At 65.0% G+C, this 454,887-nt stretch carries 458 protein-coding genes, 4 tRNA genes, 1 pseudogene and 3 riboswitches (1 of these 466 only partly in view); of the genes and pseudogenes, 299 read left to right on the top strand and 164 right to left on the bottom strand.

The window, feature by feature from the left end:
• The 5 genes from clpB to pyrE all read left to right on the top strand — a co-directional run.
• Positions 1-2,429, top strand: partial view of an ATP-dependent chaperone ClpB gene (gene clpB / locus ABZ677_RS02315; protein WP_358366380.1) — the 3' portion only. Its footprint begins 118 nt before the window's first position; only the last 2,429 of its 2,547 coding nucleotides appear in the window; its start codon lies off the left edge, out of view; the stop codon is at positions 2,427-2,429.
• Positions 2,430-2,524: 95 nt separating this feature from the next.
• A complete protein-coding gene (locus ABZ677_RS02310; RefSeq protein WP_358366379.1) occupies positions 2,525-3,499 on the top strand; it encodes a DUF5666 domain-containing protein in 975 nt (324 codons plus the stop codon).
• A gap of 127 nt (positions 3,500-3,626) precedes the next feature.
• Complete coding sequence (locus tag ABZ677_RS02305; protein WP_358366530.1) at positions 3,627-4,682, top strand: hypothetical protein; 1,056 nt, start codon at positions 3,627-3,629, stop codon at positions 4,680-4,682.
• A gap of 58 nt (positions 4,683-4,740) precedes the next feature.
• Positions 4,741-5,325: a LemA family protein gene (locus tag ABZ677_RS02300; protein WP_358366378.1), complete on the top strand. Its 585-nt coding sequence runs from the start codon at positions 4,741-4,743 to the stop codon at positions 5,323-5,325.
• A gap of 114 nt (positions 5,326-5,439) precedes the next feature.
• A complete protein-coding gene (gene pyrE, locus ABZ677_RS02295) occupies positions 5,440-5,988 on the top strand; it encodes an orotate phosphoribosyltransferase (RefSeq protein ID WP_358366377.1) in 549 nt (182 codons plus the stop codon).
• A 21-nt stretch (positions 5,989-6,009) separates the two neighbouring features.
• Here the strand turns inward: pyrE and ABZ677_RS02290 are convergent, their stop codons facing one another.
• The 5 genes from ABZ677_RS02290 to ABZ677_RS02270 form a co-directional block, all read right to left on the bottom strand.
• On the bottom strand, positions 6,010-6,618 hold the full coding sequence (locus tag ABZ677_RS02290; protein WP_037190470.1) for a class F sortase: 609 nt from the start codon (positions 6,616-6,618) through the stop codon (positions 6,010-6,012).
• On the bottom strand, positions 6,605-8,437 hold the full coding sequence (locus tag ABZ677_RS02285) for a hypothetical protein (RefSeq protein ID WP_358366376.1): 1,833 nt from the start codon (positions 8,435-8,437) through the stop codon (positions 6,605-6,607). The genes ABZ677_RS02290 and ABZ677_RS02285 overlap by 14 nt, the downstream gene beginning before the upstream one ends.
• Positions 8,438-8,712: 275 nt before the next feature.
• On the bottom strand, positions 8,713-9,939 hold the full coding sequence (locus tag ABZ677_RS02280; protein WP_037190466.1) for an MFS transporter: 1,227 nt from the start codon (positions 9,937-9,939) through the stop codon (positions 8,713-8,715).
• A gap of 13 nt (positions 9,940-9,952) precedes the next feature.
• Positions 9,953-10,396 carry a MarR family transcriptional regulator gene (locus ABZ677_RS02275; protein ID WP_358366375.1) on the bottom strand — a complete coding sequence of 148 codons (444 nt, stop codon included), beginning with the start codon at positions 10,394-10,396 and terminating at the stop codon, positions 9,953-9,955.
• A gap of 72 nt (positions 10,397-10,468) precedes the next feature.
• Positions 10,469-11,065, bottom strand: a complete 597-nt coding sequence (locus tag ABZ677_RS02270) for a hypothetical protein (protein ID WP_141216728.1) — start codon at positions 11,063-11,065, stop codon at positions 10,469-10,471.
• Between the two features lie 133 nt (positions 11,066-11,198).
• Between ABZ677_RS02270 and ABZ677_RS02265 the strand changes: the two genes are divergently transcribed.
• Positions 11,199-11,834, top strand: coding sequence for a lysoplasmalogenase (locus ABZ677_RS02265; RefSeq protein ID WP_094632578.1), 636 nt, complete (start codon positions 11,199-11,201; stop codon positions 11,832-11,834).
• Here ABZ677_RS02265 and ABZ677_RS02260 read toward each other — a convergent pair.
• Positions 11,805-12,257 (bottom strand): hypothetical protein, encoded by a 453-nt coding sequence (locus tag ABZ677_RS02260; RefSeq protein ID WP_037190461.1) that lies wholly within the window; start codon positions 12,255-12,257, stop codon positions 11,805-11,807. The genes ABZ677_RS02265 and ABZ677_RS02260 overlap by 30 nt on opposite strands.
• Positions 12,258-12,346: 89 nt before the next feature.
• Here ABZ677_RS02260 and ABZ677_RS02255 point away from each other — a divergent pair, with 89 nt between their 5' ends.
• From ABZ677_RS02255 to ABZ677_RS02240, 4 genes are all read left to right on the top strand, one after another.
• On the top strand, positions 12,347-13,135 hold the full coding sequence (locus tag ABZ677_RS02255) for an SDR family oxidoreductase (protein WP_212556174.1): 789 nt from the start codon (positions 12,347-12,349) through the stop codon (positions 13,133-13,135).
• Between the two features lie 138 nt (positions 13,136-13,273).
• Positions 13,274-13,882 carry a DUF6636 domain-containing protein gene (locus ABZ677_RS02250; RefSeq protein ID WP_037190459.1) on the top strand — a complete coding sequence of 203 codons (609 nt, stop codon included), beginning with the start codon at positions 13,274-13,276 and terminating at the stop codon, positions 13,880-13,882.
• Entirely contained in the window at positions 13,879-14,568 is a 690-nt protein-coding gene (locus ABZ677_RS02245; RefSeq protein WP_358366374.1) for an RNA methyltransferase, read from the top strand. The genes ABZ677_RS02250 and ABZ677_RS02245 overlap by 4 nt, the downstream gene beginning before the upstream one ends.
• A 64-nt stretch (positions 14,569-14,632) precedes the next feature.
• Entirely contained in the window at positions 14,633-15,769 is a 1,137-nt protein-coding gene (locus ABZ677_RS02240; protein WP_358366373.1) for a glycoside hydrolase family 76 protein, read from the top strand.
• A gap of 41 nt (positions 15,770-15,810) precedes the next feature.
• Here the strand turns inward: ABZ677_RS02240 and ABZ677_RS02235 are convergent, their stop codons facing one another.
• Positions 15,811-16,506, bottom strand: coding sequence for a DedA family protein (locus tag ABZ677_RS02235; RefSeq protein ID WP_052047622.1), 696 nt, complete (start codon positions 16,504-16,506; stop codon positions 15,811-15,813).
• 28 nt (positions 16,507-16,534) lie between these two features.
• Positions 16,535-17,239, bottom strand: a complete 705-nt coding sequence (locus ABZ677_RS02230; RefSeq protein ID WP_052047621.1) for a VTT domain-containing protein — start codon at positions 17,237-17,239, stop codon at positions 16,535-16,537.
• A gap of 221 nt (positions 17,240-17,460) precedes the next feature.
• Between ABZ677_RS02230 and fbaA the strand changes: the two genes are divergently transcribed.
• On the top strand, positions 17,461-18,501 hold the full coding sequence (fbaA, locus tag ABZ677_RS02225; protein WP_037190456.1) for a class II fructose-bisphosphate aldolase: 1,041 nt from the start codon (positions 17,461-17,463) through the stop codon (positions 18,499-18,501).
• Between the two features lie 87 nt (positions 18,502-18,588).
• On the opposite strand, the gene ABZ677_RS02220 is transcribed toward fbaA, so the two are convergent.
• Positions 18,589-19,392 carry a hypothetical protein gene (locus tag ABZ677_RS02220; RefSeq protein ID WP_358366372.1) on the bottom strand — a complete coding sequence of 268 codons (804 nt, stop codon included), beginning with the start codon at positions 19,390-19,392 and terminating at the stop codon, positions 18,589-18,591.
• A gap of 148 nt (positions 19,393-19,540) precedes the next feature.
• On the opposite strand from ABZ677_RS02220, the gene ABZ677_RS02215 reads away from it, so the two are divergent.
• The 3 genes from ABZ677_RS02215 to ABZ677_RS02205 all read left to right on the top strand — a co-directional run bounded on the left by ABZ677_RS02215 (position 19,541) and on the right by ABZ677_RS02205 (position 22,098).
• On the top strand, positions 19,541-19,957 hold the full coding sequence (locus tag ABZ677_RS02215) for a DUF3151 domain-containing protein (protein ID WP_032397398.1): 417 nt from the start codon (positions 19,541-19,543) through the stop codon (positions 19,955-19,957).
• A gap of 37 nt (positions 19,958-19,994) precedes the next feature.
• The gene (locus ABZ677_RS02210; RefSeq protein WP_032380739.1) at positions 19,995-21,089 is read left to right on the top strand and encodes an FUSC family protein; all 1,095 of its coding nucleotides are present in this window, start codon (positions 19,995-19,997) and stop codon (positions 21,087-21,089) included.
• Between the two features lie 79 nt (positions 21,090-21,168).
• Positions 21,169-22,098: a cation diffusion facilitator family transporter gene (locus ABZ677_RS02205; RefSeq protein WP_037190455.1), complete on the top strand. Its 930-nt coding sequence runs from the start codon at positions 21,169-21,171 to the stop codon at positions 22,096-22,098.
• Here ABZ677_RS02205 and ABZ677_RS02200 read toward each other — a convergent pair.
• The 3 genes from ABZ677_RS02200 to ABZ677_RS02190 all read right to left on the bottom strand — a co-directional run bounded on the left by ABZ677_RS02200 (position 22,088) and on the right by ABZ677_RS02190 (position 24,128).
• Positions 22,088-22,555 (bottom strand): pyridoxamine 5'-phosphate oxidase family protein, encoded by a 468-nt coding sequence (locus tag ABZ677_RS02200; protein WP_358366371.1) that lies wholly within the window; start codon positions 22,553-22,555, stop codon positions 22,088-22,090. The two genes, ABZ677_RS02205 and ABZ677_RS02200, sit on opposite strands and share 11 nt — an antisense overlap.
• A gap of 117 nt (positions 22,556-22,672) precedes the next feature.
• Positions 22,673-23,446: a site-2 protease family protein gene (locus ABZ677_RS02195; RefSeq protein ID WP_358366370.1), complete on the bottom strand. Its 774-nt coding sequence runs from the start codon at positions 23,444-23,446 to the stop codon at positions 22,673-22,675.
• 16 nt (positions 23,447-23,462) lie between these two features.
• Positions 23,463-24,128, bottom strand: coding sequence for a hypothetical protein (locus tag ABZ677_RS02190; RefSeq protein ID WP_358366369.1), 666 nt, complete (start codon positions 24,126-24,128; stop codon positions 23,463-23,465).
• Positions 24,129-24,330: 202 nt separating this feature from the next.
• On the opposite strand from ABZ677_RS02190, the gene ABZ677_RS02185 reads away from it, so the two are divergent.
• The 3 genes from ABZ677_RS02185 to ABZ677_RS02175 all read left to right on the top strand — a co-directional run bounded on the left by ABZ677_RS02185 (position 24,331) and on the right by ABZ677_RS02175 (position 26,483).
• A complete protein-coding gene (locus ABZ677_RS02185; protein WP_358366368.1) occupies positions 24,331-25,620 on the top strand; it encodes an adenylosuccinate synthase in 1,290 nt (429 codons plus the stop codon).
• Positions 25,621-25,804: 184 nt separating this feature from the next.
• Positions 25,805-25,954, top strand: coding sequence for a hypothetical protein (locus ABZ677_RS02180; protein ID WP_358366367.1), 150 nt, complete (start codon positions 25,805-25,807; stop codon positions 25,952-25,954).
• A gap of 88 nt (positions 25,955-26,042) precedes the next feature.
• Positions 26,043-26,483: an LGFP repeat protein gene (locus ABZ677_RS02175; RefSeq protein ID WP_037190445.1), complete on the top strand. Its 441-nt coding sequence runs from the start codon at positions 26,043-26,045 to the stop codon at positions 26,481-26,483.
• Positions 26,484-26,550: 67 nt separating this feature from the next.
• Here ABZ677_RS02175 and ABZ677_RS02170 read toward each other — a convergent pair whose 3' ends face one another.
• Positions 26,551-27,075 (bottom strand): methylated-DNA--[protein]-cysteine S-methyltransferase, encoded by a 525-nt coding sequence (locus tag ABZ677_RS02170; protein WP_094741176.1) that lies wholly within the window; start codon positions 27,073-27,075, stop codon positions 26,551-26,553.
• A 91-nt stretch (positions 27,076-27,166) separates the two neighbouring features.
• On the opposite strand from ABZ677_RS02170, the gene ABZ677_RS02165 reads away from it, so the two are divergent.
• Entirely contained in the window at positions 27,167-28,648 is a 1,482-nt protein-coding gene (locus ABZ677_RS02165) for a PLP-dependent aminotransferase family protein (RefSeq protein ID WP_037190444.1), read from the top strand.
• A gap of 81 nt (positions 28,649-28,729) precedes the next feature.
• On the opposite strand, the gene ABZ677_RS02160 is transcribed toward ABZ677_RS02165, so the two are convergent.
• Complete coding sequence (locus ABZ677_RS02160; RefSeq protein ID WP_358366366.1) at positions 28,730-29,806, bottom strand: CaiB/BaiF CoA-transferase family protein; 1,077 nt, start codon at positions 29,804-29,806, stop codon at positions 28,730-28,732.
• A gap of 95 nt (positions 29,807-29,901) precedes the next feature.
• On the opposite strand from ABZ677_RS02160, the gene purT reads away from it, so the two are divergent.
• Both purT and ABZ677_RS02150 read left to right on the top strand, forming a co-directional pair.
• Positions 29,902-31,098, top strand: coding sequence for a formate-dependent phosphoribosylglycinamide formyltransferase (purT, locus tag ABZ677_RS02155; RefSeq protein WP_358366365.1), 1,197 nt, complete (start codon positions 29,902-29,904; stop codon positions 31,096-31,098).
• Positions 31,099-31,122: 24 nt separating this feature from the next.
• Entirely contained in the window at positions 31,123-31,605 is a 483-nt protein-coding gene (locus tag ABZ677_RS02150; protein WP_094632591.1) for a DUF456 domain-containing protein, read from the top strand.
• Here the strand turns inward: ABZ677_RS02150 and ABZ677_RS02145 are convergent.
• A complete protein-coding gene (locus tag ABZ677_RS02145) occupies positions 31,602-32,336 on the bottom strand; it encodes an amidohydrolase family protein (RefSeq protein WP_176460781.1) in 735 nt (244 codons plus the stop codon). The two genes, ABZ677_RS02150 and ABZ677_RS02145, sit on opposite strands and share 4 nt — an antisense overlap.
• A 67-nt stretch (positions 32,337-32,403) precedes the next feature.
• Here ABZ677_RS02145 and ABZ677_RS02140 point away from each other — a divergent pair, with 67 nt between their 5' ends.
• On the top strand, positions 32,404-33,273 hold the full coding sequence (locus ABZ677_RS02140; RefSeq protein WP_358366364.1) for an SMP-30/gluconolactonase/LRE family protein: 870 nt from the start codon (positions 32,404-32,406) through the stop codon (positions 33,271-33,273).
• Between the two features lie 62 nt (positions 33,274-33,335).
• Here ABZ677_RS02140 and ABZ677_RS02135 read toward each other — a convergent pair whose 3' ends face one another.
• The gene (locus ABZ677_RS02135) at positions 33,336-34,721 is read right to left on the bottom strand and encodes an FAD-dependent oxidoreductase (RefSeq protein WP_094632594.1); all 1,386 of its coding nucleotides are present in this window, start codon (positions 34,719-34,721) and stop codon (positions 33,336-33,338) included.
• A gap of 295 nt (positions 34,722-35,016) precedes the next feature.
• Here ABZ677_RS02135 and ABZ677_RS02130 point away from each other — a divergent pair, with 295 nt between their 5' ends.
• From ABZ677_RS02130 to ABZ677_RS02115, 4 genes are read left to right on the top strand one after another with little or no spacing between them, the layout of a single operon-like run.
• On the top strand, positions 35,017-35,877 hold the full coding sequence (locus tag ABZ677_RS02130; protein ID WP_094741047.1) for a TauD/TfdA family dioxygenase: 861 nt from the start codon (positions 35,017-35,019) through the stop codon (positions 35,875-35,877).
• Between the two features lie 34 nt (positions 35,878-35,911).
• Complete coding sequence (locus ABZ677_RS02125) at positions 35,912-36,439, top strand: hypothetical protein (protein WP_358366363.1); 528 nt, start codon at positions 35,912-35,914, stop codon at positions 36,437-36,439.
• 45 nt (positions 36,440-36,484) lie between these two features.
• Positions 36,485-36,898 carry a rhodanese-like domain-containing protein gene (locus tag ABZ677_RS02120; RefSeq protein ID WP_358366362.1) on the top strand — a complete coding sequence of 138 codons (414 nt, stop codon included), beginning with the start codon at positions 36,485-36,487 and terminating at the stop codon, positions 36,896-36,898.
• Complete coding sequence (locus ABZ677_RS02115) at positions 36,895-38,118, top strand: O-succinylhomoserine sulfhydrylase (protein WP_358366361.1); 1,224 nt, start codon at positions 36,895-36,897, stop codon at positions 38,116-38,118. Before ABZ677_RS02120 ends, ABZ677_RS02115 begins: the two co-directional genes overlap by 4 nt.
• Before the next feature lie 5 nt (positions 38,119-38,123).
• On the opposite strand, the gene ABZ677_RS02110 is transcribed toward ABZ677_RS02115, so the two are convergent.
• The 4 genes from ABZ677_RS02110 to ABZ677_RS02095 all read right to left on the bottom strand — a co-directional run bounded on the left by ABZ677_RS02110 (position 38,124) and on the right by ABZ677_RS02095 (position 41,433).
• Positions 38,124-39,065, bottom strand: a complete 942-nt coding sequence (locus tag ABZ677_RS02110; protein ID WP_032401552.1) for a TauD/TfdA family dioxygenase — start codon at positions 39,063-39,065, stop codon at positions 38,124-38,126.
• Positions 39,066-39,217: 152 nt separating this feature from the next.
• Positions 39,218-40,291, bottom strand: a complete 1,074-nt coding sequence (locus tag ABZ677_RS02105; protein ID WP_358366360.1) for an isochorismate synthase — start codon at positions 40,289-40,291, stop codon at positions 39,218-39,220.
• Positions 40,291-41,049 carry an HAD-IIA family hydrolase gene (locus ABZ677_RS02100; RefSeq protein WP_358366528.1) on the bottom strand — a complete coding sequence of 253 codons (759 nt, stop codon included), beginning with the start codon at positions 41,047-41,049 and terminating at the stop codon, positions 40,291-40,293. The genes ABZ677_RS02105 and ABZ677_RS02100 overlap by 1 nt, the downstream gene beginning before the upstream one ends.
• An 87-nt stretch (positions 41,050-41,136) precedes the next feature.
• A complete protein-coding gene (locus ABZ677_RS02095) occupies positions 41,137-41,433 on the bottom strand; it encodes a WhiB family transcriptional regulator (RefSeq protein ID WP_358366526.1) in 297 nt (98 codons plus the stop codon).
• Positions 41,434-41,679: 246 nt separating this feature from the next.
• Between ABZ677_RS02095 and ABZ677_RS02090 the strand changes: the two genes are divergently transcribed.
• From ABZ677_RS02090 to ABZ677_RS02065, 6 genes are all read left to right on the top strand, one after another.
• Entirely contained in the window at positions 41,680-43,035 is a 1,356-nt protein-coding gene (locus ABZ677_RS02090; protein WP_358366359.1) for an LLM class flavin-dependent oxidoreductase, read from the top strand.
• Positions 43,036-43,138: 103 nt separating this feature from the next.
• Positions 43,139-43,232, top strand: a riboswitch (SAM riboswitch).
• A gap of 186 nt (positions 43,233-43,418) precedes the next feature.
• Positions 43,419-44,315, top strand: coding sequence for an amino acid ABC transporter permease (locus ABZ677_RS02085; RefSeq protein WP_358366524.1), 897 nt, complete (start codon positions 43,419-43,421; stop codon positions 44,313-44,315).
• Entirely contained in the window at positions 44,312-45,103 is a 792-nt protein-coding gene (locus tag ABZ677_RS02080) for an amino acid ABC transporter ATP-binding protein (protein ID WP_358366358.1), read from the top strand. Before ABZ677_RS02085 ends, ABZ677_RS02080 begins: the two co-directional genes overlap by 4 nt.
• Before the next feature lie 34 nt (positions 45,104-45,137).
• Complete coding sequence (locus ABZ677_RS02075) at positions 45,138-46,115, top strand: ABC transporter substrate-binding protein (RefSeq protein ID WP_037190423.1); 978 nt, start codon at positions 45,138-45,140, stop codon at positions 46,113-46,115.
• A 7-nt stretch (positions 46,116-46,122) separates the two neighbouring features.
• Positions 46,123-47,151, top strand: coding sequence for an FAD-dependent oxidoreductase (locus ABZ677_RS02070; protein ID WP_358366357.1), 1,029 nt, complete (start codon positions 46,123-46,125; stop codon positions 47,149-47,151).
• A 16-nt stretch (positions 47,152-47,167) separates the two neighbouring features.
• A complete protein-coding gene (locus tag ABZ677_RS02065) occupies positions 47,168-47,692 on the top strand; it encodes a GNAT family N-acetyltransferase (protein WP_358366356.1) in 525 nt (174 codons plus the stop codon).
• 71 nt (positions 47,693-47,763) lie between these two features.
• Here the strand turns inward: ABZ677_RS02065 and ABZ677_RS02060 are convergent, their stop codons facing one another.
• Together ABZ677_RS02060 and ABZ677_RS02055 are read right to left on the bottom strand one after the other, a co-directional pair.
• Positions 47,764-48,102 (bottom strand): TfoX/Sxy family protein, encoded by a 339-nt coding sequence (locus ABZ677_RS02060; RefSeq protein ID WP_358366355.1) that lies wholly within the window; start codon positions 48,100-48,102, stop codon positions 47,764-47,766.
• 150 nt (positions 48,103-48,252) lie between these two features.
• Positions 48,253-49,944, bottom strand: coding sequence for a DUF222 domain-containing protein (locus ABZ677_RS02055; protein WP_358366354.1), 1,692 nt, complete (start codon positions 49,942-49,944; stop codon positions 48,253-48,255).
• A 411-nt stretch (positions 49,945-50,355) separates the two neighbouring features.
• Here ABZ677_RS02055 and ABZ677_RS02050 point away from each other — a divergent pair, with 411 nt between their 5' ends.
• The 10 genes from ABZ677_RS02050 to ABZ677_RS02005 all read left to right on the top strand — a co-directional run bounded on the left by ABZ677_RS02050 (position 50,356) and on the right by ABZ677_RS02005 (position 61,832).
• On the top strand, positions 50,356-50,907 hold the full coding sequence (locus ABZ677_RS02050) for a hypothetical protein (protein ID WP_358366353.1): 552 nt from the start codon (positions 50,356-50,358) through the stop codon (positions 50,905-50,907).
• A 276-nt stretch (positions 50,908-51,183) separates the two neighbouring features.
• A riboswitch (SAM riboswitch) is annotated at positions 51,184-51,277 on the top strand.
• A gap of 187 nt (positions 51,278-51,464) precedes the next feature.
• Positions 51,465-53,114 (top strand): ABC transporter substrate-binding protein, encoded by a 1,650-nt coding sequence (locus ABZ677_RS02045; RefSeq protein WP_358366352.1) that lies wholly within the window; start codon positions 51,465-51,467, stop codon positions 53,112-53,114.
• Between the two features lie 4 nt (positions 53,115-53,118).
• Positions 53,119-54,099: an ABC transporter permease gene (locus ABZ677_RS02040; RefSeq protein WP_358366351.1), complete on the top strand. Its 981-nt coding sequence runs from the start codon at positions 53,119-53,121 to the stop codon at positions 54,097-54,099.
• Complete coding sequence (locus ABZ677_RS02035) at positions 54,092-54,985, top strand: ABC transporter permease (protein WP_358366350.1); 894 nt, start codon at positions 54,092-54,094, stop codon at positions 54,983-54,985. Before ABZ677_RS02040 ends, ABZ677_RS02035 begins: the two co-directional genes overlap by 8 nt.
• On the top strand, positions 54,982-56,580 hold the full coding sequence (locus ABZ677_RS02030; protein ID WP_358366349.1) for an ABC transporter ATP-binding protein: 1,599 nt from the start codon (positions 54,982-54,984) through the stop codon (positions 56,578-56,580). The genes ABZ677_RS02035 and ABZ677_RS02030 overlap by 4 nt, the downstream gene beginning before the upstream one ends.
• A complete protein-coding gene (locus tag ABZ677_RS02025; RefSeq protein ID WP_358366348.1) occupies positions 56,573-57,649 on the top strand; it encodes an LLM class flavin-dependent oxidoreductase in 1,077 nt (358 codons plus the stop codon). The genes ABZ677_RS02030 and ABZ677_RS02025 overlap by 8 nt, the downstream gene beginning before the upstream one ends.
• Positions 57,646-59,001 (top strand): NtaA/DmoA family FMN-dependent monooxygenase, encoded by a 1,356-nt coding sequence (locus tag ABZ677_RS02020; protein ID WP_358366347.1) that lies wholly within the window; start codon positions 57,646-57,648, stop codon positions 58,999-59,001. Before ABZ677_RS02025 ends, ABZ677_RS02020 begins: the two co-directional genes overlap by 4 nt.
• Positions 58,998-59,738: a DUF1684 domain-containing protein gene (locus ABZ677_RS02015; protein WP_358366346.1), complete on the top strand. Its 741-nt coding sequence runs from the start codon at positions 58,998-59,000 to the stop codon at positions 59,736-59,738. Before ABZ677_RS02020 ends, ABZ677_RS02015 begins: the two co-directional genes overlap by 4 nt.
• Positions 59,735-60,859 (top strand): LLM class flavin-dependent oxidoreductase, encoded by a 1,125-nt coding sequence (locus ABZ677_RS02010; protein ID WP_358366345.1) that lies wholly within the window; start codon positions 59,735-59,737, stop codon positions 60,857-60,859. Before ABZ677_RS02015 ends, ABZ677_RS02010 begins: the two co-directional genes overlap by 4 nt.
• A 37-nt stretch (positions 60,860-60,896) precedes the next feature.
• Positions 60,897-61,832 carry an NADP-dependent oxidoreductase gene (locus tag ABZ677_RS02005; RefSeq protein ID WP_358366344.1) on the top strand — a complete coding sequence of 312 codons (936 nt, stop codon included), beginning with the start codon at positions 60,897-60,899 and terminating at the stop codon, positions 61,830-61,832.
• Positions 61,833-62,250: 418 nt separating this feature from the next.
• On the opposite strand, the gene ABZ677_RS02000 is transcribed toward ABZ677_RS02005, so the two are convergent.
• Positions 62,251-62,727: an OsmC family protein gene (locus tag ABZ677_RS02000; protein ID WP_358366343.1), complete on the bottom strand. Its 477-nt coding sequence runs from the start codon at positions 62,725-62,727 to the stop codon at positions 62,251-62,253.
• Between the two features lie 165 nt (positions 62,728-62,892).
• Here ABZ677_RS02000 and ABZ677_RS01995 point away from each other — a divergent pair, with 165 nt between their 5' ends.
• Complete coding sequence (locus tag ABZ677_RS01995; RefSeq protein ID WP_358366342.1) at positions 62,893-63,417, top strand: permease; 525 nt, start codon at positions 62,893-62,895, stop codon at positions 63,415-63,417.
• A gap of 3 nt (positions 63,418-63,420) precedes the next feature.
• Here ABZ677_RS01995 and ABZ677_RS01990 read toward each other — a convergent pair whose 3' ends face one another.
• Entirely contained in the window at positions 63,421-63,900 is a 480-nt protein-coding gene (locus tag ABZ677_RS01990; RefSeq protein WP_358366341.1) for a winged helix-turn-helix domain-containing protein, read from the bottom strand.
• 162 nt (positions 63,901-64,062) lie between these two features.
• On the opposite strand from ABZ677_RS01990, the gene ABZ677_RS01985 reads away from it, so the two are divergent.
• Positions 64,063-64,578 (top strand): GNAT family N-acetyltransferase, encoded by a 516-nt coding sequence (locus ABZ677_RS01985; protein WP_358366522.1) that lies wholly within the window; start codon positions 64,063-64,065, stop codon positions 64,576-64,578.
• On the opposite strand, the gene map is transcribed toward ABZ677_RS01985, so the two are convergent.
• The gene (map, locus tag ABZ677_RS01980) at positions 64,579-65,349 is read right to left on the bottom strand and encodes a type I methionyl aminopeptidase (protein WP_358366340.1); all 771 of its coding nucleotides are present in this window, start codon (positions 65,347-65,349) and stop codon (positions 64,579-64,581) included. It abuts the gene before it with no gap.
• Positions 65,350-65,453: 104 nt separating this feature from the next.
• Between map and ABZ677_RS01975 the strand changes: the two genes are divergently transcribed.
• The 4 genes from ABZ677_RS01975 to fgd all read left to right on the top strand — a co-directional run bounded on the left by ABZ677_RS01975 (position 65,454) and on the right by fgd (position 67,943).
• Positions 65,454-66,146 carry a GNAT family N-acetyltransferase gene (locus ABZ677_RS01975; RefSeq protein ID WP_358366339.1) on the top strand — a complete coding sequence of 231 codons (693 nt, stop codon included), beginning with the start codon at positions 65,454-65,456 and terminating at the stop codon, positions 66,144-66,146.
• 51 nt (positions 66,147-66,197) lie between these two features.
• Entirely contained in the window at positions 66,198-66,536 is a 339-nt protein-coding gene (locus tag ABZ677_RS01970; protein ID WP_358366338.1) for a hypothetical protein, read from the top strand.
• On the top strand, positions 66,533-66,865 hold the full coding sequence (locus tag ABZ677_RS01965) for a DUF202 domain-containing protein (protein ID WP_037186690.1): 333 nt from the start codon (positions 66,533-66,535) through the stop codon (positions 66,863-66,865). The genes ABZ677_RS01970 and ABZ677_RS01965 overlap by 4 nt, the downstream gene beginning before the upstream one ends.
• Before the next feature lie 64 nt (positions 66,866-66,929).
• The gene (fgd, locus tag ABZ677_RS01960) at positions 66,930-67,943 is read left to right on the top strand and encodes a glucose-6-phosphate dehydrogenase (coenzyme-F420) (protein WP_032401751.1); all 1,014 of its coding nucleotides are present in this window, start codon (positions 66,930-66,932) and stop codon (positions 67,941-67,943) included.
• On the opposite strand, the gene ABZ677_RS01955 is transcribed toward fgd, so the two are convergent.
• Positions 67,944-68,468 carry a nitroreductase/quinone reductase family protein gene (locus ABZ677_RS01955; RefSeq protein WP_358366337.1) on the bottom strand — a complete coding sequence of 175 codons (525 nt, stop codon included), beginning with the start codon at positions 68,466-68,468 and terminating at the stop codon, positions 67,944-67,946.
• Positions 68,469-68,562: 94 nt separating this feature from the next.
• Between ABZ677_RS01955 and pta the strand changes: the two genes are divergently transcribed.
• Positions 68,563-70,686 carry a phosphate acetyltransferase gene (gene pta, locus ABZ677_RS01950; protein WP_358366336.1) on the top strand — a complete coding sequence of 708 codons (2,124 nt, stop codon included), beginning with the start codon at positions 68,563-68,565 and terminating at the stop codon, positions 70,684-70,686.
• Positions 70,683-71,870 (top strand): acetate kinase, encoded by a 1,188-nt coding sequence (locus ABZ677_RS01945; RefSeq protein WP_037186695.1) that lies wholly within the window; start codon positions 70,683-70,685, stop codon positions 71,868-71,870. Before pta ends, ABZ677_RS01945 begins: the two co-directional genes overlap by 4 nt.
• Here the strand turns inward: ABZ677_RS01945 and ABZ677_RS01940 are convergent.
• Genes ABZ677_RS01940 through ABZ677_RS01930 form a run of 3 tightly spaced genes read right to left on the bottom strand, consistent with a single transcriptional unit; the run spans position 71,867 to position 76,579 of the window.
• A complete protein-coding gene (locus ABZ677_RS01940; RefSeq protein ID WP_358366335.1) occupies positions 71,867-74,296 on the bottom strand; it encodes a tetratricopeptide repeat protein in 2,430 nt (809 codons plus the stop codon). The genes ABZ677_RS01945 and ABZ677_RS01940 overlap by 4 nt on opposite strands.
• A gap of 10 nt (positions 74,297-74,306) precedes the next feature.
• Positions 74,307-75,251, bottom strand: a complete 945-nt coding sequence (locus ABZ677_RS01935; RefSeq protein WP_358366521.1) for a glutamate ABC transporter substrate-binding protein — start codon at positions 75,249-75,251, stop codon at positions 74,307-74,309.
• A 23-nt stretch (positions 75,252-75,274) separates the two neighbouring features.
• On the bottom strand, positions 75,275-76,579 hold the full coding sequence (locus ABZ677_RS01930; RefSeq protein WP_037188570.1) for a hypothetical protein: 1,305 nt from the start codon (positions 76,577-76,579) through the stop codon (positions 75,275-75,277).
• Positions 76,580-76,651: 72 nt separating this feature from the next.
• On the opposite strand from ABZ677_RS01930, the gene ABZ677_RS01925 reads away from it, so the two are divergent.
• Positions 76,652-77,488 carry an NUDIX hydrolase gene (locus ABZ677_RS01925; RefSeq protein WP_037188572.1) on the top strand — a complete coding sequence of 279 codons (837 nt, stop codon included), beginning with the start codon at positions 76,652-76,654 and terminating at the stop codon, positions 77,486-77,488.
• Positions 77,489-77,500: 12 nt separating this feature from the next.
• On the opposite strand, the gene thiE is transcribed toward ABZ677_RS01925, so the two are convergent.
• Positions 77,501-78,193, bottom strand: coding sequence for a thiamine phosphate synthase (gene thiE / locus ABZ677_RS01920; RefSeq protein ID WP_094632618.1), 693 nt, complete (start codon positions 78,191-78,193; stop codon positions 77,501-77,503).
• A gap of 46 nt (positions 78,194-78,239) precedes the next feature.
• A riboswitch (TPP riboswitch) is annotated at positions 78,240-78,351 on the top strand.
• On the opposite strand from thiE, the gene thiO reads away from it, so the two are divergent.
• From thiO to ABZ677_RS01885, 7 genes are all read left to right on the top strand, one after another.
• Positions 78,352-79,404 (top strand): glycine oxidase ThiO, encoded by a 1,053-nt coding sequence (gene thiO, locus ABZ677_RS01915; protein WP_358366519.1) that lies wholly within the window; start codon positions 78,352-78,354, stop codon positions 79,402-79,404.
• Positions 79,401-79,616, top strand: coding sequence for a sulfur carrier protein ThiS (gene thiS, locus ABZ677_RS01910; RefSeq protein ID WP_037186702.1), 216 nt, complete (start codon positions 79,401-79,403; stop codon positions 79,614-79,616). Before thiO ends, thiS begins: the two co-directional genes overlap by 4 nt.
• Before the next feature lie 28 nt (positions 79,617-79,644).
• Positions 79,645-80,397 carry a thiazole synthase gene (locus ABZ677_RS01905; RefSeq protein ID WP_094741066.1) on the top strand — a complete coding sequence of 251 codons (753 nt, stop codon included), beginning with the start codon at positions 79,645-79,647 and terminating at the stop codon, positions 80,395-80,397.
• 448 nt (positions 80,398-80,845) lie between these two features.
• Positions 80,846-81,808 (top strand): ABC transporter ATP-binding protein, encoded by a 963-nt coding sequence (locus tag ABZ677_RS01900; RefSeq protein ID WP_037186705.1) that lies wholly within the window; start codon positions 80,846-80,848, stop codon positions 81,806-81,808.
• Positions 81,808-82,578, top strand: coding sequence for an ABC transporter permease (locus ABZ677_RS01895; RefSeq protein ID WP_037186706.1), 771 nt, complete (start codon positions 81,808-81,810; stop codon positions 82,576-82,578). Before ABZ677_RS01900 ends, ABZ677_RS01895 begins: the two co-directional genes overlap by 1 nt.
• A 26-nt stretch (positions 82,579-82,604) precedes the next feature.
• Positions 82,605-84,062 (top strand): M20/M25/M40 family metallo-hydrolase, encoded by a 1,458-nt coding sequence (locus ABZ677_RS01890; RefSeq protein ID WP_094632620.1) that lies wholly within the window; start codon positions 82,605-82,607, stop codon positions 84,060-84,062.
• Between the two features lie 37 nt (positions 84,063-84,099).
• The gene (locus tag ABZ677_RS01885) at positions 84,100-84,921 is read left to right on the top strand and encodes an adenylate/guanylate cyclase domain-containing protein (RefSeq protein ID WP_358366334.1); all 822 of its coding nucleotides are present in this window, start codon (positions 84,100-84,102) and stop codon (positions 84,919-84,921) included.
• Here the strand turns inward: ABZ677_RS01885 and thiD are convergent.
• On the bottom strand, positions 84,883-85,737 hold the full coding sequence (thiD, locus tag ABZ677_RS01880) for a bifunctional hydroxymethylpyrimidine kinase/phosphomethylpyrimidine kinase (protein ID WP_037186709.1): 855 nt from the start codon (positions 85,735-85,737) through the stop codon (positions 84,883-84,885). The genes ABZ677_RS01885 and thiD overlap by 39 nt on opposite strands.
• Positions 85,738-86,029: 292 nt before the next feature.
• On the opposite strand from thiD, the gene ABZ677_RS01875 reads away from it, so the two are divergent.
• Positions 86,030-86,356, top strand: coding sequence for a GNAT family N-acetyltransferase (locus ABZ677_RS01875; protein ID WP_037186711.1), 327 nt, complete (start codon positions 86,030-86,032; stop codon positions 86,354-86,356).
• A gap of 105 nt (positions 86,357-86,461) precedes the next feature.
• A complete protein-coding gene (locus ABZ677_RS01870; protein WP_052047393.1) occupies positions 86,462-86,815 on the top strand; it encodes a GNAT family N-acetyltransferase in 354 nt (117 codons plus the stop codon).
• A 4-nt stretch (positions 86,816-86,819) separates the two neighbouring features.
• On the opposite strand, the gene ABZ677_RS01865 is transcribed toward ABZ677_RS01870, so the two are convergent.
• The 3 genes from ABZ677_RS01865 to ABZ677_RS01855 are packed head-to-tail and all read right to left on the bottom strand — an operon-like array spanning position 86,820 to position 89,199.
• Entirely contained in the window at positions 86,820-87,620 is an 801-nt protein-coding gene (locus ABZ677_RS01865; RefSeq protein ID WP_094632623.1) for an exodeoxyribonuclease III, read from the bottom strand.
• 11 nt (positions 87,621-87,631) lie between these two features.
• On the bottom strand, positions 87,632-88,573 hold the full coding sequence (locus tag ABZ677_RS01860; RefSeq protein WP_358366517.1) for a GNAT family N-acetyltransferase: 942 nt from the start codon (positions 88,571-88,573) through the stop codon (positions 87,632-87,634).
• 23 nt (positions 88,574-88,596) lie between these two features.
• Complete coding sequence (locus tag ABZ677_RS01855; protein WP_094632625.1) at positions 88,597-89,199, bottom strand: peptide deformylase; 603 nt, start codon at positions 89,197-89,199, stop codon at positions 88,597-88,599.
• A 329-nt stretch (positions 89,200-89,528) separates the two neighbouring features.
• On the opposite strand from ABZ677_RS01855, the gene ABZ677_RS01850 reads away from it, so the two are divergent.
• From ABZ677_RS01850 to ABZ677_RS01835, 4 genes are all read left to right on the top strand, one after another.
• Positions 89,529-89,867 carry a DUF3263 domain-containing protein gene (locus tag ABZ677_RS01850; protein WP_032393769.1) on the top strand — a complete coding sequence of 113 codons (339 nt, stop codon included), beginning with the start codon at positions 89,529-89,531 and terminating at the stop codon, positions 89,865-89,867.
• 58 nt (positions 89,868-89,925) lie between these two features.
• Positions 89,926-90,456, top strand: coding sequence for a LytR C-terminal domain-containing protein (locus ABZ677_RS01845; protein WP_358366333.1), 531 nt, complete (start codon positions 89,926-89,928; stop codon positions 90,454-90,456).
• 113 nt (positions 90,457-90,569) lie between these two features.
• The gene (locus ABZ677_RS01840) at positions 90,570-91,280 is read left to right on the top strand and encodes a superoxide dismutase family protein (RefSeq protein ID WP_052047257.1); all 711 of its coding nucleotides are present in this window, start codon (positions 90,570-90,572) and stop codon (positions 91,278-91,280) included.
• Position 91,281: 1 nt separating this feature from the next.
• Positions 91,282-92,412: a glutamate--cysteine ligase gene (locus tag ABZ677_RS01835; protein ID WP_230596122.1), complete on the top strand. Its 1,131-nt coding sequence runs from the start codon at positions 91,282-91,284 to the stop codon at positions 92,410-92,412.
• A 10-nt stretch (positions 92,413-92,422) separates the two neighbouring features.
• Here ABZ677_RS01835 and mnhG read toward each other — a convergent pair whose 3' ends face one another.
• Genes mnhG through ABZ677_RS01805 form a run of 6 tightly spaced genes read right to left on the bottom strand, consistent with a single transcriptional unit; the run spans position 92,423 to position 98,783 of the window.
• Complete coding sequence (gene mnhG, locus ABZ677_RS01830; protein ID WP_094632626.1) at positions 92,423-92,764, bottom strand: monovalent cation/H(+) antiporter subunit G; 342 nt, start codon at positions 92,762-92,764, stop codon at positions 92,423-92,425.
• The gene (locus ABZ677_RS01825; protein WP_037186722.1) at positions 92,761-93,018 is read right to left on the bottom strand and encodes a monovalent cation/H+ antiporter complex subunit F; all 258 of its coding nucleotides are present in this window, start codon (positions 93,016-93,018) and stop codon (positions 92,761-92,763) included. Before ABZ677_RS01825 ends, mnhG begins: the two co-directional genes overlap by 4 nt.
• Positions 93,015-93,656, bottom strand: a complete 642-nt coding sequence (locus ABZ677_RS01820; RefSeq protein WP_329955303.1) for a Na+/H+ antiporter subunit E — start codon at positions 93,654-93,656, stop codon at positions 93,015-93,017. The genes ABZ677_RS01825 and ABZ677_RS01820 overlap by 4 nt, the downstream gene beginning before the upstream one ends.
• 2 nt (positions 93,657-93,658) lie before the next feature.
• On the bottom strand, positions 93,659-95,302 hold the full coding sequence (locus ABZ677_RS01815; protein WP_037186727.1) for a Na+/H+ antiporter subunit D: 1,644 nt from the start codon (positions 95,300-95,302) through the stop codon (positions 93,659-93,661).
• Positions 95,299-95,922: a Na(+)/H(+) antiporter subunit C gene (locus tag ABZ677_RS01810; protein ID WP_037186728.1), complete on the bottom strand. Its 624-nt coding sequence runs from the start codon at positions 95,920-95,922 to the stop codon at positions 95,299-95,301. Before ABZ677_RS01810 ends, ABZ677_RS01815 begins: the two co-directional genes overlap by 4 nt.
• Positions 95,919-98,783 (bottom strand): Na+/H+ antiporter subunit A, encoded by a 2,865-nt coding sequence (locus tag ABZ677_RS01805; RefSeq protein WP_358366332.1) that lies wholly within the window; start codon positions 98,781-98,783, stop codon positions 95,919-95,921. The genes ABZ677_RS01810 and ABZ677_RS01805 overlap by 4 nt, the downstream gene beginning before the upstream one ends.
• 232 nt (positions 98,784-99,015) lie before the next feature.
• On the opposite strand from ABZ677_RS01805, the gene ABZ677_RS01800 reads away from it, so the two are divergent.
• Positions 99,016-99,426: an NUDIX domain-containing protein gene (locus ABZ677_RS01800; protein WP_358366331.1), complete on the top strand. Its 411-nt coding sequence runs from the start codon at positions 99,016-99,018 to the stop codon at positions 99,424-99,426.
• A gap of 62 nt (positions 99,427-99,488) precedes the next feature.
• On the top strand, positions 99,489-100,241 hold the full coding sequence (locus tag ABZ677_RS01795; RefSeq protein ID WP_094632629.1) for an isocitrate lyase/phosphoenolpyruvate mutase family protein: 753 nt from the start codon (positions 99,489-99,491) through the stop codon (positions 100,239-100,241).
• Between the two features lie 49 nt (positions 100,242-100,290).
• Here the strand turns inward: ABZ677_RS01795 and ABZ677_RS01790 are convergent, their stop codons facing one another.
• The 6 genes from ABZ677_RS01790 to ABZ677_RS01765 form a co-directional block, all read right to left on the bottom strand.
• Positions 100,291-102,471, bottom strand: a complete 2,181-nt coding sequence (locus ABZ677_RS01790) for an AAA family ATPase (RefSeq protein ID WP_358366330.1) — start codon at positions 102,469-102,471, stop codon at positions 100,291-100,293.
• A 24-nt stretch (positions 102,472-102,495) separates the two neighbouring features.
• A complete protein-coding gene (pssA, locus tag ABZ677_RS01785) occupies positions 102,496-103,350 on the bottom strand; it encodes a CDP-diacylglycerol--serine O-phosphatidyltransferase (protein ID WP_037186737.1) in 855 nt (284 codons plus the stop codon).
• Between the two features lie 8 nt (positions 103,351-103,358).
• Positions 103,359-104,075 (bottom strand): phosphatidylserine decarboxylase, encoded by a 717-nt coding sequence (locus tag ABZ677_RS01780; protein ID WP_037188588.1) that lies wholly within the window; start codon positions 104,073-104,075, stop codon positions 103,359-103,361.
• 151 nt (positions 104,076-104,226) lie between these two features.
• Positions 104,227-104,493 carry a GlsB/YeaQ/YmgE family stress response membrane protein gene (locus tag ABZ677_RS01775; protein WP_037186738.1) on the bottom strand — a complete coding sequence of 89 codons (267 nt, stop codon included), beginning with the start codon at positions 104,491-104,493 and terminating at the stop codon, positions 104,227-104,229.
• Positions 104,494-104,588: 95 nt separating this feature from the next.
• Positions 104,589-105,047, bottom strand: coding sequence for an SRPBCC family protein (locus tag ABZ677_RS01770; RefSeq protein WP_037186742.1), 459 nt, complete (start codon positions 105,045-105,047; stop codon positions 104,589-104,591).
• 133 nt (positions 105,048-105,180) lie between these two features.
• A complete protein-coding gene (locus tag ABZ677_RS01765; protein WP_358366329.1) occupies positions 105,181-105,957 on the bottom strand; it encodes a DUF1206 domain-containing protein in 777 nt (258 codons plus the stop codon).
• Between the two features lie 218 nt (positions 105,958-106,175).
• On the opposite strand from ABZ677_RS01765, the gene ABZ677_RS01760 reads away from it, so the two are divergent.
• The 7 genes from ABZ677_RS01760 to ABZ677_RS01730 all read left to right on the top strand — a co-directional run bounded on the left by ABZ677_RS01760 (position 106,176) and on the right by ABZ677_RS01730 (position 111,600).
• Positions 106,176-106,313, top strand: a complete 138-nt coding sequence (locus ABZ677_RS01760) for a hypothetical protein (protein ID WP_155288428.1) — start codon at positions 106,176-106,178, stop codon at positions 106,311-106,313.
• Between the two features lie 97 nt (positions 106,314-106,410).
• Positions 106,411-108,066 carry an FAD-dependent oxidoreductase gene (locus ABZ677_RS01755; RefSeq protein WP_358366328.1) on the top strand — a complete coding sequence of 552 codons (1,656 nt, stop codon included), beginning with the start codon at positions 106,411-106,413 and terminating at the stop codon, positions 108,064-108,066.
• A complete protein-coding gene (locus ABZ677_RS01750; protein WP_358366327.1) occupies positions 108,063-109,544 on the top strand; it encodes an ATP-binding protein in 1,482 nt (493 codons plus the stop codon). The genes ABZ677_RS01755 and ABZ677_RS01750 overlap by 4 nt, the downstream gene beginning before the upstream one ends.
• A complete protein-coding gene (locus tag ABZ677_RS01745) occupies positions 109,541-109,885 on the top strand; it encodes a UBP-type zinc finger domain-containing protein (RefSeq protein WP_037186753.1) in 345 nt (114 codons plus the stop codon). The genes ABZ677_RS01750 and ABZ677_RS01745 overlap by 4 nt, the downstream gene beginning before the upstream one ends.
• Positions 109,882-110,301 carry a DUF1801 domain-containing protein gene (locus tag ABZ677_RS01740; protein ID WP_358366326.1) on the top strand — a complete coding sequence of 140 codons (420 nt, stop codon included), beginning with the start codon at positions 109,882-109,884 and terminating at the stop codon, positions 110,299-110,301. Before ABZ677_RS01745 ends, ABZ677_RS01740 begins: the two co-directional genes overlap by 4 nt.
• Positions 110,298-110,984 carry a GPP34 family phosphoprotein gene (locus tag ABZ677_RS01735; protein ID WP_037186757.1) on the top strand — a complete coding sequence of 229 codons (687 nt, stop codon included), beginning with the start codon at positions 110,298-110,300 and terminating at the stop codon, positions 110,982-110,984. The genes ABZ677_RS01740 and ABZ677_RS01735 overlap by 4 nt, the downstream gene beginning before the upstream one ends.
• Positions 110,985-110,994: 10 nt before the next feature.
• Positions 110,995-111,600: a DJ-1/PfpI family protein gene (locus ABZ677_RS01730; RefSeq protein WP_037186760.1), complete on the top strand. Its 606-nt coding sequence runs from the start codon at positions 110,995-110,997 to the stop codon at positions 111,598-111,600.
• Here the strand turns inward: ABZ677_RS01730 and ABZ677_RS01725 are convergent.
• Entirely contained in the window at positions 111,580-111,927 is a 348-nt protein-coding gene (locus ABZ677_RS01725) for a DoxX family protein (protein WP_358366325.1), read from the bottom strand. The two genes, ABZ677_RS01730 and ABZ677_RS01725, sit on opposite strands and share 21 nt — an antisense overlap.
• A gap of 80 nt (positions 111,928-112,007) precedes the next feature.
• Here ABZ677_RS01725 and ABZ677_RS01720 point away from each other — a divergent pair, with 80 nt between their 5' ends.
• Positions 112,008-112,337 (top strand): helix-turn-helix domain-containing protein, encoded by a 330-nt coding sequence (locus ABZ677_RS01720; protein WP_037186762.1) that lies wholly within the window; start codon positions 112,008-112,010, stop codon positions 112,335-112,337.
• Positions 112,338-112,381: 44 nt separating this feature from the next.
• Here the strand turns inward: ABZ677_RS01720 and ABZ677_RS01715 are convergent, their stop codons facing one another.
• Positions 112,382-114,238 carry a BCCT family transporter gene (locus ABZ677_RS01715; RefSeq protein WP_358366324.1) on the bottom strand — a complete coding sequence of 619 codons (1,857 nt, stop codon included), beginning with the start codon at positions 114,236-114,238 and terminating at the stop codon, positions 112,382-112,384.
• Between the two features lie 288 nt (positions 114,239-114,526).
• On the opposite strand from ABZ677_RS01715, the gene ABZ677_RS01710 reads away from it, so the two are divergent.
• Entirely contained in the window at positions 114,527-115,441 is a 915-nt protein-coding gene (locus tag ABZ677_RS01710; protein WP_037186766.1) for a serine/threonine-protein kinase, read from the top strand.
• A gap of 45 nt (positions 115,442-115,486) precedes the next feature.
• Here ABZ677_RS01710 and ABZ677_RS01705 read toward each other — a convergent pair whose 3' ends face one another.
• On the bottom strand, positions 115,487-116,968 hold the full coding sequence (locus tag ABZ677_RS01705) for an amino acid permease (RefSeq protein WP_037186771.1): 1,482 nt from the start codon (positions 116,966-116,968) through the stop codon (positions 115,487-115,489).
• Between the two features lie 417 nt (positions 116,969-117,385).
• Between ABZ677_RS01705 and groL the strand changes: the two genes are divergently transcribed.
• The 3 genes from groL (at position 117,386) to ABZ677_RS01690 (ending at position 120,894) form a co-directional block, all read left to right on the top strand.
• The gene (groL, locus tag ABZ677_RS01700; RefSeq protein ID WP_008713461.1) at positions 117,386-119,011 is read left to right on the top strand and encodes a chaperonin GroEL; all 1,626 of its coding nucleotides are present in this window, start codon (positions 117,386-117,388) and stop codon (positions 119,009-119,011) included.
• Positions 119,012-119,168: 157 nt separating this feature from the next.
• A complete protein-coding gene (locus ABZ677_RS01695) occupies positions 119,169-119,957 on the top strand; it encodes an RsiV family protein (RefSeq protein ID WP_358366323.1) in 789 nt (262 codons plus the stop codon).
• Positions 119,958-119,991: 34 nt separating this feature from the next.
• Positions 119,992-120,894, top strand: a complete 903-nt coding sequence (locus ABZ677_RS01690; RefSeq protein ID WP_358366322.1) for an alpha/beta hydrolase — start codon at positions 119,992-119,994, stop codon at positions 120,892-120,894.
• Between the two features lie 9 nt (positions 120,895-120,903).
• Here ABZ677_RS01690 and ABZ677_RS01685 read toward each other — a convergent pair whose 3' ends face one another.
• Genes ABZ677_RS01685 through ABZ677_RS01670 form a run of 4 tightly spaced genes read right to left on the bottom strand, consistent with a single transcriptional unit; the run spans position 120,904 to position 124,129 of the window.
• Complete coding sequence (locus ABZ677_RS01685; protein WP_032382260.1) at positions 120,904-121,227, bottom strand: putative quinol monooxygenase; 324 nt, start codon at positions 121,225-121,227, stop codon at positions 120,904-120,906.
• A 46-nt stretch (positions 121,228-121,273) separates the two neighbouring features.
• The gene (locus ABZ677_RS01680; protein ID WP_037188594.1) at positions 121,274-122,299 is read right to left on the bottom strand and encodes an NAD(P)-dependent alcohol dehydrogenase; all 1,026 of its coding nucleotides are present in this window, start codon (positions 122,297-122,299) and stop codon (positions 121,274-121,276) included.
• Positions 122,300-122,304: 5 nt separating this feature from the next.
• Positions 122,305-123,084 (bottom strand): iron-sulfur cluster assembly protein, encoded by a 780-nt coding sequence (locus ABZ677_RS01675; RefSeq protein ID WP_358366321.1) that lies wholly within the window; start codon positions 123,082-123,084, stop codon positions 122,305-122,307.
• Between the two features lies 1 nt (position 123,085).
• Positions 123,086-124,129, bottom strand: a complete 1,044-nt coding sequence (locus ABZ677_RS01670) for an amidohydrolase family protein (protein WP_037148819.1) — start codon at positions 124,127-124,129, stop codon at positions 123,086-123,088.
• Between the two features lie 155 nt (positions 124,130-124,284).
• Here ABZ677_RS01670 and ABZ677_RS01665 point away from each other — a divergent pair, with 155 nt between their 5' ends.
• Entirely contained in the window at positions 124,285-125,745 is a 1,461-nt protein-coding gene (locus tag ABZ677_RS01665) for a GAF domain-containing protein (RefSeq protein ID WP_094741081.1), read from the top strand.
• A gap of 34 nt (positions 125,746-125,779) precedes the next feature.
• Positions 125,780-126,733 (top strand): non-homologous end-joining DNA ligase, encoded by a 954-nt coding sequence (ligD, locus tag ABZ677_RS01660; protein ID WP_094741082.1) that lies wholly within the window; start codon positions 125,780-125,782, stop codon positions 126,731-126,733.
• 68 nt (positions 126,734-126,801) lie between these two features.
• Here ligD and argG read toward each other — a convergent pair whose 3' ends face one another.
• A complete protein-coding gene (gene argG, locus ABZ677_RS01655) occupies positions 126,802-128,217 on the bottom strand; it encodes an argininosuccinate synthase (protein ID WP_358366320.1) in 1,416 nt (471 codons plus the stop codon).
• 126 nt (positions 128,218-128,343) lie between these two features.
• Positions 128,344-129,048 (bottom strand): FadR/GntR family transcriptional regulator, encoded by a 705-nt coding sequence (locus ABZ677_RS01650; RefSeq protein WP_358366319.1) that lies wholly within the window; start codon positions 129,046-129,048, stop codon positions 128,344-128,346.
• A gap of 98 nt (positions 129,049-129,146) precedes the next feature.
• Between ABZ677_RS01650 and aspA the strand changes: the two genes are divergently transcribed.
• From aspA to ABZ677_RS01635, 3 genes are read left to right on the top strand one after another with little or no spacing between them, the layout of a single operon-like run.
• Positions 129,147-130,586, top strand: coding sequence for an aspartate ammonia-lyase (aspA, locus tag ABZ677_RS01645; RefSeq protein ID WP_358366318.1), 1,440 nt, complete (start codon positions 129,147-129,149; stop codon positions 130,584-130,586).
• 4 nt (positions 130,587-130,590) lie between these two features.
• Positions 130,591-132,030: an amino acid permease gene (locus ABZ677_RS01640; protein ID WP_358366317.1), complete on the top strand. Its 1,440-nt coding sequence runs from the start codon at positions 130,591-130,593 to the stop codon at positions 132,028-132,030.
• Positions 132,023-132,943, top strand: coding sequence for an asparaginase (locus ABZ677_RS01635; RefSeq protein WP_358366316.1), 921 nt, complete (start codon positions 132,023-132,025; stop codon positions 132,941-132,943). Before ABZ677_RS01640 ends, ABZ677_RS01635 begins: the two co-directional genes overlap by 8 nt.
• Before the next feature lie 54 nt (positions 132,944-132,997).
• Here the strand turns inward: ABZ677_RS01635 and ABZ677_RS01630 are convergent, their stop codons facing one another.
• The gene (locus ABZ677_RS01630) at positions 132,998-133,804 is read right to left on the bottom strand and encodes an MOSC N-terminal beta barrel domain-containing protein (protein WP_358366315.1); all 807 of its coding nucleotides are present in this window, start codon (positions 133,802-133,804) and stop codon (positions 132,998-133,000) included.
• Between the two features lie 21 nt (positions 133,805-133,825).
• Here ABZ677_RS01630 and ABZ677_RS01625 point away from each other — a divergent pair, with 21 nt between their 5' ends.
• The gene (locus tag ABZ677_RS01625; RefSeq protein WP_358366314.1) at positions 133,826-134,398 is read left to right on the top strand and encodes an isochorismatase family protein; all 573 of its coding nucleotides are present in this window, start codon (positions 133,826-133,828) and stop codon (positions 134,396-134,398) included.
• Here ABZ677_RS01625 and ABZ677_RS01620 read toward each other — a convergent pair.
• Positions 134,395-134,997 carry a hypothetical protein gene (locus tag ABZ677_RS01620; RefSeq protein WP_358366514.1) on the bottom strand — a complete coding sequence of 201 codons (603 nt, stop codon included), beginning with the start codon at positions 134,995-134,997 and terminating at the stop codon, positions 134,395-134,397. The genes ABZ677_RS01625 and ABZ677_RS01620 overlap by 4 nt on opposite strands.
• 61 nt (positions 134,998-135,058) lie before the next feature.
• Here ABZ677_RS01620 and ABZ677_RS01615 point away from each other — a divergent pair, with 61 nt between their 5' ends.
• Entirely contained in the window at positions 135,059-136,465 is a 1,407-nt protein-coding gene (locus tag ABZ677_RS01615) for a glucose-6-phosphate dehydrogenase (NADP(+)) (protein WP_094632758.1), read from the top strand.
• Between the two features lie 158 nt (positions 136,466-136,623).
• Entirely contained in the window at positions 136,624-136,779 is a 156-nt protein-coding gene (locus ABZ677_RS01610) for a hypothetical protein (protein ID WP_155292866.1), read from the top strand.
• Positions 136,780-136,836: 57 nt separating this feature from the next.
• Here ABZ677_RS01610 and ABZ677_RS01605 read toward each other — a convergent pair whose 3' ends face one another.
• The gene (locus ABZ677_RS01605) at positions 136,837-137,040 is read right to left on the bottom strand and encodes a PspC domain-containing protein (RefSeq protein WP_358366313.1); all 204 of its coding nucleotides are present in this window, start codon (positions 137,038-137,040) and stop codon (positions 136,837-136,839) included.
• Between the two features lie 296 nt (positions 137,041-137,336).
• Here ABZ677_RS01605 and ppk2 point away from each other — a divergent pair, with 296 nt between their 5' ends.
• The 3 genes from ppk2 (at position 137,337) to ABZ677_RS01590 (ending at position 141,208) form a co-directional block, all read left to right on the top strand.
• The gene (gene ppk2, locus ABZ677_RS01600) at positions 137,337-138,281 is read left to right on the top strand and encodes a polyphosphate kinase 2 (RefSeq protein ID WP_170945901.1); all 945 of its coding nucleotides are present in this window, start codon (positions 137,337-137,339) and stop codon (positions 138,279-138,281) included.
• A 900-nt stretch (positions 138,282-139,181) separates the two neighbouring features.
• Positions 139,182-140,015, top strand: coding sequence for an alpha/beta fold hydrolase (locus tag ABZ677_RS01595; protein WP_358366312.1), 834 nt, complete (start codon positions 139,182-139,184; stop codon positions 140,013-140,015).
• 197 nt (positions 140,016-140,212) lie between these two features.
• Positions 140,213-141,208 (top strand): alpha/beta hydrolase family protein, encoded by a 996-nt coding sequence (locus tag ABZ677_RS01590; RefSeq protein ID WP_358366311.1) that lies wholly within the window; start codon positions 140,213-140,215, stop codon positions 141,206-141,208.
• A 3-nt stretch (positions 141,209-141,211) separates the two neighbouring features.
• On the opposite strand, the gene ABZ677_RS01585 is transcribed toward ABZ677_RS01590, so the two are convergent.
• On the bottom strand, positions 141,212-143,245 hold the full coding sequence (locus ABZ677_RS01585) for a prolyl oligopeptidase family serine peptidase (RefSeq protein WP_358366310.1): 2,034 nt from the start codon (positions 143,243-143,245) through the stop codon (positions 141,212-141,214).
• Between the two features lie 115 nt (positions 143,246-143,360).
• Here ABZ677_RS01585 and lpdA point away from each other — a divergent pair, with 115 nt between their 5' ends.
• Positions 143,361-144,776, top strand: a complete 1,416-nt coding sequence (gene lpdA, locus ABZ677_RS01580; RefSeq protein ID WP_037186801.1) for a dihydrolipoyl dehydrogenase — start codon at positions 143,361-143,363, stop codon at positions 144,774-144,776.
• Between the two features lie 78 nt (positions 144,777-144,854).
• Here the strand turns inward: lpdA and ABZ677_RS01575 are convergent, their stop codons facing one another.
• The gene (locus ABZ677_RS01575; RefSeq protein WP_358366309.1) at positions 144,855-145,904 is read right to left on the bottom strand and encodes a M48 family metallopeptidase; all 1,050 of its coding nucleotides are present in this window, start codon (positions 145,902-145,904) and stop codon (positions 144,855-144,857) included.
• Between the two features lie 237 nt (positions 145,905-146,141).
• On the opposite strand from ABZ677_RS01575, the gene ABZ677_RS01570 reads away from it, so the two are divergent.
• The 9 genes from ABZ677_RS01570 to ABZ677_RS01530 all read left to right on the top strand — a co-directional run bounded on the left by ABZ677_RS01570 (position 146,142) and on the right by ABZ677_RS01530 (position 154,534).
• The gene (locus ABZ677_RS01570; RefSeq protein ID WP_243608572.1) at positions 146,142-146,945 is read left to right on the top strand and encodes an ABC transporter permease; all 804 of its coding nucleotides are present in this window, start codon (positions 146,142-146,144) and stop codon (positions 146,943-146,945) included.
• A gap of 94 nt (positions 146,946-147,039) precedes the next feature.
• Positions 147,040-147,819, top strand: coding sequence for an ABC transporter permease (locus ABZ677_RS01565; protein ID WP_243608718.1), 780 nt, complete (start codon positions 147,040-147,042; stop codon positions 147,817-147,819).
• Between the two features lie 2 nt (positions 147,820-147,821).
• On the top strand, positions 147,822-148,859 hold the full coding sequence (locus ABZ677_RS01560) for an MlaD family protein (RefSeq protein ID WP_243608571.1): 1,038 nt from the start codon (positions 147,822-147,824) through the stop codon (positions 148,857-148,859).
• Positions 148,856-149,863 (top strand): MCE family protein, encoded by a 1,008-nt coding sequence (locus ABZ677_RS01555; RefSeq protein ID WP_243608570.1) that lies wholly within the window; start codon positions 148,856-148,858, stop codon positions 149,861-149,863. Before ABZ677_RS01560 ends, ABZ677_RS01555 begins: the two co-directional genes overlap by 4 nt.
• Positions 149,860-150,870 (top strand): MlaD family protein, encoded by a 1,011-nt coding sequence (locus ABZ677_RS01550; protein ID WP_243608569.1) that lies wholly within the window; start codon positions 149,860-149,862, stop codon positions 150,868-150,870. The genes ABZ677_RS01555 and ABZ677_RS01550 overlap by 4 nt, the downstream gene beginning before the upstream one ends.
• A complete protein-coding gene (locus tag ABZ677_RS01545) occupies positions 150,870-151,979 on the top strand; it encodes an MCE family protein (RefSeq protein WP_243608568.1) in 1,110 nt (369 codons plus the stop codon). The genes ABZ677_RS01550 and ABZ677_RS01545 overlap by 1 nt, the downstream gene beginning before the upstream one ends.
• A complete protein-coding gene (locus ABZ677_RS01540; protein ID WP_358366308.1) occupies positions 151,970-153,004 on the top strand; it encodes an MlaD family protein in 1,035 nt (344 codons plus the stop codon). Before ABZ677_RS01545 ends, ABZ677_RS01540 begins: the two co-directional genes overlap by 10 nt.
• Entirely contained in the window at positions 153,001-153,945 is a 945-nt protein-coding gene (locus tag ABZ677_RS01535) for an MlaD family protein (RefSeq protein ID WP_358366307.1), read from the top strand. Before ABZ677_RS01540 ends, ABZ677_RS01535 begins: the two co-directional genes overlap by 4 nt.
• Before the next feature lie 16 nt (positions 153,946-153,961).
• On the top strand, positions 153,962-154,534 hold the full coding sequence (locus tag ABZ677_RS01530; RefSeq protein ID WP_335741690.1) for a hypothetical protein: 573 nt from the start codon (positions 153,962-153,964) through the stop codon (positions 154,532-154,534).
• A 7-nt stretch (positions 154,535-154,541) separates the two neighbouring features.
• Here ABZ677_RS01530 and ABZ677_RS01525 read toward each other — a convergent pair whose 3' ends face one another.
• Entirely contained in the window at positions 154,542-155,309 is a 768-nt protein-coding gene (locus tag ABZ677_RS01525) for a methyltransferase domain-containing protein (RefSeq protein ID WP_358366306.1), read from the bottom strand.
• Positions 155,306-155,866 (bottom strand): carboxymuconolactone decarboxylase family protein, encoded by a 561-nt coding sequence (locus tag ABZ677_RS01520; RefSeq protein ID WP_243596510.1) that lies wholly within the window; start codon positions 155,864-155,866, stop codon positions 155,306-155,308. Before ABZ677_RS01520 ends, ABZ677_RS01525 begins: the two co-directional genes overlap by 4 nt.
• Positions 155,867-155,957: 91 nt before the next feature.
• Between ABZ677_RS01520 and ABZ677_RS01515 the strand changes: the two genes are divergently transcribed.
• Positions 155,958-156,878 (top strand): iron-siderophore ABC transporter substrate-binding protein, encoded by a 921-nt coding sequence (locus ABZ677_RS01515; RefSeq protein ID WP_243608563.1) that lies wholly within the window; start codon positions 155,958-155,960, stop codon positions 156,876-156,878.
• A gap of 6 nt (positions 156,879-156,884) precedes the next feature.
• On the opposite strand, the gene ABZ677_RS01510 is transcribed toward ABZ677_RS01515, so the two are convergent.
• From ABZ677_RS01510 to urtA, 6 genes are all read right to left on the bottom strand, one after another.
• Positions 156,885-157,553 carry a GntR family transcriptional regulator gene (locus ABZ677_RS01510; protein ID WP_308198473.1) on the bottom strand — a complete coding sequence of 223 codons (669 nt, stop codon included), beginning with the start codon at positions 157,551-157,553 and terminating at the stop codon, positions 156,885-156,887.
• A gap of 11 nt (positions 157,554-157,564) precedes the next feature.
• Positions 157,565-158,257 carry an urea ABC transporter ATP-binding subunit UrtE gene (gene urtE / locus ABZ677_RS01505; protein WP_243596508.1) on the bottom strand — a complete coding sequence of 231 codons (693 nt, stop codon included), beginning with the start codon at positions 158,255-158,257 and terminating at the stop codon, positions 157,565-157,567.
• Positions 158,250-159,080, bottom strand: coding sequence for an urea ABC transporter ATP-binding protein UrtD (gene urtD / locus ABZ677_RS01500; protein WP_243608562.1), 831 nt, complete (start codon positions 159,078-159,080; stop codon positions 158,250-158,252). The genes urtE and urtD overlap by 8 nt, the downstream gene beginning before the upstream one ends.
• Entirely contained in the window at positions 159,077-160,168 is a 1,092-nt protein-coding gene (gene urtC / locus ABZ677_RS01495; protein ID WP_243608561.1) for an urea ABC transporter permease subunit UrtC, read from the bottom strand. The genes urtD and urtC overlap by 4 nt, the downstream gene beginning before the upstream one ends.
• Positions 160,165-161,049: an urea ABC transporter permease subunit UrtB gene (gene urtB, locus ABZ677_RS01490; protein WP_243608560.1), complete on the bottom strand. Its 885-nt coding sequence runs from the start codon at positions 161,047-161,049 to the stop codon at positions 160,165-160,167. Before urtB ends, urtC begins: the two co-directional genes overlap by 4 nt.
• Positions 161,050-161,139: 90 nt before the next feature.
• Positions 161,140-162,417, bottom strand: coding sequence for an urea ABC transporter substrate-binding protein (gene urtA / locus ABZ677_RS01485; RefSeq protein WP_243608559.1), 1,278 nt, complete (start codon positions 162,415-162,417; stop codon positions 161,140-161,142).
• Between the two features lie 179 nt (positions 162,418-162,596).
• Between urtA and ABZ677_RS01480 the strand changes: the two genes are divergently transcribed.
• The 5 genes from ABZ677_RS01480 (at position 162,597) to ABZ677_RS01460 (ending at position 166,105) form a co-directional block, all read left to right on the top strand.
• Positions 162,597-162,809, top strand: a complete 213-nt coding sequence (locus tag ABZ677_RS01480) for a helix-turn-helix transcriptional regulator (protein WP_341440360.1) — start codon at positions 162,597-162,599, stop codon at positions 162,807-162,809.
• Positions 162,806-163,333: a hypothetical protein gene (locus tag ABZ677_RS01475; RefSeq protein ID WP_243596502.1), complete on the top strand. Its 528-nt coding sequence runs from the start codon at positions 162,806-162,808 to the stop codon at positions 163,331-163,333. Before ABZ677_RS01480 ends, ABZ677_RS01475 begins: the two co-directional genes overlap by 4 nt.
• Before the next feature lie 321 nt (positions 163,334-163,654).
• Positions 163,655-163,981: a hypothetical protein gene (locus ABZ677_RS01470; RefSeq protein ID WP_243608556.1), complete on the top strand. Its 327-nt coding sequence runs from the start codon at positions 163,655-163,657 to the stop codon at positions 163,979-163,981.
• A 126-nt stretch (positions 163,982-164,107) separates the two neighbouring features.
• Entirely contained in the window at positions 164,108-165,319 is a 1,212-nt protein-coding gene (locus ABZ677_RS01465) for an MFS transporter (protein ID WP_358366305.1), read from the top strand.
• A gap of 18 nt (positions 165,320-165,337) precedes the next feature.
• Positions 165,338-166,105 carry a MerR family transcriptional regulator gene (locus ABZ677_RS01460; protein ID WP_243596499.1) on the top strand — a complete coding sequence of 256 codons (768 nt, stop codon included), beginning with the start codon at positions 165,338-165,340 and terminating at the stop codon, positions 166,103-166,105.
• 19 nt (positions 166,106-166,124) lie between these two features.
• On the opposite strand, the gene ABZ677_RS01455 is transcribed toward ABZ677_RS01460, so the two are convergent.
• Genes ABZ677_RS01455 through ABZ677_RS01440 form a run of 4 tightly spaced genes read right to left on the bottom strand, consistent with a single transcriptional unit; the run spans position 166,125 to position 171,891 of the window.
• Complete coding sequence (locus tag ABZ677_RS01455) at positions 166,125-167,642, bottom strand: APC family permease (protein WP_243596498.1); 1,518 nt, start codon at positions 167,640-167,642, stop codon at positions 166,125-166,127.
• Complete coding sequence (locus ABZ677_RS01450; RefSeq protein ID WP_243596497.1) at positions 167,635-168,489, bottom strand: universal stress protein; 855 nt, start codon at positions 168,487-168,489, stop codon at positions 167,635-167,637. Before ABZ677_RS01450 ends, ABZ677_RS01455 begins: the two co-directional genes overlap by 8 nt.
• Positions 168,490-168,517: 28 nt before the next feature.
• Positions 168,518-170,455, bottom strand: coding sequence for a primary-amine oxidase (locus tag ABZ677_RS01445; RefSeq protein WP_358366304.1), 1,938 nt, complete (start codon positions 170,453-170,455; stop codon positions 168,518-168,520).
• Positions 170,452-171,891, bottom strand: a complete 1,440-nt coding sequence (locus ABZ677_RS01440) for a gamma-aminobutyraldehyde dehydrogenase (RefSeq protein ID WP_243596495.1) — start codon at positions 171,889-171,891, stop codon at positions 170,452-170,454. The genes ABZ677_RS01445 and ABZ677_RS01440 overlap by 4 nt, the downstream gene beginning before the upstream one ends.
• A gap of 159 nt (positions 171,892-172,050) precedes the next feature.
• Between ABZ677_RS01440 and ABZ677_RS01435 the strand changes: the two genes are divergently transcribed.
• Positions 172,051-173,046, top strand: a complete 996-nt coding sequence (locus tag ABZ677_RS01435; RefSeq protein ID WP_358366303.1) for an MBL fold metallo-hydrolase — start codon at positions 172,051-172,053, stop codon at positions 173,044-173,046.
• Here ABZ677_RS01435 and ABZ677_RS01430 read toward each other — a convergent pair.
• Both ABZ677_RS01430 and ramB read right to left on the bottom strand, forming a co-directional pair.
• Positions 173,043-173,810, bottom strand: coding sequence for an LLM class flavin-dependent oxidoreductase (locus ABZ677_RS01430; protein ID WP_358366302.1), 768 nt, complete (start codon positions 173,808-173,810; stop codon positions 173,043-173,045). The genes ABZ677_RS01435 and ABZ677_RS01430 overlap by 4 nt on opposite strands.
• A gap of 17 nt (positions 173,811-173,827) precedes the next feature.
• Positions 173,828-175,240, bottom strand: coding sequence for an acetate metabolism transcriptional regulator RamB (gene ramB / locus ABZ677_RS01425; protein ID WP_243608546.1), 1,413 nt, complete (start codon positions 175,238-175,240; stop codon positions 173,828-173,830).
• 147 nt (positions 175,241-175,387) lie between these two features.
• Here ramB and ABZ677_RS01420 point away from each other — a divergent pair, with 147 nt between their 5' ends.
• Positions 175,388-175,792, top strand: coding sequence for a hypothetical protein (locus ABZ677_RS01420; RefSeq protein WP_358366301.1), 405 nt, complete (start codon positions 175,388-175,390; stop codon positions 175,790-175,792).
• A gap of 194 nt (positions 175,793-175,986) precedes the next feature.
• Here the strand turns inward: ABZ677_RS01420 and ABZ677_RS01415 are convergent, their stop codons facing one another.
• Complete coding sequence (locus ABZ677_RS01415; RefSeq protein ID WP_358366300.1) at positions 175,987-176,688, bottom strand: DUF559 domain-containing protein; 702 nt, start codon at positions 176,686-176,688, stop codon at positions 175,987-175,989.
• Between the two features lie 743 nt (positions 176,689-177,431).
• Here ABZ677_RS01415 and aceA point away from each other — a divergent pair.
• From aceA to ABZ677_RS01395, 4 genes are all read left to right on the top strand, one after another.
• Positions 177,432-178,721 carry an isocitrate lyase gene (gene aceA, locus ABZ677_RS01410; protein WP_008713563.1) on the top strand — a complete coding sequence of 430 codons (1,290 nt, stop codon included), beginning with the start codon at positions 177,432-177,434 and terminating at the stop codon, positions 178,719-178,721.
• Between the two features lie 164 nt (positions 178,722-178,885).
• Positions 178,886-179,761: a 3-hydroxybutyryl-CoA dehydrogenase gene (locus ABZ677_RS01405; RefSeq protein ID WP_308198471.1), complete on the top strand. Its 876-nt coding sequence runs from the start codon at positions 178,886-178,888 to the stop codon at positions 179,759-179,761.
• 65 nt (positions 179,762-179,826) lie between these two features.
• On the top strand, positions 179,827-180,102 hold the full coding sequence (locus ABZ677_RS01400; protein WP_243596489.1) for a hypothetical protein: 276 nt from the start codon (positions 179,827-179,829) through the stop codon (positions 180,100-180,102).
• A 96-nt stretch (positions 180,103-180,198) separates the two neighbouring features.
• On the top strand, positions 180,199-181,239 hold the full coding sequence (locus ABZ677_RS01395; protein WP_358366299.1) for an NAD(P)-dependent alcohol dehydrogenase: 1,041 nt from the start codon (positions 180,199-180,201) through the stop codon (positions 181,237-181,239).
• 79 nt (positions 181,240-181,318) lie between these two features.
• On the opposite strand, the gene ABZ677_RS01390 is transcribed toward ABZ677_RS01395, so the two are convergent.
• A complete protein-coding gene (locus ABZ677_RS01390) occupies positions 181,319-182,176 on the bottom strand; it encodes a PPK2 family polyphosphate kinase (RefSeq protein ID WP_243596487.1) in 858 nt (285 codons plus the stop codon).
• Between the two features lie 33 nt (positions 182,177-182,209).
• Here ABZ677_RS01390 and ABZ677_RS01385 point away from each other — a divergent pair, with 33 nt between their 5' ends.
• Positions 182,210-182,671 (top strand): PPOX class F420-dependent oxidoreductase, encoded by a 462-nt coding sequence (locus ABZ677_RS01385; protein ID WP_358366298.1) that lies wholly within the window; start codon positions 182,210-182,212, stop codon positions 182,669-182,671.
• A 24-nt stretch (positions 182,672-182,695) separates the two neighbouring features.
• On the opposite strand, the gene ABZ677_RS01380 is transcribed toward ABZ677_RS01385, so the two are convergent.
• Together ABZ677_RS01380 and ABZ677_RS01375 are read right to left on the bottom strand one after the other, a co-directional pair.
• On the bottom strand, positions 182,696-183,685 hold the full coding sequence (locus tag ABZ677_RS01380) for an iron-siderophore ABC transporter substrate-binding protein (RefSeq protein ID WP_358366297.1): 990 nt from the start codon (positions 183,683-183,685) through the stop codon (positions 182,696-182,698).
• Between the two features lie 16 nt (positions 183,686-183,701).
• A complete protein-coding gene (locus ABZ677_RS01375) occupies positions 183,702-184,247 on the bottom strand; it encodes a type 1 glutamine amidotransferase domain-containing protein (RefSeq protein WP_358366296.1) in 546 nt (181 codons plus the stop codon).
• A 61-nt stretch (positions 184,248-184,308) separates the two neighbouring features.
• On the opposite strand from ABZ677_RS01375, the gene ABZ677_RS01370 reads away from it, so the two are divergent.
• Positions 184,309-184,485: a hypothetical protein gene (locus ABZ677_RS01370; protein ID WP_179274747.1), complete on the top strand. Its 177-nt coding sequence runs from the start codon at positions 184,309-184,311 to the stop codon at positions 184,483-184,485.
• On the opposite strand, the gene ABZ677_RS01365 is transcribed toward ABZ677_RS01370, so the two are convergent.
• Positions 184,482-185,195, bottom strand: a complete 714-nt coding sequence (locus tag ABZ677_RS01365; RefSeq protein ID WP_230596177.1) for a TetR/AcrR family transcriptional regulator — start codon at positions 185,193-185,195, stop codon at positions 184,482-184,484. The genes ABZ677_RS01370 and ABZ677_RS01365 overlap by 4 nt on opposite strands.
• A gap of 100 nt (positions 185,196-185,295) precedes the next feature.
• Between ABZ677_RS01365 and ABZ677_RS01360 the strand changes: the two genes are divergently transcribed.
• From ABZ677_RS01360 to ABZ677_RS01340, 5 genes are all read left to right on the top strand, one after another.
• Positions 185,296-186,570 carry a DUF445 family protein gene (locus ABZ677_RS01360; RefSeq protein ID WP_170945910.1) on the top strand — a complete coding sequence of 425 codons (1,275 nt, stop codon included), beginning with the start codon at positions 185,296-185,298 and terminating at the stop codon, positions 186,568-186,570.
• 73 nt (positions 186,571-186,643) lie between these two features.
• Entirely contained in the window at positions 186,644-187,111 is a 468-nt protein-coding gene (locus ABZ677_RS01355) for a helix-turn-helix transcriptional regulator (RefSeq protein ID WP_052047273.1), read from the top strand.
• Positions 187,104-187,895, top strand: coding sequence for a heparin-binding hemagglutinin (locus tag ABZ677_RS01350; protein WP_094632678.1), 792 nt, complete (start codon positions 187,104-187,106; stop codon positions 187,893-187,895). Before ABZ677_RS01355 ends, ABZ677_RS01350 begins: the two co-directional genes overlap by 8 nt.
• 66 nt (positions 187,896-187,961) lie before the next feature.
• Positions 187,962-188,255, top strand: a complete 294-nt coding sequence (locus tag ABZ677_RS01345; protein ID WP_032380342.1) for a DUF2516 family protein — start codon at positions 187,962-187,964, stop codon at positions 188,253-188,255.
• Positions 188,256-188,336: 81 nt separating this feature from the next.
• Positions 188,337-189,362: an alpha/beta hydrolase gene (locus tag ABZ677_RS01340; RefSeq protein WP_094632679.1), complete on the top strand. Its 1,026-nt coding sequence runs from the start codon at positions 188,337-188,339 to the stop codon at positions 189,360-189,362.
• Positions 189,363-189,377: 15 nt separating this feature from the next.
• Here ABZ677_RS01340 and purU read toward each other — a convergent pair whose 3' ends face one another.
• Positions 189,378-190,262, bottom strand: coding sequence for a formyltetrahydrofolate deformylase (gene purU / locus ABZ677_RS01335; protein ID WP_358366295.1), 885 nt, complete (start codon positions 190,260-190,262; stop codon positions 189,378-189,380).
• Positions 190,263-190,275: 13 nt separating this feature from the next.
• Positions 190,276-191,118, bottom strand: coding sequence for a class I SAM-dependent methyltransferase (locus ABZ677_RS01330; RefSeq protein WP_358366294.1), 843 nt, complete (start codon positions 191,116-191,118; stop codon positions 190,276-190,278).
• Positions 191,119-191,168: 50 nt separating this feature from the next.
• Here ABZ677_RS01330 and deoC point away from each other — a divergent pair, with 50 nt between their 5' ends.
• The gene (gene deoC, locus ABZ677_RS01325) at positions 191,169-191,831 is read left to right on the top strand and encodes a deoxyribose-phosphate aldolase (RefSeq protein WP_094650122.1); all 663 of its coding nucleotides are present in this window, start codon (positions 191,169-191,171) and stop codon (positions 191,829-191,831) included.
• Between the two features lie 14 nt (positions 191,832-191,845).
• Here the strand turns inward: deoC and ABZ677_RS01320 are convergent, their stop codons facing one another.
• Positions 191,846-192,592, bottom strand: a complete 747-nt coding sequence (locus ABZ677_RS01320) for a DUF2993 domain-containing protein (protein WP_052047274.1) — start codon at positions 192,590-192,592, stop codon at positions 191,846-191,848.
• Between the two features lie 110 nt (positions 192,593-192,702).
• Here ABZ677_RS01320 and ABZ677_RS01315 point away from each other — a divergent pair, with 110 nt between their 5' ends.
• Entirely contained in the window at positions 192,703-193,290 is a 588-nt protein-coding gene (locus ABZ677_RS01315) for a type IV toxin-antitoxin system AbiEi family antitoxin (RefSeq protein ID WP_037186882.1), read from the top strand.
• 52 nt (positions 193,291-193,342) lie between these two features.
• Here ABZ677_RS01315 and ABZ677_RS01310 read toward each other — a convergent pair whose 3' ends face one another.
• From ABZ677_RS01310 to ABZ677_RS01300, 3 genes are all read right to left on the bottom strand, one after another.
• Positions 193,343-194,041: a class I SAM-dependent methyltransferase gene (locus ABZ677_RS01310; RefSeq protein WP_358366293.1), complete on the bottom strand. Its 699-nt coding sequence runs from the start codon at positions 194,039-194,041 to the stop codon at positions 193,343-193,345.
• Positions 194,042-194,148: 107 nt separating this feature from the next.
• A complete protein-coding gene (locus ABZ677_RS01305) occupies positions 194,149-194,652 on the bottom strand; it encodes a DUF2505 domain-containing protein (RefSeq protein WP_032380350.1) in 504 nt (167 codons plus the stop codon).
• Positions 194,653-194,663: 11 nt separating this feature from the next.
• Positions 194,664-195,173, bottom strand: coding sequence for a DUF2505 domain-containing protein (locus ABZ677_RS01300; RefSeq protein ID WP_037186887.1), 510 nt, complete (start codon positions 195,171-195,173; stop codon positions 194,664-194,666).
• Positions 195,174-195,231: 58 nt separating this feature from the next.
• On the opposite strand from ABZ677_RS01300, the gene ABZ677_RS01295 reads away from it, so the two are divergent.
• The 3 genes from ABZ677_RS01295 (at position 195,232) to ABZ677_RS01285 (ending at position 199,169) form a co-directional block, all read left to right on the top strand.
• Entirely contained in the window at positions 195,232-196,248 is a 1,017-nt protein-coding gene (locus ABZ677_RS01295) for a UDP-N-acetylmuramate dehydrogenase (RefSeq protein WP_358366292.1), read from the top strand.
• Positions 196,249-196,310: 62 nt separating this feature from the next.
• Positions 196,311-197,861, top strand: a complete 1,551-nt coding sequence (locus ABZ677_RS01290; RefSeq protein WP_094632684.1) for an MBL fold metallo-hydrolase — start codon at positions 196,311-196,313, stop codon at positions 197,859-197,861.
• Between the two features lie 51 nt (positions 197,862-197,912).
• Positions 197,913-199,169: an Ig-like domain-containing protein gene (locus tag ABZ677_RS01285; RefSeq protein WP_170945912.1), complete on the top strand. Its 1,257-nt coding sequence runs from the start codon at positions 197,913-197,915 to the stop codon at positions 199,167-199,169.
• Positions 199,170-199,187: 18 nt separating this feature from the next.
• Here ABZ677_RS01285 and ABZ677_RS01280 read toward each other — a convergent pair whose 3' ends face one another.
• Positions 199,188-199,943 (bottom strand): SDR family oxidoreductase, encoded by a 756-nt coding sequence (locus ABZ677_RS01280; RefSeq protein ID WP_094632686.1) that lies wholly within the window; start codon positions 199,941-199,943, stop codon positions 199,188-199,190.
• A gap of 337 nt (positions 199,944-200,280) precedes the next feature.
• On the opposite strand from ABZ677_RS01280, the gene ABZ677_RS01275 reads away from it, so the two are divergent.
• The 10 genes from ABZ677_RS01275 (at position 200,281) to ABZ677_RS01230 (ending at position 212,681) form a co-directional block, all read left to right on the top strand.
• Positions 200,281-201,555 carry an ROK family protein gene (locus ABZ677_RS01275; RefSeq protein ID WP_358366291.1) on the top strand — a complete coding sequence of 425 codons (1,275 nt, stop codon included), beginning with the start codon at positions 200,281-200,283 and terminating at the stop codon, positions 201,553-201,555.
• Between the two features lie 11 nt (positions 201,556-201,566).
• Positions 201,567-202,448 carry an alpha/beta hydrolase gene (locus ABZ677_RS01270; protein WP_358366290.1) on the top strand — a complete coding sequence of 294 codons (882 nt, stop codon included), beginning with the start codon at positions 201,567-201,569 and terminating at the stop codon, positions 202,446-202,448.
• A 38-nt stretch (positions 202,449-202,486) separates the two neighbouring features.
• A complete protein-coding gene (mshA, locus tag ABZ677_RS01265; protein ID WP_170945913.1) occupies positions 202,487-203,815 on the top strand; it encodes a D-inositol-3-phosphate glycosyltransferase in 1,329 nt (442 codons plus the stop codon).
• Entirely contained in the window at positions 203,812-204,300 is a 489-nt protein-coding gene (locus tag ABZ677_RS01260; RefSeq protein WP_037186901.1) for a YbjN domain-containing protein, read from the top strand. The genes mshA and ABZ677_RS01260 overlap by 4 nt, the downstream gene beginning before the upstream one ends.
• A gap of 58 nt (positions 204,301-204,358) precedes the next feature.
• Entirely contained in the window at positions 204,359-205,804 is a 1,446-nt protein-coding gene (locus tag ABZ677_RS01255; protein ID WP_358366289.1) for a nucleobase:cation symporter-2 family protein, read from the top strand.
• A 75-nt stretch (positions 205,805-205,879) separates the two neighbouring features.
• Positions 205,880-206,971: a BMP family ABC transporter substrate-binding protein gene (locus ABZ677_RS01250; RefSeq protein WP_230596128.1), complete on the top strand. Its 1,092-nt coding sequence runs from the start codon at positions 205,880-205,882 to the stop codon at positions 206,969-206,971.
• A gap of 22 nt (positions 206,972-206,993) precedes the next feature.
• Positions 206,994-208,496, top strand: coding sequence for an ABC transporter ATP-binding protein (locus ABZ677_RS01245; RefSeq protein WP_358366288.1), 1,503 nt, complete (start codon positions 206,994-206,996; stop codon positions 208,494-208,496).
• Entirely contained in the window at positions 208,480-209,727 is a 1,248-nt protein-coding gene (locus tag ABZ677_RS01240) for an ABC transporter permease (RefSeq protein WP_358366287.1), read from the top strand. The genes ABZ677_RS01245 and ABZ677_RS01240 overlap by 17 nt, the downstream gene beginning before the upstream one ends.
• On the top strand, positions 209,724-210,992 hold the full coding sequence (locus ABZ677_RS01235) for an ABC transporter permease (protein ID WP_358366286.1): 1,269 nt from the start codon (positions 209,724-209,726) through the stop codon (positions 210,990-210,992). The genes ABZ677_RS01240 and ABZ677_RS01235 overlap by 4 nt, the downstream gene beginning before the upstream one ends.
• 99 nt (positions 210,993-211,091) lie before the next feature.
• Positions 211,092-212,681 (top strand): AMP-binding protein, encoded by a 1,590-nt coding sequence (locus ABZ677_RS01230; RefSeq protein ID WP_094632690.1) that lies wholly within the window; start codon positions 211,092-211,094, stop codon positions 212,679-212,681.
• Between the two features lie 58 nt (positions 212,682-212,739).
• Here the strand turns inward: ABZ677_RS01230 and ABZ677_RS01225 are convergent, their stop codons facing one another.
• Together ABZ677_RS01225 and ABZ677_RS01220 are read right to left on the bottom strand one after the other, a co-directional pair.
• Positions 212,740-213,705, bottom strand: a complete 966-nt coding sequence (locus tag ABZ677_RS01225) for a glucosyl-3-phosphoglycerate synthase (protein ID WP_094741198.1) — start codon at positions 213,703-213,705, stop codon at positions 212,740-212,742.
• A 35-nt stretch (positions 213,706-213,740) separates the two neighbouring features.
• A complete protein-coding gene (locus ABZ677_RS01220; protein ID WP_358366285.1) occupies positions 213,741-214,763 on the bottom strand; it encodes an alpha/beta hydrolase family protein in 1,023 nt (340 codons plus the stop codon).
• A gap of 259 nt (positions 214,764-215,022) precedes the next feature.
• On the opposite strand from ABZ677_RS01220, the gene ABZ677_RS01215 reads away from it, so the two are divergent.
• From ABZ677_RS01215 to ABZ677_RS01165, 11 genes are all read left to right on the top strand, one after another.
• Entirely contained in the window at positions 215,023-216,471 is a 1,449-nt protein-coding gene (locus tag ABZ677_RS01215; protein WP_358366284.1) for a condensation domain-containing protein, read from the top strand.
• Positions 216,468-217,922: an MFS transporter gene (locus ABZ677_RS01210; protein WP_358366283.1), complete on the top strand. Its 1,455-nt coding sequence runs from the start codon at positions 216,468-216,470 to the stop codon at positions 217,920-217,922. Before ABZ677_RS01215 ends, ABZ677_RS01210 begins: the two co-directional genes overlap by 4 nt.
• Positions 217,923-218,011: 89 nt before the next feature.
• Positions 218,012-219,220 (top strand): lipase family protein, encoded by a 1,209-nt coding sequence (locus ABZ677_RS01205; protein WP_358366282.1) that lies wholly within the window; start codon positions 218,012-218,014, stop codon positions 219,218-219,220.
• Positions 219,217-220,968 carry a CocE/NonD family hydrolase gene (locus tag ABZ677_RS01200; RefSeq protein WP_358366281.1) on the top strand — a complete coding sequence of 584 codons (1,752 nt, stop codon included), beginning with the start codon at positions 219,217-219,219 and terminating at the stop codon, positions 220,966-220,968. The genes ABZ677_RS01205 and ABZ677_RS01200 overlap by 4 nt, the downstream gene beginning before the upstream one ends.
• Positions 220,969-221,024: 56 nt before the next feature.
• Positions 221,025-222,215 carry a lipase family protein gene (locus tag ABZ677_RS01195; protein WP_358366280.1) on the top strand — a complete coding sequence of 397 codons (1,191 nt, stop codon included), beginning with the start codon at positions 221,025-221,027 and terminating at the stop codon, positions 222,213-222,215.
• 83 nt (positions 222,216-222,298) lie between these two features.
• Positions 222,299-222,865 (top strand): DUF3558 domain-containing protein, encoded by a 567-nt coding sequence (locus ABZ677_RS01190; protein ID WP_358366279.1) that lies wholly within the window; start codon positions 222,299-222,301, stop codon positions 222,863-222,865.
• 12 nt (positions 222,866-222,877) lie between these two features.
• Positions 222,878-223,279, top strand: a complete 402-nt coding sequence (locus ABZ677_RS01185; protein ID WP_358366278.1) for a hypothetical protein — start codon at positions 222,878-222,880, stop codon at positions 223,277-223,279.
• A 228-nt stretch (positions 223,280-223,507) separates the two neighbouring features.
• Positions 223,508-224,650 carry a low temperature requirement protein A gene (locus ABZ677_RS01180; RefSeq protein ID WP_358366511.1) on the top strand — a complete coding sequence of 381 codons (1,143 nt, stop codon included), beginning with the start codon at positions 223,508-223,510 and terminating at the stop codon, positions 224,648-224,650.
• On the top strand, positions 224,647-225,402 hold the full coding sequence (locus ABZ677_RS01175; protein WP_037186924.1) for a phosphoglyceromutase: 756 nt from the start codon (positions 224,647-224,649) through the stop codon (positions 225,400-225,402). The genes ABZ677_RS01180 and ABZ677_RS01175 overlap by 4 nt, the downstream gene beginning before the upstream one ends.
• Positions 225,403-225,539: 137 nt before the next feature.
• Entirely contained in the window at positions 225,540-226,712 is a 1,173-nt protein-coding gene (locus ABZ677_RS01170; protein ID WP_037186927.1) for an ATP-binding protein, read from the top strand.
• Positions 226,709-227,398: a response regulator transcription factor gene (locus ABZ677_RS01165; protein ID WP_032393874.1), complete on the top strand. Its 690-nt coding sequence runs from the start codon at positions 226,709-226,711 to the stop codon at positions 227,396-227,398. Before ABZ677_RS01170 ends, ABZ677_RS01165 begins: the two co-directional genes overlap by 4 nt.
• A gap of 66 nt (positions 227,399-227,464) precedes the next feature.
• Here ABZ677_RS01165 and ABZ677_RS01160 read toward each other — a convergent pair whose 3' ends face one another.
• On the bottom strand, positions 227,465-228,217 hold the full coding sequence (locus tag ABZ677_RS01160; protein WP_170945923.1) for a hypothetical protein: 753 nt from the start codon (positions 228,215-228,217) through the stop codon (positions 227,465-227,467).
• A 114-nt stretch (positions 228,218-228,331) separates the two neighbouring features.
• Here ABZ677_RS01160 and ABZ677_RS01155 point away from each other — a divergent pair.
• The 10 genes and pseudogenes from ABZ677_RS01155 to ABZ677_RS01110 form a co-directional block, all read left to right on the top strand.
• Positions 228,332-228,571: pseudogene (locus tag ABZ677_RS01155) on the top strand (hypothetical protein); the annotation flags it as partial.
• Positions 228,568-229,737 carry a hypothetical protein gene (locus ABZ677_RS01150; protein WP_358366277.1) on the top strand — a complete coding sequence of 390 codons (1,170 nt, stop codon included), beginning with the start codon at positions 228,568-228,570 and terminating at the stop codon, positions 229,735-229,737. The pseudogene ABZ677_RS01155 and the gene ABZ677_RS01150, both read left to right, overlap by 4 nt.
• A 12-nt stretch (positions 229,738-229,749) precedes the next feature.
• Positions 229,750-230,592 carry a sugar phosphate isomerase/epimerase gene (locus ABZ677_RS01145; RefSeq protein WP_358366276.1) on the top strand — a complete coding sequence of 281 codons (843 nt, stop codon included), beginning with the start codon at positions 229,750-229,752 and terminating at the stop codon, positions 230,590-230,592.
• Between the two features lie 22 nt (positions 230,593-230,614).
• Entirely contained in the window at positions 230,615-231,472 is an 858-nt protein-coding gene (locus ABZ677_RS01140) for a thioesterase family protein (RefSeq protein WP_358366275.1), read from the top strand.
• Between the two features lie 18 nt (positions 231,473-231,490).
• On the top strand, positions 231,491-232,306 hold the full coding sequence (proC, locus tag ABZ677_RS01135) for a pyrroline-5-carboxylate reductase (RefSeq protein WP_358366274.1): 816 nt from the start codon (positions 231,491-231,493) through the stop codon (positions 232,304-232,306).
• A 127-nt stretch (positions 232,307-232,433) separates the two neighbouring features.
• Entirely contained in the window at positions 232,434-232,670 is a 237-nt protein-coding gene (locus ABZ677_RS01130) for a helix-turn-helix domain-containing protein (RefSeq protein WP_008713658.1), read from the top strand.
• A gap of 218 nt (positions 232,671-232,888) precedes the next feature.
• Positions 232,889-232,990 carry an AURKAIP1/COX24 domain-containing protein gene (locus tag ABZ677_RS01125; RefSeq protein ID WP_003402602.1) on the top strand — a complete coding sequence of 34 codons (102 nt, stop codon included), beginning with the start codon at positions 232,889-232,891 and terminating at the stop codon, positions 232,988-232,990.
• Positions 232,991-233,134: 144 nt separating this feature from the next.
• Positions 233,135-234,244, top strand: coding sequence for an NAD-dependent epimerase/dehydratase family protein (locus ABZ677_RS01120; RefSeq protein ID WP_230596131.1), 1,110 nt, complete (start codon positions 233,135-233,137; stop codon positions 234,242-234,244).
• Positions 234,241-235,290, top strand: coding sequence for a lysophospholipid acyltransferase family protein (locus tag ABZ677_RS01115; RefSeq protein WP_358366273.1), 1,050 nt, complete (start codon positions 234,241-234,243; stop codon positions 235,288-235,290). Before ABZ677_RS01120 ends, ABZ677_RS01115 begins: the two co-directional genes overlap by 4 nt.
• A gap of 22 nt (positions 235,291-235,312) precedes the next feature.
• Entirely contained in the window at positions 235,313-235,801 is a 489-nt protein-coding gene (locus tag ABZ677_RS01110; RefSeq protein ID WP_037188661.1) for a GNAT family N-acetyltransferase, read from the top strand.
• A 19-nt stretch (positions 235,802-235,820) separates the two neighbouring features.
• Here the strand turns inward: ABZ677_RS01110 and ABZ677_RS01105 are convergent, their stop codons facing one another.
• Positions 235,821-236,756 carry an HAD-IB family hydrolase gene (locus ABZ677_RS01105; RefSeq protein ID WP_052047400.1) on the bottom strand — a complete coding sequence of 312 codons (936 nt, stop codon included), beginning with the start codon at positions 236,754-236,756 and terminating at the stop codon, positions 235,821-235,823.
• A gap of 193 nt (positions 236,757-236,949) precedes the next feature.
• On the opposite strand from ABZ677_RS01105, the gene ABZ677_RS01100 reads away from it, so the two are divergent.
• The 17 genes from ABZ677_RS01100 (at position 236,950) to ABZ677_RS01020 (ending at position 249,484) form a co-directional block, all read left to right on the top strand.
• On the top strand, positions 236,950-237,231 hold the full coding sequence (locus ABZ677_RS01100; protein ID WP_037186951.1) for a glutaredoxin family protein: 282 nt from the start codon (positions 236,950-236,952) through the stop codon (positions 237,229-237,231).
• A 156-nt stretch (positions 237,232-237,387) separates the two neighbouring features.
• Positions 237,388-238,248, top strand: coding sequence for a redox-sensing transcriptional repressor Rex (locus ABZ677_RS01095; RefSeq protein ID WP_094632700.1), 861 nt, complete (start codon positions 237,388-237,390; stop codon positions 238,246-238,248).
• Positions 238,245-239,657 (top strand): glutamyl-tRNA reductase, encoded by a 1,413-nt coding sequence (locus tag ABZ677_RS01090; RefSeq protein WP_094632701.1) that lies wholly within the window; start codon positions 238,245-238,247, stop codon positions 239,655-239,657. The genes ABZ677_RS01095 and ABZ677_RS01090 overlap by 4 nt, the downstream gene beginning before the upstream one ends.
• Positions 239,658-239,662: 5 nt before the next feature.
• Positions 239,663-240,631: a hydroxymethylbilane synthase gene (hemC, locus tag ABZ677_RS01085; RefSeq protein WP_094632778.1), complete on the top strand. Its 969-nt coding sequence runs from the start codon at positions 239,663-239,665 to the stop codon at positions 240,629-240,631.
• Positions 240,624-240,794, top strand: coding sequence for a hypothetical protein (locus ABZ677_RS01080; RefSeq protein ID WP_155289207.1), 171 nt, complete (start codon positions 240,624-240,626; stop codon positions 240,792-240,794). Before hemC ends, ABZ677_RS01080 begins: the two co-directional genes overlap by 8 nt.
• Positions 240,791-242,353, top strand: a complete 1,563-nt coding sequence (locus tag ABZ677_RS01075) for a bifunctional uroporphyrinogen-III C-methyltransferase/uroporphyrinogen-III synthase (RefSeq protein WP_037186964.1) — start codon at positions 240,791-240,793, stop codon at positions 242,351-242,353. The genes ABZ677_RS01080 and ABZ677_RS01075 overlap by 4 nt, the downstream gene beginning before the upstream one ends.
• Before the next feature lie 49 nt (positions 242,354-242,402).
• Positions 242,403-243,377: a porphobilinogen synthase gene (hemB, locus tag ABZ677_RS01070; protein ID WP_358366272.1), complete on the top strand. Its 975-nt coding sequence runs from the start codon at positions 242,403-242,405 to the stop codon at positions 243,375-243,377.
• Entirely contained in the window at positions 243,374-244,000 is a 627-nt protein-coding gene (locus tag ABZ677_RS01065) for a hypothetical protein (protein ID WP_094741133.1), read from the top strand. Before hemB ends, ABZ677_RS01065 begins: the two co-directional genes overlap by 4 nt.
• Before the next feature lie 80 nt (positions 244,001-244,080).
• Positions 244,081-244,254 (top strand): hypothetical protein, encoded by a 174-nt coding sequence (locus ABZ677_RS01060; RefSeq protein WP_155292870.1) that lies wholly within the window; start codon positions 244,081-244,083, stop codon positions 244,252-244,254.
• A gap of 73 nt (positions 244,255-244,327) precedes the next feature.
• Complete coding sequence (locus ABZ677_RS01055) at positions 244,328-244,768, top strand: hypothetical protein (RefSeq protein WP_358366271.1); 441 nt, start codon at positions 244,328-244,330, stop codon at positions 244,766-244,768.
• Between the two features lie 13 nt (positions 244,769-244,781).
• The gene (locus tag ABZ677_RS01050; protein ID WP_037188665.1) at positions 244,782-245,270 is read left to right on the top strand and encodes a hypothetical protein; all 489 of its coding nucleotides are present in this window, start codon (positions 244,782-244,784) and stop codon (positions 245,268-245,270) included.
• Positions 245,267-245,500, top strand: coding sequence for a hypothetical protein (locus tag ABZ677_RS01045; RefSeq protein WP_358366270.1), 234 nt, complete (start codon positions 245,267-245,269; stop codon positions 245,498-245,500). Before ABZ677_RS01050 ends, ABZ677_RS01045 begins: the two co-directional genes overlap by 4 nt.
• 35 nt (positions 245,501-245,535) lie before the next feature.
• Positions 245,536-245,817 (top strand): metal-sensitive transcriptional regulator, encoded by a 282-nt coding sequence (locus tag ABZ677_RS01040; RefSeq protein WP_037188667.1) that lies wholly within the window; start codon positions 245,536-245,538, stop codon positions 245,815-245,817.
• A 21-nt stretch (positions 245,818-245,838) separates the two neighbouring features.
• Positions 245,839-246,042: a heavy-metal-associated domain-containing protein gene (locus ABZ677_RS01035; protein ID WP_037186980.1), complete on the top strand. Its 204-nt coding sequence runs from the start codon at positions 245,839-245,841 to the stop codon at positions 246,040-246,042.
• A gap of 88 nt (positions 246,043-246,130) precedes the next feature.
• A complete protein-coding gene (locus ABZ677_RS01030) occupies positions 246,131-247,348 on the top strand; it encodes a PQQ-dependent sugar dehydrogenase (RefSeq protein WP_358366269.1) in 1,218 nt (405 codons plus the stop codon).
• A gap of 163 nt (positions 247,349-247,511) precedes the next feature.
• On the top strand, positions 247,512-248,687 hold the full coding sequence (locus ABZ677_RS01025; protein ID WP_358366268.1) for a PQQ-dependent sugar dehydrogenase: 1,176 nt from the start codon (positions 247,512-247,514) through the stop codon (positions 248,685-248,687).
• Complete coding sequence (locus tag ABZ677_RS01020) at positions 248,687-249,484, top strand: cyclase family protein (RefSeq protein ID WP_358366267.1); 798 nt, start codon at positions 248,687-248,689, stop codon at positions 249,482-249,484. Before ABZ677_RS01025 ends, ABZ677_RS01020 begins: the two co-directional genes overlap by 1 nt.
• Positions 249,485-249,497: 13 nt before the next feature.
• On the opposite strand, the gene ABZ677_RS01015 is transcribed toward ABZ677_RS01020, so the two are convergent.
• The 3 genes from ABZ677_RS01015 to ABZ677_RS01005 are packed head-to-tail and all read right to left on the bottom strand — an operon-like array spanning position 249,498 to position 253,105.
• Positions 249,498-251,465, bottom strand: coding sequence for an acyl-CoA dehydrogenase (locus ABZ677_RS01015; protein ID WP_358366266.1), 1,968 nt, complete (start codon positions 251,463-251,465; stop codon positions 249,498-249,500).
• Positions 251,466-251,508: 43 nt separating this feature from the next.
• Positions 251,509-251,715 carry a hypothetical protein gene (locus ABZ677_RS01010; protein WP_037186995.1) on the bottom strand — a complete coding sequence of 69 codons (207 nt, stop codon included), beginning with the start codon at positions 251,713-251,715 and terminating at the stop codon, positions 251,509-251,511.
• A gap of 46 nt (positions 251,716-251,761) precedes the next feature.
• Complete coding sequence (locus tag ABZ677_RS01005) at positions 251,762-253,105, bottom strand: serine hydrolase (RefSeq protein WP_358366265.1); 1,344 nt, start codon at positions 253,103-253,105, stop codon at positions 251,762-251,764.
• 72 nt (positions 253,106-253,177) lie between these two features.
• Between ABZ677_RS01005 and ABZ677_RS01000 the strand changes: the two genes are divergently transcribed.
• The 4 genes from ABZ677_RS01000 to ABZ677_RS00985 are packed head-to-tail and all read left to right on the top strand — an operon-like array spanning position 253,178 to position 256,914.
• Positions 253,178-254,464 carry an adenosylmethionine--8-amino-7-oxononanoate transaminase gene (locus tag ABZ677_RS01000; protein ID WP_358366508.1) on the top strand — a complete coding sequence of 429 codons (1,287 nt, stop codon included), beginning with the start codon at positions 253,178-253,180 and terminating at the stop codon, positions 254,462-254,464.
• A gap of 24 nt (positions 254,465-254,488) precedes the next feature.
• The gene (locus ABZ677_RS00995; RefSeq protein WP_358366264.1) at positions 254,489-255,622 is read left to right on the top strand and encodes an 8-amino-7-oxononanoate synthase; all 1,134 of its coding nucleotides are present in this window, start codon (positions 254,489-254,491) and stop codon (positions 255,620-255,622) included.
• A complete protein-coding gene (gene bioD, locus ABZ677_RS00990) occupies positions 255,619-256,308 on the top strand; it encodes a dethiobiotin synthase (RefSeq protein WP_358366263.1) in 690 nt (229 codons plus the stop codon). The genes ABZ677_RS00995 and bioD overlap by 4 nt, the downstream gene beginning before the upstream one ends.
• Before the next feature lie 54 nt (positions 256,309-256,362).
• Positions 256,363-256,914, top strand: coding sequence for a hypothetical protein (locus ABZ677_RS00985; RefSeq protein ID WP_358366262.1), 552 nt, complete (start codon positions 256,363-256,365; stop codon positions 256,912-256,914).
• Here the strand turns inward: ABZ677_RS00985 and ABZ677_RS00980 are convergent.
• A complete protein-coding gene (locus ABZ677_RS00980) occupies positions 256,911-257,444 on the bottom strand; it encodes a pyridoxamine 5'-phosphate oxidase family protein (RefSeq protein ID WP_358366261.1) in 534 nt (177 codons plus the stop codon). The genes ABZ677_RS00985 and ABZ677_RS00980 overlap by 4 nt on opposite strands.
• A gap of 76 nt (positions 257,445-257,520) precedes the next feature.
• Here ABZ677_RS00980 and ABZ677_RS00975 point away from each other — a divergent pair, with 76 nt between their 5' ends.
• The 8 genes from ABZ677_RS00975 (at position 257,521) to ABZ677_RS00940 (ending at position 266,002) form a co-directional block, all read left to right on the top strand.
• Positions 257,521-257,955 (top strand): DUF1707 domain-containing protein, encoded by a 435-nt coding sequence (locus ABZ677_RS00975; protein WP_358366260.1) that lies wholly within the window; start codon positions 257,521-257,523, stop codon positions 257,953-257,955.
• A gap of 68 nt (positions 257,956-258,023) precedes the next feature.
• On the top strand, positions 258,024-259,343 hold the full coding sequence (hemL, locus tag ABZ677_RS00970; RefSeq protein ID WP_094632713.1) for a glutamate-1-semialdehyde 2,1-aminomutase: 1,320 nt from the start codon (positions 258,024-258,026) through the stop codon (positions 259,341-259,343).
• 53 nt (positions 259,344-259,396) lie between these two features.
• A complete protein-coding gene (locus ABZ677_RS00965) occupies positions 259,397-260,059 on the top strand; it encodes a histidine phosphatase family protein (RefSeq protein WP_094632714.1) in 663 nt (220 codons plus the stop codon).
• Positions 260,052-260,648: a TlpA disulfide reductase family protein gene (locus ABZ677_RS00960; RefSeq protein WP_358366259.1), complete on the top strand. Its 597-nt coding sequence runs from the start codon at positions 260,052-260,054 to the stop codon at positions 260,646-260,648. Before ABZ677_RS00965 ends, ABZ677_RS00960 begins: the two co-directional genes overlap by 8 nt.
• 8 nt (positions 260,649-260,656) lie before the next feature.
• Entirely contained in the window at positions 260,657-261,466 is an 810-nt protein-coding gene (locus ABZ677_RS00955) for a cytochrome c biogenesis CcdA family protein (protein ID WP_037188672.1), read from the top strand.
• Complete coding sequence (locus tag ABZ677_RS00950; RefSeq protein WP_037187015.1) at positions 261,463-263,082, top strand: cytochrome c biogenesis protein ResB; 1,620 nt, start codon at positions 261,463-261,465, stop codon at positions 263,080-263,082. Before ABZ677_RS00955 ends, ABZ677_RS00950 begins: the two co-directional genes overlap by 4 nt.
• A gap of 3 nt (positions 263,083-263,085) precedes the next feature.
• Positions 263,086-264,051, top strand: a complete 966-nt coding sequence (gene ccsB, locus ABZ677_RS00945) for a c-type cytochrome biogenesis protein CcsB (RefSeq protein WP_037187018.1) — start codon at positions 263,086-263,088, stop codon at positions 264,049-264,051.
• Between the two features lie 940 nt (positions 264,052-264,991).
• Positions 264,992-266,002 carry a MinD/ParA family protein gene (locus ABZ677_RS00940; protein WP_358366505.1) on the top strand — a complete coding sequence of 337 codons (1,011 nt, stop codon included), beginning with the start codon at positions 264,992-264,994 and terminating at the stop codon, positions 266,000-266,002.
• Positions 266,003-266,015: 13 nt separating this feature from the next.
• Here ABZ677_RS00940 and ABZ677_RS00935 read toward each other — a convergent pair whose 3' ends face one another.
• Together ABZ677_RS00935 and ABZ677_RS00930 are read right to left on the bottom strand one after the other, a co-directional pair.
• Positions 266,016-266,213 carry a hypothetical protein gene (locus tag ABZ677_RS00935; RefSeq protein ID WP_032393904.1) on the bottom strand — a complete coding sequence of 66 codons (198 nt, stop codon included), beginning with the start codon at positions 266,211-266,213 and terminating at the stop codon, positions 266,016-266,018.
• A gap of 136 nt (positions 266,214-266,349) precedes the next feature.
• Positions 266,350-266,565, bottom strand: coding sequence for a BldC family transcriptional regulator (locus ABZ677_RS00930; protein ID WP_037187021.1), 216 nt, complete (start codon positions 266,563-266,565; stop codon positions 266,350-266,352).
• Between the two features lie 198 nt (positions 266,566-266,763).
• Here ABZ677_RS00930 and ABZ677_RS00925 point away from each other — a divergent pair, with 198 nt between their 5' ends.
• The gene (locus ABZ677_RS00925; protein WP_082323524.1) at positions 266,764-267,117 is read left to right on the top strand and encodes a DUF4229 domain-containing protein; all 354 of its coding nucleotides are present in this window, start codon (positions 266,764-266,766) and stop codon (positions 267,115-267,117) included.
• The gene (locus ABZ677_RS00920) at positions 267,114-268,196 is read left to right on the top strand and encodes a PLP-dependent cysteine synthase family protein (RefSeq protein WP_037187023.1); all 1,083 of its coding nucleotides are present in this window, start codon (positions 267,114-267,116) and stop codon (positions 268,194-268,196) included. The genes ABZ677_RS00925 and ABZ677_RS00920 overlap by 4 nt, the downstream gene beginning before the upstream one ends.
• 6 nt (positions 268,197-268,202) lie before the next feature.
• Here the strand turns inward: ABZ677_RS00920 and ABZ677_RS00915 are convergent, their stop codons facing one another.
• From ABZ677_RS00915 to ABZ677_RS00900, 4 genes are all read right to left on the bottom strand, one after another.
• The gene (locus ABZ677_RS00915) at positions 268,203-268,514 is read right to left on the bottom strand and encodes a hypothetical protein (protein ID WP_037188675.1); all 312 of its coding nucleotides are present in this window, start codon (positions 268,512-268,514) and stop codon (positions 268,203-268,205) included.
• Between the two features lie 5 nt (positions 268,515-268,519).
• The gene (pepN, locus tag ABZ677_RS00910; protein WP_358366258.1) at positions 268,520-270,979 is read right to left on the bottom strand and encodes an aminopeptidase N; all 2,460 of its coding nucleotides are present in this window, start codon (positions 270,977-270,979) and stop codon (positions 268,520-268,522) included.
• 25 nt (positions 270,980-271,004) lie between these two features.
• Positions 271,005-272,351, bottom strand: a complete 1,347-nt coding sequence (locus ABZ677_RS00905; protein WP_358366257.1) for a DUF222 domain-containing protein — start codon at positions 272,349-272,351, stop codon at positions 271,005-271,007.
• 92 nt (positions 272,352-272,443) lie between these two features.
• Positions 272,444-273,352, bottom strand: a complete 909-nt coding sequence (locus tag ABZ677_RS00900) for an NAD(P)/FAD-dependent oxidoreductase (RefSeq protein ID WP_358366256.1) — start codon at positions 273,350-273,352, stop codon at positions 272,444-272,446.
• 87 nt (positions 273,353-273,439) lie between these two features.
• Here ABZ677_RS00900 and ABZ677_RS00895 point away from each other — a divergent pair, with 87 nt between their 5' ends.
• From ABZ677_RS00895 to ABZ677_RS00885, 3 genes are read left to right on the top strand one after another with little or no spacing between them, the layout of a single operon-like run.
• A complete protein-coding gene (locus ABZ677_RS00895) occupies positions 273,440-273,940 on the top strand; it encodes a MarR family transcriptional regulator (protein ID WP_094741205.1) in 501 nt (166 codons plus the stop codon).
• Positions 273,924-274,349: a nitroreductase/quinone reductase family protein gene (locus ABZ677_RS00890; protein WP_358366255.1), complete on the top strand. Its 426-nt coding sequence runs from the start codon at positions 273,924-273,926 to the stop codon at positions 274,347-274,349. Before ABZ677_RS00895 ends, ABZ677_RS00890 begins: the two co-directional genes overlap by 17 nt.
• A 44-nt stretch (positions 274,350-274,393) precedes the next feature.
• Positions 274,394-274,774, top strand: a complete 381-nt coding sequence (locus ABZ677_RS00885; protein WP_037187032.1) for a phage holin family protein — start codon at positions 274,394-274,396, stop codon at positions 274,772-274,774.
• Here the strand turns inward: ABZ677_RS00885 and ABZ677_RS00880 are convergent.
• Together ABZ677_RS00880 and ABZ677_RS00875 are read right to left on the bottom strand one after the other, a co-directional pair.
• Positions 274,771-275,640 carry a 1,4-dihydroxy-2-naphthoate polyprenyltransferase gene (locus ABZ677_RS00880; RefSeq protein ID WP_094632717.1) on the bottom strand — a complete coding sequence of 290 codons (870 nt, stop codon included), beginning with the start codon at positions 275,638-275,640 and terminating at the stop codon, positions 274,771-274,773. The genes ABZ677_RS00885 and ABZ677_RS00880 overlap by 4 nt on opposite strands.
• A gap of 47 nt (positions 275,641-275,687) precedes the next feature.
• On the bottom strand, positions 275,688-276,944 hold the full coding sequence (locus tag ABZ677_RS00875) for an Hsp70 family protein (RefSeq protein ID WP_358366254.1): 1,257 nt from the start codon (positions 276,942-276,944) through the stop codon (positions 275,688-275,690).
• A 159-nt stretch (positions 276,945-277,103) separates the two neighbouring features.
• On the opposite strand from ABZ677_RS00875, the gene ABZ677_RS00870 reads away from it, so the two are divergent.
• A complete protein-coding gene (locus ABZ677_RS00870) occupies positions 277,104-280,349 on the top strand; it encodes a BTAD domain-containing putative transcriptional regulator (RefSeq protein WP_358366253.1) in 3,246 nt (1,081 codons plus the stop codon).
• Here the strand turns inward: ABZ677_RS00870 and ABZ677_RS00865 are convergent.
• The 3 genes from ABZ677_RS00865 to ABZ677_RS00855 all read right to left on the bottom strand — a co-directional run bounded on the left by ABZ677_RS00865 (position 280,346) and on the right by ABZ677_RS00855 (position 282,987).
• The gene (locus ABZ677_RS00865) at positions 280,346-281,179 is read right to left on the bottom strand and encodes an ABC transporter permease (protein ID WP_094632720.1); all 834 of its coding nucleotides are present in this window, start codon (positions 281,177-281,179) and stop codon (positions 280,346-280,348) included. The two genes, ABZ677_RS00870 and ABZ677_RS00865, sit on opposite strands and share 4 nt — an antisense overlap.
• Entirely contained in the window at positions 281,176-282,129 is a 954-nt protein-coding gene (locus tag ABZ677_RS00860) for a daunorubicin resistance protein DrrA family ABC transporter ATP-binding protein (protein WP_037187039.1), read from the bottom strand. Before ABZ677_RS00860 ends, ABZ677_RS00865 begins: the two co-directional genes overlap by 4 nt.
• A gap of 78 nt (positions 282,130-282,207) precedes the next feature.
• On the bottom strand, positions 282,208-282,987 hold the full coding sequence (locus tag ABZ677_RS00855) for a PIG-L family deacetylase (RefSeq protein WP_037187041.1): 780 nt from the start codon (positions 282,985-282,987) through the stop codon (positions 282,208-282,210).
• 62 nt (positions 282,988-283,049) lie between these two features.
• Here ABZ677_RS00855 and ABZ677_RS00850 point away from each other — a divergent pair, with 62 nt between their 5' ends.
• Both ABZ677_RS00850 and ABZ677_RS00845 read left to right on the top strand, forming a co-directional pair.
• On the top strand, positions 283,050-284,726 hold the full coding sequence (locus ABZ677_RS00850; protein WP_179274752.1) for an alpha/beta hydrolase: 1,677 nt from the start codon (positions 283,050-283,052) through the stop codon (positions 284,724-284,726).
• Positions 284,727-284,892: 166 nt separating this feature from the next.
• Positions 284,893-285,267 (top strand): nuclear transport factor 2 family protein, encoded by a 375-nt coding sequence (locus tag ABZ677_RS00845; RefSeq protein WP_358366252.1) that lies wholly within the window; start codon positions 284,893-284,895, stop codon positions 285,265-285,267.
• A 134-nt stretch (positions 285,268-285,401) separates the two neighbouring features.
• Here ABZ677_RS00845 and menE read toward each other — a convergent pair whose 3' ends face one another.
• From menE to ABZ677_RS00820, 5 genes are read right to left on the bottom strand one after another with little or no spacing between them, the layout of a single operon-like run.
• Entirely contained in the window at positions 285,402-286,490 is a 1,089-nt protein-coding gene (gene menE, locus ABZ677_RS00840; protein WP_358366503.1) for an o-succinylbenzoate--CoA ligase, read from the bottom strand.
• A 58-nt stretch (positions 286,491-286,548) separates the two neighbouring features.
• Positions 286,549-286,863: a DUF3349 domain-containing protein gene (locus tag ABZ677_RS00835; protein WP_094631990.1), complete on the bottom strand. Its 315-nt coding sequence runs from the start codon at positions 286,861-286,863 to the stop codon at positions 286,549-286,551.
• A 3-nt stretch (positions 286,864-286,866) separates the two neighbouring features.
• Positions 286,867-287,196: a DUF3349 domain-containing protein gene (locus ABZ677_RS00830; protein ID WP_037187052.1), complete on the bottom strand. Its 330-nt coding sequence runs from the start codon at positions 287,194-287,196 to the stop codon at positions 286,867-286,869.
• A gap of 23 nt (positions 287,197-287,219) precedes the next feature.
• Positions 287,220-287,507, bottom strand: coding sequence for a hypothetical protein (locus tag ABZ677_RS00825; RefSeq protein ID WP_037187055.1), 288 nt, complete (start codon positions 287,505-287,507; stop codon positions 287,220-287,222).
• 7 nt (positions 287,508-287,514) lie between these two features.
• Positions 287,515-288,681 (bottom strand): inorganic phosphate transporter, encoded by a 1,167-nt coding sequence (locus ABZ677_RS00820; RefSeq protein ID WP_037187059.1) that lies wholly within the window; start codon positions 288,679-288,681, stop codon positions 287,515-287,517.
• A gap of 112 nt (positions 288,682-288,793) precedes the next feature.
• On the opposite strand from ABZ677_RS00820, the gene ABZ677_RS00815 reads away from it, so the two are divergent.
• Together ABZ677_RS00815 and ABZ677_RS00810 are read left to right on the top strand one after the other, a co-directional pair.
• Positions 288,794-290,218 (top strand): hypothetical protein, encoded by a 1,425-nt coding sequence (locus tag ABZ677_RS00815; protein WP_256986104.1) that lies wholly within the window; start codon positions 288,794-288,796, stop codon positions 290,216-290,218.
• A gap of 105 nt (positions 290,219-290,323) precedes the next feature.
• On the top strand, positions 290,324-291,607 hold the full coding sequence (locus tag ABZ677_RS00810) for an EAL domain-containing protein (RefSeq protein ID WP_230596134.1): 1,284 nt from the start codon (positions 290,324-290,326) through the stop codon (positions 291,605-291,607).
• On the opposite strand, the gene ABZ677_RS00805 is transcribed toward ABZ677_RS00810, so the two are convergent.
• Positions 291,604-291,984 carry a VOC family protein gene (locus ABZ677_RS00805; RefSeq protein ID WP_358366251.1) on the bottom strand — a complete coding sequence of 127 codons (381 nt, stop codon included), beginning with the start codon at positions 291,982-291,984 and terminating at the stop codon, positions 291,604-291,606. The genes ABZ677_RS00810 and ABZ677_RS00805 overlap by 4 nt on opposite strands.
• A gap of 289 nt (positions 291,985-292,273) precedes the next feature.
• Positions 292,274-292,603 carry a hypothetical protein gene (locus ABZ677_RS00800; protein ID WP_358366250.1) on the bottom strand — a complete coding sequence of 110 codons (330 nt, stop codon included), beginning with the start codon at positions 292,601-292,603 and terminating at the stop codon, positions 292,274-292,276.
• Between the two features lie 997 nt (positions 292,604-293,600).
• On the opposite strand from ABZ677_RS00800, the gene ABZ677_RS00795 reads away from it, so the two are divergent.
• The gene (locus ABZ677_RS00795) at positions 293,601-294,047 is read left to right on the top strand and encodes a hypothetical protein (protein WP_358366249.1); all 447 of its coding nucleotides are present in this window, start codon (positions 293,601-293,603) and stop codon (positions 294,045-294,047) included.
• 201 nt (positions 294,048-294,248) lie between these two features.
• Here ABZ677_RS00795 and ABZ677_RS00790 read toward each other — a convergent pair whose 3' ends face one another.
• The gene (locus ABZ677_RS00790) at positions 294,249-294,566 is read right to left on the bottom strand and encodes a type II toxin-antitoxin system PemK/MazF family toxin (RefSeq protein ID WP_037187073.1); all 318 of its coding nucleotides are present in this window, start codon (positions 294,564-294,566) and stop codon (positions 294,249-294,251) included.
• Positions 294,563-294,874 carry a hypothetical protein gene (locus ABZ677_RS00785; protein ID WP_358366248.1) on the bottom strand — a complete coding sequence of 104 codons (312 nt, stop codon included), beginning with the start codon at positions 294,872-294,874 and terminating at the stop codon, positions 294,563-294,565. Before ABZ677_RS00785 ends, ABZ677_RS00790 begins: the two co-directional genes overlap by 4 nt.
• 266 nt (positions 294,875-295,140) lie before the next feature.
• On the opposite strand from ABZ677_RS00785, the gene ABZ677_RS00780 reads away from it, so the two are divergent.
• Positions 295,141-295,272, top strand: coding sequence for a hypothetical protein (locus tag ABZ677_RS00780; RefSeq protein WP_358366247.1), 132 nt, complete (start codon positions 295,141-295,143; stop codon positions 295,270-295,272).
• A 454-nt stretch (positions 295,273-295,726) separates the two neighbouring features.
• Here ABZ677_RS00780 and ABZ677_RS00775 read toward each other — a convergent pair whose 3' ends face one another.
• Complete coding sequence (locus ABZ677_RS00775) at positions 295,727-296,620, bottom strand: 1,4-dihydroxy-2-naphthoyl-CoA synthase (protein WP_094631959.1); 894 nt, start codon at positions 296,618-296,620, stop codon at positions 295,727-295,729.
• Between the two features lie 67 nt (positions 296,621-296,687).
• Here ABZ677_RS00775 and ABZ677_RS00770 point away from each other — a divergent pair, with 67 nt between their 5' ends.
• Genes ABZ677_RS00770 through ABZ677_RS00760 form a run of 3 tightly spaced genes read left to right on the top strand, consistent with a single transcriptional unit; the run spans position 296,688 to position 298,784 of the window.
• Positions 296,688-297,320 carry a PaaI family thioesterase gene (locus ABZ677_RS00770; protein WP_037187079.1) on the top strand — a complete coding sequence of 211 codons (633 nt, stop codon included), beginning with the start codon at positions 296,688-296,690 and terminating at the stop codon, positions 297,318-297,320.
• On the top strand, positions 297,317-298,288 hold the full coding sequence (locus ABZ677_RS00765; RefSeq protein WP_358366246.1) for an o-succinylbenzoate synthase: 972 nt from the start codon (positions 297,317-297,319) through the stop codon (positions 298,286-298,288). The genes ABZ677_RS00770 and ABZ677_RS00765 overlap by 4 nt, the downstream gene beginning before the upstream one ends.
• A 52-nt stretch (positions 298,289-298,340) precedes the next feature.
• Positions 298,341-298,784, top strand: coding sequence for a hypothetical protein (locus tag ABZ677_RS00760; protein ID WP_037187084.1), 444 nt, complete (start codon positions 298,341-298,343; stop codon positions 298,782-298,784).
• Positions 298,785-298,839: 55 nt separating this feature from the next.
• On the opposite strand, the gene ABZ677_RS00755 is transcribed toward ABZ677_RS00760, so the two are convergent.
• Genes ABZ677_RS00755 through ABZ677_RS00740 form a run of 4 tightly spaced genes read right to left on the bottom strand, consistent with a single transcriptional unit; the run spans position 298,840 to position 302,788 of the window.
• Positions 298,840-300,237, bottom strand: a complete 1,398-nt coding sequence (locus ABZ677_RS00755) for a DUF2252 domain-containing protein (protein ID WP_037187086.1) — start codon at positions 300,235-300,237, stop codon at positions 298,840-298,842.
• Positions 300,238-300,259: 22 nt separating this feature from the next.
• Complete coding sequence (locus ABZ677_RS00750; RefSeq protein WP_358366245.1) at positions 300,260-301,093, bottom strand: siderophore-interacting protein; 834 nt, start codon at positions 301,091-301,093, stop codon at positions 300,260-300,262.
• A 46-nt stretch (positions 301,094-301,139) separates the two neighbouring features.
• Positions 301,140-302,204: an AbrB family transcriptional regulator gene (locus ABZ677_RS00745; RefSeq protein WP_094631953.1), complete on the bottom strand. Its 1,065-nt coding sequence runs from the start codon at positions 302,202-302,204 to the stop codon at positions 301,140-301,142.
• Positions 302,201-302,788, bottom strand: a complete 588-nt coding sequence (locus ABZ677_RS00740; RefSeq protein ID WP_037187092.1) for a flavin reductase family protein — start codon at positions 302,786-302,788, stop codon at positions 302,201-302,203. Before ABZ677_RS00740 ends, ABZ677_RS00745 begins: the two co-directional genes overlap by 4 nt.
• A 62-nt stretch (positions 302,789-302,850) precedes the next feature.
• On the opposite strand from ABZ677_RS00740, the gene menD reads away from it, so the two are divergent.
• The 3 genes from menD to ABZ677_RS00725 are packed head-to-tail and all read left to right on the top strand — an operon-like array spanning position 302,851 to position 305,658.
• Positions 302,851-304,461, top strand: coding sequence for a 2-succinyl-5-enolpyruvyl-6-hydroxy-3-cyclohexene-1-carboxylic-acid synthase (gene menD / locus ABZ677_RS00735; RefSeq protein ID WP_094631951.1), 1,611 nt, complete (start codon positions 302,851-302,853; stop codon positions 304,459-304,461).
• Positions 304,462-304,505: 44 nt separating this feature from the next.
• Entirely contained in the window at positions 304,506-305,048 is a 543-nt protein-coding gene (locus tag ABZ677_RS00730; protein WP_358366244.1) for a DinB family protein, read from the top strand.
• A 10-nt stretch (positions 305,049-305,058) separates the two neighbouring features.
• Entirely contained in the window at positions 305,059-305,658 is a 600-nt protein-coding gene (locus tag ABZ677_RS00725) for a GNAT family N-acetyltransferase (RefSeq protein WP_358366243.1), read from the top strand.
• Between the two features lie 457 nt (positions 305,659-306,115).
• On the opposite strand, the gene ABZ677_RS00720 is transcribed toward ABZ677_RS00725, so the two are convergent.
• Positions 306,116-306,619: a DUF2505 domain-containing protein gene (locus tag ABZ677_RS00720; protein WP_094629483.1), complete on the bottom strand. Its 504-nt coding sequence runs from the start codon at positions 306,617-306,619 to the stop codon at positions 306,116-306,118.
• A gap of 55 nt (positions 306,620-306,674) precedes the next feature.
• Between ABZ677_RS00720 and ABZ677_RS00715 the strand changes: the two genes are divergently transcribed.
• The 4 genes from ABZ677_RS00715 (at position 306,675) to ABZ677_RS00700 (ending at position 309,479) form a co-directional block, all read left to right on the top strand.
• Positions 306,675-307,115 carry a hypothetical protein gene (locus ABZ677_RS00715; RefSeq protein ID WP_045201015.1) on the top strand — a complete coding sequence of 147 codons (441 nt, stop codon included), beginning with the start codon at positions 306,675-306,677 and terminating at the stop codon, positions 307,113-307,115.
• The gene (locus ABZ677_RS00710) at positions 307,108-307,566 is read left to right on the top strand and encodes a glutaredoxin domain-containing protein (RefSeq protein WP_358366242.1); all 459 of its coding nucleotides are present in this window, start codon (positions 307,108-307,110) and stop codon (positions 307,564-307,566) included. Before ABZ677_RS00715 ends, ABZ677_RS00710 begins: the two co-directional genes overlap by 8 nt.
• Positions 307,567-307,629: 63 nt before the next feature.
• Positions 307,630-308,769, top strand: coding sequence for a glycosyltransferase family 1 protein (locus ABZ677_RS00705; protein WP_358366241.1), 1,140 nt, complete (start codon positions 307,630-307,632; stop codon positions 308,767-308,769).
• Positions 308,770-308,783: 14 nt separating this feature from the next.
• Positions 308,784-309,479, top strand: a complete 696-nt coding sequence (locus tag ABZ677_RS00700; RefSeq protein ID WP_082073920.1) for a demethylmenaquinone methyltransferase — start codon at positions 308,784-308,786, stop codon at positions 309,477-309,479.
• A 6-nt stretch (positions 309,480-309,485) separates the two neighbouring features.
• Here ABZ677_RS00700 and ABZ677_RS00695 read toward each other — a convergent pair whose 3' ends face one another.
• Complete coding sequence (locus ABZ677_RS00695; protein WP_358366240.1) at positions 309,486-310,733, bottom strand: geranylgeranyl reductase family protein; 1,248 nt, start codon at positions 310,731-310,733, stop codon at positions 309,486-309,488.
• A gap of 79 nt (positions 310,734-310,812) precedes the next feature.
• Here ABZ677_RS00695 and ABZ677_RS00690 point away from each other — a divergent pair, with 79 nt between their 5' ends.
• The 3 genes from ABZ677_RS00690 (at position 310,813) to htpX (ending at position 313,080) form a co-directional block, all read left to right on the top strand.
• Positions 310,813-310,977, top strand: a complete 165-nt coding sequence (locus tag ABZ677_RS00690) for a hypothetical protein (RefSeq protein ID WP_358366239.1) — start codon at positions 310,813-310,815, stop codon at positions 310,975-310,977.
• A 125-nt stretch (positions 310,978-311,102) separates the two neighbouring features.
• Positions 311,103-312,122 carry a polyprenyl synthetase family protein gene (locus ABZ677_RS00685; protein WP_008713814.1) on the top strand — a complete coding sequence of 340 codons (1,020 nt, stop codon included), beginning with the start codon at positions 311,103-311,105 and terminating at the stop codon, positions 312,120-312,122.
• 88 nt (positions 312,123-312,210) lie between these two features.
• Positions 312,211-313,080 carry a zinc metalloprotease HtpX gene (gene htpX, locus ABZ677_RS00680; RefSeq protein ID WP_358366238.1) on the top strand — a complete coding sequence of 290 codons (870 nt, stop codon included), beginning with the start codon at positions 312,211-312,213 and terminating at the stop codon, positions 313,078-313,080.
• A 37-nt stretch (positions 313,081-313,117) separates the two neighbouring features.
• Here the strand turns inward: htpX and ABZ677_RS00675 are convergent, their stop codons facing one another.
• Positions 313,118-313,618 carry a YajQ family cyclic di-GMP-binding protein gene (locus ABZ677_RS00675; protein WP_358366237.1) on the bottom strand — a complete coding sequence of 167 codons (501 nt, stop codon included), beginning with the start codon at positions 313,616-313,618 and terminating at the stop codon, positions 313,118-313,120.
• Positions 313,619-313,793: 175 nt separating this feature from the next.
• Here ABZ677_RS00675 and ABZ677_RS00670 point away from each other — a divergent pair.
• The 11 genes from ABZ677_RS00670 to rplA all read left to right on the top strand — a co-directional run bounded on the left by ABZ677_RS00670 (position 313,794) and on the right by rplA (position 318,511).
• Positions 313,794-313,876 (top strand) — tRNA-Tyr (locus ABZ677_RS00670).
• A 149-nt stretch (positions 313,877-314,025) separates the two neighbouring features.
• Positions 314,026-314,098: transfer RNA gene (locus ABZ677_RS00665), tRNA-Thr, on the top strand.
• 62 nt (positions 314,099-314,160) lie between these two features.
• Positions 314,161-314,233 (top strand) — tRNA-Met (locus ABZ677_RS00660).
• 81 nt (positions 314,234-314,314) lie between these two features.
• The gene (rpmG, locus tag ABZ677_RS00655) at positions 314,315-314,482 is read left to right on the top strand and encodes a 50S ribosomal protein L33 (RefSeq protein WP_027498281.1); all 168 of its coding nucleotides are present in this window, start codon (positions 314,315-314,317) and stop codon (positions 314,480-314,482) included.
• Between the two features lie 140 nt (positions 314,483-314,622).
• On the top strand, positions 314,623-315,135 hold the full coding sequence (gene hadA / locus ABZ677_RS00650; RefSeq protein WP_052047287.1) for a (3R)-hydroxyacyl-ACP dehydratase subunit HadA: 513 nt from the start codon (positions 314,623-314,625) through the stop codon (positions 315,133-315,135).
• The gene (hadB, locus tag ABZ677_RS00645) at positions 315,122-315,547 is read left to right on the top strand and encodes a (3R)-hydroxyacyl-ACP dehydratase subunit HadB (protein WP_037187111.1); all 426 of its coding nucleotides are present in this window, start codon (positions 315,122-315,124) and stop codon (positions 315,545-315,547) included. The genes hadA and hadB overlap by 14 nt, the downstream gene beginning before the upstream one ends.
• A 189-nt stretch (positions 315,548-315,736) precedes the next feature.
• A tRNA-Trp gene (locus ABZ677_RS00640) sits at positions 315,737-315,809 on the top strand.
• A gap of 30 nt (positions 315,810-315,839) precedes the next feature.
• The gene (secE, locus tag ABZ677_RS00635) at positions 315,840-316,319 is read left to right on the top strand and encodes a preprotein translocase subunit SecE (protein WP_037188687.1); all 480 of its coding nucleotides are present in this window, start codon (positions 315,840-315,842) and stop codon (positions 316,317-316,319) included.
• Between the two features lie 65 nt (positions 316,320-316,384).
• A complete protein-coding gene (gene nusG, locus ABZ677_RS00630) occupies positions 316,385-317,209 on the top strand; it encodes a transcription termination/antitermination protein NusG (RefSeq protein ID WP_037187113.1) in 825 nt (274 codons plus the stop codon).
• Between the two features lie 64 nt (positions 317,210-317,273).
• Positions 317,274-317,708, top strand: a complete 435-nt coding sequence (rplK, locus tag ABZ677_RS00625; protein ID WP_008713829.1) for a 50S ribosomal protein L11 — start codon at positions 317,274-317,276, stop codon at positions 317,706-317,708.
• An 83-nt stretch (positions 317,709-317,791) separates the two neighbouring features.
• Complete coding sequence (rplA, locus tag ABZ677_RS00620; protein ID WP_027498276.1) at positions 317,792-318,511, top strand: 50S ribosomal protein L1; 720 nt, start codon at positions 317,792-317,794, stop codon at positions 318,509-318,511.
• Positions 318,512-318,588: 77 nt separating this feature from the next.
• On the opposite strand, the gene ABZ677_RS00615 is transcribed toward rplA, so the two are convergent.
• Positions 318,589-319,500 (bottom strand): alpha/beta hydrolase, encoded by a 912-nt coding sequence (locus tag ABZ677_RS00615; RefSeq protein WP_358366236.1) that lies wholly within the window; start codon positions 319,498-319,500, stop codon positions 318,589-318,591.
• Positions 319,501-319,510: 10 nt separating this feature from the next.
• Positions 319,511-321,457 (bottom strand): CocE/NonD family hydrolase, encoded by a 1,947-nt coding sequence (locus tag ABZ677_RS00610; protein ID WP_358366235.1) that lies wholly within the window; start codon positions 321,455-321,457, stop codon positions 319,511-319,513.
• Between the two features lie 237 nt (positions 321,458-321,694).
• Here ABZ677_RS00610 and ABZ677_RS00605 point away from each other — a divergent pair, with 237 nt between their 5' ends.
• The 5 genes from ABZ677_RS00605 to ABZ677_RS00585 are packed head-to-tail and all read left to right on the top strand — an operon-like array spanning position 321,695 to position 327,270.
• Positions 321,695-322,933, top strand: coding sequence for an SDR family oxidoreductase (locus ABZ677_RS00605; protein WP_094631941.1), 1,239 nt, complete (start codon positions 321,695-321,697; stop codon positions 322,931-322,933).
• Between the two features lies 1 nt (position 322,934).
• Entirely contained in the window at positions 322,935-323,132 is a 198-nt protein-coding gene (locus ABZ677_RS00600; RefSeq protein WP_358366234.1) for a serine/threonine protein phosphatase, read from the top strand.
• Positions 323,132-323,872 carry a phosphatidylserine decarboxylase gene (locus tag ABZ677_RS00595; RefSeq protein ID WP_358366233.1) on the top strand — a complete coding sequence of 247 codons (741 nt, stop codon included), beginning with the start codon at positions 323,132-323,134 and terminating at the stop codon, positions 323,870-323,872. Before ABZ677_RS00600 ends, ABZ677_RS00595 begins: the two co-directional genes overlap by 1 nt.
• Positions 323,869-325,023 carry a hypothetical protein gene (locus ABZ677_RS00590; protein ID WP_358366232.1) on the top strand — a complete coding sequence of 385 codons (1,155 nt, stop codon included), beginning with the start codon at positions 323,869-323,871 and terminating at the stop codon, positions 325,021-325,023. Before ABZ677_RS00595 ends, ABZ677_RS00590 begins: the two co-directional genes overlap by 4 nt.
• Entirely contained in the window at positions 325,024-327,270 is a 2,247-nt protein-coding gene (locus tag ABZ677_RS00585; protein WP_358366231.1) for an MMPL family transporter, read from the top strand.
• Here ABZ677_RS00585 and ABZ677_RS00580 read toward each other — a convergent pair.
• Together ABZ677_RS00580 and ABZ677_RS00575 are read right to left on the bottom strand one after the other, a co-directional pair.
• Positions 327,249-328,019, bottom strand: coding sequence for a hypothetical protein (locus ABZ677_RS00580; protein ID WP_358366230.1), 771 nt, complete (start codon positions 328,017-328,019; stop codon positions 327,249-327,251). The genes ABZ677_RS00585 and ABZ677_RS00580 overlap by 22 nt on opposite strands.
• Positions 328,016-328,549, bottom strand: a complete 534-nt coding sequence (locus tag ABZ677_RS00575; protein WP_230596135.1) for a sigma-70 family RNA polymerase sigma factor — start codon at positions 328,547-328,549, stop codon at positions 328,016-328,018. Before ABZ677_RS00575 ends, ABZ677_RS00580 begins: the two co-directional genes overlap by 4 nt.
• Positions 328,550-328,693: 144 nt before the next feature.
• Between ABZ677_RS00575 and ABZ677_RS00570 the strand changes: the two genes are divergently transcribed.
• The 18 genes from ABZ677_RS00570 to ABZ677_RS00485 all read left to right on the top strand — a co-directional run bounded on the left by ABZ677_RS00570 (position 328,694) and on the right by ABZ677_RS00485 (position 354,485).
• Entirely contained in the window at positions 328,694-329,452 is a 759-nt protein-coding gene (locus ABZ677_RS00570; protein WP_037187126.1) for a CHRD domain-containing protein, read from the top strand.
• Positions 329,453-329,553: 101 nt separating this feature from the next.
• Positions 329,554-330,054: a class F sortase gene (locus ABZ677_RS00565; protein ID WP_358366229.1), complete on the top strand. Its 501-nt coding sequence runs from the start codon at positions 329,554-329,556 to the stop codon at positions 330,052-330,054.
• A 338-nt stretch (positions 330,055-330,392) separates the two neighbouring features.
• Entirely contained in the window at positions 330,393-330,974 is a 582-nt protein-coding gene (gene rplJ, locus ABZ677_RS00560) for a 50S ribosomal protein L10 (protein WP_032380459.1), read from the top strand.
• 93 nt (positions 330,975-331,067) lie between these two features.
• Complete coding sequence (rplL, locus tag ABZ677_RS00555; protein ID WP_032380460.1) at positions 331,068-331,454, top strand: 50S ribosomal protein L7/L12; 387 nt, start codon at positions 331,068-331,070, stop codon at positions 331,452-331,454.
• A gap of 446 nt (positions 331,455-331,900) precedes the next feature.
• A complete protein-coding gene (locus ABZ677_RS00550) occupies positions 331,901-333,046 on the top strand; it encodes an ABC transporter ATP-binding protein (protein ID WP_358366228.1) in 1,146 nt (381 codons plus the stop codon).
• Between the two features lie 5 nt (positions 333,047-333,051).
• A complete protein-coding gene (locus ABZ677_RS00545; RefSeq protein ID WP_358366227.1) occupies positions 333,052-333,846 on the top strand; it encodes an ABC transporter permease in 795 nt (264 codons plus the stop codon).
• Positions 333,847-333,851: 5 nt separating this feature from the next.
• Positions 333,852-334,712 (top strand): ABC transporter permease, encoded by an 861-nt coding sequence (locus ABZ677_RS00540; RefSeq protein ID WP_027498223.1) that lies wholly within the window; start codon positions 333,852-333,854, stop codon positions 334,710-334,712.
• Positions 334,709-336,064 (top strand): MCE family protein, encoded by a 1,356-nt coding sequence (locus ABZ677_RS00535; protein WP_358366226.1) that lies wholly within the window; start codon positions 334,709-334,711, stop codon positions 336,062-336,064. The genes ABZ677_RS00540 and ABZ677_RS00535 overlap by 4 nt, the downstream gene beginning before the upstream one ends.
• Positions 336,061-337,128, top strand: a complete 1,068-nt coding sequence (locus ABZ677_RS00530) for an MlaD family protein (protein WP_358366225.1) — start codon at positions 336,061-336,063, stop codon at positions 337,126-337,128. The genes ABZ677_RS00535 and ABZ677_RS00530 overlap by 4 nt, the downstream gene beginning before the upstream one ends.
• On the top strand, positions 337,125-338,123 hold the full coding sequence (locus ABZ677_RS00525; protein WP_358366224.1) for an MCE family protein: 999 nt from the start codon (positions 337,125-337,127) through the stop codon (positions 338,121-338,123). The genes ABZ677_RS00530 and ABZ677_RS00525 overlap by 4 nt, the downstream gene beginning before the upstream one ends.
• A complete protein-coding gene (locus ABZ677_RS00520) occupies positions 338,123-339,406 on the top strand; it encodes an MCE family protein (protein WP_358366223.1) in 1,284 nt (427 codons plus the stop codon). The genes ABZ677_RS00525 and ABZ677_RS00520 overlap by 1 nt, the downstream gene beginning before the upstream one ends.
• 29 nt (positions 339,407-339,435) lie before the next feature.
• On the top strand, positions 339,436-340,704 hold the full coding sequence (locus ABZ677_RS00515; protein WP_358366222.1) for an MCE family protein: 1,269 nt from the start codon (positions 339,436-339,438) through the stop codon (positions 340,702-340,704).
• Complete coding sequence (locus ABZ677_RS00510) at positions 340,701-341,948, top strand: MCE family protein (protein ID WP_358366221.1); 1,248 nt, start codon at positions 340,701-340,703, stop codon at positions 341,946-341,948. Before ABZ677_RS00515 ends, ABZ677_RS00510 begins: the two co-directional genes overlap by 4 nt.
• 84 nt (positions 341,949-342,032) lie before the next feature.
• On the top strand, positions 342,033-342,725 hold the full coding sequence (locus ABZ677_RS00505; protein ID WP_094665725.1) for a hypothetical protein: 693 nt from the start codon (positions 342,033-342,035) through the stop codon (positions 342,723-342,725).
• A gap of 57 nt (positions 342,726-342,782) precedes the next feature.
• Positions 342,783-343,616 carry a hypothetical protein gene (locus tag ABZ677_RS00500; protein ID WP_358366220.1) on the top strand — a complete coding sequence of 278 codons (834 nt, stop codon included), beginning with the start codon at positions 342,783-342,785 and terminating at the stop codon, positions 343,614-343,616.
• Between the two features lie 210 nt (positions 343,617-343,826).
• The gene (locus ABZ677_RS00495; RefSeq protein ID WP_358366219.1) at positions 343,827-346,403 is read left to right on the top strand and encodes an aminotransferase class III-fold pyridoxal phosphate-dependent enzyme; all 2,577 of its coding nucleotides are present in this window, start codon (positions 343,827-343,829) and stop codon (positions 346,401-346,403) included.
• A 518-nt stretch (positions 346,404-346,921) separates the two neighbouring features.
• Positions 346,922-350,428 (top strand): DNA-directed RNA polymerase subunit beta, encoded by a 3,507-nt coding sequence (gene rpoB, locus ABZ677_RS00490; protein WP_037191275.1) that lies wholly within the window; start codon positions 346,922-346,924, stop codon positions 350,426-350,428.
• A 100-nt stretch (positions 350,429-350,528) separates the two neighbouring features.
• The gene (locus ABZ677_RS00485; protein WP_094633968.1) at positions 350,529-354,485 is read left to right on the top strand and encodes a DNA-directed RNA polymerase subunit beta'; all 3,957 of its coding nucleotides are present in this window, start codon (positions 350,529-350,531) and stop codon (positions 354,483-354,485) included.
• A 52-nt stretch (positions 354,486-354,537) separates the two neighbouring features.
• Here ABZ677_RS00485 and ABZ677_RS00480 read toward each other — a convergent pair whose 3' ends face one another.
• The gene (locus ABZ677_RS00480) at positions 354,538-354,966 is read right to left on the bottom strand and encodes a hypothetical protein (RefSeq protein ID WP_358366218.1); all 429 of its coding nucleotides are present in this window, start codon (positions 354,964-354,966) and stop codon (positions 354,538-354,540) included.
• Here ABZ677_RS00480 and ABZ677_RS00475 point away from each other — a divergent pair.
• Positions 354,965-355,354 (top strand): VOC family protein, encoded by a 390-nt coding sequence (locus ABZ677_RS00475; protein ID WP_358366217.1) that lies wholly within the window; start codon positions 354,965-354,967, stop codon positions 355,352-355,354. The two genes, ABZ677_RS00480 and ABZ677_RS00475, sit on opposite strands and share 2 nt — an antisense overlap.
• 71 nt (positions 355,355-355,425) lie before the next feature.
• Positions 355,426-355,965, top strand: a complete 540-nt coding sequence (locus ABZ677_RS00470) for a hypothetical protein (RefSeq protein WP_358366216.1) — start codon at positions 355,426-355,428, stop codon at positions 355,963-355,965.
• Between the two features lie 24 nt (positions 355,966-355,989).
• On the opposite strand, the gene ABZ677_RS00465 is transcribed toward ABZ677_RS00470, so the two are convergent.
• A complete protein-coding gene (locus ABZ677_RS00465; protein WP_358366215.1) occupies positions 355,990-356,412 on the bottom strand; it encodes a VOC family protein in 423 nt (140 codons plus the stop codon).
• 121 nt (positions 356,413-356,533) lie between these two features.
• Here ABZ677_RS00465 and ABZ677_RS00460 point away from each other — a divergent pair, with 121 nt between their 5' ends.
• Positions 356,534-358,147 (top strand): alkaline phosphatase D family protein, encoded by a 1,614-nt coding sequence (locus ABZ677_RS00460; protein WP_358366214.1) that lies wholly within the window; start codon positions 356,534-356,536, stop codon positions 358,145-358,147.
• On the opposite strand, the gene ABZ677_RS00455 is transcribed toward ABZ677_RS00460, so the two are convergent.
• On the bottom strand, positions 358,144-359,784 hold the full coding sequence (locus ABZ677_RS00455) for a GMC oxidoreductase (RefSeq protein WP_358366213.1): 1,641 nt from the start codon (positions 359,782-359,784) through the stop codon (positions 358,144-358,146). The two genes, ABZ677_RS00460 and ABZ677_RS00455, sit on opposite strands and share 4 nt — an antisense overlap.
• Before the next feature lie 133 nt (positions 359,785-359,917).
• On the opposite strand from ABZ677_RS00455, the gene ABZ677_RS00450 reads away from it, so the two are divergent.
• Positions 359,918-360,853, top strand: coding sequence for an endonuclease/exonuclease/phosphatase family protein (locus ABZ677_RS00450; RefSeq protein ID WP_358366212.1), 936 nt, complete (start codon positions 359,918-359,920; stop codon positions 360,851-360,853).
• A 14-nt stretch (positions 360,854-360,867) separates the two neighbouring features.
• Here the strand turns inward: ABZ677_RS00450 and ABZ677_RS00445 are convergent, their stop codons facing one another.
• Positions 360,868-361,242, bottom strand: a complete 375-nt coding sequence (locus ABZ677_RS00445) for a VOC family protein (RefSeq protein WP_037191293.1) — start codon at positions 361,240-361,242, stop codon at positions 360,868-360,870.
• 93 nt (positions 361,243-361,335) lie between these two features.
• Between ABZ677_RS00445 and ABZ677_RS00440 the strand changes: the two genes are divergently transcribed.
• On the top strand, positions 361,336-362,298 hold the full coding sequence (locus tag ABZ677_RS00440; RefSeq protein ID WP_358366500.1) for an MsnO8 family LLM class oxidoreductase: 963 nt from the start codon (positions 361,336-361,338) through the stop codon (positions 362,296-362,298).
• On the opposite strand, the gene ABZ677_RS00435 is transcribed toward ABZ677_RS00440, so the two are convergent.
• Entirely contained in the window at positions 362,274-363,173 is a 900-nt protein-coding gene (locus ABZ677_RS00435) for a LysR substrate-binding domain-containing protein (RefSeq protein ID WP_094633958.1), read from the bottom strand. The genes ABZ677_RS00440 and ABZ677_RS00435 overlap by 25 nt on opposite strands.
• A 130-nt stretch (positions 363,174-363,303) precedes the next feature.
• Here ABZ677_RS00435 and ABZ677_RS00430 point away from each other — a divergent pair, with 130 nt between their 5' ends.
• Positions 363,304-364,638, top strand: a complete 1,335-nt coding sequence (locus ABZ677_RS00430) for an NAD(P)/FAD-dependent oxidoreductase (protein ID WP_094633957.1) — start codon at positions 363,304-363,306, stop codon at positions 364,636-364,638.
• On the opposite strand, the gene ABZ677_RS00425 is transcribed toward ABZ677_RS00430, so the two are convergent.
• From ABZ677_RS00425 to ABZ677_RS00415, 3 genes are read right to left on the bottom strand one after another with little or no spacing between them, the layout of a single operon-like run.
• Positions 364,635-365,285: a response regulator transcription factor gene (locus ABZ677_RS00425; protein ID WP_094633956.1), complete on the bottom strand. Its 651-nt coding sequence runs from the start codon at positions 365,283-365,285 to the stop codon at positions 364,635-364,637. The genes ABZ677_RS00430 and ABZ677_RS00425 overlap by 4 nt on opposite strands.
• Positions 365,282-366,598, bottom strand: coding sequence for a histidine kinase (locus ABZ677_RS00420; RefSeq protein WP_358366211.1), 1,317 nt, complete (start codon positions 366,596-366,598; stop codon positions 365,282-365,284). Before ABZ677_RS00420 ends, ABZ677_RS00425 begins: the two co-directional genes overlap by 4 nt.
• Entirely contained in the window at positions 366,598-367,182 is a 585-nt protein-coding gene (locus ABZ677_RS00415; protein ID WP_358366210.1) for a hypothetical protein, read from the bottom strand. The genes ABZ677_RS00420 and ABZ677_RS00415 overlap by 1 nt, the downstream gene beginning before the upstream one ends.
• 180 nt (positions 367,183-367,362) lie before the next feature.
• Here ABZ677_RS00415 and ABZ677_RS00410 point away from each other — a divergent pair, with 180 nt between their 5' ends.
• The 3 genes from ABZ677_RS00410 to ABZ677_RS00400 all read left to right on the top strand — a co-directional run bounded on the left by ABZ677_RS00410 (position 367,363) and on the right by ABZ677_RS00400 (position 370,357).
• A complete protein-coding gene (locus tag ABZ677_RS00410; protein WP_358366209.1) occupies positions 367,363-368,694 on the top strand; it encodes a hypothetical protein in 1,332 nt (443 codons plus the stop codon).
• Entirely contained in the window at positions 368,691-370,094 is a 1,404-nt protein-coding gene (locus tag ABZ677_RS00405) for a PQQ-binding-like beta-propeller repeat protein (protein ID WP_358366208.1), read from the top strand. Before ABZ677_RS00410 ends, ABZ677_RS00405 begins: the two co-directional genes overlap by 4 nt.
• A 62-nt stretch (positions 370,095-370,156) precedes the next feature.
• A complete protein-coding gene (locus ABZ677_RS00400) occupies positions 370,157-370,357 on the top strand; it encodes a membrane protein (protein WP_027498199.1) in 201 nt (66 codons plus the stop codon).
• 34 nt (positions 370,358-370,391) lie between these two features.
• Here the strand turns inward: ABZ677_RS00400 and ABZ677_RS00395 are convergent, their stop codons facing one another.
• On the bottom strand, positions 370,392-370,931 hold the full coding sequence (locus ABZ677_RS00395; protein ID WP_358366207.1) for a histidine phosphatase family protein: 540 nt from the start codon (positions 370,929-370,931) through the stop codon (positions 370,392-370,394).
• Positions 370,918-371,460 (bottom strand): GtrA family protein, encoded by a 543-nt coding sequence (locus ABZ677_RS00390; RefSeq protein WP_037191312.1) that lies wholly within the window; start codon positions 371,458-371,460, stop codon positions 370,918-370,920. The genes ABZ677_RS00395 and ABZ677_RS00390 overlap by 14 nt, the downstream gene beginning before the upstream one ends.
• A 62-nt stretch (positions 371,461-371,522) precedes the next feature.
• On the opposite strand from ABZ677_RS00390, the gene ABZ677_RS00385 reads away from it, so the two are divergent.
• Positions 371,523-372,716 (top strand): MFS transporter, encoded by a 1,194-nt coding sequence (locus tag ABZ677_RS00385; RefSeq protein WP_358366206.1) that lies wholly within the window; start codon positions 371,523-371,525, stop codon positions 372,714-372,716.
• On the opposite strand, the gene ABZ677_RS00380 is transcribed toward ABZ677_RS00385, so the two are convergent.
• Positions 372,695-373,300, bottom strand: a complete 606-nt coding sequence (locus ABZ677_RS00380) for a TetR family transcriptional regulator C-terminal domain-containing protein (RefSeq protein ID WP_358366205.1) — start codon at positions 373,298-373,300, stop codon at positions 372,695-372,697. The genes ABZ677_RS00385 and ABZ677_RS00380 overlap by 22 nt on opposite strands.
• A gap of 66 nt (positions 373,301-373,366) precedes the next feature.
• Here ABZ677_RS00380 and ABZ677_RS00375 point away from each other — a divergent pair, with 66 nt between their 5' ends.
• The 3 genes from ABZ677_RS00375 (at position 373,367) to ABZ677_RS00365 (ending at position 375,347) form a co-directional block, all read left to right on the top strand.
• Positions 373,367-374,008, top strand: a complete 642-nt coding sequence (locus tag ABZ677_RS00375) for a GAP family protein (protein ID WP_358366204.1) — start codon at positions 373,367-373,369, stop codon at positions 374,006-374,008.
• A 34-nt stretch (positions 374,009-374,042) separates the two neighbouring features.
• The gene (locus tag ABZ677_RS00370) at positions 374,043-374,294 is read left to right on the top strand and encodes a hypothetical protein (RefSeq protein WP_358366203.1); all 252 of its coding nucleotides are present in this window, start codon (positions 374,043-374,045) and stop codon (positions 374,292-374,294) included.
• Positions 374,295-374,399: 105 nt separating this feature from the next.
• Entirely contained in the window at positions 374,400-375,347 is a 948-nt protein-coding gene (locus ABZ677_RS00365) for a CPBP family intramembrane glutamic endopeptidase (RefSeq protein ID WP_358366202.1), read from the top strand.
• Here ABZ677_RS00365 and ABZ677_RS00360 read toward each other — a convergent pair.
• Positions 375,337-375,846 (bottom strand): GNAT family N-acetyltransferase, encoded by a 510-nt coding sequence (locus tag ABZ677_RS00360; protein WP_358366201.1) that lies wholly within the window; start codon positions 375,844-375,846, stop codon positions 375,337-375,339. The two genes, ABZ677_RS00365 and ABZ677_RS00360, sit on opposite strands and share 11 nt — an antisense overlap.
• Positions 375,847-375,920: 74 nt before the next feature.
• Between ABZ677_RS00360 and ABZ677_RS00355 the strand changes: the two genes are divergently transcribed.
• The 7 genes from ABZ677_RS00355 (at position 375,921) to ABZ677_RS00325 (ending at position 383,765) form a co-directional block, all read left to right on the top strand.
• The gene (locus tag ABZ677_RS00355; protein WP_358366200.1) at positions 375,921-377,996 is read left to right on the top strand and encodes a DUF222 domain-containing protein; all 2,076 of its coding nucleotides are present in this window, start codon (positions 375,921-375,923) and stop codon (positions 377,994-377,996) included.
• Between the two features lie 152 nt (positions 377,997-378,148).
• Positions 378,149-378,700 (top strand): biotin transporter BioY, encoded by a 552-nt coding sequence (locus ABZ677_RS00350; RefSeq protein ID WP_358366199.1) that lies wholly within the window; start codon positions 378,149-378,151, stop codon positions 378,698-378,700.
• Positions 378,697-379,854: an AMP-binding protein gene (locus tag ABZ677_RS00345; RefSeq protein ID WP_358366198.1), complete on the top strand. Its 1,158-nt coding sequence runs from the start codon at positions 378,697-378,699 to the stop codon at positions 379,852-379,854. Before ABZ677_RS00350 ends, ABZ677_RS00345 begins: the two co-directional genes overlap by 4 nt.
• Before the next feature lie 11 nt (positions 379,855-379,865).
• Positions 379,866-380,984, top strand: a complete 1,119-nt coding sequence (locus tag ABZ677_RS00340) for a thiolase family protein (RefSeq protein WP_358366197.1) — start codon at positions 379,866-379,868, stop codon at positions 380,982-380,984.
• 24 nt (positions 380,985-381,008) lie between these two features.
• Entirely contained in the window at positions 381,009-381,689 is a 681-nt protein-coding gene (locus ABZ677_RS00335) for an ABC transporter ATP-binding protein (RefSeq protein WP_037191323.1), read from the top strand.
• On the top strand, positions 381,686-382,327 hold the full coding sequence (locus ABZ677_RS00330; protein ID WP_358366196.1) for an energy-coupling factor transporter transmembrane protein EcfT: 642 nt from the start codon (positions 381,686-381,688) through the stop codon (positions 382,325-382,327). Before ABZ677_RS00335 ends, ABZ677_RS00330 begins: the two co-directional genes overlap by 4 nt.
• Positions 382,278-383,765 carry an AMP-binding protein gene (locus tag ABZ677_RS00325; protein ID WP_358366195.1) on the top strand — a complete coding sequence of 496 codons (1,488 nt, stop codon included), beginning with the start codon at positions 382,278-382,280 and terminating at the stop codon, positions 383,763-383,765. The genes ABZ677_RS00330 and ABZ677_RS00325 overlap by 50 nt, the downstream gene beginning before the upstream one ends.
• Here ABZ677_RS00325 and ABZ677_RS00320 read toward each other — a convergent pair.
• From ABZ677_RS00320 to aroQ, 5 genes are all read right to left on the bottom strand, one after another.
• A complete protein-coding gene (locus ABZ677_RS00320) occupies positions 383,669-384,445 on the bottom strand; it encodes an acyl-ACP thioesterase domain-containing protein (RefSeq protein ID WP_094633996.1) in 777 nt (258 codons plus the stop codon). The two genes, ABZ677_RS00325 and ABZ677_RS00320, sit on opposite strands and share 97 nt — an antisense overlap.
• 36 nt (positions 384,446-384,481) lie before the next feature.
• Positions 384,482-386,017: an NlpC/P60 family protein gene (locus ABZ677_RS00315; protein ID WP_358366194.1), complete on the bottom strand. Its 1,536-nt coding sequence runs from the start codon at positions 386,015-386,017 to the stop codon at positions 384,482-384,484.
• Between the two features lie 119 nt (positions 386,018-386,136).
• Positions 386,137-386,709 (bottom strand): vitamin K epoxide reductase family protein, encoded by a 573-nt coding sequence (locus ABZ677_RS00310; protein WP_358366193.1) that lies wholly within the window; start codon positions 386,707-386,709, stop codon positions 386,137-386,139.
• A 19-nt stretch (positions 386,710-386,728) separates the two neighbouring features.
• Positions 386,729-387,484, bottom strand: coding sequence for a thioredoxin domain-containing protein (locus tag ABZ677_RS00305; protein WP_358366192.1), 756 nt, complete (start codon positions 387,482-387,484; stop codon positions 386,729-386,731).
• Between the two features lie 79 nt (positions 387,485-387,563).
• Positions 387,564-387,998, bottom strand: a complete 435-nt coding sequence (aroQ, locus tag ABZ677_RS00300) for a type II 3-dehydroquinate dehydratase (protein WP_037191330.1) — start codon at positions 387,996-387,998, stop codon at positions 387,564-387,566.
• A 72-nt stretch (positions 387,999-388,070) separates the two neighbouring features.
• Here aroQ and ABZ677_RS00295 point away from each other — a divergent pair, with 72 nt between their 5' ends.
• Positions 388,071-389,360 (top strand): MFS transporter, encoded by a 1,290-nt coding sequence (locus ABZ677_RS00295; RefSeq protein ID WP_037191332.1) that lies wholly within the window; start codon positions 388,071-388,073, stop codon positions 389,358-389,360.
• 92 nt (positions 389,361-389,452) lie between these two features.
• Positions 389,453-391,147 (top strand): MDR family MFS transporter, encoded by a 1,695-nt coding sequence (locus tag ABZ677_RS00290; protein WP_358366191.1) that lies wholly within the window; start codon positions 389,453-389,455, stop codon positions 391,145-391,147.
• Positions 391,148-391,298: 151 nt separating this feature from the next.
• Here ABZ677_RS00290 and ABZ677_RS00285 read toward each other — a convergent pair whose 3' ends face one another.
• The gene (locus ABZ677_RS00285) at positions 391,299-392,027 is read right to left on the bottom strand and encodes a TetR/AcrR family transcriptional regulator C-terminal domain-containing protein (RefSeq protein ID WP_037191334.1); all 729 of its coding nucleotides are present in this window, start codon (positions 392,025-392,027) and stop codon (positions 391,299-391,301) included.
• Positions 392,028-392,437: 410 nt separating this feature from the next.
• Here ABZ677_RS00285 and ABZ677_RS00280 point away from each other — a divergent pair, with 410 nt between their 5' ends.
• From ABZ677_RS00280 to ABZ677_RS00270, 3 genes are all read left to right on the top strand, one after another.
• On the top strand, positions 392,438-393,874 hold the full coding sequence (locus ABZ677_RS00280) for an ice-binding family protein (protein WP_358366190.1): 1,437 nt from the start codon (positions 392,438-392,440) through the stop codon (positions 393,872-393,874).
• 3 nt (positions 393,875-393,877) lie between these two features.
• A complete protein-coding gene (locus ABZ677_RS00275; RefSeq protein ID WP_358366189.1) occupies positions 393,878-394,558 on the top strand; it encodes a class F sortase in 681 nt (226 codons plus the stop codon).
• A 102-nt stretch (positions 394,559-394,660) separates the two neighbouring features.
• Entirely contained in the window at positions 394,661-396,751 is a 2,091-nt protein-coding gene (locus ABZ677_RS00270; protein ID WP_358366188.1) for a glycosyltransferase family 39 protein, read from the top strand.
• A gap of 97 nt (positions 396,752-396,848) precedes the next feature.
• Here the strand turns inward: ABZ677_RS00270 and ABZ677_RS00265 are convergent, their stop codons facing one another.
• Positions 396,849-398,594, bottom strand: coding sequence for a DUF222 domain-containing protein (locus ABZ677_RS00265; protein ID WP_358366187.1), 1,746 nt, complete (start codon positions 398,592-398,594; stop codon positions 396,849-396,851).
• Between the two features lie 45 nt (positions 398,595-398,639).
• Between ABZ677_RS00265 and ABZ677_RS00260 the strand changes: the two genes are divergently transcribed.
• Complete coding sequence (locus ABZ677_RS00260; protein WP_358366186.1) at positions 398,640-399,335, top strand: VOC family protein; 696 nt, start codon at positions 398,640-398,642, stop codon at positions 399,333-399,335.
• Here the strand turns inward: ABZ677_RS00260 and ABZ677_RS00255 are convergent.
• Genes ABZ677_RS00255 through ABZ677_RS00245 form a run of 3 tightly spaced genes read right to left on the bottom strand, consistent with a single transcriptional unit; the run spans position 399,302 to position 400,779 of the window.
• The gene (locus ABZ677_RS00255) at positions 399,302-399,700 is read right to left on the bottom strand and encodes an ASCH domain-containing protein (RefSeq protein WP_358366185.1); all 399 of its coding nucleotides are present in this window, start codon (positions 399,698-399,700) and stop codon (positions 399,302-399,304) included. The two genes, ABZ677_RS00260 and ABZ677_RS00255, sit on opposite strands and share 34 nt — an antisense overlap.
• A 7-nt stretch (positions 399,701-399,707) precedes the next feature.
• Positions 399,708-400,340, bottom strand: a complete 633-nt coding sequence (locus ABZ677_RS00250) for an endonuclease/exonuclease/phosphatase family protein (RefSeq protein ID WP_358366184.1) — start codon at positions 400,338-400,340, stop codon at positions 399,708-399,710.
• The gene (locus tag ABZ677_RS00245) at positions 400,243-400,779 is read right to left on the bottom strand and encodes a hypothetical protein (RefSeq protein WP_358366183.1); all 537 of its coding nucleotides are present in this window, start codon (positions 400,777-400,779) and stop codon (positions 400,243-400,245) included. The genes ABZ677_RS00250 and ABZ677_RS00245 overlap by 98 nt, the downstream gene beginning before the upstream one ends.
• 94 nt (positions 400,780-400,873) lie before the next feature.
• On the opposite strand from ABZ677_RS00245, the gene ABZ677_RS00240 reads away from it, so the two are divergent.
• From ABZ677_RS00240 to ABZ677_RS00155, 18 genes are all read left to right on the top strand, one after another.
• The gene (locus ABZ677_RS00240) at positions 400,874-401,686 is read left to right on the top strand and encodes a TIGR03084 family metal-binding protein (RefSeq protein WP_358366182.1); all 813 of its coding nucleotides are present in this window, start codon (positions 400,874-400,876) and stop codon (positions 401,684-401,686) included.
• Positions 401,683-403,377 (top strand): acyclic terpene utilization AtuA family protein, encoded by a 1,695-nt coding sequence (locus ABZ677_RS00235; RefSeq protein WP_358366181.1) that lies wholly within the window; start codon positions 401,683-401,685, stop codon positions 403,375-403,377. The genes ABZ677_RS00240 and ABZ677_RS00235 overlap by 4 nt, the downstream gene beginning before the upstream one ends.
• Positions 403,374-404,522 (top strand): acyl-CoA dehydrogenase family protein, encoded by a 1,149-nt coding sequence (locus ABZ677_RS00230; protein ID WP_358366180.1) that lies wholly within the window; start codon positions 403,374-403,376, stop codon positions 404,520-404,522. Before ABZ677_RS00235 ends, ABZ677_RS00230 begins: the two co-directional genes overlap by 4 nt.
• Positions 404,519-406,117, top strand: coding sequence for a carboxyl transferase domain-containing protein (locus tag ABZ677_RS00225; RefSeq protein ID WP_358366179.1), 1,599 nt, complete (start codon positions 404,519-404,521; stop codon positions 406,115-406,117). Before ABZ677_RS00230 ends, ABZ677_RS00225 begins: the two co-directional genes overlap by 4 nt.
• Before the next feature lie 4 nt (positions 406,118-406,121).
• The gene (locus ABZ677_RS00220) at positions 406,122-408,095 is read left to right on the top strand and encodes a biotin carboxylase N-terminal domain-containing protein (RefSeq protein WP_358366178.1); all 1,974 of its coding nucleotides are present in this window, start codon (positions 406,122-406,124) and stop codon (positions 408,093-408,095) included.
• Positions 408,092-409,252 carry an acyl-CoA dehydrogenase family protein gene (locus tag ABZ677_RS00215; RefSeq protein ID WP_037191352.1) on the top strand — a complete coding sequence of 387 codons (1,161 nt, stop codon included), beginning with the start codon at positions 408,092-408,094 and terminating at the stop codon, positions 409,250-409,252. Before ABZ677_RS00220 ends, ABZ677_RS00215 begins: the two co-directional genes overlap by 4 nt.
• On the top strand, positions 409,252-410,004 hold the full coding sequence (locus ABZ677_RS00210) for an enoyl-CoA hydratase family protein (protein WP_358366177.1): 753 nt from the start codon (positions 409,252-409,254) through the stop codon (positions 410,002-410,004). Before ABZ677_RS00215 ends, ABZ677_RS00210 begins: the two co-directional genes overlap by 1 nt.
• A gap of 55 nt (positions 410,005-410,059) precedes the next feature.
• Positions 410,060-410,683, top strand: coding sequence for a TetR/AcrR family transcriptional regulator (locus tag ABZ677_RS00205; protein ID WP_037191644.1), 624 nt, complete (start codon positions 410,060-410,062; stop codon positions 410,681-410,683).
• A 61-nt stretch (positions 410,684-410,744) separates the two neighbouring features.
• On the top strand, positions 410,745-412,151 hold the full coding sequence (locus tag ABZ677_RS00200) for a guanine deaminase (protein WP_358366498.1): 1,407 nt from the start codon (positions 410,745-410,747) through the stop codon (positions 412,149-412,151).
• 42 nt (positions 412,152-412,193) lie between these two features.
• Positions 412,194-412,721 (top strand): hypothetical protein, encoded by a 528-nt coding sequence (locus ABZ677_RS00195; RefSeq protein WP_358366176.1) that lies wholly within the window; start codon positions 412,194-412,196, stop codon positions 412,719-412,721.
• A gap of 17 nt (positions 412,722-412,738) precedes the next feature.
• Complete coding sequence (locus tag ABZ677_RS00190) at positions 412,739-413,257, top strand: DUF3558 domain-containing protein (RefSeq protein WP_094633929.1); 519 nt, start codon at positions 412,739-412,741, stop codon at positions 413,255-413,257.
• Complete coding sequence (locus ABZ677_RS00185) at positions 413,254-413,781, top strand: DUF3558 domain-containing protein (protein ID WP_358366175.1); 528 nt, start codon at positions 413,254-413,256, stop codon at positions 413,779-413,781. The genes ABZ677_RS00190 and ABZ677_RS00185 overlap by 4 nt, the downstream gene beginning before the upstream one ends.
• Positions 413,782-414,074: 293 nt before the next feature.
• Positions 414,075-414,449, top strand: a complete 375-nt coding sequence (gene rpsL / locus ABZ677_RS00180) for a 30S ribosomal protein S12 (protein ID WP_008714048.1) — start codon at positions 414,075-414,077, stop codon at positions 414,447-414,449.
• 1 nt (position 414,450) lies between these two features.
• A complete protein-coding gene (gene rpsG, locus ABZ677_RS00175; RefSeq protein WP_003941856.1) occupies positions 414,451-414,921 on the top strand; it encodes a 30S ribosomal protein S7 in 471 nt (156 codons plus the stop codon).
• A gap of 94 nt (positions 414,922-415,015) precedes the next feature.
• Positions 415,016-417,118 (top strand): elongation factor G, encoded by a 2,103-nt coding sequence (gene fusA / locus ABZ677_RS00170; protein WP_037191357.1) that lies wholly within the window; start codon positions 415,016-415,018, stop codon positions 417,116-417,118.
• A 102-nt stretch (positions 417,119-417,220) separates the two neighbouring features.
• A complete protein-coding gene (tuf, locus tag ABZ677_RS00165; RefSeq protein ID WP_008714056.1) occupies positions 417,221-418,411 on the top strand; it encodes an elongation factor Tu in 1,191 nt (396 codons plus the stop codon).
• Between the two features lie 92 nt (positions 418,412-418,503).
• Positions 418,504-419,865: a 3' terminal RNA ribose 2'-O-methyltransferase Hen1 gene (locus tag ABZ677_RS00160; protein WP_358366496.1), complete on the top strand. Its 1,362-nt coding sequence runs from the start codon at positions 418,504-418,506 to the stop codon at positions 419,863-419,865.
• Positions 419,862-422,387 carry a polynucleotide kinase-phosphatase gene (locus ABZ677_RS00155; protein ID WP_358366174.1) on the top strand — a complete coding sequence of 842 codons (2,526 nt, stop codon included), beginning with the start codon at positions 419,862-419,864 and terminating at the stop codon, positions 422,385-422,387. The genes ABZ677_RS00160 and ABZ677_RS00155 overlap by 4 nt, the downstream gene beginning before the upstream one ends.
• Positions 422,388-422,399: 12 nt before the next feature.
• Here ABZ677_RS00155 and ABZ677_RS00150 read toward each other — a convergent pair whose 3' ends face one another.
• From ABZ677_RS00150 to ABZ677_RS00140, 3 genes are read right to left on the bottom strand one after another with little or no spacing between them, the layout of a single operon-like run.
• Complete coding sequence (locus ABZ677_RS00150) at positions 422,400-422,774, bottom strand: hypothetical protein (protein WP_358366173.1); 375 nt, start codon at positions 422,772-422,774, stop codon at positions 422,400-422,402.
• Between the two features lie 24 nt (positions 422,775-422,798).
• Positions 422,799-423,350, bottom strand: coding sequence for a hypothetical protein (locus ABZ677_RS00145; protein ID WP_358366172.1), 552 nt, complete (start codon positions 423,348-423,350; stop codon positions 422,799-422,801).
• Positions 423,350-424,288 carry a DUF6286 domain-containing Asp23/Gls24 family envelope stress response protein gene (locus ABZ677_RS00140; RefSeq protein WP_358366171.1) on the bottom strand — a complete coding sequence of 313 codons (939 nt, stop codon included), beginning with the start codon at positions 424,286-424,288 and terminating at the stop codon, positions 423,350-423,352. Before ABZ677_RS00140 ends, ABZ677_RS00145 begins: the two co-directional genes overlap by 1 nt.
• Positions 424,289-424,474: 186 nt before the next feature.
• On the opposite strand from ABZ677_RS00140, the gene ilvA reads away from it, so the two are divergent.
• Positions 424,475-425,638 (top strand): threonine ammonia-lyase, encoded by a 1,164-nt coding sequence (gene ilvA / locus ABZ677_RS00135; RefSeq protein WP_358366495.1) that lies wholly within the window; start codon positions 424,475-424,477, stop codon positions 425,636-425,638.
• 22 nt (positions 425,639-425,660) lie between these two features.
• On the opposite strand, the gene ABZ677_RS00130 is transcribed toward ilvA, so the two are convergent.
• The gene (locus ABZ677_RS00130) at positions 425,661-426,797 is read right to left on the bottom strand and encodes a hypothetical protein (RefSeq protein ID WP_358366170.1); all 1,137 of its coding nucleotides are present in this window, start codon (positions 426,795-426,797) and stop codon (positions 425,661-425,663) included.
• Between the two features lie 119 nt (positions 426,798-426,916).
• Here ABZ677_RS00130 and ABZ677_RS00125 point away from each other — a divergent pair, with 119 nt between their 5' ends.
• Genes ABZ677_RS00125 through ABZ677_RS00115 form a run of 3 tightly spaced genes read left to right on the top strand, consistent with a single transcriptional unit; the run spans position 426,917 to position 431,863 of the window.
• Positions 426,917-430,048: an arabinosyltransferase domain-containing protein gene (locus ABZ677_RS00125; protein WP_358366169.1), complete on the top strand. Its 3,132-nt coding sequence runs from the start codon at positions 426,917-426,919 to the stop codon at positions 430,046-430,048.
• A 55-nt stretch (positions 430,049-430,103) separates the two neighbouring features.
• On the top strand, positions 430,104-431,072 hold the full coding sequence (locus ABZ677_RS00120) for a daunorubicin resistance protein DrrA family ABC transporter ATP-binding protein (RefSeq protein ID WP_037191373.1): 969 nt from the start codon (positions 430,104-430,106) through the stop codon (positions 431,070-431,072).
• Positions 431,069-431,863, top strand: coding sequence for an ABC transporter permease (locus ABZ677_RS00115; protein WP_037191376.1), 795 nt, complete (start codon positions 431,069-431,071; stop codon positions 431,861-431,863). Before ABZ677_RS00120 ends, ABZ677_RS00115 begins: the two co-directional genes overlap by 4 nt.
• Before the next feature lie 69 nt (positions 431,864-431,932).
• On the opposite strand, the gene greA is transcribed toward ABZ677_RS00115, so the two are convergent.
• Both greA and ABZ677_RS00105 read right to left on the bottom strand, forming a co-directional pair.
• On the bottom strand, positions 431,933-432,427 hold the full coding sequence (greA, locus tag ABZ677_RS00110) for a transcription elongation factor GreA (RefSeq protein ID WP_032394210.1): 495 nt from the start codon (positions 432,425-432,427) through the stop codon (positions 431,933-431,935).
• A gap of 225 nt (positions 432,428-432,652) precedes the next feature.
• Positions 432,653-433,093: a DUF4307 domain-containing protein gene (locus ABZ677_RS00105; RefSeq protein WP_358366168.1), complete on the bottom strand. Its 441-nt coding sequence runs from the start codon at positions 433,091-433,093 to the stop codon at positions 432,653-432,655.
• A gap of 104 nt (positions 433,094-433,197) precedes the next feature.
• Here ABZ677_RS00105 and mca point away from each other — a divergent pair, with 104 nt between their 5' ends.
• From mca to ABZ677_RS00085, 4 genes are all read left to right on the top strand, one after another.
• A complete protein-coding gene (gene mca, locus ABZ677_RS00100; protein WP_176460389.1) occupies positions 433,198-434,073 on the top strand; it encodes a mycothiol conjugate amidase Mca in 876 nt (291 codons plus the stop codon).
• The gene (locus ABZ677_RS00095; RefSeq protein WP_037191381.1) at positions 434,070-434,342 is read left to right on the top strand and encodes a hypothetical protein; all 273 of its coding nucleotides are present in this window, start codon (positions 434,070-434,072) and stop codon (positions 434,340-434,342) included. Before mca ends, ABZ677_RS00095 begins: the two co-directional genes overlap by 4 nt.
• A complete protein-coding gene (locus ABZ677_RS00090) occupies positions 434,342-436,351 on the top strand; it encodes a thioredoxin domain-containing protein (protein ID WP_358366167.1) in 2,010 nt (669 codons plus the stop codon). The genes ABZ677_RS00095 and ABZ677_RS00090 overlap by 1 nt, the downstream gene beginning before the upstream one ends.
• A gap of 96 nt (positions 436,352-436,447) precedes the next feature.
• Positions 436,448-437,383, top strand: a complete 936-nt coding sequence (locus tag ABZ677_RS00085; protein WP_358366166.1) for a GGDEF domain-containing protein — start codon at positions 436,448-436,450, stop codon at positions 437,381-437,383.
• A 6-nt stretch (positions 437,384-437,389) separates the two neighbouring features.
• On the opposite strand, the gene ABZ677_RS00080 is transcribed toward ABZ677_RS00085, so the two are convergent.
• Complete coding sequence (locus ABZ677_RS00080; RefSeq protein WP_358366165.1) at positions 437,390-438,055, bottom strand: hemolysin III family protein; 666 nt, start codon at positions 438,053-438,055, stop codon at positions 437,390-437,392.
• A gap of 131 nt (positions 438,056-438,186) precedes the next feature.
• Here ABZ677_RS00080 and ABZ677_RS00075 point away from each other — a divergent pair, with 131 nt between their 5' ends.
• On the top strand, positions 438,187-438,969 hold the full coding sequence (locus ABZ677_RS00075) for an isoprenyl transferase (protein ID WP_037191390.1): 783 nt from the start codon (positions 438,187-438,189) through the stop codon (positions 438,967-438,969).
• 124 nt (positions 438,970-439,093) lie between these two features.
• Positions 439,094-439,864 (top strand): AfsR/SARP family transcriptional regulator, encoded by a 771-nt coding sequence (locus ABZ677_RS00070; RefSeq protein WP_358366164.1) that lies wholly within the window; start codon positions 439,094-439,096, stop codon positions 439,862-439,864.
• Here ABZ677_RS00070 and ABZ677_RS00065 read toward each other — a convergent pair.
• The gene (locus ABZ677_RS00065) at positions 439,833-442,463 is read right to left on the bottom strand and encodes a LuxR C-terminal-related transcriptional regulator (RefSeq protein ID WP_358366163.1); all 2,631 of its coding nucleotides are present in this window, start codon (positions 442,461-442,463) and stop codon (positions 439,833-439,835) included. The two genes, ABZ677_RS00070 and ABZ677_RS00065, sit on opposite strands and share 32 nt — an antisense overlap.
• Positions 442,464-442,477: 14 nt before the next feature.
• The gene (coaA, locus tag ABZ677_RS00060) at positions 442,478-443,407 is read right to left on the bottom strand and encodes a type I pantothenate kinase (protein ID WP_256986416.1); all 930 of its coding nucleotides are present in this window, start codon (positions 443,405-443,407) and stop codon (positions 442,478-442,480) included.
• Positions 443,408-443,566: 159 nt separating this feature from the next.
• Here coaA and ABZ677_RS00055 point away from each other — a divergent pair, with 159 nt between their 5' ends.
• From ABZ677_RS00055 to ABZ677_RS00045, 3 genes are all read left to right on the top strand, one after another.
• On the top strand, positions 443,567-444,763 hold the full coding sequence (locus ABZ677_RS00055; protein ID WP_358366162.1) for a DUF885 domain-containing protein: 1,197 nt from the start codon (positions 443,567-443,569) through the stop codon (positions 444,761-444,763).
• 45 nt (positions 444,764-444,808) lie between these two features.
• A complete protein-coding gene (glyA, locus tag ABZ677_RS00050; protein WP_094633915.1) occupies positions 444,809-446,092 on the top strand; it encodes a serine hydroxymethyltransferase in 1,284 nt (427 codons plus the stop codon).
• A gap of 484 nt (positions 446,093-446,576) precedes the next feature.
• Complete coding sequence (locus ABZ677_RS00045) at positions 446,577-447,902, top strand: PhoH family protein (protein WP_170945933.1); 1,326 nt, start codon at positions 446,577-446,579, stop codon at positions 447,900-447,902.
• Between the two features lie 90 nt (positions 447,903-447,992).
• Here ABZ677_RS00045 and ABZ677_RS00040 read toward each other — a convergent pair whose 3' ends face one another.
• Positions 447,993-448,400, bottom strand: a complete 408-nt coding sequence (locus tag ABZ677_RS00040) for a limonene-1,2-epoxide hydrolase family protein (protein WP_358366161.1) — start codon at positions 448,398-448,400, stop codon at positions 447,993-447,995.
• Positions 448,397-449,944: a serine hydrolase gene (locus ABZ677_RS00035; RefSeq protein WP_358366492.1), complete on the bottom strand. Its 1,548-nt coding sequence runs from the start codon at positions 449,942-449,944 to the stop codon at positions 448,397-448,399. Before ABZ677_RS00035 ends, ABZ677_RS00040 begins: the two co-directional genes overlap by 4 nt.
• A 174-nt stretch (positions 449,945-450,118) precedes the next feature.
• Here ABZ677_RS00035 and ABZ677_RS00030 point away from each other — a divergent pair, with 174 nt between their 5' ends.
• A complete protein-coding gene (locus tag ABZ677_RS00030) occupies positions 450,119-450,976 on the top strand; it encodes an acyl-ACP desaturase (RefSeq protein WP_068052840.1) in 858 nt (285 codons plus the stop codon).
• 77 nt (positions 450,977-451,053) lie between these two features.
• On the opposite strand, the gene ABZ677_RS00025 is transcribed toward ABZ677_RS00030, so the two are convergent.
• From ABZ677_RS00025 to ABZ677_RS00005, 5 genes are all read right to left on the bottom strand, one after another.
• Positions 451,054-451,233: an integrase core domain-containing protein gene (locus ABZ677_RS00025; RefSeq protein ID WP_358366490.1), complete on the bottom strand. Its 180-nt coding sequence runs from the start codon at positions 451,231-451,233 to the stop codon at positions 451,054-451,056.
• A 67-nt stretch (positions 451,234-451,300) separates the two neighbouring features.
• Positions 451,301-451,597, bottom strand: a complete 297-nt coding sequence (locus ABZ677_RS00020; protein ID WP_358366160.1) for a hypothetical protein — start codon at positions 451,595-451,597, stop codon at positions 451,301-451,303.
• Positions 451,594-453,507, bottom strand: coding sequence for a tyrosine-type recombinase/integrase (locus ABZ677_RS00015; RefSeq protein WP_358366159.1), 1,914 nt, complete (start codon positions 453,505-453,507; stop codon positions 451,594-451,596). Before ABZ677_RS00015 ends, ABZ677_RS00020 begins: the two co-directional genes overlap by 4 nt.
• On the bottom strand, positions 453,473-454,555 hold the full coding sequence (locus ABZ677_RS00010) for a tyrosine-type recombinase/integrase (protein ID WP_358366158.1): 1,083 nt from the start codon (positions 454,553-454,555) through the stop codon (positions 453,473-453,475). Before ABZ677_RS00010 ends, ABZ677_RS00015 begins: the two co-directional genes overlap by 35 nt.
• 82 nt (positions 454,556-454,637) lie before the next feature.
• Positions 454,638-454,887 (bottom strand): DDE-type integrase/transposase/recombinase (locus ABZ677_RS00005; RefSeq protein ID WP_358366157.1); only part of this gene is annotated, 250 nt, incomplete at its 5' end.

Raw genomic sequence — 454,887 nt, 5'->3', positions numbered from 1 at the left:
ATCAGACCGACGGCATCGCCACACCACTGCTGAAGGCCGTCGGCGTCGACCCTGCAACGGTGCGTCGAGAAGCGCAGAACCTCGTCGACCGCCTGCCCTCGGCATCCGGTTCGACCACCACTCCGCAACTCGGCCGTGAAACCCTCGCCGCGATCACCGCCGCACAGCATCTGGCCACCGAACTCGACGACGAGTACGTCTCCACCGAACACATCATGGTGGGCCTGGCGACCGGCAGCGACGACGTCGGCAAGCTGTTGACCGGTCACGGAGCCGGACCCAACGAGCTGCGCGACGCCTTCCAAGCCGTTCGCGGCAGTGCTCGGGTCACCAGCGCAGATCCCGAGAGCACCTACCAGGCGCTGGAGAAGTACAGCACCGATCTGACCGCGCTGGCCCGAGAAGGCAAGCTCGATCCCGTCATCGGCCGCGACACCGAGATCAGGCGCGTCGTGCAGGTTCTCTCACGGCGCACCAAGAACAACCCGGTGCTCATCGGCGAACCCGGTGTCGGCAAGACGGCCATCGTCGAAGGACTCGCGCAACGCGTCATCGCCGGTGACGTACCGGAGAGCCTGCGCGGCAAGACCGTCGTCTCCCTCGACCTCGGTTCGATGGTCGCGGGCGCGAAGTTCCGCGGTGAGTTCGAGGAGCGGCTCAAAGCCGTGCTCGACGACATCAAGAACTCCGCAGGCCAGGTCATCACGTTCATCGACGAGCTGCACACCATCGTCGGAGCAGGTGCGACCGGTGAATCGGCGATGGACGCGGGCAACATGATCAAACCGATGCTCGCCCGCGGCGAACTGCGCCTCGTCGGTGCAACGACCCTCGAGGAGTACCGCAAGTACATCGAGAAGGATGCCGCCCTCGAACGACGCTTCCAGCAGGTCTACGTCGGTGAGCCGTCGGTCGAGGACACCGTCGGCATCCTGCGCGGACTCAAGGAGCGCTACGAGGTGCACCACGGCGTCCGGATCACGGACTCCGCCCTGGTCGCCGCGGCCACACTCAGTGATCGGTACATCACCGCCCGGTTCCTGCCGGACAAGGCCATCGACCTGGTCGACGAGGCCGCGTCCCGGCTGCGCATGGAGATCGACTCACGCCCGGTCGAGATCGACGAGGTCGAGCGTGCCGTCCGTCGCCTCGAAATCGAGGAGATGGCCCTGGCGAAGGAGACCGACGACGCGTCGAAGGCTCGGCTCGACAAGCTCCGCCAGGAACTTGCCGATCTGCAGGAGAAGCTCGCCGGGCTCAGCACCCGCTGGCAGAACGAGAAGAACGCCATCGACTCGGTGCGGGTCCTGAAGGAGGAGCTCGAGAACCTGCGGGGCGAATCCGACCGCGCCGAACGCGACGGCGATCTGGGCCGGGCCGCCGAGCTGCGCTACGGACGCATCCCGACTCTCGAGAAGGAGCTCGCAGCCAAGACCGAGGACTCGCCGGCTCAGGGTGACGTGATGCTCAAGGAGGAGGTGGGACCGGACGACGTCGCCGACGTCGTCGCGGCCTGGACCGGAATTCCGGCGGGCCGGATGCTCGAGGGTGAGACCGCGAAGCTGCTCCGCATGGAAGACGAGCTCGGCAAGCGAGTCGTCGGGCAGAAGGATGCAGTACAAGCGGTGTCCGACGCCGTCCGACGCTCCCGCGCCGGGGTGGCCGATCCCAACCGTCCGACGGGATCGTTCCTGTTCCTCGGACCGACCGGTGTCGGTAAAACAGAGCTGGCGAAAGCGTTGGCGGAGTTCCTCTTCGACGACGAACGCGCGATGGTGCGCATCGACATGAGCGAGTACAGCGAGAAGCATGCCGTCGCTCGGCTCGTCGGTGCACCTCCGGGCTACGTCGGCTACGAGGCCGGAGGTCAGCTGACCGAGGCCGTGCGTAGGCGTCCGTACACGGTTGTGCTCTTCGACGAGGTCGAGAAAGCGCACCCCGATGTGTTCGACATCCTGCTCGCAGTGTTGGACGAAGGCCGGCTCACCGACGGCCAGGGCCGGACCGTCGACTTCCGGAACACGATCCTGATCCTCACCTCCAACCTCGGTGCCGGCGGTACCAAGGAGCAGGTGATGGACGCGGTGCGGCGGTCGTTCAAGCCCGAGTTCGTCAATCGACTCGACGACGTGGTGGTGTTCGACGCGTTGTCCGAGGATCAGCTCGAGTCGATCGTCGACATCCAGCTCGGCTTCCTCGCCAAGCGTCTGGCAGCTCGTCGACTGACGCTGGACGTGTCGTCACCGGCGAAGATGTGGCTCGCGGTTCGCGGCTACGACCCGTTGTACGGAGCGCGGCCGCTGCGTCGACTGATCCAGCAGGCCATCGGGGATCAACTGGCGAAGCTGCTGCTCGCCGGCGACGTCCACGACGGCGATGTGGTGTCGGTCGGTGTCAGCCCTGACGGAGAGCGCCTGATCCTGGGCTAGCCGCGGTCTTTTCCCGAACAGGCCCGCACGAGTACTGCTCGTGCGGGCCTGTTTTTGCCTTCAACCGGGGTGTACCGGGTAGGTACGCTCGTGGGATGACGAATCCGGACGACCCGCGGTCACCCAGAGAACGCGATCAGGACGCGGCGGACGGGCCGGAGTCAGCAGAATCGACGCAGGCCTACGGACAGCAGTACCCCGGTGCCCAGCAGTATCCCGGGGCCCAGCAGTATCCCGACGGCTCGCAACCGACGGAGCAGTATCCGACACAGGCGGGTCAGAACCCGGACCCGCAGGCCTATCCGCCCGGTTATCAGCCCACGCAGGTATTCCCGCCCTACGACCCGGAGCAGCAGGCGGCGGCAAATCAGGCATACGGCCAGACCCAGCAATACGGCCAGGCCCCGGGGTACGAGACTGCGCAATACGGCCAGGCCCCGCAATACGGCCAGGCCCCGCAATACGGCCAGGCCCCGCAGTACGGCAACACTCAGCAATTCGGCCACACTCAGCAATTCGGGCAGCCGCCGGAGTACGGCGCTCCGCCGCCCACCGGGGATCCGAACGCGACCGATTCCGGCAGCAAGGGGCCCAGGCCGTGGGTTCTGGCGCTGATCGGACTCGTCGTCCTCGCCATCGTCGTGTTCTTCGGAATTTCGTTCCTGAGCGGGGGATCGGACGAGCCCAGCACCACTGCAACCGGTCCGTCGACGTCGACGTCGATCAGGCCGCCCACGTCGAGTGCGCCCACGACAGCGCCGCAGCCCACCGAATCGGGCACCGCCACCACGCCCGAGCTGATCCCAGGGGGAATTCCCGAGATTCTCGGTCAGCTGGGTTCGTCGGTGGGAACGATCAGCGCCAACGACGGTTCGACTCTGACGCTGGACGGACTCGACGGCGCTCCGGTGACGGTGCAGACCACACCCCAGACCCAGATAATCTCGTTGTCCGGTAGCGACCTGGCGTCGCTGACCGTCGGTGCTTTCGTCGTGGTGCAGGGCGAGGCCGTCGAGGACGGAACGATCCGCGCGAACGTCATCATCGAAACGCCGAATCTCGGCGGATAGGGCGGGAGTGGAGCCTGCGGAACGACCCGATTGGCGATGCGAGTCGCCGTAGGGACCGTTCACAGGACCCGGCGGTGGTGGGCGGCGAAGGTGTGGATGTCGATTAAGGTGGTTCGCGATGACGGCAATGTGGTTCGGCCTTGCGGCAATTGCACTGATGGGTGCAGTGGCGCTGCTCTACATCGACAGGTCCAAGCGAGATCAGTCCGGACGTGTACGGCAGATGTGGGCCAAGGCTCAGGGGTACGAGTATCGACCGCACGATCGAGAACTGGTCACTCGGTTCTCTCGCGCTGCCCTGTCGAAGCCCGAGTTCGATGTGGCTCTCGGAGTGGTGACCGGCGTTCGGCGCGGTGAGGAGTTCGTTCTCTTCGACGTCGAGGAGACGGGCACCATCGTGGCCGTGCAGCGCTCGGTCGGGTCCGATGTCGACATCGACCTTCGGCCCCGCTCGACGCCACCGCCGCGCGACGAGGACATGGAACTGCTCGGCTCTATCGGCCCGCGCGTGGTGTTCGCCACCGACGTCGATATCGCTCGCCGTGTCTGCGACCAGCGGATGGCTGCGTTCACCGAGTCCATCCCGGCGAATCTGCAGCTGCTGTGGAGCGAGAAGGACTGGACGCTCGGATCTCTGCCGCTCAGCAGTGCCGGCCGCGATTGGGATGCCGCGATCGACGCGGTCGCACGACTGTCGGGCATGTTGCACGTGCTGCCTCCGGTTCGCGGAAGCGCGGTCTACGGCGCTCGACCCGGTGACCCCGGCCGTGACCGAAGCGATCCGGGTAGGCCGCTGGTGCAGGAGGCGCACACTCAGCAAGCGCGCGTGCCGCAGACTCCCCAGCCTCGAATGGCCGAGCCCCGCATCCAGGCGGTGCCGAGCCCGGAGACCCGTGTTGCCCAGCCGCGAATGCCTGCACCGAAAGGACCCGAGCCGCGGGTTCGACCTCCTCGGATAGCAGAGCCCCGTGCTGGAGAACCCCGTACTGAAGAGCCCCGTACTCAGGAGCCCCGCACCCCCGATTCTCGTCCGCAGGAGTCGGGACGTAGGCCGCGTCCGCCGAGGCCCGATGCGGCCGGCCCGCAGGCTGCGCGTTCGGTGAGTCCGTCGCGTCCGGTGCCGCGCCAGCCCGCGTCGCGTCCGATCCCGTTCGATTCGGAGCGCCGACGCAATCAGCCCTGATGAAAGTTCGGGCGTGTTTACGGGCGCAGATGCGCTTACGCGGCTAAATTCGTACCCCGTGACGGTTTCTTCGGGTGTTGTAGTGGCAGTCGTGGTCCTGTGTGTCGTTGTCTTGGTCGGCTACGTGGTGGTCACGGTGCGTCGACTCGGCCGGTACCGCGTGCAGACGCAACAGAGTCTGCGGCTGGTCGATGTCGAGCTCGATCGGCGGCACGAGCAGTTGGGCCCGTTCATTGCCGCGGCGGAGGCCACCGGGCTGTCCGGTGATGTGCTGCGTCAGCTCGGCGGTGCGCGTTCGTGGTCCAGGGCCGTGCGCGATCGCAGCCTGGGTCTGCAGGCGCAGGCCGCTGCCGAGAATGCGTTGTCCGCCGCGTTCCACGCCGTGCTGGCCGACGCCGATGCGCGTCAGAATGTGTTGGGCAATTGGGAGTTCCAGGGCCCGGCCGGAGAACTGAACGTCACCGAGCGGCGTATCGCGGGCGCTGTGCGCGTGTACAACGACAATGCGTACCGGTTGTCGCAGGCGATCGGCACGTTCCCGTCCTCGCTCGTCGCCAGGTCTCGCTCGTTGACCGCACCGGAACCGTTCGTGGAGACCAAGGAACAGCTCGACGAGCAGCCATCGGCCGAGGTCGCTGCCTAGCGCACAAACGCCCCGAGCTCCGGCATCGGAGCCGGCGAGAGCGGTTGCGCGGGTCGGTGGGTAAGTTCGTACCGACCTATCGAAGATCCGTGGTGCGACGAGAGGAATCCGAACATGGCCGAGAGTGCCGCGAATTCGGACCGGCAGGAACTGGCCGATTTGGTGAAAGAGCTTGCCGTCGTGCACGGGAAGGTCACCTTGTCGTCGGGCAAGGAAGCCGACTACTACGTGGATCTGCGTCGCGCGACCCTGCATCATCGGGCGGGTGCGCTGATCGGTTCGTTGATGCGTGATCTGGTTGCCGACTGGGATTTCGTGTCGGTCGGCGGTCTGACGATGGGTGCAGATCCGGTGGCGATGTCGATCATGCATGCCGAGGGGCGTCCGATCGATGCGTTCGTGGTGCGCAAGGCAGCGAAGGCGCACGGCATGCAGCGTCAGATCGAGGGACCGGACGTCGTCGGCAAACGTGTTCTGGTGGTGGAGGATACGACGACCACCGGTAATTCTCCGCTCACTGCCGTGCAGGCTCTGCGCGACGCGGGCGCGACGGTCGTCGGAGTGGCCACGGTGGTGGACCGGGCGACCGGGGCCGATCGGGTCATCGCCGCAGAGGGCCTGGAATATCGATCCCTCCTCGGCTTGGCAGACCTCGGCTTGTAGCCTCGGTCGCGAAAGCGCTTGTCAGCGAACCAGTTGCGCGACGACGACGAAGTTGTCGTCGGTGGGTTCGCCGCCTTGGACGTCGCAGTTGGCGAGGATCAATCGCCCCGGCACCGAGCGTCGGAGTTCGTTGTCCGCCAGTAGGGATCCCTTCGGCAGAGGGCCGACCGATTCGACCGCGTACTGCAGGGTGCCGCTCGCTGTGCGCAACACGACGGTGTCGCCCGGGGTCACCACGCGCAACGCCTTGAACGGGGCATCACGCTTCGAATAGTTATGTCCCGCAACCACTACCGTTTGTTCGGTCGAGGTTCCCGGCATGCCGCTCTCGGCCCACCACGCGGGCAGTTCGTCGACGGGGTTCAGCACCTGGCCACTGTCGCCGCCGCGGTAGAGCGGGTCGGGATGGATGGGACTGCTCAGATAGGTAGTGCCGTCCGAGGACCGGAGTTCGATGTGTTCCGGCTGAGCGGGAGCGACGTCGCTCGCCGGTGCAGCCACCGAGATCTGTGACTGCACCGGCGAGCGATCGGGCGCGGCGATCCCGACTTCGTCACTCGCACAACCTGATACGAGTAGAACGAAGGTCAGGATCGCCGTCCACAGCCAGCGGGTGTTACGAGGTGGCATCGGTGGAGCTACGGCGACGCAGGTAGAAGGCTCCGCCTGCTGCCGCGACCACGACCACGCCGACTCCGGCCAGAATCGCCGGGGTGTTGGACGAGCTGTCCGATCCGCCCGACGCCTCGTCGGAGGAATCGCCGAGAGCGAGATCGACCGGCGGCAGATCGCCGGCAACGCTGACGACACCGTTCTCGTCGGTGGTGAAATAATCCGCGACGGTGAACGACCCGTCCTCGTTCCTGACACCGACCAGCGAGACTCCGGTCTTGTCGACGACGACGGTGTTCTCGTCGACCTCGGTGACCGGAACGTCCTCGCGGACGGTGTTTCCGAGGTTGATCGTCCACTCGAACTTCGGTCCGCTAGCGGCCAATTCGGCGGCCTCGGCCTTGAGATCGGCCTCGACCTTGGCCTTGGCGTCGGAGTTGGCCTTCGCTGCCGTTGCTTCGTCCTGTGCGGTCTTCAGCGCAGTCGCGGCCTCGGTGGCCTTGGTCTTGGCTGCAGCGGCTGCCTCGGTCTTGGTCGCCAGATCTGCGTCGGCGGCCGTGACGGCTGCGTTGGCATCCACGACGGCCTGTGCGGCGTCGGCTGCAGCCTTTTCGAGGGCTGCGATGTCGGCATCGGACGGTGCAGCGTCGAGTGCGGCCTGGGCTGCGGTGGCTGCGTCGGCCTTGGCATCGGCGTCGGCCTTGGCGGCGTCCGCTGCGGCCCGGGCGTCGGCTGCGGCCTTCTCGGATTCGGTTTCCTCACCCGCGGCGGCCTCGGCGGCAGCTTCGAGGTTCACAGCGTTCTGCTCGGCCATCGCGGCTACGGCAGCGGCCGTCTGCGCTTCGACGTGCAGTGCGAGCGACTTCGCTGCGGTGGCGGCTGCGGCCCTGGTGGCAGCAGCGATCTTGGCGAGGTTGAGGCTCTTGAACGACTCCTGCAGTGCCGCGACGGAATCCTCGACGGCCTTGGTCGACGCATCGGCCTCGACCTTGGCGCTGGCGGCGAGCTCGGCCTTGGCGTTCGCATCGGCGCGAGCTGCCTCGGCTTCTGCGGTGGCCTCGGGATCGCCCGATACCGCTGCGGCCTCGAGCTCGACGGCCAGCTTCTCTGCTGCCTCGGCGTCGGCTGCGGCCTGGTCCGCTGCGGCCTTGGCCTCGTCGGCCGTGGTCTTCAGCTCGGCAGCGTCGTTCTTGGCTGCGGTTACCGCAGCACTGGCAGCAGTGCTGGCGACTACGGCGGCCTTGGCCTCCGCGGCGGCCGTCTTGGCCTTGACGTCGGCCTCGGCGGCGGCGACCTCGGCCTTGGTGGCGTCCGTGCTCGCGGTGGCCTCGGCTGCTTTGGCGGTCTCGAGCCGAACCTGGGCGGCTGCGGTGGCTTCCACCGCTGCCTTGCTTGCGGCCTCGGCGTCGGCGATCGCCTGCTTCTCCGCGTCGGACAGCTGCGGGATGACGTCGAGGTTGACCGTCGCGGTGCCGTCGTCGTTGAAGACGACGCCGCCGGTGACCTGGGGCAGTGGGCGGATGGCCGACGGTACTTCGGGGGCTGGGACGGCCGCGGCAGCCGCGGCTGCGGCGTCTTCCGGGGTGACGGCCGGAGCGGGCGCGTCGATCTGCCCGTCGACGGTGGCCGATCCTTCGACGGTTGCGCCCTGCTCGGCGGTGGGAGCTCCGGATTCGGTGCCGCCCTCGGTGGCCGGCTGCTCGACGGAGGAGCTTTCGGGTGTCGGATCCTGCGCACTGGCGATTCCCGGTGCGGCGATGGAGAGGGACAGTGCCATGGCGGCCCCGGCAGCGGCGAGGCGCGCCTTCTTGGACCTGGCGATCGACTTCTGCGACATGAAGATTGTGGCCCTTCGGTCAGTGGCAGCATCGTGCTGCGCGCACCCGCCCTCCCACGCGGAACGGGTGTAGTTGGTGAGTCACACGAACAACCGTGTTGACGTGACCGTAAACCAACCGGCCGGTCTCGGGAACCGTTCAAGCCTTTACCTGAGAATTGGTTATGAAAGTGTTACTGATGGGACTCATGTGACGAGAGAGATTCTCGACAGCAAACGGCGGTCGAGATCCGAAGATCTCGACCGCCGCGAAAAACCCGTCGGGTGAACGTATTTCAGTCGCCGACCGTCACCGCACGAGCCTCGTCGATGCTGTGAGGTGCAGGTTCGTGGTCGTCGACGTGAGCGAGCACCTTCCGGCCGGTTGCCAGAACGACGATGGCAAGGGCGGTGCAGGCTGCACCCACCCAGAACGGGACGTGCATGTTCGACTCGCCCAGTTTTCCGGCCAGGTACGGTGCTGCGGCCCCGCCGGTGAATCGAACGAAGCTGTACGCAGCCGATGCCGTGGACCGCTCGACCGGTGCCGAGATCATCACTGTCTCGGTGATCAGCGTGTTGTTGACTCCGAGGAACAACCCGGCGACGACGGTTCCCACGATCAGGACGGTCTTGTTCTCGGTGAACATCGCCATGACGCCCAGATCGAGGGCGAACAGCAGCAGCGCGAGCATCATCATGTTCAGCGTTCCGAAGGCCCGCTGCAGCTTCGGTGCGATGAACACCGATGCGATCGCCAGGCACAGTCCCCAGCCGAAGAAGATGAAGCCGATGGAGTAGGTGCCCATGTCCAACGGGAACGGGGTGTACGCCAGGAGGGTGAAGAATCCGTAGTTGTAGAGCAGTGCGGTGATGCCGACGGTGAGCAGACCGCGGTGGCGAAGCGCGCGGAACGGATCGAGGATCGACGTGGTGTGCGCGGGCTTCGGGGTGTCCGGGAGCATGACGATGAGCAGGATGAATGCGACGGCCATCAGCGCCGCGACGCCGAAGAACGGCCCGCGCCAGCTGAACCCGCCGAGAACTCCACCGACGAGGGGGCCGGTGGCGATACCGATACCCAGTGCTGCCTCGTAGAGGATGATCGCGCGAGCGACACCTCCCGATGCGGCACCGACGATGGTCGACAGCGCCGTCGCGATGAACAGGGCGTTACCCAGTCCCCAGCCGGCGCGGAAACCGATGATCTCACCGACCGAGCCGGACGTGCCTGCCAGCGCAGCGAAGACGACGATGATCGCCAGCCCCACCAGCAGGGTGCGCTTGGGTCCGAAGCGGCTCGACACCACTCCGGTGATCAGCATCGCGACGCCGGTGACGAGCATGTAGCTGGTGAACAGCAACGACACCTGTGACGGCGAGGCATCGAGTTGTTCACCGATGGGCTTGAGGATGGGATCGACGAGGCCGATGCCCATGAACGCGATCACGCTGGCGAACGCGACTGCCCACACCGCACGCGGTTGCTTCAGCAGGCTGTCGGGGGAGGTGCTGGTGGTCATGAAGAAGTTCCTCTCATTCCGCGATCGACAGGCTGAGGATGCTGCGAAGCTCACTCAGTCCGTCGGTCAGTTTCTGTATCTGCTCCGGGTCGCGGTCGGACAGGTACGGCACCAGTCCGTCGACGATGTGGCGTCGACTCGCGGCGAGCCATCGGTGGCCGGCGTCGGTCATCTCGATGAGGACGGCACGGGAATCGTCGGGATCGGCGGTTCGGGTCACGAGGCCGCTCTTGCTCAGCTTGGCGAGCAACGCCGTCGCCGACGGTTGGGAGCAGCGGTCCAGCTCGGCGAACGTACTGATGCGCAGTGGCTGATATTCCTCGAGCAACGACAGTGCTCGCATCCACGCTCTCGGCCATTCGTCGCTGCCGAACCGTGCGGCCAACCGGACGAAACGTGACGAGCTGGTGACCAGTTGCGACAGGAGGTCCCGGATGTCTGCGTCGGAGTGACTCACCGGATTATTGTTACATACACTAACTATCTATCGCAATGCGCGCCTGATCATGCGGCTGACCAGGGGCTCGGGTCAGTGTCGGCGCAGAAGATCGGCGATGTCGCGGTCCCACTCGGCGTCGCGCTGACCGTCGTAGCGGAAGCGCATCAGGTGATGGAAGCCGATGAGAAGGGACGCCACGAGCACCCAGCTACCGATGGTGTTGAAAATGGCCGCGGCCACGACGTCCGACGAGGTCAGTGGCCGCATGGTCAAGTTGCCGCTGTTGTCGACCCAGATCTGCGTGGTGGTGCCCGCAGGCGATCCGGTGTCGACGCTGACGCGTCCGGTGTGCTCGACGCCTCGATGAACCCACCGTGCGTCGACGGCGGTCGCAGCTGCGCCGGACGAGCCGAACTCGGTCGAAGCAACGGGTGCGGATTCCGCTACGGCCGTCGTGGTCGCGGTGACCTGGTGGATCGAACTCTTCTGGTCCTCGAGCCGTTGTTGTTGATCGGTGTGGGCCGCGGCCCCGATCCACAGCGAGACCGGAATCATGAGGATCAGCAGCGCGGTCACCCAGTGCTTGATGCGTGCCTGGCGTACGTCGCAGTCGCGGAGCAACGGGTTGGGGTGGCCGGCGAAGGCGGAGCGGCCCGAACTGTCCTGCCCGGTGAGTTTGCGGCGCATGATGGTCCCCACTGCCTCGAAATGATCCGACCGACCTTTCCACGATGGCGACGCGACCTGCGAGTATCAAGCGATAGGGGTCAGCGTCACATGTGACGTCGACTGTGACGAGATTTCGGTGGAGGTCCTTGCAATGGTTGTCGGTCGGGTTCGGCGGGCTCGTGCGGCTGCGCTGGTGGCGGGTGCGGTGACCGTGGTCGGCGCGTGGACAGGGTCGATGCGCGTGCAGCGCATGGCCAAGCCGCTGATGGTCCCGGCACTGGCCGCCGGGCTGGATCCAGCTCGAGATCGGGTGCTCTTGGCGGGTCTAGCGGCGGCCACGGTCGGCGATGTGCTGTTGATCGACCCCGACGACGATTCCGCTCTGGAGTGGGGCGCGCGTGCGTTCGCCGTGATGCAGGGCAGCTATACGTATCTGCTGTTTCGCAGGGGTGCGCGTCCGGCACCGATCGACGCGATTCCTCGGTACGCCGGCTGGCTGGCCGCGTCGGTGCTGCTCGCCAGGCGTCAGCCCGCGGTGGCGTCGACTCTGATCGCGTACGGTGCAGTGCTCGCGACCACGTCGACCCTGTCTGCTCGTTCCGTCTCGCGCGGCGGCGATCCGAGGCTGGTGATCGGTGGCGTTCTGTTCACCGTGTCCGATGCGCTGATCGTGTTCAGGCGGCTCTTTCTGACCGACGACCGACAGCGCCGTGCCGCGGAAGCGGTCGTCCTGTCGACCTACCTTGCGGCGCAGGTCCTACTCGTCGAGGCCTTGGCTTCGGGGTAGCAGCAGTACTCGCTCGCGGTGGGCAGGGTCGACGCGGACGGCGATGACGGTGCCCGGCTCGAAGCGTGAGGTGTCCGAGCGGGGGATGTCGTAGACGATCTTGCCGAAGTAGCTGCTCGAGCCCGGCACGGTGAATTCCAGGTCCAGCTCGGCGGTGTCGTCGTCGATGCGGCGGATGGCATCGACCGTCGCCCACCCTTCCACGCCGTGCTCGATCAGTTCCTTCTGCTCACGCGTCGGTCGTCCGGCGATCATCATGGCCAGACCGAGAGCCGCGCCGAATCCGGCGACCAGGGCCGCCAGCTGGTACGGAAGCGTCCCCGGTGGGGTGCGGTCCATCAACCAACCGATCCAGATCGCCAGTACGAGTGCGTAGCCGATCGTCACCACGACGACGGATCGCACGATTCTCGCGTTGTTCACTTCGGTGCTCCTGCGCCGCCGAAAGCGGCTGTTGGATATTCGACGATAGGGGGTTACCGGTAAGTAGGGTTACATGTACGGTGATCGATGTGACTCGACCAACTGTCTTCATCTCAGGCGCAGCTGCAGGTATCGGCCGCGCAACTGCTCTCAAGTTCGCAGCCAACGGCTACCTCGTCGGTGCCTACGACATCGACGAGACCGGCTTGGCATCGCTCGGCAAGGAAGCTGCCTCGCTCAGCGGTCGCGTAGTTACCGGCGTCTTGGATGTAACCAACTCCGACCAGTGGGAAACCCGGTTGAAGGAGTTCGTCGGAGAGGGTGACGGTCGACTCGACATTCTGATCAACAACGCCGGAATTCTTGCCGCGGGTGCCTTCGAGGACATGCCGCTCTCGGTACATCGCCGTCAGATCGACATCAACGTCAACGGCGTCATCTACGGCACCCTCGCGGCCTTCCCGTACCTCAAGGACACCGCAGGCGCGCAGGTCGTCAACTTGTGCTCGGCGTCGGCCATCTACGGTCAGCCCGAGCTGGTGACCTACGGTGCGTCCAAGTTCGCGGTGCGCGGCATCACCGAGGCGCTGGATCTCGAGTGGAGCAAGTACGACATCTCGGTCAAGGCCATGTGGCCGCTGTTCGTCCAGACGGCGATGACCCAGGGCGTGTCGACGGGCACCACGAGCTCGCTGGGCATCAAGCTCACCGTGAAAGATGTGTCCGACGCGATCTACGACGCGACCCGTCCGGTGAAGCGTCGGTTGCACAAGGTGCATTTCCCGGTCGGTTTGCCGTCCAAGGCGCTCTCGCTCGGGTCACGCTTCTCGCCCGCATGGCTCACTCGCGAGGTCAACCGGCGCCTGAGCCACACCTAGAACTCCTCGTCGGACGATGCCGGCCCCGACGCCGGTATCGTCGGTCTTTCGAGCAATCGGTGTCGAAAGGTGGGTCGGGGTTTCTTCATGCTGAGTACGCGGGGTTCGAGCAGGCCAGGGTCGAGCAGAACAAGGCAAATGGGTTGGGTGCGAGCCTGGTTGGTCGGAATCGGGGCCGGGACGGCGCTCCTTCTCGCCGGTTGCAGCAGTGAGTCCGCTGCCCAGCCGCCGCAGCAGGCGTCGACCACAACCCTCGCGCCGACGACGACGACGGAAACCACCACCCCTGCGCCGGTGACGACCACGGAAGAGGCGCTCCCGCCGCCTCCGCCTCCGGTCGAGCCGCCGCCCACCGCCGAACCGCAGACGACGTACGCCGCCATCGGCGGTGCGTACTACTTCAGTTCCCCCGACGGCCTGTTCCAGTGCGGAATCGTGCCGCTGTCGAGTCGTACCGAGGCCGGGTGTCAGGGCACCACCACTCCGGTGCCGCCGCGGCCCGAGGACTGCATGATCAACTGGGGCAACGGTATTCGAGTCACCAACGAAGGCCCGGCGGCATTCATGTGTTCCGGCGGCGTGGTCTACACCTCGGGTGGCGAGACGATCGATCCACCGCTCGCGGTGGGCGCGACCATCGCCGAGAACGGATTCACCTGCACGTCCGCCGAGAACGGCATCTCGTGCGTCGACGATGCCACCGGACACGGTTTCCGCATCGCACCGGACAGCAACGAAGTCTATTGAGCGAGAACACGATCGACAGCGAACCGTCGTCGGACGATGCCGGCCCCACCGAATGGGGTGAGAACCCCAACGGCGTCGGACCGTGGTTCGACACGCACACCGAACCGCCACCCGACGATCCACGGTTGGATCCGGAACTGCTGGCAGGCGGAGACCGCCGCAACGTCGTCGATGCCTACCGCTACTGGCGACGCGAGGCGATCGTCGCCGACATCGACACCCGACGGCATCCGCTGCACGTCGCCATCGAGAACTTCACCAACGACGCCAACATCGGGACGGTGGTGCGCACCGCGAACGCCTTCGCGGCGCAGGCGGTCCACATCGTCGGGCGTCGTCGGTGGAACCGTCGCGGTGCGATGGTCACCGACCGCTACCAGCACATCCATCACCACGACTCGGTGGAGGCGCTGATGGCGTTCGCCGAGGAGCAGGGCCTCGTCGTCGTGGCCGTCGACAACACCCCGGGGTCGGTACCGATCGAGACCGCGGAGTTGCCGCGTCACTGCCTGCTGCTCTTCGGACAGGAGGGACCGGGGGTCACCGACAGTGCCCGCGAATCGGCGTCGATGACGGTATCGATCGCCCAATTCGGTTCCACCCGCAGCATCAATGCCGGTGTTGCCGCCGGAATCGCCATGCACTCGTGGATTCGGCGGCACGGCGACCTCGACGCTGCGTGGTGAAGCCGCCGCGGTTTTCCGGGGCGGGATGTAACGAATCAGCAACGGTAGTGGCAGGATTGCGGGTATGCAGGAGTTGTGGTCGCAGCGTGCGGACGCTGCGGAGGGGGCCGTCGTCGCGCGGCACATGCGTCGGCTGTGGGGGCTGCCGGGCACGACGTTGGGAGTTGTGGCCTGGCCACCGGTACGCACGGAACGGATGTTCCTGCGCTGGCACTACTGGTGGCAGGCCCATCTGCTCGACTGCGCGGTCGACGCCGCAGATCGCGATCTCACCGCCAAGCGCCGTCGGCGATTGAACAAGATCACCCGAGCACACCGCACCCGCAACGTCAGCGGGTGGACCAACAACTACTACGACGACATGGCGTGGCTCGGGTTGGCGCTCGAACGCGCTCAGCGGCAGCACTTCGTCGGCAATCGCGGTGGCATCCAGCAGATCGAGATGGAATTGTTCGACGCCTGGGCTCCGGCCGAGGGTGGCGGCATTCCGTGGCGCAAGAAGTCCGACTTCTACAACGCACCCGCCAACGGTCCGGCGGCGATCATGCTCGCGCGGACCGGGCGGCTGTGGCGTGCCCAGGAGATGGCCGACTGGATGGATCGCACCCTCAAGGACGCGCGCACGGGCCTGATTCTGGACGGAATGCACTCCACTCGCGCACTCGTCGACGCCGGTGAGCCCGGCGAGATGGAACGCGCCGTCTACAGCTACTGCCAGGGCGTCACGTTGGGCCTCGAGACCGAACTCGCCGTTCGGCTCGGCGAACCCAGGCACGCGCAGCGAGTCCATGCTCTGGTCGACGCCGTCGACAACCACCTGACCCGCAACCTCGTCATCACCGGCGGCGGTGGGGGAGACGGTGGCCTGTTCAACCCGATCCTCGCGCGCTACCTGGCGGTGGTCGCGGTGGAGCTACCCGGAGACTCCGACGCCGACGACCGCGCACGCGAAGTCGCAGCAGCGATCGTCTTGAACTCGGCCGAGTCGGCGTGGGAGAACCGCCTCGAAGTGGAAGACAATCCACTGTTCGGGGCCGACTGGACCCGCGAAGCCCGGTTCCCGGGACAAGGCCTGCACATCGCCACGTTCGCCGAAGGAACGGTCCGACCGTCCGACGTGCCCGAACGGGACCTCTCGGTGCAACTCGGCGGCTGGATGCTCATGGAAGCCGCCTACCGCGTCGCAGCTGCAGGTTTCTGAGTCGTTCCGCAGGCTCCACTCCTGCCAGGATTCTAGAGCCGCTACTCCACGACTTCTTCGACCTCGATGGTCTCTTCGGGGCGTGCCATTTCCTTGCGGTACTGCCAGATACCGAGTCCGGTTCCGACGACCAGCAGCACGACCATGGAGATCAGGACAGCGGGCATCAGCCACGGGATGCCCTCGATGAACGAGCCGAAGTAGAACCCGATCAGCAGCAGCACCGGAGCCCAGATGATGGCACCGAGGGTGCTGGCGATCGTGTACTTGCGGTGATCCATCTTCGCGGCTCCCGCGACCAGCGGGCACAGGGTGCGCACCCAGGGGATCCACCGTGCGACCAGCACCGCCCAGAAGCCGTGCTTCTCGAGCAGGAGATTGACCTTGTGTAGGTTCTTGGTGTTGAGGTACTTGCCGTTCTTGCGGGCCACCAGGGTCGAGCCGGTCCGGTGACCGATCGAGTACCCCACCTGGTTGCCTGCGATGGCGGCGACCATCGCACCGAGCGACAGCGCCCAGATGTGACCGGTGCCCGACGCATGGGTCGCCATCACGATTCCTGCCGTGATCAGCATCGAATCGCCCGGCAGGAACAACCCGATGATCACCGCGCATTCGATGAACACGAAAGTCATCACGATGATCCACACGACGAGCGGGCCTGCGGTTTCCAGCGGACCGAAACTACCGACGGCTTGAACGGACACCGTCGGCAGCGCTGTGGCAATCGAAGACATGGACTAGATCACTTTCGGAGGATCACGATCAGGACTTGGTGTCCGGGGCGTCTGCCTCGATCACATCGGTGGCCTCGCCCAGCGGGGTCTTGCGGGCTTTGATCATGCGCTTGCCGACCTCGATGACGATGGGCAGGACGGAGACGGCGACGATGATCAGGAAGATGATGTCGACGTGTTCGCGGATGAACGCGATCTGTCCGAGCAGGTACCCCAGCACTGTCACGCCCGCGCCCCAGAGGATGCCGCCGACGACGTTGTAGGTGAGGAACAGCGAGTACTTCATGTGCGACGCACCGGCGACGACCGGCGCGAACGTCCGCACGATCGGCACGAAGCGCGCCAGGATGATGGTGATCGGACCGTGCTTCTCGAAGAAGAGGTGCGATTCGTCGATGTACTTCTTCTTGAAGAACCGCGAATCGTTGCTCTTGAAGAGAGCCGCGCCACCCTTGGTGCCGATGAGATAGCCGACCTGATCACCGAGGATCGCCGCGATCGGGATCAGAATGACAAGGGTCCAGATGGACGCGAACGGCTCGATCTCGGTGGACTTCGACGCCGCGATCAGCCCGGCAGTGAAGAGCAGCGAATCGCCCGGTAGCAGTGGAAAGAGCAGCCCCGACTCGATGAAGACCACCAGCAGCAGCCCGATCAACACCCAGTGACCGAAGGAGTTGAGCAGGTTCACCGGGTCGAGGAATCCCGGCAACAGGGCCAGGTTCGTCGTCATCGTTTCCGAGGCAGCTAGGAGACTCACCGCGCCCACACTACCGGCCGAAACTGGTAAGTCCTGAACAGTCGGTGTCCTTCCGCTGTGGATGCAATGGCCTGTCCGTCAGCCGCGGCGAGCCTGCGGAATGACCAAGGGGATGCGGGTACGCACGACACCGCGCCCGGGGGTTGCCATACTGCAGTGGACACAACCGAACTTTTCAATGGAGGAATGACGCCGTGCCTATCGCAACTCCCGAGGTCTACGCCGAGATGCTGGGCCGGGCGAAGGAACACAAGTTCGCCTTTCCGGCAATCAACTGTGTGGGTTCCGAGTCCATCAACGCCGCCATCAAGGGCTTCGCCGACGCGGGTAGCGACGGCATCATCCAGTTCTCGACCGGCGGAGCCGAGTTCGGATCAGGACTGGGCATCAAGGACATGGTCGTCGGTGCCGTGGCGCTCGCCGAGTTCGCGCACGTGATCGCCGCCAAGTACGACGTCACCATCGCTCTGCACACCGACCACTGCCCCAAGGACAAGCTGGACACGTACGTGCGTCCGCTGATCGCGATCTCGCAGGAGCGCGTCGACGCAGGCAAGAACCCGCTGTTCCAGTCGCACATGTGGGACGGCTCGGCCATCCCGATCGACGAGAACCTCGAGATCGCCAAGGATCTGCTCGCCCGCGCTGCAGCAGCCAACATCATTCTCGAGGTCGAGATCGGTGTTGTCGGCGGCGAGGAAGACGGCGTCGAGGCGGAGATCAACGACAAGCTCTACACCTCCAACGAGGACTTCCTCAAGACCGTCGAGGCCCTCGGCGCGGGCGACGCGGGCTCGCGTTACCTGCTGGCGGCGACGTTCGGCAACGTGCATGGCGTCTACAAGCCGGGCAACGTCAAGCTCAAGCCGTCGGTGCTGGCAGATGGCCAGAAGGTCGCGACGGAGAAGCTGGGCCTGGCATCGGGTTCCAAGCCGTTCGACTTCGTCTTCCACGGCGGATCGGGATCGGCGAAGAGCGAGATCGAAGAGGCGCTCGAGTACGGCGTGGTGAAGATGAACGTCGACACCGACACCCAGTACGCGTTCAGCCGTCCCATCGCCGGACACTTCTTCTCCAACTACGACGGTGTGCTCAAGGTCGACGGCGAGGTCGGCAACAAGAAGGCCTACGACCCGCGCAGCTACCTCAAGAAGGCCGAGGCCGGCATGACGGCCCGCGTCGTCGAGGCGTGCAACGACCTCAAGTCCGCAGGCCGCAGCGTATCCGCAGGCTGATTCACGTGAGCGGAACTTCGTAGCAGGCTACGAGGTAGGAGTGGAGCCTGCGGAACGACCCGCAGGCTCCGCCGCGCACACGCAGCGTCAGCTGCACACCTTCCACTGATCGCCTTCGAGGCGCAGGTCGAAGGTGCGCGGCGATCGATCGTTCGGGTTGGCGTCGGTGTGCGCGATCACCTGAGCGATCGCGGTGGTGTCGTCGCTGACCTGGATGGCGTCGATGCTGTCCAGGTTCGGTATGTTGCCCTGCTCGAGCGACACGCGATGAACATCGGCGAATTCCGCGTCCGGGATGTCTCGGTAGAACGTCGCCAGGTCACCGCACGAGGTGCTGCGCAACGTGGCGAGGTCGCCGCCGGCCAATGCTCGGGTGAACGACTCGACGGTCGTGCGAATCTGCGCTTCCGGTGAGTCCTCGACGCTCGTGCGGTCGATCAGCACGTACGCACCGGCGGCCACTGCCGCGATCACGACAACCGCGGCCACCAGCGCCGCCCACCACTTCTTGTGACTCGGTTTGCCAGGTTCCGTCGGCGGGGGTCCGATGCGCTGAGGACCGACCTGCTTGGGGGCTGAGCGCTGCGGCTCGATCTTTCTCGGACCGACCGGTTGCGGCACAGCTGCCGGCGCTTTCTTCTCTGCCGCGCCATCGTTCGCTGGAGATTCGGACTGGTTTCGCGGCGGGATACGACGCGGGGCCGCGGTCGGCTTCGCGACCGGCTTCGCCACCGGCGTCGCTTCCGGTGCTGCCGGCTCCTCGGCTGGATCAGTGGCGATCTTCTCGGTCGGAGTGTCGGCGGGCTCGTCGACCTGCTTCTTCTTGCCCAGATCGATCTTCTCGGTGGCTGCGTCGGCCTCGGAGGGCGCCTTCTTCTTCTCGTCCGGCATGCGTTCTCCCTCGTTCACCGAATTCTTGCAAGAGCGGTCTGTCTCGAATTTCGTCAGCTGGCAGCCTATCGACCGTCTCCGCAGCTCGACGCGAGCGATGCGGGGGTGTTCGGACACGATTCGGTGACGTAGGGGCACAATGAGCGCCATGACTTCTTTCGGTGACCTGCTCGGACCCCAACCCACACTGTTGCCCGGAGACGACGAGGCCGAATCCGCACTGCTGAACCACGAAGCGCCCGAGACCGTCGCGGCGGCGCATCCGACGGCGTCCATCGCCTGGGCCTACCTGGCCGAGGCCGCGCTCGAGTCGGGTGCCACCATCACGGCCTACGCCTACGCTCGTACCGGTTATCACCGAGGTCTGGATCAGTTGCGTCGTAACGGATGGAAGGGATTCGGGCCGGTCCCGTACAGCCATGAGCCCAACCGAGGATTCCTCCGATGCGTCGCAGTCCTTGCCAAAGCGGCCCGCGACATCAACGAGCACGACGAGTACGCCCGCTGCCTCGACCTCCTCGAAGACTGTGACCCCAAGGCCGCAGAAGCGCTCGGCCTGGGCTGATCGGGCCCGCGCGAGCCGGGCGCGAGGTCGGACCCGGCTGAAGTCGGGCAGCGCTCGGCTGAAGTTGTCGTTGCTGCCGATCATTCAGTGCGCGTTGGCGGCAGGCGTGGCGTGGTTCGTCGCGACCGACATCGTCGGTCACGAGAGCCCGTTTTTCGCACCGATCGCCGCCGTCGTGTCGCTGGGCGTCTCGCTCGGTGCTCGCCTGCGTCGATCGGCCGAGCTCGTCGTCGGCGTGACGGTGGGCATCGGCATCGGCGATCTGTTGATCTCGCTGATCGGCAGTGGTCCGTGGCAGATCGCGTTGGTGGTCGTGTTGGCGATGTCGGCTGCGGTGTTCCTCGACGGTGGTCCGATCATCGCGATGCAGGCCGGATCGTCCGCGGTGCTGGTGGCGACCCTGATCCCGCCGGGCAACATGGGTGGCCCCAACCGCATGGTCGACGCGTTGGTCGGTGGTCTGGTGGGCATCGCGATCGTTGCGTTGATCCCGACGCATCCGGTGTGGCGCGCCCGTAAGGATGCGGCGAACGTCCTGGCCACGGCTGCGAGTGTGTTGCAGAAGGTGGCCGACGGTTTGGTGGCGAACGATCCCAAACCGATCGAGGAGGCGTTGCGTAAGGCGCGTGCGACGCAGTCGGGTATCGACGCTCTGCGTACCGATCTCAAGGGCGGCCGGGAAATTGCCCGGATCTCGCCGATGTACTGGAATCACCGCAATCGTCTGGCGGCGCTCGCGGCCACGGCCGACCCCATCGACAATGCCGTCCGCAATATCCGGGTGCTCGCGCGACGGTCGCTGACGCTGGTGCGCGACGACGAGATCCTCGATCCGCGGGTCGTCGACGAGGTGGAGAAGTTGGCGCATGCGGTGGAGGTGTTGCGGCAGATGATCCTCGCCGATCCGGGGCAGAAGCCGGACGCGGCGGAAGCGGCGCGAGTGTTGCGGTCGGTTGCGGCCGGTGCCAAGCCGGAGTTGATCTCGAACGCCGGCCTGTCGGCGACGGTGGTGTTGGCGCAGTTGCGGTCGATCATCGTCGATTTGCTGCAGGTCGCCGGGCTCAAGCGCATTTCCGCCTTGGCGACGCTTCCGCCGACGGTGAAGCATCCGCACGTCCCGCCGGAGTTGTGACCCGAGCGCACCATTGCATATATGCGTATGTACGCATATGGTGGCTTCCGGAAGTCGACATCGGTCACCAGGGGGAGTCATGGGCGCGGGTCACGGGCACAGTCACGGAGTGGGCGGTCACTCGTCCGCAGGTGCGGGGCCGCCCAGGTCTCGCGTCCGCAAGATGGTCGTCGCGCTGGTCATCCTGGTGGTGTTTCTCGTCGTCGAGGCGACCGTGGCCTTGGCGATCGGCTCGCTCGGCCTGCTCGCCGACGCCGGTCACATGCTCACCGATGTGCTCGGCATGTCGATGGGTCTGATCGCGTTGATGCTCGCTCGCAAGGGAAGTGCCGCAGCAGCACGGACATTCGGCTGGCATCGGGCAGAGGTGTTGACGGCCATCGCGAATGCCGTCCTGCTGCTCGGTGTTGCGGCGTTCATCATGTACGAGGCAGTCTCTCGCATCGGTGATGCACCTGAAATCCCTGGCGTACCACTGATTCTCACCGCATCGGCCGGACTCGCGGCCAATATCGTCGTCATGCTGCTCATTCGCGGCGACGCCAAGGATTCCCTGGCCGTCCGCGGCGCGTACATGGAGGTCCTGGCCGATGCGGTCGGCAGTGTCGGCGTGCTCGTGGCAGGCGTGCTGATGCTCGTGTTCGGGTGGACCTGGGCGGACATCGTCGTCGGCGTCCTGATCTCCCTGTGGGTGATCCCGCGCGCGATCAAGCTCGCCGCCTCGGCCCTGCGCATTCTCACCCAGGCCAGTCCCGGACACGTCGACGTCGACGCATTGACCGGAGACCTGAACGCACTACCGGGCGTGACGGGAGTTCACGACCTGCACGTGTGGACACTGACCACCGGAATGGATGTCGCGACGGTGCATCTCGAATGCGAGGGCTCGTCGTCGATGGTGCTCGACCGAGCCCGATCGTTACTGTCCACCTACGGCCTCGACCATGCCACGGTGCAGGTCGAACCCGCCGCGCACGGCCGAACCTGCAAGGAAGAGCTCACCTGGTGACGGTGCGCACGTCGGAGCCGGGACGCCACACGTCGATCTGCATGTGATCGTCCACCAGTGAGGTCAGTACGACCTCGGTGATATCGAGATCGAACACGTGGTACGGCACCAGCTCGCCCGGTGATGCGTCGAATATCGGTTGCAGCACAGCAGGATCGGTGATTTCGACGGCACGTCCGCCGATCTTCGCGTCCCCACCCTCCATCGAGTGGTGACCCGGATTGCTGTGCAGCGCGAACCGTCCGTCGCGCTGCAGGTCTCGTGCTTTGACGGCACCGAGCATCGAGCCGAGCCGCAGCACCCCGGTGTCCACGAACTCCACCTCGGTTCCGCTCACGCGCGGTGAGCCGTCCGCCCGGAGCGTCGCAAGAACATGGTGCTTGTGGGCGGTGAATCGAGCCCGCACCGCCGACGCGAGTGTCGGGGCCGCTGCCGAGAATTCGTTCCACGTCGTCATGCGCACATTATGCGATCCGGCACCGACAGTGTTGGGAAAGAATGCACGGAACCTGCCCGAACAGACGGAATCCCGCCGACTGAGCTCGGTATCGTGCAGTCTTTCCCGCTGGACCTGTCACAGCCAGAATCGCATCAGGTAGTTGCCGTTGCCGGCGAAGAACTCGGGAACACCGGACAGCCCGAACAGGGTGTAGATCGCCCCGAAGAACGCGGAGTTGACGGCGGGCACGAACAGCAACGCGACGAGAACGAGGAGTCCGTAGCCCTTGAACTGGTCCAGCGATGCACGGGTGGCGGGCGAGAGCGAGGGCTCGAGTGCGGCATATCCGTCGAGGCCGGGTACCGGAATCAAATTCAGGATCGTGGCCATGATCTGCAGGAAGGCCAGGAAGCTGAGTCCGTACCAGAAGGCCTGATGGGTGCCGTCGGTGCCGAACACGCGAACGACGATCAGGAGTGCCACGGCGACAACGGCATTGGCGAACGGTCCCGCGAGGGCGATGCGCCGTTGCGTCCCCGCCGAGAACTGGCCGGTCCGCAGGTACACGGCACCGCCCGGAAGTCCGATTCCGCCGATCGCGATGAACACCACCGGCAAGACGATCGAGAGCAACGGGTGGGTGTACTTCAAGGGGTTGAGTGTCAGGTAGCCGCGGAGTTCGACTTCCCGGTCGCCGGCCCGAAAAGCGGTGTACGCGTGTCCGAACTCGTGCAGGCACACCGAGGCGATCCACCCGGCGAGAACCAGCACGAACACCCCGAGGCGCGCGGCGGTGGAGGTGACGTCCTCGGCCGTCCACGCGAGCGCGCCGCCTCCTCCGGCGACGGCGAGAACGGCCACGAACACCGGGCTCGGCAGAACGGGCCTGCGCCGTAGCGGAACGGTCATCGGATCTGTGGAACGGTCATCGAACCAGCAACCACTCCTGATGGTGACGATAGAACGTCGACCTCTTCACGGTTCTGTCGCCGGGGATGCCGTCGCGCATCAGGTCTGCGGCGGGGGAACCGAGCTGCATCGCGCGTCCGCTCACCCAGCGGCGAGGCAGGAATCGTCGACGGCTCATCACTCGCGCACGCAGTCCGGGCAACTCCGGAGTGGGTGCCACCTCGACGCCGGGTACGACTCCGGAGAACAACCGAGTGTCGTCGACGTATGCCTCGCCCTCGAGTTCCGCACCGCCGGCACCGCCGAGCAGCGCCCGACCGACGACGGCCTTGCCCGCGTCGTCGCGAATGAGGGGAGTGCTCGACGCTTTTCCTGTCAGTGCGACCTTGGCCGCACGGGATCCGGTCCCGAGTTTGTAGATGTGGGCGGCAGCGGTCGCGGTATCCGGTACGAACGCGACTTCGACGTGCAGACGGTCGGTGCGCATCAGCCTGGTGAGAACGGCGGCCAGCGAGGCGTCGTCGCCCAGCACGATGATGCGTGGTGCGGGGGCGGATTCGATGTCGGCGAACAGCGCGCTGCAGTCGTCGTCGGTCGGAACGGCATCGGCGTTGCGCAGTGGGACGTCGGTCAGCGTGATCGGCAACGGCGGGTTTCCGCAGTGCAGAACGAACGGTGTCACGGCGCTCCTAGATCTTGGGTGAACCCTCGAACGACCATAGTGCCTTCGTTTCGGCTCCACCGTAGCGGCATGCGGGCCAGCTCACCGCCTCGGCTAGACTGTTCCCCCGGCCACTGTCGCGCCTGCGACAAATGGTGACGGCTGCGTTCGATCGAGCAATATCTGCAGCACGTCCTCGCACGAAAGCAACGTAGGAGAGCACATGCCGGCGATAGTCCTGATCGGCGCCCAGTGGGGCGACGAGGGCAAAGGCAAAGCCACCGACCTATTCGGCGAACGCCTTCAGTGGGTCGTTCGCTACCAGGGCGGCAACAACGCCGGCCACACCGTGGTTCTTCCGAACGGCGACAAGTTCGCGCTGCACCTCATCCCGTCGGGAATTCTCACGCCCGGCGTGAAGAATGTCATCGGCAACGGCGTCGTCGTCGACCCGGGTGTGTTGCTCACCGAGCTCGACGGCCTCGAGAAGCGTGACGTCGACACCACGAACCTGCTGCTCAGCGCCGATGCGCACCTGATCATGCCGTACCACGTGGCCATCGACAAGGTGACCGAACGCTTCCTCGGTGCCAAGAAGATCGGGACCACCGGCCGTGGCATCGGGCCCTGCTATCAGGACAAGCTCGCTCGCGTCGGCGTCCGCGCTGCCGATGTGCTCGACGAGAAGATCCTGACCCAAAAGGTCGAGGCTGCACTGGAATTCAAGAACCAGGTGCTCTCGAAGATCTACAACCGGCGGGCTCTGGATTCTCAGCAGGTCGTCGATGAGGTGCTCGAGCAGGCCGAGGGTTTCAAGCACCGCATCACCGACACCAGGCTGCAGCTCAACCTGGCACTCGAGCGTGGCGACACGATTCTGCTCGAGGGGTCGCAGGGCACCTTGCTCGACGTCGACCACGGCACGTACCCGTATGTCACGTCCTCGAACCCGACGGCGGGCGGCGCGTCGGTCGGTTCCGGTATCGGCCCCAACAAGATCGGGACCGTCCTCGGCATCCTGAAGGCCTACACGACGCGTGTCGGCTCGGGCCCGTTCCCGACGGAGCTGTTCGACAATCACGGTGAATACCTGGCCAAGCAAGGCGGCGAGGTGGGCGTCACCACCGGGCGTGCACGGCGAACCGGCTGGTTCGACGCTGTCATCGCGCGGTACGCCACCCGCGTCAACGGCATCACCGACTACTTCCTGACCAAGCTCGACGTGCTCTCCAGCCTGGACACGGTGCCCATCTGCGTTGCGTACGACGTCGACGGCGTCCGCCACGACGAGATGCCCATGACGCAGACCGGCTTCCATCACGCGAAGCCGATCTACGAGGAGATGTCCGGTTGGTGGGAAGACATCTCCGGTGCCCGCACGTTCGAGGAACTGCCCATCAACGCGCAGAACTACGTCCTGCGTCTCGAAGAGCTCTCGGGCGCGTACATGTCGTGCATCGGAGTCGGACCGGGCCGCGACGAAACCATCGTTCGGCGAGACATCCTGCGGTAGACGGTTCCGCGAAAATCGAAGCCCCGAGGCCCACGGCCTCGGGGCTTTTTCGTGCCCGGATCTGCCGTCGACAGTCGATTGTCCTGAATACGAGGAAGCGACGAGCAGGAAGTACCGCAATGCAGCACAGCGTCAGCTGTGATCGAGCGATCCCGCCACGTCGAGTGATGCATACGGCTACGGCGTGAACTGGTCGGCGGGGGATCAGCTGTGGTTGCTCGGGCCCGGTCAGCTCGTTCGTCTCGACAGCGCCGGCGGTTCGTGGTCGCGGTCGGTGATCGATCCGGCGGCCACCGATCGAATTCCGGCAGACATTCTCGCGCTCCTGAATTAGCTCTTTCACATATATGTCGAAATTGGAGGGCGCCGCTGGTCGTCGGCGTGGATAATTGCGACCAGGTTGGGCGACGAAAGGTCGAGCGATGACTGAAAATTACAACGGATTGGAAGTTTTCAGCTACCAATTCGATCGCTTCGCATACGAACATCCTTGGATCGGCGCTCAGGCCGGTGAATTCATGCTCGGTCCCGAGGGCGGGGGAATGCTCGAATTCACGCATGCCACCGTGTTCGCTCTTCCCGAAGGCGGCGCGCACGAAGTGCACGGTCCGATCCTCGACTGGTACCTCGGTCACGGGGGACCGTATGGCGCACTTGGGTATCCGATCAGCAACGAGCGCCCGACGCCCACCGGATCGGGTCGGTACAACCTCTTTCAACGCGGCGCTATCGGGTGGCTGCCGGATGTGGGTGCATTCACGATCGGCGGTCGTTCGGAGGAATCCGATGTGAGCCCAGGACCGGAAGCTGTATTGGTGTCGGCGGTCGATGCTCCTATCGCGCCTCTCGGCATATCTGCCTGAAATCCGGACCCACTCCCTGTTTCGGGAGGTTTATTCTGACGAGCAGTTTCGATCAATTGTGCTCAATTCAGAACAAAGTCGGCTCGTCGAATCCCGGGACTCCCTCGATACCGAGTATTTTTTGTTTGGTATTCGTACCACCCGGTGCCGAGAAGCCGCCGACTTCCGTGCCTGCGCCGAGCACTCGATGGCACGGAACGATGATCGGCACGGGGTTACGTCCAAGCGCCCCGCCTACGGCCTGGGCCGCACCGGGGTGGCCGAGTCTGCGGGCGATGTCGCCGTACGTGAGAGTCGAGCCCCGGGGAATCCCGCTACACACGGTGTAGACCGAGGCATCGAACTCCGAGACGTCCAGGACCAGGGGAATTGTGCTCATGTCGACAGTCCGTCCGTCGAGCATGGCGACGATTCGCTCGGTCGCGTCGGCCGCGAGCGCGTCGAGAGGCCCCCTCGTCGCACCGAAGCCGCCCAGGTAGTCCAACATCGCCTCGGCCGACGGCTCGGGCAGGGCGACGGCGACCACTCCGTCGTCGGTCCACGCGATGCCGCACAGGCCGATGGCGGTGTCGAAGACAGTGCTGGTCGGCATCGGTCCAGTATCCACCTGACCCCAGTCGGCAGTCCAGTGGAAGGCGCAATGGACTTGAAAGTTGAAGACCAGTCGGCGAATACTGGTGAGCATGGCTTCGAGAGTCCTCAATGCAACGTCACTGGCCCGCGATCTCGGCAGCTGGCGCGGCGACGCGTCCTCGGATGGATCCGGTAGGCGCAAGGCGTCGCGTCCTACGTATCGCGCGTTGGCAGATGGCGTCCGACTGCTGATTCACGACGGCCGCATTCCGCTCGGTGTCGGGCTGCCCAGTGAGCGCGATCTGTCGGCGGCTCTCGATCTCAGTCGTACCACCATCACGTCCTCGTACTCGGTGCTACGAGACGAGGGCTATCTGATCAGCAAGCAGGGATCGCGCAGCACCGTTGCCCTCCCTGCTGCACCCACCCCCAACGGAATGTTGATTCAGTCGACATCGCCCTCGGGTCCGGTCGTGGACATGTCTCACGCAGCGATGGCAGCGGCGGACGGCACCATGACTGCGGCGTACGAGTCTGCGCTGCAGGCACTTCCGACGTATCTACCGACGCACGGTATGGAGCCCATCGGTCTGGCGGTGCTGCGGGAGGCCATCGCGCAACGCTTCGTCGAGCGTGGCCTGCCGACGACCGCCGATCAGATCATGGTGACTTCCGGTGCGCAGCAGGCAGTTCGGCTACTGCTGGGCACGCTGACCTCGCCCGGTGACCGGGTGCTGATCGATCACCCCACCTACCCCAACGCACTCGAAGCCATCAGGCGGGTGGGTGCCCGGCCGGTGCCGGTGCCGGTGCGTCCGGCCGACGGCGACTGGGATCTCGACGGGATCCGCAGCGCTGCACGGCAAACGGCCGCCAAGGTCGCGTATCTGATTCCGGACTTCCATAACCCCACCGGGCAGGTGCTGGGTGCCGAGGGCCGGGCCGAGCTCGCACGCATCACCCGCGACACCCGGATGACGCTCATCGTCGACGAAACCATGGTGGACCTGTGGCTCGACGCCCCTCCGCCACCGCCGGTCGCGTCGTTCGGGCGGGTCTCGGGGTCCGACATCGTCACGATCGGCTCGGCATCCAAGTCGTTCTGGGGCGGCCTGCGCATCGGATGGATCAGGGCGCATCCGTCGCTGGTCTCGCAGCTGGCAGGCTCGCGGGCAGCGCACGACCTCGGCACCTCGATCATGGATCAGCTGGCGTCGTCGTTCCTGCTGCAGGACGCGGAACCGGCGCTCGAGCTCCGTCGATCGCAGCTACGTGAGCGTCGTGAGGTGCTCGAAGACGCTCTGGCAGAACATCTTCCGGACTGGCGCTACCGCCGCTCCGAGGGCGGCATGTCGCTGTGGTTGCAGCTGCCTGCACCGGTGTCGAGTGCGCTGGCCGCCACTGCGCCTGCATTCGGGGCGGTGCTGGCGGCAGGCCCGCGATTCGGCGTCGAGGGTGCGTTCGAGCGCTACCTCAGGTTGCCGTACACCCGGGAGCCGCAAGAGCTTCGGGCCGCGGTGATGGCCACGGCTGCGGCGTATCGCGCCCTCGCCCCCAGCGCCGAATCGGAACAGCCGGCCCTGGTGTTCTGAGCGGCTGTGTTCTGACCGCGAACTCGAAGTTACGGACGGAAATCAGCCGAGAAGCGTCCACAGCTTCGAGTTCGGCACACGTCAGCTCCAGACCGACGCGATGTCGGTTGCCGTGGCGGGCGGTGGCGTCGGGACTCCGTTCTCGGTGCGGGAGAACCGCGGTGCCGGGCGGTGCTGGGTGACTCCACCGATGTCGATGAGGGAGTCGCGATCCTTCATGTGCGGGTGGTTCGGGGCTTCGGCAAAGGTGAGGACCGGCGATACGCAGGCGTCGGTGCCGTCGAAGATCGTGGCCCATTCGTCGCGGGTCTTGGACAGGAATGTCGCGGTGAACTTCTCGCGCAGCTCGGGCCAGCGCGACTTGTCCATCTGCGGCGGCAGGTCCGCATCGGCGAGGCCCAATCCGGTGAGCAGCTGAGCGTAGAACTGGGGCTCGAGCGAGCCGACGGCCATGTACTGGCCGTCGGAGGTCTCGTAGGTGTCGTAGAAGGGCGCGCCGGTGTCGAGCAGGTTGGTGCCGCGGTCGTCGCTCCAGGCTCCGACGCCACGCCAGGACCAGATCATGTGAGAGAGCGCGGCGGTGCCGTCGACCATGGCCGCGTCGACCACCTGGCCCTGCCCGGAGCTCTGGCGCTCGTAGAGCGCCGCCATGATGCCGAAGACGAGGAACATCGAGCCGCCGCCGAAATCGCCGACCATGTTCAGGGGCGGCACGGGCCGCTCGCCCTCGCGGCCGATGGCGTTCAGGACGCCGGTGACGGAGATGTAGTTGATGTCGTGGCCTGCGGTCTGCGCCCATGGACCTTCCTGGCCCCAGCCGGTCATGCGGCCGTAGACGAGGCGTGGATTGCGGGCGAGGGCGTCGTCGGGTCCGAGGCCGAGGCGTTCGGTGACGCCGGGGCGGAACCCTTCGATCAGCACGTCGGCGCGCTCGATCAGGCCGAGGACCTTCTCGATGTCGGCCGGATCCTTGAGGTTCGCCTCGACGATGGTGCGGCTGCGCAGCTGGTGGTCGTGGGGGGAGATCTGCCCGGCGCGCTGGACGCGTACGACGTCTGCGCCGAGGTCGGCCAGCAGCAGTGCGGCGTGTGGGCCGGGCCCGATTCCTGCGAGTTCGACTACTCGGAGCCCTGCGAGTGGTCCACCAGTGTTCGACACGTTATTTGCCTCGTTCCGACTCGTCAGCTGCGAATGTGAATGGAGACTAACTTGTACTAGGTCGTCCAACCGATCGGGGTGTGGATAATAGGGCTGTGACTGCCCCAGATCCCGTCCGTATCGGTACTCCGCTCACTCCCGGGGCCACCCGGGTGATGCTGCTCGGCTCGGGTGAGCTGGGCAAAGAGGTGATCATCGCGTTCCAGCGCCTCGGCGTCGAGGTGATCGCCGTCGATCGCTACGACAACGCCCCTGGCCATCAGGTGGCCCATCACGCGTTCACGATCGACATGAGCAACCCCGAAGAACTACTGGCGCTGATCGATTCGCAGCAGCCGGATTATGTGGTGCCGGAGATCGAGGCCATCGCGACCGATGCCCTGGCCGAGGTCGAAGCGCGGGGTCGGAGTGTGGTGATCCCGACGGCTCGTGCGACGCAGTTGACCATGAACCGCGAGGGCATCAGGCGTCTCGCGGCCGAGGAGCTCGGGCTGCCGACGTCACCGTACGCGTTCGCCGATTCACTCGAAGACGTGCGAGAAGCATTGTCCACCATCGGCTTTCCCGCGGTCATCAAGCCTGTCATGTCCTCGTCGGGCAAGGGACAGTCGGTCGTTCGCACCGAGGCCGATGTCGAAGCGGCGTGGGACTACGCACTGAAGGGTGGCCGCGTCGATCTCGGTCGCGTCATCGTCGAGGGATTCGTCGATTTCGATTACGAGATAACGCTTCTCACCGTCCGGGCGTCCGACGGAACGTCGTTCTGCGAGCCGATCGGGCACCTGCAGGAATCCGGCGACTACATCGAATCCTGGCAACCACAGCCGATGTCCGACGCGGCCCTCGCCGGTGCGCGCGACGTTGCCGAGCGGATCACGACGGCACTCGGTGGGCGCGGGTTGTTCGGCGTCGAACTGTTCGTGCAGGGCGACAACGTCTACTTCTCCGAGGTCAGTCCTCGGCCGCACGATACGGGTCTGGTGACGATACGGACGCAACGGTTCTCGGAGTTCGAGCTGCATGCCCGCGCCGTTCTGGGTCTGCCGATCGACACGACGCTGCTCTCGCCCGGTGCGTCGGCGGTGATCTACGGCGGCGTCGATGCGGACGGCATCCACTTCGACGGTGTCGCCGATGCGCTGGCCGTCCCCGAGACCGATCTTCGTCTGTTCGGCAAGCCGACGAGTTTCGTCCGGCGCCGGATGGGCGTTGCAGTGTCCACCGCGTCGGACATCGAGACAGCGCGGAGCCGGGCACGCGAGGCAGCAGGCAAGGTTCGTCCTGTCGTCTGACCCGACACAGGGCACACTGAGCTCATGAGCGCGCTCGGAGAAGTCCTGGTCGGCCTGGTGATTCTGGTCGGCCTCGTCGGTATCGTCGTCCCGATTCTGCCGGGCACCATCTTGATCTTCGCGGCCGTCGCAGTCTGGGCGTGGGTCACCGGCGGAGCCGCCGCGTGGACGGTCTTCGCGATCGCGACGGTGCTGCTGGTGATCAGTGGCGTCGTGAAGTACACCTGGCCCGGGCGGCGCATGCGGGAGGCAGGCGTGCCGACGCGATCGCTGATGATCGGCGGACTGCTCGGCATCGTCGGATTCTTCGTCATCCCCGTCGTCGGACTGTTCATCGGCTTCATCGCCGGCGTCTATGTCGCCGAAGTGCCCAGGCATCGAAACCATTCCGAGGCATGGAGATCCACCGTGCACGCCACCAAGGCTGCCGGGTTGTCCATTCTGGTGGAGCTGTTCGGTGCCCTGCTCGCCTCGGCGGTGTGGCTCGGCGGAGCGCTACTCGTCTAAGGGACGCGATACCAAGCCCGGGCATTGCCGTCGAGCACCGCCGGGAGATCGCCGCCCACGGCGTGAGAAATGATGTCGATGTCGGTCTCCGAGAACGGACGAGGGGCACGGGTGCCCGGCAGATCGGTGCCGAACATCAACGCCGCCGGATTCACGCGATGAATCTGCTGCAGAGTGTCGATGATGTCGAGGTCCACCCGGCCGAATCCCGTTGCCTTGACGCGCACTCCGCGATCGACGAGATCGAGCAGATACGGCAGGCCCTGCGTCGAGAGGCCCAGGTGGTCGATGCTCACGGCGGGCAGTTTCGCGAGGATCGGCTCGAGCGAGAGCAGCAGGGACGCATCGACGTACAGCTCGGCGTGCCAGCCCACCAGTTCGTGGACACGACGCGCCTGGGTGGTGAGCATCTGCAGATCCGTCTCGCCGCGTTTGAGATTGAACCGCATACCGCGCACGCCCGCGTCGTTCAGCGCGACGATGTCCTCGTCGGAACAGTCGGGATCGATCTGGGTGACGCCCACCCAGCCGCGCCCCAGGGTCTCCAACGCAGCGAGCAGGAAACTCTGATCGAAGCCCTGGAACGATCCCGTCACCACCGCGCCGCCGGTGATACCGAGCCCGTCGACGTCGTAGAGGTAGTTCGAGACGGTGTACGGATCGGGCAGGAAACCGTGGTTCTCGATGAGCGGAAACTTCGGGTCGATGATGTGTAGGTGGGCGTCGAACACGGTCCCCAGCATGCCAGCTCACGCATTCGGCGTCGCGGCCACCGCTCGTGGTGTTTGAATTCGAAACATGAAACCGGAGACCACAGTCGTTCTCGATGGATACACCTACTTCGAATGTCCGAGATGGCACGAGGGGAGGATCTGGGTATCGGACTTCTACTCCCATCGCGTCGTGTCCGCCCTCGAGGACGGCTCCGACGTACGAGTCGAAGCCGAGGTGCCCAATCAACCGTCGGGCCTGGGCTGGTTGCCCGACGGGCGGCTGCTGATCGTGTCGATGCGCGACTACAAGCTGCTACTGCGTGAGCACGACGGCTCGCTGACCGTGCACGCAGATCTGTCGACGTACGTGAAGGCGAACCTCAACGACATGCTCGTCGATGCGCAGGGCCGCGCGTACATCGGAAACTTCGGCTTCGATCTGATGAACTTCGCGCCCGTCGAGACGGCCGACCTGATTCGCGTCGACCCGGACGGTTCCGCGCACGTCGTCGCGTCGGATCTGTACTTCCCCAACGGGATGGCGTTCACGGCTTCGGGCCAACTGCTGGTGGACGAAACGGTCGGAAACCGGGTCAGTGCCTTCGACATCGCCGAGGACGGATCCCTGGGGAAGCGGCGTGACTGGGCGAAATTCGGCGAACTGCCGACGTCGACGGACATGGCTACGGCCATCGGCGAGGTGAAGGTTGCCGCTGACGGATGCTGCATCGACACCGACGGCACGATGTGGATCGCCGACGCGCTGGGGCAGCGAGTGCTGCACGTGGCGCCGGGCGGGGAGATTCTTCAGCAGCTCGATTTCGATCTCGGGGTCTTCGCCTGCGGACTCGGCGGATCCGACGGCCGAACGCTGTTCGTCTGCGCTGCACCTGATTTCAACGAGCATCAGCGCAAAATCGAAACCGAAGGAAAACTGCTGGCAGTGCGGGTGTAGAGCGCTTCGCGCAGTGGTGTGGTCATGTGCCGGAGGCGCAACCACACCACTGCCGCAGGCACTCAGGCCTTGTCGGGCTCGGAAGCCTTCAGCATGTCCTCACGCTCGACGACCTTGACGCGCTCGCGGCCCTCGGGCTCACCGAGTGAACGCTCGTGCGCGTCGAGGCGGTACCAACCGTCCCACGTGGTGAAGGGAACCTGCTTGCCTTCGAGGAACGAGGTGACGGCATCCAGATCCGGCTCGGCCGCACCGACGAAGCTCGGCGCATCCTCGAGCAGGTTCGCGACCGTCTCGTTGGCGTCGCCCTTCGTGTGACCGATGAGGCCGACGGGTCCGCGTTTGATCCAGCCCGTGACGTAGGTGGCGGGAACAGGCGTGGTCGAGTGCGGGGACTCGACGACGCGTCCGGCCTCGTTGGGGATGGTGCCTGCCTGCTCGTCGAAGGGGAGCTGGCTGATGTTCTGGCTGAGGTAGCCCACGGCGCGGTAGACGGCCTGGACGTCCCAGTCGTTGTACTTGCCGGTGCCCTTGACGTTGCCGGTGCCGTCGAGCTCGGTGCGCTCGGTGCGCAGACCGACGACCTTGCCGTCCGCGCCGAGTACCTCGTGCGGGGACTCGAAGAAGTGCAGGAACAGCTTGTGCGGGCGAGCGCCGACGTCACGGATGGCCCAGTCCTGCAGGGTGTTGGCGACCATGTCGATCTGCTTGGAGCTGCGGCGGGCCTGCTCGGAGCCCTCGTCGTAGTCGATGTCCTCGGGAGAGACGATGACCTCGATATTGGGGGAGTGGTCGAGTTCGCGAAGCTCCAGCGGAGTGAACTTGGCCTGAGCCGGTCCACGACGGCCGAAGACGTGCACCTCGATCGCCTTGTTGGCCTTGAGGCCCTCGTAGACGTTGGCCGGGATCTCGGTGGGGAGCAGTTCGTCACCGGTCTTGGCGAGGACGCGTGCGACGTCGAGAGCGACGTTGCCGACGCCCAGGACGGCGACCTTCTCCGCCTCCAGAGGCCAGGTGCGCGGGACGTCCGGGTGGCCGTCGTACCAGGAGACGAAGTCGGCGGCGCCGTAGCTGCCCTCGAGGTCGATTCCGGGGATGTTCAGGGCGCGGTCCGCGTTGGCTCCGGTGGAGAAGATGACGGCGTCGTAGAAGCGGCGCAAGTCGTCCAACGTGATGTCGGTGCCGTAGTCGATGTTGCCGAGCAGGCGTACCTGGGGCTTGTCGAGCACCTTGTGCAGGGCGGTGATGATGCCCTTGATGCGCGGATGATCGGGGGCCACGCCGTAGCGGATCAGCCCGAACGGCGCGGGCATGCGCTCGAAGAGGTCGATGCTGACGCCCGGTCCGCTGACATTGTGGTCGGACTTCATGAGCGCGTCGGCGGCGTAGATGCCTGCCGGTCCGGCACCGACGATGGCGACGCGGAGTGGACGAGTCTGATCGGTCATGTGCAGCGAGCTACCTTCTTCGAGGGAAGTGCGGACACCCCAGCATAAATTAAGGACAACCTGAGCTGGGGCAGAGGGCAACTTGCCGTATTTCCCGGTTTCCGGTAGGAATTGCTCTGTGCAGACGACATACCTGGTCCGACGGTTCACCGTCGACTTCTGTCGTACCTGCACCAACATGTGTTGTCGGTGACAAGACCCGACGCCCTTCCCCTCCTTCAGCAGGACGGGACCCCTCTCTCGACGGCAGCGTTGCCGAAGATCAGCGCCCGGCCGTGCACAGATTCGAGGACACATGACCACTCTGGAACAGACCTCCACGCTCACTGTCGACAAGCTCGGCCCATCGTTCGGTGCCGAGGTCATCGGCCTCGACGTCGCCTCGGCGTCCGACGCGCAGATCCACGCCGTTCGCCGGGCCCTCGTCGAACACAAGGTTCTGGTGCTGCGCGGGCAGACGCTCGACGACGCGGCACACGTCGAATTCGGCCGTCGTCTCGGTGACCTCACCGCTGGTCACCCGGTACACGACAGCGGCCACGTCGCCCCCGAGGTCTACGCGCTCGACAGCCAGGACAACGGATTCGCCGACGTCTGGCACACCGACGTCACGTTCATGGAACGCCCGCCGATGGGCTCGATCCTGCGTCCCGTCGTCCTGCCCCCGCACGGCGGTGACACCAACTGGGCCGACAGTCAGCTCGCCTACGAGTCACTGTCCGCGCCGGTCCGCCGAATGATCGACGGACTCACGGCGATCCACGACGGCAACCGCGAATTCGGTTACTACCTCGCGCAGAAGCGCGGCGGAAAAGGCAACGTGTGGGACGGCAAGGAAGTGACCGCGCTGGTCCCCGTCGAACATCCCGTCGTCCGGGTCCATCCGGAAACCGGCCGCAAGGGGTTGTTCGTCAATCCGGGTTTCACCTCCCACATCGTGGGGGTGTCGGAAGCCGAGAGCCGCGGAATCCTGGACCTGCTGTACGCGCACCTGACCAAACCCGAACACATCGTGCGGCACCGCTGGCGGCTGGGCGACCTGGTGCTGTGGGACAACCGCAGCACCTCCCACTACGCCAACCGCGACTACGGCACCGAGCACCGCAAGATGCACCGCATCACGTTGCGAGGAGACATTCCCGTCGGACCCCGATAGTGCCGGGCCCGTCGGATCGAGGAAGATTGGCCGCATGGCGTCGTGGAGTGAACGTAGGCAGCAGTGGGTCGACAGTCGTGAGGAAGCGCGCAACAACGCGTCGCAAGCGGCCGCAGACTCCGGTGAGCAGCGTCCGCCCAATGCGTGGCCGTTCATCATCGCCGTGGGCATCGTCGTCGTTCTGCTCGTCGGCATCTTCGCAGCTTCGAAGTTCGCCCCCGCGGAGGACAACGTGACGCAGGCCCAGTTGCTCACCGACAGCCTCGACGGATTCCTCGAAGCGCAGAACACCGGCGACGCGGACCTGCTGCGCCAGAACACCTGTTTCGATCAGGTCGAGCGCCTGATTCCCGGTGACGATGCGCAGTACCGAACCGATCGAGCAGGCGAGGTCGAGCGCAACGGCGAGACGTCCATCGACGGTGTGCCGTCCGAGTACCAGGTGAACGGCGACCGCGGAATGGTCACGGTGCCACTGAAGGAAGAGAAATCCGGAGTGCAGACCGACGACGTGTGGAAGTTCGTTCGCGTGGACGACAAGTGGCTGGTGTGCAATGTCTGATCTTGGTATGTGTGACGTAACGGCAAGCGACGGAAGGCTGATTCAGTGACCTACGCAGGTGACATAACCCCGGAAGCTGCCTGGGAGTTGCTGCAGAGCAACCCCGAGGCGGTGCTCGTGGATGTTCGGACGCGTGCCGAGTGGCAGTACGTCGGAGTTCCCGACACCTCCGGTATCGAACGCCCGACACACCTGATCGAGTGGGTCAGCTTCCCCAACGGTGCCCGGAACACCAACTTCGTCGACGACCTGAAAGCCGCAGGCGTGGACGGAGATCGGCCCGTGGTGTTCCTGTGCCGCTCCGGTCAGCGATCCATCGGTGCTGCCGAAGCCGCGACGGCTGCGGGAATCGGCCCGTCCTACAACGTGCTCGACGGCTTCGAAGGTGCCACCGACGCCGACGGCCATCGCGGAGCCACGGGTTGGCGTGCGGTCGGGTTGCCCTGGAGGCAGTCGTGACGAACATTCCCAAAGGCGGCGGATTCGACAAGCCCTTGCCCGAGGGTGTGGGTCAGGCAACGCTCGGGGTTCGCGGCGGTCTGATGCGATCGGGCTTCGACGAGAACGCCGAAGCGCTGTATCTCTCTTCGGGTTTCGTGTACGAGAGTGCCGGCGCGGCCGAGCAGGCCTTCACCGGCGACATCGATCACTTCGTGTACTCGCGGTACGGCAACCCGACAGTGAAGATGTTCGAGGAGCGACTGCGGTTGATCGAGGGTGCCGAGGCATGCTTCGGGACGTCCAGCGGCATGTCCGCGGTGTTCACCGCGCTCGGTGCGCTGCTGAAGGCCGGCGACCGATTGGTCGCTGCGCGTAGCCTTTTCGGGTCGTGCTTCGTGGTGTGCAACGAGATTCTGCCGCGCTGGGGCGTCGAGACCGTCTTCGTCGACGGCGAAGACCTCGAGCAGTGGGAGCAGGCGCTGTCGGTGCCGACGACGGCGGTGTTCTTCGAGACCCCGTCCAACCCGATGCAGTCGTTGGTCGATGTCAGGCACGTCTCCGAGCTGGCGCATGCTGCCGGCGCAACGGTGGTGTTGGACAACGTGTTCGCGACGCCACTGCTGCAGCGCAGCCTCGAACTCGGGGCCGACGTGGTCGTGTACTCGGGCACCAAACACATCGACGGCCAGGGCCGGGTACTCGGCGGGGCGATCCTGGGCTCGAAGGAATACATCGAAGGCCCGGTGCAGACTCTGATGCGGCACACCGGCCCTGCACTGAGCCCGTTCAACGCCTGGACCCTGCTCAAGGGGCTCGAGACGATGCCGGTGCGGGTGCGGCATTCGGTGAACTCCGCGCTGCAGATTGCCGAGTTCCTCGAAGCTCACCCTGCGGTGCGCTGGGTGAAATATCCTTTCCTGCAATCACATCCGCAGTACGAGCTGGCGAAGTCGCAGATGTCGGGCGGCGGAACCGTCGTGACCTTCGAGCTCGAAGCACCTGAGGGTGAAGGCAAGAAGCGCGCCTTCGAGGTGCTCGACGCGTTGCGTATCGTCGACATCTCCAACAATCTCGGCGACTCGAAGACACTGATCACCCATCCGGCCACCACCACGCACCGCGCGATGGGGCCGGAAGGTCGTGCGGCAGTGGGCATCACCGACGGCGTCGTGCGCATCTCGATCGGCCTCGAAGACACCGAGGACCTGATCGGAGACCTGGACCAGGCGCTGAAGTAGCTGGGTCAGAGTGACACCGGTACCGGCTTGTCGATGAGGGAGTAGTGCGCGGCATCGCCGGCGACCACTCGGCTCTTCTCTCCGTTGGGGTGTACCGGCACGTCGCCCGCCAGGGTGATGCGTTCGAGGCGGCGGTACTGATCGTCCCAATCTGCGACGGCGTAGTGCTGGGTGGCGCGGTTGTCCCAGATGGCGACGTCGCCGAGGCTCCATGTCCAGCGAACAGTGTTCTCCAGCTTGGTTACTCGATTCTGTAGGAGATCGAACAGCGTTTGCGACTCCTTGGTCGACAACCCGATGAAGTTCTTGACGAAGTGGCCCAGAACCAGGGTCTTCTCGCCGGTCTCGGGGTGTACTCGCACCACCGGATGCTCGGTCTCGAAGTAGGTGGACTGGAATTCCTTCCGGTACTCCTCGGTCTTCGAGTTCTGAATTTTCTCTGCCGCTGACGCCGCATAGTCGTAGGTGTTCGAGTGGGTGGCCCAGAGGTTGTCGACCAACGCCTTCAACGAATCCGGCAGCTGCGCGTAGGCGGCAGTTTGTGACGCCCACGTGGTGTTCCCGCCGTACTCCGGGAGGCTGACCGCACGCAGGATCGAGGCCTTCGGGATGCGGTCGACGAAGGTCACATCCGAGTGCCAGCTGTTGGCCTTGCCGTAATCGGAGTCGATGGCCAGCGTTCTGGTGCCGCGAGAGGTGACCGTGGGGTGCGGAGTGGTCGGCGATCCGAGTAACTCCGCGAACGCATACTGGCTTTCGTCGTCGAGGTGGTGCTGGCCGCTGAAGAAGATCACCTTGTGTTCGAGCAGAGCGCGCCGAACGAACTCGACGGTGTTCGCATCCAGGTGGCCACCGAGTCGTACTCCCTCGATGCGGGCACCGAGATTGCCGCCGATCTTGATCGCACGCAGAGCTGTGTCATTCTCGACAAGAGTGTCCACCGACATGTCGGTACCTTTCGCTGGTTGAAGAACTGCCCGAATTGCGCCGGTGCAGTGTGGAATTCAACAAGCTGACCATTGTCGATCGTCGATGTACACAGTTCGATTCACCGTGATCTCAACGCGACGGGCGATCGGTAGCGGTGTCCGGAGCGACGTCAGTGCTCGAAAACGCTGAGTACCGTGCGGAACTTGGCCGTGGTTTCGTTCAGTTCGGCGTCGGGGTCGGAATCTGCGACGATGCCGCCGCCCGCTGTGGCCGTTCCAGAAAGTCCGTCCGCAGCGAGTTCGATGCAGCGGATCGTGACCATCCACTCGCCGTCGCCGCTGCCGTCGGTCCACCCGACGGCTCCGGCGTAGAAGCCGCGGGAGCCCTCGACGTCTGCGATCGCAGCCATGGCCGCGGCTCGGGGTACGCCCGCGACGGCAGCGGTGGGATGTAGCGCCAGCGCGAGGTCGAGCGCCGAGGTCGCGGGATCGGCCAAGGTGCCGACGATGGGTGTCGACAGGTGCCACAGCTGCGGAGTGCTGCTGAGTTGAGGTGACTCGGGCACATCGAGCGTCTCGCAGTACGGCTCCAACGCAGCACGGATCTCGTCGACGACAAATCGGTGCTCGGCCTGATCCTTGGCGCTGGCCGCCAACGCCGCGGAGATGCGTGCTTCTTCGTCGGGATCGGTGGAACGCGCAGCCGTTCCGGCAAACGGATGGCAGGTGACGACGTTGCCGCGCTTGCGAACCAACAGTTCCGGGCTCGCGCCGACGATGTGCGTGCCGGTCTTACCTGCGGGCGACAGATCCGCCAGAAAGCCGTTGCCCACCGGATCTCGGGTGACCAGCGCGCTCAACACGGAGGCGGGATCGATCTGTGCATCTGCGGTCACTTCGATGGCCCGAGCGAGCACGATCTTCTCGGCCACACCGGCTTTCAGCTGCTCGACGACATCGCGCACTCGCTGCACATGGACGTCAGGATCGGGAATCTGGCGCGCGACGGTCACCGCCGGTAACGGCGGTTGAGCATCGACCGTCGACCAAGGCCCGTCGAGTCGGTAGAACTCCTCCGGCTCGATGAGGGCGGTGGCGTCGGACATGTCGAAAGGAATTGCGCCGACGACGTTTCGGCCCTCCCGCACCGCGGCCACCGCGTCGGCGACATCGGGAAAAGCGTGCCGGACGCCCAGTCCGACGACGTGGTGATCCTGCCGGGACAGGACGAATTCGAGTGTCATCAGAACGGGTTCTGAGTGCGGCCCACCAGGTCTGCGACGGAATCGAGGACCTTGGTCGGTCGGTACGGATACTGCTCGACGGACTGGACCGTCGAGATTCCGGTGAGAACCAGGATGGTCTGCAGTCCGGCTTCGAGACCGGAGAGCACGTCGGTGTCCATCCGGTCGCCGATCATCAGTGTGTTCTCGGAATGGCCGCCCATCGCACGCAGAGCCGACCGCATCATCAACGCGTTGGGCTTGCCCACGTAGTAGGGCTCTTTGCCGGTGGCCTTGGTGATGAGCGCGGCGACCGAACCGGTCGCCGGCAGCGAGCCTTCACGGGACGGGCCGGTGGCGTCGGGGTTGGTGGCGATGAAGCGCGAACCCTTCTCGACGAGACGAATGGCGGTGGTGATGGCCTCGAACGAGTACGTGCGGGTCTCGCCGAGCACCACGTAATCCGGGCTCGAGTCGGTGAGCGTGTAGCCGATGTCGTGCAGGGCGGTGGTCAGACCCGACTCGCCGACGACGTAGGCGCTACCGCCGGGCCGCTGATTGCCGAGGAACGTCGCGGTGGCGAGAGCGGAGGTCCAGATCGACTTCTCCGGAATGTCCAGACCGGTGAACGCCAAGCGGGCCCGCAGGTCACGTGGGGTACGAATCGAATTGTTCGTCAACACGATGAACGGAATCTCGTTGGCCTGCAGCTCGGCGAGGAACGTGTCGGCACCGGGAATCAAGTGATCCTCGTGGACCAGAACGCCGTCCATGTCCATCAGATACGTCCACTGCTGAGGCTTCTCGGTTTCGCTCACCCCTCCATTGTGAACTACCCGGTCGCGCCGCAGGCTTCACTCCTGCCACTAACTCGCGTGCCGTTCTTCGGCACGCCGCGCATTCGCGCGGTGCACCACTCGTTCCCGGACTGTCATCCCACCCCAGACGCCGAACGGTTCGTTGGCGGCCAGAGCGAATTTTCGGCACGCCTCGATGACCCCGCAGTCTGCACACACCTGCTTCGCACGGTCCTCGCGTGCACGGCGTGCGGAGCGGCCCTCGCCGGACGGGGAGAAAAATATCTCCGAGTCCTGCCCGCGGCACAGTGCGTCGACCTGCCAGTCCCAGGATTCGACGGCAGGGGAAATCCCGCGCTCGATCATGGCAATTGCGGTGTTCCTCGACGTGGCGGAGTTGTTCGGCATCGTAGCGACCCATTCCTTTCGTCGACGCTGTGCGAGACCCAGCTCGCACAGAACGATTCGCTACCGAAAAGGCTCGCCGCGTCGATGGCGCGACGCAATGGTTGAAATCAGGCTGATTCGAGGGGCTGTGCTCGGGTGCGCTGCTGACGTCTGCGGAATGTCGCAGCATCGCCGGGTCGTGAGTGTTCGTGGCATGGTGGCGGTATGATTCGGCCGCTCAGGTTCTCCGCATTCGTCATGAACACCACGTCACATATCGTGCACGGTGCGTGGCGCAAACCGGAGGCGGAGCAGGCCGATTTCTCCTCGCTGGAGCATTGGGTGTCGTTGGCGAAAGAGCTCGAGCGCGGCAAGTTCGATTTCATGTTTTTTGCCGATGTCGTGGGGCTGTACGACGACTATCGGGGTTCGTGGGAGAAGTTCGTCGAGTCCGGTTTACAGATTCCCAGCAACGATCCCACCGTGATCGCGTCGGCTATCGCTTATGCGACAGAGCATCTCGGGATCGCGTTGACGTCGTCGATTCTGCAGGAGCATCCGTTCAACTTCGCGCGGAAGATGTCCACGCTCGACCACGCGTCGGGCGGTCGCATCGCCTGGAACATCGTGACGAGTCTGTCACCCAACGCCTGGCGCAACTTCGGCTTCGGAGACATGGCTCTGCACGAGGATCGATATGCCTGGGCGGACGAGTACGTCGATGTCGTGTACAAGCTGTGGGAAGGATCATGGGACGACGGAGCGTTGTTGCAGGACAAAGCATCCGGTCGGCACGGCGATTTCTCGAAGGTGCACAAGATCGATCATGTCGGCGCGCGCTACAGCGTCGAGGGCCCGCATCTCGTGGCTCCGTCTCCGCAGCGGACGCCGTTGTTGTTCCAGGCCGGTTCATCTCCGACAGGCCGGCGCTTCGCGGCGCGCAACGCCGAGGCCCAGTTCATTGCTTCTCCGACACCCGAGTCCGCGCGCTCGTTGATCTCCGACACGCGCCGTCTGGTCGTCGAGGCAGGCAGGTCCGCCGAGGACCTCGAATTTTTCCAGGGTCTGTCGTTCGTCATCGGTAGTACCGAGAGTGAAGCTCGACGCAGAGAAGCGGAGTTGGACGAGTACGTCGACGACGAGGCGATGATCGCGCACGCTGCGGGTGGGATCGGCATAGATCTGGGCTCCTACGATCTGGACACCCCGATCGGTGAGGTGCAGGGGGAAGGCTCGCAAAGCACGTTGGCGTGGCTCCGCGAGGCAATCACCGACCGAGAACCCACCGTTCGCGATCTGGCGCACATGCGGACTCGGAGCGGCCGTGTGGTGGGAACGCCGGAATCCATCGCAGATCAGCTCGAGCAGTGGCGCGCCGTCGGGGTAGACGGGATCAACGTCATCAACTCGACGATCCCGGGCAGCTACCTGGAGTTCATCGAGCATCTGACGCCGGTTCTTCAGCAGCGCGGGCTTGCGCAACGCGAGTACGGACAGGGCACCGTCCGAGGCAAGCTCACCGGACGGGACAGGCTGCCGGCGTCACATCCGGCGGCCCGATACCGGGGTGCCTTCAGCTGACACGAGGCCCATCAGGCGGGTGGCAAGGGTTGAAATCATCGTGATTTCAACCCGAATCAACACGCGCACTTGACTTTTCAATCTGAAGTTCTATAGATTCCTGTCACCATCCAGAGCGACCGAGAGACCTTGGCTCGATGACGTCGCAGCAACCCCGCCCTCTGGCGTGTGGGTGCTACCGCCAGGACCGATGGAGGCACGCCTGATGAACACCTGTACTTGTACGCACGCTTGACCGATTCGCGTACCCACAGCACGAAATCTGCGAAAGGCAACACGGCGATGATCGCTGCCCATCCGACCCGGCGGTTCCGGTGACTCAACTACAGGCTCGACCATCGGCCTCGAACCCAGGTGACGATGCGCAGGTTCCCGACGAGCAGCTGGTGGTAGCCCGGAAGTGGCATCCGTGGCGTTGGGTGATCAGCATCGCCACCCTCGTAGTGGTCGCCCAATTCCTGCACGGCTTTGCCACCAACCCGGGGTGGGACTGGGGCACCTTCGCTCAGTACTTCACGGCGCAATCGGTTCTCTCGGCGTTGTGGCTCACCATCCAGCTCACCTTCTGGGGAACCCTGATCGGCTTCGCTCTCGGCATCGCGCTTGCGGTCGCCAGGCTGTCGAACAATCCCGTGCTGCAGGTGATCTCGTGGTTCTACATCTGGGCGTTCCGGTCCATTCCCCTGATCGTGCAGCTGCTGTTCTGGTTCAACATCGCGTACCTGTACCAGACCTTGTCGCTGGGCATTCCGTTCGGTCCCAGTTTTTTCGAGTTCGACGTCAACAATGTCATCAGCGGCTCGACCGCAGCGATCATCGGGCTCGCTCTGCATCAGGCTGCATACTCCGCTGAGATCGTCCGGGCCGGCATCATCTCCGTGGACCAGGGACAGCTGGAAGCGTCTGCAGCGCTTGGTCTTCCGAAAAGTCGAGAGTTCTTCAAGATCATTCTGCCGCAGGCGATGCGAGGCATTCTCCCCAACGCTGCCAACGAGGTGATCAGCCTGTTCAAGGGCACCTCGATCGTCTCCGTCATGGCCATCGCAGAGTTGTTCTACCAGGTTCAGGTCATCTACGGCCGAAGCGGCCGAGTGGTACCGCTGCTGATGGTGGCCACCGTCTGGTACATCATTCTCACTTCGATTCTGTCGGTGGTGCAGTACTACGTCGAGCGGCACTACGCCAAGGGAGCAGTGCGCAACATCGAGCTGACGCCGATCCAGAAGCTACGGAAGAAACTGGCCGAGATCACCCTGGCCCCGCGAGGAGCAACACGATGACGACGCTCGGCCCCACCACGTCCGCGACGACATATGCCGTCGAGGTACGCGGCGTACACAAGTCCTACGGTTCACTCGAAGTGCTCAAAGGCGTCGACCTGGTCGTCCGGCCCGGGGAGGTCACCGCAGTCATCGGCCCGTCCGGATCTGGTAAATCGACTCTGCTGCGCATCATCAACCACCTCGAGAAGGTCGATCAAGGGACTGTCCGGGTCGACGGCGATCTGGTCGGCTACAAACGCAAGGGTGCAAAGCTGCACGAGCTGAGCAACCGTGAGATTCTGCGCCAGCGTTCGCAGATCGGTTTCGTCTTCCAGAACTTCAACCTCTTCCCGCACCTGACTGTGCTCGAGAACGTCGTCGAGGCTCCGATCTCGGCGCAGAAGCGCAAGCGTGCGGACGTGGAGCCCGAGGCACTGGCGCTGCTCGAGCGGGTCGGCGTCGCCGCGAAAGCGCACGACTACCCGCGTCGGCTTTCCGGGGGCCAGCAGCAGCGAGTCGCCATCGCACGGGCACTGGCGCTGCGGCCCAAAGTAATTCTGTTCGACGAGCCCACCTCGGCGCTCGATCCTGAGCTCGTGGGCGAGGTGCTCGAAGTCATCCGCGGACTTGCGCGCGATGGTGCCACTCTGGTGATCGTCACGCACGAGGTGGGCTTCGCCCGCGAGATCGCCGACACCGTCGTATTCATGGATTCCGGCGTCGTCGTCGAACAGGGGACTCCTGCAACACTTCTCGATTCGCCGCAGCACGAGCGGACCAAAGCTTTCCTCTCCCACGTTCTGTAAACCACCTCACTTCAGCGAAAGACGGACAACACACATGTCGAAACCATCACGCAGGCTGACGGTCATGGCCGCAGCATTGGCCATTGTGGCGCTCACTGCGACCGCCTGCAGCGAACCCGCGGCCGAATCGCAGGTCGTCACCGAGGCGGGACAAAGCTTCGACCTTTCGCCCGAGCAGGCCGAGAGAGTCCGGGTCGACAAAGTCGACGAGATCGCCGCAAAAGTGCCCCAGGCCATTCGAGACCGAGGAACGCTGATCGTCACCGGCTCGGGCGGAACTGCGCCCCCACTGCGCTTCTACGCCACCGACGACACCACCATCGTCGGATCCGAGGTCGACTTCTCCTACCTCGTCGGCGACATTCTCGGGCTGGACGTCGATCTGCAAGTTGCCGACTGGTCGCAGAATTTCGTCAAGATCGATTCCGGCGAGAACGACGTGTTCATCTCCAACGTCACGGTCACCGAGGAGCGCAAAGACAAGTACGACTTCGCCACCTACCGGCTCGACAATCTTGCATTCGAGACCCAGAAGGACACCGACTGGAAGGTGGAGAAGCGTCAGGACATCGCCGGCAAGAAGATCGGCGTCGGCTCCGGCACCAACCAGGAGCAGCTGCTGGTGGACTGGAACGAGGCCAACGTGGCCGAAGGTCTCGAGCCGGCAGAGCTCGCCTACTACCAGAACACGTCCGATTACTACCTGGCGCTGGGATCGAAGCGAATCGACGGCTATCTCGGCCCGAACCCCTCTGCCGTCTACCACGCGGCAACCAGTGGGGAATCGAAAGTTGTCGGGACGTTCTCCGGGGCCGGAGATGCGTTGCAGGGTGAGATTGCGGTCTTGACCAAGAAGGACAACGGTCTCATCGAGGCCATCCGCGAGGCGCTCCAACATGCCATCGACGACGGCAGCTACCAGCGCGTCATCGATCGGTGGGGCCTGCAGTCCGAGGCTGTATCCGAGTCCGTCATCAACCCGCCCGGGCTTCCCCGCAAGCCTGCAGCGTAGTGGCCCAATGAAAGTAGTAGTCGTCGGCGGCGGCATCATCGGAGCGTCGTCGGCGTGGCAGATCGCCGAGCGCGGGCATGACGTCACCCTGCTCGAGCAATTCGGGCCGGGACACAAGAACGGTGCCTCGCACGGTAGCTCTCGAATATTCAGACACGCGTACGCCGACGACTACTACGTAGCACTGGCCGCCCGGGCGCACACGCTCTGGCGAGAGCTCGAAACCGCAACCGACACAGAACTGTTGGACATCACAGGAGCTGTCGATCACGGAGATCCGGCTACTGTTGATCCGAGGATCGACGCACTGAGGCGAGCAGGGCTGGAGTTCGAGGTCCTCGAACCTGTTGCTGCGCAGCGGCGTTGGTCCGGTCTTCGGTTCGACACCACAGTGCTGTTCCATGCTGCGGCCGGGCGACTTCACGCCGATCGTAGCGTCGCCGCAGCAACGGCGGCCGCTCGCTCTCGCGGTGCGACGGTCGAATACGAAACTCCGGTGCGTGAGATCTCCGTCTCGGACGTGGTGACCGATACCCACACTTACCGTGCGGACGTGGTCGTTCTCGCGGCGGGAGCATGGACGACCGAGTTCGCGCCGCACGGTGCCACTCGGCCGTTGGTCACCACCCAGGAACAACCGGCGCATTTCGTACCGTTGCGCCCAGACGTGGAGTGGCCGAGCTTCATCCATCATCCCGGCGCACTTCTCGATACTGCGGGCATCTATGGGTTGTCTTCGCCCGACGGTATCAAGATCGGCGAGCATGCCACTGGACCGGTTGTCGATCCGCACACCCGTGACTTCGTGGCCGATCCCGCGGGGGTCGATCGCCTGATCGAGTACGCACGCACGTGGCTTCCTGGAGTGAACGCCGATTCGGCCGACCCGCTGACGTGTCTGTACACCAGTACTCCCGATTCCAACTTCGCCATCGGACGCAGTGGCAACACCGTTGTCGCTGCGGGATTTTCGGGCCACGGATTCAAGTTCGCCCCTGCGATCGGGGAATTGGTCGCAGATCTGGTCGACGAATAATCGAGACAGGAAGCACATGAGCGCAACGTTCGATCTGAACACTCGCAGTGGCGACACCAGTCCAGTACGGCTGAACTTCGTCGAAGTCGATCAGAACGATCCCCTTGCGACGCCTCTGCTGCAGGAGTTGGCGAACGAGTACGCGTCCAGGTACGGCCGTAGTCCCGGCGTTCAGTACCAAGAATTGAAGTCCTATCCCGCGCAGGAATTCGCCCCGCCGGGTGGTGTGCTGGTCATAGCCTTGGCCGACGGCGTTCCTGTGGCGGGAGGTGCGTACCGGCAGTACGACTCGACTACCGCGGAGCTCAAGCGCATCTGGACGTCGAAAGAGCACCGCGGCAGGGGATTCGGCAAACTCGTCGTGGCCGAGCTGGAACGAAGCGCACGCGATCGCGGATATCGCCGGGTGTATCTGACAACCGGCTGGAATCAGCCAGAGGCTGTTGCCCTGTACCTGGCAGCCGGCTACACCCCGCTGTACGACCGGAGCTTGCCGTCCAGGACTGTCGGATCACATCCCTTCGAGAAGAGCCTCGAATGAGTCCGTGGCAGTGAATGCCCGGCTTACTCCGTAGGTGGGGGCGGTACAGCCGAGGAGCGTTTCGGTGCCTGTCAGCCGGTCGCGTTGGTGTTGTGTTCGAGCGCCGCCGTGATCCAGAATTCCAGGGCTTCGTGACTCGCCAGCGCGTCTGCGTCGACGGTGATCCACCCTGCGCCCATCGAGCGGTCCGGGCCCATCACAGCGTGGTGGGTTCCGTCGACCTGGAGGTATTCGGATTCGCGGACCCCATCCACACGAACCAGCAGCGCACGGCTGCCTGTGCCGACACACACCACCACCTTGTCTCGCACCAGGAAAGCCAGACCGCCGAACATCTGCTGCTCGCGCAGACTTTCCTGGTCAGTGAGGATGTCGCGGATGCGATCTGCAAGAAGCTCGTCGTACGCCATGTGCTTGCGCCCCTCCGATGGTCGTTGCCCTCATCGAAGACCTGATCGATACCGCGCGCAACCGTGGATCTTTCGCTGTGCGGCATGCCGTTGGCTTCAGCGCAGGTGTGCGTTACAGGCAGAGCTGTGCCCTGACGCTTGAGTGGGTCGTCATGCGGGTTGTCGTGGTTCTTCGTCGCCTGCATCGTCGTGCTGGTCGGGTGGGTACAGCACTTCCTCGGGGTGGTGTGCGTGATTGATCAGTCCGCGGCGTTTGGGGTCCATCCCCGCCGGTGGATGCCACAGGGTGCGGCCCGGATAGCGATGTCCTGCTCCGGTTTTGGTGGTGGACCATTTGCCAGGTCCGGTGCCGACGAGTGCGTGGTGCATGTCGCAGCCGAAGGTCAATCCGTCGATGTCGGTGTTGCCGCCGTCGATCCAGTCGGTGAGGTGGTGGGCTTGGCACCAGGTGGCGGGGCGGGTGCAGGAGGGGAAGCTGCAGCCGCGGTCGCGGGCGATGAGCACGATGCGTTGGTCGGCGGAGGCGATGCGTTTGGAGCGGCCGAGGTACAACGCTCTGCCGTTGTCGTCGAAGATCGTCAGGTAGTGGTGGTCGTGGGAGGCCATGCGGATCGCGTCGCGGATCGAGACGCGTGATCCGGTGCCGGTCATCGCGTATCCGCAGCCGGCTTCGAGATCTTTCAGGCTCATGGTGACGATCGCGGTGACGGGTAGGCCTCGGTGGGTGCCGAGGGTCCCGGAGGCAAGGGTGTGCCGCAGTGCCAGTTTCAGTGCGTCGTGGTGGCGTTCGCGTTGGGTGCGGAGATCACGAGCGGCAGCAGCCTCCCGCGCGGCTGCCTTGTCCGCGGTGTCGTCGCCGGTATCGGATCCGAAGTGCCCGCCGGGTTCAGTAGCGCCTGCAGTGTCGTCGGGGTCGTCGGGGTCGTCGGTGTCGTTCGACTCTGTGCCGCAACCACAGTCGGCACCCTCGCCGCATTCGCCGTCACCGCCGGTGTTGTCCCACAACCCTGCATCGCTGGGCGTCGACTCGGGTTGCGGCGCAGTGGCGCTACCGTCCCCGCCGCTGCCGTCCCCGCCGTTGTCGCCGCCATCGGTTTCGTCGTCACGCTCATCGTCGTGGACGACCGATGTCGGGTCGGCGGGGTTGTTGACTCCCGGCTTCGCGGCTTTCGAGAACAGGGCTTCGAGGTAAGCCCGCAGCTCGGGGTCGACGCAGAACTTTCCTTCCGACATCCCGTCGGCACCCTGCTCACCGAGATAGAAGAACGCATCCCGTCGCTTCCGCGGCCTCGGCTTCCCGTCCTCGTCTTCGTCGTCGTCGTGGTCGCCGTCGGGGTTGAGGATCGAATCCAGGTTCGCCACCAACGGTGCGAAGTCGTCGGGCCGTCTGGTCGAGGCGAAACCCACCATTTGCTCTTCGGCTCGCTCCCGCGTCTGCGGGTCGACACTCGAGGGCAGATGGCGGAAGAACTCCCGGATCATCTGCACATGCTTGGCGTCGAGCAACCCCGCCCGCAGCGCTTCCGCGGTGTGCGGCAGCAACGGCGGCAGAACTTCGCCCGAGAAGGATGTGCGGTCGCCCAATTCCGCAGCCAGACGCACCCGAGCACCCGCGGCGTGTGGGGTGATCCGCAGCATCCACGCCACCGACGACGGCACCGAACCCGCATACACATCGAGGCCGTGTTGAGCGATCAGCTCGTTGAGCCAGGTATACGAGTACGCCGACAGCGACCGGGTCAGGGTTTCCATCCGTTGGATCACCGCACGCCGGTCGGCGTTCGTCCACGACACCGACGCCTGCCCCGCCAACTCCGCGACAGCGGACTCGACCCGATCCACCAACAACGGACAGTTCGGGATCGGACACGTTAGGGGCGGGCGGCACCGTGTCGATGCCGTCCACCCCTGATCCGCCGTCCCCCGAAAGCATGAACAGAATCTATCGCGACCCACCGACAAGTTCTCGAACGCACGTTCCCATTTGTGATCGGAGGTCGAAAAGCTCGGTCGTGGTCGGAGCGGTCAACTGTGTGGCGGATTACACATTGCTCGCAAGTGTGACGTTGTCGATTTTACGTAACGATGAGTCGCGTAGATGCTGGTGGGGGCGTTCAATATCTCCCAAGGCGGACGGAACGACCGCAGCAGCGTTGCTTGCGTCGGTGACGAAAGCCACTGCTTGGCTGTATCTCCGAACTCGAGTGTCGAGCCGGTGTCCAATGTTGTGTTGACCCAGTGGGGATGATCGACATGAACGACGCATTTCGCTTCGCCGTTTCGTGCAGTTCGCCGAAGGAACTGATCACTCGGCTTCAGTTCGGTACCACGGACCTGTGGCCAGAGGATGCGTCCCTCGCGGCCCGTTGGCGCTACATGGCCGACCTGATCGATTCCGATCGGGGCATTCTCGTCGAACTCGATTGTGCACTGTCGACACCGGTTGTGGACGCACTCGTTGCGACGGCGGAACTGTGCAGACAATCGGCCTCCGAGACTGTGCCCCAATCGGATTGGAGATTTCTCCGTCGCGCCTTGGAATGGCTGAAGGACAGCAGTTCGGACGTCGAGAGTGCTTTGCTCGCGGTGGGCGACGAAGTGGCCCTCGTCGGTCTCGATGGTGAGGAAGAGGACCTTTCTGTCGCGACGTGGTTGTGTATCGAAGTACTCGATCGATTCGCCGCCGAGGACACGATCGGTTATTGGGTGCACCGCATGGATGTCCACGGGTCGAAAGCTGCTCGAAAGCATGCGGATTCGGGCCGCTGTGACATCGAAAGTTCTGAACTGCCGATGGCCGTCTGAGTCAGATACGGCTCACGCTGTTCGCCGGGAACCGGTGGTACACGGCATGTGTTTCAGGAGTACGTGCACGGCGGCCGAGTGGTCTCCCGTTGCGCGACGCACAGTCTCGCCTACCCGATGCACGACGGTTCTGTTGCCTCCCTCCAGCGGCGTCCCGGCCTCGTCGTTCATCGGTTCACGGTCTCATATCGGTGCGGGATTGCACTCTCGAATTCCGCGACGATCCCTACCCCGGTTGGCAAGTGCGCCGACCCTCTCGTAGTATCGGAATCCGTAGGACCATCCAGAGCGACCGAGAGACCTGGCTCTATGACGTCGCAGCAACCCCCCGCTTGTCGGGTGAGGGTGCTACCGCCGGGACCGATGGAGGAAACGCACGTGAATACCCGAGTAGCTGCAGGCTTCGTCACCGGTTGTCGCCGGCTCCATCTCGATCTGTGCCGTCTGAACGGCTCGACCTGTCTTAGCTGACATTCCGGCACCGTACTTTTCGACACCACACCTCATCATCTGCACGTACTCCTTCCTGGGCACACATGGCTCGGATGCGGGAGTTGATGTGCGATCGACCAGATACCGGAGACACCCACGTGTCCACTCGCCCTGTTCTTTTGGTGGCCGGAGTAATCGCCGCCACCGCCTCACTGCTCGCCGGGTGCGCAGGTAGCGCCACCACCTCGGCCGCCGACGCGGGCCCACCGCAGTCCGGAGGGACGCTGCGTTACGGCCTGTCCGGGGCTCCTACCTGCTCCGACCCGGCTCAGGCGGGTACAAATCAAACCATCTACGTCACCCGGCAGGTGGTCGATTCACTTACCGACCAGAACCCTGAAACCGGAGAAGTCGAGCCGTGGTTGGCCGAGAGTTGGGAGGTCGGTGCCGACGCGAAATCCTTCACCTTCCAGCTGAAAGACGGAGTGACGTTCAGTGACGGCTCCCCGTTAGATGCCGCTGCCGTCAAGGCCAATTTCGACGCCATCACCGGCACTATCGGTGCGGCCAAGGCACCGCTCGCTGCCAGCTACCTGACCGGGTATCAAGGTGCCACGGTCGTCGACCCCCTCACCGTCCGCATCGACTTCTCGGCACCCAACGCGCAGTTCCTGCAGGCGAGTTCGACGCCTCAGCTCGGAATTCAGGCCGTTGCAACCTCGGCGCAGTCGGCGGAGTCGCGGTGCTTGGGTACCAACATCGGATCGGGACCGTTCACTTACGCGGACTATCAGCAGGACCGTTCCGTCACTTTGGCCAAGCGGAGCGGATACAACTGGGGCTCTGCGGTATTCGGTCACGAGGGCGAGGCCTATCTGGACCGCATCGAGTTCACCATTGTGCCCGAATCGGGTGTACGCACCGGCAGTCTTTCCTCCGACCAGCTCGACGCGGTGAGCGACGCGCTACCGCAGGACGCTCCACAGATCGAGGCGACCGGTGGCCGGATCCTGACGGCATCCAACCCGGGCGTTCCGTTCGGCATTCAGCCCAACGTCACTCGCGGTGCGCTACAGGACCCGGCCGTCCGGACGGCCCTCGTACCGGCGATCAACCGTCAGGAACTCGTCGACACGGTGCTGGGACCGGACTTTCGCACGGCGACAAGCACGTTGGCCAGCGCTACGCCGGGGTACGTCGAACTCGCCGATGTCACCTACGATCCCGAGAAGTCGAAGTCGCTGCTCGACGCGGCCGGCTGGTTTCCCGGTGCCGATGGGGTCCGTGAAAAGGACGGGCAGAAGCTGAGTTTCAAAGTCATGTACTCGGCCGTGTTCGCCGGCAACCAGGCGATTCTGGAGCTGACCCAGCAGCAGTTGCGCGCCGTCGGCGTCGACCTACAGCTCGAACTGGTGCCCAATTCGGAGGCGACGGCACGGCAAGGCACGAAGGACTACGACGCGACGTACTACAACAGTACCCGCGCCGACGGTGACATTCTGCGCACCTCATTTGCCGTGGACGGTCGGAACTTGAACGCGCGCGGCCCGATTCCGGATCTGGATGCATCGTTGACGGAGCAGCTCTCGACCACCGACGTCGAGGCGCGCAACGAGATCCTCGCAACCGCCCAGCAGCAGGTGCTCGACAACGGACTGTGGATTCCCACCATCGAACTCTCGCAGGCCGTCGGCGCGGCGTCGACAGTGCAGGATCTGAAGTTCGAGGCCTCCGCTCGCCTGCAGTTCTTCGACACCTGGCTGAGCGGGCAGTAGAGCGATGACCCGCTACATCGGACAGCGAGTACTGCAGGCATTGGCAGTGCTGTGGGCTGCATTCACCATCTCGTTCATCGTGCTCTTCCTCCTTCCCTCGGACCCGGTCAGTCTCGCCGTGGACTCGGCAGGCTCGGGTACCCCGGCCGACGCTGCGGCCATCGCTGAACTGCAGGCCCGCTACGGTCTCGATCAGCCGGTGTTGGTGCAGTATTGGCACTCGCTGGTCGGGGCCGTGCAGGGCGACTTCGGATTGTCCATCGCCACCGGCCAGCCGGTGACGACGGCCATTCTCGACGCGGTGCCCAGCACACTCGGTTTGGCGGGGACTGCCCTGGTGCTCGCTGTCGTGTTCGGATCCGCGGTGGCTTACGCCGCCACGTACACCCAGATCGTATGGCTGAAGAACCTGCTGCTCGCGCTCCCACCGCTCGGGGTGGCGGTGCCGACGTTCTGGGTAGGACTACTGCTGCTGCAAATGTTCTCGTTCCGACTGCGCTGGTTCCCGGCGTTCGGTGACGACGGGGCAGCGTCGTTGGTGCTGCCTGCGGTGACACTGGCATTGCCGACCGGTGCTGTCATCGCTCAGGTCCTGGCTACCAGCATGGCGACCACCTGGAAACAACCGTTCGTGGATGTGGCTCGGGCCAAGGGGGTCTCACGCCTTCGGGTGCAGACGCGACACGTCCTGCGACTGTCCTCGATCCCCGCCTTCACAATTGCCGGAGTCTTGGTGGGCACCCTGCTGGCCGGATCGGTGGTGGTCGAGACGGTGTTCTCGCGCGCTGGAGTCGGAAGGCTGACCCAGACATCGGTGCTGGCCCAGGACATTCCGGTGGTGCAGGGCATCGTCGTTCTGACCTCGCTGGTCTTCGTCCTGGTCAATCTGGCAGTCGACCTGCTCTATCCGCTGATCGATCCGCGCATCGTGCGCGAATACCGGCCCGTGCAGGCCAGTGCAGAACCGGAGAAAGCTCATGTCTGACATCCTGATTCGCGAGACCGCCGTCCATTCGGCAGTTCCCCCGGTAGTCGAAGAAGCACCGGCACCCGCGCGGCGCCGGGGTCTCCGAGACGTGCTGAAGCACATCTGGCTCGGTGCCTCCGTGGTCGTGCTGTTGCTGGCTCTCGGGTTCGCGCTGTTCCCGTCCGTCTTCGCCAGCGGCGACCCGCTGGTCGGTACACCGGCAGACAAGCTCCAGGCACCCAGCGCGTCGCACTGGTTCGGCACCGACAACATCGGCCGCGATGTCTTCACCCGAGTGGTCCACGGTTCCGGACTGTCTCTGACGGCAACGCTGTTGGCAGTCGGCATCGCCCTGGTGGTCGGCGCGATCATCGGTCTGGTCTCGGGGGCCGTCGGCGGAATAGTCGACGCGGTGCTCATGCGCATCGTCGATGTGCTGCTGTCGATTCCGACGCTGTTGCTCTCGCTGGCGCTGGTGACCGCTCTTGGCTTCGGCACCGTCAACGTCGCTATCGCCGTCGGTGTCACATTGATCGCGAATTTCGCCAGAGTGATGCGCTCGGAGGTGCTGCGGGTGCGCAGATCGCTGTACGTCGAAGCGGCTTACGCCTCGGGTGTGCGGTGGTTCGAGGTCTTCCGCAGGCACATCCTGAGAAACTCGTACGGCCCTGTGATCGCCCTCGCTGCAGTCGAATTCGGAATGGCAGTGCTTGCGGTATCGGCCCTGAGCTTCCTCGGTTTCGGCGCTGCTCCGCCCACCCCGGAGTGGGGATCGCTGATTTCCGAGGGCCGCAACTTCCTGGCCACCGCCTGGTGGATGACCACACTGCCGGGATTGGTGATCGTGGCCGTCGTCGTGTCCGCGCACCGCCTAGGGCACGCACTCGAGAGGCGATCACAATGAGCCCCATTCTCGAAGTAGAGAATCTGCACGTGAATTACGGTGAGACGACCGCCGTCTCCGGCATCGGGTTCACCGTCGACCGCGGTGAAGTGGTAGCCGTGGTCGGTGAGTCGGGCTCCGGAAAGTCGACGACTGCCCATGCCCTCATCGGTCTGCTCTCGGGTTCCGGCCGCATCGTGGGCGGATCGGTGACGTTCGACGGACAGCGGCTCGACACAGCCTCGGACAAGACCCTGAACCGGTTGCGCGGCCGTCACATCGGGCTCGTTCCGCAGGACCCGACCACCTCGCTGAACCCGGTGGTTCGCGTCGGCGACCAGGTTGCCGAGGTGCTGCGGGTGCACGGCCTCGCAGATCGCCGGTCCGCGAAGGTCGAGGCACTTCGCATCCTCACCGAAGCCGGTCTGGACAACCCCGAGGTGCGGGCGCGGCAGTATCCGCAGGACCTGTCGGGTGGGCAGCGTCAGCGCGTGTTGATCGGAATCGCTCTCGCGTGCCGCCCGGAACTGGTGATCGCCGACGAGCCGACCAGCGCCCTCGACGTCACCGTGCAGCGACGCATCCTCGACCATCTCGACGCCAGGATCGCCGAAACCGGTGCCGCTGTCCTGCTGATCACTCATGACCTGGGTGTCGCTGCGGACAGAGCCGATCGCCTCATCGTCATGAGCGCGGGCCGGATTGTCGAAACCGGCCCCACCGCAGAGGTACTGGCGAACCCGACGCACGCGTACACACGTCAACTGTTGGCCGCTGCGCCGTCGCTGAATACGACCGTACGACCCGCGCGCACCACGGCAGCCGATCCCATCCTGACGGTCAGCGACGTCTCGAAGCGGTTCACCATAGGCCGCGGTGTCCACCTCGATGCGGTCAAGGGAGCCACGTTGACCGTCGAACGTGGGCGGACGGTGTCGCTCGTCGGCGAGTCCGGGTCCGGCAAGTCCACGTTGGCGCGCATCGCGATCGGTCTCGAGACCGCGTCGTCGGGTTCGGTCACGTTCGACGGTGTGGACATCACCGGTCTGCGTGGCAAGGCCAGGCGTGAGCTGCGGCGGCGTGTTCAGATCGTCTATCAGAACCCGTACGCGTCGCTGAACCCGAAGTTGCGCGTCGGCGAGATCGTGCGAGAACCGTTGGACGCGTTCAAGGTCGGCTCCTCGCGCGAGCGTTCCGAGCGTGCCCGGACGCTGCTGGATCAGGTGGCACTCACCAGCGACTATCTGTCCAGACGCCCGGCCGAGCTCTCGGGTGGGCAGCGCCAACGCGTCGCCATCGCCCGCGCGTTGGCTCTCGCACCGGAACTGGTGGTGCTCGACGAGCCGGTCTCGGCCCTCGACGTATCGGTGCAAGCACAGATCCTGACATTGCTCGACGATCTGCAGTCCGAGCTGGGCCTGAGCTACCTCTTCATCTCGCACGATCTGGCCGTGGTCCGTCAGATCAGCGACACCGTGGCCGTCATGCAATCCGGCGTCATCGTGGAATACGGCGACACCGCAGCACTGTTCGACAATCCACAGCAGGACTACACCCGCGAGCTACTCGGGGCCATACCCGGAAGCGCGCACGAGAAAGCGAGCACCAGTGTCTGACAAGCTGTTCCTGACCGCGATAGAGCTGAAAGGCACCGGCGCACATCCGCAGGCCTGGCGTCGCCCTGACTCTCGCGCCGAAGAGGTGTTCACAGCAGGGTTCTGGATCGACCAGTTCCAGACTGCAGACCGAGCGGGTATCGATCTCGCGTTCCTGGGCGATTCGTTCGCCAGTCGGACTCTCGAGGCCGCAGCCATCGCCGCACGGGCAGCCGCCCTCACCGAGAAGATCGGGCTGGTCCCCACGATCACCGTCACACATACCGAGCCGTTCCACATCTCGAAGCAGATCGCCAGCCTGGATTTCGCTTCTCACGGCCGGGCAGGATGGCAGGTCGAGGTGAGTCCGGGTGCCGAGCAAGTGGCGCTGTTCGGTCGGAAAGCGGAGCAGGACAACGGCAGCCTGTGGCGTGAGGCGGACGAGGCGATCGAGGTCGTCACCAGGCTGTGGGACAGCTGGGAGGACGACGCAGAGATCCGCGATGTCGAGTCGGGGCGGTTCATCGACCGAGACAAGCTGCACTACATCGACTTCGAGGGTGAGAACTTCTCGGTCAAGGGCCCGTCGATCACCCCGAGATCTCCTCAGGGGCAGTCGCTCGTCGTGATTCGCGGCGACTCCGCGGAGTCCGTATCGGTGGCCGCCGCGCGTGCCGACATCGTCCGAATCGTCGCCGACACGGTCGAGGAGGCGGCAACGACAGCCGCCCGCATTCGACGGGCCGTCGTCGCCGAAGGTCGGGACCCGGCAGAGGTGTTCGTCCTGCTGGACGTGGAGACGTTGGTATCCGATTCTGCCGCTGAAGAACTCGCTCAGCTCGACAACTGGGCGGGCCACGTCAGAGCCGCTGAGAGCGTGTCGCATATCGGCGATCTCTCGAGCCTGCATCTCCTGCTCGGATCGATCGAAGCGGCCGGCCTCGACGGGGTCACGCTGGTGCCGCTCGCGTTGCCGTCGGGAATCCGATCATTGCCGGCCACCGACACCCGCAGCGGTTCGACTCTGCGCGAGCGTCTCGGCCTGACGCGTCCGGTCAATCGCTTTGCACTCGAAGGGAAGAGCCTGTGACGAAGAAGCAGATACATCTGGGTGCCCATTTCCCCGGCGTCAACAACACCACTGTCTGGGCCGATCCGGAATCGAAGAGCCAGATCGAGTTCGACTCGTTCGTGCACCTTGCCGAATCGGCCGAACGCGGCCTGTTCGACTTCTTCTTCCTTGCCGAAGGACTGCGACTGCGCGAGCACCGCAACAAGATCCACGACCTCGATGTGGTCGGAAGACCTGACACGCTCACCGTCCTCAACGCGCTTGCATCGGTGACGACCAAGCTCGGACTTGCCGGGACGATCAACACCACGTTCAACGAACCGTTCGAGCTCGCCAAACAGTTCTCGTCGCTGGACCACCTGTCCGACGGTAGGGCGGCATGGAACATGGTGACGTCCTCGGACGCGTTCACCGGGGAGAATTTCCGACGGGGCGGCTACCTGGATCGGGCGGACAGGTACGTGCGTGCCAACGAGATCATCGACGTCGCGCGAAAGCTCTGGGACTCCTGGCAGTCCGACGCGTTCGTCGTCGATCGCGAGCGTGGCATCTTCGGTCGCGAATCCGAGATCCGAACCGTGCGGCATACCGGGCCGCAGTTCGATGTCGAGGGCCGCTTCACGCTGCCGCGCAGTCCACAGGGACATCCGGTTCTGTTGCAGGCGGGCGATTCCGACGAGGGCCGCGAGTTCGGTGCGGCCAAGGCCGACGCCATCTTCACCATCCACGGCACGCTCGAGGACGGACAGAAGTTCTACTCCGACATCAAAGGTCGGCTCGCCAAGTACGGCCGCGAGCACGACGACCTGAAGGTGCTGCCCGCGGCGACCTTCGTGCTCGGAGATTCTGCGCAGGACGCGGTCGAGAAGGCGGACCACATCCGGCATCAGCAGGTCAGCGGTAAAACGGCGATTTCGTTCCTCGAACAGGTGTGGGGACAGGACCTGTCCGCCTACGACCCGGACGGGCCGTTGCCCGATATCGAACCCAGCGGCGACGTATCCATCACCCGTGGCCGTGCGCGACACGGCGACCCCAGAACCATTGCCCAGCAGTATCGCGAGCGCGCCGAAGCAGACAACCTGAGCATTCGTGAACTGATCATCGCGATGACGACGCGGCAGCAGTTCGTCGGAACCCCAGCACAAGTGGCCGAGGAGATCGATCGCTACGTGCAGAACAACGCGAGCGACGGCTTCATCCTCGTCCCGCACATCACCCCAGCCGGCCTCGATGAATTCGTCGATAGAGTGATTCCGGAACTTCAGGACCGCGGCAGCTTCCGCACCGAATACGCCGGAGCCACCTTGCGTGACCATCTCGGTCTGCGGCACCCGTACGAACAGCGTGAAGGAGTGCGAGCATCATGAGCGATTTCGAGCAGGACTGGAAGCAATGGCATGCCGACCGAGAGGCGTCCTACGGTGATCCTCTGGGTTGGGTGTCGTTGACCGGTTTGTATTGGCTGACGGATGAATTCGAGACCGTCGTGGACCTTCCCGGCCGTTGGAAGGCCGATGCCGATTCGGTGACTGTCGAGGGGTTCGACGGTGTGACGACGCTCAATCCGGTGGAGGGTGCACCGGGCATCCTGGTCGAGGACGGAGATCGACGGATCGAGGTGATCCGTCGGACCGGTTCGGTCGCGCTGCGGGTACACGACCCGAATGCGCAGACCCTGCAGTCCTACAGCGGTATCCCGATCTACGAGCCGAGCGAGAAGTTCGTTGCCACCGGGACGTTCACGCCGTACGACTCACCGGTCACCGTCATTACCGGAGCAGTGGTGGAAGGACTCGAACACCATCACTCGGCCGTGGGCACTCTCGATTTCGAGTTGAACGGTACCGCTGCGCAACTGATTGCGTTCGGCGGCACCGGCAATGGTCTGAAGGTCCTGTTCACCGATGCCACGAGCGGGGTGACCACCTATCCGGCTGCGCGGATCCTGGCAGTGCCCGCTCCGGTAGACGGCACCGTCGTTCTCGATTTCAACCGCGCTTCCAACCTTCCGTGTGCGTTCACCGACTATGCGACGTGCCCCGTCGCGCCTGCCGAGAACAGACTTACGGTCGCCGTCGAGGCAGGGGAGAAGAACCCGAGATGACGCGAGTTCCGTTGTCCGTTCTCGATCTGTCCCCGATCAGCGAGGGGTCGACCGTCCAGCAAGCGCTGCGAAACACGGTCGACCTTGCGCGCCAGACCGAGGAGTGGGGTTACGAGCGCTATTGGGTGGCCGAGCACCACTTCGTGGCGGCGGCCAGTTCTTCACCCGCAGTGTTGATCGGTCTGATTGCCGCTGCCACCAACCGGATTCGTGTCGGATCGGCTGCGGTCCAGCTGGGATTCACTACAGCTGCTGCCGTCGTCGAATCCTTCGGGACAGTCGACGCCCTGTATCCGGGACGCATCGATCTGGGTGTCGGTAGGTCCGGGCAGCGCAGAGCAGCAGACCTGGCCGGCGCGCAGCAGGCTGGATCCGAGCGCGCGGTGTCTCCGGAGCCCGGTGGACTGTTCCCAGTGGCCCCCGCTGCGGCGGCCCCGCGGAAGACCCCGCTGCTGGCTGCGTCTTTGGCTGCGCTGCAGCAGCCGCACGCTCAGGCCCCGGATTTCCACGATCAGCTCGACGACCTTGCTGCGCTCCTTTCCGGTAGCTACGAGCACGACGGGATTGCTCTGACGGCACGCCCGGGTGTCGGGGCCGACGTGGCGCTGTGGCTGTTCGGCAGCAGTGCAGGGCCGACGGCCCGTGAGGCCGGTGCCCGCGGTCTGCCGTTCGCGGCGAGCTATCACTTCAGCCCGGGGACGACTCTCGAAGCGATCGACGAGTATCGCCGTGCTTTTGTGCCGTCGGCTCGGCAGTCCTCGCCGTACGTGGCGGTGTCGGCCGATGTGGTTGTTGCAGAAACGGATTCGCAGGCGCGAGAGCTGGCAGCGTCTTTCCCGCAATGGGTACACAGCATTCGCAGCGGTCATGGCGCGATCGAGTACCCGGATCCGAAGAACGTGGCACCGCTGACCGGCGAGCAATACGAGCTCGTCGCCGATCGAGTGGACACCCAGATCGTCGGATCCGCGGCAACGGCATCGGACAAGTTGGAGGCGCTGCAGGAAGCAACCGGCGCGGACGAAGTGGTGATCACCTCGGCCACGCACGACCACACGGACCGGCTGCGCTCGTACGAATTGCTCGGTAAGGAATGGGGACTCCCGCGCCTGCGGGTCTGAGCGGAACATTCGCGTCGTGGTGACCGTTGTACCGCGCATGACACGAGTTGCAGTTGCAGCGTCCTACGGTGGACCGGACGCCATCGAGATCGTCGAACGAAATCTGCCCGAACCGTCCGAAGGCGAAGTTCTGGTCGAGGTCAGGGCAATCGGCGTCAACCCTTTCGACTACAAGAGCTACAGCGGTGCGTTCGGCACCGACGAATCCAAACTCCCGATTGCGTTGGGTAGCGAGGCATCGGGAACCGTGGTGGCGGTCGGCGGAGCCGTCGAGGGCCCGGTCGGGCCGATCGCCGTCGGCGACGAGGTTGTCGTGTCCGGCCAGAACGGCACGTACGCCGAGCGGATTCTGGTTCCCGCACGGTTCGTGTTTCCGAAGCCGGAAGCCTTGGACTGGAACGTTGCTGCGGGTGTACTCGCCGTGGCTGGAACTGCGTACGACGCACTGGAGTCCGTCAGAATCAAGAGTGGAGACACTGTTCTCGTGCACGGAGCGGCAGGCGGCGTCGGGTCCGTGGTGGCTCAGCTCGCTCTGGATTGCGGTGCAACCGTCATCGGGACCGCGCGCCTACAGAACCACGATGCACTGCGGGCCTACGGCGCCGAGCCCGTCGAATACGGCGACGGACTGATCGACCGGGTCCGGGTAGCCGCACCGAACGGTATCGATGCGGCAATCGATACGGTGGGCACCGACGAGGCGGTCGACGTGTCTCTCGAATTGCTCACGGATCGAGCAAGATTGGTGACGACGGCAGCCTTCGGACGGGCTTCGACGGATGGATTTTCGACCGTCGGTGGGCCGGCGAGCATGGAGCGTCGACGCCTCGCATCTCCGGTGCTGTTGGAGCAGGCCGGTGCGGGAGTGTTCGAGGTGACGGTCGCGAAGACCTTCCCGCTCGCCGACGCCGCGAGGGCGCACGCCGAACTGCAGTCGGCGCACCCGCGTGGAAAGTTCGTCCTGGTTCCCTGACTGTTCGGGCGCAACTACGCACATGCTCTTCCGGCCGATGATCCCAATTCGGGTCGTTCGAATCAGCGTGATTTCAACCGGTGCCAAATCTGGGCGTCGAGCCTAGCGTCGGGTCCATGACCTGGCTGAAAGCACGAGTAGCAGCGATCTTCGATCGTCTCGGAGCACAGCCCGCGTGTACCCACGCGGCCGTCGACTTCGGTATCCGCGGCTGATGATGCATTCGTAACGTCAGCGTGAATTGACCTGGACAAGTTGGTCTCGGCTCGTCACGAGCGAGGGGATATCGCACCGACTAAACGGTGACGACGTTGCGCGGGCACCTCGGTCTCGGCGAGGAGCCCGCGTCGGCATAGGTCCAGGCCTCGTAGGGCGCGTCGCGGCGCTCCCTACGAGCAGATCGGAATACAGACCGCGCTCAGCTGAGGTCTGCGCGTGTCCATTCGTTCACGAAGTCAAGGCCGCTGCGAACGAAGAGCTGGGTCACCGGGCAACGGCGAGCGACCTCGGAGACGAACTTGTCGAAGGTCTCCTGGTCGGCGTCGGTCTGAACCGTGGCCTCGACCTTCACGGCGTCGAAGTTCGCATTTCCTTCGTCACCGTTCACGAGCACTGCGGTGTCGAGGTCGCCTTGAATGCGAAACGTGAACTCGCCGAGTGTGATTCCCAAGTCCTTGGCGACGAGGGCGGACGTCACCTGGTTGCACGAGGTCAACGCACCGAGCGCGTAGAACAACGGGCTGGGTGCCTCGTCCTTACCACCGAATGCGGGGTAGGCATCGGTGTCGAACCGGTGGCCTGCATCGCCCTCGGCGACGAGGTGCTGGGCAACTCCGGTACCGCTGGCATTGATCACGAAGGGAACGACGGACGTTCGAATAGTGCTGGTTGTCATAAATTTCGACGATGGCCCTTCGGCGACCGAAGCAAAATGGTTAGGCTCATCGTGATTCGAACCCGGCACGCACACGGAGCCGTCGAGACGCGCGTCGACGATGGAAGCTAACGATCGGGTCTCGACTCGAGTGGGGTACGGCCACACACGATCTACGATGTCCTCATGACTGCCGATCCGACCACGCCCGCACCGTCGACCAGCTCGGCGAACTGGAAGAGGCGGGGCATTCTCGTCGGAGCCGGCATCGTCCTGCTGTTGATCGCCTACTTCATCTTGGCAGCGTTCCTTCCGCGCTGGTGGAGTCTGCGGGTGGAGACCCTGGCCGACCGCACGTTCACCAAGGGCATTCTGTGGGGCCTGCTGTTCGGCATCGTCTGCACGTTCGCGCCGCTGGTGTTCTTCTGGAGCGCCTGGTCGGTTCGGAAGGGCAGGGCGGGCAAGCAGCTCGCCATCGGGTCGGTGATCCTGGCCGTCGTCACGGCGATTCCGAACCTGTTGACCCTCACCATCGTCCTCGGTACCAGCAACGCGGCTCATGCCGGCCAACGCACCCTCGATACCAGCGCGCCGGGCTTCCGCGGTGCCACCGCACTGGGTGCGATCATCGCCGTGGTTCTGGTCGCTCTGCTGGCATTCGTGGTGGTGCGTCGAAACCGTCGCCGCAGAACTGCTGCTCTGACGCAGTAACGGTCAGGCGCTGCGCAATACCGCCGGTTGGGTGATGACGCGGATTCCGGGTTCCGGGTCGAAGCGATAGCCGGTTCCTCGGACCGTGGTGATCAATCGGCCGAACTGACCGAGTTTGGTGCGCACTCGGGAGAGGTGGACGTCGACACTGCGTCCGCCGTCGGAGGTGCTGAGTTCGGATCGTCCGACCACGACGCGAGGGTGCCGCGCCAGGTAGGCGAAGATCTCGAACTCGGTGTGGGAGAGACGAATGCTCCTGCCGCCTAGGATCACGTCGCGGGCCGGGATATCGATGACCAGTGGTGCGTTCAGTTCGTTGACCCTCACATCGAATCGCGTGAGGATTTTCGCATGCGGGGCATAGCTTTTGGCGGCGCTGCGGAGCGCCTCGGCCAGTGCGTGCAGCTGCGGTCGGGTCAGCCCCTGTAGGGATGACGTTCCGGAATCGGAGATACGGACAACGACTGTGGCTTCGGTGGTCATGGCTGGAGAACTCCTGGGACAAGGGTTGCTGCAGATACTGGGGCGATCGGTCAGTGGTGGCAGCGACAGTTCTCGTTCACAGTCACATGGTCGACGACGAATCGAAGGTTCGCCATGGATCTGCTCACCGTGAGCGCAACTGTTGACCCGACGATCCTCGGCATGTTGCGATCGGGCGTGACCGATGTATGCCGACCACGAACCGAACTCACGATCCGCAGCGTCGACTGGGATCATCCCGACGCCGAAGCCCTTCGTGCCTCGATGGCCGCCGAGGTGGGTCCCCGTTACGCCGACCGGGCCGCTCTGATGTCCAAGACCCAGGCCAACGCCGTCGACGAGAGCTCTGTGCACCGGACGTTCCTCGTGTATCGCCGTGACCAGGAGGGTGCGGAACAGGCCGTCGGACATGCAGCGTTGCGGTGGAACGGGGCGGACCTCGAGCTGAAGCGCATGTTCGTACACCCCGACCATCGCGGCTCGGGTGTATCTACCGCTCTGCTGGTGGCGTCGGAGAACGCTGCTCGTGATCAGGGCCTGTCGCGGCTGATTCTGCAGACCGGAGACCGACAGCCCGACGCAGTTCGTCTGTACGAGAAGAGCGGCTACACCCGAATTCCGGTGTTCCCGCCCTACGAGGTGCTGTCCTTCTCGAACACCTTCGAGAAACGGCTGTAGTTACGCGGGCAACGTCATTATCTCGGCACCGTCGTCGGTGATGATCACGGTGTGCTCGCTGTGTGCGGTGAGGCAGCCCGTCGTGCTTCGTAGGGTCCAGCCGTCGGGGTCGGTGACGAGTTCGGCGGTGTCCTCCATGACCCACGGCTCGAGTGCCAACATCAAGCCCGGGCGTAGGCGGTAACCGCGGCCGGGCCGTCCGGAGTTGGAGACGTGGGGATCCTGGTGCATCGTCGAGCCGATGCCGTGGCCGCCGAACTGCATGTTGATCGGGTAACCGGCAGCGCTGAGCACCGTGCCGATGGCGTGGGAGATATCGCCGATCTTGTTGCCCGGTCTAGCCGCATCGATTCCCGCGGCCAACGCCCGTTCGGTGGCGTCGATCATCGCGAGAGCCTGGGCTGGCTTGTTCGCACCGACGACAAAACTGATGGCCGAATCCGCCGCGACGCCGCCGAGGATCACGGCCAGGTCCAGCGTCAGCAGATCGCCGTCGGCCAGCGCGTAGTCGTGTGGAAGGCCGTGCAGCACAGCATCGTTGACGGAGGTGCAGATGTAGTGACCGAACGGACCGCGGCCGAAGGACGGCGCGTAGTCGACGTAGCAGGACGTCGCCCCGGCTCCCTCGATGATGTCCTTGGTCCACTGATCGATCTCGAGGAGATTTGTGCCGACTGTGGCGCGTTCGCGGACGGTCCGAAGAATCCCGGCCACCAGTGCGCCGGATTCGCGCGCGAGGGGGATCTTGGTGGGGGGAAGAATCTCGATCATGTGGTGCCTTTCGCCGTATGACGAACAACGATACCGGTATAAGTATTGGTGTCGAGTCCGACTGTGCGCAGGGCCGTGAGTCGGTTCGTGCGACGCTGTCTGTCGTGTCTGCTCACCCTCTCGACGACCCCGTTCGTAATTCCCTCGAGGGCTCGCTCTCGCGGTTCGCGGTCCGGCGCGGACGGATCATCCGTGCCGATCCCGAGGTGTCTCCGTTCCTGGTGCACCCCGACGTCCTCGAGTCCCAGGACTGGGACGACATCGCGGTCCTGTTCGGGCCGCGGACCGTCGTCGGGCTCGCCGGCCCCGAACGCGAACTGCCCGAGGGCTGGTCGCACCTGGAGACCTTCGGTCTGGTGCAGCTCGTCGGCACGCACCTCGAGACGCGGCCCCTCGCCGAGGCGGTCGAGCTGACTGCAGCGGACGTCCCGGAGATGCTCGACCTGGTCGGTCGCACCGAGCCCGGGCCGTTCCTGCCCCGCACCATCGAACTCGGCACGTACCTCGGTGTTCGACGCGATGGCGCGCTGGTCGCGATGGCGGGCGAGCGTAAGCACCCCACTGGCTGGACGGAGATCAGTGCCGTGTGTACCGACCCGGCGTTCCGCGGGCAGGGTCTGGCCACCGACCTGGTTCGCGCGGTCGGTCACGGTATTCGGGCCCGCGGTGAGGAGCCGTTCCTGCATGCGTCGGACGCGAACGTGCGCGCCATCGAGCTCTACCTCTCCATTGGATTCGAGTTGCGTCGAACCTCGCACCTGACGTTGGTCCGTACGCCTGCGCCGAGCTCGACATAGGTTTCGGAATCCGCTGTTGCGTGCTCCTAGCTCGAAGACATACCGTTACCTATGCGAATAAATGGCGACGTCATCTACGACGATGGACTGGTCCTTCTCGACGAAGCCGGCGTCACGCTGAGGTACTACTACTTTCCCGTCGCCACGAGGAAGTTCGTCCCCTACGACAGGATTCGCGCCGTCGACACCGCCGTCCTCGGCAATTGGAACGGACGATGGCGATTGTGGGGAGCACCGTGGATCGATCAGTGGCTTCCGCTGGACGTGATGCGTCCCAAGAAGGACACTGCAGTGGTGTTGACTATCCGCCGCATCTCGCCGGTATTCACCCCCGACGATCCTGAACTGGTTGCCCATCTGATTCGCGAGCGCATGACCGCACACGCGTGACGCGCCCCGACGAGCGGTTCACGCTCGCCAGTGAGCGCACCTTTCTCGCCTGGCTGCGGACGTCGCTCGGCCTGCTCGCCGGCGGAATTGCGATCGTCCACCTGGTTCCCGATTTCAGTACCGGGTGGGTTCGGACGACCCTCGGTCTGGTTCTGATCGGCCTCGCGGCAGCAGCACCGATCATCGGTCTGCGACGGTGGATGCGCGTTCGAGATGCCCTCGAAAGCGGTGCACCGATGCCCGAGTCACGGGATCTGTGGATCTTCGCGATCGGTATCGGTGCAGTGGCGGTGCTGGCTGCAGTGGTCACGGTTCTGGGGATCCAGTAGAGCGTGGCGAACCACCACAGGTGCACAATCGAAGAACTAGGACGACCAACGACAGGAGTTCGGCGTGGCGCAGGGTCTCAAGCTGGGGTATAAGGCATCGGCGGAGCAGTTCGGACCGCGGGAGTTGGTCGAGCTCGGTGTGCTCGCCGAGCAGCACGGTATGGATTCGGCGACGGTCAGTGATCACTTCCAGCCGTGGCGGCACGAGGGCGGGCACGCGCCGTTCTCCCTTGCCTGGATGACGGCTGTCGGGGAGCGGACGAACACGATTCAGCTCGGCACCTCGGTGCTGACACCGACCTTCCGTTACAACCCGTCGGTCATCGCTCAGGCGTTCGCGACGATGGGCTGCCTGTATCCCGGACGCATCATGCTCGGTGTCGGTACCGGCGAAGCGCTCAACGAGATCGCGACCGGATTCACCGGCGAATGGCCGGAGTTCAAGGAACGATTCGCGCGCCTGCGTGAGTCGGTGCGGTTGATGCGCGAGCTGTGGCTCGGCGACCGCGTCGACTTCGAAGGCGAGTACTACACGACCAAGGGTGCGTCGATCTACGACGTTCCCGAGGGTGGCATCCCGGTCTACATCGCCGCCGGTGGTCCCGTGGTGGCGCGGTACGCAGGACGCGCGGGCGACGGTTTCATCTGCACCTCGGGCAAGGGCATGGAGCTCTACACCGACAAGCTGCTTCCTGCCGTGGAAGAGGGCGCGGGCAAGGCCGAGCGCGACGCCGGTGAGATCGACAAGATGATCGAGATCAAGATCAGCTACGACACCGATCCCGAACTGGCGCTGGAGAATTGCCGCTTCTGGGCTCCGCTGTCGCTGACGCCGGAGCAGAAGCACTCGATCGACGATCCGATCGAGATGGAGAAGGCCGCCGACGAGCTGCCGATCGAGCAGGTCGCCAAGCGCTGGATCGTCGCATCGGACCCGGACGAGGCAGTGGAGAAGGTCAAGCAGTACACCGATGCCGGCCTGAATCACCTGGTGTTCCACGCCCCGGGCCACGATCAGAAGCGGTTCCTCGAACTCTTCGAGAAGGACCTCGCACCGCGCCTGCGCAAGCTCGGGTAGTTACGAAGGACCACCGAGATCGGCCGTGAGTGCGAACAATCGCATGTCGCGGTCGGTCCGGGTCTCGTACTCGCCGTACACCTCGACCATCGCGTCGAACTGCCGGTAGATGCGAGCCTTCTCGTCTCCGGTGATGCGGGTGGCGAGCACTGGGATCTTCTTGCCGCCGATGGCCACCACGGCCTTCGGGTCGGCGAGCAGGTTCGACGTCCACGCCGGGTGGTGCTGCTGACCGAAGTTGAAGCCGACGACGTAGATCTTGTCGTCCTCCCGGTAGTACAGCAGCGGGCTGGTCCTGGGTTTGCCGGATTTGCGGCCGGTGGTGGTCAGCAACACCACCGGGGCCGCGATCGGTCCGAGGACGGTGAAACGGCCGTCGGACTTGGTCAGCAACCACCGGTCGACGCCTGCGAGGTTCCGGATGACCCACGAACCGGGCTTCGTCGACGCGAACTTCACGGCGGGCTTGCGGATGAACGAGGTTTCGCTGCCCCAGCGCACATCCGGGAACGGTGATTCGGCCATGGTTCATGGGACAACCCGACCGCGCCCGGTGTCAACACCTGAACCATTGGGCAGGAGTGGAGCCTGCGGAACGACCCCTACTAGGCTGGCGGGCATGGCTGAGCCCAGCGGCACCGACGCGTCGGACATGTATCCCTCGAGCATCTACATCGCTTCACCGGAAGGGGACACCGGGAAGTCGACCATCGCGCTCGGTGTGCTGCAGATGCTCGCCGCGTCCGCGGCCCGGGTGGGGGTGTTCCGTCCCATCGCCCGATCGACCGACGAGCCCGATTACATCCTCGAGTTGCTCGTCGAGCACACCACCGCTGATCTGACGTACGAGCAGTCGCTCGGTGTCACGTACGAGCAGGTGCACGCCGATCAGGATGCCGCGCTCAGCAAGATCGTCGATCGGTATCACGAGGTCGCTTCTCAGTGCGACGCCGTGGTGATCGTGGGCAGCGATTACACCGACGTCGGCAGCCCCAGCGAACTCGGCTTCAACGCTCGCATCGCGGTCAATCTCGGTGCCCCCGTGCTGCTTGCGCTGCGCGGGTCCGGTCGTACGCCCGACGAGATCGCACAGTTGGCCACTCTGTGCCAGGGCGAACTGCGTCAGCACCACGCCCACCTGGCTGCGATCGTGGCGAACCGCTGCGCGCCCGAGGATCTCGACGCGGTCACCGACGCATTGGCGTCGGTGGGTGTGCCTGCGTGGTCTCTGCCGGAGATTCCGCTCCTCGTCGCGCCGACGATGGCGGAACTGCTCGAGGCGGTGGACGGCACACTGTACTCCGGTGACTCGTCGTTGCTGCAGCGAGAAGCGTTGCGGGTCATGGTCGGTGGCATGACGGCCGAGCACATCCTCGAACGCCTGACCGAGGGTGTCGTCGTCATCGCACCCGCAGACCGATCCGACGTGTTGCTCGCCCTCGTCAATGCCCATGAGGCGGAGGGCTTTCCGTCCCTCGCCGGCATCATCATGAACGGCGGCATCGAGCCCCATCCGGCCATCGCTCGTCTGGTGGCGGGTCTCGGCCCCCGGTTGCCGATCCTGACCACCGAGCTCGGCACCTTCGACACCGCCTCTGCTGCAGCGCAGACGCGCGGCCGGGTGGCCGTGGGTTCGCAGCGCAAGGTGGACACCGCACTCGGCCTGATGGAACAGCGGGTCGATGCGAAAACCCTTCTTGGTCGTCTCGACATCGCCATTCCCACCATCACGACCCCGCAGATGTTCGAGTATCAGCTGATCCACCGGGCACGCGCCGACCGCAAGCACATCGTGCTCCCCGAGGGCGGCGACGATCGCATCCTGCGTGCTGCCGGACGTCTGCTGCAGCGGCAGGTCGCGGACCTGACGATCCTCGGCGAGGAAGGTCCCATCCGACGACGCGCGTCGGAACTGGGCGTCGACCTCGACAGTGCCACGGTTCTCGACCCCAAGAACTGTGACTACGCCGAGGACTTCGCGGCCGAGTACACCGAGCTGCGCAAGCACAAGGGGATGACGATCGACCGTGCCCGCGAGATCATGGCCGACATCTCGTACTTCGGAACGATGATGGTGCACAAGGGGATTGCCGACGGCATGGTCTCGGGCGCGGCGCACACCACCGCGCACACCATCAAGCCGTCGTTCGAGATCATCAAGACCACCGAGGGTGTGTCGACGGTGTCGTCGATCTTCCTGATGTGCCTGTCCGATCGTGTTCTCGCCTACGGTGACTGCGCCGTCGTACCCGACCCGACGGCCGAGCAGTTGGCCGACATCGCCGTCTCCTCGGCGCAGACCTCTGCCCAATTCGGTATCGAGCCGCGGGTGGCCATGCTGTCGTACTCCACCGGCGAGTCCGGTTCCGGAGCCGACGTCGACAAGGTTCGGCAAGCCACAGCGCTTGTGCGCGAACGTAATCCGGAACTGCTCGTGGAGGGTCCGATTCAGTACGACGCGGCGATCGAACCGTCCGTCGCCGCGTCGAAGCTGCCCGATTCCGACGTCGCGGGCCGAGCGACGGTGTTCATCTTCCCGGACCTCAACACCGGCAACAACACCTACAAGGCCGTCCAGCGCAGCGCCGGCGCGGTTGCGGTCGGACCTGTTCTGCAGGGCCTACGTAAGCCCGTCAACGATCTCTCGCGCGGTGCGCTGGTCGAGGACATCGTCAACACCGTCGCCATCACGGCGATTCAGGCACAGGGCATCGCCGCCGCAGCCGTTCAGGAGGGCAAGTGAGCATTCTCGTCGTCAACTCCGGTTCGTCCTCGGTCAAGTTCCAACTCGTCGACCCGGGCTCGGGGGAATCCGTGGCCAGTGGGCTCGTCGAGCGCATCGGTGAATCCGACGGCCGAGTCGAACTCGACCACCGGGGCGAGAGTGTCGAGCGCATCCAGCACATCGACGACCACGGTGCCGGTCTGGCCCTGGCCTTCGAGATGCTCGCCGACGCAGGCGTCGAACTGGAATCGGTCACCGCGGTCGGGCATCGCGTCGTCCACGGCGGGACCGTCTTCTACCGTCCGACGATCATCGACGACTCCGTCGTGCAACAGATCTCCGATCTGAGCAACCTTGCACCACTGCACAATCCGCCGAACGTGCTGGGCATCGAGGTCGCCAGGAAGCAACTGCCGAACGTGCCTCATGTGGCAGTGTTCGATACTGCCTTCTTTCATTCCCTGCCCGACGCGGCCGCGACCTACGCCATCGACGCGACCGTCGCTGCCGAGCACGACATCCGACGGTACGGCTTCCACGGCACCTCGCATCGTTACGTGTCCGAGCAGGTGGCGCAGTTCCTCGGCCGCGACCTCGCCGACATCGACCAGATCGTGCTGCATCTGGGCAACGGTGCGTCGGCCTCGGCCGTCGCCGGCGGCAAGGCGGTCGACACCTCGATGGGACTGACTCCCCTCGAAGGTCTTGTGATGGGTACGCGCAGTGGGGATATCGACCCCGGCGTGATCATGCACCTGCGGCGCAGTGCGGGCATGAGCGTCGACGACATCGACGCCTTGCTCAACCGTCGCTCCGGGTTGATCGGACTGTGCGGGGTCAACGACTTCAGGCAATTGCAGCAGCGGATCGACGACGGCGACGCCTCCGCGCGCTTGGCCTACGACGTCTACATCCACCGTCTGCGCAAGTACATCGGTGCGTACATGATCGGGCTGGGACGGCTGGACGCCATCACGTTCACCGCCGGTGTCGGCGAGAACGCCGCAGCGGTGCGCGCGGACGCCCTCGCGAATCTCGAGGGCTTCGGCATCGAGATCGACGCCGAGCGTAATGCGGTGCGCAGCAAGCAGGCTCGGGTGATCTCGACCGACTCGTCCACCGTCACGGTGTTGGTGGTGCCGACCGACGAGGAACTGGCGATCGCGCGTGCGGCGGACGACCTGGTCAGAGAAGTCGCCTAGAACAACGAACGCGGCCTGATCGCGTTCGCCAGATCCACCAGCGAGAAGCGGTGGGCGCGATCGGTGGCGTTGCGGGCCAGTGCGCGAAGGCCCTTCTCGGTGCCGCGCCGCAACCCGTCCTCGGTGAACGGCACGCTGAGAATGGGCTCCCGCTCGGCGGTGGCGGCGTGGCCGGAGACGATCCAGTCCAGGGCCATCGCCAGCACCAGCGTCCGCATCTGCAGCGCCCGGCTCTCGGCCTTGGGCAGCAACGCCACTCGCCGGGCAGCAGAACGGAAATCGGATTCGGACAGCTCGGCTCGCGAGCGGTCCATCAGCAACGTCAACACACTCGTCATGCGGGCCATGGAGTAGTGCCGCGAACTGATCGGCACCTGATCCAGCGCGGCGATGGCCCCGGTCTGATCGCCGCGGCGCTGCAACTGCCTGGCCAGGCCGAATGCCGAGCTGACGATGCCACGATTGGTTCGCCACACCGCGCGGTACAGACCCTCGGCGCGGGCCCGCCACTTCTCGGCTTCCTCGCCGTTGCCTGCGGCCACATGCCCGAGCAGTTCGGAGGTGGCTCCGAGCGCGAGCTTGGGTGCGAGTTCACCGGGCATCGCGCCGAGCACGTTGTCGAAATCGGTGAACGCAGAATCGTATTCGTGATGCAGCAGTGCGATCAGTCCCGCGTACCACTGCACTCGCCACGGGTCCGCGGTGTGGTCGGTCGACTGCACCTTGGCCAGAATGTCGGTTGCTTCGACGACGTTCCCGAGATCCAGATGGGCTTTGACCTCGGCGAGGGTGATCTCGAGACTCAGTTCCACGGGACTGGAGGAGCCCCCGGAACGGCTCGATTCGGCTCCCGAGGTGACGCGTTCGATGCCGTTGCGTTTGGCGTGCTGCAGCGAGTCCAGGGTCTGTCGAGGTTCGACGTGTACGGCGGCCGCCAGCAGCGGCGCGCTCGGGTCGTTGGGGTCCACCAACGGAACCGGAAGCGCGGCAACCACTTCGGCTGCGGTCATTCGTTCGTGGCGCACCGTACCGTCCACGTAGGTGTCGGTGCGTCCCACCGAATGCTCGGTGCCGAAAGTGGTACGCGGCGGGCTGAATACCGTCGACAGTCCCGGCCGCTCGACACCTGTCCTGATGGCCAGGATCTCGCGCAACACGCCGGTGGCCTGCCCGGCGAATTCGTCCGCGGATCGGAACCGCCGAGCGGGGTCCTCGTGCGTCGCGCGCAGCAACAGTCGGTGCAGTGACGGAAACTGTTGCAGTACTTCGGATTCCTCGGCCGAAGGCAGGCCGTCGAGGTACTTGCCGTTCTTCGACGGCATGTTCAGCGTCAACACCGCGAGCGTGCGGCCGACCGTGAAGATGTCCGACGCCACCGTCGGTCCCGTCTTCACGATCTCCGGTGCCTGGTAGCCCACCGTGCCGTACAGGTAGCCGTAGTCCTCGATACCTGCGACCGCACCGAGGTCGATGAGTTTGATCTGGTCGTCGGAGACCATGATGTTCTCCGGCTTGAGGTCGTTGTAGACAAGTCCGATCGAATGCAGGTAGCCCAGTGCCGGAAGCACTTCGAGGACGTAGGCGAGTGCCTGTTCGACGGGCAGCCGGGTGCCGTCACCGCACGCGGTGAGGATGTCGCGCAGTGAGCGGCCGCCGACGTATTCCATGACGATGAAGCCGACGGTCGAGCCGTCGCTGCGGGGTTGCTCGACGAAGTTGTAGATTTTCACCACACCGGGATGGGCGACCTCGGCGAGGAATTGTCGCTCGGCGACCGCGACGGCGTGTGCCTCTTCGTCACCGAAGTGCAGCAGTCCCTTGAGTACCACCCAGCGGTCGCTGACGTTGCGGTCGATGGCGAGGTAGATCCAGCCGAGTCCGCCGTGCGCGATGCAGCCCTGCACGTCGTACTGACCGACCACGCGATCGCCCGGTTCCAGCAACGGAGTGAAGTCGAACGTTGCGCCGCAGTGCGGGCAGATGCCCATTTCCACGTCGGGACGGCCCGGTTCACTGCGGCCGACCTTGGCATTGCACTTCCAGCAGAACCGTTTGTGCTGCGGCACCGACGGATCCGACATCACTGCGGTGGCAGGATCGATCGGTTCGACGCGTGGCACATCCACCAGACCGCCGCCTAGTCGTCGCCGAATGCCGGTGCTGCGCGATCGACCGGACCTCGACCGACCTGTCTTGGAGCGGGTGGAAGCAGGGTGCGACGGAGCGGATGTCGGGGTCCGATCGTCGACCGGTGACCGTGAGACGGCCTGGGTGCGCTCGATGCCGTCCGTTCCCGAGACGCCGTCCGTGTTCGATCCGGCCGGTGTTCTCGACACAGCCCGGGTGCGCTCGCTGTCGTCGGTGCGCGAGACCGCCTGCGTTCGCTCCGCCGGGGCCGTCTGCTGCTGCTGTTCGTCGTCGTCCATGTCGGCGTCCCTAATCGCTGTACGTCGCGCTGGGCGGACCGGGGGAGGGGCCGAGCACGGTCAGCCACCGGTTGTAGATGCGGTTCCAGGTGCCGTCGGAGCGAATGCGTGCCAACGTGCCGTTGACGAAGCGGACCAGATCCTCGTTGTCCTTGTTGATTCCCACCCCGTACGGCTCCGGGCTCAGGCTGTCACCGACGATCTCGAGGTACGGATCCTGTGCTGCGAGACCGGCCAGGATCGCGTCGTCGGTGCTGATGGCGTCGACCTGCCGTTGCTGCAGCACCACAAGACAATCCGACCACATCGGTACCGTCACCACGGTCGCGGCAGGCTGGACGCGTTGGATGCGTCGCAGCGAGGTGGTGCCCTCCACGGCGCACACTCGCTTGTTCGCCAGGTCCTCGACTCCGCGGATGCCCGAACCCTGCACCACCAGAACACGGTGCTGCGCTTGGAAGTACACGGTGGAGAACTGGACGTCCTTGCGGCGAGCGCACGTGATGGTCATCGTCTTGACCACCATGTCCACCGAAGAATCCTGCAGAGCTTCGAGCCGCTGTGCGGAGGTGAGGATGCGAAAGTCCAACCGGTTCGGATCGCCGAACAGGTCTCGTGAGACTTCCCGCGCGATGTCGACATCGAACCCGACCAGTTGACCGGTCATCGGATCGCGGAAACTGAAAAGGTTGCTGCCCGTGTCCAACCCGACGACCAACCGGCCCTTGGCGCGCAGTGCGTCGATGGTCGGTTGTGGCGGTGGCGGAGCATCGGTGCCCGTCTCCAGTGGTCGCAGGCTGGCTGTGGGGCGGGCGCACTCGTCGTCGGCGGGGCTCTCGGTGGGGCGAGCGGCGACGGACGCGCCTTCCGGTAGTGGCGGTTCGGTGAATGTCGTGTCGACCTGCGGCGCAGAGTTCTCCGGCGGCGAACAGCCGACCAACAGGGCGGTGACCAGGATGCCGACGGCGAGTAGACGTTTCACAGGTACTCCCGCAGCCTCGGGAACAGGCCGACACCGAAGGCGACCGATGCGAAGACGGTGAGCACGTACGCGCCGTCCGGCAGTCCGGACAGCACCCACACCGATCGGTCGATGTTGGACCGCAGTTCGCTTCGCGCGTTCTCGATTCCGTCGACCAGGACACTGTCCAGCGCGGTGAACGCGGCCGCCGAATCGGACTCGCCGGTGCCGGTGGCAATGGAGACCGCGCCGTTGAAATCGCCGACCTCGAGTGCGGAATCGATCCTCGAGTGCGAGACCGACCACGTGTTCAGTGCATCGATCACCGCGGTGTCGCCCTGGAACATCTCGGTGAGCCGAGAGACGTTGGCGTCGAACGATTCTCCGTAATCCTGACCGCCGCCGCGGCGGGCGAGGTCGAGTGTCTCGTCTGCTCTGGCCTGTTGCGCCAGAATGAAACCCGTCGTGTAGGACTTCAGCGGAGACACTCCGCGGTCGATCGCGCGATCGGTGGCGATCGAGGAAACCAGCCCCACCACCAGCATCCAGCCGAGTAGCCCGGCGACAGCGACTGTGGCAGTGAGGAATCCGACGTTCAACGTCCGGCGGGTGGTCCGCGACAGGTACCACTGGGCCAGGCCGGTCATCAGCAACAGGAACACCAGCGAGCCGATCGCGAACAGTGGAGGACTGGTGAACCGTTCCTGATCGGCCGACACCCGCGACGCCTGCTCGGTGTACAACTTCTCGGCCAGCGGCAGCAGGCTCGTCTGCATCATCGTCGACGCCTCGCCGAGGTACGCCGCGCCCACCGGATTTCCGCTGCGGTTGTTGGCTCGCGCCGTCTCGACCAGGCCGCTGTACACCGGCAACCCGGCGGCGATCTGGGTGAGCACCGCGCTGGTGGCCGCGTCGTTTTCGGTCACTCCGGCCGAGGCCGCGATCAGCTCGGACGACGCCTCGCCGAGCGCCTGCGAGTAGCGCTCGCGCACCTCGGGCGGCTCGAGACCGCCGGCGATGAACGCGGTGGCCGCAGCCGCGTCGGCCACCGACAGTGCCCCGTACAGATTCTGTGCCGAGTTCGCGAACGGCTCGGTGCGCACCAACAGGGTGCCCAGGGTGTCGACTCGATCGGTCACTGCCGTGGACGCGAGATTTCCGACCGTCAACGCGAGCACCACCAGCGCGGTTCCCATCGCGACCAACCGCGCAGGCGTCGAACGCATCGTGTATCGAACCGGTGGCTTGCCTGCAGCGACACCGACGTGCGTAGCCGTTGTCGGGGGGACGGCAGCGGAGGGGGTAATACCGGCCGCGATCACGCACCCGAGCATATAAGTAGGCGGACGGTACTGCAGCCACTACAGGCAGGTGATTCACCTAGGGTGGTGAGTATGCGTGGTGACGGGGACGGCTGGGTGATCGGCGAGAACGGCACTCGGCACTGGGGAAAGCACGGTGCCGCCGGACTGTTGCTGCGTGCACCGTCGAACGCCGGCGAACCGGTGGTGCTGCTCCAGCACCGTGCCCTGTGGAGTCACCAGGGCGGAACCTGGGCGCTACCGGGCGGAGCCCGCGATTCCCACGAGAGCACCGCGCACGCGGCGGTGCGTGAGGCCCACGAAGAAGCCGGTATCTCGGCCGAACAGGTCAGTGTGCGCAGCGAGCGCGTCACCGCGAGCGTCGAGAGCGGCTGGTCGTACACCACCGTCGTCGCCGATACCGATCATCCGTTGACCACCGTGCCCAACGGGGAGAGCACCGAGCTGCGCTGGGTGCCGGAGTCGATCGTCGACGAACTCCCGCTGCACCCGGGTTTCGCGTCCAGCTGGCCGTCGCTGCGCACCGTGCCGCTTCGAGTGCTGCTCGATACCGCCAACGTGCTGGGCTCGCGACCGAACGGATGGTGGAAGGACCGTGCCGGATCCACCGGCGCACTGCTGACCTCGCTCGCCGAGACGCTGCCGCGCACCGTCGAGCTGCCGAGCGGTCAGTACGGTTGGCTCACCCGCATCGAAGCCGTCCTCGAGGGCCAGGCCAGGGACGCGGTCGTCGACGACCCGCGGACCCGGACGATTCTCGCCGACGGCAGTGGCGACGACACCCTGGCCGAGCAGGCTGACCTCGACGGAGACCTGACGGCGCTGGTCACCGCCGATCGCGGACTGCAGAATCGACTGCCCACCTCGGTGCAGGTCCTGACGCCGTCCACGGTTCTGTCGTGGCTCTAGGGCTCCAGGGTTCTAGGGCTGAAGCGCCTGCACCAGTGAACGGGCGGCCGCCTGCGGGTCCCGGGCCTCGGTGATGGCGCGGACCACGACGATGCGATCGGCACCGGCTGCCCTGACCTGATCGACATTGGTCGCGTCGACGCCGCCGATGGCGAACCACGGCCGCTCCGGGAGCGAGTCCGCCGTCGCCCGCAGAGTCTCGAGCCCCGCGGCCTTGCGATTGGGCTTGGTGGGCGTCGGCCACACCGGCCCGACGGCGAAGTAGTCGACGCCGTCCTCGATCGCGGCGAGCGAGGACTGAGCGCGGTTCTGCGTCGAGCGCCCGATCACCACGTCCGGTCCCAAAATCTGCCGCGCGTAGTGCACCGGCAGATCGCCCTGGCCGAGATGCAGCACGTCCGCGCCCGAGGCCAACGCCAGATCCGCGCGATCGTTGACCGCAAGCAGCGCACCGTGCCGCTTGGTGGCAGCGAGCAGAATCGCCAGCGCAGCGAGCTCGTCCTTGGCTTCGAGGGGACCGAACTCGCGCTCGCCGGCGGAGTTCTTGTCGCGCAGCTGGATGATGTCGACGCCACCGGACAACGCGGCCTCGGCGAACTGCGCGAGGTCGCCCTTGTCGCGCCTGGCATCGGTACACAGGTACAGGCGAGCGGACGCAAGACGCTCACGGGGAGTCTGGTTGCGGGCGGTCTGAGATGGATGCACAAAGCGAACTGTATTCTCATGGTGGCCGCCACCGACGACGGAGTGGCCGAGATATCGCGGGAGTCCCGAGGATCGTGGGGCTGAGAGTGGGTTCGCCGCCCTTACCGTCAATACCTGAACCCGATCATGCGGGCGCAGGGAGTGAGGACGTGAATCGCGTGCACATCGTCGTTATCGGCGGAGGCGTCATCGGGCTGTCGACGGCGCTGCGCCTGAGCCGGGACGGTCACCGGGTCGTCGTTCACGATCCCGCTCTGGGCAAGGGCGCATCCTGGGTCGCGGGCGGAATGCTGGCACCGTTGTCCGAGGGCTGGCCCGGCGAACACGAACTGCTGCACCTGGGCGCTGCGTCGTTGGCGCGGTGGCCGGAATTTGCCCGACGCCTCCCCGGCCCCTCGGTGTTCTCCGCAGCGGGATCGGTGACGGTTGCCCTCGATGCGGCCGATGCCGCCGATCTGCGAACCATCGCCGAATGGGTCGGCGAACAGGGGCACGAGCTCGAGATTCTGGGACGGGCGCAGTTGCGTGAGCTCGAACCTGCTCTGGCACAGAATATTCGACTCGGCCTGCTGGCTCCGACCGAGTTGTCGGTGGACAATCGGGTGCTGATCGCCGCACTCGAGCAGGGATGCCTGGATGCGGGAGTGGAGTTCTCCACGGACTCGGTCGACACCATTCCCGACGCCGATCAGGTGGTCCTGGCCGCAGGCGCACAGTCGGCGGCATTGTGGCCCACCCTTCCGGTCCGACCGGTCAAGGGCGAAATCCTGCGGCTGCGTCGTCGACCGAGCGCCGCACAGCCGCCGAACCGGACCGTTCGCGGAACCGTGCACGGGCGCGCGATCTACCTGGTACCGCGCGGCGACGGATTGGTCGTCGGCGCAACCCAATACGAATCCGGCCAGGACACCCAGGTCACCGTCGCCGGGGTACGAGACCTCATCGCCGACGCCGAACGGCTCATGCCGAGCATCGGCGAATACGAACTGTACGAAACCGCTGCCGGACTGCGGCCGATGAGCCCGGACGGACTGCCCATCATCGGCAGGCTGTCTGCCCAGGTGATCGTTGCCACCGGCCACGGCCGCAACGGCATCCTGCTCGCGCCCATCACCGCCGACGCCGTCGCCGCACTCATCTCCGGCGAGGCGCTGCCGGAGGCGAAAACAGCCACACCCGAACGCTTTTCGCACATAGAGAGGACACCATGACACAGGTCGCGATCGGTATCACCGTCAACGGTGAGGACCACCTGCTCACCGAGGACATGACCATGCGTCGGCTGCTCGAATTCCTGGGGCTGCCCGAGAAGGGCATCGCCGTCGCCGTCGACGGAGCGGTGCTGCCCAAGAGTCGCTGGGACACCACCAGCGTCGAAAAAGGTTGGACCATCGACGTTCTCACGGCGGTTCAGGGTGGCTGAGGGTCGTTCCGCGGGCTCCACTCCTGGGGTGGCTGAACAACTGGTCATCGCCGACCGCACCTTCACCTCCCGGCTCATCACCGGCACCGGGGGAGCGGCGAATCTCGCGGTACTCGAGGAGGCCCTCGTCGCGTCGGGAACCGAATTGACCACCGTCGCGATGCGCCGCGTCGACGCCGCCGGTGGGACGGGAGTGCTGGATCTGCTGCGCCGCTTGAACATCGCCCCGCTGCCGAACACCGCAGGCTGCCGTGGCGCGGCCGAAGCAGTGCTCACCGCGCAACTGGGCCGTGAGGCGCTCGAGACCGACTGGGTGAAACTCGAAGTGATCGCCGACGAGCGGACCCTGCTGCCCGACGCCATCGAATTGGTCAAGGCCGCAGAACAACTCGTGGACGACGGCTTCCAGGTGCTGCCGTACACCACCGACGACCCGGTACTGGCGAAGCGACTCGAGGACATCGGCTGCGTGGCCGTCATGCCGCTCGGCTCGCCCATCGGCACCGGGCTCGGCATCTCCAACCCCCACAACATCGAGATGATCGTCGACGCCGCCTCGGTTCCGGTGATCCTCGACGCGGGCATCGGCACCGCCAGCGACGCCGCCCTCGCCATGGAACTCGGCTGCGATGCGGTACTGCTCGCGACCGCGGTGACCAGGGCAAAGGATCCGGCGCTGATGGCGTCGGCGATGCGTCATGCTGTCGCCGCGGGGTACCAGGCCAGGCACGCCGGCCGAATTCCGAAACGATTCTGGGCGCAGGCCAGCTCGCCCATGTGATCAGCTGCGTTGCCTGTGGTGCTGCGCATCCGGCAAACGCGCGCGCATTTGTGAAACGCGCGCAGAATTGTGGCGAATGCGAGGCGATTCCGCGCGCATCTGGCAAACGCGCGCGCATCTGCGGCCGCGCCCGTGTGACCGCGTGCCACCCCATATAACCGCGTGCCGCCCATGTGATCGGCTGCGTTGCATGTGGTGCTGCGCATCCGGCAAACGCGCGCGCATTTGTGAAACGCGCGCAGAATTGTGGCGAATGCGAGGCGATTCCGCGCGCATCCGGCAAACGCGCGCGCATTTGCGGCCGCGCCCGTGTGACCGCGTGCCGCCTGAGTGACCGCTCACCGCCTCTGCGACCGACTGTCTCAGGGTGTGTGTCATCCGAAAGGATGATGGAAGAGTCGACTGTGGGTCGATGTGCGGACGCTGTCGATGGGGGACAGTTGTACCCATGATCGAAGTGACAGGACTGACCAAGCAATACGGCGCGGTGACGGCGGTCGACAACCTCACCTTCACCATCAAACCCGGCATCGTGACCGGCTTCCTCGGCCCCAACGGCGCAGGCAAGTCGACCACCATGCGGATGATCCTCGGACTCGACCGACCCACCTCGGGCACGGCGACCATCGAGGGCAAGAGCTACAGCCACCTGAAGCAACCACTGCGTACCGTCGGCGCCCTGCTCGACGCCAAGTGGGTGCACCCCAACCGATCGGCTCGTGCACACCTCGAGTGGATGGCCGCGTCCAACGGCATCCCCAAGTCGCGAGTCGACGAGGTGCTGCGTCTGGTTGGCCTGTCCGAGGTCGCCAAGAAGAATGCCGGTGGCTTCTCGCTCGGTATGTCGCAGCGGCTGGGACTCGCCGGCGCTTTGCTGGGCGACCCCAAGGTGTTGCTGTTCGACGAGCCGGTCAACGGACTCGATCCCGAGGGCATCGTCTGGATCCGAAAGTTCATGCAGCGCTTGGCAGCCGAGGGTCGCACGGTGCTGGTCTCGAGCCACCTCCTCTCGGAGATGGCTCAGACAGCGGAGCATCTCATCGTCATCGGACGCGGCAAGCTGATCTCGGATTCCTCGGTGCAGGAATTCATCGACCACGCCTCCGAAGCATCGGTGCGCGTGCGCAGCCCGCAGCTCGACGGTCTGCGTCAGGCGTTGACCACGGCCGGTCTCACCGTGCGCGAGCCGGACAAGACCGATGAACTTCAGCCCTCGCTCGTGGTGCTGAACTCCACGACCGACACGATCGGCGACATCGCCGGTCGAGCCGGAATCACTCTGCACGAGTTGGCCTCTCAACGAGGATCGCTCGAGGAAGCCTTCATGAAACTCACCGGAGACACAGTGCAATACCACGGCGCGGGAGCCGAAAACCCCAACACTCAGCAAGCGATGGGCGGTTCACTCTGATGGGCGTACTGGCAGCAGAAAGAATCAAGTTCACCTCGACCAAATCGCCGTGGTGGTGCAGCGCGATCATCGTGGTGCTCGGTCTCGGATTCGCGTCGATACTGGGCTGGGCCGCTCAGTTGGCCACCGAAACCGATGCGCCCGAGGGCATTCCGCCCACGACGGCAGCCGACGTCGTAGGGCTCGGCGTCGGAACCTTCGGTTCGATGGTGTTGATGATCCTGGCCGCGTTGACCGTGACCAGCGAATACCGGTTCGGTCTGATCCGAACCACGTTCCAGGCCGTGACCAACCGAGGATCGGTACTGGCGGCCAAGGCCCTGCTGGTCGGTGTCTACGGTGCGATCCTGTCGTTCGTGCTCGCCGTCATCGGGCTCTACCTCGCCAAGGCGCTCGCCGGTGAGCAGGCAGGTGCGCTGCTCGGCTTCGACATCGATGGAACCTGGCGCGTCCTGTACGGGACCGCCATCCTGGCGTTCGTCCAGGTCGTTCTGGCCATCGGCGTCGGCGCTCTCATGCGGCAGTCCGCCGGAGCAATCGCCATCCTGCTTCTGTGGCCACTGCTCATCGAGAACCTCGTCGGGGTGATTCCGACGGTCGGCGAGAAGATCCAGCCGTTCCTGCCCTTCCTCAACGCCAATCACTTCCTCGGATCCAGCGGAGGTGTCGACTTCCACTGGGGTCCGATCGGCGGACTGATCTACTTCGTCGCCTTCACCGCGGTGATCTTCGGAGCGGCAGTGTTCGTCGTCAATCGTCGGGACGCCTGACGCCGCTCGCCGGTAGGGTGTCCGCTATGCGGATTTCCCTACTTGCAGGTAGCGCTGTCACTGTCTTGATTCTGGCCGGTTGCTCGTCCACCTCGGACGAGGAACCGGCCAGAGTTTTCGCGACACCCGACGGGCCGGGGCTCTCTGCCGCGGTCACCGAGGACGCGTTGGTGGGGCACCTCGAACAATTGGAAGCCATCGCCGCCGAGAACGACGGAAATCGCGCTGCCGGCACCGCCGGTTACGACGCGAGTGTCGATTATGTTGTCTCGCAACTCGAATCGGCCGGGTTCGAGGTCACCACCCCGGAATTCGAATTCGAGACCTTCGAGGCGCAGACCCAAACTCTGTCGCTTGCGGGCACCGAGATCCCGGTGTTCGCGCTCAGTTACTCGCCCACCACCACCGCCGAGGGAATCACCGCACGCGTCGTCGGCGCTCCCGCCGGTGCAGACGGCTGTGAGGCGACCGATTACACCGGCCTCGACCTGGCCGGAGCCGTCGCGGTCGTGCCGCGAGGAGTGTGCGCCTTCGGTGTGAAGCAGACCGTTGCCGCAGAACTGGGAGCGGCCGCCGCGATCATCGTCAACAACGAACCCGGGCCGCTCGATTCGGGCACCCTCGGCGACGCCGACACTGCCCGGATTCCGACCGGCGGCGTCAGCCAGGAGGACGGTGCGGCCGTGCTGGCCGCACCCGAGGTGACGCTGACACTCGTCACCGAAACCGAAACGACCACCAGTCGCAACATCATTGCGCAGACCACCACCGGTTCCACCGAGAACGTGGTGGTCACCGGTGCGCATCTCGACAGCGTTCCCGAGGGCCCCGGCATCAACGACAACGGAACCGGCACGGCGGCAGTACTCGAGACCGCACTGCAGATGGGCAGTGCACCCGAGGTCACCAACGCGGTACGTTTCGCGTTCTGGGGTGCCGAGGAGAACGGACTCGTCGGTTCCACCAAGTACGTCGAGGGCCTGTCCGACGAGGACAAGCAGAACATCGCGCTGTACCTGAACTTCGACATGATCGGCTCGCACAACGCCGGCTACCTCGCCTACGACGGCGACGACTCCGACCAGGTGGGTGAGCCCGCAGGCCCGGCCGGATCCGACGCCATCGAGCGCACCTTCGTCGAGCACCTGGCAGCCGAGGACGTAGCCGTCGACGGGACCGATTTCGACGGTCGCTCGGACTACGGCCCGTTCATCGAGGTGGGCATCCCCGCCGGTGGTGTGTTCAGCGGAGCGGACGAGAACAAGACCGCCGCGCAGGCCGAGAAGTGGGGCGGCACCGCCGATCAGACCTTCGACGAGAACTACCACACCGACCAGGACACCCTGGCGAACGTCGACCGCGCCGCACTGGCGAAGAACGGTGCGGCAGTGGCCTACGGCATCGGCGTCTACGCGCAGTCGGTGGAGGGCCCCAACGGGGTTCCGGTGGGTGCCGAGCGCGAGGCCGCGCGCGCCGAAGGATAAGGGCGAGTATGTGTAACTGTGAGTTACGCTCGATGCTGTGAACGCAGTCGTGGACTCGGTGGTGGAGTGGGTTCGCACCACCAACCGAGCGCCCAAGGTGGTCGGGGCGGTACGACGTGTGCGTCGCGCACTACCCGGCGACCCCACGTTCGGTGATCCCCTGTCGATCGACGGGCCGGGGCGAGCCCTTGCCGTTGCCCGCGTCGCCGATCGCTTTCTGGTTGCCAACGGACTCGACGACGAGCCGGGCGCATCCCGTGAAGTCGGCCGCGGTGCCTTGCAGGTGTGGCAGGCGATCCTCGAGAGGACGGGCCGGGGGCGCGGCGAACAGGACGTCACCATCGTCTTCACCGACCTCGTCGGGTTCTCGTCGTGGTCGCTGCGCGCCGGCGACACCGCCACCCTGACGCTGCTCCGCAAGGTTTCCAAAGCGGTCGAACCCGAGGTCGTGTTCCGCGGCGGCCACGTCGTCAAGAGACTGGGCGACGGCATCATGGCGGTGTTCGCCGATGCGGGCAAAGCAGTCGACGCGGTCTTCGCGGCCCGCGAGGCACTGAAGGGTGTCGACGTCGACGGTTACACCCCGACGATGCGCGTCGGCATCCACACCGGCAGCCCGCGTCAGGTGGGATCGGACTGGCTGGGCGTCGACGTCACCGTCGCCGCCCGGGTGATGCAGACCGGCGGCAACGGCAACATCATGATCTCCGCGGCGGCCCTCGAGGGGGTCCCGCCGGAGGTGCTCGACGCCTTGCATGTGGTGTCCAAGCCCTATCGCCGCAGCTTCTTCGCTCCGAAGATCAAGGGCGCGCCCGACGACCTACGCATCCTCCGACTCGTGCAGTCGCCACAGCGGTGACACCGGTCCGTGGCCCGCGCCCAGGTCGTAGGACGCGGCCAGACAGCGAGTGACCCACTCCTTGCCGAACGCCACCGCGTCGGGCATGGAGTATCCGTGCGCCAGGGCCGAGGCGATCGATGCGGCGAGGGTGTCGCCACCGCCGTGGTCGTTGCCGGTGTCGATGCGTTCGCTGGTGAATTCGAGGAAGGTGTCGCCGTCGAACAGCAGATCGGTGCTGTGTGTGGACGTCCGCAGGTGACCGCCCTTGACCAGGGCCCACTGCGCGCCCAATCCGTGCAGGGCCTCGGCGGCGCGGTGCGCGCTGGAGTCGTCGATGACGTCGATGCCGGTGATGAGCCGAACCTCGTCGAGGTTGGGGGTCACCAGCGAGGCGATGGGAAACAGGGTGTGCCGGATGGCGTCGAGGGCTTCGGCGTGCAGTAGCGGATCCCCGTGCATCGACGCGCACACCGGATCCACGACAAGGGGAACCGGCTGATCTCGGCCGATGCCCACCTCGGTGCAGACGGCCGTGACCGCTTCGATGATCGCGGTGGAGGCCAACATTCCGGTCTTCGCTGCGCCGACGCCGATGTCGGAGACGACGGAGCGAACCTGCGCTGCGACGACGTCCGGCGGAATCTCGTGGAAGCCCGTCACGCCGACGGTGTTCTGGACCGTGACCGCAGCGACAGCAACGCAGGCGTGGACGCCGAGCAGGGCCATCGTTCGGCTGTCCGCCTGGATTCCGGCACCGCCACCGGAGTCGGTTCCGGCGATGGTCAGCGCGCGGACAGGAGTCTCGCCGTTGGGCGTGAGCGGTAGGAACTTCACGAGAGAAGACAGTACCGGCGTGCGCGGAGACGGGGGTCGCTGCCGGTGAAACGGAATGCCGAGTACATGGCGAAAACATGAGCGGGCCTTGAATGTTGTTGTATCACAACGCCGAACAGGGTCGCTTATGATCCGTACCAGCATTCGAGTCGGGTTCGGCGGACGAACCTACGCATCCGAAGGTTTGTTGGTAGAAAAGGTGACAGACCCACCGTGCGCATGTTTAATAGTGGTGCACGTCACAAAAGATTTCATTCGTTCACCACTCCACACACAGCGAAGGAGGCGTCCCATGCTTGCAAGTTCTCCTAGCGCTGATGTCTCGATCAACAAGGATCAGAACCGGTTCGAGCTTCGATTGAACGGCGATCTCGTCGGGATCGTCGGCTTCTACGAGGTCGAGGGAAACGGCAAGCGTGCGACGCGAACTCATGTCGTGTCCTTCATGCACACGGTCGTCACCGAGGATTTCGGTCATCAGGGTCTGGCGGGCATTCTCGTGCGGCGCGCACTCGACAGTGCTCGGTCCTACGGCTGGAAGGTCAAGCCGGTCTGCACCTACGTGCAGCGTTTCGCCGCGGCCAATCCGGAGTACAACGACATGCTCGTCGCGCTCTGACGTCTGTTTCCGGAGACCATCGCTCGGTCACATTAAGGGCACGACTCGGCGACGATCGGTGCACTCTCCCCGCGTCACATGGACAACACTGGTCTCATGAGTGACATGAGTCACATACTTCCACGACGGGTCCAGGGACCCGCTCCGGTCGACCGGCCCGTCGTTCGCATCGAGGACGACGTCGATCACAACAGGTTCGATCTTTTCGTCGACGACGAACTCGTCGGCATTCTCGGATATCGCTTCGGTGAGGGCGACGACGGCGGCGTGGGCCCGGTCGTCGCGCTCATGCACACCGTCGTCAAGGAAGAATACGGCGACCGCGGGTGGGCGGGCGTGCTGGTGAGGGCGTCGCTGAACACCGCTCGCGATCGGCAGTGGCGCATCGTGCCGATCTGCACCTATGTCCGGCGATACCTGGCGCAGCACGAGGAGTTCATGGACCTCGTCGTCGAGTGACCGCTCAGCCGATCTCCACGATCACCGGAGCGTGATCGCTGGCTCCCTTGCCCTTGCGCTCCTCGCGGTCGATGGACGCACCGGTCACCCGAGCCGCCAGGGCGGGTGAGGTCAACGCCATGTCGATGCGCAGGCCCTGCTTCTTCGGGAACCGCAACTGCGTGTAGTCCCAGTAGGTGTACGTCCTGGGCTCGGGGGTGAACTGCCGCGTCACCTCGGTGAAGCCGGCATCGCCGAACGCGGTGAAGGCATCACGCTCGGGCTGCGAGGTGTGGGTCTTGCCCTCGAACAGTGCGGGATCCCAGACGTCGTCGTCAGTGGGCGCGATGTTCCAGTCGCCCACGAGCGCGATCTGCGCCTGCGGATCCGCCGCCACCCACGCCTGTGCGTCGGCCTTCAGTGCTGCGAGCCACTCGAGCTTGTAGGTGTAGTGCGGATCTGCGAGTTCGCGGCCGTTCGGCACGTACAGGCTCCAGACGCGGACCCCGGCGCACGTGGCACCGATGGCGCGGGCCTCCTGAGCGGGATCGACCTCGGGATCCTTGCTGAACCCGGGCTGATCCTCGAACCCGACCTGCACGTCGTCCAATCCGACGCGAGACGCGATCGCGACGCCGTTCCACTGGCTCAGCCCGACGTGGGCGACCTCGTACCCGATGTCGGTGAACCGCTCGTACGGAAACTGCGCGTCCTTGCACTTGGTTTCCTGCATCGCCAGGACATCGACATCGGATCGCTGCAGCCAATCGACGATTCGATCCTGACGAGAGCGGACGGAGTTCACATTCCAAGTAGCCAAGCGCACGGGAAGGAACCCTATCGAACGCCTCCGACAGGGTTCGGACCGATCGCGTTCTCGGGCCGGGCGTAGCGATAGTGGTGGTGGTCGACGAAACCGAGATCTCGATAGAGGCCGACGGCGTGGGTGTTGTCCACGGCCACTTGCAGGTACGCGTGTGTCGCGCCGTGCTCGCGTCCCCATCGCACCAACTCGCCGCACATCAGGGTGCCGAGGCCGTTGCGTCGATGATCCGGGGAGACCCAGAGCGAGGTCAGTCCCACCCAGCAACGACCGTCGGGGGCGGTGGTGACGGCCGCGCGACCGACGGCTGCCGACGACGAGCGCGCGCCGATCATGCCGAAACCGAGCGTGCCGCCCCGGACTGCGGCGGCCACCTCCGCTGCGCCCGCGGGTGCCTTGCCGCCCTGGTAGTGGAGGGAAGCCAACCACTCGGCCGTCGGCTCCTCGGTCACGGCGATGGCCGAATCACCATCGCGTAAAGCAAGATTCGAGATGTCCGCAGCCATGACGGCGCTCTCGTTGTAGGTCGACCAGCCGGCCGGAGCGCTGCCGAGACGGTCGGGGAGCGACAGCGTCGGCGGTAGTCCGCGAGCGGCGTATCGGTCGACGATCTCCGCGAGAGTCTCGGCCGTCATCGACGCTCCCGGTTCGAGCGGTGCGGCCGAGTTGGCGCGTCCGGTGAATCCGTGACCGAACCGCAGTTGCCAACCGTCGATCCATTCCCGCTCGACGCCCGGCCAACCGTCGGCGGCAGCGGCCTCGAGCGATCGAATCTCCGACGTTCGAATCGGTTTGGGGCCCAAAGGTTTCAACGCTACGACTCGTTCGGCGGCGACCTGTACCAGCGCGCCGTCTCTGCCGCGCACCGAGACCGCACCGGCGTCGATGGCCACCAGTTCGCCGATCACGTCCGTCATCGGGTGGGTGTGGCCGGGTGGCAGCCGGTAGCGCAGCATCACCCGTGTACCCACCGGGACGGTCAGTCCTCGTCCTCGTCGTCGTGCCCGAACGGGTCGTCGACGGTGCCGGGCGTCCAGCTCAGCCCCGGCACGCCCCACCCGGCGCGCTTGATGGCCTTCTTCGCGGCCCGCGCATGTCGCCCGATGAGCACGTCGGTGTAGAGGAAGCCGTCGAGGTGACCCACCTCGTGCTGGAGCATCCGGGCGAAGAAGCCGTGGCCCTCGATGTCGACGGGATCGCCCTTGGCGTCGGTACCGGTCACTCGGGCCCACTCGGCGCGCCCGGTGGGGTGTTGCTCGCCGGGGACGGACAGGCAGCCCTCGTCGTCGTCGTCCGGGTCGGGCATCGTCTCCGGAATTTCCGACGTCTCGAGCACCGGGTTGACGACCTCGCCGCGGCGGCGGAAGATCTTGCCGTCCTCGCCTTGATCGGGGCAGTCGTAGATGAACAGACGCTTGCCGACTCCGACCTGATTCGCGGCGAGGCCGACGCCGTTCGCGGCGGCCAACGTCTCGTACATGTCGGCGATCAGCTCGGCCAGCTCGGCGGGTGACTCGGTGACGGGAGCGGTTGCGGTGTGCAGCACCGGATCGCCGACGATCCGGATGGGAAGAATTGCCATGGTCGACAAGGATAGTGGGCCGGGAGTGGAGCCTGCGGAACGACCCAAGGGGGCCGGGAGTGGAGCCTGCGGAACGACCCAGGGGGCGCGAGTGGAGCCTGCGGAACGACCCGAGGGCCTGGTGCGTGTGGCCGGGTGCGGGGAACACGCCACGCGCCGGTACCTCGCGGGAGCCGTGCTCGAGGCGTCGAGCATGGTTGAATGATTCCCGAAGTACAACTGTGTAATTCGGTCGGTGCTCCTACGGGTGCCGGCAGTACTGGGGGAAGCAGATTTCTCGGGGTAGGTGACCTTGCAGACCCCGGGGAGTCGAGAAGTCGAGGAGTGGGATGGACGGCGCAGCAGCGCGTGACTCGAACCAGTCTCAGCAACCGGGAAGTTCGGACGGCTCTCAGGATCCGAACGAGGTCGGTGCGGACGGACTGAGTCGACGAGAGCACGACATCCTGTCCTTCGAGCGGCAGTGGTGGAAGTACGCCGGTGCGAAGGAAGAGGCCATCAAGGAACTCTTCTCCATGTCGGCAACCCGCTACTACCAGATCCTGAACGCATTGGTCGATCGTCCCGAGGCGCTGGCCGCCGATCCGATGTTGGTCAAGCGCCTGCGTCGGTTGCGTGCGAGCCGGCAGAAGGCTCGTGCGGCACGTCGGCTGGGTTTCGACGTCTGAGCAGCTCTTTGCGTTCCACGTGCCGAGTCGTCGTCGACGGTCGGCTAGGGTCGAGTACGTGAGCAGCCCGAACCCGGAGCAGACCGGGCCACCTCTCCGTGCCCTGGCCATGGTGTTGATCTCGCTCGCGATTCTGTTCGCAGCGATCGGCGCGTTGTCGCTGACGGGTTCCGATTCCGACGAGGCGGCCGCCGAGCCCTCCGCCGAGACGACGAGTGCACCGGCTGCAGTCGCCCCGACCGCGCAGGCCCCTGCAGCGCAGGCGCCGGCCGCCGACGCGTCGACCGGTTCTGCAGCCACCACCACCTCGGGTGCCCCCGCCGACGTCGAAGTGCGGGTACTCAACAACTCCAACGTCTCCGGCCTGGCGGCCGGTACCGCGAGCACGCTGACCGCCGAGGGGTGGAACGTCGCCGAGACGGGCAACTTCAGCGAAGCCCAGTTCGCGCAGACCGCGGTGTACTACGGCACGACAGCAGGCGAGGAACAGGCCGCACAAACGATCGCCACGCAGCTCGGCGTCCCGGCCGAGCCGAAGCCGACCTCGCTCGAATCCACGGCAGGCGTCGTCGTCATCGTGACCCAGTAGTCCTGCAGCGGCGAGTCCCACAGCGTCGACCTCCGTGCCCGATTCGGCTGAATCGGTCGGCACGTTATCATTTCCGAGCCCGGCGAAACTGCCTGAAAGAGGAGCGATTTCCGATGGACATGTTCAAGCGACGCACTGCTGCGACCCGCTCATTGCGTTACGTGGCCCCGGTCCTCGCGATCGCAGCGCTCGGGCTCTCCGCCTGCAGCAACGGCGAGGTTCCGTCCGATGTCCCCGGCACCGTCCCGCCGGTGTGGACCGGCGAGGCCGATCCGTCGGCAGAAGCCGTCGCAGGTGACAGCCCGGCCGAGTCGGGCTCCGGCGACACCATCGAGGGCACACTGCGCGACGCTTCCGGTGCCGAGGTGGGCACGGTGTCCTTCGCGTCCGAGGGCGACAAACTCACCGTCACGGCCGAGGTCGAGGGCATGACCCCCGGCTTCCACGGTTTCCACGTGCATGCCGTCGCCGCCTGCGAGCCGAACTCCGTTGCACCGACCGGCGGAGATCCGGGCGCGTTCCTGTCCGCAGGCGGTCACCTGCAGGTCGACGGCCGCACCGAACACCCGGCCAGCGGCGACCTGACGTCCATCCAGGTCGGCGAGGACGGCACCGGGATGCTGATGACCACCACCGACGCGATCACACTCGACGATCTGCGTGCGGACGGTGCCGGAACCTCGGTGATCGTGCACGAGGGTGCCGACAACTTCGCCAACATCCCGCCGCGGTACACCCTGCCCGACGGTGCCGCTGTCCCGGACATGACGACTCTGATGACCGGCGATGCCGGCTCGCGGGCGGCATGCGCGGTACTGCAGTAGTTTGAGCGCTCCCCGGATCGACTTCGCGAGTTCACCGCGCCCGACGCTCGGCGTCGAGTGGGAGATCGCGCTGGTCGACAAGAACACGCGGGACCTTGTCAACTCCGCCGAGGCGGTCATGGACGGCGTCCGCGACCTGGCCGGGGACACCCCGCGGGTGACCAAGGAACTGCTGCGCAACACCGTCGAACTCGTCACCGGAGTGTGCGAGAACGTCGGGGAGGCGATGGCAGACCTCGGCGAGTCGCTCTCGCTCGTCGAGCGTGCCGCGGATCCGCTGGGAATCGATCTGTTCTCTGCGGGCACCCATCCGTTTGCCGAGTGGTCCACCCAGCAGCTCACCAGTTCGCCGAGCTACGACGAGTTGATCGCTCGTACGCAGTGGTGGGGTCGGCAGATGCTGATCTGGGGTGTACACGTGCACGTGGGAGTGTCGTCTCCCGACAAGGTCTTTCCCATTCTCAACTCGCTGCTGCTGCAGTACCCGCACCTGTTGGCGCTCTCGGCGTCCTCACCGATCTGGGCGGGCAACGACACCGGCTACGCCAGCAATCGGGCACTGATGTTCCAACAGCTGCCGACGGCCGGTCTACCGTTCCAGTTCGAGAACTGGCCACAGTTCGAGGGATTCGTCCGTGACCAGCTCAAGACCGGCGTCATCGAACAACTCGGCGGCATGCACTGGGACATCAGGCCTGCACCGAAGTGGGGAACGATCGAGGTCCGGGTGTGCGACGGGGCGTCGACCAAGCGGGAGCTCGCGGCTCTCGTCGCGTTGACACACTGCCTCATCGTGCATCTCGACGAACGTCTCGAAGCGGGGGAGACCCTGCCGTCGATACCGCCGTGGCACGTGCAGGAGAACAAGTGGCGGGCCGCTCGATACGGACTGGACGCCGAGATCATTCTCGACTCCGACAGCAACGAACGTCTGGTCACCGACGATCTGAACGACCTGCTCGAGAAGCTGACGCCGACGGCGGTGCGACTCGGTTGCGTCGACGAGTTGGCAGCGGTGGCCGACATCCCTCGGCTCGGGGCGTCGTACCAGCGTCAACGGATAGTGGCCGCGAAATCCGACGGTGACCTGCGAGCCGTCGTCGAATCGCTGGTCACCGACCTTCGATCCTGATTCGCGTGCGCTACTGATCCGCTTCGTTCGGTTCCATCTCGTTGACGATCAGCAGTCCGTCGCGGCCGCGCTGCTCCCGGTAGGCGACGCGGCCGACAGTGTGCGCGATCACCGGGGCGGTCACCAGGGTGAAGATACCCACCAGCACGAGCATCCAGATGTCGACGTTGCCGCGAAGGCTGATGACGGCTCCGATCAGAACCATGATCAAGCCGACGACCTGTGGCTTGGTGGCCGCGTGCATCCGCGACAGGGTGTCGGGGAAGCGCACGATGCCGACAGCGGCAGTGAACGCCAGCAATGCCCCCAACAGGATGAAGACGGATGCGATGACCTGGGCTACGGTGCTCATTCGTCCCTCACTCTGAAGCGTGCGATGCTGACCGATCCGACGAAGCTGACCAGGGACAGCGCAACGATGGCCGGTACGAGGGTGGTGTCTCGGCTGTAGACGGCCCATACCCCGAGACCGCACATCGAGACCGCGAGGATCGTGTCCATCGCGACGAGACGGTCGAGCGTGCTCGGGCCGTCGAGCAGCCGGTACGCGGTCAGGATTGCAGCGGCCAACAGAAGGGCACCGGCGATGGCGAGAACGACGGTCACGACCAGTCCCCCTTCCTCTTGTCGTCGGTCTTCTTGTCGTCCCGAGGAGCGTCGGGATCCTGTGCGGCAGGATCGTCGCCGAGCACCCCGTGATACTGCTCGTACTCCTGGTAGTGCAGGGGGCTGGGCTTCCAGTCCGAATCTCGCTCGAATGCCGCGATGAACAGCTTCTCCAGGTTTCGGACGTAGGCGTAGAAGCCGTCGACGGCCTTCTGCGTGCCCATGTCCAGTACGTGCACGTAGAGCAACCGTCTGGTTCGGTCGATCTCGAGAACCATGGTGCCGGGAACGAGGTTCATCGCGTCGACGAACAGCGTGAGCACCAGATCGGATTTGATCGCGATGCGGCAGCGCAGCACTCCGGTGACCGGCGGCGCTTTCGGGCGGATCGCCAACCAGGCCACGCTGACGCTGGATTCCCCTGCGTAGTAAAGAAATACGACGGCGAGCTTGACGAGCGAGAACCCGTGGATGCGGCCCTCGACCGGAACACGAGGCAACGGCAGCAGCACCATGATGAGCAGTCCCACCGCTATCCCACCGAGAACGTTCGCCGCAGAGACGTTGCCCCACAGCAGTACCCAGATCGCCGTCAGCCACGCCAGCGTCCACAGGCGCAGCAGAACGGAGCGGTTCATCTTCATCGGGTGCCCTCCTCGTTCGTGCGCGACTGCTCGTAGGCCTGATCGCCGACCCATTCGGCACCGCGCACAGCATCGATGTACACCGAGCGGTCGCGAAGGTCTGCCGCAGCGCGGTCGCTGATGTCGATGATGGGGCCTGCGAACACCGTCATGGCCAGGCCGACGGCAACGAGCCCGATGGTCGGGAGCAACATGAAGGCGGGCATCCGGCCCACGTCCTCGCGGTCACCGAACTGGATGTCGGACGAGTCGTCGAGAAGAGCGGACGGGCTGTTGTCGGCCAGGTCGCCCTCGGGCGCATCGGCGCGGGCGCGCCAGAACGCCTTGGTCCATACCCGAGCCACCACGTACAGCGTCAGCAAGCTGGTGACGGTTCCGCCTGCGACGAGCAACCAGGCCAACACACTGCCCTGTTCGCTACCGGCCTGCAGCAGTGCGACCTTGCCGATGAAGCCCGAGAACGGAGGAATGCCACCGAGATTGAGGGCAGGCACCAGGAACACGATCGCGAGAACCGGGCTGGCCGCAGCCAATCCACCGAGGCGTCGAAGCGAGGACGAACCGGCCTGACGCTCGATGAGACCGACGACGAGGAACAGCGTCGTCTGCACCAGAATGTGGTGGGCGACGTAGTAGATCGAGCCGGACAATCCCGATTGTGTCGACAACGCGACACCGAAGATCATGTAGCCGATGTGGCTGACGAGGGTGAACGAGAGCAGTCGCTTGATGTCGCTCTGTGCGATGGAGCCGAGGATGCCGACGAGCATCGTCAGTAGGCCACAGACCATCAGGACGTTGTCGAGCGAGCCGTCGGGGAACAGCAGGGTGTGGGCGCGGATGATCGCGTACACACCGACTTTCGTCAGCAGGCCGGCGAACACGGCGGTGACCGGTGCCGGGGCGGTGGGGTAGGAGTCGGGCAGCCACGTCGAGAGCGGGAACACCGCGGCCTTGATGCCGAACGCGACCAGCAGGACCGCGAAGATCGCGGTTCTTGTTCCGGAGTTGATGTCGTCCATCCGTACCGCGATGTGGGCCAGGTTCAGCGTCCCGGTTGCGCCGTACACCAGCGCGATGCCGATCAGGAAGATCAGCGAGGACACCATCGACACCATCACGTACGACACGCCCGCGCGCACCCGGTCCGCACTCGCACCGAGCGTCAGCAGCACGAACGAGGCGGCGAGCAACACCTCGAAGCCGACGAACAGATTGAACAGGTCGCCTGCGAGGAACGCGTTGCAGACGCCCGCGGTCAACGCGAGATAGGTCGGCAGGAAGATCGAGACGGGCTGGTTCTCGCTGCCGTCGCGTATGCCCTGGCCGATGGAGTACACCATGACCGCGAGCAGCACGATGGACGAGACGACGAGCATCATCGCCGACAGGCGATCCACCACGAGAGATATGCCGAGCGGCGAGTCCCAACCACCGACCTGCAGCGCGCTGGTGCCGTCGCGGTCGGCGAGGTAGAGCATCATCGACGAGATCGCGACCACCGCGGTGAGCGCGACGAGGGTGATGAATCGCTGCGCGCGGGGCCGTCGTCCCAGCACCAGGGTCAACGCCGCCGCGAGCATCGGAATCAGCACCGGCAGCGGAGTCAGAACGTCGATCACTGCGGGGGAGATCGTCATGCGTGGTCTCCCTTCTCATCTGGTCGGCTGTCGTCCTTCTCGGCGGTGTCGAGTCCGTCCAGCCCGCGCAGCTGCGGGTTGTCGTCGTCGTTGTCGAAGTCGCCGTCGTGCAGGTCCTCGTAGCACTCGAGATCCTCGCGATTGACGAGTTGTTCGATCGGAATCGGGTTGCCCTTCGAGTCGAACGCGTCGCCGCCGAAGCTCGGCTCACCCGTCACCGGGTCGTCCGAACGATCTCGGTCGGGGGCCTCGGCCATCGAGCGACGCCGCGAGACCTTGGTGTCCTCGGGGTCGTTCTCGACGTCGTCCTTGGTGTTGAGAGTGAACGACCGGTACGCCAGGGCCAGCACGAACGCCGCGATTCCCATCGTGATGACGATTGCCGTGAGGATCACTGCCTGGGCCAGCGGGTCTGCCATCTGTTGGTTGACCGCGTTGTCGCGGCCCACGATGGGCGGAGCTCCCGCGGGGCCGCCGACCGTGAGCAACAGCAGGTTGACGCCGTTACCGAACAGCAGCAGTCCGAGCAGCATCTTGGTGATACTGCGTTCGAGCAACAGGTACACACCCGATGCGACGAGGACGCCGGTGATGATCAGCATTCCGAGATCTGCGGTCATGGGGCGCTCACTCGGCCTTGGCTCTGCATTTCCACCTGCGCGTCGAGACGGGCACCGAGGCTACGGAGCACGTCGAGTACCAACCCGACCACGATGAGATACACACCGAGGTCGAAGAACAATGCGGTGACCAACTTGATGTCGCCGAGAATCGGCAACGTCACCTCCAACGTCGCCGAGGACAACGCCGGTGCTCCGAGGAACATCGACGCCACCGCGGTTCCGGCGGCGAAGATCAATCCGAGTCCGAGGATCTTTCCGGCGTCGATCGGCACTGCCTCGCCGAGCTCGTAGCGGCCACCGGCCAGGTACCGCAGCACCAGCGCCAGTCCGGCGGTGAGCCCACCGGCGAAACCGCCGCCCGGGGCGTTGTGGCCGGAGAAGAAGAAGTAGATCGACAGCACCATGATCGTCGGGAAGATCAAGCGCGTGGTGACCTCCAGGATCAACGACCGATGCCGCGGATCGATCAGATCGCCGCCGAGCAGCCACGTCGTCTCCGCAGAGAAATTCGCGTCCGAGTTCGACGAGGAGGCGTTCGATGCGGGGGCGTCCGACACCCGCGGAGCACTGCCGAACCGGCGGTTGCGGAAGACCAGGCTCGCCACACCCGTCGCCGCGACGAGCAGGACGCAGATCTCGCCGAGGGTGTCCCAGGCTCGGATGTCCACGAGGATCACGTTGATGACGTTCTTGCCGTCGCCGAGTTCGTATGCGGCGTCCGGCAGGAGCAACGACACCGGGGCCGTGTTGCGGGCGTTCATCGCGAATGCGCCCAACACACTGACGGTCGCTCCGACGGCGACGGCCAGCACGGCGCGTGGTCCGCGGGAGCCGGCCGAGCCTCGATCGTCGACCTCGGCAGGCAGCTTGCGCAGCACCAACACGAACACGACGAGGGTGAGGGTCTCGACCAGGAACTGTGTCAGTGCCAGGTCCGGTGCGCCGTGGATGGCGAAGATGACGCCGCAGCCGTAGCCGGTGAGCCCGACGAGGATGACGCTGGCCAGGCGGTTGCGCATCACCGTGGCTCCGAGACCGCCCGCGATCATGATCACCCCGATGATCACCTGCAACGGGGAGTTCCACAGGGTGTAGTCCAGGCCGGAATCCTGGCCGACGAGCAACACGATCATCGGTAGCAGCACCAGTGTCAGCAGGATGGTGCCCTGGGTGAGGGGGAGCGAACCACGCTGCGTGGTGCCGGTCAGGCGGATGGAGAGGGCATCCATGTACTTGAGCACGTTGTCGTAGATGCGGTCTGCATTGCCGAGCGGGGGATGCTCGAACTTGAGCCGGTTGACGACCCGGTGGGCGATGAACAGCCCGACACCGCCGGTGACGACGACGACCGTGAGCGCGAGCGGAAGGTTGAAACCGTGCCAGAGAGCCAGGTGGTAGGGCTCCTGGCCGTACGACGGCAGGGTGCGGGCGTACGGGCTGACGATGTGGTCGACGACCGAGGATCCGAACCCCGCGACCAGGCCGAGCACCGCCAGGAATGCGGGTGCCGCCAGGAACAGTGCGGACGGCGCGTGCATCGCCTTGACCGACGGACTCGCCCGCTTGAGCTGCTTGCGCGCGAATGCACCCCACACGAACCGGATGCTGTAGGTGACGGTGAGGATCGAGCCGATCACCAGGCCTGCGACGACGAAGGCTGCGACCGTGGGATCGAGTGTCGGCGTGCTGATCACTGCCGACAACGCCGTCTCCTTGCCGACGAAGCCGAGCATCGGCGGTAGTCCGGCCATGCTGGCCGCGGCCAGCGCTGCTATCGCGGCGAGCCAGGGAGCCTTCTTGCCCAGGTGGGCGAGTTTGCGGATGTCGCGGGTGCCGGTGGTGTGATCGATGATGCCGACCACCATGAACAGGGTCGCCTTGAACATCGCGTGTGCGATCACCATCGTCAGGCCGGCGAGCATCGCCTTCTCCGACCCGATGCCGACCAGGACCATGAGGAAGCCGAGCTGGCTGACGGTTCCGAACGCGAGGATCAGTTTGAGGTCGAATGCGCGCAGGGCTCGCCAGCCGGCCAGGATCATCGACAGCAGTCCGAGGCTGATCACGGTGGCGCGCCACGGGCCGGAATCGGCGAACCCAGGGGCCAGGCGCGCCACCAGGTAGATGCCCGCTTTGACCATCGCCGCGGCGTGGAGGTAACCACTGACCGGAGTCGGGGCGGCCATGGCGCCGGGGAGCCAGAAGTGAAGTGGCACGATGGCCGACTTGCTCAGTGCGCCGATGAGAACCAGCACGATCGCGACACCGGGCAACCAGCCGCCGGGCGCGTTCGCGACCAGCTCGGAGAGGTTGTAGGTGCCGGACACCTGGCCCAGAATGATGATGCCGACCAGCATCGCCAGGCCGCCCGCAGTGGTGACGAGCAGTGCCTGGGTGGCCGCGCGTCGGCTCGACGCTCTCTCGGCATAGTGGCCGACGAGCAGGAACGACAGGACCGTCGTGATTTCCCAGAAGATGTAGAGCACCAGCATGTTGTCGCTGGTGATGAGGCCGAACATCGCACCGGAGAACGCGACCATTTCGGCGGCGAACAAGCCGAGCCGGGGCTCGTCGTCCTCGAAGTAACGCGCACAGTAGAGCAGAATCAGGGCACCGATGCCCAACACCAGCAGCGACATGATGGCGGCGAGTGAGTCGAACCGCATGTCGATGTTCATCGACAACCCGGGGACCCATTCGATGTTCAGCTTCTGGTCGGTTCCCCAGTTGCCGAACACCCAGATCAGGCTGAGCAGGGGTACGAGAGCGAGCGGGAAGAAAGCATTGCGACCCCACCACCGGACGAACAGCGGCGCGAGCAGCGCGGCTGCGGTGTGCGCAAGAAGAATGGCGAGCAAGAATCACTCCGTCGTCTCGGTCGCGTCGGCGACTGGGCCGAGCGGTGGTCGTTGGGCGGCGATGAGTAGGGTCTGGAAATCGGTGTGAATTTCGATGTATGTCTTTGTGAAATAACGAAGCGGCTGCCGAACGGCAGCGCGCCAGTTGTCTGTTTCCATCCTACTTTGCGAGGTAGGCGGCGTGCCAAGCGGTACAGAACGCTGCGAGTCCGTGAGTGAGGGGAGCGCATCGGTGACCGATCCGAGGCTCATTCGTACCGCCGGATTGGCCTACGTCCGGGATCGTCGAATGATCCAGACGCGATCGGCCGGCAAATCCGCGTTCTACATGGCGGGCGGCAAGATCGACCCCGGCGAGACACCCGAGCAGGCACTGCACCGAGAGATCAGAGAAGAGCTCGATGCGGCGCTGACGGACGTCCGGCTGCTCGGGGTGTTCGAGTGCCAGGCATGGGGGCACCCACCGAATACCCCGCTCGAGATCACCTGTTTCCTCGCCGACCTGGCGAACGAGCCGTCGCCGACCAATGAAATCGCAGAGATCAGGTACTTCACCCGCGACGAGTACGCGGCCATGTCCGACGTCGCTCCGGGATCGCTGATGGTGTTCGACCGGATGAAAGCACTCGATTTGATCGACTGAAGCGCGTATGTTGGTTGTCGAGAGAACGTACGTTCTCCACAGCCACCGCGAAGGAGTCCTCTATGACGAACCTGTCCCAGAAAGCCACCACCCTGCTCGAGCTGCACCAGCCCGGAAACCCGGTCGTCCTGCCGACCGTCTGGGACGCCTGGTCCGCCAACCTGGCAGTGTCCGCAGGCTTCACCGCGCTGACCGTCGGAAGCCACCCCGTCGCCGATTCCATCGGCAAGCCCGACAACGAAGGCATGACCTTCGACGAACTGCTCGCCCGCATCTCGCAGATTTCCGCAGCCGTCGACGTGCCGCTGTCGGTCGACATCGAATCCGGCTACGGCGAGGACCCCAAGCGGCTGATCGACGGCCTCGTCTCCGTCGGAGCCGTCGGCCTCAACATCGAGGACACCGTGCACAGCGAAGGCGGCCGCCTCCGCGAAGCACAGGAACATGCCGACTTCGTCGGAGCACTGCGCGCCGCGTCCGACGCCACCGACGTGCACGTGGTCATCAACGCCCGCACCGACCTGTTCGTCAAGGCCATCGGCGACGAGAGCGACCGCGTCGAGCGTGCCATCGCACGCCTGAAGCTGTGCGCCGCAGCCGGAGCCGACTCGCTCTACCCCGTCGGATTCCACAACGACGCCGACTACAAGCGTCTCGCCGAGGAACTCCCACTGCCCATCAACGCCATCGCCAACCCGGCCGAGGGCGACCTGTCGCACTTCGCATCCCTCGGCGTCGGACGTATCAGCTTCGGGCCGATCTTCCAGATGGAGCTGGCCAAGCGGGCAGAGGAGATCCTCGGCCGCTGGAAGTGAGTGCCTCCGGCAGTGGTGCGGTCAAGTGTCGCAGGCTCCACTCCTGCCGCTAGGAATTCCCGTAGGCCTGCAGATGCGCCACCTGCTCGGGATCGAGTGACGGCTTCACCGTCGCCCGAGCGGCGGCGACATCGGCGGCGGTGACGTCGGCTGCATCCATCGACCGACGCATCGCCGTCAACGCGGCCTCGCGCAGCAGTGCTGCGCAATCGGCCGCGGAGTAGCCCTCGAGGTCGCGCGCCAACGACTCGAGATCCACGTCCTCGGCGAGCGGGATGGATTTGCCCGACGCCTTCAGAATGTCCACGCGGGCATCGGAATCCGGCGGTGGCACGAACACCAGGCGCTCGAGTCGGCCGGGCCGGAGCAGTGCGGGATCGATCAGATCGGGTCGGTTGGTTGCCCCGAGTACGACGACGTCGCGCAACGGTTCGACGCCGTCGAGTTCGGTCAGCAGCGCCGCGACGACCCGATCGCCGACGCCGGAATCCGAACTCTGGCCGCGTCGGGGCACGAGCGCATCCACCTCGTCGAGAAAGATCAGCGACGGAGCGGAATCGCGGGCACGTTGAAAGAGTTCTCGAACAGCCTTTTCCGAGGAGCCGACCCACTTGTCCATCAGTTCTGCGCCCTTGACCGAGTGCACGCTGAGCTGCCCGGAACTGGCGAGTGCCCGTACGAGGAACGTCTTACCGCAGCCGGGCGGACCGTACAGCAGAACTCCTCGCGGCGGCTCGATTCCCAAGCGCGCGAACGAATCCGGGTGTCGCAGTGGCCACAGCACCGCCTCGGTCAGTGCCTGCTTGGTTTCGACCATGTCGCCGACGTCCTCGAGCGTGAGACTGCCGATGGCCAGTTCTTCGCTCCCCGAACGTGACAGTGGGCGGATCACCTGAAGAGCGCCCACCAGATCGTCCTGCGTCAACGAGGCCGCGGCCGAATCGTTCGATGCGCGCGCCGCCGCTCGCAGCGCCGCCTCCCGCGTCAGTGCAGCCAGATCGGCGACCACAAAACCCGGTGTCCGTGACGCGATCTCGCCCAGATCGACGTCGCCCTGCGGAACCTTGCGGAGCAGGTGCTCGAGCAATCCCTTGCGGCCCGCCGCGTCGGGCAAGGTCAGGGTGAGCTCACGATCGCACAGGTCTTGGCCGCGCAGTCTCGGATCGGTTGCCTCCGGATGAGCCGTCGTCGCGATCAGGGCCAGACCGGGAGTGTCGACGGCCCGGCGCAGTACGTCGAGGACGAACGTGGACGCCGGTTCGGGATCCGAGGGCAGCAACGCGTCGACATCGGTGATGAGCAGAACTCCCGAACCCGCAAGCTGGTCGACCGCCGCGGTGGCCCGATCGACCCGGGCCGACGCCTCGAGCGCACCGATCGACGGTCCGTCCAGCACGACGCATGCACGTTCGCCGACGACCGCCCGCGCCAACGTCGCCTTGCCGACCCCGCCCGGTCCGGTGATCAACACCCCGAGATGCGGCGATGCGCCGAGCGTCGCCAACAACTCCGACTCGTCCAGCGCCAGCCGTAGCCACTCGGTGAGCTTGGACTGTTGGGCGCTTACTCCCACCAGATCGGCCACGCTCACCGGTGGTGCCGCGGTCTTCGGCGCGGGAACCGACGCTGCCGGTGCCTGGACAGCGGTGACGGTGCCGTTGCCCCACCCGACCGCCGAATTGGGCTGCACACTCACCGGCCCACCCGACGGATCGACGGCCGAGACCGTCAGCAACTCGGTGGTCCAGGCAACCCCGAACGTCCTCGACAGCGCCTGCGTCGCCGAAGTGGTCGAGGTGCCGGGCCCGAGATCGCGGGGGAGGAGCGAGACCGTGTCGCCCACCGTCAGCACCTTGCCCAGCAACGCTTGCCGCAGGGTGGCGTCGGAGATGGAACCGGTGGCGAGCGACGAGCCTGTCACCGTGACGGTCCTTGCCCCGTAGACCGTGACGGGTCCGACTGCGACAGAAGCATTTTCGCGAAGTCCGGTGTTGGAGAGAGTCACGTCGTCCAGTAATGCGGTGCCCTGAGGTGACCCATCGGGAGCCGCGGCGACGACGGCGGCCGTGCGACGAGAACCGATGAGCGACACCGCATCCCACTCCCGCAGGCCCAGAGCCGCGAGCACTTCCGGATGCAGGCGCACGACGCCGCGTCGGGCATCGGCCGCCGAGGTGTTGAGGCGTGCAGTGAGAACGAGCTCAGGCGTCGTCGAGCGAGATTCGGTCACACTGTCAACAGTAGCGGCGAGACACTAACTGCGAGGTCGACGCAGTCCCAGACGAGCCTGCGACCGCCGATTGTTACCCGGCGCGCGGCGGATGGCCCGACGCTCGGCGCGGCGCTCGGCCGGCTTGGCGTCCCACGTGTACGGGCGCGCGGCGGTCCAACGCTGCGAGCGCACCGCGAACGGGATGTGCACCAGGTAGGCCAGCACCAAGCCCATCAGCAGAATCAGCGGGAAGGTGATGAGCGCGGCAGCGAGCAGTGCAACGAGCACCAGCAGGATCGCGGCCAGCCGCGGCGGCACCGAGACGGTCTTGAGCGCCAACGTGGGGATGCGGCTGACGATCAGACCGGCGGTGAGGATCGCCCAACCGGCGACGACGTAGAACGAGGCCCACCAGCCGTCACCGAATTGCTCGAAGCCCGCGATCGGTGCCATGGCGATGAGCGCTCCGGCGGGGGCGGGAACTCCGGTGAAGTACTCGCGCGCGTAGGCAGGAGTGTCGTCCTCGTCGAGCAGAGTGTTGAATCGCGCGAGGCGCAGCACGATGCTCACCGCGTAGACCAACGCCACGATCCAGCCGCCGCTGCTGCCCTCGAGCAGCGTCACGTACAGCACCAGCGCCGGGGCCACACCGAACGAGATGGCGTCGGACAGCGAGTCCAGTTCGGCACCGATCTTGCTGGTGGCGTCGAGCAATCGGGCGATGCGACCGTCCAACGCGTCGAGGATCGCGGCGGCACCGATCATGGCGAGCGCGGTGCCGAGCTGGCCGTCGAGAGCGAACTTGACCGCGGACAGGCCGGAGCACAACGCGAGGATCGTGACGACGGACGGCAGCAGACGGATGGCAGCGGGCGGCTTGGCGCGTCTGGTGATCATGTCGGCTTCTACTGCGGAAGCTCGGCGAGGACCGTCTCGGCACCGACCGCACGTTGGCCGCGTTCGACCAGCAGTGTGGTGCCTGCGGGGAAGTAGGTGTCCACGCGGGACCCGAATCGGATCAGTCCGTAGGTGTCGCCGATCGACAGTGCGTCGCCGACCTTCGCGTTGTTGATGATGCGTCGAGCGATGAGGCCGGCGATCTGCACGACAGCGACGTCGTGTCCCGAGTCGGTCCTGATGTGCATGCTGTTGCGCTCGTTGACCTCGCTGGCCTCGGCCAGGTCCGCGGATTTGAACTGGCCACGGCGGTGTACGACCTCGACCACTCGACCGGCAACGGGAACGCGCTGCACGTGGACGTCGAGAACCGAGAGGAAAATGCTCACGCGCGGGACCGGCTGCGAGCCCAGATCGAGCTCGGCAGGCGGCACGGCGGTGTCGACGAGCGTGACCAGGCCGTCGGCGGGAGCGACGACGACGCCGGGGCGATTCGGCGGCACTCGCGACGGGTGGCGGAAGAAGGTGGCGCAGGCTCCGGCGGCGACGAGACCGGCATTGCGGACCCACTTGGAGCGGCGGCCGAGAACTGCGACGGCGAGCGGACCGCCGACGAACGGCAGGCCTGCGGGGTGTAGCGGTGGAACCGTTTCACGAACCAAATCGACGATGTGAGCCACTCCGGTGCGGGGCGGTTGACCAATCGGGGCGGGACGGCGTGCCACGGTCTCCTCTAACTGTCGGCGACTGTACTTGTCGGCAATAACGGGTGCTGGCAGTTCATGGTGCTGAAAGCGAATCATGCGTCGAACGCACGACTGCCGAGGCCCTCACAGCGTACGTGAGGTGCCCCGGCAGGCGAGAGGTGCGAGTCGATCAGACGCGGCTGCGGCCCGTCACGAGCTTGACCAGGAACAGCAGGATGCACGCGCCGATGAGGCAGGTGATGAAGCTGAAGATGATTCCGCCGCCCTCGACGTCGAGGAAGGTGCTGAGCAGGAAGCCGCCCAGGAGGCCGCCGACGATGCCGACGACGATGTTCAGGATGATGCCCATCTGAGCATCCGTCTTCATGATCTTGCTACCGATCCAGCCGGCCAGTCCGCCGATGATGATCCAGCCTACAAATCCGAGTCCCAACATAGGGTGCCCCCACTTTCCGTTTCGATTCTGTTGCTTGTCGAAACGACGGATGCCCATGGGAAACGAACCTGAAACATTCCTGAGAAAAGTAATTTCTAGCTCGACTTTTCACTTTCCGTCTTGATGCGACGCAGAGTCTTGTTCATGCCGTCGATCAACTCGACGTCGAACTCGTCGATTCCGCCGAGGACCCGCTTGACCAACAACGACGACACCGCCGACGTGCCGCTGGGGGCTTCCCGCTTCTCGACGACGGTCGTTCCGGTCGCGGTGGGGGTGAGGGTGTAGGACCAGATCGTCTTGTTCTCGACGACGCGGAAAGCGAGTTGTCGGTTGGGCTCGAAGGTGACGACCTTGGAGGTGGTCGGCCAGACGAGCATCCCCTTGCGATTGATGTTGAGCGTCTTGGTGCCCTTGCCGACCGGTCCGCCGAAGACCTTCATCTTCTTGCACTGCGGGCTCCACTCACCCATGCGCTGCAGGTCCGAGACGATGGACCACACGGTCTCGGGGCTCGCGGCGATGTCGATCGTGGCTTCGAGGGTCTTGCTCAACGTGGGCCTCCAGGTAGTGAGGTAAATGCAACTGACTGTCACACTCAATCGTGCGCATCCTATGTGTCAACGGACACAATTGACCAGGCTCCACTCCCGCTCAATTGGGTCGTTCCGCAGGCTCCACTCTCGCTCACATGCGAGCGAAGCGAGCCAGGACGAACGCGTAGAGCCCGTAGAGCGCGATGCCCACTCCGGCGAGGATCAGCAGAACCTGTCCGTAGGGCTGCGAGCCGAGGGTCTTGAGAGCACCGTCGATGCCGGTGGCCTTCGACGGATCGGATTGCAGAACGGCCACCACGACGAGGAGTCCGGCTCCGACCAGGGCAGTGCCCTTGGCGGCGTATCCGGCGATGCCGAGTTTGACGACGGCCCCGCTTTGGTGCCCTTCGAGATCGTCGAGGAAGTTCTTCGAAACGCCCTTGTAGACGTGATATCCACCGACTCCGATGACCACGAGCGCGATGGCGATGAGCACGAGCTTGCCGCCGCCGGATTCCATCAGTCGCGCGGACCAGCCGGCGTTCTGTTGTCCGCTGGACTTGCCCGAGCCGGTGGCGAAACCGTAGGTCGAGAACGCGAACGCGATGTAGACGACGGCCAGCGCGGCCGCTTTGAGGCGGTCCATCGCACTCCCGGCGTCGGCGTCGGATTTCTTGCCGACGATCGCTTCGACGATGCGCCACAGTGCCAGCGCCACGAAGGCGACCACCGCCACCCAGAGCGCGATCTTTCCGCCCGGCTTCTCGGCCAGCTCGGCGAGTGCACCGGACTGGTCTGCGTTGCCTGCCTGACCGAACGCCAACCTGATGGCGATGTAGCCGATGAGGATGTGCAGCACTCCGCTGACCAAGTGGCCGGCTCGCGCAGCTTTCTCGAATGCTCCGTTGTTCTGCACGGAACTGGCCACAGAATTTCCCGACGTGTTCACGAACGTTCCCCGATCAGTAGATTGGGCAGCCGTTTACCCCGACCGTAGGCCGAGGAAACTGTCTCGCGCGGCAAAACGCCGCACGAGATCCCACCGCGGCGTTAACACCGGGCGGACACTGATCGATGTAGCAAGCGGAGTGTCGGGACCAACGAAGAAATTGTTCGGAGTGATCCACCGTGAAATTACAGTCGATAATGCGTCGTACCAGCAGTGATCTGCCCCTGTTGAAGACCGCCAGGATGAGTGGCAGCCCGCGTACCTGGCCGGCCGAGAAGCTCGAGCGGCTGCTCACCCCGCAAGAAATCGATCTGATTCGACGCGGCCGAATCTGACCCCGCTGTTCCCAGGCTCGACGCCACCACTGGCCTCCCATAACCGGCCCGGTGGTGGCATGCTCAAAGGGTTGACGAGCACCAGTCCTGGAGGGTCATGAAACCGGTCATTCTCAGCGTCGACGACGATCCCGGAGTGTCGAGATCGGTCGCCCGCGATCTGCGTCGTCGCTACGGTGAGCAGTACCGCATCGTGCGCGCGGAGTCCGGTGCCGGGGCGCTCGACGCCCTGAAGGAACTCGCACTGCGCGGCACCCCGGTCGCCATTCTGTTGGCCGACTACCGCATGCCGCAGATGAGCGGCATGGAATTTCTCGAGCAGGCCATGGACATTTTCCCGACGGCCCGTCGCATCCTTCTCACCGCATACGCGGACACCGACGCCGCGATCGACGCGATCAACGTCATCGATCTCGACTACTACCTGCTCAAGCCGTGGGATCCGCCCGAGGAAAAGCTCTACCCCGTGCTCGACGCCCAACTCGAGGCCTGGTGTGCATACGACCACCGGACCGTCGAGGACACCAAGATCATCGGCCATCGTTGGTCCGCGCGCTCGTCGGAGATCCGTGAGTTCCTCGCTCGCAATCAGCTGCCGTATCGCTGGTACATGTCCGACGAGTCCGAGGGTGCACGGCTGCTGGCGGCCGCCGGCGTGGACGGAAGCCGCTTGCCGGTGGTCATCACCACCGAGGGCGATGCGTTGATCGAACCGTCCGATGCCGAGCTGGGCAATCGGCTCGGGTTGACGGTGTCTCCGTCCGAGGAGTTCTACGACCTGGTCGTCATCGGCGGCGGACCGGCGGGACTCGGAGCTGCGCTCTACGGTGCGTCCGAGGGTCTGCGGACGACCCTGATCGAACGGACCGCCACCGGCGGCCAGGCCGGTCAGAGTTCGCGAATCGAGAACTACCTGGGTTTTCCCGACGGGGTGTCGGGCGCGCAGCTCGCCGAGCGGGCTCGGCGGCAGGCGTTGAAGTTCGGTGCCGAGGTGGTCACCACCCAGGACGTCGTCGGTCTGGAAACCAACGGTGCTGCGAGAACCGTGCGGTTCGCCGACGGCCGCAGCATCAGTGCGCAGACGATCATCCTGTCCACCGGTGTCGCCTATCGCAGGCTGGACGCACCCGGAATCGACGACTTCACCGGCAGAGGCGTGTTCTACGGGTCGGCGATGACCGAGGCGGCGCGGTGCGCCGAGCAGGACGTCTACATCGTGGGCGGCGCGAACTCGGCGGGTCAGGCGGCGGTGTATCTCTCGCGCGGGGCCAAGTCGGTGACCATTCTGATCAGGGCGTCTTCCCTCGAAGCGTCGATGTCGTACTACCTCATCAAACAGATCGAAGAGAATCCGAAGATCAGCGTTCGGCCGTGCACCGAGGTCGTGGGCGTGTCGGGCGAGGGCCACCTCGAGTCGATCACGCTGCGTAAACGGGCAACCGACGAGACCTCGACCGTCGACGCGCAGTATCTGTTCCTGTTCATCGGGGCGGCACCGCGCACCGAGTGGCTCGACGGAGTGCTCGTGAGGGACGACCATGGATTTGTGGTCACCGGGCCGGATCTCGTCGTCGACGGGCGTGGTCCTGCCGGGTGGACGCCCACTCGCCTCCCACATCACCTCGAGACGAGTGTGCCCGGTGTGTTCGCTGCCGGTGACGTACGGTCCGACTCGGCCAAACGCGTCGCGTCGGCAGTGGGAGAGGGAGCGATGGCCGTGATGTTGGTGCACAGATATCTGGCGAACCCGTGACCGAGCAGACGCAGAGTGGGCCCGCGTGTGATCCGGAGGAATTGCGGACGCTGTTCCTGTTCGAGCAGCTCACGGACGCACAGTTGGCGGAGCTCTGTCGAGACGGGCGTATCGAGACGATCGAGCCGGGGCCGGTGTACTCGGAGGGTGATCCGGCGACGTGCTTCTACGTTCTGATGGACGGAGCCGTGGTGCTCTCGAAGCTCTCGGGCGGGGAGGATCTGGTGGTCAATCGCACCTCGCAGCGCGGGGTGTACGCGGGTGCGTGGCAGGCCTACCTGGGTGATCGGGTGCCGCAGACGTACCAGGGTTCGATGCGGGTGACCGAACGCTCCCGGTTCTTCGTGCTCGACGCCGAGTGCTTCGCGTCCATCGTGCGGGAGTGGTTCCCGATGGCGTTGCATCTGCTCGAGGGATTGTTTTTCGGCAATCAGAACACCAAGCAGATAGTCGAACAGCGAGAACGCTTGTTGGCGTTGGGTTCTCTGTCGGCCGGGTTGACGCACGAGCTGAACAATCCGGCGGCGGCTGCGGTGCGGGCGACATCGGCGTTGCGTGATCGGGTGGCGCACATGCGGCAGAAGTTGGCGATGATCGCCGGCGGCACTCTCGATCGCGGCAGCATGGCGCATCTGGTCGGACTGCAGAACGAGGCCGTGGAGCTGGTGGCCAAGGCTCCGAAGCTGACCGCGATGGAGGCGTCGGACCGCGAGGACGAACTCGGAGAATGGTTCGAGGACAAGGGCATCGGCGACGGTTGGGATCTGGCTCCGACGTTCGTCTCGGCCGGTCTCGATGTTCCGTGGCTCGACCGGGTCGCGGCGACGGTCGACGATCCGACGATGCTCGAGGGTGCGATCCGGTGGCTCAACTACACCGTCGAAACCGAGTTGCTGATGAACGAGATCGCAGATTCGACCACCCGGATCTCCACGCTCGTCGGTGCCGCGAAGCAGTATTCGCAGATGGATCGTGCGCCGTACCGAACGGTGGATGTGCGCGAACTGCTCGACAGCACGCTGATCATGTTGGGCCGCAAGATCGGTGACGACATCACGGTGGTCAAGGACTACGACCCCGCGGTGCCGCCCATCCCGGCCTATGCAGCCGAACTGAACCAGGTGTGGACCAATCTGATCGACAATGCCGTGCAGGCGATGGGATCAGGAGTGCAGCCTGCAGGAACGACTGAGAAGGCGAGGGGCACACTGACGGTGCGGACGTTCTTGGACGAGGATCAGGTTCAGATCGAGATCTGCGATACCGGACCCGGTGTGCCGCAGGAGATTCGGTCGCGCATTTTCGAGCCGTTCTTCACCACCAAGCCGGTCGGCGAAGGCACCGGTCTCGGCCTGGACATCTCGTGGCGCATCGTGGTGAACAAGCATCAGGGTGAGCTGCGAGTGGTGTCCGAACCCGGTGACACGCGATTCATCGTGCGGCTACCCGTCAACCCGGCGACAGAGGAGGCATCATGACCATCGAAGGCATCGATCCGCAGGTACCACCGTCGGGACCGGGGTGTGTGGAGTGCACGCAGACGCAGGGTTGGTGGGTGCATCTGCGGCGGTGTGCTCAGTGCGGGCACATCGGGTGTTGTGATTCCTCGCCCTCCCAGCACGCCAGCAAACACGCCGAGTCCACCCGGCACCAGTTCGTGCGGAGCTACGAGCCCGGCGAGGACTGGTTCTACAACTACGCCGACGAGCAGATGTACGACGGGCCGGAATTGGCCCCACCGCAACATCATCCACTCGATCAGACGGTTCCCGGTCCGCGTGAGCGGGTGCCGTCGAACTGGCAGAGCCTGATCAATTGAACGCGAACCTGACGCGACCCACCGAGGTGTCGGCCGCGGATTTCCTGGCGGCCGTGGAGCACCCGGTTCGCCGTGCGGACGGTCTCGTTCTTGCGGAGATGATGGGTCGGGTGACCGGGGAGCCGGCAGTGATGTGGGGGCCGACGATGGTGGGTTTCGGTTCCTACCGGTACGCCACGGACAGTGGTCGTCGGGGCGAGTGTTTTGTCGTCGGGTTCTCTCCGCGAAAGGCGAGTCTGTCGCTGTACGGCACGACGTACGCCCCGGAATCGGATTCTCTGCTCGAACAGCTGGGAAAGCACAAGCGAGGCGCAGGTTGCCTGTACGTGAACAAGCTCGCCGATGTGGACATAGCGATTCTCGAGCAACTGGTGGCATACAACTACCCGTACATACTGGGTAACCTCGCGTCATGACCTTGATCGCGGAGGACCTGCTGCTGTTGTTGCTCGACGACGACTCGGGCAAGCCGCTGGCCGACAGCACGAAGTTGCCGCGGGTACTGGCGGGTGCGTTGGTGGTCGAGCTCGCGATGAGCGGATCGCTGCGCATCACCGGTCCCGACGAGGAGATCAAGAAGGATCATGTGGTCGTCGCAGGCTCCACGACCGAAGCTCCGAGTGACCCGGCGTTGCGTCGGGTGTTCGATCTGGTCGCGTCGGCGTCGCGGCCGATGAAGCCCCAGAAGGTGATCGAGAAATCGCAGAAGAATGTGGCGAAGGAACTGGCTGCGCGTCTCGTCGCACAGGGCTTCGTGACCGAGAAGAAGGACAAGGTGTGGGGATTGTTCCCGACGACGACGTGGCCTGCTCGTGACACCTCGCACGAGAAGGTGTTGCGAGATGCCCTGCGCAGCGCGCTGGTCGACGGGACGACGCCGTCGCCCCACACGGCCGCGTTGATCTCGTTGATCTCGGCGGTCGATCTGACGCACAAGGTGATCGTGGACGCGGACAAGAAGCAGCTGAAGCACCGTGCGAAGCAGATCGCCGAAGGAGAGTGGGCCGGCGCGGCTGTGCGCAAGGCCGTCTCGGATGTGAACGCCGCGGTGATGGCCGCGGTGATGGTGCCCGTCATCGTGTCGACCACGAGCAGCTGAAGGCCAGATCATGAGTAGAAGCGTTGCAATTCTCTTGTTCGACGATGTCGAGGTACTCGACGCGTGCGGTCCGTTCGAGGTGTTCTCGGTTGCCAATCGGGTGGCCGAACGCGCCGGTGGCGCAGCGCCTTTCGAGGTGACGCTCGTCGGAATCGACGACAGGGCGGTCGTTGCTCGGGGCGGAATGAGGATCGGCGTCGACACCACGATCGACGATCCGCGGGGATACGACGTCGTCGTGGTGCCGGGCGGTGTCGTCGATGCGGTCTCGGCCGACAGCCGGGTTCTGCAGTGGTTGAAGCGACTTCGGTCCGACGCCGAGTTGGTGGCCTCGGTGTGCACGGGTGCTTTCGTACTGGCGGCGGCGGGACTGCTCGATGCTCGACCCGTCACCACGCACTGGGAAGACCTGGAATTGCTACGGGAACGATGGCCTGCGCTCACCGTGCACGAGGGTGTTCGGTACGTCGACCACGGTGATCTGGCGACGTCCGCCGGAATCAGTGCCGGTCTGGATCTGGCGTTGCATCTGGTCGCGCGGTGGGCGGGAGCGGATCACGCTCTCGCCACCGCGGGCCAGATGGACTACGACTGGTCAGGCGCTGAGCACCCGTAGGGCCAGGGCGACGACGGCGAACACGGCCAGGCCTGCGGCAGGCGCGAATTCCTTGTCCTTGATCCGCACGTGCGCGGCGACGGCACCGACGAAGTAGAGGATGACGCCGACGGCAGCGGCGACGCCGATGGGCCAGACGTACAGGCCGACCAGGAGGCCGACGGCTCCGAGTAGTTCCGCGTAGGCGAGCCACGGAATCTTGTCGGCGGGAACGCCGACCTGCTCGAGCATCGGGAAGACGGATGGGTTCTTCGTCAGTTTCCCGATAGCGGAGAACGTGAGTGCCACGGCGAGCAACACCGAGACGATGACGGTTGCGATGAACATGAGTCCCGCTTTCATTTCTGAGGCCACTAGTAATTCAGAAGCAGCGAGTCGGACTGTAGCACCCTCGGTAGGGTGGAGCCATGGCAACGAATGGAGAGATCGATGATCCGCGTGCCTGCGACGGAGCGCTGACGAAAGCCTTCGGCTTCCTCGGCAAGAGGTGGAACGGAATCCTTCTTGCGACGCTGATGAACGGGCCGATGGGATTCTCGGACCTACGTCGTGCCGTCGGTGGTATCAGTGATTCGGTGTTGTCCGAGCGACTCGGAGAACTCGCCAAGGCAGGTCTGGTGGCGCGCACCGTCGACGACGGGCCGCCCATCTCGGTGGAATACAGCCTCACGCGATCCGGCGAGGCGCTGCTGCCGTCACTGCAGGCGCTGACCGAGTGGTCCTCGAAAAACCTCTGACCCCCGCGAGAGGCTCGCGAGGGTCAGAGAGTGGTGGAGACGGGTCAGCCGGGGTTGTTCTGGTTCTGCCCCTCGGCCGAGTCGGCGAACTCCTGGGTGTCGAACACTTCGCCGCCCAGCGGATCGACGGGAGCGTTGTCACTCGAGTATTCGACGGCTCCGGTCTCGGGATGAACCTCGAGCTGTTCGCTGGAGACCTCGTGCACCGCGAGCACGACGGTTCCGGTGCGAGCGGGCGATGTGAGTCCCTCCCGTGACGCTGTCAGGCCGGAGAACGTACTCGAGATGCCTGCCGACGCCCTCTTGCGCGGGCTCGACCGAGCTGGGTCCGGTTCGCTGTCCGCGACCTCCGGCGTTGCGGTCACGCGCACGTACCGCGGGGTGGTGGCGACGTCGTAGCGGAAGGCCTTGAGCATCGACACGCACGCGAGCACCAGGATGATCGAGAACGGCACGGCCGTGGCTATCGACATCGTTTGCAGGGCCGTCAACGATCCTGTTCCGCCGATGAGGAGCAGAACCGTCGCTGCCACGCCTTCGAGAATCGACCAGTACACGCGGGTGATCTTCGGGGGCTCGAGATCGCCGCCGGTGGAGAGGATGTCGATGACCAGCGAGCCGGAGTCGGAGGACGTCACGAAGAAGAACACGATGACGAAGATCGCCAGCACGCTGCTGATCGTCGCCAACGGCAACGTGTCGAGCAGCTGAAACAGACTCGTGTTCGTGTCGACGGCACCGTCGACCAACAGGTCGCCGTTCTCGCGCTGACGCAGGATTCCGGCATCACCGAAGATCGTGAACCACAACGACCCGATGATGGTCGGTGCCAGCAGCACCCCGAACACGAACTCGCGGATGGTGCGGCCGCGTGAGATGCGGGCGATGAACATGCCGACGAACGGCGCCCAGCTCATCCACCAGCCCCAGTAGAAGATGGTCCAGTCGCCGGTCCAGCCGTCGTCGGAGAACGGTGATGTGCGCAGCATCAACTCGGGCAACGCCTGGATGTAGCCACCGAGGTTCTGCACCCACGACTGCATGAGAAACAGGCTCGGTCCGGCAATCAGCACGAAGACTGCGAGAGCCGCGGCCATTCCCATGTTGATGTTGGAGAGCCACTTGAGTCCTCGTGAGACGCCGGACACGACGGAGAACGTCGCGAGACCGGTGACGCCGGCGATGATGATGACCGTCACCCAGTTGTTGGTATCGACCCAACCCAGGTACTCGAGGCCGGCCGAGATCTGTTGCACGCCGAAGCCGAGCGAGGTGGCAACGCCGAACAACGTGCCGATGATTGCGACGGCGTCGATCGCATGGCCGATGCCGCCTTCGATGCGCTTGCGCCCCAGCAGCGGCTCGAGCAGCCAACGCACGGACAGCGGGCGTCCCTTGCGGTACGTCATGTAGGCCAGCCCGAGGCCGACCACCACGTAGATCGCCCAGGCGTGCAGACCCCAGTGGAACAGGGTCAGCTCCATCGCCTGACGCGCTGCCGGGTCGGTGCTGCCGGGAACGCCGCCTGCTTCGGGTGGTGTGACGTAGTGCGAAAGAGGCTCGGCGACGCCGTAGAACACCAGGCCGATGCCCATGCCGGCGCTGAACAGCATCGCGAACCAGGACAGGACACCGAATTCGGGCTTCTCGTCGTCCCGCCCGAGGCGGATGTTGCCGACTTTGCTCAGACCGCAGTACAGCGCGAACAGCACGAAGCCGGTGGTGGCCAGGATGTACCACCAGCCGACTCCGCTGGTGATGGCGTTGTTGAGATTGTCGAATGCGTCGGCGGCAGTGCCGGCGTAGATCACCGAGAAGGCGATCATCACGAAAATGACGATAGATGCGGGGACGAAGACCGGCTTGAGCAGGCCGCCCCACGCTTCTTTTACTGCTTTCACTTACTTGACTTCCTTACAACTCGAGTCGAGGTGATCGGCTGACCACTATCGGTTTGCCGTTCTTTTTCCCTTGTTTTGGTCAAGTACCGGTAATCACCATAAACGACATCGGTGCAGGTGGCGAAACGTGTGAGGGCTGCCGAACTGGGAAACAGGCGAACGTGTGGTTTCTGCCGAGTCGCCCCGAACGGTCGAACGGACTACAGTTCTGCCGATGCTGCGGACATGTCCGGTTGTGTCACCCCTCGTATTTCGCGGCGTGAACAATGTTGTGCGGCAGGTGATTCGGTGACCAGTCGATTGCAGCCGGGTTCGGAGTTCGCCGGCTTTCGGGTTCAGCGCCGCCTCGGGGTCGGCGGTATGAGCGAGGTGTATCTGGTTCTCGGGCGCGGCCACGATCGGCTCGAGGCCCTCAAGATCCTGGACCGAGAGGCGTCGCGATCGCCGAGGTTGCGCAACAAGTTTCGGATGGAAGCGACCGTCGCCACCCAATTGGTGCACCCGAACATCGTGTCGGTGCACGAGCACGGTGAGTTCGAGCACCAACTGTGGATGTCCATGCACTACGTGGACGGCTACAGCGCCGCGCGGCTCGTCGCCCGCGGCCAGATCGCGCTCGACGTCTCCCGGGTGGCGCGCATCGTCGCCGAGGTGGCCAAGGGGCTCGACTACGCCCACTCGCAGGGCGTCGTGCATCGGGACGTCAAGCCCGCGAACATCCTCATCTCCACCGAGCGAATCGACGGTTACGAGCAGGTGCTGTTGTCGGACTGGGGAATTGCGCGCCTGCTGGGGGATTCGACCCCGCTCGCTGCAGGCGGGACGGTGCTGGCATCCATCCCGTACGCGGCACCGGAACTGCTTCGCGGGGGAGTGTTGAGTGCGCAGACCGACGTCTACGGCCTGGGGGCGACGCTCGTCGAACTGGCGACCGGCCGGACACCGTATCCGCTGGCCACGCCGTTGGCCATCACCGCAGCACATCTCACGGCCGAGCCGCCGTCGGTGACCCGTCGTCGACGCTCGTTGCCGCGGGGGCTCGACGCGGTGGTCGCGCGGGCGTTGGCGAAAGACCCGTCGGATCGTTTCGAGACCTGCGTCGCACTCAGTGACGCGGTGGCGGCAGCGGTGGCCGCAGGAGTTCCGGAACCGCCGCCGCGACGATCGCCGTTCACGAGGTCGCGCTGGCTCAAATTTTCCTGAACGCGTGACGGGGCACCGGTGTTCGGGCCCCGTCACGCGTGGGGGCTACTCCTCCGGTTCGGTCGGGCGGTTGGCCACCACCGGGTACTGGCCGGTGTAGCCGAGGCGTTCCTCGGCGACGGTGAGCACCTTGGTGCGCACCAGGAACCAGCCGCCGATCAGTGCCGGGATGATGACAACAAGAGTGGCGATGGTCCACGAGCCGATCGGGGCGTCGAAGGCCATCAGCACCAGCACGCCGAACAGGAACACCAGCGTCGCGTAGCTGGTGTACGGCGCTCCGAACAGGCGAAACTTGGGCCGCTCCACGATGCCCTTCTTGGACCAGCGGTACAGCTGGATCTGGCACAACACGATGGTGGCCCAGCTGGCGATGATGCCCAGTGCAGACATGTTCAGCACGATCTCGAACGCCTCGCCGGGGGCGATGGCGTTGAGCGCGACACCGAACAGCGTGATGAAGCAGGTGAGCAGAATGCCGCCGAACGGCACTCCGCCTTTGGTCATCTTCTTGGTGAAGTCCGGCGCACTGCCGTTCATCGCCATCGACCGCAGGATGCGGCCGGTCGAGTACAGCCCGGCGTTCAGGGAAGACAGTGCCGCCGTGAGCACCACGATGTTCATGATGGTGCCCGCGCCGCCGAGGCCGATGCTCGAGAAGAACGTCACGAACGGGGAGGTGCCGGACTGGTACGCGGTGTACGGCATCAACAATGCGAGCAGTACGAGCGAGCCGACGTAGAACAGAGCGATACGTGCGATGACCGAGTTGATCGCCCGCGGCATGATCTTCTCCGGGTTCTCGGTCTCACCGGCGGCGGTACCCACCAATTCCACTGCGGCGTAGGCGAAAACGACACCCGAGATGACGATGACCAACGGCCACGCGCCCGACGGGAACAAGCCGCCGTTGTCGGTGATGAGACTGATGCCCGGCATCTGGGTACCGACGGGGATGCGGCCTGCGAGGAACACCACGCCCACGATCAGGAACGTCACCAACGCGATGACCTTGATGATCGCCGCCCAGAACTCCATCTCACCGAACCACTTGACCGACACGAGGTTCAGGCTCATGACGATGACGAGGGCGATCAACGCGATGACCCACTGCGGAATCACCTCGAAGCTGCCCCAGTAGTGCATGTACGTCGCGATGGCCGTCACGTCGACGATTGCGGTCATCGCCCAGTTCAGGAAGTACATCCAGCCCGCGACGAACGCTGCCTTCTCGCCGAAGAACTCGCGTGCGTACGAGACGAAGCTGCCCGAGGACGGGCGGTGCAGCACCAGCTCGCCGAGTGCGCGGAGGATGAAGAAGACGAAGATTCCACAGAGGGCGTAGGCGAGGAAGAGGCCGGGCCCGGCACTGGCGAGTCGTCCGCCCGCTCCGAGGAACAGGCCGGTGCCGATGGCACCGCCGATCGCGATCATCTGCAACTGACGAGGTTTGAGGCCCTTGTGGTAGCCCTCTTCCTCGTGGTCCATCGCCGAGTTGTCGTACGAAGTGTCGACCGTATCGGACATGTTTCGATCCTTACTGTCGGATTTGTAGGGTTTTGTCCGAATTTTTTGGCGTCGAAGCTGTTGTCACTCAACGGTATTGGCGTCGATGGTTCGATGCACAGTATTCGGATGTTAACAACGCGTACGGGTGTGAACAGTGCGTGACGAAGGGCGTCTCGGTCGAGCATCTGCTCGAGGCATGCTTCGGGCGGTGGCGTCGGGAATGGGTGTCGTGGTGGTTCACCCCTCGGTCGGTACCAGTGGTCGACCTTGCACTCGCCATGGTCGAGTGCTAGAAATGCAGTTGGCACTCTCGACACGTGAGTGCCAGGTCGGGACACGGTGAGGCCGGGGAATCAACGACACCCCTGGTCGTCCGTCGCGGGCACCGAGCTCGGCCAGCAATGTGTCACCCCCAATCCGGAGGATCACTTCGCAATGGCCAAGATCATCGCGTTCGACGAAGAGGCACGCCGTGGCCTCGAGCGAGGCCTCAATGCCCTCGCCGACGCAGTAAAGGTGACGTTGGGCCCCAAGGGTCGCAACGTCGTACTCGAGAAGAAGTGGGGAGCTCCCACGATCACCAACGATGGTGTTTCCATCGCCAAGGAGATCGAGCTCGAAGATCCCTACGAGAAGATCGGTGCCGAGCTCGTCAAGGAGGTCGCCAAGAAGACCGACGACGTCGCAGGCGACGGCACCACCACCGCTACCGTTCTCGCTCAGGCACTCGTCCGTGAAGGCCTGCGCAACGTCGCAGCCGGCGCGAACCCGCTCGGCCTCAAGCGCGGCATCGAGAAGGCTGTTGCAGCCGTCACCGAGTCGCTGCTCGCGTCCGCCAAGGAGATCGACACCAAGGAGCAGATCGCTGCTACCGCTGGCATCTCCGCAGGCGACCCGTCCATCGGCGAGCTCATCGCCGAGGCAATGGACAAGGTCGGCAAGGAAGGCGTCATCACGGTCGAGGAGTCCAACACCTTCGGCCTGCAGCTCGAGCTCACCGAGGGCATGCGCTTCGACAAGGGCTACATCTCGGCGTACTTCGCCACCGATGCAGAGCGCCAGGAAGCCGTCCTCGAAGACGCGTACATCCTGCTCGTCAGCTCCAAGATCAGCACCGTCAAGGACCTGCTGCCCCTGCTGGAGAAGGTCATCCAGTCCGGCAAGCCGCTCGTCATCATCGCCGAGGACGTCGAGGGCGAAGCTCTCTCCACCCTCGTGGTGAACAAGATCCGTGGCACCTTCAAGTCCGTCGCCGTCAAGGCTCCCGGATTCGGTGACCGTCGCAAGGCGCAGCTCGCCGACATCGCCATCCTCACCGGTGGCGAGGTCATCAGCGAAGAGGTCGGCCTCTCCCTGGAGACCGCCGGACTCGAGCTGCTCGGTCAGGCACGCAAGGTCGTCATCACCAAGGACGAGACCACCATCGTCGAGGGCTCGGGAGATTCCGACGCCATCGCCGGTCGCGTCAACCAGATCCGCGCCGAGATCGAGAACTCCGATTCCGACTACGACCGCGAGAAGCTGCAGGAGCGCCTGGCCAAGCTGGCCGGTGGCGTTGCAGTCATCAAGGCCGGAGCGGCAACCGAGGTCGAGCTCAAGGAGCGCAAGCACCGCATCGAAGATGCCGTGCGTAACGCCAAGGCAGCCGTCGAAGAAGGCATCGTCGCCGGTGGCGGCGTGGCACTGCTCCAGGCAGCGCCCGCACTCGACAACCTCAAGCTCGACGGTGACGAGGCAACCGGCGTGAACATCGTTCGCGTCGCACTGTCCGCCCCGCTCAAGCAGATCGCATTCAACGCAGGCCTCGAGCCCGGCGTCGTTGCGGACAAGGTCTCCAACCTGCCCGCAGGTCACGGCCTCAACGCCGCGACCAACGAGTACGAGGATCTGCTCGCTGCAGGCATCAACGACCCGGTCAAGGTCACCCGCTCGGCACTGCAGAACGCAGCGTCCATCGCGGCTCTGTTCCTCACCACCGAGGCCGTCGTCGCCGACAAGCCCGAGAAGGCCGGAGCGCCCGCAGGCGATCCGACCGGTGGCATGGGCGGCATGGACTTCTGAGTCCACCCCCCTCGCTGAACAAGCCCGACTCCCTTTCGAGGGGGTCGGGCTTTTTCGTGCTGCGGGGCTTCGAATCGGGTGCAACCAGCCGCGCTCAGCGCGGTCGGCTGCACCCGATTCTCGGTCATACCCGTCGGGTTTGTGGTTAGGGTCGGGCATGACTCGTATCCGCTCGATGGTCGCCGCAGTGGCCGTGACCGCGGCCTTGGCGGGCTGCTCCACCTCGGGAACTGCCACGCCGGCGTCGGCACCGACGACTACGGAAGTCACTGTCACCACCGAGCGAGACGAGCCGACGTCCACGACGCCGACAACTACCTCGAGTGCCGCCGAGCCGTACGTCGTCGGCAGCACTCGAGTCACCGGATCAACCGTGCGTGCGACCTACGACGTCGCGATTCCGCAGCTCACTGGCGGGAATCCCGCCGTGACGGCGGAGTTCAACGAGTCGATGCGCGCGGCGCTCCAGGATCAGATCGATGGTGACTACGGGAACGACTTCGCCCTCAGCGACGGCTACTCGACGGGTACGACCTACGTCGGGCGGCGCGTGATCAGTGCCGAACAGATCACCGGTTGGATCGCCGTGCCGCCAGGAGCGCACGGTAATTCACTGATTGCGACCGTGACGATCGACGCCGACACCGCACAGCCGATCTCCCTCGGTGATGCTTTCACCGATCTCGACGCAGGCCTGGCCCGGCTGTCTGACCGAGCAGCGGCAATTCTTCCGACCACCCGCGCAGGCGAGAGTTTCGAGCGCTCGGGTATCGAGCCGACGGTGGCCAACTTCGCGAACTGGACCGCATCGCCCGAGGGAATGAACATTCATTTCGGGGACTACCAGGTGGGTTCCTACGCCATCGGCCTCGTCACGATCACCGTGCCGTGGACCGACCTGTCCGATGTCCTCGCTCCCGGTATGCAGGCTGTTTTCAGTAGCTGAATCTCGGCGCACCCCGCAATGCGAGCATGGACCCATGATGATTCGTGCAGGGGTGCTGGATGTGGCCTACGACCGCGTCGGTGACCCGTCCGGTCGTTCGGTGGTGCTGATGCACGGGTTTCCGTACGACCCGCGCGGTTACGACGACGTCGGCAGGCTGCTCGCCGAATCCGGCTACGACGTGGTGGTGCCATACCTACGCGGCTTCGGACCCACCCGGTTCGTCGACGCGGACACGATGCGCTCCGGTGAGCAGGCCGCGATCGGCCACGACCTGCGCGAGTTGATCCTCGCGCTGGAACTGGACCAACCCATCGTCGCCGGCTACGACTGGGGCGGGCGAGCGGCGTGTGTCGTCGCCGCGCTGTGGCCCGAGTTGGTGTCGGGCCTGGTGAGCGTGTCCGGATATCTGGTGCAGGACATCGCCGCGGCCGTATCCACGCCCGTGCTGCCGCACCTCGAGAAGCGGTACTGGTATCAGTACTACCTGCACTCCGAGCGGGGCCGCGCCGGGCTCGCGGCCTACCGCACGGAGATCGCGCAGACACTGTGGACGGATTGGTCGCCGACCTGGAGGTTCGGCGATTCCGAATTCGCGGCCACCGCACCGTCGTTCGACAACCCCGACTTCGTGGACGTATCCGTGCATTCCTACCGGCACCGATACGGGCTCGAGTCAGGGGACGCCGCCTATGCAGCCACCCAGGAGTTGCTGACGCAGCAACCGAGGATCACGGTGCCCACGGTCGTGATCGATCCGACCGAGGACACCGTCGCCTCGCTGTACGGCAGCCCGGACCACACGGCGCACTTCACCGACCTGATCGACGTTCGTCAGGTCGATTGCGGCCACAACCCGCCTCAGGAATTACCCGGGCAGTTCGCCGACGCCGTCGTGACTCTCGGCCAGGTGGTCCGGGATCGCGAAAGGGACTAGACGAACGATCTAGTCGACCGCGAGCTCGCCCAGTTCGTTCCAGTCGGTGCCGTCGACCTCTTGGCTGATGATCTTCGGTGTCTCCTGCAGGTACGGCGGGAGATCCTTCTGGGCCTGCTTGAAGTGATCCGAATTCACGTGGGCGGCACCGGCATCGGGATCCTTGAATGCCTCCACCAGGACGTACTCGGTGGGGTCGTCGAGGGTGCGCGACCAGAAGTACCAGAGGCATCCCTCCTCGGCCTGGCATGCCTCGGTGAAGTCGCGTGAGATCTCGGGCCAGTTGTCGGCGTGCTCGGGCTTGACCTTGAACTTGGCGGTGATGAAGATCAACGTTGCTCCTCGTTGTTGGGGTTGAGTCGGTGGTTACTACCCGATTTCAGGGTACGAGAATCGCGCGGCCGCGAACCCGTCCGTTGTCGAGGTCGTCGATGGCACTCTGAAAGTCGTCCAGTGCGTAGGTCTGCGTATGCAGGTTCACGGCACCGCGCGCGGCGAGAGACATCAGATCGCACAGGTCGTTGTAGGACCCGACGAGGTTGCCGACGATGTTCTTCTCCGCCGACACCAGGTCGATGGTCGGCACGTCGACGTTCTCGCCGTAGCCGATCACGTGATAGTCACCGGCCCGTCTGGTCATCGCCAATCCCTCTGCGGTGGAGCCGTTCTCACCGACGAAGTCGAGTACCACCTCGGCACCGAATCCGCCGGTGAGTTCCATGACCTGATCGACCTGACTGCCGTCGGCGACCACCGCGTGATCGGCGCCGAGGGTGAGGGCGAGCTTCACGGCGTCGGCGTTGCGGTCGATGACGATGAGCTCCGCGGGCGACAGCGCCTCGAGCACCTGGATACCGATGTGGCCGAGGCCGCCTGCACCGATGACGACGCACTTGTCGCGTGGAGTCAGCCGTCGGGCTGCTTTGGCTGCCGCGTGATAGGCGGTCAGGCCGGCATCCGCGAGTGCGGCCACCGCCGACGGTTCGAGTGAGTCGTCGATCTTCACGACTGTCCTGGCGTTGGTCCGCAGATAGTCCGCGTACCCACCGTTGGTGTCGATGCCGGGGAAGTCACTGGTCTCGCAATGCACGTCGTCACCGGACCGGCAGGCCCGGCACAATCCGCACGTGACCAGCGGATGCAGGATCACCTTGTCGCCCTCGCGGACGTTGGTGACGGCCGATCCGACCGCATGGACCCACCCGGCGTTCTCGTGCCCGATCGTGTACGGCAGTGTGACGCCGGACTTCTCGGCCCACTGTCCTTCGAGGATGTGCAGATCGGTACGGCACACGCCCGCGCCGCCGATCCTGACGATGACGTCGAGAGGGCCTCGAACCTCGGGAATCGGTACCTCGGTCATCTCCAGATTCTTGTGGTAGCCGACCACCTGGACGGCGCGCATCGTGCTCATCGTGACTCCTGTGTAGTGCTGTGCTGGACGGTGAGAGTGGTGAGGGGGATGAACGCGCCTTCGACGCGCGGTACCTGCTGCTCCTCCGACCCCGGATAGCGGGTCTGCAGCAATCCGCGGCAGAAGTGGGCGTTGCCGTCGATCGAAACGCGGGTGGCGCGGGCGCGCCGCATCACCATCGTCAGATCTCCGGTGTGTGGTCGGCCGGTGTGATCGACCAGAGCGGGAGCGGCCGGATCGATCCTCAGGCCCAGCGCCTCTCGACGACGAAGCAGTGCGGTCGAGGTGCGATCGTCCGGAAGGTCTCCGAGAACTACTGCGGCCAAGTCGTTCTCGGTCGAGTCGGGGTGGGCGCGCAACCATGCCATGAGCGAGCGTTCCATCGCCGCCACGTAGGCCTTGCGCCGAAACGTCGCGCGTAATTCCTCGAGATCCTCCTCGGCCTCGTGTCCGAAGGTGCCGCGGTAGCCGGCGTCGGCGGCGAGGCCGGCATTGATCTTGTCCGAGTCGTGGTGATCGTCGAGTTCGACCAGCACCCGCTCGGTCCACGGCAACGCCGTCAGCACATCCTTGGAGTCTCCCGCCATCAGATACGCAAAATTCGGCGAACAGAACGACGTCGGCAGTCGAAGATGAACGTGCACTGTGCCGTCGTCGACCTCGAGAGATCGCACGAACCCGAGATCGGTGATGGGCTCGTCCAATTCGGGATCCAGGACGACGCCGAGCGCGGCGTAGGCCTCGTCGTGCCTCGACAGGGTTGCAACGACCGTCATCTCACACCGCCGCGAGATCGGCGCGCTCGGGCTGACGCGGTCCGGTCTCGGTCTCGTCGGCGTCGGGCAACTGCAGTTCTGCCGGGACCGGGATGTCGTAGAGCTTGGCGGCGTTCAAGCCCAGGACCTTTTTCTTCTGCTCGAGTGTGATCGGTGCGTATTCGTCCAGGGACTCGTGGATCTGGAAGTCGACGAATCCTTCGACCAGCCACTTGGGCGTCCACAATGCGTAATCGGAGGAGAAGAAGATGCGGTCCTCACCCAGCCAGTACAGCAGCTCACCCATGATCTGACCGAAGTACTTCGGGCGCGTGTGCATGAACGGAATGGCCACGGCGAGGCCGGCATACACGTTGGGCTCCTGGGTGGCGATCCAGCAGAAGTCTTCGAGTCGGGGCAGGCCGCAGTGTTCGACGACGAAGTTCAGATCGGTGAAGTCGGTCGCCACGTGGTCGACATCCGCGACGTCGAACGCATCGCGGTCGAGCGGACGAATGGTCGGACCCTTGTGCACGTGAATGTTCTTGATGCCGACCTCGCGGCACACCTCGAGGTAACGCCGCGTCCAGTCGTCGTCGAGCTTGTAGCCGCGGGAGTCGCCGTGCCATTCGGCGGTGTAGAGCTTGACGCCCTTCAGCCCGAAGCGTTCTGCGTCGGCCCGCAGTTGGTCGAGGCCGCGTTCGCCGTTGCGCGGATCGAAGTGGTGGTTGTAGGTCAGCTTGTCCGGGTGCGCCGCGGCCAGCGCCGACGCCTCCTCGGTCTGCCCGAACCCGTTGTTGTAGAACTCGCCGAGGTGGGCGGGCTGGAAGATGGCGTGATCGACGTACCCGATCTCGAACAGGTCGTGCATCAGGCGCTCGCCGCCCTGGTAGAGGTACTCGTCGTACGTCCACAGCTCGCTCTCGGGGGAGAGGTTGCGGTGGTAGTCGTAGAAGCAGTCGATGAACTGCTTGCCGTGGATGTTGCGTTGGTTCTGCTCTCGCGCGTCCCACAGTGCGACGTGGGCGTCGACGATGAAGAAGTTCTCGCCGTTCTTGGTGTACATGCGGTGTGCCTCCCGGGTGTTGCGATACGTGACGTGCGTCACGTCGTCATGGGAACGACGGTAGGTCCGCGACGAGCCGCCGTCTCGGCCTCGGCGTCTCAATTCGAGACGCTGCCCCGGCAACGATGGCGACATGCGAATGTAACCTGGATCACATGGCAGATTCCGGGGGTCTCTCGCGGGCCCGACTCCATTCGGAGCCCCTCGCTGCCGTCTCGCATCGACTTCTCGCGTCGTGGCACCGAAGCCAGCGGTACGGGGTGTCGCTCGACGAGGTTGCTCCGGTGTTCTCGGGAACCTACGACGACGAGTCCCTGTTCTATCGGTGCGGCCGCGAGGTGCTCAACGGGTTGCGCGACACGTTGGCGAACGAACCGGTGTCGATGATGCTCACCGATGCCGATGGTCTCGTGTTGGACAGGGTCAGCGCCGACCGCGAACTGCTGGCTGCGCTCGACCGCGTGCATCTGGCACCCGGCTTCTCGTACGCGGAGGACCAGGCCGGTACCAACGGCCTCGCGCTGGCGCTCGCGGATCAGGTGCCCGCGGTGGTGAAGGCGGACGAGCACTACTCGCTCTCGCTCGCCGGGTACACGTGCGCGGCAGCCCCGGTTCTCGATCCACTCACCGGCCGGGTGGAGGGCTGCGTCAATCTGACCACCTGGTCGGAGTCGTCCTCGGATCTGCTTCTGGCCCTTGCCCAGTCGGCTGCGGGGAACACCTCGGCGATGATGCTCGCGCGGTCGCAGGGTCAGCATCCGCGGCCGGCCCCGCGCGGTGAGGTGTTCCGGGTCGAAACCGCGCACAGCGGGCCGGGATCCGGCATCCTCGACGATCTTTCCCCGGGTTGGCGGAGCGCACTCGGGTCTGCGGAAGCTGCTCTGGCCGAACATGGTTCGATTCTCATGGTCGGTGAGCCGGGATCGGGCCGGGCCACCGTGCTCGCTCGCGCACTGCGCGCAGCACGCCCGCGCGGCCGCATCCTCAGCGCTGGAGCACCGGCCGCCCGGGACGTCGACGCCTGGCTCGACCTCTGGACGCCCGAGCTGCCGAAACCCGATACGGCAGTGGTCATTCGTGATGTCGACCGGCTTCCCGCGCGTGCGGCCGATGCCCTCGCCGAACTGATCCGTCGCGCCGGCCACGGGGTACCCGTCACCGTCACGGCGTCGAACTACGACGACGTGCCCCCGGCACTCGCGGGACTGCTGCGCACCGTGGTCGAGGTACCGCCGCTGCGGAACAGGCCCGAAGACATCGCCCCGCTCGCCCTGCATCTGGCCGGGCGGGTGCGGGGCCGACGGGTCACGCTCACCGCCGCTGCCGAGCGAGCGTTGCGCGAACATCCATGGCCGGGCAACGTCGGCGAGCTGGCCACGGTGATGCACAAGGCAGCCGTCCGCGCGGACGTCATCGGGGTCCATCATCTGCCGCCGGAGGTGCTCTCGCGCACCACCCACCGGCTCACCCGCATCGAGACGTTCGAGCGCGACGAGATGATTCGCGTGCTCTCTCGTCCCGGCGTCACGATGAACGACGCGGTCGAGGAACTGGGGATGAGCCGAGCCACCATCTACCGCAAACGCGACCGATACGGCATCACGCTTCGTTCCTGAACAGCTTCGTTCCTGATCGCCTACTCTCGACCTCATGGCCAGTAGCTCACCGTCGATCGAGATTCCGGTGGGCGAGCGCAGCGTCCGCATCTCCAACCCCGAGCGCGTGTACTTCCCCGAAAGCGGAGCCACCAAGCTGGATCTGGTGAACTACTACCTGAGCGTCGGCGACGGCATCGTGCGGGCGCTGCGGGAGCGGCCGTGCATGATGCACCGCTTCCCCAAGGGCCTCGCCGGCGACAAGGTGCACCAGAAGCGCGTGCCCAACGGTGCGCCGCCGTGGCTCGAGACGGTGCAGGTGACCTTCCCCCGCTACAACCGCACTGCCGACGAGCTGTGCGTGACCGAACTGGCGCACGTGGCCTGGGCGGTCCAGATGTCGACCGTCGAGTTCCATCCGTGGAACAGCCGCCGCGCCGACGTCGAGATGCCCGACGAGTGGCGCATCGACCTCGATCCGATGCCCGACTGCCCCTTCGACCGGGTACGACGCGTCGCCGGGGTGGTTCAGGAGGTGCTGAGTGATCTCGGGGCCGTCGGCTGGCCCAAGACCTCCGGCGGCCACGGTCTGCACATCTACGTTCGGATCGACCCGGCCTACGGCTTCAAGGACTTACGAAGGGCCGCACTGGCTTTCGCGCGTGAGGTGGAGCGTCGGGCACCCGAGGACGTGACCACCACCTGGTGGCGCAAGGATCGCGACCCGTCGAAGCTGTTCGTCGACTACAACCAGAATGCCCGCGATCACACCATCGCCAGCGCCTATTCGGTGCGGGGAAATCAGCAGGCGACGGTGTCGACGCCGATCTCCTGGGACGAGGTTGCCGACGTCGATCCGCGCGAGTTCACGATGTTCACGGTGCCCGCCCGATTCGCCGACTTGGGTGACCTGCACGCCGGCATCGACGATGCGGTGTTCGCGATCGACGAGTTACTCGAGTGGGCGGAGCGAGACGAGCATCAGGGCTTGACGGAACCCGAGGAGTAGCCGAACTCGAAGTGGTGGACGGAAATCGGCTGAAATCCGTCCACAACTTCGAGTTCGGCAACCAGAGATCAGTCGGTGCCGGACTCGATGGCGGCGTGGTCGAGTGCCGAGGAGTCCACGGAACCGTCGGGGCCGCTGGCTGCGATGGCGTCGGCTCCGCCTGCGGGCAGTTCCCCGATCAGTTCGCCCCAGGCCGTGAGTTGGTTCTGCGCGGCGTACTGCTCGAGCTTGCTGCGTGAATCGGCGATGTCGAGGTTGCGCATCGTGAGTTGGCCGATGCGGTCGCCGGGGAAGAACGCCTGGCCCTGGCTACGTTCCATGGATAGCTTCTCGGGGTGGTAGCTGAAGTTGCTGCCCTGGGTGTCGACGATCGTGAAGTCCTGGCCGCGGCGCAGACGCAGTGTCACGCTGCCGCTGACGACGTTGCCCACCCAGCGCTGCAAGCCCTCACGCAGCATCAGCGCCTGCGGATCGAACCAGCGTCCCTCGTACAGCAGACGGCCGAGTCGACGGCCCTCGTTGTGGTACGAGGCGACGGTGTCCTCGTTGTGGATGGCGTTGACGAGGCGCTCGTAGGTGATGTGCAGCAACGCCATGCCGGGAGCCTCGTAGATGCCGCGACTCTTGGCTTCGATGATGCGGTTCTCGATCTGGTCGCTCATGCCCAAGCCATGGCGTCCGCCGATGGCGTTGGCTTCCATGACGAGGTCGACGGCGCTGTCGAAGCTCTTGCCGTTGATACGGACGGGGCGGCCACGCTCGAACTCGACGGTGACCTCCTCCGCCGCGATCTCGACCTCGGGGTCCCAGAACCTCACGCCCATGATGGGGCTGACGATCTCGAGCGAGGTGTCGAGGTACTCGAGCTTCTTCGCCTCGTGGGTGGCACCCCAGATGTTGGCGTCGGTGGAGTAGGCCTTCTCGGCCGAGTCACGGTAGGGGAGGGTGCGCTGGGTGAGCCACTGCGACATCTCGTGCCGACCGCCGAGCTCGGCGACGAACGCCTCGTCGAGCCAGGGCTTGTAGATCCGCAGCTGCGGATTGGCGAGCAGGCCGTAGCGGTAGAACCGCTCGATGTCGTTGCCCTTGTAGGTGGATCCGTCGCCCCAGATCGAGACGCCGTCCTCCTGCATCGCGCGGACCAGCATGGTGCCGGTGACCGCGCGGCCGAGCGGGGTGGTGTTGAAATACGTCTGCAGCGACGAGCGGATGTGGAACGCGCCGCAGGTCAGTGCAGCCAGACCCTCCTCGACGAGCGGTTCGCGGCAGTCGATGAGCCGCGCCTGCTCGGCCCCGTAGGCCAGGCCACGCTCAGGCACATCGGACAGATCCGGCTCGTCGTACTGACCGATGTCGGCGGTGTACGCATACGGCACCGCGCCGTGCTCGCGCATCCATGCCACGGCCACCGAGGTGTCGAGGCCGCCGGAGAATGCAATGCCGATTCGTTCGCCGACCGGGAGAGAGTTCAATACCTTCGTCACGGCAGCAGCCTAGTAGGGGTCGTTCCGCAGGCTCCACTCCCGGCCTGACGGGGGTCGTTCCGCAGGCTCCACTCCCGGCCTGACGGGGGTCGTTCCGCAGGCTCCACTCCCGGCCCAGTCGTACGGTCAGCTGGGCCGATCGGCGAGCGACTCCACTGCATTCCGGACCGCATCGAGGTGCGCGGTCATGGCGCGTGCTGCCGCGTCGTACTCGCCGGATCGGATGCCGTCGACGATGGCGTCGTGTTCGAGGTTGGATTGCTGTTGCCGGTGCGCGACGAGGTTGAGGGTCTCCGACTGTCGCGTCAACGCGTCGCGGATGTCGACGATGATCGACTCGAACACGCGGTTCTTGCTCGCTCGCGCGATCGCTGTGTGGAACTGCGCGTCCAGTAGTACCCAGGCCTCGTGGTCGTCCTCGGAACGCATCTCGTCGGCCAGGCCGGCGAGCACCGTCAACTCCTCGTCGGTACGACGCTCTGCGGCCCAGCCGGCGGCGGGAATCTCCACGTGAGGGCGGGCCTCCATGAGTTCGCGGGCTGCATAGTTGCCGATGTCGAGGTCGTTTCCGACACGGTCGCGAACGACGAAAGTGCCGAGACCCGTTTTGGTTTCGGTCAGGCCGAGGGCATGGCAGGAACGCAGCGCCTCACGGATGACGGAGCGGCTGACGCTGTGCCGGGTGGCGAGCGCGGCCTCGGACGGCAATTTCTGTCCGACGGGTAGATCGCCCGACGCGATCGCAGAACGGAGGTCGGCGAACACCGCCTCGGCTGCGCTCATGCGGGCATTCGTGGGCGCACTGACTGCCCAGCTGTCCGACAGGTTCATGGAGCAATCCTAGCCTGGGGTTGACCGATGGGGTGTTCTGCGCCACACTCTACCTGTCAGACAGCCGGACAGCTGGACACCCCTGAAGGAGCGCAACCGTGGCCGATACCCGCATCGAGAAGGATCTTCTCGGCGAACGCGACATCCCGACGAGTGCGTACTGGGGGATCCACACCCTGCGCGCTCTCGAGAATTTCCCCATCACCGGGCGTCCGATCTCCACCAATGCGCACCTCGTGCGCGGACTCGCAGCGGTGAAGTGGGCAGCTGCGTCGGCCAACCAGGATCTCGGGATCCTCGACGCCACCCGCGGGGGAGCGATCCGCACGGCGTGCCAGGAAATTCTCGATGGCCAGTGGCACGAGGAGTTCGTCGTCGACGTCATTCAGGGCGGCGCGGGCACCTCGACCAACATGAACGCCAATGAGGTCATCGCGAACCGCGCGCTGGAGATCCTCGGCCACGCACACGGCGAGTACAGCATGCTGCACCCCAACGAGCACGTGAACGCCTCGCAGTCCACCAACGACGTGTACCCGACGTCGGTGAACATCGCGACCATCTTCGCCGTGCACGAGCTCATCGCCTCGATGAAGGTGTTGCGAGATTCGTTCGGCCGCAAAGCGAGCGAGTTCGCCACCGTCGTCAAGATGGGCCGCACGCAGCTACAGGACGCGGTGCCGATGACTCTCGGTCAGGAGTTCGGCACCTACGCGATCATGATCGACGAGGACTGCTCGCGACTCGAAGAAGCGGCGCTGCTGGTGCACGAGATCAACCTCGGAGCCACCGCCATCGGCACCGGACTCAACGCCCCCGCCGGCTACACCGAATCGGCCGTCGCACATCTGCGCACCATCACCGGTCTGCCGCTGGTGACTGCGACAGACCTGATCGAGGCAACGCAGGACGTCGGTCAGTTCGTGCACCTGTCCGGTGTGCTCAAGCGCGTCGCAGTGAAACTGTCGAAGATCTGCAACGACCTCCGGCTGCTGTCGTCCGGTCCGCGGGCCGGCTTCAACGAGATCAATCTGCCTCCGATGCAGGCCGGTTCGTCGATCATGCCCGGCAAGGTCAACCCCGTCATCCCCGAGGTGCTCAACCAGGTCGCCTACGAGGTGATCGGCCACGACGTCACGATCACGATGGCGGCCGAGGCAGGACAGTTGCAGCTCAACGCATTCGAGCCCATCATCGTCAAATCTCTGTCCGACGGCATGGCGCATCTGAGCGCCGCATGCCGCACCGTCGCGCATCGCTGCGTGGACGGCATCACCGCGAACGTTGACCTGCTGCGTGAGCGCGTCGAGAACTCCATCGGCCTGATCACCGCGCTGAGCCCGTATCTCGGATACGTGGAATCGACGGCGATTGCGCAGGAAGCGTTGGTCAGTGGCCGCAACGTCGTCGATCTCGTACTCGAGAAGGGGCTGCTGGCCCGGGACGAGCTCGATCGGCTCCTGAGCCCCGAGCATCTGGCCAACCTGCGGGTGGCTCCGGTCGAGCATGCGGATGCTCCTGAAACGTCGACGAGGTGACACGATGAGCACCGAGAATCGGAGTGTCGATACCCGCAAGGCCTTCACCGAAGAAGACCCCGGCTATCGAAAAGAGCTGGCCCCGCGCCAGATTCAGATGATCGCCATCGGCGGTGCCATCGGCACGGGCCTCTTCATGGGAGCCGGCGGCCGACTGCGCGACGCTGGGCCGGCGCTGGTATTGGTGTACGCGCTGTGTGGATTCTTCGCCTTCCTGATCCTGCGGGCACTGGGCGAACTGGTGATGCACCGGCCGACCTCGGGATCGTTCGTCTCGTACTCGCGCGAATTCTTCGGCGAGAAGGTCGCTTTCGCGACCGGCTGGCTGTACTGGATGAACTGGGCGATGACGGCGGTGGTCGACGTGACGGCCGTGGCGTTGTACATGAACTTCTTCAAGAAGTACTGGGCTCCGCTCGGCGACGTCGACCAGTGGGTGTTCGCACTCGCGGGCCTGCTGCTCGTGCTCGGCTTGAATCTGGTGTCGGTCAAGGTGTTCGGCGAGCTCGAGTTCTGGTTCGCACTCATCAAAGTCGTTGCGCTGGTGACGTTTCTGGTGATCGGTACCTACTTCGTCATCTTCGGCACTCCCATCGACGGCCAGGAGCCGGGGCTGAGCGTGCTGACCGACAACGGCGGGTTGATTCCCAACGGACTGTTGCCTGCGATCGTGGTGATCCAGGGCGTGGTGTTCGCCTACGCCTCGATCGAGCTGGTCGGTACCGCTGCCGGGGAGACTCAGAATCCGGAGAAGGTCATCCCCAAGGCGATCAACACCGTCATCGTCCGCATCGTCGTGTTCTACGTCGGCTCGGTGCTGTTGCTCTCGTTGCTGTTGCCGTACACCGCCTATCAGGCCGGCGAGAGTCCGTTCGTGACGTTCTTCGGAGCCATCGACGTCGAGGGCGCCGACGCGATCATGAACCTCGTGGTCCTCACCGCGGCACTGTCCTCGCTCAATGCCGGGCTCTACTCCACCGGGCGCATCCTGCACTCCATGGCGGTCGCCGGCTCGGCACCCGCATTCGCTGCACGGATGAACAAGTCGGGTGTGCCGTACGGCGGCATCGCACTGACGTCGGTGGTGACGCTGCTCGGCGTCGTGCTCAACGCAGTGGTTCCGGCGCAGGCATTCGAGATCGTCCTCAACCTCGCCGCTCTCGGCATCATCAGCGCCTGGGCCGTCATCGTCGCGTGTCAGCTCAAGTTCTGGTCGCTGTCCAAGACCGGTGCGGTCACCCGACCTGCGTTCAAGCTGTTCGGCGCTCCGTACACCGGATACGCAACGCTAGGCTTCCTGGCGTGTGTACTCGTGCTGATGGCCTTCGACAAACCGGTCGGTACCTGGACGGTGGCGTCGATCCTGCTCATCGCGCCGATGCTGATCGGTGGTTGGTTTTTGTGCCGCAACAGAATTCGAGAGGTGGCGGCGCGCAGTGACTGAGGAGTGGAGCCTGCAGGAACGGCCGGAGAGCACCGAGCATGTCGCGTTGTTGACCACCGGTGGCACGATTGCCAGCAGTCGCGACGAGCACGGGGTGTCTCGGCCGGTGGCCGGTCTGGGGATCGATGTCGACGGCGTCGAGGTGCGCGAGGTGATGTCGAAGGACAGCTCGGCGTTGGACTTCGCGGATCTCGACACCATCCGTACCGCGGTGGTCGACGCGCTCGCCGAGGACGGCTGCGTCGGAGTGGTGGTGCTCCACGGGACCGACACGATGGAGGAGTCGGCGTTGTACGTCGATCTGTTCCACGACGACGAGCGTCCGGTGGTGTTCACCGGTGCGCAGCGCACAGTCGATCATTCCGATCCGGACGGCCCCGGCAACATTGCTGCAGCAGTGGCTGCGGCGCAGTGCGAGCGCGGTGTGGTGATTGCCTTCGGTGGACGGTTGCTGCCTGCGCGCGGTGCGATCAAGAAGCACACCTCCGAGCTCGACGCGTTCCGGTCTGCCGCGCTGCCGCGACCGAAACCGTTGCAGTGGAAGCCCGTTGCCGGGATTCGGGTCGATATCGTCGCCCTGTATCCCGGGGCCGACGGCCTGCAGGTCGATGCGTGCCTTCAGGCCGGGGCGTCGGGCATCGTGCTTCAGGCGCTGGGCTCGGGCAACACCAACGCCCGCGTCGTGCATGCGGTGAAAGAAGCAGTGGCTGCCGGGGTGCACGTGGTCGTCACGACGCGGGTGCCGTTCGGTGAGACCTCGCCGACGTACGGCGGCGGCGGGGGTGGACACGATCTGGTCGATGCGGGTGCGGTGTTCTCGCGGGAACTGCGAGCGGGGCAGGCACGTATCCAGTTGGCGGCGCTGGTTGCCACCGGAGCAAGTGACGTGGTTGTCCACAATTCCTTCGCATAGGCGGGGAACCGTCTGCTGAGGCAAATAGTGGACAACCACCGCACTACTGACGAGCTACAGCTCCGACTCGCCCCAACTCTCGACGTGTAGTTCGTCGCCGACGGTCACCGTGCCGTCTTGCAGCACGGAGAACTTCGAGCCGAAGGCGACGCCCTTCTGTCGACCGCTGCGGTAGTCGCCGAGTGTGCGCAGCGGCTCCGGGCCGGTGCGCACGCCGGTTGTCTGTTCGACGGTGGTGACGGCGCAGCGGATGGCGAGTTTGCTGTACGCGAGGCGGGTGGAGCCGATGGTCACGTCCCGCACCTCGTCTTCCCGGTGTGGGGTGTCCCAGCCGTCGACGACGATGTTGGGTCGAAAGCGATCCATCGGCAGTGGTACGTCGAGGCGGGAGTTGAGGTCGGCCAGCGAGGCGGTCGAGAGTATGTGCACGGCGGAGCTGTCGGCGAATTGAGCTGACCCGGGCGAGATTCCATCGGTGATGCGGCCGAGGTCGCGCGGTGCGGCGACCAGCCTCGACGGTTCTCCGATGACGTCGGTGAGCCAGGCAGCGACGTCGTCGCCCTGATCGATTCCGCGCATCGGCGCCCGGAACATCGTGATGTCGCGCGCCTCGGAGTCGCGGTCGACAGACACTGTCACCGAACCGGTCGACGCGTGTGTGAGGGTCAGCGCCCCGTCCGTCACCGAGCATCGAACGACCGCGAGAACGGGGTCGCTACGTTGACTGCGGAATGCGCCGTCGGAGTCGACGATCATGAATGCTCGATCGTGTTCGAGGCCGGTGGCTCTCACGTGAGCCGAATGCAGCGTCGAGCCTGCGCATCCCTTGACGGGGTAGGTCACCAGAGACGACACGCGCACCCGTCGAGGATACTGGGATCCATGACTCGTGCTCTGTTGGTTGTGGATGTGCAGAACGATTTCACCGAGGGCGGCGCGCTGGCGGTGGCCGGCGGTGCGGAGGTCGCGCGCAGGATCAGTGCGTACCTGGCGCGCCACGGCGACGAGTACGACCTCGTGGTGTCCTCGCGTGATTGGCACGACGCGGTGGGCGACAACGGCGGACATTTCGCCACCGAGGCCGCACCGGATTTCGTCACCACGTGGCCGGTGCATTGCGTCGCAGGCACGGTCGGTGCCGAGTATCACCCCGATTACGCGACCGGATCCGTGGACGTCCACGTCTACAAGGGGCAGGGCAAGCCGTCGTACTCGGCGTTCGAGGGTGTCACCGAGGACGGAACACCGCTCGCGGAAATACTCAGCGCCAACGAGGTCACCGCCATCGACGTCGTCGGACTTGCGACCGACTACTGCGTGCTGGCGTCGGCGAAAGACGCTGTGACCGAGAAGCTCGACGTCCGCGTTCTCACCGACCTCGTTGCGGGAGTTGCGCCCGAGACCTCCGCCGCGGCCCTCGACGATCTGCGGGCGTCCGGCGCAGTGGTGGTCTAACTGTCGATCGTCGTGGTGATGGACGTGACCGACGGCACCGCCGGGGTGCTGCCGAAGCCGAAGGTCACCGGGGGAGTGACGGGGGTGAGCGATCCGAGATCCTTGCCCTGCCACGATGCCGAGGCGTCGGTGACGCGATGTTGCCCTCGCGCACCGTAGTACTCGCGGCGGCCACCTCCGGCGCTGCCGCGGGTGCGCACTCCCCGCAGTATCACTCGGGCAATGGGGTCGCTGATCGCGCAGAACCACGGTGCCGTGGACACCGCGTCGGGAACGAGGCTCAATGCTCTTCCCAGGACCGTTGGCCCGGCGACTCGAATTCTGACCGTGAGGTCACCCGCTCGCACCGACCGCCATTCATCGGGTTCCGCAGCGAATGTCACCGGCACGATCTCGGTGGAGTCGAAGGTGTATGTGGCGGTGACGAATTCCCGGACGTCCTCGTTGGGCGCGAGAAGCAGGCGTCGCCCGTCCGCGAACTGGACCATGACGTCGGTGAATTCCCCGAGCGGCGATCGAGTCCAGTGGCCGACGACGATCCGCACACCGGACGTTGTACCTACCCCGTAGATCTCACCGTGAAACCGTGATCTGTTCATCATGCACCCTCACCTCGTCGGCACTGTGCGCTGCCAAACTGGGCGGTGCATAGTGGAGGTCATGGCGTCCTCGCAACCCACTGTATTCGTCCTTTTCGGCGCAACCGGAGACCTCGCGAAGCGAATGGTCCTGCCGTCGTTCTACCAACTCCACCTCGAAGGTCTGCTCCCCGAGAAATGGGTCCTGATCGGCAACGGCCGCAAGGACTCCTCCGACGACGAGTTCCGCGATCACGTCCGCAGCGTCCTCGACGAGTTCGCCGAGAACGTGGACGACGGCGATTGGTCGGCGTTCTCCGAGCGAATTCGTTTCGCGGGGAACGGCTTCACCGTCGACGATCCCGGTAAGTTGCCCGAGGTCATCGCCGAGGTGAAGAAGGACGTCGGCGACGACGCCCAGCTGGTGCACTACATCGCTCTGCCGCCGAGCACCTTCGTCGATTACACGAAGGCCCTGGGTGCACACGATCTTGCCGAGGGTTCCCGCGTGGTCTACGAGAAGCCGTTCGGTACCTCGCAGAAGAACTTCGAGGAACTCGACAAAGCCGTGCACGAGGTCATCGAAGAAGAGCAGGTCTATCGGATCGACCACTTCCTGGGCAAGGAAGCGACGCAGAACCTGCACGTGCTGCGGTTCGCGAACGGGATGATCAGTGGCATCTGGAACTCCGAGCACGTGGCGCAGGTGCAGATCGACGTCCCGGAAACACTCGACATCGACGACCGCGCCGAGTTCTACGACGAGACCGGTGCCGTGTTGGACATGCTCGTCACGCATCTGTTCCAGGTTGCCGCCGAGGTGGCGATGGAGCCGCCTGCGTCATTGAAGGCCGAGGATCTGCAATCGGCTCGCGAGACGGTGATCGGACAGTTCCGGCCGCTCGACACCGCCGAAGTGGTTCTCGGTCAATACGACGGCTACCGCGACGTCGAGGGTGTCGACGAGAATTCGAAGGTCGACACGTTCGTCGCGGCCACGTTGTGGGTCGACACCGACCGCTGGCGCGGGGTTCCGTTCCTGCTGCGCACCGGAAAGATGTTGGGCGTGAGCCAGCAGCGTGTCTCGTTGGTGTTCCGCAAGCCGGCCGACAGTCCGCTCACCGAGCTGCCCGACGACGGTGCAGTGCTCTCGTTCGATCTGTCGGGTGACGGCAGCATCGACATCGCCATGACGGTCAAGGAGCCGGGCCCGGATTTCGATCTGTCCGTCGGACATCTGGCGCTGCCGTTGAAGTCGGTGCCCGACGCCGAGCCGCTGAGCCCGTATGCGCGCTTGATCCTCGATGTGCTCAGCGGGGACCGGTCGTTGTTCACCAGGCCCGACGGCCTGGCGCACGTCTGGGACGTCGCCGCTCCCTTGCTGAGCGATCCGCCCGAGGTGAAGAGTTACGCGCCCGGGTCGATGGGACCAGCCGAGGCCGACGAGCTCGCAGGACCCTGTGGTTGGTTGATCACCGGGAAGGAGTAGCTCACTCGCGGGCACTCGAGAGTTTTTTTCGGGTAACAAACAGGGCGCAGGACTTTTTCGGCCAAACGGCGGATCGGACAGAACGGGCGCGCTATATTTCTGCCGCCTGGTCCAATCTTCAACCAGGCCTCGTCGTTCCTCCGAAAGGTGCTCACCCCATGCTTCTCGATCTCATCACCGGTCTGCTCGGCGGCGGCACCGAAGGCGGCGGCCTCGGCGGAATCATCACCGACGGCATCGCCGCAGGTATCTCCGACGCGATCTCCGAGCTGTTCACCGGAAGCGCCGAAGGGCTCTCCAGCGTCGCCGAGTAGTCGGTCGCGGGGCCCCGGATCTGTTGTCGAGGTCCGGGGCTTCGTCGCGTTCGGGCTTCACCGGAGCGGCATCAACATCAACGCCGCGAGGTAGATCAGTACGACGGTGCCGCCGGTCAGGACCGTGCCGGCAACCGTCGCGAGTCGGACGATGTTGACGTCCCAGCCGAAATATTCGGCTACTCCGCCGCATGCACCTCCGATCATCTTCTGTGAACTGGACCGGGTGAACTCTCTGGGGGAACCGCTCTCGAATGTCATGCTGAAAAGTCTGCATCGGCAACTCCTTTCGGCGCATCGGGGATTTCACCCATATCGACCCCGACAAACGAACGGTCCGAAATCGGCGCTCGAACGAGATCGTCGACTTTTCCGAACCGAGCCCTGGACCTACCGCTGCGTGGGCCGCTACCGTCGCAACCGATCGGCGAGTGCACAACGGCGCTACCCGGTCCGTCCCCCTTGCGGACCGGGTAGCGCCTGCTGTGACACCGGATGCATCGGGTGTTCACCGAATCGCCATCGATCGGTCACCGATGAGCACTAACTTTCGGCACATGACCGACAACGATCTCCGCAACGGTGAGGCTCCACGTACGAACCTGAGCGACTTGCTCGACATCACCAAGGCGGTCGATCTTGCCGACACCTCGGGCTTCGTCGTCGACGACTCCGATGACGACGACCCTGTCCTGCTGACCGTTCCCGACGGGCACGTCGTCGACACCTGGCGCGAGAACTACCCGTACGACGAGCGCATGACGCGTGCCGAGTACGACCTGGAGAAGCGTCTCCTGCAGATCGAACTTCTCAAGTTGCAGATGTGGACCAAGGAGACCGGACGACGTCACGTCATCATCTTCGAGGGCCGAGATGCCGCCGGTAAGGGCGGCACGATCAAGCGATTCATGGAGCACCTCAACCCGCGCGGTGCCAGTGTCGTCGCGTTGGAGAAGCCGTCTGCTCGGGAGTCGACCGAGTGGTACTTCCAGCGCTATATCGCACATCTGCCCGCGGCCGGGGAGATCGTCATGTTCGACAGGTCCTGGTACAACCGGGCAGGCGTCGAGCGGGTCATGGGCTTCTGCACCGACGAGCAGCACGCGCAGTTCGTTCGGCAGGCACCGCTGTTCGAGCAGATGCTGGTCGACGAGGGCATCAGCTTGACCAAGTTCTGGTTCTCGGTGTCGCAGCACGAGCAGCGCACCCGCTTCGCCATCCGGCAGGTCGACCCGGTGCGGCAGTGGAAGCTCTCGCCCATGGACCTTGCTTCGCTGGACAAGTGGGATGCCTACACCGCGGCGAAGGAAGAGAACTTCCGCGCCACCGACACCGACGTCGCACCGTGGACGGTCGTCAAGAGCAACGACAAGAAACGGGCTCGGATCAATGCGATGCGCTTCGTGCTCAACAAGTTCGACTACGCGAACAAGGATCCCGAAATCGTCGGCGAAACCGACCCGTTGCTCGTCGGTCGCGCCAAAGACGTGATCGGCGAATAGTTTTCGGTGCGAACTCGGTCGTGTCACCGGTGATTCCTTGCGGTGCGGCCTCTTCCGTGTCTCGAGTTGGTACCGGGTGCTGCACCGGAGGTGCGCGTGCGGTAGGAACGAGGGAGGTCGTACCACCTACGGCTGTACGCAACACGAGCATCAGGAGATCCCATGGGTTCAGCAGCGCAGTTCATTTCCGACATCGCATCCGGCGTGTACGACGGCATCGTCGACGCGATCGTCGATCAGATCGTCGGCGTGTTGACGTCCGGTAGCGCCGCTTAGTCGTCCGTCACTGTCGCGGTCGCCGTCGGGGGGCGGCCGCGACTTCGCCGGTTCCGTGACCGGTTTGTGATAGCGCACCAAGATATTCGACTTTTCTCGTGAATACATCCACAAATTGTTACCGGCTCGGGTAGAAATCTTCTTGCAGAGGTAATCGAGTGACGCCCGTCACTTCCGATCTGCGCACAATTCCCCTCGAACAAGGAGCATTTCGTATGTCTGCTGAACTCGGTGACCTCCTGACCATCCTCCTCCAGCTCTTCGCAGGCGGAAGTTCCGACGCTCCCGCGAGCTGAGCCGCCCTGCCTCTCTCGTAGAACGGCCGGTGCCCACCCTGTCACTCCCGATCCTCGGTGAGTACGGGTGTCGGCGAATACCCTTCTCGTCAAGGAGTTTTCATGGAACTGCTCACCATCCTGCTTCAGTTGCTCGCGCTCGGTAGCTCCGAAGGCGACTTGGGCCCCATCGAGATCCCCGGCCCCATCGTCTGACCCACAACCGTGAGCCGGGCTCGACACACCGTCGGGCCCGGCTTTCGTATTTCGAAGAAGTGTGAAATCGGTGCGTTCCGACCACCCGGAACGGCTCGGGCGGGCCGGTGAATCCTCGGCATAGGGTTGCCCGATGCAGACGGTTCCCATTCAAATGCCCGACGGTTCGACGGTGCCGGTGTCACTGTTTCCCGGCGAGGGCCGCGACGATGCGCCGGTGATCGTGATTCTTCCCGGCCTCGGCATTCCCGGTGGCTACTACCGACTGTTCGCCGAGGCGCTCGTCGCGCGCGGTTTCCACGCCGCGATCGGTGACCTGCGCGGCCAGGGCGACAGTGTGCCGAAGCCGAGTTCGACGAGTCGGTACGGGTATCAGGAGCTGGTGTCGGTCGACTTTCCGGCGATCTTCGAGGTGGTTCGCGAGCAGTTCCCTGAGGCGACGCCGTATTTGCTCGGGCACAGCATGGGTGGGCAGCTCGGCTCGATGTACGCCGCCCGCATCAGGGGCAGGCTCGGCGGATTGATCCTGGTGGCGTCGGGGTCGCCGTATCACCGCGGTTTCGGCACGACCCGTGGTGTGCCGCTGTACGTGGGCGCGGCGGCGATGGCGATCACCAGCAGCATCGCGGGGTTCTGGCCGGGGGATCGGATCGGCATCGGCGGCTTCGGTCGGCAGTCGCGGGTTCTGATCGACGACTGGTCCCGGTTCGCGCGGACCGGCTCGATCGAGCCGGCTGGTGCGGACATGGACTACGAGGAACGGTTGGGCCGGCTGACGCTGCCGGTGCTGGCGGTGACCATCGAGGGCGACGACCTGGCGCCCCGTGGCTCGATGGACAATCTCGTGCGCAAGCTGGCCCGTGCCGATGTCACCTCGGTGCACGTCGACGAGCCACTGGGACACAACGGGTGGATCCGAAACCCCACGGCGGTCGCCGACCTCGTCGCCGAGTGGATGCACAGGTAGTTCGCTCGAATTAACTTTTGGTCGTTTCACTCGCTATCTGCCATTCCTACCTGCTTTCGGTTCGTTTTGGTGTAGAAAGTCTTTGAACCAGCAATTGTTCTACGACGATAGTGAGCACGACTATGAACGGCCTGGGGGATTCAGGAGGTCGACGCGGGGGTGGTACGGGGTCGTTTCGCTCCGCTGCGGTACGCAGGTTGGCTGTCGTGTCGGTGGTCGCAGTGATGGCTGCGGCAGTTCACCCGATCGCGTCCGCGGCCCCGGCCGACCCGGTGACCGGTCCGACGGAGTCGTACGTGGTGCGCACCGAGGTCGCCGACGATACCGCGATGACGGCCTTCGTTCACTCTGCCGCGATGGACCGAACGATCCCACTGAAGATTCTGCGGTCTCCCGATCGGACGGCTCCGAGTCCCACGCTGTACCTGCTCAACGGCGCGGGCGGCGGACTCGACGGAATGGACTGGTACACCCAGACCGACGTCGTGTCGTTCTTCGCCGACAAGAACGTCAATGTGGTGACCCCCGTGGGCGGGGCCTACTCCTACTACACGGACTGGCAACACGACGACCCGGTGCTCGGGCGCAACAAGTGGGAGACGTTCCTCACCGCCGAACTGCCACCGCTCGTCGACGAACTGTTGGATACCAACGGCCGCAACGCGATTGCAGGTATCTCGATGGCCGCGACCTCGGTGTTGAACCTGGCCGCTCACCATCGGGGGCTGTACCGAGCCGTCGGTTCCTACAGCGGATGCGCGTCGACCACCGACGCGTTGGGACGGGCATACGTCAAGACGGTCGTGTCCATGGCGCTCGGCGCGAACGTGACGAACATGTGGGGGCCGGACGACAACCAGGACTGGGTACGCAACGATGCGGTCGTCAACGCCGAGAAGCTGCGTGGGACAGCGCTGTACATCTCCAACGGCAGTGGACTGGCCGGGGCATCGGACACTCTCGACGGCACCAATCCCAACGGAACCGGCTTCGTGTTGCTCAACCAGATGGTCGTGGGCGGTGCCATCGAGGTGGCGACCGGGGACTGCACTCGTAGGTTGAAAGCGGCCCTCGAGCAGCTCGACATCCCGGCCCACTTCGAGTTGCGTGACCGCGGCACCCACTCGTGGGGCTACTGGCAGGACGACCTGCACGATTCCTGGCCGATGTTCGAGGAGGCTCTCGCCGGCTGACGGTCAGCTGAAAGCGAGGTGCCGCCACAGAAATTCGTAGGTCAACGCGGTCTTGAACGCCAACTGCGCATTGTCCGACGCCCCGCCGTGCCCACCCTCGATGTTCTCGTAGTAGCTGACGTCGTGACCGAGTTCGGCCAATCGAGCCGCCATCTTGCGTGCGTGTCCGGGGTGGACGCGATCGTCGCGGGTGGACGTGGCGATCAGGATCGGCGGATACCGACGATCCGATGCGGCGACCACGTTCTGATACGGGGAGTACTGCGAGATGAACTCCCACTCGTCCGGGTCGTCGGGGTTGCCGTACTCGGCCACCCAGGACGCGCCCGCGAGCAGCAGGTGGTACCGCTTCATGTCCAGTAGCGGGACCTGACATACCAACGCGCCGAACAGTTCCGGGTACTTCGTCACCATGATGCCCATCAACAGGCCGCCGTTGCTTCCGCCCTGCGCGGCCAACTGTTCGGTGGTGGTGATGCCTCGGGTGACGAGGTCGCGCGCGACGGCGGCGAAGTCCTCGTGCACCAGATGGCGTCCGGCACGCAGTACCTGGGTGTGCCAGGACGGCCCGTACTCACCGCCGCCGCGGATGTTCGCGACGACGTAGGTGCCACCACGCTCGAGCCACGCCCGTCCGGTTGCGCCGCTGTAGCCGGGTGTCATCGAGATCTCGAAGCCGCCGTAACCGTAGAGCAGTGTGGGCCCGGGTCCGGAATCGGAGCGTCGGACGACGAAGTACGGGATGTCGGTGCCGTCGTCGGACCGGGCGAAGAACTGCTGCACCGTCAGGCCGTCGGCGTCGAAGAATGCCGGAGCCTGCTTGAGGACTTCGAGCTCGCCGCCCACCGTGCCCACCAGCAATGTCGCGGGCGTCAGATAGCCGGACGAGGAGAGGAAGAACTCGTCACCGTTCTCCTCGGCGTCGGTGCCGACGATCTCGGTCGACGTCAGGTCCGACAACCCGTCGATCGTGCCGGCGTCCCACTCGTTCGCACGTGGGGTCAGGACGTGCAACTGCGTCCGTACGTCCTGCAGCGTCACCAGCAGCAGATGATTCTCGGTCCAGGCGTACTGGTGCAGTGACGTGTGCGCGTCCGGGGCGAAGAGAACGGTGAGAGCGATTGTGCCGGAGATGAACTCGTCGAAATCCGCAGCGAGCAGTGCGCCGGCCGGATAGGTGTTGTCGCCGACCGTCCACGGTGTCATCGTGCGGACCAGCAACCAGTTCTCGTGTACAGAGGTCGACGCATCGGTCGGCGTCGGGATCCGGGTCAACGCAGAGCCGTCGAGAACGTAGGTCTCGGAGTTGTAGAAGTCGGTGGCACGCTGAACGAAGTCGCGCTCGAATCCCGGGGTGCGGTCGTGCCAGGCGGAGATCGAGATGTCCTGTGCTGCAGCCTCGTACACGGTCTCGGCGTCGGCGAGTGGGGTACCGCGCCGCCACCGTTTGGTGATCCGCGGATAGCCCGATTCGGTCAGCGAACCCGGTCCGAAATCCGTTCCGACGAAGACGGTGTCGGCGTCGATCCACCCGATGTCGGTCTTGGCCTCGGGTAGCGCGAATCCGCCGTCCTCCTGGGCGCGAAACGTGCGGGAATCGAGATCGAACTCACGGACCACCGTCGCGTCGGCCCCGCCGCGCGAGAGCGTCACCAGCGCCAGTCGTTGATCGGGGCGCAGCACCTGCGCGCCACCCCACACCCAGTTCTCGTCCTCGCTGTCGGCGAGCGCGTCGAGATCGAGCAGCACGTCCCACACCGGATTCTCGGTGCGGTACTCGTCCATCGTCGTTCGACGCCACAGGCCGCGGACGTGTTCGGCGTCGCGCCAGAAGTTGTAGAGAAACTGCCCACGACGACGGGCGTACGGAATGCGGGCGTCGGTGTCGAGAATTTCTCGGATACTCGCCTCGGTGGCGTCGAAGGACGTGCCGCTCAGCGACTCGACCGTCACCTCGTTCTTCTCGCGCACCCACGCGAGCGCAGCGTCGCCGGTGACGTCTTCGAGCCAGAGGTACGGGTCGTCCGAGATTGCCATTCCACAGTTCTAGCAGCACTCGGGCAGTCGGGGTGGTCGGCGCTCGCGTGGCTACCGGCTGGTAACGAAGACCAGGTCGAGACAGCGTCGGACGGCACGACTACGCTGGGGACTCGTGACCTCACACTATGACGTCGTTGTCCTCGGAGCCGGTCCCGGTGGGTACGTCGCTGCTATCCGCGCGGCACAACTCGGACTCAGCACTGCCATCATCGAGAAGAAGTATTGGGGCGGTGTGTGCCTGAACGTCGGCTGCATCCCCTCGAAGGCACTTCTCCGTAACGCCGAGCTGGCGCACCTCTTCACCAAAGAGGCGAAGCTGTTCGGCATCTCGGGCGAAGCATCCTTCGACTTCGGCGCAGCGTTCGATCGGAGCCGCAAGGTTGCCGACGGCCGCGTCAAGGGCATCCACTTCCTGATGAAGAAGAACAAGATCCCCGAGTACGACGGCAAGGGCACGTTCACCGATGCCAACACCATCGAGGTCGAGCTGACCAAGGGTGGCACCGAGACGATCACGTTCGACAACGCGATCATCGCGACGGGCAGCACCACCAAGCTGCTTCCCGGCACCGAACTGAGCAAGAACGTCGTCACGTACGAAGAGCAGATCATGACGAAGGACCTGCCGGGTTCGATCCTCATCGTCGGTGCCGGTGCCATCGGCATGGAGTTCGGGTACGTGCTCAAGAACTACGGAGTCGACGTCACCATCGTCGAGTTCCTCGATCGGGCGCTTCCCAACGAGGACAAGGACGTCTCGAAGGAAATCGAGAAGCAGTACAAGAAGCTCGGCGTCAAGGTCATCACCGGCGCAGGCGTGCAGAGCATCGACGACGACGGCTCCAAGGTCACCGTCGCGATCAAGCACAACAAGTCCGGTGAGAGCGAGACCTTCACCGTCGACAAGGTGATGCAGTCCGTCGGCTTCGCGCCCCGCGTCGAAGGATTCGGCCTCGAGAAGACCGGCGTCGAGCTCACCGATCGCGGTGCCATCGGCATCACCAACACGATGCAGACGAACGTGCCGCACATCTACGCCATCGGCGACGTCACGGCCAAGCTCCAGCTTGCCCACGTGGCCGAGGCCCAGGCTGTCGTTGCTGCCGAAACCATCGGCGGCGCAGAGACATTGCCGATCGACGACTACCGCATGATGCCGCGCGCGACGTTCTGCCAGCCGCAGGTCGCGAGCTTCGGCCTCACCGAGGACCAGGCCCGCGAAGAGGCTCAGGCCCGCGGGTCCGACATCAAGGTCGCGAACTTCCCGTTCGCCGCCAACGGCAAGGCACACGGACTGGGCGACGCCACCGGCTTCGTCAAGCTCATCGCCGACACCGAGCACGGCGAACTGCTCGGTGGACACCTGATCGGACCGGACGTGTCCGAGCTGCTGCCCGAGCTGACCCTGGCCCAGAAGTGGGACCTGACGGTCAACGAGCTCGCCCGCAACGTCCACACGCACCCGACGCTGTCGGAGGCACTGCAGGAAGCGATCCACGGCCTCGCGGGCCACATGATCAACTTCTGATCTCTGCCGTACGACGAGAACGGCGGCGACCACTTCGGTGGTCGCCGCCGTCTGTCGTTCATGGGTTCTGTTCTGGTGCTACGACTTTCGCCAGTGATCGAAGCGACCCTTGATGTCCGACGCCACGTCGCCGATTCCGTTGCCGACGGCGTCGACCGCGCCGGTGAAGCCGCTGCCGAAATCGCGGATCGTCCGGACCAACGGATCCTCCGAGGTATCGAAACCGGCCTTGTACGAGCGAGCGGCAGTGCGGAATTCCTCGGACGGCCTTGCCTCGTGGTCGGTGGACCTGCGCGGGTAGTCCCCGCGCAACACTGCCGCGTAGTCGCCGCTGTCGACCCATTTCTTCAACTCGGCGGCCCGTAGCACCGAGAACGGGTGCGAGAGGAGTTCGAGGTTGAGCAGCTTGAGTACGCCGTCGCGCAGATCCCCACTGGCCTCGTACTCGGCGGCCTGAGCGAGGAACGCGTCGACGTCGATTTCGCTGATGCGGGCACCGCCCGCCAACTTGAGTTGCACGCTGATCGCAGTGTGCACATCTTGCCCGCACAGCAAACCCGCTCTGTCGCCGGACAATTCGGATTTGCGCTGCCATTCCATCAGTCCGGCGATGACCGCGCGCAGGGCCCAGCCGCCCACCGGCACCCAGCCGACGGTGCCGGCCAGACGCATCAGATGCATGAGCACTGTGCGGTACACCGCGTGACCGGACAACGCGTGACCGAGTTCGTGACCGACCACGAACCGCTGCTCCTCGTAGGTCATGATGTCGAGCATTCCGGTGGTCAGGACGATGAACGGGCGGTCCATTCCGATGGTGAACGCGTTGACCATCGGCGACTGAACCACGAAGAGTTCGGGTGTTTCCTCGGCACCGAGAATCTGCACGCAGTCGCTACGTAGGTCGTTCAGATCCTTGAACTGCCGCTCGTCGACGCGTACCGCAGTCGCGAGGTACATCAGCCGATGCTGCCGTTCGCGCAGCAGCCCGGACAGCGTGCGCAGAACGGTGTCGAAGCCCTTGAGGGTGCGGAGGGTGACCAGCGCGGCTCGATCCGACGGGTGTTCCCATGTGCGCGAACTGATGTCGGGGAATTCGATGCGGGTGCGATCCGGGGCGGATGTCAATCTGTTCTCCCAGCGTCGATGAAAATCCAAAGTATCAGTAAAAGCGGGGCATGCGGTCCGAACTCGAAGCCGATCACCGTGCCGAGCCCTGATCGACTCACCGGAAGTCTGTGATCAGTCATAGCCCACCAAGTGATGAAAACGTCACTTGGTCGTTTGTCGGCTGGTAGTTTTCGTTTTCTGCGCGAGGGGAGTCGCGCCGAACACGAGCTGGGGGGTGGGGAATTGTCGTCGCCGATGTCGACGCTCGCACGCGTCAGCGGCGGGGTTTCCGGTGGATTCAGGACGTTCGGTCGAACTCTGGAGCTGGGCGTGCTGGCCTTCGTTCACCTCGCGCGAGATATCGTCACGCTGCGTCATCCGTGGCGTGACACCATCGACCAGGCCTGGTTCGTCGTCACCGTCACGGTGGTTCCAGCAGTACTGGTATCGATTCCGTTCGGCGTCATCGTGTCCGTCCAGGTCGGCAGTCTCGCCGATCAGATCGGCGCGACGTCCATCGCAGGAGCAGCAGGTGGCCTCGGGGTGATCCGCCAAGGCGCCCCGATCGTTGCGGCGCTGTTGCTGGGCGGTGCCGCAGGCGCGGCGGTCGCTGCCGATCTGGGGGCACGCACCATCCGTGACGAGATCGACGCGTTGTCGACGATGGGAATCGACCCGGTTCGCAGGCTTGTCGCGCCGCGGCTGGCAGCGATCCTTCTGGTGGCACCGTTCCTGTGCATCCTCATCATCTTCATGGGCTTGGCCGCGGGCTATGCGATCAACGTCGGCTTTCAGAGTGGGACACCCGGAAGCTACATCAGCTCGTTCGCATCCTTCGCCTCGGTGGCGGACCTCGTCGTAGCCCTGGTGAAGACCGAGATATTCGGCGTCATTGTCATCGTCGTCGCCTGCCATCGCGGGTTGTCCGCCGCCCACGGACCCCGCGGGGTCGCGAACGCGGTCAACGCCTCCGTGGTGCTCGGTGTCGTGTCCGCGTTCACCGTCAACGTCGTGATCACGCAGGTGGTCGCGATGTTCATGCCACAGAAGTTGGGCTGAGATGGCGACCCCTTCTCGCTACACCGTGCACGGCACCGCTCACCTCATCCGCAGTGCCAGGTATCTCGGACGCAAACCGTTCGATGTACTCGAAATGTTGGGTCATCAACTGACGTTCTGCGTCAAGGTGCTTGCCGCGATACCACATACCGTCCGCTCCTACCGGCGGCAGATGCTGCTCATCCTCAGTGACATCACCTGGGGCAGTGGGAAATTGATCGTCGGTGGCGGGACGGTGTCGGTCCTCGTCGTGCTGGGTGTCGCGGTGGGGGCGTCCGTCGGAATCGAAGGATTCAATTCCCTCGGCATGGTGGGGATGGAGCCGTTGACCGGTTTCATCTCGGCATACGCCAGCACTCGCGAACTGGCCCCGATGATCGCGGCCATCGGATTCGCGACGCAGGCAGGATGCCGGATGACGGCCGAGATCGGCGCGATGCGTATCTCCGAAGAGATCGATGCACTCGAAGCTCAAGGGATACAGTCGATGCCGTTCGTCGTGACCACCCGGGTCATCGCGGGAATCGTCACGATCGTGCCGCTCTATCTGCTGACGCTCATTCTGAGCTACCTGTCGTGCGCCGTGGTGGTTCGCGTGGTCGGCGGACAGTCGTCCGGCACATACGACCACTATTTCAGTGCATTCCTGCAGCCGCTCGACGTTCTCTTCTCGCTGCTCAAAGCCGCGGTGTTCGTCGTGACGATCATCCTGATCCACGGCTATCAGGGTTACTACGCCTCGGGCGGTCCGGAAGGTGTCGGCCGTGCGTCGGGACGCGCCATCAGAGCCAGCCTCGTCGCGGTGGTGGTACTGGACATGATCATGACGTTGGTCCTGTGGGGATTCGACTCGGGCATAAGGATTTCGGGGTAGAGATGGCAGTGTTCGACGATCTGACGGGTCGATCGGCCGGTCCCGCCGCGCTCCGTGTGCGCGGACTGGCGGTTGCCGTGGTCGTGGCCGTATTCGCCGGCGGCCTCACCGCGTATGCGCGCGGGGCCTTCGAGTCGCCCTTCGAGTTGACGCTCGATGCAGCGTCGGTCGGGGACGGGCTGACCCCCGGGTCGGAGGTGAAATTCCGTGGTCTGTCGATCGGCACCGTGGACCACATCGAGACGATCGGCTTCGGCCATCAGAGGCTGGAACTCGAGATCGATCCGAGTCAGGCGGGCGAGCTCACCGACACGATGCAGGCCCAGTTCTCGTCCTCGAACGTATTCGGTTCCACGGCAATCGAATTGCTGTCGGATGGAACGGGCAATCGACTCGCCGACAATTCGACTCTCGAAGTGTCGGCAGACCTGCGGGGCGCAACGGTGACCGGAGTGTTCCGGCGAGTCGCCGACCTCACCGAGGTTCTCGACACTCAGCAGGTGCAGGACCTGCTGGATCTCTTGGCGAACACGTCGGTCGAGGTGAGCCGAAATCTGAAGCCGTTCTTCGACACTGCACAGATGATGGCGAACAACCAGATCGATCCGTTGGACTGGAAGCTGCATCGTGGTGCAGAGCTGGGTGAGGGAATCGGCAATCTGATCCCGCCGCTGCTCGATCTGGTGGTGGGAGTGGTGGACAAGAGCGTGTACGTCGAGGCACCCGCCGACAGGGCGAGGACCATCGCGGCCAACGACGGCCTCAGTGATCAGTTGCTCGTTCCGGTGGGCGACCTGCTGAAGAAGAACAATCCGGACCTGGCTCCGCTGCTGTCGACCGTACTGGATCTGCTGGTGCCCATCACCGCGTCGATCGGCACGTTCGCGCCCAGCTACAACCGGGTTCCGCAGGTGCTCGACGGCATCTCCGACGCTTTCCCCGTCGTCGACGGGAAGCCGCAGTTGCAACTCGACCTGATCGTCGAGACCATGCCCAATCTGGCCGGAGCCGTTGCCGCACACGAGGAGGCGAACCGGTGAAGAAAGTAGCGGGCCCGGCCGTCAAACTGCTCGCCTTCTTCACGGTGACTGCGGTGTGTGCGGTGATCATCGTCGCCGCTCTTCGAACCCCGGTCAGTGGTCCGCTCTCGTCCTACGGCGCGGAGTTCGGCGATGTGTCGGGGTTGTACGTCGGTGACGACGTGCGTATGTCCGGGGTGCAGATCGGCAAGGTCTCGTCGGTCGAACTGGACGGAGCCGTTGCCCGAGTCGGATTCGAGATCGAAGGCCGGCGACCGATCTTCGTCGACACACAGGCTGCCGTCCGCTATCAGAATCTCCTGGGGCAGCGATATGTCGAGCTGATCCAGAAGGACGCGGCCTCCGGTGCCCCGCTTGCGGCCGACGAGACGATACCGCTCGATCGGACGATCCCATCGTTCGACATCTCCACTCTGTTCAACGGTTTCGAGCCGATCTTCGACACTCTCGACACCGCACAGCTCAATCAGTTCACGGAGAACATTCTCCGCATGGTGCAGGGTGACGGTTCCGGACTCGCTCCCGTGCTCCGCGATGTGGACCGAATCACCCAGTTCGCCGTTCAGCGAGAGTCGATCATCGGACTCCTGATCGACAATCTCGGCCAGATCTCGGACTCGATCGGCGGGCAGTCGGCGGCGGTGGCCGATCTCCTCGAACAGCTGCATGGTCTGGTGTCGCGACTGAGCACCCAGATGGATGGCGTGCTGGCCTCGCTGGATCAGGCGAACTACGGACTCGGGCCACTGGTCGGCTTGCTGGAGGGCCTGCAAGATGCGTACGACAACAGCTACGCGCCGGTCGACGGAGCGCTGCGACGGTTGCTACCGCAGACCGATCAGGTGACCGAGTTGCTCGCGCTCACCCCGTCACTGTTGACGGGGCTCAACGCGAGCATTCCCGAGCCGGGTGCCCAGACCTACTCCTGCAGTCAAGGCCGACAGGACATCCCGGGTATCGGACAGATAGTGCTCGGCGGACAAAATTTGGTGGTGTGCAAATGACACGCGTGGTTCGCAAGGGCGTTCGCGACGAGCAGTCGGAGAACAAGACGCATTTCTTCTGGGGTGCGGTCGGTGTCGCGTTCGCCGTGGTGCTCGTTCTCGTTGCCGCTGCCCTGTACACGATCCCGCTCGGCGAGCGGACGTACACCGCAGAGTTCGGCTCGGCGGCCGGGGTGAAGGCCGGCGACGACGTCAGGATCGCCGGTATCTCGGTCGGTTCGGTACGCTCGGTTCGGCTGGCAGGTGCACATGTCGACGTCCAATTCAGTGTCGACTCCGAGGTTTTCGTGGGCGACGCCTCGACCCTGACGGTGAAGTTGCTGACCCCCATCGGGGGCCACTACGTGATGCTCACCTCGCACGGTGACGACGAACTCGGGTCGGCACCGATCCCACCGGAACGGGTCGAACTGCCCTACGAATTGTCCGACGCGATTCAACAGGCAACACCGTTGGTCCGCGACATCGACGGGCCGACGTTGCGACAGACGGTGGCCGAGTTGGACCGGGCCGTCAGTACACAGCCACAGTCGACGCGGGCCATCGTGGACAATCTGTCCTCGCTCACCGACGTGATCGCCACCCGCACCGACCAACTCGAACGCGGGCTCGTGGTGTCGGACGAGTACGTCGGTGCGTTGGCCGCCGACCGTGTCATGCTCACCGAACTCGTACGCGAGCTCGGCACCTTGACCAAAGGATTCGGCGACAAGCGCGCAGAGGTCGTCAGTGCCTTCGACCTCCTCGGCAGACTCTTCGAGCTCTTCCACCGCCCAGTGGTCGCCTTCGAGAAGGGGCTGGAGCCGTCGATCGTCCAGCTCGAAGAGATCACGCAGAAGCTCTTCGCGCAGCTGGGTGATGTCGACGGGGCGATCACGACCATGAAAGAAAGCGCGGACGGCCTGTCCGCTCTGATCGGCGGTGGTGAAGGCCCTGTCGTCGATCGGTCACAGGACACGGTCGTCGGTGTCGGCGTGTGTATTCCGTTGCCGGGGAGGGTGTGCTGATGAACCGCCGATCGCTACGGATCGCCGTGGCGGCGGCCGTCGTCGTGACGCTCGTCGGCTCGGTCGCGTCCGCGACCGCTGTCATCGACACCGGCACGAGCACTTCCTCGATGTGTGCCGAGTTCACCGACACGGTCGGTCTGTACGAGGGTAATTCGGTCATGATGCTCGGCGTGGTCGTCGGAACGGTGACGCACATCGAAATCACCGACACCGCGGTGCTGGTCACGATGGATGTCGACGGTGGCCTCCGGCTGCCCGCCGGGGTGGGGGCAGTGACACTGTCGAATTCGATCGTCACCGACCGCCACGTGGAATTCACGCAGCCGTACACCGACGGCCTGGAGTTCGATCGGTCGAGCTGTATTCCGTTGGAACGCACCAGAACACCGCTGGGGATCAGCGACACGCTCGACGCCGTGTCCGGGCTGGCGTCGGACCTGCTCGGTCCGGCGGACGCCGAGGGCAATCACGAGCAGATCCTGGGCGACACACTGCGTTCGGTCGACGGTTCGCTGCGTGGCTCCGGAAACCAGCTCAACGACAGTCTTCGACAATTGGCTCAGCTGGTCGGCGATCCGGCCGACCGGGATACCACCGTGCGTCGACTGATCGACAATCTCGACGGTCTGATCGACACGTTCGTGGTGAGCTGGCCCGAGGTGGCGAAGCTGCTCGACAATCTGAAGCGGGGAATGATCACACTGTCGGAATTCACCCAAGCCTTCGGGACCACAGTCGCTTTGACCACCGAGTTCATTCCGCCACTGGCGCGCAACGTCGCGAAGTACGACGACAAGGTCTACGCATTTCTCGACCAGGTGGTGCCGGTGGTCGATGTACTCCTCGGGCGGGTGGGCGACATCAAGGACATCCTCGAACAGGTGCCGACCATAGGCGAGAACTTGATGACGATGTACGACAACGATTCCAAGAGCGGGCGCGTGATCTATCACCCGCCGCAATTCGAGATCGATACCAACTCTCCCAACGAGGTCTGCGCTCTGCTCAACCAGTACAGACCGACGTGCTCGACGGACCAGCAACGAGGCGACGTCATCGATGTCGGATTGGTGCAGCTGATCCTCGGTTCGGCGGGATGGCGATGAGGCGCGCGCTCACCGGCCTGTGCTGTGTTGCGTTGCTGTCGGCGTGCAGCATCGATCCCGCCGACCTTCCGATACCCGGTAGCTATGTCGCGGGCGACAAGTACTCTCTGCGAATCGAATTCGCGAGCGTGCTCAATCTTCCGGAGAAGGCGAAGGTCATCGTCGAGGGCGTCGACGCGGGCGTTCTCGACGCCGTCGAGTTGGTGGGTTCGACTGCTGTCGCGACGGTGGACCTGTCCGCCGATGTTCAGCTACACACCGATACCGTCGCCGAGCTTCGACAGTCGTCGATTCTGGGCGAGATCTACATTTCGCTGCAGCCACCGGCCGATTCGTCCGGCTCGGGATCGAGCTCCGGCGGGCCCTACCTTCGCGACGGTGACGTGATTCCCGTGGAACGAACCGTGCCGGCCGACAATGTCGAGGACGTGCTGCGCGGACTGTCGAACATCGTGACCGGCGGCCATTACGTCCAACTGCAGGAAGCGGTGAACAACGTCAACGCCGCGATTCCTCCCGATCAGGCCGAGGTCGACAAGATCAACCTCGCAACGAGGGCCGCGCTCACCGATATCGGCGACAACACCGGGGACATCGATCGGATACTCGGTGCTGCGGAAAGTGTCTCGAATACTGTTGTGAAACAACGTGATGGAGTCGAGCGCGTCCTCGAGCTCGGCCCGAGACGTTCGGGAGGGTTGTCCGAGGTTCTGTTCAGCGTCGTCCACATGATCTTCAGCCTGGGGTACATGTCACAGCACGTCGGGGACGTACTGTCGGGCCCGTATCCGGAGCTGAAGGATGCTGTGGACATCATCGCGCCTGCGTTGATCACCATCGCGAATGCCGACTCGTCGGTGCCGATGAACGTGGACAAGGCCAATACCCTGCTCAGAGAGCGATTGATCCCGTACTTCCAGTCGACGCCGAACATCGCAGTGCGATCGGTGTCTGCAGACGGAGGGCCGAGTGCGCGCGCGGACGACATGATCGGGATCCTGCGCGGGATAGGAATTGTCCGATGAAGCCGGGCGCACTGGTCTCGCTCGTCGCACTCGTGGTGATGACGGTCGCCAGTGTCGGATACCTGACCGTCGGTGTCCTCGACATCGATCCGACTCGAACGACGAACCGTGTCGTGGTTCGGATGGAGTCCTCCGGCGGACTGATGGACACCTCGCAGGTCACCTCACGCGGGATCCAGGTCGGTCGGGTCGAGTCGATCGCCGTGGTGCCGGGCGGGTTGGACGTCACTCTCGGTCTCGATGCAGACCATCGCATCCCTGCAGATTCCGAGGTGGTCGTGGCGAACCTCTCTGCCGCCGGCGAGCAGTATCTCGATCTTCGCCCTCGCAGCACCGGAGGCCCGTATCTCACGGACGGAGACGCGCTCGGTAGTGAGCAGGTTCGTGCATCGGTCACCGTCAGTGAGGCGCTCGGCCTCGGCGATGCCCTTGCCTCGCAACTCGATACGAACGCGCTGAAAGGCCTGACGGAGACCGCATCGGCCGCTGTCGACGGTCGTGAAGGCGACGTCGACCGCCTGGTCGATGCATTCCGATTCCTGGCAGCGACGTTGCGCGACAAGAGCGGCGAGATTCGTCGACTGTACGACAACGCTCAGCAGGCCGGGCGCAACGCATACGGATACGGGCCGGTCATGACCGACGCGGCGCCGTGGGTCGGCGCGACGGGCGACGGGGTGGCCAACTTGCTCGAGGGCTTCAACGAATACTCGTACGTCGGCGCGGATGTCTGGGACGATCCACTCGGGCAGATCACCCCGAAGATCGATCAGTACCTGACGCCTCTGTCCCCTGATCTTGCGCTGATTGCAACGCTTCTGAAGCCGTACACCGCACCCATCAAACCGATGCGGGTCGACGCCGGGTCCATCGTCGACGTACTACAGACCGTCTTTCCTCCCGGCGGGCCGGCAAAGCTTTCCGTAGAAATTCCGAACTGATTGGAGCTACCCCCTCATGGTCGAGACAGACGCAGCCGAGGCGAAAACAGCAGTGCCCGAGGACAAGGCAGCAACAGTGCCCGAGGGCTCCAGACGGCACCGGATTCGGTGGCCGGTGGTCGCAGCAGCAGTACCGGGTGTGGTGCTTGCGGTGGTCTTCGGCGTGCTATGGCATTCTGCAACAGGCGATCTCGCTGCCGAGCGTGAACAACAACAGGACCGGCAGATGGCGGTGAACACGGCGACCGAGTACACCGCGCGGTCGTTGACCTACGACTACCGCAATCTCGACGCCTTCTTTCAGGGTGTCGACCAGGGGGCATCGCAGTCCCTGCGGGACAGGTACGACGGGGTCCGCGAGGCGCTGACGGCGATCATGAACGAGTCGCAGGTGGTGGCGACCGGCGAGGTCCTTTCGGCAGCAATCGATTCCGAGTCCGGTGGCGAATACAAGGTGGCGGTGTTCGCGCAACAGACGACGCAGAACGTGCAGCAGCCCGACCCGGGGAAGGTGCCCAACCTTCTGCTGGTGACGGTCACCGATCAGGACGGGCAGTGGATCGTCAGCGACTACGGACCCAAGACCTGAGACTTCGTCACTGGGCCTTGGTGGCACTGACGAACTGGGCCAATCCCCGGACGTCGTGCTGAATCTCGGTCAGTCCCGATGCCTCGAACACGTCGACGAACAGGTTCTTCGGAAACATCCGCACGCCCGCCAGGCCGGTTCCGAAGCCGACGACGGTGCCCAGCGGGGCCGGACGAGGCTCGCAGCTGGTCATGATCGCGATGCGTCCACCCGGGCGGACGACGCGAATCAACTCGTCCAGCACTGTCATGGGCTTCGGAACGAGATACAGTGCGGCATAACAACATACGGCATCGAATGCGTCATCGGAGTACGGCAGATGGGCAGCGTCTCCGCGTACGTACGCCGCACGTGGTCCTCGATTGTCCGCCACGGCGCGGGCGATCATCGCCTCGGAGATGTCGAACCCGACGGCGAGGCCGTCGTCGGTGAGAGCGTCGGAGAGAAACCTGGTGAAGTTGCCGGGGCCGCAGGCGACGTCGAGCACGCGCTGGGGGCCGTGCAATCGCAGGTCGGCAACGGCTTTGTCCCGTTCGGCCGCCATCGACATGCCCGCGATTCCCATCATGGACACCCCGAACGGACGCCACAGTTTCTCGTAGATGGCTGCCACCACGCGGTTGTTCATCGCGATGCTGGCCGGCGACGGGTTCGGTGCGGGCACGTCCGGCAGCAGTTCGACGTAGCCGCCGTCGGTGCGCGCCAGCTCGCGCAGCGTCGCCGGCTCGATCATGGCGAGCGCGCGGTGCAGCGCGGTCTCGGCTGACTCGCTCATGGGCGCGGTGGCCGGTCGCCGTAATCCCGCTCGACCCGCAGGGTCGCGAGAGTGGTTGCCAGGCCGTCGTACTGGGTGACCAACAGGACGAATTCGATCAGTCGCCGTTCATCGAACTGGGTGGCGAGTTCGGCCCAGGTCGCGTCGGAGAGAATCTTGGTGGCGACGAGTTCGTCGACCGCTGTCAGGATGGTCCGATACCGCGTCGACAGCCCCGGTGCATCGGGTCCGGTCTTGATCAGCTCGAGCAGATCCCGGTCGATGCCCGCCCGCTTACCCAACCGGATGTGATGGTCCATCTCGTACGCGGAATCGCGGAGGTGCGCCACGCGGAGGATCACCATTTCGGATTCCTTGCGCGAGATGCGACCGCCGGGCATCAGATGGCCGCTGTAGAACAGCCACGCTCGGTAGAGACCGCCGGTGCGCCCGAGGGTGGTGAACAGGTGCGGATTGGGCACCCCGGCACCTTTGGCGATCACCTTGCAGATGACCCAGTTGACGGGCCCCAGAGTTTTGGCGGTACCGGACGGAATGCGTGGTGTGGTCACAGCCACACCGTACCGACTGCGCGGCCGGGCGTCACCGGGATGTAGAAGGGTAGGCTACCCTCTTTATGATTACGCACAATTCCCCCTCGGAGGACCCTTGACGAAGTCCCATGCCCGCATCACGGCCCTCACCCTCACCATCGCCGCCCTCGGTGTGGCTGCGACGGCGTGTTCGTCCACCGACGCCACCTCCGACGGTGCCGGCGCGACGCGATCGATCGAGACCGTCCGGGGAACGGTCGACGTTCCCGAGACCCCGCTGCGCATCGTCACCCTCGAGCCGGTCGAGCTCGACACCACCGTCGCCCTCGGCGTCGTGCCCGTCGGTACCGCAGTGCTCAGCGAGGCAAGCGGCGTGCCGTCGTACCTCGGTACCGAAGCGGCGAACATCGCGACCGTCGGTACGGTTGCCGAACCGACGATCGAGGACATCGCGGCCCTGCAACCGGATCTCATCCTGGGCACGGAGACTCGCCACGCCGAGTACCACGACCAACTCGCCGCCATTGCTCCGACGGTGTTCATGGCATCGCAGTCGGACCCGTGGCGCGACAACGTCCGGTTCGTCGGACGCACTCTCGGCAAGGAGGAGAAGGCGGAGGAACTGCTCACCGCCTACGAAGATCGGTGTGCCGAGATCGCCGAGAAGCACGACACCGCGGGGAAGACCGCACAGTTGATTCGCCCCCGCGCAGGCGAACTGACCCTGTACGGGCCGACGTCGTTCGCCGGGAGCACCCTCGAGTGCGCAGGCTTCATGACTCCGCCGAGACCGGAATGGGCCGAGGAGATCTCGGTCGACCTCTCGCCCGAGCTGGCGGCCGAGGCGGCTGCGAATCTGATCGTCGTCACCGCCTCCGACCCGTCGGACCCCGCAGCGATTCCGGCGTCGATCACCGCCAACGCTGCGGTACTGCCGAATCCGCACGCGGTGGACCTGTCCTACTGGATCACCGGCGTCGGGCCGATGGGCGGGCAGACCGTGCTCGATGACATCGATCGGATTCTCTCGGAGTAAACCGACTCACATCCGGACCGCACCCGCCAACGCAGCAGCTTGCTCGGCCCGCTCGACAACTCGGTCGCGTGAGGAATCGATATGTGCCAGTAGCAGTTCCAGTGCCGAGTCCAGTGTCCCCGCCAAGACGCGTTCGACGATATCGATGTGTTGATCGATGGCCGAGACGACGGCTGCGGCGTCGAGTCCGCCGAGTATCCGGACCGGACGCACCTTCGCGTTGACGGTGCACAGCGCCTCGGTCAGAGCCGGGTTACCCGAGGCAGCCAGCAGTGTGACGTGGAAGTTCTCGTCCAGGGACACCAGATCGTCGGTGGTGTCGGGTGGGTCGGCCCGCAAACCGACCCAGGTGTCCAACAGATTCGACAGCGACGACCGATCGACCGGGTGCGACATCGATCGAGTGATGCCGCGGGCTTCGAGGGTGGAGCGTAGCTCGTACAGATCGGGCAGGTCGCCGATTCGGGGGCGATAGGCGTGCAGACCGGCGTCGTCGCGGGTGACGAGGCCGTCGGCCTGCAATCGCGCCAGCGCCTCACGCACCGGAGTGCGCGAGACCCCGTACAGCTCGGCGAGACGCTCCTCGCCGAGCCGTTCCATGGAGCCGATGGCACCGGAGATCAGATCCCGGCGCAGTGACGAATAGACCTTCTCGCGAAGGTCCTTGCGCGGCACGACGTATCCGGTCAGATCGCCATGGCCGCGCGGACGTCCGCCTCGGACTCGGTACCGCCGACACCGGTGGACGTGATTCGGCCGGCCTCGAGGATGTAGTAGTTCTGTGCCGACTCGAGGGCGAAGCCGATGTGCTGCTCCACCAACAACACTCCGAGACCACCGCGACGGGTGAGCTCGAGAATGGTGCGTTCGATCTCGGCGACGACCGACGGCTGGATACCCTCGGTCGGCTCGTCGAGTATCAGCATTCGCGGCTCGGTGATCAGTGCCCGGGCGATCGCGAGCTGCTGGCGTTGACCACCCGAGAGCAATCCCGCTCTGCGACCGAGCAATTCCTTCAACGCCGGAAAGAGATCGAGTGCCTCGTCGACGAGAGCTTTACCGCGCTTGCGACCGTCGGCGACGACCTGCAGATTCTCGGCCGTGGTCAACTGGCCGAACGACTGCTGGCCCTGCGGCACGTACGCGAGTCCGCGGGCAACCCGGGCGCTCGGACGCAACGCACTCACGTCCTCACCGTCGAACATGACCTTGCCGGAATTGACCTTCAGCAATCCGACCGCTGCCCGCAGCAGAGTGGTCTTGCCCGCACCGTTGTGTCCCATCACGGCGGCGACACCGTCGGCCGGAACCGTCAGCGATGCACCGTGAATCACTTCGCTGCGGCCGTAACCGGTACGCACATCCACCAGTTCAAGCATGACCGGCTCCCTCTTCTGCTATCTGATCGAGTTCCTCGCCCGCAGCCGCGGTGCCGAGATAGACCTCTTGGACCTTCGGATCTGCCTGCACCTCGGCCACCGTGCCCTCGGCCAGGACCCGTCCGGCGGCCAACACCGTCACCGAGGTGGCGAACATGCGCATGAAGTCCATGTCGTGCTCGACCACCACCACGGTCCGCTCACCGCCGATGCGCTGCAGCAGCTGGCCGGTTTCCTCGCGTTCCTCGTGACTCATGCCGGCGACCGGCTCGTCGAGCAGAAGTACGTCGGCGTTCTGTACCAACAACATTCCGATCTCGAGCCACTGCTTCTGACCGTGCGCGAGAATTCCCGCGGGCTTGTCTCGCTCGGCCGTCAGGCCGATGGTCTCGAGGGCCTCCTCGATCTGGGGGAGCACCGATCCTCGACGACGCAACATCGTCAGCACGGACCGTCCGGACCCGGCGGCGATATCGAGGTTCTGCAACACCGTCAGATTCTCGAAGATGCTGGCGGTCTGGAAGGTTCGACCGATGCCGAGGCGCGCGATCTGATGCACCTTCTTGCCGAGCAGTTCCACGCCGGACTTGGTGACCGAGCCGGTGGCCGGGACGAGGCCGGTGATGGCGTCGATCAGCGTGGTCTTACCGGCACCGTTGGGCCCGATGAGGAAACGCAGATCGCCCTGCATGAGCGTCAGATCGACGTTGGTGTTGGCCTTGAAGCCGTCGAAACTGACTGTCAGATCGCGTACTTCGAGGTACTGACTCGACATGCCGGCGTTGCCGCCGAACGTGGGGTGCGGGCCTTCGACATGAATCATCGCGTCAGTTCCTTCTCTGGCTCTTCACTCGGTTCGGGGACCGGTTCGAGTTCCTTCTTTCGTTTGCGCAGTGCGAACAGTCCGGCGATACCGGCGGGGAAGAACCCGACGACCACCACGAACAGCAGACCCTGCGCGTACGTCCAGCCCGACGGGAACTGCTCGGACAGTGTGGTCTGCGCCCAGGCGACGCCCAGTGCACCGAGGACCGGACCGAGCAGCGTGGTGCGACCGCCGATGGCGACACCGATGAGGAATGCGATGGACGGGACGATGCCGACGTCGTTGGGGGAGATGATGCCGACGATCGGAACGAACAGTGCCCCGGCGAGACCCGCGAAGAACGCCGCGGCCACGTAGGCCACGATCTTGACGTTGGCGGGGTCGTATCCGAGGAACCGCACCCGCTCCTCCTGATCGCGCACCGCCACCAGCAGTTCGCCGTAGCGCGAGTACATCAGTTGGCGGGTGATGGCCACGACGGCGAGCAGTACACCTGCGGCGATGAAGAACAGCATCTGCTTGTTGGCGGGGTCGTTGAGGTTGAACCCGAAGAACGTGCGAAACCTGTTGAGCCCGTTGGAGCCGCCCGTGGTCTGCTGGCCGATGAGCAGAATGGCGAACGCGGCGGCGAGTGCCTGGCTGAGGATCGCGAAGTACGCGCCCTTGACCCGACGCTTGAACACGCCGAGACCGAGCACCAGTGCCACCAGGGCCGGTACGAACAGGATGCCCAGGATCGTGGTGATCGGTGAGGTGAACGGCACCCAGTACGAGGGCAGTTCGCGAATTCCGGCGATCGACATGAAGTCCGGTACGTCGTCACCACGCAGATCGGCGTCGGAGATCTTCAGGTGCATGGCCATGATGTAGGCACCGATGCCGAAGAAGACGCCCTGACCGAGGGTGAGCATTCCGCCTCGACCCCAGGCCAATCCGATTCCGACCGCCACGATCGCGTAGCAGATGAACTTGCCGAGTAGGTTCAGCCGGAAGTCGCTGAGGACGGCAGGAGCGACGGCGAACAACAGGATCGCGGCGATCGCGAATCCCAGTAGGGCACCGCGCTTGGCGATGAACTCGCTCATACCAGGCTCCTTGTCTTGACGGCGAACAAGCCTTGCGGGCGGGCCTGCAGGAAGATCACGATGAGCACGAACACGATGACCTTGGCGATCGACGCCGTGGTGCTGTACTCGATGAACGAGTTGAGAATTCCGAGAGCGAAGGCCGCGATGACGGCACCCTTGATCTGGCCGAGGCCACCGACGACGACCACCAGGAAGGCGTCGATCAGATAGCTCTGTCCCACAGTGGAACTGGTGGAGCCGATGAGGGTGAGCGCCACGCCCGCAACACCGGCGAGACCGGAGCCGAGGAAGAACGTCGAGATGTCCGTCCTACGGCTCGAGATGCCCGAGGTCTCCGCGAGATCGCGGTTCTGGACCACCGCGCGGATGCGTCGACCCATGGCGGTCTTCTTCAGTGCTATCGACAGCGCGAGAACGGCGACGATCGCGAGGACGAGAATGAAAATTCGGGTCTTGGGAACCACGGCACCGAGGATGTCGACCCCGCCGCTCAGCCATTCCGGCGACACGACGTTGACCGCGGGTGCGCCGAAGATGTCGCGAGCGAGCTGTTGCAGGATGAGCCCGACGCCGAACGTGACGAGCAGGGTGTCGAGTGGTCGGTGGTACATGCGTTGAATCAGCGTGACCTCCAACAACACTCCCATCGCACCGCCGACGAGAAAGCCGACGATCAGCGAGATGAACAGTGATGCGCCGCCGGTGGAGACGATCTGCTGAACGACGTAGGCCGTGTACGAGCCGGCCATGATGAACTCGCCGTGCGCCATGTTGATGACGCCCATCTGACCGAACGTCAGTGATAGCCCGAGGGCGGCGAGGAGAAGAATGGATCCGATCGACAAGCCGGTGAACAACTGTCCGATCACGACGTCCATGGGGGAGCTCCTTCGATGGTGCCTACGGCAGTGGTGCGGTTAGGTGCCCCATAGGGCGCTCAACCGCACCACTGCCGGAGGCACTCTGGGTCAGTTGAGGTCGGAGGCCCAGTCGTAGGTCTCGAGGAACGGGTCGGGTGCAATCGCTTCGGGGGACTCCCACACCGTGTAGATCAGTCCGTCGGCGCGAATCTCACCGATGCGGGCAGTCTTGGAGATGTGGTGGTTGTCGCCGTCGATGACGACCTCGCCCTCGGGAGCGGCGAAGCTGACTCCGTCGGCCGCGGCCTGAATGTCCGATACCGCAAAGGAATCGGCTTTCTCGACGGTGTTCTTCCACAGGTAGACCGAGGTGTAGGCCGCTTCCATGGGGTCCGAGGTGGGCTTGTTGGCGCCGTACTTGGCCTTGTAGTCGGCGACGAACTTACTGTTCTCCGGAGTGTCGACGGTCTGGTAGTAGTTCCAGGCGGTCAGCTGGCCCTCGATGTTGGCGGCTCCGATTCCCGCCACTTCCTCCTCGGCGATGGAGACCGAGATGACCGGCATGTCAGCAGCTTTGAGGCCGGCGTTGGTGTACTCGCGGAAGAACGCGACGTTCGAGTCTCCGTTGAGCGTGTTGAACACCGCGTCGGCGTCGGCCGAGCGAACCTTGTTGACGATGGTGGAGAAGTCGGTCGAGCCGAGCGGGGTGTAGTCCTCGCCCTTGATCTCGATACCGTTCGCGGCGGCGTATGCCTTGATCTCGCGGTTGGCGGTCTGTGGGAACACGTAGTCGCTGCCCACCAGGTACAGGGATGTGACTCCCTGTTCCTTCAAGTAGTCCAGGGCCGGAATGATCTGCTGGTTGGTGGTGGCACCGGTGTAGAAGATGTTGTCCGACGCCTCGAGTCCCTCGTACTGCACGGGGTAGTAGAGGAGCGCGTCGTTGTCCTCGAACACAGGCAGCATCGCCTTGCGTGACGACGAGGTCCAGCCGCCGAAAACCGCTGCGACACAGTCGCTGCTGATCAACTTCTCGGCTTTCTCGGCGAACACCGTCGGCTCGGACGCGCCGTCCTCGGCGACGACCTCGATCTGCTTGCCGTTGACTCCGCCCGCTGCGTTGATCTGCTCGACGGCCAGTGCGATCGAATCACGCACTGTCACTTCGCTGATCGCCATCGTGCCGGACAGGGAGTTGAGCGAGCCGACCTTGATGGTGTCGCCGGAGGTGTCGACACACGAGGTCGCCGAACCGCCCCCTCCTTCGGCGGAGGTGGTGTCGCTCGCCTTGCTCCCGCAGGCGGTGGCGACCAGGCTCAATGCAGCCAGTGCTGCGGGAACGACCATGACGCGCTTGACGGACATGCGCTTCGAGACAGCAGGCATCTACGGCCCTTTCGGAGGTTTGTATACGGAGATGTATTCGCGATTGCGAACAGTAAAGGGCCGTTATTGCGTAGGTATGTTCTGCGGTGACGAGTCTGTTTCCCGCGTTACGTGGACGTAAATGCACACCGATGACAAGTGTGCTTGACATTTTATGACAAGCGGAGTTGACTTTTGCCATGCCCGGAACCAACAACGTTCGCGAGCATCGCAAACAGGCACGCATCACCCAGGCCGAACTCGGCACCATCTGCGGGGTGAGTCGTCAGAGCATCGTCTCCGTCGAAGGCGGCGACTACGCGCCGAGCGTCTACCTGGCACTGCGATTGGCCCGCGCACTCGATACGACGGTGGAAACACTGTTCGGAGACGAAGGAGAGTCAACATCATGAGCGCATTCGTCAGAGCCGCTCGATTCGTCGGAGATCTCGACGACGACTTCTACGCCGACGAGCTGCAACGCGACATCTGGAACGAGGCCTCGGCCGTCGGATTCCAGTCGTTGCTGTGGATCGGACTGATCTCAGGCGCGATATTGCCCTACGCGGCGGGAGTCACCGGGGCGTGGATTGCGATCGGGATCATCGTCGCGTTGATCGTCGTGGCCTACGTGGTGATCGGATTCGCCCGAGCTCGGGGCATCGACATGTACACGGTGCAGAAGCTTCGGCGGCCGCGGACGGCGATCGCCGGCGTTCTGTATCTCTTGGGCTTCGGCGGTGCCCTGGTGCGATTGCTCGTTCAGGGCAGCGACATCGGTGTGTCGACCTGGATCGGGGTGGCTGCCGGAGCAACTCTGGGAGCCACGGCCGCGGCGGTCGGTGTCGAAGGACACCGGCGTCGGCGGAGAAACGCCGAGCTCGCCGCCGAGAAGGTCGAACTACAGGGCTTCGATGAAACGGACCGACCTCAGTAATCGGAAGGCATGCGAACGGTCTTACACGGCGAAAGGATACGTAAAGGTCTCGGTTCGAACGGTCCGTTCGCAGATCCACGGCGCGGGGGGTATGTTCTGACCGATGACATCGCGATTCCCTGGTGTCTGCGGCTGTTGGTGGGCTGGTCGGAGGCGGGTTCGTAACGCGGACGGTTACGCCCCCGATGTAAAGAGAGGCTCGGGTCGAGGCCGATGACGACGTGCGAAACCAATCCGTTATCCATCGCGCCACGAAGCACCAACGAGACCACGTCGGACGTTCACCTTCGGGTGAAGCACGCTAACAGGGAAGTCGAGGCCGTGCGCAAAGACAAGAGCTACCTCAGACTCGTCGGGTCGAGCACGCCGCAGCCCACCATCGAGGCTCTCGGCGGGCCGAAGACCATCACGGTCCACGTAGACAACGTTCTACCAGGGCAGATGTGCGAGGTCCTGCACAACGGCATGCTGTCGCTGAGTCACCGCGTCGTCGTGGAAGACAGCGCCACCAGTGTCACCATCACCACGTTCAACCTCAAGCAGGGTGAATACAACGTCTCGCTGCGACTGGACGGACGCCTGGACTGCGTGACCGAAGCGCAGACCGTCGTCGTCGGTGAGCAGTTCGAGGTTCGACGCAGCTCGTAATACCTCTGCCCGATATGGAGTGAATGCCGCCGCCCCGCCCGACGGTTGATGCGCCGTCACCGTGTCGTGGCCCGTCTGGCACTTTCATCTTGACCTTGACGCAACGTCAATCGTGATGATCGAGTCATGAACCGCATCCGTCTTGCTGTCCCGCTGTACATCGGTGGCGCGTCGTTGTCACTGTTCGGCAACTCGGCCATCACGATCGTCCTGCCCTGGTTGGTGCTGGCCACGACCGGAAGCCTGTCGTCGGCAGGCCTGATCGCCGCGGCGGCAGGTATCGCTGCGGTACCGGCAACGTTTGCCGGTGGTCGGCTGATCGACCGGTTCGGGGCACGCAACGTGGCCGTCGCCTCCGATCTCGGCAGCGCGGCCGCAGTGCTCGGCCTGATCGTGGTGAGTGCGACGGTGGGATTGTCGGTGCCATGGTTCGTGGTGCTGGCAGTCGCAGGCGCTGTCTTCGATGTTCCGGGGATGACAGCTCGCCAGGCAATGCTCGCCGACGTCGCGTCGATCTCGGGAACGTCGGTCACGACAGTGGCAGGGTTCTTTCAGACCGGCTTCTCGTTGGCGTTCCTGGCCGGACCGGCGCTGGCGGGTCTCCTGCTCAGCGTGCTGGATCCGATCGACGTCGTTGCCGTCACCGCCGCCTCGTCTGCTGCCGCTGCGGTGCTGACTGCGCTGGTTCCGGTCATGGGCCAGGCATTCGCGACTTCTGCCTCGGGGGCAGGCAGTGCCCTGCGCCTGATCCGTGCCACGCCCGCATTGCGGTCAATGCTGATCTTCGCGTTCCTCTCGAGCCTGGTCACCCCGCCGATGATCAGCCTGCTGTTGCCCGGTCACTTCAACGAGATCGGCGAACCCGGGCAGCTGGGCCTGGCCATGTCTGCGTTCGCCATCGGTGCCCTGGCAGGGTCGGCCCTGTTCGCTTTCCTGGCCGCTCGATCGCGACGGGCCACCTTCGTGACGGGAATGGCCGCGATGACGGCGGGCATCTGGCTGTTCGCACAGCTGCACGGTTTCTGGATCGTGGCGGCCGGGATGCTCGTGATGGGTCTCGGGTCGGGACTGTTCGGCCCGATCTGGAATGTCTACGTGGCCGAACGCGTCCCCGCAGACGTCCGGGGGCGCGTTCTCGGCTGGCTGAACATGGGCGGGCTCGTGGCCGGGCCGATGGGGCTGGGACTGATGTCGGTGGTGCTCGTCGGCGGTGATCTCGCTCTCGGGGCCGTCGTGATGGGAATCGGCTGGACCGCTGTCGCTGCCTATGCGGTGCTCAGTCCCGGTGCACGTGAGCTGACCGAACCGGTGCCGGACTCTGCCGGGGTGGACCGTTGATCGGCAAGAATGGTCGCCATGCTGCGTATCGGTGAGCTGGCATCCTATGTGGGAGTGACGACCCGAACCGTGCGGTTCTACCACCAGCAGGGGCTGTTGGACGAGCCGAAGCGCGACACCTCCGGTTACCGTCTGTACGACGGGGAAGCCGTGCTGAGGCTCTCCCGCGTCGTTGCTCTCGCCTCGGCCGGTGTGCCACTGGCGCGTGTCCACGATCTGCTCGACGCCTCGCAGGAATCACTCGACCTCGCCTTGGTCGACATCGACGCCGAGCTGAGCACCAGGATCGAACGGCTGGAGAAGGACCGCGACAGACTCAGGCTGCTGCGTGCCGGCGACGCGCTGGTCCTTCCCGATGTGATCGTCGGCCTGATCACGCATCTTCGCGAAGCGGGCATAGACTCCGCCGTCGTCGATCATTATCGCGATGCCTGGGTGCTGACGTATGCCGTCTACCGGCCCCGGCTCGATCCCTGGCTGGAGGAGTTCGGTGCCGTCATGCTCAGGGACCCGGACTATCTGGCACTGATGGTGCGCTCGTTTCGAGCTGCCGAGCTCGAACCCGATGACCCACGGATCCAGCAACTCGCGGACGACACGGTCGAATGGATGGTGAACGCCTGGGCCGGTGATGCCCTCGAGTGGTCGTTCGAGCGCGGTCTCGACGACCCCGCGGCCAACTCACTGCTCGCGGAGCAGTGGGCCGACCGGCCGGCCTGGGTGCGCGTCACCGAGCTGATCATGCACGGTCTGCAGGAGCGCGGCATCGAACACTCCCGACCCTGACGACGGCCGTCGCCGATCGTCAGTCTTCGACGATCAGGGACGGAGTATCGCGGCGGAGAATGTTGCCCTTGAAGAATTCCGGCTTGCGCAGTGCCACCACCGCCATGACCACCATGCCGAGAACGATGATGCCGACGCCGATGAGGAACACCATGCCGATACCGAACAGTGATGAGCCGCTACCGAATTCGGGGTCCCAGGCGTCGACCGAGGTCTGCACGAACACCACGGCCATGCCGACGCCGCCGAGGAGCGGGGCGAGGAATTTGAAGAAGAAGTTGCGGGTGCTGGTGAACAACTCTTCACGGAAATACCAGACACAGGCGAACGCCGTGATGCCGTAGTAGAAGCAGATCATCAGTCCGAGCGCGGCGATGGTGTCGGTGAGAACGTTGTCGCTCACCACTCGCATCACGGCGTAGAAGCCGGCCGACGCGCCGCCTGCCACGAGCGTCGCGAAGCCCGGAGTGCTGAATCGCGGTGTGATGGAGGCGAACCGCTTCGGTAGGGCCTGGTAGTGGCCCATCGCGAGCAACGTGCGGGCCGGCGAGATGAACGTGGCCTGCAGTGAACTGGCGGAGCTGCTCAACACGGCCAGGGACAGCAGGATCGCGAACGGACCCATCACCGGCCCGGCGAGGGCGGCGAACACGTTGTCGGTGGTGTCGGGGTTCTGCAGTCCGTTTCCGGTGTCGCCGGTGCCGGCGAAGAGCAGGGTGGCCACGGCGGTGAGCAAGTACAGAACGATGATGAAGAACACCGTGACCAGCGCGGCGCGGCCGGGAATCTTTGCGCTGCCCGAGGTTTCCTCGTTGACCGTCAGGCAGACGTCCCAACCCCAGTACATGAAGATCGACAGGGACAGGCCCGCCGTGAACGCGGAGAAGCTCGGGATGCCGAACGGGTCGAACCAGTCCAGGCCGAACGAGATGTCCTGGGCCCCCTCGCCCGAGCCCACCTTGACGAATGCCGCCACGATGAACCACGCCATCACCAGTAGCTGGAAGCCGAGCATCGTGTACTGGACGCGCTTGGTCTCCTGCATCCCGCGGTAGCAGAGCCACGCCGCCAATGCCATGAACACCAGACACGTGACGATGTTGACGAGCTTGTTCCCGGTCAGGTCGGCCAAGGAGTCGTTGCTGGTGACCTGGGCGAGAAAGAGATAGAAGAAGTCGACGGCCACTCCGGCCAGGTTCGAGAGCACGATGATGGTCGCCGCGATCAGGCCCCACCCGCCCATCCAGCCGACGTACGGGCCGAAGGCCTTCGACGCCCACGTGAACGACGTGCCGCTGTCGGGCTCGGCCGCGTTGAGCTCTCGATAGCCCAACGCCACCAACAACATCGGGATGAAGCCGACGATGAAGATCGCGGGCAGATGTACCCCGACCTCGGTGACCGTCGGCCCGAGCGACGCGGTGAGCGCGTACGCGGGTGCGATGGTCGAGATGCCCAGGACCACACTCGCCAGCAACCCGAGCTGGCCGGCGGACAGTCCCTTGGACTCGACGTCCACTACCTTGTGCTCATTCATCGCCGGCCTCTCTCGGAACAACGATCATCGGAACGGGAACGACCCGAAGCATCTTGGCGGCAACCGATCCCAGGAACAGGCGATGCGGCTGGGCGAGCCGAGACGAGCCCACCATCAACACGTCGCCGTCGTGCCAGTCGAGCGATGACACGGCCTTCTCGATGCCGGAGCCCTCCGCCACCCTCAACTGCACGTCCGATCCCTCGGGTAGTCCCGCTTGTACGGTGCGCAGCACCTCTTCGGCCTCGGCGAGACCTCCCGGTCCCCGTGCCGATTGCGGGTCTGCGGACACGAGGGAGAGTAGGCGAAGCGGCAACTCGGCGGTGACGGACAGGTCGGTGGCCGCGTCGACGAGTTCTGCTGCCCCCGGCCTGTTTCCGATGGCGCACGTGATCTCGCGAATGCGCTGCGGCGGCGAATGCCGATACCCCCGCGGAGCCAGCGCGAGGGGCACGTGCGCCACGTGCAGCAGATCGCTGGTGACGGTGCCGATCGAGTGGCGTCCGAGCAGACCGTCGCCGGCCGCCCCGACCACGATCATGTAGGCCTCGCATTCGTCGACACAGTCGAGCAGTCCCTGTGCGAACGACTCGTCGAACAGCAGGTGCGTACGCGCCTCCACGTCCTCGGGCACCATCTTCAGTGCCTCGGCCAGCCATTCGGTGGCCTGGTCGATCAAGATGTCGTCGTACCCCGCCTCGACAGGCGCTTTGGACGGCACCGGACGCTCCTGCGGCAGCACTAGAGCGATGTCCAGCGATGCTTGCAGAGAGCGGGCAAGGGTTGCGCCCAAGGCGATTCCGTCCGCGCCACTCGGTGTTGCCTGGTACCCCACGATCAGACGCATTTTCGGACCTTCCCTGAAGTCGGTCGAGCTAATGACAGGTGCTACCGGGATCGGTGTGGCAATGCTTCGACGCGGAGGGGGCAACGTCCAGTGACGGGTTGCGATCGAAGAAGCCGAACGGCTTCAGCCAGAACGAGACCGTGTCCGCCGGCATCACCGGCCAATCCTCCGGCCGGGTGATGTGATGGATTCCGAACGTGTACCAGACGACGACATCGGTGTTCTCGATGCTTCGATCCGCCTCGGTCCACTCCGGCAGCCCATGGTCGACGCCACTCTGGTTGACGAATTCGCCGCTGGGCCAACGTTCGTCGGGTGAGTTGGGGGTGACCCAGACGGTGTGGCCGATCACCTGGGAACGCTGGAAGATCGGCGACGCGGGATCGAACATCGATGGGATCGCCGCTCCCGGAACCAGTTTGTAGGCGGGCCGGGTGTCGAGGCCGTTGGTGACGTTGTCGTTGACGACCTTCCACGCCTTCTGCGTGTTCCAGTCGTAATCCTGCTTGCCTTGGGACTCGGTGGTCAGGGGAGTGTTGATCTGAGTGAGGGCGAGGCCGTAAGGATTGTCCGGGCCCATCGGAACCCGTTGTGTCTCACTGGCATACACGGTGTTCTCGGTGCCGTCGATGTCCAGATCGAGGCGGGCGACCAGGAAGTGCTGGTGGTACGGCGCGTAGGTGCGGTTGTCGACCAGCGTTCCGGATGGGTGAGATTGCCCGGGCGCGAAGTGGGTGACGACCATGATTCCCGTCGCGCGCACCTCGCACTCGATGTTGCCGTCCTGGTAGAACCGCCAGTAGACGAGGTACTCGTAGTTGGCGACGGTGGCGTGGAAGCTGACGGTGAGGCGGCGCATCCGACGCACCTCGGCCCCGGCGTCGTGATCGACGTGCTTCCACAGCACGGCATTGTCTTCCTCGTGGATGCAGATGGCGTTGGTGATCGTGTACGGCTCACCTTTGCTGTTGTGCAGCACCGCGTCGAGGTAGCGGATCTCGCCCAGGCAGTCGCAGCCGAGTTCGAGCGAGGTGGTCATGAAACCGAGGCCCCACTCGCCGATGTCGAACGCGGTACGCCGGTAGTGGTCCTCGGTGTGATCGCGATACGGAACGATCATCTCCGCGAACGACATTCGATTGGCGACCGACCGCACGTTCCCGTTGTCGTTGTAGCTGACTGCGTGCAGCGTCATGCCCTCGCGGTAGTTGAACCCCACGCGGAGCGACCAGTTCTGCCACGTGAGCTTGTTGCCGTCCAGCTCGAACGACGGGCCGTCCGGCTGGGTGATCTCCAGCGGCTTCAGCGGCGGCCGGCTACTGGCGTTGCGGATGCGTTCCGGAATGTGTCGGGGCACGTACTCGCCCATGATCTCCGGCCGCTCGACGCGGTACGTGTCCTCGATCTCGAGCAGTTCCATCGTGTTCACGTCGATGACGCAGTGGAAACCGCCGACCGGCCCGGCATAGGGATTGGCACCCTCCGCGGCCTTGACCCAGGTATCCGACCAGCCGAGGCGTCGACCCTTGTACTTCTCGGGCGTCACCGCCTCGCCGTACGTCCAGGTGTCCATGAACACCAGATCCAGATCGGTGATACCGCGATCGGCAAGGGCAGCAATGACATCGGGGTGGGCACGCAGGGCCGCGTCGGCCTCCTCCCACTCGTCGACGGTGAAGTTGGGCTGCACATCGGGGATGTGCGTCCACGATTCGGTGCTTCTGCTGTCCAGCGACACCACGGCTTTGAACGTGGTGTTCTCGGCGCGATTCAACACCACCGACACTGCTCGACGCGCAGGCACCGTACCGTCCGCATCGAATGCGGCTACCTCGGACTTGGGCGGTTCGATCATCTCGATCGACGCGAATCGCCACCCGTCGCCGACGCCGTGTTCACGACCCAGAACCTCGGCGACGGTGGAGAATTCGTCGCTCGACAGCGGGTCAAGGGGATGAGAGGTCACGAGATGGACTCCGTCGAGCTCATCACATGCTTGATGCGGGTGTAGTCGTCGACGCCGTAAGCCGAGAGGTCCTTGCCGTAACCGGAGTATTTGAATCCACCGTGCGGCATCTCCGCGACCAACGGGATGTGGCAGTTGACCCAGACGGCACCGAAGTCCAGGGCTGCTGAAATGCGAAGTGTGCGTGCGTGATCGGAGGTCCAGACGCTCGACGCGAGACCGAAGTCGACGTCGTTGGCCAGGGTGATCGCCTCGGCTTCGTCGGTGAACTTCTGCACCGTGAGCACCGGGCCGAACGTCTCCTCCTGCACGATGGGATCGGACTGCTGCACGCCGGTGATGATGGTGGGCTCGAAGAAGAAGCCCTTGTCTCCGATGCGCTTGCCGCCGGTCACGATGGTGGCATGCGCGCCGATACCGTCGACCTTGGAGCTCACCTGGCCGAAGTGGTTGATGTTGTTCAGTGGCCCGAGGAAGGTATCGGGGTCGTCGGGTAGGCCGACCTTCAGTGTCTTCGCCTTGGCCACAAGGGCATCGACGAGGGTGTCGTGTACCGACTCGTGTACCAGGACTCGGGTGACGGCGGTGCAGTCCTGGCCGGCGTTGAAGAATGCGGCCTCGGCGATGCCGTCGGCGGCCTTGCTGATGTCGACGTCGTCGAACACGATTGCCGGTGCCTTGCCGCCGAGTTCGAGATGCGCCCGCTTGAGCTGCTTGGCGGCGGCCACGGCCACGGCAATGCCGGCGCGGACGGATCCGGTGATCGACACCAGGCCTGGAGTCTTGTGCTCGACGATCGCGGCACCGGTGCCGCCGTTGCCGAGGACGACGTTGAGCACGCCGTCCGGAACGATGCCCTTCGACAGCTTCGCCAGCACCAGCGTGCTCTCGGGAGTGGTGTCACTGGGCTTGAGCACGACGGTGTTTCCGGCGGCCAGCGCGGGACCGATCTTCCAGATCGCCATCATGAACGGGTAGTTCCACGGGGTCACCTGGCCGACGACACCGATCGGTTCGCGTCGAACATAGGACGTGAAGCCGTCCATGTATTCGCCGGCCGACTTGCCCTCGAGCATCCGCGCCGCGCCTGCGAAGAATCGGATCTGATCCGCACCGACCGTCACTTCCTCGGCGGCGATGGTGGCCTTGGGCTGACCGGTGTTGCGGCTCTGCGCCTCGACGATCTCGTCGCTGTGCGCCTCGATGGCGTCGGCCAGCTTCAGCAGAACCTTCTGTCGCTCACCCGGTGTCGTCTTGCCCCAGGTCTCGAATGCGCTGGCAGCGGCCGACATTGCGGCCTCGACGTCGGCGGCGTCGGAGATGGGGGAGTGGGCGACAATCGACTCGTCCACCGGATTCACCACATCGAGCATCTCGGTGCCCGAGGGCGTCACGAACGCCCCGTCGATGTAGTTCTGCAGGACAGGCACCGTCATCTCTGAACCCCTAGCGTCGACAGTTTCGGTTCTGCAAAGCCTGCACCTACGGGCGAGACTTCGCCACCCGACAAGTCGTCCAATACCTGGGTCTCGATCAGGACGAAATGTCGGTCTATCTCGGACGCGAACCAGCTGCTGACCGGCTAGCCTGTGGCGGTGGCAGACACAGAGGTGGGATACCGACAGATCGCCGACGACACCTGGGCTTTCATGCGGCCGCCCGGCAGCTGGGGACAGACCAACACCGGATTGATCGTGGGGCCCGGTTCCGCGTCGATGCTGATCGACACCGTGTGGGATGTGAACTGGGCGCAGCGGGTCGCCGTCGACACCGCCGAATTGGTTGCCGACGCGCCGATCACCGAGGTGCTCAATACTCACTCGGACGGCGATCACTGGTGGGGAAACGACACCGTCCCCGCCACCGCTCGTATCACCACCAGCGCTGCGTCGCTGCACGCCATGAAAGAGGAGACACCACCGAAAGGTGTGAACGCGTTCGCCTCCTTCGGTGAGAAGGTCGGATGGGTGCCGGGACCGATCGGTGCAATGGGCTCCTACATGAACCGAGTCCGCGGCAACGCCACCTTCCCCACGACGCTGCCGCGATTGCCCGATCACACCTTCGAGACCACCGACACCATCGACGTAGCAGGGCGATCCGTGCACCTGCGCTACCTGGGCCCGGCGCACACCGAGGGCGATCTCATCGCCCACCTCCCCGATGTCGGAGTGGTGTTCGCCGGCGACCTGCTGTTCATCGACGCCACCCCGGTGCTCTGGCACGGCCCGTTGCAGAACTGGATCGACGCCCTCGACCACCTTCTCGAACTCGACGCCTCCGTCTACGTCCCGGGCCACGGACCCCTGTGCGGCACCGACGAGATCCGCGCAGTCCGCAATTACTGGACCTGGGTGTCCGAGGCCGGACGCACGTGCTTCGACGCCGGACTCGACTCCACCGAGGCCGCCCTCAATCTGCTGAAGTCACCCGAATTCGGTCGGTATGCACACTGGGACTCACCGGAACGACTGATCCTGAGCATGAGCACGCTCTACCGCCTGTGGCGAGGGGAGCCCGCTGCGCCACCCACGCTGACGCGTCGAGCACGGGCGTTCGCGGACGCAGGACGCTTCCTGCGAGAGCGCTAGGCGAACCGCTGCGTCGACGACGCCGCCTGTGCGAACAGGGTGGACAGATCGAGTCGGTCTGCGGCGGGTTCGAGCACGACGGTGGTAGCGCCGGCATCGATCCAGCGTTGCAGGTTGCCGGGGTCGGCATCGGAATCGGACGCTACGGCCACGTAGACGACGATCTCGTGTCCCGGCCCACCGTCGATCTGTTCGATTGCCGTTCGCACCTGATCCGGTGACGTCTCGCTCGTGAGAATGGTGCCCGCGCTCGTGCGGCCGCTGAGGGCCAGAGTTTTCGGTCCGGTCGCCCCGACGAGCAGCGGAAAGGCCTGCGTTGGAGGCCAATTCAGCTGCACATTGTCGAGTGAAACATACCGGCCCTGCACGGTGACGCTCTCGCCTGCCAACAGCGCGGTGAGCGCCGCCATCTGTTCGTCGAGCAATGTCAGAGGCGATTGCACTCGCGCGCCGATCTGGCCCATCCACGACTGCACCCCGTGTCCGAGCCCGACGCGCAGCCGTCCCGGATGAACTCGGGCCGCTGCTGCGATCTCCATGGCTGTGGCTGCCACGTTCCGCATCGGAGTGGGCAACACCCCGACGCCGACGTTCACGCGATCGGTGCTCGCGAGAACCAGTGCAGCAGTGGACATTCCACCGGAGAAGAAGCAGTCTTCCCACAACCACACCTCGTCGACGCCAGCGCGGTCGGCCGCACGTGCTGCTTCGACTATTGCCTCCGGCGGAACCTCGGGTCGAAGTACGACGCCGATTCGCGTCATTGCAGATCTCCTTCTTCTCAGCGAACGAGGTACGGGGACACCGAACTTCGGTGCTCGTCTATGTCGAGGTCCTTCCCCAGTGGCGGAAAGGCACGTTGCGGGCAGTTCGAGCGTTCGCAGACCCGGCAACCGGCACCGATCGGCGTCGCAGCGGCCGAGCCCTGTACGTCCAGTCCGTCGGCATACACCAGACGTCCGGCGTGGCGGAGTTCGCAACCGAGGCCGATGGCGAAGGTCTTGCCGGGCTGTCCGTAACGCGCGGCCCGACGCTCCACTGTGCGTGCGATCCACAGGTAGTTGCGGCCGTCGGGCATCTCGGCGATCTGTGTCATGATCTTGCCGGGATAGGCGAAAGTCTCGTACACATTCCACAGAGGGCAGGTACCGCCGCTCGACGAGAAGTGAAAGCCGGTGGCGGACTGCCTTTTCGACATATTTCCTGCGCGGTCGACTCGGACGAACGAGAACGGGACGCCCCGCAGCTCGGGTCTCTGCAGGGTGGAGAGCCGATGGCAGACCGTCTCGTAACTGACCGAGAAGAAGGCCGAGAGTCGCTCGATGTCGTAGCGAAAATCCTCGGCAACATCGTGGAAATGGTGATACGGCAACACCGTCGCGGCAGCGAAGTAGTTCGCGAATCCGAGAACCGCCAATTTCTTCGACGACTCGCTCGTGAAGTTTCCCTCGTCGGCCATCTTGTTCAGCAGATCTCCGCATTCGAGGTAGGCCAGTTCGGCCGCGTACCGGAATACCTTCTGCCCACCGGACAGATGTGGTGAAATCTCCAACACTCGCGACTGCGGGTCGAAACGGTGCAACACGTTCTCGCCGAGGTCGATCCGGTTGACGATCTGGACATCGTGCACCGTCCGGAGCCGCTTGGCGATCTCGCCGCCCAGGTCGGCGCGATGGAATCGGATTCTCGAGGTCAGTGCCTCCGCCGCGGTATCCAGATCGTGCAAATAATTCTGTCGCTGATAGAAGTAGTCGCGCACTTCTTCGTGTGGCTTGCTGATCGAACCACTGCCACTGCCGTCGGAGAAGCGGTCCTCGGTTGCGGCCAGAAGCTGAGCTGTCGTATTGCGGTATCGGCGGTGCATGTTGACCATCGCTCGCGCCAACTGCGGGTGCGAACTGACCATCTGCGCAATTTCGTGCGCATCGGCGTCGATACCCATGTCCTGGTCGAGGGCGACCTCGCGCATCTCGGCGACCAGCCTGGTGTCGTCCTCCGAGGAGAAGAACGAGGTGTCTACGCCGAAAACCTCCGAGATGCGCAGCAGCACCGGAACTGTCAACGGGCGCACGTCGTGCTCGATCTGGTTGAGATAGCTGGCCGAGATGCCCAGCTTCTGCGCCAGCGACACCTGACTCATGCTGCGTTCGCTGCGCAACTGCCGAAGCCGCACGCCGACGAAAGTCTTGGACACAGAGTCAGGCTACGCCTGCGAAGAATTGGCTTAACACAGTTGGCAGATAGCTGCTGGATCACAATGCGGTGCTGTTCGGGAACATTAGCCGAGGTAAAGGCGTATACCGGTATACGAGCTATTCACCACGCACCACGAGGAGCGGTCATGTCCAACCGTCAGCGCACATCCGAAATCGTCAGGGACGTCGTCGTGTTCGTCACGGGAGCCGTGCTCGTCGCTTCCACCGTCTGGCTTCCCGTCCAGGGGGACCAGGAGGTCACCGGAGCCATCCTGGTGCTCGGCATCCTCGCTGCGTCGTCTGCGCTCTGGGCCATCGGATCCGCGTCCAGGCAGAGCCACTGGACCCACGTGGGTCTCGGTCTGTTGCTCGCGGTCTCGCCCGCACTGATGGTGTTCCCGTCCGGCCTGCTGGCCGCGGACCTGTTCGCCATTATCGGCGGACTCGTGATCGCCGCCATGGGCGCGCTCGGGGTGCTGGCCTCGCGCCGGGCACCGGTCACCTCTCAGGTGGTTGCGGCCAGTGACGAGCGCGGCGGCGTTCGTATCTGAGATTTCCTGCAACTGGTGCTCCACTCCCGTGGGCGCGTGCGATGAACCTCGTGCGCGGGCGCGGGAGTGGAGCATTGTGTGCACTCATCGCCGAGTCGGCTACTGCGACCGGCCTGGTGCAACAGGTGCTCCACTCGATGCGGCAGAACCGCTGGATCCCGCTTACGAGCACGGGAGTGGAGCATTGTGTGCAGTCATCGCCTCGATTCCCGACGTCGTCGGATCACCGACGCAATCTCTCCGGCGATGACGTCCGGTGCGGCCAGTACGTCGAATGCCGAGTAGCGCAGCACCAGCCAGCGATCGAGCACCAGCGCGTTCTGCCTGCGCCGATCCTTGCTGAATACCCCGGCTGCACTGTGGAATTCGCGTCCGTCCACTTCGATGATCGTTCGGCTGCGACGGTCGACGAGGTCGCAGATGTACGGACCGACCGCCGCATTTATCTCCAGGTACAGCCCGATCCGGTGCAGCGCCCGTCCCAGTGACCGCTCCGGTTCCGAGGCGAACCTGGTCACTGCCAGCCGAACTTGGCGAGCCAACTCTGCGTTGCCGCGTCGACCCGGGAATCGTTCGAGCAGGCGGAGCAACGACGCGGGGTCGAGTCCGAACTTCAGGCGTTCGTCGATCAGCAACTCGGCCTCGTCGCGGGGAGTACCGCCAGGCAATCGAGAATCGTCTGTGCGGGCGTGGTGCACGGCAGGGTCTCGACCTCGTCGACGAGCCTGGAATCGAGTGTCCGACGGTGTAGCCGAAGCCATGGCGGTGGCCGCAATCTCGCCGAGCTGGGGACCGTGGCGTCGAGGGTTGTCGGTTCGGTCGTCCAGCCCCGTAAGTAGGCGGCCGACCGGTGACTGAGCACGGCGTCCGGTCGCCACAGCGAAACGGCCCGACACCGATCCATCGTCGACGGTTCCCCGCGCATGTGGACCGTCGGCAGAACACGGGTGAAGTGACGCGAGACGGTGCTGGGGTGGAGTCCGGAGGCCAGGAGCTGCTGGAGGGTGGCGGGTCTGGGAGTGGAGCCTGCGGAATGACCTGTGGGTCTGGGAGTGGAGCCTGCGGAATGACCTGTGGGTCTGGGAGTGGAGCCTGCGTCGGGTGTCATGGGTGCAGTGTCGGGGAGCGCTGGGGTGGCGTCGGTGGGCCGACCTGGGGGAATGGAATGCCCTGTGGATAGCTGCGTGTCTGTGGATGAGTGCACGTTGCGCTCCATTCGGAGGCGTCGAGCCGGGGATCCCCGCGGAAGTGGCGTCGAGTGGCGCAACCCGTAAGTGTTCACATTCTGGGATAGAGGTAGTGTGATGTCCGTCACGTCGAACCCGGGTTCTGACTCGATTCAGACGTGCCGTTCAAACCGTACAAGCGTCCTGTATGAGTTTTTGTTCATTGCGTTCATCAACTGGGGATTCATCGCTACTGACGAGTAACCGCGCCGTCCGATCGGAGAGGTTTGTCGCGGCCGAAAATTTGCAAAGTTAGCAAGCGTGCAGGGAAAGCTAGCCAAGATTGGCACTAACAACTGGTAGACGCCTGTTTTCCGTTGTGCCATTGTTTTGGAGTACACCAGAAGGGCCTGGCAACGATGTGAAGATTCGTCTCGAGGCAGGCCGAGAAGCAGAAGAGACTGGAGCTGAAGATGTCGACCACCGGCACCCCGAAGACCACCGCCGAGATTCAGCAGGATTGGGACACCAACCCGCGCTGGAAGGGCGTCACCCGTAACTTCACCGCGCAGCAGGTCTCCGACCTCCAGGGCACCGTCGTCGAAGAGGCGACACTCGCTCGCCGCGGCAGCGAGGTCCTGTGGGACCTCGTGAACAACGAGGACTACATCAACTCGCTCGGTGCCCTCACCGGCAACCAGGCCGTGCAGCAGATTCGCGCCGGCCTCCAGGCGATCTACCTCTCCGGCTGGCAGGTCGCAGGCGACGCCAACCTCTCGGGCCACACGTACCCGGACCAGAGCCTCTACCCGGCCAACTCGGTGCCGTCGGTCGTCCGTCGCATCAACAACGCACTCCTGCGCGCCGACGAGATCGCCAAGATCGAGGGCGACACGTCCGTCAAGAACTGGGTTGCACCGATCGTCGCCGACGCCGAAGCCGGCTTCGGTGGCGCACTGAACGCCTACGAGCTGCAGAAGGCCATGATCGTGGCCGGCGCCGCAGGCGTGCACTGGGAGGATCAGCTTGCATCGGAGAAGAAGTGCGGCCACCTCGGCGGCAAGGTTCTCATCCCGACCCAGCAGCACATCCGCACCCTGACCTCGGCGCGGCTCGCGTCCGACGTCGCCGACGTCCCGTCGGTCATCATCGCTCGCACCGACGCCGAGGCAGCCACGCTGATCACCTCCGACGTCGACGAGCGCGACCGTGAGTTCCTGGACGGAACCCGTACCGCAGAAGGTTTCTTCGGCGTCAAGAACGGCATCGAGCCCTGCATCGCTCGCGCCAAGGCCTACGCCCCGTACGCCGACCTCATCTGGATGGAGACCGGCGTGCCGGATCTCGAGGTCGCCAAGAAGTTCTCCGAGTCGGTTCGCAGCGAGTTCCCGGACCAGCTGCTCGCCTACAACTGCTCGCCTTCGTTCAACTGGAAGGCACACCTGGACGACGCGACCATCGCCAAGTTCCAGAAGGAACTCGGAGCCATGGGCTTCAAGTTCCAGTTCATCACCCTCGCAGGCTTCCACTCGCTCAACTACGGCATGTTCGACCTGGCACACGGCTACGCCCGCGAAGGCATGACCGCGTTCGTCGACCTGCAGGAGCGCGAGTTCAAGGCTGCCGAAGAGCGCGGCTTCACCGCCATCAAGCACCAGCGTGAGGTTGGTGCAGGCTACTTCGACCGCATCGCCACCACCGTCGACCCCAACACCTCGACGGCTGCACTGAAGGGCTCCACCGAAGAAGGCCAGTTCCACTGAGCTAGCCCGCCTCCCCGGACCTCTAGCGCACTAGTCAGGCGGCCCCAGCGTTTCGCTGCGGGCCGCCTGATCTGTATCGCGAAGGTCTTGGGCGTGCCCCGGAAGAGTTACCCTCATCTCGCTTTAATCTGTTGTGCCGCAACATCAATGACTAGGAGCCTCCTGTGACGGTCGAGAGGGTGGGGATCGTCGGAGCGGGACAGATGGGGGCGGGAATCGCGGAGGTCTGCGCCCGCGCACACGTCGATGTGTTGGTCTACGAGCAGACCCGCGAACTGACCGCGGCCGGCCGCAATCGCATCCTCCGATCACTGGACCGCGGCGTCAGCAGCGGCAAGATCACCGAACGCGAACGAGAGAACGCGGCGTGCAGGCTCCGCTTCACCTTCGATCTGGCCGACTTCGCCGATCGCCAACTCGTCGTCGAAGCAGTGCTCGAGGACGAGAAGATCAAGACGGATATCTTCACCGAGCTCGACGCGGTCGTGACCGACCCCGGCGCCGTACTCGCCTCGAACACCTCCTCCATTCCCATCACGACGCTCGGATCCGCTACGACGTCTCCGAACCGAATCGTCGGACTGCATTTCTTCAACCCGGTACCGGTGCTGCCACTCGTCGAGCTCGTCACCACCGATGCGACCTCCGAGACGGTCGCCGACCGCGCCGAGCGATTCGCAGGCGACGTTCTCGGCAAGCAGGTGGTGCGGTCGGCCGACCGCTCGGGATTTGTCGTCAACGCGCTGCTCGTGCCGTATCTGCTCTCCGCGATTCGCATGGTCGAATCCGGATTCGCCACCAAGGAAGATGTCGACAAAGCGACCGTGTTGGGACTGGCGCACCCGATGGGCCCGCTCGCGCTCGCCGATCTGATCGGTCTGGACACCGTGAAAGCCATTGCAGATTCCATGTACTCGGAATTCGCGGAACCGTTGTTCGCGCCGCCGCCGCTGCTGCTGCAGATGGTCGGGGCCGGGCAAGTGGGCAAGAAGACCGGAATCGGGTTCTATCGCTACGAGAACGGCCGGGTCGCAAAGTAACCGCCGTCTCGTAGCGCTATTGTCGTTTTGCCAGTTCAACCACTTCGATCGCAGGGAGCGTGTCAGTGAGCAAGTCCAAGAAGTCGAACGGTCTGGTACCCAAGGCATTCGGAATCGGGTTGGCCGCCACCGGCGCCGCCCATTTCGTGGTACCCGAGGCCTTCGAAGGAATCACCAAGCTCCCGTTCCCTACGGACACTCGAACGTGGATCAGCCGCAACGGAGCCACCGAATTGGCCGTCGGCGCGGCCATCGCGTACCCCAAGACTCGCAAGATCGGACTGATCGGTCTGGCGGCGTATGTTGGATGGCTCGGCGTGAATATCGCCAAGAACGGCTGAAGTTAGTGTTGCGAACGACTCGTTTGAAATAGGAATAGCCTGGTCGGGGCGGTAGCTGTGTTGCGCTTACACAGATGCGTAGGTAGCAATGTAGTCATGACTTCAGCTACCGCTTACCAGGCCACTGCTCCGGACGCCCCGCTCCAGAAGGCGACGATCGAGCGGCGCGCCGTCGGACCGAACGACATCCTCATCGACGTGAAGTTCGCGGGCATCTGCCACTCCGACATCCACACCGCCCGCAACGAATGGGGCGGCACCTCGTACCCCGTGGTTCCCGGACACGAGATCGCCGGCATCGTTGCCGAGGTCGGCTCCGAGGTGACCAGCCGCAAGGTCGGCGACCGCGTTGGCGTCGGCTGCTTCGTCGACTCCTGTGGCGAGTGTGAGGCGTGCAAGGACGGCGACGAGCAGTACTGCACCAAGGGCGTCGTCCAGACCTACAACTCGAAGACCTACGAGGGTGAGTTCACCAACGGTGGATACTCCACCCAGATCGTCGTCACGGAGAAGTTCGTGCTCGGCATCCCCGAGGGCATCGAGCTCGATGTCGCGGCACCGCTGCTGTGCGCAGGCATCACGCTGTACTCGCCGCTCAAGCACTGGGGAGCGGGCCCCGACAAGAAGGTCGCCATCATCGGAATGGGCGGACTCGGACACATCGGCGTCAAGATCGCTCACGCCATGGGTGCGCATGTCACCGTGCTGAGCCAGACCGATGCCAAGGAGGCAGACGGTAAGGCCTACGGTGCCGACGAGTACTACGCCACCAAGGACACCACCGCGCTCAAGGATCTCCAGGGCAAGTTCGACCTGATCCTCAACACCGTCTCGGCCAACCTGCCCATGGGCAAGTACCTGGGACTGTTGGCCCGTAACGGCACCCTCGTCGAGCTCGGTGTTCCCGAAAAGCCCCTCGAGGTGCCTGCATTCAATCTGCTGGCCAACCGCCGCTCGTTCGCGGGCTCGATGGTCGGCGGCATCGCCGAGACCCAGGAAATGCTGGACTTCTGCGCCGAGCACCACATCGGTGCCGAGATCGAGGTCATCCCGGCCGAGAAGATCAACGAGGCATACGACCGCGTCGTCAAGTCCGACGTGCGCTACCGCTTCGTGATCGACGCAGCCACGCTGTAACTGTCTCGTTGTACGCGTGAATGGTCCATTGACCTGCCCAGACGGGGGTCAATGGACCATTCACGCCTTCGAAGGGGGTTCAGCTCTCGGCCAGCCGCTTCTTCTCGTGCTCGACGTCGAAATCTGCTGCAGGCCAGTCGAGATCGAGCTTCTCGAGGGCGTCGATGAGAATTTCCGTGACAGCAAGTCTGCTGTACCACTTACGGTCGGACGGAACGACGTACCACGGTGCGTGGTCGGTATCCGTACGATCCAGGACCCGCTGATACGCCTCCCGGTACTGCGGTAGGAAGCCACGCTCGGTCACATCGCCCGGGTTGTACTTCCAGTGCTTGTCCGGTCGATCGAGCCGCTCCTGCAACCGCTTCTTCTGCTCGTCCGCCGACACGAACAAGGCCACCTTGACGACGACCGTGTCCTCGTCGACCAATTCCTTCTCGAAGGCGTTGATCTCGTCGAATCGCTTCTCCCACACCTGCCGCGGCACCAGATCGTGGACCGCGACGACGAGCACGTCTTCGTAGTGGGACCGATCGAACACCCCGATTCGGCCGGCCCGCGGAAGTGCGTTGCGGATGCGCCACAGATAGTGGTGCTGCTTCTCTTTCTGGGTCGGCACCCCGAACGAGGCGAGGTCGACACCCTGCGGATCGACCATCCCGATGACGTGTTTGACCATGCCGCCCTTGCCCGCGGTGTCCATGCCCTGCAACACCAGCAGGACCGACTTGGTGCCGCCTGCGCGCCCGTGGGCATAGAGCTTTTCCTGGAGCGCCGCAAGTACTGCACCGCGCTGCTCGAGGACGTCGTTGCCGTGTGCTTTCGCGCCGTCGAATCCCGGAGTTGCCGTGAAATCGATGTCCTCCACACGGGGAGATGCGCCGGCGCGCAGCACATCGACGGGCGAGAGCGTCCACAGTTTCGACTTGTCGGCCATAGGCGAGAAGACTACTTCTCTACCATGGGATTCATGGCTCCTACCATCGCAAAAGCAGAAACCGTGTCGCGTGAGGAATTGCTCGAATTCGTCTCCCCGCGGCACCATCACACCCTGATCACCCGCAAGCGCGACGACGGCCTGCAGGTCTCTCCGGTCTCGGCCGGGGTGGACTCGGAAGGCCGCATCGTCATCGCCACCTACCCCGAGCGCGCGAAGGTGCACAACATCCGCCGCAATTCCGCCGTCACGGTGCTGGTACACAGTGACGACTGGAACGGCGACTACGTGCAGGTCGACGGGACGGCCGAGATCATCGATCTGCCCGACGCCGTCGAGCCGCTGGTGGAGTACTTCCGCAGCATCGCCGGCGAGCACTCGGACTGGGACGAGTACCGCGCGGCGATGGTGAAGCAGGGAAAGTCGTTGATACGCATCGTGATCGACACCTGGGGACCGATCGCCGCGGGTGGATTTCCGCCGGCAAGAGTGTGACAAGCCCGCCCGGAAGAGTGTGATCTAGCCCTTCAGCGGTGCTGCGAACAGTGGCACCGCGTTTTCCAGTGCGTATCGGGTACCGGCCACCGAGGCGGCCGAGAATGCGTTGGACAAGTCGAGGTCACCGAGAACTACGATGCGTCCGTCGCGTGCCGACGGCAGGCCCTGGATCGACGGGTTCTCGGTGATCACCTCGGGTCCGGTGCCGATGGGGAACATGACGGTGAGGTCGGCGTCGAGGGCAGCGACGTTCTCTTCGGAGAGTTCGATGCTGAACGCTCCCGGCTCGGCGAGGTTCTGGATGGCCGGGGTGTTCGTCATGCCGAGTGATTCGAGGAAGTCGACGCGGGTGTCGCCGCGCACGTAGGCACCGATCTGTCCGCTGTAGAGCGTGCCGACGGCGACGGTCTTGTCGGCGAACTCCGGGTTGGCCGCGATCGTGTCGTCGATCAGTGCCTGGGTGTCGTCGACGAGCTTCGTGCCCTCGTCGACCTTTCCGAGCGCCTCGGCGACGATCTCGGTCTGGCCGTCCCACGTGGTGCCGTAGGCGACGTCGGTTCCCGGTGGTGCCGCGACGGTGGGTGCGATGTCGGACAGCTGGTCGTAGACCGCCTCGTCGTTGGTGCTACGCGTCCAGAGAATCAGGTCCGGGGCCAGAGCGGCAACCGATTCCAAGTCGACGTCGAAGGTGCCGACGATCGTGGGGTCGGTGTCGTAGGACTCGTCGACCCACGGCCCCAAGCCGTTTCCACCGACGCCGAGCCAGTCGCTGGCCCCGACCGGTTCCACACCGAGGGCCAGCGCGGTCTCTGCGTCCGACCAACCGAGCGCCACCACGCGTTGGGGGTCTGCCGGAACTTCGACGTCACCGAACATGTCGGTGACCACGACACTACCGGCCTCGGAGGGGTCGGTGGCGTCGCCGTCAGAGGCGTCGGAACTGCATGCGGTGAGGGCGAGGGCAAGGGTGAGGACTGCCGCAGGCAGAGCCACCGAACGAGAGATGCGCATAGGGCACGCTAACCTATCAAGCGCGGAAATGCTCCACGATCTTCGCGCAGAAGGCCGGCAGGTCGTCCGGGTTGCGGCTCGAGACCAGGTTCCCGTCGACGACCACTTCCTCGTCGACGACCGTGCCACCCGCATTGCGGATGTCGGTGCGGATGCTCGGGTAGGACGTCAACGTCCGGCCCTTCACGACGTCGGCCTCGACGAGGGTCCAGGCTCCGTGGCAGATGACGCCGACGGGCTTGCGGGCCTGCACGAATGCGCGGACGAACTCGACCGCGTCCGCGTCGACACGAAGTTGGTCGGGGTTGGTGGTTCCGCCGGGCAGGATCAGGGCGTCGAAGTCGTCCGCAGACACGTCGGCGACGACGCGGTCGACCGTGAAGGTGTCGGCGGCATTGACGTCGCTCTCCATCGCTTGGATGTCGCCATGGTCGAGTGCGACCAATGTGACTGTGGCTCCGGCATTTTCGACGGCTTCGCGAGGCTGAACCAGCTCGACTTGCTCGACCCCGTCGGTGGCGAGAATGGCGACGCGGCGTCCGGTCAAGGTTTCGGTAGTCATACCGTTCGAATGTCCGACGGGGCCGGATCCCAAACCGACGAGCGATGGTACGAATGGACCCATGAGCGAATCACCCATCGAAACTCCGGCCGAGGATCGCGCCCTGCAGAACCTGCCCATCGTGGACGAGCCCGACGAGCCGAGCGCGGATGAGCTGCCCATCGAGGCCGACGCCAGGGACGTGCTGGATCAACGAGCAGAAGTACCCCTGGACGACGACGGGTACGACGAGCGCTAAGGCGTGTTCGGCTCTTCGTCGACCAGAGGATGCGGCTGCGACTTGAACTTCGCGGGGGAGCCGTCGGCCATGGCGACCCCGTGGATTCCGCCCCACATCATCATGCAGAGATAGTCGATCAGATCGTCGGCGGACATCGACTTGTTGGAGATCCACCAGTGCGTGGCCAACTGAACCGCACCGACGATGGCGAAGGCCCACGGCACCGAGCCACCGGAATCCATCTCGCGTTGCCGCAGGCGTTCACCCAACACGGTGGAGAGCAACTCGGCGATCATTCGCTCGGACTCGGCAACCACGTCGCGGTTGTTGCCGGCGTTGTTCGCCATGACGTACAGGTACACCTCGGGATCGGTGGCCACCGTCTCGACGTACGCGGTCACCACGACGCGAGTGAGCTCGTACTCGTCGAGCTCGTGTGAGATCGCAGCGTAGATGCGAGGTGCGAGAGTCGTCTCGACGTACCGCGACATCGTCGCGCTCGTCAGGTCGTTCTTGTCGGTGAAGTAGCGGTAGAGCACCGTCTTGGAAATACCGATCTCCGACGCGATCTCGTCCATCCCGATTTCGCGGCCTCGCAACCGGATCGCGGCCAACGTGCCGTCGACGAGCTCTTCGCGGCGCGCGATCTTGTGCTCACGCCACCGACGCTTTCGGCCGTCCGGCTTCTCGACCTTCGGCTTGTCCTCGCTCGGCTCGGACTCGTTCAGCTTTGCCTCCGTCGTATTTCTCGCCACAACCCCACCCTATGCGCCTTGTCCGACACCATTGCAGGCTGCGTCCGGTTGATCTGCCACATTTCTGGGCACAATGTCGGTTGTGCAGCTCATGAACTTCGACGACGAGACCAAACGTCGCGACCTCCGCAAGATGAAAACAGTCGCGACGGGCTTTCTCGTTTTCGCATCGATCGTCTATCTCTTCTGCCGATGGCAGGAGTCGACGGGCGCAGGTGCCTGGGTCGGCTACGTCCGAGCGGCGTCGGAGGCGGGCATGGTGGGCGCACTCGCCGACTGGTTCGCGGTGACGGCACTGTTCAAGCACCCGCTGGGTATCCCGATTCCGCACACGGCTCTGATCAAGAAGAAGAAGGACCAGCTGGGCGCGAGCCTGAGTTCGTTCGTCGGCAGCAATTTCCTTGCGCCCGAGGTGGTGTCCGAGAAGGTCGCGTCGGCGCAGGTTCCACTGCGATTGGGTACCTGGCTCGCCCAGCCCGACAACGCCGAACGCGTCGCGGCCGAGGCGGCGACCGTGTTGCACGGCGTCGTCGACGTACTCAACGACGAGGACATCACCGCCGTCATCGACAGCACCATCGTGCGTCGACTCGCCGATCCGCAGTGGGGTCCGCCGATCGGCCGCATCCTCGACGAGTTGCTCCGCGAGAACCGTCAGCTGCCATTGATCGACATGCTCGCCGAGCGCGCTCACCAGTGGGCGCTCGGCAGCCAGGAGATGATCGATCGCGTCGTCGCGAGGGATTCCCCGAACTGGTCGCCGAAGTTCGTCGACACTCTGCTGGGGGAGAAGGTCTACAAGGAACTCGTCGAGTTCACCTGGAAGATTCGCTCCAACCCCGAGCACGACGTCCGTCAGGCCGCGAACAAGTTCCTCATCGACTACGCCAACGACCTGCAGCACGATCCGGTGACCATCGAGAAGGCCGAGAAGCTCAAGGCACAGATCATGGGACGCGAGGAGATCACCGGCCTCGCTGCGGCGACGTGGAAGGTGGCCAAGCGGCTGATCACCGAGTCGGTGGACGATCCGACGAGCACGCTGCGCACCAAGATCAAGGAGAACACCGCCAACCTCGGCGTCCGTCTGCGCGACGACGAGGACCTGCGCGCCAAGGTCGACGGTTGGCTCCTCGGTGGCGCGAGCTACATCGCCGCGAACTACGCCGACGAGATCACCACGATCATCGGCGACACCGTCGCGCGCTGGGACGCCGAGGAAGCGAGCAAGAAGATCGAACTGCAGGTGGGACGCGATCTGCAGTTCATCCGCATCAACGGAACCGTCGTCGGTTCCATCGCCGGTCTTGCCATCTACACGATCTCGGATCTGATCTTCGGGCACTAGTGCTAGCAGAGTGCTTGCAATAGTTAGCACCCTTCGGTACCGTCCAGTAGGACACCGAAAACAGGAGGCCGAGATGGCCGATGACGAGGGGGATCTGGTCGCAAAGGCGACCGAGGCGACGCAGGTCGTCGCCGAGGCGGGGGATCTTGTTGCCGCAGTCGTCACGACTGCAGCACAGGACATAGGCAGCTACATCCGATCGCAACGGGAAGCCGCGCAGGTATCGATGCGGCAACTCGCCAGTCGGGCAGGAGTGAGCAACCCCTACCTCAGCCAGATCGAACGCGGACTGCGCAATCCGTCCGCCGAAGTGCTAGCGCAGATAGCCAAGGGTCTGCGCGTCTCCTCGGAGGTGCTGTACGTCCGGGCCGGGATCTTGGAAGCGCGTCCCCACGGTCCGGTGCGCGAAGCTCTGCTCGGCGATGAGCACATCACCGAACGGCAGAAGCAAGTGCTGATCGAGATCTACGACTCGTTCTGTCGTGAGAACGAGTCGACGCAGGAGCCCGAACCCGACGAACAGGAGACACCCGATGTCTGATTCCAAGAACTTCGAGAACGTCAAGACCCCCATCTTCGCAGCCGTCGGTGCAGGCGACGCCGTCGTGCAGGCAGTAGCGGACGTCGTCGCTCAGGTGCGCTCGCGCGCCGAGAGCCGTACCAGCGAGGTCAACGCCCGCATCGCCGACATCTCCGAGGACGTCACCGAAGGTGTCGAGAGCCTGCGCGAGCGCCTCGCGAACCTGCCCGCAGAGCTTCCCGACGAGATCGCCGAACTCCGCGAGCGCTTCACCCCCGAAGAGCTCCGCAAGGTGGCCGAGGCATACCTCAAGGTCGCCTCCGACCTCTACACCTCGCTCGCCGAGCGCGGCGAGGAGACCGTCGAGCGCATCCGCCGCACCCCGGCCGTCGAAGAAGGCCTCGAGCGCGCCAACACCGCTGCCAACGACGTCGTCGACCTCACCGAGCAGGCCCTCGGAACCGTCGCCTCGCAGACCCGCGCAGTCGGCGAGCGCGCCGCTGCCCTGGCCGGCCTCGCGTCGGACAAGGTTCGTGAAGGTGCCGAGGAAATCTCCGAGGCCGCCGACGAGCTCGCCGAGAACATCGACGAAGCAGGCGACGAGGCCAAGGACAAGGCCGTCGAGGCTTCCGACAAGGTGAGCGGCGTGGCAGGCAAGGTCGAGGCCAAGACCCGCAGCAGCGCGAACTCGCCGATCAAGAAGCCTGCTCCGGCACCCGCGAAGAAGACGGCACCGGCACCGGCTGCCAAGAAGACCGCGCCGGCTCCGGCCAAGAAGGCTCCGGCGAAGAAGACCACTCGCTAAAGCAATCGTAAAGAAAACGACCCCTGCGCCGCGCGGTGCGGGGGTCGTTTCTCGTACACTGGCCGCGTGAGCATCGCCGGCAGCTTCAGCTACTACATCCTGACCTTTCTGCAGATCCTCGGAGTGGTAGGCGCAGGATTCGCGATCTTCCATGCACTGCGTCAGCGCGCCGACGCCTTTCCTGCCGTGGACAAGCTCACCAAGAACGCTTGGCTGGCCATTCTTTTCGTGGGTCTGCTCCTTATCCTGGTCTCCGGAGTGATCGGATTCCTGGGCATCATCGGTGTCGTCGCCGTGTGCGTGTACCTCGTCGACGTGCGACCGAAGATCGACAGCATTCAACGCGGACCCCGCTGGTAGGCAGCCGCATCGACGCTCACGAGATCGTGGGCGTACCGTCTACCGCACCCGCCAGGGGGTCGAGGTAGAGGGGAATTTTCTGTGGTTTCACGCAAGGTAGTCGAACGTGTGCTGTTCGGAATCGGCGGCGCGGCCGCGGCGGCCTCCGTCGGTGCATTCGTCGTCCGGCGGCGTCGCCTGCATTCGTTCACCAGGACGACCGATGTTCGGCCCGACGAGCTTCTGAAGCACCCCACGATCGAGCCGCTCGTCACCGAGGTGGTCACCGACGACGGTGCGCACCTGCACGTTCGCAGCTACGGTGACGCCGATGCCGAACCGATCGTCTTCAGCCACGGCTGGACCTGCTCGGCCGACTACTGGTTTCCGCAGATCAATGCCCTCGCCGGCCGCTACCGCGTCATTGCCTACGACCAGCGTGGCCACGGCCGCAGCGACGTGGGAACGCGACCGCTGAGCCCCGACGTGCTGGCCGACGATCTCGCCGCCATCCTCTCCGCCACCGTCGCCGAGGACAACAAGGCCGTTCTGGTGGGCCACAGCATGGGCGGCATGTCGATCATGGCGTGGGCCGGGAACTATCCCGAGCAGGTCGATCGACTCGTCAGTGCCGTGCTGCTCGCCAGCACCGCGACCGACTCGCTCGTACGCGAAACCACCGTCATCCCACTGCCGCAACGCTTCCCGCGCGTCCCGACCCCCGTGGGGAAGGCCGTGCTCAGCTCGGCACTTCCGCTGCGCCCGTCACCGGTGGTGCGCCAAGCCATCAAATACATCTCCATGGCACCCAGTGCTACTGCCGCCGAGGTGGCGTTCTGCGAGAAGATCGTGCTCGAATGCGCGCCGCGCACCCGCGGCATCTGGGGTGCGGCACTCACGGACCTCGACATCCACGAAGCGCTCGAGAACATGTCCGTCCCCACCAGCGTGCTCGTCGGATCGGCCGACCGATTGACCCCGCCCGTGCACGCTCGCAAACTCGCCCGCGCCCTGGACGATCACGACCACCTGAGCCGACTGATCGTGATCCCGGGCATCGGACACATGAGTTCCGTCGAGGCAATCGACGAATTCAACGCCGAAGTGGTTCGGCTCCGGAACCTGTGATCGTTCGGGTCCCGCCTAGCTGAACACCACGGTCTTGCGGCCGTGCACCAGGACACGATCCTCCAGGTGCCACCGCAGGCCGCGGGAGAGCACCAGCTTCTCGATGTCGCGGCCCTGACGCACCATGTCGGCCACCTCGTCGGAATGGTCGACGCGGATGACGTCCTGCTCGATGATCGGACCCGCGTCGAGCTCGGCCGTCACGTAGTGGCACGTCGCCCCGATCAGTTTCACGCCCCGCGCGAATGCCTGGTGGTACGGACGTGCGCCGACGAACGACGGCAGGAAGCTGTGATGGATGTTGATGGCCCGGCCCGCCCAGTGTGAGCACAGCGACTCGGGGAGAACCTGCATGAACCGTGCCAGCACCACCGCGTGTGGGTCGTAGGAATCGACCAGCGATCGCACTTCCTCGAAAGCAGGCCCGCGCTCGGAGGGTTCCTTCGCGAACTCGACATGATGGAACGGGGTGCCGTGCGCGGCGGCGATCGGCTCGAGCGACTTGTGGTTGCCGATCACCGCGGAGATCTGAGCGGGCAGCTCGCCGCCCGCTGCGCGGCCGAGGAGGTCGTGCAAGCAGTGTGCTTCCTTGCTGACGAGCAGGACCACGCGCTTGGGTTCACCCGAATCGTGAAGTGTCCATTCGGTTTCCGGGCCGAGCTCGGCGGCGACCACGGCGAAACGGGTGCGTAGCTCCTCGATGGTCATGTCCACGGACGACGCGCGTACGGCCTGCCGGGTGAAGAACCAGCCGGTGTCGGGATCGGCGTGATAGGCGGCCTCGACGATCCATCCACCGACCTCGGCGAGGAAGGTCGAGATGCGGGCGACGATGCCCGTCTTGTCGGGGCAACCGAGCGACAGGACGTAGCGGCGATCCTCGGATACGGAAGAACTCATACCGCCGATTGTCTCAGGGCGTCCGTACCCCGGTTGCCACCAGTGTCCCGAGATCGATCGAATCGATTCCGCGCTCGGTCAGCAGCGCAGTGAACTCGGCACGGATCTGCGTCCGGGTCCCATCGTCGAACGGTGTCAGCGCGCCCCGCATCGCGCTGCCCAGCACGAGATCCCACACGAACGACTCCGTTGCGGGAACGTGGTTGGACAGCTCCACGACCTCGACATCGGTGGTGCCGGCCGCGGTGAGCCATGCGGACAGAAGATCCGCCGTCTCCATTCGACGGATCGGGTGCTTGTCGTACCCGTCCTGCGCGAGTGGCCCGTCGTGCTCGTTCGGCGGCGAGTGCGCACCGATCACCTCGAAGTACGTGCTCGCGAACGCCTCGATCGCACCCTTGCGCCACACTGTCACCCCGACGCGACCGCCCGGACGAACCAGAGACACCAGACGAGCGAAGTCCCCCTCGGGATCGGGCAGAAAAAAGATGCCGTACGAGCAGGCCAGCGCGTCGTATCCGGCATCGGGAACCGTCGACGGCGGCTCCCACTCGGTGGCGTCGGCGAGAACGAAGTCGATGTTGCGCAGGGCGCGATCGGTGGCTTTCACGCGGCCCACCTCCAACAGGTCGTCGGCGAGATCGATGGCATGCACGAGACCGTCCGGGCCCACCGCCGCGGCCGCAGGAACGGCCGACGCCCCGGTGCCGGAACAGACGTCGAGAACCGCGTCGCCGGTGGCCAATCGGAGTGCGAAAACGAGAGACTGCCCGGCCGGGCCCCACACCTGCGGCGTCAGGCCGTCGAACTCCCTGCTGGTGGCGTTGAAGGTGGCTGCGAGCGACGCTGCGGTCATGACCGAAAATCGTAGACCGACAGGGTTACGAATGGCAGAGCTGTGAAAAGCTGGACCGCATGACACTCACCCGCGCCGCCCTCGCCGGAATGGTCGACCACACCCTGCTCAAGCCCGAAGCCACCCAGGCCGACGTGGCCGCCCTCATCGAGGAAGGCCGCGAGCTCGGAGTGCTCGCCGTGTGCGTATCGCCGTCGATGCTGCCGATTCGCGCCGAGGGAATGCTCACCGCCGTTGTCGCCGGATTCCCGTCGGGCAAGCATCATTCGCTGATCAAGGGATCCGAGGCCAGGCTCGCGGTGCAGCAGGGTGCCGACGAGGTCGACATGGTGATCGACGTCGGCGCGGCCATCGCGGGGGACTACAACGCGGTGTTGGCCGACATCGTCACCGTCCGCGAAGGGATCGCCGGAAGCGCCGTCCTCAAGGTCATCATCGAATCTGCAGCGCTGTCCGACGACGCGATCGTCGAGGTGTGCCGCGCCGCCGAGAAGGCCGGTGCCGACTTCGTCAAGACGTCCACCGGATTCCACCCCGCCGGCGGAGCGAGCGTCGAAGCCGTGCGATTGATGGCAGAGACCGTCGGCGGTCGACTGGGCGTCAAGGCCAGCGGCGGCATCCGCACCACGGACGCCGCCCTGGCCATGATCGACGCGGGCGCAACACGATTGGGACTCTCGGGCACCCGCGCGGTGCTGGACGGATTGAGCTAGAGCGACTGCGTGGATTACGCGACGAGCGAGCAACCCTCGGGAGTCGGCTGATTCTGATCCTGCTGGGTCACCGGAATCGTGTACTGCCCGCCTTCGAGCGTGAGCTCGATGCCGCTGTCGGTGACGGTCAGCGACGTCGGAGCCATGTCCAGCGGGTAGGCCTGCAGGCTGTCGGTCAGCACGCCGACGACGGAGTCGACCAGATCGGTGGGAATGCCGAGACCCAGGATCGACGCGTCGACGGTCTGGAAGTCGACCCTGCCGTCCACGACCTGCGGCTTGACGGTGAGGTTCGCCAGAGCACCGACGGCGAAGTCGAGGGTGCCCGCCGATGCATCCGAGGTGACGCCGGAGACGATCGCGCCGATGCCCTGGCTCTGCAGGGTGCGGGTGATGCCGTCGGTCGACCACGAGATGTCGGCGCTCGAGCTGCCGATGGTGCCGCCGGAGTCGGCGGTCTGCGTCAGATTCAGATCCCGTGCCTCGGCCTGGACGACCATGCCCTCGGCGGGTCCGAAGCGCGCGTCGTTGCTGTCGACGGTCACCGAGGAGACCTTCTTGTCCACCAGCGAGAGCAGGACCGGCTTGAGGCCGAGACCGACCTCGACCTGGCTGCCGAGCTCGGATTCGAGCTGTCCGGCGAGACAGGATTTGATCTGCTGACGCACGAACAACTCGCCACCGATGACGGCGACGAGGAGGACGACAACGACGGAGACTGCGATCAGCGGTGCGGTGCTGCGCCTTGCTGTGGATGACATTCCTGGCAGTCTTCCCGATGATTCTGAGCAAGCTCTGTGAAACTCGCCGAACCTGTGCTCTCGGTACGAAACTTTGTGACCTGTAACACATTGTGACGTAGGCTTGCGTCATGAGTACGACAGGACCGAGCGTGCACGAGTTGCACTCGTTGGCCACTCGTCAGGACGGCTATTTCACGGCCGAGCAGGCCGGCGAACTCGGCTTCGATTCTGCGATGGTGCGCGTCAATCTGGCCACGAACACGTGGACTCGCGTCGAGCGCAACCTGTTCCGACTCGGCCAGTGGCCACGCAGCGAACTCGAAGTGTTCGCCATGTGGTGCGCCTGGTTCGGCGGTGAGGCCGTGATCTCGCACCAGAGCGCGGCGGAGCTACACGGATTCGGGCACCTGCACCCGCAATTCGTACACGTCTGCGCATTCGGCGACCTTCGACTGACCGACACCAGGCTGGCGGTTCATCGCCTACGACTCGAGCCACGGGACGTCGAGTCTGCAGGCACGTTCAACCTCACCACGCCGGTGCGTACGGTGCTCGACCTCGCCGCTGGTGGCATCTCCCAGATCACCCTCGACGAGGTGGTGTGCGACGCCGTCGCGATCGGTCGCGTCGACCCGCAGACGCTGTACTCCGAGGCGGGAAGCAGCACCGACCGAGTGGCCGAACGCGTCGAGCTGGCATTGTCTGCTTGCACGTAGCCGCGGGATCGGGTGCAGCCAGCCGCGCTGAGCGCGGTCGGCTGCACCCGATTCACGGTGCAGGTGCGACCGTCGACCAGGGGACCGTCAGAACGTTGTCTCGCATCCGTCGGCGGGGGAGTGTGATCGGAAGGCCTTGTTCGACAAGTACTTTCATGGCTGCGCGCCACCGAATTCGAGGCCCGAACGGTGCCAGCGGTGCCGACACCGACCACGCTCTGTCGGCTCGTCGAAGCAGATCGTGGACGAGCTCACCTTCGATGTTGCGATGTATCAACACCTTCGGTAGCCGTTCCGCGATGTCCGACGGCATCTCGACGTCGAACGGATCCCATGCCAGCGTCAGTGAACGCGGCCCATCGGCGTCGAGCAACACCCAGGCGCAGCGTCGACCGAGCTCGTCGCAGGTGCCGTCCATCAGTAGGCCGCCGGGTGCCAGGCCCGACAGAATGCGTTGCCACGCAGCCGGTACCGCGTCCTCGGGATACTGCCGCAGTACGTTGAACGCCCGCACCAGGTTGGGGCGCAAGCCCGCCAGCTCGAAACCGCCGCGGGCGAACTCCACGCCGTCACTCCCCGGTACGACGCGTGCGGGGTCGATCTCGAGACCGGTGACTCGGAGATCGGGCCGGACGGTGCGCAGTCGACCGGCCAGCTCGAGGGTCGTGTTCGGCATCGCCCCGTACCCGAGGTCGACGACGAGGGGATTCGGCGAGTCGAGCAGAACGCGTCGAACATCGGGGTTGTGCATCAGCCACCGGTCGCTGCGACGCAACCGATTGATGCCGGTGGTGCCGCGGGTGATGACGCCTTCAGGAGCAGAGCCCGGGGAACGACCCCTGTTCGGCGTTTTCAGGGCTAGGCGTTCTTCTCGAGCCAGTCGGCGGTCACTTCGCCCTCACCGCGCCACAGGTCGATGAGGTTGACGAGCATGAGCTGCTCGAGCTTGCCACCGATGAACGGGAGGAAGACCTTGGCCTCCGACGAGGTGCGCAGCGTCGAACCGCCGTTGGTGGGGAAGAGCGAGGTGGTGCCCTTCAGCGAGCCGGGTCCGGCCGGAATCGACGCGTCGTAGTGGCCCGCGGTGACTTCTTCGTAGGCGTCGAAATGCACGTTGCGGGTGATGACCATGTCTTTCTTCATCACCGTCTGCGCGATGTCGGGCAGTTCGGTGCGCGGGATGACGTGGTGCATCACGATGTCGATTCCGGCGTCGGACACCTCGAAGCTCTTCAGCTCGTTCTCCGAGTACTTACGCATCTCCTCGATGCGCGCATCCCAGTGATCGCGACTGGAGAGCGCTGCATAGACCTGCTGCGTCGAGTGGGTGAACCGGGCGGAGTAGTTCATTCGGCGAGCCATAGTGCGCCAGGTTAGCCGTTCGTGTTCGCGGCAATCCAGTTACCGGTGAAGTCCTGTTCGTTGTCGATGAGCGAGAGGACCTGCTCGCTGATCATCGCTTCGATCTTGCCGCCGAAGATCGGGACCTTGACCTCGGTGGTGCCGGCCAGCGCGATGGTCGTTGCATCGCCGGTGGCATCGAGGGTGGTGGTGCCGGTGATGCGGGCCGGTGCGCCTTCGACGGTCGCTCCGAACGTGCCGTCGGCGTGGGTGCCGTCGAACGGTCCCCAGCTCTCGGTGCGTTCGATGATGAGGTCGCCCTTCTTGAAGGCGGTCACCGCGGACGGCAACTCTTCTTCGGGGACGGCCTGGGTCATGACGACGTCGATGGTTCCGTTGCCGACGGTGACACTCTTCAGGCTTGCGCCCGGTCCGCCGATCTGCTCGATGCGGTCCTTCCAGTACTGCTCGGACGTCAGTGCAGCGTGGACCTTGTCGGCGGAGGCGGGCACAGTCGAGCTGTGCTCAATAGGGCGAGGCATAGGCGCAGGTTACCGGGTGACTGAAGACAGCAGTGCGCGACCGGTAGCGTGAGAGTCCGTGCCTACTGCAATTTCGGAGCTCACCACCATCCGCGTGGGTGGCCCGGCCCGTGAATTCACCGTTGCGACGACCGGCGACGAGTTGGTCTCCCTGGTGCGCGACGCGGATCGCGCGGGGACCGACGTGCTGGTCGTCGGCGGCGGATCCAACCTGGTGGTCGGCGACGACGGGTTCGACGGCCGGGTGATTCGAGTGACCGGTTCGCGGCTGGACATCGACGGCGAGATCGTGACGGTCGACGCCGGCGTCGAGTGGGATGCCGTCGTCCAGGCGACGATCGAAGCAGGTCTGTCCGGCATGGAAGCGCTGTCGGGCATTCCCGGAACCACCGGCGCGACGCCCATCCAGAACGTCGGCGCGTACGGCGCGTCGACGTCGGAGCTGCTGCACGGCCTGACCGTCTACGACCGTGAGACCGAGGAGACGGCGGTGTGGACGCCGGAGCAGTGCGGTTTCGGAACGCATCGGTCGTCGGTGTTCAAGCGATCCTCGCGGTACGTGATCGTGGATGTGACGTTCGCGCTGAAGAAGACGACCGAGTCGCTACCGGTGCGGTACGCGGCATTGTCGGAGCGACTCGACGTGCAGATCGGCGACGTCGTACCGGTGCCGGACGTGCGCGCGGCCGTGCTGGCTCTGCGCGGCGAACGCGGCATGGTGCTCGACGCAGGAGACCACGACACGTGGAGCGTCGGATCGTTCTTCCTCAACCCGGTACTGGCCGAGGTGCCCGAGGCCGCAGCGCACGCACCCAGCTTCCCCGACCCCGCGGGAACCAAGATCCCGGCTGCCTGGCTGATCCAGAACGCGGGCTTCCCGCGCGGGTACGGCACCGAATTCGGGCGCGGCACCGCGGCGTTGTCGTCCAAGCACGTGTTGGCCGTCACCAACAGGGGTGGGGCGAGCGCGTCGGACATCATGGCGCTGGCCACGCACGTGCGAGACGGGGTGCAGGAGAAGTTCGGCGTCACGCTCACGCCCGAATGTGACCTCGTCAACTGCGCTCTGGGTTAGGGCCGGTCGAAACGGCGCATACGATGGAGCTTTGCAAGTGAAAGCTCGTAGGAGGTAAATCAGTGCAGGTCACCAGCGTGGGACATGCGGGATTCCATATTCGGACCGACGCCGGAAGCATCCTGTGCGATCCGTGGGTCAACCCGTCGTTCTACGCGTCCTGGTTCCCGTTTCCCGACAACTCGGGCCTGGACTGGGACGAGTTGGGTGATTGCGACTACCTCTACGTCTCGCACCTGCACAAGGATCACTTCGACCCGAAGAACCTGGCCGAGCACGTCAACAAGGACGCCACCGTGCTGCTGCCGGACTACCCGGTGCTCGATCTCAAGCACGAGCTCGAGAAGCTCGGCTTCCACAAGTTCTACGAGACGACGGACTCGGTCAAGCACACGATCTCCGGTCCCAAGGGCGATCTGGACATCATGATCATCGCGCTGCGCGCGCCCGCCGACGGTCCCATCGGCGACTCGGGTCTCGTCGTCTCGGACGGCAAGACCGTCGCGTTCAACATGAACGACGCGAGGCCGGTGGACCTGGACGTGATGACCGAGAATTTCGGTCCCGTGGACGTGCACATGCTGCAGTACTCGGGCGCGATCTGGTACCCGATGGTCTACGACATGGTCTCGCGTGCGAAGAAGAATTTCGGCATCCAGAAGCGTCAGCGTCAGATGGATCGGGCACGCCAGTACATCGAGCAGGTCGGCTCGACGTGGGTCGTCCCGTCGGCGGGCCCGCCGTGTTTCCTGGACGACGAGCTGCGCTCGCTCAACGACGTCTACGGCGACCCGGCCAACGTGTTCCCGGACCAGATGGTGTTTCTCGAGCAGATGCGACTGCACGGGCACGACAAGGGCCTGCTGATGATGCCGGGCACCGCTGCGACGTTCGACGGTTCCGAATTGATCTCGCACGAGCACCCGATCCCGACGGCCGAGGCCGAGGCCATCTTCACCACCGGCAAGGCCGAGTACATCGAGGCCTACGCCCAGCGTCAGGCGTCGGTCATCGCCGCGGAGAAGGCAGCGTGGGCTCCGGCCGAGGGCGAGCCGTTGCTCGAGCCGATGCGAGGCCTGTTCGAGCCGATCATGGCGCAGACGGATCTGATCTGCGACGGCATCGGTTACCCCGTCGGAATCACCATGGGCGACGAAACCGTTGTGCTCGACTTCCCGAAACGGATTGTGCGCGAACCGATCTCGAACGAGCGGTTCCGCTACAGCTTCACCATCCCGCCGGAACTGGTACGCACCGCCATCCGCGACCAGGAGCCGGACTGGGTCAACTCGATCTTCCTGTCCACCCGCTTCCGTGCCCGACGCGTCGGCGGCTACAACGAGTTCCTCTACACGTTCTTCAAATGCCTCACCGACGAGCGCATCGCCTACGCCGACGGCTGGTTCTCCGAGGCGCACGACGACACGGCCACGATCACGATGGGCGGCTACGAGATCCAACGTCGCTGCCCGCACCTGAAAGCGGACCTGACGAAGTTCGGCATCGTCGAGGGGAACAAGCTCACCTGCAATCTGCACGGGTGGGACTGGAGCCTCGATTCCGGCCGCTGCCTCACCTCGAAAGGGCACGAACTTAGAACGCGCAAGCTGTGAGACTGCCCCCAAAAATCGGGGTAGTTCGCAGACGCAGGTACGTTGGACAACGTGCATGAGCAGGTAGAACAGACAAAACGGACGCGCACGGTGTGGTTGATCGCCGTGCTCGTCGCCTTGGTGGCCCTCGTGGCAGGCTGCACCGTCGGATCGGGCGAGGGTGGCTCGGGTGCCGCGGCCCCGACCACCGAGGCAGCGCCCGTCGCACAGATCACCGAGAACCCGGTCGCAGGTGCCGTCGACGTCAGTCCCGTCGCGCCGATCTCGGTCTCGGTCACCGACGGAACGCTCACCCAGGTGGCGTTGACCAACCCCGACGGCAAGGTCGTCCAGGGCGCGCTCTCGCCCGACAAGACCTCGTACGCCGTCACCGAGCCCCTCGGCTACGGCGTCCAGTACACGTGGTCCGGCTCGGCCCTGGGCAGCGACAACAAGACCGTCGACATCACCGGTGCCTTCACCACCGTCGAGCCCGACAGCCGTACGTCGGTGAGCACCAACATCGGCGACGGCCAGGAAGTCGGCATCGCCGCGCCGATCATCCTGCAGTTCGACTCCGCCATCGCCGACAAAGCCGCCGTCGAGAAGGCATTGACGGTGACCACCAACCCGCCGACGCCCGGCGCATGGGCCTGGTTCCCCGACGACAACGGCTCGCGCGTGCACTGGCGTCCCACCAACTACTGGGCACCCGGCACCACGGTCTCGGTGAACGCCAAGCTCTACGGCGTGAACTACGGCGACGGCGCGTACGGCGCCGACGACGTCACCCTGAACTTCAGCATCGGACGCAGCCAGGTCGTCGTCGCCGACGCCACCAGCCACCGCATGCAGGTGGTCCGCGACGGCCAGACGATCATGGACATTCCCGTCAGCTACGGCGAGGGCAACGAGGACCGCAACGTCACCCGCAGCGGCATCCACGTCGTCACCGAGAAGCACGAGGACTTCCTGATGTCCAACCCGCCGTTCTACGAGAACGTCCGCGAACGCTGGGCGGTTCGCATCTCCAACAACGGTGAATTCATCCACGCCAATCCGCTGACCACCGGTGTGCAGGGCGCATCGAACGTCACCAACGGATGTATCAACCTCTCCGACGCCGACGCTCAGCAGTACTTCCAGACGGCGATGTACGGCGATCCCGTCGAGGTCACCGGAACCCGCATCGACCTCTCGGCAGCCGACGGCGACCTGTACGACTGGGCCATCGACTGGTCGACCTGGGAGTCGATGTCGGCACTTCCTGCCGGCGGAGCGACCGCGACCACGACACCTGCGACAACGGCACCTGCGCCCGCTGGGTGAGCGCAAGTGCCGTAGGCACTACTTACGGGAGAAGCGCCCCGGACCGGCCTGATCACGCGGCTTGATGATGATCTGATCCAGGTTGACGTGCGACGGGCGAGATGCGACGAAGCCGATCACCTCGGCGATATCGCTTGCCACGAGCGGTGTGATGCCCTGGTAGACCGCGTCGGCCTTGTCTGCGTCGCCGTCGAACCGGACGAGTGAGAACTCGGTTTCCACGGCACCCGGCGCCACCTCGGTCAATCGCACCGGCTTGCCCAGCAGCTCGCCGCGCAACGTCCGATGCAGCACTGCCTGAGCGTGCTTGGCCGAGGTGTAGCCCGAACCGTTGTCGTACGCCTCGAATGCCGCAACCGACGTGATGGTGACGATCAGGCCGTCGCCGGAGTCGATCAGCTTGGGCAGCAACGACTTCGTCACCCGCAATGTACCGAGTACGTTGGTCTCCCACATCCAGCGCCAGTCGTCGAGGTCGGCGTCGATCACCGGGGCCAAGCCCTTCGCGCCACCGGCGTTGTTGATCAACACGTCGACGCGGGGAATGACCGCGGTGAAGGCAGCGACCGAATCCTCGTCCGTCACATCGAGTTCCAGGGCAGTGCCGCCGATCTCCGACGCCAACTCCTCCAGCCGGTCGAGGCGGCGGGCTCCGATCACGACGTGGAATCCGTCGGCGGCGAGTTGGCGGGCGGTGGCCGCGCCGATGCCGGAGCTCGCTCCGGTGACGACGGCGATTCGGGCATCGGGGGAAATGTGTTCGGACGAGGTCATGGTGAAATTCTATGCCCGGCGTACCCCGTGCTTTCCGATGCCCGATTGGACTTCGGACGCGAGGGTGCTAATTTTGGACTCATGTCCGCCAGTGAGACCACCGCGATGCGGGTCACCTATGTGACCGCATCCCTCGGTTCTCGCTTGCCGCTTCCTCGGGAACTGTGTTGTCCCGGCCAAGGAATCCGTCTCTAGCTCCCTGTTTCGAGCTGCAGACAGTCGATTCGCGTGTCGTGGTTCTTCGCGACCACCGCACCCCTCCTTGACCTGCATCACTTCGCTCCTTCGTCGTTGTCCATCCACGACGGAGGTCTGCCATTGCTGAGGACCACAACGGATGTCTGTTTCAACGCTGCACCACCACACCGGCCCCACCTCTCTTCGGTCTCTCGCGAGGCCTCGATCGCGCGTCCAACTCGTCGCACCCGATCTGCGGATCGCAGACAGTCCCGCCGCGTCGGTACTTCGGGTGGCCTGCGTCGAAGGTCCCATCTCGCGCGAGCGTGCTGCTCGCGCAACCGGTTCGAGCATCGCCACCGTCAACCGTCAGGTGTCGGCCCTGCTCGCCGTCGGGATGCTCCGTGAGCGCGCAGACCTGACGGCTCCGGGGGCGATCGGACGCCCGCGGGTGCCGTTCGAGGTCAACCACGAACCGTTCTCGACCATCGGCATCCACATCGGAGCCGTCGTCACCGGCATCACCGTCAGCGATCTGCGGGGACGCATCCTCGGTGCCGTCGAAATACCCACGCCCGCCGGATCTTCGGAGGCAGCGCTGGCCTCCGTCACCCGCAGCGCCGGTGCCTTCGCCGGACGCTGGCACCGTCGCACCCCGCTGTGGGTCGGGGTGGCGATCGGTGGACGCGTGGACACCGCGAGCGGCACCGTCGACCATCCGCGGCTGGGATGGGAGAACGGCCGCGTCGCCGGCATCATCGGCGGTGGACTCGGACTGCCGATCTCGGTCTCCGGGCACGTCGAGGCCATGGCGGCCTCGGAGCTGCTCCTCGCACCGCGTCTGTCGGACAGTGTTGCGGCGCAGAGCAACAGCGGAACGTCGCTGTACTTCTACGCACGCGAGACCGCGGGCATGGCGCTGACCATCGACGGCCGAGTGCACACTCCCACGAGTGGTCCGGGCTCGATCGCGCACCTACCCACCGGATCGTCGGCGCTGTGCGGCTGCGGAAATCGGGGATGCCTCGAGGCCTCCGTGAGCGATCGAGCGGTCGTCGCAGCCGCCGTCGACCGCAAAATTGTTGCACCGCAACCGAACCCGAGTATCGCGGCGGTGTACCAGGCGGCGCAGGGTGGCTCGGAGGCTGCGCGGGAGTTGCTCGTCGAGCGGGCACAGATTCTGGGTCGAACGGTGGCGCTGCTACGCGACATGTTCAATCCGGACCGCGTCGTACTCGGAGGCCAGGCGTTCACCGCGTACCCGGCCGGAATTCCGCACGTGGGGGAGGCCTTCGCCACGTATTCGACGTTGGCGCGCAGGGATATTCGGGTGACCGGCTTCGGTGACAAGGTGCAGGAATACGCCGCAACCGTGGTCTCGCTCAGCGCCCTGTACTCCGATCCGCTCGCCTCGATGCGCAGGGCCGCGGCGTAGGTTCACCTACTATGAGCGAGCCCGATTTCAGCACCCGTGCAGCAGGACCAGTTCGTCAGGCCACCGGCATCGACGGAGCCAACATCGTCTACCGCGTCAGCGGTGACCCTGCTGCGCGGCCGCTGGTCCTGCTGCACGGGTGGGCACAGAGCTCGGCCTGCTGGGGCGAGGGACTGCTGGCCGACCTGGCGGAGCGCTACCGCGTTCTCGCCGTCGATCTACGCGGTCACGGCTACTCCGACGCCCCGTCCGCCGGTTACGATGATCCCAAGACCTGGGCAGGCGATGTCGACGCAGTGCTCGCGGCCGAGGGCATCACCGCCGACGCGGTGCTGCTGGGGTGGTCGTACGGCGGACTGGTGATCTGCGACTACCTCGCCGAACACGGCACGGGCGCGGTGTCGGGCATCGTGCTCGTCGGCGCGATCACCAGCATCGGCAGGGGAGAGGCTGGCGGCCGCGTCGGGACGGCCATGCGAGCGGCGATCCCCGGTGCGATGGCCGAGGAGCCCCGCGTCGCGATCAAGGCACTCGGGAGTTTCGGGCACGCGCTGACCGGGCCGACAGAAGGCAAGGGCACGGAGGCGCAGGCGTTGTTCGGGTTGACGCTGTCCACGAGGCCACGGGTTCGCGCCGCCCTGTTCGATCGAGCGGTCGGCCACGACGACCTGCTGCGCAACCTCGACGTCCCCGCCTTCGTGCTGCACGGAACCGAGGACACCGTCGTCGATGTCTCTGCCGGACGGCACGCCGCGGAACTGATCCCCACGGCCGTCGCGTCGTACTGGGATGGCGTCGACCACGGCCCGTTCGTGGCCGATCCGCAGCGCTTCCTCGCCGAGGTGACCGAGTTCGTGGATGGTCTGAGTGTGCCCGGTCGTCGGAAGGGGTAGTTATCGAGACGTAATGTGGAGGCGTGCACACTGAAGAAGTGACTGGACGCCAGCTGAACAGGGTCGCTGTGTTGTCCTTGCATACCTCCCCGCTGGCGCAGCCGGGAACGGGTGATGCGGGCGGCATGAACGTCTACGTGCTGCAGAGCGCGAAAGAGCTGGCCAAACGGGGCGTGGAGGTCGAGATCTTCACCCGCGCGACGGCGTCGACCGATGCTCCCGTCGTCGAGGCAGCTCCCGGTGTGCTGGTGCGCAACATCGTCGCGGGCCCGTTCGAGGGGTTGGACAAGCACGACCTGCCCACTCAGTTGTGCGCATTCGCCGCCGGGGTGCTGCGTGAGGAAGCTCGGCACGAACCCGGTTACTACGACCTGGTGCACTCGCACTACTGGCTCTCGGGTCAGGTCGGCTGGCTGGCGCGTGATCGCTGGGGAGTGCCGCTGGTGCACACCGCGCACACTCTCGCCGCCGTCAAGAACGCGTCTCTGGCGCAGGGCGACTCGCCCGAGCCGGCCGCGCGTCAGATCGGTGAGCAGCAAGTGGTGGCCGAGGCGGACCGACTCATCGCCAACACCACCGAGGAAGCGAAGTCTCTCGTCGAGATCTACGGGGCGCAGCAGGGTTCGATCGATGTGGTTGCACCGGGAGCCGATCTGGCGCAATACAATCCGGGGGACAAGCTCGCGGCGCGCGCCGAACTCGGGTTGAATCCCGACGAGTCGATCGTCGCATTCGTCGGACGCATCCAACCGCTCAAGGCCCCCGATGTGCTGATCGCCGCGGCTGCCGAAGTGCTGCAGCGCAATCCGGCAACACCACTGCGAATCCTCATCGTCGGCGGCCCGTCCGGCAGCGGATTGGATCGCCCCGACAGTCTCATCGATCTGGCCGAGAACCTCGGGATAAGTCCCCGGGTGACGTTCATGCCGCCGCAACCGTCGGCGCGCCTGGCCCAGGTCTACCGCGCCGCGGACATCGTCGCCGTGCCGAGCTACAACGAATCGTTCGGCCTGGTCGCCATCGAAGCCCAGGCCTGCGGAACTCCGGTCCTGGCCGCCGACGTCGGCGGACTCGGCGTGGCGGTGCGATCGGGCGAGACCGGACGCCTGGTGCAGGGCCACCGCACCGAGGATTGGGCGGATGCACTCGTGGGCATGTTCTCGGATCGAGCTGCCTTGGCCGACATGGCGACCGCAGCACCGCGGCACGCCCGCAACTTCTCGTGGGAGCACACCGCCGACGGACTCATCGAGAGCTACCGGCAGGCCAAGTTCCACTTCGACCGAGGCGAGGGACCGAGCGAGTTCTCGCCGCGACGCGTCCGAGGACTGTCGACACTACGCAGATCAGGAGCTGTGACTGCATGAGCGAGACTGCCGAACTGATCGACCGGGCACTGAAGGACCGCGAGCTGGACTACACGCGGCGCGGCGACGTCTTCACCGTCGAACTGCCAGGGGAACGCAAACTCAAGACGACGACGATGCTGACCGTCGGGCATCACGGGGTGCGCATCGAGGCGTTCGTGTGCCGCAAACCCGACGAGAACTTCGAGGGCGTCTACAAATACCTGCTGCGCCGCAACCGTCGCCTGTACGGGGTTCACTACACGATCGACAAGGTCGGCGACATCTACCTCGTCGGCCGAATGTCGTTGCACGCCGTCAACGGTGACGAACTCGATCGCATTCTCGGGCAGACCCTCGAGGCCGCCGACGGCGACTTCAACGTGCTGCTCGAGCTGGGATTCGCGGAGTCCATCAAACGCGAATGGGCGTGGCGTGTCTCGCGCGGCGAATCGCTGGCGAACCTGAAAGCGTTCGAGCACCTGGTGGACAAGCGCGAAGCGTAACTCGCTCGAAATAGGTCGGAGTCGCTGCCCGTAACGTCCGGTTCCTAGCCTGACACCCATGACCAGGCCAGAGGACGCTCGCCCGCCGGTGTTGCAGATGTTCGGTTACGGTCTGCAACACATTCTCTCGATGTTCGGCGGCGTCATCGCCGTTCCGATCATCGTCGGCGGAGCAGCCGGACTCTCGGGGGCCGATCAAGCACTGTTGATCTCCTGCGCACTGTTCGTCAGTGGCGTGGCCACTGTGCTGCAAACGATCGGCATCCCGTTCTTCGGCTCGCAACTGCCGCTCGTACAGGGCATTTCGTTCGCGTCGGTCTCTACGGTTCTCACGATCATCGGTAGCGCGGAGGACGGACGAACCGGACTGCGCACGGTGCTCGGAGCGGTCTTGGTCGCCGCGCTGATCGGTTTGGCCATCGCTCCGTTCTTCTCCAAGATCGTTCGGTTCTTCCCGCCGCTGGTGACCGGAAGCATCATCACCGTCATCGGACTGTCGCTGATGCCGGTGGCCGCACGTTGGATCACCGGCCAAGAGATGGTGGGCGGTGCGCCGAACCCGAACTACCTCGATCCCGGCAACATCGGACTGGCGATGTTCACCCTCCTCGCCGTGCTGGTGATGACAAAGATTCCGGGGTTGTCACGGCTGTCGATCCTGCTCGGACTCGTGGTCGGCACCGTCGCTGCACTGATCGTCGGCAAGACCGACTTCGACGGCGTCGCCGACGCATCCGTGGTGGCCGTCCCGACCCCCTTCGCCTTCGGCTCACCGATCTTCGCGATCGGCGCGATCCTGTCGATGACCATCGTCATCCTGGTGATCATGGTCGAGACCACCGCCGACATTCTCGCCGTCGGTGAAGTGGTCGGAACCGACGTCGACTCCAAGCGCGTCGGCGACGGCCTGCGCGCCGACATGGTGTCCTCTGCCGTCGCCCCGATCTTCAACACCTTCCCGGCCACGGCCTTCGCGCAGAACGTCGGCCTGGTCGCGATGACCGGCATCAAGAGCCGCTTCGTCGTCGCGATGGGCGGTGGCGTGCTTGCGCTGCTGGGCCTTTCGCCGATTCTCGCGGCCGTCGTCGGGGTCGTCCCGCTTCCGGTCCTCGGCGGCGCCGGCATCGCGCTGTTCGGAACTGTCGCCGCCAGCGGGATCCGCACCCTCGGCAAGGTCGACTACGACAACAACTCGAACGTCGTCATCGTGGCGGTGACCTTGGCGTTCGGTCTCATACCTGTTGTCGCGAGCGACTTCTGGGACGAGTTCCCGGACTGGTTCGTCACGATCTTCCACTCCGGAATCAGTGCCGCCAGCATCGTCGCGGTGGTACTCAACGTATTCTTCAACGTGTTCAAGCCCGGTACTCCGCCGAACCCCTCGGTGGTGGCAGCGGGGCCGGCAGTGATGGTGCGTGAGGACGAAGCACGAATACTCCGTGAAGGCGGCAGCTTGCCCGACAAGGCCGAGCCCGACAAGGCTGTGCCGAACAAGGACACCTGAGTGAAATCCTGCGCACCCTCGCCCGCGCGAGTAGCGTCCCGACCCAGACGAAGTACATCTAAATTGGAGGACATCTTGTCATTCGTTACCCGCACGAGTACGCGGAAGGCAGCACTCGGCGGCGTCGCGTCGCTCGGTGCCATCGCCCTGATCGCAGGCTGTGGATCTGCCCCCGAAGACGAAGGATCGGGCGGAGGCGGATCGAGTGACTTCCTGCCCTGCATGGTCTCCGACAGTGGCGGATTCGACGACAAGTCGTTCAACCAGCTCGGGTTCGAGGGCTTGACCGAAGCATCCGAAGAGCTCGGCGTCGAGCCACGCACCGTCGAGTCCGCGTCGCCCACCGACTACGGCCCCAACATCAACAACCTCGTCGATCAGGGCTGCAACCTCATCGTCACCGTCGGATTCGATCTGGCCGACGCCACCAAGGTGGCAGCCGAGGCCAACTCCGACATCGACTTCGCGATCATCGACGACTCCACGATCGATCTGCCGAACGTCAAGCCGCTGACCTACGACGCGTCGCAGTCCGCATTCCTCGCCGGCTACGCGGCCGCGAGCTACAGCAAGACCGGAGTGGTCGGTACGTTCGGTGGCTCCCAGTTGCCGACCGTCACCATCTTCATGGACGGGTTCGCCGACGGCGTGAACTACTTCAACGAGCAGAAGGGCCAGGCAGTCCGCGTCATCGGCTGGGACGTGCCCTCGCAGAACGGTTCGTTCACCGGTGGATTCACCGCCAACGAGGTCGCGAAGAACACCGCCCAGGGTCTGATCGACCAGAACGCGGACGTCATCTTCCCGGTCGGCGGTCCCATCTATCAGAGTGCGGCACAGGCCATTCGCGACTCCTCGCGTCCCGTCGCCCTCATCGGTGCCGACGCCGACGTCTTCGAATCCGACCCCTCGGTCGGTGACCTGCTGCTCACGTCGGTGACCAAGGGACTCAAGACCAGCGTCGACGAGGTCGTCGCCAACTCCGGTGCCGATGCGTTCGACAACACCCCGTACGTGGGCACGCTCGAGAACGACGGAGTCGGGATCGCACCGTTCCACGACTTCGAGTCCGAGGTCGACCCCGCACTGCAGGGCGAGCTGGACACGATCAAGGCCGGCATCATCGACGGGTCCATCACCGTCGAGTCGCCGTCGGCACCCAAGTAGCACCAAGCGGTCGTAAAGGGATATGAAGCTCGAACTTCGCGGTATCACCAAACGATTCGGCTCGTTGATCGCCAACGACCACATCGATCTGAGCGTCGAATCCGGCGAGATCCACTGCCTCCTCGGCGAGAACGGTGCAGGCAAGTCCACGTTGATGAACGTGCTCAGCGGCCTGTATCGCGCCGAGGAAGGCCAGATTCTGCTCGACGACGTCGAGCAGAATTTCGCCGGACCCGGCGAGGCGATGGCTGCTGGGATCGGCATGGTGCATCAGCACTTCATGCTGATTCCGGTGTTCACCGTTGCCGAGAACATCGTGCTCGGTAACGAAACCACCTCGCTCGGTGGACGACTCGACCTCGTGGCAGCGCGGAAGCTGGTGCGGGAGATATCCGCGAGGTTCGGCTTCGACCTCGATCCCGATGCTCTCGTCGACGACCTTCCCGTCGGCGTGCAGCAGCGGGTCGAGATCGTCAAAGCACTCTCTCGTGAGGCCAAGGTGCTCGTGTTCGACGAGCCGACGGCCGTCCTGACGCCGCAGGAAACCGACGATCTGATGCGGATCATGCGGGAACTCGCGTCGTCGGGCACCACGATCGTCTTCATCACCCACAAGCTGCGCGAAGTACGCGAAGTAGCAGACAAGATCACCGTCATCCGGCTCGGCAAGGTCGTCGGAGAAGCGAAGCCGACCGCCAGCAACACCGAGCTCGCTGCACTGATGGTGGGACGCGATGTGCAGCTCACCGTCTCGAAGGACCCGGCCACGCCCGGGGATGCGGCACTGGTGATCGAGAACCTGTCGGTGTTCGATGCACAGGGCAACAAGACCGTCGACGACGTCAGCCTCGAAGTCGCGGCGGGAGAGATCCTCGCCATCGCAGGCGTGCAGGGCAACGGTCAGACCGAGTTCGTCGAAGCCCTGCTCGGGTTGCAGGACAACGTATCCGGCACGATCAGCCTCGATGGCAACTCACTCGTCGGGTCGACGGTGCAGGACGTGCTCGACGCAGGCGTCGGCTTCGTCCCCGAGGACCGCACCGTCGACGGACTGGTGGGCGAATTCTCCATCGCCGAGAACCTGATGCTCGATCGCTCCAACAGCATGCCGTTCGTGCGGCGCGGCGCGGTGCAACGCGAGTATCTGGACAAGTTCGCCTCGGAGAAGCTCAGCGAATTCGACGTTCGCGCACCGGGAATCGGCACCGCCGTCGGCCGCCTCTCCGGTGGCAACCAGCAGAAGGTGGTGCTCGCGCGAGAACTCAGCCGCGATCTGCGACTGTTCGTCGCGGCGCAGCCTACTCGCGGAATCGACGTCGGATCCATCGAATTCGTGCACAAACGCATCGTCGCCACCCGAGACTCGGGGATCCCGGTCATCGTGGTGTCGAGCGAACTGGATGAGGTCGCCGCACTGGCCGATCGCATCGCCGTCATGTATCGAGGAGCAATCGTGGGAATCGTCCCCGGGGATACGTCCCGCGAAACACTCGGATTGATGATGGGCGGTGAGCGCAGTGAGTGAGGCCGAGCAGCCGTCGGTATCTCAGCAACCGTCGAAGTCTCATGTCGTGTTGCGGCAGATCTTCACCGGCAGCGCCATCATCTCGGTTCTCGCAGTCTTCCTCGCGCTGATCGTGGGTGCGGTGCTCATCGCCGCCACCAACTCGGGCGTGCAGGAATCGGCCGGGTACTTCTTCTCCCGTCCCTCGGACATGCTGAAGGCGATCTGGGATTCCGTTGCCGGGGCGTACTCCTCGTTGTTCCAGGGTTCGGTGTACAACTTCCGGCGTCCCGGATTCGAGAACGGCATCCGGCCGCTGATGGAGACGCTGACCTTCGCCACTCCGCTGATCGTCGCCGGACTCGGTGTGGCACTGGCCTTCCGCGTCGGCATGTTCAACATCGGTGGCCGAGGCCAGATGCTCATCGCCGCTGCGTGCGCAGGCTGGGTCGGATTCGGAGTGAACCTGCCTGCGGGGATCCACCTGCTGGTGGCCGTACTCGCCGGAGTCCTGGGCGGCGCAGTGTGGGGCGGCATCGCCGGATTCCTCAAGGCGCGCACCGGCGCCCACGAGGTGATCGTCACCATCATGCTCAACTACATCGCGTTCTATCTCGTCGCGTACCTGCTGCGCACTCCCGGTGCTCTGCAGGCACCGGGATCGAACAATCCCAAGACCGCGCCCATCGCGTCGACTGCGGTGTTCCCCAAGCTCTTCGGCGACCGCTACAGCCTGCACCTCGGTTTCGTACTGGTGATCTTCGTGACGATCGCGGTGTGGTGGCTGCTCGAGCGATCGAGCCTCGGATTCCGTTTCCGCGCCGTCGGCGAGAACCCGCACGCTTCGCGCGTCGCCGGTATGAACGTCAACCGGATCTACCTGTACGCGATGATTCTGTCGGGTGCGCTCGTCGGCTTGGCCGGTGTGGCACAGGTGTTGGGCACCGTCACCACGGGCTTCAGTGCGGACATCGACGCCGGCATCGGATTCGACGCCATCACCGTCGCCCTGCTCGGGCGATCGAAACCCTGGGGCGTGTTCTTCGCGGGAATCCTGTTCGGCGCGTTCAAGGCCGGCGGGTTCGCCATGCAGGCGGCCGAAGGCGTACCCATCGACATCGTGCTCGTCGTGCAGTCGGTGATCGTGTTGTTCATCGCCGCACCGCCACTGGTTCGAGCCGTGTTCCGATTACCCAAACCAGGTGAAGAGAAGCTCGCGAAGGCCGAGACCGCGAAGGTGGGTGCACTGTGACCACGTCCGTCGACGCCCCCGCCGAGGCGGTACTCGGTCGTAGCTGGAAGGTTCCGTCGATCCTCGGGGTCGTGACACTGCTCGCCCTGGTGTTGTTCGTCGTCCAGAGGGGTTCGGGTACAAGCACATTCGCGCTGGCATCGGAGGACGACTTCTTCGCGTTGCCTGCCGTGGGCGTGCCGTCGTTCGGCACCGGTCTCGTCGTGGTCGTGTTGCTGGCCGTCATCACCGCGTACGCGTCGCTGCTCGCCTCGCAGTACCGCTCGACGCCTCTGTGGCTGCTCGCCGTGTTCGCGGTGCTGTTCGTGTTCGGATTCCTGGCCTGGGCAGCCGACGGCGAGACCATCCCGGTGCCCGGATTGCTCATCGGCGCAGTCGCTCTGAGTACTCCACTGATCTTCGGCGCGATGGGCGGCGTGATCTCCGAACGCGTCGGCGTCATCAACATCGCCATCGAAGGTCAGTTGCTCGCAGGAGCTTTCGTCAGCGCCGTCGTCGCCTCGATCACCGGTTCGACGTACGTCGCGCTACTGGCGGCACTGATCGCCGGGGCGCTCACCGCGTCTCTGTTGGCCGTGTTCTCGATCCGCTATTTCGTCAACCAGGTCATCGTGGGTGTGGTGCTCAACGTGTTGGTCGTCGGGCTGACCAGCTTCCTGTACTCGGTGGTGCTCACCAAGAACGCCGAGACACTGAACTCGCCACCCCGGTTCGCGCGCATCGACATTCCGGTGCTCTCGCAGATACCGATTCTCGGCCCGGTGCTGTTTCGTCAGACCCTCATCGTGTACCTGATGTATATCGCCGTGGCGCTCGTCTTCTCCGGGCTGTTCCACACCAAATGGGGTCTGCGACTGCGTGCCGTCGGTGAACACCCGCAAGCTGCCGACACCGTCGGAATCAACGTCGCACGCACCCGCTTCTGGAATGTCTGCCTCGCCGGTGCCATCGCCGGACTCGGTGGTGCGTACTTCACCCTCGGCTCCGTCGGCGCGTTCGGCAAGGAGATGACGGCCGGTGCCGGCTACATCGCTCTCGCCGCCGTGATCTTCGGCCGCTGGGATCCGGTACGCGCGACGTTGGCCGCACTGCTCTTCGGATTCGCGTCGAACCTGCAGAACGTCCTGGGCATCATCGGCTCGCCCGTGCCCAGCGAATTCATGCTGATGTTGCCCTACGTGGTGACCATTTTCGCTGTCGCGGGCCTGGTGGGCCACGTCCGAGGACCGGCCGCAGCCGGTAAACCGTATGCGTCGCGAAGTTAGCGCCCGCACTACCTGACTCAGCGGTAGGGTCGCTGTCCGTTGTGACCGCTTTCACTGTAGGGTTCGGTCATTGTTGCCGCAGTTTTTCGAAGGAGAGCCATGAGCTTCCGCAGTCCCTTTCCCGATGTCGAGATTCCCGAACTCAGCGTCTACGACTTCCTGTTCGGATCGATCGCCGAGTCCGACCTCGACAAGCCTGCACTGATCGACGGAACGTCGGGTGCGGTCACCACCTACAAGTCGCTCATCGGTCAGATCGACGCCATCGCAGGCGCTCTGGCTGCACGTGGACTCGAGGTCGGCGACGTCGTCGGACTCCACTCGCCGAACGTGCCCGCGTTCGCGTCGGTGCTGCACGGCATCCTGCGCGCAGGCGGAACCGCAACGACCATCAATGCGCTGTACACGGCCGAGGACATCGCCAAGCAGCTCACCGGCTCGGGCGCGAAGTTCCTGTTCACCGTCTCCCCGCTGTACCCGCAGGCCAAGGCTGCTGCGGAGAAGGTCGGCCTCGACGCCGATCACGTCATCGTGCTCGACGGCGCAGAGGGCCACCCGAATCTGCGCGACCTGCTCACCCAGGGCGCACCGGCCCCCGAGGTCTCCTTCGATCCGGCCACGCACGTCGCAGTGCTGCCGTACTCCTCCGGTACGACGGGTGTGCCGAAGGGCGTCATCCTCACCCACCGCAACCTCGTCGCGAACGTGGCGCAGATGGAACCGCGCGTGGGTATCGACAGCGACGACGCGATCCTGGCGTTGCTGCCGTTCTTCCACATCTACGGCCTGACGGTGCTGCTCAACATCGCGCTGAAGTTGCGCGCGCATCTGGTGACGATGCCGAAGTTCGACCTCGTCGAATTCCTGCGGATCATTCAGGACCAGAAGCTGACGTACCTGTTCATCGCACCGCCGGTGGCCGTCGCGCTGGCCAAGCATCCGCTGATCGATCAGTACGACCTCTCCAGCGTGCACACCATCTTCTCGGGTGCGGCTCCGCTGGACGAGGAGCTCGGCAAGGCCGTCGCGAAGCGTCTGAACACTCGCGTGCGTCAGGGCTACGGCATGAGCGAGCTCAGCCCCGTCAGCCACGCTATCCCGTTCGATCGCGACGACATGCCGCTCAGCTCGGTCGGCCAGCCGCTGGCGAACACCGAGAACAAGCTCGTCGACCCGGGCACGCTCGAGGAGATCGACCTGCCCACGGAGGGATTGAGCAAGCCCGGTGAGCTGTGGGTCAAGGGACCGAACGTGATGGTCGGGTACCTCAACAACCCCACCGCCACCGCGGAAACCCTCGACTCCGACGGTTACCTGCACACCGGCGACATCGCCGTCGTCGATCCCGAGGGTGTCGTCTACATCGTCGACCGCCTCAAGGAACTGATCAAGTACAAGGGCTACCAGGTGCCCCCGGCCGAGCTCGAGGCTCTGCTGCTCACGCACGAGGAGATCGCCGACGCCGCCGTCATCGGTGTGCTCGACGACGAGGGCGAAGAAATCCCCAAGGCATTCGTCGTCCGCCAGCAGGGTGCCACCATCGACGAGGAGGGCATCATCGCCTTCGTCGCCGAGCGCGTGTCGCCGCACAAGAAGGTACGACGCGTCGAGTTCATCGACATCGTCCCGAAGTCCGCGGCCGGCAAGATTCTGCGCAAGGACCTGCGCGCCGCGGAGACCGGAAAGTAGCTCCGCAGTTCGACGCTCGCACCCCTCACCATGTTCGACGGTGGGGGGTGCGTTCGTATCAGACGGGCTGGCTCATCGCATGACGTCGGGCGGTGCGGGTGTACTGGTCCAGCGTGATCAGCGGTGGGCGGTCGACGAGTGAGAGCGGTGCGATCTTCGTGGAGAGTTGATTTCCGGACGTCTCGAACGTCGTGAAACCGGCTCCCGAGTCGGTCAGGCCGAGCCGCGAGAACATCGTGGCGACGATCTGGCGGCTCATGACGGCCAGTTCGGAGGTCGGCCGGTTCCGGTGCCGACGGGTCCCGAGGCCGATCTGTCCGATCGTGCTCGCGCCGAGCCGGTGATAGGTGTCCAACAACAGACCGATTTCGACTCCGTAGCCCGGGGCGAACCGGAGGGACTCCAACAATTGCCTGGTGGCGGCGTATTCGCCGCCCAGCGGCTGGAACACTCCCGCGAGTTCCGGCACCAGTGCGGTCAGCAGGGGCCGCACCGTCAGTTGAGTGACGCGGCCACCGCCGTCCTCGTCCGTGCTGTCGCCGATCGTCAGCGGCCGGCGGTAGAAGCCCTTCACCAGCTCCAGGCCCTCTGTCATCAACAACGGGCCGACCAGCGAAGGAACGAAGTGCGAGCCCGGCTCGACCAGGTCGGAATCCACGAACACGACGATGTCGCCGGAGGTGGCCGCCACCCCTCGCCACAGCACTTCACCCTTGCCGCGCACAACGGGTGTGCCCGGGAGCGCCTCCTCCCTCGAGACCACTGTGGCCCCTGCACTGCGTGCCCGTTGCGCTGTGCGATCGGTCGACCCCGAATCCAGAACCACCACCTCGTCGATCAAGCCGCCCAGATGCGGAGTCATCGAGGAGACGACGCCGGCGACGGTGTCTTCCTCGTCGAGCGCCGGGAGCACAACGGACACGGTCCGGCCGCGCTTGGCCCGAACGATCTCCGCGAGCGGCCACGGGGGTCGGACCCATGTGGCGGCAAGAGCGGGTGTGCCGACAGCGTCGAATCGTTTCATCGAATTTCCTTCGTTGTCGCGCGAACGTCGTGGATTCAGCGGGTGCCCGTCGGCAGGCCCATGGACGGCGCGATCACCGACCACGCGTCGTGCAGATCTTGTTCCCAGTAGGCCCACGAATGGGTTCCGGTGGGCCGGAAGTTGTACGTGGCGGCGATGTCGAGTTCTTGCAGTCGCTGCTGCATCTGACGTGAGCAGTTGTCCGTGGTCGCTTCGATGACCGCGCCGACGGCCAGCTGCTGCGCGAGCTTGCCGTAGTCGCTTCCGATGCCGGGTCCACCGGGCACATCGAAAGCGCCGGGCGCTCCGGTACCGCTAGAGATGTAGACGGCGGTGCCGCGCAGACCTTCTGCGTGCACGTAGGGGTCGTTTGCCGCCCAGCCGTCACTACCGGGAGGTCCCCACATGTTGGTGGTCGATCCGCCGCCGCGGGCTTCGACGACGGATCTGACGTACATCGCACCGACCGGGTCGGATGTGCGCGCACATCCGCTGAACGACGCGACCGAGCGATACACCGAAGGATGGGCGATCACCAACTGCAGGACGGATGTTCCCGCCATCGAGATACCGGCGACCGAATTGATGCCGTTGCCGCCCAGCAGTTCGTTCATCAGCGGCGGGAGTTCGAGTCCGAGGAAGGTGGACCACTTGTTTCGGCCCAGAACCGGGTCGTCTTTCAACCAGTCGGTGTAATAGCTGGCGGCACCTCCCCGAGGCACGACGACGTTGACGTTCTTGTCACCGAAGAATCCGGCGATGTCGGTCTGGTCGAACCAGCTGCTGCCGCCGTCTCCACCGGCTGCGCCGTTGAGCAGGTAGAGAGTGGGCGCACCGCGCACCTCTGCCCGGAATACGTCGACGGTGATATCGCGATCCATCGCCGCGGAGTGAACCTGCACGACGTCCCGGCGCGCACCGGCGCTGTCCACGGCGACGATCGACGACTCCGTTTCTGCTGACGCCACAGCAGCCGAGCTCGACACGAGGACGACGACGGTCACGACGACGCCGAGAGCCGAGACAGTCGCCTCCCGAAGACGAAATCGACTGAGCATCAACCGTTCCTGACTTCGTGGGAGGTGCGCACGACAAGGAGTCCGACGGGCGCGGTGTGTCACCGACGGTAGAGCGAATGGCTGCAATCGACAACAACGTTGACGATTCCTCATTTCTGACACAGGTATCCCGCGAATCCTTGTCGATTTTCCAAAATGCTCGTCGCCGGGGTTTCTTCGATTCGGCCCGAATGATCCACTGACTCCTCCGACGCACTCACCGCGTCGAATCGCTCTGTCTCCTTCGAAAGGTTGTGTCGTGGTCGCATTCGGACTCATCGACGAGTGGAAGCCAGCTCCAGGACCGCTCACCACGTGGTCGCCCACCGTCTCCTCGCGAGCAGCTGCCGCGGCTGCGCCTGCCCACCCGGCACCCCCTTCCCATATCCAGAAGGCGTATCTCGAGGCCGCGTTCCGCAACCGAGGCTCGTCGTTCCGCTTCTCCCGGCTGTGTCTCGTGACGTTCCGAATCGAGGGCACGTTGGACCGCGCGGCGATGGGCCGGGCGTTCAACACGTTCGTCACCCGACACGATTCCTTCTGCAGCTGGTTCTCCACGACGGCCGAGGGGGCGACGCGCCACCTGGTCGACGTCGCCGACATCGTGCTCGAACCAACCGATTTCGGCACTCCCTCGGACTCCGAGGCCATTCGGCGTCACGTTCAGGACAGCACTCCCGGTCCCGACAGTTGGGATTGCTTCTCGTTCGGCACGATCGAACACGACGACCACTTCGTGGTGTACGCGGCGGTCGATCACCTCGACACCGACGGTATTTCGCAGGCACTGACGTATTACGAACTGCGCCAGTTGTATCGCAACGCGGTGACAGGGGAGTCCGACGGACTGTTCACCCCGGGCAGCTACCTCGAGTACTGCCAGCGCGAACGCCTCGAGAGCGACGCGACGACTCTCGACAGTCCTGCGGTTCGGACCTGGATCGACTTGGTCACCGACAACGGGGGCGATCTTCCGACGTTCCCACTTCCGTTGGGACGCAGCAGTATCGACTACACCAGGACGTCGCACAGCTCGTTCCCACTGTTCGACGGCGCCAAAGCCCGGGCCGTCGACGAAGCATGTGCGGGAGTGGGAGCAAAATTCATCGGAGGCATCTTCGCCGCGGCGGCCCTGGCGGAGTACGAGCTTGCCGGCCGAAGCAGCTACTTGGGCTTGACGCCCAAGAGCACTCGGTCGACGCCGGGCGAATTCGCCTCCATCGGATGGTATTCGAGCTTGATTCCCGTGCGCTTCGATCTCGGTGCGAAGCCGACGTTCCTGACCCTCGCGGTCCTCGCGCAGCAGGCATTCGACTCCGGCAAGCTGCTGGCGAACACCTCCTACCACCGGGTACTCGAACTGGCGCTGCCGGAGCACGGAATCACGACGCAGCCGGGCTGGACCGCGCCGATGATCTCCTACGTCGACGTTCGGAAGCTGCCGGGCGAAGCCGAACTGGATGCAGCGGGGGCCGGCCTGTACGGAAACCGCGGCAGCTCCGAGGAAGTCTTCATGTGGATCAACCGCTTCGAGGACCACACGGGTGTCGAGTTTCTGTATCCCGGCACCGACGAGGCCGATCGATCGATCGACCTGTACTTCTCCAAGATATTCGAGATCTTCACGGCCGTCGTCGAATCGGGTGACTACACGCCGGAGATCGCGAGCGTGTTCGCGCACGAGCTCACGGACGTCAGCAGGGTATGACACACCGCCGCCGCGGGTCGTGGCTGACGCTGTGCGCCTGCCTACTGGCGGTCACGATGCAGATGATCGACGTCACCGCCGTCACCGTGGCATTGCCGTCGATCGGCCGGGATCTGGATGCATCGGGCGCGCAGCAGGTCTGGATACCGACGGCGTACCTGCTCGCATTCGCCTGCGCGCTGCTCACGATGGCGCGCACCGGGGAGGTGTTCGGGCGCAGAACCGTGTTCGTCACCGGCACTGCACTGTTCGCGGTGACGTCGGTGCTCTGCGCGTACGCGCCCACCATAGAGTTGCTCGTTCTCGCTCGGGTGCTGCAAGGACTTGCGGGAGCCGCGATGTCGGCTCAAACGGTGGCAATCGTGACCGCCGCCTACTCCGGCACGCGGCGTACCACCGCGTTCGCGCTGTACGGCGGCACTGCAGGGCTGGCCGGACTCGCCGGACCGGCCATCGGTGCACTGCTTCTGCACCTCGACATCCTCGGAACAGGCTGGCGAGGAATATTTCTGATCAACGCCCCGATAGCGCTGGCCGCGATTGCACTCGGCCGCCGGTTCGTCCCACCCGAGTCGGAGCTCTCGGGAGTCGGAAGCGGTGGACGGTTCGACCCCGTAGGGGTTGGCCTGTGGTCGATCGGGGCGCTGATGATCGTCTATCCGGTCATGGCGAGCTCGAGCTTCGTCACGGCTGTGCCCGCCGTGGCGATCGGCCTGGCAACACTGGCGGGATTCACCATGTGGGAACGCCGACGAAGGGCGGCAGGCGCACACGTGATGGTGGACATCGGGGTCTTCGGTGAGCGCGGGTTCTCCTCGGGCTGCGCTGTTTCTGCTCTGGTGTACGGCACGTTCACCGGGTTCGTCCTGACGATGTCGGTGACACTGCAGACCGGCCTGGGGGACAGCGCGACGACCGTGGGCGCGATCACGGTTCCCTTTGCACTCGGTGCCGTTGTCGCGTCCGTGGCCGCGCCGGTGTCGTTCCGCCGCTGGGACTCTCGGGTCGTGGCTGCGGGCGCGGCGGCCATGGGCATATCGCTGTTCGTCCTCGGCGTCACCACCGACTACCTGGATCGAGTCGGCTTCCCTTGGTGGATGGCAATCCCGTTGGTTCTGGTCGGTGCCGGCTTGGGATCGGTGATCGCGCCGCTGCAGAGCACCATCGTGGCCGGGGTGGAGCCGCATGCTCTCGGCTCGGCCTCGGGGATTCTGCCGACGGTCCAGCAAGTGGGGTCGGCCGTGGGAACGGCAACGACCGGTGCCGTGTACTTCGCGCTGCTTCCTTCGGATCCGGTGGCCGCCGACTACCTGACGTCGCAGCGGACGGTGCTGTTCGGGTTGGCCGCCACCATGGCGGTGGCCACCGTCGTCGCGGCCGCCCTGCCGCGAGGCGTTCACAGGGCCGTCGACGCCGACCAGTCGATTGTCTCCACGGCGGTGCCACAATGACTACGAAATCCACTGCACAACAGTGTAATCGAAGAACCCCTCACCCGAACCGAGCGTTCGAGCCGATCGAAATCGAGAAGAGTTACAGCATGCTTCGTACCCTCGTGACCTCGACACTCGTGGTCGGGCTGATGTCGATGTCGTTCGTCGTTGCACCGCACGCGTCGGCTGCGCCCACCGGTCCGACACCGGTACCCGGCACCCTGTACGCATCGGTGCCGGATCTGTCCGGAACCGAGAACGGTGATGTGGTTGACACCAGGCGTTTTTCGAGTCCGTTGTATCCCGGGGCCGACATCTGGCAGATCCAGTATCGGTCGTCCGACTCCCGAGGAGACGCGATCGCCGCTGTGACAACAGTTCTCGCGCCTGCGAACCGCGCACCCGGTGGGCCTCTGCTGTCGTATCAGCCGTTCGTCAACGCGCTCGGGTTGCAGTGCGCACCGTCGGAATCGTTGTTCGGGGCCGATCCGACGACCGGTGTGCAGGAGCGTGAGTTTCTCAACCTGGCACTGGTGCGTGGCTGGTCGGTCGCTGTGCCGGACCACCTCGGACCCCAGAGTGCTTACGGTGCAGCCAGGTTGGGCGGGCAGATCACCCTCGACGGAATTCGCGCCGCGCAGCGGGTTCCCGAACTCGGACTGTCGGCCGGTCCGGTCGGAATGGCCGGGTATTCGGGTGGCGGAATGGCGACGGCCTGGGCCGCGGCGCTCGCTCCGAGTTATGCACCCGAGCTGAACATCGTCGGTGCCGCAGCCGGAGGGGTGCCGGCAGATCTGGACAACATCGCTCGCGCGTTGGGCTTTGCGCCGCATCAGGCATTCGGGCTCGCGTTTGCCGCCGCTCTCGGACTCGAACGCGAGTACCCCGACCGTCTACCGATCACGGCTCAGCTCAACACCACCGGTCTCGCGTTGAGGGATCAGGTCTCGAACGCGTGCACACCGGTGATCCTTGCCGCCGGAGCCTTCAAGAGCGCACTGGCGGTCTCGACCACTACGTCCTTGGTGGACAGCCCGGAAGCGCAGCAGATCATCGACGAGAACAGTTTGGTGAAGTATGCGGGGGTTCCCACCGCACCCACGTTGCTGTGGGGAAGCGACAACGACCCCCTGATCCCGATCGGTGCCCTGCGCGACACGGCCGCACGGTACTGCGCGAACGGGGCGACTCTGCAGTTCGACGTCGTTCATGCCCCGCAGCACATTCAGGCGGCGTTCGAGGGTCTTCCTGCTGCGCTCACATTCCTGGACAACAGGTTTCGGGGTGTCGCACCGCCGACCAACTGCGTCCGATGAAACGGCTCGCACCCGCCGTGGTGGCCGCGACCACAGCTCTGATCGTGGCCTCCACGCCTGCTCACGCCGCGGACCTTCCGGTGTTGGCCCCGCAATCGTTCGGCGACTTCTCGGTGCAGACTCGATATTTCGACGTCGTGGTGGGACCTGAGCGGGATCGACACTGCACCGTCGTGGGCGACATCTACGTCCCAGATGGTCTGGGACCGGACAACCGGGCTCCGGCCATCCTGACCAGCAACGGTTTCGGCGGATCCAAGGACGACCAAGCGGGTGCCGCGGCGAGATTCGCGACCCACGGCTACGTTGTTCTGTCATACTCGGCCTTGGGTTTCGGTGGCTCGACGTGCAAGATCTATTTCGCGGATCCCGATTACGACGGCATCGCTGCGTCGTCGCTCATAGGCTATCTCGCCGGCAACAACGGCGGTGTGTTCACCGATCCTGCGCGGACGACGGCTGCCCCGGCGCTCGATGTGGTTCGGCTGGATGGACCAGGTGATCCACGTGTCGGCTACCTCGGTGGGTCCTACGCCGGCGCAACAGGATTGGCCGCTGCGTCGATGGATTCGCGGCTGGACACGGTTGCATCGATGATCACCTGGAACGATCTGTCGCGTTCGCTGGCACCGGAGGCGACCGGCCGACGGCCGGTGGGGCCGGTCAAGAGCATCTTCGGCTCGGCATTCCTGACGGCCGGTGCGGTATTGGCCGGCCCGTCCGGTTACGCCGTCGATCCGGCGCGGGCGGAGGGTTGCCCGAATTATGCCCAGTGGGTGTGCGACGCGGCACTTGCGTTCGCTGCGAACCGGGAACCGGCCCCCGAAACTCTGGCGGCCATGCGGCACGTCTCACCCGTGGACTATCTCCATCGTGTCAACGTTCCGGTTCTGCTCACTCAGGGGCAGAAGGATTCGCTGTTCGGTCTGGACGAGGCAGCGGCCACCTACGAGACCTTGCGTTCGCGCGGGGTGGAAACATCGATGATCTGGCACTCCTGGGGACACAACGATCGGAAGGGTGCTCCCGGCGAGTTCGACATCAAGGCGCCCGACCCGTTCACTCAGCACGAAGCGGCCCTCGTGGGCAACTGGCTCGACCGACTCCTCAAGGATCGAGACGTCGACCGCGGACCCGCATTCACCTACTTCAGGGACTGGGTGCCCTACACCGGCGTCGCGTCGCCGGCCTACGTCGAATCCGACTTATTTCCGGTCGGTGCCCGCCGCACGTTCTTCTTGTCGAATGGATCGCTTTCCGTGGGTGACTCGACGAACGGGGCGTGGACGCAGACGATTCGGGGTGCAGGTGCGTCGATGCCCACCACGTTCGGACTCCCGAATCTCGCGGCCGAATTGCCCGTGCCGCGGGTCTCGCTACCCGGTTCTGTCGCGACCTGGACTACCGCGCCGCTCGCCGAATCCGTCGACGTGGTCGGCTCACCGGAGCTGTCCATCAGCCCCACGGTGTCCGGGCCTGCGACGGTCTTCGTCACCGTGCTCGACGTCGCACCGAACGGTGCACGGAGTCCGATTCACGGGCTCGTCGCACCCGCCGTGCTCACCGGATCCTCGGACCCGGTGACGATCTCGCTGCCCAGCATCGTCCATCGATTCGACCGTGGCCATCGCATCGGCGTCGTCATCACCGCGTCTGATCCGTCCTTCGCCGGTGGACCCGGCCCGGCGGACGTCACCTTCTCCTCGACGGATCCGATCAGCCAGTTCTCCCTACCCGTAACGCCGTGACGCAGTGCCGTGACGATCGATCAGAAATCACCGAAAGGCTCGCCTTGAAAAGAAGAATGTCTGCCCTGGGTTTCACCCTCGTGGCACTGTGTGCGTCCCTGTTCGCAACGGGGCCAACATCTTCGGCAACCCCCGCGCCGACGATCCCCGATCCGGACGTCTTCTACGCTGCACCGGCCGACATAGCCGATCATGCGCCGGGTGACATCCTCGCCAGCCGTCGGGCCGACGCATGGATGTACCCCAACACCGACATCTGGCAACTCAAGTACCGATCGACCAACTCCGCAGGTGCTCCCGTTGCCGCGGTGACCACTGTGCTGATGCCCCGAGGTAGAGGTGCGGGAACGCCACTGGTGTCGTACCAGGCCGTGATCAATGCTCTGGGTGTCAAATGTGCTCCGTCGCATGGCCTTTTCACGTACGAGATCGGTGAGGCTCCGAGCCTGTACCTCGGCATGGTCGCCCGCGGCTGGGCTGTCGCAGTTCCGGACTACCTCGGCCCGAACGGTGCCTACGGGGCAGCGGAGTACGAGGGTCGGTTGACGCTCGACGGAGTTCGGGCGGTGCAGAACTTCGAGCAATTGCCGCTGAAGGAAAGCCCGGTCGCGTTGCTCGGTTACTCCGGTGGCGCACTGGCGACCTCGTGGGCCGGAGCCATGGCACCGACGTATGCGCCGGAGCTGAACATCGTGGCCACCGTGCAGGGCGGTATTCCGGCCGACCTCGAATTGATCGCGAAGAACCTGGGCTACAGCCCGATTCCGCACCCCGCGTTCGGAATGGCACTCGCGGCATCACTCGGGCTCGAGCGTGAATACCCGACCGAGTTTCCCGTCTCGGAGAACCTGAATGCGGCAGGCCTGGCGTTGCGGGATCGCGTCAGCAACGAGTGCAGGCGCAGCATCATCGTCGGAGGAGCGTTTCGCAGTGCGCGCGATCTCTCGAACGTGGACATCGCGTCGTTGCCCTCCGCGCAGGCGGTGTTGAAGAAGAACAGCTTGGTGGACTACCCGGGCGTGCCCACGGCCCCGGTGTACATGTGGCAGGGGGTCAACGACTTCATCACCCCGTTCGCGCCTGTGAAGGAGACGGTCGACCGATACTGTGCGGCCGGAGCCACCGTCCAATTTCGGGCCTATCCGCTTGCCGAGCACTTCAGCGGATCGCTCGTCGGTCTGCCCGACGCCTACGCCTACGTGGACGCACGATTCCGAGGTGAGCCGGCACCGTCGAACTGCGGCTGATCCTCTCTCGGTGGTGACGTTGTGGAACCGAGGCGATGTTCGCTGCGTCCAAGGGGTGGGCGGGTTCGACGAAGGGGAGTGGTGTGAGCGTGACGCGGTGGTGGGTGGCGGGAGCGGTCGGCGTGATGCTGTTCGTCGCGGGATGTGGCGGGGCGACGGAGGGTGCTCCGATCGCAGAGCCGGCAACGAGCTCGGTGGTTGCGACGCCGGTGGCGGACGAGCCATGGGATCCCTGCACCATTCCGGACAGTGCCGTCGCGGCGGCGGGATTGGATGCGGAGAGCAAGAGTACGAACCTGTTCGGAGACGCGCCGATCTCGACCGACTGGATGATCTGCGCCTGGAGGAATCCCGATCCAGGCTCCTGGTACTTCCTCGGAGTGTTCTCGTCGGACCACGATCTCGCGTATCTGAAGGGGAATGACCAGTTCGGTGAGTTCTCCGTAGTGAATGACGCTGGGGCCGTTCAGTTTCGGCGAACTGCGAATTACGACGAGGTCAGCTGTGGCGTCGCCTACGAAGTGGTTGGGGGAATTGTCTACTTCATTCTGGACGGGCGGGCTTCTCGCGAGCCACAGGGTGATCCATGTGTAGAGGTCGAGCGTGTCGGAAGCGCGCTCCGCCCATTGTTGCCACCGTCGAACCGATAGCAAGGAGCAGCTGTGGGATCAGGTCCTGATGAGCTTGGGGCAGCCATGCTGACGTGGCGGGCATTGGCAGTGCAGGCGGAGTCGGGTCATCTGGAAATTCCGGAGGGCGTCGCATTTCAGTGCGACAAAGTATGCGCCGAATACACCTTGCATCTCGAGTTGATGTTGGAGAAGACGAAATGGTTGGTCGATGTCGACGCATTCGGCACCCTTCCTTCAGCCCAACAGTTGGGTCGCAAGTTCAAGCGACTTGCCGATGGGGAAGAAAGATCGGCGGCTGTGGCGATCAGGCAGCACATCGAGGTCGTTCAATTGATGCGGTCGGTGTTTCGACGCTATTTCGTCGAGACCGAAGAGCTCGATCGGAGTGTGGGCGCTCGGATCGGAGGTGTCGGGGCGGGCTTGGGGGAGTGAGCTCGCAACCTCACACCCCATTTCTCGACCTCACACCCCCGCTATGACGTGAACCCAGGCGCTCGGTCGGCAAAAAGGGTGTGAGGTCCCGTAGATCCTTGCGCCGAACCGTCGAACACTGTCTGAATTGTCCGTAACGCCAACCGCTGCAACACAATCGAGACAACATTCGCGAATCAGATGACTTAGTCTGCGATCGTGAATCTCTCCGCTGCCCGTCTGGTGCCGATGCGACCGCGCGATCCGAAGGAACCGCATCGCTCCGCGAGCCCCCTCGAGTTGTTCTTCGACCTGGTGTTCGTGGTGGCCGTCAGCATCGCGGCGGTTCAACTCCATCACGACCTCACCGAGAACCACATCGCCGACGGCCTGCTCGGCTACGCGCTCGTGTTCTTCGCGATCTGGTGGGCGTGGATGAACTTCACGTGGTTCGCCACGTCCTTCGATACCGACGACTGGCTGTATCGCGTGCTGACCGTCGTACAGATGGCCGGCGTCCTGACCTTGGCCGCCGGGATCGAACCGTCCGTCGTCGACGAGAATTTCACCATCGTGGTGATCGGTTACGTGGTGATGCGCGTGGCGATGGTGACTCAGTGGCTGCGGGCATCGAGAAATCCCGAACATCGGCAGTCCGCGCTGACCTACGCGATAGGCATTGCGGGCGTTCAGATTCTGTGGATTCTCTGGGTGCTGCTGCTCGACGGTACCGCCGCGATCATCGGCTTCGTCGTGCTGGCAGGCGTCGAGATGTCGGTACCGCTGATCGCCGAGCGCAAGGGCGCAACACCCTGGCATCCGCACCACATCACCGAGCGCTACGGCCTGTTCACGCTGATCCTGCTCGGCGAATCTCTGCTCGCCTCGGCCAACGCCATCATCGAAGCGCTGCACGACGAGACGGCTCTGGCACCGCTGATCTCGATCTCGATTCTCACCGTCGTCGTCACCGCGAGCCTGTGGTGGATCTACTTCTGGCCCCCGCATCACCGCGCGATCGGCAGACTCGGCAACTCGTTGTTCTACGGCTACGCCCACTACTTCATCTTTGCGGCCGCAGGCGCGTTCTCGGCCGGCATCGAGGTCGAGATCGATGTGCTGACCGAGCACAGCAAGCTCGGCGACGTCGCCGCATCGTTCACCGTGACGGTTCCGATCGCGGTGTTCGTCCTCGGCGTGTGGCTGATCGCGATTCGATCCAACGCGGACCGACTGGTCAACGTCGTGGTGCCGATCGGTGCCGCGCTCGTACTGTTCGACCCCGTCATCCCCATCCCGATCACCCTCACCGCAGTCGTCATGATCGTCGTCGTCGCGGTCCTGGTCGCACGCGGGCCAACACGGGTGGAACATGAGAAACTGACCACATGAGTATCGGAACACTGATTCTGCTTCGTCACGGCGAGAGCGAATGGAACGCGTCCAACCAGTTCACCGGTTGGGTGGACGTGCGACTGACCGAGAAGGGCGAGGCCGAGGGCAAGCGCGCAGGCCAACTCCTCGCCGAGGCGGGCATCCTGCCCGACCTGCTGTACACCTCGCTGCTGCGTCGCGCGATCAGCACCGCCAACCTCGCACTCGACGCTGCCGACCGGCACTGGATCCCCGTCGTCCGCGACTGGCGTCTGAACGAACGGCACTACGGCGCGCTGCAGGGATTGAACAAGGCCGAGACCAAGGACAAGTACGGCAACGAGCAGTTCATGCTGTGGCGTCGTAGCTACGACACCCCGCCGCCGCCCATCGAGGTCGGCAGCGAGCACAGCCAGGACGCCGATCCGCGCTACGCCGACCTGGACAGCGTTCCGCTGACCGAATGCCTCGCCGACGTCGTCGAGCGACTGATCCCGTACTTCGAGGAGACGATCGTCGCCGATCTGAAGGCAGGCAAGAACGTCCTCGTCGCCGCGCACGGCAACTCGCTGCGCGCTCTCGTGAAGTACCTCGACGAGATCTCCGACGCGGACATCGCCGAACTCAACATCCCCACCGGCATTCCGTTGAAGTACGACCTCACCGAGTCGGACGGCAAGCTGAAGCCCACCAACCCGGGCGGCACCTACCTCGATCCCGAAGCAGCGGCCGCAGGTGCAGCTGCCGTGGCAAACCAGGGCGGTAAGTAGCTCTACGGCGCTCGAACCGACGTTTTGTCGTAACTGCAGGTGAACGATCGAAGAACACTGCCGACGGGGACTATGACGACCAGGGAAATGCCTGCACCCTGCGTATGTGAGCTGTCCATCGAACGTACGATTCCGGTGTGAGTGTTGCATCGGCCGTACTACTGGCTATCGCCGCGGCCTTCGTGGGATACCTCGTCGGCGGTGTTCTGATTCCCTACCTCAACACCCGACACTCGGAGCGCCGCCGAGCCACGTCCGGGCTCACGATGTCGCAGGTACTGGACCTGATCGTCCTCGCATCCGAGAGCGGCATCGCCGTCGTCGACCAATTTCACGACGTCGTGCTGTCGAATCCGCGAGCCGAGGAGCTCGGGCTCGTGCGTAACCGTCTGATCGACGACCGGGCCTGGGATGCCGCGCTCAAGGTCCTCGCCGACGGCAACCCCGTCGAAGTCGACCTCAGCTCGAAGAACCCGAGAACCGGCCGGGACAAAATCGCCGTCCGCTGCGTCGCACGCCTGCTCAGCAAGGAAGACAAGCGGTTCGTGGTGCTCTTCGCCGACGACGATTCCGAGCAGGTCCGGATGGAGGCGACGCGTCGGGACTTCGTGGCCAACGTCAGCCACGAACTCAAGACACCCGTCGGCGCGATGAGCCTGCTGGCCGAAGCGCTGCTCGAATCGGCCGATGATCCGGCTTCCGTCCGGCATTTCGGCGGCAAGGTCGTCGCCGAATCCAAACGGCTCGGCAACATGGTGACCGAACTGATCGCACTGTCGCGACTGCAGGGTGCCGAGAAGCTCCCCGACCTCGAGGTCGTCGACGTCGACACCGTCGTCAACGAGGCGATGGACCGATCCAAGCTCGCCGCCGAGAACGCCGGGATCTTCGTCACCACCGACCACCCGAGCGGCCTCGAAGTTCTCGGCGATCAAGCGCTGCTGGTGACGGCCCTGGCCAACCTCATTCAGAACGCCATCGCCTACTCCTCCGACGGTGCTCCGGTGTCGGTGAGCCGCGCCCTGCGCGGAGACAACGTCGCGTTCGCCGTCACCGACCGCGGCATCGGCATCGCCAAGGAAGACCAGGAACGCGTCTTCGAGAGATTCTTCCGCGTCGACAAAGCTCGGTCGCGGGCAACCGGTGGCACAGGCCTGGGCCTGGCCATCGCCAAACACGTCGCAGCCAACCACAACGGCAGCATTTCGCTGTGGAGCAAGCTGGGCACCGGATCCACCTTCACCCTCCAGATCCCTGCGTACTTCGAAGAAGAAGACGACGCTTCGGTTACAGAAAGAGAGAATCAGTGACCAACGTTCTGATCGTGGAAGACGAAGAGTCGTTGGCCGATCCACTGGCCTTCCTGCTCCGCAAGGAAGGTTTCGAGGCCACGGTCGTCGGAGACGGACCGTCGGCACTCGCGGAATTCGATCGCGCAGGAGCCGACATCGTGCTGCTGGACCTCATGCTTCCGGGCATGAGCGGAACCGACGTGTGCAAGCAATTGCGTTCGCGCTCAGGCGTTCCCGTGATCATGGTGACCGCACGCGACAGTGAGATCGACAAGGTCGTCGGGCTCGAACTCGGTGCCGACGACTACGTCACCAAGCCGTACTCGGCACGCGAACTCATCGCCCGGATCCGCGCGGTTCTGCGGCGCGGCTCCGACGCCGAGGTCGACGGTGGAGTCGACACCGGAGTGCTCGAAGCCGGACCGGTGCGAATGGACGTCGAACGCCACGTGGTGATGGTCGGATCCGAGCAGATCACGTTGCCGCTCAAGGAATTCGATCTGCTCGAGTACCTGCTGCGCAACTCCGGTCGCGTACTGACCCGCGGACAGTTGATCGACCGGGTGTGGGGAGCCGACTACGTGGGCGACACCAAGACACTCGACGTGCACGTCAAGCGACTGCGCTCGAAGATCGAGTCCGATCCGGCCAAGCCGGAACACCTGGTGACAGTGCGCGGACTGGGCTACAAGCTCGAGGGGTAGTGCGCTGCGCGCAGTGGTGCGGTCGAGTGCTCTCCAGGCACATGACTACACCACTGCCGGAGGCACTTATCGGCGCTGCGCCTCACGGGTGGCGGGATGCACCGCGATCAGACCCAGACCACGGCGACGCTTGCACAGCGACGCCAATTCCTCGTAGGCGGCCTTACCGAGCAGCTCGGTCAGTTCCGGCTTGTAGGACTCGAACACCTGCTTCGATCCGACGTGCGCATCGGGCGAGCCCGAGCAGTACCAGTCCAGATCGAGACCACCCTCGCCCCAGCCGCGTCGGTCGTACTCGCCGATCGTGGTCTTGAGAATCTCGGAGCCGTCCGGACGCGTCACCCAGTCCTGGGTGCGCCTGATCGGCAGCTGCCAGCACACGTCGGGCTTCACCTCGAGCGGCTCGATGCCCTTGCGCAGCGCCATCGAATGCAGCGCGCACCCGATTCCGCCCTCGAACCCGGGACGGTTCTGGAAGATGCAGGCACCCTTGTAGCGCCGAGTACGCAGCGACTGCTCGTCGTCGAGATCGTCGTATTCGACGTACCCCTTCTTGCCGAGACCCTTGTCCATGAGCTGCCAATCCTGCGGAGTGAGCAACTTCACCGACTCGTCGAGCTTGCGTTTGTCGTCATCGTCGGACAGGAACGCGCCGTGGGAGCAGCAACCGTCGTCGGGTCGGCCCGCGACGGTTCCCTGACATGCCGGAGTTCCGAACACGCAGGTCCAGTTGGACAACAACCACGTCAGATCCGCAGCGATGAGATGTTCCGAATTGTCGGGGTCGGGGAACTCGACCCATTCTCGAGGGAAATCCATCTCGACCTCTGCAGCGAACGACTGCTGCTCACGACCTGATGTCACAAACGTCGACGGTAGACCCAGTACCGTGGGCATGTGCGAATAGGGGTGCTCGACGTCGGTGCAGACGCGGGCTCGAGGCGACTCGTAGCGTTCGTATCGCGGATCATGACGGCCGACCGTGCAGAATTGGAACGTGTCAGCGCCGACAGGTCGCCACAACGGGTGGCCGGGGCTCTGGTAGCGGAGGCGAGCATGCGGGCATCGACAACGAAGTCATTCGAGATATGCCCGTGGGCGCTGAAGGAAGGTTTGATGTTGAGGAAGCTGGACCCCGAAACCGACGGCGATCTGGTGGGGAGTTCGAGATGAGCAACACCAACCCGGAGGACACCGGACAGATCTCGGTTGCCGAGCTGCTGGCCCGAAACGGTCAGAAGACGAACCTGAGCGCAGGCGGTCGCCGTCGCCGTGGCGTCAAGGGCGGCATCTCCGTCGCCGAGCTGACCGGTGAGATCCCCGTCGTTCGGGACGAGCCCGGCAACCGCAGCGCCGTGGTGGTCGAAACCCCGGCTCCCGACGCGTCCGAGCCCGAGACCCCCGACGTCGCCCCGGCAGCGCCGCAGAGCAGTGATGCGCCCGAGGACGACGCACCCGCCGCCGGCTCCTCCCGGCCGCAACCGGCCCGGCCGCAGACCACTCGTCCCACCCCGTTCCAACCGGCAGGCAAGCGCGAGAAGCAACAGCCCGAGCCGGAGCTGCTGTCCGGCTCCACCACGGTTGCCGGTGACCTGCTCAACCGCTCGCACGACGACACCGAACGCGCCAAGCGTCCGGCTGCGCCCTCGACGCCGACGTCGGATCGGCTTCCGTACGGATCCACCCCGGCCGAGCAGGGACGGACCCGCAAGCCTGCGGGATTCCGGGCATCGCGGCAGGTCGAGGTGGCCGAGCCGAACACCGACGTCGCTCCGCGAGCAGCGCTCGTCGACGTCGACGACGTGGCCAAGACCGCGGTGTCCCCGCGCATCCGACGCGCCGACGACAAAGAAGCCGGGTCTGCCGACAAGGACATCTCGACCGACGAGCCGACGGAGGTTCAGGCGGCCGCCGCCACCGAGACCGTCGATCTCGTGAAGCCGGAGATCGACGACGAAGAAAAGACCACGATCGCCGTCGAGCCCGACACCGACGACGCGTCGGACACGGAGGCCGACAGCGCGACTGCGGCCTCGCGCACCGACCGCCGGGCAGCGGCGGTCAAGGGCAAGGGCGGTGCCGTCCGGCAGTGGCTGGTGCTGATCGGTCAGGCAGTGGTGTCGATCGCCGTCGGCGCGCTGCTGTTCAAGGGCTTCGAGCAACTGTGGGACGTGTTGCCGTGGGTCGCTCTGGTGCTGTCGGTGCTGGTCATCGTCGGGCTCGTCGCGGTGGTGAGGATTCTGCGACGCACCGACGATCTGATATCGATCGTCATCGCGATCGCCGTCGGTGTCTTCGTCACGCTCGGTCCGCTCGCCTTCCAGCTCAGTACCGGCTGAGTCGGCACTCCGATGGGCGCGAAGCGAATTCGGGTGGGACTGTCCACGGCCTCGGTCTACCCGCAGAACACCGAGGCGGCGTTCCGTTACGCGGCGGAGCTCGGGTACGACGGCATCGAACTGATGGTGTGGGCCGAATCCGTCAGCCAGGACGTCGACGCGGTGTCCGCGCTATCGCGGGAGTACTCGATTCCGGTGCAGGCCATCCATGCGCCGTGTCTGCTGATCTCACAGCGAGTGTGGGGGTCGGATCCGGTCGCCAAACTCACCCGCTCGGTCGAGGCGGCCGAGAAGCTGGACTCGGCGACGGTCGTGGTGCATCCACCGTTCCGGTGGCAGCGCAAGTACAGCGACGGCTTCGCCGATCAGGTCGCCGAACTCGAATCGAACTCGCACGTGGTGGTCGCGGTCGAGAACATGTTCCCCATGCGCGCCGACCGCTTCTTCGGGCGCAAGGAGAAATCTGCACAGCGACTCGAACGACGTGGTGGGCCGGGCGCAGCACTGTCGGCGTTCTCGCCGTCGTACGACCCGACGGACGTCGGCCACGGTCACTACACGCTCGACCTCTCGCACACGGCCACCGCAGGCTCGGACGCGCTCGAGATGCTCGACCGGATGGGCGAGGGGATCGCGCACCTGCATCTGGCCGACGGCCGGGGCGCATCGGTCGACGAGCACCTGATCCCCGGCCACGGTAGTCAGCCCTGCGTGGAGGTGTGCACCGAACTGGTACGCCGCGGCTTCGAGGGTCAGGCAGTGATCGAGATCAACACACAGAACGCGCGGACGGTCCCCGAGCGTTCCTCGATGCTCGGACAAGCACTGCAGTTCGCCCGCGCACACCTGTCCTGAGGCCGCCGGTAAGTTGTCGGGAATGAGTTCTGCCAGCCCCTTCACAGCCGCCACCACCCTGACCGCGCTTGAGGTCGCCGCCGACACCGCGTCCTTCGCGGGCGCGATCGACTCCACCTGGACCATCGGTCCGAAGGTGCACGGCGGCGTGATGCTCGCCGTCTGCGCGGCCGCAGCGCGCAAGCACATCGTCGCGACGGACCCGGATCAGGCCGAGATCCAGCCGCTCGCGGTGAGCGTGAGCTACCTGGCCGCTCCCGATCCCGGCGAGGTCGCGCTGACGACGGTGGTGCGCAAGCGCGGTCGCCAGGTCTCGCACGTCGACGTCGAACTCACCCAGGCCGGACGCGTTGCCGTGCGGGCGGTGGTGACCCTCGGTCGTCCCGATTCCGACGACCCTCACCACGAGACGCCGACGTCGTTGGCGTCCATGGCCGTCGAGCCGCCCGCGGAGACCCTCGCGGTTGCGGGCGATCATCCGATGGCGTCCATCGTGCACGTGGCCAAGGGCTGCGAGATGCGTATCGACGAGTCCTCGGCGTCGTTCCTGACCGGTAAGCAGGGCGAGGCGGAGATTCGATTGTGGGTGCGGCCCTTCGCGGGCGACGAGGCCGACATCGACACGGCGGTGTTGTTCGCGCTGATGACCGGAGACATCTCGGCTCCGGTGACCATGAACCGCGGAATGTTCGGTTGGGCTCCGACCGTGCAGCTGACGACCTACCTGCGCCGCCGTCCGGCACCGGGCTGGCTGCGCGTGGCGGCGACCAGCACCGTCATCGGCAGCACCTGGTTCGAGGAGGACCACGTTGTGCTCGATTCCACCGGTGCCGTCGTGGTGCAGAGCAGACAGTTGGCGATGGTGCCGCGCTCGAACTGACATGGCAGGCTTGTTCGCATGACGAGAATTGCAGTGATCGGCGGCGGACGGATCGGCGAGGCGTTGATCGCGGGACTCCTCGAGTCCGGCCACGCAGTGCGCGATCTGGTGGTCGCCGAGAAGTCCGAGGCCCGCGCCAAGGAGATCGCCAAGGAATTCGGTGTGCTGACCACCTCCGTCGGCGACGCATCGGAGGGTGCCGACGTGATCGTGCTGGCGGTCAAGCCGGCCGACGTCGAGACGGCACTGACCGAGATCACGAAGATCGAGCTCGACGGCGATCGCGAACAGCTCATCGTCTCCCTGGCCGCAGGGGTCCCCACCGCCAAGTTCGAGCCCAAGCTCCCCGCCGGCTTCCCGGTGGTTCGGGTCATGCCCAACACCCCGATGCTCGTGGGGGAGGGCGTCAGCGTGTTGGCACCGGGCAAGTACGCCCGCGCCGAGCACCTCGAACTCGTGCGCTCGATCCTTTCGGCCGTCGGCAAGGTGGTCGTGGTCAAGGAGAATCAGCTCGACGCCGTGACGGCCGTGTCCGGCTCCGGTCCGGCCTATTTCTTCCTGGTGGCAGAGGCCATGATCGACGCGGGAGTGGGCCTTGGATTGACCCGCGACGTGGCGTCGGCGCTCGTGGTTCAGACGATGGTGGGGTCGGGGGCGATGCTCGATCGCTCCGACGAGAGCGCGAGCGAGCTCCGATATGCGGTGACTTCTCCGGGCGGAACCACGGCCGCAGCGGTCCGTGAACTGGAGCGAAAAGGCCTCCGAGCAGCGTTTTTCGATGCCCTCGGTGCCGCAAATGCCCGATCCATTGAGATGGGCATCACAGCAGAATAAAAAATCTTTTCCCCACACCCGTCGCAGTAACCCCATCTGTCCCTATAGGCTCGGGGGCAGCACGTGCGTGTCTGTTCGGCAGGAGGGGAAGCCTGCCGCATGAGACGTGCCGGAGGTATGTGGATTGATGGCGTCTATAAACAAGCCGTCCAAGGGTTCGTCCCCGGACGGTCAACCGGCTCTGGCCGGAACGCAGTTCCTCACGGTCGCCGAAGTGGCGACGCTGATGAGGGTTTCGAAAATGACCGTGTACCGGCTGGTGCACGGCGGAGAATTGCCCGCTGTACGAGTGGGTCGGTCTTTTCGTGTGCACGCCAAGGCGGTCCACGACTATCTCGAGACCTCGTACTTCGACGCAGGCTAGTAGTGCACGTGGGGCCGGTTTCGTAAGTCCTGGTTCACACCGGTAAGATTGGCGCTCGTCGTGCCAGCCAGCCGGTGTGCAGCCGTGGGCGAGTACGTGGCCCCAGCGCCAGCTCGGTGACCAAGGCTTTTGGCTCGAGGCCCTTGGGCTTGGTTGTCAGGTAGGCGTACGCAAACGGCGTGCGCGAAAACGCTAGAGAAGAACGTGAGGACACCCGCATGGGTTCAGTGATCAAGAAGCGTCGCAAGCGCATGTCGAAGAAGAAGCACCGCAAGCTGCTTCGTCGTACCCGCGTGCAGCGCAGGAAACTCGGCAAATAAGCCTGCCGTCATCTGCTTCACGAGGAAGCCCGTCACCATCGGTGGCGGGCTTCTTCCGTTCGAAGAACGGGCTTTGCTTCTCACCCACGCCGACCCCTGATGATCCAGTAGGCTTTGCAGCGGAACCGACGTTGGGGGTGCGCAGTGAGTCCGAGCGATCGTGGATCGGCTGCGCCCCGAGTGGTCCTCGTGACCGGAGCGAGCCGGTTCCTCGGCGGCTACCTCGTCACCAGGCTGGCCCAGAATCCGAACATCGAGCGTGTCATCGCCGTCGATGCCGTCTCTCCGAGCAAGGATCTGCTGCGCCGCATGGGGCGCGCGGAATTCGTCCGCGCCGACATCCGTAATCCGCTGATCGGCAAAGTGATTCGCAATGCCGGCGTCGACACCGTCGTGCATGCAGCCACCGTCGCCAAGCCCCCGAAATCCGGTGGACGCGCGACGATGAAGGACCTCAACGTCATCGGCGCGATGCAGCTGCTCGCGGTCTGCCAGAAGTCACCGACCGTCGAGAGGGTCGTACTGCGTTCGTCGTCCTCGGTGTACGGCTGCAGCGCGAAGGACCCGGTGAAATTCACCGAGGAGATGAGTGCCCGACGCCCCCCGAGCGGTGGGTACGCGCGGGACTCGATCGACATCGAGGGATACGTGCGCGGTCTCGGGCGTCGACGACCGGACATCGCGGTGTCGATCCTGCGCATGGCACCGCTGATCGGTCCACGACTGAACGGCACCATCTCGCGCTACATGACCTCGCCGCTCATCCCCAGCATCGTCGGTCGCGACGCACGCATGCAGTTGCTGCACGAGGAAGACGCCCTGGCTGCGCTCGAGCGCGCGACTCTCGGCGGGTCGGCCGGCACGTTCAACATCGGAGCCGACGGCACGATCATGCTCTCCCAGGCGATTCGCCGAGCAGGCCGCGTTCAGGTGCCGGTACCGTTTCCGCTGTTCAAGAGCGTCGGCCGCGCCCTGATGGGCGGCATGATGCGCGAGTTCACCACCGAGCAGCTCGACTACTTCCATTTCGGCTGTGGACTCGACACCACCCGGATGCGGTCCGTCCTCGGCTTCGAGCCGCGGTGGACCACGGTTCAGGCGTTCGACGACTTCGTCCGAGGCGCAGCGCTGCGTCCGGTCATCAGAACCGAATGGGTGGACAGCGTCGAAGATCGACTGGTCTCGGCCGTCGAAACGGGCGCGTCCACGGCGCGTGCCCTGGCAGCGCTGCGCAGTTCGGGAGGGGACAGGTGAGCGACGTGGCCAAAGTGATTCCATTGCACGGCGGCACGTCCGGCCGCTCGGCCCGCGCGGCCGCGGGCTCGCGTGAACGGCACCCTTCCGCCTACGCCGATCCTCGAGAGCCGACGCCGTTGCTCGACCCGGCTCCCGCCGACGCGTCGGCTGTGACGCCGTCGATCCCGACTCCGTTGCTGTCGATGATCGACGACACCAAGTCCACGATCGTCGACCAGATCTCCTCGGTCGCCGAGTTCGTACGCAGGCGTCTGGCCGGTGACTACAGCGTCGACGAGTTCGGCTACGACCCGCACTTCGCCGACGCGGTCTGGCTCCCGTTGCTGCGGCCGCTGTTCGACAAGTGGTTCCGCGTCGAGGTCAAGGGCATCGAGAACATTCCGTCCGTCGGCGGCGCGCTCGTCGTCGCCAACCATGCTGGTGTCATCCCCGTCGATGCGCTGATGGCGTCGGTCGCCGTGCGCGATCACCACCCGGCGCACCGCCCTCTGCGAATGTTGGCCGCCGACATGGCATTCGAGATGCCCGGCGTCGGTACGATCGCGCGCAAGGCCGGGCACACGCTCGCGTGCAACCCCGACGCCGAGCGTCTGCTGCGTACCGGCGAGGTCGCCGCCGTGTTCCCCGAGGGGTTCAAGGGCATCGGCAAACCGTTCAGCGAGCGCTACAAGTTGCAGCGATTCGGTCGCGGCGGATTCGTCTCGGCCGCTCTGCGGACGGGTGTACCGATCATTCCGTGCTCGATCGTCGGCTCGGAAGAGATCTACCCCAAGATCGGCGACATCGCACCACTGGCTCGGTTGATGGGCATGCCCTACTTTCCGGTCACGCCGTTCTTCCCGCACCTGGGCCCGCTGGGTCTGATCCCGATGCCGTCCAAGTGGTACATCGAGTTCGGCAAGCCGATCCCCACCGACGGATACGACTCCACCGCTTTCGAGGATCCGATGGTGCTGTTCGAGTTGACCGACCACGTACGCGAAACCATTCAGCACACGCTGTATCGACTGCTGGCCAAGAGGCGCAACGTCTTCTTGGGCTAGACGCTCGGGTTATCGTGTGGCAGTGCATATTCGCGACACTTCCGCTGCCGATCTACCCGAGATTCTCGACATCCACAACGATGCGGTCGCCAACACCACCGCCATCTGGGACGAGGAACAGGTCGATCTCGCCGACCGCACGGCCTGGTTCGAAGGACGGATCGCTGCCGGATACCCCGTCCTGACGGCCGAGGTCGACGGACGGGTGGCCGGATACGCGTCGTACGGGCAGTGGCGGGTCAAGAGCGGCTACCGGCACTCGGTGGAACACTCGGTGTACATCCACCGAGATTTCTACCGTCGCGGGCTGGCCAGTGCGCTCCTGAGCGAGCTGATCGAGCGAGCGAAAGCACACGACATACACGTGTTGGTGGGGTTCATCGAGTCCGAGAACACCACGTCGATCGCTCTGCACGAGAAGTTCGGATTCGTCACCGTCGGACAGATGCCGCAGGTGGGCGTCAAGTTCGGTCGCTGGCTCGACCTGACGCTGATGCAGCTCACGCTCTGATCGCCGTCACCCGGACGGATCAGGCCTTGCGACGGCCGATCACCGCGGCCAGCCCGCCGCCCACCGCGCCCAGGGCCAACGCCGTGGGCACGCCGATCTTGGCGGCCTTGCGTCCGGTGCGGTAGTCGCGGATCTCCCAGCCCCGGTTCTTGGCCAGCTCACGCAGATCGGTATCGGGGTTGATCGCCACGGCGGTACCGACCAGCGAGAGCATCGGCACGTCGTTGTGGCTGTCCGAATATGCGGTGCAGCGCTTGAGATTGAGACCTTCACGCACCGCGAGCGAGCGCACCGCGTGCGCCTTGCCGATGCCGTGCAGGATGTCGCCGACGAGGCGGCCGGTGAACACCCCGTCCTTGCTCTCGGCGACCGTTCCGAGGGCCCCGGTCAGGCCCAGGCGCTTGGCGATGATCTGGGCGAGTTCGAGGGGAGTGGCCGTCACCAGCCAGACCTGCTGACCGGCGTCGAGGTGCATCTGGGCGAGAGCCCGGGTACCGGCCCAGATCTTGTCGGCGATCATCTCGTCGTAGATCTCTTCGCCGAGCCTGGTCAGCTCCGAGGTGGGACGTCCGGTGATGAACGAGAGCGCTTTCTCTCGTCCGCTGGCCACGTCCTCGCTGTTCTCTTTCCCGCTGACTCTGAATTTGACCTGCTGCCAAGCGAATTGGGCCAGATCACCGCTGGTGAAGTATTTGCGTGCGGCCAACCCGCGAGCGAAGTGAATGATCGACGCGCCCTGCACCATCGTGTTGTCCACGTCGAAGAATGCCGCAGCAGTCAGATCCCGCGGAACGGCACCCTCGGACTCGATCTGCAACGCCAGGGCGGCATCGGCACTGGCCTGGCCTGCAACGTTGGCGCGAACCTCGGCGTCGGTCGGACCGAACGGATTGCGGATTCTGCGGATGCGGCGCTTGAACTGCTTGTCCTGGCTCGGATCGTTCGTATCGACCATGTCGATATCGGGCGTGTTCTCGATCGGCAGGTCTGTTCCCCCGTCGCTCACTTCCGTCCTCCTCCCAGTCGAGTCGCTCGCCGCAAGCCTAGTCGGGGTCGCCCGGACGCAGGCGAAGGGCAGCACTCGACGCCCTCGTCCGGACCCTGGACTGTGACCTTCGTCTCCGTTGCCGTCGTGTCACAGTGGACGGATGCAGACGACACCCACCGGCGTGGCTCTTCTCACCCGCGCAGGCTGCCATTCCTGCACTCACGCGTTCGAGGTGTTGAGCGAGGTGTGCCGTGAATTCGACGTGGCAGTCACCGTCGTCGACGTCGACGAGGCGGCAGCGGAATCGCCTGACCTGCGCGCGGAGTACGGGGATCGAGTGCCCGTGGTGCTGCTCGACGGCATCGAACACAGTTACTGGGAGGTAGACGTGCCGCGGTTGCGGGCCGATCTCGCCCGTGCAGGGCACCCTAAGAACGTGTGATTGCTCTCGCGTGTGCAGGTGAGGGCCGGTGTGCGCAACTTTGTTCATTCGTTCACAAGCAGTTACCGTGGTGTGAACAGCGTCCGTGAAATAGACACGAACGCAGGATCAGCGTGAAGACCGGCATCGACGCCGTTCGGACGAGGAGCCCCAGACGTGACCGAAGAGCGCCCGTCGCCCAGCGGCGTAGAGCGGGTCATTCCTCAGGCTACGGTCACCCGTCTGGCGACGTACCTGCGGGTCCTCTCGATCCTCGCAGACGAGGGCGTTCTCATCGTCTCCAGTGAAGAACTGGCCACCGCGGCAGGCGTCGGATCGGCGAAACTGCGCAAGGATCTTTCTTTTCTCGGCCCCAACGGCGTTCGCGGAGTCGGCTACGACGTGGCCCGCCTGCGCGCCAAGATCGACAGCGCACTCGGACTCGATCGCGGCCACCGCGTCGTGCTGGCCGGAGTCGGCAACCTCGGGCAGGCGCTGGCCGGCTACGGCGGATTCGCACGACGCGGCTTCACGATGGTCGGGCTCTTCGACAGCGACTCCGCGCGGGTGGGCACCGACATCGACGGCCTCACCGTCCGGCACGTCGACGAACTCGCGGTCGCCTGCCGCGAGCTCGAAGCCACCATCGGCGTCATCGCCACCCCCGACGAGGCCGTGCACAGCGTCGCCGAGAAGCTCGTCTCGGGCGGCGTCGAGTGCATTCTGAGCTTCTCGCCGATGGTTCTCGACGTCCCCGAACACGTCGAGGTGCGCCGCGTGGACCTGGCGGTGGAGATGCAGGTGCTCTCCTTCAACAGCTCTCGCAACGTCTCCGTGCCTGCCGATATCGCCGCTCCGGCCATCGTCACCGCGCCCCGACCGCAGCCGGTCTCGCCGCCGCCTCTCACGTCGTCACCGCTCGCATCGTCACCGCTCACGTCCACGGCACGCCTCGGCCGCAGTCACGGCCCGCGTATCGCCGGCAATCCAAGCCCAGTCAACAGTTCGACAAGAAACGGATCGGTGATTGCACCGTGAGTGTCCTTCTCGTCGGGATTTCGCACCGTAGCGCTCCCGTCGCAGTCCTCGAGCGTGTCGCCATCACGGACACCGACCGCCCGAAGCTGACCGACAAGCTGATGGCCAGCGGAAGCATTTCCGAGGTCATGGTGGTGTCCACCTGCAACCGCGTGGAGATCTACGCCGTCGTCGACGCCTTCCACGGCGCGCTGACCGCCGTCGGCGAAGTTCTCGGTGAGCACTCCGGGCTCGAGATCGCGGACCTGACCAAGCACGCCTACGTCCGCTACAGCGAGGCTGCCGTCGAGCATCTCTTCGCCGTGGCCAGTGGCCTCGACTCGATGGTCATCGGCGAGCAGCAGATCCTCGGCCAGATCCGATCGGCCTACGCCGCCTCCGACGGGCAGCAGGCATCGGGCCGAGTGATGCACGAACTGGCTCAGCAGGCCCTGCGCGTGGGCAAGCGGGTACACAGCGAAACCGGAATCGATGCCGCCGGAGCCTCGGTGGTCTCGGTCGCCCTCGACCGCGCCGCCGATCTGTTCGACGGTTCCCTCGCCGGCCGCAAGGCCGTCGTCCTCGGAGCCGGAGCCATGGGCGGCCTCGCCGTCGCCCACCTCGGTCGCGCAGGCATCGGCGAGTTGACCGTCGTCAACCGCACTCGCGAGCGTGCCGACCACCTGGCCGAGAACGCCGTCTCCAACGGCATCGCGGCAACCTCGGTCGCCCTCGAGAGCCTGGCCGACGCAGTCGCCGAGGCCGACGTCCTCGTCACCTGTACCGGAGCGGTGGGGGCCGTCGTCTCCATCGCCGACGCTCACCTCGCGCTCGCCCGCCGCGGCTCGGATCGACCGTTGGTCATCTGCGACCTCGGTCTGCCGCGCGACGTCGACGCCGCGGTGTCGGGTCTGCCGGGCATCACCGTCTTCGACATGGAGTCCCTGCAGCGCGATCCCGCTGCCGGTGCCGCGGCGAACGACGCGTCGGCCGCCCGCGAGATCGTCTCCAGTGAACTTTCGGGTTACCTTGCCGGACAACGACTTGCCGAGGTCACCCCCACCGTCACGGCATTGCGCCAGCGCGCTGCCGAGGTGGTCGAGGGTGAGCTGCTGCGGCTCGAATCGCGGCTGCCCGGTCTCGACTCGCCGCAGCGCGACGAGGTGGCGCGCACCGTGCGCCGCGTCGTGGACAAGCTGCTGCATTCGCCCACCGTGCGGGTCAAGCAGCTCGCCAGCACGCCGGGCGGGGATTCCTACGCCGCTGCGCTGCGCGAGTTGTTCGAGCTGAGCCCCGGATCGGTCGACGCCGTTGCCACGCCGATGGAGATCGGCTCGCTGGAACTGGTGGACGATTTCACCGCAAGTCGCACCGACCTACGCTCGGACTCGTTCCCCGGCGGCACCACCGGTCAGGAGCGTGCCGAATGACCGGCATCGTCAAGATCGGTACTCGCGGAAGCCTTCTCGCGACCACCCAGGCCGACACCGTTCGGGTGGCCCTCGCGGCAGCCGGAGTCGAAGCGGAACTGGTGATCGTCAAGACTGCAGGCGACCTGTCTGCTGCTCCCGTGCAGACGATCGGCGTCGGTGTCTTCACCGCGGCGCTGCGTGAGGCCCTGGCCGACGGCACCGTCGACATCGCCGTGCACTCGTACAAGGATCTGCCGACTGCGGCCGACGACCGGTTCGTCATCGCCGCCATCCCGGCTCGCGAGGATCCTCGTGACGCCCTGGTCGCCCGTGACGGTCTGGTACTCGGTGAGTTGCCCGCCGACGCGAAGGTCGGCACGTCTGCTCCGCGCCGTATCGCTCAATTGCGGGCTCTCGGACAGGGATTGGACGTTCGGCCGTTGCGCGGCAACCTCGACACGCGGATCGGAAAGGTGGCGTCGGGTGAGCTCGACGCCGTCATCGTCGCCCGCGCCGGACTGTCCCGCATCGGCCGACTCGACGTCGTCACCGAAGCACTCGACCCGGTTCAGTTGCTCCCGGCTCCCGCCCAGGGAGCGCTGGCAGTCGAATGTCGCGTCGAGGACACCGATCTCGTGACCGCGATCGCCACCCTCGACGACGCACACTCACGCGCCGCGGTGGCAGCCGAACGCGGACTGCTCGCCGAACTCGAAGCCGGCTGCACCGCACCGGTCGGCGCGATCGCAGAGGTCGTCGAATCCATCGACGAGGACGGCCGCATCTTCGACGAACTGTCCCTGAGGGGCTGCGTCGCCGCCATCGACGGCAGCGACACCATCCGCGCATCGATCGTCGGATCACCCGACCGAGCCGAGGAGCTGGGCCGAGAATTGGCCCGCGAACTGCTCGATCTCGGTGCGCGCGAACTCGTTTCGGTCACCGAACCAGCGCAGGCCGGTTCTCGGGTACAGGGTGGATCTCATGTCTAGGGCCATAACGGCACCCGTCCGCGGACGCGCCAAACGCACGGCGACCCGTCCCGTCGTACGACGTGAGTCGATCGCCACCGCTCGACTGATTCCGAAACGGGGCACCGCAACCCCGATAGAACTGCAGTACCCACACAAGACAGCACTGGAGAACAACCGATGAGCCCAGTCCGCAAGAACACCAACGGACGGATCCTGTTCGTGGGATCCGGGCCGGGTGACCCGGCTCTGCTCACGGTCCGGGCACGGGAAGTGCTCGGAGCGGCCGAGCTCGCATTCACCGATCCCGACGTCGACAAGGGTGTCACCGCCCTGGTCGGTGCCGACGTTCCGCGTGACCCGGAGACGGGCGAGAACGGTGTCGAGGTTCGTCCGGCACTCGGCGAACCCGCCGAGGTCGCCAAAACTCTTCTGGCCGAAGCCAAGAACGGCCACGACGTGGTTCGCCTGGTCTCCGGTGATCCGCTCACGACCGACTCGGTGATCGCCGAGGTCAGCGCCGTCGCTCGCACGCACGTGCCGTTCGAGGTGCTCCCCGGTCTGCCCGCAGGATCGGCCGTCCCCAGCTACGCCGGAATGGCACTCGGCTCGGGTCACACCGAGGCCGACGTCCGCGGCGAGGTCGACTGGGCAGCGCTCGCTGCTGCTCCGGGCCCGCTGGTGCTGCACGCGACATCGGGTCACCTGGCCGAAACCGCCAGTGCCCTCGTCGAACACGGCCTGGCACCGCAGACGCCCGCGGCCATCACCGTCCGCGGCACCACCCGCCAGCAGCGCACCGTCGAGGCCACCCTCGCCACCCTCAACGACGCCGGATCCGAGCTCGTCGGATCGCTCGTCGTCACCGTGGGCAAGGTCGTCTCGGGCCGAAACAAGATGTCCTGGTGGGAATCTCGCGCACTGTACGGCTGGACCGTGTTGGTGCCCCGCACCAAGGATCAGGCCGGGGAGATGAGCGATCGCCTCGTCACCCACGGAGCGATCCCCATCGAGGTCCCGACCATCGCCGTCGAGCCCCCGCGTAGTCCGGCCCAGATGGAACGCTCCGTCAAGGGCCTGGTCGACGGCCGCTACCAGTGGGTCGTCTTCACCTCCACCAACGCCGTGCGCGCCGTGTGGGAGAAGTTCGAGGAGTTCGGCCTGGACGCTCGCGCGTTCTCGGGCGTCAAGATCGCCTGTGTCGGCGAAGCGACCGCGGCGAAGGTGCGCTCGTTCGGCATCAACCCCGAACTGGTGCCCTCGGGTGAGCAGAGCTCGCTCGGACTGCTCGAGGACTTCCCGCCGTACGACGAGGTCTTCGACCCGGTCAACCGAGTGCTGCTGCCCCGTGCAGACATCGCCACCGAAACTCTCGCCGAGGGCCTGCGTGAGCGGGGCTGGGAGATCGACGACGTCACCGCCTACCGCACCGTCCGGGCGGCACCGCCCCCCGCCGAGACCCGCGAGATGATCAAGACCGGCGGCTTCGACGCAGTGTGCTTCACGTCGAGCTCCACCGTCCGGAACCTGGTCGGCATCGCCGGAAAGCCGCACGCTCGCACACTGGTGGCGTGCATCGGCCCCAAGACCGCCGAGACGGCCGTCGAATTCGGTCTGCGCGTGGACGTGCAGCCCGAGTCGGCACAGGTCGGACCGCTGGTCGAGGCTCTCGCCGAGCACGCGGCTCGCCTGCGGGCCGAGGGTGCACTGCCCCCGCCGCGAAAGAAGTCGCGCCGCCGGTAACTCGGCCGCGGATCTGACGATCGGCACACCCGGTCCGTAAGGAGTTCGCTTGTTCCCCACCGACCGTCCCCGACGCCTGCGCCGCACCCCGGCACTGCGTCGACTCGTGGCCGAGACCTCGCTCGAGGCACGGCATCTGGTGCTGCCGATGTTCGTGGCCGACGGCATCACCGAGCCTCGGGCGATCGGCTCGATGCCCGGGGTGTACCAGCACACGCTGGATTCGCTGAGCGCTGCGGCCGAGGAGGCCGTCGCGGCCGGCGTCGGCGGCGTGATGCTGTTCGGAGTACCGAGGACCGAGGACAAGGACGAGACCGGCTCGGGCGCAACCGACCCGGACGGAATTCTCAATCGGGGTCTGGCGCGGCTGAAGGCCGACCTCGGAGATTCGACCGTCATCATGGCCGACACCTGCTTGGACGAGTTCACCTCCCACGGGCACTGCGGAGTCCTGGGGGAGAACGGTTCCATCGACAACGACGCCACCCTGCTGCGCTACGTCGACATGGCCGTCGCGCAGGCGGAGTCCGGTGCGCACCTGCTCGGACCCAGCGGAATGATGGACGGGCAGGTCGGTGCCATCCGCGCCGGACTCGACGCTGCCGGCCACGTCGAGGTCGGTCAGCTGGCGTACTCGGCGAAGTACGCCTCGGCGTTCTACGGACCGTTCCGCGAAGCAGTGGGGTCCTCGTTGCAGGGCGATCGCCGGACGTATCAACAGGATGCGGCCAACCGCCGCGAGGCCACCCACGAGGTGGAGCTCGATCTCGCCGAGGGCGCCGACATGGTGATGGTCAAGCCGGCGATGTCGTATCTCGATATTCTTCGCGACGTCGCCGAGATGTCACCGGTTCCGGTTGCGGCGTACCAGATCTCCGGGGAATATGCCATGATCACCGCCGCCGCGCAGAACGGGTGGATCGACCGCGACGCAGCGGTACTGGAATCGCTCGTCGGCATTCGGCGCGCCGGTGCCGACGTCGTACTGACCTATTGGGCTACCGAAGTGGCGGGCTGGTTGTGAACGAATATCCTCCGAACAACAACCCCGACAGCAACACACCGGGCAACCCGCCGCCGCAGCCGGATTGGCAGCGCTGGGAAATGGAACACGGGTTTCCGCAGACCGGACCGGAGCTCGAGCCGACCCCGCGTCCGGCCCCCGTCGACGTCGAGACCGCACGCCACCTGTGGTGGGGAGTGGCGTTGATCGGCGCGATCTCGGCGCTGTTCTCGGTGTGGACGCTGTTCGGGGCGCGCGAGGAATTCGCACAGTCACTGCTCGACGATCTCGCAGCGCAGGACGCGGCCGCCGACATGACGGTGGAGTCCACGCAGTCGATGGTGACGGTGATGCTCGTCGTCACGGTGTTCGTCGTGCTCGGTTTCGGGGCGTTGTTCCTGTTCTGGGTCAAGCGAATGCGTGCGGGCAAGATGTGGGCGCGCATGGTGCTCACCATCATCGGATCGTTCACCGTGTTCACCACGATCCTCGAGCTGTTCTCCATTGCGTCGAGCTCGGGTGCGATGAACGTCGTGATGAGTGTGCTCGGCATCGGCCAGGGTGTGCTGGCAGCCGGGGCGATCTACCTGATGCATCGTCGGGAATCCAACGAATACTTCGTCGCCGCTTCGGGAAAACGATAATTTCGGGCGTGTTCTCGGTGTCGGTACCGACTGTGTGACTAGCATCACTGTCGATATCTTCTCGAGTGATCGGACCCGACATGGCAGAGAACACCCCTGCAGCAGCGAGCATCACGCAGCCGACCGCAGCACCGGCTGTCGATCGCGAGCCCTGTCCCGCCGAGAGCGGTCGCCCCGGCTGGGCACTGCTCGGACTGTTGCTCGCCGTATCGGCCGCCATCGCGATCATGGCTCTGGGAATCTCTGCAGGCTGAGCGCGTCGCGTCGGCGGGACAGAATCTCTGCCGGCCGAACGCACCTCTCGCCCACGGTGGCAGGATGTCTGGCGTGAGCGCAGACACCGACGCACCGATCGCCCGTCCCCGAGTGGTTTCCGCCGCCTACTGGCTGTGGTTGGCCTCGGCGGTGCTGCTGATCGTCGTGTGCATGATCGCCCTGACGCTCCCCGCCGACCAGATTCGCGCGTCGTTCACCACCGGCGGTGCGACGGACGAACAGATCGATTCCTTCCTGACGGTGTTTCGTGGACTCGGCGTGATCTTCGGAGTGGTCGGCCTGGCCGTCGGTCTGATGTCGGGCCCGGTTCGCGGTGGAGATCGCAGGTTCCGACGCGCCCTCGTGGCCCTGTCCGGAGCCGTCGCGCTGCTGCTGACGTTCTCCGCGTTGGTGTTTCCGTTCGTGCTGCTGGTGATCACCGTCGCGCTGGTCGTCGCAGCCGTTCTCGTCTATCGGCCGTCGGCGCGGGAGTGGTTCGTCCGTGAGCCGTGAGATGAACAGTGACATGAACAGCGAGACTCCCATCGACGATCCCGTGCTCTTCCACGAGCCCGGGGGTCGGTGGCGCATGTTGGCGTGGGGGCCGGTGTTCTGCCTCGTGGTCCTCGCGGTCGAACTCGCATCCGGCCCGGTGATCCACTGGTTCGCCCTCGCACTGTTCTCGCTGATCCTCGTCGGTCTCACATACGTCCAGCTGCGTGCCGCGCGGATGCACGTGAGCGTCGAACTCACCACGCGTCGGCTCAGGCAGGGAACCGAGACCGTCGATCTGGACGAGATAGACGACATCCTGCCGCCTGCGGAGTACGCCGACGGTGACTACGAGCCGAAGAAGTGGGAGACCGCGCGGGTACTCGGGGAGCTGTCGGGTGTACCGCGCAAGCGTCACGGCATCGGGCTGCGTCTGGTGGGCGGCGGACTGGTGCAGGCGTGGGCGAAGGACGACGACGGGTTGCGTGCGGCCCTCGAAACGGCGAAGCGGGAGTACCTGTGAGGAAGTCCCTCGGGTGGGCGGAGCTGGCATGTGCTCTGCTCGCGGTGATCGGAGCTGTGGCGTGCTGGAACGCGGGCGTGCGCACCACCGAGTTTCCCGCGGTTCCCGATGTGTCCCCGGCGTATTCAGGGACGTTCTACTCGGGCTCCTGGATCGCGCTGGCCGCTCTGGCCGTCATCGTGGCCGGACTGCTGATGGTCGACGGCGTTCGTCGACTCGCGTCGAAGTAGCGCACCCCCTACCGGGTAGGGGTATGCTGGGCGTTATGAGCAGCTACAGCGCCGAGCAGGACGACCTGCTGAAGCGATTGCGTCGTATCGAGGGCCAAGTGGCCGGGATTTCGAGAATGGTCGCAGACGACCGCTATTGCATCGACGTCCTGACCCAGGTGTCCGCAGCGACCAAGGCTCTGCAATCGGTCTCGTTGAAGCTCCTCGACGCCCACCTCGCCGGATGCGTCGTCGAGGCCGCGAGGCAGGGCGGACCCGAGGCGGACGCGAAAGTGAAAGAGGCGTCCGAGGCCATCGCGCGCCTGGTTCGTTCCTGACGGAAGAGGGGAAGATTTCGGATGCAGACGACATATTCGGTCGAGGGCATGACGTGCGGGCATTGCGCGGCGTCGGTGAAAGAAGAAGTATCGGAGATCTCGGGAGTCACCGGCGTCGACGTCGATGTGGATTCCGGTGCGGTCGTGGTGAGCAGCGACTCGAAGCTCGATACCGCGACGGTGGACGCTGCGGTCGTCGAAGCCGGGTACCGACTGGTGTCCTGAGCACGACTGCGCTCTGTCGGTGGTTCGGAAGTCGCGAAAACGGTGATACCGGAAGAATGGGACTTACCGAACATCGTCAGGAGCGCTCGTGAAGAAACCGGTCACCGGCGCAGCGGTCATCGCCATCGGCGTCGCCCTGGTAGCGGCCTGTTCGACGGACACCACCGGACAGGGAGGTAGTGCAGAGTCGACCGAGTCGCCCGCGGCCTCGTCGTCGCCGGGCTCTTCTTCCGAAGCTGCTCCCTCCCCGGGCGCGCCCGACGGGCCGCTGCCGAACCTGTCGGTCACCACCGTGCTCGATGGCCTCGACAAACCCTGGGACGTGGTGGTTGCTCCCGATGGCACGGTGCTGACCGGAGAGCGCTCCGGCCGGTTCGTCATCCGCGACTCCGCAGGAGTCCAGCGTGAACTGAGCGCGGACCTCGGCGATCTCTACGCCGCCGGTGAGACCGGGCTCATGGGTATCGCACTGGCTACCGATTTCGAGTCCTCTCGAACCGTGTTCACCTGCCAGGGGCGCCAAGGCAGCGGCGAGAACAGCATTGCCGTCGTGTCGTGGACCGTCGATCCGGGGTGGACGGCCCTGACGAGGACCGGCACTCTCGTCGACGACATTCCCGTCGCCGACGGCGGGCGTCACGGTGGCTGCCGCATCCTGGCTCATCCCGACGGCACGCTGTACATCGGCACCGGGGACACTGCGAGCCCCGGTGTTCCTCAGGATCGAAACTCACTGGGCGGCAAGGTGTTACACGTCAACGCCGACGGCACCGCCGCAGCCGACGCACCGGATCGCATCTTCACTCTCGGTCATCGCAATGTGCAGGGACTGGCGATCCGTCCCGGAACCGATCAGATCTTCGAGGTGGAGCAGGGGACGAGCCGAGACGACGAGCTGAACCTGCTGGTGCCGGGCGGCAACTACGGTTATCGCCCCGATCGACGCCCGTCGGTCTACGACGAATCGGTCCCCATGACCGACCCCGATCGGGTTCCCGGTGCCCTGCCTGCAGTGTGGAGTTCGGGTGATCCGACCATCGCCACCCCCGACGTCACGTTCACCGACGGTGAGCAGTGGGGCTCCTGGAACGGTGCCGCGGTGATCTCGAGCCAGCAGGGCGAGAAGCTCGTCTTCCTGGCATTGTCGGTAGATGGAACCGAGTACGTCGCCGAGGCGGAGGCACTGGACGGCACCTACGGCAGGCTGCGCTCGCTGACCCCCTTCGGAAGCGACGGCGGCTTCCTGCTCACCACCGACAACGGATCCGACGATCAGGTACTGCTCGTCACGCCCGAGGTCGGCTGACCCGAGGTTGCCGTCACTGTGGGTGAGCTGGGATCACGGTGGACTCGTTCTGCAGCCCGGCACCGAATTGCATCGTGAGTCGGCAAGCATCCTCTGGAGTGTGTTTAAGATCATGTGATATCGGTCATATCGGACCGGTCGTCGATCGTCGTCAGGAGTGTGGATGAACAAGCTGGTGTCCAGTTCCGGAGTTATCGCCGCCAGCGTCTTCCTGACGCTCGCCGGTACCACTACCGCGACGGCGCAGGCCGATCCTCTCCCCGATCTGACGGTCACCACAGTGCTCGACGGACTCGCGAAGCCGTGGGATGCGGTGGTCGCGCCCGACGGAACGGTGCTGACGGGCGAGCGTTCCGGGCGGTTCGTGATCCGTGACGTCGACGGTGCCACCCGCGAGCTCGCCGCCGACCTCGATGACCTCTACGCGTCCGGTGAAACGGGCCTCATGGGCATCGCGCTCGCGACGGATTTCGCCGCATCCAGAACCATCTACACCTGCCAGGGCGTGCAGGGCTCCGGAGGCGGCACCGGTAGCGCGGGAACCGGCAGTGCCGGCGGTGGCAGCGACAACCACATCGCCGTCCTGTCGTGGACCGTCGACCCGGAGTGGACCGCTCTCACGCGCACCGGCACCCTCGTCGACGACATTCCTGTCGCCGACGGCGGGCGTCACGGTGGCTGCCGCATCCTGGCTCATCCCGACGGCACCCTGTACGTCGGGACCGGAGACACGGCGTCGCCGACGGTTCCGCAGGATCGGAACTCGTTGGGCGGCAAGGTTCTGCACATCGATGCCGACGGTTCGGCGGCCACGGGATCACCGGATCGCATCTTTACTCTGGGACATCGAAACGTGCAGGGCTTGGCGATTCGTCCCGGCACCGATCAGATCTACGAGGTGGAGCAGGGGACGAGCCGAGACGACGAGCTGAACCTGCTGGTGCCCGGCGGCAACTACGGATACCGCCCCGATCGACTTCCGTTCATCTACGACGAGTCGGTGCCGATGACCGATCCCACTCGTGTGCCCGGTGCGCTCGCAGCAGTATGGAGCTCGGGCAGTCCCGCCATCGCCACGCCCGGTCTGACCTTCGCGAACGGCGCGGGATGGGGCTCCTGGAACGGAGCCGCGGTGATATCGAGTCAGCAGGACGAGAAGCTCGTGTTTCTCAAGCTCTCCGAGGACGGGACGGAGTACGTCGACGAGGCCGACGCCCTGGTGGGTTCCTACGGTCGACTGCGCTCGCTCACCAGCTTCGGCGACGACGGGGCTTTCCTGCTGACCACCGACAACGGATCGAACGACAAGGTTCTGCTCGTCACCCCCGCTGCCGACTGATGTGCGGCCCCGAGGTCGTCGAGACCGTTCACCGCAGAATCGGCCGTAGGGCGCTGTTCGGGTCGTTGGGGGCCGCCGCGTTGACCGTTGCGACGGCCGGAGCCGTGCGCGCCGAACCGGTTGTCGCGTCGGCCATTCCGGCGGGCCGACTGATCGACCTGACACACACCCTGAGCCCGACGTTTCCGGTGTGGCCGGGCAACGAACCGTTCTCGATGCGGCCGGTCGCCGCCTACGAGTTGGGCGGCTTCCTGGTGAACAAGCTCTCGTATTGGGAGCACACGGGCACGCACATCGATGCCCCGGCGCACCGTGTCCGTGGCGGCGTGACGGCCGATGTCCTGCCGCTGGAGGATCTGATCGCCCCGCTGGTCGTGGTGGACATCTCGGCCAGGGCCGCGTCGGATCCGGACGCCGTGGTGACGATCGAGGACATCGCGCAATGGGAGCGTGAGCACGGCCGGATTCCGGACCGCGCGTTGGTGGTGATGCACAGTCGCTGGCAGAACAGGCTCGCCGAGCCTGCTGCTCCAGGCTTCGGCGGCGAGGCGGCGCAGATGTTGGTGCACGAGCGCAACATCGTCGGAATCGGGGTCGACACGCTCAGCCTCGACCGGATGAACGACCGCGAATACCCCGCTCACACAGCGGTTCTCGGGGCAGGCCGCTACGGAGTCGAAGCGCTCGCGAATTTGGAGGCGGTGCCCCCGGCAGGGGCGACGGTCGTCGTCGGCGCACCGAAGCACGCGGGCGCGACCGGCGGTCCCTGCCGGGTCTTCGCGATAGTTCCCGGCTGAACCCGGCTACGCGTCAGTGCGCGTGGCTGGGGTTCGAGGCCGGCTCTTCCTCGCTTCCCGCACCGGGCTCGCCGAGCATCGCGGCACCGACCAATGCGTCGGGAATTCCGAAGCCGTCGACGAGCAGTTCGGCGTGCGGACGCAGGGTGCGGCACCGTTCGTTGATGGCGCGCGTGACGGCCTTGGATCGCTCGGTGGACAGGTAGCGGTGCTCGATGAACCAGGCCTTGTCCGCCTCGATCACCGACAGCGCGTACAGGTCGCAGACCTCGTCGAGCAGATCCTTGGTGGCGGCATCCTCACACGATTCGATACCGGCGATGAACGCCTCGAAGATGATGCGGTCGATGTGCGCGCTCGCGGCATGAAGCACGTGATCCTGCACCGCGTTGAACGCCTCGAACGGGCTGGTCTCCTTGGACTTGGACTGCAGCCGGCGTGCGACGGTGGAGAGCAGGTACTCCTCGCGATCCTCGAACATCTTGACCTGGGTGCCGCGGTTGAACAGCGACCCCTCCTCCTCGTTGTCCTGGCGCCGATCGAGGATTGTCTGCATGATCGCTTGGGCCGCAGTGCGTTTGACGACGCGGTCGCCCACCATGTCGGCGGCGAACTTGACCCATTCGACCGGGCTCATGGACTTGACGTCGTCCGCGTACGCGGTGAGCAGCTCCTTGGCGACCAGCTGCGTGAGCACGTGATTGTCGCCCTCGAACGTGGTGAACACATCGGTGTCGGCCTTGAGGGAGATCAATCGGTTCTCGGCGAGATAGCCTGCGCCGCCGCATGCTTCGCGGGCTTCCTGGATCGCGGCGGTCGCATGCCAGGTGTTCGCGGCCTTGAGGCCTGCCGCTCTGGACTCGAGCTCCCGCTGCTCCTCGGCGTCGGGGTTGTCCGCGGTCTGCAGCTCGTGCATCTTCGACACGAGCTCGTTCTGTGCGAACTGCAGGGCGTAGGACTTGGCGATGAGCGGGAACAGTCGACGCTGATGAACCAGGTAGTCCATGATCAGGACCTCCTGATCGGAATCGGGTGCGGCGAACTGCCTGCGCTGCAACGCATATCGCGTCGCGATGTCGAGGGCGACGCGGGCGGCAGCGGCGGCACTGCCGCCGACCGTGACGCGGCCGCGGATCAACGTGCCGAGCATCGTGAAGAACCGTCGAGACTTGTTCTCGATGGGAGAGGAGTACGTACCGTCGGCGGACACGTCGGCGTACTTGTTGAGCAAGTTGTCGCGCGGGATGCGGACGTGATCGAACATGAGGCGGCCGTTGTCGACGCCGGGTAGACCACCCTTGTACTGGCAGTCCGAGGTGGTGACACCGGGCAGATCGTCACCGTTCTCGTCGCGGAGCGGAACGAAGAAGCAGTGCACGCCGTGACCCTCGGGCTCCTCGCCCGGGCCTGCGGTGATGAGCTGTGCGAACACGGCGGCGACGGTCGCGGTTTCGGCGGCGCCGCCGATGTAGTCCTTGCGCGAGGACGGCGTCGGGGAGTTGATGACGAACTCGTCCGTCTCCGGGTCGTACGTGGCCGTGGTCTCGAGCGACTGCACGTCGCTGCCGTGTCCGGTCTCGGTCATGGCGAAGCAGCCGAGCAGATCGAGGCTGATGATCTTGGGGACGTAGGCCTCGTGATGGCGTTCGGTGCCGAGGTTCTCGATGGCACCACCGAACAGTCCCCACTGGACGCCGGCCTTGACCATCAGCGACAGGTCGCTCATCGCGAGCATCTCGATCATCGTCACCGCTGCGCCGACGTCGCCGGTGCCGCCGTGTTCCTTCTTGAAGCCGTTGTCGGCTGCACCGGCAGCGGCGAGCAACTTGAGCTGCTCCATTGCCTTCGTGCGGGCGATGACGGTGTTCGGCGTGTAGTGCGGACGGAACTCGTCGCGTGCAAGTTGCTGACGCGCCTGGTTCTTCACATCTCGCCAGCGGCCGTCCAGAGTGTTCCGAAGGTGATCCGTTGTGGTTGCCATACTCGACGGTAACCTTTTGCCGCCGCGCGTGAGGGCCGGAAAGTCAGACCGGCCAGACGAATTCTCTGAACACCGCTCTGCAGTTGCGCCAGAAGCCCGTTTTCGCGTACGGACCGTCGTGGAACAGCGACGCACAGTTGTCCTCCAGCGCCCTGTTCACCAGGGGGCTGAAGTCGGTGAATTCGCTGACCAGGAACTCCTTGAAGCCCGACGGCCAGGCGTGCTGGGCTGGTTCGTGTTGTGCCTCCACGACCGCGAGTGTAATGCAGCAGTAACATCGATGTTACAAATCACACCTACTTCAGGAGCGCGAACGCCTCCTGAGCAACGAGGAACGCATAGCTGGACGGGATCAGATCGATCGCTCCGTCGGCCTGGAATTGTTCGGTGACGATCCAGTCCTGACCGGACGCATCGGTGGCCAGGAACGCGCCCGCCAGATCGCCGGGCGCGCTGCCGCCCTTGAACCCCGAATACGGCCACAGCGCCGCGTCGAGCTGGATGCCCGGGGTGATCGCCAGGATGCGACGGTTCTCCTCGGCCGCATCACTCGTCGCCAGGTAACCCATCGCGGCACAGACGTCCTGCGCGTTGGCGAACCACTCGACCCCGTCGGCCGACGCCGGGTTGTCGAGGAAGTTCTCGAAGTCGATCTCGAGCGGCCTCGCGTCCGCCTGCTCGAGCAGTTCGGCCCGGGAGTCGGGGTCTGCGCCCGACCACTCGGCCCGCATGTTCGGATCGCCGAATCCGATGACGAAGAACTGCCGAGTGTCCATCATCGGTGTCATCACCGACGGATCGTGATGCCCCATGACTCCGAGTTGACGTTCGACCCGCTCGCGGCCGAGGCGATCCATCAGCAGATCCGTGGCGGTGTTGTCGGACAACGAGATCATCTTCTCGGCCGCGTCGCGGACCGACACCTTCGTGCCGTCGGGCAGATTCTGCAGTTCGCCGGACGGCGCGCTCTTGGTCTCGTCACGAATGGTGAGCTGTTCGTCCCACCGGACGGTGTCTGCCTCGATCTCGTCGGTGAGTGCGCCGAGGACGTACAGCTTGAACACCGACCCGAGTGGAAGCACCGAGTCCGCGTTAATGGAGTAGATCGACTCGCAGTCACCGCCGTTGAGCCGTGACGCGCTGTAGGAGTAGTTCGGAGCCACCTTCGACAGTGCCGCGTCCAGATCGTCGAACGACGAGACCGTGGGAGTGTCCGGCCGGGCCAGGAAGCCGTCGAGCTTGCCGTCGGCATCGATCGACGTCGTGATCGTGGCCGGGATGCCCGCGGTGGTGAAGTGCAGAATGCCGGAGTTCGGACCGGCCTCGAAGCTCGTCGCCACGTTCGGCGCGCCGCCGCGCAACTGTTCGAGTGGGGTGGCGAGCCCGCCCAGCGGTGCGACGGCCTCGGCCAGCTCGGGGCCGGTGACTGCCTCGACCTCGGCAGGGTCGGGTGCGTTCTCGGCGTTGATCCACCGCAGGATGCGTTCGTTGAGTGCGCCCACGGGAGTGGAGGTGTCGACGGCGAAGTCCGGAGCGGTCGTGGTGGGTACGGGCGCTGCGGACGTGCCCCCGCAGGCGGTCAGCGTCAGAGTTGCGGCCACGACCACCCCTACGAGTCTCGTCACGGTGCGCGTCGTCATGCTGCGATGCTAGTGGATTCGGACATTTCGCCACCCGTCCAGTCTCGGTACGGCCGGTCGGGTGCTGTGGCAGTGTGCTCTGGCGTGCTGACTTCCGAAGACGTCCGTCGAATCGACTCCGATCATCTCTGGCACCCCTACAGTCGGTTTCCGGCGGGTGCGACGCCGCTGGTGGTCGACAGTGCGTCGGGAGTGCGGCTGACGTTGGCCGACGGCAGGCAACTCATCGACGGGATGAGCTCGTGGTGGGCGGCGGTGCACGGCTACCGGCATCCGGTGCTCGACGCCGCCGCGCACGATCAGCTGGGCCGGATGAGCCACGTCATGTTCGGCGGACTGACACACGCTCCGGCGGCCCGGTTGGCCGAGTTGTTGGTCGACATCACCCCCGCGGGGCTCGACAAGGTGTTCCTCGCCGATTCCGGATCGGTCTCGGTGGAGGTCGCGGTGAAGATGGCGTTGCAGTACTGGCGCGGACGCGGCGAGAACGGTCGCACTCGTCTGCTGACCTGGCGCGGCGGGTACCACGGAGACACGTTCGCTCCGATGAGCGTGTGCGATCCGGACGGCGGGATGCACACGCTGTGGACCGATGTGCTCGCGAAGCAGGTGTTCGCTGCGGCTCCGCCCACGGAGTTCGACGCCGGCTACGTCGCCGAATTCGAGCGGGTACTCCGCGAGCACGCGAGCGAACTGGCGGCGATCATCGTCGAGCCGATCGTCCAGGGGGCGGGCGGGATGCGGTTCCACGACGAGCGCTATCTCGCGGAACTGCGCCGCCTGGCCGACGAGTACGGCGTGCTGCTGATCTTCGACGAGATTGCAACCGGGTTCGGTCGGACCGGAGAGTTGTTCGCCGCCGACCACGCCGGAGTCGCGCCCGACATCATGTGCGTAGGCAAGGCGTTGACGGGCGGATATCTGACCTTGGCGGCGACGCTGTGCACCACCGAGGTGGCCGAGACGGTCTCGGGCGGTGAGGCCGGGGGCCTGATGCACGGGCCGACGTTCATGGGTAATCCGCTGGCGTGCGCGATCGCGGTGGCGTCGGTGGAATTGCTGCTCTCGCGCGACTGGCGCACCGAGGTCGCAGCTCTGGCATCGGGGCTGGCCGACGGCCTCGCACCGGCCCGGTCTCTGCCGGGAGTTGCCGACGTTCGCGTTCTCGGCGGCATCGGCGTGGTCGAGATGCGCAGCCCGGTGGACATGGCACGGGCCACGGCAGCCGCCGTCGACGCAGGGGTGTGGCTGCGGCCGTTCGGCCGTCTGGTGTACGCGATGCCGCCGTTCATCTGCACCGGCGCGGAGGTCTCTGCCATCGCCGATGCACTGGTGGCGGTGGCGCGCGACGGTACTTGAACAGCGTTCAAGTATGGTGCTGCCATGACCGCTCTGGATTGGCTCGACGCCACCGCGCACGCCCGACGCGAAGCCGGCCTCGAGCGCATCGTGATCCCCCGCACGGCCGAGGACACGATCCTCGATCTGGCGTCGAACGATTACCTCGGCCTGTCCAGGCATCCGGCCGTCATCGACGGAGCCTGCGCCGCTGCGCGCCGATGGGGCGCCGGATCCACCGGATCGCGGCTGGTCACCGGTACCACGACGGCACACGAGCGCCTCGAGGACGATCTCGCCGAGTTCGTCGAAGCCGAGGCCGGACTGGTGTTCTCCTCCGGCTACACCGCCAACCTCGGGATCGTGACGGCACTGGCGGGCCGAGACGCGCTGGTGATCTCCGACGCTGCGTCGCACGCCTCGCTCATCGACGCCTGTCGCCTGTCTCGGGCGCGAGTGGCCGTCGCTCGGCACTGCGACACCGACCATGTGGACGAGCTGTTGCGCGAGCGTCCCGAACAGCGGGCCCTCGTGGTGACCGACTCGGTCTTCAGCGCCGACGGCGATCTCGCGCCACTGGCCGAGCTGTACGCGGTGTGTCGGAGACGGAACGCGGTGCTCGTCGTCGACGAGGCACACGGATTGGGCGTACGCGGGGACGGTGGACGGGGAGCCGTCCACGAAGCAGGCCTCGCCGGGGCACCCGACCTGGTGATCACCGCAACGTTGTCCAAGGCCCTCGGGTCGCAGGGTGGAGTGGTTCTCGGGCCGGCCGCGGTTCGCACTCAGGTGCTGCACGGTGCGCGCACGTTCGTGTTCGACACCGGTCTCGCCCCTGCATCCGTCGGCGCGGCATCGGCCGCGCTGACAGTGCTGCGAGGCGAACCCGATCGCGTGGCCGCAATCGGTGCTCGGGCAACACAACTGGCCACTGCAGCAGGAGTGGAGCCGACCGCATCGGCAGTCGTTCCGGTGGTCCTGGGCGACGCGCAGCGTGCGGTGCGCGCGGCGGGGGACTGCCTCGAGCTCGGCGTCCGCGTCGGATGCTTCCGGCCACCGTCGGTTCCCCCGAACGCATCTCGGCTGCGATTGACAGCGCGCGCCGATCTCACCGACTCCGATGTCGACCGTGCAGCGTCGGTCCTCGCGGCGGTGTTGAATGCGGCGGTTCTTCGGTGACGGTTCTGCTCGTGACCGGAACGTCGACCGGCGTCGGCAAGACCGTGATCACCGCAGCACTCGCGGCGGCAGCACGGGCAGGCGGACGGACCGTCGCGGTGTGCAAGCCGGCGCAGACCGGCGTCGGGGGTGACTACTCCGATGAGGCCGATATCGATGTGGTGCAACGCCTTTCGGGCGTTCGAGGAGTGGAGCTGGCGCGGTACCCCGAGCCGCTGGCTCCGGATGTCGCGGCCCGTCGATCGGGTCGGCCGATGCTCGAACTCGACGCTGTGGTCGACACTGTGCGCGCGCTCGACGCGGCCCACGACCTCGTGCTGGTCGAAGGCGCGGGCGGAGTGGCGGTGCGCCTGGGTGCCGAAGGGTTCACCGTGCTCGACATCGCCGGTGCCGTCGGCGCATCGATGCTGGTCGTGGCAGGGGCGGAGCTGGGAACGCTCAATCACAGCGCGCTGACCGTCGCAGCTGTGCGTGCAGCGGGCGTGACGTGTGCCGGCCTGGTCATCGGGTCGTGGCCGACCGAACCGAGTTTGGCGGCGCGGGTCAACCTGGAGGAGTTGCCACTCGTGACGGGCGTCGAGTTGATCGCATCGGTGCCCGGCGGTGCAGGTGCGTTGGACGAGAAGGAATTCGGTGCGCTCGCCCGCACGATCTTCGGCGAGTTTACTGATTCGTTACTCGGGTAACCGACGAGGAACGTCTGCCGCTTCGGCATTCGAAACAGATCGGGAGTTCCAATTATGAGTACCGCAGTGTGGATCATCGTTGCAGTAGTCGTCGTAGTGTTGATTGTTGCCGTCGCCTTGATCGTGGCGCGCAAAGGCAAGGAACGAAAGAGGCTGGAAGCGAACGACATTCGCGAGAAGGCAGCCGATCAAGCGGCCATCGTAGAGGAGCGTGAGCTGCTGGCTCGCGAAAGTGAGGCCAAGGCGCGTCGGGCGCAGGCCGAGGCCGACGTCAAAGCCGCCGAGGCGGAGAAACTTGCGCAGCAGGCACAGTCTCATCAGGGTGTTGCCGCGTCGTCCCGCGACGAGGTCGACTCGCAGTTCGAGCGCGCGAATCGGATCGACCCGGACGTCAAGAACGGCCGGAACATGACAAACGATCGCAACGTGCGAGATGACCGGCACGTCGCAGATGACCGGGACATCGTGGGCGACCGCAATGCAACAGATGGCCGGGACATCGTCGGCGACCGCAATGTGACGGACGACCGCCACGTCACAGGCCACCGGAACGTCGTGGGCGATCCGGACGTGCCCCCGACAGCACCCCGGCACGAGCGGAACTAGTCGGTCGAATTGTGCGGTAGCTCGAGCTCGACGACCGCGTGTTCGCCGATATTCGGCCGCTCGTTGGTGATCTTGGCCTTGGCGTAGGCCATCAGGTTGGAGACCTTCGATCCGGGGGTCGACCAGTACTCCGCACCTTCGGCAGCCACGTGTATCAGTGCCACCTCACGAGAATCGGGGTTCTTCTCGAACCACGTGGCCGCCCGGGTGTTCCACAGTTCCTCGGCCTTCGTCCGGTTCTCGACGACGGCCGCGGTGCCGGACAGGGACACCCAGCCTTCGCCGGACTGGAACGAGACGTTGACCGTCGGATTCGCCGCGATGTCGGCCACCTTGCGAGAGTCGTGTGCGGCGAAGAACCACAGGTCGCCGTCGAACTCGGCTTCCTGCAGCGCCATCGGACGAGAGATGAGGTGGCCGTCTCGGCCGACGGTGGTGAACATGCAGAGTCCGGCTTCGGACATCAGTTCGGCGACTGTGGTGACGCCATCCGCGGAGCTGTCGGTGTTCGTTCTATTGGTGTTCGTCATCGAAACCAACTACCCGGTGTGTAGCTCACTCAACCGTTAAAGTGATAAAACGGACACGAGTACCGGAAGGCTGCGCATGGGAAAGAACCTCGACAAGAACAATCGGTTGGACCTGCGCGTGAGCAACGACGAACGTGAAGCCGTCGTGACCACACTCGGCCTGGCGATGAGCGAGGGCCGCCTGACGTTGGTCGAGTACGAACACAGGCTCGACGCGGTGTGGGCGTCGACGACTCGCGGTGACTTGGCCGAAGTCGTGAGCGACTTGCCGACCGCCGAGGAGTCGACTGCAACGGATGTCGCTCGTACTACGAGCGAGTGGCGAGAGTATCTGGACGAGTGGCGCTGGTGGTTCGGTGGTGCCGTCGTCATGAACGGAATCTGGGCTGTTCAGTGGATCTCCGACGGCGAGCCGACCTCCTATTGGCCTCTGTGGCCCCTCGGTATCTGGGGCATCATCCTGGTCGCGATGGTGTTCATGCCCGAGGACAAGAAAACCGACGACGACTGACGTCACTGTCGAGCGCATTATTACGCCCTGTAGTTGGTGATTTCGCCGAACCTGGGACACTGGAAGACGTGACTGTTTCCCCCGGCGACGACGCCCCCGTATCGGCCCAGCTGTTCGCCCGCGCAAGTGCTGTGATCCCCGGCGGCGTCAACTCGCCGGTACGCGCATTCGCGTCGGTCGGCGGAACACCTCGCTTCATCACGCAGGCCAGCGGATACACCATGACCGACGCCGACGGAAAGTCGTACGTCGACCTCATCTCGTCCTGGGGTCCGATGATCCATGGGCACGCCCATCCGGCCATCGTCGAGGCCGTCCAGAAAGCAGCGGCAACGGGTCTGTCGTTCGGTGCACCCACCGAGCGAGAAATCGAGCTCGCCGAGGAAATCGTGCGCCGCGTCGGCCCCGTCGACCAGGTTCGTCTTGTGAATTCGGGCACAGAGGCCACCATGAGCGCAGTGCGCCTGGCCCGCGGCTTCACCGGCCGCACCAAGATCCTCAAATTCTCCGGCTGCTACCACGGCCACGTCGACGCCCTACTGGCCGACGCAGGCTCGGGACTGGCCACTTTCGGGCTGCCGACCTCGCCCGGCGTCACCGGCGCACAGGCGTCGGACACCATCGTCGTTCCCTACAACGACCTCGCCGCCGTCACCGCAGCCTTCGAGGCCAATCCCGGCCAGATCGCGTGCATCATCACCGAAGCAGCCGCAGGCAACATGGGAGCGATTGCGCCGGTCGCCGGCTTCAACGAGGGGCTGCGTCGCCTCGCGACCGAGCAGGGTGCGCTGCTGATCATGGACGAGGTGATGACCGGATTCCGCGTCAGCGCCGCCGGTTGGTACGGCATCGACGGTGTCGCGGGCGACCTCTACACCTTCGGCAAGGTGATGTCCGGCGGACTGCCTGCCGCCGCATTCGGCGGCCGAGCGGACGTGATGGCCTACCTCGCGCCGGCCGGGCCGGTGTACCAGGCAGGCACGCTCAGCGGTAACCCCGTCGCCGTCGCCGCCGGATTGACGAGTCTGCAACTGGCCGACGCAGCCGTCTACGAGAAGCTGCAGACCAACTCGCAGCGACTCGGAACACTGCTCGGCGACGCCCTCACGGCCGAAGGCGTCACCCATCAGGTGCAGTTCGCGGGCACTATGGTGAGTGTGTTCTTCTCCGATGGGCCCGTCACCGATTACGCGCAGGCCAAGGCCGCGCAGACGTGGCGATACCCGGCGTTCTTCCACGCTTTCCTCTCGCGCGGCGTCTACCCGCCGCCGAGCGCATTCGAGGCCTGGTTCGTCTCCGCCGCCCTCGACGACCGAGCTTTCGAGATCATCGCCGACGCAGCCCCCGCCGCCGCGAAAGCAGCGGCCGCCGCCACGGCTCCGCTGTGACGTCTACACAGAACTGATTTCCCCACCCGACCAACGAGAAACAGGACCCCGACGTGACCGAGGCCCCCGCAGCACATCCGCACTCGACGACGCGCACCATCGTGCACGTCCTCCGACACGGCGAGGTGCACAACCCCAAGGGCATCCTGTACGGGCGGTTACCGGGCTTCAAGCTGTCGGTGACCGGCCAGGCTCAGGCCAAGTCGGTGGCGGACGCGCTCGCCGGCCACGACATCACCCACGTCGTGGCATCGCCGCTCCTGCGCGCGCAGGAGACCGCCGGACCCATCGCCGCGGCTCATGGCCTGACGATCGCCGAGGACGAGAACCTCATCGAGGCAGGCAACGAATTCGAGGGGCTGCGCGTGGCCGTCGGCGACGGAGCGCTGCGCCGACCACGGCACTGGTGGAAGCTACGCGACCCGTTCACCCCGTCCTGGGGCGAGCCGTACCTGCAGATCGCGCACCGCATGCTCGCCGCCGTCAACGCGGCCCGCGTCGAAGCCGTCGGGCACGAGGCCGTCTGCGTCAGCCACCAGCTGCCGGTGTGGACACTGCGCCGATTCCTGCAGGGTGACCGGCTCTGGCACGACCCGCGCAATCGTCAGTGCGGGCTCGCGTCACTGACCTCGTTGGTCTACGAGGGGGACCAGCTCGTCGACCTCGTCTACTCCGAGCCCGCGGGAGCATCCGATCCGAGGATCTCCGGTGCGTAGATTTTTCGTCGCCGTCTGTGCAGCGTCTGCGATCGCTCTTGTCGCGGGCTGCTCGACCGGCACCGACGCAGTGGCGCAGGGTGGCACCTTCCAGTTCGTCTCACCCGGCGGCAAGACCGACATCTTCTACGAGCCCGACGAGCGCGGCACCATCGGCGAACTGTCCGGGCCGGATCTGATGACCGAGGGCAAGACGACCTCGTTGTCCGACTACGACGGTGACGTCGTCGTCCTCAACGTCTGGGGTCAGTGGTGCGGTCCGTGCCGCGGTGAGGCCGACGACCTCGAAGATGTCTACGAGGCCACCAAGTCCCTGGGCGTCGAATTCCTCGGCATCAACGTGCGCGACGAGTCGCAGACCGCCGCGCAGGACTTCGTCGTCAGCAACAACGTGAGCTACTCGTCGATCTACGACCCGCCGATGCGCACCCTGAACGCGCTCGGCGGCGTCCCCACCTCGGTCATCCCGACCACCGTTGTACTCGACCGGCAGCATCGCGTCGCGGCAGTGTTCCTGCGTGAGCTGCTCGCCGAGGACCTGCAACCCGTCGTCGAACGCGTGGCAGCCGAGGAGCCAGTGCAGCCGTGACCGAGACGATGTATCTCGCCGGGATAGGCGCGAGTTTCCAGGAAGCCGCGGCCTCCGGGCCGCTGATCCTGGCCCTCGGTGCCTGCGTCCTGGCCGGGCTCGTCTCCTTCGCATCACCGTGCGTCGTTCCACTGGTGCCGGGTTACCTGTCTTACCTCGCCGGAGTCGTCGGAGCCGACGCCCCGGCCGTCAGCGCCGACGAGGCGGCCGTGAAGACGAAAGTGCGCAGCGGCCGGTTGCGCGTGGCCGGAGCGGCAGGACTGTTCGTACTCGGATTCACCGTCGTGTTCGTCCTCGCCACCGCATCGGTGTTCGGAGCGATCTCCGTCCTCGCGATCAACCGCGAACTGCTCATGCGGATCGGCGGCGTCGTCACCATCGCGATGGGCCTGGTGTTCGTCGGACTGATCCCGGCCCTGCAGCGCGACGTGCGCTTCGAGCCGAAGCAGATCGGCTCGTTGGCCGGAGCGCCTCTGCTCGGCGGCGTATTCGCACTCGGATGGACTCCGTGCCTGGGGCCGACGCTCGCAGGCGTCATCTCACTCGCCGCAGGGACCGACGGCACCACGGCAGCGCGAGGTGTCGTCCTCATCGTGGCTTACTGCCTCGGCCTCGGCTTACCGTTCGTGATCCTCGCGTTCGGTTCGGTCAGCGCGCTGCGAGGCGTCGGCTGGCTACGTACACACGCACGACAGATACAGGTGTTCGGCGGAATCATGTTGATAGCGGTAGGAATTGCACTGGTCACCGGTGCCTGGGATCAGTTCGTCGGCTGGGTGCGCGACGCCTTCGTCTCCGATGTGGTGTTGCCGATATGACCGCCGACACCGAAGAGCGCACCGAAGCGTCACCGCCCCACAAGCAATCGATGCTGGGCAGGGGAGTGGCCCTGGTCCGCAACACCTGGCGTGGCTTGACCAGCATGCGCACCGCGCTGGTGCTGCTGTTCCTGCTGGCCTTCGCCGCGGTACCCGGTGCCCTGGTGCCGCAGCGCAGCCTCAACGCGGGCAAGGTCGACGAATACATCGCCAACCGCCCGACCCTCGGCCCGATCATGGACAAGCTGGAACTGTTCGACGTCTTCGGCAGTTTCTGGTTCACCGCGATCTACGCGCTGTTGTTCATCTCGCTGATCGGCTGCATCCTGCCGCGCTGCATCGAGCACGCGAAGCAGCTGCGCACCAAGCCCGTTCGCGCGCCCCGCAACCTCTCGCGCCTTCCGCACCACACCCGCTACGACGTCGACGGAACGCCGGAGGAGATCGCCGCACAGGTGCGCACTCAGTTGCGCGGCTGGCGCGTCGCCCAGCGAACCGAAGACGGCGGAGCAGTGACGCTGTCGGCGGAGAAGGGCTACGTCCGTGAACTCGGCAACCTCGTCTTCCACCTCTCGCTCGTCGGACTGCTCGCCGCCATCGCCATGGGCAAGCTGCTCGGCTACGAGGGCAACCGCATCGTCATCGCCGACGACGGCCCAGGCTTCTGCACCTCGACCCCGGCGAACTACGACTCGTTCCGCGCAGGCAACCTCGTCGACGGCACCGACCTCGAACCACTGTGCGTGCGCGTCAAGGACTTCACGGCCGACTACCTCGACAACGGCCAGGCCGAGATGTTCACCTCCAACATCGAGTACCAGGCAGGTCAGGACCTGACCGACAACGTCTGGCGCGACGACCAACTTCAGGTCAATCACCCACTGCGTGTGGCAGGGGACCGCGTCTACCTGCAGGGCCACGGCTACGCACCGACCTTCACCGTGACGTTCCCCAACGGCGAAACCCGCACCGACACCATCCAATGGCAGCCGACGGACGCCACGACGTTCCTCTCCAGCGGAGTGCTGCGCGTCGACCCGCCCGGCGGCCTCTACACCGACCCCCTGGACCGCCGGAAGAACCAGATCGCCATCGAAGGGCTGTTCGCGCCGACGGCGTCGTTCCACGGCAGTCTGCTGTCGTCGAGCTTCCCCGCCATGAACGACCCAGCCGTCGCCATCGACATCTACAAGGGTGACACCGGACTCGACACCGGACTGCCGCAGTCCATCTTCTCGCTCGACCAGGAAATGATCGCCCAGGGACGCCTCGTCAAACAGGACCGCGTCAACCTGATGCCGGGAGAATCCGCGACGCTGAGCGACGGCACCGTCGTCACGTTCGACGGAGCGAAGGAATTCGTCAACCTTCAGGTCTCGCACGACCCCGCGCAGACCTGGGTGCTCGTCTTCGCACTCACGATGATGGGCGGACTGCTCGTCTCACTGGTGATCAAGCGTCGCAGAATCTGGGTCCGACTCACGGCCGACGCCCAGGCACGACGTACTGTAGTAGACCTCGGCGGACTTGCACGCACCGATCAGGCGGGGTGGGGCGAAGAGTTCGACCGCCTGTGCACCCGCCTGCTCGGCGACACCTCGAAACAGGAGAACTGACCGATGCCGATCAACGAGACCCTCTCGCAGTACAGCGACTGGTCCTTCGAATCAGCGTTCACCATCTACGTGCTCGCATTCGTCCTGCTCATCGCCCAGTACGCCTCCGCCAAGGCGACGGCCGTCCAGGCCAAGGAACTCGTCGGTGCCGGTGCCCCCGTTGCCGACAGCCGACCGGGACGCGTCGTGGAAACGCCGAAGCGACCGCTCTCCGATCGACTCGCAGGCATGGGCTTCGCACTGCTCGCCCCGGCCCTCGCACTGCACATCGCCTCGGTGGTGCTCCGCGGCTTCGCCACCCACCGCTTCCCACTCGGCAACATGTACGAGTTCGTCACCATGGCCACCGCAGCCGCGGCCCTCACCTCGGTGGTCGCGCTGCGCAAGAAGACGATGCGCCCGATGCTCGTATTCGTCCTCGCGCCGATCATCGTGCTGATGTTCTTCGCCGCCACCAAGCTCTACGCAGACGCCGCTCCGGTCGTGCCCGCGCTGCGCTCGTACTGGCTGCCCATCCACGTCACCATCGTCAGCGTCGGCAGCGGCATTCTGCTGGTCTCCGGCGTCGCCTCCCTGCTGTTCCTGCTGCGCATCAAGCAGCCCCTCGGTGAGGAAAGCCTGGGATTCTGGGGCAAGTTCGCCTCCAAGCTGCCCGACGCCCAAGCCCTCGACCGACTCGCCTACAAGACGACCATCGTCGCCTTCCCGCTCTTCGGAGCCGGCGTCATCCTCGGCGCAATCTGGGCCGAAGCCGCATGGGGACGTTTCTGGGGCTGGGATCCCAAAGAGACGATGTCGTTCATCACCTGGATCATCTACGCCGCCTACCTGCACGCCCGCGCCACCTCCGGATGGCGCAACACCCGCGCCGCCTGGATCAACATCGCAGGATTCACCGCCATGCTCTTCAACCTCTTCATCATCAACATGGTGGTCTCGGGACTGCACAGCTACGCGGGACTGAACTGACCTTCTCCTCGTTCACAAGCTCCACTCCTGAACCTTCGGGTCGTTCCGCGGGCTCCACTCTCGCCTGACAGCTGGTAGCGTCCGATCCGGCTCGATGGGGGACACATCCGAGCACGGATCTTCGATGTGGGACGCGAACTGGGGGGAATCGGTCATGGCCGATCGGCACGAGAACAACTGGCAACCCGTCCGGCCACTGGACGACGACGTCCCCGAAGAACACGTGCCCCTGCCGGCGACACCTCCCGTTCGATCCGATCTGGCGGCCGGCGCAACCGCCGCCGTAGCCGAGCCGGAGGCCAAGGCCGCGGCGCAGCGAGAGCCATTTCGATCGACCCCCATCACCATGCCGCCCGAAAGCGTCGACAATCCGCCCGTATCGCAGCCCGAGCCCGCGCCGACACCGCCGCCGGTTCCTGCACCGAGGGCCGCCGAATCCGCTGCCCAACCGAAGGACGGGTCTGCACCGGCGAAGGAGGCCGCGGTCGCCGCGACCCCGGCCGAAGTAGGCAAGACCGCAACGGCAACACCGTCGACGCCCGTGGCACCGCCGAAGACCCCCGTGAAACCAATTCCTGCACCCTCACCGCCCGAAGCCGGGCAGATCCTAAGCCCGCCCGTCGTATCGGGACCGCCCCCGCCGCAGGTCCCGGTGTCTCAGAACCCGGTGTCTCAGAACCATTGGGCTCCGCAGAATTTCGGTGGGGCGCAGAATTTCGGTGGGTCGCAGAATCAAGCTGGGGCGCAGAACAATTGGGTACCGCAGAACCAGCATGGGCAGTTCGCGCCGGAGGGGCAATGGAATCCCCAGAATCAGTGGAACGCCCAGAATCAGTGGGGGCCTCAGCCCGGTCAGTGGCCGCAACCGCAGCATCAGCATCAACATCAGACACATCCGAGCCAGCCTCAGCCGCTTGGGCATGGCCCGGGCGACGCGTTGATGGTCGCGCCAGGAGCGATGCCGGCCATTGACCCGAGTCGGACGGGTGAGCACCTGGTCCCGCAGCAGGTGTCCTCGCTCGACCTCGGCAGTTCGTTGCTCGTCCGATCAGGGAATGCGCCACCGGTGTCGGGGTGGCGTCGGGCGCTGTATTCGATGTCCCGTGGTCGTCTGGATGTGGGTAACAGTGCCACCCAGCAGCGACGCCTGGCTTTGACCGCGCAGGTGGATCGGCCCCTTGCCGGGTGTTATCGCGTCGCGGTGCTGTCGCTGAAGGGGGGTGTCGGTAAGACCACGACGACGGCCACACTCGGCTCGACGTTCGCCGAGATTCGAGGTGATCGGGTGATCGCTATCGATGCCAACCCCGATCGTGGAACGCTGGGGCAGAAGGTACCGCCAGAGACGACCGCCACCGTTCGTAACCTGTTGCGCGACATACAGTCTCTGGACCGCTACAGCGACGTCAGGGCCTACACGTCGCAGAATGTGCATCGGCTGGAAGTACTGGCATCCGATTCGGATCCGGCGGCTTCGGAGGCGTTCAGCGGTGAGGATTACGATCGCGCCGCGTCGCTGTTGGAGAAGTTCTACAGCATCGTCATCACGGACTGCGGCACCGGTCTGATGCACTCGGCCATGGAGAGCATTCTCCAGGGAACCGACACTCTGGTGGTGGTCAGCTCGGCCTCGGTGGACGGCGTACGGAGTGCATCGGCAACGTTGGATTGGCTGGATGCGCACGGCTACCGCGAACTGGTCGCCAAATCGGTTGCGGTGGTCAACGGGGTTCGGCCGAGAGCCGGAAAAGTCGACCTGCACAAAGTTGTCGAACACTTCGAGCAGCGGTGCGCTCGGGTGCGGACGATCCCGTTCGACCCGCATCTCGAGGAGGGGGCGGAAATCGAACTCGATCGTCTTCGTGGTCGCACACGAAAGGCACTGTTGGAAGTCGCGGCGGCGGTAGCGGCAGGATTCCCCGAGGCACCCACCGCTTCCCACCGCAACTGAGAACTACCGGACCTTACTCACTGGGTTCGGTACCGGCCTCGGTCCCGTCTTTCCCTCCGCGGCGAGCTTCACGGTTGATTCGCCACAGAAAATCGGGATCGTCATCGGGTCCGACAGTGCGGGTCGGTGGAGCCTGGGTGCTGGGTCCGAATGCCTTCCAGAACAGCACGATCACTGCCACCAAGCCGATCAACGCCAATAGATAGATCACGACGCACCTCCTACTACGAGGGTAGCCGTGATGCAACGGCCCCCGCACCCGTCGAGCGTCGAAGATTCCTGAGAATGTTCGATGAGTTCGTCAGGGTGCGGCTACCGCGCGCGGTTCGCTCTCCGGGACTTGTGAATCAGTGGTGTGCGCCGGCCTCCGTCGTCAGAGAGGTCAGCAGTTGCATGACCTCGGTCTCACGGAATCGACGGTGCCCGCCCGGAGTGCGGAGCGATCCGAGGCGGCCGGCGTGTGCCCAGCGTGTCACCGTCTTGGGATCGACGTGAAAAAGCGCGGCTACCTGACCCGGCGTGAGAAGTGAGTCCTGAGCCTTGTGGAATGTGGGTGCGCTCATCTGTCGTGTCCTCCTACGATTCGGTTCGGCGCATATGCGTCGAACCGGAGATATCGGTCTGCTGCGTTCGATCCCCATGGTTGCACTCGAACCCCTAGGTACTCGACTGATACAAGGTTGGTAAAGGGGAGGTAATGGACAAATCGGTCATGCCGGGGGTGGGTCGGAGCACCGGCCGAGCCCGGTAGATTGGGACCCGTGAGTGACGCGACGAATGCCGACAGCAACGATCCGACCAGCGAAAATGTCGCGCCAGGTAGGTCGGCGAAGAAGTCTCTCGCCGTCAACCTCGGTGTCTACACCTTCGCGCGACTGGCGCTCGTCATCGTGATCGCCGCCGTCATCGTCGGCGTCGGTTTACTCTTCGGCGTCGAAGTTCCGGTGCTCGTGGCCGCGATTTTCTCGGTGCTGATCTCGCTGCCACTGTCGCTGCTCTTGTTCAAGAACATGCGCATCCGCGTGAACGAATCCATCGCAGCCGTCGACGAGGACAGGCGCGCCGCCCGCGCGGACCTGCAGTCGAAGCTGCGCGGTGAAGACGGCAAGAAATGACCAGGTCGGTCGATCACTCCGGATCACGGGCATGGGTCGACAACGCGGTCCGGTTGATCGAGGCCGATTCCCAGCGCAGCGCCGACACGCACCTGCTGCGATACCCCCTCCCCGCAGCCTGGGGAATCTCGCTGTACCTCAAGGACGAGTCGACGCACATCACCGGCAGCCTGAAGCATCGGCTGGCTCGGTCGCTCTTTCTGTACGCAATCTGCAACGGCTGGGTCACCGAACGCACCACGGTGATCGAGGCATCGTCGGGCTCCACTGCCGTCAGTGAAGCGTATTTCGCCGGACTGCTCGGACTGAAGTTCGTCGCCGTGATGCCACGGAGCACCAGCCCGGCCAAGGTCGCACTCATCGAGTCCCACGGCGGAAGGTGTCACTTCGTCGATCGGCCCGGCGAGATGTACACCGAGGCGCATCGACTCGCGGCCGAGCCCGACAGTCACTACATGGACCAGTTCACGCACGCCGAACGGGCCACCGACTGGCGCGGAAACAACAACATCGCGGAGTCCATCTTCGACCAACTTCGGCTCGAGGAATGCCCCATTCCCGACTGGGTGGTCGTCGGCGCGGGGACCGGAGGAACCAGCGCCACCATCGGCCGCTACATCCGATATCGCAGGCATGCAACGCAGTTGGCAGTGGTGGACCCCGAGAATTCGGCGTTCATCGGCGGCTACGAGTCCGGAGACGCGGGCTACGAGACAGGACTGTCCTCCCGGATCGAGGGCATCGGCCGACCGCGCGTGGAACCCTCGTTCGTCGGCCAGGTGATCGATCGCATGATCGCAGTGCCCGACGCCGCCTCCGTGGCCGCGGCACGATTCACCTCGGACGCACTCGGCAAACGGGTGGGCGGTTCGACGGGCACCAACATCTGGGGTGCCTTCGGATTGATCGCGGAGATGATCGCCGCAGGCCGCAGTGGCAGTGTGGTGACGCTGCTGTGCGACGGCGGAGATCGGTATTCGCAGACCTACTTCGACGACACCTGGGTCTCGAACCAGGGGATGGATCTCGACGAACCGACCGCAGCCCTCGAACAGTTCATTCGTACCGGGGTGCTCTGAGGCGAGCTACTTGCTCACCGCCATCGATGCCGCCGCAGTTGCAGCGGACACCGCCCCGACCGCCGGCCAGGCACCGATCTTCTTGGCCAGCGGGTGCGAAGCACCGAACGCAACGAGGTAGGTCCCGAGCAGCACACCGGCGCGGGTCGAACCGGAAGACTTCTGCCACCGAGTCGTACATGCCACGCCGACGGCTGCCAGAACCGCTCCGCCGAGCTGACGATTCTGCGACTTCCGGGCAACGGCGAAGCCGCCGAGCAGACCTCCGGCAGCGAGTGCGGACGTGGCAAGTGAGCGACGAGAGTCGGTGGTGAGCATGGTCATCACCCTAGCCGCGCCTGCACCCGCAGGCTCCTCGCCAAGTGGTCTCGTTGCTCGATCACCAAGCGCCGCAGGGCCGCCGGTGCCCATTCGTGCTCGGCGATCCAGCTGTCCGCGGCCTCCGTCGACGACTGCTGCGGGAACAGGCGGACGACGATTCGCCTGGCGATCTCGATGCTGCGCGAGGTCCACAACGAGGAGATGGACTCGAAGTACCGGTTGTCGTAAGGCTGGGTCAGGTCCGGTCGGTGCCCCGCTCCGAAGCCGGTGATGAAGGCGTCGAGAACATCGTTGGACGCATCGTCGCGCTCGGTGATCGCAGTCCACGCCCTCGCTTTGACCTCGGCATCGGGTATCGCCGTCGACGCTGCGGTGTGCGCGGTACGTCCCGACGAGGTGTCGTCGGAGGCCAGCTCTGCGTCGAGCTCGGCCGAGGTCGCGTTCCCTGTTGCGGCCAGGGCCAACCAGAACGACCAGCGCTGGTCGGGATCGAGACGTAGGCCCGACACCGTAGCCGTGCCGTCGAGAAGTGCGCGCAAGTCGGCTGCGCGGGAGCCGTCGAGTTGGGCTGCGGCCGCAGTGGCTCGCGCCCACACCAACTGGGTATCGCTCCCAGGCTCGCTCGCGTGCAGTTGCGTCCACGACGCCTCGAGCCACTGCCGGATCGGTTCGGCCCGTCGGTCCTTCGGGAGGTAGTGCTCGAGGGTGTACGCCACGTTCGCCGTGACCGCTGACAGCAGGCCGATCTTGGGTTCGTTCGGTGCGAATTGGGTTGCAATGTCGATGTATTCGAGTGCAGACAGCTCGGCGTCACGGGTGGAGTTCCACAGCGCCGACCACACCAGGCCTCGGGCGAGAGGATCGACGATGCGATCGAGGTGGTTCCGCACGGTGGTAGTCGAGCGCTCGTCGAATCGGATCTTGGCGTACGTCAGGTCGTCGTCGTTGAGCAGAACCAGCGCGGCATCGGGAAAGTCGACCGGCGTTCGTGCCTCGGTGATGTCGAGCTCTCGACGGTCGGTTCTCGTCAGATTCCCGGCCTCGTCGAGGTCGTAGAGCCCGACGGCAATTCGGTGAGGCCGCGGATCTGTCTGCTCGACGGCATCGCCGGTGTAACTGAGCGTGGAGACACCGGTGGTCTGCAGCCATGCTGCAGCCCAGGTGTCGAGGTCGCGTCCGCTCGCGGTGGACATGTCGCTCAGCAGATCGGTCAGTGTGGTGTTCCCGAAAGCATGGGTGCGGAAGTAGGTGCGGGACGCTGCGAAGAAGGCGTCTGCACCCACGAACGCTCCGAGTTGTTTGAGGACACTCGCCCCCTTGGCGTAGGTGATGCCGTCGAAGTTGAGCTTCGCGGCCTCGAGGTCGGTGATGTCCGCGACGATCGGGTGGGTGGTCGGGAGCTGATCCTGCAGGTACGCCCACGCTTTCCGCCGATTGGCGAAGCTGACCCAGGCATCGGTGAATCGGGTGGCCTCGGCCGACGCGTACGCACCCATGAAGTCCGCGAAGGATTCCTTGAGCCACAGGTCATCCCACCACTGCATCGTGACGAGGTCGCCGAACCACATGTGCGCCATCTCGTGGAGAATCGTGTTTGCGCGGGCCTCGTACTGAGCTTCGGTTGCCGCAGAACGGAATACGTACGATTCGGTGAACGTGACGAGGCCGGGATTCTCCATCGCGCCGAGGTTGTACTCGGGGACGAAGATCTGGTCGTACTTTCCGAACGGGTACGGGTAGTCGAACTTGTCGTGGAAGAAGTCGAGGCCCCGCTTCGTGGTGTCGAAGATGTCCTCGGCGTCGAAGTACTCGGCGAGAGACGCCCGGCAGTAGGCACCGAGGGGGACGGTGAGTTCGCCTCGCGTCCAGGATGATTGGACCCGGTGATACGGACCGGCCGCAACTGCGGTGATGTAGGTCGAGATCGGCAGGGTCGGCGCGAAGGTGGTGACCGTGTCGGCGGTGACTCCCGCGCGGTTCGACAGCACGGTCCACGTCGGTGGAGCCGTGACCGTCAGAGTGAATGGGGCTTTGAGGTCCGGTTGCTCGAAGTTCGCGAACACCCGGCGTGCATCGGCCGGTTCGTACTGCGTGTAGAGGTAGACGTTGTCGTCGACGGGATCGACGAACCGATGTAGTCCTTCACCCGACCGGCTGTACCGTCCCTGCGCACGAATCCGGACGATGTTGTGCTCGGCGAGCCCGACCAGTTGAATCCGTGAGCCGTCGTAATCGACCGCCGTGTCGATGCCGTTCACGGTGACTTCGTCGACTGCTGCACCGATGAAATCCACCCATGTCGCAGCCGTGGTCGCGTCGAATTCGATGGTTGTCACGGTCTCGAAAGTGTCGAGGTCCGCATCCTCTGCGCGTAGAAGATCCAGGTGAACGCGGTAATTCACCCCGCTGATGTGGCGCGATCGCCTACGAGTTTCGGTCCGGGTCAGATTCGCGGTGCTCACCGAACCAACCCTATGCGATCGGTTTTCACAGGGTCGGCGCGGTGAAGTAGTGGTTCCCGAGAGGGTCGACGATATGAAGGACACCTTCCGGCAGTAGTTCGGTGCGCCAGAGCTTGCGCGTTTTGAGGTTGTGGTGGAGCCGGCAGCGTGGTCCGATGTTCGTCTGGATCGTCCAGCCCCCTCGCTCCGGATTCTGCCGATCGAATTCGACGATGTGGTCGAGGTCGCACCGCTCCGAAGGCACGTTGCAGCCAGGATGCAGGCAGTACGGATGTTCGGCCCGAACCTGCGCGGCAAGGGCCCTGCTCGGCGCGTAGGTCAGTGCCCCCGGCGGCGGGGTCGTCATGCCTCCGTGTCCGTCAGGGTGTAGGGCGTGGACTGCGCGAGGATTGTTCTCGACGATGGCACGCCAGCGTTCGATCAAGGTCCCTCCGCCCGGTCTCGATCGAGTCGTTGTATCGGGTGGGAGTGGGTCCGTCGGTGACTTGTCCAGTTTCTCCCTCGTCGGGCGCTCGGGTCCCGGCGGTGCGGAACTCGTTCCCTCGGTGGCTGTTTCACCGGTGGCGTCGGCATTTGCGTCCGAACGTTCGGGCTTCACTGCCACCGGCTCACCGTGTTCGGGAGCCTCGGTATCCGCGACGTCACCTCGAGAGGTCAGGCACGTCGAGCACTCGCACAGCAGTGTCTCGCCGCGCATCAGTGCAGTCTGTGCGTCGCCCCGTCTTTGATCGTCCGAACGCGGATCCTCGGGGTGCAAGCGGGAGACTTCGGCACCGATTCGCGAAAGCTGTTCGTCGGCTTCGCCGTCGGTCATCACGGCGGTGAGGCTCGACAGTCCTCGTGCCCGTCGACGAACCCGGATGCGCTTCTCTGTGCGCGCGGCACGCTTGCGTACTTCGCGGTCCCAATCCGGATCGGCTTCGGTGAGCAGTCGGTCGATCTCGCGACCCAGGGTGCCCGGTGCCATTTCTGCGGCAGCTTTGAGAACCTCGGCTTCGATGGCGACGACTGTTTCCGGACGCGCATGAAGCAGATGGTCGTGGATCGTCTTGACCCGCTCCATGTCGAGCGAGCCGTCGATGAAACTGTTCCGTACGAGGGGACGCAGTTGACGCCACATTTGAAGCTTGTTGTGAACGGCGGCGAAGGTGGACGACAGTGCCGCAGCAAGTTCGCAGATAGCCGAGCTGTAGAGATCCTTTTCGGTCACTCCTGTGTCCCACGGCGAGGCGCATAGTGTTCGGCCATGAACGTAGTCGTCCATGAGCGCCAGTTCCGATGCTGCGGCGGCGTTTATCGTCCGGCGCGCACCGAGAATGTCGGCGAGTGCACAGTGATCGTCCGCCATCCACGTCGACTCGCGTAGCCCCATGTCACCCCCCAGCGACGAAGAGTCGAACTCGTATTCGACCCGTTGCCGAGAAGTGTAGAACCGGGCACCGACAAGTTCTGATCACGAGACGATCATCGCGAGCGAACGGCTAAGGCGACATCGAGAGCCAGCAGGTAGTGATTGATGTCGATCGCTGCCCGAGAGCCAGCTGCTGCCGAATTGATCAATTGTGCCGGCGAGTCCGAGACGTTGCCCGCTGCCCACAGTCCGTCCACGCTGGTGCGGCCGGTCGGTTCGGTTGCCACCCATCCGTTCTCCAGCTGCGCGCATCCGATTCGGGTGAGCAGACTGTCGTTGGGGACGAACGTCGGGCCGACGAAGACGACCGCTCTGGGAACGGCGGTGCCGTCGACAAGTTCCACGCCTTCGACTACGCCGTCTTCCGCGACGAGCCGAGACACCGGTACGTCCACGATTCCGACGGACCGGGCGTCGAGTCCGATCCGTTCGTCTTCGGTCAGTTCGATCCCGTTGGTGAAGAAGATGACGTCCGACGACCATTGGCGAATCAGCGAGGCCTGATGGACGGTGAACGGTCGATTGGATCCGCCGATCACGGCAATGGGTTGATCTCGCACCTCGTAGCCGTGGCAGTACGGGCAATGCAAGACCCCCGAGCCCCAGTGCTCGCGTACGCCCGGAATGTCGGGCAGTTCGTCCCGCAGCCCCGTGGACATCAATACCGATCTGGAATCGAGGACCGAGCCGCTCTCGAGGTGCACCGCGAAACTATCGTCGATGCGAGTGACGTTGCCCTGCAGAATCTCTCCGCCGTATCGGATGACCTCGTCGCGGCCGGCCTCGCGTAGCTCGTTGGGGGATGCGCCATCACGCGACAGAAAACCGTGAACGTGATCTGCAGGCGCATTGCGTGGATGCCCGGCGTCGACGAGGACCACCCGTCGTCGTGCGCGAGCCAGCAGTGTCGCGGCACTGAGTCCGGCGGGGCCGCCGCCGATCACCACGGTGTCGTACGTCAAGACGCCTCCTCGTGAATGAGTCGATGAGATGAATTAGGCTGTGAACGTAGCAGAACTGTCAACCGGTTAACAATATTGGTGGTGACGATGACCGACGCATCGCTTCGTGAGCTGACCTGCGCACGGTGGGCGGAGTTCAACCCCGACCTCGACGCCTCGCCGATGCAGGTGGTTGCCCAGATCAAGCGCATCGTCGCGCTCCTCGAGCTGGCCGTCGAACCGATTTACGCCGAGGCCGGCGTCACGGTGGCCGAAGTCGAATTGATGGTGCCGTTGCGCTACGGCACCGAACCCGTGACGGCAGTTCGGTTGGCCGAATTGCTCGGCATGACGCGCGCCGGAGTCAGCAAGGCGTTGGGAAAGCTCGAACGTCGCGGCTTCCTCGAGCGCGTGCAGAATGCAGAGGATCGGAGGTCTGCGTCGATCACGTTGACCGACGCGGGCAAAGATGTTGTGGACGAGGTCTTTCCGCGCGAGCTCGCGGCTCACGGCCGATTGTTCGACGCGTTGGGTGCGCGACGGGAGCGGGTCCTCGAAGCCCTCGATGTATTGGCCGAGTCGATGGAGGACGGTGTGTCCTCGCAGTGACGACTCCATCGGCCTGCGACGCCGCTACGCTCGGCATCACGTGCAGGGCAATCCCGGAGGCGGCACAGTGAACACCTTTCAGAAGTCGGCAGCAGCGTTCAACAAGGTTTTTGTGGTCGTCATGAAGGCACCGGTACTCGACAGAGTGCTGGGGCGGTCGATGGGAATCCTGACCTACACCGGCCGAAAATCCGGCAAGGAGTTCTCACTGCCTGTGGCCTACAAGCGAACGGGCAATCACGTGAAAGTTGCGGTGGCCGTGCCGGACAAGAAGAACTGGTGGCGAAATTTCGAGAATGACGGCGGTCGAGTCGATGTCGACCTCGGCGGCGTCCATCATTCCGGCCTTGCCGTGGCGACTCGTGACGATCGTGGGCGAGTAACTGTCGACATCGACTTGGAGCGCTGAATACGTCGTAGCCGTGGGGCGCTGACGAACCCTACGATGGCGCCATGAACTTTTTGATTCGGCTCGTGATCAATGCCGTTGCAATCTGGGTTGCCAAGGAATTCGTGGATGGCATCACTGTCACCAGCTCGGGGCGCGGCGATGGGTGGGACATCGTGGTCCTGCTCGGTATCGCGGCCGTGTTGACGGTCGTCAATGCGTTCATCAAACCGCTGGTGCAGCTCATGTCGCTGCCACTGCTGATTCTGACTCTCGGGCTGTTCACTCTCGTGATCAACGCGTTGATGCTGTTGTTGACGGGTTGGCTGTCGTCGCAGACCGGCTACGGCCTCGAGATTGTCGGGTTTGCCGCGGCGTTCTGGGGCGCGATCATCATCTCGATCGTGAATTTTCTGCTGGGCGCGTTCGTTCCCGACAAGCGCTAGGCGAAGGCCAACGCCACGCCGGTGCTCGCGCCCCAGACGAGCATCGCCAGGCCCGAATCGCGCAGTGCAGGAATCAGCTCGAATCCGTGAGCTCCCTTGCGCACCGGGGAATTCGCGCGAGCGGCGAAGGGGAGCGCGAGCAGGCCGACCAGTGCCCATGGGGTGCGAGCGATCAGAGCGACGGTCATTGCGAACGGCACGACCAGTAGTGCGAGATGCAGGTAGCGGGTGCGGGCGTCGCCCAATCGCACTGCGAGAGTGAGCTTCCCGGATTCGGTGTCGGTGGGGATGTCGCGAAGGTTGTTGGCAACCAGGACTGCACTCGAGAACGATCCGACGGCCACCGCTGCCAGTACTCCCGCCCAGTCGATCGTCTCGGCCTGCACGAACTGGGTGCCGAGAACCGCAACGAGACCGAAGAACACGAACACGGCGATCTCACCGAAACCGCTGTAGCCGTACGGCTTCGAGCCGCCGGTGTAGTACCAGGCGCCGGCGATGCAGACGAGTCCGACGATGACCAACCACCACGCGCTCGTCGCAGCCAGGACCAGTCCGGCCACTGCACCGACTGCGAAGCAACCGATGGCGGCTTTCTTGACGGCTCCGGCGGACGCGGCCTTCGAACCGACCAGCCTGAGGGGCCCGACTCGATCGTCGTCGGTGCCGCGGATTCCGTCGGAGTAGTCGTTGGCGAAGTTGACGCCGACGATCAGAGCCAACGAGACGATCAACGCCAGCAGCGCCTTCCACCACACTCCTCCGTCCAGCGACACGGCCGCACCGGTGCCGACGAGGACAGGGGCGATCGCGTTCGGGAGTGTGCGCGGTCGCGCACCTTCGATCCATTGCGCAGTGGTGGCCATGAGCGAGGATCTTTCCGTATCTGTCCGACGGGTGAGAACGCGGCCGGTCAGAACGGCAGGCGCGGCAATACCGGTAACGGGATGACGGGCATCTGAACGCCCGGAATCTGTGGCAGGGGCACGGTCGGGGCAGGCGGAGGTGCAGGCGGGTAGTAGTGCGGCTGCTGGTACTGCACGTAGGGCGAGGAATCGGCGGCAGCAGCCGGAGGCGCGGTGGTGGTCGGTGGGGGAGGTGGGATGTCTGGGATCGGTGACGATGTGGCCGTCGTGGTGCTGGAGGCCGCAGGCGTGGTGGTTCGCGGAACCGAATCACCGACGCTGGCGGGGGTGCTCAGCGGTTGACTCTCGTCGCTGGATCCGAGTGCGGTGAACAGTCCGATCGCGGCGATGACGCCTGCGATCGGTAGTGCGATCATGCCGAGTCGCGCGAGTGCTGGACGGTGCGAGACGAGGGGCGGCACGTGGGTCGCATCGACATGGGTGGCATGCACTGCGGCACCACCGGCGACGACCAGCTCGGGCCTGTCCGGGACGATGACCGGCAGCTGCAGGAAGCGTTCGAGGGTGGCCCGGACCAACGGAACGTTGGACGTCCCGCCGATGGCGATGACGGCGTCGGGATAGAACTCGGCTTCGCGACCGAGTCGGCGCACCGTCTCGGCGGCCTCCTCGGTGGAGCGTGCAATCGACAGCTCGAAGATGTGGCGCTCGAGGAGGATGTGCTCGCCATCGGGTGTGCTGGTGGTCAGGTGCGAGGACAGTGCTTCCTTGATTCCGCGGCAGAAGGCCGTCAGCGCACTGTCTTCGTCCGGAGATTGGGGCGGACGCACTATGCCGAGACCGAGTATGTGTTCCCGGACCACTGCATCGAAGGAGGCGCCGCTGATGGCCGTGGATCGCGCCGAACCGTAGGAGCGGCCGGACTCGACGTCCACGATGTCGACGTCGACTCCGGTTTCGCCTGCGTCGAACAACGCGATCGTTCGGTGGTGGGAGGGGAGCCCTGGGCGTAGGTACTCCATTGCCGCGCCGGTCTTGTCGATGAGGTGGACGTCGGAGACGTACTCCTCGGCCAGCGCGTCGGCGATCTCGGTGCGTTCCTCGGGGATTCGATAGGCGACGCCGAGTGATTGGGGCGCGTCCGGACTGTCGACGACGCCGCGGACGACGCGCGCGACGTCGGATGCCGTGGGGGAGAGCTGCCAGTCGTCGAACGGGGTGCCGTCGGTCCATGCGCCGTCTTCGGTGGTCCGCGCCGTGCGAATGCCGCACGTGCCCAGGGACACACCCACTGACGAACGCATCGCTTCTCCGGCCTCTCCATTTCGGTGACGGTGTTCAGGTATTAAGAACTCGCCCTCATGGCAGGCGACGTGAACACTGTACCGTCTCGCGGTTTGGTTAGAGGCTCGAAACAATCCGAACGTCAGGTCGAGGGGGTCCCATCATCGGCCTACGATCTGGTGGCAGTGCCCAACGACATCGCGCATCCTCGAACGAAGCACCTCACCAGCGACTTCCCGGTGGTGGGGATCCTCGGCGACGTCGCGACCCGAATCGACAGCGATCTCGTTCCGGTACCGGGTGCGCGGGCGCAGGCCCTGCTGGTGGCGTTGGCGCTGGTGCCGGGGCGCATGCGGTCGGCACAGGTCCTCATCGACGAGGTGTGGCAGGACGAGCCTCCCCGTTCGCCGAAGAACGCTCTGCAGACGCAGATCTCTCGGCTCCGTTCGGTGTTGCCCGCGGGCGTTCTCGAGAGCGATCGCGGCGGCTATCGGTTGGCTCTCGACACCGAGGAGACCGACCTCGGCCGCGCGCGTGTCCTCACCCGTGCGGCCGAGGCTCGACTCGCTTCTGCGCAGTGGCAGGACGCCCTCGACGGTGCGCTCGACGCCCTGAGCCTGTGGCGAGGGGAGCCGCCGGAATCGGTCCGAGTACAGGCAGAGCTGCTCGAGGTGGCGCTGAGGTCAGTACAGATCTCGGCGTTACTGGGGTTGCGCCGTTTCGATGACGCCATCCCGCTCGCACAGGCGAGAGTCGCCGCAGATCCAAGCGACGAACTCGCCACCGCCGACCTCATGCGTGCAATGCACGGCGCAGGCAGATCCAACGATGCCCTGACGGTGTTCGCGGCGTTGCGAACCGAACTCGCCGAACGTCTGGGAACCGACCCGTCGCCGGCCGTGACCGCGTTGAACACCGAAATTCTGGGACAGACCGCACCGAAGATGCTGCAGATCATCGGTCTGCGCGCCGCACCGAACGCACTCATCGGACGAGGCGACGACGTCGACGCGATCGAGGAACTGCTCGGCAGTTCTCGTGTCGTCACCGTCCTCGGTCCCGGCGGTGCGGGTAAGACGCGGATCGCACACGAGCTCGGTCGCCGCGCTGCGGCTCACATGTCGGTGGCGTTCGTCGAACTGGCTTCGCTGCGCAGCGAGGAGGACGTCGCGTCGGCGATCGGAGCGACCCTCGGGCTCACCGAGGCCGACGTCAAGGTCGGTGGGCTTCAGGTCACCCGGATCCATTCGATTCGGGAACGACTGGTCGATGTCTTCTCGACGCGGCGGGGATTGCTGATTCTCGACAATTGCGAGCATGTGATCGACGAGGTCGCGGTGGTGGTCGACGCCCTGGTGGCGTCGACCGACGCGGTGACGGTGCTGGCGACGTCGCGTTCCCCGATGGGGATCACGGCCGAGTCGGTCTTCCCACTGCCGTCGTTGGGTGTCACCGGCTCGAATTCGCCTGCGACGGAACTGTTCTGCATCAGGGCGTGGGCGGTCCGGCCGTCGGCGCGCCTCGAACCCGACGCCGTGGCCCGACTGTGCCGTACGTTGGACGGCTTGCCGTTGGCGATCGAACTGGCTGCGGCGCGGGTCAAGTCGATGAGCGTCGAGGAGATCGACGCGAGGCTCGACCGTCGCTTCACGCTGCTGCGATCGGCGGATCGAACCAGGCCGGAACGGCATCGGACGTTGCATGCCGTCATCGACTGGAGCTGGAATCTGCTCGACGCCACCGAGCAGGCGGCGCTGCGTCGACTGTGTCGATTTCCGGCGGGATTCGATCTCGACGCCGCGAGGCAGGTGGCGCAATGGGCTGCAGTGGAGGATGTTTCGGTTGCGCTCGACGGTCTGGTGAATCAGTCCATGCTCAGCGTTGTCGAGACGCCGATCGGTATTCGGTACTACATGCTCGAGACAGTGCGCGAGTACGGCGAGGAGCAACTCGACGCCAGTGGCGAGGCCAGAGCCGTCGCAGTTCGGCTGCGCGAGTGGTCGACATCGGTCGCGGTTCGAGTATCCGCCGGCTACTCCGGTGGGCACCCGGCCGAGATGGTCGCGCTCATGGAAGCCGAACACGACAACCTGCTGTCGGTGATGAGACATTCGTTCGGGCAACAGTTCTCGGACAACGTGTGCACGTTGTTCTCGGTACTGGGCTATTTCTGGGCCATGCGTGGGGCGCATTCGGAGGTGCTCAACTGGGCAGACAGAGTGCAGGCCAGCATTGGTGACGGGATGCTCGGCACGCCCGACGACAATGCCGTGATGGCCCTGCTGGTGCTGGCGGCGCACTACGCCTACGGCGGAAATCTGCGTCGGATAGCTCGCATCAGGGTGGACCTCCGGCACCTGCTGCACAGTCGGGCGGGGATGTCGCCGGGGCTGCGCTTCAACTCGGAGGTTCTGGTTCACCACGCCGGGGGTCGGGGTGTGGCCCGCAAGCTGGCCCTTGCCATTCGATCCGAACACGACGACGTTCGCTGCAACGCGTACGTCGTTCGCTCGATGCTGGCTCAGAACTCGGGTCGCCTGTACGAGTCGATCCGAGACGGCGAGCAGGCGCTCGTCATCGCACGGCGTCGGGGAGACCTGTGGGCCGTCGGCTCGACAGCGCAGACGCTGGCCAGCTCGTACGGGCTGTCGGGCGACTACGCACGGGCCGTGGAGTACTACCGAATCTCGGCCGACGTCATGTGGGAGATGCACGCTTTCGAGGAGAGCGTGCAGACGCGCACTTTTCTTGCGATGGCGTTGATCGGGGCCGGTCGTGTCGACGAGGGACGCGGATTGATCGACGAGTTGGAAGCCGTGGCGCACGGGCAGGAGATCACCCTCGATCCACCCTCGGACAACGACATCGGTGCCCGCTGGGATCGCGCTCAGCAGCGGTCGAGTTCCGCGTCGCTGACGGCGGCGCGGGCTGCGGCGGATCTCGAGGACGGTGCCGTCGAGCAGGGTCTCGAGGGTTTTCGCGGAGCCTTGGCGTTGGGTGGTTGGCCGTCGGAGGATCCGAGTGATCCGTTCATGACCATTCTGGTGTGTGCAGCCGTCGGTGCGCACGTTCTGCACGGTCGTGCCGAGGACGTGGCCGATGCAGTGGCGGCGTTGACGCGCAAGCCGTGGAATGTATTGGTGCCGGGCGGTTTCTACGACATCCCGATGCTCGGCGCGGTTGCGTGTGCGGTGGGTTCGTTCGAGATTCACAGGGGAGACCGGGCATTGGGGGTGCAGTTGTCGGCGGTGTCGAAGAAGGCGGTGGGTCGGCAGGACTTCCCGACGATGCAGATCGATCGGCATCTGAGAGCGGCCCGAGCGATTGCCGGTGACCGCGAGGTCGATGCCGGGCTCGCTCGGGCCGCTGAATTCACCAGAAATGGTGCGCTGCAAGAGATTCTGCGGTTGCTCGCGCTGGTCTAGGCCTTGCGCATGTACATTCTGACGGTCAGTGGGGCGAAGATCGCGACGATGACTGCGGCTCCGACGAGTGAGTACACGACGTGAATACCGAAGTGTCCGTTGTTCGCCAGCTCTCGGACCGCCGTCACCAGGTGTGAGACGGGATTGACATCGGCGAAGGCGCGCAGCCAGCTCGGCATCGTGCTTGTGTCGACGAAGGCGTTGGACAGGAACGTCAGTGGGAACAACACCAGCATCGAGATGCCCTGGACCGAGGAAGCTTTGCTCATCAGGGTGCCCAGGAGCGCGAAGATCCAGCTGATCGCCCACGCGCAGAACATCACCAGCAGCACCGCCCCGAGGAGACCGAGTGCTCCGCCCGCCGGGTGATAGCCCATCGCGAATCCGGTGAGAAAGCAGACGACCGCGGCGATGAGATAGCGGATGACGTCGGCCATCAATGCGCCTGCAAGCGGGGAGATTCGAGCGATCGGAAGTGATCGGAAGCGGTCGAAGACACCCTTGTCCATGTCTTCTCGCAGCTGGGTGCCGGTGACGACGGAACCGGTGATGACTGTCTGGACAAGAATCCCCGGCACGATCATCGGTAGGTAGGAGCTCACGTCTCCGGCGATCGCGCCGCCGAAGATGTAGCTGAACATCAACGTGAAGATGATCGGCAGCAGCACCACATCGGTGAGTTGTTCCGGATTGTGGCGGAGCTTGAGCAGTCCGCGATATCCCATCGTGGCGGACTGTGCGGCGGTGCGGGCCAGGCCGATGTGTCGCACCACCGGTCGGTCGGCGGGGTCGATGTACGTCGACGCTCGTGGGGTGAGGGTGGTTGTCATGCTGCGTCCTCGTCTGCGTTCTTGCCGGTGAGAGTCAGGAAGACCTCGTCCAGGCTGGGTTTGGTGACGGTGATTTCAGTGACGTCGATTCCGAAGTCGCGCAGTCGAATCAAGATGTCGGGGGTCATCGACGTGTCGGTCATCGGTGCGGTGAGACGAGCAGACTCGGGGCTGACGGACACCTCGACGCCCAGCTGCTCGGCAACCAACACTCGGGCGTCGTCGATCCGGTGTCGGTCGGTCAGAGTCAGTGCGAGAGCGGATGTACCCACCGACGACTTGAGCCCGTCGGCGGTGTCGTCGGCGATGACGCGGCCGTGGTCGATGACGGCGATTCGATCGCACAGTTGGTCGGCCTCGTCCAGATACTGGGTGGTGAGAAGGACGGTCGAGCCCTCGGCGACGAGGCGTCGGATGGTGTCCCACATCTGCGCTCGGGTGCGGGGGTCGAGCCCGGTGGTCGGCTCGTCGAGAAACAGCAGCGGTGGTGCCGAGATGAGGCTCGCTGCCAGATCGAGGCGTCGACGCATGCCGCCGGAGAACATCTTCAACGGTCTCGACGCCGCCTCGGTCAGCCCGAATTCCTCGAGGAGTTCGACGGCCTTGGCTTTGCTCTCGCGGCGACCGAGCCCGAGTAGTCGGGAGAAGACGACGAGATTCTCGGTCGCGGTGAGGTCCTCGTCGACCGATGCGTACTGGCCGGTGACGCCGACGAGCGACCGGACGGCGGTGGCGTCGGCGACGACATCGTGGCCGAAGACGCGGGCCGAGCCTCCGTCGGGTCTCAGGAGAGTGGCGAGCATGCTGACCGTCGTGGTCTTGCCCGCACCGTTCGGTCCGAGGACGCCGTACACCGCCCCGGTGGGAACGGTCAGGCTGACGCCGTCGACTGCGCGGTGCTTACCGAATGTCTTGACGAGGTTCTGGGCCTCGATTGCTGGTGTGGTCATGGGGCCAACGATCGCCCCGGGCGCTTGCACGACGCGTACGTCGCGCTTGCGTCCGCTGTCCGGCCAGGTCAGGTCAGGTCAGAGTGGGAGTGAAGTCTCCGTGAGGCCGACGCCACCGGTGCCGCGTAGCTTTCTGAACCATTCGGTGCCGAACGCGGTGGCGAGGTCCTCCAGAGGCATCTGCAGAAACGGTCCGAAGTCGCCGACCTGTGTTTCGTGGGCTTCCATTGCTGCCCGTTTGGCGTCCATCACGCTGGACACGTCGACCACCGTCGTGATCTCGGTTTCCGGCAGACCGAACGTCTCCATGTCCGGCGGTGACGCTTCCTCGCCCCAGTGCGGATTGGCCTCCATCAACTTGCGCATGTGATCGCGGTTGGTGGTGGTCTCGTAGACGAATGGAGTCTCGGCGATCTCGGTCGCGCGCTTGCCGACGACGTGAACCTGGATGTGGTCCGGATGGCCGTAGCCACCGTTCGGGTCGTAGATGGTCACGACATCGGCGTGCTCCTCGCGGAGGACGTCGGCCAGGCGTTGGGCTGCGGCGTCGACGTCGACGTTGCAGAACGCGTCCGGGTTCGCGTTCTCCGGAGTACCGGCCATTCCGGAATCGGCGTAGTGCAGCCGCACGATACGGGAGACTCCGAGAACAGCGGCCGAACGATCCAGCTCGACGCGTCTGCGCTCGGCCAGTGTCTCGCCGTCGGTGAGGATTCCGTCGGGGTACTCGCCGAGGGCACCGTCGGTGGCGGTGACCAGGACGACGCGGTGGCCTGCGTCGGCTGCGAGACGCATCACGCCACCGGTGCCGAACACTTCGTCGTCGGGATGTGCGTGGAAGCAGACCAGAACACTCATGTGGTGAATGCTTGCATGTCGAAGAGGGTGCGGCCCAGTCGGCGGGCAAATACGATCTGCGGATGACCACACAGCGGTCGGCCGCGATTCGTTCTCATTGGCAGGATTCACGGGCGGATCGGTACTGCCGCGCACTGCATCCAGTCGGGATTTTCTTTGCTCTGGTGTTCTTCGCGCTGTCGATGACTCCGTCACTGCTGCCCAGAGCCTGGTATCTGCAGGCGGTTGCCACGGGAATCAGCGTCGCGATCGGATACGGCGTCGGATGCCTCATCGCGTGGGTGGTTCGGATCTGTGGGGTGTCACCGAACTGGTCCGAGCAGTGGCGTCGCCGCGGGTGGTGGGCGTTGGCCGTTGCCGCGGCGGTGACGATTCCGCTGTTCCTGATCTTGGGGTCGTGGTGGCAGCAGATCGTCCGCAAGCTCGTCGGTGTCGAGGATCCAGGCAGGCCGCTGTACATCGCGGTGCTGGTGGTTTCCGTGGTGGTTGCCGTGGCCGTGCTGGCGTTGGGTCGTCTGCTGCGGCGGGCATCTCAGGCGTTGACGCGGTGGGGCAAGCAGTACGTCCCGAAACCGGTCGCGAGGATCGCTAGCGTGGTCGTCGTAGCCCTGTTGGTGGTGTTCGCCGTCAACGGCGCGTTGATTCGCGGCATCGTGGCGGTCGCGGAGAGTTCGGCCTCGACTGCAGACCGCGGCAACCACGAGGGCGTCGAGAAGCCCACCGCGGCCGAGCTGTCGGGTTCGGACGCGTCCAACGAGGAGTGGGATTCCCTGGGGCAGGAGGGCAGACGCTTCGTCGTGTCCGGGGTATCGCCGGACGAGATCAGTGAGTTCACCGGAAGGCCTGCGGTGCAACCGATCCGTGCCTACGCGGGCGTGGAGTCCGCGGACACCGTCGAGGGCGTGGCCGAGCGAGTGGTGGCAGAACTCGAACGCACGGGTGCGTTCTCCCGCGCTGTCCTGGGCGTCGCGACCACCACCGGACGGGGGTGGGTGAACGAGAACGTCGCTCGCCCTTTGGAATACCTGTACGACGGCAATTCGGCGATCGCGTCGATGCAGTACTCGTTCCTGCCGAGCCCGATGGCGTTTCTGGCCGACCGCCAGACTCCACAGGATGCCGGACGGGCTCTCTTCGAGGCGGTGTACGAGGTGTGGAGCGAGCTCCCCGAGGATTCGCGACCGAAGCTGGTGCTGTTCGGCGAGAGCCTCGGTGCCTACGGCGGACAGGATGCGTTCAGCGGCGCGCAGGACATGATCGCGCGCATCGACGGTGCCCTGTGGGTCGGTAATCCCAACTTCACGCCGCAGTGGGCGCGCATCACCGGTGGGCGCGACGCCGGATCCCGCGAGATCCTGCCTGTCATCGACGGCGGCGAGCACGTTCGTTTCGCCAGCTCGTCCGGTGACCTCGACATCGGCGGGCAATGGGACGAGCCCCGAATCGTGTACTGGCAGCACGCATCCGATCCCATCGTGTGGTGGTCTCCGGATCTGATACTGAACCGGCCAGACTGGCTACGAGAAACCCGTGGTGCCGACGTCGATCCAGGCGTGCAGTGGTTCCCGTTCGTGACCTTCTGGCAGTTGACGTTCGATCAGGTGTTCTCCACCGACGTCGACGACGGCCACGGCCACAGCTACGGAGCCGACGCGGTGAACATGTGGGCAGACATCCTCCAGCCGCCGGGCTGGACGGATGCGGACGTCGAGCGGTTGTACGAGGAAATGGCGGGCTGAGGCGTCGGCCGATCGGTTGTCCGCCCACCACCTCCGCCCACCCACCCACCTCCGCCGCAAACGCGCGCGCATTTGCCGAACGCGCGCAGTTTCGCGACCTGTTCGTGGGCTGTTCCGCGCGCACCTGACAAACGCGCGCGCATTCGTGCGTGAGACAGTGCACCCCATGCCGCCTGCCTCTGCCGGTCGACCCAACGCCGACGACGACCTGTCGACGGTTCTCGAGCTCGAGCGAGAGCTGCAGACTGCGGAATGTCGACGCGATCGCGAGAGGCTGGCCCGTCTGCTCGCCGACGACTTCACCGAGGTCGGAGCCTCGGGCACGATGTGGGACAAGTCGTCGATACTCGACCTGCTCGGCAGCGAAATCTCCGTCGAGATCGAGGTGATCGAACCGGTCGGACGGGTGATCGGTCCGGGTTATGTTCTGCTGCAGTGGATTTCGAGAACGCCGGAGATGCGCGCTCGCCGAACCTCGCTGTGGCGGCGTACGGACACCGGATGGGAACTGGTGCACCATCAAGGCACGCCGCTCGCGTGACCACTCCGGCGCAAACGCGCGCGCGTTTGCTGAACGCGCGCAGTTTCGCCACCTGTTCGCGGACTATTCCGCGCGCACCTGACGAACGCGCGCGCGTTTGCCGCAAACCGGGGGACTTCCGAGCAGCGGCCTGCTCAGCGCTTCCCCAGCATTGCCCGCAATTCTGCTCGATTCAGTTTTCCCGGCCCTCGGGTCGGCAGTGAGTCGAGGAGAAACAACTCTCGTGGCGCGGCCGTGACGTCCAACGACGATGCGACGTGAGAGCGCAACTCTGCCAACGTCACCGGCTCAGAGGCGACCACTGCGACCACCACTTTCTGCCCCAGTCGCTCGTCGGGCAATCCCACGACGGCGCACTCGAGTATCGCAGGATGTGTGATCAGTGCTGCCTCGACGACCTGAGGGACGACGGTCAACCCACCGGTCGAGATTGCCTCGTCGAGTCGCCCCGAGATGCTCAGTACCCCGTCGACGATGGTTCCGGCGTCGTCGGTGCGGAACCACCCCGGTTCGGCGAAGGCCGGATGATCGGGTAGACCGCGGTATCCCGAGGCCAGAGTTCGTCCACCCAACACGACCCTGCCGTCGTCGATGCGTACGACGGTACTGTGCAGCGGAACTCCGTCGTACACGCAGCCGCCGGCGGTTTCGCTCATGCCGTACGTTCGAACCACGCGGATCCCTGCAGCATGTGCCTTCTCCCGCAAGGGAATCGGCGTTGCCGCCCCGCCCAACAACACAGCATCGAGCGAGGCCAACGCAGCCACGGCCTCGGGATTCTCGAATACCTTCACCAATTGGCCGGGAACCAGTGACGTGTAGCGCTGGGGCCCCGACATCCGGCCCACCGATTCGATCAGGGCGACCGGGTCGAAACCGCGGGACACATCCATGATCACCGGCGAGGTTCCGGCGAGCACACTGCGCAGCAGCACCTGCATTCCGGCGATGTGGTGCGCGGGCAACGCCAGCAGCCACGACCCCGGTCCGCCGAGTCGTTCCTCGGTGGCCGTCGCCGACGCCATCAGTGCAGACGCGGGGAGCATGGCGCCCTTGGGAATTCCCGTCGTACCCGATGTCGCGACGACCAGGGCGACGCCGTCGTCGATGGGGGTACCCGGTGCCAGGGCGTCGTGCAGGCGGTGAATCTCGCGAGGATCGTCGGCGGGGACGGGAAGCAGGGCCGGGCCGTCGCCGGCGAGCATGCGGCTCAGCCGCGGCATGATGTCCGCCGCTGTCGGTCCCGACGGAATGGAAACGCTCTCGAGCACGGACTCGAGGTTAGTCCGTGCGGCGGAGGGTGAACGGGTCGGCCAGGGGCCACCCGCCGGCGGCGAGGTTCGCGCGCACTCGATTGATGTCCTCGTCGCGGGGCATCTCGTTGGTGACCTTGGTGATGGTGACCGAGATGCCGGCCTTGTCCGCAGGCAGCCGACCGTCGGCGATGAGGGCGTCCATCACCGACTGCACTTCGTCGTCGGACAGTCGCCGAGTCAGGAGTGCAAGGAGTGGAACGTAGTCCGCCTCGGGTACCCCGTCGGGATACCCGCCGCGAAGCCAACCGACGATCGAGTGGAGGAAAGACGGGACCGACATGGACTACAGGGAAGCCGGATCTGCCAGAGGCCATCCACCTGCTGCGAGACGCGCCGAGACGCGCGCGATGTCCTCGGTCGTCGGCTCGGCGTCGATCTGGTCTCGGATGTACGTGGCGATCTCGTCGTGCGAGATAGCCCCGTCGTCGAGTGCTCCGTTGGCGGGGGAGACCAACTCGAGCACGATCTCCTGCACCTGGGTGTCGGTCAATGCGGCGCGGCGCAACAGAGCGACGAGCGGGAAGCGGTCCTTGGGCGGGACGCCCTCGGGGTAGCCCGCCCGAAGCCATTGGAGCACCGATGCCGGGAAGGCAGTCTTCGTTGAATCGGTCATGACGACAGGAGTCCTTTCTCGGGTCAGAAGACGGAGATGCCGAACGTGCTGTCGAGGAAGTTCTTCATGATGAAGAGAATCCCGGCCACGATGGCCACGACCACGACGGTGAAGCAGGCAATCGCGGCGGCGGTGGCCACGGCGGGGCGAGCAACTCGGGTGGTGCCTGCTGCCGCGGCATCGTCGGACGGCTCACCGACGGACAGTGCCTTGAGACCGAAAGCGAAGATCGCGGGCAGGCCTGCGCCCAGGAGCAGACCGACGAGAACAACCTGCCAGAGCGAATCGAGAGTGTGCTTCAGAGTGTCCATGAGTACTTCAGACCTTCACTGGAGAGTCGGTGGGCGCCGGAACGAGGCCGCCGTCCCATTCGGCGTTGACGTTGCCGGGATCGACGGGTTCGCGACGTGAGCGGATGTACATGAAGGCGGCGAGTGCGACGAGAATGGCGAACACCACGAGGATGCCGGGCAGCCCGCCGATCGTGTGGGCGAGCAACCAGCAGACGGCACCGACGATTCCGGCGAGCGGCAGGGTGATCACCCAGGCGACGGCCATACGGCCGGCGACGTTCCAGCGCACTGCGGCGCCCGGCTTGCCGAGTCCCGATCCGAGGATCGAGCCGGTGGCGACCTGCGTGGTCGACAGCGGAAGGCCGAGGTGGCTGGACGTCAGAATGATCGCGGCCGAGGACGCCTCGGCGGCCATGCCCTGCGGAGATGCGATTTCGACCAGGCCCTTGCCCAGGGTGCGGATCACGCGCCAGCCGCCGAGGTAGGTGCCGAGGGCGATCGCCAGCGCACAGGTGACCTTGACCCACAACGGCATCTCCGAGTCGGGGGTGACGGTGCCGTAGGCGACCAGGGCCAGGAAGATGACGCCCATCGTCTTCTGAGCGTCGTTCGTGCCGTGTGCGAGCGAGACGAGCGAGGCCGAACCGATCTGACCCCAACGGAATCCGCGCTCCTTGGACTTCTCGGGTACGGAGTTGGTGATGCGGTAGATGACCCACGTGCCGGCGGTGGCGACGAGGCCGGCCACGATCGGGGCGAGGACAGCGGGAAGGACGATTTTGCTCCAGACGCCATCCCACACAACGCCGCTGGTGCCCAGACCGGCCATGGTGGCACCGATGAGGCCGCCGAACAGTGCGTGCGACGAGCTGGACGGAATGCCGAGCAGCCAGGTCGCGAGGTTCCACAGGATGCCGCCGACGAGGCCGGCGAAGATGATGGTCAGTAGAGCTTGACCGCCGGTGTCGCCGAGATTGACGACGCCCTTCGCGACGGTGGCTGCTACCTCGACGGACAGGAATGCGCCGACCAGGTTGAGGACAGCGGACAGGGTGACCGCAACCTTGGGCTTCAGTGCCCCCGTTGCGATCGACGTCGCCATGGCGTTGGCGGTGTCGTGGAAACCGTTGGTGAAGTCGAAGGCCAGTGCAGTCACGACCACGACGAGAAGTACGAGGAATTCAGCGCTCACGGTGGAAAGTGTGGAACACGAACGACGTTTCGAGGAAATTTCTTGCGAAGTGTTCTTCTTGGGCACCTCGAAGTCGTGTTGCATTCATCTTCCGTTCACATTTTTGCCTTATATGTCCCATTCTGCTGTGGCGTGGCGCACGGCTCTCGTCTTCGCGGATCGAGTCGCTGTGGAACAGTGGAACATCGTGAAGGGATCGGGCATGGACGACGCGGTGTGGGCGGCTCTGTCGTACTTCGATTCCGTCGATCCTGCGCTCGCCGCCGACGCGCGACTGGGGTGGGACGGTCTGGTGGACGTGTCTCCGCCCGCTGGCCCGACGCAACATTCCGTGCAGACCTTCCTGTGGGTGTATCTGCGTCACGCGGCCGAGGGGCCCGATCGCGCGGTCGATATCGCCCGCGCGCTCGGCGACCTACTCGACCGGCTCGGACGCGTCGGATACGCGGAGATTGCCCGAAGCGCCGTCACCGAGGAGCTCGTGCGAACACCCGACGACGCCGCATGGTTGCAGCGCTATCGCGCCGCCACCGAACAATCGGGCATCGGTGCCGTCGATACCGAGCTCGTCACCTGGCAGGACGCACCGGCCGGCGTCGAGCGGGCCATCGTCGAAAAGATCGGCGAGACACTGGAAGTGGCGACCATCGCCGGCGAGTTCGAGCCGTCGAAGCCCGGTGGGCGACCGCTCGGAGCCAACGCACAGGCCATGCGTCGTCGCGGAGTCACCGATGCTGTGCTGACGTCCGATCGAGGCAAGGACGACTCCGAGGCCGTCCTGCTCGAGCAGCTTCTCGACCACCGCATCGAGTTGTGGAGCAATTACAGCGCACCACGAGCAGAGCTCTATCTGGGGCTGCGCGAGACGTTGCACGAGGCCGCCCGGCCTGTGTACGGCTGTGTGCGCAGGCTCGAGAGCTTCATCGGCTGCATCGGGGACGGCGTCGCGTTGACCGACGCAGGGTATCTGCCGGACGAGCTGGTGGCGAGCATCGCGACCACGGTGTTTCCTCCGGCCGAACGTCCCATGCACATCGGCCGCGAACTCGACACGGAGAAGGTACTGATTGTCCGACGCCTCCTGATGAGGGTGCGTCTGCTGCGTCGTTCCGCCGGGCGGTTGGTACCGACGGCCCGAACTCGACAGCTCAGCTCCGACGGGCTCTGGCGCGTGCTCACCGCAGGCATCGTCGGAACCGAATACCATCCGGACACGATTGCCGCCGAGGTCGTTCTGGCGCGCATGATCGTCGGTCACGATGTCGCCGACGTGGAAGCGACAGCAGACGACCTCGCGCGTCTGCTGCGAGCCGAGGGATGGACCCATTCCGGCGAGGAGCCCGTTGCCGAGCACGCCGAGCCGCTCGCTCGGACGCTGGTGGCCGAACTGAGCGCGCTCGGTGCGTTCGAGGTGCCGGAACCGGGTCACGTGTCCGGATCGCAGACCTCCGGTTCGGTCGCGACCGACGAAGGCAAGCGACTTGCCGCAGCGGTACTGCGGCATCGGCTCCTGCACACGCGCTATCCGTCGTTGTGACCGCTCGCGGACGGGCTATCGGTCGAAACTGCCGATGTGGCACGGTTAAGCTCACTTGGATCCGGTTCCAGAATGGGCCCGGCTGTTCGTTGCGAGGTGATGCCGGTGGACGGTGAGGTCGCGGACACCGCGCGCTCCCAGTCTCGCCGGCAGAGCGACTCCGCTCGTCGATACCTCGATGTCGAGGCGACGACGCCTGCTCTGCGCTCGACAGTCGAATTCGCCGCACGCAGCGTCGGATTCGCCATAGCCCAACTCAACGTGCTCGACGAAGACACTCAGTACACGCTGGTGAACGTCGGTGGACCGCCGGTGTCCACGGTCGTGCGAGCCGACACCCTCTGCGACGACGTGGTGCGCTCCGGCGAACCAGCAGTCGTGGCGCACGGCCGAGTCCACGCCACCACCCGGCAGCGCGCCATCCTCGACGACAACGGCATCGCGTCCTACGCGTCGGTTCCGCTGCGCGGGCGAGAGGGCCTGGTGATCGGTACCCTCTGCCTGCTCGATCGCACGCCGCGCCCGCTGTCGGGCGAGCAGATGCAGGAACTCGAACAGTTCGCGTCGGTACTCGAGGAGCAGCTCGACCTGCATCGCCGCGTCGGATCGGGCGTCATCCGGCTCGGTAGCGACAACGACATCGCCGACTCCATCGCCGACGGTCACATCGTCCCCTGGTTCCAGTCGATCGTGGATCTGCGGACGGAGGAGATCGTCGGCTTCGAAGCGTTGGCGCGTTGGCACCACCCCACCCGCGGGATGGTGGTGCCCGCGGATTTCGTACCGTTCGCCGAGGCCAGCGAACTGATCATCGACGTCGACCTGAGTGTTCTCGCGCAGGCCGCCGCCGAGATGAAGAAGTGGCACGTTCATCGTCCTGACCTGCGGCTGACCGTCAACATCTCGGGACGCCACCTCGCGCATCCCGACGGTGTCAGTCAGCTGCAGCGTGCCATCGCGTCCTCCGGGGTGTCGCCGTCGTCGATCTCGCTCGAGCTCACCGAGACCACTGCCGTGACACCGGGGCCGCTGCTGCGCAGGCACATCGACGATGTGCATCGGCTGGGCTTTCGGGTGCTGCTCGACGATTTCGGTTCGGGCTGGTCATCACTCGAACGACTGGTGACGCTGCAGCCCGACGGCATCAAGATCGACGGGCACCTGACGCGATTCATCGACACCGTGGCCGGACGGGCGATGATCAAGTCGCTGGCCGGCGTGGCGAAGGACCTCGATCTGACGATGATCGTCGAAGGCATCGAGAGCCGCGAACAGGCCGACGCTGCGCTCGAGCTCGGCTGCACTCTGGCTCAGGGGTATCTGTGGTCGCGGCCGCAGTCTGCAACGGCGGTGCTACGTGCGATTGCCGACGACGCGTCGAAGCGCTAGCGGTTGTCGCGCCGAAGCGGGTGATCCTGCGGGATCTGCACCAGCACGATGGGAATCGCGTCCGGATCCTCGATCCACATCTCGATCAGACCCCACGGCTCCGTCCGGGCCTCACGCACGATCTCGATGCCGGCGGCCGCTAATTCCTCTGTAGCAGAATCGATATCACGTACCTGCAACCACAGAGCGCCGGAGAACGAACCCGATTCGTCGCCGCGATGGTGCGCGGCGATCTCGAGCAGACCCTGACCCGCGAAGAACACCGTCCCGCCGGGGTATTCGCGACACACCGCCAACGAGAGACCGTCACGGTAGAACGCGAGAGTCCTCTGGTAATCGACCGGCCGGAGAATTGTCCGAGAAGCGAGGATGTCCACACCGCATGGATACCACGATCACCCACAGTCTTCCCGCATACTCCACTCGCGAAGGCCCACCATCGAAATCCAGCGCACTGCGGTGCATGCCGCTGCACGTGCTCCAGTCGAGAAACAGTATTCGTGGCCGTCCCCGAATTCAACGAATTACTTTGTTCTTTCGCGTAATTCAGGCGCACCCGCCACCAAGGCATTCCGGGTTCACCTGTGGCGGCGCTGGAGAGGGTGATCTCGAGGCAGAATCTCTGCAGTGAGGGCGGATATCGCGGCTCGGGCGTGCGTGGTGCCGTCACCACCGGTCGCGGTGTGGGCACTGATCACCGCCAGGAGTAGATCGGCGGTGAGCCCAGGGTCGCGCCGTGGCGACTCGGACGAGGCGGTCAGGGCGTTCACCAGTGCTCTGTTGCAGTGGTTTTCGAGTGGCCGTGCGTGCGCGACCGGCGAACTCGTTACCGGTCCAGCCGCTCGCGGTGAGATCGCCGATGCTGACAGCGCGTCCAGTGTTGATCAGATCTGCCGCGGCAGCGAGGATCGTGCGATGAGTACGAATGGATTGCTGCTGCTCGTCGATCGATTGCGGTCGGTGCACCTGTGCGGTGCGAGGACTCAGATTCGTCATGATGTGGTTCTCCTATCGATGGGCCGAGAAGGGTTGTGGTGGAAAGACTGTCACCGACTCGGGGCCGGCCGCCCTTGCATATGCGCGCGGTGACACCAGCCCCCTGCGAGCGCATTGGCGACGCTGTGCCGGACCGCGTGTGAAATCCGCTCGAGGGCCGACGGCGCCGGTCCGATGCTGTTGTCGTGCTTCATTGTTGGTCGGCTGCGACGATCGGCCTGAACATGCGCACGCTGCTCTGGTCGAGGTGACGGAGTGTCCACTTGTCATGGGTCGTCACCATTCTGTGACTATGAGGCGCGTCACTCGCTGTGATGCGGTAAATCGCCTGGTCGTGCGTGTCCGGAGATGCTTCTGTCACGTCCGGGTGGGGGTGTCGCCGGCGTGATTCGGGTGTCGAAGGCCTGTCGTGGATGTGTGGGGTGTTGTACCGTCCCGAGCAGATCTTCAGTTATCTTTCAGCAATCATTGTGGTCGATGGAATCACCGAATCGTGTACGGAGACTCGCAGGACACCGGCAGGGGATCGATCGAGTATCACGTCGCCGCTCGCTCCCCAGGCCAAGCCAGTGTCGACATCACTTTCAATGGGATCGACGTTCCTATCCTCCAAGGATATTCCAGACTTTGGACATTGGAAGGCGGGGAGTGGATGTATGACAGCTGCCAATAGATCAGTCTCTGATTTCGATTGTCACTCTCCTAGAAACGAAGGACTGAAGTCGATGAGAAGGCTCAACTTGTACGAACTGCTAATAGGGATAGTGGGGTTGATACTCTCAATCAGTTCAATAGTGAACATCGCCAACGGAAACTCTTCAGTTGTGGACTATGTTGCAATCGTGGCATTCGCCGCAGTTTTCGCGATACTCGCTTGGCGGATATTCAACAGACGTAAAACGTCTTAGCATCGGACCACTGAAGGAGACTTGGAGTGCGATTCTTAGATCGAAAAATCAAGATGACGAGTACCGCGCTCTTGTGCATCGTGTGTGCTGTGATCGCCGGGTTCGGGTCGGTGTGGCTCTTCGGTGACTCGAAGGACAGCGACGAGGACAGTCGGACGGGATCGTTCACCTCCGCCGACGCCGACCAGCGGGTCGAACTCGCTGTCCAGACGGTCTTGAACGCATACAACGCCGGCGACTGGGAGGCCGTCGAACAGGGAAGTTGCGGCGACGTTGCACTCCGGACCGCTGCGGAATCACGCGGCGGGATTGCAACGAACCGGACTGACGACGAGGTCCGCATCACCGGCCTGGACGACTTCGAATTCACCACGGTCGACAGCGCAATGAACGCGTACACGTTCGCGCGCGTAACGGTCGGACGCCCCGACGACCCGACCGGCGATGCCGACGCTGTCGCTTTCTTCGCCCTGCTCGATTCCGGGGACGGCTGGAAGGTGTGCACGTCACAGATCGTGAGCACGACCGGAATTTAGCCCCTGCGTTCATTGGCCGAATTAAACAACCCTGTCAGCATGGCTGGCAGGGTTGTTTCGTTGTCGCTGGAGAGAATTGACGGCGTCGCCCGCGTGGGTCCTATTCCTGACAGGTGTACGGCTGATCGGATCTCACCGAAAACGCGCCCGGTCTCGAAGACCTGGGCGCGTGGCGGTGGCCACAGTCGTAGAACGGGTCGGTCAGGGGAGTCCAAGTGCGATCGCGAGTGCTTTATTGAGTCTGAGCACGGTCGCGGGGGAGAGGGAGCCGGCCGGGCGTCCGTTGGCGATCTCGTCGTGAAAAATTTGGGCGATGTCGTCGGCGAGGATCGAACCTACAAGAGGGTCAGCGGCGGCGAACGGGACGGCGGTGGGGATCCCGGGCTTCGGAGTGGTGGTCGCACGCACCGCGAGAACCCCGTCGAGTTTGCGGTTCCGGAAGTTGTTGGAGACCACCACCCACGGCTTTTCTCCCTCGCCCAGGTCAACCCAGTAGATCTGCCCGCGCAGTGCCGTCATGCGGTGTAGGTCTTGTCGACGCGCTCGACGTAGCGGCGGCGGCGCGCCTGTTGCTCACGTCGCCCTTCCGCTTGGTCCTTGGCGAGTTCGTCGTATCCGGCTTCAAGGGCCTTTTCGCGAAGTGCTTCCGCGCCCACACGCAGAAGGGCGCGGGCGATGCCGGACTCGGAGTTGTCGCGGATGGTGATGTGCTGCTGCTGCGCCCATTCCCGCAAGATTCTTGCTTCGAGGCATTCGGGGTCGGCGAACACGGCGAGTTCCGCTTGGTCGTCACTATCGAGTGTTACAGGTAGCCGTTTCACTCCCATGTTTCACAGTCTGACTCACTTTGTGCGTGATGGCAATGAGTTTTCCGCCACGGCGGTCCAATCTCCTCGCAAGCTTCGGTGATGCTCCAAGGATCGTCCGATGCCTTGGTATCAGACTGCTGGAATCCACATGACCGGCGCGTTCGCGCTGCTGAGGTTTCCCAAGCTGGCGCCGACGACGAACAAGCGATGAACACCGATCCGGCCCCCGTCATGGCGAACCCACTGTCGAGATCCCGTTCTTCAGCGGCAAACGCTCCCTCACCGTGTACCCCGAAGAGGTGTTCACCGCTGACGACGCGACGCAGTTGTTCTTCGAGTGGGCCACCACAGGAGAGATCGACCGCACGAAACATCATCTCCGCGAATTCGACCTCGACGCCTTCTACCGAACCTGAGACCAGCCTGCCGCGCGCGAACGATCGGCCGCGGACGTCGCCCTCATGGCCGAGGAGCTGCAATGCCCGAAGTCGGTGTCGATGAAGATCGCTGCTCGTACGCTGTTCCGGTGCGGTGGGCTTGGCGGAAGTCATCGAGCATTGGGGTTCGTCGATATGAGAGCCCATGCACGCGAACAGGTATGCGGAGTACTCGAGGAGTTGCATTGCACGACAGCAGGGCATCCTCGAGCGGGTCGATCAATAGCGAAGACGCCCGTTCCCGGTTGGGCAAAGACGGCGAACGCCACCGCAATCGAGCGTGAGGCAGGCCATCGCCCACCGAATGCGCTTTTCGGAGAGCCGGGAGTTCTGGAAGTCCGCCATCCAGCGGTAGTCGTACGGCTCTGTGAACCATGCCCGCACTCCACCCGCGGAACTTCCGGCGCGATGCGACGTCGAATTCGCCAGTGGATCAGAAATACCGAGGGAACGGCGACCAATCGGGCTCGCGCTTTTCCAGGAAGGAGTCGCGCCCTTCCACTGCCTCGTCGGTCATATAGGCCAGACGCGTTGCCTCACCGGCGAACAGTTGCTGGCCGACCAGGCCGTCGTCCTGCAAATTGAAGGCGTACTTCAACATTCGTTGGGCCTGAGGCGATTTCGCGTTGATCTTCGCCGCCCACTCGATGGCCGTGTTCTCGAGCTCGTCGTGATCGACCACCTTGTTCACTGCGCCCATGCGGTGCATCTCCTCGGCCGAATACGTCTCGCCGAGGAAGAAGATCTCGCGAGCGAACTTCTGACCGACCATCTTGGCCAGATACGCACTGCCGTAACCGCCGTCGAAGCTGCCGACGTCCGCGTCGGTCTGCTTGAACCGCGCATGTTCGCGGCTCGCGAGGGTCAGATCGCACACCACGTGCAGGCTGTGCCCGCCGCCTGCCGCCCAGCCGTTGACCAAGCAGATGACCACCTTGGGCATGAAGCGAATGAGGCGCTGCACCTCGAGGATGTGCAGGCGGCCGGCGCGGGCCTTGTCGACGGTGTCGGCCGTCTCCCCGTCCGCGTACTGATAGCCGCTGCGTCCGCGAATGCGCTGATCGCCACCGGAGCAGAACGCCCAGCCGCCGTCCTTGCTGCTCGGTCCGTTTCCGGTGAGCAACACCGTGCCCACGTCGGAACTCACCCGTGCATGTTCGAGAGTGCGGTAGAGCTCGTCGACGGTGTGCGGCCGAAATGCATTGCGGATTTCGGGACGGTCGAACGCAATTCGAACGGTCGCATCGGACACGTGGCGGTGATACGTGATGTCGGTCAGGTCTTCGAAGCCGGGAACGGGACGCCACAGTGCGGGAGTGAAGGTCACGAGCGCCAGCTTAACGGTGGCCGGGGTTGGCTCCGTGCCGAACGGTCGGTGCAGCTAGCGTGCAGTCATGACCGACCCGATCGAGCTCGACCGCGATTACGACCACCACGGGGGCTTCCCGCGTTTCGTTCCTGCGAAGGTGGGGCCGGAGTACGGGCAGCTGCTCGAGGCCTTGCGCACGGTGCAGGATCTCGCGGTGTCCACCTCGTTGCCGGCCGAAGTGACCGAGGCAGCTGCGGACAAGGCTCGGGAACTGATCGAGCTGTTGAGCCCGCACGTGGTGGCCGAGGGACGTCAGACCGCCGGACGCGTTCCGAGGCTTCCGGGCCGAGGCTCGCTGTTGTTGATGCCGTGGATCATCGAGAAGATCGACGCAGACGGTGTCCGCAGCCGGGGCATGTTCCGCCGCTTCCACCTCGGGGGAAACTCCGCCGCGCACGGTGGCACGCTGCCCCTTCTGTTCGACGACCTCTTCGGCCTCATCCAGCACGCCTACGGCAGGCCCATCAGCCGGACGGCGTATCTGCACATCAACTACCGCAAGGTGACGCCGCTGAACACCGAGCTGGTCGTCGAGGGCGCGGTGGATCGGGTCGAGGGACGCAAGACGTTCATCAACGCTCGGCTCACGGATCTGGACGGCAACCTGTTGGCCGACTGCGAGGCGTTGATGGTGCAGTTGCTCCCGGGGCAGCAATGATCCCCCCGATCGACGACGTTCTGGACGGTGCGCATGTGCTCTCGATGCCGATGCGGACCAAGTTCCGCGGCATCACCACCCGTGAGGTGATGCTCGTTCGTGGCCCGGCAGGGTGGGGTGAGTTCTCACCGTTTCCCGAGTACGACGACGTCGAGTCGACCCCGTGGCTGGCGTCGGCGATCGAGGCCGCGTGGGACGGCCCGCCCAGCCCGCTGCGCCGACGCATCCCGGTGAACGCGACCGTCCCCGCAGTGGCGGCATCGGACGTGACATCGGTGTTGAGCCGGTCTCCCGGTGCCGAGACCGCCAAGGTGAAGGTGGCCGAGAAGGGGCAGACTCTGGCCGACGACCTCGCCCGAGTGCGTGCCGTGCGCGAGCTGGTCCCGCGGGTACGGGTCGACGCCAACGGCGGCTGGAGCGTCGACGAAGCGGTGGCCGCTCTGACGGCCCTGACCGCCGACGGTCCGCTCGAGTACGCCGAGCAGCCGTGTGCGTCGGTGCCGGAATTGGTCGAAGTTCGGCGTCGGGTGCCCGGGGTGCGGATCGCTGCCGACGAGAGCGTTCGCCGGGCCGAGGATCCGATGAAGGTCGTCCGGGCGGGCGGAGCCGACATCGCCGTGCTCAAGGTAGCCCCGCTCGGCGGGATGCGAGCGGTGCTCGAGCTGGCCGGAGAGCTGGGGGAGTACGGCGTGCCGGTGGTGGTGTCGAGTGCTCTCGATTCTGCTGTCGGTATCTCGTCCGGGCTGGCCGCAGCCGCTGCGCTGCCGCACCTCGAGTTCGCCTGCGGTCTGGGAACGGGCGCACTGTTCGTTCGAGACGTCGCACCCGTGCCGGAGGTGATCGACGGAACGTACCCGGTCGGCAGCCTCGAACCCGATGCCGAGGCCCTGATCGAGCTCGACGCCGACGCCGATCGCACGCAGTGGTGGATCGAGCGAGTTCGGCGCTGCCACGCCCTTCTGCGGTAGTCTTGCGCCCGGTCCGCGTGGGGCCGCTGACACATCTGGGAGGAACTTCGAAGTGGTTGCTGCACTCAAGGATTCACTGCTCGACGAGTCGAAGGCCGACGCTCTGCGCGTCGATGTCCTGGCACTGATCGACGCCGAGGTTGCGGACAAGAAGGGCGCGAGTGGACTCGCGGTCAAGGGGGGCTACGGCGCAGTGAAGAAGGTCGGACCGTCGTACATCGACAATGCGGTCTCGGCTCTGTGGCCCGATTTCGTCGACAAGCTGGATCCGTTCTGGCAGTCGTACAACGCTGCCCCGCAGGGCACGTTCGGTCAGTACCTCGCCGCCAACGGCGACGCCGCATCCGACGCGCTGCTCTCGGTCACCGATGCTCGCATCGAGGAGACCGACAAGTCCGTCGTGAAGAAGTTCTACGGCAGCCTGCGTGGCTCGGCGAAGAAGAACGTCACCGAGGCACTGCCGCGCGTGGGTGACCTGGTCGCCAAGCACGCCTGAGCGGCTTCGCCGCATGTGAGTGTGGAGCCCTCGGGTCGTTCCGCGGGCTCCACACTCACATGCGCGTAGCGCTCAAACGCTCCCAATCGGCTTCCGTCTGATCCGCGTACAGCTGCGCGAAGCGGCACAACGCCACCTCGAGGGCATCGGAATCTCCGGTGTATCCCGAGATCATCGACGCCCCACTCGTACGCGCGTGTCCCTTGGCCAGTAGCCGACCCACCACCCGTGCGTAGTCGACCAGTGCCGGCGCGTCGATCGACGACAGGTCGATGGTCCCCTTCATGTTGCGGAACTGCCGCACGTAGTACTGCCGTCCGGCGATGGTCGTCCAGCCCAGCAGCGGATCGCTGACGGTCTGCAGATCCTGCTGATACTCCACGACCCTCTGGCCCTGGTGATCGTGCCAGGCCGATTCGCCGTGCACGTACGGCGCGAGCACCGAGCGTCTGGCCTGCTTGAGCTGCAGGAACACGACGTCGTCCTCGCTGGTGCCCTCGAGCAGAGCCACGTACGCCCGCAGGCCGACGCTGCCGACGCCGACCACGCGGTGCGCCACGTCGATCAACGTGTATCCACCGAGCACGCGACGCCAGTGCGGGGTGAGGGTGAGCAGATACTCGTCCAATCCGACGGCCAGAAGTTCCTCGTCCTTGGCGGAGATGCGCGTGGTGATCGGCGGCTCCTCGACGATTCTGCGCTTGCCCTCGTGCTTCTCGGTGAAGCGCGGCAGAACGCGGTCACTGGTGCGTCGACGCGCCTTCTTGGTGGCGCGTTTGATCTCCTTGCGCAGCGAGCCCTCGGTGGCGTCGCGCTGCAGCTTCTCGGCCGTCAGACGCTGGAACGAACGCGACATCAGCGGCTCGTCGGCAAGTCGGGCCACCTCGATTCGGTACGCGGACACGCAGGCGGTGACGGCGTCGCGGCACTGATCCTCGGTGCGGCCGTTCTGCCGCCCGGCCACCCAGATGCTCGCGGCGAGGCGTCGTAGATCCCATTCCCAGGCTCCCGGGTGGGCCTCGTCGAAGTCGTTGAGATCGATGACGAGGTCACGTTCGGGGGAGGCGTAGAACCCGAAGTTGCCCAGGTGGGCGTCGCCGCTGATGACCGGGTTGATGCCGGTCGACGGCAGCATCGCCACGTCCCGGGCCATGACGATCGCCGTGCCGCGCAGGAATCCGTACGGCGACTCGACCATCCGCTCGAGGCGCGTCGGTATCAGCCATTCGATGCGGCCCTGGTGCGAGTATTCGATCTGCTTGACCGGGTCGGGTCGATCCGCCGGTGGGGTCCAATCGCCGAGCGAGGCGATCGGCACCTTTTCGCGTAGACGTCGTCCCAGTTCGTAGCGCTCGGCTCGGGGGAGCGGACGGGCGCGCAGCGAGGCGAACGACGCACCGTCGACCTCGACCGAGTCGGTGACGACTGTGTGACCTTTTCCCAAGCCGGACATGTGAGATGACACTAATCGAGTGCTATCCGGCGGCTTTACCGAACTTCCAGTATCCGGTGAAGCAGATGCTGGATTTCGGTACTGCGCGCTCGTTCACCAGGTATCTGCGCAGGCCGGTGGCCAAGCCCTGTTCGCCTGCCACGTACACGAACGGGGTGCCGCCGGGAAGTTCGGCTTTCTGCACTGCGGCCAGTGCCGCATCACCGGGTTTGGCATGCGGGTCGGTGCGCACGATCCACTTCAGCTCGACGCCCGGCGGCACGTGGTGCTGCTGGACGTCGGCCTCGGTGGGGACTTCGATGAACACCACGGCGCGCAGGTTTTCCGGTGAGGATCGCAGTATTCCGAGAATCGCCGGAGCGGCACTCTCGTCGCCGACGAGCAATTGCCACGAGGCATCGGTATCCGGGTTGTAGATGCGTCCCTCGTCGAGAATCGCGACGCGGTCCCCGGGAACGGCGCGTGCAGCCCACGACGACGCTGGGCCCGCGTGGCCGCCGTGTTCGGAACCGTGGACGACGAAGTCGACGTCCAGCTCCGCGCCCTCGCTCAATCGGCCCTGGCCTGCGGGGCGGAAGTTGCGGACGGTGTAGTTGCGGACAACCGGCTTGGTGTCCTTGGAGAAGGTCAGATACTGGGCGTACCAGAATTTCGAGGTCGAGCTGGGTATGCGGGGTTCGCGTTGATCCGGTTGTGGCAGGAACAGTCGGAACCACTGGTCGTAGCCCATGTACGCGTAGCTCGAGAGCGACTCGCCCCCGAGGGTGATCCTGACGAAGCCGGAACTGATCCGTTCGGCAGCGAGAACGTGCAGTCGGTAGAACGCCGGGTGCTCGGGTTTGAGGTACTTGGCCATGCCGGTGAGATTAGTGGACCCTAACTCCGAATGGGGGCGCGTCGATTCACTCGGGTCGACCATGCCGGTAGTGCTGGACGACCTTCGCTCCCATCGGCACCGCGAACAGCATCATGAACACCCGGATCACCTGCGCTGCCACGACGAACGTCACGTTCGCGCCGGTCGACGCGGCGATGGCAAGCACCGCGTACACACCACCCGGGGTGGTCGCCAGGTAGCCCTCGTAGCCGCTCGTCCCCGTCGCGGACGCCAGCCACAAGCCGAGCATCGCGCATCCGACGGTGACGGCGATGATCAACATCAGAGACGCGGGCAGGACCCGCGAGATCGACTTCAAGCTGGCGACGGTGAACCGCAGCCCCGCCTGCCATCCGATCACGATGTACGCCGCCCACAGCAGCAACGTCGGGACGGATGCGTCGAACGACACCCCGAGTACGTCGGCGAGCGTGGCGATCATCAGCGGGCCGAGCAGGGCGGGGGCGGGCAGCCGGATCGCCTTCGCCAGCATCACGCCGATGACGCCGCAGATCACGACGAAGGCGAGGTCGATCCACAGTGCCTCGTGCACGTCGGCGGTGACCGACGACTGTCCGGGTTGAGCGTCGAACACCAGGGTGGCGACCAGTGGCAGCGTTGTGGTCACCAGCACGACGCGGAGGTACTGCACCACCGCCACGACTCGTTCGTCGCCGCCGAGCTCCTGCGTGATCGCCACCAGTCCCGAGGCTCCGCCTGCGACCAGCGCCAAGGAACCGGTCAGTGAATCGATGTCTTTACGAAGCCCCAGCAGCGCGCCGGCCGCGATCGACAGCAACAGGGTGCCGATGCATGCCAGCAGTACCGGCAGCCAGGTATCGCCCAGCGAGCTCAGAGTGTCGCTCTGCACCAGCGTTCCGATCTCGACGCCGAGGATTGCCTGCGCCGCCATGCCGAGTCTGCGGGGGAGTGGCGCTCGCTCGGTTCCGGTCGTCGGAGCCCACCCGGCGAGCGCGAACACGATCGCCACCAGCAAGGCAACGAACAACGCAGCCGACGGCACACCGAGTGCATCGGCCCCGACGGTCAGTCCGACCGTGACGAGAACCAGCAGCAGCCAGCGAATCAAGAAGGTCGCTCGATTTCGCGAACCTCGGGCGGCAACCCCCACTCGGTGCGACCGAGGCGGCTGAGCGGGGCAATGGCGTCGAACTCGGGGAGGCCGTCCTCGGCCAGATATTCGGGACGCACCGACAGGGCGACGACAGTACCCATGACGACGAAGCAGTTACCCACTTCGACGACGCGATGCAACGTCGCCTCGATGGCGATCGGAGCGGCCGCCACGCGCGGTGGTGTCACGACGGTACTGGGCTCGCTCTCGATGCCGACGGCCTCGAATTCGCTGACACCGTGATCGAAGCTCGCCGAACTGCTGTTGACCTGATCCACCAACGGTGCCGTCGCCAGATTCACGACGAACTCGCCGGTGGCCTCGATGTTGCGAAGACTGTCCTTGCGGGTCACCGACGTGAACTGCACGACCGGAGGCACCACCGAGGACACCGTGAAGAAGCTGTAGGGCGCGAGGTTCGCCACACCGTCGGCCGAGACGGTGGAGACCCAGGCAATGGGCCGAGGTACCACCGAAGCGGTCAGGAGCTGGTAGAAGCGACCGGGAGCGACCTCGTCGGGCCGAAAGACTGTACGCACACCTTCATACTGTCAAAGCCCGGTTGCGGCGTCCGACCGACGCGTCTGACACTCTTGAAACTGTGAATCCGTCCACCGCACAGGCCACCGCAGTCGTCGACGAACTGGCGCGCAGCGGGATCCGAGACGTCGTGTTGTGCCCCGGCTCGCGGAACGCCCCGTTGGCGTTCGCGTTGCAGGAGGCAGACGTCGCAGGCCGCCTGCGGTTGCATATGCGGATCGACGAGCGAACCGCCGGCTTCCTGGCGATCGGCCTGAGCCTGGGGAGTGGTCAGCCCGTCCCGGTGGTGATGACGTCGGGAACCGCGGTCGCCAATCTGGGGCCTGCCGTACTCGAAGCGAACTACGCCCGCATTCCACTGATCGTCATCAGCGCCAACCGCCCGTACGAGATGCTCGGCACCGGTGCCAACCAGACCATCGAGCAGCTCGGCCTGTTCGGATCCCAGGTGCGCGCGACGATCAGCCTCGGGCTCGCCGAGGAAGGACCCAAGCAGAACAGTCAGTGGCGCAGCGCCGTCTCCCGCGTCATCGCGGCTGCGCGCGGAGCACGATCCGGCAACGCCGGGCCGGTGCACTTCGACATCCCACTGCGTGAGCCTCTGGTGCCTGCGATCGGCGACCCCGGCGCGCGACCGGAGGGTCGGCCCGATGGAATGCCGTGGACCTCGACCACCCAGGCGACACTCGACGTTCCCGTCGAACTGGATCTGACTGTCGACACCGTGGTCGTCTCCGGTCACGGCGGTGCCGTGCGTCCGGAGCTGGCCGGGTTGCCGACCGTCGCCGAGCCGACCGCACCCCTGCACGGAATCCCGTTGCATCCCTTGGCTCTTGCGCAGTTGAAGCCGCGCCAGGCCGTGATCACCGGGCGGCCGACGCTGCATCGACAGGTCTCGGCTCTGCTGGCCGACCCTGCAGTCGACGTCATCGCGCTCACCACCGGACCGCGCTGGCCCGACGTCTCCGGCAACGTCCTGGCCACCGGCACTCGGGCGGTCACCACCGGCGCGCCCGACCCCGCCTGGATCGCTCGTTGCGCCGCTCTGTCCGAGAGAGCCGAACAGGCTGTGCACGAACAACTTTCAGAGCATCCCAAGCCGACGGGACTGCATGTTGCCGACGTGGTGATGTCCGCCCTGCAGCCAGGTGACCAGCTGGTGCTCGGAGCGTCCAATCCCGTGCGCGACGCGGCCCTGGTGGCGACACCGAACCCCGACGTGAAGGTTCTGTCCAACCGCGGCGTGGCCGGTATCGACGGCACCGTTTCGACGGCCATCGGTGCCGCGATGTCCGGAAAGCGGCGCACTGTGGCACTTCTCGGCGATCTGACGTTTTTGCACGACGCGGCCGGCCTGCTCATCGGCACCGGTGAACCTCGACCTGACGACCTGACGATCGTCGTCGCCAACGACGACGGCGGCGGCATCTTCGAGCTCCTCGAACAAGGCGACCCGCAGTACGCGGGTGTGTTCGAGAGAGTGTTCGGCACGCCTCACGGCATGGACCTCGGCGCACTGTGCGGTGCCTACCGCGTGGAGCACCACCTGGTCGACTTGGCCGATCTGGCAACCGAACTCACCGGCCATGCCACGGGAATCAGGGTGCTGGAAGTGACCACGGAGCGATCGGGACTGCGCGAGCTGCACGCGGCCATCAGGGCGCGGCTCTAGACGTCGTTCTTGCCCGGCCGAATCTTCGCTGTGAAGGAGAACCTGTGACGGGTGCATTCGAGGTGCTGCTGGAGGACGACCGCGCTCAGCTCGAGGCGTTCATCGAGGACTACCGGAGAGCGCTCGATGCGACAGTCGATGGTCTCACCGAGGAGCAGGCGCGCGCACGGTTGGTTCCCTCTGCCACAACGCTTCTCGGCTTGCTCAAGCATGTGACATGGATGCAGCGAGTGTGGTTCGAGGAATGCGTCGGGGGTGGGTCCAGGGTTGCCCTCGGTCTGGTTCGGAGTCCCGCGGAGTCCTTCGTCGTCGAGGACGGCGACACCATCGCCGGTGTCGTCTCGGCGCACAGGCAGGCGTGCGCAACTGCCCGAACCGTCGTAGCCCCATTGGCGCTGGATGCCATCGTGACGGGACATCACACCGGGCCTCGTACCGTGCACTGGGTATATCTGCAGGTGCTCAGGGACCTGGCCCACCACTGCGGCCATGCGGACATCCTTCGGGAACAGATACTCGCGGGCCGAGGCGGACCGGTGAGCCTGGGGTCGGACGGATCGCCCGCGTTGCCCGCGAGCGCTGAGTGACGCTGGCGTCATGACCCGTCCTGTACTGAATGCGTCCAGGATCGAGCTGCGTCCGATGACCCTGCAGCACTTGCCCTTCCTGCACGGTCTCGACTCCGACCCTGTGGTGATGGAATTCCTGCTCGGGCGTGCGCGTACATCGAACGAGATCGATGACTTCTGGGCACCACGGTGCGCCGAGAGGATTGCCGACGAAGCGGGCCTCGGGTGGTGGGTCGGCTTCGAGAACGACGACTTTCTCGGTTGGTGGGATCTCGGACGAAGCTCCCCGGCACCCGATGTGCCCGTGAATTTCGATGAGGCCGAGATCGGCTGGCGGTTGATGCGTCGGTGCTGGGGGCGGGGCCTGGCCACGGAGGGTGCGTTGCTCCTTCTCGACTACGGATTCAGAACGCTTGAACTGCAGCGCATCTGGGCTGAGACGAAGGCAGTCAACCTTGCGTCACGAGGAGTGATGCGCAAGATCGGGATGCGTCACGTACGCACCGAATTCCGAGCGTGGCACGATCCGCTGCCCGGCGCGGATCAGGGCGAGGTGCTCTACGAAATCACAGCGAGGGAATGGAATCGACGACAGACCAACGGTCTACCCGGCGGGCAACCTGATTGACCGTCCGAGGCGTACCAATACGCGAACGGCACAGTGTTCAGGGCGTGCTGTGCAGTCGGGTCCGAATCGCCTCGCTACGGCGAGTCCAGAGATGGTCTTCCTCCACATCGGGACGAGCTGCTTGACAGAGGGGCAGCGAGTCGGCCGTGACCGGAAGTACCGACACGTGAAGCGCAGGAGGGTGCTCGCCAATCGGAAGGCAGCGCGACGATTCGTTATCCATGCGTGCCCGCAGCTGTTGTGTCAGTGCGGGTCAGGCGTCTCGATGACGGTCTGAGACAGATTCTCTGGCAACGTTTGGCGTTGTGGCGGGCCTCCGCCCTCGATCCGGCGGAGGGATCGTTGGGGGATGGCGACGCGGGGCGAGAATCAGGGTGCTGGAAGTGACCACCGAGCGATCGGGACTGCGGGATCTACACGCAGCGATCAGGGCGCGGCTGTAACGCGTGGTAGGTCGTCAGCCCTGTTGCGCCGCAACCCATTCGAGGGTTTCGCCGGTTTCCTGATCGATCATGTCCTTGATCATCTTGTTGATCAGGTCCTCGATCTTGCCGCCGACGAGTGGAATCTTCACCGTCGATTCGCCCTTGACGATCAACTTCGCACCGGTTCCGTCGGGTCGAAGAGACAGCGTGCCGTTCACCTTGGCCGGTAGACCGGTGGTGCCGCCGATGAGGGTTCCCTCGGCATGGTCGCCCTCGAGCGGACCCCAGTGATCGGTGCGGGAGACGATCAGCTTGCCCTTGATGACCTTCGTGACGAAGCCGGGGAGTTCGGAGGTGCCGACCTCTTCGGTGATGTCGACCGTCAGACCGCCGTCCTCGTGCTTGGTCATTTCGTACCCGTCCGTCTTCTTCGCCTTGGCGAAACGGGCTGCCCACTGGGCCTCGCTGGTGAGTGCTGCGTGCACGTCGGCGGGGGGATTGGACGATTCGACGGTGAACTCGAAGCTGCGCGACATGAGTGCAGACGCTACCCGAGCGGCGTCGCGTCGGCTGCGAAGTAACCTGATCGCTGTGACCGCTACCGACAGAGCCAGCCGAACGCTGTACCGGACCCGGCTGGTCGTGCTCGTGGTCGCCGGCGCGATTTCGGTCCTCGCCGTGCTTCTGGTGGTCGGAGCCTGGCGCAACGACGTCACCATCGATTCCGACAAGGGCACCGCCACCGCCGAGGTGCTGTCCGCGGGCAAGCTGCGCTCGGCCGTCAGCTTCATCACCCCCGACGGCGTGACACACAACCCGGCGCTCGGCGTGCTGTACCCCACCAACCTCATCGCCGGTCAACGCATCGAGGTCGAGTACTACAAGGCAGACCCGGACGTCGAACTGGTGCGCGTCGCCGGCCGCGACGCTACCGTCGCTATCGTTCCGGCCGGGTCGGTCATCGTCGTCACCTGGCTGATCGCCGGGCCGGTGCTGTTCTGGTTACGACGCAAGGAGGCCCGGAATGCGTAATGCCAAGCAGTGGATCATCGCAGCCCTCGCCGCGGTGGCCGGGTTCGCGCTGATGAACTTCGGCAACATCGCGTCCTCGATCGTGATCTTGGTGCTCGCGGTTGGGTTCGTTCTCGCCCTGACGACGCCGGTGCTGTACCCCCGGTCCCTGTCCGACGACGCCTCGCGCACTCTGGCGACTCGGAATTCGGTGCCGTTGGTCTACTGGCGTCCTGGATGCATCTTCTGCCTGCGGTTGCGCGTAGCGCTGTTGCTGCGCGGAAAGAAAGCCGTGTGGGTGAACATCCGCAAGGATCCGGCAGGAGTGGAGCCTGCGGAACGACCATTCGACGCTGCGGCCGCGCGGGTTCGGTCGGTCAACGACGGCAACGAGACGGTCCCGACCGTGTTCGTGGGCTCCGAACACCGCACCAACCCCGATCCGTCGTGGGTGCTCGCGCAATTCGTGTGACGTTGGCCCACACGTAACGTTGTCCATACCTGGCCGACTGCGGGGCCGCCCACACTGAGGACCGTGCGAGTAGCCATCGTTGCGGAATCGTTCTTGCCCAACATGAACGGCGTCACCCACTCGGTGATCCGTGTCCTCGAACACCTCGACAAGACGGGGCACGACGCCATCGTCATCGCCCCGGACAATCCGTCCGGCCCCAGAGCCGCGACGTGGCACGACGACGTTCCGGTGCACCGGGTGCCGTCGATCATGGTCCCCAAGGTCAGTTCGCTGCCCGTCGGAGTGCCGGGCCTCGGCATGGTCTCGGCGATGCGTGCCTTCGCCCCCGACGTCGTCCATCTCGCGTCACCGTTCCTGCTCGGAGCAGGCGGTCTCGCCGCCGCCAACCGACTGGATGTGCCTGCTGTTGCCGTCTACCAGACCGATGTCGCCGGTTTCGCCGCCAGTTACGGCCTCGGCCTGACGTCCAAGGCCGCGTGGCGCTGGACGAGGAGACTGCACCGCGGCGCCGCCCGCACCCTGGCACCGTCCACCTCCGCCGTCGACGCACTGGAGCTGCACGGAATTCCGCGCGTGCACCGATGGGCCAGGGGAGTGGACGCCGTTCGATTCGCGCCTTCGGCCGCGTCGGCCAGCCTTCGCGACCAGTGGGGAGCCGGCGACAAACTGATCGTCGGCTTCGTGGGAAGGCTCGCCCCCGAGAAGCACGTCGAGCGGCTCGCCGTCTTGGCCACCGACCCGTCGATCCAGCTGGTGATCGTCGGCGGCGGACCCGACACAGCGGCGTTGCAGACCCTGATGCCCGGCGCGATCTTCACCGGACAACTCGGCGGCGACGAACTCGCTCGGGCCTACGCCAGCTTCGACATCTTCGTCCACCCCGGCGAACACGAAACCTTCTGCCAGGCAGTCCAAGAGGCCCTCTCCAGCGGCGTCCCCGTCATCGGACCCGACGCCGGGGGCCCGCGCGACCTGGTCTCGCACTGCCGCAACGGATACCTGCTGCCGGTCGACAAGTTCACCGAGCTGCTGCCCAGTGCCGTAGGTGCCCTCGCCGAACCCACCACCCGGGCACGATTCGGCGACGCAGCCCGCAAATCCGTTCTGCACCGAACCTGGCCCGCCATCTGCGACGAACTGATCTCGCACTACTACGACGTGCAAGGCATCACAGCGCCGCAGGCAGTGAACGTTGCTTGAGTAGTCTGGACCCTGTGGCCCAGACATCACGCGCAACCCTGGCAAAAGAGCCCCACGAGGTGGCGTCGATGTTCGACGGCGTCGCCCGTCGATACGACATCACCAACACCGTTCTCTCGTTCGGGCAGGACCGCAGTTGGCGCAAGCTCACTCGACGAGCGTTGGATCTGAAACCCGGCGAGCGTGTTCTCGATCTTGCTGCAGGTACCGGTGTCTCCACCGTCGAACTCGGTCGCAGCGGAGCCTGGTGCGTGGCCACCGATTTCTCCAAGGGCATGTTGCAGGCCGGATTGCAGCGAGGTGTTCCGATGGTCGCAGGCGACGCGATGGCGCTGCCCTATGCCGACGCCAGCTTCGATGCAGCCACCATCTCGTTCGGCCTCCGCAACGTCTCGGACTTCGATGCCGGACTGCGCGAGATCGCCCGCGTCACCAAGCCCGGCGGCAGGCTCGTCGTCTCGGAATTCTCCACGCCGGTGTTCGGTCCGTTCCGCACCGTGTACATGGAGTACCTGATGAAGGCATTGCCGAAAGTCGCACGCGCGGTGAGCAGCAACCCCGACGCGTACGTCTACCTCGCCGAGTCCATCCGCGCTTGGCCGACGCAGGAACAGTTGGCGCAGCGCATCGCCGACGCCGGCTGGACCGACGTGCAGTGGCGCAACCTCACCGGCGGAATCGTCGCGCTGCACAAGGCAACTCGACCGTAACGCTGTTCACGAGAACGGCGGCCGGGAATCGACTTTCAACGATCCGCTTCCCGATGCCCGCCACGTGCGCGCGACGAGGTCGCTGTCGGCCTCGGTGATCAGGTTGCCCATGCAGCGGACTGCAACTTTCATCAGCGCCCGCGAGCGCATGCCCACCGGTCCCGCAGCCGGTAGGAATCTCGGCACGGTCAACAGTCCGGCGAGGCGTCGGGCGATGGAGAAGGCCTGCCCGTAGTGCTCGCGCAACAGACTCGGCCACGCGTCGGTGAGGTCGGGGTGATCGAGCAGGTCGACGACCATACGACCGCCTTCGAGTCCGTAGTCGATGCCCTCGCCGTTGAGTGGGTTCACGCAGGCTGCGGCGTCGCCGATGATGGCCCAGTTGGTGCCCGCGATTCCCGAGACCGCGCCGCCCATCGGCAGCAGCGCCGACGCCACCGAGCGCAACTCCCCGCTGAGGTCCCATTCGCCGCGGCGCTGGTGGGTGTAGAGGTCGAGTAGGGGGCGCAGCGCTCCTGGTGCCGGCCGCTTGGCGGTGGCCAAGGTGCCGACGCCGATGTTGATGGTTCCGTCGCCCAACGGGAAGACCCAGCCGTAACCGGGCTGCAGAGTGCCTGCGGCGTCGCGTAATTCGAGGTGCGAGCTGATCCACTCGTCGTTGCTACGGCCCGAGTCGATGTAGGCGCGAGCAGCGACGCCGAATGCGGTATCGCGATGCCATTGCCGCCCGAGTTGCTTGCCCAGAGTCGAGCGGACACCGTCGGCGACGATCAGTGTGCGGCAGGAGATCTCGTGTGCACCGTCAGCGGTCTGAAGGGTTACCGAGCGGACCGAAGTGCCGTCGCGGGTGACGGCGACGGCCTTGGCTCCCTCGGCCATCACGGCTCCGGATTCGACTGCGGCGACGCGAATCCTGTCGTCCAGTTCGGTTCTGGGAACCGCACTTCCGATGGTCGGCAGTGATCTGCTCGGCCACTCGAGTTCCAGTTCCTGCCCGAATCCGCTCAGTCGCAGTCCTCGGTTGCGCGCTTTGCTGCGCACCCACTCGCCCAGACCGAGCTGATCGAGCTCGGCGACGGCACGTGGCGTCAACCCGTCACCGCACGTCTTGTCGCGGGGGAACACTGCCGCGTCGGCCAGGACGACGTCGCGACCGGATCGCGCGGCCCATGCCGCAGCGGACGATCCTGCGGGGCCCGCGCCCACGACCAGAACGTCGGTCGTGGTGGGTGGGGCGGGGTGGGGAGTGCTCACGTGTTCCAGTATCCCGACTTCTACGAACGGGTGCGTCGAGGGCCTCCGGTCGAGGCCGTACGAACGCGTGGTGGTGGCCGTGCGTGACGTCGGCTTCCAGCGAGAACTCGCGGTCACCAGCAGACTTCCGCACGTGATCCTGCTCGACGCTCTGATGACTGCACCGACCGACGCATCGGGCGACAGGGCGTCGGCAGCGATGGCCGTGACGCTCGAAGTCATCTCCGGCAACCTCGGTGAGTGAAGCGTCACCTGTGGTCGGTGACACCGTCCCACCGGTGTGCACGCTAGGTTCACTACGGTAGAAGGCGAGCAGCGGCGCTTCGCCGCTGCCGCCGGCATGTCGACGACAGGACAGGGACCAACATCGTGAGTACAGACGACGCTGCCGTAGCAACGGTCGTTGCCGGAGTCGACCTGGGTGACCCGGAGCTCGCGCGATCCGTCGCCGACGGCCTCGCACGCGTCGAAGAACTGATGATCAGCGAACTCTCCGACGGTGAGGAGTTCCTCACCGAGGCCGCGCTGCACCTGGCCAAGGCCGGCGGAAAGCGATTCCGGCCCCTGTTCACCGTGCTCACCGGCCAACTGGGACCGTCGCCGACCGATCCGGCGATCGTCACTGCGGCCACGGTCGTCGAACTGGTTCACCTGGCGACGCTCTATCACGACGACGTCATGGACGAGGCGTCGATGCGTCGAGGTGCCGAGAGTGCGAACTCACGCTGGGGCAACAGTGTGGCGATCCTCGCGGGCGACTACCTGTTCGCGCATGCGTCTCGTCTGGTGTCCACGCTCGGACCCGACGCCGTCCGCATCATCGCCGAGACCTTCGCAGAACTCGTCACCGGCCAGATGCGCGAAACCATCGGGGCCAAGAGCACCGACGATCCCGTCGCGCACTACTTGAAGGTCGTGTGGGAGAAGACAGGCTCGCTCATCGCCTCGTGCGGACGCTTCGGCGGAACGTTCTCCGGCGGCGATGCCGAGCATGTGGGACGCCTCGAGCGCCTCGGTGACGCCGTCGGTACCGCCTTCCAGATCTCCGACGACATCATCGACATCTCTTCGGCCACCGAGCAGTCCGGCAAGACTCCCGGCACCGACCTGCGGGAGGGCGTACACACTCTGCCGGTGCTCTTCGCGCTGCGCGAAGAAGGTGCCGACGGCGATCGACTGCGCGAGATCCTCGCCGGTCCGGTCACCGAGGACGCTCTGGTCACCGAGGCTCTGGAGCTGCTCCAGCGTTCACCCGGCATGGTCTCGGCCAAGAAGACACTCGGCGAATACGCCGCCCGGGCACACGCAGAACTTGCACTGCTGCCACAGGGCCCGGCCAACGATGCACTCGGCCGGTTGGTGAATTACACCGTCGAGCGCGTCGGGTAGTCGGCTCGGACTTCGGCCGGGAACTGCCGGTCGGGGTGGTTTCGTTGAATCGGGTAGTAACACCCGGTACGAGGAGGCACCTTCAGACATGAACGGTTACGCGAACGGCGCGAAGACTTTCGGCCTGCTGGTCGGGATGTCGGCGCTCATCGTCTTCATCGGCTCGCTGTTCGGTAACGCGGCCATTCTCATCGGCTCCATCGTGTTGGCAGTCGGCGTCAACGGTTACGCGTACTTCAACAGCGCGAAGATGGCCTTGCGGTCGATGCATGCCGTGCCGGTGAGCGAGCTCGAGCAGCCGGCGATGTATCGGATCGTGCGGGAGTTGGCGACGACGGCTCATCAGCCGATGCCCGCGCTGTACGTCAGCCCCACCAACAACCCCAACGCGTTCGCGACAGGACGCAACCCGCGCAATGCAGCGGTGTGCTGCACCGAGGGCATCCTGCGCATCCTCGACGAGCGCGAACTACGCGCGGTGCTCGGTCACGAACTCTCGCACGTCTACAACCGAGACATTCTGATCTCGTCGGTGGCGGGAGCGATGGCTGCTGTCATCTCCGGCTTGGCCAACCTGGCCTTTTTCGCCAACATCTTCGGCGGACGCGGCAACGGAGGCCCGAACCCGATCGCGCTGCTCCTGGTGTCGATGCTGGGGCCCATTGCGGCCACCCTGGTTCGGCTGGCCGTCTCCCGTTCGCGGGAGTACCAGGCAGATCAGTCGGGAGCCGAGCTGACCGGAGATCCGCTGGCCCTCGCGTCGGCGCTCCGCAAGCTCGAGCAGGGGGTGCAGTTGGCACCGTTGCCGCCCGAGCCGCGGTTGGCGGCGGAGTCACATCTGATGATCGCCAATCCGTTCCGCATCGGCGACAAGGCAGGGCAGTTGTTCGCCACCCACCCCCCGATGGCCGACCGCATCGAGCGCCTCGAGCGGATGGCCGGCCACCGGCCGTACTGACGCCGAGCCTGCGGAACGACCCAGGGGAGAAGCCGCTCTAGCGGTAGTTGACGAACTGCAGTGCGATGCCGAAGTCCTCGCTCTTGAGCAGCTGCTGGATGGCTTGCAGGTCGTCGCGCTTCTTGCTGCTCACGCGCAGTTCGTCGCCCTGGATCTGGGCCTTGACGCCCTTGGGGCCGTCGTCGCGGATCTTCTTGGAGATCTTCTTGGCGTTCTCGGTCGTGATGCCCTGCACGAGCTTGCCGGTGACCTTGTAGACCTTGCCGGACGCGGCCGGCTCGTTGGTCTCGAAGGCTTTGAGGGAGACGTCCCGTCGGATCAGCTTCTCCTTGAACACGTCGAGGGCGGCCTTGACCTTCTCCTCGGATTCGGAGGTGATGACGATGGTCTCGGACTCGCCGCTGCCGGACCATTCGATGCTGGTGTCGGATCCACGGAAGTCGAAGCGGGTCGCCAGCTCCTTCGCGGCCTGTCCGACGGCGTTGTCCACTTCCTGTCGGTCGACCTTGCTCACTACGTCGAAGGACGAATCAGCCACTTCTCACACTCTCCAGTCGAATCGAAAATTTGATTTTGCGGTGGTGTCGGTCCACATCCCGCTGGGACTTTATCGGCCCGCTACCGACCGTATCCACCCGGTTTGCGTTCCGGGGGGACGTTCGTTGTATTCTTCTCACCGCGCCGAAGAGCAGTACGGGCTTCGATCGCATCACGGCAGATTGCCCGAGCGGCCAATGGGAGCGGACTGTAAATCCGTCGGCTTATGCCTACGTAGGTTCGAATCCTACATCTGCCACACCTGGAACCCCGGCGAGGATTTCTCTCGCTGGGGTTTCCATGTGAAGAGGGACCAGAACGGCTCGCTGACCACGCAATTTGGTAGTCGGCGCTCGGAATGTGTAACCTCTTGAAGGCTTCAGCGCACGGCAACATGCGTAGTTGCTCGCCCCCTTAGCTCAGTCGGTAGAGCGTTTCCATGGTAAGGAAAAGGTCAACGGTTCGATTCCGTTAGGGGGCTCGCTGGATTGGATGGCTCGACGTCGCGTTCCCCGCGTGGGATGGTGGACGGTGAGCACCTGAGGCGGTGTAGCTCAGTTGGTAGAGCAAACGACTCATAATCGTTGCGTCGCCGGTTCAAGTCCGGTCACCGCTACACAGTAGGCAAGCACGACCAGTAGCACTCATGAACAGTCCTGATTGACCCTGATCAGATTTACCCGAAAGTAGGCGTCCAGTGGCCTCCTCCACCGATGTGCGGCCCAAGATCACCTTGGCCTGCGAGGTTTGCAAGCACCGCAACTACATCACCAAGAAGAACCGTCGGAACGATCCCGACCGCATCGAGCTGAAGAAGTTCTGCTCCAACTGCGGCACGCATCGGGCTCACCGCGAATCTCGCTAGTCCGCTCGGCTCGCTGGTTCGCAGTTCCGTTCAGCAGTCGGCGCCCGGCGTTAGGACACACTTCTCCACCTAACGGCTCTTGCGTCCAGGGTAGAAAAGGTTGTCTTTCCGTGTCACAAGCTCCACAGGATGTCCCGGCCATGGATGTGTCCGCTCACGCGGCGTCCATGGTCGGTTTTCATTATCGCGTCGACGACTTCTACGAGGTCGGCCGCGAGAAGGTTCGTGAGTACGCGCGTGCGGTTCAGGATTTCCACCCCGCGCACCACGACGAGGACGCAGCGAAGGGCCTCGGTTACGACGGTCTCCTCGCGCCCTTGACCTTCATTTCACTGGTGGGCATCATCGCGCAGACGCGGATGTTCAAAGAGGTCATCACCGGTTACGACCCGAGTCAGATCCTGCAGACCGATCAGCGACTGGAATTCCACCGGCCGATTCAGGTCGGCGACCGGTTGATCTGCGACGTCCACCTCGAGTCCTTTCGTCAGATGAGTGGCAGCGACATCATGACCACCAAGAACATCGTCACCGATCAGAACGGTGAGGTCGTCCAGACGACCTGGACGACCATCGTGGCCCGTACCGGTGGCGAGATCGACGAGAACATCGCGCACGCGGTCAAGGAAGTGATCATGCATGGCGCTTCGTAATTTCGGCGACGTGTCCGTCGGTGACGAGCTTCCCGAGCGCATCGTGTCCCTGACCCGCGGCGACCTGGTGAACTACGCAGGCGTGTCGGGCGACCCCAATCCCATCCACTGGAGCGACGAAGTCGTCGAGTTGGCCGGACTGGACAACGTGATCGCGCACGGCATGCTGACGATGGGTCTCGGTGCCGGCTTCGTCACCTCGTGGCTCGGCGATCCCGGTGCGGTCACCGAATACAACGTGCGCTTCACCAGCTCGGTGTACGTCCCGGCGGACGCTGCGGCGTCGGTCGAGTTCACCGGCAAGATCAAGTCGATGGACGACGAGAAGCGCACTGCGACCGTCGCCATCGTCGCGAAGTTCGAGGGCAAGAAGATTTTCGGGAGAGCCACCGCAACGGTGCGCTTGGCCTGAGCATGGTCGATCCGGTCGAGGTAGTTCACGGCCGGGACGACGGGATTTATCTGTTCCGAAGGGTGTGCAGTACACTGAGATTTCTGGGGTAATTCGGCGCTCTGCGCTGCCCGCGTCCTCTTCCCGGGGGTGCGTAGGCCGCGTGTACGAGCCGGATGGACACCAGAGCGGCCGAGAAGTTTCGGCCGAAGGGGCGTAGCTCAATTGGTAGAGCAACGGTCTCCAAAACCGTAGGTTGCAGGTTCAAGTCCTGTCGCCCCTGCCCAAGGTGTCAGCAACTGAGAGGAACGACGTGAGCGAGGAGCGCGGTAAGCGCGACGGTCGATCGGAGGAGGAGTTCGAGAACTCCTCGGCCTCGGACGACGTCGCACCTGGCTCCGAGGGCCGTCCTTCCGATGCTGATACCACTGCCGGTGAATCCGCTGCAGACGCCGTGGTACCCACCGGCAAGCGATCCACCAGCAGGTCCCGCGGTAGTGCCTCGGGCGTGTCGATGTCCAAGGCTCCGGCCGCATCCACCGCGCCGGCCAAGGCCAAGACCGGTAGGACTCGATCGGGCAAGGTCAAAGCCGACAAGCGGCCGAACGTGTTCCTGCGTCTGCTGCAGTTCTTCCGTGAGGTCGTCGCCGAGCTTCGCAAGGTCATCTGGCCGAACAAGAAGCAGATGGTCACCTACACCAGCGTCGTGCTCGTCTTCCTGACGTTCATGGTCGCCTACATCAGTGGCCTCGATCTGCTCTTCATTCAGGGCGTCGGCTGGCTGTTCGGCTGACCGATCGCAGCTGCGTGACATATCGACGATCGAACCGAGCAGGAAACTAGAGAAAGGGTGCTGACGTGAGCACGCCGCACAACGACGCCACCGAAGTGGCCGCATTCGACGCCGATGTCGAGGCGACCAAGCAGGGCCTCGAAGCGGAGCAGGCCGCTCAGGACCGCGAGACCGACGAAGCCATCAAGGCCGACGTCGCCGCTGCTACCGGTGAGGATGTCCCCGCCGAAGACGGCGAGACCGCCGATGCAGATGTGACAGCCGAGCCCGAGGATCCCGTTGCCGAGATGAAGGCGGCTCTGCGCCGCGCTCCCGGTGACTGGTACGTCATCCACTCGTACGCAGGCTACGAGAACAAGGTCAAGGCCAACCTCGAGACCCGCGTGCAGAACCTCGACGTCGGTGACTACATCTTCCAGGTGGAAGTTCCCATCGAAGAGGTCACCGAGATCAAGAACGGCCAGCGCAAGCAGGTCAACCGCAAGGTTCTGCCCGGCTACATCCTCGTCCGCATGGAACTCAACGACGAGTCCTGGGGAGCTGTCCGCAACACGCCAGGCGTCACCGGTTTCGTCGGTGCCACCTCGCGGCCGTCACCGTTGACCATCAACGAGGTCGTCAAGTTCCTCATGCCGCAGGAAGGTGCCAAGAAGGACGCGAAAGCGACCGCAGGCGCAGCGGAGCAGGGCGGCGACACCACGTCGAAGCCCACCATCGAGGTCGACTTCGAGGTCGGCGAGTCGGTCACCGTCATGGACGGCCCGTTCGCGACCCTCCCCGCCAGCATCAGCGAGGTCAACGCAGAGCAGCAGAAGCTCAAGGTGTTGGTATCGATCTTCGGCCGTGAAACACCGGTCGAGCTCGGCTTCACCCAGGTCTCCAAGATCTAGAAGCCGACCACACAGACTTGCAGTAGCAACCGCAAGAAACCCGAGCGAATACAAGGAAAAAGAAATGCCCCCGAAGAAGAAGAAGCTAGCCGGGATCATCAAGCTTCAGATCCAGGCCGGTGCCGCCAACCCGGCACCGCCCGTCGGCCCCGCACTGGGCCAGCACGGCGTCAACATCATGGAGTTCTGCAAGGCGTACAACGCCGCGACCGAGTCGCAGCGCGGAAACGTCGTGCCGGTCGAGATCTCGGTCTACGAAGACCGCACGTTCGACTTCAAGCTGAAGACTCCTCCCGCTGCCAAGCTGCTGCTCAAGGCCGCAGGCGTGGCGAAGGGCTCCGGCGAGCCGCACAAGACCAAGGTCGCCAAGGTGACCATGGACCAGGTGCGCGAGATCGCCAAGACCAAGCAGGAAGACCTCAACGCCAACGACATCGATCAGGCCGCGAAGATCATCGCCGGCACTGCTCGCTCGATGGGCATCACGGTCGAAGGCTGATTCTCAGCCTCTCCAAGCATCACACGTGGGAGAGCCGGCCAGGCTCGTCAACCACACTGAACTCGAACGAAGGACAGTAAGACATGGCAAAGCGCAGCAAGGCCTACCTCGAGCAGGCCGCAAAGATCGACCAGGACAACCTCTACTCGCCTCTCGAAGCCGCGAAGCTGGCCAAGGAGACCGCGTCGAGCAAGTTCGACCCCACCGTCGAGGTCGCAGTGCGTCTCGGCGTCGACCCTCGCAAGGCCGACCAGATGGTGCGCGGCACCGTCAACCTTCCCCACGGCACCGGCAAGACCGCTCGGGTTATTGTTTTCGCCGCTGGTGAGAAGGCTGCAGAGGCCGAGGCAGCAGGAGCCGACGTCGTCGGCGCAGAAGATCTGATCGAGCGCATCCAGGGCGGATTCCTGGACTTCGACGCCGCGATCGCCACCCCGGATCAGATGGCCAAGGTCGGCCGTATCGCCCGTGTCCTCGGACCGCGTGGCCTGATGCCGAACCCGAAGACGGGCACGGTCACCAACGATGTGACCAAGGCCGTCAACGACATCAAGGGCGGCAAGATCAACTTCCGCGTCGACAAGCAGGCCAACCTGCACTTCGTCATCGGCAAGGCCTCGTTCGACGAGACCAAGCTGGTGGAGAACTACGGCGCAGCGCTGGACGAGATCCTGCGTGCGAAGCCGTCGTCGGCCAAGGGTCGTTACGTCAAGAAGGTCACCGTCTCGACCACCACCGGACCCGGCGTCCAGGTCGATCCGAACCGCACGCGCAACCTCCTCGAGGACGACGCGAACGCGTAATCAGCTCAGCACCACTGCGAAGGCCGGCACCGATCCATCGGGTGCCGGCCTTCGTCGCGTGATGGGGTCCGTCTCGCCTACGCAGCCCGCGCCCGCGCGAAGTTCGCCAGGATGATGCCGGCGATGCGGTCGAGCAGTGCGGCGGGCAGGTCGTGGGCCATACCGTCGATCAGAGTCAGCTCGGCGTCGGGGACGGCGCGGGCGATGGCCTTACCGCCCGACGGCCGCACCAGTTTGTCGGCGGTGCCGTGGATGACGGTGGTCGGCGCCGTGATCTTCTTCGCGTACGGCCGCAGGCTGCCGGTGCCGGTGATGGCAGCCATCTGACGGACGACTCCGGACGGGTTGTAGTTCCGCTCGTACATCACCTGCGCGATCTCCAGTTGCTCCTCGAGCGGAGTGCGGTAACCGGGGGAACCGATCGCGGCGAGCGTCTTCGCCGAGTGCGCGATGATCTCGTCCCTGGTGGCGTCCTTCCCGACTCCGCCGATGAGGGGCAGCAGCGCGCGCGGATCGGGCGGCGGCAGAAACGGCTCGTTGGTGCTCGAGAAGAGGATGCCGACCGACTTCGTTCGTCCGGGATAGCTTCCGGCGAAGACCTGGGTGATCATCCCGCCCATCGAGGCACCGACGACGTGCACCGAGTCGATGTCGAGATGGTCGAGCACGCCGACGGCGTCGGCCGCCATGTCCGTGATCGTGTACGGCACGTCCGAGGACATCCCGAACTCGTGCCGGATCAGGCGCAGGATCTGGGATCCTCGGACTTTCTGCCCGGTCATCTTGGTGGACAAACCGATATCGCGATTGTCGATTCGGATCACCCGGTAGCCGGCGTCGACGAGGCGGGTGCAGAAGTCCATGGGCCACAACGTCAATTGCGCGGACAGGCCCATGATGAGTAACACTGCGGGATCGTCGATCGATCCCATGTCCTCGTACGCGATCTCGACGGAGTTCGTCGGCGCGACACCTTGTTCGATTCTCATGTTCTCGTTCCTACCAGCCGGGCTCACCGAGTACCGGAACCACCAGGTAACTCGGATTCTTCGGATCGATGTCGATGTCCTGTCTGCGCAGCCGCGTACGGACCAGATCCGGCAGGATCGGGATGAACCGCGGTGCGTCGGTGGCGAATACGCTCACGCGTAGGCGGTGGCCGGACGCGATGACGGCCTCGGTGGTGAGGATGTCGATGTCGAGGGCGATGGGTTCGCCCACGGGTACCGGGAGCAACGCTGCCTCGGTGAGTGGATGGTACGGACGGGTGTAATCGCCGTTCGGGGTGAACAGCGATCGCTCGTCGTCCACGGCTCGGCGTGAGGCGAGCAGGGCTCCGTTGCTGAGCACGATCGATCGGCCGCTCGGGGCGACGTCGCAGATCATGATGGCCCACATCGCTTCCGGTGCATGGCAGACGACGCGTAGGTGCAGGTTCATGGGGCCGGACAGGACGGTGTCCGACTCGGCAGGGGCGGTGGTGAAGGTGACTGCTGCGCCCTCGGCGAATCGATTGTCGTAGGTGAAGCCGCCGCCCAGGACTGCCGTCACACCGGCGAGAACCTGTGTGGTGTCGCGAGATACGACGGCTCGCAGTGACGGGCGAACCGTCAGGACGTCGGATTCGGCGGCCGGTTCGCCGGTGAGGCTGCCGTCGGCGACGGCATGGGGCGCGGTGCCCGAAGCCGCTGCCGACAGGTAGAGCCGGCGGGGTTGCGCCCGGGGAGCCGGAAAGCGTCCGTGCGCAGTCCAATTGCCACCCTGCTGACGCAGGGTGACGGGGCCGTAGTTCTCGATTCCGTTGTCCACGTCGCGTAGCCACTTGTCGAACCAGGCGCGCTCGAGTACGTCCAGGCGAGGCGGAAAGCCCGGTTCGCCGAAGCCGATTCCCGGGTTGCCGTGGTAGCCGTCGCCGACGAGCAACTGCTTGAATCCGCGTTCGAGAGCGAGTCGATTGTAGATGTCCGGTGCGGAACCGCCGAAGATGTCGTGCCAGCAGCCGTACAGAAATGTCGGTGCCGCGATGTCTTCGATGACGGCATCGATGGTGTCGTAGTACTCGTTGTCGTAGATTCGCGGATCTCCGCCTGTGACAAAGCCTTTGGCCAGGTCGAACAGATTCGTGGCCGGTGATCGAACGCGATCGCGGAGCCAGGCGAGCGTGTCGACTCCGCCTACCGCGGGTGCCCATTTGAGCCCGTTGACCGCCGCGAGCCACAGTGGAATGAACGCCGAGGTGGCCCCTCCGGTGGCAAAGACTTCACGCACGATATCCACCGAGCCCTCGACCGCGAAGATCGCGTCGAGCCCGGCGGGCTGCTTGGCCGCGGCCTGCAGCGCATTGATCGCGGAGTACGAGATGCCGGCCATCCCGATCCGGCCGTTGCACCAATACTGGCGTCGGGCCCACTCGATCACCTCGAGCGAGTCGAGCTGTTCCCGGGGACCCAGCACGTCCCAGGTGCCCGAGGAACTGCCGGTTCCGCGGACGTCGACGATCATCTGGACGTACCCGCTGCGCACGAGATGGCGGTTGACCGAAAGCAGGTCGGCAGCCCCGCCCGCCACCACTCGGGTGATCTCGGTGATGCCGTCGAATCTGGTTCCGGTCAGGTCGAACGCGGACGAGAAGGTTCTGATGGCACTGCCGAGAACCGGGGTCTCGAGGATGGTGTCGATGCCCTTGATCAGCAGCTTGTTGTAGGGCGTGAGGTTCAGGACGGTGGGAAACGTGCCCTCGACCGCGCGTCCCGACGCGTCCGCGGGGCGAAAGACGTATGCGCGCAACGCCGTCCCGTCGCTCGTCGGGATGCGCACGTTCGCCGTGATGGACACGCGAGGGTAGCGCGGTTGCTCGCGCACGATCTCCGCCCACGCCGCTGCCGCGTCGCCGCCGCTGGGATCGCGTACGGGTTGCAGGAGGGGGTGGGGCTGCACGGCAGTCATGAAGATCGATTAGACCTTCGAACGACCCTGTTTGTCCTGCGGAACGCGGATCGGTCGTAATCTGCTCCAACAAATGTCGTGCACAGCTGTGTTTTGTTGGGAACCCTCTCAACAAAAGTTGAGTGACGCTATGGGGGGTACCAGACTTTTCCGGTCGGCGAGTCGTGAGCCCGCGGGATTGCTACGTTCTGGCGGTCCGAAGTGACATGGGACACCGATCGTTGCAGGGGAGCACGAATGCACGTAGAAGCACTGTTCGGAGACGGATCGTTGCGTCCGGTCTGGCCGCACGCGGATGCGCTGATCACCAATGAATGCCCGGGGCTTCGCTTCGCCGGTAAGTACGCGGACGTCGTTGCCCTGAGCAACGGTGATCCCACTGCGCTGCGGCCCTTCATCGACGAGGACACCCGCCGACGGGTAGCGGCGATGGCACCCCCGGTGACCGAGACCGCGCTGGTGTTCGGGGCCAACGGCTTCCTCGGCGCCCACCTGATCGGTCGACTGACGCGTGATGCGGCGGTGGAGATCGTCTACGCGATGGTTCGTCCCACCGAGGAGGAAACAGCCCTCGAGCGTCTGCAGCGCACCTTCGACCAGTACGAGATCGCGGTGGACGCAGACAAGATCCGCATCGTCGAGGGCACTCCCACGAAATTCCGGTTCGGTCTCGACAAGACCGCCTACTACGACCTGGCTGCCGGAGTGGGACAGATCTTCAACTGTGCCAGTTCCACCGATTACACCGAGAGCTACGCCGAGCTGCGCGACGACTGGTTCGTCAGCGTGCTGCGCATCCTCGAATTCAGCATCACCTCCACCCGCAAGCATCTGACGTACGTGGGCAGTATCGGTGCCCACCTCTATCAGAAGCCCGAGGATTTCCGTCGTCCCGATTCGTGGTGGTACTCCGGGTACGCGCAGATGAAGTGGGTCAACGCAACGCTGCTCGGGTGGCTGTCGATGTCGGACACCTACTCCGTCACCCTGTGCGAGGCTCCTTACATCCTCGGAAGCACCGAACTCGGTCGTGATCCGGGCCGGGTCTACAGCTTCTGGCGCATCATCGAACTGGCGATCGCGGCCGGTGCCATCTGGGAAGGCCCGGGGATGAACTACGTTCCGGTCGACGTGATGTGCGACGTCATGGCGAGCAACTCGTTGCGCAGCCATCCTCTGACGAGGCTGTTGCCGAGCAATCCCACCGGCTACGGTCACGATCTCTACGCCGACCTTCTCGGGCTCGATCTGGTGAGCTGGGAGGAGTTCAAGGAGCGCGTCAGCGCGCGCATCTCTCCTCGATTCGCCGAGACGATGCTGGCCGACAACATCGATCAGCTCATGCGCCTGGTGCACAAGCCCGAGGCGATCCTGCCCGTCGACCACGACATCTCCTGGTGCGATCACCGCCGACTCTTCGAGCTCTACTTCGAGAAAGCACAGCTCAAGACGCTCACGCCCGCCGCCGTCAACTGACGTGGCGGACGGATTCGAACCCACCTCGGTGCGCCTTCGGGACGTACCCATCGGCCGCGAGGTGACCAACGGCGTTCTCTCACTGGGCTTCTACGTGGTGTGTGGGGTGATCGGGTTGCTGCCCGGGTCGGTGCGGAACCGGGCAGCCGATGCCTTCGTGACCTGGTCGGAGAGCGTCGACGAACAGCGGCACAGCTGATGTCGTGGATTCGGTTGGCGCTCGCCCTCGGTGCAGTGCTGGCAGCTCCGTTCGCGCTGTTCGTGTACTGGCGGACCCGGTTCTTCTTCCGCGATCCGCACCGCGAACCACCGGCCGATCCGCGGGCGGTGCTCGCCCCGGCCGACGGGTTCGTCACGTACGTCAAACGCGTGGAGGCAGGCAGTACCGCGTTCGCCGTGAAGAAGGGACGGACGATCGTCCTCGACGAGATCGCAGGAGTCGCGTCGAGCGACAGTGGCTACCTGATCGGGATCTACATGTCCGAATACTCGGTGCACCGCAACCGAATTCCGGTGTCGGGCACTGTCGGCATGCGCCGCCACCGGTCCGCAGCACCGTTCAACAGGTCGATGGCGCGGGTCGGCGCGAACCTGTTGACCCGGCGCACACCTTACGACGAGGGCTGCGACTACCTCCTCACCAACGAGCGGCTCACCATCTCGATAGAGCACGAGTCCGGTGCCGTGGTGACGGTGACGCAGATTGCCGATCTCTGGGTCGACCGGATCGTCGCGCACGTCGCCGTCGGAGACACCGTCGAACGCGGTGAGCAGTACGGGATGATCCGCTTCGGTTCTCAGTGCGACGTGTTCGTGCCGGACGCACTCGTCGACGAGATCACTGTCCGGCCAGGTAATTACGTGTTCGCCGGGGAGACGACGGTGGCCCGTTCACCGATCCTCGTCGACGGCAGTCAACGGAGCGAAGAGGAACGATGATCACGATCGAAGAGGTCGACGGCAAAGCCGGCTGGCGCGAGTTCGAGGCCGTCTCGGACCTGGTCTACCAGGGCGACCCGTACCGCCTTCCCGACGAGTCGATGGACCTGCGTCGAGTGCTCATCTCGCCGCCGCCCTCGGTCGCCGCCACCCGCATCACCAAGGCATTCCTGGCGCGCGAGAACGGAATTGCCGTCGGTCGCATCGTGGCCATCCACGATCTGTCGTTCACCGAGTACACGGGGGAGTCGATCGGCTTCTTCGGCTTCTACGAGGCCGTCGACGATCACGACGTCGCGAAGGCGTTGCTCGACGCTGCGGCGCAATGGCTTTCGGCGCGCGGGCTCGGGACGATATCCGGGCCGTTCGGTCCGTCGATGTTCTACAGCGCAGGCATCGTCGTCGACGAGATCCCGGCACTGCCCCTGGTGGGGATGCCGCACAATCCGCTGTACTACGCGGCCCACTTCGAGAAGTGGGGTCTGATGGCGGTCAAGGACTTCTACAGCTACCTCTTCGACGACCCGTGCATCATCTACAACGACCCCAAATACGCGCGGCACATGCAGATCTTCGAGAAGATCAAGGCGCGATCGGAAGTGACGTTCCGGTCGATGAAGTACCGGACGCTGCGCCGCGACGCACGCATCGTGCGGGACCTCTACAACAAGACGTTCGTGAACTTCTGGGGCTTTTCGCCGCTGTCCTACACGGAATTGTTCGAGCTGTTGAAGATGATGCTTCCGGTCATCGACCGCCGGCTCACCCTGCTGGCCGAACTCGACGGTGAACCGGTCGGCTTCCTGATGGGAATCCCGGACGTCAATCAGGCCGCCGCGAAGGCGTCGCACCTGAAGTCGCGCTGGGCGCGAGACCTGGTGACGCTGTGGCACGTCAAGCGTCCGGGTCGCACGGAAGTGATCGACGGCGTGCGGGTGGACATGCTGTTCGTCGATCCCGATTGCCCCGATCGAGCGGTGTCCTCCCTGCTGATCATGGAGATGTCGGTGCGCATGCGCGACCTCGGGTTCACGCGCGTCGAAGCGGCTCCCGTGCTCGACGACAGTCCGTGGATGAGGGGCTCGGTCCTGTCGCGGACGAAACTCGCCCCGCACCGCACGTATCGCATCTTCAGCCGGGAGTTGACGTAGATGACCGACACGATCTCGCGAAGCGACCGGCAGTTGAGCAGGGGAAACATCGGCGACCGGTGGGGCCGACTCGTTGCGCGTCGTCGCTGGGTGGTGCTGGCGATCTGGACGCTGCTGGCGGTGGGATCGGCGGTTCTGTATCCGGCGCTGCAGAATTCACTCGTCGGGGCCAACTTCTCGGTGCCGGGCACCGAATCGAGCCGGGCCGACGATCTGATCGAGCGTCACTTCGAATCGTTCGGCTCCGAACAACTCGTCGTCACGTTCACCTCCGAGTCGGTGAACACATCGGACCCGGCGTTCCGTGAGCGAGTGGGGGAGGTCGTCGGTCGGCTGCGGCAGTCCCCGGACGTGCTGCGAGTCGTCGACCCCTACGAGACCGCAGGCTTCGTCCCGACGATCTCCGAGGACGGCACGTCGGCGCTCGCGTTCGTCGGTATCGGCGGGGAGGCCAGCGATCGGATCGCGGTGGCCGAACGCGTGCAGGAGATGATCGGCGCGGCGTCCGGCGACGGCGTCGAGGTGGCGGTGACGGGATATTCGCCGATGACGGTCGATCTCACCCGCGTCGAATCCGAGGACGCAGTGCGGGCCGAGAGCATCGGTCTTCCCATCGCCTTCGTGGTCCTGGTTCTGGCGCTGGGGTCGGTGGTCGCGGGCATCGTGCCGTTGATCTCCACCGGAATCGGCGTGCTGGCGGCGTTCGGGATGTTCGCGCTGCTGTCCAACGTGATGACCTTCGACGTTCTCGTCACCACCGTGGCGGCGATGTTCGGTCTGGGCCTGGGAATCGACTACGCACTCTTCATCGTCAGTCGATTCCGGGAGGAGATCGGTCGAGCCGGACCTCCGGAAGATCCGGACCGGACCGAGCACGCGGTGGGGGCGGCGATGGGTACTGCCGGGCACACCATCGTCATCTCCGGTCTGGTCGTGTTGATCGCACTCGGAGCCCTCGCCATCGTCGACGTTCCCGCGGTGCGCAGCATCTCTTTGGTCGTCGCACTCACCATCGCCACCGTCGTCGTGGTCGCGTGGTCCCTGCTGCCGGCGATTCTCGCCGTGCTGGGACCGCGCATCGGGGCCTGGTCACTGCCGCGCAGATTCCGACCTCCGTCGGTCGACGAGCACGACGCCGCCGTACCCACGTGGTGGTCGCGGTGGGCGCAGCACGTCATCGAACGTCCGTGGCGCTACACGGCCGCGTCGGCCGCGGTCCTCATCGTCTGCCTGATTCCCATCGGTTCGATCTCCTACGGCGTCGACCTCGGTGCCGATGCGCTGAGCGCGGAACCGTCCGGACGGGCCAACACGGTCCTGACCGAGAAGTTCGCGCCCGGGACCATCTCGCCCATCACCATCGTGTTCACGGGTGAGGACGACAGTCCGTTGGGCCCGCAGCAGATGGCCACCGTCAACGCGTTCGCCGACTTCGTGCGCGGCGACGATCGCGTCGCCTACGCGTTGGCTCAGCCGGAGGGCGGACGGTCGTTGCTGATCGTGGTTCCGTCGGTGCCGATCGACTCGTCGGAGGCCGCCGATCTCGTCGGGTCCCTTCGTGCCCAGGCACTCGTCGCCGGTGACACGGACGGCACGAACGTCTCCGTGGGTGGCACCACCGCACTCGTGGTCGATGCCTCCGACGAGATCTCGGGCAAGTTCGCCTGGGTCGTCGCCGCTGTCCTGGCCTTCTCGCTCTTCTACTTGGCCGTCGTCTTCCGCAGCGTGGTGATTCCGCTCAAGGCCGTCGCCATGAACCTGCTGGTCACCGGAGCAGCGTTGGGTGCGACCGTCGCCGTCTTCCAATGGGGTTGGGGGTCGAGCATCCTCGGGTTCGAGAGCCCGGGCTACATCCAGGTGTATCTACCGGTGACGGTGTTCGCCGTCGTCTTCGGCCTGTCGATGGACTACGAGGTGTTCCTCATCGGCCGCATGCGTGAGGTGTTCGTGCGGGGAGCGAGCAACGACGTGGCCGTCGTCGACGGCATCGAGCACACCGCCAGGCCGATCACGGCCGCCGCCGCGATCATGGTCGCCGTGTTCGCCAGCTTCCTCACCGCCGACGTGCTAGAGCTCAAGCAGTTCGGCTTCGCACTCGCCATTGCGGTGCTGTTCGACGCGGTGCTGGTGCGCATGATGATGGTGCCGGCGATGATGAAGCTCTTCGGCGAGCGCAACTGGTGGCCCGGCTCGGACCGTAGGAAAGCCGTCACCGGCTCCGGGCGCTACGAGGCCGTCGGCAGCTGAGCGCTCGCCAGGACGGCACCGCCGGACGTGCGGATCTCGATCTCGGTCACGTCCTGGCGCAGCACCGCGGCGTTCATCCGGCACTCGATGGTGATGTCACTACCGAGGAACGTGCCGGACGGGAGTTCGACACCCGATCGGTCGACGAGAACCACCTCGTACGGCCCACGATCGGAGATGCCGTCCATCTCCAGGACGGTCTCGGTGCCCCACGTGTGGGCAACCAGGCCTCCTTCTATGTCGACGCTCGGCGTAGTCGTCGTGAACGCGACCTCCTCGTACGCGCCGAGGGTTCCGGGTGGACCGGTGATCGCGGTGGGCGGATTCGTAGGGTCCTGGCGGTAGGCGTCGACTCCGAGCACGACCCCGCTGCCGACCACCACGCCCACGATTGCGGCCGCAGCGGCCAGTCCTGCTGATCTGCGCTGCCGTCCGAACTGCTGCCCACCGAATCGCTGCCGTCCGAACCGCTGCCGTCCGAACTGCTGGATGCCCGCCTGCTCCTCGGAGTCACCCGTCGCGACGAGGATTCGCTCGCGCAGGTCGGGTGGCGTCGGAGATTCGAGCCAGGGCTCGGTCGGTCCACGGCGGCCGAGAAAATCCGTCATCGCGCGCAATTCGGCGATCTCGGTGTCGATCGTGGGGTCCGCCGCGGCGAGCTCGCGCAGTTCGGAGGTTTCGGCTTCGTCGAGATCGCCGCCGACGGCAGCGGCGATCAACTCGGCTCGGCGATCGGGTGATGCGCTCATGTTTCCTCCTTTCCGTCGAGGTGGTCTCGTAGGGCTCGCAGTGCGTAGAAGGTGCGGGTGCGCAGTGTTCGTACGGCAACCCCGGTCGATTCCGACAACTCCGCGTAGGTGCTGCCGCTCAGGTGCACTGCGACGACGACCTGACGATGCTCGGGGGAGAGCAGGGCAAGCGCGGCGATGATGCGGAGCCGCTCGTCGATGTCGGGGCTGGTGTCGCGCGTGACCCCGCCCGAGCCCCGATCGATGTCCTCGATCCGGTCCGAGGCCGGCATCGGCATCCTCGTCAGCGACCGCTGAACATCGACGATCACGTTGCGTTCGATGGCGAACAGCCACGTTCGCAGCGACCCGCGTCTCGGCTCGAACCGGGACCGTGCTCGCCAGGCCCGAAAGAAGGTCTCCTGAACGCAATCCTCGGCCAGAGTTCTGTCGCGAAGAGCGTTGACGGCGAACCCGAGCATGGCCGACGCGTGCTCGTCGTACGCGGCAGCGACGTCGAAGTCCAGTTCGATCACGCTCCCGATGCTCATGACAGTGGATACGTCGGTCGACCCTCGGACGTTCATGCCGAAGGCGGGAAATATTTCTTTACCGAGCTTTGAACATTCTGGCATCGGCGCTCGTACACCTTGCACGGGCTCGCTTGCCCGATACTCCCACGGAAGGCACACGAGATGACCAGACGCTCGATCCCACGCCCGGCAACGTCGATCCGATCCACCGCCACCGCCGTCGTCGGTGGTACGGCCACCGCCGCCGCGCTGATGCTGTTCGCCGCTGCCCCGGCCGGTGCCGATACGCCTGTCGCCGAACCGGATTCGTTCACCAGCGCGTTCACGGCCATGGCCACTCCCGACCAGGTGCTCAACGGTGAGGGAGTCGCCACTCCGGGGCAGCCCGGCGCGATGGGCACCTTCACGCTGCGCATCAACTCCGATCTCGACATCGTCTGCTACGACATCGCGCTCGAAGGCGTGACCGGCGACTACATGAGCCCGGCCAAGACCGCCACGCACATCCACCAGGCGGCAGCGGGCGCAGCAGGACCTCCGCGTCTGGCATTCCCCAACCCGACCCCCATCGGCGACGGCCCGCGTACCAGCAGCGGCTGCATGCAGGGACCGTTCACCACCGGCCTCACTCCGGCCGGTGCCGATGCGGACAGCGGTACCGGATTCACCCTCGATCAGATCGAAGCCGATCCCGCGGCCTTTGCCGCCGACACCCACACCGTCGACTTCTCGGCGGGAGCGGTGCGCGGACAGCTGACCCAGATTCCGGTCGGATCGGTGGCAACCGGAGGTGGCGGCTCGGCAGTCGCGGCGTCCGATTCGGCGTCGAGCTCGGTGGTTCCCGTCGTCGGCGCAGTGGCTCTGGGCGCGATGGTCGTTGCGGGCGTGACGTTCGCGGCTCGACGCGAGGTGCGGAGCTGAGATATTCGGTCCTGATCGCGGCCGCAGCCGCGGCGGTGGTGGTGGGCTGTTCCTCGCCACCGCCACCGCCACCGGCGACGGCCCCGACACCGGCAGCGCCCGTGGCCTCGCAGTCGTCGTCGGGCGCTGCCCCGACTGCGCCCGCAGTGGACTCGGTGCGACCGGCCCCGACGCGGGTGAGCGCCGAGGACATCGATCTCGACGACCCGTTGATCGGCCTGGGTCTCACCGAATCGGGGGAGATGCAGGTGCCCACCGACTACGACGACGTCGGGTGGTTCACCGGAGGTGGCCGTCCCGGCGCGATCGGCAGCCCGACGGTGATCGCCGGGCACGTGGACTCGACGACCGGCCCCGCGGTGTTCGATCGTCTGTCGGAACTCGGAGCCGGCGATGTCGTCGCGGTCGAGGACGAGGCGGGTGGTCGGGCCGAGTACCGCATCGACGAGATCGGTGACTACGGCAAAGCCGAGTTCCCGACGGCACTGGTCTTCGGTGCCGTGCCTGCCGACGAGATCCGGCTCATCACGTGTTCGGGTGACTTCGATGCAGCCGTGGGCAGCTACGAGCGCAACCTGGTCCTGTACGGGGTGCGCATATGACAGTGCGAACATCGAACGTTTTGGAGTTGACACCGAACGTGTTGTAACCTGGTCGACGGTTCGGATCACGAGTGCTCGCACTTGTGCCCTGACCGCCCAATCAAGTTCTACCCAAGACCGTTGGTCACCGCCTTCTCGAAGGATTCGCTTCCGGGAGTTGCGCGGTTGAAGGTCCGAGATCGCTTCGGACGGCCCACGCAGGAGAACGAGGTAGGGAACCTGTATGCAGTCCTCGTGGCTGCCGCTCGTTCACGCCCCGTGTGCTTCTTGCGCCGGGGCGTTCGTCGTTTTCCGGCCCTCTCGCGATCGACACAACTTCCCACGAGAGGAGGCGAAGTATGGCAAAGCCCGAAAAGGTCTCAGCAGTATCGGAGATCACCGAACAGTTCAAGGGTTCGACGGCTGCCGTCGTCACGGAATACCGTGGCCTGTCGGTGTCCGGTCTGACTCAGCTCCGGCGTGCGCTCGGCGAAGGTGCCACGTACTCCGTCGCCAAGAACACCCTGGTCAAGCGCGCAGCTGCCGAAGCCGGTATCACCGGCCTCGACGATTTGTTCGTCGGACCGACCGCCATTGCATTCATCAAGGGCGAGCCGGTCGACGCCGCGAAGGCCATCAAGGCCTTCGCGAAGGACAACAAGGCCTTGATCGTCAAGGGCGGCTACATGGACGGCGCAACGCTGTCCGTGGACGAGATCAACAAGATCGCAGACCTCGAGTCGCGCGAAATCCTGTTGGCCAAGCTCGCCGGCGCCATGAAGGGCAACTTGTCGAAGGCTGCAGGCCTGTTCAACGCTCCCGCATCGCAGTTCGCGCGTTTGGCGTTCGCGTTGCAGGAGAAGAAGGCTGCCGGCGCACCCGCCGCAGCCGAGGCACCTGCAGAAGCAGAAGCACCGGCGGAAGCTCCCGCCGAAAGCTGATCCGCTGGTATCGGCGAACAGCTCAGCTCCACACCATCACCGAACACCAGTCGCGGATCAGTGACCAGGTACTTACAGGAAGGACCCGCCACCATGGCGAAGCTCAGCACCGAAGAATTGCTCGACCAGTTCAAGGAGCTCACCCTCCTCGAGCTCAGCGAGTTCGTGAAGGCATTCGAGGAGACCTTCGAGGTCACCGCAGCCGCTCCCGTCGCAGTTGCAGCAGCAGGCGCAGCCGGTGCTCCGGCTGAGGCTGCCGAAGAGCAGGACGAGTTCGACGTCGTCCTCGAGTCGGCCGGCGACAAGAAGATCCAGGTCATCAAGGTCGTCCGTGAGGTCGTCTCCGGCCTCGGCCTGAAGGAAGCCAAGGACCTCGTCGAGAGCGCTCCGAAGGCAATCCTGGAGAAGGTCGCCAAGGATGCAGCCGAGGCTGCCAAGGAGAAGCTGGAAGCTGCCGGCGCAAAGATCTCCGTCAAGTAAGACCGCTTCACTGCAGTCGTACTTCACGCTCTGAAATCGAGAGCGGGTCGAGGGGCCGTTCCCACTTCGGTGGGAACGGCCCCTTTTCTGTGTTCATGGTGGCACCGGATGACGCGTCGTTGTGATCGGTCACGGACTCCGCCGGATCGCGTGACACTCGCTCCGCACCACTGTTTACTCGACCTCGCCGAAGTCCGAAGCCTTCCGAAGGGTTTTGGCCGTCATTGTTTGTGGTCTGTCACAGCTTGGCACCGCAGGGACTTGTCACAGTTCTGGCGAGTCGGCGACCGTGTCGCGTGAGATGAGCCACACTGATGCAAGCTCTACAGCCTGACTCGGGGAAGTTCTTACTGGGCGGTAAGCTCCTGTGTCGGAGCGGACACGTGCATGGGTTACAGTGACGCAACCCACATCTGGGTCGATGTGTACGAATTGTGGAGGTCAGCGTGGGAGTCGAGGTGTCGGTCGAGGGATTGACCAAGTCTTTCGGTGTACAGAAGATCTGGCAGGACGTGACGTTGACCCTGCCGAAGGGTGAAGTCAGTGCTCTTCTCGGTCCGTCCGGAACCGGTAAGTCGGTCTTCCTGAAGTCTCTGATCGGCCTCCTCCGGCCCGAGCAGGGCAAGATCTTCATCGATGGAACCGACATCCTGCAGTGCTCCTCACGTGAGCTCTACGAGATCCGCAAGCTCTTCGGGGTGCTGTTCCAGGACGGCGCACTGTTCGGCTCGATGAACCTCTACGACAACGTCGCGTTCCCGCTCCGCGAGCACACGAAGAAGTCCGAGTCCGACATCCGCAAGATCGTCATGGAGAAGTTGGAACTGACGGGTCTGCTCGGTGCCGAGGACAAGCTGCCCGGCGAGATCTCCGGCGGTATGCGTAAGCGCGCCGGCCTCGCCCGCGCCCTGGTTCTCGATCCCGAGATCATCCTGGTCGACGAACCGGACTCCGGCCTCGATCCCGTTCGCACCACATACATCTCGCAGACCCTGATCGACATCAACGCCGAGATCGACGCCACGATCCTGATCGTGTCGCACAACATCAACCTCGCTCGGACGGTGCCCGACAACATCGGCATGCTCTTCCGTCGCCAGCTGGTCATGTTCGGCCCCCGCGAGGTGCTCCTGACGAGCGACGAGCCGGTGGTCAAGCAGTTCCTCAACGGAACGATGATCGGTCCGATCGGCATGTCGGAGGAGAAGGACGAGGCGCAGATGGCGCAGGAGCAGGCCATGGTCGACGCCGGGCACCACGCCGGTGGCGTCGACGACGTCGAAGGCATCGTGCCGCAGATGAAGGCCACTCCCGGAACTCCGGTGCGCCAGGCCGTCGGGCGTAGGCAGGAGCGCGTCCGCCAGATCATGCACACCCTGCCGCACAATGCCCAGGTTGCGATCCAGGAAAGCCTCGACACCACCGACCCGGGTCAGCGTTACCCCGCGTATGCAGACCAGCAGCAGGGTTACGACCAGCAGGGTTACGACCAGCAGGGTTACGACCAGCAGGGTTACGGCCAGCAGAGTTACAGCGGGCAAGGTCATGATCAGCAGGGCTACCAAGCTCCAACACAAGGTCGGGGTCAATAGCAGACATGGGGGGATCGAAGAAGTCCGCGTTCGCTCCGGCGAGCGCCGCTCTGACACAAGCCGGCAATATCGTCGAACTGTTCGTCGAGGTGGTTCGCAACACTTTCCGTAGGCCGTTCCAGTTCCGCGAGTTCATCGAGCAGGCCTGGTTCATCGCCAGCGTCACGATTCTGCCGACGGCGCTCGTCGCCATTCCGTTCGGCGCGGTCGTGTCGCTGCAGACCGGATCGCTCATCAAGCAGCTCGGTGCCGAGTCGTTCACGGGTGCGGCCAGCGTGCTCGCGGTCGTCCAGCAGGGCAGTCCGATCGTGACCGCGCTGCTGGTGGCCGGTGCTGCCGGTTCTGCTGTGACTGCAGACCTCGGCTCTCGCACCATTCGCGAGGAGATCGACGCCATGCGAGTGCTGGGTATCGACCCGGTACATCGTCTCGTCGTTCCCCGAGTGCTCGCGATGATCCTCGTCGCACTGTTGCTCAACGGCCTGGTCTCGGTCGTCGGCATCGCCGGCGGCTACTTCTTCAACGTGATCCTTCAGGGCGGTACCCCCGGTGCGTATCTGGCGTCCTTCGGAGCGCTCGCGCAGCTCCCGGATCTGTATGTCGCAGAAGCCAAGGCGGCCATCTTCGGACTCATCGCGGGCATCATCGCCTCCTACAAGGGGCTCAATCCCAACCCCGGACCGAAGGGCGTCGGCGAGGCAGTGAACCAGACGGTTGTCATCACGTTCCTGCTGCTCTTCTTCGCCAACCTCATCCTGACCCTGGTGTATCTCCAGGTCGTCCCAGCGAAGGGAGCGTAACCGCGATGACTATCGCAAGAGGTCGCGGTGACCGCACGCTGATGCGCGTCAAGCGTGTCGGCAATGCCCCGCTCAACGTGCTCGACCGCGCAGGCGAGCAGATGTCGTTCTACCTGCGGGCCATCGGGTGGATTCCGAAGACCGCAGTGCATTACAAGAAGGAGGTGCTCCGCCTGCTGGCGGAGGTGACCTTCGGTAGCGGTGCGCTCGCGGTCATCGGTGGAACCATCGGCGTGATCGTGATGATGTCCGGCTTCACCGGCATCGTCGTCGGTCTGCAGGGCTATGCCGCCCTCGAACAGCTCGGTAGCTCCGTGCTCACCGGATTCCTGTCCGCGTACGTCAACACCCGTGAGATCGCGCCGATCGTCGCAGGACTGGCGCTCTCGGCCACCGTCGGCTGTGGTTTCACCGCCCAGCTCGGTGCCATGCGAATCTCCGAGGAGATCGACGCGCTCGAGGTGATGGCCGTTCCCAGCGTGCCGTTCCTGGTGACCACCCGCATGATCGCAGGCTTCGTGGCCGTCATCCCGCTGTACATCGTCGGGTTGTTGGCGTCGTACGTCGCATCTCGAGGGATCAGCACGATTTTCAACGGGCAGTCCACGGGGTCCTACGATCACTACTTCAACCTCTTCCTACCTCCGGAAGACGTGTTGTATTCGTTCTTGAAGGTGCTGATATTCGCCTTCGTCCTGATCATGATCCATTGCTATTACGGCTACCACGCCTCCGGCGGACCTGCCGGTGTCGGCGTGGCAGTGGGCCGTGCCGTTCGTACCGCGATCGTCACGATCGCAGTACTGGACTTCTTCTTGAGCCTCGCCATCTGGGGCACGACCACCACAGTGAGGGTTGCGGGATGATCGACTCGCCGTCGCGACTGAAGCGAGTACTCCTCGGTTTGGCGTTCTTTCTGGTGCTCATCCTGTTCCTGGGATGGAGCATCACCTCCTACAACAAGACGTTCAAAGATGTGGTGAACGTCAGCCTCGAAACCGACTCGGTCGGAAACGCTCTACCGATGAACGCGGATGTGAAGGTGCGCGGAATGATCGTCGGCGAGGTGCGGTCGGCGTCCACCGTCGACGGTGTCGTGACCTCGCAGCTCGCCATCGATCCGGACAAGGCACCGCTGATTCCGTCGAACGTGACGGCACGGTTGCTTCCCAAGACACTGTTCGGTGAGCGGTACGTCGCGCTGATCCTGCCCGAGAACGATACGGCGTCGCCGATCTCCGAGGGCACGGTCCTCAAACAGGACACCAGCGGAAACGCCATCGAGGTCGGGCAGTTGCTCGACGGCTTGCTTCCACTGCTGCAGGCGATTCCGCCACAGGATCTGGCGAACACCCTCGGGTCGTTGGCACAGGGCCTCAGCGGGCGCGGTGAGCAGCTCGGGCAGACCATCGACAACCTGACGAACATCGTGTCGGGTCTGAACACGGAGTTGCCGAACATTCAGCAGACATTGGTCGGGCTGGCCGACTTCTCGCAGACCTACGCGGACGCGGCACCGGACCTGGTCTCGGCGCTGGACAACCTGCGGACGACGGGTAACACCGTGGTCGAGCGGCAGTCCAGCCTCGACACGCTGTACGGCTCGCTGACCTCGGCGTCCTACACGACCGCGGATTTCCTGCAGACCAACTCCGAGAACCTGATCGGATTGGCCGCGAACTCTCGGGAAGCGCTCGAGCTGCTGGCCGAGTTCTCCCCGACGTTCGGCTGCACGTTCAGCCAGTTCGCCGAAGGTGCCAGGCGTGGCGCGGTCGTTCTCGGCGAGGGCGACGAGTACCCCGGCATCAATGTGTCCGCATCGTTCGTCAACCCGAAGGGCCGTTACTTGCCGAACCAGGACGAGCCGCGCTTGTTCGACGATCGCGGGGCCACTTGCTTCGAGCCTGCAGCGCCGGGCGAGTTCTTCCCGCAGTATCCGGGAGGCTCGATCAACGACGGTTCCTACCAGGTGCCGACCCGTAACCCGGGCCCGCAGGTGATCGAAGGACAGGGACCACCGAAGTCGGCTCAGAGTTCCATCGTTCCCGCCGTCTCCGCATCCGCGCAGCCGGCGAGCTACGAGGGCTCCGACTTCGAGCGTGACACTCTCGCCGTGATCTACGGACAGGCGAGTGGTGTTGCACCGGACAGTATTCCGTCGTGGGCGGCCGCTATCGGCGCACCGGCACTGAGAGGAGTGGAGGTGACCGTGCCATGAGAGGCCTTCTCGCGCCGATCATCAAGTTGGTCGTGTTCGCCGTGATCACGATCATTGCTACGGCCACCCTTGCCTTCACCATCGCCAATTCCAGCGGCGGCGGCGGCACCAAGTTCTCGGCTGTGTTCACCGACGTCACGTCTCTCAACGAGGGCGACGAGATTCGTATCGCGGGCGTTCGTGTCGGCCAGGTCGACAAGATCGAGATCGCCAACGAGCGCGAAGCCAAGGTGGACTTCACTCTGAGCAGTCGTGATTGGCTGCCTGCCAGTTCGACGGCGACCATCCGATTCCGGAACCTGGTGGGCCAGCGCTACATCGCCATCGAGCAAGGTTCGGGAGATCAGGGTCGGAAGATCACCGAGGGTGCCACCATTCCGTTGGAGCGGACCAAGCCTGCGGTGAACTTGACCACGCTCTTCGACGGCTTCCGTCCGCTGTTCACCACGCTCAGTTCCGACGACGTCAACAAGCTGTCGTACCAGATCATTCAGGTGTTCCAGGGGGAGTCGGGCACCATCAACGAACTGGTCACCAATACGGCGACCCTGACGAACACCGTCGCCGACAAGGATCAGGTCATCGGCCAGGTCATCAACAATCTGAACAACGTGCTGGAGACGGTGAACCAGAACGACGGGCAGCTCGACAGCCTGATCGTCAACACTCAGCAGCTCGTCTCGGGCCTGTCGGCCGACCGTGGTGTCGTCGGCTCCGCCGTGACGTCGCTCGCCGGCCTGACCAACGCGACTGCCGACCTGCTCGAGCCGACCAGGCCGTCGATCCAGGGTTCGGTGACTGCGTTGAACACGTTGGCCGAGACGGTCAATCGACGAAGCGACGACGTGGACAAGGTCCTCGGAATTCTGCCCGTCAAGCTCGACAAGCTCATTCGCACGGCCCAGCAGGGATCCTGGTTCACGTTCTATCTGTGCGGTATCGACATCGTCGCCGGACCGGGTAACTCGCCGAATCTGAATCTGCCGACCGGGCTTCCAACCGTCAACCAGCCGCTGTACACGAACTCGGCAGAGCGTTGCAAAGCTGGGGGGATCAAACAATGAAATCTCGTCGTAGTCCGGCCACCATCGGTGCACTGGGCATCGCGATCATCCTGCTCGCCACGATGTCGGTCTTCTTTCTCGACCGGCTCCCGATCATCGGTGCGGGTTCGGTGTACACCGCCGAGTTCAGCGAGGCAGCAGGTCTCAAGCCGTCCAACGAGGTCCGTATCGCCGGCGTGAAGGTCGGCAAGGTCACCGACGTTCGTCTCGAAGGCGACCGGGTGCTCGTGGACTTCACGGTGCAGGACGCCTGGGTCGGCAACGAGTCGCGGGCCGCCATTGCCATCAAGACCCTGCTGGGGCAGAAGTACCTGGCGCTCGACCCGAGCGGTCCGGAGACGTTGAGCCCCAAGGACCCGATTCCGCTCGAGCGCACCACGTCCCCGTACGACGTCATCGACGCGTTCTCCGATGCGGCGTCGACCATCAGCGACATCGACACCGATCAGCTGGCGACGAGTATGCGGACCCTGTCCGAGGCGTTCTCCGAGACGCCTGCGAACATCCGTGCCTCGCTCGACGGCGTCACCCGGCTGTCGCAGACCGTGGCCAGCCGCGACGAGGAGCTCAAGAAGCTGTTCGAGGCCACCGGCGAGACCTCGAAGGTGTTGGCCGACCGCAACGAGCAGTTCAACCAACTGATCACCGACGCGGGCCCGCTTCTCGAAGAGCTCAACAATCGGCAGCAGGCCATCTCGCAGCTGCTCACCGGCACTCAGCGAGTGTCGCAGGAGCTGACCGGGTTGGTTCGCGACAACGAGGCCACCATCAACCCGATGCTGCAGCAGCTCAACGGCGTCATCGACATTCTGCAGCGCAACAACGACAACCTCGACCGTGCGCTGAAGCTGTACGAACCGTTCATTCGGCTGTACACGAACGTGACCGGCAACGGTCGATGGCTCGACATCACGCTGGCCAACCTCACACCTCCCGGAGTTCCGTTGATACCTGGTTACCGCCAGCCCGCGCTCGATACGTTGGCGGGGAACTGATGACAGACACGCAGACAGCACCGAGAAACAAGAACAAGCTCGCGCTGATCGCCGTCGTCGTGATCGTGGCGCTCGTCCTCGCGGTCGCCGGCTGGTGGCTGTTCACCAGGGCGGGCACGACCAAGATCACCGCCTACTTCGACAAGTCGATCGGCATCTATTCCGGCTCGGAGGTGCGCGTACTCGGCGTCAAGGTCGGCACGGTCGATTCCGTCACGCCGCTCGGCGACGACGTGGAGGTAGTCCTTCGCGTCGATCGCGGTGTCGATATCCCGGCCGACGCCAAGGCCGTACAGGTCACCCCGTCGCTCGTGGCCGATCGCTACGTCCAGCTCTCGCCCGTCTACACCGGCGGCGACACCATGGCCGACGGCACGACGATCGGTCGGGATCGCACCGCAACACCCGTCGAGGTCGACGAGCTGTACAAGTCCATCAACGACCTGTCCACCGCCCTCGGTCCGGACGGCGCGAACAAGGACGGCGCTCTCACCGATCTGGTCAACACCGGTGCAGCAAACCTCGACGGCAACGGTGAAGCGTTGGGCAACAGCATCACCCAGCTCTCGGCCGCCGGTCGAACGTTGAGTGACTCGCGCACCGACGTGTTCGACACGATCAAGAACCTGCAGACGTTCGTCAGTGCCTTGGCCGTCAACGATCAGCAGGTACGTAACTTCAACACCCAGTTGGCCGATCTGACCGGTTTCCTGTCGGGCCAGCGAGAGGACCTGGGAGCTGCACTGCAACAGCTGTCGGTCTCGCTCGGCGACGTGGCGACGTTCGTCGCGAACAATCGGACCGAACTGACCGATGCCGCGAACGGTCTCACGGTTCCGACTCAGACACTCGCCGACAACCGCGAGCAGCTGGTGCAAACGCTCACGTTGCTGCCGCTGGCCATCAGCAACCTGGTGAACGCCTACGACGCCGAGTCGGGAACGCTCGCCTTGCGCGCCAACCTCCAGAACGAGACGCAGGATCCGCTCGGCACCGTGTGCAAGCTCCTCGATCTCGGCAAGCTCGTTCCCGGGGATCCGCGCTTCGAGGCCCTCGGTGCGCAGATTCAGCCGATCATCGATCAGTGCGCCAACATCACCACGATGATCCAGGCCCCGATCACCGACCAGAACCGGATCGTGCTGCCGTTCGGTGTTCTCACCAACGACATCGAGCAGAACGTATCCGTTCCCGGCACCGTTCCCGGCGTCGTCTCGCCGAGGCTCGGAAACAGCACGATGCCCGGACTGGAGCAGTCGTACATCGGAGGTGGGGGACAGTGAGAACCTCTGTGAAACGGAATCGAGCTCGAGTGAAGCGTTCTTTGGTGGTCTCAGCCGGTGCGTGCGTGGTGGCGCTGTCCGCTGGAGCATGCTCGTCGGCCGGGATCTACGCCATACCGCTGCCCGGCGGTGCCGACGTCGGTGAGAACCCGATGAACCTGACGGTGCAGTTCGACGACGTACTGGACCTCGTGCCGCAGTCGACCGTGAAGGTCGACGGTGTCTCGGTCGGCCGAGTCGACTCGATCACGGTCCCGAACGACGGCTGGACCGCCGACGTCAACGTCATCCTGAACTCCGACGTCGACCTGCCGGCCAATGCCATCGCATCGGTGCAGCAGACCAACCTGCTCGGTGAGAAGTTCGTGCAGCTCTCGGCACCTCCTGGCGACGAGCAAGCAGCGCGTCTGCAGGATGGGGCCACGATCCCGCTCGATCGCACCCGCCATGCCACCGATATCGAGCAGGTCCTCGGTGCGCTCTCGCTGCTGCTCAACGGCGGCGGTGTCGGGCAGCTCTCGCCGATCGTCAAGGAACTGAGCACGGCATTCGACGGTCGCGAAGGCAGAACCAAAGAGCTTCTGCAGCAGGCGAACACGCTGATCGACGGCCTCAACCGGCAGCGTGACGACATCACCCGCGCCATCGACGGTCTCGACACTCTCAGCGGCCGCGTCAACACGCAGACCGACAAGATCGACGCAGTGCTCAAGGATCTGCCGATCGCCACCGAGGTTCTCGAGCAGCAGCGCCCGCAGCTGACCGAGATGCTCGGAGCGCTAGACCGTCTCGGAGCCGTCGGCACCGACGTGATCGACCGTTCCAAGGACGATCTCATCGCGGACCTGCGGGCACTACGCCCCACGCTCCAGGCCTTGGCCGATTCGGCGGACGACGTGGTGAGCTCGCTGGCGGTCATTCCCACGCTGCCGTTCGCGGACGGCACGGAGAAGATCATCGAGGGCAACTCGGCCAACCTGTTCCTCTCGCTCGACCTGTCGATCGGAACGGCGCTGCGCAACTTCGGCGTCGGCGAAGGCGATCCGGTGTACGTCCAGCCCAAGTACGGCAACACGCTGCCCGTCGTCGACCCGTCGAATCCGTACTACAACGGCAACGGACCGCGCCCGGGTTGGCCGACGATCTCGCTGCTGCCGTTGCCGCCGATCATCCCGTCACCGGTTCCCGGCCCTGGTGCACCCGCGAACGAGCAGGCAGCGGCGGCCGCCGCGCCCGCACCGGCCGATCCGTTCGCACCGTTGAACGATCTGCTCGAGCGATTCGGAGTTGGACAGTGAGATCGAGACTGGTTCGCATTCAATTGGTCCTCTTCGTCGTGGTCGCCGTAGTGGGGTTGGTCTATGTCGGTGCCAAGTACGTGCGCCTGGACAACATGCTCGGTTTCGGGCAGTACCAGGTCGATCTGAACCTCGCCGATTCCGGTGGCATCTTCTCCAACGCCGAGGTCACCTACCGAGGTGTCCCGGTGGGAACCGTCGGAGATCTGGAATTGACCGAGGACGGCATCCGAGTCGCGCTCATGCTCGACAACGGTGGCCCCGACATCCCTGCCGACACCAAGGCCGTCGTGGCCAACCGATCGGCAATCGGTGAGCAGTACGTCGACCTGCAGCCCGAGACCGATCAGGGCCCGTTCCTGGTCGAAGGGTCGCAGATAGCGCAGGCCGACACCACCACGCCGGTGCCGGTGGAAGAGGTTCTCGCCAACACGAACACGCTGGTTCGGTCGGTACCGCTGGAGACGTTGACGCGAGTCGTCAACGAGCTCGGCGTCGCATTCGACGGTAAGGGCAACGATCTCGCTTCTCTCGTCGATTCGCTCGGGAACATCTCCGAGGCCGGAAACGAGGCCCTGCCGCAGACGCTCGCGTTGGTTCGCGATGCGGTGCCGGTGCTGAACACGCAGTCCGAGCAGTCGGACCTGATTCGACAGTTCAGTACCAGCCTGGACGAGGTGACGGCTCAGCTGAAGTCGAGCGATCCGGACATCCGTCGCCTGATCGATACCGGTACTGCGGCGGGCGACCAGCTCGGTGGCCTCATCACCGATGCGGGTCCTGCTCTGACTACCGATATCAACAACCTGGCCTTGGTCGCTGCTCAGGCCGAACCTCGGTACGTTGCGCTTCGTCCGTTCCTGACGTTCCTGCCTGCACTCGGTGCCGGTATCTCGACGATCGTCCCGGACGACGGCACGATCCATCAGGGTCTGTTGCTCGAAACCAACAACCCGCCGCCGTGCACCGTCGGCTACGAGGGCAGCCAGGCGATCCTGGACGAGGAGAAGCGGAAGAATCCGAACTTCGACGAGACGCGGGAGAACTACCCGCTGAACCTCGATGCGAACTGCGCTACGCCGCAGGGCAGCGTCACCGGTGTTCGTAGCGCGAACCGAATCGTGTTCGCCGATCCGGACGTGCCGCAGCCGTGGGACCTCAAGCCCAAGGTCGATCCCGAGAAGCTGAACCTCAACCCCATTGCAACCCAGTTGGCACCGCTGATCGGCGTCACGCCGAAGTAGAGGAATCGGTGGAACTGCTGCTCAGCACTATCGTCGGGCCGAGAGTGGTTCGGCCGGATATTACCGAGTAGTAGGGTGGAAAGTGTGAACTCGAGCACCGAAGCCCTGGAGTCCTCAGCGACTCCAGGGCGTAACAAGACCGCGAAAATCCTCTTTGCCGTCGTCACGGTGATCGCCGTGGCGGCCCTCGCAGCGGCCGTGTTCTTCGGATACGGCTGGGGCAATGCTTTGCTGAGTCAGAAGCCCACCGCGGACACCCGCGACTCTGCTCTCACCGGCGCTCAGCAAGCGGCCGTCAACCTCAACACTGTCGACGCGGCCAACATCGATCAGTCGTTCGACAACATGAAGTCGTCCATCACCGGCGACCTGATGCTCAACGACCTCGAGCAGACGCGGTCGGGTATCACCGACCAGGTTCGTCAGTCCGGTGCCAAGAGCGACGCCGAGGTGCTGCACGGAACGTTGACCGAGCTGAGCACGGACGAGAACACCGCCACCGCTCTCGTGGTCATCGCGACGACCACCACCTGGCCCGACCGCATCGAGCGCAGCAAGCTGACGATGAGCCTGGCCATGGAAGAGATCGACGGGGTGTGGAAGACCAACAAGGTCGACCCGATCGGTTCGCGGATCTCGCTCGACAACCCCAGCACCAACCCCGTCATCCCGAACGAACCGGGCGGCCCCGCCGATCCGAATGCCGCCGATCCGAATGCGGCCGACCCCGGTACGGACGCGACGCCTGCTCCCGAGCCGGACTCCGGCGGTAACTGAGAATCCGGCAGTGGTGTTTTCCGTCTGTACCGAAGTGAGTTTCGAAGGAGTTCTGTAGTGCCTCCCCAGCGTCGCAAGATCGTTCCACCCACCACCACCAGCAAGGTTCGACGCAAGGTGGCCGGCACCGGGAAGCCGAGTGCTGCCAACACCGACACGGACTCGACCGGTGCCGAGGGATCGGCTGCGACCGAGACGGCGGCGATCACCACGACGCCGCCCACCGAGCCTGTGTCGGACAAGCCTGCCCTCGACAAGCCGGCCCTCGACAAGCCTGCAGCAGACAAGCCCGCAACCGCGACGCCTTCTGCCGAGAAGCCTGTTCTCGACAAGCCTGCTGCCGACAAGCCTGCTGCCGATTCCGAGTCGACCGACGCGTCCGTCGCGTCGGCGTCGGCGTCGGGGATCGGCTACAAGCACGTGATCGTCGTTGCGGTCATTGCCGTTGTGCTCGGCGCGTTCGCTGCCGTGGCCGCGTTCAAGCCGTTCGCCACGATCGACAATGCGGCCTGGGTGGATTCCGCGGCGACTCAAGAGGTCACCTCGGCCGCGACCGATGCGCTGCAGACCTTGTACACGTACAAGGCCGCCACGATCGATGCCGATTTCGATGCCGCCCGTGCAGTGCTCAATCAGTCGATGCTCGACGAGTTCAACTCCACCGCCGACACCACCAAATCGGCTGTGGTGCAGACGGATACGGGAACCGAGGCCATGGTCACCGATATCGGAGTCTCGCGGCTAGAGGATGGCAGGGCGGAACTGATCGCCAACGTGAACATCAGTGCCACGCAGAACGGTGTCGCGTCGGGCAGTGCCGAGGGCCCGTTGACAGTGAACATGGAGAAGGTCGACGGCACCTGGAAGTTGTCGGCCATCGACGATCAGTAGTAGCCCAGCCGGCACTCGATCCAGCCCCGTTCGACGCAGAAGCCTGCTCGGACGGGGCTTTTTCGTGTGGTTTTCGGCCAGCTGTCACCGGCTTGCCGCGGAGTTACCATCGCGTTTGCGTCCTGGCTTGGGACGAGCCCTGGTTGTTCGGGACAACCATTCACAGCTCGACAGCCAGGGGTGGATCCGATGAAAACGGAGCATGCTGTCATGACCGACACAACTATCGATTATTCCGTGCTGGAATCCAGGTCCGGTCGATCGGGCTTTGCCGAACACGTCAATCCCGAACTGTATCGGCTGTTGTCTGCGCTGAATCTGGATCGCGAGTACGTGCGGGGCGACGGGACTGTCCTGTTCGACGCGTCGGGCCGTCGTTATCTGGACTTCGCCGGGGCGTACGGTGCCCTTCCGTTCGGGCACGGTCCCACTCCGATCTGGCAGGCGGTCAACGACGTTCGCTGCAGCGGGGAAGCGATTTTCGTGCAGCCCTCGGTGCTGAGCGCGGCCGGGGAACTGGCAGATCGGTTGGGGCGCATCGCACCCGACGGATTGACGCGAACGACGTTCGTCAACAGTGGTACCGAGGCGACCGAGGTGGCGCTCAAGATCGCGCGAGCGCACACCGGTCGGCTCGGTGTGCTGACCACCGGGAACAGTTTTCACGGCAAGACTCTCGGAGCGTTGTCTGCGACGGGAAACATCAAGTACCAGAGCGGTTTCGGCGCACCGGTCGAGGGATTCGACCATATCGAGTTCGGTGATTCGGACGCGCTCGACGCGGCCCTGGCGGCGGCGACCGGGCATTATGCGGTGTTTCTGGTGGAGCCGATTCAGGGTGAGGGCGGAGTGGTGTGTCCGCCCGATGGGTACCTGCGCCGCGTGCGGGAGATCTGCGATCGGCACGGGGTGCTGATGGCTCTCGACGAGGTGCAGACAGGGCTGGGCCGGACCGGTAGGATGTTCGCCGCCGAGCACGAGGGGGTGGTGCCGGACATTCTGACCGTCGCCAAGGCTCTCGGTGGTGGGATCGTGCCGGTAGGCGCGGTGCTGTGCCGTCCGGAGTTGGTGAACGAGAGTTTCGCGCTGCGCCACACGTCGACCTTCGCGGGAAACGCGTTGGCTGCGCGGGTGGGTATCGCGGTTCTCGACGAGTTGACCCGAGACGACTGCGCACTGGTCACCGGAGTGGCTGTGCTCGGGCGTCAGCTGAAGAACGATCTGAGCAGGCTGGCCGAGAAGTATCCGTCGGTCGTGACCGAGGTGCGCGGTAGGGGACTGCTGCTCGGCTTGGAACTGACCGCGGACGTGAATTTCGTCGGGCGGCAGTCGCTGCTGGGATCGATTGCCGATCAACACAACCTGGCCGTGGTGATCTGCTCGTACCTGCTCGATGTGGAGGGGATACGAGTGGCTCCGACTCTGTTCGGCAACAGGGTGATTCGGATCGAACCACCGCTGACGGTCTCGGCGGTGCAGTGCTCGCGTCTGGTCGCAGCATTGGATCGGGCATTGGGTTATGCGGCGGTGGGGGACATGGACGGATTGTTCGGGCATCTGCTGGGCCGCCCGACCGTCGCCACTCCGCCCGCACTCGAGGCGTTGCGCCCCGGGCGGACGCCCGATATCGCGGTACGGCCGACGGATCGACGCTTCGCGTTCATCGCGCATCCTCTCGATCTCGGCTTCTTCGCGGCGTTCGATCCGGCGCTGGAGGTGTTCGACCACGGCGAGCGGCAGGATCTGCTCGAGCGGTTCGCGGCGTCGACATCCGAGCTCGAACCCGCGTCGTTCGTCATCGGCAGTGGCCGGGTCGTCGGGGGTGGGGAGGCGACGGCGCACGGTGATCTGATCGGGCTGCCGTACACCTCCGAGCAGTTGCTGCGCCTGCCGACCGAGCGTGCGCTGGCAGTGGTGGGCGGGGCCGTCGAACTGGCCATCTCCCGCGGTGCGACGGTCGTCGGGTTGGGCGGCTATTCGTCGGTGATCACCGGGAACGGGTTGGGTCTCGGCGCGACGACGCGACCGATCACCACCGGCAACACGTTCACCGCTGCGGCGAGTCTGCGGGCTGTTCGACGCGTGTGCCGTGAACGCGTTATCGATGTCGCGCGGGCTCGGGTGACGATTCTCGGTGCCGCCGGGGCGATCGGGCGAACCATCGGCATGCAGTTGGCCGGCGAGGTCGGCAGCATCGTGCTGGTCGGTAGGCGGGGGGAGAGTTCGGTCATCGCGCCCAAGCTGTGGGCGGCCGCGCAGGAGATGGTGGCGAGCGCTCGGGCCGGTGCGGGTTCGGGAGATCTGGCCGCTGCCGCGCACGCGGTCGACGGTGATCTGGACGATCTGATCAGGTCGCGGCACGTCGAGTTCTTCACCGATCCTGTTGCTGCGGTGGAGGATTCGTTGATCGTCATCGCTGCGACGTCGGCGCCGCATGCGCTGATCGATCCGACGGATCTGATGGAGGGTGCCATCGTCTGCGATGTGGCGCAGCCGCCGAACATCGGCCGGGACGTGCGCAGTGAGCGGCCCGACGTGACGGTGTTCGACGGCGGCATCGTGCGGGTGCCGTCGGGTTCGGATTTCGGGTTGACGTACGGGTTGGCTCCTGGGCTGACGTATGCCTGCATGGCCGAGACGATGCTGATCGCGTTGTCGGGTGAGTTCGGACTGCGCAGCATCGGCACCACCCTCGACGGCGACAGCGTGGAGCGGTTGGGTGAGTTGGCGGATGTCCACGGGTTCGCGCTCGCCGAGGCCACGCGGTGGCGCGAGGCGAACCGGTAGACGGCAGGGGGCGGGACGCGTCGGTGTACCCGCCCCCGACCGCCCCCCGACCGCCCCGCCCCCGACCGCGTCAATGGACCGTTGCACACGTCTCGGCGGTGCAATGGTCCATTGACGAGCCTGGTGAGCCTGGTTCGAGTGCGATCTCGGACAACGGATCGGGCCGAACCTCTTGACGAAGGGGGCGGCACGGTTCACTCTTGTCGTCAGGAGCACCCCCAGTGGTTTCGTGGCCGAAGCGGCATCGGGCGTCCGGCAGGCGACACGCTTTCGTCGAGTCAGCGCACGACTGGACCCCGGGTGCTACTTTTGATGCCCCCGTTGCGCTCTGCGCACATTTGGGGTACCTTTGGACGTTGCGCTGGCTGCCTCCTGTCCACCTCTCGATCGCTGTTACCCGAAAGCACGTTTTCGGGCCGCTGTGATGGGGATTCGGTCTGGTTGCACCAGCCGAAATTCGCCCCACATATAGCAAACAGATACAGCGGCGGTCGCACTGCACGAGCGACCCGCGTGAGGTGCTGGAAGGACGCATCTTGGCAGTCTCTAGCCAGACCAAGGCAGTTGTCGGAACACCGGGAGCCCCGAGGAGGGTTTCGTTCGCGAACATTCGCGAGCCGTTGGAGGTACCCGGTCTCCTCGATGTACAGACGGATTCGTTCGAATGGCTGGTAGGTGCGCAGAGTTGGCGTGACCGTGCCGCCGCCCGCGGAGACAGCAGTGTCGCCGGTGGACTCGAGGACATCCTGACCGAGCTCTCCCCGATCGAGGACTTCTCGGGCTCGATGTCTCTCTCCTTCTCCGATCCACGATTCGACGAGGTCAAGGCCTCGACCGATGAGTGCAAGGACAAGGACATGACGTACGCGGCTCCGCTGTTCGTCACGGCCGAGTTCATCAACAACAACACCGGTGAGATCAAGAGCCAGACGGTCTTCATGGGTGATTTCCCGATGATGACCGACAAGGGCACCTTCATCATCAACGGCACCGAGCGTGTCGTCGTCTCGCAGCTGGTGCGTTCGCCGGGCGTCTACTTCGATCACTCGATCGACAAGACCACCGAGAAGGACCTGCACAGCGTCAAGGTCATCCCCGGCCGTGGTGCATGGCTCGAGTTCGACGTCGACAAGCGCGACACCGTCGGTGTCCGCATCGACCGCAAGCGTCGCCAGCCCGTCACGGTGCTGCTGAAGGCTCTCGGCTGGTCCACCGAGCAGATCACGGAGCGCTTCGGCTTCTCCGAGATCCTCATGGCCACGCTGGAGAAGGACAACACCGCCGGTACCGACGAGGCTCTCCTCGACATCTACCGCAAGCTGCGTCCGGGCGAGCCGCCGACCAAGGAGTCGGCGCAGACCCTGCTGGAGAACCTGTTCTTCAAGGACAAGCGCTACGACCTCGCTCGCGTGGGTCGCTACAAGATCAACAAGAAGCTCGGCCTCAACTCGGGTCAGCCCATCGTGGCGTCGACCCTCACCGAGGAAGACATCGTCGCGACCATCGAGTACCTGGTGCGTCTGCACGCAGGTGAGACCTCGATGACCGCACCCGACGGCGTCGAGGTTCCGGTCGAGGTCGACGACATCGACCACTTCGGCAACCGTCGTCTGCGTACCGTCGGCGAGCTCATCCAGAACCAGATCCGCGTGGGCCTGTCCCGCATGGAGCGCGTCGTGCGCGAACGTATGACGACTCAGGACGTCGAGGCGATCACGCCGCAGACCCTGATCAACATCCGTCCCGTCGTCGCTGCGATCAAGGAGTTCTTCGGAACGTCCCAGCTCTCGCAGTTCATGGACCAGAACAACCCGCTGTCGGGTCTGACGCACAAGCGTCGCCTGTCGGCACTGGGACCCGGCGGTCTCTCTCGTGAGCGCGCCGGCCTCGAGGTCCGCGACGTTCACCCGTCGCACTACGGCCGCATGTGCCCCATCGAGACCCCGGAAGGCCCGAACATCGGCCTGATCGGATCGCTCTCGGTGTACGCACGCGTCAACCCGTTCGGCTTCATCGAGACCCCGTACCGCAAGGTCGTCGACGGCAAGGTCACCGACGATGTCGATTACCTGACCGCCGACGAGGAGGATCGCCACACGCTCGCGCAGGCGAACTCCCCGGTCGACGATTCGGGTCACTTCATCGAGGACAAGATTCTCGTCCGTCGTAAGGGTGGAGAGGTCGAGTTCGTCTCGTCCGACGACATCGACTACATGGACGTCTCGCCGCGCCAGATGGTGTCCGTCGCAACCGCAATGATCCCGTTCCTCGAGCACGACGATGCCAACCGTGCGCTGATGGGCGCGAACATGCAGCGTCAGGCAGTCCCGCTGGTTCGCAGCGAGTCGCCGATCGTCGGAACCGGCATGGAGCTGCGTGCAGCTGTCGACGCCGGTGACGTCGTCATCACCGAGAAGACCGGTGTGGTCGAAGAGGTCTCCGCCGATTACGTCACGGTCATGGCCGACGACGGATCGCGCAAGACCTACCGGATGCGCAAGTTCGCGCGTTCCAACCAGGGCACGTGCGCCAACCAGCGTCCGATCGTGGACGAGGGACAGCGCGTCGAGTCCGGCCAGGTCCTCGCCGACGGCCCCTGCACCGAGAACGGTGAGATGGCACTCGGCAAGAACCTGCTGCTGGCGATCATGCCGTGGGAGGGCCACAACTACGAGGACGCGATCATCCTGTCGCAGCGCCTCGTGGAAGAGGACGTTCTCACCTCGATCCACATCGAGGAGCACGAGATCGATGCTCGCGACACCAAGCTCGGTGCCGAGGAGATCACTCGCGACATCCCGAACGTCTCCGACGAAGTCCTCGCAGACCTCGACGAGCGCGGCATCATCCGTATCGGTGCCGAGGTTCGTGACGGCGACGTGCTGGTCGGAAAGGTCACGCCCAAGGGCGAGACCGAGCTGACCCCCGAAGAGCGCCTGCTGCGCGCCATCTTCGGTGAGAAGGCTCGCGAAGTTCGCGACACCTCGCTCAAGGTTCCGCACGGCGAGAACGGAAAGGTCATCGGCATCCGCGTCTTCTCGCGCGACGACGACGACGATCTGCCTCCCGGCGTCAACGAGCTGGTCCGCGTCTACGTGGCTCAGAAGCGAAAGATCCAGGACGGCGACAAGCTCGCCGGCCGTCACGGCAACAAGGGCGTCATCGGCAAGATCCTCCCGCAGGAGGACATGCCGTTCCTGCCCGACGGCACCCCGATCGACATCATCCTCAACACCCACGGTGTTCCGCGTCGTATGAACATCGGTCAGGTCCTCGAAACCCATCTGGGTTGGATCGGCAAGACCGGTTGGAACGTCCAGATCGCCGCGGACGGCACGAAGCCCGATTGGGCCGAGCGTCTGCCCGAGGAGATGTTGGCGGCTCCGGCCGACAGCAACATCGCCACCCCGGTGTTCGACGGTGCCAAGGAGAATCAGCTCGCCGGCCTGCTGGAGAGCACGATTCCCAACCGCGACGGCGAGCAGATGGTCGGATCCGACGGAAAGGCCACGTTGTTCGACGGCCGCTCCGGCGAGCCGTTCCCGTACCCGGTGTCGGTGGGCTACATGTACATCATCAAGCTGCACCACTTGGTCGACGACAAGATCCACGCTCGTTCGACCGGGCCGTACTCGATGATCACGCAGCAGCCCCTCGGCGGTAAGGCGCAGTTCGGTGGACAGCGCTTCGGTGAGATGGAGTGCTGGGCAATGCAGGCCTACGGTGCCGCGTACACGCTGCAGGAGCTTCTCACCATCAAGTCGGACGACGTTGTCGGCCGCGTGAAGGTGTACGAGGCGATCGTCAAGGGCGAGAACATCCCGGAGCCCGGTATCCCCGAGTCCTTCAAGGTGCTCCTCAAGGAGCTCCAGTCGCTGTGCCTCAACGTGGAGGTGCTGTCCTCGGACGGCGCTGCCATCACGATGGCCGACGGTGACGACGAAGACCTCGAGCGTGCCGCAGCCAACCTGGGAATCAACCTCTCCCGCAACGAAGCTGCCACGGTCGACGACCTCGCACAGTAGTTCTGTGGTCCGGTGGGCCTGCAGCGATGCAGGCCCACCGGGCGATATTTCTTGTTTTTGATTCGGTATCACAACACCCATAACGGGGAAAGGAAGTTACGTGCTCGACGTCAACTTCTTCGATGAACTTCGCATTGGCCTTGCCACTGCGGACGACATCCGTCAGTGGTCCTACGGCGAGGTCAAGAAGCCGGAGACCATCAACTACCGCACGCTCAAGCCCGAGAAGGACGGCCTCTTCTGCGAGAAGATCTTCGGCCCCACTCGGGACTGGGAGTGCTACTGCGGCAAGTACAAGCGCGTCCGCTTCAAGGGCATCATCTGTGAGCGTTGTGGCGTCGAGGTCACTCGCGCCAAGGTGCGTCGTGAGCGCATGGGCCACATCGAACTGGCCGCTCCGGTCACGCACATCTGGTACTTCAAGGGTGTGCCGTCGCGTCTGGGCTACCTGCTCGACCTGGCTCCGAAGGATCTCGAGAAGATCATCTACTTCGCTGCCTACGTCATCACCACGGTCGACGACGAACTCCGTCACAACGAGCTCTCGACTCTCGAGGCCGAGATGGAGGTCGAGAAGAAGGCCGTCGCAGATCAGCGCGACGCCGATCTCGAGGCTCGTGCGCAGAAGCTCGAAGCCGACATCGCCGAGCTCGAAGCCGAGGGTGCCAAGTCCGACGTGCGCCGCAAGGTCAAGGACGGCGGCGAGCGCGAGATGCGTCAGCTCCGTGACCGCGCGCAGCGTGAGCTCGATCGTCTCGAAGAGATCTGGACCACGTTCACCAAGCTCGCTCCCAAGCAGCTCATCGTCGACGAGCTCATCTACCGCGAGCTCATCGACCGGTACGGCGAGTACTTCACCGGTGCCATGGGTGCCGAGTCGATCCAGAAGCTCATGCAGACCTTCGACATCGACGCCGAGGCGGAGTCTCTTCGCGAGACCATTCGCAGTGGCAAGGGTCAGAAGAAGCTGCGCGCGCTCAAGCGTCTGAAGGTCGTCGCTGCATTCCAGGCCGGCCGTAACTCCCCGATGGGCATGGTCCTGGACGCTGTCCCGGTCATCCCACCGGAGCTTCGTCCGATGGTGCAGCTCGACGGTGGACGTTTCGCGACGTCCGACCTCAACGACCTGTACCGCCGCGTCATCAACCGCAACAACCGCCTCAAGCGCCTGATCGATCTCGGTGCTCCCGAGATCATCGTCAACAACGAGAAGCGGATGCTGCAGGAGTCGGTCGACGCCCTGTTCGACAACGGCCGTCGTGGACGTCCGGTCACCGGACCGGGTAACCGTCCGCTGAAGTCGCTCTCCGACTTGCTCAAGGGCAAGCAGGGTCGATTCCGTCAGAACCTCCTCGGCAAGCGCGTCGACTACTCGGGCCGTTCGGTCATCGTCGTCGGCCCGCAGCTCAAGCTGCACCAGTGTGGTCTGCCGAAGCTGATGGCTCTCGAGCTGTTCAAGCCGTTCGTGATGAAGCGTCTGGTTGATCTGAACCACGCGCAGAACATCAAGTCGGCCAAGCGCATGGTCGAGCGTCAGCGCCCGCAGGTGTGGGACGTTCTCGAAGAGGTCATCGCCGAGCACCCCGTGCTGCTGAACCGTGCACCCACCCTGCACCGGTTGGGCATCCAGGCGTTCGAGCCGCAGCTCGTCGAGGGCAAGGCCATCCAGCTGCACCCGCTCGTGTGTGAGGCGTTCAACGCCGACTTCGACGGTGACCAGATGGCTGTCCACCTCCCGCTGTCCGCCGAGGCTCAGGCCGAGGCACGCGTGCTGATGCTGTCCTCGAACAACATCCTCTCGCCTGCATCGGGCCGTCCGCTCGCCATGCCGCGTCTGGACATGGTGACGGGTCTGTACCACCTGACGCGTCTCGACGCCGGTGCTGTCGGCGAGCGCGCCGACGCGAAGACCGACCACGCCGAGTTCGGGGCGTACTCCTCCCCGGCCGAGGCTCAGATGGCCGTCGACCGTGGATCGCTTACGGTGCAGTCGCAGATTCGGGTTCGTCTCACCACGCAGCGCCCGCCGCGTGACGTCGAGAACGAGCTGTTCCCGAACGGCTGGAACCGCGGCGAGGCATGGACCGCGGAGACCACTCTGGGACGAGTGCTCTTCAACGAGCTGCTTCCGGCGGACTACCCGTTCGTCAACGAGCAGATGCCGAAGAAGCGTCAGTCGACCATCATCAACGATCTCGCCGAGCGTTACCCGATGATCGTCGTCGCGCAGACCGTCGACAAGCTCAAGGACGCAGGCTTCTACTGGGCCACGCGTTCGGGTGTCACCATCTCGATCTCCGACGTCCTCGTGCCGCCGGAGAAGCCGCAGATCATGGAGACCTTCGAGGCTCAGGCCGATCAGATCGAGAAGAAGTACCAGCGTGGCGCACTCGACAAGGTCGAGCGCAACTCCGCACTGGTCAAGATCTGGCAGGACGCGACCGAGCAGGTCGGTAAGGCCATGGAGGCCCACTTCCCCGACGACAACCCGATCCCGATGATCGTGAAGTCCGGCGCAGCCGGAAACATGACTCAGGTTCGCTCGCTCGCCGGCATGAAGGGCTTGGTGACGAACCCGAAGGGTGAGTTCATCCCGCGTCCGATCAAGTCTTCCTTCAAGGAAGGCCTGACGGTCCTCGAGTACTTCATCAACACGCACGGTGCTCGTAAGGGTCTGGCCGACACGGCGCTTCGTACCGCCGACTCGGGCTACCTGACGCGTCGTCTGGTCGACGTCTCGCAGGATGTCATCGTTCGGGAGACCGACTGTGGCACCGAGCGCGGCATCGTCACGACGATCGCCGAGAAGATGGCCGACGGCAAGATGATCCGCGACGCTCACGTCGAGACCAGCACGTACGCCCGCACCTTGGCGAACGACGCTGTCGACGAGAACGGCACGGTCATCGTCGCTCGCGGACACGATCTCGGTGACCCGGCCATCGACGCGCTGCTCGCTGCGGGCATCACGTCGGTCAAGGTTCGCTCGGTGCTCACCTGCACCACGGGAACCGGCGTCTGCGCCACCTGCTACGGCCGCTCGATGGCCACCGGCAAGCTGGTCGACATCGGTGAGGCCGTCGGTATCGTTGCCGCACAGTCCATCGGTGAGCCCGGAACCCAGCTGACCATGCGTACCTTCCACCAGGGTGGTGTCGCCGGAGATGACATCACCGGTGGTCTGCCTCGCGTGCAGGAGCTGTTCGAGGCACGTGTGCCGAAGGGCAAGGCTCCGATCGCGGACGTGTCGGGACGCATCCAGCTCGAGGACGGCGATCGTTTCTACAAGATCACCATCGTCCCGGACGACGGCGGCGAAGAGGTTGTCTACGACAAGCTCTCCAAGCGTCAGCGTCTGCGCGTCTTCAAGCACGACGACGGCACCGAGCGCCTTCTGGCGGACGGTGACCACGTCGAGGTCGGCCAGCAGCTCATGGAAGGTGCTGCCGATCCGCACGAGGTCCTGCGCGTGATGGGTCCCCGGCAGGTGCAGATCCACCTCGTCAACGAGGTCCAGGAGGTGTACCGGTCGCAGGGTGTGTCTATTCACGACAAGCACATCGAGACGATCGTGCGCCAGATGCTTCGTCGCGTGACGATCATCGACAGCGGCTCCACCGAATTCCTGCCCGGTTCACTCACCGAGCGCAGCGAATTCGAGTCGAGCAACCGTCGCGTCGTCTCCGAGGGTGGCGAGCCCGCAGCCGGACGTCCGGTCCTGATGGGTATCACCAAGGCGTCGCTGGCCACCGACTCGTGGCTGTCGGCAGCGTCCTTCCAGGAGACCACTCGTGTGCTCACCGATGCGGCGATCAACTGCCGTAGCGACAAGCTCATAGGTCTCAAGGAGAACGTCATCATCGGTAAGCTCATCCCGGCTGGTACCGGCATCAACCGGTACCGGAACATCACGGTGCAGCCGACCGAAGAGGCACGTGCCGCGGCATACGCGGTGCCGTCGTACGACGATCAGTACTACAGCCCGGACGGCTTCGGCCAGGGAACCGGTGCTGCAGTGCCGCTCGACGACTACGGTTTCTCCAACGAATACCGCTAGAGCGACTTCGTCGCACGTGAGCAGAACTTCGTAGTCCGCTACGAGTTTCCGCTCACGACGACGTAGCCGGCAGACAAAGCCCCGCATCGACTTCGGCCGATGCGGGGCTTTGTTCTTCGTTATGACCGTATGTTCGTTGCGGCCGTGCTGCGTCAGGACCGGAAGAACTCCAGCATGTCGGCGTTGATCGTCGCTGATCGGATCCCGCGACCGGGCGGGTGGACACCGTTGTCCCGATCGAGGTGCTCACGTCTGCGCCGCCGGGAGAGAGGATCACCACCTCGTAATCGACGGCGGGCTGCTGATTCGACTCGACGAAGACCTCTGCGGGGCCGACGAAATCGAGCATCTTCACCCCGTCGAACACCAGGAAAGCGATCCGCCGTGATCCGAGAGATTCCGAAAGCGCATCGTTCATGCCTACAGAAGCTACCGCCGCTGGGCGATGAGTTTTCGATGCGCCTTGAGTCGGTACCGGCATGACCAACCAAACACCCAGCACCATCGTGAACATCGGCGTGGCCATGTTCACCGTCACCGACCAGGACGCCGCCCTCGAGTTCTACTCAGGCGTGCTCGGTTTCGAGCTGCGCGACGATACGCGTTTCGGCCCCGAGGGCGAGTACCGGTGGCTCGAAGTGGCACCGCCCGGGTCGACGGCGCGGCTTGCCCTGAATCCGCCGATGGGTGACTCGCCCGGCGGCGGGTCCATCGGAGTCGAAACCCCCGACGTCGGGGCGGAACACGCGCGTCTGACTGCGATCGGCGGTATCGACATGGACGCACTTTCCGGGACCGAGGACGGTGCGCCGCCCATGTTCGCGCTGCGTGATCCCGACGGCAATTCGGTGTGGGTCGTTCAGGCTTGATTCGGTCTGTCGATGAGGCGAACTTCGCCGTCTCGGGCTCGGCGCGGGGTACCGGCCATTACTGTTGCCACATGCGAAAGACTGTGCTCGTGCTCGCGATGGTCATGGCGTGGATTTTCGCGGGAGCCCTTCCGGCCGGTGCGGCACCCGGCGACGACCCGTCGTGGTCCGGCGATTATTCGCTGATGCGGTTCGCGGCGAGCAAGACCGGCACGAGCGTGGCGGCGTCGCAACGAGAACCGGATTTCTCCGACGTCTACACCTTCGCCACCGACTGCATCGACGGGAACTGCGTTGCCTCCGTCGTCGCCGGTCCACCGCCGGCGAACGAGTCTCTCCAGAACCGCCCGATCGACTACACCTGGGACGGGACGAGTTGGGTGCATACCTACGACTGGGTGTGGGACTGCTGGAAGGGTGCAGGAAATCCCAAGGAGTACAACGATGCACACTCGGTTGCCTACTACACGCCACAACCCGATGGCAGCTTGACGGGCGTGTGGACGACGACGATCTACGGCGGCTACTGCGACGGCACCGTCGTCATCAACGTTGCTGCATATCCTGTCTCGCCACTTCCCGCCTTGCCTCCGATGTTCGGCAGCAGCTGACCGAGTGAGTTCGCATTCGTCGACTCATTCGTGATGGCAGACGGCTTCGAGATCGATGCCGTTGAGGTCGCGCACGAACGATCCGTAGTACGTCGCGTGGTACTCCGGCTGTAGTCCCGGTGGCCGGAGCTCGATCGCTCCTGCTGACAGCGCTGCCGCGTGGAATGCATCGACGGTGGCGCGATCCGGTGCGCTGAAGGCGAGATGGGTGTGCGGTCCGACAGCCGAACCCGGGGCGTCGACGATCCAGAAGAAGGGCTTCACCTGCGCCCAGCCGAAGGCGATCATGGCGAGCTGGTTCGCCTCTGGGGTGTGCGGTACCCGCATGATCTCGGTGATCCCGAGCGGTGCGAGTGCAGCACCGTAGAACTCGGCGCTGGCGGCGAGATCGTCGACGCCGATGTTGAGGTGGTCGATTTGGGATCCTGTGCGGTCGATGTTCGTCATGCGTTCGAGTGTTGCCGAGATCGCGGACGAGTTCGGTCCTGAATCGGATGGATCCGTCGTGTTCACTTCCACGTCGAATCGATGACGGGTGTAGTTCGTCCGGGCGCGAGAGTCTCGACCAATGGTGAGACGCGGTAACGAGATTGGGATCGGGCAGGACATCTCCTTGCAAGCGGGGGCCACGCGTCGACAGTTCCTGACGTGGAGTGCGTTGGTGGGGGCGCTGGCGTTCACTCCGGAACTCGCAGGAACGGCGGCGCACGCACAGTCCGTGGTGACTCCCGACTACCCGTTCCGCCTCGGCGTGGCATCCGGCGATCCACTGCCCGATTCGGTGGTGCTGTGGACCAGACTCGCCACCGATCCCTTCGCACCACTGGGCGGAATGACTCCCGGCGTCGTGCCGGTGCGGTGGCAGATCGCAGCGGACGAGCGATTCGCGAACATCACGCGCGAGGGCGTCGAGCTTGCCACCGAGTTCGACGGCTGGTCGATTCACGTCGACGTCCGAGGTCTGGAGCCCGCTCGCGAATACTTCTATCGATTTCTCGTCGGACCGCACGCCAGCTCGGTCGGACGCACCAAAACTGCACCGGCAGTGGGGCAGTCGCTGAGCAGGCTCGATTTCGCCTGGGCGTCGTGCCAGAAATGGGAGGACGGGTACTTCGGGGCGTACCAGGACTTGGCTGCGTCCAATCTCGACGTGGTGTTCTTTCTGGGCGACTACATCTACGAGTACGCGATCAAGGACGAGGGGGCTCGCAAGGGTGAGCCGCGCACCGAGTCGGCTGCCCGAGAAACCATGGTGCTCAGCGACTATCGCGACCGATACGCGATGTACAAGGCTGACGAGAACCTGGCTGCCGCACATGCGTCGGCACCGTTCGTCTCGACGTTCGACGATCACGAGGTGGACAACAACTGGGCCTCGCAGATCAGCCAGGACAACGACGATCCGCGAGAGTTTCTGTTGCGCAGAGCTGATGCCTTCAAGGCGTGGTGGGAGAACACTCCGGTGCGCGCGAATCTGAAACCCATCGGACCGGACATGACGGTCTACCGCCGGTTCTCCTTCGGCGATCTGGTGGACTTCTCGGTGCTGGACACGCGCCAGTACCGCAGCGATCAGGCACACGGGGACGGCGAGCATGCGCAGGACGCCGAGACGGCCGATCCGTCGCGCACCATAACCGGTGCAGCACAGGAACAATGGATTCTCGACGGGTTCGCATCACCGTCGACGTGGAACTTCTTGGCGCACCAGACGGTCATCTCGGACTTGGCCCGCGGACTCGGCAGCGATCGCAAGGTCGGGATGGATCCGTGGAGCGGATACGAGGCGTCTCGGCACCGAATTCTGGACGGGGCCAGGGATCGTGGCACGAAGAACGTCGCGTCCATCGTCGGCGACATCCACCGCACGATCGTGTCGGAATTGCGACGCGACTACCAGGATCAGGTGTCGCCGATCCAAGGTGTGGAGATCGCGACCACGTCCATCGCGTCGGGCAAGGACGGTGCTGATGTCGACTTCGCCGGTGCGGCGATCACCGAGGCCTCACCGCACGTCAAGTACGGCAATGCTCGGCGCGGCTATCTCCGTAGCACGCTGACGAACACCGAATGGCGTTCGGAAGTAAGGGTTCTCGAACGTGTTTCCACACCGGGGGCATCGGTGCGAACCGCAGCAACGGTCACCGTCCCCGAGGGCCGCCCCGAGATCGAGTTGAGCTAGCGACCGTCGGCGATGATCTGCGCGACGTTGCGTTCGGCCAATGCGGTGATGGTCAGCGACGGGTTGGCGGCTCCGGTGCTACCGGGGATCAGTGCACCGTCGACGACGTAGAGCCCGGGGTGGCCCTTCACCCGCCCGTAATTGTCGGTGGCGTCGCCCAATACGGCACCGCCGAGTGGGTGGGCGGTGAAGGTGTCGTCGACATCGCGGGTGAACGGTTCGGCTGCGACGACGGTGCCGCCGGCCTGGGCCATCCGATTCTGTACTGCGCGTAGGGCTTCGACGGTGTCGCCGCTGCCACCCTTGGGCCAGTTCAGTGTCAATCGATCTGCGGCGGAATCGAATCCGAAGTTTCCGCGCAGCGGGTCGATGGTCATGCCGAGCGAGCCGATGAATCCGAGGTTGACGGGAACGCCTGGTACGTACCAGTTCTCGACGGTCAGTGGCAGTCCTGAGTCGTCGACGATGCGAGATGCGCAGGGCGCACCCTGCGGTCCTGCGGACATCGGCCCGAGCGACCGGGTCATCGAGGCGTCGCCGTTGGTGCCCCAGCCGGTGCCGACGAATTCGTTGAGGTTCGACAGTGCTCCGGTGGTGCGGGCGCGCATCAGCAGCTCGGTGGTGCCGATGGACCCGGCTCCGAGGACGAGGGTGTCGCAGGTGAGCGTGCGTGTCTCGACGACGTTGCCGAAGGGGTCGAGGCGTTCGATCTCGACGCGGTAGCGGCCGCCGGATTCGGTGCCGATCGCCGCGACGCGGTGGCTGTGACATACCGTCGCGTTGCCCGTGGCCTCGGCCTGGGGGATGTAGTTCTGGGTCAGGTCGTGCTTGGCACCGTTGGAGTTGCCGAAGGTGCTGGCGCCGACGGTCGCGGACGGCCTCGAGCGGCCGCCGATCTCGTCGCGGACGACGTTCCAGTTCCAGTTGCCGTCCACTGCCTGAGGGGTGAAGCCTGCCCGCCTGGCGTGGTCGTCCCAGGTGCGTGAGTGTGCGAAATTCGGGCTGTTGTAGACGTCCTCGGGCATCGCCGACGGCCGGAGCATCGAGCGCGCCTTGGGGTACCAGGTGGCGGCCATCTCGTCGTAGTTCAGTCGTCCGCCGAAGGAGAGGTCGAAGAACTTCTTGTCGGGGGCGATGGTGACGCCGGTGTAGACGATCGAGCCGCCGCCGACGGCCGCGCCGCGCCAGACGGAGAGGTTCTCGTAGCGGGTCGTGTCGAGAACGCCGCCGAACAGGTCGACCGGTCCGACGGGCATTCCGGTGATGTTGGTGAACGAGCTCTGCTGCCACAGTCCGCGTCCGTCGGCGGTCATGTCGGCGGTGAAGATCTCGCGCCACGGGTCACGTGGCCAGCGCAGTCCGCGTTCGAGGACGGTGACCTGGGTGCCGGCCTGCGCCATGCGGAGGGCGGCGGCGCTCGCACCGAATCCGGAGCCGATGACGAGGACAGGGGAGTGGTCCGGTGGGCGCGGGGGGTCGGCGAACAGCTCGGGAACCAGTGCTCGGATGCGTTCGGCGCCGATCGGCAGCGCACCTGCGGTGGCGGAGCCCGGCATTCCAGCCGAGTTCAGAACCGGAGCGGCGGCAGCGCCGAGCATTCCGGCAGCGGCCAACCGCAGCAGTTGCCTTCGGTTCACGGAAAGTCCCCCTACTTGACTCACGGACAGCGTTGTCGATTCTGTCTTGTTTGCGGCGAGAAAGCGAACAGTTCGGTCGGTCTCGAGGATGCTTCCCAGCTCGGCCTCAGGTTTGCCTGTAAGACTTCCGCTCATGGTTTCGGCATCGGCGGCTCTGTTACTGCTCGTCACAGCAGTACTCGGCATCGTGGCGCACCGCGTGGACGCGCGGGGGCAGGCGATGCTCGTTGCCGCGTCTTTGGCACATGTCCTCATGCTCGCCGCGGTGCCCGGCACGGCACTCGCGGCCGTGGCGTTCGGCTGGTGGGGGCTGGCGGCGGGCGCGGCTGTGGTGACGGGTGCCATTGCAACGCAGATTCCTCTGCACAGGCACCGTGCCCGGACGACGGCCGAGGCACCGACTCTGACGGTGCTGCACGCCAATATCTGGCTGGGACAGGCCGATCTCGATGCGTTGGTTGCGTTGGTCGACAAACACCGGCCCGACGTGCTCACCCTCGTCGAGTTGACGCCCGAGGCCGACGCGGGGCTTCGCGGCAGACTGTCCGAGCTGTTGCCGCATGTGTACGTCAGTGCCGCCGCGGGCGGTGACGGGTCCGGTATCTACAGTCGCTTTCCGCTCGTCGACGAGCAGCGGCACGACGGTTTCGTGACCGAGCTGCTCTCGGCACGGGTGGAGATGCCGGGGCGGCCACTGGTGTTCGCGGTTCATCCCGTGCCGCCGTGGCCACGGGAGCCGTCCGACTGGGTTCGCGAGCTCGCGCTGCTGCGTCAACTACTGGCCAAGATTCCCGTCGACGACGGTCCCGTGGTGGTGGCGGGCGACTTCAACGCGACGCAGGATCATCGGCGGTACCGAGATATGCAGGACGGTCGGTTCGTCGATGCCGCGGTGGCGAGCGGAGCCGGGATGCTCAGGACGTACCCGGCGCACACCTGGTACCCACCCGTCATCGCCATCGACCATGTTCTGGTGGCGGACATGGCGGTTCGCTCGGTCGAGGCCGTAGAGATTCCCGGCTCCGACCACCGCGGCATCCTGGCCCGGCTGCAGTTCCGGCACCAGTAACTCCGCCACTGGGTTCAGGGCTGCGCGGGCAACTGCTGCACCGACCACGTGTTGCCGTCGGGGTCGGCGAAGTACACGAACGTGCCCCAGCCCTCGTCCTTGGGTGGATCGATGGTCAGGCCGGCTGCGGTGAGGTGCTCGTAGGCCTCCTGGACGTTGTCCACGACCAACAGGATCCCGGCTCCTTTGCCCGGTTCGGCGTCGGTGATGCCCTCGCCGATCGCGATGGAGCAGGCCGAGCCAGGGGGAGTGAGTTGGACGTACCGGATACCGTCCCAGGGGCGAGCATCGTGGTCGGCGACGAAGCCGATCGAGACGTAGAAGTCCTTGGCGCGGTCCACGTCGGTGACGGCGAGGGTGACGAGTTCGAGCTTCATGGTGAGGTTCATGGAGCAATGATGAGCGCCATTGCGGACATGTTCGGTCCGCGGTGAACGAACACTTCGAGAAATATGCCCGACGCCTCGTCGGTTGAGATATCCGTGTTCTTCTCACTGCTCGACAGATCCCGCACGCGATCCGGTTTCGACGACGGCTCGGCGCTGCGGCATACCGTCGAACGAGCAGTGCATGCCGAGGAGATCGGGTTGCACCGGTTCTGGGTGGCCGAGCATCACGGCGTTCCCGGTATCGCGTCGGGCGCACCGGCGGTTCTCGCCGCGGCGGTGGCGTCGCGCACCTCGCGCATTCGCGTCGGATCCGGCGGGGTGATGCTGCCCAATCATCAGCCGCTGGTCGTGGCCGAGCAATTCCTGATGTTGGAGTCCCTCTTTCCCGGACGGATCGACCTCGGTGTCGGCCGCTCCCTCGGTTTCACCGAACCGGTTCGGGCAGCATTGCGCAGTGAGCGGACCGACACGTTCGAGGCCGATATCGCCGAATTGCGTTCGTATCTCGACGGTTCGGGACCGGTGACTGCCCGGCCCGCTGTTTCGTCGCCGCCGGTGTTCGTTCTCGCGACCGGAGCCGGTCTCGAGGTTGCCGCTCGCGCCGGGCTTCCGGTCGTGGTCGGTGGACCGGTTCTCCAGCGTGACGATCCATTGGCGCTCTATCGCAAACACTTTCGGCCCACGCCATCGAATCCCGAACCGTACGTGATTGTCTCGCTCGACGTGACCATCGCAGCGGACGCGGCCGATGCCCGCAGGCTCGCCGTGCCGGAGGCGTGGGCGATGGCCAGGTCCAGACGCGAGGGTGAGTTCCCGGCTCTGGAACGAGCGTCCGCGATCGACGAATCGCAGTGGACGCCGCAGACGCGGAACCGAATCGAGGCGTCGTTGGCGTCGAGCATCCTCGGCACGGCCGGGCAGGTCCGTCCTCGGCTGGAGGAGGTTGTCGAGCGCACCGGCGCGAACGAGATCATGGCCTCGACGTCGACGTACGATCGCGCCGAATTGTTCGACGCGGATGTCGCGTTCGCTCAGCTCGCGGGGGTGGCGGGCTGAACCGGTGCCGTCGCTGCGAGTGCAGCCACCAGGTCGCGCTGAATGTCGGTGATGGGCACGGTCGCGTCGACGACGGCCGACACCGGTAGCCGCAGCCTGCGGTCGGCCTCGGTGCGGAAGACCAGGCCGGTCTTGGGGGTGCTGTCGGCGGTGCTGGCGTACAGGATGGACCAGCATTGCGGGTTCTTGAGGAGTTCGGCGCTGGCGGTGTGATCGGACGCCACGGGTGGGCCGAAGCTCAGCGGCAGCCCGCTGCGCTTCATCTCGCGCTCGATCACCCGGTGCAGCAGGATTTGCTCGCTCCGTTTGGGAAGCAGCAGGGGGTAGCCGGCGAGCTGGCTCAGGCTCGGGTTGTTCTCACCCGCCAGAGGATGGCCCTCGGGGAGGACGACGACGAGGTCCTCGGTCCACAGCTCGGTCACCTGTAGACCGGAGCGTTCGACGCTGCCGCGGATCAGCGCTACCTGGCAGTCGCCGGACGTCACCGCTTCGATCTGTTCTGCGAATCGTTTCAGGACGAAGTCGATCTCGGCGTCGGGATGGCGCTCGCGAACCGCGACGATGGCGGATATGGCGTTGGCTGCGAATGTCATGTTTCCGGTCAGGCGCAGCTGATTGCGCTTGCGCGTCGTCAGTGCCAGGGCGGCCTGTTCGAGCTCCACCATGTGCCGGGCGATGGAGACCAATTGTGCTCCGACAACGGTCAATCGAACGGTACGAGAGGTGCGCTCGAACAGGGGCTCACCGATTTCTCGTTCCAGCTTGGAGATCTGCAGGCTGATCGCCGATTGCGAGACGTAGCAGCGTTCGGCAGCGCGAGAGAAGTTCAGTTCCTCTCCGACCGCGAGGAAGTACTTGAGCTGCCGCAGTTCCATTTCGCCATTCAATCATGAGTTCTACTCATAGATGCTATTTCAACTTCCGCGTTGATAGAGCATCTCGGTCGGAGTTTCATGGAGGTAGTTCTTCGCCCAGGGAAAGACTCGAGCCGAAAAGGAAAGTGCTGTGCAAACGTACGACGTCGTCATCGTGGGATCGGGATTCGGAGCATTGGCCGCTGCCAAGTCTCTGGGCAAGGCCGGTGTGACGTTCTCGCTGATCTCCAGCACCACAGAACACCTCTTTCAGCCGCTGCTCTACCAGGCCGCCACCGGAATGCTCTCGACCGGCGAGATTGCCCCTCCGATCAGGCGCATCCTCGCGCAGTACGACTCGGCCGACGTGCGTCTCGGACGCGTCGTCGATGTCGATCCCGAAGCTCACCAGGTCACCTACGTCGGTGCCGGGCAGAGCCACACCATCGGCTTCGGTCGATTGATCGTCGCCACGGGTGCCACGCAGGCGTACTTCGGCCGTGACGAGTTCAAGGACCGCACGTTCGCGCTCAAGACCGTCGACGACGCGATCGCTCTGCGTGAGCAGATTCTCAGCTGCTACGAGACTGCGCACCTGACAACCGATTCGGCTGCTCGCAAGGAATTGCTGAGCTTCGTCGTTGTCGGTGCAGGCGCGACGGGTGTCGAGTTGGCCGGTCAGATCAGGGATCTCGCGCATCGTTATTTCGCCGGATCGTTCCCGGACATCGAACCCGACGACGTCACGGTGACCCTCGTCGACGGAGTCAAGGAAGTGCTGCCGGCATTCGGCGGCAAGCTCAGTGCGTATGCCCGTACCAAGCTCGAGAAGTCGGGCGTCGACGTCGTCACCGGGGCCATGGTCACCGATATCGCCGACGACGTCGTGACGGTGCAGGACGTGGACACCAAGACCTCGCGAACCTTTGCCGCTAAGACGGTCATCTGGTCGGCCGGAGTGCAGGCCAGCGAGCTGGCGGCCACGATCGCCGAGCGCACCGGGTGCGAGACCGACCGTGCCGGACGCCTTCTCGTGCACGACGACTTGACGGTCGGCTCGGCGAAGGACATCTACGCGATCGGCGACGTGACGTCGTTGAACAAGCTCCCCGGTCAGTCGCCGGTGGCGATGCAGCAGGGCAGGCATGTCGCGAAGATGATCATCGGAAAGGTCGACGCGGGAACCCCGTTCGAGTACACCGACAAGGGCAGCATGTCGATCGTCGGCCGATTCAGCGCTGTGGCGCGGCTGTTCGGCAAGGTCGATATGTCGGGACCGATCGCGTGGCTCATGTGGCTCGCGGTGCACCTGATGTACCTGGTCGGCTTCCGGAATCGCTACGTCGCGGTGGTGTCGTGGATGACCTCGTACATCGGCGACAAGCGACCGCACTTCCAGTACACCGACCACTCCGCCGCCACGATCGAACCGCGGGCCGAGGTCGCCGGCGAGAGCTCGGACGACGAGGAGCGCAACGCGGCCTAGGTCGCAATGCCGTTGCGGTAGGCCCAGATCACCACGTGGACTCGGGTGTTGACGTCGAGTTTGCGACAGATGTTGCTCACGTGAGTCTTGACCGTGCTCTGTTCTAGGTGCAGTGCCCGGGCGATCTCGTTGTTGCCCAGGCCCTGCGCCAACAGTTGCACCACGTCCATTTCACGCAGACTCAGGTCGTGTTGCGGTGCAACGGACGTGGGTGGGCTCGGAACGCCGCGGCGGGTGAACTCGGTCATCAGGCGCGGGGTCAATCGAGGGGAGAGCACCGCGCCGCCGCCGGCGACGGTGACCACCGCGTCGGCCAGTTCGTCGGGATCGGTGTCCTTGAGCAGGAAGCCGGAAGCTCCACTGTCGAGAGCCGCGAACACGTACTCGTCGAGGTCGAAGGTGGTGACGACGATGACGCGAACGCTGTCGAACTGCGCCAGTATCTCGCGTGTGGCGGTCAGTCCGTCGCCGTTCGGCATCCGAATGTCCATCAGTACGACGTCGGGTTGCAGTGCCGACACCTGCTGCACGGCATGCTTTCCCGAGCTCGCGTGGCCGACCACCTCGATGTCGTGATGGCCGGCCAGGAACAGCTCGAATCCCTGCCGAACCACGGGTTGATCGTCCGCGATGAGTACGGTGATCATGTGTGTGACTCCATCACATCAGCGCCGCGCGGAGAGATCGTTCCGCCGACGGGCAGTCGAGCCCGCACGGTCCACGTCGCTCGGTCGTCGGACAATCCGGCATCGAGGGTGCCGCCGAGTAGTGCGGCTCGCTCCCGCATTCCCGGAATGCCGAATCCCTGACCCGAGGACTCGCGCAGTACGGAGTTGCCCGAGGTGATCGTGTTGGTGACGGTGATCTCGAGGGCGGAGGAGTGAACGGTCACCTGCACGCGCACAGCGCAATTCGGTGCGTGGCGTCGGGCGTTGGACAGCGATTCCTGAACGATGCGATAACAGGTCAACTGCACCGCGCTGTCTGTGTCACCTATTTCGTCGGCATCGCCGGAGACGTCGATGTCGATGGACGCGAACGAGATTCGAGACTGATCGATCAGCTCGGCGATATCGGAGACCATCGGTTGCGGAGCACTGTCGCTGTTGGAGCTGTAGGCCGTGTCGCTCGGGCGCAGGATTCCGACGATCTGGCGCAGGCTGTCGAGGGTGCGCTGGCCGTGTCCGATTGCGCCGGTGAGTAGTTCGTGCGCCTGCTGGGGGTTGCTCGTGATGAGCGTCTTCGATGCCTTGGCTTGGATGAGCATTCCGGTCAGGTGGTGCGCCGCGACGTCGTGGAGTTCGCGTGCCATGGTTTTTCGTTCGTTGTCCAGGGCCTCGTTCAGCCGTTGCCGGTGTTCGATTTCGGCTCGCCCGAGGGCGGCCTCGCTCTCGATTTCCTGGGCTCGACCCCGTGCGATGTACTTGCCCAGTGCGATGAGCACCGTGTAGTTGATGACGAGGTTCACGATCTGCTCGGCGAGCACGCCGATCGTGCCACCTGGGCCGCCCGTGGAATCCGGGTAGGACAGCCGGGTGTCGACGCTGACCGCGATCTCGAGGATCAGCCCGACGGTGATGGGGGCGAACAGGCGTGGTCCGGAAACTCGAATTGCCAAGGCGGCGATGGCAAACCAGTACAGCGGGGTGAAGCCGAGGGTCCGGTCAGGAAGAACCAGGATCAGTGCGATGCTGATGGCCACCACGGACAGGTATGCCGTGATCGGAAAGGATCGGCGAACGCACGTCACGGCGGTCATCGCCAGCAGGGCAACGGCACTCGCTGCGATCAGGGGTGGGCTCTGGACGAGTTCGTCTCTGGTGTCGCCGACCATGCCGGTGGAGAGTTGGAATCCGGCGTAGACGAGCGTGGCCAGGAGCATCTCGATCGGCAGCACCACGGGATTGCGCGGCCGCCAGGACGGGCGAAACGTGTGCAGCAGTCGGGAATCACCCAGCATCAGAGTCGACTCCGTTCTCCTGCCGCATCTTTCGTATTCTTCGAGCCTGCTGTCTTCGAACCCAGCACCCACAGAGGTCCGGTGACGAACCAGAAGAACGTGATGATGCCGAGTGGCTGGATCACGGTCTTCAGTGCTGCTGCTTGATCCGAGTCTGCCACGGTGTAGGCCAGTGCGTAGGTGATCACCAGAGCGATGGCGGCGGCGGTCAGCCACTTCACGAATCCCCGGATCTCGTTGCGGTAGGCCTGCGGACCGGTCTTCGGTGGCTTGACCGGTGCGGGTCCACCGGCGAATCGGTGCGCAAAGCGTATGTCGAGCCAGGCCACGGTGGAGTGCGCGAACACGACCGTCCAGCCGAGGTAGATGCCGGCGAGGCGGTGGGCGAATTCGACCTCGCCTCCGCGGTGCAGGTCGAGGGCCACCGCGGCGACGAGGACGATATCGAGGACCGGGAGCAGGGCCAGGGTGACGGTGCTGGCGCGTCGCATGCGTGCCACGTAGCGCAGGCACAGGCCGCCGATCACCAGAACCCAGAAGCCGACTTCGCAGATCGCGATCGTGAGAAGAATCGGATTGTCCATGGACCCGATCTCACCGCAGCCGACGTGCGCGCGATACCCCCGCGGAGGCGTCGTACCTGGTGGTTCGGCCGAAGGTACGACGCTGCGCTCCACCGAAAGTCGTAGCTCTACCGAAAGCCGTAGCTTCACCGAAAGTCGTGGAGCGTCGAGTCGGGCGATCGGCAGGCTAGGCTCGTCGCCGTGATGGACCTCGGCGCGTTGCACCTCGGAGCGCTCGGGCGTCAACCGAAGATTTTCTGGGTCTTCGTCGCTGTCGCTGTGGTCGCGGCAGGAGTCATCGTCGTGGAGTCACGCGCGTCCGGTCCTGCGGACTTCGCGTTGCCGGATACGCCTGCGTCGAGCGGGTTCATCGCGTCGAACTACGACCAGGGTGAGTCGTCGACCACGATTCCGGGGTGTGATGCCGTCGTCGTTCCCGAGTCCGGGGATATTTCAGGGGCGTACTTCCGTCTCGATGGAGGACGCTACGACGACCCCCGCTATCCATGGTTCTCCGGGCGCAAAGCTACTGCGCTGTCCGATGCGCTTGTTTCTGCCTTGCCGGCCGAGACCGCCGTCGAATTCGCAGCACCCGGTACGTTCGCGTTCGGTGCCGAATCCGCGTTTCGATTCGGTCCTGTGCAAGGTCCCACGTCCGATAGTTCTGTCGGCGATGGTCCGACGGATGATCTGTCGATGTTCGCGAGCTCCACTGCCGCCGGGTTGCTGATTCGCAACGGCTCGGGTGCCGACGTGACCGTGACGATCTCGAAGTCGACTGCCGGTGTACCGCCCTGTGTCGGTGGCACTCTCGATCGCAGGCAGGTCGCAGCCGACGGTACGGTCGTGGACACGAAAGAGTCCACCAGCGAAGACGGTGGTAGAACAGCGGTGGTCAGGACGGCGACTGCTTACGCATCCGATGGAACGACGTTGCAGGCCAACGCAAGCCAGTTCGTGTCTTCGGACGAAGCAGTGTCCATGAACGACCTGATCTCCGTGGTGTCGTCGAGCGAGCTGCGAATCGATGCAGCGGTGCCGGGCGGAACCCGACTCCCTCCTCTGCCGTGTGACACGCGAGTTGGGTCGCAGGATGGACCAGCGGTGACTCGCGCCGACGCAGACCGTATCGGCCGCGCCCTGGACCAGGCTCGAATCCGCGCGCTTCGGGCAGTGATCGTGCTCGAGCAGCCGCTGGCACCGATGCAACGGAGTTCGTTGTCCCACGACTCGTTGTGTGCAGCCGGGACAATTCTGACGTCAGGATCTGAAGGTGTTGTGACCGTGGCGATCACGGGTGGACAGCCACTCCCGGAAATTCCCGACGCATATGACCCGACGGCTGATCGCTCGGTCGACACCGTGCGCCTGCCCGACGGATCGATGTCGGAGAGATCGAAGCGCGGCGTCAGGACCGTGACTGTGACCCGGCCGTCGGGCACTCGTGTCCGTATCTCGTCGACATCGGCGGGCGAGCTCGTCACGGTCGGCAATCTCGAGTCCATCGCGACGGCACCGGGCCTGGACCTGTGAGCTCCCGATGGCCGGTGTGGACAGCGGGAGCCGTGGCGTTGGCGACTGTCGTTGCTGCGGTGATCGTTGTCGCGCAGGATGACGGCCCGGCAATCGCGACTGCCCCCGCATGGACGACCACAGCTCCGCCGACGGTTCCGCGTGCGCCGGAAGTCCAGTGGTCCAGATCTGCAGAGGCCGTCTACGGCCGCGAATTCGCGCAGTTTCGTGATCCTGGTGCAGGCGGACGGCTCAACCCCAGCGCAGAGAGATTCATCGATGCGGGCGGGGTGTATATCGCTTCGGTGGGTCTGCCGGATCCTGCTACCGGGAATTTCGACGCTCCCGCGATGGTGGGCCTCGACGCAACGGATGGATCCACACTATGGCGGCGAGACGATCTCCGGGTGGAATCCTGTGCCGACCGGCCTTTGTCGGGATACCTCGTCTGCCTCTCCAGCACCGAGTCGGAAAATCCGGAATCGACGATTGTCACGGTGGACACCACAACCGGTGCTGGTCGCTCTGTTCGTGTGCCGCAACGTGTGTTGGCTGTGGGAACCGACGGGTTCTCGCTCTACTCGATCAGTTCTACTGTCACGCCAGCAGGTTACGAGGGAACGCGGCAGCTCGCCAAGGGTTCTGTGAACGATGTCGGGCGCGATTGGGTCACCGAATTTCCCGGCGAGGCCATTTACGCGGGTATGCCGGGGCCGGTCATCACCATCGACGGAAACTACGGCCTGGGCCGGTTCGGTTCGACGGCAATAGGATTCGACTCGGTCACCGGATCGATCACGTGGTACCGGGGTTATCCCGACAGTTGCGTGTCGCAACCTTTTCGGGTGCAACCGGCACTGGTGATCATGACCGAGGCGGTGTGTACACAGTCCCAGACGTACGCCGGTACCGTCGCGCTCGCCTCGGATGGTCGAACTGTCGCCAGATCTCCGCTGCCGGTGTATCCCTTCCTCGAGATCGACGATCCAACAGACCTGTCGCTGCCGATGGTCGTCGGTGACAGTGCGTTCGATCGGACGACCGGACAGTTTCTCTGGTCGAGCCCGCTGTTGGCGTCGACCAATGGCGTAGCTGTCGTCGGGGATGTGGTGATCGCACGTGCTCCTGGAACAGCTCATGTGACGGCATTGGATCTGAGAACCGGTTCGGTTCGGTGGGAGAACGATCCCGATGACTACTACCCGATCACGGCGTACGCCGACGGTCTCGCGTACTCCACCGTCGGCGGCACCGTGGAATCGATCGCGTTGGAAGACGGTACGACACGTCGGCGGTTGGAGATCGAGCCGACGCCGGACCCCTATGCAACGAATCGGTACCTGGCATCGTGGGTGATCGAATCCGGCGACCGTCTGGTGTATTCGTCCACAGCCACGATTGCCGTCGTCGACCGCGGGTAGCTGCTGTCGGTGCGCCTACAGTGGAAGTACGCATACAGGACATACGAAACAGGGAGTCCGACATGGCAGGCAAGAAGATCGACAGAGTGCACGCACAGTCCGCGTTGGAGACGGTTCGTGAGAATCCCGGCATCGCGTTGATCGCCGCCGCGCCCGCATTGGTGGTGCTGGCAGTGGTGTGGTGGTTGCTCGGATTCCCCGCCGCGTTGATCCTGCTGATCGCAGCAGGCGGTGCCGGCTACCTGTACCTCAGGAACCGCTGATTACTTATAGGCACTGACTACCGATGGGCACTGATCACTGATCGGCGCGCGGGATGCAGAATTCGGTGATCGTGGCCGTCCCTGCTGCGAGCTCTGCCCAGGACGACTCCGTGGTGAGCACTGCTATCGCAGATGTGGGGAAGCGGTGCCGAACCTCGCGGGCCACGTCGGTGTCGTCGTCGACCGCCAATTCGAGTGCGGTCCAGGGGATTCCGGGCTCATGCCCGACGACCAGCAGGGTCGATACCGTCACGTCTGCGGTGTTTGTACCTGCGAAGTACGTGTCGGCGAGGCGGATTTCGTCGATGATCTCGTCGGCGGATCCGCCGTAGATGTCGCGCTCGAAGCGGGTAGGAGCGTCGCCCAGACCGGTAGCGGCCAGGGTTTCGCGGGTGCGCAGAGCCGTCGAGCACAACACTGCGTCGACTGTGCCGACGTGTTCGGCGATCCAGGCTCCGGCGAGTGCCGCCTCGCGTTGGCCGCGCGAGGCCAGAGGTCGTTCGTGATCCGGTACTCCGTCGGGGTAGCCGGATTTGCCGTGCCGCATCAGCACGAGGGTCCTAGTGGTCGCCATGCCGTCCACCGTAAACGGTCAGGGCGACGGGATCGGGGAGAACGTTCACCGGTTCCGGGAAGACGAACTTGCGCATCGCCCACCATCGGAATGCGGTTGCCAGCAACGTGCCGATGATGGATCCGCTGACGAAGTCGGCGATGTTCTCGGTGAGGAAGGACACGTTCGGCGACCGCAGATCCAGCATGTAACTCGACACCCAGAGCGGGAGCTGGTTGATTGCCAGGCCGGTTCCGGCGACGGCGAAGAACAGCGCTGCCTCGTGGTGACGACGTCGTCCGCCGCGTGCTGTGAACGACCATTCCCGGTTGAGGATGTACGACACGATCGTCGCGATCAGCACGGCCAGAACGTTCGCCGTCACGGGCTTGTCCTGCAGGATCGTCCACTTCAGGCCGAAGAACAGGACGACGGTGACGACGAAGGTGATCGCTCCGACGATGAGGAACTTGAGGGCCTCTGCGTGCTTGACGAGGGGCTCCAGCCAGCGCTCGGGAACGTGGTCGGTGAGGCGGTCGGACACATGCATCCCAACGACGTTACCTCGAGTAAGGGGTTCGGCTCGCCGGTGAACGCTAGGCTCACGGCAATATGACTAGTGCCCGGTTGTCCGTTCTGGTCGTGTTCTTCGTCAACGGAGCGGTGTTCGCGAACTGGGCTCCGCGCATTCCGGAGATCCAGGACTCGCTGTCCATCGACGTCGCGACTCTCGGCCTGGCGCTGACCGGAGTCGGTCTCGGCGGGTTGGTGGCCGCACCTGTCGCAGCGGCGACGGTTCGACGGTTCGGCAGTCGGTGGGCGATTCTCGCCTCCGGTCTGCTGCTGTGCGCGGCGTTCGTGCTGCCAGCAGTGGCTGTGTCGTGGTGGACGCTGTTGGCGGCGCTGGTGCTGCTCGGCGGAGCGGACGCAGTGATGGACATTTCCATGAACGCGCAGGGCGTGCTCGTCGAGGAGCGAGCGGGGAAGTCGCTGTTGAGCAGCTTCCATGCAGCCTGGAGCGTCGGTGCCGTGGTCGGGGGAGTGACCGGCGCGGCCGCGGCCGGTATCCGGCTGCCGGTGGCAGCCCACTTCGGGCTGGTCGCGGTGGTGTTGATGCTCGTTCTCGCTGCCGTCGGACGGGGTCTGGTGGGTCCGGAACCGGTGGTGCGCGACGGTCACGAAGACCGAGCGCCGGGGCTCGTTCTCGCACGGCCGACGGCCGCACTCGCTCTGCTCGGGGCCGTGGTGCTGCTCGCCGGGCTCATGGAGGACTTTCCGCAGTCGTGGAGCGCTGTCTACATGACGACGGAAGAGGGTGCGGGCCCGGGTTCGGCCGGTATGGCGTTCGTTGCGTTCTCGGCCGCGATGTTGATCGGCCGGTTGGTCGGAGACCGAATAGTCGATCGGTTCGGACCGTCGACGGTGCTGACCGGAGGCGCGTCGTTGGTGGCGGTGGCCTTCCTCGCCATCCTGGGTCTGTCGGTTCTGGCCGCGGATCTCCCGATCCTGGTCATCGGAGCGTTCGCGGTTGCGGGCCTGGGCGCGAGCCCACTGTTTCCCATCGTCTTCAGCCTGGCCGGGCGGCTTCCCGGGGTGTCCTCGGCCGCGGCCATCTCGATCGTGTCGCTGGTCTCCCGGATCGGATTTCTCGTGGCACCCCTGGTCGTCGGTCGCGTCGTGGATGCGTCGGGCTTCGGCTCGGTACTGGGGGCCATTGCCGTGGCAGGCGTCGTCGTCGCGGTGATCGGGTGGTACTACGGCCGCAGATTCCCCGTCGACTCGACTCAGGACCGCGGTTCCAGATAAGTACGCAACAACCGCCGTACCTCGTCGGCCGCGAGCTGCTCGGGATACGTCACTGCCTGCAGCGTCAGCCCGTCGACGAAGGTGTGCAGTTCGGCCGCTGCACGTTCGTCCGCGGTGCGCTCGAATGTGAATGCGGGGGAGTTCGGTCGATCGAGATCGTGCAGGTGTGCCCACGCGAGCCGGCACAGGTACCGGCTACCGAACCAACCGGCCGTCTTGAGGGCGGCGAGTCGCTCGTCGAATCTGGCACGCACGATGGCTTCCAGCCATACCGACGCCTCGGCGCGGCGGTCCTCGTCGAGTGGCAGCAGCTCCTCGAGGACGCGGAGAGCGCGGACGAGGCCGTCACCGCTGCTCGGGTGCGCCTCCAACCGATGTACGACGCGTTGCGTCATGGCCTCGGCCGCGAAGAGGACTAGCTCTCCTTGGTCGGAGAAGTAGTACCGCAGTGATCCGGGGGACACGCCGGCTTCGGCGGCGACGCTGCGTACCGTCGCCCCGTCCATCCCTGCTCGTTCGATGACGCGCCACACGGCGGCGACGATCTCCGCCCGGCGTGCGTCGTGGTCGACGATCTTCGGCATCGGTCTGTTCTAGCACGCCCACATCTTTTTGATACAATTGTGCTGAAATCCTGTTACGGTACAGCTGTGTCAATTCAGCTGATCGGGCTCGCGCTGGTGGACAGCATCGGCGTCGGGACTCTTGCGGTTCCGCTGTGGATGATGCTGCGGCCGTCGTGCCGGGCGCGTGTCGTTCTGCTCCATCTGGGTGTGTTGGGGTTGTTTTACCTCGGGGTCGGTATCGCCGTGTGGGCGGCCACCGATGGCTCGAGCGTGGCGATTCCCGGCGACGCGTGGATTCGGTTGGCGGTGGGTCTTGCGGTTCTGGTCATGGGCCTGGTCTGTGACCGTCGGCGGCGAGTCCCGAGCAGTGCGTGGTGGACGCGGCCCCCGGCAGGTGTTCGGGGAGTGGTCCTGCTCGCCGTCGCTGTGGGCGCGGTGGAGGTGGCGACGATGCTGCCCTACTTCACGGCGATCGACGCGGTGGGTGATGCCGGACTGGGATGGGGGTTCTCGGTGTTGATTCTGGCGGCGTATGTGCTCGTGATGCTCTCACCCGCTTTCGTGCTGCTCGTCGCCAGAGTATGTGCGCAAGAACGTGTTTCGTCGATTGCACCGGCGCTGCTCCGGTGCGTGGATCGCTGGAGTGGGGGCGTGTGGGCGACGGTGTTGCTCGTGGTGGGCGCGCTACTGGCCGCGGACGCGGCAATCGAACTGAACCTGGTCTGACCTGATTGTGGTCCGAATCGATGAAAGGGAAGCGATGAAAGCAAGAGATGCGGGCAGCATCGTCGTGATCGTCGTCGGAGCTGTGCTGGCGCTGTTCTTCTGGGACCTGCGGTTCTCCTGGTTTCAGGGCGGCCCGATCGGCTGTGTTCTGGTGGTGCTCGCGATGGTCGACGTATGGGAATCGCGTCGCGGCACCCCGAGGAAGGGGCTGCTCGCGGAACTACGAGACGACATCGTCGGCACGAAAGATTCGAGCGATGAGTCCGAGCGTGACACTCGGCCGTGAGTGGCACCGCCGGTTCGTATCACCGGGACGGTACTGAATTCTCGGCCCAGGCGTGATAGACAAGCTGTTCGGCGATGGTGTAGCGAGCGGAATGGTGGTGACCTGGTGACGACCGGTGTCGACGCGGGGCTCACTACTCGCTCGCCTCGGCGTGGTCTGACCGCTGCAGGCACTACGGTGATGGTCCTGGGTCTGGTGGCCGGTTGGGTTGTCGTCTACTCGGTGAGCCTGATGGGCGCGCTGTGGCGCTTCCGTGAACCCGACGCGCCCGCCCCGACGCTCTCGATGGGGGATCAGTGGGCCGATCTCGCGGTCGGTGCAGCGCAGGTAGTGGTGGGAGCGGTGGCGATCGCCCTCGTGTATTTCATTCGACGTCGGAAGCTGCCTGCGGTGTGGCCGGCCCGCAGTGGCACCGCGCGCAAGGCGGCGCTCACCTGGTGTGCCGCGATCGGTGCCGCCTCTGCTTCGCTGCTCGTGTTGTCTCGCCTGGACATCGTCCGCTTCAGCTTCTCGGTTCCTGCCTCGGTCGAGTCCGATTGGCTCGCAGTGGTATCAGCGCTCGCCGTGGGTCTACGCGAAGAGCCGATCCTGGTGGCGTTGCCGGTGTTGCTACTGGTGGGCCGACTCCCGATCTGGGCGATCATGGCGCTGTCGGCCACGATGCGAGGCCTTCTCTACATGTACTTCGGTGGAGGCGGGTTTCTGTGGGCGCTGTGCTGGGGTGCCGCGGCGGTCTGGGTGTTCTACCGCTACCGGCGACTGTGGGTGTTGATCGCCATCCACGGACTGGTGATGAACATCCAGGTATTGGATCGCGTGATTCCGTCCGAGAATGCGGCGACCGTCCTGCAGGGGATCAACATTCTGATCCTGTTTGCAGCGCTGTTGTGGTGGCTCGCCCCCCGCGCGCTGGAGGCGTTCCTGCCGAATACGGTGGCCGTTCGGTACGGCGATACGACCGTCGAGACGACTCCGATGGTGGCCGAGGTGGTCCTGAACCCCGAGAAACTCGATCCCGACGAGTCCCGACGAGAACCGCCCGTCAAGCCCTGACCATGCGGGCTTCGAGGCACTCCCAGATCGGGTCGAACTTCTCGGTGCCGTCCAGCTCGAACCGATGCTTGCGGTAGAACGCCACCGCGCGATCGTTGGCCGCTGCCACCCACAGATATGTGGATGCCTTACGGTCGATCACGGTGGTCATGAGTTCTGTTGCGAGGCCGGTGCCGTGGTGCTCGGGTACAACGTTCAGTGACCACAGTTCGGTCGGCGCCGGCGGATCGAGGTCGCGTGGCGGGCCGCCGGTGGCGAAACCGACGATGCGTGAATCGCTGGTGTCGACGGCGCATCGGGTCCGCACACCGCGGCTCGCCTCCTCGTCGCGGCGGGCGATGATCTGCTCCCATCGTTCGATGCGATCGCGAGGGCGTATCGCATCGAGCTTGGCGCTGTTCATCATTCCCGCGTACGTCGCCTTCCAGATCGCCACGTGCGCTGCGCCGAGCTGTACTTCGTCGCCCGGGCGGATGTCACGGATCGTGTATCTGGCCACCGTTGCAGTTATACCGATACGACTCGAATTGTTCTCGGAATTTCTTGTCGGACCCCTCTCGTATCATCGAATTCATGTTCGATACCGGGGGGTGGGGAGCGGCGGAGACGCCGCCGGTCGATGACTGCATTGCGGGGTTTCTCGACGTCATCGCACTCAACCGTGTCAACGAGAATCTCGCTCGAGCGGCCACCGTGCTCGCGTACTGCGATGTTCTCGAGATGCGCCTCGAGGCAGCCGAAGCTGCCGGCGGAGATCCGGGCGAGACCGTCCGCGGTGCCCTGTGCGATCTGGCCGTGACGATGACCGGAACGCGTCGTGATGCGTCGGTGGTGCACGATGTCGCGGAGCGTCTGCATCGAATGCCGTTGACCGCCTTGCGTTTCGTGACCGGCAGCTTCGACTGGTCGACGGTGGTCACCATCACCTCGGTGCTGCATCGTGCTAGTGACGAGACGATCGCGAAGATCGAATACGAGGTCTGTGCCTCGGGTGGCCGAATGCGTCCGCAGGCGCTACGCAATCGGATCTGGCGGCTGTGGATGAAGGCCGATCCGGTCGGTGCCGAAGCTGCCCGCGAGACCGCGAAGTCCGAGGAGGTCGGCGTGAGGATCGACCGCACCGGTCCGGGCGGGATCGCGTCGCTCATCGCGAAGATCACCGATCTCGAAGCAGCGGAAGCGGATGCCCTCATCGTCGAAATGGTCGGGACTGTCTGCAAGGGCGACCCACGATCGACGGGCACGCTGCGGGCCGCGGGTCTGATGGCGTTGCTGCACGGCGAGCATTCACTCGCGTGTCAGTGCGATCGCGGCGACGACTGCCCGGTGGCCGGCGCTGTCGACGACATTCCTCCTCGGCGCGGGCATCTCCTCCAGATCGTGGTGGCGGTGGAGACGCTGCTGGGACTGTCCTCGGAGCCCGCGACCCTCGCCGACGGGACACCCATCGACCCCGAAGTGGCGCGCATCGTTGCCACGGACGCGAAGTGGCAGGCGCTGCTGACCGAGCTGGTCCAGATGCTGAAGCCCCAGCAAACAAACACGGGCGACGACGGATCGAACGACGACGGATCGAACGACGACGGTGGGGACGATGACGGCCCTGACGGTGGTGGGCTGGACGGTGGCCCCGAGAGCGGTGGTCCAGACGGCGGTGGCCCCGATGGCGGTGGTCCAGACGACAGTGGTTCGGACGGCGGTGGTTCAGCCGGTGGCGGTCCTTCGCACTCCGGCCGCGGGCAGTCGCCCCGTGACTGCGGCCCAAGTTCCGGTGATTCCGGCCCCGGCCAAACCGACTCCCGCAGCGGCGACGGGTTGGGTGCGCAGTCGCGTTCGTTCGGACCGCTCTCGACGGTCTCGTCGTCGTTGTTGCGTCGGGTGGTCGGCATGGGTCGGGTACGAGGTGCCGCCCAGCTTCCGTCCGCACGTCTTGTGGGTGCCCACTGCCTGCCATCTGCAGTCCCGTTACTGGGGGAGGAGTCTGTCCGCGATGGGCTCGTCGCACGGTGGCTTGCCTGGATTGCCGAACGGCCCGAGCGTGCTCGCGGCATCTTTCCCGACGGTCATGGCGGCGAGTCCGTTCCGTCGCAGTCGGCGGTGACGTATCGGCCGGGTGCCCGCGTCGCCGCGTTCGTTCGTGCTGCTTATCGCACGTGTACGTTCCCGAATTGCGACGTGCCGGCGTCCCGGTGTCAGATCGATCATCTGGTTCCGTTCGATCACGACGATCCCGAGCGGGGCGGCTGGACGATCGTGACCAATCTTCAGCCCGTGTGCGTGTTCCATCATCAGGCCAAGACCTCGGGGGCGTGGTCGGCGGTGATGCTCGCCGGCGGAGCGATTCTGTGGTCGAACTCCCTCGGTCTGCGCAGAGTCACGGTGCCGGAGATGTCGATCGCGACTCCCCGCGCATCCCGCCGACGCCGAAGGGGCTCGTCCAGGCCGGGAGCAAGTCTGCTCGAACCCACCCGCTGGGAGCTCGAGTACGGCGGGTGTACACCGCCGACTCTCGACGACTATCGCTCTGCGACAACGGATATCGACCGAAGAAGATTGGCAGAGAAGCGGCGGGCCTACCTCGAACACTGTCGCGTCGTCCATGCACGCGTTCGATACGACCGCACCCGATACGACCCTCCGCCCTTCTGAACAACACCCGTGCCGGTGTGGCACAGGCCGCTGGCCTGCTACCTTGAACGCCGTTCAAGTCTCTGGGGCAGTTCGCCGCCCCACTCCTCGAGGAGTCACCCGTGTCAGATGTCGACAGCAGTACTCGCCAGCCGAGCCGTAAGGTCAGTCGAATGAACGTCTCCGCCCGCGACATGGCGCAGATTGCGGTGTTCGCAGCACTCATCGCCGCACTCGGCCTGCCGGGATCGATCACGGTCGGGTTCTCGGGCGTCCCCATCACCCTGCAGACCCTCGGCATCATCCTGTGCGGCGCGATCCTCGGTGCCCGCAAAGGCACGGCCGCGGTCCTGGTGTTCCTCGCGCTGACGATGATCGGTCTGCCGCTGCTGGCGGGCGGGCGTACCGGTCTCGCCGCCATGGCCGGACCGACCGTCGGCTACCTCATCGGCTGGATTCCGGCCGCATTCCTGATCGGCCTGCTCACTGCGCGCATCCTGCCCAAGTATTCGATCGCGCTCGGCCTGCTGATCAATGCGGTCGGCGGAATCCTCGTCGTCTACGCATTCGGCATCATCGGACTCGTCCTGCGCACCGACGTCGGACTCTGGGCCGCCGTCACGTCCAACGGACCGTTCCTACCGGGAGACATCGCGAAGGTCGTCGTCGCCACCGTCGTCGCCAAGAGCGTCCACCGCGCGTACCCGGGCCTGATCAAGGCGTGACTCTCACGCTGGGAGGTCGAGGCCGAGACAACGACACCGCCATCTCCTGGGCGGGTCGCACACTCACCTACGCCGAACTCGACGCAGCCGTCGAGCGGTGGCCTCACCTCCCGGTGCACGGAGCTCGATCCCACAGTGCTCGATCCCACGACGCGTCAGCGCTCGATCTGCCGGAGGCCTTGATCTGCGTCTTCGCGGCGGCCAGGCAGGGCAGCGCGGTCCGAGCGGAGGACCCGGTCGCCCGTCCCGAGCGCCCTGCGCACACCGATCCCGACGCGTTCCTGCTGGTGGCGACCTCGGGCTCCACTGGCCGCCCGAAACCGCTCGCTCGCACGGTCGCGTCATGGGTAGACAGCTTCCCCGAGTTCACCGACATCTCCGGTATTCGACCGACCGACACCGTACTGATCACCGGACCGCTGCACGCGACGATGCACCTGTTCGCCGCGGTGCACGCACTGTGGCTCGGGGCATGCGTCACCGACGATCCTTCGCAGGCCACTGCTGTCCATGCCGTGCCTGCGGTACTCCGTGATGTCCTCCGCGGGATGCCCCATGCGCGAGTTGCCGTCGCTGCCGGGAGTGGCCTCGATGATGGTGCCGCGCAGACGATCTCGGCACAGAACGCCTCGACGCAAGAGATCAGGCTGGTCGAGTACTACGGCTCGGCGGAGCTGTCACTGGTGGCGGCGAGGGTGGTGGGCAAACACTCGACATTGAGACTGCTTCGGGACGTCGACGCACGCACCGAGGACGGGTACCTGTTCGTTCGTTCGCCGTACGCTGCGCTCGGTGCGCGCGGTTGGTTCGGCGTCGGTGATCTGGCCGAACTGAACGGCTCCGAACTCCTCGTCCACGGCCGCGGGGATGCAGCGATCAACGTGGGCGGAACCACCGTGATCGCCGAGGACGTGGAGAACATCCTGACCGCACTCGATGGCGTCCGAGCTGCGGCAGCGATCGGCACACCACACGCGGTTCTCGGCGAAACGGTCTCTGCTGTCATCGAACTCGACGGAACCCGCGACCTCGACCTCGTGCGCGCCGACGCTCGCGCAATCATGGCCAAGGAAGCACTGCCGCGACGCTGGACGGTGGTGCAGCAGTTGCCCCGTACCTCCAACGGCAAGATCGCCCGAAGGGCCCTGCTGTGAATGTCGCTCCTGTGAATGTCCCCGTTATCGTCGCGGCGAAACGTTCGGCAATCGGTATCGCCGGGCACGGCTTCGCCGATGTCACCGCCCCGAACCTAGCCGCACCTGTCCTGAAAGCTGTTGCAGCAGAAATCGGTTCGCTCGACATTCCGATCGACGACGTGATTCTCGGTAACTGCCTCGGTCCCGGCGGCGACGTTGCACGTGTCTCGTCTCTGCTCGCGGGCCTCGGCGTCGGCGTTCCCGGCGTCACCGTCGATCGGCAGTGCGGATCCGGGCTCGACGCGGTGGCGCAGGCCGCGTCCCGCATCCGCAGCGGCGACGAGACGCTTGTTCTGGCCGGTGGCGTCGAGTCTGCCAGCACCAGCCCGTGGAGATTCTGGCCACCGGTCGACGGCGGAGAGCCCGTCCGCTACACCCGAGCGCCGTTCGCTCCGCCCGGCTTCGCGGACCCGGACATGGGTGTGGCAGCGGACGACCTCGCGCGAATCCGAGGTATCGGGCGCGAACGCCAAGATGCCTACGCTGCACGGTCGTTCGCGCGCGCGGCGGCCTGCGATTTCTCGGCCGAGATCGTCACGGTGAACGATGTCGTAACCGACGAGCGCATCCGCCCCAACATGACTGCCCAGCGGCTCGGCAGACTGCGCCCCACGTTCACCTCCGACGGCACCGTGACCGCGGGCAACTCGTGCGGAATATCGGACGGCGCAGCAGTTCTGGCCGTCACCACGGCCGAGCGGGCAGCCGGGATGCCGGCGTTGCGCATCCTCGGCAGCGCGGTCGCAGGGTCCGACCCGGCTCTTCCGGGACTGGGTCCGGTGCCTGCGATCGAGAAGCTGCTCGCCCGCACCGGGGTGAGCCTCGCCGACATCGACACCGTCGAGATCACCGAGGCTTTCGCGTCGGTCGTGCTCGCGGTCTCGGATGAATTGGGCCTCGACGAGGGCCGCATCTGTCCGGAGGGTGGGGCCATCGCGATGGGGCACCCGTGGGGCGCGTCGGGCGCAATTCTGCTGGTACGGTTGGCCTCTCGAATGCTGCAGCCCGGGGGCCCGGCACTGGGCCTGGCGGCCTGCGCCATCGGCGGCGGGCAAGGAATAGCGATGCTGGTGGAACGAGCGACATGAGCAGGGTTACATGAGCAGGGTCATATGAGCACAGTCAAGTTCGAGAACATTTCGCACTCGTTCGGGGAACGGCAGGTGCTGCACAGCATCGACCTCGAATTCGACGAGCGCCGAATCGGCATCATCGGTTCCAACGGTTCGGGCAAGTCGACGCTCGCGCGGATGATCAACGGTCTGATCAAGCCCGATACGGGCCGCGTCACGGTCGACGGCGTCGATGCCGCGAAGAAGGGGGCGCAGGTTCGCAAGAAGGTCGGCTTCGTGTTCACCGATCCCGATTCTCAGATCGTGATGCCTACTGTCGCAGAGGATCTCGCGTTCTCGCTCCGCAGGTCCGGTTTGAGCAAGGCCGAGGTGGCCGAGCGGGTGGAAGAGATTCTCGTCCGCTTCCGTCTCGATCAGCACCGCGACCATCCGGCGCACCTGCTCTCCGGTGGACAGAAACAACTGCTGGCGATCGGTGCTGTCCTGATCCGACGACCGGAGGTGGTCGTTGCGGACGAACCGACGACGCTGCTCGATCTGCGCAACGGACGCGTCGTCGCGCAGGCTCTGGATTCCATGGACCAGCAAGTCATCGTCGTGACCCATCAACTGGCACTGCTGGACAGCTTCGAGCGCGTCATCGTCATCGACGACGGCCGCATCGCATTCGACGGCACCCCCGCCGCCGCGGTCCCGGCCTATCGGGAGCTGATCGGATGATCGGTCTCTACCGGCCCGGCACCTCGCTGCTGCACCGGATGAGCCCGGGATCGAAGCTGCTGGCGCTGATCTTCGCGATCCTGGCAACGGTGATCTTCGCGCGTACTCCGCTCGAAGTGGGTGTGGTGGCGCTGCTGGTCGCGGCGTTGTTCGCGGTGGCCCGCATTCCGGCGAAAGTTGCACTGGCGCAGCTGCGTCAGGTGCTGTGGATGTTGTTGATCATCGGCGTGTTCCAGGTGATCATCACCACCTGGCAGCGCGCCGTTGTGGTGTGCGGGGTGCTGGTGATCTCCGTTGCTCTGGCGGCTCTGGTCACCCTCACCACCCGGGTGACCGACATGCTCGATACCGTCACCCGAGCGCTCGGCCCCGTCCGACGCTTCGGCGTCGATCCGGATCGCATCGGACTGCTCTTGGCCCTGGCCATTCGATGCATCCCGCTGCTCGCGTCCATCGTCCAAGAGGTGTCGCAGGCCCGCAAAGCACGCGGACTGCAGTGGTCGATGACGGCACTGGCAACGCCGGTCCTGGTGCGTGCTCTGCGCACCGCCGACGCGATGGGAGACGCCCTCGTCGCCCGCGGTGTCGATGACGACGGTGTCGATGACGACGGTGTCGATGATGATGACCACAAGTGAGCTCCTCGCCGCCCGAATAGCGCAGCATTCCGACCGTCGCGGGTCGGCCGTCGTCGACTCGACCGGGGAGATCTCCTACCGGGAATTCTGGGCTCGGGTGACACGCGCGGCGACCGCAGTGGCAGGGATGCGTCGTATCGCGGTACTGCCGACGTCGGATATCGGGTCATTGGTGGTCGTCGTCGCGGCGATGCATGCCGGAGTGAGTGTCGTTCTGCTGCATCGACATCTGCTGGCTCATGAATTCGCCGATGTCACGGCGGTGTGCGAGCCCTCGCTGATTGCCGCGCATCCGCGTCAGCATGCGAGATTGCGTGGTTGGGGCGCAGTCGACGTGTTCGCACCCGAGGACGTGGCTGCCGACCCGACCGCCGCCATCTCCACTCCCGCAGCGAATTCCGAGTTGCTCGTGGGCGTCACCTCCGGAACCACCGGCCCGCCCAAGTTGTTCGTGCGCAATCAGGCGTCGTGGGCTGCCACGCTGGACCGCTCCGACGCACTGTTCGATCTGGGTCCCGGCGATCGGGTGTCCGCACCCGGCACCCTCGATCACACCCACTTTCTCTACGGTGCGTTGCACGGGCTGACCCGGGGTGCGACGGTGGACCTACGCAAGGTGCCGGTCGCTCTCGAAGATGCTCCGACACATCTGTATTCGGTACCGACCATCGCCTGGGACATCGCTCGCTCGGGAGTGCGATCGGACAGTGTCCGCGAGGTGCTCTCGTCCGCGGCGCGATGGCCGCAGTCGGGTCGAGCGGCGCTGGCGAGAGCGCTACCGAAGGCAACCACGACGCACTTCTACGGGGCGTCCGAGCTCAGTTTCGTCTCCTACGACCGAAGCGAAATCACAGGCACCGAGGTCAGCGGACAGCTGTTCGACGGGGTCGAGGTCGAGATCAGGGACGAGCTGCTGCACGTGCGCAGCGACATGCTGTTCGACGGCTACCTGAGCCGAGTGGGAGGCCACACGACCCTGACGAACGGGCCGGTCGACGGGTGGATGACCGTCGGCGATCGCGGCAGTGTCGAAGAGGGACGACTGATCTTGCACGGCCGCGACAGCGAGACGATCGTTCGAGCCGGACTCAACGTCGAGCTGGCTCCGATCGAAGCGGCACTGTTGTCGATCCCCGGTGTGCTCGAGGCCGGGGTGGTCGGCTTGCCCCACGACCGAACCGGTGCGGAGCCAGCGGCCGGAGTTGTTGTTGCGCAAACCGATCCGATATCCGTGGATCGGATCCGCCGCCACCTACGCACCGTGCTGCCGGGTCCCAGCCTGCCGGTGGTGATCGCCGTCGTGGATTCGCTGCCCCGCACACCACGCGGCAAGCTCGACCGTCACGCCTTGGGTGCAACCTTGGCCACGGTGCGGACCGTCGGCTCGCCCGATGCTCCTGTGACGACGAACCAGACGGTCAACGCGCCGCCGTCGTAGCGGTGGCGCAGAGTGACGCGTTCACCCGCCAGCACCGGGGTCAGGTATTCGATGACGGCGCGGTGCGGTGCCGCGGCCAGCTCCGGCACGTCCACCAGCAACTCCTCGATCGCATGCCAGTATGCGGCGTTGTTGAGGTGGTTGAACGGGTCGATATCGGTTGCGCGCAAGGGGAACTGAACGTCCCCGTGAGATTCCGCCGGCACCGGCTCGGTCAGCCATGCCTTCCAGCGCAACCGGTGTTGATCGGTGGTTCGCGCCAGCATTTCCAGGGCGCCGTCGCTGATGCGGGTCGGCATTCCGGTGTCCTTGCTGATGTTGATCCAGAAGCCCTCGGTCTCGATGCGTCCACCCTTCGGTGTCGTCAGTGCCACCCGCATGTTGGACCATCGGGTCGACATCGAGGAACACCAGCGCCGCATGTGCACTCGGTCCGGGAAATGGATCGGCTCGAAGACATCGATGACGGTGCGCCGCACGATCCACATGGGATCCGTCTTGCCCAGGGGAGTGGCGTCGAGGTTGTCGGTACCGATGTCCTGCAGGTAGCGGGCAACGCCGTCGAACCGTAGTCGGTTGCTCGGATCGATGTCGCCGGTCCGCACCGGCCAGTTGGTCTCGAAGCCTTCACCGGGCGGCGGCTCCGGTGCCAGTTCGTCGTCGAAGCCGGCCGGTTCCACGCGTGCATTGGTCACGACCGCACTGTACGCGCGCACCTAGACGATGTGACGGGCGCGCATACCGTCGAACACCGGTGCCACGCGCACCACGTCACCGGTGGTGGGAGCGTGCACCATCTGGCCGTTGCCCATGTAGATCGCCACGTGGCCCGGCCCGGCCGGTCCGAAGTTTCCGAACAGCAGATCGCCCGGCTGCGCGAGCTCCATGGGGATCTCGGTGCCCACGTTCCACTGAGTTTCCGAGGTTCGGGGCAAGGTGACCTTTCCGCCCGAGGCCTTGTAGAGGGCATACGACGTCAGGCCCGAGCAGTCGAATCCGCCGCCGGACGGTCCGTTGATGTTTCCGCCGCCCCATACGTACGGCAGTCCCAGGTAGTCCATCGCCAGCTGCACCGATCGGCCGCCGATTCCGGTGAGGTCGAGTCCGGCGAACGGGGTGAGGATGGCGGCGAACTGCGCCTCGGTCGCTCTGATGCGAGACACGTACGGCTTGGTCTGAGTCTCGTAATCGACTGTGCCCGAAGGCATACCGCCCGATCGCAGCACTGCTCCCGCGCCTGCGTTGTATCCGGCCAGGGTCAGATCCAAGGTGTCACCGGACACCTTGCCCTCGCGCTTCCAACCGTCGACCTGTCCGTAGATGTCGCACAGCAGTGTGCCCGACGCCATCACCGAATCACCGATGCTGTTGACGTCGGTGACGCCATTGCCGTCGTAGTCCTTGCCGTACGTCGCCCACGTGCCGGGCATGAACTGCCCCGGCCCCTGCGCGCCGGTGCTCGAGACCGGAGCAGTGGGGCCGTGCCGAAAACCGTTCTCGGCGGCATACAGTGCCGCGATGGTCGTCGCCTTGACGCCGCCGCAGATGTTGCCTGCCTTCTGCAGCCACGGCACGAAGGCGGTGATGGCTCCCACCGCACCCAAACCGATCGAGCCCACATTGATTCCGGTGAACGTGGCGGGTTGACCGGGAAACAGCGCGCGCCTGATGGCCTCGGCCGACGCCATGAACGCGGTCTGGGTGGCGATATCGGCGGCGGTGTACGTACGGCCGGCGAATTGAACGGCACCGGCCCCGAGTGCGGCTGCGGTGGTGGACACCGCATTCGAGGAGAAAACACTGAACGGCAGTGGCGTGGAGGGGGAGCCGGCAGCAGCTACGGCCGCGGCTGTGGTGGCGGCCAGTGCATCTCCCGGCGCGGTCGGCACCGCTGCCGTATCGCCGGCTTCTGTGTCGGCTGCTTCTGGGTCGCCGGCTTCTGTGCCGACTGCTTGGATGTCTTCCACCGTCGGTAGGTCGGGGAGCATCGGTTCGGCGGCGGTGTGCAAGCCTTCGGCGGCCTCGGAGAGGGTGCGATCGGCGATGTCGGCGGCCGGTTCGGGCATGGTGCCCAGTAGCTCGGTCCACTGATCGCTCATCGTCTTCGCCTGATCCTCGGCGTTGGCCGCGATCTCCGCCGCCTGATCCTGCACCGCCTGATCGGGAATCGGAGCCGGGGCATCGGTTCCGGCGACTACACCGGCGGCTGACACGATGACGGCAACGATGACTGCGAATGGATCGCCTGCCATGTATCGACTCCTGCTACTCGAACGATCTTCCCCGAGCCAGGAGCTGTGATCAGTCTCACTCGGGTGCTGCACCCATCATGCACGGTGCAGACGTTCGACTCATGAGTTTTGCGAAACTGTCAGAGCAGGGATGCCCAGTAGTCCGAGAAGCGGATTCCGATGAGCGCGACGACGATTGCGTACCACACCGCGAGCAGCGTCCAGCGCCATTCCAGGAAGAGGCGGCCGACTGTGCCGCCGGTGTTCGGGCCGGAGCCGACCAATCGGCTCAGAGCGAGCACGAACAACGGCATCGTCACCGCCCACACCACCATGCAATAGGGGCACAGGGCATTGATCTCGTACAGGCTCTGGAAGATCAGCCAGTGCACGAAGACTTCGCCGAGCAGCAGGCCTGCACTCAGTCCGAGCCAGAACCAGTGGGGCAGTTCTACGCGGCCGAGCCAGAGCACCCCGGCGACGAGCGCCACCGAGAAGGCGGCGATGCCCAGGATGGGGTTCGGAAAACCGAAGAGCGCCGCCTGTTTCGTCACCATCACCGAACCGCACGAGAGCACCGGATTCAGGCTGCACGACGGGACGTACGACGCGTCCTCGAGCAGTTTGAATCGCTCGACCGTCAGCGTCAGCGCTGCGAGTAACCCGAGAGCGCTGAACAGGGTGAAGACAGCGGCACCTGCGCGGGTTCTCATGTCGATTACCGGATGCTGCTCAGTTACCGGCTGCTGCAGCGGCAGCGAGGATGTTCTCCGGCGTCGGGTTGGCGATGTCGGTGCCGTTGACGCGCACGTTCGGCGTTCCGTTGATGCCTTCGCCGAGGACCGACTGCGTCTGGGTGGTGACCCAATCGGTGTAGCTGCCGTCGGTGATGCACGACGCGATGGCGGGGGAGTCGGCACCTGCGGAGGCGGCGATCGCGACGAGCTCGTCATCGGTCAGTCCGGTACCGCCTTCGGACGGCTGCTGCTCGAACATGGAGGTGTGCCAGCTCATCCAGTTGTCGCGGTCGTTCTCGGCGACGCAGATGGAGGCACCGGCCGCGCGGGTCGAGTACATGGTCCCGTTCGAGAACCGGTCGAGAATGGAGATGGGTCGGTAGTCGACGGCGACGTTGCCTGCCTCGGCCAACTGCTGCAGCGTCGATCCGCTGATGGACTCGAAGTTCTTGCACGCCGGGCACTGGAAGTCCTCGACGACGCTGACGACGGTGGTGGCGTCGGGGTTGCCGAATCGGATGGCACCGTTGTCCGTCAAGGTCGTGGGGGTGAGCTGGGCCCCGGTCGCGCCGGAGCCTGCCGCGGACGATGCATCCCCAGACGTCGAATCCTTGTTGACGATGAAGAGGGCAATTGCCGCCACGAGCGCTATCAGAACGACTGCGACGACGACCTGAATGAGAGTCCGACGATTCTTGTCGCCGTTCTGCATGGCCTTGATGTCTTTGGAGACGTTCTTGCTCGTGTTCACGGCGACCAGTTTAGGCAGTCGATCCTGAGCGTCGGATGAGAGCTGTGTCGGATTGGAGCTACGTCAGATGAGAGCTGTGTCAGATGAGAGCGGCGAGGCGCTGGATGGCGAATCGGTATCCGTCGATCCCGAGTCCGGCGATGACGCCGCTGGCGATGGGGGAGACGAAGGAGTGGTGCCGAAACTCCTCGCGGGCGTGCACGTTGGAAATGTGCACCTCGATGATCGGCACCTCCGGGATGACGAGTGCGTCGCGCAGCGCCACGGACGTGTGCGTCAACCCGCCCGGGTTGATGACGATGCCCGACGCCACCCCGCGGGCCGCGTGGATCCAGTCGATGAGCTGTCCCTCGTGATTGGACTGCTCGGTCTGGACGGTGAGTCCGTGCTCGGCGGCGGTCTTCTCGCACAGGGTGACGACGTCGGCGAGGGTGGCGTGGCCGTAGACCTCGGGCTGCCGGGTTCCGAGCATGTTCAGATTCGGACCGTTGAGCACCAACACCTGCTTGGCCATCGCGCCACTCCTTTTCTTGCTTCGGTACTACCGGCTCCGACTATTCCACAGCGTGGTTGACACAATCGTCCGGTGAGTACTGGCAAGACGGTCTGGGTGGTGTGGGGCATCGGTGTCTTCGCCTACATCATCGGAGTGCTGCATCGAACGTCGTTCGGCGTCGCCGGACTGAGTGCGGCGGATCGGTTCTCGGTGTCGCCGTCGCTGCTGTCGTCGTTCGTGGTGCTGCAGGTGATCGTGTACGCGGGGATGCAGATCCCGGCCGGGGTGCTGCTGGATCGCATCGGTTCGCGGAAGATGATCGCCGCAGGCGCGCTGATCATGGCGTCGGCGCAGATCACGTTGGCGCTGACGGAGTCGCTCCCGGTCGCGGTGGTCGCACGCGCGTTCGTCGGCGTGGGCGATGCTCTCACCTTCATCTCGGTGCTGCGGTTGGTGCCGGTGTGGTTCACGCCGCGGCGAGTGCCGATCGTCTCGCAGCTGACCGGTCTGCTCGGCCAGCTCGGCCAGGTGCTCTCGGCGGTCCCGTTCCTGATCCTGTTGAACGGACCCGGTTGGACGTTCGCGTTCGGTAGCGCGGCTGCGCTCGGGCTCCTTGCACTCGTACTGGTTCTCGCGCTCGTCAGAGATCGCCCCGACGACGGAGCTGCCCCCGCGTTCGAGCCGACGACGCTTCGACAGACCCTCGTCTCCATTGCGGACGTGTGGCGACGCCCCGGCACCCGGCTCGGCTTCTTCTCCCATATGGGTACTCAGTTCTCGATCACGGTGTTCGCGTTGCTCTGGGGTGTGCCGTATCTGACGTCGGCACAAGGGCTGTCGGCGTCGACGGCCGGAGCGTTGCTGACGGTGTCGGTGGCGTCCGCGGTGGCGTCGGGCATCGTGGTGGGTGTTCTCACCGGGCGGTACCCGATGCGACGGTCGTGGCTGGTGCTGGCGATCATGGTCAGCAACGCGACCATGTGGGCGATCGTGTTGGCATTGCCCGGACCTGCTCCGCTGTGGTTGCTGGTGCTGCTCGTCGTGGTGATCTCGGTGGGTGGCCCCGGTTCGGTGATCGGTTTCGACCTCGCCCGCACGTTCAATCCGAGCGCCAATCTGGGGACGGCGCAGGGGATGGTGAACATCGGTGGCTTCCTGGCGTCGCTGTTGGTGATCGCGGCGATCGGATGGATTCTCGACGCGATGGGTGGTTACACGTTCGACGGCTTCCGGGTGGCGTTGCTCGCGCAGTTCCCGGTGTGGATCATCGCGATCACCGGGGTTCTGTTGACGCGGCGCAAAACTCGTAGGGTGCTCGCTGCCGAGGGCATTCACCCACACACGATGCGTGAGGTGCGAGACCGGATTCGCCGTAAATAAACCTTTGCTTAGACAGCTTTCTGCGAGCATGCTGGTGGTCCGAATATCGTTGTAGGACACAAGTAAATGCTATGTAAAGGTGAATCCAAGAGATGGTTACCGAGCCTGAAGTGAAGCCCGCGACCGGCGAGTATTCGCATCGCGAGATCATGACGATTCTGTCGGGCCTGATGATGGGCATGTTCCTCGCCGCCCTCGACCAGACCATCGTCTCGACGTCCGTCCGGACCATCGCCGACGACCTCAACGGGTTCTCGGTGCTGGCGTGGGTGACCACGGCCTACCTCATCACCTCGACGGTCTCGACCCCGCTCTACGGCAAGCTGTCCGACCTCTACGGACGCAAGCCGTTCTTCATGACGGCCATCTCGATCTTCGTCGTCGGGTCAATGCTGTGCGGCATCGCGACGTCGATGTACGAGCTCGCCGCCTTCCGCGCCATCCAGGGCCTGGGTGCGGGCGGTCTGATGTCGATGGCGCTGGCCATTATCGGCGATATCGTGCCGCCGCGCGAACGTGCCAAGTACCAGGGCTACTTCCTGGCCGTGTTCGGCACGTCCAGCGTGCTCGGGCCGGTCATCGGTGGACTGCTCGCCGGGCAGTCGTCGATCCTCGGAATCACCGGCTGGCGTTGGGTCTTCTACATCAACGTCCCGCTGGGCATCATCGCGCTCGTAGTGGTGTGGCGAGTGCTGAACCTGCCGGTGTACCGCCGCGAGGCGCGCGTCGACTGGTGGGGCGCAGTGCTTCTCAGCGTCGGTCTCGTACCGCTGCTCATCATCGCCGAGCAGGGACGCGTGTGGGGGTGGAGTTCGCCTCGGGCCCTGTTGTGCTTCGGAATCGGCATCGTCGGCGTCATCGCGTTCGTGCTCGCCGAGATCAAGATGGGCGACGACGCCCTGATTCCCATGCGATTCTTCCGAAACCCGTTGTTCTCGTTGTGTATTGCCGTCAGTGTCATTGCCGGTGCGGCGATGTTCGGCGGCATCTCGCTGCTGCCCCAGTATCTGCAGGTGGTCAAGGGCTCCTCGCCGACGCTGGCCGGCTACCAGACTCTGCCCCTCGTCGGTGCCCTGATGATCGCGTCGATCGTCTCGGGTCGCATGATCTCGAAGACGGGCCGCTACAAGATCTTTCCGATCGTCGGTACCGCACTGATGGCGATCGCGATGTTCGTCTTCCATTACGTGCACGCCGATACGCCGCTGTGGCAGACGATGATCGTCATGGGCGTGTTCGGCCTCGGGCTCGGTTCGATGATGCAGCCGCTGACCCTGGCCATCCAGAATGCGATGCCGCCCAAGGACATGGGTGTATCCACCTCTGCTGCAACGTTCTTCCGGCAGATCGGTGCGACGGTGGGTGTTGCCGTCTTCCTGTCGATGCTGTTCACCCAGCTGACCCCGAAGACCGGCGATGCACTGATTGCCGCGAGTTCGACGCCGGAGTTCCAGCAGGCAGTGCAGAGCGCCGCAACCAGTTCCGACCCGCTGGAATCCGGTTTCGCCCAGGCGATAGCGTCGGGTGACGCCTCCGTCGCTGGCAGTGCGTTGCAGGACAGCTCGTTCATCCAAAAGCTCGAACCCGCACTGGCCGAGCCGTTCCGGATCGGGTTCTCCGACGCCATGGACTACGTGTTCCTCGCCGTGTCGATCCTGATGGTCATCGGCTTCGTGCTGGTGTTGTTCCTCAAGGAGGTGCCGCTGCGGACGATGTCGGGGCTGGCTGCGGCGCAGCAGCAGCGTGACGAAGAACGAGCGAACGAAGCGGGTACGGGTCTGGTTTGATGTCGTGAATTCCGATGCCGTGAGTTCTGGGAACTGGGTACAGCTCGGTCCGGTGCGGACGTGGTACGCGGCGTGCGCAGGCTCGACGACATGCACAGCGCAGAGCCGGCGCTGACGCCCGAGCTGTGCAACGCGATTTTGGTGGACTTCCTCACCCGTGACCCAGTGCAGACGTTTGCCCCGATCCGGCGGGCGTGACGGTCTCGGCCGTGCGCCCGAGACCCTCGAACAGCACGTCGAGTCCACGCTCGAGCTCGAGGGCTCCGTCGTATTCGGTGATCAGCGCTGGAAGCGTGGACAGCAGCGGAAATTCGGCGGTGGGGAGGCGGCGCAAGGCGAGGGTCAGCCGATCTCCGGTCTCGTCGGGTTTCTCGGGCATCTCCTGCGTCTCGCTCAACAGGTGTCCCCGTAGGAAGGATTTCAGCATCCGGTACGTCGACAATGCCTGGGGCACGGTGAACCCGGCGGCGGTCAACAGTGCCAATACGCCCTCCAGCGACCTCAAAGATCTGGTGGTGCCCAGCCCGAGCGGCGTTCGATGGGGGCGAGTGGACAGCAGAATTACCGCGTGCGGATGCTCGAGTGCAAGACAGCGATAGTGCCGGGCGAAGATTCTCAGCTGTCCCTGCCAATCGGGGTCGGTCACATCGACCGTGACGAGCGGGCTGAGTATCGCGTCGGCGATGGCGTCGAGCAGTGCCTCTTTCGTCGGGAGATATCGGTACACCGTCATCGGATCGCGATCGATCGACGACGCCAGGCTGCGAATGGACAGGCTGTCCAGGCCGGTTCGGTCGACGATGGACAGAGCTGCGGACACCACGTATTCGCGGTCGATCTTGTCCTTGACGTGTGGGCCCGTGCGATTGGACGGTGACAACGAGCGTCACCACCTTTCCGGAATCAGAACTAAGCGGTATATCGAAGGTTATCAGACCCGAAAACAAACTTGTTGTCCTGCAGGCATTTTCGCTTGACCCGTGAGAGTACACGTGGTGTGCTGTAGCTCTACACCGTAGAGATACGGGGAAACTCTTTGTTGCGGAGTGGGCCACGAGCCTCCGCCTACCTCTTATTCCTATCGCGTGTTGCAGAAAAGTCGGCACGCGATGCCATCGAAGTGCATAGACCGCGAGACCTCGACGCCCCTGGTGTATGCCAGTGAACATCGTCGAAAGTCGCGAGATAACTTACCGCGCAATCGAACTCGTCGGGGGATCGATGCGCGTGATCCACGAAGCGAGGCAGCAAGCCCGCTTCGTCCCCCACCATCAGATCGGTATGTAATCCATGCATGCTTCGCAGCGCACCCATGCGTCCACCACCACCGGCCGCAGCAAGACGCTCATTCCCGTCGTTGGAACAATTGCCCTGGCCACCAGCGCACTCATGATGATCACTGCATCTCCCGCCGTTGCCCAGCCCACCACCGTGGGCCTCGGAACCGCAGAGACTTTCGCCGTATTGGCCGGCTCCACCGTCACCAATACCGGCACCTCGACCATCAGCGGCGACGTCGGCGTCAGTCCAGGTGAGGGCGAACCACCGAGTGTCACCGGCTTTCCGCCCGGCTTGGTCACGGGTGGAGTGATCCACGACCGCGATACCGTTGCAGCACAGGCACAGTCGGATCTCACAGTCGGCTACAACGATGCGGCCGGTCGAACCGGACCGGCGAACGTCGGAGTGGAGCTCGGTGGGCAAACTCTTCTCGCCGGACTGTACGGAGGATCGGGGACTCTCGGCCTGACCGGCACCCTGACACTCGATGCGCAGGGCAACTCGAATGCCGTATTCATCTTCCAAGCGGCATCGACGCTGATCACTGCCTCCAACAGTCGGGTATCGCTCACCAACGGAGCGAATCCCTGCAATGTGTTCTGGCAGATCGGCAGCTCCGCGACACTGGGCACCGACACGCAGTTCGTCGGCACCGTCATGGCGCTGGCGTCCATCACCGCGACCACCGGTGCCACCGTCGACGGACGCCTGCTCGCCCGGAACGGTGCCGTGACGTTGGACTCGAACCGCATCACCAGCCCGAACTGTGAAACCGTCATTCCGCCGACGACCACAACACCCCCCACGACCACAACACCCCCGGTGACCACCACGCCTCCGGTCACGACAACGCCTCCGGTGACCACCACTCCTCCGGTCACGACAACGCCTCCGGTGACCACCACGCCTCCGGTCACCACGACGCCTCCCGGCGACGGCGGCGGTACACCGGGTACTCCGGGTGACGGTGGAGGTACACCGCCGATCGTCATCGAAGTACCCCCGATCCCAGGCCTGCCTCCCGTCCCCGGCATCACGATCCCGCCGATCCCGGGTATCCCGAACCAGCCGAACGTTCCGAACCAGCCGAATCAGCCGAACGTGCCGAATCAGCCGAACGTTCCGAACCAGCCGAACGTGCCGAATCAGCCGAACGTGCCGAATCAGCCGAACGTTCCGAACACCCCCAACACTCCGAACACCCCGAACACCCCGAACACTCCTGATCAGCCCAACCAGCCGAGCACACCGGGTGGCCCGGATCAGCCGGGCACGTACAACCCGGGTGGGCAGATCACGCAGATCCCGAACGGTGGCGTCGACACCGGTGACGGCAGCACTGTGTCATCCTCTGACACAACGCCGTTCGTTGCGATCTGGACGTTGCTGGCAGTGCTCGCGGTCGGTGCAGTCTCTGCCTTGACTCTGACTCGTCGTCGGCACTGATCGGTGAGACCTACCGTCGAGGTATCGATACCTCTGGCCGAAACCGCCCGCACCACGACCCGACACCGGGTCGTGGTGCGGGCGGTGGCAGCGGCGTTCCTCCTGCTGCTGTCGCTGGTTGCCGGCTGCGCAACGCCCTCGGATCCCGGCCCGTCGCAGAACGATCCGATGTCCTCGGTTTCTCCTGCTCCAGCCGCCGTCGCCCCGTCGGGTGAGGTTGCCGCCGAATCGTCGTCGGCTCCTGGGTCACCGCCCGCGCGGCTCGAGATCGGTGCGATCGGCGTCGACTCCGATGTGATGGGTCTGGGTCTGCGTCCGGACGGCTCGATGGAAGTTCCCGCGGGTGGTTTCCCCGCCGGCTGGTACACCGGGTCGCCGGTTCCGGGGCAATTGGGACCGTCGATCGTTGCGGGGCATGTGGATTGGGGCGGCAGCCCCGGCGTCTTCTACCGGCTCCGCGAACTCGAACAGGGCGACGATGTCACCGTCGTCGGCCAGGACGGCAACACGGTCCGATTCGTCGTCAGTGCGGTGGAGCAGTATCCGAAGGATGCGTTTCCCACCGACAAGGTCTACGGAGACATCGACCACCCCGGCTTGCGATTGATCACCTGCGGCGGTCAATTCGACTCGGACATCTCGAGTTACGACGACAACATCGTCGTGTACGCCGATCGCGTGTGAGCGAGGCCTTTCGCTCACAGCAAGTTCGCAGGCTGCTCCCAGCGTGGCCGACGGTCCATCGCACATTCTCGTAGTCGACAACTTCGACGAACAGGATCTGCGATGACTGCCCAACTCGACCGACCGGGCGCGATGCCTCCATCGCATGCCCGCCAGCCGTCCCGGCAGAACGGGTGGCTGTATCGCCGCCGGCACCTGCTCGGGTTACTGGTTCTGCTCGCGGCCACCGCAACCCTGTACCTGTGGAACCTGACCGCAAGTGGTTACGCGAACTCGTTCTACGCCGCGGCGGTACAGGCCGGTACCAAGGACTGGACGGCGTGGTTCTTCGGATCGCTCGATTCCGAGAACTTCATCACCGTGGACAAGCCACCGGCCGCACTGTGGGTGATGGGACTGTCGGCTCGTGTCTTCGGGTTCTCGAGCTTCAGTTTGCTTCTGCCGCAGGCATTGATGGGTGTCGCCTCTGTGGCGACGGTGTATGCCGCGGTCAAGCGTGTCGCGAACCCCACTGCCGGGTTGCTCGCCGGCTTCACTCTGGCGTCGGTTCCGGCGGCGGCGTTGATGTTCGACTTCGACAATCCCGACGCGCTGCTGGTTCTCCTCATGACGCTCGGCGGCTACTTCGTGGTGCGGTCTCTGCAGACGGCTGCCGGACGACGGGCCGCGATGTGGCTGGCCTTCGCGGGCGTGGCGCTCGGGTTCGCCTTCCTGACGAAGATGTTGCAGGGGCTGCTGGTGTTGCCGGCGTTCGGTCTCACGTATCTCGTTGCAGGACAGGCGCAGTTACGGGCCCGGTTGCTCCACCTCGTCGGCGCGTTCGCGGCGCTGATCGTCGCTGCGGGGTGGTGGGTGTTGACGGTTCAGCTGTGGCCGGAGAACGCCCGACCGTACATCGGCGGGTCCACCGACAACACCGTGATGGATCTGGTGCTCGGGTACAACGGCCTCGGCCGAATCTTCGGTAACACCGGCGGTGGCGGAATGGAGGCTCCGGCCGGAATGAGTGCCGGGGCAGCCGGGTCCAGCTTCGGTGGGTCGACCGGTTTGGACCGACTGTTCGGCAGCGAAATGGGAATCCAGATCTCCTGGCTCATCCCGGCCGCCCTGATGGCGCTGGTCTTCGGGTTGATCGCCCGTGGCCGAGCGCCACGTACCGATCTGCTGCGTGCGTCCCTGATTCTGTGGGGCGGTTGGTTCCTGGTGACGGCGCTGATCTTCAGCTACATGTCCGGCACGATTCACCCGTACTACACCGTCGCGCTCGCTCCTGCACTTGCGGGCATGATCGGAACCGGCGGCTATGCACTGTGGCTTCGGCGCGAATCCATCTGGGGCAGAGCCGGTATGGCAACGATGATGATTGCGGCCGGTACCTGGAGTTGGGTGCTGCTGCACCGCAACGCGGACTGGCTGCCGGCGTTGAAATGGATTCTGTTGGTGGGGACCATCGTCGCGGCCGTGATGATTCTGCTCGCCGGGCGCTACCGAAAGCTCACTGCCGCTGCGTTGATCCTCGGAGCCGTGGCCGGTCTCGGCGGCGGCGCGTCGTACGCCATCGCCACGACGACCAACGCACACAGTGGTTCCGTCCCCACCGCGGGCCCGACAGGTGCAGTCAGCGACGGAGGCCCTGGCGGCATGCCGGGCGGTGGAATGCCGAGTGGCGGTATGCCAAGTGGTGGTATGCCGACGGGAGCGATGCCGGGCGATGCGAGCATGCCGGCTGATGCTGCGTCGGGCGATGATGCGAGCATGCCGGCTGATGCTGCCGATCTTCCGGCCGGCTTCGGCAGCGGCGACCTGCCGAGCGGTATGTCGATGGGCGGTATGGGTGAGACCGACGAGGAGTTGACGGCTCTGCTCGAGTCCACGACCACGCGGTGGTCCGCTGCTGTGAACGGTTCGATGTCTGCAGCCGGATACGAGTTGGCGTCCGATACGGCAGTGATGGCGATCGGCGGATGGAGCGGCGATCCCACCCCGACTCTCGACGAGTTCATCGAGTACGTCTCCAATCACGAGGTGGCGTACTACGTGTCGGGCGGAATGGGTGGCGGAATGGCGCGCGGGGGCATGGGCGGCGACTCCGCGAGTACTTCCTCGCAGATCCAGGAATGGGTCGAGGCGAACTTCACCGCCAGCACCGTCGGCAGCGCGACCGTGTACGACCTGAGCACTTACACGGGCTGACACCCGCGACGCCGATTGGGCACAGTTGTTCCACCGCAGACGCTTCGACTGCGGTGGAACTTCTGTGTACTGACCCGTGGTACTGACCCGTGATCGATCAGAAAGGCGGAGGATCATCGTCGGGTGCCGACGTAGGTACCGGCGCGGGCAGCGGCTGGACTATCTCGAGACTCGAGGTACCTGCCTGCATCGCTTCACCTTTGGGCCTGCGATGGACGACGGGCAGATGGCTCAGGTCCGCGAGTTGCGTGGTGCCGGGAACAGTGATCGCGGTGGTGCCGGCATTCGAGACCCAGAACTCGACACCGCCGGCGAGCATCACCGGCGTCCACAACCCCATGGTCTTGAGGCTGTGGTGGTAGCGGCACAGGCAGTGCAGGTTGGTGTCGATGGTCCAGCCACCGGACTCGGGGTCGCGATGAAAGTACGGAACGATGTGGTCGATCTCGCATTGCTGGGCCGGGACGTCGCAGCCGGGGTGCCGGCACGTGCGGTCGCGATATCGAATGCGTTCCGCCAGTGCAACAGTCGGGCGGTATAGAAGGGCTCCGGGTGGAGGCAACACGAGACCTCCATGACCGTCCGAGTGGAGCGCGAGCCCAAGAGCGGGATCTGCGGTGATGGCCGCTTCGCGTTCGGCAACAAAGGTATAGGTGCCCCGATACGGAGTGGCAAGACAGGTGCTTCGCGGTGGTTGTGCGGACGTCGGGGGCCGAGGAACCGAACCGCCGACGCGACGACGACTGCGTCCCAGCGGATGAAACACCACCTGCGACCTGCTGCCGCTGTCGGCGCTGCTTTCGGTGCACCTGTCTTCAGTGCCCGTGCCATTGTCGGTATCGAGGTGTACGAATGACTCCAGGTCCTCGCCGTAGCCGAGTTTCTCCGCCAAATTGCGGGCTTCGGTGAGCAGGATCTGCCAGTGTGCGTTGTCTGCTAGTTCCCGGGCGTACTCGGCATCGATGGGGCCGTGGCCGGCCAGGTGAGCAGGATTGGACAGCAGACCGGCGAGAGTGGCGAGGTCGACGGTGATCACCGTCAGTGGGGCGCGTCGATCAGGACGCACAGTATCGGCCGTGCACGGATTGTCGTCATCGGGTTCGCACATGCATGCCATCGACGACTCCTGCTGCAGCAGAGCAACATACGCTGCTGCACGCTTCTGCCCCTTGTTTCGCGGATCACGTCGGCACACGGTCGCGGCCATCTCGTTGATCAACTGCCAAGCAGCTGCGGCGTCGGCGGCGGTGAGATCGGCTTTGAGCGTCGAGAGCACGTCTTTGTCGGTGTACGTGACGTTGGTGTGCCGTTCCAGGTCCTTGCGCAGAGCGGCAGCCTGCTCGGGCGCGATGCGGTACATGATCGACCAGATCTCGGTCGCCAGCGGACCCGGTGACAGGCGTCGGGCAGCGTGCAGAACCTCTCCTTGGACGGCCGTCGCCGCGTCCTGCGTCAGATTGTGGGTGCAGCGGTATATCGCGCGGACCCGGGGCAGGTCGAGTTCGCCTGCCTCGAACGCTGCTGCAACATCGGTAAGCCGGAGCCGTAAGTCCATGCCGATCTCAGCGTAGGTGTTCGCAACGGTCTTTGAGCAACCCAGAACGTGCGCAATCTCCGACGCCGCGTAATTGCCGGCATCCTGAATGATGTCACCAACGAGCACGTTCTGATGAATACACGCGTCCCAGATCTCGGCGGCTACAGTCACTTTCCGTGCGCACGCCTGATTCTCCAGCATCGCGACATCTCGAATCTCGGCCAGAGAAGCACCCTCGATGTACGGCTTCGATTGCGGCCCGAGATAGGCCGCGAATCGACTGCGCGTCGAGCTGAATGTGGTCATTGTGTGGTCGCCCCCCGGCGGATGGTCCAACAAGACGTAGAACGTATGTTCGAGAATACCGAGATGTGGGCCGGTCGTCAACCCCAATTATGTTGCAATGATGGAGAATTGGACATCGAGTGTCCATACACCCGTCCACCGACAATACTGTTTGACCCTGACGTGGCGTCAGGCTTCAGGATGGTGAGCATGAACGAGAACTACCCCGCCTTCGAGGTGAGCCCCGTACCGATTCCGGGCCCGGACGCCACCGCGCCCCCACAGTTTCGTGGCCTGTACGGCATGCCCATGTTCGTCACCATCCCCACCGCGGATCTCGCGGAGTCGACCGAATTCTGGATCGATGCCTTGGGTTTCTTCGAGCTCTTCGCGATCCCAGGTCGATTGGTTCACCTGCGCCGCTGGGCGTTCCAAGATGTTCTGCTGGTACCCGTGGACCGATCGGCCACTCTGCCCGAGATGACTGTGAGCTTCGCCTGTGTTCTCGACCAGCTCGACGCCGTAGTCGAGGCCTGCACGCAAATCCGACCCGGCTCGGTCACCGGGCCTCATACTCGACCGTGGAATTCCGTCGAACTCGAGATCCACACTCCGGAGAATGCGCGGGTCATCATGACAGCGGCACGGCCGTATGATCCGGACAGCGCAGAAGCTGCAACCCTTCGAGCAGTAGGCATCGAACCGTCGGAACAAAACGGGCCACGACTTCACACGAGTACGAACCGCTCCAGGACCACCTGAGTGTCGTCGTCGACGGTGAAGTGTGGATCGCCCAGTTCCGCGCGAACCTCGGTCGAGTGCCAGAATCTTTCGTGTCCGGCCCGCCACTGCGCCACATCGGCGTAACCCTCACCCTCGTCGAGGGCATGTTGGAGCGAAACATCCTTCAGCGCAACGACATCGACGGCCCGGGTTTCGATGATCCCCACCGTCAGTCCCGCCGAATCCACCACCGCGCCACGTTCACCGACTCTCGGCATCTCCTCGTCGGCGTACTGGACCAACAGACTGGCCGTGGTGGTCTTGGCGCCGGTCAGGACGGCCGCAACCAAGGTGTCCCGTAAGGGCCCGGGGTAAGCGAATTCGACAATCGGTAGATCGGTCACGTACCCATCATATTTCGAGGTCGACCCACACCAGTCGGTGGTCCGACGGGTGCTCGGTGCCCGAAGGCCAGTACACCTGCGAATCGATCACCGTCAGATCGTCCGAGGGCAACACGTAGTCCACGCGCAGGTCGCCCGGCGTCGGGTCGGCGAAATCGGCTGTGTCCGTGCCGTGATCGGCCGAGGTGGGTGCAGGATCCTGAACCCGCGGAAGGTCGAGAACCTGCGCGATGGCACCGGCAACCGAATCTCCGTCGACCGGATCGCTGTTCTGATCGCCCAGCATGACGAACGATGCTCCGTCCTCCAGTCCGCCGCGTACACCGTTGTCGTCGTAGAGGTAGTCCGCACCCGAGATGTAATCGGCGCTGAGCCTGATCTCGTCGTGGTTGCGTTTGCCGTTGCGGTCCTCGGGACCATCGAAAGACGGGGGAGTGGGGTGTGACGCCAACACGTGCAGGGTCGTGCCGTTCACGTCGATCGGCACGTCCCAATGCGATTTGCTGGACAGTCGCAGCGCGTCGGAGGCATCTCCGTAGTAGTCACGCGGCAGCAGGGAATCCGGCATGTCCTTCCACAGGAAGTTCTGGAACGTACGTACCGAATCGGTGGCGATCGGATACTTCGAGTACACGACCATCCCGTACTGGCCCGGGAACTGGCCGAACCCCCCACGCATCACCCGGGCCGCCGAGTGTGCCGTCCCGGTCCAGGTCGAGTCCCGAATCGACGCCCGTGTTCACCGGCGCAGTGAAGGAGTGCGGATACTGTCCGTCGAGGTATCTGTCGTTGAACAGAGTCACCGCATCCTGGCCCGAGTAGTCGAACTCGTTGACCAGCAACACATCCGGTGAGTTCGCGGCAATCACATCGGCCGCCGCGCGAGCCTGTGCGTCCTCACCCTGCAGTTCGGCCACCAACTGCCCGGCCACCGGCCGATTGAGGCTGGCATTGAACGTCGCCACGCGTACCGGCGTCGTAACGGCTTCGAGTCGGTCGGCATCAGGGTCGGACGAGGAGCAACCAGAGGCCATGAAGGTCAGGGTAACGGTGACGGCCACGAGTCTCGACATTCTCACGGTCGTCACCGTAGAGACGGCAAGCGAACGCCAGGTTACGGATTAACAAGCAAGCGTGCTTGCTTTTTTCAGGACCTCCTGTGAAGCTGGGCTCATGGCAGACCTCGACACTCTGGTCGACGACCTCCGCGCCGAGGGCAACGACCTCGACGCACTCGTGGCCGAGTTGACCCCGGACCAGTGGGCGGCACCGACACCGGCCGCGGGCTGGACCGTCGCGCACCAGATCGCGCACCTTTCCTGGACCGACCACGTCGCGGAGCGGACCACGTCCGGCGCATCAGGCGATATCGAGGCCAAGGAAGAGTTCGCTCTCACTCTGAAGAAGGCGTGGGAGAACCCCACGGGCTTCGTCGACGAGGCCGCCGAGGACGAATCTCGCAACCCGAACCTCCTGAGTGAATGGCGAACCCGACGCACCGCCATGACGGACGCGCTGATGCAGGTGCCGTCCGGGATCAAGATCGACTGGTTCGGACCCCCGATGAGTGCGGCGTCCATGGCCACGGCGCGTCTGATGGAGACCTGGGCGCACGGTCAGGATGTCGCCGACGCGGTAGGCGTCACTCGCGTTCCCACCGACCGAATCCGCGGAGTCGCTCATATCGGCGTCCGCACACGGGATTTCGCCTATGCCGTCAACGAGCAGGCTCCGCCGACCGAGCCGTTTCGCGTCGAGCTCACCGCGCCGTCGGGAGAGCTCTGGACCTGGGGACCCGAGAACGCCGGCCAACGGGTGAGCGGTCCGGCGCTGGACTTCTGCCTTCTCGTCACCCAGCGCGCTCACCGCGACGACCTCGGTATTGCGGCCGAGGGAGCCGACGCCGCGCACTGGCTCACCATCGCCCAAGCCTTTGCAGGCCCTCCGGGAGCCGGACGGACACAGTCAGGACGAGAGCAAGCATGACCGTACGAATCGGCAACTGTTCGGGTTTCTACGGAGACCGCCTCTCGGCCATGCGAGAGATGCTCGAGGGCGGCGAACTCGATTTCCTCACGGGTGATTACCTGGCCGAGCTGACGATGCTCATTCTCGGTCGCGATCGAATGAAGGACGCGACCCGTGGCTACGCCAAAACCTTTCTGCGGCAGGCCGAGGATTGCCTGGGGTTGGCACTGGACAAGGGTGTCAAGATCGTCGCCAACGCAGGCGGACTCAATCCCCGAGGCCTGGCCGAGGCACTGGAGAAGCTGGACTCCGGCGCGAAGATCGCGTACGTCGACGGTGACGACCTCCTCGGCCGAGCCACCGAACTCGGTCTCGGCAGCCCGCTGACCGCAAATGCCTACCTCGGAGCGTGGGGCATCGTCGAATGCCTGAACTCCGGGGCCGATGTCGTGGTCACCGGTCGCGTCACCGACGCCAGTGTCATCGTCGGGCCTGCAGCGGCCCACTTCGGTTGGACGCCGACCGATTACGACGCGTTGGCCGGGGCCGTGATCGCCGGACATGTCATCGAATGCGGAACGCAGGCGACGGGTGGCAACTACTCGTTCTTCACCGAGATCGCAGACATGTCTCGTCCCGGATTCCCCATCGCCGAGATCGAGTCCGACGGTTCGTCCGTCATCACCAAGCACGAGGGCACCGGTGGGGCTGTCAGCGTCGGCACCGTGACCGCTCAGCTGCTGTACGAAATCACCGGCGGGCGATACGCGAACCCCGACGTCACCGCGCGGATCGATTCGGCGATCCTGGCGCAGGAGTCCAGTGATCGGGTGTCCATCACCGGCGTGACCGGCGAAGCCCCACCGCCCACCTACAAGGTCTCGCTCAACGCACTCGGCGGGTTCCGCAACGAGTTCACGATGGTGCTCACCGGACTCGATATCGAGGCCAAAGCGGCACTGGCCCAACGGCAGTTCGAGTCCTGGCTCACGGCTCGCCCCACCGAGCTCGACTGGACCCTGGTGCGCACCGACAAGCCGGACGCCGAGACGGAGGAGACGGCCAGCGCCCTGCTGCGCTGTGTTGCCCGCGACAGCAACCCGGATGCCGTCGGACGTCAGTTCTCGGCCGTGGCAGTCGAACTCGCGCTGGCCAGTTATCCCGGATTCTCGGTGGCTGCGCCCCCCGGAAACGGAGCGCCGTACGGAGTGTTCACAGCAGGTTTCGTCGACGCGGCCGAGGTGCCACACGTCGCGCACCTGGCCGACGGGACCGAATGTGCCGTAGCTCCGTCGCAGCAGACGCAGGTACTGGAACCCGTGAAAGAACCGGCGCTGCCTGCACCCAGAGCACCCGAAGCGACCATCCGGCTTCCACTCGGAACCATCGCCGCGGCCCGTAGCGGCGACAAGGGCGGCAACGCCAACGTCGGAGTCTGGGTTCGCACCGACGACGAATTCTCGTGGCTCGTGCACACATTGACGGTCGAGACTCTGAAACAGATGCTGCCCGAGGCAGAGCCGCTGACCGTCACCCGCCACGTACTGCCCAATCTACGGGCCCTGAATTTCGTCATCGAGGGCATCCTCGGTCAAGGCGTCGCCTCGCAGGCCCGATTCGATCCACAGGCCAAGGGACTCGGTGAATGGTTGCGGTCGCGGCACATCGACATCCCCGAAACGCTTGCCTACAAGGGAGAACTCGTATGAACATCTGGACGACGCCCGAGCGTCAGCAGCTGCGCAAGACCGTCCGCAGTTTCGTGGAGCAGGACATCGCGCCGCACATGAATCAGTGGGAGACCGACGGAGAGATTCCGCGCGACCTGCACAAGAAGGCAGCCGCTCTGGGACTGATCGGAGCAGGCTTCCCCGAGGACGTCGGCGGCGATGGTGGAGATTTGGCCGACGCGGTCGTGATCTGCGAGGAGATGCATCAGGCCGGTGCGTCCGGTGGACTGTTCGCATCGCTGTTCACCAGCGGAATTGCATTGCCGCACTTGGTGGCAGCGGGCGACGCCGATCAGATCGAGAAGTGGGTGCGGCCCACGCTGGCGGGGGAGAAGATCGGATCGCTCGCGATCACCGAGCCGGGCGGTGGTTCGGACGTCGGCCACCTCAGGACGAAGGCCGCCCGAGACGGCGAGCACTACGTCGTCAACGGATCCAAGACGTACATCACCTCCGGATGCCGAGCCGATTTCATCGTCACCGCGGTCCGCACCGGCGGCGAGGGTGCAGCCGGTGTCTCGTTGCTCGTCATCGAGAAGGGCACGCCCGGTTTCGAGGTCACCAGCAAGCTCGACAAGATGGGCTGGCGCGCATCCGATACCGCCGAGCTCTCGTTCGTCGACGCCCGCGTCCCGGTTGCCAACCTCGTCGGTGCCGAGAACAGCGGCTTCGCGCAGATCGCGCAGGCGTTTCTCACCGAGCGCATCGCCCTCGCCGCGCAGGCCTACGCCAGCGCGCAGCGGTGCCTCGATCTGACGCTGCAGTGGGTCCGCGATCGTGAGACCTTCGGAAAGCCGCTCATCGCACGGCAATCCGTACAGAACACCGTGACCGAGATGGCGCGCAAGATCGACATCGCCCGCGTCTACACCCGCTCCCTCGTCGAGCGATCGCTCGAATCGAACGAGGACTTCATCGCCGAGGTCTGCTTCGCGAAGAACACGGCCGTCGAGTCCGGAGAGTGGGTCGCCAATCAAGCGGTGCAGCTCTTCGGCGGGCTCGGGTACATGCGCGAGAGCGAGGTCGAGCGGCAGTACCGCGATATGCGCATCCTCGGTATCGGCGGCGGGACGACCGAGATCCTCACCGGACTGGCAGCAAAACGATTGGGGTATCAGGCATGAGCGTGCTGAAGTCCACCCTCGACACCGCGTCGGAACAGTATTCCGGTGCCACCGAGGCCATGCACACCAAGCTGGCCGAGATCGACGCCGAGCATTCGAAGGCTCTGCTCGGTGGCGGTCAGAAGTACGTCGAGCGACACAAGAAGCGCGGCAAGCTGCTCGCCCGCGAACGCATCGAGCTGCTGATCGACGAGGACTCCGCGTTTCTCGAACTGTGCCCACTCGCGGCCTGGGGCAGCGACTTTCCCGTCGGAGGCAGCACCGTCATGGGTATCGGCGTGGTGTGCGGCGTCGAATGCCTCATCTTGGCCAACGACCCGACGGTCCGCGGCGGGGCGAGCAACCCGTGGACCCTCAAGAAGGGTTTCCGCGGCAACGACATCGCCACGCAGAACCGGCTTCCGGTCATCTCACTCGTCGAGTCCGGTGGAGCCGATCTGCCGACGCAGAAGGAGGTGTTCATCCCCGGCGGTCGCATGTTCCGTGATCTGACGCAGCTCTCGGCGGCCGGCATCCCCACGATTGCCCTGGTGTTCGGTAACTCCACCGCCGGCGGCGCATACATACCCGGCATGTCCGATCACGTCGTCATGGTCAAGGAACGTTCCAAGGTGTTTCTCGCCGGCCCACCGCTGGTCAAGATGGCCACCGGCGAGGACTCGGACGACGAATCGCTCGGCGGTGCCGAGATGCACGCCCGAAAGTCCGGTCTCGCAGACTATTTGGCTGTCGACGAGCAGGACGCCATCCGCATCGGGCGCAGCATCGTCTCCCGGCTCAACTGGAAGAAGAAGGGCCCCGAGCCGCGCGCCGAGGTCATCGAGCCGTTGGCCGACCCCGAGGACCTGCTCGGCATCGTCCCCACAGATCTGAAGGTCCCGTTCGACCCACGCGAGGTAATCGCCCGCATCGTCGACGGTTCCGATTTCGACGAGTTCAAGCCCATGTACGGCGGATCGCTCGTCACCGGCTGGGCCGAGCTGCACGGATATCCGATCGGCATTCTGGCCAACGCCCGCGGTGTGCTGTTCAGCGAGGAATCACAGAAGGCGACGCAGTTCATTCAGCTCGCCAATCGCTCGAACACCCCACTTCTGTTCCTGCACAACACCACCGGATACATGGTCGGCAAGGAGTACGAGGAGGGCGGCATGATCAAACACGGTTCGATGATGATCAACGCCGTGTCCAACTCCACGGTGCCGCACATCTCCATTCTGCTCGGTGCGTCCTACGGAGCCGGTCACTACGGCATGTGCGGACGCGCATTCGATCCGCGATTCCTCTTCGCCTGGCCGTCCAGCAAGTCCGCCGTCATGGGCGGCGCGCAGCTCGCCGGTGTCATCTCCATCGTCGGACGCGCCGCCGCCGAAGCTCGTGGACAAGCCTTCGACGCCGAAGCCGATGCCGGCATGCGCGCGATGATCGAAGGCCAGATCGAGGCCGAGTCGATGCCGATGTTCCTCTCCGGACGCCTCTACGACGACGGCGTCATCGACCCCCGTGATACCCGCACGGTGGTGGGAATGTGCCTGTCGGCCATCGCCACCGCCCCGATCGAAGGCACCGCCAACTTCGGTGTCTTCCGGATGTGAAGCCATGACCGTAACGTCCGTCCTCGTAGCCAACCGCGGTGAAATTGCCCGCCGCGTCTTCACTACCTGCCGCGCCGAAGGCATCGACACCGTCGCGGTGTTCTCCGACGCCGACGCGAACTCCCCGCACGTGCGTGAGGCCGACTCGGCAGTGCGGCTGCCCGGAAACAGTTCGGCCGAGACGTACCTGCGCGGCGAGCTCGTCATCGCGGCAGCCGCGGCCGCCGGAGCCGACGCCGTGCATCCGGGATACGGATTCCTCTCCGAGAACGCCGATTTCGCGCAGCAGGTGCAGAACGCCGGCCTGACGTGGATCGGGCCACCCGTCAAGGCCATCGAACTGATGGGCTCGAAGGTCGAGTCCAAGAAGATGATGGCCGACGCCGGAGTGCCGGTGCTGACCCAGCTCGATCCCGAGTCGGTCACCGAGAACGAGCTTCCGGTGCTGATCAAGGCGTCCGCGGGCGGCGGCGGGCGCGGCATGCGCATCGTGCGCAACCTCGAGAACCTGGAGTCGGAGCTCGAAGCAGCCGGGCGCGAGGCACTCTCGGCATTCGGCGACGGAACGGTGTTCGTCGAGCGGTACATCGAGACCGGTCGGCACATCGAAGTACAGGTCATGGCAGACAGATTCGGCACGGTGTGGACGGTGGGCGAGCGCGAGTGCTCGATCCAACGCAGACACCAGAAGGTCGTCGAGGAAGCACCGTCGCCGCTCGTCGAACGCATCGACGGCATGCGCGAGAAGCTCTTCCATGCGGCGACGCTGGCCACCGAGGCCATCGGCTACGAGGGTGCGGGCACCGTCGAATTCCTCGCCGACGAGAAGGGCAACTTCTTCTTTCTCGAGATGAACACGCGTCTGCAGGTGGAGCACCCGGTCACCGAGTGCACGACCGGACTCGACCTGGTGGCCTTGCAGATCAGGGTCGCCGCGGGGGAGCGGTTGCCCGCCGAGCAGCCGAAGACGCGTGGCCACTCCATCGAAGTTCGCCTCTACGCGGAGGATCCGGCCCAGGACTGGCAGCCGCAGAGCGGTGCCGTACACCGGTTCGAGATACCCGGTGTCCAGTTCGAGGTGCTGGACAGAGCGGGAATCAGAGTCGATTCCGGCGTCGAGACCGGCAGTGTGGTGGGAACTCACTACGACCCGATGCTCGCGAAGGTCATCTCGTTCGCGCCGACGCGGGATCAGGCTGCGAATCTACTGGCGAAAGCGTTGCAGAAGGCCACCGTTCACGGCCTGAAGACCAACCGCGATCTGCTGGTCAACATCCTGCGGCATCCGGCATTCCTGGCCGGGGATACCGACACCGCCTTCTTCGACAGGCACGGGCTCGATGTCCTGGCTCAGCCGATCGCACACGGCCGGGCCGAGGAACTGTCGGCTCTCGCGGCAGCGTTGGCGGACGCGGCGAGCAACGTCGCGCGAGCGCGGGTGAACCGGGGACTGCCCGGTGGCTGGCGCAATCTTCGGTCCCAACCGCAGCGCAAGACGTACAACGACATCACCGTCGAATATTCGATCGGACGCAGCGGACTCACCTCCTCGGTGGAGGGCGTCGAACTCGAGGGCGTCGAACTCGTCGTGCACACGCCGACCTCGGTGACGCTCGACGACAACGGAATTCGTCGTATCTTTCAGGTGAGCAGCTACGGATCGGACGTGTTCGTCGATTCTGCACTCGGTCCGGTCAGGTTGATCAAGGCCCCGCGGTTCACCGACCCCACCGACGAGGTCGCGGCCGGTTCGTTGCTCGCACCGATGCCCGGCAGTGTCATCAGAATCGCTGCTGCGCAGGGCGATACCGTCACCGCCGGTCAGCCGATCCTGTGGCTGGAGGCGATGAAGATGGAACACACGGTCACCGCACCCGCGGACGGTGTGCTCACCGAATTGAACGTAGTGGAAGGTCAGCAAGTCGAAGTCGGCGCAGTTCTGGCCGTGGTCACCGAAAAGGGAGTGGAGCAAGTATGAGTTTCATCGAAACCGAAGAGCAGAAGGGTCTGCGCAACGCAGTCTCGTCACTCGGCAAGCGCTACAACTACATCGACTACGTCCTGCCGAAGGCGCGCAAGGGTGAGCCGCTGACCGAACTGTGGAACGAGGCGGGCAAGCTCGGCTTCCTCGGCGTCAACCTGCCCGAGGAGTACGGCGGCGGTGGCGCAGGCATCTACGAACTCGCGCTCGTGCAGGAGGAGTTGGCCGCGCACGGTGCCGGTCTGCTGCTGGTCGTCGTCAGCCCGGCCATCTGCGGCACCATCATCGGCAAGTACGGCACACCGGATCAGAAGCAGGAGTGGCTCACCGCTCTCGCCGACGGTTCCAAGATCATGGTCTTCGGCATCACCGAACCCGACGCCGGATCCAACTCGCACCAGATCACCACCACCGCGCGTCGCGACGGTGACGAATGGATTCTCAAGGGCAACAAGATCTACATCTCCGGCGTGGATCAGGCCGATGCGGTGCTGATCGTCGCACGCACCGAGGATTCCAAGACCGGCAAGCTCAAGCCGGCCCTGTTCATCGTGCCCACGGACGCTCCCGGTCTGCAGAAGACGCAGATGGAGATGGACATCGTCGAGCCCGATCATCAGTTCGTGCTGTTCCTCGACGACGTCAGGCTCCCCGCCGAGGCGCTCGTCGGTGAGGCCGACGCCGCCCTGATGCAGCTGTTCGCCGGCCTGAACCCCGAACGCATTCTCGGTGCCGCGATGGCTGTCGGTATGGGTCGGTACGCCATCGATGCAGCGGTGAAGTACGCCAAGGAACGCACCGTATGGAAGACGCCGATCGGGGCTCACCAGGGTCTCTCTCATCCGTTGGCGCAGTGCAAGATCGAACTCGAGCTCGCCAAGCTGATGATGCAGAAGGCCGCCGTGCTCTACGACTCAGGCGACGACTTCGGCGCTGCCGAGGCGGCGAACATGGCTAAATACGCTGCCGCCGAGGCCAGCATCAAGGCGCTCGATCAGGCGATCCAAACCCACGGTGGTGCCGGGTTGAGCAGTGAGTACGGCTTGGCTGCGATGCTCGGGGCCGCCCGTATCGCACGCGTTGCACCGGTGAGTCGGGAGATGATCCTCAACTTCGTGAGCCAGCACTCGCTCGGACTGCCGAGAAGCTACTGATGGCCGTTCTCGTCGAGTCGAGCAACAGCACAGCATATTTGACGTTGGATTCGCCGCAGAACCGGAACGCGCTGTCGTCGGTGTTGGTCGAAGAGCTGACCGCGGGCCTGATCGCTGCTGCACATGACGACGACGTCAGAACGATCGTGCTCGGCCACACCGGCACCACATTCTGTGCCGGAGCCGACCTCCGCGAAGCCGGAGCATCACCGGAACTGCGCACCCGGCAGATGCTCGATTTGATGCGGTTGATCATCGACACCCCGAAACCCGTCGTCGTGCAGATCGACGGACATGTACGGGCAGGCGGGATGGGGCTCGTCGCGGCCTGCGATATCGCGGTCGCCGGACCCGAGAGTTCGTTCGCGTTGACGGAGGTACGCCTCGGCCTCGCCGCGTCGGTCATCTCGGTGGCCGTGCTGCCGCGGCTGACGTCTCGCGCGGCGAGTCGCTATTTCCTCACCGGGGAGACGTTCGACGGTGCCACGGCCGAGGCGATCGGTCTGGTCACCGTGGCCGACGCCGTCCCCGCGGCCGCGGTGGCCGACTACATGATCATGTTCAGGAAGTGTTCGCCGCAGGGCCTGGCCGAGTCGAAACGCCTCACCACGGCCGCGATCAGGCGCGAGATGGACGAGCGCGGGACTGCCGTCGCCGAGCAATCGGCCAGGTTGTTTGCGTCCGACGAGGCCCGAGAGGGGATGATGTCCTTTCTGGAGAAGAGGCCCCCGTCCTGGGCGGCCGAGAAGTAGAGCGGCCGAGAAGCAGGTCGGCAGAGCGTCGGTAGTAGGGAGTATGGCGATGGTGATGGCGCGCGAACCCAAGCAGGACCGCAGCAGGGTGACGCGTCAGCGACTGCTGGAGGCGACGATCGATTCGCTCGCCGAGCAGGGCTGGGTTGCAACGACGGTCGGCGTGGTCGCCGAACGTGCAGGCGTCTCCCGCGGCGCGACCCAGCATCATTTCCCGACGCGTGAGGATCTGATCACCGGAGCGCTCGAGTACATGTTCGACACTCGGATGGACAGCGCTCGCCGCGAGGCGCAGGAGATTCCGGCGGGCCCGGGCCGGACGAAACTGGTGGTGGAACGGCTGGTCGAGTACTACACCGGGCCGATGTTCAAAGCGGCACTTCAGGTCTGGACAGCGGCCTCGGCCGATCCCGAGTTGCGTGATCGGATCGTCCCACTCGAAGAACGGTTCGGTCGTCGTGCCCACAAGATGGCCGTCGAGAACCTCGGTGTCGACGACAACGATCCCGTCACCCACCGTCTCGTTCAGGCAACCCTCGACCTCGCCCGCGGTCTGGGTCTGGCCGATGTGCTCACCGACGACGCACGACGGCGTGCCGAGGTCGTGCGGTCGTGGGCAGAGGTATTGGATGCGTCGTTGAACGCGCGGCTGTCCGCGGCAGGAGCGGGAGTGCAGTAGAGAGCCGCACGATCTGCAGTTCCGATCGACCTGTGCTTGAGTCTGGCGGGTGACTTCCGAAATCGCACGCGTGCACCGCGGCCACATCTTTCACGTCGCAGGCTCGCCCACCGTGGTGGACGCCGCTGCCGCGCTGGTGTCGATTCCCGACGGTGCCCTCGTGGTCGGCGACGACGGCATCATCGAGTTCTGTGGTGAGTTCGACTCGCTCCCAACCGAATTCGCGCAGCATGCGGTTGCCGACCATCGGCCCGGGTTCCTACTGCCGGGATTCGTCGACACGCACATTCACTTCCCACAGACCTACGCCGGGGATTCCTATGGCGGCGGGCAACTCCTCGAGTGGCTGAACACCTGCATCTTTCCGTCCGAGTCGCGCTTCGCCGATCCCGAATTCGCTGCCGCTGCGGCCGGAGACTTCTGCGCCGCGCGGATCCGAGCCGGAACCACGCAGGCGATGGTGTTCGGATCGGCGTTCCCGCATGCGCAGGACTCGCTGTTCTCCGAGACCGAGAAGCACGGGCTGCGCATCGTCAGTGGCCGCGGGGTCCAGACCACCGGCCCGGCGTCGGCGCAGGCCCTGATCACCGGTGAGGGCGAGGCCATCCGGCTGGTGTCCGAGGAGATCGAGAAGTGGCACGCAGCCGACACCGGCGACGTCGACACGGCAAAGCTGCACGTGGCCGTCGTACCGCGGTTCTCGCTCTCGGTCACGACGGAGACGCTGAAGAACCTCGGCGAGCTCTACGATTCCGTCCGCGCGCGAGGTGTCTACTTCCACACGCACCTGAACGAGAACAACCGGCCGGGGACGGGCGAGATCGACGCCACCAAGAACGCCTACGGGGTGCAGACGTACCTCGACACCTACGACGGCAAGTTCCTGCCGGGCTCGCAGGTCGGTGGGAAGAGCTTCCTGGGGCGGCGCACCATCCTGGCGCACGCGGTGCACTGTCAGGACGTCGAACTCGCGCGAATGGCAGAGACCGGCACGTCCATCGCGCACTGTCCCACCTCGCAACAGTTCCTGGGCTCGGGCACCATGCCGTGGCTGCGGACCGTTGCCGCGGGGGTGAACATCGCCATCGGGTCGGACTTCGGCGGTGGTGACGAATGGTTGCTGCCGCAGGTCCTCGCCGACGCGTTCAAGGTGCACATCTCCGAGGCCGGTGACGCCGGACTGTCCCTGCATCCCGCCGAGCTGCTGTTCACCGGAACCCTCGCCGGGGCCCGTGCGCTGGACATGGAGAACCGAATCGGCAACTTCGACGCGGGCAAGGAAGCCGACTTCGTCGTGATCGATCCGTCCGCATGGCCGCAGCTCGCGGCAGCAGTCGACCACGGCGTCCGTGCCGACGATCCCAAGCTGGCCCGCGACCAGACCCTGTTCGCTCTGCTGATGGCGATGCGCGAGCCCGCCATCGTCGGCGTCTACGTCCAGGGCCGGAAGCTCGCCGCTTCGCGGTAACGTATGGCGACTCGCTTCCAAAGGATCAGGAGACACACAGGTATGGCTCGTCGGACTCGATTCGGTCTACTCGCAGCTGCATTCGCGGCTGTGGGCACCATGGCCCTCGCGCCGGTCGCACAGGCCCAACCGCCTGCCGATGCACCGCCTGCACCCACCGAGAACGCGCCTGCACCCCCGCCGGGACCGGTTCCCGTCCCCGTTCTGCAGATCCCCAACCTCGGAGTCACCGTCGGCGGACTCGTCGTGCCGGATCAGTGGATCGGGACGATCGAGGTAGCCAGCACCGAGACGCCGGGACTGACCAACATCTGGGGCCGCGCCGCCGAGCCGCGGATCTGCACGTCCTATCAGAACTTCGCCAGCCTGCAGGTCGATTTCGTCAACATCGCCAACGGACGCACCGGCTCGGTGAACGCACCGATCTGCCGGCAGGGAAACGGCGTGTTCGAGCCCTCCGGACCGGTCGTCGCCGATACCGGCAGCGGACCGGTCCTGTTCACCGCACACGTCCTCGCCTACGGCATTCTGTTCGACATTCCGGGCGTCGGCGGATTCTCGGCCCCGTAGCTGTGAGCCCGGGGCAGATGACGAGACGGTTCGCGATGGTCGTGACGGCAACAGCTGTGCTCATCGCCGGGTGCGGCGGTGCGGAGGACGACGCTGCGGCGCCGGAGGACACCGCCCCGACCACCGCGGCCTACGAGCCCGGCCCGTTCTTCGGCGAGTGCGGATCGATCACCGACGCCGAGGTGCAGTCCGCGTTCGGTGCAGGCCCGTTCGCGCAGATCACCCGAAATTCCGTCGGTTGCCAGTGGGAGACCACGGGGTTCGGCGGGCCCGGCGTCAGCTTCTCCTGGTACCGCGGTAGCCCCATCGGACGCGAACGCGCCGGTTCCGAGCTGATCGGCCGTCCGGCGAAAGACATCGACATCGACGGCAACCCCGGCTTCGAGGCCGAGCAGGACACTCTGTGCGAGATCGGCGTGCAGTTCGGCGACGACTTCTTCCACTGGTCGATCACGTACTCCCTCGGACCGGCCGCGCGCCCGCCGTGCGACGTCGGAAACGAACTCGCGACGCTGACCGTGGAGCGCAAGCAATGACGCGCAGACGAGTGATCGCGGCGGCGTCGACCCTGTTGCTCGTTGCCGGGTGCGCCCAGACCGTCGAGGGGACCGCGAGACCGGCGAGCTTCGCAGGCTCCGGTGGCCAAGAATTCACCGAATTGTTGACCGAGTGCGACGCCGTCTCCGACGACCAGATCGCCGAGACCACCGGAGCCGACGCCATCGAGCGCGGTTTCTTCGGGGCCATCTGTCGGTGGGATCTCGTCGGCTCCGCGGGCACGGTGAAGGTGACGTTCAACTGGTTCGAGTCCGGCACTCTCGCAGCCGAGCGGGCCGCCGGCGAGAAGATGATGTACACCGTCACCGACACAACGGTGCAGGGCCGCAAGGCAATCCAGGCTCAGCGTCCCGACGACTCCGCGTCGTGTGGAGTCTCGGCGGGTGCGGATCGGGACGGCATCTTCGGGTGGTGGGTGCAGTACCAGCCGGACGCCGCGCATCCCGATCCATGCCAGGCCGCGGCGAAGCTCGCCGATCTCACGCTCAACCTCAGTCGTTAGTTGCCTACCCGCGCGAGGGGTGTTTTGACCCGAGGCGACGCCGCCGGGTATCGTTATGGGTCGTGTCCGGCCTGGCCGGAACGTTTGTGTGCCTATGCGAGGTACAGCCGTGCGCACGTTCGCTCGAAGAGCGCGCAACCGGCTGGACGTGTGGGGGTATGCGACACACCCGACCGCGGGGTGCAAGAGACCCGCGATAGCAGTACTGGAGCAGCAGCAGTACCGGGTGAGGAGCAGTGTTCTCTTGCTCCAACTGCTAGATCCCTGTTTATCGACACGAAGAAAGCCGGTTTATGCCAACGATCAACCAGCTGGTCCGTAAGGGACGCACCGACAAGGTCGCGAAACTGAAGACCGCTGCCCTCAAGGGCAGTCCCCAGCGCCGTGGCGTGTGCACTCGCGTGTACACCACCACCCCCAAGAAGCCGAACTCCGCTCTCCGTAAGGTCGCGCGTGTTCGCCTGACCTCCTCGGTCGAGGTCACCGCATACATCCCCGGTGAGGGTCACAACCTGCAGGAGCACTCGATGGTGCTCGTTCGCGGTGGTCGTGTGAAGGACCTCCCGGGTGTGCGTTACAAGATCATCCGCGGCTCGCTCGACACCCAGGGTGTCAAGAACCGCAAGCAGGCTCGTAGCCGCTACGGAGCCAAGAAGGAGAAGAGCTGATATGCCACGCAAGGGCCCAGCACCCAAGCGGCCGCTGATCAACGACCCGGTCTACGGATCGCCGTTGGTCACGCAGCTCGTCAACAAGATCCTTCTCGACGGCAAGAAGTCGACCGCAGAGCGCATCGTCTACCAGGCGCTCGAGCAGGCTCGCGAGAAGACCGGCACCGACCCCGTCGTCACGCTCAAGCGTGCACTCGACAACGTCAAGCCGGCCCTCGAGGTTCGCAGCCGTCGTGTCGGTGGTGCCACCTACCAGGTGCCCGTCGAGGTTCGTCCCGGCCGCTCCACCACGCTGGCACTGCGCTGGCTGGTCACGTTCTCGCGCGCTCGTCGTGAGAAGACCATGGTCGAGCGTCTGGCGAACGAGTTGCTCGACGCCAGCAACGGCCTCGGTGCCGCTGTGAAGCGTCGCGAGGACACTCACAAGATGGCCGAAGCCAACAAGGCGTTCGCTCACTACCGCTGGTGATCTCCTCGCTCGGGCGGTGTCGGAACTATCCGATACCGCCGGAGCGTTGATCAGCTCAGGCAATACCTCTTCCAACACCAAGGCGGGTTAACTCGTGGCACAGGACGTGCTGACCGACCTACTCAAGGTCCGCAACATCGGCATCATGGCCCACATCGATGCCGGCAAGACCACCACTACCGAACGCATCCTCTTCTACACCGGTATCTCCTACAAGATCGGTGAAGTTCACGATGGCGCAGCCACCATGGACTGGATGGAGCAGGAGCAGGAGCGTGGCATCACGATCACCTCTGCTGCCACGACGTGCTTCTGGAACGACAACCAGATCAACATCATCGACACCCCCGGTCACGTCGACTTCACCGTCGAGGTGGAGCGTTCGCTCCGCGTCCTCGACGGCGCAGTCGCAGTGTTCGACGGCAAAGAGGGTGTCGAGCCGCAGTCCGAGCAGGTCTGGCGTCAGGCCGACAAGTACGACGTGCCGCGCATCTGCTTCGTCAACAAGATGGACAAGCTCGGCGCGGACTTCTACTACACCGTGCAGACCATCATCGATCGTCTCGGTGCCAAGCCGCTGGTCATCCAGCTGCCCATCGGCGCAGAGAACGATTTCGAGGGCGTCATCGACCTCGTGCAGATGAAGGCTCTCGTGTGGAGTGGTGAGACCAAGCTCGGCGAGAAGTACGAGATCCAGGAGATCCCGGAAAACCTCAAGGAGCGCGCGGACGAGTACCGCACCATGCTGCTCGAGACCGTGGCCGAGTCCGACGAAGCGCTTCTGGAGAAGCACTTCGGCGGCGAAGAGCTCACGATCGACGAGATCAAGGGCGCCATCCGCAAGATGACGGTCAACAGCGAGCTGTACCCGATCCTGTGTGGATCCGCGTTCAAGAACAAGGGCGTTCAGCCCATGCTCGACGCGGTCATCGACTACCTCCCGTCTCCCCTCGACGTTGCCGAGACCATCGGACACGCCGTCGGCGACGAGGAGAAGGAGATCACTCGCAAGCCGTCCGCAGACGAGCCGTTCGCAGCTCTCGCGTTCAAGATCGCGACTCACCCCTTCTTCGGCAAGCTGACCTACGTCCGGGTGTACTCGGGCAAGGTCGACTCCGGCGCTCAGGTCATCAACTCGACCAAGGGCAAGAAGGAGCGTCTGGGCAAGCTGTTCCAGATGCACTCCAACAAGGAGAACGCGATCGCGACCGCATCTGCCGGTCACATCTACGCCGTCATCGGCCTCAAGGACACCACGACGGGTGACACGCTCTGCGATCCGCAGAACCAGATCATCCTCGAGTCCATGAGCTTCCCGGACCCGGTCATCCAGGTCTCGATCGAGCCGAAGACCAAGTCCGACCAGGAGAAGCTGGGAACAGCAATCCAGAAGCTCGCCGAAGAGGATCCCACCTTCTCGGTGAAGCTGGACGAGGACACCGGCCAGACCGTCATCGGCGGAATGGGCGAGCTGCACCTCGACATCCTCGTGGACCGTATGCGTCGCGAGTTCAAGGTCGAGGCCAACGTCGGCAAGCCGCAGGTCGCGTACCGCGAGACCATCCGCAAGACGGTCGAGAAGCACGACTACACCCACAAGAAGCAGACCGGTGGCTCCGGCCAGTTCGCGAAGGTCATCATCAAGCTCGAGCCTTTCGAGGGCGAAGACGGTGCGACCTACGAATTCGAGAACAAGGTCTCCGGTGGTCGTGTGCCCAGGGAGTACATCCCCTCGGTCGACGCCGGTGCGCAGGACGCCATGCAGTACGGTGTTCTCGCCGGATACCCCCTGGTCAACGTCAAGGTCACACTGCTCGACGGTGCGTACCACGACGTCGACTCGTCGGAAATGGCCTTCAAGGTCGCCGGCTCACAAGCGTTCAAGGAAGCCGCCCGCAAGGCCAGCCCCGTCATTCTCGAACCCGTCATGGCCGTCGAGGTCATCACGCCCGAGGATTACATGGGTGAGGTCATCGGCGACCTGAACTCCCGCCGTGGTCAGATCCAGGCCATGGAGGAGCGCAGCGGTGCCCGTATCGTCAAGGCACTGGTTCCGCTGTCGGAGATGTTCGGCTACATCGGAGACCTTCGGTCGAAGACACAGGGCCGCGCTAACTACTCCATGGTCTTCGATTCGTACGCAGAAGTTCCCGCGAACGTAGCGAAGGAAATCATCGCGAAGGTCAACGGAGAGTAATTCTCTTCGTTTGCTGGACCACGCTCGACCTGTAATAAGTAAGAACACATACGCGTGCCGGCCCCGTCGGGGTCCGCACAGATCAGTCCAGGAGGACACACAGTGGCGAAGGCGAAGTTCGATCGGACGAAGCCGCACGTCAACATCGGCACCATCGGTCACGTTGACCACGGTAAGACGACGCTGACGGCTGCAATCACCAAGGTTCTGCACGACAAGTTCCCGGACCTGAACGAGGCCTCGGCTTTCGATCAGATCGACAAGGCTCCGGAGGAGAAGGCTCGTGGTATCACGATCAACATCTCCCACGTCGAGTACCAGACCGAGAAGCGCCACTACGCGCACGTCGATGCACCGGGTCACGCCGACTACATCAAGAACATGATCACCGGCGCGGCTCAGATGGACGGCGCAATCCTGGTCGTGGCAGCAACCGACGGCCCGATGCCGCAGACCCGCGAGCACGTGCTGCTCGCTCGCCAGGTCGGTGTTCCGTACATCCTGGTCGCACTGAACAAGGCCGACATGGTCGACGACGACGAGATCATCGAGCTCGTCGAGATGGAGGTCCGCGAGCTCCTCGCTTCGCAGGAGTTCGACGAGGACGCACCGGTCATCAAGGTCTCCGCACTCAAGGCACTCGAGGGTGACGAGAAGTGGGGCGAGTCGGTTCTGGAGCTCATGCAGGCCGTCGACGATTCCGTTCCGGATCCCGTCCGTGAGACCGACAAGCCGTTCCTCATGCCCGTCGAGGACGTCTTCACCATCACCGGCCGTGGCACCGTGGTCACCGGACGTATCGAGCGCGGCTCGGTCAACGTCAACGAAGAGGTCGAGATCGTCGGCATCCGCCCCGGCTCGACCAAGACCACCGTCACCGGAATCGAAATGTTCCGCAAGCTGCTCGACTCGGGTCAGGCAGGCGACAACGTCGGCCTCCTCGTTCGTGGCATCAAGCGCGAAGACGTCGAGCGTGGACAGGTCATCATCAAGCCCGGCACCACGACTCCCCACACGGAGTTCGAGGGCAACGCCTACATCCTCTCGAAGGACGAGGGCGGCCGCCACACGCCGTTCTTCAACAACTACCGCCCGCAGTTCTACTTCCGTACCACGGACGTTACGGGCGTCGTGACCCTTCCCGAGGGCACCGAGATGGTCATGCCCGGTGACAACACCGAGATGTCCGTCACGCTGATCCAGCCGGTCGCCATGGATGTCGGCCTCCGTTTCGCAATCCGTGAGGGCGGTCGTACCGTCGGAGCCGGTCGCGTCACGAAGATCATCAAGTGATCTAGTTCCACCAGCTGTACCTGAAGCGGCACTCACCCTCACGGGTGGGTGCCGCTTTTGCGTGCGTGCGTGCGGCTCCGACGCGGCCCGAGGTGGCGGCGAAAAATGGGACGCATCGGGCGCGGCGGTCCCGTAACGTCGCTGCGGTGCTACTGACCGTGACTGCAAATGCCACAACCGATTTCCCGGACTCTTCCGACATCGGGTATTTGTTGCATAAGCACCCCGATCGCGTGCAGAGCTGGAACCTGCCGATGGGCACCACCACCGTGCTGTATCCGGGAGTCTCGGCTCAGCGCACCACCGTCGCAGTCCTGCTGAACGACGGTGCCGCGTCCGGATTGGCCGTGGCCCTGTCGCGACTGTTCAAGCAGACGCTGGCCGGTGTGTGCACCGGAAAGCCCGAACTGGTCTCTGCTGCAATGGATCTGACGATCACGATGCCGGCCGCGCCGTCACGTGGTGCCGCTGATCTCGCGTCACGGATGTTCGGTCCGTTGGGCTGGACGGTAGACGCGACGCCCATTCCGCTCGATTCGAGGCAGCCGGAGTGGGGCAACTCCGAGTACATCGATCTGGTGTTGACCGGGACGTTCACGCTGTCGGCCGCACTGCGGCACCTGTACGTCCTTCTTCCGGTCCTCGACGACGGGAAGCACTACTGGGTGGGCGAGGACGAGGCGGACAAACTCGTTCGAGCAGCAGGGGATTGGCTGGGAGATCACCCGGAGTCGGCACTGATCGCGTCCCGCTACCTGGCGCACCGCCGCGAACTGGTGGCCTCGGCGCTCGATCGACTCGTGCCCGACGCGCCGCAGGACGACGCAGCCCCGCGAGATCCGACGCTGGCCGAGCAGCGAGTACGCGCCGTCCTGTCGGCACTGACGGGTGCAGGCGCGAAGTCGGTGATCGACCTCGGTTGCGGTGAAGGGCGTCTGCTGCGAGAGCTGCTCGCGGACAACACGTTCGATCGCATCGTCGGTGCCGACGTGAGTGATCGGGCACTCGCCAAGGCACACCGCCGGTTGCGTCTGGACGACATGGCGGATCGGCAGCGGACACGCATCGAACTGGTCCAGTCGTCCGCGACCTACCGCGACGTTCGGTTGCAGGGATTCGACGCGATGGTGCTCATGGAGGTCATCGAACACGTCGACCTCGATCGGCTTCCGGCGTTGGTGCGATCGGTGTTTCTTCAGGCCCGCCCGCGAACGGTTCTGGTCACGACACCCAACTCCGAGTACAACGTGCTGTATCCCGGCCTCGAACCGGGAGGCTTCCGTCACGTCGACCACCGATTCGAGTTCACCCGCTCGCAGTTCGAGCAGTGGGTTTCGTCGGTGGCACGTGATCACGCATATGAGGTGCGCGTCGAGGGAATCGGCCCCGTCGACGACATGCACGGCACCCCGACCCAGATGGCCGTCTTCACCCGAGAGGAGCAGTCCCGATGAGTACCTTCGACATTCCGGATCGGTCCCTCGTCGTACTCGTCGGCATCAGCGGCTCCGGCAAGTCGTCGTTCGCTGCGCGACACTTCGGTCCGTACGAGACGGTGTCAAGCGACGCGTGCCGGGGCATGGTGAGCAACGACCCCAATCTGCAGAGCGCAACCAAGGACGCGTTCGCGCTGTTGGAATTTCTCGTCGCAACCAGGCTTCGAGCCGGTCTGCTCACCGTCGTCGACGCCACCAATGTGCAACCTGCGGCGCGAAAGGCGTTGATCGCGTTGGCTCGCGAACACGATGTGCTGCCGGTCGCCGTCGTGCTCGATGTGCCGGAATCGGTATGTGCACAGCGCAATGCCGAGCGCACCGACAGGACGTTCGGTCGAGACGTGCTGCGTCGCCAGCAGTCCCAGTTGCAGCGCTCGATGCGGGGCCTGTCCAAGGAAGGTTTCCGCTCGGTCCATGTACTCGACGGTGTCGAGGAGGTGGCGTCGGCGACGTTCGTTCGTACCCCGCTGCGCAGTGATCGACGTGAGCTGACCGGACCGTTCGACGTCGTCGGCGATATTCACGGCTGTCTCGTCGAGCTCGAAAGACTGCTCGCGACATTGGGTTACACGATCGAGCGGGACGAGGCCGGCCGACCGGTCGGTGCGACGCCACCGGACGGACGAACGGCCGTGTTCGTCGGTGACTACATCGATAGGGGTCCCGACTCCGTCGGAGTACTCCGGCTGGTGATGGGAATGGTCGGTACCGGAGCAGCACTGGCGGTTCCGGGCAACCACGAGAACAAGCTCGTCAAGGCACTCCGCGGCCGGAAGGTCAACGCCTCGCACGGTCTGGCCGAAACTCTCGAACAGCTCGACGCCGAGACGGAACAGTTCCGCCGGGAGGTTCTCGAGTTCTGCGACGGCCTCGTCGCGCACCTCGTGCTCGACGGCGGCAAGCTCGTCGTCGCGCACGCCGGACTGATCGAGAAGTACCACAACCGGGCGTCGGGCAGGGTTCGAAGCTTTGCTCTGTACGGAGACACCACCGGCGAGACCGACGAGTTCGGCCTGCCGGTGCGGTATCCGTGGGCGCAGGACTATCGGGGCTCGGCGACGGTGCTCTACGGGCACACGCCGGTGCCGGAAGTGGAGTGGGAGAACAACACTGCGTGCCTCGATACGGGATGCGTCTTCGGTGGGAAGCTCACGGCGCTGCGCTATCCGGAGCGCGAGGTGGTGTCGGTTCCGGCCGAGAAGGTCTGGTACGAGCCTGCCCGCCCGATGGGTGCGTTCACGCGGGATGCGGCGTCGCTCGACCTCTCCGACGTGATCGGTCCGACGGGCGTCGAGACGTCGCTGCGGGGGCGCGTATCGATTCGGCCGGAGAATGCCGCGGGCGCACTGGAAGTGATGAGCCGGTTCGCGCTCGCTCCGCAGTGGCTGCACTATCTGCCGCCGACGATGGCCCCTAGTGGAACATCGGAGCGCGAGGGCTATCTCGAGTATCCGACGGAGGCATTCGACGCGTATCGCGCGCTCGGTGCGTCGACGGTGATCTGCGAGGAGAAGCACATGGGCTCGCGGGTGGTCGTGGTGGTGTGTCGAGATGCAGGCACCGCTCGGGAGAAGTTCGATGCACCGGAGGGAGTGCTCGGCACCGCGTACACGCGGACGGGGCGTCCGGTGTTCGACGAGTCGCTCACCGGTGAGCTGATCACCGGGGTGTCCGACGCGATCGAGAAGGCCGGTGTGTGGGACGAGTTGGCCTCGAGCTGGTTGATTCTGGACTGCGAACTGCTGCCGTGGTCTGCCAAAGCGGAGGGCCTGATCAAGGCCGAGTACGCCGCCGTCGCTGCGGTGTCCCGGGCGAATCTCGGGGCCGAGGCGGCGGTGCTGGCATCGGCCGGATCGCGCGGTCTCGACGTGCAGGAGTTGCTGGAGCGGAACACCGTCAGGCAGAGCAATCTCGGCGAGTTCACCGATGCGTATCGGCGGTACGTCTGGCCGACGGACGGGCTCGACGGGGTTCGGATCGCGCCGTTTCAGGTGCTGGCGTCCAACGTCGAGACGTATGCGGATCGTCCGCACACATGGCACCTCGACGTTGCCGACCGACTGGTGGCAGCAGCTCCCGAGGTGTTCGCCACCACCCGTCGTATCGAGGTCGATCTGTCGACCCCGGATTCGGTTGCGGCAGGGGAGAAGTGGTGGGAGGAGTTGACGGCGCAGGGCGGCGAGGGCATGGTCGTCAAACCGTCAGCGAACGCTCCACGCGGAAAGATGCAGCCCGGCACGAAGGTTCGCGGTCGAGAGTATCTGCGGCTGATCTACGGTGCCGACTACACCGACCCGGATCGACTGACTGCACTGCGCAACCGAAACGTGGGGCACAAGCAGTCGATGGCGCTACGCGAATACGCGCTGGGAATGGAGGCGCTGGATCGCTCGGTGCGCGGTGAGCCGCTCTACCGCATCCACCAGGCCGTGTTCGCCGTCCTGGCACTGGAATCCGAGCCCGTCGACCCGCGCCTGTAGGTGCCGCAGGCACTAGAACGGACTGATGCCGGCGCTGATCGGTGCCGCGATTGCTGCAGCAACCGCGATCGATGCCCAGAATGTCGGCGAGTCCAGCATCAGGCCGCCCGCGAGACCACACACAGCGACGACAACGCCGGATCCGATCAGCAGGGCCGATCCCACAGCGGCGTGAACTCGGCCGCTTCGGTCCGGGACGGAACGTGCTTTGAGCCAGATCATCGTGCCGGTCGCGACGAACACCAGTGGGGCGTAGAAGAACACCGAACTGCCGCCGAGCTTCGAGGCGAAGGAGGCAAGGACCAGTACCGCTCCGAATGCGACGGGCACGGCGAGGGGCATGCCGCCGGACCATTTCCGGAACTTGCTGCGCGTCGATGCAACCATGGCTTCACCGTACCGCCGGGACTGTTATCGCCGTTTGTCCACGTGCAATTGAATGCGGGTGGCGACGTGTGTACCGGCAAGGGATTCGGCCACGAAAGCGGCACGTGATTCGGCTCGGGCGGTGAAGTCGACGACGTCGAAATCTGCTGCGGCATGGACAGACACCGCTACGGTGGGCAGTCCTCGATCATCGATCGCCGTACCGCGGGCGCGTCGAACACCGGGGAACCGAGCCAGTTCCGCGGCGACGCCCGATGCGATGGCGCTCAGGTCCACGTGTGCCGAGAAGTGAGGCTCCTCGATGACGCTTGCCGTTCCGGTCGTGCGTGGAGAGAAGTTGCCGATCAACAGGAGCAGTGCCATGACCACTGCGATGCAGACAACCACAGCCAGCGTCGGCACCCACCAGCCCTGTTCCGGTAGCGCCGACATTCGCGCGCGATCGAAGCGAGAGAGCATCTCTCGTGCCCATGAGACGTCGTAGTGCCAGGCGAGCGCGAAGCTACCGCCCGCGATCAATCCCACCCCGGCCACGATCGCGAGGAGTCGATCGACCCCGGCGACGAATGTCTTCATCACGACACCCTCGTCGGAGCTGCCACCGACTGCTTCACCGTCAGCCGTCGTCCGCCCGCGGCAACCGACAGTGTCGGAGCGAGTGCCTCGCGCACGGCGGCATCGACGTTCTCGGCATCGACAGTCCCGTCCCGCTCGGCTCGCACCTCGATCTTCCTGCGCGTGACGACGGTGTGTGCGTCCACGACTCCGCGCGTGGACTGCGCTGCAGCACTGCACAATCGAGCGATGTCGGTCGGCGTGGCCCAGACGGTCGGTGCCGACTCGCCCAGTCCGGAATGCGTCTTCGTCCGCGGCTTGACCCCGATGAACACGAGGCACAACCCGACGACGGCTGCTCCGATCGCGGCGGCCGTCATCCAACTCTGCCAGTGCAATCGGGCGATCCAGGACACAGCGTCGGCGATCCACGGGCTACCGCCGAGGTGGCCGCCGGCGATCAGGAATTCCCTGCCGGCCAAAAAGGCCACACCGAGGAGGGCGAACCCGAACAACAGAGCCACCGGCATCGCGGCCGGCCCGGCCGTGGGTGGACGAGGTGGGATGGCCTGCGTTGCTTCGGTATTCGAGGTGGACGAGAAACCGGTGTCCGGTGTGGTGTCCGATACCAGGACGTTCACCCGATGCACGTGCAGCCCCGTCATCGTCGCCAACGCGGCCTCGACGGTGGCGTGCACGGACTCGGTCACCTCGGTGATCTGCGACGGCCAGGTCACGCCGATGTAGAGGTTGACGGCGATCGTGTCCTCGCCGAGGGTGACGTCGGCGCGGGGGAGTTCGCGACCGGTCAGTCGCGAGAAGCCGCCGGTGGTGCGCGTGACCCGAGGATCCTTCAGTGCCGCCGCGATGGCGGTCCGTGAAATCGCCCGATCCTTGATCTCGACGCTGCCACGCATCTCGCGGTCGTTGTCGACCTCGTCGGATCCAGCCTGCGTCATCTCGAGAGAATCCTTTGCGCCCGTCGCGGCTCGCTGTGGTGCGGCACGCGCTCCCCAACTGTAGTGACGACCGCTGACGGATGACGTCACGAGAGTAATTGTTCCTGGCATACTGCGACCGTGTCGGAAATTGTGCGGGTGACCGCGTCGGATATTGCGTCGGCCGAGGAGCTGCTGGAGCCGGTCATGCGCCGGACCCCTGTGGTGGCCTCGCGCATTCTGTCGGATCTGACCGGCCACGAGGTGCGGCTCAAGTGCGAGAACCTGCAGCGCACCGGATCGTTCAAGCCGCGCGGGGCGTACAACCGCATCGCCCGGCTCGACGCCGACCAGCGCGCCCGCGGGGTCGTGGCGGCCAGCGCGGGCAATCACGCTCAGGGTGTGGCGTGGGCGGCGTCGCAGGTGGGGATCGACTCGACGGTGTTCATGCCGGTGGGAGTGTCGCTACCCAAGCTCGTCGCCACCAAGGCCTACGGCGCGACGGTGCATCTGGTGGGCAACACGGTGGACGAGGCACTGAAGTCGGCGAGGGAATTCGCCGAACGTACCGGTGCCACCCTCATTCACCCGTTCGACCATCTCGACATCGTCGCGGGGCAGGCGACGTTGGGCACCGAACTGTTGCAGCAGATGCCGGATGTCGGCACCATCGTGATTCCCACCGGCGGCGGGGGACTGTTGGCCGGCGTCGCCGCCGCGGTCAAGCTGACCAAGCCCGATATCAGGATCGTCGGTGTGCAGGCCGAGGGCGCTGCCGCCTGGCCCGCATCACTGAAGGCGGGGCACCCGATCGCACTGACGTCGATGTCGACGATGGCCGACGGTATTGCGATCGGCCTGCCCGGATCGGTGCCGTTCGATCACGTGCAGGGATGGGTCGACGACGTCGTCACCGTCAGCGAGGATGCGCTGTCGCGGGCGCTGGTGCTGTGCATCGAGCGCGCGAAACTCATCGTCGAGCCGGCAGGTGCGGCAGCGGTGGCGGCGCTGATGACGCATTCCGCGGACGAACTCGGACTGACCGGCTCGGTGTGCGCCGTTCTCTCCGGCGGAAACATCGACCCGCTGCTGCTCACGCACGTCATCACCCACGGTCTTCGAGCGGGTGGACGTTATCTCGCTGTACGCGTGACCATTTCGGACAAGCCGGGCGGACTCACCGGCGTACTCGGGGTGGTGCGCGATGCCGGAGCCAGCGTCGTCGATGTCGTCCACTCCCGTACCGGTGGACGCCTGGGCCTCGAGGAGGTCGACGTGATGTTGACCGTCGAGACCCGCGGACCCGACCACCGCGGTTCGGTGCTCGATGCCCTCGGCTCGGCCGGGTACGCCGTGCACGTGGAGAACTGATCTGCCGCTCGACACAACCGATTCAACGCCGCAGACTTCGACGGATCACCTGGCCGACATACGAACCTGCACTACGCATGTAGACGAGCGCCGGTGTCCAATAACTTCGTCGGATCGCTGTGTTCACGGCCCGCTGCAGGTCTGCGTCGGTGACACCGGCATCGTGCATCGCGCCGAGTGAGGTTCTCAGGTAGCCGCGATCGCGGCTTCTCAGATCCATGCGAGCAACAGCGCGTACATCGATGGTGTCGGGGAAGGTCGTGCACTGTGCACCTGCGGCCGCGAGCCCGATCCGGGTGCGAACGCACTTGGCGCACCTGCCGCAGTTGAAGGCCCCGTCGAGGTTCTCCCAACAGACCCGCAAATGGTTCATCGCGGTCCGGTTCTCGCCGATGTAACGAATCTTGCCCAGACGGTGCAGATCGAGCTCGTGGTGCTCGAACGCGACTGTGCCGCTAGACCACAACGGGTCGAGATCAGGATGAGAGCCCCACGGTGTGAGTTCCTCGCGGCAGTTCGAGGACGGGATGATGACGGTGCTCAGGTGCTGCGACAACGCCAGACCGACGTGCGCCAACGCGGCACCGTGAAAGTCGTACCCCCAGTCGAGAGGCAGCCGGTTTGCGAAGGCCGACCTCATCGTGGTCTTCACCTCGATCAACGGCTTGCCCAACTCCGCCGCCGACTCGCGGGCTCCGGCCAAGGCTCTGGCCGCCAGATTCTCGTCGTCGATGTCGATATCGAAACCGTGCACGAAGATCAGGTGAGTGATGCGGTCCGATTCCATGATTGCCGAGTAGAAGCTGTCGACGCCCCCGCTGAAGAAACAACCCACTCCCGTCGCGCCGGCGGCGACGCAGCCGGGTTCGGCCGAAATCGATACCTCACGAAAACGCTTGGGATACCAGTCGAGGAAGACCTTCTGAGCCCCGGATGCACCGCGAAGAGCCGTCGAATCCACCGGGCCGTCGAAAGCGATGTCCCAACCCTTGCGCATGCCGGCTGTCAGGAGCGGCGGAAGCCAGGGGGTGGCGGAATCGTCGAGCGGATAGTTCGACTCCGTCGTCACTCGTGTCTCGATGCCCGATGGGGTCGTTATCCGCGCGGTGATGCGTCCGGCTTCGGTGCCTTCGACATGCACCGCCATCGGGCTGATCACGGTCAAGAGTGTGCCACAGCGAGAGTTGTCCAGGCCGGATTCGTCTCGCCCGGCCCGCTCGGACCAGACTGGTACCTTGATCAGCGACCTGGACCAGGACATCGGTGGGAGATATTTGCATGGCTCGGCTCGTCGCGATCGTCTCCGCAGTCCTGGGAATTCTGCTGACGATCGCGATACCGCTGTTGCCGATCGAGCAGCAGCAGTCCTCCCTGACGTGGCCGCAGTCGGACACGATCGCCAGTGTCGAGGCTCCGCTCGTCGCCTACACGCCGATCGACGTCGATGCGACGGTTCCGTGTGCTGCCGCGAATCTGTTGCCCGACGGCGGGCTGTTGCTGTCCACCTCGCCCAAGGGATCGCCCGACGCCTATCGCTACGGTCTCGTTGCCGAGGTCACGGGCGGTGAAGCATCGCAACTGAAGGTGACGTTGCGTGATTCCGTCCTTATCGAGAAGCCGGTCTCGGAACTGAGCCCTTCGACTGCGGGCGACTGCGCGTTGATGATCACCTCGAACGGCACCTCGACGACCGTCGGGCTGACCGGTGCCGAGACCACCACGCGCGAGGGTGATGTTCGACCACAGCTGGTCGGAGTCTTCAGCGAACTTCGAGGCAGCGTCGACGGCCTGACACTGACCGCGCAGCTCGACAGTCGATTCTCGTCGACCCCGAGTGCGGTGAAGTGGTTCGCGATGATCGTCGGCGTACTCGCCACGGGCATCTCGCTGATAGCGCTGCACCGCCTCGACCTCTCCGACGGCCGACGTGCCCGACGCTTCCTCCCGCGTCGCTGGTGGACGTTCGGCGCTGCCGATGCGGTGGTGATCGGGACGCTGTTGGTGTGGCATCTGATCGGCGCGAACACCTCCGACGACGGCTACCAGCTGGGCATGGCGCGCACGGCCGATCACGCCGGGTACATGGCCAACTACTTCCGTTACTTCGGGGTGCCCGAGACACCGTTCGGTACGCCGCTGTACGACATGTTCGGACTCATGTCGCACGTCTCGACGGCCAGTGTGTGGATGCGTCTGCCGACGCTGATCTGCGCCGTCGTGGCATGGCTCGTCATCAGTCGCGAGGTGATCCCGCGGTTCGGTGCGGCTGCTCGCGCTTCGAAGACCGCGCTCTGGACGGGCGGCCTGGTCCTGCTGGCGTTCTGGCTGCCGTACAACAACGGCCTGCGCCCGGAACCGTTCGTGGCGCTCGGCGTGCTGCTGACGTGGTGTTCGGTGGAGCGCTCGATCGCGACCCGCAGGTTGCTGCCCGCGGCCGCGGCGATACTCATCGCGGCGTTGACGGTCACCTGCGGCCCCTCCGGTTTCATCTGCTTCGCACCGCTGATCGCCGGGGCTCGGCCGGTGTTGCAGATCGTCGTCGCCCGCGCCCGAGAGTTCGGCAGTACCGCACTGGGCGCGCTGACACTGCTCGCCCCGCTGATCGCGTCGGGCACGGTGGTGCTGGTGTTCGCATTCGGCAACCAGACCGTGGCCGGCATGCTCGAGATGCAGCGGGTGCACAACGCGGCCGGACCGAGCCAGGCCTGGTTCGACGAGTACCTGCGCTACCAGTGGCTGATGAACATGGACATCGACGGCTCGCTCGCGCGGCGCTTCGGAGTGTTCGTGATGGTCGTTTCGCTGATCGCGGTGGTCGTCGCCATGCTGCGCAAGGGTGGCAAGATCCCGGGCACCGCCACGGGGCCGGCCCGCCGGATCGTCGGCATCACCGTCGGGGCGATGGCCTTGATGATGATCACCCCCACCAAGTGGACTCACCATTTCGGTGTCTTCGCCGGACTCGCCGCATCGGTTGCGGTACTGGCAGCCGTGGCGACCGGAGCGGCGGTACTGCGATCGCGGCGCAACCGACTCCTGTTCGCCGCGTCGGTCTCGTTTCTGCTGGCCGTCGCGTTCACCGGAACCAACGGCTACTGGTACGTCTCGGCGTGGGGAGTTCCGTTCTGGGACAAGCCGATCCTCGTTGCCGGTCTCGGCATCTCGACCATGTTCCTCGGCCTGACCCTGCTGCTGTTGCTCGCCGCCGTCTGGTTCCATCTCCGCGCGCCCTATGTGCGCGCCGACAAACCGATGGCGCGATGGTGGTCGGTGCCGCCGATCGCCGTCGGGGCGGCTCTGATGGTGCTGGTGGCCGTCGCGTCGATGGCCAAGGGTGCTGTGGCGCAATGGCCGTCGTACTCGGTCGCGAAATCGAATCTCTCGGCGCTCACCGGTGACACGTGCGGGCTCGCGAACGACGTGTTGCTCGAGACAGATCCGAATGCCGATGTGCTGCAACCGGTCAGCGGGGACGCCTTCGCCGCGCTCGGTGCAGAGAACGACGGGTTCACCCCCGATGGTGTGGCGGGCGACCTCACCGCCGACAAGGAATCCTCGGCGTCGGGTACCTCGAACACCGTCGACACCGACGAGCAGCAGCAGCCGACGTCGACCACCGGAGCAGGAACCGGTGGTAGCGCATTGCCGTTCGGCCTCGATCCGGCCACTGTGCCGGTGCTCGGTTCGTTCGGGTCCGATACTCCTGCCACGTTGACCACCGGCTGGTACGCGCTGCCTGCCGATCCCGGTGATCTGATCTCGATCGCCGCTGCCGGACGCATCCGTTCGGTGGATTCCGACGGCATCGTCACGTACGGCCAGAGCCTCGAACTCGAGTACGGAGTCGACGGACAGGCGCAGGGGCGAGTGACGCCGATCGACATCGGCCCGACGCCGTCGTGGCGCAACCTGCGAGTCCCGATGGACCAGATTCCCGCCGGTGCCAACACGATTCGCCTGGTGCTCTCCGATACCGATCGAGATTCCGACCAGTGGTTGGCGATCACCCCGCCCCGAGTTCCGCGTACCCAGACGTTGAACGAGGTCGTCGGCCGTGACGCTCCGGTGATGCTGGACTGGGAGGTCGGCTTCAACTTCCCCTGCCAGCGTCCGTTCGATCACCGCCTCGGGGTTGCCGAAGTTCCGCAGTACCGGGTGCTGCCGGATCGCAGCGGTGCCGTCATCACCAACGCGTGGCAGGACCACTTCGGCGGTGGGCCGCTCGGGTGGATCGACATCGTCGCCTCCGCCCGCACCATCCCGTCGTATCTGTCCGGCGACTGGGACCGCGACTGGGGGTCGATCGAGCAATACATGCCGTACGACGAGTCGGCGCAGGCGGCGCAGATCACAGCCGAAGAGGTCCAGCGTTCGGGTCTGTGGACGCCCGGTCCGATCAAGACCGGTTAATCTCTACGCGTTCGGAAGTCCTAACACCGACCAGTAGAGAAACGGGGACAGGGCAATGGCGAACGCTATAGAAGTAGAGAACCTCGTACTTCGGTACGGCAAGAACGTCGCGCTCGACGGGATCGACTTCACCGTTCCCGAGGGCACGGTGCTGGGTGTGCTCGGTCCCAACGGTGCCGGAAAGACCACGGCAGTGCGTATCCTCGCCACCTTGCTGCAAGCGACATCCGGGTCGGCCAGAATATTCGGGCTCGACGTCGCGACGCAGGCGAACGAGGTTCGCGGCACGATCGGACTGACCGGTCAGTTCGCGGCCGTGGACGAATACCTGACCGGGTACGAGAATCTCGAGATGGTCGGCCGACTGTTCGGCCTGCGCAAGGCGGAGGCCAAGAAGCGCGCCGACGAGCTACTCGTGCGCTTCGATCTGGAGTACGCACGCGATCGCACCGCCAAGCAGTACTCGGGCGGTATGCGTCGGCGACTCGACATCGCGGCCAGCCTGATCGGCCGACCACGGGTGGTGTTCCTCGACGAACCGACCACCGGACTCGATCCACGCAGCCGAATCACCATGTGGGAGTTCATCGCAGATCTCGTCCGAGACGGCACGACCATTCTGCTGACCACCCAGTACCTCGAGGAGGCCGACCGACTGGCCGATTCGATCATCGTGCTGAACAAGGGCAAGATCATCGCCCGCGGCACAGCGGACGAGCTCAAGGCCCAAACCGGCGGCGAGCGAGTCGAATTCGTGCTGACCGATCGGTCCCAGGCGGATCGAGCGATGCAGATTCTCGCTCCGATCGGCGTCGAACCGCCCACGCTCGACGATCAGGTGGGCCGGATCGTCATGCCCGTCAACGGGGGATCGAAGGACCTGTCCACGGCGCTGGCCCAGCTGGAGGAAAACGGAATCGGAGTCGTCGACGTCGGTCTGCGGCGGCCGAACCTCGACGATGTGTTCCTGAGTCTGACCGGTCAGACCACCGGCGAACCCGAGGCTGCGGAGGAAGAGAAATGAGCAACGTTCTCCTGGATTCGGCAATCATCACCAAGCGAAACCTGATCAAACTCAAGCGAGTTCCCGATCTGCTGTTCTTCGCAACGCTGTCGCCGATCATGTTCGTCCTGCTGTTCGCGTACGTCTTCGGCAGTGCGATCGACGTGCCCGGTATCGACTACAAGAGCTTCCTGATGGGCGGCATCTTCGTCCAGACGATGATCTTCGGTGCCTCCATCACCGGGTCCTCGTTGGCCGAGGATCTGCAGAAGGGCGTGATGGACCGGTTCCGGTCGTTGCCGATGGCGAGATCGGCCGTCGTCATCGGACGCACGGCAGCCGACGTCGGCAACAACATCGTCACCATCACGATCATGTCGATCACCGGACTGATCGTGGGCTGGCGCATCACGTCCTCGTTCTTCGACGCCCTGCTGGGCTATGTACTGCTGCTGTTGTTCGCGTACTCGATCTCGTGGGTGATGGCTCTGGTGGGACTGATCGTGCGTTCGCCGGAGATTTTCAACAACGCGTCGTTCATCGTGATCTTCCCGTTGACGTTCATCGCCAACACCTTCGTCCCCATCGACAATTTCCCCAGCGTGCTCAAGACGATCGCGGAGTGGAATCCGATCTCGTCGGTGACGTTGGCGGTGCGAGAGCAGTTCGGCAACACCAATCCGACGGCACCGCCGCCGGAGGTGTGGCCGCTGCAGAATCCCGTGCTGTACACCCTGATCTGGGTGGTGTTGATGCTCGTGGTGTTCGTGCCGCTGTCGGTACGCAAGTACCAGAAGACGATGACTGCCTGACATCCACGCAGACAAGCACCCCCGGTCGCTCGGCGACCGGGGGTGCTTCTTCGTCTTCGGTGAGAAGGCTTACGTGTGGTACGGCTCCGCGCTGACGAGCGTGACCTTCATGGTCTTGCCGTTGGGCAGCGTGTACTCGCGGGTGTCGCCGACCTTGGCGTCGATGAGCGATCCACCCAGCGGTGACGCGGGGGAGTACACCTCGAGCTTGTTGTCACGGGCACCCTCTTCGCGGGTGGCGATCAGGAACGTCTCGGTGTCGGACTCGTCGCCGTCGTAGTAGACCTTGACGACCGAGCCGGGCAGTGCGACACCGGACTGAGTGGGTGCCTCGCCGACCTTCGCGTTGTTGAGCAGTTCCTGCAGCTGACGGATACGTGCTTCCTGCTGGCCCTGCTCCTCGCGCGCAGCGTGGTAGCCGCCGTTCTCCTTCAGATCGCCCTCTTCGCGACGCTCGTTGATCTCGGCGGCGATGACGGGGCGATTGGAAATGAGCTGGTCGAGTTCGCTCTTGAGCCTGTCGTGTGATTCCTGGGTAAGCCAGGTCACCTGGGTCTCGGTCATCTCGATCACTCCCTCGTAGTCGGAATCTCGAGCTCGGATTCCGGTTTCTGAGCAGGTAGGGCACGCAACGAACAGGGGACTCCAATGGTTGGATCCCCTTGGTCGGCCCACATCCTGGAGCCGTCGTCATCGTTCGCAGGTGAACCCTGCCCGCAATGCAGCAATACACGGCACCTTCTGCGGTGGCCGTGTATGACCCGACCTTACCACGAACAGGCAGTTCGCCTATCGAGCTCGTAAATATTCGGGAACATCGAGGCTGCAGCCGTAGACGTCGCCGACGGCAGGGGCAGCCGACGTCGTCACCTCGGTGGTCATCTCCACGGTGGTGGACGACGACTCCGGTGGGATGTACACCTCGCGCCTGCCGGTCTCGGAGCCGTCGCGCGAGCGCGCGCGGACGATGCACACGGCCGGTTGCTCGGGATCCTGCCGAGTGACACTGAAACGGATCGACATCGTGGAGTCGTCGACGATGTCGAACGAGAGCTGACTGCCTTCGATGGGTTTGACCGAGAATTTGCTGTACGCGTAGTAGGCCACGCCCAGCCCGACCAGCAGGACCAGGGCCACGAGTGCGATCTTCGTCGCACGTTTCGGGGCCTGCCGAATTCCGCTGGGACCGGAACCCGACGGGTATCTACCTGCGGGAAGTGCGTTGGTCATGGCCGCTCTCGGGATCGATTCGGGGGTGCCGCTGGGGGCCTGTCGGCGTCAGATGGAACTATAGGGGCAGGCAAGAATCAGGCGAATCCGAGGTGAGGAAGAACGTGTCCGGACTGCGGCTCATGGCAGTACATGCCCATCCCGACGACGAATCCAGCAAAGGTGCTGCGACAACGGCTCGCTACGCGGCCGAAGGACACGATGTTCTGGTCGTCACCCTCACCGGTGGCGAGCGGGGAGACATCCTCAATCCGGCGATGGACATTCCTGGGGTGCACGAGCGCATCCACGAGGTTCGTCGTGAGGAGATGGCCGAGGCCGCTCGCGTTCTCGGCGTGCAGCAGACCTGGCTCGGTTTCGAGGACTCGGGGTTGCCCGAGGGCGATCCGCTCCCGCCTCTTCCCGACGGCTGTTTCGCGTTGGTCCCGTTGGAGGTCTCCACCGAGGCGCTGGTGAAGGTGGTGCGCGAGTTCAAGCCGCACGTCATCACCACGTACGACGAACGTGGCGGCTACCCGCATCCGGACCACATCCGGTGCCACGAGGTGTCGATGGCGGCGTGGGAGGCAGCGGGGGATCCCGAGCGCTTCCCCGACGCCGGTGAGCCCTGGACTCCGCTCAAGCTCTACTACTCGCACGGCTTCATTCGTAAGCGCATGCAGCTCTTTCACGATTGGTTCATCGACCGCGGCGAGGAAAGCCCGTTCGTCGACTGGCTGAAGCGATGGGACGGCCAACGCGACGAGATCATCGGCCGCATCACCACTCAGGTGACCGTCGGCGACTGGTTCGAGCAGCGCGACGACGCACTCCGAGCGCACGCGACGCAGATCGATCCCAACGGGTCCTTCTTCGCCGTTCCGCTGGACGTCCAGCGGAAGTTGTGGCCCACCGAGGAGTTCGAGCTGGCCCGCACTCGGGTCACGACGTCGCTGCCCGAGACGGACCTGTTCGCCGGAATAGAAGAGACCGACAAATGATCGTTTCGATCCTCGCCCAGCAGCCCACCGGTCCCGAATTCGGCAAGTCCTCGCCGATCGGGCTGGTGATCCTGGTCGCGCTGCTGGTCGGAACGGCGCTGCTGATCTGGTCCATGAACAAGAAGATCAAGCGTCTGCCCGCCACGTTCGAGAAAGAGGATCCGACGTTGGACCAGGCCCTCGACGAGGGCACCGATCGGGGCGGGATAGCGGATCCGCTTCCACCGGGACAGACTCGACCGAAACCCGCCGTTTCCGACGAGCCCTGATGCTCGACGCCAATGCCCTGGGTGAGTCCACCAGCCCGTATCTGAGGCAGCACGCGGACAACCCGGTGCACTGGCAGCAGTGGGGACCGCAGGCTCTGCAGTCCGCTCGCGATCGCGATGTTCCGATCCTGCTGTCGATCGGGTACTCGGCGTGCCATTGGTGCCATGTCATGGCCCACGAGTCGTTCGAGGACGAGGCGACCGCGGCACTGATGAACAAGCACTTCGTGTGCATCAAGGTCGATCGCGAGGAACGACCCGACCTCGATTCGGTGTACATGAACGCCACCGTCGCGATGACCGGCCACGGCGGCTGGCCGATGACGTGTTTCCTGACGCCGGACACCGAACCCTTCTACTGCGGTACCTACTACCCGCCGGCCCCGCGGCAGGGAATGCCGTCGTTCCAACAGTTGCTCACCGCGATCGCCGACACCTGGTCGACGCGGCGACAGGAGGTGTTCGACGCCTCCGCCGACATCGTCACCGAACTGCGCAAGCACAGCGCAGGCGTGCCCGCGGGCGGTCGCCCGATCGACGCCGACTCACTGGCGGCCTCGGTCTCTGCGATCTGCGCCGACGAGGACACCACGTACGGCGGCTTCGGCCGGGCACCGAAGTTCCCGCCCGGTGCATTGCTCGAAGGTCTGCTCCGGCACTACGAGCGCACCGGCGACACCCAGGTCCTCGGTGTCGTTCGCCGTACCGCGTCGGCGATGGCGCGCGGGGGTATGTACGACCAGCTGGGCGGGGGATTCGCGCGCTACTCGGTCGACGCCGAGTGGATCGTCCCGCACTTCGAGAAGATGCTCTACGACAATGCCCTGCTGTTGCGGTTCTACGCGCACGCAGCCCGTGTCGACGACGATGCGCTCGCCCGGCGGGTGGCGTCGGACACCGCGGAGTTCATGCTTCGCGAATTACGCACGGAGAACGGCTGTTTCGCGGCGGCACTCGATGCAGACACCGAAGGCGTCGAGGGTCTGACCTATGCGTGGACGCCGGAGCAACTGACCGAGACACTCGGCTTCGAGGACGGTGTCTGGGCAGCCGGGTTGTTCGCGGTCGACTCGGCAGGCACGTTCGAGGGCGGCATGTCGGTACTGCAGCTGCCCGCCGAACCCGAGGACTACGAGCGGTTCGCCCGGGTGCGCAGCACGTTGTCGGCCGCTCGCGCGACGCGGCCGCAACCCGGCCGCGACGACAAGGTCGTCACCGCGTGGAACGGTTTGGCGATCACCGCACTGGTCGAGGCCGGTACCGGGCTCGGGCAACCGCGATGGGTCGACGCGGCAGTCGAATGCGGCGAGCAGCTCTTCGCCACACACGTCGAGTCGGGGCGGGTACGGCGCGCCTCACTCGGCAGTGCAGTCGGTGAGGCCACCGGAGTGCTCGAGGACTACGCGTGCCTGGCCGTCGCTGCGGCCGCGCTGTTCCAGGCCACCGGAGACACGGTCTGGATCGAGCGCATGACGTCGATCGTCGATGCGGCGATCGACCACTTCGCCGACCCCGACGACGTCGGCGGGTGGTTCGACACCGCCGACGATGCCGAGACTCTCGTGACCCGGCCTCGTGACCCGATCGACGGGGCCACCCCGTCGGGCGCATCCACGATGGCCGAGGCGCTGCTCACCGCAGCTGCGTTGGTCGATCACAGTTCCTCGGCGCGCTACGGCGAGTTCGCGGCCGCGTCGTTGGCGCGGTCGGCCTCGATTCTCGAACGAGCGCCCAGGTCCGGTGGGCACTGGCTGGCCGTCGCAGAAGCGTCCGTTCGTGGCCCGATTCAGGTCGCGGTGTCTACGGCACCCGGCGGTGACCTGCTCTCGACCGTGCGGGCACTGGCTCCGGGTGGTTCGGTGGTGGTGGCAGGGGTGACGGATTCGTCGGTGCTGCTGACGGACCGTCCACCCGTCGACGGCCTCGAAACGGCATACGTGTGTCGTGGCTTCGTGTGCGACCGTCCTGTGACCTCTGCCGAAGAATTGCCGTTCGTATTGCAGAGGTGACCACGCTCGTCGATGCTTCGACGGAAGAACAGTACTGTGGCCGGGAGTTTCCTCGGCCTGGGGTGGTCGAACGTCTAGCAATGGATCGACGGTGTCATGAGTGAGGGTGTCATGAATGAGGGTGCGGTGCGTGCAGGCACCGTGCGCGAGGCGGTGACCGACGCGCAGCGCGCTGCTGTCGCCGATTTCGTGGCCGCGGTGCCGATGGCGGCCATGGTGCATTCGATGCACTACGAGGTGGTCGGGGCCAACATCCTGTGCGAGGGCGTGCTGGGGTGCACCGTGGACGAGATGGTGGGTCGCCCGGTGGCAGATTTTGTGCCGCTCGGGGATCGCGCGTCGGCGACGCGCATGGCGGTCCAGCTCGAGCAGCGCTACCCCGCCGCGGGCTCCACCGAACACGGTCGACCGATAGGAGCTCTGCGTCGAGTGCGACGCGGCGACGGGGAGGTCGTCTCGTGCTGGATGCATGTCGGGCTCTCGACGATCGCCGGGCGACGGTTCATCGTCGCACTGCTGGACCTGGTCAATCCCGTCGCCGACGACACCGTTCACTGGCGCGATCGCGCCGAGCGCGACGAACTGACCGGATTGCTGCGACGAGGTGCCCTGCTCGCCCACGTCGACGAATGGATTCTCGCGGACCTGCCGGTTGCCCTGGCCTTCGTCGACGTCGATCGGTTGAAGTCGATCAACGACGCGCACGGTCACCCGGCAGGTGACGCGATGCTCGAGGCAGCGGGTCGGCGACTGCAGCAGTGGTCGCCCCGCGGGAGCGTCGTCGGTCGATACGCGGGAGACGAATTCGTGTTCGCGGTGACGTTCGACCGGCCGAAGGGGCTCGACAGCACCGAACTCACGGAATCGGTGCGGTCGGCGATCTGCGGCGAGCCGGTGCCGTTCGGATCGAATCTGCTCGAGGTGTCGGTGAGCGTGGGCGTTGCGGTGCGTGAGCCTGGGGAGTCGAGAGACCGGCTGATTCAGCGCGCCGACGCGCTGATGTACGGAGACAAGGCAGCCCGAAGCAGCTGAGGGCGATCAGAACAGGACGAGCCACACGGCAACGAGGTGGCAGGTTGCCGCCAATACCGTTGCTGCGTGGAAGAACTCGTGGTGGCCGAAGGTCGTCGGCCACGGATTGGGCCACTTGGTGGCATACAGCACGGCCCCGACGCTGTAGAACACACCGCCCACGAGCAGCAACAGAAACGGTGCGTAGCCGACGTGGTCGATCAGCGTGGGTGCGACCGGGACGATCGCCCAGCCGAGGAGCAGGTACAGCGGTACCCCGACCCATCGGGGAGCGGTGGGCCACAACATCTTCAGGGCCACCCCGGCGAGGGCCCCGATCCACACGACGACGAGCAACGTGCGTCCGGTCGAGGCGGGTAGACCCAGCACGGCGAACGGGGTGTAGCTACCTGCGATGAACAGGAAGATCATCGAATGATCGGCGCGCTTCATCCAGATCTGCGACGCGCTGGTCTTCCAGTGCACGCGATGGTAGGTGGCACTGACCCCGAACACTCCGCAGACGGTGATCGAATACACGCTCACGGCCACACCCGCACTGACCGAGACCATGCTGAACGCGAGTGTGACGAGAGTGATCGCGCACACCACCGCCACGCCGAACGCGTACAGGTGAATCCAGCCGCGCATTCGAGGTTTGACGGGTATCTCGTCGAGCCCGAACATCGTCATGACGATTGCCTCCCGTGCCGCCGCGTGAACCTACGCCACCGTAGGTTCTGACGCTACTGTACCGGCGACCGGCTCGCAGACGTCGGCGTAAGGTGATCCTTCGTGGTGATGAGAGCAGCGGTGACGAAGCAGTGGTGATCATTCCGCAGAAGGTCCGCGGCGTTCTCTACAACGTGTACGAGCGGCGTCTGCTGAGCCAACTCGAAGGGGTTCAGCACCCGCGGCACGTGGCAGTGATGTGCGACGGCAATCGCCGCTGGGCGCGCGAGAACGGGTTCACCGACGTCGCGCACGGGCACCGTATGGGCGCACTGAAGATCGCCGAGATGCTCGGCTGGTGCGATGCCGCCGGAATCGAGATGGCCACCATCTATTTGCTCTCCACCGAGAACCTACGCCGAGACGCGGACGAACTGGATTCGTTGCTCGACATCATCACCGACGTCGTCGAGGAGATCTGCGGACCCGAGATGAACTGGGGCGTCAAACTCGTCGGCACCCTCGATCTGCTGCCCGCGTCGACCGCGCGTCGACTCAAAGAAGCGGCTGCGCTCACCGAGGGACGGTCGGGAACGCACGTCAACGTCGCCGTCGGATACGGCGGGCGGCAGGAAATCGCCGACGCCGTCCAGTCCCTGGTGACCGAGAAGATCGCCGAGGGCGTCAGTGGCGACGAACTCGTGGCCTCGATCAACGTCGACGAGATCGGTAGTCACCTCTACACCTCCGGCCAACCCGATCCGGATCTCGTGATCCGCACCTCGGGCGAACAGCGACTCTCCGGCTTCCTGCTGTGGCAGAGCGCGTACTCGGAGATCTGGTTCACCGAGGCCTACTGGCCCGAATTCCGACGCGTCGACTTCCTGCGCGCACTCCGCGACTTCGCGGCCAGGCACCGGCGCTTCGGTATCTGACGTACCCGGAACTTCTCGACCTGCCACGAAGTTCCACTCACGACCCGAAGCCACTACGTACTTGTGCTTGTACCGCTACGTAGACGATGGCGCGGTTGTCCCGGGGCTCGGAGAATTTCCGATCGTGGACTACAACGTGCTCGGACCCATGGTGGTGCGTGACGCGGCCGGCGTGAAGGCGCTCGGTGGGCTCAAGCAGCGGACCGTCTTGGCGGTGCTGCTCGTGGACGCGGGAAACGTCGTCGAGTTCGACCGATTGATCGATCTCGTCTGGAACGGCCGTCCGCCGGCCAAGGCTCTGACGTCACTGCGTGCCTACATGGCGAATCTGCGTCGGGTCCTGGGTGCGGAGAACGGCGCTCGGCTCGTCACGACGTCCTGGGGCTATCGGTTGGATCTGGGCAGTGACCGACTCGATCTGCGCCAGTTCGAGATGCTGGCCACGCGCGGCCGGGAGGCATTCGGTCGCGGCCGGTTCGCCGAGGCCGATGGTCAGTTCGGTCGTGCCCTTGCACTGTGGCGGGGCCCCGCGCTCGTAGAATTCGGTGATCTGGCCTTCGCCGTGGACGAGCGGGTACATCTCGACGAGGTGCACGCCGCGGTGTTGGAGTCGGTGTTCGAGGCCCGTCTGCAGCTCGGTCGACACGAGACGGTGATCGCCGAGATCGAGCGCGCGCTGCGGGCCGCCCCGTTGCGCGAACACCTGTGGGGTCAGCTGATGATCGCCCTCGACCGGTCGCATCGGACGGCCGAGGCCTTGGTCGCCTTTCGGCGGGCCGAGGCGATTCTGCGGACCGAACTCGGGGTGGCTCCGTCGCAGTACCTGCTCGACATCGAGACCTCGCTGTACACCGGCGGTTCGGTCAGTCGAGCAGTGAGCCTCGTAGCGATGTGAGTTCGGCGCGGGTGCTGATGCCCAGCTTTCCGAAGATGCGATTGAGGTGGGTCTCGACGGTGCGGATCGAAAGCACGACGGCGGCGGCGATATCGCGGTTGGACAGGCCGGATGCGGCGAGGGATGCGATCTGGCTTTCGCGTGCCGTCAGAACCGGGTCTCGTGTTCCGTTCAGCAGCGGCGTGCTGGGATGTCCGCAGCGCGCGGCCAGTACCCGGCCCTGCCGTCCCGCTGTTGCTGCGGCGCGAGGGCTACTGCGCAGCAACAGGTCTCGGGCATAGAAGTACATCTCGGCCGCGTGTAGATCGAGGCCGTGCTTTTCGGCGCTCGCGGCCACGGCCACCACCTGTTCGGTGACAGCGGTGTTCGGCGCGGACGATGCGGCGAGCACCTCGACCATGCGTACTTCGGTGCGGGCCAGGTCTCCTTCGATCAGACCTGCCAGCTGGTGGACGGGAGCCAGCGCGGCAGCGGCCGCTCCGCACCGAGCGGCATCGACGTAGGAGAACAGGGCGGGCAGGTGGTGGTCGATAGCGGCATGGGCCTCGGCCGAGGCGATGAGCAGCTCGCAGGCATCGTCGACGTCACCGCGGGCTGCGGCGGCCCAGCCGAGCGCCGCCAGACGCGTGCCGCGAGCACCGAACAACGCCGGCGAGGCAGGGTTGTCGAGGTCCGCGGCCTCGATGAGGGCCGACGCCTCCTCCGGTCGTCCGTCGAGCGCGAGGGCGCGGACCAGATCGCACGCCACCATCGGTTCCATCGATCGCTGGCCGAGTGTGCCCGCGAGCGTGTAGGCCTCCGAGCACCAGCGGATCGCCTCGGCCGCATGGCCCTGGGAGAGCAGTAGACCTCCGCGCGCCCACCCGAACCACGCCTGCTGCAGCGGTGAGAACTGTTCGACGGCTTCGTCGTACCGATAGCGAGCGAGGGACGTGGCCTCCTCGAAGTTGCCTGCGCACGCAATCGTGAAGCACCGCGTCAGATCCAGCACCGTCGCCGCCGGATTGTCGGGCTCGGGCTGCACCCGGGCGAGCGCGGAGAACGCGGTCGACAATCGGCCTGCGACGGTGGCCCCGGCGGCGACGGCGAAGCTGGCCGAGATCAGCGTCGCGCCGACGAGGTCGTCCATCAGAGGTTCGAGCAAGGCCGGCGAACCCGCCGTGTCTCCGATCGCATGCATCATCAGGCCTCGCTGCGCACGCAGCTGCGTGCGGATGGCGGGATCGACGACGGCATGTTCGGTACTGGAGTTCAGCGCCAGCGCCCGCGCCGGATCCGCCAGCCGCAGCACCATGTTGTCGGTACACGCGCGCACGGCCGTCGCGCGTCGAATGTCGTTGTCGGCCCCCCGAAGAAGCTCGTCGAGCCGCTGCTGTGCGGATTCGGTCATGCCGAGCTGGCTCTCCGCGGACGCGAGGACGAGCTGGGCATCGAACCCGCCGCCGGCCGCTGCAGCGGCGGAGGCCAGCTTGCGCGTCGTCTCCGGGGGTACGAAGCGCCACGACAACCGAGCCGCCTCCACCGCAGTCGGGGCATCGAGCGAGACGCCCGCATCGATACGAAGCAGTGCAGCGGTGACGCGTTCGCGGGGGCCGAGCCCGTCGGTCGAGGCGTCGAGGGCGTCGGCGACCGTCAGGCTCAGACGACGCCTGCGCAAAGTGGCCATGTCCTCGGTGCGCACCTGTGCGGTGATGGGCGTCGAGAACATCACCCGGTCGATGTTCTGTTCGGCGCGGATCGTCAGCACGCCCGCCGATTCGAGTTCCTCGATCAGACGCGGATCCATCACGGCGGCTGCGGCTCCGAACGCCAGCGAACCGGCCACGGCGACCATGTCGAGAGCGTCGTCGATTTCGGCAGCACCGGCGTAGTCGGCGAGCGCGATCACCTCGGCCAGATGATCACGCACCACATCGGCCAGACCGGCCGACACGGGCAGGGGAGCGGACAGGTGCCACACGTGGGACGTGACCGTCAACGCGCGGCGCTCGACCGCCGTTGCCACCAGATCTCTCAGCGCCACGAGGTTGCCGGAGGACAATGCGGTGACTGCGAACACTGCAGCGCTGTCGACTATTTCGCCGTTGCGACCGAGCATCGACTCGATCAGCGATCGGCACTGCTGCAGCGTGAGCGGCTCGAGATCGATGCGGTCGATCACGCCGTCCTTCCACAGGGCGTCGAGCACGGGGGTGCGGCGTCGACCCGCGCTGACACTGGCCAGCACGAACAGATCCTTCGATCCGACGCGACGTGCGAGAAGCTCGATGGTCGAATCGGCCAGCCATTGGGCGTCGTCGATGACCACGACGGTGCGTCGACCGCCGTGCGCGTCCGCCAGCGTGGCGGCCAGAGCTCGATCGGATTCGACGGGGACGAATCCGGTACCGGTCGGCATCACCGTCACCACTCGGTGGGGGTGCCATCCCAGTTTCACCAGCGACCGCACCGCCTCGGTCAACAGGCGAGTTCGGCCGACACCGGGCGCGGCCTTGACGGCCATGCCGCCGTACCTGCCGGCGGCATGCAGAATTCGCTGCAGCTCGCCGTCTCGACCGATCAGCGGAACCTCGCCGATCGACCGCTTTTCCACCGCCATCGATGGATTATGGTCTACAACTTACGAAGCCGCAGCCGGTTGATCGCGTGATCGTTGTCCTTACGCAGCACCATCGTCGCTCGCGGTCGCGTCGGCAGGATGTTCTCCACCAGATTCGGCAGGTTGATCGAATGCCACAGATCCTCGGCCGCGATCTGCGCGTGGTCGTCGGACAGGCCTGCATAGTGGTGGAAGTGCGAGGACGGATCGGTGAACGACGTCTTACGCAATGCGAGAAAGCGTTTGACGTACCAACTCTCGATGTCCTCGATCCGCGCGTCGACGTAGATCGAGAAGTCGAACAGATCCGAGACCATCAACCGCGGTCCGGTCTGTAATACGTTGAGCCCCTCCACGATCAGGATGTCGGGCTGCCGGACCATGTGGTACTGGCCCTTGACGATGTCGTACGAGACGTGCGAATAGACCGGTGCGCCGACCTCTTCGGTCCCGGACTTGACCTCGGTGACGAACCTGAGCAGCTTGCGCCGGTCGTAACTTTCGGGAAATCCCTTGCGGTGCAGTATGCCTCGACGCATGAGCTCGGCCGTCGGGTACAGGAATCCGTCGGTGGTGACCAGATCGACCCGCGGATGATGGTCCCATCGGGCCAGGAGTGCCTGCAGCACACGGGCCGTCGTCGACTTTCCGACGGCGACGCTCCCCGCGACCCCGATGACGAACGGGACCTGACGGTCGGGGTGCTTCTCCCCGAGGAACGTCGCGGTCGCGGCGAACAGTCGTTGCCGAGCCGCGACCTGGAGGTGAATCAGTCGTGCCAGTGGCAGATAGACCTCGGCCACCTCGTCGAGATCGATCTGTTCACCCAGACCACGCAGACCGACGAGCTCTTCCTCGGTCAGCACCAACGGCGTGGATTGACGTAGCGTGCGCCACTGCACACGGTCGAACTCGACGTACGGACTGGACTCGCTCACGCACAGCTCCGACCAGAGTCGTTCCGCAGGCTCCACTCGTGCCACGTCAGAGCTGCGGAGGGTTCGGCTGAGCTCCTGTCGAGCGCGAGTCGCATGGTTCCAGATTGTGCTCGGTGCCGGTCGATCGCGCACGGGCGGGGTCGTTCGCCGTACTAGGGTTCGGATATGGATGCTGCTTCCCTCGTTCGTGAATACCTGCTGCTGGGCCTGAGTTTCGACCGGCTCGAAGACGGATTCGTCGATGCATACACCGGCGATCCCGAGTTGCGTCGCATCACCGAGAACGCCCCCGCGCCCGAGCCGCGGGAGCTGATCCGTCGAGCACAGACTCTGCGTGCCGAGCTCGGCAACGTTGATCTGACACCCGAGCGCACGACGTTCCTCGACGTCCACCTGCGCGCGCTCGAATGCTCGGCGCGCAAGTTCGCCGGCGAGAACATCGGTTTCGTCGACGAGGTGTACGCCTACTTCGACGTCCGAATCGCCGCGGGCGATCAGGACCAGTACCTGCAGGCACACCGCAAGATGGACGAGGTTCTCTCCGGTCCCGGGTCGCTCGGCGAACGGTTGATCGCGCATCGCCGTGCCGACGTCGTTCCGGCCGACCGACTGCAGGACTGCGTCGAGGCGTTCTCGTCCGCGTTGCGCGACCGCGTTCGCGCCGAATACACGCTGCCCGACACCGAGAAGGTCACCTACGAGGTCGTCGGAGACAAGCCCTGGTCGGGATTCAACTACTACCTCGGCGACTACCGGTCCACCGTCGCGATCAACTCCGACATCGAGCAGCAGATGGCCAATCTGCCACACCTGATCGCGCACGAGTCCTACCCGGGCCACCACACCGAGCACTGCCGCAAGGAGACCGGGTTGGTCGGCGCAGGCCAACTGGAGCAAACGCTGTTCCTGGTCAACACCCCGCAGTGTCTGATGGCCGAGGGCCTGGCCGATCACGCGCTCGGGGCCGTTGTCGGCGAAGGCTGGGGTCTGTGGGCGCAGGAGATCTACGCCGACCTGGGACTGCGATTCGACGGCGAGAAGGCCGAGCGTCTCTCGGCTGCGTCGAGCCAGTTGCTCGGGGTGCGGCAGGACGCCGCGCTGCTGCTGCACGATCAGCACAAGAGCGAGGACGACGTGGCTGCCTACCTGGAGCGATGGTCGTTGGCATCGCCGCAGCGCGCCCGGCACAGCTTGCGCTTTCTGTCCTCCCCGCTGTGGCGGGCGTACATCAGCACCTACGTCGAGGGTTACAAGCTGCTCGCCGGCTGGTTGGACCGAGGTGAGACGGCCGGTGAGCGCGCGCAACTGTTCGGCAGGCTGCTCGACGAGCCACTGACACCCGGTGCACTACGCGTCTCGTAAACTGGGCGAGCCCCCTTACTCTGCTGTCCCTTGGAGACTCCTGTTATGACTGACGTCAACAACCTGTCACTGGCCGAACTCGATCCCGAGGTCGCCGAGGCGATGGCCGGTGAGCTGGGTCGTCAGCGCGACACGCTGGAGATGATCGCCTCCGAGAACTTCGTCCCGCGCGCGGTGCTGCAGGCCCAGGGCAGCGTCTTGACCAACAAGTACGCCGAGGGGTACCCCGGCCGCCGCTACTACGGCGGCTGCGAACACGTCGACATCGTCGAGGATCTCGCGCGCAACCGCGCCAAGGAACTCTTCGGTGCCGAGTTCGCGAACGTGCAGCCGCACGCAGGCGCGCAGGCCAACGCGGCCGTGCTGATGGCACTGATCAACCCGGGCGACAAGATCATGGGCCTCGACCTGGCGCACGGTGGCCACCTCACCCACGGCATGAAGCTCAACTTCTCGGGCAAGCTCTACGAGGTCGAGTCCTACGGGGTGTCGAAGGAAGACCACCGGATCGACATGGACGAGGTGCGCAAGCAGGCCATCGCCGCCAAGCCGCAGGTGCTCATCGCCGGCTGGTCCGCCTACCCGCGCCACCAGGACTTCGCTGCGTTCCGCTCCATCGCCGACGAAGTGGGCGCACTGCTCTGGGTCGACATGGCGCACTTCGCCGGACTCGTCGCCGCAGGTGTGCACCCCTCGCCCGTGCCGTACGCAGACGTCGTCTCCTCCACCGTGCACAAGACCCTCGGTGGACCGCGTTCCGGCATCATCCTGGCCAAGAAGGAATGGGCCAAGAAGCTCAACTCCGCAGTGTTCCCCGGTCAGCAGGGCGGGCCGCTGATGCACGCCATCGCCGCCAAGGCAGTCGCCTTCAAGATCGCTGCGACGCCCGAGTTCAAGGAACGCCAGGAGCGCACCCTGCTCGGTGCATCGCTGCTCGCCGAGCGTCTCACCGGTGCCGACGTCGCAGACAAGGGCATCTCCGTCCTCACCGGCGGCACCGACGTGCACCTCGCGCTCGTCGACCTGCGCAACTCCGAGCTCGACGGCCAGCAGGCCGAGGACCTCCTGCACGAGGTCGGCATCACCGTCAACCGCAACGCAGTGCCCTTCGACCCGCGCCCGCCGATGGTCACCTCCGGCCTGCGCATCGGCACCGGCGCACTGGCCACCCGAGGATTCGGCGAAGCCGAGTTCACCGAGGTCGCCGACATCATCGGAACCGCCCTGGCCACCGGCGAGGCCAGCGATTCCCTCAAGGACCGCGTGGTGAAACTGGCACAGAGCAAGCCACTGTACGAGGGCCTCGAAGACTGGGGATTGCTCGGCTGATCGACGCGCCCACCCCGCCCGCGTCAATGGACCATTGCACCGCTCAGACGTGTGCAGTGGTCCATTCACGCATCACCCCGGTCCGCGTCAATGGACCATTGCACCGCCCAGACGTGTGCAGTGGTCCATTGACCCATCCGCGTCGGATCGATGTGGCTTTCAGTCGATCTGAGTGCAACGAAGTCGCACTGATTCACCCGGGGGAGGGCATTTTCGATACCGGTCGCCCGGTGACCAGGGTCGATGTCGACGTAACGCGTTGTTCACCGACACGCCAGACTTCCAGCGAGCCGATACCGGATTTCGGCGGTACCGTCGGCAGTAACAGGCAGCGGGGAAGCTACCTGTGCGGGAGGTTCTGATACGTGACTGAGCTAGTGAGCGCGAGAGGGCCGGTACCCGGTCCTCGTGTCACCTGACACATCGGACCCGACCGGCCGAGCGACAGAGTTTGCGCGGTGCCGCGCAGACGTAGGAGCCCCACGTGACCACTTCACGCTCCGTTTCCGCCCCTCTTCGGACATTCGTGCTCGATACCTCGGTCCTGCTCTCGGATCCGTGGGCAGTCATCCGGTTCGCCGAGCACAATGTGGTACTTCCGTTGATCGTGATCAGCGAGTTGGAGGGCAAACGCCACCATCACGAATTGGGATGGTTCGCGCGGGAATCCTTGCGCATGCTCGACGACCTGCGAGTCGAGTTCGGCCGACTCGACCAGCCGGTTCCCATCGGAACATCCGGTGGCACACTGCAAGTCGAGCTCAATCACACCGATCCTTCGGTGCTTCCCGTCGGGTTTCGCACCGACTCCAACGATTCTCGAATCCTCGCCTGCGCCCTGAATCTGGCGGCCGAGGGCAAGGATGTGGTGTTGGTCAGTAAAGACATCCCGCTGCGCGTCAAGGCCGGTGCCGTCGGTCTTCCCGCCGACGAGTACCACGCTCACGACGTCGTGCCGTCCGGTTGGACCGGTATGACCGAGCTCGATGTGCCGTCCGATGCGGTCGACACACTGTTCAACGACGGCGTCATCGACCTGGCGGAGGCGCGAGACCTGCCGTGCCACACAGGAGTTCGACTGCTTGCCGGACGGCAGAGTGCGCTGGGGCGCGTCACGCCCGACAAGCAGATCCAACTCGTGCGCGGTGAGCGAGAGGCGTTCGGCCTGCACGGTCGCTCGGCAGAACAGCGAGTGGCGCTGGATCTTCTGCTCGACGAGAGCATCGGCATCGTCTCGCTCGGTGGAAAGGCCGGCACCGGTAAGTCCGCTCTGGCGCTGACTGCCGGACTCGAGGCCGTCCTCGAACGACGCTCGCATCGGAAAGTCGTTGTCTTCCGGCCGCTCTACGCCGTCGGCGGTCAGGAGCTCGGCTATCTCCCCGGTAGCGAGAGCGAGAAGATGGGCCCCTGGGGACAGGCGGTCTTCGACACCCTCGAAGGGCTCGCGAGCCCGGAGGTGATGGAGGAGGTCATCGCCCGCGGAATGCTGGAAGTGTTGCCGCTGACGCACATTCGCGGCCGATCGCTGCACGATTCCTTCGTGATCGTCGACGAAGCACAGTCACTCGAGCGCAACGTCCTGCTGACGGTACTGTCCCGACTGGGTTCGGGCTCACGGGTCGTACTCACCCACGACGTCGCTCAGCGAGACAACCTGCGAGTCGGACGACACGACGGCGTTGCCGCAGTGATCGAAAAGCTCAAGGGGCACCCACTTTTTGCGCACATCACCCTCACTCGCAGCGAGCGTTCACCGATCGCTGCACTGGTGACGGAGATGCTCGAAGAATTCGGGCCGTCGGGAGCCTGACCCCCCTCGTGAGCGTGGAGCCTGCGGGTCGTTCCGTAGGCTCCACTCTTGCCTGCCTCGTAGTCCACCACGAGGTTCCGCTCACAAGGGTCACCGGCCGACTGCGGCCCGGAATGCTCCTCGTGCAACACCTTTCAGGAAGTCGACAGTGTCGAAATAGTCCCGCCACACGGCTATTCTGCCGTCGCGCAGCTCGAAGGTTCCGCACACCCAGAACTCGATCCGAAGCCGACGCCAGATCAGCACATCTGTGCGCTCGGTGAGAACGATGTTTCCGTCGGCCGCGATGTTGTGCACGATCACGTCGAAGCCGAACGCAGGCTTGGCGAGCATCGCCATGAACCTGCCCACGTTCGAGGTGCCGCGCACCTTCGGTAATCCGACGTTGTGCCAGACGATGTCGTCGTCGAGGAGCGACATCGCGCGATCGGTGTCTCGACTTCGCAATGCGTCGAACAGATCCATCACGGTCTCGGTTGCCTGCTGTGTCTCGGTCATTTGGTGAACCGCCCCAATCCATCGCCGTCGAAGAACTCGAGCGTCAGCGTATTCGCGTTGAACGTCGCCTGGGAAATGGTTCCGTCCGGTGCGTTCTCGCCCGTCGGCTCGAACGTGAACGTGTCACCGTCCCAGGGCGTCAACTCGTACGACGTCGAGTTCGGTCCGAGGGACAACACCAACTCGCCGTTGACCTCCGCCACCGTCGCCGGCCCCCAGTAGCTGTTCTGGTACACCCCAACGTACGACGCGAGAGGTTGTGGCGCAGTGGGATTCGTGGGAGCGGTCTTGCCTGCGAGCTCGCCTTCCGGTTCGCTCATGCCGGCGAAGGCATTCTTGTACAGCGTTCGCCAGTCCTCCCGCACCTCACCGAACTGAACGAGGTCGGCGAACTCGGCAGTGACCGTTTCGGCGATGCCGAGGGGTGCGGCATTGGTCAGTACGACGATGGCGACGTCGAGCGAAGGAATCCAGACGAAGTTGGTGCCCGCTCCCAGAGCGAACGCTCCCGAATGACTCACCGTCGTGCGGCCGGCCGCACTGGTGGAGACGTTGAATCCGAAGCCGTAGTAGCCGGCGCGTGAGTCCGGTGTCGCCGACGGGCTCGACACGATCTGCGCGCTGACGGCGGGCAGAAGGGCGTCGGGATCGACGAGCTCTCGTCCGTCGTGGGTGCCGTCGGCGACGAGCATCGTCAGCCACTTCGCGAGATCGTTCACCGAGGAGCTGACGCCACCGGCCGGGGTCTGTGGATCGGGTTCCCGCTGATACTTCGCCTGATACTCGCCGTCGACCAGTACATGGGGTACGGCCCGATCGGCCCGCGACATGTAGTCCGCGAACGACGAGCTGGTCGAGGTCATGCCGAGCGGGCCGTAGATCGTGTCCTGGCTGAGGGTGTCCCAGTCCTTGCCCGACGCCGCAGCGACGGCTTCGGCCGCGGCCGTGATCCCGAAGTTGGTGTAGTGGTACGTGGAGCGGAACGGGTCGAGGGGCACCTCCCGAAGGCGTTCGAGAATTTGGCGCCGGTCGTAGCCGAGGTCCTCGAGCAGATCGCCTTCGTGCTCGGGCAGCCCGCTTCGATGCGCGTAGAAGTCGCCGACCGTGACGTTCTCGGTCACCCACGGATCGTCGAGCGCGAACCACGGCAACTGCGAGACCACCGGCGTCGACCAGTCGACCACGCCCGCTCCCACCTGGGACGCGATGACCGTCGCACCGACCGATTTGGACAGCGAGGCCAACTGGAACACCGAGTCGCCGTCGACCGGATCGTCCTTGCCCACTTCGCGGACGCCGAAGCCCTTCGAGTAGACGACGTCCGAGCCGTGCACGACGGCAATGGCCATACCGGGGATGTTCGACGACGCCATCAGCTCCTCGGCGATGCCGTCGAGCTTGCCGACCGCCTCGTCGATTCGGCCGGTCGGAACATCGACGCCCGCGACCTGACCGGGGGAGAGGCCGCTGGGCGGGGCGGGCTCGGATGTCGGTGGACTGTCTGCGGTCGGTGCGTCGTTCGAGCACCCGACCAGCACGACCATCGAGCACACAACAGCAAGACACAGCAAATTTCGACCCGACCGCATCATGAGGAGTCCTCACTTCGATGACTGGATGCACCTGAGAATAGACCTGCAACGACCTGGTGTTAGGAGAATTCACAATGGTCAGGGGCACGACGTCGGGCGCTCAGGTGTAGGCGCTACGGTTACCGCATGTCTACGAACCTGTCCGACGGTGATCTGCTGGTCCGTTTGGAGCCCGCGGTCGAAGAGAATCTACGACGCCACATCGAGGCTGCCAGCGACTGGCATCCCCACGATCTCGCGCCGTTCGACGAGGGCAAGAACTTCGCGTTCCTCGGCGGCGAGGACTGGACGCCGGAGCAGTCGCACCTCAGCGATGTCGAAATCCTGTCCGCCACGGTCGGCGTGTTGGTGGCCGACAACCTGCCCGCGTACCACCGCGAACTGGCCCACGCGCTCACCGGCCTCGGAGCCTGGTGGAAGTGGACCGGCCGGTGGACGTCGGAGGAGAACCGGCAGTCGATCGTGCTGCGCAATTTCCTGGTGCTCACCCGCGCAGTCGATCCGGTCGCCCTAGAGCGCGTCCGGATGGAGCACATGACGCTCGGATACGACGCCCCCAGCCAGCATCTGCTCGACATCCTCGCGCATTTCGCCATCGAGGAAGCCGCAGCCTCACTGCGTAACCGCAACACCATCGCCCTCGGCAAGGACCCGGTACTCGCCACCATCCTCGGCCGGATCGCCGACGACGACGCGCTGCAGTCGGCATTCTTCGCCAGCATCCTCGACGAGGCCTTCGCCGTGGTGCCCGACCAGGCCGCCCGCGCCATCGCGGACCGGATCAACGGGTTCAAGATTCCCGAGGTCGACCTTCCCGACCGGGGCAGCAGCACCGCCGCGCTCGCCGAAGCCGGAATCTACGACGCCGATCAGGAACGCGACAAGGTGTTCAAGCCGCTGCTCGCAGGCTGGAAGATCTTCGACCGCACCGATCTGGGCGAGGACGGGCTGAAGGCACGCGAGGAACTCGCTCACCTGGCCTGAGGTTCGGCCCCTTTCGAAAGCGTGAATGGTCCATTGCACTGCACTGGACCCCGTAGGTTGGACCGTTAATTGAAATCCTAGGCCGCGAGGGCCTGGGCTCGGTATCGCACCGGGCTCAGGCCGTCGAGACGTAGCGAGATGCGGTCATTGTTGAACCAGCCGATGTAGTCCTCGATCGCGGTGTGCAAGGCGTCGAGGTTCAGGTATCGGACGTGATGGAACATCTCTTCTTTGAGGTGACCGAAGAAGTTTTCGATGATCGCATTGTCGTAGCATTGACCGGCTAATAATTGGTGCTGCTCCGCCGATGGCGAGGTGAATGGTTCATCGGTTTCGAGGGCTGAGTCGTCGGAGTCGTTCTTCGTGTGCGGTGACAGTGGTCGCGAGTGTTTCGACGATGCTGCGAAGTTGTGCGACTTCGGTGGCCAGGCCCGTGAGGGTGCGGGCGTCGGTCTGTCGCGTTCGGTGATCGTCGATGACCGCGCGGAGTTCGCGGTTGCGATAGAGCGTGGCTCGTGCGATCTGCGCCGCTTCGGCCACGGCGGTGAAAGTGACCGGTGTTCCGGTGGTGGTGAGATCGCTGCAGACTTGTTCGACGCGCCGCAGGTGGTCTCGTGTCATGCGGTGTCCGATCGGGAGATGAGTGTGTCAAGTCGTGCGACGAGTGCATGGTGCCGTTCTGCCTCGGCGATCCAGCCCCGTTTTTCTGCGTCGGCGGCGAGGTCGGCAGCGTCGAGTCGTTGAGCGGCGAGCACGCCGAGATGCTTTGTGTCGGTGTGGAAGCTGGGGCAGTGCTCGCAGATGTTGGCATAGGGACACGACCCTTGCGCGGGAGCGCGGAGGCAGTAGCCGCCGGCCAACCGTGATTTGATCAGCGGGGTTTCTTTCCATTCGCCGCTGCTGATGTCGGTCAGTGGAAGTTGCGCTGTGTTGGTGGGCATCGGCCCGATGTGACTCTTCGCGAGGTCGAGTGCGCGTTCGTATTCGGTGCGGACGGTGCTGTCGAAGAGGTGCGCGTAGCGCAAACTCATCTGGGTCGAGACGTGCCCGAGCAGCGCCATGAGCGCCTGGAGGGAGACGCCGGCGTTGATCAGTGCGGTGGCGTAGGTGTGCCGCAGCTGGTGCGGGGTGATGTGCCCAAGACCGGCGATGTCGGCTGCGCGGTTCAGTTCTGCTCGTACTGCGTTCTGGGACAGTCGTTTGCCGTGGTGGGTGAACAGGAAGTCTGCTGGTGCACCGGTGCGGGGGTGGGTCATTGGCCGGCCGGGTGAGCGGGTGACGGTGATGCGATCGACGAGGGTGGTCACTTCGTCGTCGAGGGGCACCATGCGTTCGGAGTCGAGCTTTCCCAGTGGAACCTTCAGCCAGGATCCTTGCCCGGGGATCTCGTGAACGCAGTTGAGTTCGAGGTCGAGTAGTTCACCGATCCGGAGTCCGCAGGCGCGTTGGATCAGGAGTGCGTCGGCCGCGAGTCGGTAGGGTGAATCCGAGAGTGCGGCACCGAGTTTGCGGTCCGCGTCGACGGGAATGTACCGCGGCAGGAGCCGTTGTTGCCGGGGGAGGTCGTCGCGGAAGATCAGACGACGCGACGGAACGTCTTCCCAGCCCCATTCGGTGATCTCGGCGAAGAAGTTGCCGACAGCGTGCACTCGTCTGATGCGGTCGGCGACAGTGATCGGTGCCCCGGTCACCGAGTTGACGGTGGTGGTCAGCGAGGTGAGGAACGGTTCGATGTGTCGGCGACGGTCCAACGAGTGCAGCGAGGTGATGTCGGGGTCGACGGTGGCGAGGTAGCGGCCGAAATGCGCGAGCCGGGTCGCGAGGCTGCTGACCGTTCTCGCGGCGCAGGTGGCGCGTTTGCGCTCGAGGTAGGCCACGAACGCCGGCCGCAGAGCTGCCGGGACGTCGACCATGCGTTGCTCGAGGGTCGACGCGATCAGCGGTGGCGGGGCCGGGGAGTCGACGACACCGAGGTGGAAGAGGATCTGGCGGGCACCATGCATGGTGTTGTAGTAGTGCTTGGCGCCTCGCCCGGTGGTGCGTTCTCGTTCGTCGCAGGCACGCAGCAGATCCTGCAGGTCTTGTTCGGTCAGTTTTGCCAGCGGCCGACCGGTCTCGATGAGCACTCGGGCGATGATCTGCGATCCGATCGCGGACGAGACACGTTTCGAGAACCCGAGTTCTGTTGCGGCAGCGATGAACTGTGAGAGATCGGGTTGCAGGGCGCTGTCGGTGAGTTCGTGCCAGAGGCTGGACAGTTTGCGGTGCACGAGGTAGTCGTACCCCGGGCGCAGTCGCCTGCTGACCATGAGGAACGTGATGAACGGCCTCGTGGATCCGTTCGCCGACAACTTCTCCCCGAGCGGCACGGCAGTCCACGCGGTGACGTTCGGCCACCGACGCAGAAACGACCGGGCAGCCTGGGTGTAGGCGGTGTTGCCGCGTTTGCGACGGTGCAGGTGCTCCAGATAGGCAGCGTAGATCGCCTCGGGAGCTTCAGGTTCGGGTGCGTAGTCGGGTGCGAGCTGCATCGAATTCCGCCTTGACGTGCGCCGGAGCGAGATGGATGTATCGGGCGGTGGTGTCGACGTGCGCATGTCCGAGCAGTGCTTGCATCACTGCCAGATCCACACCGGCTTCGGCCATGGCGGTGCCGAAGGTATGACGAAGTGCGTGAGGGTGCCCGGCGAGAACTCCAGACTTGATCCGGTGGTAGCGGAAGACAGTGCGCAGTCCCGCGGGCGTCAGCGACTGGCCTCTATTCGGGCCCTTCGCGACGAGAAACAAACGTGCACAATCTGATTCGGGGCGTTCGAGCAACAGGTAAGTCTGGATCAGTCCCGCAACCTCAATATCGAGAGGGACGCGCCGCTCCTTCCCGCCTTTGCCGAGCACCCGCACCCACCTGGTACCGATATCGATGTCGGTCACATCGAGAGTCAACACTTCTCCGGATCTCAAGCCGGACAACAACATCAGTCCCGCGATGGCTCGATCACGCCAGGTCCTCAGGCTCGACAGCAGATCAGCGGTCTCGCGGCGATCGAGCGCTCTGGGCAGCATCCGCTGTTGACGCAGGCGCAGCTCTGACCGCTTCTTCGGCCTGATCAGATGCCCGAGCAGGGCATTGCGTTCCTCGGCGCTCACCCGCCGAGCCTCGCGGCCACTGGGAATGGGGCTGTGCAGCTCCGGCTCACGCATCGAACGGAACGCGAACATACCGCTCAGGGCCGCGAGCCGATGATTGATGGTCGTGGCGGAGTATCGATCGAGCCGTCGACCGGTCATCGACAACACGTTCGCGGGCCGACCCTCGATCGGGGTGAGGCGGCAGAACCGCATGAAGTCCAATACCGTCTCGACCGTGACGGCGGCGAGTTCGAGGTCCTGCGAGACGAGCCAGCGGCAGAACGCCAGCAGGTCGTAGCCGTAGGCACGGACGGTGCGCGGTGAATAATTACGGTCCGCAAGGTAGGCGAGGTACTCGTTGGCCAACGAAAATCTGCCGGCATCGGTGCCGGACAGCTTCCAGGCGGCGTCGGTGCCCGGTTCCAGACGCAGCATGTGCTGGTTGGTCATGAGACAGGTGTAGCCCCAACGACATCACCAATCAAGCGTTACCTGCCCCGGCGTGTCGATTCGAAGGTTACGGTTCGGTGTATTAGCCGGTCAACAGGCAGTTCGCTTTGCGGGACATCGACTGGATCGCTCCCGCATCGGCCAGCAACCGACGCCACGAGAAGTGCTGATAGTGAAATCCCTGATCGGAGTGCACAATTGGACACTCCTGTTCACCGAGGGTGTCCAATGCTGCCTGCAGGGAACGGTTGGTGAACTCCGTCGTCGGAGACCGACCGATCGAATACGAGATGATCTGGCGATCGAACAAGTCCATCACCGGCGACAGATAC

It is taken from the genome of Rhodococcus sp. NPDC006774 (genome assembly GCF_040636045.1).
Taxonomy (GTDB): domain Bacteria; phylum Actinomycetota; class Actinomycetes; order Mycobacteriales; family Mycobacteriaceae; genus Rhodococcoides.
This window is presented reverse-complemented; position numbering and strand designations above follow the sequence as displayed.

Excerpts from the sequence above, each read along its gene's own strand:
- ABZ677_RS00125 (WP_358366169.1), top strand. The coding sequence starts at position 426,917 with ATGGCTCGGCTCGTCGCGATCGTCTCCGCAGTCCTGGGAATTCTGCTG.
- ABZ677_RS00210 (WP_358366177.1), top strand. The coding sequence starts at position 409,252 with ATGGCCGTTCTCGTCGAGTCGAGCAACAGCACAGCATATTTGACGTTG.
- ABZ677_RS00575 (WP_230596135.1), bottom strand. The coding sequence starts at position 328,549 with ATGAGCATCGGGAGCGTGATCGAACTGGACTTCGACGTCGCTGCCGCG.
- ABZ677_RS00985 (WP_358366262.1), top strand. The coding sequence starts at position 256,363 with ATGAGTACCGCAGTGTGGATCATCGTTGCAGTAGTCGTCGTAGTGTTG.
- ABZ677_RS00190 (WP_094633929.1), top strand. The coding sequence starts at position 412,739 with ATGACGAGACGGTTCGCGATGGTCGTGACGGCAACAGCTGTGCTCATC.
- ABZ677_RS01670 (WP_037148819.1), bottom strand. The coding sequence starts at position 124,129 with ATGTACACCAAGAACGGCGAGAACTTCTTCATCGTCGACGCCCACGTC.
- ABZ677_RS02285 (WP_358366376.1), bottom strand. The coding sequence starts at position 8,437 with ATGTCGCAGAAGTCGATCGCCAGGTCCAAGAAGGCGCGCCTCGCCGCT.
- ABZ677_RS00975 (WP_358366260.1), top strand. The coding sequence starts at position 257,521 with ATGGGAAAGAACCTCGACAAGAACAATCGGTTGGACCTGCGCGTGAGC.
- ABZ677_RS01230 (WP_094632690.1), top strand. The coding sequence starts at position 211,092 with ATGAGCTTCCGCAGTCCCTTTCCCGATGTCGAGATTCCCGAACTCAGC.
- ABZ677_RS00955 (WP_037188672.1), top strand. The coding sequence starts at position 260,657 with ATGTATCTCGCCGGGATAGGCGCGAGTTTCCAGGAAGCCGCGGCCTCC.
- ABZ677_RS00770 (WP_037187079.1), top strand. The coding sequence starts at position 296,688 with ATGACCGACCCGATCGAGCTCGACCGCGATTACGACCACCACGGGGGC.
- ABZ677_RS01550 (WP_243608569.1), top strand. The coding sequence starts at position 149,860 with ATGACACGCGTGGTTCGCAAGGGCGTTCGCGACGAGCAGTCGGAGAAC.
- ABZ677_RS01245 (WP_358366288.1), top strand. The coding sequence starts at position 206,994 with ATGAAGCTCGAACTTCGCGGTATCACCAAACGATTCGGCTCGTTGATC.
- ABZ677_RS01430 (WP_358366302.1), bottom strand. The coding sequence starts at position 173,810 with ATGACGCGAATCGGCGTCGTACTTCGACCCGAGGTTCCGCCGGAGGCA.
- ABZ677_RS01385 (WP_358366298.1), top strand. The coding sequence starts at position 182,210 with ATGGCTCCTACCATCGCAAAAGCAGAAACCGTGTCGCGTGAGGAATTG.
- ABZ677_RS00920 (WP_037187023.1), top strand. The coding sequence starts at position 267,114 with ATGACCAGGTCGGTCGATCACTCCGGATCACGGGCATGGGTCGACAAC.
- urtD (WP_243608562.1), bottom strand. The coding sequence starts at position 159,080 with ATGATTCATGTCGAAGGCCCGCACCCCACGTTCGGCGGCAACGCCGGC.
- ABZ677_RS00040 (WP_358366161.1), bottom strand. The coding sequence starts at position 448,400 with ATGACCGAGACACAGCAGGCAACCGAGACCGTGATGGATCTGTTCGAC.
- ABZ677_RS00520 (WP_358366223.1), top strand. The coding sequence starts at position 338,123 with ATGACAGACACGCAGACAGCACCGAGAAACAAGAACAAGCTCGCGCTG.
- ABZ677_RS00595 (WP_358366233.1), top strand. The coding sequence starts at position 323,132 with ATGTCGTGGATTCGGTTGGCGCTCGCCCTCGGTGCAGTGCTGGCAGCT.
- ABZ677_RS00785 (WP_358366248.1), bottom strand. The coding sequence starts at position 294,874 with ATGGGAGTGAAACGGCTACCTGTAACACTCGATAGTGACGACCAAGCG.
- ABZ677_RS00615 (WP_358366236.1), bottom strand. The coding sequence starts at position 319,500 with ATGAGAATCGAACAAGGTGTCGCGCCGACGAACTCCGTCGAGATCGCG.
- ABZ677_RS00015 (WP_358366159.1), bottom strand. The coding sequence starts at position 453,507 with ATGCAGCTCGCACCCGACTACGCACCCGAACCTGAAGCTCCCGAGGCG.
- ABZ677_RS00010 (WP_358366158.1), bottom strand. The coding sequence starts at position 454,555 with ATGACCAACCAGCACATGCTGCGTCTGGAACCGGGCACCGACGCCGCC.
- ABZ677_RS01125 (WP_003402602.1), top strand. The coding sequence starts at position 232,889 with ATGGGTTCAGTGATCAAGAAGCGTCGCAAGCGCATGTCGAAGAAGAAG.
- ABZ677_RS02015 (WP_358366346.1), top strand. The coding sequence starts at position 58,998 with ATGAGCGATTTCGAGCAGGACTGGAAGCAATGGCATGCCGACCGAGAG.
- ABZ677_RS01440 (WP_243596495.1), bottom strand. The coding sequence starts at position 171,891 with ATGACGGTGCCTGTCCTGCAGAACTACATCGACGGGGCGTTCGTGACG.
- ABZ677_RS01140 (WP_358366275.1), top strand. The coding sequence starts at position 230,615 with ATGAGTTCTGCCAGCCCCTTCACAGCCGCCACCACCCTGACCGCGCTT.
- ABZ677_RS00545 (WP_358366227.1), top strand. The coding sequence starts at position 333,052 with ATGGGGGGATCGAAGAAGTCCGCGTTCGCTCCGGCGAGCGCCGCTCTG.
- ABZ677_RS01985 (WP_358366522.1), top strand. The coding sequence starts at position 64,063 with ATGTTGCGATCGGGCGTGACCGATGTATGCCGACCACGAACCGAACTC.
- ABZ677_RS01530 (WP_335741690.1), top strand. The coding sequence starts at position 153,962 with ATGGTCGAGACAGACGCAGCCGAGGCGAAAACAGCAGTGCCCGAGGAC.
- ABZ677_RS01690 (WP_358366322.1), top strand. The coding sequence starts at position 119,992 with ATGATGATTCGTGCAGGGGTGCTGGATGTGGCCTACGACCGCGTCGGT.
- ABZ677_RS02230 (WP_052047621.1), bottom strand. The coding sequence starts at position 17,239 with ATGACGACGAACCTGGCCCTGTTGCCGGGATTCCTCGACCCGGTGAAC.
- ABZ677_RS01585 (WP_358366310.1), bottom strand. The coding sequence starts at position 143,245 with ATGGCAATCTCGGACGACCCGTACCTCTGGCTCGAAGACGTCACCGGC.
- ABZ677_RS01570 (WP_243608572.1), top strand. The coding sequence starts at position 146,142 with ATGTCGACGCTCGCACGCGTCAGCGGCGGGGTTTCCGGTGGATTCAGG.
- ABZ677_RS01305 (WP_032380350.1), bottom strand. The coding sequence starts at position 194,652 with ATGGCTCGCCGAATGAACTACTCCGCCCGGTTCACCCACTCGACGCAG.
- htpX (WP_358366238.1), top strand. The coding sequence starts at position 312,211 with ATGAACGGTTACGCGAACGGCGCGAAGACTTTCGGCCTGCTGGTCGGG.
- ABZ677_RS00090 (WP_358366167.1), top strand. The coding sequence starts at position 434,342 with ATGCTCGACGCCAATGCCCTGGGTGAGTCCACCAGCCCGTATCTGAGG.
- thiS (WP_037186702.1), top strand. The coding sequence starts at position 79,401 with ATGACACAGGTCGCGATCGGTATCACCGTCAACGGTGAGGACCACCTG.
- ABZ677_RS02290 (WP_037190470.1), bottom strand. The coding sequence starts at position 6,618 with ATGCCACCTCGTAACACCCGCTGGCTGTGGACGGCGATCCTGACCTTC.
- ABZ677_RS02040 (WP_358366351.1), top strand. The coding sequence starts at position 53,119 with ATGACCCGCTACATCGGACAGCGAGTACTGCAGGCATTGGCAGTGCTG.
- ABZ677_RS00765 (WP_358366246.1), top strand. The coding sequence starts at position 297,317 with ATGATCCCCCCGATCGACGACGTTCTGGACGGTGCGCATGTGCTCTCG.
- rpsL (WP_008714048.1), top strand. The coding sequence starts at position 414,075 with ATGCCAACGATCAACCAGCTGGTCCGTAAGGGACGCACCGACAAGGTC.
- ABZ677_RS00380 (WP_358366205.1), bottom strand. The coding sequence starts at position 373,300 with ATGCCGAAGATCGTCGACCACGACGCACGCCGGGCGGAGATCGTCGCC.
- ccsB (WP_037187018.1), top strand. The coding sequence starts at position 263,086 with ATGCCGATCAACGAGACCCTCTCGCAGTACAGCGACTGGTCCTTCGAA.
- ABZ677_RS00865 (WP_094632720.1), bottom strand. The coding sequence starts at position 281,179 with ATGACAACCACCCTCACCCCACGAGCGTCGACGTACATCGACCCCGCC.
- aceA (WP_008713563.1), top strand. The coding sequence starts at position 177,432 with ATGTCGACCACCGGCACCCCGAAGACCACCGCCGAGATTCAGCAGGAT.
- ABZ677_RS00240 (WP_358366182.1), top strand. The coding sequence starts at position 400,874 with ATGGCAGACCTCGACACTCTGGTCGACGACCTCCGCGCCGAGGGCAAC.
- ABZ677_RS02185 (WP_358366368.1), top strand. The coding sequence starts at position 24,331 with ATGCCGGCGATAGTCCTGATCGGCGCCCAGTGGGGCGACGAGGGCAAA.
- ABZ677_RS02030 (WP_358366349.1), top strand. The coding sequence starts at position 54,982 with ATGAGCCCCATTCTCGAAGTAGAGAATCTGCACGTGAATTACGGTGAG.
- ABZ677_RS01025 (WP_358366268.1), top strand. The coding sequence starts at position 247,512 with ATGAACAAGCTGGTGTCCAGTTCCGGAGTTATCGCCGCCAGCGTCTTC.
- ABZ677_RS00725 (WP_358366243.1), top strand. The coding sequence starts at position 305,059 with ATGACCCGTCCTGTACTGAATGCGTCCAGGATCGAGCTGCGTCCGATG.
- ABZ677_RS02130 (WP_094741047.1), top strand. The coding sequence starts at position 35,017 with ATGACCACTCTGGAACAGACCTCCACGCTCACTGTCGACAAGCTCGGC.
- hadA (WP_052047287.1), top strand. The coding sequence starts at position 314,623 with ATGGATGTGTCCGCTCACGCGGCGTCCATGGTCGGTTTTCATTATCGC.
- ABZ677_RS01565 (WP_243608718.1), top strand. The coding sequence starts at position 147,040 with ATGTTGGGTCATCAACTGACGTTCTGCGTCAAGGTGCTTGCCGCGATA.
- ABZ677_RS00280 (WP_358366190.1), top strand. The coding sequence starts at position 392,438 with ATGCATGCTTCGCAGCGCACCCATGCGTCCACCACCACCGGCCGCAGC.
- ABZ677_RS00905 (WP_358366257.1), bottom strand. The coding sequence starts at position 272,351 with ATGGGGCTACGCGAGTCGACGTGGATGGCGGACGATCACTGTGCACTC.
- ABZ677_RS01350 (WP_094632678.1), top strand. The coding sequence starts at position 187,104 with ATGTCTGATTCCAAGAACTTCGAGAACGTCAAGACCCCCATCTTCGCA.
- ABZ677_RS02075 (WP_037190423.1), top strand. The coding sequence starts at position 45,138 with ATGTCGAAACCATCACGCAGGCTGACGGTCATGGCCGCAGCATTGGCC.
- ABZ677_RS02215 (WP_032397398.1), top strand. The coding sequence starts at position 19,541 with ATGACTTCTTTCGGTGACCTGCTCGGACCCCAACCCACACTGTTGCCC.
- ABZ677_RS01535 (WP_358366307.1), top strand. The coding sequence starts at position 153,001 with ATGAAGCCGGGCGCACTGGTCTCGCTCGTCGCACTCGTGGTGATGACG.
- ABZ677_RS01860 (WP_358366517.1), bottom strand. The coding sequence starts at position 88,573 with ATGCTGCGCTACCGGCTGCCACCCGGCCACACCCACCCGATGACGGAC.
- ABZ677_RS00475 (WP_358366217.1), top strand. The coding sequence starts at position 354,965 with ATGACCAACCAAACACCCAGCACCATCGTGAACATCGGCGTGGCCATG.
- ABZ677_RS01075 (WP_037186964.1), top strand. The coding sequence starts at position 240,791 with ATGAGCCCAGTCCGCAAGAACACCAACGGACGGATCCTGTTCGTGGGA.
- ABZ677_RS02265 (WP_094632578.1), top strand. The coding sequence starts at position 11,199 with ATGGTTGTCGGTCGGGTTCGGCGGGCTCGTGCGGCTGCGCTGGTGGCG.
- ABZ677_RS01855 (WP_094632625.1), bottom strand. The coding sequence starts at position 89,199 with ATGGCAATTCTTCCCATCCGGATCGTCGGCGATCCGGTGCTGCACACC.
- ABZ677_RS00980 (WP_358366261.1), bottom strand. The coding sequence starts at position 257,444 with ATGACGAACACCAATAGAACGAACACCGACAGCTCCGCGGATGGCGTC.
- ABZ677_RS01205 (WP_358366282.1), top strand. The coding sequence starts at position 218,012 with ATGCTTCGTACCCTCGTGACCTCGACACTCGTGGTCGGGCTGATGTCG.
- urtC (WP_243608561.1), bottom strand. The coding sequence starts at position 160,168 with ATGAGCGAGTTCATCGCCAAGCGCGGTGCCCTACTGGGATTCGCGATC.
- ABZ677_RS00260 (WP_358366186.1), top strand. The coding sequence starts at position 398,640 with ATGTTCGAGAATACCGAGATGTGGGCCGGTCGTCAACCCCAATTATGT.
- ABZ677_RS01725 (WP_358366325.1), bottom strand. The coding sequence starts at position 111,927 with ATGTTCATCGCAACCGTCATCGTCTCGGTGTTGCTCGCCGTGGCACTC.
- ABZ677_RS00265 (WP_358366187.1), bottom strand. The coding sequence starts at position 398,594 with ATGACCACATTCAGCTCGACGCGCAGTCGATTCGCGGCCTATCTCGGG.
- ABZ677_RS01545 (WP_243608568.1), top strand. The coding sequence starts at position 150,870 with ATGAACCGCCGATCGCTACGGATCGCCGTGGCGGCGGCCGTCGTCGTG.
- ABZ677_RS00800 (WP_358366250.1), bottom strand. The coding sequence starts at position 292,603 with ATGACGAATCTGAGTCCTCGCACCGCACAGGTGCACCGACCGCAATCG.
- ABZ677_RS01475 (WP_243596502.1), top strand. The coding sequence starts at position 162,806 with ATGAGCGCATTCGTCAGAGCCGCTCGATTCGTCGGAGATCTCGACGAC.
- ABZ677_RS00330 (WP_358366196.1), top strand. The coding sequence starts at position 381,686 with ATGATCGGTCTCTACCGGCCCGGCACCTCGCTGCTGCACCGGATGAGC.
- ABZ677_RS01360 (WP_170945910.1), top strand. The coding sequence starts at position 185,296 with ATGTCGGTTGTGCAGCTCATGAACTTCGACGACGAGACCAAACGTCGC.
- ABZ677_RS00420 (WP_358366211.1), bottom strand. The coding sequence starts at position 366,598 with ATGCTGGGTGATTCCCGACTGCTGCACACGTTTCGCCCGTCCTGGCGG.
- urtB (WP_243608560.1), bottom strand. The coding sequence starts at position 161,049 with ATGGACGTCGTGATCGGACAGTTGTTCACCGGCTTGTCGATCGGATCC.
- ABZ677_RS01870 (WP_052047393.1), top strand. The coding sequence starts at position 86,462 with ATGAGTCACATACTTCCACGACGGGTCCAGGGACCCGCTCCGGTCGAC.
- ABZ677_RS01850 (WP_032393769.1), top strand. The coding sequence starts at position 89,529 with ATGGACGGCGCAGCAGCGCGTGACTCGAACCAGTCTCAGCAACCGGGA.
- ABZ677_RS01970 (WP_358366338.1), top strand. The coding sequence starts at position 66,198 with ATGCGAATAAATGGCGACGTCATCTACGACGATGGACTGGTCCTTCTC.
- ABZ677_RS01255 (WP_358366289.1), top strand. The coding sequence starts at position 204,359 with ATGACCAGGCCAGAGGACGCTCGCCCGCCGGTGTTGCAGATGTTCGGT.
- ABZ677_RS01745 (WP_037186753.1), top strand. The coding sequence starts at position 109,541 with ATGACCATCGAAGGCATCGATCCGCAGGTACCACCGTCGGGACCGGGG.
- ABZ677_RS01395 (WP_358366299.1), top strand. The coding sequence starts at position 180,199 with ATGACTTCAGCTACCGCTTACCAGGCCACTGCTCCGGACGCCCCGCTC.
- ABZ677_RS00610 (WP_358366235.1), bottom strand. The coding sequence starts at position 321,457 with ATGACTGCCGTGCAGCCCCACCCCCTCCTGCAACCCGTACGCGATCCC.
- ABZ677_RS00895 (WP_094741205.1), top strand. The coding sequence starts at position 273,440 with ATGACCGACGCATCGCTTCGTGAGCTGACCTGCGCACGGTGGGCGGAG.
- ABZ677_RS00225 (WP_358366179.1), top strand. The coding sequence starts at position 404,519 with ATGAGCGTGCTGAAGTCCACCCTCGACACCGCGTCGGAACAGTATTCC.
- ABZ677_RS02200 (WP_358366371.1), bottom strand. The coding sequence starts at position 22,555 with ATGACGACGTGGAACGAATTCTCGGCAGCGGCCCCGACACTCGCGTCG.
- ABZ677_RS01060 (WP_155292870.1), top strand. The coding sequence starts at position 244,081 with ATGGCAGAGAACACCCCTGCAGCAGCGAGCATCACGCAGCCGACCGCA.
- glyA (WP_094633915.1), top strand. The coding sequence starts at position 444,809 with ATGACTGACGTCAACAACCTGTCACTGGCCGAACTCGATCCCGAGGTC.
- ABZ677_RS00540 (WP_027498223.1), top strand. The coding sequence starts at position 333,852 with ATGACTATCGCAAGAGGTCGCGGTGACCGCACGCTGATGCGCGTCAAG.
- ABZ677_RS00120 (WP_037191373.1), top strand. The coding sequence starts at position 430,104 with ATGGCGAACGCTATAGAAGTAGAGAACCTCGTACTTCGGTACGGCAAG.
- ABZ677_RS00790 (WP_037187073.1), bottom strand. The coding sequence starts at position 294,566 with ATGACGGCACTGCGCGGGCAGATCTACTGGGTTGACCTGGGCGAGGGA.
- ABZ677_RS00850 (WP_179274752.1), top strand. The coding sequence starts at position 283,050 with ATGACCACACAGCGGTCGGCCGCGATTCGTTCTCATTGGCAGGATTCA.
- ABZ677_RS01705 (WP_037186771.1), bottom strand. The coding sequence starts at position 116,968 with ATGTCCGATACGGTCGACACTTCGTACGACAACTCGGCGATGGACCAC.
- ABZ677_RS01220 (WP_358366285.1), bottom strand. The coding sequence starts at position 214,763 with ATGCTCAGTCGATTTCGTCTTCGGGAGGCGACTGTCTCGGCTCTCGGC.
- ABZ677_RS01280 (WP_094632686.1), bottom strand. The coding sequence starts at position 199,943 with ATGACCTCGTCCGAACACATTTCCCCCGATGCCCGAATCGCCGTCGTC.
- ABZ677_RS01615 (WP_094632758.1), top strand. The coding sequence starts at position 135,059 with ATGGCGTCCTCGCAACCCACTGTATTCGTCCTTTTCGGCGCAACCGGA.
- ABZ677_RS00885 (WP_037187032.1), top strand. The coding sequence starts at position 274,394 with ATGAACTTTTTGATTCGGCTCGTGATCAATGCCGTTGCAATCTGGGTT.
- ABZ677_RS01650 (WP_358366319.1), bottom strand. The coding sequence starts at position 129,048 with ATGAACCTGTCGGACAGCTGGGCAGTCAGTGCGCCCACGAATGCCCGC.
- ABZ677_RS01990 (WP_358366341.1), bottom strand. The coding sequence starts at position 63,900 with ATGACCACCGAAGCCACAGTCGTTGTCCGTATCTCCGATTCCGGAACG.
- ABZ677_RS01040 (WP_037188667.1), top strand. The coding sequence starts at position 245,536 with ATGAGCAGCTACAGCGCCGAGCAGGACGACCTGCTGAAGCGATTGCGT.
- ABZ677_RS01175 (WP_037186924.1), top strand. The coding sequence starts at position 224,647 with ATGAGTATCGGAACACTGATTCTGCTTCGTCACGGCGAGAGCGAATGG.
- ABZ677_RS00875 (WP_358366254.1), bottom strand. The coding sequence starts at position 276,944 with ATGCGTTCGTCAGTGGGTGTGTCCCTGGGCACGTGCGGCATTCGCACG.
- ABZ677_RS00235 (WP_358366181.1), top strand. The coding sequence starts at position 401,683 with ATGACCGTACGAATCGGCAACTGTTCGGGTTTCTACGGAGACCGCCTC.
- ABZ677_RS00145 (WP_358366172.1), bottom strand. The coding sequence starts at position 423,350 with ATGAAGACATTCGTCGCCGGGGTCGATCGACTCCTCGCGATCGTGGCC.
- ABZ677_RS00720 (WP_094629483.1), bottom strand. The coding sequence starts at position 306,619 with ATGTCGCGCAGCTTCGAGTTCACCGTCGAATCGTCCAATCCCCCCGCC.
- ABZ677_RS02125 (WP_358366363.1), top strand. The coding sequence starts at position 35,912 with ATGGCGTCGTGGAGTGAACGTAGGCAGCAGTGGGTCGACAGTCGTGAG.
- ABZ677_RS00230 (WP_358366180.1), top strand. The coding sequence starts at position 403,374 with ATGAACATCTGGACGACGCCCGAGCGTCAGCAGCTGCGCAAGACCGTC.
- ABZ677_RS01675 (WP_358366321.1), bottom strand. The coding sequence starts at position 123,084 with ATGACGGTCGTTGCAACCCTGTCGAGGCACGACGAGGCCTACGCCGCG.
- ABZ677_RS01900 (WP_037186705.1), top strand. The coding sequence starts at position 80,846 with ATGATCGAAGTGACAGGACTGACCAAGCAATACGGCGCGGTGACGGCG.
- ABZ677_RS00415 (WP_358366210.1), bottom strand. The coding sequence starts at position 367,182 with ATGGACAATCCGATTCTTCTCACGATCGCGATCTGCGAAGTCGGCTTC.
- ABZ677_RS00815 (WP_256986104.1), top strand. The coding sequence starts at position 288,794 with ATGTCCCATTCTGCTGTGGCGTGGCGCACGGCTCTCGTCTTCGCGGAT.
- ABZ677_RS00370 (WP_358366203.1), top strand. The coding sequence starts at position 374,043 with ATGAAAGCAAGAGATGCGGGCAGCATCGTCGTGATCGTCGTCGGAGCT.
- ABZ677_RS00390 (WP_037191312.1), bottom strand. The coding sequence starts at position 371,460 with ATGCATGTGTCCGACCGCCTCACCGACCACGTTCCCGAGCGCTGGCTG.
- ABZ677_RS02005 (WP_358366344.1), top strand. The coding sequence starts at position 60,897 with ATGACACGAGTTGCAGTTGCAGCGTCCTACGGTGGACCGGACGCCATC.
- ABZ677_RS00825 (WP_037187055.1), bottom strand. The coding sequence starts at position 287,507 with ATGGACACTCTGAAGCACACTCTCGATTCGCTCTGGCAGGTTGTTCTC.
- ABZ677_RS01680 (WP_037188594.1), bottom strand. The coding sequence starts at position 122,299 with ATGCGCGCCGTCCAGGTGGTCGGCTACCACAAGAATCTGGAGATGACC.
- ABZ677_RS00460 (WP_358366214.1), top strand. The coding sequence starts at position 356,534 with ATGGTGAGACGCGGTAACGAGATTGGGATCGGGCAGGACATCTCCTTG.
- ABZ677_RS01995 (WP_358366342.1), top strand. The coding sequence starts at position 62,893 with ATGACTGCCGATCCGACCACGCCCGCACCGTCGACCAGCTCGGCGAAC.
- ABZ677_RS01420 (WP_358366301.1), top strand. The coding sequence starts at position 175,388 with ATGTCCAACCGTCAGCGCACATCCGAAATCGTCAGGGACGTCGTCGTG.
- ABZ677_RS00185 (WP_358366175.1), top strand. The coding sequence starts at position 413,254 with ATGACGCGCAGACGAGTGATCGCGGCGGCGTCGACCCTGTTGCTCGTT.
- ABZ677_RS01180 (WP_358366511.1), top strand. The coding sequence starts at position 223,508 with ATGCGACCGCGCGATCCGAAGGAACCGCATCGCTCCGCGAGCCCCCTC.
- ABZ677_RS01105 (WP_052047400.1), bottom strand. The coding sequence starts at position 236,756 with ATGGTCGATACGAACGATCCGAGCCAGGACAAGCAGTTCAAGCGCCGC.
- ABZ677_RS00535 (WP_358366226.1), top strand. The coding sequence starts at position 334,709 with ATGATCGACTCGCCGTCGCGACTGAAGCGAGTACTCCTCGGTTTGGCG.
- ABZ677_RS01330 (WP_358366294.1), bottom strand. The coding sequence starts at position 191,118 with ATGACCGCAGCGTCGCTCGCAGCCACCTTCAACGCCACCAGCAGGGAG.
- ppk2 (WP_170945901.1), top strand. The coding sequence starts at position 137,337 with ATGACCGACAACGATCTCCGCAACGGTGAGGCTCCACGTACGAACCTG.
- ABZ677_RS00830 (WP_037187052.1), bottom strand. The coding sequence starts at position 287,196 with ATGACCGATTCAACGAAGACTGCCTTCCCGGCATCGGTGCTCCAATGG.
- pssA (WP_037186737.1), bottom strand. The coding sequence starts at position 103,350 with ATGATCACCAGACGCGCCAAGCCGCCCGCTGCCATCCGTCTGCTGCCG.
- ABZ677_RS02080 (WP_358366358.1), top strand. The coding sequence starts at position 44,312 with ATGACGACGCTCGGCCCCACCACGTCCGCGACGACATATGCCGTCGAG.
- ABZ677_RS02235 (WP_052047622.1), bottom strand. The coding sequence starts at position 16,506 with ATGTCTTCGATTGCCACAGCGCTGCCGACGGTGTCCGTTCAAGCCGTC.
- pyrE (WP_358366377.1), top strand. The coding sequence starts at position 5,440 with ATGGCCGAGAGTGCCGCGAATTCGGACCGGCAGGAACTGGCCGATTTG.
- ABZ677_RS01605 (WP_358366313.1), bottom strand. The coding sequence starts at position 137,040 with ATGACATTCGAGAGCGGTTCCCCCAGAGAGTTCACCCGGTCCAGTTCA.
- ABZ677_RS00205 (WP_037191644.1), top strand. The coding sequence starts at position 410,060 with ATGGCGCGCGAACCCAAGCAGGACCGCAGCAGGGTGACGCGTCAGCGA.
- ABZ677_RS02165 (WP_037190444.1), top strand. The coding sequence starts at position 27,167 with ATGGCTTCGAGAGTCCTCAATGCAACGTCACTGGCCCGCGATCTCGGC.
- ABZ677_RS00055 (WP_358366162.1), top strand. The coding sequence starts at position 443,567 with ATGGATGCTGCTTCCCTCGTTCGTGAATACCTGCTGCTGGGCCTGAGT.
- ABZ677_RS00930 (WP_037187021.1), bottom strand. The coding sequence starts at position 266,565 with ATGAGCGCACCCACATTCCACAAGGCTCAGGACTCACTTCTCACGCCG.
- ABZ677_RS01480 (WP_341440360.1), top strand. The coding sequence starts at position 162,597 with ATGCCCGGAACCAACAACGTTCGCGAGCATCGCAAACAGGCACGCATC.
- urtA (WP_243608559.1), bottom strand. The coding sequence starts at position 162,417 with ATGCCTGCTGTCTCGAAGCGCATGTCCGTCAAGCGCGTCATGGTCGTT.
- ABZ677_RS01370 (WP_179274747.1), top strand. The coding sequence starts at position 184,309 with ATGAGCGAATCACCCATCGAAACTCCGGCCGAGGATCGCGCCCTGCAG.
- ABZ677_RS00115 (WP_037191376.1), top strand. The coding sequence starts at position 431,069 with ATGAGCAACGTTCTCCTGGATTCGGCAATCATCACCAAGCGAAACCTG.
- ABZ677_RS01375 (WP_358366296.1), bottom strand. The coding sequence starts at position 184,247 with ATGACTACCGAAACCTTGACCGGACGCCGCGTCGCCATTCTCGCCACC.
- ABZ677_RS02095 (WP_358366526.1), bottom strand. The coding sequence starts at position 41,433 with ATGATCGAGCGCGGGATTTCCCCTGCCGTCGAATCCTGGGACTGGCAG.
- ABZ677_RS00855 (WP_037187041.1), bottom strand. The coding sequence starts at position 282,987 with ATGAGTGTTCTGGTCTGCTTCCACGCACATCCCGACGACGAAGTGTTC.
- ABZ677_RS01200 (WP_358366281.1), top strand. The coding sequence starts at position 219,217 with ATGAAACGGCTCGCACCCGCCGTGGTGGCCGCGACCACAGCTCTGATC.
- ABZ677_RS02140 (WP_358366364.1), top strand. The coding sequence starts at position 32,404 with ATGAAACCGGAGACCACAGTCGTTCTCGATGGATACACCTACTTCGAA.
- ABZ677_RS01035 (WP_037186980.1), top strand. The coding sequence starts at position 245,839 with ATGCAGACGACATATTCGGTCGAGGGCATGACGTGCGGGCATTGCGCG.
- ABZ677_RS00585 (WP_358366231.1), top strand. The coding sequence starts at position 325,024 with ATGACCGACACGATCTCGCGAAGCGACCGGCAGTTGAGCAGGGGAAAC.
- ABZ677_RS01160 (WP_170945923.1), bottom strand. The coding sequence starts at position 228,217 with ATGGATTTCCCTCGAGAATGGGTCGAGTTCCCCGACCCCGACAATTCG.
- ABZ677_RS01840 (WP_052047257.1), top strand. The coding sequence starts at position 90,570 with ATGGACATGTTCAAGCGACGCACTGCTGCGACCCGCTCATTGCGTTAC.
- ABZ677_RS01560 (WP_243608571.1), top strand. The coding sequence starts at position 147,822 with ATGGCAGTGTTCGACGATCTGACGGGTCGATCGGCCGGTCCCGCCGCG.
- ABZ677_RS00085 (WP_358366166.1), top strand. The coding sequence starts at position 436,448 with ATGAGTGAGGGTGTCATGAATGAGGGTGCGGTGCGTGCAGGCACCGTG.
- ABZ677_RS02065 (WP_358366356.1), top strand. The coding sequence starts at position 47,168 with ATGAGCGCAACGTTCGATCTGAACACTCGCAGTGGCGACACCAGTCCA.
- rpsG (WP_003941856.1), top strand. The coding sequence starts at position 414,451 with ATGCCACGCAAGGGCCCAGCACCCAAGCGGCCGCTGATCAACGACCCG.
- ABZ677_RS01640 (WP_358366317.1), top strand. The coding sequence starts at position 130,591 with ATGAGCACCGAGAATCGGAGTGTCGATACCCGCAAGGCCTTCACCGAA.
- ABZ677_RS01300 (WP_037186887.1), bottom strand. The coding sequence starts at position 195,173 with ATGCCTCGCCCTATTGAGCACAGCTCGACTGTGCCCGCCTCCGCCGAC.
- ABZ677_RS00310 (WP_358366193.1), bottom strand. The coding sequence starts at position 386,709 with ATGAGAACCCGCGCAGGTGCCGCTGTCTTCACCCTGTTCAGCGCTCTC.
- ABZ677_RS01355 (WP_052047273.1), top strand. The coding sequence starts at position 186,644 with ATGGCCGATGACGAGGGGGATCTGGTCGCAAAGGCGACCGAGGCGACG.
- ABZ677_RS00480 (WP_358366218.1), bottom strand. The coding sequence starts at position 354,966 with ATGCCGGTACCGACTCAAGGCGCATCGAAAACTCATCGCCCAGCGGCG.
- rplA (WP_027498276.1), top strand. The coding sequence starts at position 317,792 with ATGGCAAAGCGCAGCAAGGCCTACCTCGAGCAGGCCGCAAAGATCGAC.
- ABZ677_RS00425 (WP_094633956.1), bottom strand. The coding sequence starts at position 365,285 with ATGATCACCGTACTCATCGCGGACGATCAACCCGTGGTTCGGCAGGGA.
- map (WP_358366340.1), bottom strand. The coding sequence starts at position 65,349 with ATGATCGAGATTCTTCCCCCCACCAAGATCCCCCTCGCGCGCGAATCC.
- ABZ677_RS00315 (WP_358366194.1), bottom strand. The coding sequence starts at position 386,017 with ATGGCAGGCGATCCATTCGCAGTCATCGTTGCCGTCATCGTGTCAGCC.
- ABZ677_RS00470 (WP_358366216.1), top strand. The coding sequence starts at position 355,426 with ATGCGAAAGACTGTGCTCGTGCTCGCGATGGTCATGGCGTGGATTTTC.
- ABZ677_RS01540 (WP_358366308.1), top strand. The coding sequence starts at position 151,970 with ATGGCGATGAGGCGCGCGCTCACCGGCCTGTGCTGTGTTGCGTTGCTG.
- ABZ677_RS00065 (WP_358366163.1), bottom strand. The coding sequence starts at position 442,463 with ATGGCGGTGGAAAAGCGGTCGATCGGCGAGGTTCCGCTGATCGGTCGA.
- ABZ677_RS02070 (WP_358366357.1), top strand. The coding sequence starts at position 46,123 with ATGAAAGTAGTAGTCGTCGGCGGCGGCATCATCGGAGCGTCGTCGGCG.
- ABZ677_RS01940 (WP_358366335.1), bottom strand. The coding sequence starts at position 74,296 with ATGGACGACGACGAACAGCAGCAGCAGACGGCCCCGGCGGAGCGAACG.
- ABZ677_RS01020 (WP_358366267.1), top strand. The coding sequence starts at position 248,687 with ATGTGCGGCCCCGAGGTCGTCGAGACCGTTCACCGCAGAATCGGCCGT.
- ABZ677_RS00395 (WP_358366207.1), bottom strand. The coding sequence starts at position 370,931 with ATGGCGACCACTAGGACCCTCGTGCTGATGCGGCACGGCAAATCCGGC.
- ABZ677_RS02170 (WP_094741176.1), bottom strand. The coding sequence starts at position 27,075 with ATGCCGACCAGCACTGTCTTCGACACCGCCATCGGCCTGTGCGGCATC.
- ABZ677_RS00270 (WP_358366188.1), top strand. The coding sequence starts at position 394,661 with ATGACTGCCCAACTCGACCGACCGGGCGCGATGCCTCCATCGCATGCC.
- ABZ677_RS00950 (WP_037187015.1), top strand. The coding sequence starts at position 261,463 with ATGACCGCCGACACCGAAGAGCGCACCGAAGCGTCACCGCCCCACAAG.
- ABZ677_RS02305 (WP_358366530.1), top strand. The coding sequence starts at position 3,627 with ATGTGGTTCGGCCTTGCGGCAATTGCACTGATGGGTGCAGTGGCGCTG.
- ABZ677_RS01735 (WP_037186757.1), top strand. The coding sequence starts at position 110,298 with ATGACCTTGATCGCGGAGGACCTGCTGCTGTTGTTGCTCGACGACGAC.
- ligD (WP_094741082.1), top strand. The coding sequence starts at position 125,780 with ATGGCCAGTAGCTCACCGTCGATCGAGATTCCGGTGGGCGAGCGCAGC.
- ABZ677_RS02310 (WP_358366379.1), top strand. The coding sequence starts at position 2,525 with ATGACGAATCCGGACGACCCGCGGTCACCCAGAGAACGCGATCAGGAC.
- ABZ677_RS02045 (WP_358366352.1), top strand. The coding sequence starts at position 51,465 with ATGTGCGATCGACCAGATACCGGAGACACCCACGTGTCCACTCGCCCT.
- aroQ (WP_037191330.1), bottom strand. The coding sequence starts at position 387,998 with ATGGCCAAGCAGGTGTTGGTGCTCAACGGTCCGAATCTGAACATGCTC.
- ABZ677_RS02035 (WP_358366350.1), top strand. The coding sequence starts at position 54,092 with ATGTCTGACATCCTGATTCGCGAGACCGCCGTCCATTCGGCAGTTCCC.
- ABZ677_RS02195 (WP_358366370.1), bottom strand. The coding sequence starts at position 23,446 with ATGACCGTTCCGCTACGGCGCAGGCCCGTTCTGCCGAGCCCGGTGTTC.
- ABZ677_RS00525 (WP_358366224.1), top strand. The coding sequence starts at position 337,125 with ATGAAATCTCGTCGTAGTCCGGCCACCATCGGTGCACTGGGCATCGCG.
- ABZ677_RS02280 (WP_037190466.1), bottom strand. The coding sequence starts at position 9,939 with ATGACCACCAGCACCTCCCCCGACAGCCTGCTGAAGCAACCGCGTGCG.
- ABZ677_RS00030 (WP_068052840.1), top strand. The coding sequence starts at position 450,119 with ATGTCTACGAACCTGTCCGACGGTGATCTGCTGGTCCGTTTGGAGCCC.
- ABZ677_RS00385 (WP_358366206.1), top strand. The coding sequence starts at position 371,523 with ATGACTAGTGCCCGGTTGTCCGTTCTGGTCGTGTTCTTCGTCAACGGA.
- ABZ677_RS01050 (WP_037188665.1), top strand. The coding sequence starts at position 244,782 with ATGAACAGCGAGACTCCCATCGACGATCCCGTGCTCTTCCACGAGCCC.
- ABZ677_RS01310 (WP_358366293.1), bottom strand. The coding sequence starts at position 194,041 with ATGCACAACCCCGATGTTCGACGCGTTCTGCTCGACTCGCCGAATCCC.
- ABZ677_RS00880 (WP_094632717.1), bottom strand. The coding sequence starts at position 275,640 with ATGGCCACCACTGCGCAATGGATCGAAGGTGCGCGACCGCGCACACTC.
- ABZ677_RS00355 (WP_358366200.1), top strand. The coding sequence starts at position 375,921 with ATGTTCGATACCGGGGGGTGGGGAGCGGCGGAGACGCCGCCGGTCGAT.
- ABZ677_RS01775 (WP_037186738.1), bottom strand. The coding sequence starts at position 104,493 with ATGTTGGGACTCGGATTTGTAGGCTGGATCATCATCGGCGGACTGGCC.
- ABZ677_RS01450 (WP_243596497.1), bottom strand. The coding sequence starts at position 168,489 with ATGCGTCTGATCGTGGGGTACCAGGCAACACCGAGTGGCGCGGACGGA.
- ABZ677_RS00220 (WP_358366178.1), top strand. The coding sequence starts at position 406,122 with ATGACCGTAACGTCCGTCCTCGTAGCCAACCGCGGTGAAATTGCCCGC.
- proC (WP_358366274.1), top strand. The coding sequence starts at position 231,491 with ATGACGAGAATTGCAGTGATCGGCGGCGGACGGATCGGCGAGGCGTTG.
- ABZ677_RS01130 (WP_008713658.1), top strand. The coding sequence starts at position 232,434 with ATGGCGTCTATAAACAAGCCGTCCAAGGGTTCGTCCCCGGACGGTCAA.
- ABZ677_RS01460 (WP_243596499.1), top strand. The coding sequence starts at position 165,338 with ATGCTGCGTATCGGTGAGCTGGCATCCTATGTGGGAGTGACGACCCGA.
- ABZ677_RS01015 (WP_358366266.1), bottom strand. The coding sequence starts at position 251,465 with ATGGCAACCACAACGGATCACCTTCGGAACACTCTGGACGGCCGCTGG.
- ABZ677_RS02110 (WP_032401552.1), bottom strand. The coding sequence starts at position 39,065 with ATGTCGGTGGACACTCTTGTCGAGAATGACACAGCTCTGCGTGCGATC.
- ABZ677_RS01525 (WP_358366306.1), bottom strand. The coding sequence starts at position 155,309 with ATGAGCGAGTCAGCCGAGACCGCGCTGCACCGCGCGCTCGCCATGATC.
- ABZ677_RS02150 (WP_094632591.1), top strand. The coding sequence starts at position 31,123 with ATGAGCGCGCTCGGAGAAGTCCTGGTCGGCCTGGTGATTCTGGTCGGC.
- mnhG (WP_094632626.1), bottom strand. The coding sequence starts at position 92,764 with ATGAGCACCGTAGCCCAGGTCATCGCATCCGTCTTCATCCTGTTGGGG.
- ABZ677_RS01100 (WP_037186951.1), top strand. The coding sequence starts at position 236,950 with ATGCAGACGACACCCACCGGCGTGGCTCTTCTCACCCGCGCAGGCTGC.
- ABZ677_RS01730 (WP_037186760.1), top strand. The coding sequence starts at position 110,995 with ATGAGTAGAAGCGTTGCAATTCTCTTGTTCGACGATGTCGAGGTACTC.
- ABZ677_RS00325 (WP_358366195.1), top strand. The coding sequence starts at position 382,278 with ATGACGACGGTGTCGATGACGACGGTGTCGATGATGATGACCACAAGT.
- ABZ677_RS01270 (WP_358366290.1), top strand. The coding sequence starts at position 201,567 with ATGAGCGAGCCCGATTTCAGCACCCGTGCAGCAGGACCAGTTCGTCAG.
- ABZ677_RS00400 (WP_027498199.1), top strand. The coding sequence starts at position 370,157 with ATGGCAGGCAAGAAGATCGACAGAGTGCACGCACAGTCCGCGTTGGAG.
- ABZ677_RS02100 (WP_358366528.1), bottom strand. The coding sequence starts at position 41,049 with ATGGACATGGACGGCGTTCTGGTCCACGAGGATCACTTGATTCCCGGT.
- urtE (WP_243596508.1), bottom strand. The coding sequence starts at position 158,257 with ATGCTTGAACTGGTGGATGTGCGTACCGGTTACGGCCGCAGCGAAGTG.
- ABZ677_RS01380 (WP_358366297.1), bottom strand. The coding sequence starts at position 183,685 with ATGCGCATCTCTCGTTCGGTGGCTCTGCCTGCGGCAGTCCTCACCCTT.
- ABZ677_RS01465 (WP_358366305.1), top strand. The coding sequence starts at position 164,108 with ATGAACCGCATCCGTCTTGCTGTCCCGCTGTACATCGGTGGCGCGTCG.
- ABZ677_RS00105 (WP_358366168.1), bottom strand. The coding sequence starts at position 433,093 with ATGACCAACGCACTTCCCGCAGGTAGATACCCGTCGGGTTCCGGTCCC.
- ABZ677_RS01755 (WP_358366328.1), top strand. The coding sequence starts at position 106,411 with ATGAAACCGGTCATTCTCAGCGTCGACGACGATCCCGGAGTGTCGAGA.
- rplJ (WP_032380459.1), top strand. The coding sequence starts at position 330,393 with ATGGCAAAGCCCGAAAAGGTCTCAGCAGTATCGGAGATCACCGAACAG.
- ABZ677_RS01150 (WP_358366277.1), top strand. The coding sequence starts at position 228,568 with ATGAGCAACACCAACCCGGAGGACACCGGACAGATCTCGGTTGCCGAG.
- ABZ677_RS01625 (WP_358366314.1), top strand. The coding sequence starts at position 133,826 with ATGACTCGTGCTCTGTTGGTTGTGGATGTGCAGAACGATTTCACCGAG.
- groL (WP_008713461.1), top strand. The coding sequence starts at position 117,386 with ATGGCCAAGATCATCGCGTTCGACGAAGAGGCACGCCGTGGCCTCGAG.
- ABZ677_RS01890 (WP_094632620.1), top strand. The coding sequence starts at position 82,605 with ATGCGGATTTCCCTACTTGCAGGTAGCGCTGTCACTGTCTTGATTCTG.
- ABZ677_RS02000 (WP_358366343.1), bottom strand. The coding sequence starts at position 62,727 with ATGACAACCAGCACTATTCGAACGTCCGTCGTTCCCTTCGTGATCAAT.
- ABZ677_RS02220 (WP_358366372.1), bottom strand. The coding sequence starts at position 19,392 with ATGCCGGACGAGAAGAAGAAGGCGCCCTCCGAGGCCGACGCAGCCACC.
- ABZ677_RS00530 (WP_358366225.1), top strand. The coding sequence starts at position 336,061 with ATGAGAGGCCTTCTCGCGCCGATCATCAAGTTGGTCGTGTTCGCCGTG.
- ABZ677_RS02175 (WP_037190445.1), top strand. The coding sequence starts at position 26,043 with ATGACTGAAAATTACAACGGATTGGAAGTTTTCAGCTACCAATTCGAT.
- ABZ677_RS01620 (WP_358366514.1), bottom strand. The coding sequence starts at position 134,997 with ATGAACAGATCACGGTTTCACGGTGAGATCTACGGGGTAGGTACAACG.
- ABZ677_RS00750 (WP_358366245.1), bottom strand. The coding sequence starts at position 301,093 with ATGGCCAAGTACCTCAAACCCGAGCACCCGGCGTTCTACCGACTGCAC.
- greA (WP_032394210.1), bottom strand. The coding sequence starts at position 432,427 with ATGACCGAGACCCAGGTGACCTGGCTTACCCAGGAATCACACGACAGG.
- ABZ677_RS01455 (WP_243596498.1), bottom strand. The coding sequence starts at position 167,642 with ATGAATGAGCACAAGGTAGTGGACGTCGAGTCCAAGGGACTGTCCGCC.
- ABZ677_RS00860 (WP_037187039.1), bottom strand. The coding sequence starts at position 282,129 with ATGACCACACCAGCAATCGAGGCCCAGAACCTCGTCAAGACATTCGGT.
- ABZ677_RS01760 (WP_155288428.1), top strand. The coding sequence starts at position 106,176 with ATGCGTCGTACCAGCAGTGATCTGCCCCTGTTGAAGACCGCCAGGATG.
- ABZ677_RS00570 (WP_037187126.1), top strand. The coding sequence starts at position 328,694 with ATGACCAGACGCTCGATCCCACGCCCGGCAACGTCGATCCGATCCACC.
- ABZ677_RS00995 (WP_358366264.1), top strand. The coding sequence starts at position 254,489 with ATGACCGCTCTGGATTGGCTCGACGCCACCGCGCACGCCCGACGCGAA.
- ABZ677_RS01795 (WP_094632629.1), top strand. The coding sequence starts at position 99,489 with ATGACGAACCTGTCCCAGAAAGCCACCACCCTGCTCGAGCTGCACCAG.
- ABZ677_RS02135 (WP_094632594.1), bottom strand. The coding sequence starts at position 34,721 with ATGACCGATCAGACTCGTCCACTCCGCGTCGCCATCGTCGGTGCCGGA.
- ABZ677_RS01195 (WP_358366280.1), top strand. The coding sequence starts at position 221,025 with ATGTCTGCCCTGGGTTTCACCCTCGTGGCACTGTGTGCGTCCCTGTTC.
- ABZ677_RS00845 (WP_358366252.1), top strand. The coding sequence starts at position 284,893 with ATGCCGCCTGCCTCTGCCGGTCGACCCAACGCCGACGACGACCTGTCG.
- ABZ677_RS00580 (WP_358366230.1), bottom strand. The coding sequence starts at position 328,019 with ATGAGCGCATCACCCGATCGCCGAGCCGAGTTGATCGCCGCTGCCGTC.
- ABZ677_RS02270 (WP_141216728.1), bottom strand. The coding sequence starts at position 11,065 with ATGCGCCGCAAACTCACCGGGCAGGACAGTTCGGGCCGCTCCGCCTTC.
- ABZ677_RS02090 (WP_358366359.1), top strand. The coding sequence starts at position 41,680 with ATGATTCGGCCGCTCAGGTTCTCCGCATTCGTCATGAACACCACGTCA.
- ABZ677_RS01665 (WP_094741081.1), top strand. The coding sequence starts at position 124,285 with ATGGCAGATTCCGGGGGTCTCTCGCGGGCCCGACTCCATTCGGAGCCC.
- ilvA (WP_358366495.1), top strand. The coding sequence starts at position 424,475 with ATGCGCCGGACCCCTGTGGTGGCCTCGCGCATTCTGTCGGATCTGACC.
- ABZ677_RS01810 (WP_037186728.1), bottom strand. The coding sequence starts at position 95,922 with ATGACCGCAGATCTCGGAATGCTGATCATCACCGGCGTCCTCGTCGCA.
- ABZ677_RS02205 (WP_037190455.1), top strand. The coding sequence starts at position 21,169 with ATGGGCGCGGGTCACGGGCACAGTCACGGAGTGGGCGGTCACTCGTCC.
- ABZ677_RS00465 (WP_358366215.1), bottom strand. The coding sequence starts at position 356,412 with ATGACGAACATCGACCGCACAGGATCCCAAATCGACCACCTCAACATC.
- ABZ677_RS00150 (WP_358366173.1), bottom strand. The coding sequence starts at position 422,774 with ATGGTTGCATCGACGCGCAGCAAGTTCCGGAAATGGTCCGGCGGCATG.
- rplK (WP_008713829.1), top strand. The coding sequence starts at position 317,274 with ATGCCCCCGAAGAAGAAGAAGCTAGCCGGGATCATCAAGCTTCAGATC.
- ABZ677_RS01895 (WP_037186706.1), top strand. The coding sequence starts at position 81,808 with ATGGGCGTACTGGCAGCAGAAAGAATCAAGTTCACCTCGACCAAATCG.
- ABZ677_RS02060 (WP_358366355.1), bottom strand. The coding sequence starts at position 48,102 with ATGGCGTACGACGAGCTTCTTGCAGATCGCATCCGCGACATCCTCACT.
- ABZ677_RS02010 (WP_358366345.1), top strand. The coding sequence starts at position 59,735 with ATGACGCGAGTTCCGTTGTCCGTTCTCGATCTGTCCCCGATCAGCGAG.
- ABZ677_RS00035 (WP_358366492.1), bottom strand. The coding sequence starts at position 449,944 with ATGGTCGTGCTGGTCGGGTGCTCGAACGACGCACCGACCGCAGACAGT.
- ABZ677_RS00350 (WP_358366199.1), top strand. The coding sequence starts at position 378,149 with ATGAACGTCTCCGCCCGCGACATGGCGCAGATTGCGGTGTTCGCAGCA.
- ABZ677_RS00590 (WP_358366232.1), top strand. The coding sequence starts at position 323,869 with ATGATCACGATCGAAGAGGTCGACGGCAAAGCCGGCTGGCGCGAGTTC.
- ABZ677_RS00445 (WP_037191293.1), bottom strand. The coding sequence starts at position 361,242 with ATGAACCTCACCATGAAGCTCGAACTCGTCACCCTCGCCGTCACCGAC.
- ABZ677_RS00290 (WP_358366191.1), top strand. The coding sequence starts at position 389,453 with ATGGTTACCGAGCCTGAAGTGAAGCCCGCGACCGGCGAGTATTCGCAT.
- ABZ677_RS00155 (WP_358366174.1), top strand. The coding sequence starts at position 419,862 with ATGAGTACCTTCGACATTCCGGATCGGTCCCTCGTCGTACTCGTCGGC.
- ABZ677_RS00755 (WP_037187086.1), bottom strand. The coding sequence starts at position 300,237 with ATGTCCGGCTTGGGAAAAGGTCACACAGTCGTCACCGACTCGGTCGAG.
- ABZ677_RS01695 (WP_358366323.1), top strand. The coding sequence starts at position 119,169 with ATGACTCGTATCCGCTCGATGGTCGCCGCAGTGGCCGTGACCGCGGCC.
- ABZ677_RS02105 (WP_358366360.1), bottom strand. The coding sequence starts at position 40,291 with ATGACACTCGAATTCGTCCTGTCCCGGCAGGATCACCACGTCGTCGGA.
- ABZ677_RS00195 (WP_358366176.1), top strand. The coding sequence starts at position 412,194 with ATGGCTCGTCGGACTCGATTCGGTCTACTCGCAGCTGCATTCGCGGCT.
- ABZ677_RS00450 (WP_358366212.1), top strand. The coding sequence starts at position 359,918 with ATGGTTTCGGCATCGGCGGCTCTGTTACTGCTCGTCACAGCAGTACTC.
- ABZ677_RS00020 (WP_358366160.1), bottom strand. The coding sequence starts at position 451,597 with ATGACACGAGACCACCTGCGGCGCGTCGAACAAGTCTGCAGCGATCTC.
- ABZ677_RS00710 (WP_358366242.1), top strand. The coding sequence starts at position 307,108 with ATGCGTAATGCCAAGCAGTGGATCATCGCAGCCCTCGCCGCGGTGGCC.
- ABZ677_RS00835 (WP_094631990.1), bottom strand. The coding sequence starts at position 286,863 with ATGTCGGTCCCGTCTTTCCTCCACTCGATCGTCGGTTGGCTTCGCGGC.
- ABZ677_RS01925 (WP_037188572.1), top strand. The coding sequence starts at position 76,652 with ATGCGTGGTGACGGGGACGGCTGGGTGATCGGCGAGAACGGCACTCGG.
- ABZ677_RS01955 (WP_358366337.1), bottom strand. The coding sequence starts at position 68,468 with ATGGCCGAATCACCGTTCCCGGATGTGCGCTGGGGCAGCGAAACCTCG.
- ABZ677_RS00940 (WP_358366505.1), top strand. The coding sequence starts at position 264,992 with ATGGTCGCGCCAGGAGCGATGCCGGCCATTGACCCGAGTCGGACGGGT.
- ABZ677_RS01390 (WP_243596487.1), bottom strand. The coding sequence starts at position 182,176 with ATGGCCGACAAGTCGAAACTGTGGACGCTCTCGCCCGTCGATGTGCTG.
- menE (WP_358366503.1), bottom strand. The coding sequence starts at position 286,490 with ATGCCGCGGCTGAGCCGCATGCTCGCCGGCGACGGCCCGGCCCTGCTT.
- ABZ677_RS01610 (WP_155292866.1), top strand. The coding sequence starts at position 136,624 with ATGCTTCTCGATCTCATCACCGGTCTGCTCGGCGGCGGCACCGAAGGC.
- ABZ677_RS01595 (WP_358366312.1), top strand. The coding sequence starts at position 139,182 with ATGCAGACGGTTCCCATTCAAATGCCCGACGGTTCGACGGTGCCGGTG.
- ABZ677_RS01260 (WP_037186901.1), top strand. The coding sequence starts at position 203,812 with ATGAGCGAGACTGCCGAACTGATCGACCGGGCACTGAAGGACCGCGAG.
- ABZ677_RS01815 (WP_037186727.1), bottom strand. The coding sequence starts at position 95,302 with ATGACGATCTCCCCCGCAGTGATCGACGTTCTGACTCCGCTGCCGGTG.
- ABZ677_RS01320 (WP_052047274.1), bottom strand. The coding sequence starts at position 192,592 with ATGTCATCCACAGCAAGGCGCAGCACCGCACCGCTGATCGCAGTCTCC.
- ABZ677_RS01875 (WP_037186711.1), top strand. The coding sequence starts at position 86,030 with ATGCTTGCAAGTTCTCCTAGCGCTGATGTCTCGATCAACAAGGATCAG.
- ABZ677_RS02250 (WP_037190459.1), top strand. The coding sequence starts at position 13,274 with ATGGGTTGGGTGCGAGCCTGGTTGGTCGGAATCGGGGCCGGGACGGCG.
- ABZ677_RS00080 (WP_358366165.1), bottom strand. The coding sequence starts at position 438,055 with ATGACGATGTTCGGGCTCGACGAGATACCCGTCAAACCTCGAATGCGC.
- ABZ677_RS00140 (WP_358366171.1), bottom strand. The coding sequence starts at position 424,288 with ATGACGCAGGCTGGATCCGACGAGGTCGACAACGACCGCGAGATGCGT.
- ABZ677_RS01720 (WP_037186762.1), top strand. The coding sequence starts at position 112,008 with ATGGCAACGAATGGAGAGATCGATGATCCGCGTGCCTGCGACGGAGCG.
- ABZ677_RS00435 (WP_094633958.1), bottom strand. The coding sequence starts at position 363,173 with ATGGAACTGCGGCAGCTCAAGTACTTCCTCGCGGTCGGAGAGGAACTG.
- ABZ677_RS01820 (WP_329955303.1), bottom strand. The coding sequence starts at position 93,656 with ATGAACCGCTCCGTTCTGCTGCGCCTGTGGACGCTGGCGTGGCTGACG.
- purU (WP_358366295.1), bottom strand. The coding sequence starts at position 190,262 with ATGAGTTCTTCCGTATCCGAGGATCGCCGCTACGTCCTGTCGCTCGGT.
- rplL (WP_032380460.1), top strand. The coding sequence starts at position 331,068 with ATGGCGAAGCTCAGCACCGAAGAATTGCTCGACCAGTTCAAGGAGCTC.
- ABZ677_RS00335 (WP_037191323.1), top strand. The coding sequence starts at position 381,009 with ATGAGCACAGTCAAGTTCGAGAACATTTCGCACTCGTTCGGGGAACGG.
- ABZ677_RS00915 (WP_037188675.1), bottom strand. The coding sequence starts at position 268,514 with ATGCTCACCACCGACTCTCGTCGCTCACTTGCCACGTCCGCACTCGCT.
- hadB (WP_037187111.1), top strand. The coding sequence starts at position 315,122 with ATGGCGCTTCGTAATTTCGGCGACGTGTCCGTCGGTGACGAGCTTCCC.
- ABZ677_RS01005 (WP_358366265.1), bottom strand. The coding sequence starts at position 253,105 with ATGACGACGCGCACCGTGACGAGACTCGTAGGGGTGGTCGTGGCCGCA.
- ABZ677_RS02050 (WP_358366353.1), top strand. The coding sequence starts at position 50,356 with ATGAACGACGCATTTCGCTTCGCCGTTTCGTGCAGTTCGCCGAAGGAA.
- ABZ677_RS00605 (WP_094631941.1), top strand. The coding sequence starts at position 321,695 with ATGCACGTAGAAGCACTGTTCGGAGACGGATCGTTGCGTCCGGTCTGG.
- ABZ677_RS01275 (WP_358366291.1), top strand. The coding sequence starts at position 200,281 with ATGTCTGTTTCAACGCTGCACCACCACACCGGCCCCACCTCTCTTCGG.
- ABZ677_RS01080 (WP_155289207.1), top strand. The coding sequence starts at position 240,624 with ATGTCTAGGGCCATAACGGCACCCGTCCGCGGACGCGCCAAACGCACG.
- ABZ677_RS01210 (WP_358366283.1), top strand. The coding sequence starts at position 216,468 with ATGACACACCGCCGCCGCGGGTCGTGGCTGACGCTGTGCGCCTGCCTA.
- ABZ677_RS01225 (WP_094741198.1), bottom strand. The coding sequence starts at position 213,705 with ATGAAACGATTCGACGCTGTCGGCACACCCGCTCTTGCCGCCACATGG.
- ABZ677_RS00250 (WP_358366184.1), bottom strand. The coding sequence starts at position 400,340 with ATGGTCGTGTACTCGAAGTATCCGATCGCCACCGATTCGGTACGTACG.
- ABZ677_RS01145 (WP_358366276.1), top strand. The coding sequence starts at position 229,750 with ATGGGCGCGAAGCGAATTCGGGTGGGACTGTCCACGGCCTCGGTCTAC.
- ABZ677_RS00095 (WP_037191381.1), top strand. The coding sequence starts at position 434,070 with ATGATCGTTTCGATCCTCGCCCAGCAGCCCACCGGTCCCGAATTCGGC.
- ABZ677_RS00495 (WP_358366219.1), top strand. The coding sequence starts at position 343,827 with ATGACCGACACAACTATCGATTATTCCGTGCTGGAATCCAGGTCCGGT.
- pta (WP_358366336.1), top strand. The coding sequence starts at position 68,563 with ATGGCTGAGCCCAGCGGCACCGACGCGTCGGACATGTATCCCTCGAGC.
- ABZ677_RS01315 (WP_037186882.1), top strand. The coding sequence starts at position 192,703 with ATGAGTACGACAGGACCGAGCGTGCACGAGTTGCACTCGTTGGCCACT.
- ABZ677_RS02240 (WP_358366373.1), top strand. The coding sequence starts at position 14,633 with ATGCAGGAGTTGTGGTCGCAGCGTGCGGACGCTGCGGAGGGGGCCGTC.
- ABZ677_RS00215 (WP_037191352.1), top strand. The coding sequence starts at position 408,092 with ATGAGTTTCATCGAAACCGAAGAGCAGAAGGGTCTGCGCAACGCAGTC.